At 72.2% G+C, this 449,160-nt stretch carries 432 protein-coding genes, 2 tRNA genes, 6 pseudogenes and 1 riboswitch (2 of these 441 only partly in view); of the genes and pseudogenes, 238 read left to right on the top strand and 202 right to left on the bottom strand.

The window, feature by feature from the left end; translation table 11 throughout:
- The 3 genes from IE134_RS04880 to IE134_RS04870 form a co-directional block, all read left to right on the top strand.
- Window positions 1-1,106: the 3' portion of a sensor histidine kinase gene (locus IE134_RS04880; RefSeq protein WP_189429673.1), read on the top strand. 250 nt of this gene lie to the left of the window's left edge; 1,106 of the gene's 1,356 nt are visible here — the last part of the coding sequence; its start codon lies off the left edge, out of view; it ends in the stop codon at window positions 1,104-1,106.
- On the top strand, window positions 1,103-1,771 hold the full coding sequence (locus IE134_RS04875) for a response regulator (RefSeq protein WP_006126329.1): 669 nt from the start codon (window positions 1,103-1,105) through the stop codon (window positions 1,769-1,771). Before IE134_RS04880 ends, IE134_RS04875 begins: the two co-directional genes overlap by 4 nt.
- A gap of 65 nt (window positions 1,772-1,836) precedes the next feature.
- Window positions 1,837-3,042, top strand: a complete 1,206-nt coding sequence (locus IE134_RS04870; RefSeq protein ID WP_097981512.1) for a cytochrome P450 — start codon at window positions 1,837-1,839, stop codon at window positions 3,040-3,042.
- Between the two features lie 18 nt (window positions 3,043-3,060).
- On the opposite strand, the gene IE134_RS04865 is transcribed toward IE134_RS04870, so the two are convergent.
- The 3 genes from IE134_RS04865 to IE134_RS04855 form a co-directional block, all read right to left on the bottom strand.
- Window positions 3,061-3,207: a hypothetical protein gene (locus IE134_RS04865; protein WP_179892636.1), complete on the bottom strand. Its 147-nt coding sequence runs from the start codon at window positions 3,205-3,207 to the stop codon at window positions 3,061-3,063.
- A gap of 101 nt (window positions 3,208-3,308) precedes the next feature.
- Window positions 3,309-3,581 carry a DUF1876 domain-containing protein gene (locus tag IE134_RS04860; RefSeq protein ID WP_030722130.1) on the bottom strand — a complete coding sequence of 91 codons (273 nt, stop codon included), beginning with the start codon at window positions 3,579-3,581 and terminating at the stop codon, window positions 3,309-3,311.
- Between the two features lie 54 nt (window positions 3,582-3,635).
- The gene (locus tag IE134_RS04855; protein WP_030722127.1) at window positions 3,636-4,520 is read right to left on the bottom strand and encodes a diacylglycerol kinase family protein; all 885 of its coding nucleotides are present in this window, start codon (window positions 4,518-4,520) and stop codon (window positions 3,636-3,638) included.
- A 186-nt stretch (window positions 4,521-4,706) separates the two neighbouring features.
- On the opposite strand from IE134_RS04855, the gene IE134_RS04850 reads away from it, so the two are divergent.
- The 6 genes from IE134_RS04850 to IE134_RS04825 all read left to right on the top strand — a co-directional run bounded on the left by IE134_RS04850 (window position 4,707) and on the right by IE134_RS04825 (window position 9,484).
- Entirely contained in the window at window positions 4,707-5,990 is a 1,284-nt protein-coding gene (locus tag IE134_RS04850; RefSeq protein WP_026237801.1) for an adenylosuccinate synthase, read from the top strand.
- Between the two features lie 202 nt (window positions 5,991-6,192).
- Entirely contained in the window at window positions 6,193-6,849 is a 657-nt protein-coding gene (locus IE134_RS04845) for a DsbA family oxidoreductase (RefSeq protein ID WP_030722124.1), read from the top strand.
- A 1-nt stretch (window position 6,850) separates the two neighbouring features.
- Entirely contained in the window at window positions 6,851-7,966 is a 1,116-nt protein-coding gene (locus IE134_RS04840; protein ID WP_030722121.1) for an oxidoreductase, read from the top strand.
- A 124-nt stretch (window positions 7,967-8,090) separates the two neighbouring features.
- Window positions 8,091-8,570 (top strand): nucleoside deaminase, encoded by a 480-nt coding sequence (locus tag IE134_RS04835; RefSeq protein WP_030722118.1) that lies wholly within the window; start codon window positions 8,091-8,093, stop codon window positions 8,568-8,570.
- Between the two features lie 96 nt (window positions 8,571-8,666).
- On the top strand, window positions 8,667-8,987 hold the full coding sequence (locus IE134_RS04830) for a DMT family transporter (RefSeq protein ID WP_030722115.1): 321 nt from the start codon (window positions 8,667-8,669) through the stop codon (window positions 8,985-8,987).
- Between the two features lie 80 nt (window positions 8,988-9,067).
- The gene (locus IE134_RS04825; protein WP_030722112.1) at window positions 9,068-9,484 is read left to right on the top strand and encodes a DMT family transporter; all 417 of its coding nucleotides are present in this window, start codon (window positions 9,068-9,070) and stop codon (window positions 9,482-9,484) included.
- A 133-nt stretch (window positions 9,485-9,617) separates the two neighbouring features.
- Here IE134_RS04825 and IE134_RS04820 read toward each other — a convergent pair whose 3' ends face one another.
- Genes IE134_RS04820 through IE134_RS04810 form a run of 3 tightly spaced genes read right to left on the bottom strand, consistent with a single transcriptional unit; the run spans window position 9,618 to window position 11,791 of the window.
- Window positions 9,618-10,388 (bottom strand): SDR family NAD(P)-dependent oxidoreductase, encoded by a 771-nt coding sequence (locus IE134_RS04820; protein WP_030722109.1) that lies wholly within the window; start codon window positions 10,386-10,388, stop codon window positions 9,618-9,620.
- On the bottom strand, window positions 10,385-11,104 hold the full coding sequence (locus IE134_RS04815; RefSeq protein ID WP_030722106.1) for an HAD family hydrolase: 720 nt from the start codon (window positions 11,102-11,104) through the stop codon (window positions 10,385-10,387). The genes IE134_RS04820 and IE134_RS04815 overlap by 4 nt, the downstream gene beginning before the upstream one ends.
- A gap of 54 nt (window positions 11,105-11,158) precedes the next feature.
- Window positions 11,159-11,791 carry a ScbR family autoregulator-binding transcription factor gene (locus IE134_RS04810; protein ID WP_030722103.1) on the bottom strand — a complete coding sequence of 211 codons (633 nt, stop codon included), beginning with the start codon at window positions 11,789-11,791 and terminating at the stop codon, window positions 11,159-11,161.
- Window positions 11,792-12,037: 246 nt separating this feature from the next.
- Between IE134_RS04810 and IE134_RS04805 the strand changes: the two genes are divergently transcribed.
- Entirely contained in the window at window positions 12,038-12,967 is a 930-nt protein-coding gene (locus tag IE134_RS04805; RefSeq protein ID WP_229823325.1) for a ScbA/BarX family gamma-butyrolactone biosynthesis protein, read from the top strand.
- An 84-nt stretch (window positions 12,968-13,051) separates the two neighbouring features.
- Here IE134_RS04805 and IE134_RS04800 read toward each other — a convergent pair whose 3' ends face one another.
- The 10 genes from IE134_RS04800 to IE134_RS04755 all read right to left on the bottom strand — a co-directional run bounded on the left by IE134_RS04800 (window position 13,052) and on the right by IE134_RS04755 (window position 21,075).
- The gene (locus tag IE134_RS04800; protein WP_189429671.1) at window positions 13,052-13,798 is read right to left on the bottom strand and encodes a 4'-phosphopantetheinyl transferase family protein; all 747 of its coding nucleotides are present in this window, start codon (window positions 13,796-13,798) and stop codon (window positions 13,052-13,054) included.
- Window positions 13,799-13,853: 55 nt separating this feature from the next.
- A complete protein-coding gene (locus IE134_RS04795; protein ID WP_019763170.1) occupies window positions 13,854-14,096 on the bottom strand; it encodes a DUF6253 family protein in 243 nt (80 codons plus the stop codon).
- Window positions 14,093-14,908, bottom strand: a complete 816-nt coding sequence (locus tag IE134_RS04790) for a maleate cis-trans isomerase family protein (RefSeq protein WP_030722091.1) — start codon at window positions 14,906-14,908, stop codon at window positions 14,093-14,095. The genes IE134_RS04795 and IE134_RS04790 overlap by 4 nt, the downstream gene beginning before the upstream one ends.
- Before the next feature lie 70 nt (window positions 14,909-14,978).
- Window positions 14,979-15,698, bottom strand: coding sequence for a transglutaminase-like domain-containing protein (locus IE134_RS04785; RefSeq protein WP_030722088.1), 720 nt, complete (start codon window positions 15,696-15,698; stop codon window positions 14,979-14,981).
- Between the two features lie 15 nt (window positions 15,699-15,713).
- Window positions 15,714-16,844, bottom strand: a complete 1,131-nt coding sequence (locus IE134_RS04780) for an acyl-CoA dehydrogenase family protein (protein ID WP_030722085.1) — start codon at window positions 16,842-16,844, stop codon at window positions 15,714-15,716.
- A gap of 85 nt (window positions 16,845-16,929) precedes the next feature.
- Window positions 16,930-17,304 (bottom strand): ectoine synthase, encoded by a 375-nt coding sequence (locus tag IE134_RS04775; protein ID WP_030722082.1) that lies wholly within the window; start codon window positions 17,302-17,304, stop codon window positions 16,930-16,932.
- 80 nt (window positions 17,305-17,384) lie between these two features.
- Window positions 17,385-17,645, bottom strand: coding sequence for an acyl carrier protein (locus tag IE134_RS04770; protein ID WP_030722079.1), 261 nt, complete (start codon window positions 17,643-17,645; stop codon window positions 17,385-17,387).
- Window positions 17,642-19,129 carry an AMP-binding protein gene (locus IE134_RS04765; protein ID WP_179887913.1) on the bottom strand — a complete coding sequence of 496 codons (1,488 nt, stop codon included), beginning with the start codon at window positions 19,127-19,129 and terminating at the stop codon, window positions 17,642-17,644. Before IE134_RS04765 ends, IE134_RS04770 begins: the two co-directional genes overlap by 4 nt.
- A 271-nt stretch (window positions 19,130-19,400) precedes the next feature.
- On the bottom strand, window positions 19,401-19,844 hold the full coding sequence (locus IE134_RS04760) for a MarR family winged helix-turn-helix transcriptional regulator (RefSeq protein WP_030722072.1): 444 nt from the start codon (window positions 19,842-19,844) through the stop codon (window positions 19,401-19,403).
- A gap of 115 nt (window positions 19,845-19,959) precedes the next feature.
- A complete protein-coding gene (locus IE134_RS04755; RefSeq protein WP_229823324.1) occupies window positions 19,960-21,075 on the bottom strand; it encodes an IS701 family transposase in 1,116 nt (371 codons plus the stop codon).
- Window positions 21,076-21,196: 121 nt separating this feature from the next.
- Here IE134_RS04755 and IE134_RS04750 point away from each other — a divergent pair, with 121 nt between their 5' ends.
- Window positions 21,197-21,811, top strand: coding sequence for a TetR family transcriptional regulator (locus IE134_RS04750; RefSeq protein ID WP_098893831.1), 615 nt, complete (start codon window positions 21,197-21,199; stop codon window positions 21,809-21,811).
- Window positions 21,812-21,863: 52 nt separating this feature from the next.
- Here the strand turns inward: IE134_RS04750 and IE134_RS04745 are convergent, their stop codons facing one another.
- Together IE134_RS04745 and IE134_RS04740 are read right to left on the bottom strand one after the other, a co-directional pair.
- Entirely contained in the window at window positions 21,864-23,108 is a 1,245-nt protein-coding gene (locus tag IE134_RS04745; RefSeq protein WP_098019021.1) for a serine hydrolase domain-containing protein, read from the bottom strand.
- Window positions 23,109-23,172: 64 nt separating this feature from the next.
- Entirely contained in the window at window positions 23,173-24,126 is a 954-nt protein-coding gene (locus tag IE134_RS04740; protein ID WP_030722060.1) for an aldo/keto reductase, read from the bottom strand.
- A 238-nt stretch (window positions 24,127-24,364) separates the two neighbouring features.
- Here IE134_RS04740 and IE134_RS04735 point away from each other — a divergent pair, with 238 nt between their 5' ends.
- The 3 genes from IE134_RS04735 (at window position 24,365) to IE134_RS04725 (ending at window position 27,163) form a co-directional block, all read left to right on the top strand.
- On the top strand, window positions 24,365-25,255 hold the full coding sequence (locus tag IE134_RS04735; protein ID WP_030722057.1) for a glycoside hydrolase family 19 protein: 891 nt from the start codon (window positions 24,365-24,367) through the stop codon (window positions 25,253-25,255).
- A gap of 181 nt (window positions 25,256-25,436) precedes the next feature.
- Window positions 25,437-26,099: an RNA polymerase sigma factor gene (locus IE134_RS04730; RefSeq protein ID WP_189429670.1), complete on the top strand. Its 663-nt coding sequence runs from the start codon at window positions 25,437-25,439 to the stop codon at window positions 26,097-26,099.
- Window positions 26,096-27,163 carry a CU044_5270 family protein gene (locus tag IE134_RS04725; protein ID WP_030722051.1) on the top strand — a complete coding sequence of 356 codons (1,068 nt, stop codon included), beginning with the start codon at window positions 26,096-26,098 and terminating at the stop codon, window positions 27,161-27,163. Before IE134_RS04730 ends, IE134_RS04725 begins: the two co-directional genes overlap by 4 nt.
- A gap of 67 nt (window positions 27,164-27,230) precedes the next feature.
- Here IE134_RS04725 and dnaN read toward each other — a convergent pair whose 3' ends face one another.
- Window positions 27,231-28,379 (bottom strand): DNA polymerase III subunit beta, encoded by a 1,149-nt coding sequence (gene dnaN / locus IE134_RS04720; RefSeq protein ID WP_189429668.1) that lies wholly within the window; start codon window positions 28,377-28,379, stop codon window positions 27,231-27,233.
- Between the two features lie 394 nt (window positions 28,380-28,773).
- Here dnaN and IE134_RS04715 point away from each other — a divergent pair, with 394 nt between their 5' ends.
- Window positions 28,774-30,297, top strand: coding sequence for a helix-turn-helix domain-containing protein (locus IE134_RS04715; RefSeq protein WP_189429933.1), 1,524 nt, complete (start codon window positions 28,774-28,776; stop codon window positions 30,295-30,297).
- Between the two features lie 178 nt (window positions 30,298-30,475).
- Here IE134_RS04715 and IE134_RS34025 read toward each other — a convergent pair whose 3' ends face one another.
- A complete protein-coding gene (locus IE134_RS34025; RefSeq protein ID WP_229823322.1) occupies window positions 30,476-30,784 on the bottom strand; it encodes a hypothetical protein in 309 nt (102 codons plus the stop codon).
- Between the two features lie 10 nt (window positions 30,785-30,794).
- Between IE134_RS34025 and IE134_RS04710 the strand changes: the two genes are divergently transcribed.
- From IE134_RS04710 to IE134_RS04700, 3 genes are all read left to right on the top strand, one after another.
- Entirely contained in the window at window positions 30,795-31,844 is a 1,050-nt protein-coding gene (locus tag IE134_RS04710) for an ice-binding family protein (RefSeq protein WP_229823319.1), read from the top strand.
- 169 nt (window positions 31,845-32,013) lie between these two features.
- Complete coding sequence (locus IE134_RS04705; protein ID WP_306471734.1) at window positions 32,014-32,589, top strand: DUF5819 family protein; 576 nt, start codon at window positions 32,014-32,016, stop codon at window positions 32,587-32,589.
- Complete coding sequence (locus IE134_RS04700) at window positions 32,582-33,751, top strand: HTTM domain-containing protein (protein WP_107501762.1); 1,170 nt, start codon at window positions 32,582-32,584, stop codon at window positions 33,749-33,751. The genes IE134_RS04705 and IE134_RS04700 overlap by 8 nt, the downstream gene beginning before the upstream one ends.
- A gap of 113 nt (window positions 33,752-33,864) precedes the next feature.
- On the opposite strand, the gene IE134_RS04695 is transcribed toward IE134_RS04700, so the two are convergent.
- On the bottom strand, window positions 33,865-34,578 hold the full coding sequence (locus IE134_RS04695) for an ArsR/SmtB family transcription factor (protein WP_229823314.1): 714 nt from the start codon (window positions 34,576-34,578) through the stop codon (window positions 33,865-33,867).
- A 420-nt stretch (window positions 34,579-34,998) separates the two neighbouring features.
- Here IE134_RS04695 and IE134_RS04690 point away from each other — a divergent pair, with 420 nt between their 5' ends.
- Entirely contained in the window at window positions 34,999-35,385 is a 387-nt protein-coding gene (locus tag IE134_RS04690) for a hypothetical protein (RefSeq protein ID WP_098893824.1), read from the top strand.
- A 91-nt stretch (window positions 35,386-35,476) separates the two neighbouring features.
- Here IE134_RS04690 and IE134_RS04685 read toward each other — a convergent pair whose 3' ends face one another.
- Entirely contained in the window at window positions 35,477-36,904 is a 1,428-nt protein-coding gene (locus tag IE134_RS04685; RefSeq protein WP_189429664.1) for an FG-GAP-like repeat-containing protein, read from the bottom strand.
- A 148-nt stretch (window positions 36,905-37,052) separates the two neighbouring features.
- On the opposite strand from IE134_RS04685, the gene IE134_RS04680 reads away from it, so the two are divergent.
- Entirely contained in the window at window positions 37,053-37,736 is a 684-nt protein-coding gene (locus IE134_RS04680; protein ID WP_189429662.1) for a hypothetical protein, read from the top strand.
- 53 nt (window positions 37,737-37,789) lie between these two features.
- Here IE134_RS04680 and IE134_RS04675 read toward each other — a convergent pair whose 3' ends face one another.
- Genes IE134_RS04675 through IE134_RS04665 form a run of 3 tightly spaced genes read right to left on the bottom strand, consistent with a single transcriptional unit; the run spans window position 37,790 to window position 39,572 of the window.
- Window positions 37,790-38,443, bottom strand: coding sequence for a TetR/AcrR family transcriptional regulator (locus tag IE134_RS04675; protein ID WP_189429660.1), 654 nt, complete (start codon window positions 38,441-38,443; stop codon window positions 37,790-37,792).
- 59 nt (window positions 38,444-38,502) lie between these two features.
- A complete protein-coding gene (locus IE134_RS04670; protein WP_189429658.1) occupies window positions 38,503-38,739 on the bottom strand; it encodes a DUF397 domain-containing protein in 237 nt (78 codons plus the stop codon).
- Complete coding sequence (locus IE134_RS04665) at window positions 38,736-39,572, bottom strand: helix-turn-helix domain-containing protein (RefSeq protein ID WP_179887911.1); 837 nt, start codon at window positions 39,570-39,572, stop codon at window positions 38,736-38,738. The genes IE134_RS04670 and IE134_RS04665 overlap by 4 nt, the downstream gene beginning before the upstream one ends.
- Window positions 39,573-39,728: 156 nt before the next feature.
- Here IE134_RS04665 and IE134_RS04660 point away from each other — a divergent pair, with 156 nt between their 5' ends.
- Complete coding sequence (locus IE134_RS04660; protein WP_029182571.1) at window positions 39,729-40,136, top strand: hypothetical protein; 408 nt, start codon at window positions 39,729-39,731, stop codon at window positions 40,134-40,136.
- A 93-nt stretch (window positions 40,137-40,229) separates the two neighbouring features.
- Window positions 40,230-40,763, top strand: a complete 534-nt coding sequence (locus IE134_RS04655; protein ID WP_030722027.1) for a hypothetical protein — start codon at window positions 40,230-40,232, stop codon at window positions 40,761-40,763.
- Between the two features lie 23 nt (window positions 40,764-40,786).
- On the opposite strand, the gene IE134_RS04650 is transcribed toward IE134_RS04655, so the two are convergent.
- From IE134_RS04650 to IE134_RS04630, 5 genes are all read right to left on the bottom strand, one after another.
- Complete coding sequence (locus tag IE134_RS04650) at window positions 40,787-41,446, bottom strand: nucleoside deaminase (RefSeq protein WP_189429656.1); 660 nt, start codon at window positions 41,444-41,446, stop codon at window positions 40,787-40,789.
- A gap of 132 nt (window positions 41,447-41,578) precedes the next feature.
- The gene (locus IE134_RS04645; RefSeq protein WP_189429654.1) at window positions 41,579-42,142 is read right to left on the bottom strand and encodes a hypothetical protein; all 564 of its coding nucleotides are present in this window, start codon (window positions 42,140-42,142) and stop codon (window positions 41,579-41,581) included.
- A 23-nt stretch (window positions 42,143-42,165) separates the two neighbouring features.
- Entirely contained in the window at window positions 42,166-43,164 is a 999-nt protein-coding gene (locus IE134_RS04640; RefSeq protein ID WP_189429652.1) for a DUF6286 domain-containing protein, read from the bottom strand.
- Window positions 43,161-43,328 (bottom strand): hypothetical protein, encoded by a 168-nt coding sequence (locus tag IE134_RS04635; RefSeq protein ID WP_202521700.1) that lies wholly within the window; start codon window positions 43,326-43,328, stop codon window positions 43,161-43,163. The genes IE134_RS04640 and IE134_RS04635 overlap by 4 nt, the downstream gene beginning before the upstream one ends.
- 86 nt (window positions 43,329-43,414) lie before the next feature.
- Window positions 43,415-43,954 (bottom strand): Asp23/Gls24 family envelope stress response protein, encoded by a 540-nt coding sequence (locus tag IE134_RS04630; protein ID WP_373296785.1) that lies wholly within the window; start codon window positions 43,952-43,954, stop codon window positions 43,415-43,417.
- Between the two features lie 305 nt (window positions 43,955-44,259).
- On the opposite strand from IE134_RS04630, the gene IE134_RS04625 reads away from it, so the two are divergent.
- Genes IE134_RS04625 through IE134_RS04615 form a run of 3 tightly spaced genes read left to right on the top strand, consistent with a single transcriptional unit; the run spans window position 44,260 to window position 45,784 of the window.
- On the top strand, window positions 44,260-44,847 hold the full coding sequence (locus IE134_RS04625; RefSeq protein ID WP_098019044.1) for an RNA polymerase sigma factor: 588 nt from the start codon (window positions 44,260-44,262) through the stop codon (window positions 44,845-44,847).
- Window positions 44,844-45,449: a hypothetical protein gene (locus IE134_RS04620; RefSeq protein WP_050513849.1), complete on the top strand. Its 606-nt coding sequence runs from the start codon at window positions 44,844-44,846 to the stop codon at window positions 45,447-45,449. The genes IE134_RS04625 and IE134_RS04620 overlap by 4 nt, the downstream gene beginning before the upstream one ends.
- Window positions 45,449-45,784, top strand: coding sequence for an Asp23/Gls24 family envelope stress response protein (locus IE134_RS04615; RefSeq protein WP_030722004.1), 336 nt, complete (start codon window positions 45,449-45,451; stop codon window positions 45,782-45,784). The genes IE134_RS04620 and IE134_RS04615 overlap by 1 nt, the downstream gene beginning before the upstream one ends.
- Before the next feature lie 33 nt (window positions 45,785-45,817).
- On the opposite strand, the gene IE134_RS04610 is transcribed toward IE134_RS04615, so the two are convergent.
- Window positions 45,818-46,366, bottom strand: a complete 549-nt coding sequence (locus tag IE134_RS04610; RefSeq protein ID WP_030722001.1) for a TetR/AcrR family transcriptional regulator — start codon at window positions 46,364-46,366, stop codon at window positions 45,818-45,820.
- Between the two features lie 128 nt (window positions 46,367-46,494).
- Here IE134_RS04610 and IE134_RS04605 point away from each other — a divergent pair, with 128 nt between their 5' ends.
- Complete coding sequence (locus IE134_RS04605; RefSeq protein WP_189429650.1) at window positions 46,495-47,757, top strand: MFS transporter; 1,263 nt, start codon at window positions 46,495-46,497, stop codon at window positions 47,755-47,757.
- On the opposite strand, the gene IE134_RS04600 is transcribed toward IE134_RS04605, so the two are convergent.
- From IE134_RS04600 to IE134_RS04590, 3 genes are all read right to left on the bottom strand, one after another.
- Window positions 47,739-49,523, bottom strand: a complete 1,785-nt coding sequence (locus IE134_RS04600; protein WP_189429648.1) for a serine/threonine-protein kinase — start codon at window positions 49,521-49,523, stop codon at window positions 47,739-47,741. The two genes, IE134_RS04605 and IE134_RS04600, sit on opposite strands and share 19 nt — an antisense overlap.
- A gap of 324 nt (window positions 49,524-49,847) precedes the next feature.
- Window positions 49,848-50,345: a MarR family winged helix-turn-helix transcriptional regulator gene (locus tag IE134_RS04595; protein ID WP_189429646.1), complete on the bottom strand. Its 498-nt coding sequence runs from the start codon at window positions 50,343-50,345 to the stop codon at window positions 49,848-49,850.
- Complete coding sequence (locus tag IE134_RS04590; protein ID WP_030721989.1) at window positions 50,338-50,961, bottom strand: DJ-1/PfpI family protein; 624 nt, start codon at window positions 50,959-50,961, stop codon at window positions 50,338-50,340. Before IE134_RS04590 ends, IE134_RS04595 begins: the two co-directional genes overlap by 8 nt.
- A 158-nt stretch (window positions 50,962-51,119) precedes the next feature.
- Between IE134_RS04590 and IE134_RS04585 the strand changes: the two genes are divergently transcribed.
- From IE134_RS04585 to IE134_RS04575, 3 genes are all read left to right on the top strand, one after another.
- Window positions 51,120-52,502, top strand: a complete 1,383-nt coding sequence (locus IE134_RS04585; protein ID WP_030721985.1) for an aspartate aminotransferase family protein — start codon at window positions 51,120-51,122, stop codon at window positions 52,500-52,502.
- A 239-nt stretch (window positions 52,503-52,741) separates the two neighbouring features.
- Window positions 52,742-53,521 carry a GntR family transcriptional regulator gene (locus IE134_RS04580; RefSeq protein WP_097970229.1) on the top strand — a complete coding sequence of 260 codons (780 nt, stop codon included), beginning with the start codon at window positions 52,742-52,744 and terminating at the stop codon, window positions 53,519-53,521.
- A gap of 60 nt (window positions 53,522-53,581) precedes the next feature.
- A complete protein-coding gene (locus IE134_RS04575) occupies window positions 53,582-54,232 on the top strand; it encodes a putative DNA-mimic protein (RefSeq protein WP_010056613.1) in 651 nt (216 codons plus the stop codon).
- A 305-nt stretch (window positions 54,233-54,537) separates the two neighbouring features.
- Here IE134_RS04575 and IE134_RS04570 read toward each other — a convergent pair whose 3' ends face one another.
- Complete coding sequence (locus IE134_RS04570; RefSeq protein WP_030721978.1) at window positions 54,538-55,374, bottom strand: SLATT domain-containing protein; 837 nt, start codon at window positions 55,372-55,374, stop codon at window positions 54,538-54,540.
- Between the two features lie 310 nt (window positions 55,375-55,684).
- On the opposite strand from IE134_RS04570, the gene IE134_RS04565 reads away from it, so the two are divergent.
- The 8 genes from IE134_RS04565 (at window position 55,685) to IE134_RS04530 (ending at window position 63,261) form a co-directional block, all read left to right on the top strand.
- The gene (locus tag IE134_RS04565) at window positions 55,685-56,029 is read left to right on the top strand and encodes a YbaB/EbfC family nucleoid-associated protein (RefSeq protein WP_078614549.1); all 345 of its coding nucleotides are present in this window, start codon (window positions 55,685-55,687) and stop codon (window positions 56,027-56,029) included.
- A gap of 120 nt (window positions 56,030-56,149) precedes the next feature.
- Window positions 56,150-56,749 carry a recombination mediator RecR gene (recR, locus tag IE134_RS04560; RefSeq protein WP_006126373.1) on the top strand — a complete coding sequence of 200 codons (600 nt, stop codon included), beginning with the start codon at window positions 56,150-56,152 and terminating at the stop codon, window positions 56,747-56,749.
- Window positions 56,750-56,856: 107 nt separating this feature from the next.
- Window positions 56,857-57,516 (top strand): DUF5063 domain-containing protein, encoded by a 660-nt coding sequence (locus tag IE134_RS04555; RefSeq protein ID WP_006126374.1) that lies wholly within the window; start codon window positions 56,857-56,859, stop codon window positions 57,514-57,516.
- A 96-nt stretch (window positions 57,517-57,612) separates the two neighbouring features.
- Window positions 57,613-58,137 (top strand): SgcJ/EcaC family oxidoreductase, encoded by a 525-nt coding sequence (locus IE134_RS04550; RefSeq protein ID WP_030721971.1) that lies wholly within the window; start codon window positions 57,613-57,615, stop codon window positions 58,135-58,137.
- 270 nt (window positions 58,138-58,407) lie between these two features.
- On the top strand, window positions 58,408-59,679 hold the full coding sequence (locus IE134_RS04545) for an aspartate kinase (protein ID WP_010056603.1): 1,272 nt from the start codon (window positions 58,408-58,410) through the stop codon (window positions 59,677-59,679).
- Entirely contained in the window at window positions 59,676-60,746 is a 1,071-nt protein-coding gene (locus IE134_RS04540) for an aspartate-semialdehyde dehydrogenase (protein WP_098893813.1), read from the top strand. Before IE134_RS04545 ends, IE134_RS04540 begins: the two co-directional genes overlap by 4 nt.
- A gap of 275 nt (window positions 60,747-61,021) precedes the next feature.
- Complete coding sequence (locus tag IE134_RS04535; RefSeq protein WP_373296784.1) at window positions 61,022-61,684, top strand: SigE family RNA polymerase sigma factor; 663 nt, start codon at window positions 61,022-61,024, stop codon at window positions 61,682-61,684.
- Window positions 61,681-63,261, top strand: a complete 1,581-nt coding sequence (locus tag IE134_RS04530) for a hypothetical protein (protein WP_189429644.1) — start codon at window positions 61,681-61,683, stop codon at window positions 63,259-63,261. Before IE134_RS04535 ends, IE134_RS04530 begins: the two co-directional genes overlap by 4 nt.
- Here the strand turns inward: IE134_RS04530 and IE134_RS04525 are convergent.
- Both IE134_RS04525 and IE134_RS04520 read right to left on the bottom strand, forming a co-directional pair.
- Complete coding sequence (locus tag IE134_RS04525; RefSeq protein ID WP_030721960.1) at window positions 63,231-64,115, bottom strand: SURF1 family protein; 885 nt, start codon at window positions 64,113-64,115, stop codon at window positions 63,231-63,233. The two genes, IE134_RS04530 and IE134_RS04525, sit on opposite strands and share 31 nt — an antisense overlap.
- 62 nt (window positions 64,116-64,177) lie before the next feature.
- Window positions 64,178-65,992 carry a S9 family peptidase gene (locus IE134_RS04520; RefSeq protein ID WP_098016853.1) on the bottom strand — a complete coding sequence of 605 codons (1,815 nt, stop codon included), beginning with the start codon at window positions 65,990-65,992 and terminating at the stop codon, window positions 64,178-64,180.
- A 112-nt stretch (window positions 65,993-66,104) separates the two neighbouring features.
- Here IE134_RS04520 and IE134_RS04515 point away from each other — a divergent pair, with 112 nt between their 5' ends.
- Together IE134_RS04515 and IE134_RS04510 are read left to right on the top strand one after the other, a co-directional pair.
- On the top strand, window positions 66,105-66,938 hold the full coding sequence (locus tag IE134_RS04515) for a class I SAM-dependent methyltransferase (protein WP_030721955.1): 834 nt from the start codon (window positions 66,105-66,107) through the stop codon (window positions 66,936-66,938).
- An 84-nt stretch (window positions 66,939-67,022) separates the two neighbouring features.
- Window positions 67,023-67,451: a nuclear transport factor 2 family protein gene (locus IE134_RS04510; protein WP_179887917.1), complete on the top strand. Its 429-nt coding sequence runs from the start codon at window positions 67,023-67,025 to the stop codon at window positions 67,449-67,451.
- Window positions 67,452-67,514: 63 nt separating this feature from the next.
- On the opposite strand, the gene IE134_RS04505 is transcribed toward IE134_RS04510, so the two are convergent.
- Window positions 67,515-68,321, bottom strand: coding sequence for an SGNH/GDSL hydrolase family protein (locus IE134_RS04505; protein ID WP_126931092.1), 807 nt, complete (start codon window positions 68,319-68,321; stop codon window positions 67,515-67,517).
- 263 nt (window positions 68,322-68,584) lie between these two features.
- Window positions 68,585-68,764, bottom strand: a pseudogene (locus IE134_RS04500) (molybdopterin-dependent oxidoreductase); the annotation flags it as partial.
- Here IE134_RS04500 and IE134_RS04495 point away from each other — a divergent pair.
- The gene (locus IE134_RS04495; RefSeq protein WP_189429642.1) at window positions 68,718-69,890 is read left to right on the top strand and encodes a PucR family transcriptional regulator; all 1,173 of its coding nucleotides are present in this window, start codon (window positions 68,718-68,720) and stop codon (window positions 69,888-69,890) included. The pseudogene IE134_RS04500 and the gene IE134_RS04495 overlap by 47 nt on opposite strands.
- A gap of 39 nt (window positions 69,891-69,929) precedes the next feature.
- On the opposite strand, the gene IE134_RS04490 is transcribed toward IE134_RS04495, so the two are convergent.
- Window positions 69,930-70,325: a TOBE domain-containing protein gene (locus tag IE134_RS04490; RefSeq protein ID WP_189429640.1), complete on the bottom strand. Its 396-nt coding sequence runs from the start codon at window positions 70,323-70,325 to the stop codon at window positions 69,930-69,932.
- Window positions 70,326-70,513: 188 nt separating this feature from the next.
- On the opposite strand from IE134_RS04490, the gene IE134_RS04485 reads away from it, so the two are divergent.
- Entirely contained in the window at window positions 70,514-71,281 is a 768-nt protein-coding gene (locus IE134_RS04485; RefSeq protein ID WP_098016893.1) for a DUF899 family protein, read from the top strand.
- A gap of 46 nt (window positions 71,282-71,327) precedes the next feature.
- Window positions 71,328-71,811: pseudogene (locus IE134_RS04480) on the top strand (GNAT family N-acetyltransferase).
- Window positions 71,812-71,830: 19 nt separating this feature from the next.
- Here IE134_RS04480 and IE134_RS04475 read toward each other — a convergent pair.
- The 3 genes from IE134_RS04475 to IE134_RS04465 are packed head-to-tail and all read right to left on the bottom strand — an operon-like array spanning window position 71,831 to window position 73,723.
- Window positions 71,831-72,241 carry an arsenate reductase ArsC gene (locus tag IE134_RS04475; RefSeq protein WP_030721932.1) on the bottom strand — a complete coding sequence of 137 codons (411 nt, stop codon included), beginning with the start codon at window positions 72,239-72,241 and terminating at the stop codon, window positions 71,831-71,833.
- On the bottom strand, window positions 72,234-73,307 hold the full coding sequence (gene arsB, locus IE134_RS04470; protein WP_179887916.1) for an ACR3 family arsenite efflux transporter: 1,074 nt from the start codon (window positions 73,305-73,307) through the stop codon (window positions 72,234-72,236). The genes IE134_RS04475 and arsB overlap by 8 nt, the downstream gene beginning before the upstream one ends.
- Before the next feature lie 32 nt (window positions 73,308-73,339).
- Entirely contained in the window at window positions 73,340-73,723 is a 384-nt protein-coding gene (locus tag IE134_RS04465; protein ID WP_030721926.1) for an ArsR/SmtB family transcription factor, read from the bottom strand.
- A 75-nt stretch (window positions 73,724-73,798) separates the two neighbouring features.
- On the opposite strand from IE134_RS04465, the gene arsM reads away from it, so the two are divergent.
- Entirely contained in the window at window positions 73,799-74,623 is an 825-nt protein-coding gene (gene arsM / locus IE134_RS04460) for an arsenite methyltransferase (RefSeq protein ID WP_098893808.1), read from the top strand.
- A gap of 94 nt (window positions 74,624-74,717) precedes the next feature.
- Here the strand turns inward: arsM and IE134_RS04455 are convergent.
- From IE134_RS04455 to IE134_RS04445, 3 genes are all read right to left on the bottom strand, one after another.
- Window positions 74,718-74,791, bottom strand: a tRNA-Pro gene (locus IE134_RS04455).
- A gap of 28 nt (window positions 74,792-74,819) precedes the next feature.
- Entirely contained in the window at window positions 74,820-75,566 is a 747-nt protein-coding gene (locus IE134_RS04450) for a Pr6Pr family membrane protein (RefSeq protein ID WP_189429638.1), read from the bottom strand.
- Window positions 75,567-75,688: 122 nt separating this feature from the next.
- Window positions 75,689-76,627 (bottom strand): metallophosphoesterase, encoded by a 939-nt coding sequence (locus tag IE134_RS04445; RefSeq protein ID WP_030718265.1) that lies wholly within the window; start codon window positions 76,625-76,627, stop codon window positions 75,689-75,691.
- A 123-nt stretch (window positions 76,628-76,750) separates the two neighbouring features.
- Here IE134_RS04445 and IE134_RS04440 point away from each other — a divergent pair, with 123 nt between their 5' ends.
- Window positions 76,751-77,215, top strand: coding sequence for a GatB/YqeY domain-containing protein (locus IE134_RS04440; protein ID WP_030718267.1), 465 nt, complete (start codon window positions 76,751-76,753; stop codon window positions 77,213-77,215).
- 98 nt (window positions 77,216-77,313) lie between these two features.
- On the opposite strand, the gene IE134_RS04435 is transcribed toward IE134_RS04440, so the two are convergent.
- Window positions 77,314-79,560, bottom strand: a complete 2,247-nt coding sequence (locus IE134_RS04435) for a transglycosylase domain-containing protein (protein WP_030718269.1) — start codon at window positions 79,558-79,560, stop codon at window positions 77,314-77,316.
- Window positions 79,561-80,142: 582 nt separating this feature from the next.
- Here IE134_RS04435 and IE134_RS04430 point away from each other — a divergent pair.
- Window positions 80,143-80,493, top strand: coding sequence for a WhiB family transcriptional regulator (locus IE134_RS04430; RefSeq protein ID WP_006126397.1), 351 nt, complete (start codon window positions 80,143-80,145; stop codon window positions 80,491-80,493).
- Window positions 80,494-80,524: 31 nt separating this feature from the next.
- On the opposite strand, the gene bagB is transcribed toward IE134_RS04430, so the two are convergent.
- The gene (bagB, locus tag IE134_RS04425; RefSeq protein ID WP_126931087.1) at window positions 80,525-82,015 is read right to left on the bottom strand and encodes an ATPase BagB; all 1,491 of its coding nucleotides are present in this window, start codon (window positions 82,013-82,015) and stop codon (window positions 80,525-80,527) included.
- Window positions 82,012-82,986, bottom strand: coding sequence for an ATPase BagA (bagA, locus tag IE134_RS04420; RefSeq protein ID WP_030718275.1), 975 nt, complete (start codon window positions 82,984-82,986; stop codon window positions 82,012-82,014). The genes bagB and bagA overlap by 4 nt, the downstream gene beginning before the upstream one ends.
- Before the next feature lie 72 nt (window positions 82,987-83,058).
- Here bagA and sp36 point away from each other — a divergent pair, with 72 nt between their 5' ends.
- The 4 genes from sp36 (at window position 83,059) to IE134_RS04400 (ending at window position 85,615) form a co-directional block, all read left to right on the top strand.
- Window positions 83,059-83,217 (top strand): Sp36 family protein, encoded by a 159-nt coding sequence (sp36, locus tag IE134_RS04415; RefSeq protein WP_003967454.1) that lies wholly within the window; start codon window positions 83,059-83,061, stop codon window positions 83,215-83,217.
- A complete protein-coding gene (locus IE134_RS04410) occupies window positions 83,217-83,687 on the top strand; it encodes a RidA family protein (protein ID WP_006126400.1) in 471 nt (156 codons plus the stop codon). The genes sp36 and IE134_RS04410 overlap by 1 nt, the downstream gene beginning before the upstream one ends.
- Window positions 83,688-83,885: 198 nt before the next feature.
- A complete protein-coding gene (locus IE134_RS04405) occupies window positions 83,886-84,782 on the top strand; it encodes an NUDIX hydrolase (RefSeq protein ID WP_189429636.1) in 897 nt (298 codons plus the stop codon).
- Window positions 84,779-85,615, top strand: a complete 837-nt coding sequence (locus tag IE134_RS04400; protein ID WP_089116055.1) for an MBL fold metallo-hydrolase — start codon at window positions 84,779-84,781, stop codon at window positions 85,613-85,615. Before IE134_RS04405 ends, IE134_RS04400 begins: the two co-directional genes overlap by 4 nt.
- A gap of 50 nt (window positions 85,616-85,665) precedes the next feature.
- Here IE134_RS04400 and IE134_RS04395 read toward each other — a convergent pair whose 3' ends face one another.
- Window positions 85,666-86,340 carry a Crp/Fnr family transcriptional regulator gene (locus IE134_RS04395; protein WP_003967450.1) on the bottom strand — a complete coding sequence of 225 codons (675 nt, stop codon included), beginning with the start codon at window positions 86,338-86,340 and terminating at the stop codon, window positions 85,666-85,668.
- Between the two features lie 569 nt (window positions 86,341-86,909).
- Between IE134_RS04395 and nth the strand changes: the two genes are divergently transcribed.
- The 3 genes from nth (at window position 86,910) to IE134_RS04380 (ending at window position 89,830) form a co-directional block, all read left to right on the top strand.
- A complete protein-coding gene (nth, locus tag IE134_RS04390) occupies window positions 86,910-87,656 on the top strand; it encodes an endonuclease III (RefSeq protein ID WP_030718281.1) in 747 nt (248 codons plus the stop codon).
- A 115-nt stretch (window positions 87,657-87,771) separates the two neighbouring features.
- Window positions 87,772-88,533, top strand: coding sequence for an NUDIX hydrolase (locus IE134_RS04385; RefSeq protein ID WP_030718284.1), 762 nt, complete (start codon window positions 87,772-87,774; stop codon window positions 88,531-88,533).
- A 91-nt stretch (window positions 88,534-88,624) separates the two neighbouring features.
- The gene (locus tag IE134_RS04380; RefSeq protein ID WP_030718287.1) at window positions 88,625-89,830 is read left to right on the top strand and encodes a MarP family serine protease; all 1,206 of its coding nucleotides are present in this window, start codon (window positions 88,625-88,627) and stop codon (window positions 89,828-89,830) included.
- A gap of 72 nt (window positions 89,831-89,902) precedes the next feature.
- Here IE134_RS04380 and IE134_RS34020 read toward each other — a convergent pair whose 3' ends face one another.
- From IE134_RS34020 to acs, 5 genes are all read right to left on the bottom strand, one after another.
- A complete protein-coding gene (locus IE134_RS34020) occupies window positions 89,903-90,106 on the bottom strand; it encodes a hypothetical protein (protein ID WP_073775647.1) in 204 nt (67 codons plus the stop codon).
- A 115-nt stretch (window positions 90,107-90,221) separates the two neighbouring features.
- Window positions 90,222-91,244 (bottom strand): alpha/beta fold hydrolase, encoded by a 1,023-nt coding sequence (locus tag IE134_RS04375; RefSeq protein ID WP_189429634.1) that lies wholly within the window; start codon window positions 91,242-91,244, stop codon window positions 90,222-90,224.
- Window positions 91,241-91,780, bottom strand: coding sequence for a phage holin family protein (locus tag IE134_RS04370; RefSeq protein WP_189429633.1), 540 nt, complete (start codon window positions 91,778-91,780; stop codon window positions 91,241-91,243). The genes IE134_RS04375 and IE134_RS04370 overlap by 4 nt, the downstream gene beginning before the upstream one ends.
- Before the next feature lie 40 nt (window positions 91,781-91,820).
- Window positions 91,821-93,242, bottom strand: coding sequence for a Na+/H+ antiporter NhaA (gene nhaA, locus IE134_RS04365; RefSeq protein WP_030718296.1), 1,422 nt, complete (start codon window positions 93,240-93,242; stop codon window positions 91,821-91,823).
- 243 nt (window positions 93,243-93,485) lie between these two features.
- The gene (gene acs, locus IE134_RS04360) at window positions 93,486-95,486 is read right to left on the bottom strand and encodes an acetate--CoA ligase (protein ID WP_032782317.1); all 2,001 of its coding nucleotides are present in this window, start codon (window positions 95,484-95,486) and stop codon (window positions 93,486-93,488) included.
- 381 nt (window positions 95,487-95,867) lie between these two features.
- Here acs and IE134_RS04355 point away from each other — a divergent pair, with 381 nt between their 5' ends.
- Window positions 95,868-97,232: a polysaccharide deacetylase family protein gene (locus IE134_RS04355; RefSeq protein ID WP_098016862.1), complete on the top strand. Its 1,365-nt coding sequence runs from the start codon at window positions 95,868-95,870 to the stop codon at window positions 97,230-97,232.
- A 200-nt stretch (window positions 97,233-97,432) separates the two neighbouring features.
- Here IE134_RS04355 and IE134_RS04350 read toward each other — a convergent pair whose 3' ends face one another.
- Window positions 97,433-98,428 (bottom strand): ATP-binding protein, encoded by a 996-nt coding sequence (locus IE134_RS04350; RefSeq protein ID WP_189429631.1) that lies wholly within the window; start codon window positions 98,426-98,428, stop codon window positions 97,433-97,435.
- Window positions 98,429-98,530: 102 nt separating this feature from the next.
- On the opposite strand from IE134_RS04350, the gene IE134_RS04345 reads away from it, so the two are divergent.
- Entirely contained in the window at window positions 98,531-99,355 is an 825-nt protein-coding gene (locus IE134_RS04345) for a Fic family protein (protein WP_189429629.1), read from the top strand.
- A gap of 583 nt (window positions 99,356-99,938) precedes the next feature.
- Here the strand turns inward: IE134_RS04345 and IE134_RS04340 are convergent.
- A complete protein-coding gene (locus IE134_RS04340; protein ID WP_098893803.1) occupies window positions 99,939-100,784 on the bottom strand; it encodes an HAD family hydrolase in 846 nt (281 codons plus the stop codon).
- A 502-nt stretch (window positions 100,785-101,286) separates the two neighbouring features.
- Here IE134_RS04340 and ssd point away from each other — a divergent pair.
- The 7 genes from ssd to IE134_RS04305 all read left to right on the top strand — a co-directional run bounded on the left by ssd (window position 101,287) and on the right by IE134_RS04305 (window position 106,896).
- Window positions 101,287-102,423, top strand: a complete 1,137-nt coding sequence (gene ssd, locus IE134_RS04335; protein ID WP_189429627.1) for a septum site-determining protein Ssd — start codon at window positions 101,287-101,289, stop codon at window positions 102,421-102,423.
- Entirely contained in the window at window positions 102,420-103,568 is a 1,149-nt protein-coding gene (locus IE134_RS04330) for a TadA family conjugal transfer-associated ATPase (protein ID WP_126931084.1), read from the top strand. The genes ssd and IE134_RS04330 overlap by 4 nt, the downstream gene beginning before the upstream one ends.
- Window positions 103,569-103,573: 5 nt before the next feature.
- Complete coding sequence (locus tag IE134_RS04325) at window positions 103,574-104,512, top strand: type II secretion system F family protein (protein ID WP_229823388.1); 939 nt, start codon at window positions 103,574-103,576, stop codon at window positions 104,510-104,512.
- A 35-nt stretch (window positions 104,513-104,547) separates the two neighbouring features.
- Entirely contained in the window at window positions 104,548-105,351 is an 804-nt protein-coding gene (locus tag IE134_RS04320; protein WP_229823385.1) for a type II secretion system F family protein, read from the top strand.
- A gap of 252 nt (window positions 105,352-105,603) precedes the next feature.
- Window positions 105,604-105,741, top strand: coding sequence for a DUF4244 domain-containing protein (locus IE134_RS34585; RefSeq protein WP_023607855.1), 138 nt, complete (start codon window positions 105,604-105,606; stop codon window positions 105,739-105,741).
- Complete coding sequence (locus IE134_RS04310) at window positions 105,728-106,225, top strand: TadE family type IV pilus minor pilin (RefSeq protein WP_229823308.1); 498 nt, start codon at window positions 105,728-105,730, stop codon at window positions 106,223-106,225. Before IE134_RS34585 ends, IE134_RS04310 begins: the two co-directional genes overlap by 14 nt.
- On the top strand, window positions 106,222-106,896 hold the full coding sequence (locus tag IE134_RS04305) for an Rv3654c family TadE-like protein (RefSeq protein ID WP_373301882.1): 675 nt from the start codon (window positions 106,222-106,224) through the stop codon (window positions 106,894-106,896). Before IE134_RS04310 ends, IE134_RS04305 begins: the two co-directional genes overlap by 4 nt.
- 37 nt (window positions 106,897-106,933) lie before the next feature.
- Here IE134_RS04305 and sftH read toward each other — a convergent pair whose 3' ends face one another.
- Complete coding sequence (gene sftH / locus IE134_RS04300) at window positions 106,934-109,414, bottom strand: DEAD/DEAH box helicase (protein WP_189429624.1); 2,481 nt, start codon at window positions 109,412-109,414, stop codon at window positions 106,934-106,936.
- 79 nt (window positions 109,415-109,493) lie between these two features.
- On the opposite strand from sftH, the gene IE134_RS04295 reads away from it, so the two are divergent.
- From IE134_RS04295 to IE134_RS04215, 17 genes are all read left to right on the top strand, one after another.
- Window positions 109,494-109,847, top strand: coding sequence for an STAS domain-containing protein (locus IE134_RS04295; protein WP_003967428.1), 354 nt, complete (start codon window positions 109,494-109,496; stop codon window positions 109,845-109,847).
- Between the two features lie 199 nt (window positions 109,848-110,046).
- Window positions 110,047-110,481: an ATP-binding protein gene (locus IE134_RS04290; protein WP_098016897.1), complete on the top strand. Its 435-nt coding sequence runs from the start codon at window positions 110,047-110,049 to the stop codon at window positions 110,479-110,481.
- A 416-nt stretch (window positions 110,482-110,897) separates the two neighbouring features.
- Window positions 110,898-113,327, top strand: coding sequence for a sodium-translocating pyrophosphatase (locus tag IE134_RS04285; RefSeq protein ID WP_189429623.1), 2,430 nt, complete (start codon window positions 110,898-110,900; stop codon window positions 113,325-113,327).
- A gap of 380 nt (window positions 113,328-113,707) precedes the next feature.
- Window positions 113,708-114,385 carry a dynein light chain family protein gene (locus IE134_RS04280; RefSeq protein ID WP_030718338.1) on the top strand — a complete coding sequence of 226 codons (678 nt, stop codon included), beginning with the start codon at window positions 113,708-113,710 and terminating at the stop codon, window positions 114,383-114,385.
- 84 nt (window positions 114,386-114,469) lie between these two features.
- The gene (locus tag IE134_RS04275) at window positions 114,470-116,005 is read left to right on the top strand and encodes a DUF7059 domain-containing protein (protein WP_126931080.1); all 1,536 of its coding nucleotides are present in this window, start codon (window positions 114,470-114,472) and stop codon (window positions 116,003-116,005) included.
- 492 nt (window positions 116,006-116,497) lie between these two features.
- Window positions 116,498-116,695 carry a hypothetical protein gene (locus IE134_RS04270; RefSeq protein WP_030718340.1) on the top strand — a complete coding sequence of 66 codons (198 nt, stop codon included), beginning with the start codon at window positions 116,498-116,500 and terminating at the stop codon, window positions 116,693-116,695.
- A gap of 281 nt (window positions 116,696-116,976) precedes the next feature.
- Window positions 116,977-119,895 (top strand): type I DNA topoisomerase, encoded by a 2,919-nt coding sequence (gene topA / locus IE134_RS04265; RefSeq protein WP_189429622.1) that lies wholly within the window; start codon window positions 116,977-116,979, stop codon window positions 119,893-119,895.
- A gap of 171 nt (window positions 119,896-120,066) precedes the next feature.
- Window positions 120,067-123,360 (top strand): dTMP kinase, encoded by a 3,294-nt coding sequence (gene tmk / locus IE134_RS04260; protein ID WP_189429621.1) that lies wholly within the window; start codon window positions 120,067-120,069, stop codon window positions 123,358-123,360.
- 166 nt (window positions 123,361-123,526) lie between these two features.
- Complete coding sequence (locus IE134_RS04255) at window positions 123,527-124,732, top strand: DNA polymerase III subunit delta' (protein ID WP_030718345.1); 1,206 nt, start codon at window positions 123,527-123,529, stop codon at window positions 124,730-124,732.
- Window positions 124,733-124,847: 115 nt separating this feature from the next.
- Window positions 124,848-126,377, top strand: coding sequence for an alpha/beta hydrolase (locus IE134_RS04250; protein WP_098893798.1), 1,530 nt, complete (start codon window positions 124,848-124,850; stop codon window positions 126,375-126,377).
- A gap of 108 nt (window positions 126,378-126,485) precedes the next feature.
- Window positions 126,486-126,562: transfer RNA gene (locus tag IE134_RS04245), tRNA-Thr, on the top strand.
- A 145-nt stretch (window positions 126,563-126,707) separates the two neighbouring features.
- A complete protein-coding gene (locus IE134_RS04240; protein ID WP_189429620.1) occupies window positions 126,708-127,061 on the top strand; it encodes an ArsR/SmtB family transcription factor in 354 nt (117 codons plus the stop codon).
- Window positions 127,062-127,188: 127 nt separating this feature from the next.
- Entirely contained in the window at window positions 127,189-127,701 is a 513-nt protein-coding gene (locus IE134_RS04235) for a 4'-phosphopantetheinyl transferase family protein (protein ID WP_189429618.1), read from the top strand.
- Complete coding sequence (locus tag IE134_RS04230; protein ID WP_098016874.1) at window positions 127,698-128,048, top strand: ArsR/SmtB family transcription factor; 351 nt, start codon at window positions 127,698-127,700, stop codon at window positions 128,046-128,048. The genes IE134_RS04235 and IE134_RS04230 overlap by 4 nt, the downstream gene beginning before the upstream one ends.
- Window positions 128,048-128,296, top strand: a complete 249-nt coding sequence (locus IE134_RS04225) for a hypothetical protein (RefSeq protein WP_097880593.1) — start codon at window positions 128,048-128,050, stop codon at window positions 128,294-128,296. The genes IE134_RS04230 and IE134_RS04225 overlap by 1 nt, the downstream gene beginning before the upstream one ends.
- 180 nt (window positions 128,297-128,476) lie before the next feature.
- Window positions 128,477-130,777, top strand: coding sequence for an MMPL family transporter (locus IE134_RS04220; RefSeq protein WP_229823306.1), 2,301 nt, complete (start codon window positions 128,477-128,479; stop codon window positions 130,775-130,777).
- Between the two features lie 274 nt (window positions 130,778-131,051).
- Window positions 131,052-131,819: a hypothetical protein gene (locus IE134_RS04215; protein ID WP_229823305.1), complete on the top strand. Its 768-nt coding sequence runs from the start codon at window positions 131,052-131,054 to the stop codon at window positions 131,817-131,819.
- Window positions 131,820-131,858: 39 nt separating this feature from the next.
- On the opposite strand, the gene IE134_RS04210 is transcribed toward IE134_RS04215, so the two are convergent.
- From IE134_RS04210 to IE134_RS04190, 5 genes are all read right to left on the bottom strand, one after another.
- Entirely contained in the window at window positions 131,859-132,263 is a 405-nt protein-coding gene (locus IE134_RS04210; RefSeq protein ID WP_030718352.1) for a GntR family transcriptional regulator, read from the bottom strand.
- A gap of 46 nt (window positions 132,264-132,309) precedes the next feature.
- The gene (locus IE134_RS04205; protein ID WP_126931059.1) at window positions 132,310-133,296 is read right to left on the bottom strand and encodes an ABC transporter permease; all 987 of its coding nucleotides are present in this window, start codon (window positions 133,294-133,296) and stop codon (window positions 132,310-132,312) included.
- Window positions 133,293-134,237 carry an ABC transporter ATP-binding protein gene (locus IE134_RS04200; RefSeq protein WP_030718356.1) on the bottom strand — a complete coding sequence of 315 codons (945 nt, stop codon included), beginning with the start codon at window positions 134,235-134,237 and terminating at the stop codon, window positions 133,293-133,295. Before IE134_RS04200 ends, IE134_RS04205 begins: the two co-directional genes overlap by 4 nt.
- A 145-nt stretch (window positions 134,238-134,382) precedes the next feature.
- Window positions 134,383-135,027, bottom strand: coding sequence for a response regulator transcription factor (locus IE134_RS04195; protein ID WP_030718361.1), 645 nt, complete (start codon window positions 135,025-135,027; stop codon window positions 134,383-134,385).
- Window positions 135,027-136,334, bottom strand: coding sequence for a sensor histidine kinase (locus tag IE134_RS04190; protein WP_229823303.1), 1,308 nt, complete (start codon window positions 136,332-136,334; stop codon window positions 135,027-135,029). The genes IE134_RS04195 and IE134_RS04190 overlap by 1 nt, the downstream gene beginning before the upstream one ends.
- A gap of 134 nt (window positions 136,335-136,468) precedes the next feature.
- Here IE134_RS04190 and IE134_RS04185 point away from each other — a divergent pair, with 134 nt between their 5' ends.
- From IE134_RS04185 to otsB, 3 genes are all read left to right on the top strand, one after another.
- On the top strand, window positions 136,469-137,251 hold the full coding sequence (locus tag IE134_RS04185) for an ABC transporter ATP-binding protein (RefSeq protein WP_030718363.1): 783 nt from the start codon (window positions 136,469-136,471) through the stop codon (window positions 137,249-137,251).
- Window positions 137,245-139,743, top strand: a complete 2,499-nt coding sequence (locus tag IE134_RS04180; protein ID WP_189429612.1) for an FtsX-like permease family protein — start codon at window positions 137,245-137,247, stop codon at window positions 139,741-139,743. The genes IE134_RS04185 and IE134_RS04180 overlap by 7 nt, the downstream gene beginning before the upstream one ends.
- 89 nt (window positions 139,744-139,832) lie before the next feature.
- Window positions 139,833-140,684, top strand: coding sequence for a trehalose-phosphatase (gene otsB / locus IE134_RS04175; RefSeq protein WP_030718372.1), 852 nt, complete (start codon window positions 139,833-139,835; stop codon window positions 140,682-140,684).
- A gap of 10 nt (window positions 140,685-140,694) precedes the next feature.
- Here the strand turns inward: otsB and IE134_RS04170 are convergent, their stop codons facing one another.
- Complete coding sequence (locus IE134_RS04170; protein WP_189429610.1) at window positions 140,695-142,095, bottom strand: alpha,alpha-trehalose-phosphate synthase (UDP-forming); 1,401 nt, start codon at window positions 142,093-142,095, stop codon at window positions 140,695-140,697.
- 74 nt (window positions 142,096-142,169) lie between these two features.
- Window positions 142,170-143,120 (bottom strand): glucosyl-3-phosphoglycerate synthase, encoded by a 951-nt coding sequence (locus IE134_RS04165; protein WP_030718378.1) that lies wholly within the window; start codon window positions 143,118-143,120, stop codon window positions 142,170-142,172.
- A gap of 153 nt (window positions 143,121-143,273) precedes the next feature.
- Window positions 143,274-143,401, top strand: a riboswitch (SAM riboswitch).
- Between the two features lie 18 nt (window positions 143,402-143,419).
- On the opposite strand from IE134_RS04165, the gene thrC reads away from it, so the two are divergent.
- The 14 genes from thrC (at window position 143,420) to IE134_RS04095 (ending at window position 156,704) form a co-directional block, all read left to right on the top strand.
- On the top strand, window positions 143,420-144,715 hold the full coding sequence (gene thrC / locus IE134_RS04160; protein WP_189429608.1) for a threonine synthase: 1,296 nt from the start codon (window positions 143,420-143,422) through the stop codon (window positions 144,713-144,715).
- A gap of 35 nt (window positions 144,716-144,750) precedes the next feature.
- On the top strand, window positions 144,751-145,029 hold the full coding sequence (locus tag IE134_RS04155; RefSeq protein WP_006126483.1) for a MoaD/ThiS family protein: 279 nt from the start codon (window positions 144,751-144,753) through the stop codon (window positions 145,027-145,029).
- Window positions 145,030-145,474: 445 nt separating this feature from the next.
- Entirely contained in the window at window positions 145,475-145,681 is a 207-nt protein-coding gene (locus tag IE134_RS04150) for a cold-shock protein (RefSeq protein ID WP_003967346.1), read from the top strand.
- 350 nt (window positions 145,682-146,031) lie between these two features.
- Window positions 146,032-147,654, top strand: a complete 1,623-nt coding sequence (gene groL, locus IE134_RS04145; protein WP_003967345.1) for a chaperonin GroEL — start codon at window positions 146,032-146,034, stop codon at window positions 147,652-147,654.
- Window positions 147,655-147,814: 160 nt separating this feature from the next.
- Window positions 147,815-148,324, top strand: coding sequence for a hypothetical protein (locus IE134_RS04140; RefSeq protein ID WP_229823299.1), 510 nt, complete (start codon window positions 147,815-147,817; stop codon window positions 148,322-148,324).
- Window positions 148,325-148,881: 557 nt separating this feature from the next.
- The gene (locus tag IE134_RS04135; RefSeq protein ID WP_107047159.1) at window positions 148,882-149,013 is read left to right on the top strand and encodes a keywimysin-related RiPP; all 132 of its coding nucleotides are present in this window, start codon (window positions 148,882-148,884) and stop codon (window positions 149,011-149,013) included.
- Between the two features lie 50 nt (window positions 149,014-149,063).
- Window positions 149,064-151,025 carry an asparagine synthase-related protein gene (locus IE134_RS04130; RefSeq protein ID WP_032769162.1) on the top strand — a complete coding sequence of 654 codons (1,962 nt, stop codon included), beginning with the start codon at window positions 149,064-149,066 and terminating at the stop codon, window positions 151,023-151,025.
- On the top strand, window positions 151,022-151,273 hold the full coding sequence (locus tag IE134_RS04125; protein WP_010056003.1) for a lasso peptide biosynthesis PqqD family chaperone: 252 nt from the start codon (window positions 151,022-151,024) through the stop codon (window positions 151,271-151,273). The genes IE134_RS04130 and IE134_RS04125 overlap by 4 nt, the downstream gene beginning before the upstream one ends.
- The gene (locus IE134_RS04120; RefSeq protein ID WP_030718403.1) at window positions 151,270-151,761 is read left to right on the top strand and encodes a lasso peptide biosynthesis B2 protein; all 492 of its coding nucleotides are present in this window, start codon (window positions 151,270-151,272) and stop codon (window positions 151,759-151,761) included. The genes IE134_RS04125 and IE134_RS04120 overlap by 4 nt, the downstream gene beginning before the upstream one ends.
- Window positions 151,703-153,550 carry an ABC transporter ATP-binding protein gene (locus IE134_RS04115; protein ID WP_373296792.1) on the top strand — a complete coding sequence of 616 codons (1,848 nt, stop codon included), beginning with the start codon at window positions 151,703-151,705 and terminating at the stop codon, window positions 153,548-153,550. The genes IE134_RS04120 and IE134_RS04115 overlap by 59 nt, the downstream gene beginning before the upstream one ends.
- A gap of 51 nt (window positions 153,551-153,601) precedes the next feature.
- Window positions 153,602-154,168: a GNAT family N-acetyltransferase gene (locus tag IE134_RS04110; RefSeq protein ID WP_189429604.1), complete on the top strand. Its 567-nt coding sequence runs from the start codon at window positions 153,602-153,604 to the stop codon at window positions 154,166-154,168.
- A 222-nt stretch (window positions 154,169-154,390) separates the two neighbouring features.
- Window positions 154,391-154,891, top strand: a complete 501-nt coding sequence (locus tag IE134_RS04105; protein ID WP_030718411.1) for a SigE family RNA polymerase sigma factor — start codon at window positions 154,391-154,393, stop codon at window positions 154,889-154,891.
- Entirely contained in the window at window positions 154,884-155,363 is a 480-nt protein-coding gene (locus IE134_RS04100) for a hypothetical protein (RefSeq protein WP_189429603.1), read from the top strand. Before IE134_RS04105 ends, IE134_RS04100 begins: the two co-directional genes overlap by 8 nt.
- Before the next feature lie 117 nt (window positions 155,364-155,480).
- Window positions 155,481-156,704 (top strand): mannosyltransferase family protein, encoded by a 1,224-nt coding sequence (locus IE134_RS04095; RefSeq protein WP_189429601.1) that lies wholly within the window; start codon window positions 155,481-155,483, stop codon window positions 156,702-156,704.
- A 43-nt stretch (window positions 156,705-156,747) separates the two neighbouring features.
- On the opposite strand, the gene IE134_RS04090 is transcribed toward IE134_RS04095, so the two are convergent.
- Window positions 156,748-157,326, bottom strand: a complete 579-nt coding sequence (locus tag IE134_RS04090; RefSeq protein ID WP_098893765.1) for a TetR/AcrR family transcriptional regulator — start codon at window positions 157,324-157,326, stop codon at window positions 156,748-156,750.
- 91 nt (window positions 157,327-157,417) lie between these two features.
- Between IE134_RS04090 and IE134_RS04085 the strand changes: the two genes are divergently transcribed.
- On the top strand, window positions 157,418-157,864 hold the full coding sequence (locus IE134_RS04085) for an anthrone oxygenase family protein (protein WP_030718420.1): 447 nt from the start codon (window positions 157,418-157,420) through the stop codon (window positions 157,862-157,864).
- An 81-nt stretch (window positions 157,865-157,945) separates the two neighbouring features.
- On the opposite strand, the gene IE134_RS04080 is transcribed toward IE134_RS04085, so the two are convergent.
- Window positions 157,946-158,617, bottom strand: coding sequence for a TetR/AcrR family transcriptional regulator (locus IE134_RS04080; protein WP_189429600.1), 672 nt, complete (start codon window positions 158,615-158,617; stop codon window positions 157,946-157,948).
- Window positions 158,618-158,729: 112 nt separating this feature from the next.
- On the opposite strand from IE134_RS04080, the gene IE134_RS04075 reads away from it, so the two are divergent.
- Complete coding sequence (locus IE134_RS04075; protein ID WP_189429598.1) at window positions 158,730-159,689, top strand: NAD(P)-dependent alcohol dehydrogenase; 960 nt, start codon at window positions 158,730-158,732, stop codon at window positions 159,687-159,689.
- A 152-nt stretch (window positions 159,690-159,841) separates the two neighbouring features.
- Here IE134_RS04075 and IE134_RS04070 read toward each other — a convergent pair whose 3' ends face one another.
- The 3 genes from IE134_RS04070 to IE134_RS04060 form a co-directional block, all read right to left on the bottom strand.
- Window positions 159,842-160,147: a hypothetical protein gene (locus IE134_RS04070; protein WP_229823296.1), complete on the bottom strand. Its 306-nt coding sequence runs from the start codon at window positions 160,145-160,147 to the stop codon at window positions 159,842-159,844.
- Between the two features lie 57 nt (window positions 160,148-160,204).
- Window positions 160,205-160,363, bottom strand: coding sequence for a hypothetical protein (locus tag IE134_RS04065; RefSeq protein WP_189429596.1), 159 nt, complete (start codon window positions 160,361-160,363; stop codon window positions 160,205-160,207).
- A gap of 91 nt (window positions 160,364-160,454) precedes the next feature.
- Window positions 160,455-161,141: a DUF4232 domain-containing protein gene (locus IE134_RS04060; RefSeq protein WP_189429928.1), complete on the bottom strand. Its 687-nt coding sequence runs from the start codon at window positions 161,139-161,141 to the stop codon at window positions 160,455-160,457.
- Between the two features lie 184 nt (window positions 161,142-161,325).
- Between IE134_RS04060 and IE134_RS04055 the strand changes: the two genes are divergently transcribed.
- Entirely contained in the window at window positions 161,326-161,859 is a 534-nt protein-coding gene (locus IE134_RS04055; RefSeq protein WP_189429594.1) for a DinB family protein, read from the top strand.
- Window positions 161,860-161,885: 26 nt separating this feature from the next.
- Here the strand turns inward: IE134_RS04055 and IE134_RS04050 are convergent, their stop codons facing one another.
- From IE134_RS04050 to IE134_RS04030, 5 genes are all read right to left on the bottom strand, one after another.
- A complete protein-coding gene (locus tag IE134_RS04050) occupies window positions 161,886-162,452 on the bottom strand; it encodes a DUF417 family protein (protein WP_189429592.1) in 567 nt (188 codons plus the stop codon).
- Window positions 162,453-163,010: 558 nt separating this feature from the next.
- The gene (locus IE134_RS04045) at window positions 163,011-164,441 is read right to left on the bottom strand and encodes a GH1 family beta-glucosidase (protein ID WP_189429590.1); all 1,431 of its coding nucleotides are present in this window, start codon (window positions 164,439-164,441) and stop codon (window positions 163,011-163,013) included.
- Window positions 164,442-164,499: 58 nt separating this feature from the next.
- Entirely contained in the window at window positions 164,500-165,414 is a 915-nt protein-coding gene (locus IE134_RS04040) for a carbohydrate ABC transporter permease (RefSeq protein WP_097948415.1), read from the bottom strand.
- Window positions 165,411-166,391 carry a carbohydrate ABC transporter permease gene (locus tag IE134_RS04035; RefSeq protein WP_030718448.1) on the bottom strand — a complete coding sequence of 327 codons (981 nt, stop codon included), beginning with the start codon at window positions 166,389-166,391 and terminating at the stop codon, window positions 165,411-165,413. Before IE134_RS04035 ends, IE134_RS04040 begins: the two co-directional genes overlap by 4 nt.
- A gap of 184 nt (window positions 166,392-166,575) precedes the next feature.
- Window positions 166,576-167,880, bottom strand: coding sequence for an ABC transporter substrate-binding protein (locus tag IE134_RS04030; RefSeq protein ID WP_030718450.1), 1,305 nt, complete (start codon window positions 167,878-167,880; stop codon window positions 166,576-166,578).
- Window positions 167,881-168,115: 235 nt separating this feature from the next.
- Between IE134_RS04030 and IE134_RS04025 the strand changes: the two genes are divergently transcribed.
- Entirely contained in the window at window positions 168,116-170,944 is a 2,829-nt protein-coding gene (locus tag IE134_RS04025) for a glycosyl hydrolase (protein WP_189429587.1), read from the top strand.
- Window positions 170,945-171,050: 106 nt separating this feature from the next.
- Here IE134_RS04025 and IE134_RS04020 read toward each other — a convergent pair whose 3' ends face one another.
- Window positions 171,051-172,094, bottom strand: coding sequence for a LacI family DNA-binding transcriptional regulator (locus IE134_RS04020; RefSeq protein WP_030718455.1), 1,044 nt, complete (start codon window positions 172,092-172,094; stop codon window positions 171,051-171,053).
- A 175-nt stretch (window positions 172,095-172,269) separates the two neighbouring features.
- Between IE134_RS04020 and IE134_RS04015 the strand changes: the two genes are divergently transcribed.
- The gene (locus IE134_RS04015; protein WP_189429586.1) at window positions 172,270-172,938 is read left to right on the top strand and encodes a hypothetical protein; all 669 of its coding nucleotides are present in this window, start codon (window positions 172,270-172,272) and stop codon (window positions 172,936-172,938) included.
- A gap of 119 nt (window positions 172,939-173,057) precedes the next feature.
- Here IE134_RS04015 and IE134_RS04010 read toward each other — a convergent pair whose 3' ends face one another.
- Window positions 173,058-173,411, bottom strand: coding sequence for a PRC-barrel domain-containing protein (locus tag IE134_RS04010; RefSeq protein WP_030718465.1), 354 nt, complete (start codon window positions 173,409-173,411; stop codon window positions 173,058-173,060).
- Window positions 173,412-173,568: 157 nt separating this feature from the next.
- Between IE134_RS04010 and IE134_RS04005 the strand changes: the two genes are divergently transcribed.
- The gene (locus IE134_RS04005; RefSeq protein ID WP_189429584.1) at window positions 173,569-175,971 is read left to right on the top strand and encodes an ATP-binding protein; all 2,403 of its coding nucleotides are present in this window, start codon (window positions 173,569-173,571) and stop codon (window positions 175,969-175,971) included.
- Here the strand turns inward: IE134_RS04005 and IE134_RS04000 are convergent.
- From IE134_RS04000 to IE134_RS03965, 8 genes are all read right to left on the bottom strand, one after another.
- The gene (locus tag IE134_RS04000; protein ID WP_032782446.1) at window positions 175,937-176,386 is read right to left on the bottom strand and encodes a response regulator; all 450 of its coding nucleotides are present in this window, start codon (window positions 176,384-176,386) and stop codon (window positions 175,937-175,939) included. The genes IE134_RS04005 and IE134_RS04000 overlap by 35 nt on opposite strands.
- The gene (locus IE134_RS03995; RefSeq protein ID WP_098893758.1) at window positions 176,383-178,185 is read right to left on the bottom strand and encodes a PP2C family protein-serine/threonine phosphatase; all 1,803 of its coding nucleotides are present in this window, start codon (window positions 178,183-178,185) and stop codon (window positions 176,383-176,385) included. Before IE134_RS03995 ends, IE134_RS04000 begins: the two co-directional genes overlap by 4 nt.
- A gap of 104 nt (window positions 178,186-178,289) precedes the next feature.
- Window positions 178,290-178,910, bottom strand: coding sequence for an NADPH-dependent F420 reductase (locus tag IE134_RS03990; protein ID WP_030718474.1), 621 nt, complete (start codon window positions 178,908-178,910; stop codon window positions 178,290-178,292).
- A gap of 115 nt (window positions 178,911-179,025) precedes the next feature.
- Window positions 179,026-179,361, bottom strand: coding sequence for a helix-turn-helix domain-containing protein (locus IE134_RS03985; protein WP_030718476.1), 336 nt, complete (start codon window positions 179,359-179,361; stop codon window positions 179,026-179,028).
- Window positions 179,362-179,366: 5 nt separating this feature from the next.
- A complete protein-coding gene (locus tag IE134_RS03980) occupies window positions 179,367-179,735 on the bottom strand; it encodes a type II toxin-antitoxin system RelE/ParE family toxin (protein WP_189429582.1) in 369 nt (122 codons plus the stop codon).
- Between the two features lie 174 nt (window positions 179,736-179,909).
- Window positions 179,910-181,478 carry a PTS transporter subunit EIIC gene (locus IE134_RS03975; RefSeq protein ID WP_030718482.1) on the bottom strand — a complete coding sequence of 523 codons (1,569 nt, stop codon included), beginning with the start codon at window positions 181,476-181,478 and terminating at the stop codon, window positions 179,910-179,912.
- 45 nt (window positions 181,479-181,523) lie between these two features.
- Window positions 181,524-182,504: an N-acetylmuramic acid 6-phosphate etherase gene (gene murQ, locus IE134_RS03970; RefSeq protein ID WP_050513755.1), complete on the bottom strand. Its 981-nt coding sequence runs from the start codon at window positions 182,502-182,504 to the stop codon at window positions 181,524-181,526.
- A gap of 66 nt (window positions 182,505-182,570) precedes the next feature.
- Window positions 182,571-183,488: a MurR/RpiR family transcriptional regulator gene (locus IE134_RS03965; RefSeq protein WP_030718487.1), complete on the bottom strand. Its 918-nt coding sequence runs from the start codon at window positions 183,486-183,488 to the stop codon at window positions 182,571-182,573.
- Window positions 183,489-183,616: 128 nt separating this feature from the next.
- Here IE134_RS03965 and IE134_RS03960 point away from each other — a divergent pair, with 128 nt between their 5' ends.
- On the top strand, window positions 183,617-183,988 hold the full coding sequence (locus IE134_RS03960) for a DUF8819 family protein (RefSeq protein WP_010055961.1): 372 nt from the start codon (window positions 183,617-183,619) through the stop codon (window positions 183,986-183,988).
- Window positions 183,985-184,275 (top strand): DUF4031 domain-containing protein, encoded by a 291-nt coding sequence (locus IE134_RS03955; protein ID WP_010055960.1) that lies wholly within the window; start codon window positions 183,985-183,987, stop codon window positions 184,273-184,275. The genes IE134_RS03960 and IE134_RS03955 overlap by 4 nt, the downstream gene beginning before the upstream one ends.
- Window positions 184,276-184,284: 9 nt before the next feature.
- Here IE134_RS03955 and IE134_RS03950 read toward each other — a convergent pair whose 3' ends face one another.
- The 4 genes from IE134_RS03950 to IE134_RS03935 all read right to left on the bottom strand — a co-directional run bounded on the left by IE134_RS03950 (window position 184,285) and on the right by IE134_RS03935 (window position 188,662).
- Entirely contained in the window at window positions 184,285-184,944 is a 660-nt protein-coding gene (locus tag IE134_RS03950) for an HAD family acid phosphatase (protein ID WP_030718490.1), read from the bottom strand.
- Between the two features lie 198 nt (window positions 184,945-185,142).
- Window positions 185,143-186,402, bottom strand: coding sequence for a Cmx/CmrA family chloramphenicol efflux MFS transporter (locus tag IE134_RS03945; protein ID WP_179887914.1), 1,260 nt, complete (start codon window positions 186,400-186,402; stop codon window positions 185,143-185,145).
- A 120-nt stretch (window positions 186,403-186,522) separates the two neighbouring features.
- A complete protein-coding gene (locus IE134_RS03940; protein WP_098016891.1) occupies window positions 186,523-187,767 on the bottom strand; it encodes a PQQ-binding-like beta-propeller repeat protein in 1,245 nt (414 codons plus the stop codon).
- 175 nt (window positions 187,768-187,942) lie between these two features.
- The gene (locus tag IE134_RS03935; RefSeq protein WP_189429580.1) at window positions 187,943-188,662 is read right to left on the bottom strand and encodes an HD domain-containing protein; all 720 of its coding nucleotides are present in this window, start codon (window positions 188,660-188,662) and stop codon (window positions 187,943-187,945) included.
- A 119-nt stretch (window positions 188,663-188,781) separates the two neighbouring features.
- On the opposite strand from IE134_RS03935, the gene IE134_RS03930 reads away from it, so the two are divergent.
- The 3 genes from IE134_RS03930 to IE134_RS03920 all read left to right on the top strand — a co-directional run bounded on the left by IE134_RS03930 (window position 188,782) and on the right by IE134_RS03920 (window position 191,239).
- Window positions 188,782-189,531, top strand: coding sequence for a LamB/YcsF family protein (locus IE134_RS03930; RefSeq protein ID WP_032769185.1), 750 nt, complete (start codon window positions 188,782-188,784; stop codon window positions 189,529-189,531).
- A gap of 158 nt (window positions 189,532-189,689) precedes the next feature.
- Window positions 189,690-190,364: a 5-oxoprolinase subunit B family protein gene (locus tag IE134_RS03925; protein ID WP_373301884.1), complete on the top strand. Its 675-nt coding sequence runs from the start codon at window positions 189,690-189,692 to the stop codon at window positions 190,362-190,364.
- Window positions 190,361-191,239: a 5-oxoprolinase subunit C family protein gene (locus IE134_RS03920; RefSeq protein WP_030718504.1), complete on the top strand. Its 879-nt coding sequence runs from the start codon at window positions 190,361-190,363 to the stop codon at window positions 191,237-191,239. The genes IE134_RS03925 and IE134_RS03920 overlap by 4 nt, the downstream gene beginning before the upstream one ends.
- Window positions 191,240-191,320: 81 nt before the next feature.
- Here the strand turns inward: IE134_RS03920 and IE134_RS03915 are convergent, their stop codons facing one another.
- A complete protein-coding gene (locus tag IE134_RS03915) occupies window positions 191,321-193,639 on the bottom strand; it encodes a heavy metal translocating P-type ATPase (protein WP_189429578.1) in 2,319 nt (772 codons plus the stop codon).
- Between the two features lie 273 nt (window positions 193,640-193,912).
- Between IE134_RS03915 and IE134_RS03910 the strand changes: the two genes are divergently transcribed.
- Window positions 193,913-194,602, top strand: a complete 690-nt coding sequence (locus IE134_RS03910; RefSeq protein ID WP_097884798.1) for a copper homeostasis protein CutC — start codon at window positions 193,913-193,915, stop codon at window positions 194,600-194,602.
- A gap of 96 nt (window positions 194,603-194,698) precedes the next feature.
- On the opposite strand, the gene IE134_RS03905 is transcribed toward IE134_RS03910, so the two are convergent.
- Complete coding sequence (locus IE134_RS03905; protein WP_126931007.1) at window positions 194,699-196,807, bottom strand: HelD family protein; 2,109 nt, start codon at window positions 196,805-196,807, stop codon at window positions 194,699-194,701.
- A 411-nt stretch (window positions 196,808-197,218) separates the two neighbouring features.
- Here IE134_RS03905 and IE134_RS03900 point away from each other — a divergent pair, with 411 nt between their 5' ends.
- Window positions 197,219-197,407, top strand: a complete 189-nt coding sequence (locus IE134_RS03900) for a hypothetical protein (RefSeq protein ID WP_030591159.1) — start codon at window positions 197,219-197,221, stop codon at window positions 197,405-197,407.
- A 25-nt stretch (window positions 197,408-197,432) separates the two neighbouring features.
- On the opposite strand, the gene IE134_RS03895 is transcribed toward IE134_RS03900, so the two are convergent.
- The 3 genes from IE134_RS03895 to IE134_RS03885 all read right to left on the bottom strand — a co-directional run bounded on the left by IE134_RS03895 (window position 197,433) and on the right by IE134_RS03885 (window position 202,431).
- Window positions 197,433-199,076: a DNA repair helicase XPB gene (locus IE134_RS03895; RefSeq protein ID WP_030709754.1), complete on the bottom strand. Its 1,644-nt coding sequence runs from the start codon at window positions 199,074-199,076 to the stop codon at window positions 197,433-197,435.
- Window positions 199,077-199,148: 72 nt separating this feature from the next.
- On the bottom strand, window positions 199,149-199,919 hold the full coding sequence (locus tag IE134_RS03890) for a YqjF family protein (protein ID WP_030709752.1): 771 nt from the start codon (window positions 199,917-199,919) through the stop codon (window positions 199,149-199,151).
- A gap of 49 nt (window positions 199,920-199,968) precedes the next feature.
- A complete protein-coding gene (locus tag IE134_RS03885; protein WP_098896071.1) occupies window positions 199,969-202,431 on the bottom strand; it encodes a helicase C-terminal domain-containing protein in 2,463 nt (820 codons plus the stop codon).
- A gap of 55 nt (window positions 202,432-202,486) precedes the next feature.
- Here IE134_RS03885 and IE134_RS03880 point away from each other — a divergent pair, with 55 nt between their 5' ends.
- On the top strand, window positions 202,487-203,728 hold the full coding sequence (locus IE134_RS03880; protein ID WP_189429576.1) for a chromosomal replication initiator protein DnaA: 1,242 nt from the start codon (window positions 202,487-202,489) through the stop codon (window positions 203,726-203,728).
- 37 nt (window positions 203,729-203,765) lie between these two features.
- Here IE134_RS03880 and IE134_RS03875 read toward each other — a convergent pair whose 3' ends face one another.
- The 4 genes from IE134_RS03875 to IE134_RS03860 are packed head-to-tail and all read right to left on the bottom strand — an operon-like array spanning window position 203,766 to window position 207,827.
- Window positions 203,766-204,743 carry an ABC transporter substrate-binding protein gene (locus tag IE134_RS03875; protein WP_189429574.1) on the bottom strand — a complete coding sequence of 326 codons (978 nt, stop codon included), beginning with the start codon at window positions 204,741-204,743 and terminating at the stop codon, window positions 203,766-203,768.
- Window positions 204,744-204,745: 2 nt separating this feature from the next.
- Entirely contained in the window at window positions 204,746-205,690 is a 945-nt protein-coding gene (locus tag IE134_RS03870; protein WP_229823289.1) for an ABC transporter ATP-binding protein, read from the bottom strand.
- Window positions 205,687-206,772, bottom strand: coding sequence for a FecCD family ABC transporter permease (locus IE134_RS03865; protein WP_189429572.1), 1,086 nt, complete (start codon window positions 206,770-206,772; stop codon window positions 205,687-205,689). The genes IE134_RS03870 and IE134_RS03865 overlap by 4 nt, the downstream gene beginning before the upstream one ends.
- Window positions 206,769-207,827 carry a FecCD family ABC transporter permease gene (locus IE134_RS03860; protein ID WP_189429571.1) on the bottom strand — a complete coding sequence of 353 codons (1,059 nt, stop codon included), beginning with the start codon at window positions 207,825-207,827 and terminating at the stop codon, window positions 206,769-206,771. Before IE134_RS03860 ends, IE134_RS03865 begins: the two co-directional genes overlap by 4 nt.
- A gap of 160 nt (window positions 207,828-207,987) precedes the next feature.
- Here IE134_RS03860 and IE134_RS03855 point away from each other — a divergent pair, with 160 nt between their 5' ends.
- The gene (locus IE134_RS03855; protein ID WP_030709738.1) at window positions 207,988-208,647 is read left to right on the top strand and encodes an HAD family hydrolase; all 660 of its coding nucleotides are present in this window, start codon (window positions 207,988-207,990) and stop codon (window positions 208,645-208,647) included.
- A gap of 13 nt (window positions 208,648-208,660) precedes the next feature.
- Here IE134_RS03855 and IE134_RS03850 read toward each other — a convergent pair whose 3' ends face one another.
- Window positions 208,661-208,897 carry a hypothetical protein gene (locus IE134_RS03850; protein ID WP_010064844.1) on the bottom strand — a complete coding sequence of 79 codons (237 nt, stop codon included), beginning with the start codon at window positions 208,895-208,897 and terminating at the stop codon, window positions 208,661-208,663.
- Between the two features lie 177 nt (window positions 208,898-209,074).
- Between IE134_RS03850 and IE134_RS34515 the strand changes: the two genes are divergently transcribed.
- Window positions 209,075-209,458 (top strand): cold-shock protein, encoded by a 384-nt coding sequence (locus IE134_RS34515; protein WP_006126557.1) that lies wholly within the window; start codon window positions 209,075-209,077, stop codon window positions 209,456-209,458.
- Window positions 209,459-209,473: 15 nt separating this feature from the next.
- On the opposite strand, the gene IE134_RS03840 is transcribed toward IE134_RS34515, so the two are convergent.
- From IE134_RS03840 to IE134_RS03820, 5 genes are all read right to left on the bottom strand, one after another.
- Window positions 209,474-210,085: a hypothetical protein gene (locus tag IE134_RS03840; RefSeq protein WP_030709736.1), complete on the bottom strand. Its 612-nt coding sequence runs from the start codon at window positions 210,083-210,085 to the stop codon at window positions 209,474-209,476.
- Window positions 210,086-210,140: 55 nt separating this feature from the next.
- Entirely contained in the window at window positions 210,141-211,025 is an 885-nt protein-coding gene (locus IE134_RS03835) for a 1,4-dihydroxy-6-naphtoate synthase (protein ID WP_098895766.1), read from the bottom strand.
- Window positions 211,026-211,032: 7 nt separating this feature from the next.
- Window positions 211,033-211,746: a futalosine hydrolase gene (locus tag IE134_RS03830; RefSeq protein WP_030709732.1), complete on the bottom strand. Its 714-nt coding sequence runs from the start codon at window positions 211,744-211,746 to the stop codon at window positions 211,033-211,035.
- 85 nt (window positions 211,747-211,831) lie between these two features.
- Window positions 211,832-212,317, bottom strand: coding sequence for a hypothetical protein (locus IE134_RS03825; protein WP_030709730.1), 486 nt, complete (start codon window positions 212,315-212,317; stop codon window positions 211,832-211,834).
- Window positions 212,318-212,344: 27 nt separating this feature from the next.
- The gene (locus tag IE134_RS03820) at window positions 212,345-213,808 is read right to left on the bottom strand and encodes an MFS transporter (RefSeq protein ID WP_030709726.1); all 1,464 of its coding nucleotides are present in this window, start codon (window positions 213,806-213,808) and stop codon (window positions 212,345-212,347) included.
- Window positions 213,809-214,217: 409 nt separating this feature from the next.
- Here IE134_RS03820 and IE134_RS03815 point away from each other — a divergent pair, with 409 nt between their 5' ends.
- From IE134_RS03815 to IE134_RS03805, 3 genes are all read left to right on the top strand, one after another.
- On the top strand, window positions 214,218-215,159 hold the full coding sequence (locus IE134_RS03815) for a DUF3027 domain-containing protein (protein ID WP_030709725.1): 942 nt from the start codon (window positions 214,218-214,220) through the stop codon (window positions 215,157-215,159).
- A 276-nt stretch (window positions 215,160-215,435) separates the two neighbouring features.
- On the top strand, window positions 215,436-218,639 hold the full coding sequence (locus tag IE134_RS03810; RefSeq protein ID WP_189429924.1) for a sacsin N-terminal ATP-binding-like domain-containing protein: 3,204 nt from the start codon (window positions 215,436-215,438) through the stop codon (window positions 218,637-218,639).
- Window positions 218,640-218,808: 169 nt separating this feature from the next.
- On the top strand, window positions 218,809-219,669 hold the full coding sequence (locus IE134_RS03805; RefSeq protein WP_098016326.1) for a DUF5707 domain-containing protein: 861 nt from the start codon (window positions 218,809-218,811) through the stop codon (window positions 219,667-219,669).
- 64 nt (window positions 219,670-219,733) lie between these two features.
- On the opposite strand, the gene IE134_RS03800 is transcribed toward IE134_RS03805, so the two are convergent.
- Window positions 219,734-222,205, bottom strand: a complete 2,472-nt coding sequence (locus tag IE134_RS03800; RefSeq protein ID WP_189429569.1) for an HAD-IC family P-type ATPase — start codon at window positions 222,203-222,205, stop codon at window positions 219,734-219,736.
- Window positions 222,206-222,373: 168 nt separating this feature from the next.
- Window positions 222,374-222,706, bottom strand: coding sequence for a DUF2530 domain-containing protein (locus tag IE134_RS03795; protein ID WP_032782488.1), 333 nt, complete (start codon window positions 222,704-222,706; stop codon window positions 222,374-222,376).
- A gap of 210 nt (window positions 222,707-222,916) precedes the next feature.
- On the opposite strand from IE134_RS03795, the gene IE134_RS03790 reads away from it, so the two are divergent.
- Window positions 222,917-224,371 (top strand): NCS2 family permease, encoded by a 1,455-nt coding sequence (locus tag IE134_RS03790; RefSeq protein WP_030709719.1) that lies wholly within the window; start codon window positions 222,917-222,919, stop codon window positions 224,369-224,371.
- Here the strand turns inward: IE134_RS03790 and IE134_RS03785 are convergent.
- Window positions 224,364-224,594 (bottom strand): hypothetical protein, encoded by a 231-nt coding sequence (locus tag IE134_RS03785; protein ID WP_050513600.1) that lies wholly within the window; start codon window positions 224,592-224,594, stop codon window positions 224,364-224,366. The two genes, IE134_RS03790 and IE134_RS03785, sit on opposite strands and share 8 nt — an antisense overlap.
- A 134-nt stretch (window positions 224,595-224,728) precedes the next feature.
- On the opposite strand from IE134_RS03785, the gene IE134_RS03780 reads away from it, so the two are divergent.
- The 4 genes from IE134_RS03780 (at window position 224,729) to IE134_RS03765 (ending at window position 228,574) form a co-directional block, all read left to right on the top strand.
- Window positions 224,729-225,169, top strand: a complete 441-nt coding sequence (locus IE134_RS03780; protein ID WP_006126571.1) for a MarR family winged helix-turn-helix transcriptional regulator — start codon at window positions 224,729-224,731, stop codon at window positions 225,167-225,169.
- A 141-nt stretch (window positions 225,170-225,310) separates the two neighbouring features.
- Entirely contained in the window at window positions 225,311-226,645 is a 1,335-nt protein-coding gene (locus IE134_RS03775) for an MFS transporter (RefSeq protein WP_098895770.1), read from the top strand.
- A gap of 82 nt (window positions 226,646-226,727) precedes the next feature.
- Window positions 226,728-227,324, top strand: a complete 597-nt coding sequence (gene thpR / locus IE134_RS03770; protein ID WP_098895771.1) for an RNA 2',3'-cyclic phosphodiesterase — start codon at window positions 226,728-226,730, stop codon at window positions 227,322-227,324.
- Window positions 227,325-227,584: 260 nt separating this feature from the next.
- Window positions 227,585-228,574: an aldo/keto reductase gene (locus IE134_RS03765; protein WP_030709711.1), complete on the top strand. Its 990-nt coding sequence runs from the start codon at window positions 227,585-227,587 to the stop codon at window positions 228,572-228,574.
- Between the two features lie 82 nt (window positions 228,575-228,656).
- Here IE134_RS03765 and IE134_RS03760 read toward each other — a convergent pair whose 3' ends face one another.
- The gene (locus IE134_RS03760; protein WP_030709709.1) at window positions 228,657-228,899 is read right to left on the bottom strand and encodes a DUF6411 family protein; all 243 of its coding nucleotides are present in this window, start codon (window positions 228,897-228,899) and stop codon (window positions 228,657-228,659) included.
- Window positions 228,900-229,111: 212 nt separating this feature from the next.
- Here IE134_RS03760 and IE134_RS03755 point away from each other — a divergent pair, with 212 nt between their 5' ends.
- Entirely contained in the window at window positions 229,112-229,597 is a 486-nt protein-coding gene (locus IE134_RS03755; RefSeq protein WP_030709708.1) for a hypothetical protein, read from the top strand.
- Window positions 229,598-229,671: 74 nt separating this feature from the next.
- Here IE134_RS03755 and IE134_RS03750 read toward each other — a convergent pair whose 3' ends face one another.
- From IE134_RS03750 to IE134_RS03730, 5 genes are all read right to left on the bottom strand, one after another.
- On the bottom strand, window positions 229,672-230,520 hold the full coding sequence (locus IE134_RS03750) for a phosphatase PAP2 family protein (RefSeq protein WP_030709706.1): 849 nt from the start codon (window positions 230,518-230,520) through the stop codon (window positions 229,672-229,674).
- A 1-nt stretch (window position 230,521) separates the two neighbouring features.
- On the bottom strand, window positions 230,522-231,475 hold the full coding sequence (locus tag IE134_RS03745; RefSeq protein ID WP_189429567.1) for a YihY/virulence factor BrkB family protein: 954 nt from the start codon (window positions 231,473-231,475) through the stop codon (window positions 230,522-230,524).
- Complete coding sequence (locus IE134_RS03740; RefSeq protein WP_229823285.1) at window positions 231,475-233,430, bottom strand: bifunctional phosphatase PAP2/diacylglycerol kinase family protein; 1,956 nt, start codon at window positions 233,428-233,430, stop codon at window positions 231,475-231,477. The genes IE134_RS03745 and IE134_RS03740 overlap by 1 nt, the downstream gene beginning before the upstream one ends.
- A gap of 138 nt (window positions 233,431-233,568) precedes the next feature.
- Window positions 233,569-234,009, bottom strand: a complete 441-nt coding sequence (locus IE134_RS03735; protein WP_050513599.1) for an ATP-binding protein — start codon at window positions 234,007-234,009, stop codon at window positions 233,569-233,571.
- Window positions 234,010-234,036: 27 nt separating this feature from the next.
- Entirely contained in the window at window positions 234,037-234,318 is a 282-nt protein-coding gene (locus IE134_RS03730; RefSeq protein WP_030709697.1) for a DUF5133 domain-containing protein, read from the bottom strand.
- A gap of 186 nt (window positions 234,319-234,504) precedes the next feature.
- Between IE134_RS03730 and IE134_RS03725 the strand changes: the two genes are divergently transcribed.
- Window positions 234,505-234,678 carry a CsbD family protein gene (locus IE134_RS03725; protein ID WP_078614335.1) on the top strand — a complete coding sequence of 58 codons (174 nt, stop codon included), beginning with the start codon at window positions 234,505-234,507 and terminating at the stop codon, window positions 234,676-234,678.
- A gap of 97 nt (window positions 234,679-234,775) precedes the next feature.
- Here IE134_RS03725 and pip read toward each other — a convergent pair whose 3' ends face one another.
- Window positions 234,776-235,753: a prolyl aminopeptidase gene (pip, locus tag IE134_RS03720; RefSeq protein WP_030709695.1), complete on the bottom strand. Its 978-nt coding sequence runs from the start codon at window positions 235,751-235,753 to the stop codon at window positions 234,776-234,778.
- Window positions 235,754-235,814: 61 nt separating this feature from the next.
- Between pip and IE134_RS03715 the strand changes: the two genes are divergently transcribed.
- On the top strand, window positions 235,815-236,303 hold the full coding sequence (locus IE134_RS03715; protein WP_098894835.1) for a hypothetical protein: 489 nt from the start codon (window positions 235,815-235,817) through the stop codon (window positions 236,301-236,303).
- Window positions 236,304-236,411: 108 nt separating this feature from the next.
- Here IE134_RS03715 and IE134_RS03710 read toward each other — a convergent pair whose 3' ends face one another.
- Both IE134_RS03710 and IE134_RS03705 read right to left on the bottom strand, forming a co-directional pair.
- Window positions 236,412-238,412 carry a serine/threonine-protein kinase gene (locus IE134_RS03710; protein WP_189429565.1) on the bottom strand — a complete coding sequence of 667 codons (2,001 nt, stop codon included), beginning with the start codon at window positions 238,410-238,412 and terminating at the stop codon, window positions 236,412-236,414.
- A 45-nt stretch (window positions 238,413-238,457) separates the two neighbouring features.
- Window positions 238,458-239,258, bottom strand: coding sequence for an SDR family oxidoreductase (locus tag IE134_RS03705; RefSeq protein ID WP_098894837.1), 801 nt, complete (start codon window positions 239,256-239,258; stop codon window positions 238,458-238,460).
- Between the two features lie 202 nt (window positions 239,259-239,460).
- Between IE134_RS03705 and IE134_RS03700 the strand changes: the two genes are divergently transcribed.
- A complete protein-coding gene (locus IE134_RS03700; protein WP_030709687.1) occupies window positions 239,461-240,222 on the top strand; it encodes an SDR family oxidoreductase in 762 nt (253 codons plus the stop codon).
- A 33-nt stretch (window positions 240,223-240,255) separates the two neighbouring features.
- Complete coding sequence (locus tag IE134_RS03695; protein ID WP_098894838.1) at window positions 240,256-241,158, top strand: LysR family transcriptional regulator; 903 nt, start codon at window positions 240,256-240,258, stop codon at window positions 241,156-241,158.
- A gap of 22 nt (window positions 241,159-241,180) precedes the next feature.
- Here the strand turns inward: IE134_RS03695 and IE134_RS03690 are convergent, their stop codons facing one another.
- Complete coding sequence (locus IE134_RS03690) at window positions 241,181-241,792, bottom strand: TetR/AcrR family transcriptional regulator (protein WP_189429563.1); 612 nt, start codon at window positions 241,790-241,792, stop codon at window positions 241,181-241,183.
- Between the two features lie 36 nt (window positions 241,793-241,828).
- Between IE134_RS03690 and IE134_RS03685 the strand changes: the two genes are divergently transcribed.
- Window positions 241,829-242,629 (top strand): alpha/beta fold hydrolase, encoded by an 801-nt coding sequence (locus tag IE134_RS03685; protein WP_189429561.1) that lies wholly within the window; start codon window positions 241,829-241,831, stop codon window positions 242,627-242,629.
- Between the two features lie 110 nt (window positions 242,630-242,739).
- Window positions 242,740-243,069, top strand: a complete 330-nt coding sequence (locus tag IE134_RS03680) for a nuclear transport factor 2-like protein (protein WP_098894839.1) — start codon at window positions 242,740-242,742, stop codon at window positions 243,067-243,069.
- Between the two features lie 19 nt (window positions 243,070-243,088).
- On the opposite strand, the gene IE134_RS03675 is transcribed toward IE134_RS03680, so the two are convergent.
- The 3 genes from IE134_RS03675 to IE134_RS03665 form a co-directional block, all read right to left on the bottom strand.
- On the bottom strand, window positions 243,089-244,540 hold the full coding sequence (locus tag IE134_RS03675; protein WP_030709678.1) for a PucR family transcriptional regulator: 1,452 nt from the start codon (window positions 244,538-244,540) through the stop codon (window positions 243,089-243,091).
- 88 nt (window positions 244,541-244,628) lie between these two features.
- Window positions 244,629-245,435, bottom strand: a complete 807-nt coding sequence (locus IE134_RS03670; protein WP_030709677.1) for an SAM-dependent methyltransferase — start codon at window positions 245,433-245,435, stop codon at window positions 244,629-244,631.
- Window positions 245,410-246,279 carry a helix-turn-helix domain-containing protein gene (locus IE134_RS03665; RefSeq protein WP_030709675.1) on the bottom strand — a complete coding sequence of 290 codons (870 nt, stop codon included), beginning with the start codon at window positions 246,277-246,279 and terminating at the stop codon, window positions 245,410-245,412. Before IE134_RS03665 ends, IE134_RS03670 begins: the two co-directional genes overlap by 26 nt.
- 288 nt (window positions 246,280-246,567) lie before the next feature.
- Between IE134_RS03665 and IE134_RS03660 the strand changes: the two genes are divergently transcribed.
- Both IE134_RS03660 and IE134_RS03655 read left to right on the top strand, forming a co-directional pair.
- Window positions 246,568-246,996, top strand: a complete 429-nt coding sequence (locus tag IE134_RS03660; RefSeq protein WP_098894840.1) for a hypothetical protein — start codon at window positions 246,568-246,570, stop codon at window positions 246,994-246,996.
- A gap of 53 nt (window positions 246,997-247,049) precedes the next feature.
- Entirely contained in the window at window positions 247,050-247,568 is a 519-nt protein-coding gene (locus IE134_RS03655) for a proline dehydrogenase (RefSeq protein ID WP_098894841.1), read from the top strand.
- A gap of 29 nt (window positions 247,569-247,597) precedes the next feature.
- Here the strand turns inward: IE134_RS03655 and IE134_RS03650 are convergent, their stop codons facing one another.
- Window positions 247,598-248,878 (bottom strand): APC family permease, encoded by a 1,281-nt coding sequence (locus tag IE134_RS03650; RefSeq protein WP_098894842.1) that lies wholly within the window; start codon window positions 248,876-248,878, stop codon window positions 247,598-247,600.
- A 571-nt stretch (window positions 248,879-249,449) separates the two neighbouring features.
- Here IE134_RS03650 and IE134_RS34010 point away from each other — a divergent pair.
- The 3 genes and pseudogenes from IE134_RS34010 to IE134_RS03635 all read left to right on the top strand — a co-directional run bounded on the left by IE134_RS34010 (window position 249,450) and on the right by IE134_RS03635 (window position 251,712).
- Window positions 249,450-249,614, top strand: a complete 165-nt coding sequence (locus IE134_RS34010; protein ID WP_229823283.1) for a hypothetical protein — start codon at window positions 249,450-249,452, stop codon at window positions 249,612-249,614.
- Window positions 249,611-251,128, top strand: a complete 1,518-nt coding sequence (locus IE134_RS03640; RefSeq protein WP_189429559.1) for an alpha/beta hydrolase — start codon at window positions 249,611-249,613, stop codon at window positions 251,126-251,128. The genes IE134_RS34010 and IE134_RS03640 overlap by 4 nt, the downstream gene beginning before the upstream one ends.
- Window positions 251,125-251,712, top strand: a pseudogene (locus IE134_RS03635) (hypothetical protein). Before IE134_RS03640 ends, IE134_RS03635 begins: the two are co-directional and overlap by 4 nt.
- A gap of 45 nt (window positions 251,713-251,757) precedes the next feature.
- On the opposite strand, the gene IE134_RS03630 reads toward IE134_RS03635, so the two are convergent.
- A complete protein-coding gene (locus IE134_RS03630; RefSeq protein WP_189429557.1) occupies window positions 251,758-252,225 on the bottom strand; it encodes a pyridoxamine 5'-phosphate oxidase family protein in 468 nt (155 codons plus the stop codon).
- A 107-nt stretch (window positions 252,226-252,332) separates the two neighbouring features.
- On the opposite strand from IE134_RS03630, the gene IE134_RS03625 reads away from it, so the two are divergent.
- On the top strand, window positions 252,333-252,953 hold the full coding sequence (locus IE134_RS03625; protein ID WP_098894859.1) for a hypothetical protein: 621 nt from the start codon (window positions 252,333-252,335) through the stop codon (window positions 252,951-252,953).
- A 43-nt stretch (window positions 252,954-252,996) separates the two neighbouring features.
- On the opposite strand, the gene IE134_RS03620 is transcribed toward IE134_RS03625, so the two are convergent.
- Entirely contained in the window at window positions 252,997-253,524 is a 528-nt protein-coding gene (locus IE134_RS03620) for a sugar O-acetyltransferase (RefSeq protein WP_097876001.1), read from the bottom strand.
- A 114-nt stretch (window positions 253,525-253,638) separates the two neighbouring features.
- On the opposite strand from IE134_RS03620, the gene IE134_RS03615 reads away from it, so the two are divergent.
- Complete coding sequence (locus tag IE134_RS03615) at window positions 253,639-254,571, top strand: LysR family transcriptional regulator (RefSeq protein WP_098894844.1); 933 nt, start codon at window positions 253,639-253,641, stop codon at window positions 254,569-254,571.
- Here the strand turns inward: IE134_RS03615 and IE134_RS03610 are convergent.
- A complete protein-coding gene (locus tag IE134_RS03610) occupies window positions 254,568-254,807 on the bottom strand; it encodes a DUF397 domain-containing protein (RefSeq protein ID WP_098894845.1) in 240 nt (79 codons plus the stop codon). The two genes, IE134_RS03615 and IE134_RS03610, sit on opposite strands and share 4 nt — an antisense overlap.
- Window positions 254,804-255,631 carry a helix-turn-helix domain-containing protein gene (locus IE134_RS03605; RefSeq protein WP_098894846.1) on the bottom strand — a complete coding sequence of 276 codons (828 nt, stop codon included), beginning with the start codon at window positions 255,629-255,631 and terminating at the stop codon, window positions 254,804-254,806. Before IE134_RS03605 ends, IE134_RS03610 begins: the two co-directional genes overlap by 4 nt.
- Before the next feature lie 82 nt (window positions 255,632-255,713).
- Here IE134_RS03605 and IE134_RS03600 point away from each other — a divergent pair, with 82 nt between their 5' ends.
- A complete protein-coding gene (locus tag IE134_RS03600; protein ID WP_098894860.1) occupies window positions 255,714-256,148 on the top strand; it encodes a hypothetical protein in 435 nt (144 codons plus the stop codon).
- A 78-nt stretch (window positions 256,149-256,226) separates the two neighbouring features.
- Here the strand turns inward: IE134_RS03600 and IE134_RS03595 are convergent, their stop codons facing one another.
- The gene (locus tag IE134_RS03595) at window positions 256,227-256,421 is read right to left on the bottom strand and encodes a hypothetical protein (protein WP_098894847.1); all 195 of its coding nucleotides are present in this window, start codon (window positions 256,419-256,421) and stop codon (window positions 256,227-256,229) included.
- Between the two features lie 131 nt (window positions 256,422-256,552).
- Window positions 256,553-257,338 (bottom strand): SAM-dependent methyltransferase, encoded by a 786-nt coding sequence (locus tag IE134_RS03590; RefSeq protein WP_030709653.1) that lies wholly within the window; start codon window positions 257,336-257,338, stop codon window positions 256,553-256,555.
- A gap of 243 nt (window positions 257,339-257,581) precedes the next feature.
- Between IE134_RS03590 and IE134_RS03585 the strand changes: the two genes are divergently transcribed.
- The gene (locus tag IE134_RS03585) at window positions 257,582-258,661 is read left to right on the top strand and encodes a CPBP family intramembrane glutamic endopeptidase (protein ID WP_189429555.1); all 1,080 of its coding nucleotides are present in this window, start codon (window positions 257,582-257,584) and stop codon (window positions 258,659-258,661) included.
- Between the two features lie 87 nt (window positions 258,662-258,748).
- Here the strand turns inward: IE134_RS03585 and IE134_RS03580 are convergent, their stop codons facing one another.
- Entirely contained in the window at window positions 258,749-259,348 is a 600-nt protein-coding gene (locus IE134_RS03580; protein ID WP_030709649.1) for a TetR/AcrR family transcriptional regulator, read from the bottom strand.
- A gap of 161 nt (window positions 259,349-259,509) precedes the next feature.
- Here IE134_RS03580 and IE134_RS03575 point away from each other — a divergent pair, with 161 nt between their 5' ends.
- Window positions 259,510-261,792: an exo-beta-d-1,3/1,6-glucosidase gene (locus IE134_RS03575; protein WP_189429553.1), complete on the top strand. Its 2,283-nt coding sequence runs from the start codon at window positions 259,510-259,512 to the stop codon at window positions 261,790-261,792.
- A gap of 87 nt (window positions 261,793-261,879) precedes the next feature.
- Here IE134_RS03575 and IE134_RS03570 read toward each other — a convergent pair whose 3' ends face one another.
- Window positions 261,880-262,788 (bottom strand): hypothetical protein, encoded by a 909-nt coding sequence (locus IE134_RS03570; protein ID WP_189429551.1) that lies wholly within the window; start codon window positions 262,786-262,788, stop codon window positions 261,880-261,882.
- A gap of 291 nt (window positions 262,789-263,079) precedes the next feature.
- On the opposite strand from IE134_RS03570, the gene IE134_RS03565 reads away from it, so the two are divergent.
- A complete protein-coding gene (locus IE134_RS03565) occupies window positions 263,080-263,721 on the top strand; it encodes a TetR/AcrR family transcriptional regulator (protein WP_030709643.1) in 642 nt (213 codons plus the stop codon).
- A gap of 67 nt (window positions 263,722-263,788) precedes the next feature.
- Here IE134_RS03565 and IE134_RS03560 read toward each other — a convergent pair whose 3' ends face one another.
- On the bottom strand, window positions 263,789-264,577 hold the full coding sequence (locus IE134_RS03560; RefSeq protein ID WP_179888092.1) for a GDSL-type esterase/lipase family protein: 789 nt from the start codon (window positions 264,575-264,577) through the stop codon (window positions 263,789-263,791).
- Here IE134_RS03560 and IE134_RS03555 point away from each other — a divergent pair.
- Complete coding sequence (locus tag IE134_RS03555) at window positions 264,576-265,604, top strand: SdiA-regulated/phytase-like domain-containing protein (RefSeq protein WP_189429548.1); 1,029 nt, start codon at window positions 264,576-264,578, stop codon at window positions 265,602-265,604. The genes IE134_RS03560 and IE134_RS03555 overlap by 2 nt on opposite strands.
- A 22-nt stretch (window positions 265,605-265,626) precedes the next feature.
- On the opposite strand, the gene IE134_RS03550 is transcribed toward IE134_RS03555, so the two are convergent.
- On the bottom strand, window positions 265,627-266,028 hold the full coding sequence (locus tag IE134_RS03550; RefSeq protein ID WP_030709639.1) for a PPOX class F420-dependent oxidoreductase: 402 nt from the start codon (window positions 266,026-266,028) through the stop codon (window positions 265,627-265,629).
- A 31-nt stretch (window positions 266,029-266,059) separates the two neighbouring features.
- On the bottom strand, window positions 266,060-266,872 hold the full coding sequence (locus IE134_RS03545) for a TetR/AcrR family transcriptional regulator C-terminal domain-containing protein (protein ID WP_030709637.1): 813 nt from the start codon (window positions 266,870-266,872) through the stop codon (window positions 266,060-266,062).
- Window positions 266,873-266,999: 127 nt separating this feature from the next.
- Between IE134_RS03545 and IE134_RS03540 the strand changes: the two genes are divergently transcribed.
- The 3 genes from IE134_RS03540 to IE134_RS03530 all read left to right on the top strand — a co-directional run bounded on the left by IE134_RS03540 (window position 267,000) and on the right by IE134_RS03530 (window position 269,614).
- Window positions 267,000-268,028 (top strand): ATP-binding cassette domain-containing protein, encoded by a 1,029-nt coding sequence (locus tag IE134_RS03540; RefSeq protein ID WP_189429546.1) that lies wholly within the window; start codon window positions 267,000-267,002, stop codon window positions 268,026-268,028.
- Window positions 268,025-268,891 carry an ABC transporter permease gene (locus IE134_RS03535; protein WP_189429544.1) on the top strand — a complete coding sequence of 289 codons (867 nt, stop codon included), beginning with the start codon at window positions 268,025-268,027 and terminating at the stop codon, window positions 268,889-268,891. Before IE134_RS03540 ends, IE134_RS03535 begins: the two co-directional genes overlap by 4 nt.
- Before the next feature lie 123 nt (window positions 268,892-269,014).
- Window positions 269,015-269,614 (top strand): GNAT family N-acetyltransferase, encoded by a 600-nt coding sequence (locus IE134_RS03530; RefSeq protein ID WP_030709631.1) that lies wholly within the window; start codon window positions 269,015-269,017, stop codon window positions 269,612-269,614.
- Between the two features lie 12 nt (window positions 269,615-269,626).
- Here the strand turns inward: IE134_RS03530 and IE134_RS03525 are convergent, their stop codons facing one another.
- Window positions 269,627-270,091, bottom strand: a complete 465-nt coding sequence (locus tag IE134_RS03525) for a MarR family winged helix-turn-helix transcriptional regulator (RefSeq protein ID WP_030709629.1) — start codon at window positions 270,089-270,091, stop codon at window positions 269,627-269,629.
- A gap of 146 nt (window positions 270,092-270,237) precedes the next feature.
- Between IE134_RS03525 and IE134_RS03520 the strand changes: the two genes are divergently transcribed.
- From IE134_RS03520 to IE134_RS03510, 3 genes are all read left to right on the top strand, one after another.
- Entirely contained in the window at window positions 270,238-270,894 is a 657-nt protein-coding gene (locus IE134_RS03520) for a hydrolase (protein WP_032782545.1), read from the top strand.
- Between the two features lie 66 nt (window positions 270,895-270,960).
- A complete protein-coding gene (locus IE134_RS03515; RefSeq protein WP_030709627.1) occupies window positions 270,961-271,683 on the top strand; it encodes a class I SAM-dependent methyltransferase in 723 nt (240 codons plus the stop codon).
- A gap of 26 nt (window positions 271,684-271,709) precedes the next feature.
- Window positions 271,710-272,114, top strand: coding sequence for a DUF4259 domain-containing protein (locus IE134_RS03510; protein WP_030709626.1), 405 nt, complete (start codon window positions 271,710-271,712; stop codon window positions 272,112-272,114).
- Between the two features lie 138 nt (window positions 272,115-272,252).
- Here IE134_RS03510 and serC read toward each other — a convergent pair whose 3' ends face one another.
- The 7 genes from serC to IE134_RS03475 all read right to left on the bottom strand — a co-directional run bounded on the left by serC (window position 272,253) and on the right by IE134_RS03475 (window position 279,093).
- Complete coding sequence (gene serC / locus IE134_RS03505; RefSeq protein WP_030709624.1) at window positions 272,253-273,371, bottom strand: phosphoserine transaminase; 1,119 nt, start codon at window positions 273,369-273,371, stop codon at window positions 272,253-272,255.
- Window positions 273,372-273,534: 163 nt separating this feature from the next.
- The gene (locus IE134_RS03500) at window positions 273,535-274,764 is read right to left on the bottom strand and encodes a cytochrome P450 family protein (RefSeq protein WP_098894852.1); all 1,230 of its coding nucleotides are present in this window, start codon (window positions 274,762-274,764) and stop codon (window positions 273,535-273,537) included.
- Window positions 274,761-276,023: a cytochrome P450 gene (locus tag IE134_RS03495; RefSeq protein WP_189429542.1), complete on the bottom strand. Its 1,263-nt coding sequence runs from the start codon at window positions 276,021-276,023 to the stop codon at window positions 274,761-274,763. Before IE134_RS03495 ends, IE134_RS03500 begins: the two co-directional genes overlap by 4 nt.
- On the bottom strand, window positions 276,020-276,694 hold the full coding sequence (locus IE134_RS03490; RefSeq protein ID WP_030709618.1) for a GTP-binding protein: 675 nt from the start codon (window positions 276,692-276,694) through the stop codon (window positions 276,020-276,022). The genes IE134_RS03495 and IE134_RS03490 overlap by 4 nt, the downstream gene beginning before the upstream one ends.
- A complete protein-coding gene (locus IE134_RS03485) occupies window positions 276,675-277,046 on the bottom strand; it encodes a DUF742 domain-containing protein (RefSeq protein WP_030709616.1) in 372 nt (123 codons plus the stop codon). The genes IE134_RS03490 and IE134_RS03485 overlap by 20 nt, the downstream gene beginning before the upstream one ends.
- Window positions 277,043-277,462, bottom strand: a complete 420-nt coding sequence (locus IE134_RS03480; protein WP_030709614.1) for a roadblock/LC7 domain-containing protein — start codon at window positions 277,460-277,462, stop codon at window positions 277,043-277,045. The genes IE134_RS03485 and IE134_RS03480 overlap by 4 nt, the downstream gene beginning before the upstream one ends.
- A complete protein-coding gene (locus IE134_RS03475) occupies window positions 277,459-279,093 on the bottom strand; it encodes a sensor histidine kinase (RefSeq protein ID WP_126930988.1) in 1,635 nt (544 codons plus the stop codon). The genes IE134_RS03480 and IE134_RS03475 overlap by 4 nt, the downstream gene beginning before the upstream one ends.
- A 232-nt stretch (window positions 279,094-279,325) precedes the next feature.
- On the opposite strand from IE134_RS03475, the gene IE134_RS03470 reads away from it, so the two are divergent.
- From IE134_RS03470 to IE134_RS03460, 3 genes are all read left to right on the top strand, one after another.
- A complete protein-coding gene (locus IE134_RS03470) occupies window positions 279,326-282,232 on the top strand; it encodes an FAD-binding and (Fe-S)-binding domain-containing protein (protein WP_373296730.1) in 2,907 nt (968 codons plus the stop codon).
- A gap of 95 nt (window positions 282,233-282,327) precedes the next feature.
- Window positions 282,328-283,377, top strand: coding sequence for a permease (locus IE134_RS03465; protein ID WP_030709608.1), 1,050 nt, complete (start codon window positions 282,328-282,330; stop codon window positions 283,375-283,377).
- Window positions 283,374-284,144 (top strand): TIGR03943 family putative permease subunit, encoded by a 771-nt coding sequence (locus IE134_RS03460; protein WP_030709606.1) that lies wholly within the window; start codon window positions 283,374-283,376, stop codon window positions 284,142-284,144. Before IE134_RS03465 ends, IE134_RS03460 begins: the two co-directional genes overlap by 4 nt.
- An 8-nt stretch (window positions 284,145-284,152) precedes the next feature.
- On the opposite strand, the gene IE134_RS03455 is transcribed toward IE134_RS03460, so the two are convergent.
- Window positions 284,153-285,106: a LysR family transcriptional regulator gene (locus IE134_RS03455; RefSeq protein WP_229823279.1), complete on the bottom strand. Its 954-nt coding sequence runs from the start codon at window positions 285,104-285,106 to the stop codon at window positions 284,153-284,155.
- A 152-nt stretch (window positions 285,107-285,258) separates the two neighbouring features.
- Between IE134_RS03455 and IE134_RS03450 the strand changes: the two genes are divergently transcribed.
- A complete protein-coding gene (locus IE134_RS03450) occupies window positions 285,259-286,215 on the top strand; it encodes an EamA family transporter (RefSeq protein WP_097881323.1) in 957 nt (318 codons plus the stop codon).
- 240 nt (window positions 286,216-286,455) lie between these two features.
- Here IE134_RS03450 and IE134_RS03445 read toward each other — a convergent pair whose 3' ends face one another.
- The gene (locus IE134_RS03445) at window positions 286,456-287,427 is read right to left on the bottom strand and encodes an oxidoreductase (RefSeq protein WP_189429540.1); all 972 of its coding nucleotides are present in this window, start codon (window positions 287,425-287,427) and stop codon (window positions 286,456-286,458) included.
- Between the two features lie 72 nt (window positions 287,428-287,499).
- Between IE134_RS03445 and IE134_RS03440 the strand changes: the two genes are divergently transcribed.
- A complete protein-coding gene (locus tag IE134_RS03440) occupies window positions 287,500-288,123 on the top strand; it encodes a TetR family transcriptional regulator (protein WP_030709593.1) in 624 nt (207 codons plus the stop codon).
- A 16-nt stretch (window positions 288,124-288,139) separates the two neighbouring features.
- Here the strand turns inward: IE134_RS03440 and IE134_RS03435 are convergent, their stop codons facing one another.
- A complete protein-coding gene (locus IE134_RS03435; RefSeq protein ID WP_189429538.1) occupies window positions 288,140-288,871 on the bottom strand; it encodes an NUDIX domain-containing protein in 732 nt (243 codons plus the stop codon).
- A 171-nt stretch (window positions 288,872-289,042) separates the two neighbouring features.
- On the opposite strand from IE134_RS03435, the gene IE134_RS03430 reads away from it, so the two are divergent.
- The 10 genes and pseudogenes from IE134_RS03430 to IE134_RS03385 all read left to right on the top strand — a co-directional run bounded on the left by IE134_RS03430 (window position 289,043) and on the right by IE134_RS03385 (window position 298,707).
- Window positions 289,043-289,219, top strand: coding sequence for a mycothiol transferase (locus tag IE134_RS03430; RefSeq protein ID WP_373296729.1), 177 nt, complete (start codon window positions 289,043-289,045; stop codon window positions 289,217-289,219).
- 128 nt (window positions 289,220-289,347) lie between these two features.
- Window positions 289,348-289,637 (top strand): annotated as a pseudogene (locus tag IE134_RS34580) (ADP-ribosylglycohydrolase family protein); the annotation flags it as partial.
- Window positions 289,638-289,701: 64 nt separating this feature from the next.
- Window positions 289,702-289,923, top strand: coding sequence for a mersacidin/lichenicidin family type 2 lantibiotic (locus IE134_RS03420; RefSeq protein ID WP_030709583.1), 222 nt, complete (start codon window positions 289,702-289,704; stop codon window positions 289,921-289,923).
- Between the two features lie 27 nt (window positions 289,924-289,950).
- Window positions 289,951-290,193 (top strand): mersacidin/lichenicidin family type 2 lantibiotic, encoded by a 243-nt coding sequence (locus tag IE134_RS03415; protein WP_030709581.1) that lies wholly within the window; start codon window positions 289,951-289,953, stop codon window positions 290,191-290,193.
- Between the two features lie 89 nt (window positions 290,194-290,282).
- Window positions 290,283-293,597 carry a type 2 lanthipeptide synthetase LanM family protein gene (locus IE134_RS03410; protein ID WP_229823277.1) on the top strand — a complete coding sequence of 1,105 codons (3,315 nt, stop codon included), beginning with the start codon at window positions 290,283-290,285 and terminating at the stop codon, window positions 293,595-293,597.
- On the top strand, window positions 293,591-294,103 hold the full coding sequence (locus IE134_RS03405; protein ID WP_189429536.1) for a hypothetical protein: 513 nt from the start codon (window positions 293,591-293,593) through the stop codon (window positions 294,101-294,103). Before IE134_RS03410 ends, IE134_RS03405 begins: the two co-directional genes overlap by 7 nt.
- Window positions 294,100-296,247 carry a peptidase domain-containing ABC transporter gene (locus tag IE134_RS03400; RefSeq protein ID WP_229823275.1) on the top strand — a complete coding sequence of 716 codons (2,148 nt, stop codon included), beginning with the start codon at window positions 294,100-294,102 and terminating at the stop codon, window positions 296,245-296,247. Before IE134_RS03405 ends, IE134_RS03400 begins: the two co-directional genes overlap by 4 nt.
- A 52-nt stretch (window positions 296,248-296,299) precedes the next feature.
- On the top strand, window positions 296,300-296,803 hold the full coding sequence (locus IE134_RS03395) for a hypothetical protein (protein WP_063837339.1): 504 nt from the start codon (window positions 296,300-296,302) through the stop codon (window positions 296,801-296,803).
- A gap of 72 nt (window positions 296,804-296,875) precedes the next feature.
- Window positions 296,876-297,829, top strand: coding sequence for an ABC transporter ATP-binding protein (locus tag IE134_RS03390; RefSeq protein ID WP_030709572.1), 954 nt, complete (start codon window positions 296,876-296,878; stop codon window positions 297,827-297,829).
- On the top strand, window positions 297,826-298,707 hold the full coding sequence (locus tag IE134_RS03385) for an ABC transporter permease subunit (RefSeq protein WP_030709570.1): 882 nt from the start codon (window positions 297,826-297,828) through the stop codon (window positions 298,705-298,707). The genes IE134_RS03390 and IE134_RS03385 overlap by 4 nt, the downstream gene beginning before the upstream one ends.
- A 41-nt stretch (window positions 298,708-298,748) precedes the next feature.
- Here IE134_RS03385 and IE134_RS03380 read toward each other — a convergent pair whose 3' ends face one another.
- Entirely contained in the window at window positions 298,749-299,540 is a 792-nt protein-coding gene (locus IE134_RS03380; RefSeq protein WP_032767979.1) for an AfsR/SARP family transcriptional regulator, read from the bottom strand.
- Window positions 299,541-300,201: 661 nt separating this feature from the next.
- Here IE134_RS03380 and IE134_RS03375 point away from each other — a divergent pair.
- From IE134_RS03375 to IE134_RS03340, 8 genes are all read left to right on the top strand, one after another.
- Window positions 300,202-301,005 carry a TIGR03084 family metal-binding protein gene (locus IE134_RS03375; protein ID WP_189429534.1) on the top strand — a complete coding sequence of 268 codons (804 nt, stop codon included), beginning with the start codon at window positions 300,202-300,204 and terminating at the stop codon, window positions 301,003-301,005.
- Complete coding sequence (locus IE134_RS03370; protein ID WP_189429533.1) at window positions 301,002-302,738, top strand: acyclic terpene utilization AtuA family protein; 1,737 nt, start codon at window positions 301,002-301,004, stop codon at window positions 302,736-302,738. Before IE134_RS03375 ends, IE134_RS03370 begins: the two co-directional genes overlap by 4 nt.
- The gene (locus tag IE134_RS03365; protein ID WP_189429532.1) at window positions 302,735-304,333 is read left to right on the top strand and encodes an acyl-CoA carboxylase subunit beta; all 1,599 of its coding nucleotides are present in this window, start codon (window positions 302,735-302,737) and stop codon (window positions 304,331-304,333) included. Before IE134_RS03370 ends, IE134_RS03365 begins: the two co-directional genes overlap by 4 nt.
- Before the next feature lie 34 nt (window positions 304,334-304,367).
- Window positions 304,368-306,392: an ATP-binding protein gene (locus IE134_RS03360; RefSeq protein WP_189429531.1), complete on the top strand. Its 2,025-nt coding sequence runs from the start codon at window positions 304,368-304,370 to the stop codon at window positions 306,390-306,392.
- Window positions 306,389-307,558 carry an acyl-CoA dehydrogenase family protein gene (locus IE134_RS03355; RefSeq protein WP_030709562.1) on the top strand — a complete coding sequence of 390 codons (1,170 nt, stop codon included), beginning with the start codon at window positions 306,389-306,391 and terminating at the stop codon, window positions 307,556-307,558. Before IE134_RS03360 ends, IE134_RS03355 begins: the two co-directional genes overlap by 4 nt.
- A 151-nt stretch (window positions 307,559-307,709) precedes the next feature.
- Complete coding sequence (locus IE134_RS03350) at window positions 307,710-309,311, top strand: 4-coumarate--CoA ligase family protein (protein ID WP_126930978.1); 1,602 nt, start codon at window positions 307,710-307,712, stop codon at window positions 309,309-309,311.
- On the top strand, window positions 309,308-310,042 hold the full coding sequence (locus tag IE134_RS03345) for an enoyl-CoA hydratase family protein (RefSeq protein WP_098016358.1): 735 nt from the start codon (window positions 309,308-309,310) through the stop codon (window positions 310,040-310,042). Before IE134_RS03350 ends, IE134_RS03345 begins: the two co-directional genes overlap by 4 nt.
- Entirely contained in the window at window positions 310,030-310,638 is a 609-nt protein-coding gene (locus IE134_RS03340; protein ID WP_030709558.1) for a TetR/AcrR family transcriptional regulator, read from the top strand. Before IE134_RS03345 ends, IE134_RS03340 begins: the two co-directional genes overlap by 13 nt.
- Before the next feature lie 42 nt (window positions 310,639-310,680).
- Here IE134_RS03340 and IE134_RS03335 read toward each other — a convergent pair.
- The 8 genes and pseudogenes from IE134_RS03335 to IE134_RS03300 all read right to left on the bottom strand — a co-directional run.
- Window positions 310,681-310,944: pseudogene (locus tag IE134_RS03335) on the bottom strand (DUF4440 domain-containing protein); the annotation flags it as partial.
- A 33-nt stretch (window positions 310,945-310,977) separates the two neighbouring features.
- On the bottom strand, window positions 310,978-312,219 hold the full coding sequence (locus IE134_RS03330; protein ID WP_030709557.1) for a serine hydrolase domain-containing protein: 1,242 nt from the start codon (window positions 312,217-312,219) through the stop codon (window positions 310,978-310,980).
- Between the two features lie 201 nt (window positions 312,220-312,420).
- A complete protein-coding gene (locus tag IE134_RS03325; RefSeq protein ID WP_030709556.1) occupies window positions 312,421-314,073 on the bottom strand; it encodes a hypothetical protein in 1,653 nt (550 codons plus the stop codon).
- Window positions 314,074-314,244: 171 nt separating this feature from the next.
- Window positions 314,245-315,435 (bottom strand): alanine--tRNA ligase-related protein, encoded by a 1,191-nt coding sequence (locus IE134_RS03320; protein ID WP_030709554.1) that lies wholly within the window; start codon window positions 315,433-315,435, stop codon window positions 314,245-314,247.
- Between the two features lie 251 nt (window positions 315,436-315,686).
- Window positions 315,687-316,466, bottom strand: a complete 780-nt coding sequence (locus tag IE134_RS03315; RefSeq protein ID WP_189429530.1) for an alpha-ketoglutarate-dependent dioxygenase AlkB — start codon at window positions 316,464-316,466, stop codon at window positions 315,687-315,689.
- On the bottom strand, window positions 316,450-317,685 hold the full coding sequence (locus IE134_RS03310; RefSeq protein ID WP_189429529.1) for a hypothetical protein: 1,236 nt from the start codon (window positions 317,683-317,685) through the stop codon (window positions 316,450-316,452). Before IE134_RS03310 ends, IE134_RS03315 begins: the two co-directional genes overlap by 17 nt.
- Window positions 317,682-318,428 (bottom strand): nucleoside/nucleotide kinase family protein, encoded by a 747-nt coding sequence (locus IE134_RS03305; protein WP_126930975.1) that lies wholly within the window; start codon window positions 318,426-318,428, stop codon window positions 317,682-317,684. The genes IE134_RS03310 and IE134_RS03305 overlap by 4 nt, the downstream gene beginning before the upstream one ends.
- On the bottom strand, window positions 318,415-319,056 hold the full coding sequence (locus IE134_RS03300; protein ID WP_098016362.1) for a helix-turn-helix domain-containing protein: 642 nt from the start codon (window positions 319,054-319,056) through the stop codon (window positions 318,415-318,417). The genes IE134_RS03305 and IE134_RS03300 overlap by 14 nt, the downstream gene beginning before the upstream one ends.
- Window positions 319,057-319,153: 97 nt before the next feature.
- Here IE134_RS03300 and IE134_RS03295 point away from each other — a divergent pair, with 97 nt between their 5' ends.
- Window positions 319,154-319,828, top strand: coding sequence for an SAM-dependent methyltransferase (locus IE134_RS03295; RefSeq protein WP_126930974.1), 675 nt, complete (start codon window positions 319,154-319,156; stop codon window positions 319,826-319,828).
- Window positions 319,829-319,852: 24 nt separating this feature from the next.
- Here IE134_RS03295 and IE134_RS03290 read toward each other — a convergent pair whose 3' ends face one another.
- Window positions 319,853-320,395: a VOC family protein gene (locus tag IE134_RS03290; protein WP_030709541.1), complete on the bottom strand. Its 543-nt coding sequence runs from the start codon at window positions 320,393-320,395 to the stop codon at window positions 319,853-319,855.
- A 97-nt stretch (window positions 320,396-320,492) separates the two neighbouring features.
- Entirely contained in the window at window positions 320,493-321,596 is a 1,104-nt protein-coding gene (locus IE134_RS03285) for a citrate synthase 2 (protein WP_010061084.1), read from the bottom strand.
- Between the two features lie 266 nt (window positions 321,597-321,862).
- Between IE134_RS03285 and pdxH the strand changes: the two genes are divergently transcribed.
- Both pdxH and IE134_RS03275 read left to right on the top strand, forming a co-directional pair.
- A complete protein-coding gene (gene pdxH, locus IE134_RS03280; protein ID WP_030709536.1) occupies window positions 321,863-322,501 on the top strand; it encodes a pyridoxamine 5'-phosphate oxidase in 639 nt (212 codons plus the stop codon).
- Between the two features lie 412 nt (window positions 322,502-322,913).
- Window positions 322,914-324,344: a PAS domain-containing protein gene (locus IE134_RS03275; RefSeq protein WP_126930973.1), complete on the top strand. Its 1,431-nt coding sequence runs from the start codon at window positions 322,914-322,916 to the stop codon at window positions 324,342-324,344.
- Window positions 324,345-324,368: 24 nt separating this feature from the next.
- Here the strand turns inward: IE134_RS03275 and IE134_RS03270 are convergent, their stop codons facing one another.
- From IE134_RS03270 to IE134_RS03255, 4 genes are read right to left on the bottom strand one after another with little or no spacing between them, the layout of a single operon-like run.
- Window positions 324,369-325,586, bottom strand: a complete 1,218-nt coding sequence (locus IE134_RS03270) for an ABC transporter permease (protein WP_098894623.1) — start codon at window positions 325,584-325,586, stop codon at window positions 324,369-324,371.
- Complete coding sequence (locus IE134_RS03265; protein ID WP_189429528.1) at window positions 325,583-326,323, bottom strand: ABC transporter ATP-binding protein; 741 nt, start codon at window positions 326,321-326,323, stop codon at window positions 325,583-325,585. The genes IE134_RS03270 and IE134_RS03265 overlap by 4 nt, the downstream gene beginning before the upstream one ends.
- Window positions 326,320-327,384 carry an efflux RND transporter periplasmic adaptor subunit gene (locus tag IE134_RS03260; protein ID WP_030709529.1) on the bottom strand — a complete coding sequence of 355 codons (1,065 nt, stop codon included), beginning with the start codon at window positions 327,382-327,384 and terminating at the stop codon, window positions 326,320-326,322. The genes IE134_RS03265 and IE134_RS03260 overlap by 4 nt, the downstream gene beginning before the upstream one ends.
- Window positions 327,381-327,905 carry a hypothetical protein gene (locus IE134_RS03255; RefSeq protein WP_030709528.1) on the bottom strand — a complete coding sequence of 175 codons (525 nt, stop codon included), beginning with the start codon at window positions 327,903-327,905 and terminating at the stop codon, window positions 327,381-327,383. Before IE134_RS03255 ends, IE134_RS03260 begins: the two co-directional genes overlap by 4 nt.
- A 131-nt stretch (window positions 327,906-328,036) precedes the next feature.
- Between IE134_RS03255 and IE134_RS03250 the strand changes: the two genes are divergently transcribed.
- Window positions 328,037-328,744, top strand: a complete 708-nt coding sequence (locus IE134_RS03250; protein ID WP_189429526.1) for a response regulator transcription factor — start codon at window positions 328,037-328,039, stop codon at window positions 328,742-328,744.
- Entirely contained in the window at window positions 328,741-329,931 is a 1,191-nt protein-coding gene (locus IE134_RS03245) for a sensor histidine kinase (RefSeq protein WP_098016368.1), read from the top strand. The genes IE134_RS03250 and IE134_RS03245 overlap by 4 nt, the downstream gene beginning before the upstream one ends.
- Before the next feature lie 29 nt (window positions 329,932-329,960).
- Here IE134_RS03245 and IE134_RS03240 read toward each other — a convergent pair whose 3' ends face one another.
- Window positions 329,961-330,716 (bottom strand): SIS domain-containing protein, encoded by a 756-nt coding sequence (locus IE134_RS03240; protein ID WP_030709525.1) that lies wholly within the window; start codon window positions 330,714-330,716, stop codon window positions 329,961-329,963.
- A gap of 233 nt (window positions 330,717-330,949) precedes the next feature.
- On the opposite strand from IE134_RS03240, the gene IE134_RS03235 reads away from it, so the two are divergent.
- Window positions 330,950-331,642 carry an iron-dependent transcriptional repressor DtxR gene (locus IE134_RS03235; RefSeq protein WP_006126698.1) on the top strand — a complete coding sequence of 231 codons (693 nt, stop codon included), beginning with the start codon at window positions 330,950-330,952 and terminating at the stop codon, window positions 331,640-331,642.
- A gap of 524 nt (window positions 331,643-332,166) precedes the next feature.
- Window positions 332,167-333,060 (top strand): alpha/beta fold hydrolase, encoded by an 894-nt coding sequence (locus IE134_RS03230; protein ID WP_032782614.1) that lies wholly within the window; start codon window positions 332,167-332,169, stop codon window positions 333,058-333,060.
- 34 nt (window positions 333,061-333,094) lie between these two features.
- Here the strand turns inward: IE134_RS03230 and IE134_RS03225 are convergent, their stop codons facing one another.
- Genes IE134_RS03225 through IE134_RS03215 form a run of 3 tightly spaced genes read right to left on the bottom strand, consistent with a single transcriptional unit; the run spans window position 333,095 to window position 336,317 of the window.
- Complete coding sequence (locus IE134_RS03225; protein ID WP_030709521.1) at window positions 333,095-334,735, bottom strand: hypothetical protein; 1,641 nt, start codon at window positions 334,733-334,735, stop codon at window positions 333,095-333,097.
- Window positions 334,732-335,571: an ABC transporter ATP-binding protein gene (locus tag IE134_RS03220; RefSeq protein ID WP_126930971.1), complete on the bottom strand. Its 840-nt coding sequence runs from the start codon at window positions 335,569-335,571 to the stop codon at window positions 334,732-334,734. The genes IE134_RS03225 and IE134_RS03220 overlap by 4 nt, the downstream gene beginning before the upstream one ends.
- A gap of 59 nt (window positions 335,572-335,630) precedes the next feature.
- Window positions 335,631-336,317 carry a bifunctional DNA primase/polymerase gene (locus IE134_RS03215; RefSeq protein WP_030709517.1) on the bottom strand — a complete coding sequence of 229 codons (687 nt, stop codon included), beginning with the start codon at window positions 336,315-336,317 and terminating at the stop codon, window positions 335,631-335,633.
- Window positions 336,318-336,607: 290 nt separating this feature from the next.
- On the opposite strand from IE134_RS03215, the gene IE134_RS03210 reads away from it, so the two are divergent.
- Window positions 336,608-337,990, top strand: a complete 1,383-nt coding sequence (locus tag IE134_RS03210; RefSeq protein WP_189429524.1) for an NsdA family TPR-like regulatory protein — start codon at window positions 336,608-336,610, stop codon at window positions 337,988-337,990.
- Window positions 337,991-338,190: 200 nt separating this feature from the next.
- Window positions 338,191-339,795, top strand: a complete 1,605-nt coding sequence (locus IE134_RS03205) for a hypothetical protein (protein ID WP_189429522.1) — start codon at window positions 338,191-338,193, stop codon at window positions 339,793-339,795.
- 16 nt (window positions 339,796-339,811) lie between these two features.
- On the opposite strand, the gene IE134_RS03200 is transcribed toward IE134_RS03205, so the two are convergent.
- Window positions 339,812-341,083 (bottom strand): ABC transporter substrate-binding protein, encoded by a 1,272-nt coding sequence (locus tag IE134_RS03200; RefSeq protein ID WP_189429520.1) that lies wholly within the window; start codon window positions 341,081-341,083, stop codon window positions 339,812-339,814.
- Between the two features lie 174 nt (window positions 341,084-341,257).
- Between IE134_RS03200 and IE134_RS03195 the strand changes: the two genes are divergently transcribed.
- Both IE134_RS03195 and purU read left to right on the top strand, forming a co-directional pair.
- Window positions 341,258-341,704: an SCO4402 family protein gene (locus IE134_RS03195; protein ID WP_010061054.1), complete on the top strand. Its 447-nt coding sequence runs from the start codon at window positions 341,258-341,260 to the stop codon at window positions 341,702-341,704.
- Window positions 341,705-341,732: 28 nt separating this feature from the next.
- Window positions 341,733-342,629, top strand: a complete 897-nt coding sequence (gene purU / locus IE134_RS03190) for a formyltetrahydrofolate deformylase (RefSeq protein ID WP_030709511.1) — start codon at window positions 341,733-341,735, stop codon at window positions 342,627-342,629.
- Between the two features lie 52 nt (window positions 342,630-342,681).
- Here the strand turns inward: purU and IE134_RS03185 are convergent, their stop codons facing one another.
- Both IE134_RS03185 and IE134_RS03180 read right to left on the bottom strand, forming a co-directional pair.
- Window positions 342,682-344,262, bottom strand: a complete 1,581-nt coding sequence (locus IE134_RS03185; protein ID WP_098016372.1) for a zf-HC2 domain-containing protein — start codon at window positions 344,260-344,262, stop codon at window positions 342,682-342,684.
- Window positions 344,259-344,852, bottom strand: coding sequence for an RNA polymerase sigma factor (locus tag IE134_RS03180; RefSeq protein ID WP_030709507.1), 594 nt, complete (start codon window positions 344,850-344,852; stop codon window positions 344,259-344,261). The genes IE134_RS03185 and IE134_RS03180 overlap by 4 nt, the downstream gene beginning before the upstream one ends.
- 329 nt (window positions 344,853-345,181) lie before the next feature.
- Here IE134_RS03180 and IE134_RS03175 point away from each other — a divergent pair, with 329 nt between their 5' ends.
- The gene (locus IE134_RS03175) at window positions 345,182-345,556 is read left to right on the top strand and encodes an STAS domain-containing protein (RefSeq protein WP_030709505.1); all 375 of its coding nucleotides are present in this window, start codon (window positions 345,182-345,184) and stop codon (window positions 345,554-345,556) included.
- 85 nt (window positions 345,557-345,641) lie between these two features.
- Window positions 345,642-346,163 (top strand): EF-hand domain-containing protein, encoded by a 522-nt coding sequence (locus IE134_RS03170; RefSeq protein ID WP_030709502.1) that lies wholly within the window; start codon window positions 345,642-345,644, stop codon window positions 346,161-346,163.
- Between the two features lie 64 nt (window positions 346,164-346,227).
- Here IE134_RS03170 and IE134_RS03165 read toward each other — a convergent pair whose 3' ends face one another.
- Window positions 346,228-347,799, bottom strand: coding sequence for a class I adenylate-forming enzyme family protein (locus tag IE134_RS03165; RefSeq protein WP_030709500.1), 1,572 nt, complete (start codon window positions 347,797-347,799; stop codon window positions 346,228-346,230).
- Window positions 347,800-347,981: 182 nt separating this feature from the next.
- On the opposite strand from IE134_RS03165, the gene IE134_RS03160 reads away from it, so the two are divergent.
- The 4 genes from IE134_RS03160 to IE134_RS03145 all read left to right on the top strand — a co-directional run bounded on the left by IE134_RS03160 (window position 347,982) and on the right by IE134_RS03145 (window position 352,392).
- On the top strand, window positions 347,982-349,181 hold the full coding sequence (locus IE134_RS03160) for an amidohydrolase family protein (protein WP_030709498.1): 1,200 nt from the start codon (window positions 347,982-347,984) through the stop codon (window positions 349,179-349,181).
- Between the two features lie 10 nt (window positions 349,182-349,191).
- Window positions 349,192-350,346: an acyl-CoA dehydrogenase gene (locus IE134_RS03155; protein ID WP_030709496.1), complete on the top strand. Its 1,155-nt coding sequence runs from the start codon at window positions 349,192-349,194 to the stop codon at window positions 350,344-350,346.
- 7 nt (window positions 350,347-350,353) lie between these two features.
- On the top strand, window positions 350,354-351,484 hold the full coding sequence (locus IE134_RS03150; protein ID WP_098894618.1) for an acyl-CoA dehydrogenase family protein: 1,131 nt from the start codon (window positions 350,354-350,356) through the stop codon (window positions 351,482-351,484).
- A 407-nt stretch (window positions 351,485-351,891) separates the two neighbouring features.
- A complete protein-coding gene (locus IE134_RS03145; RefSeq protein WP_030709492.1) occupies window positions 351,892-352,392 on the top strand; it encodes an ATP-binding protein in 501 nt (166 codons plus the stop codon).
- An 18-nt stretch (window positions 352,393-352,410) separates the two neighbouring features.
- Here the strand turns inward: IE134_RS03145 and IE134_RS03140 are convergent, their stop codons facing one another.
- A complete protein-coding gene (locus IE134_RS03140) occupies window positions 352,411-353,337 on the bottom strand; it encodes a cyclase family protein (RefSeq protein WP_189429518.1) in 927 nt (308 codons plus the stop codon).
- An 84-nt stretch (window positions 353,338-353,421) separates the two neighbouring features.
- Between IE134_RS03140 and IE134_RS03135 the strand changes: the two genes are divergently transcribed.
- From IE134_RS03135 to IE134_RS03125, 3 genes are all read left to right on the top strand, one after another.
- Window positions 353,422-354,339: an SDR family oxidoreductase gene (locus IE134_RS03135; protein ID WP_030709488.1), complete on the top strand. Its 918-nt coding sequence runs from the start codon at window positions 353,422-353,424 to the stop codon at window positions 354,337-354,339.
- A gap of 167 nt (window positions 354,340-354,506) precedes the next feature.
- Window positions 354,507-355,631 carry an acyl-CoA dehydrogenase family protein gene (locus tag IE134_RS03130; RefSeq protein WP_098016375.1) on the top strand — a complete coding sequence of 375 codons (1,125 nt, stop codon included), beginning with the start codon at window positions 354,507-354,509 and terminating at the stop codon, window positions 355,629-355,631.
- Window positions 355,628-356,677, top strand: a complete 1,050-nt coding sequence (locus IE134_RS03125; protein ID WP_098016376.1) for a Zn-dependent alcohol dehydrogenase — start codon at window positions 355,628-355,630, stop codon at window positions 356,675-356,677. Before IE134_RS03130 ends, IE134_RS03125 begins: the two co-directional genes overlap by 4 nt.
- Before the next feature lie 10 nt (window positions 356,678-356,687).
- On the opposite strand, the gene IE134_RS03120 is transcribed toward IE134_RS03125, so the two are convergent.
- Window positions 356,688-357,317: an SRPBCC family protein gene (locus IE134_RS03120; RefSeq protein ID WP_189429516.1), complete on the bottom strand. Its 630-nt coding sequence runs from the start codon at window positions 357,315-357,317 to the stop codon at window positions 356,688-356,690.
- Between the two features lie 139 nt (window positions 357,318-357,456).
- Here IE134_RS03120 and IE134_RS03115 point away from each other — a divergent pair, with 139 nt between their 5' ends.
- Window positions 357,457-358,110, top strand: coding sequence for a TetR/AcrR family transcriptional regulator (locus tag IE134_RS03115; protein ID WP_030709480.1), 654 nt, complete (start codon window positions 357,457-357,459; stop codon window positions 358,108-358,110).
- Between the two features lie 19 nt (window positions 358,111-358,129).
- On the opposite strand, the gene IE134_RS03110 is transcribed toward IE134_RS03115, so the two are convergent.
- Entirely contained in the window at window positions 358,130-359,122 is a 993-nt protein-coding gene (locus tag IE134_RS03110) for a GlxA family transcriptional regulator (protein ID WP_030709479.1), read from the bottom strand.
- A 74-nt stretch (window positions 359,123-359,196) separates the two neighbouring features.
- Between IE134_RS03110 and IE134_RS03105 the strand changes: the two genes are divergently transcribed.
- A complete protein-coding gene (locus IE134_RS03105; protein WP_030709478.1) occupies window positions 359,197-359,622 on the top strand; it encodes a ribosomal maturation YjgA family protein in 426 nt (141 codons plus the stop codon).
- 88 nt (window positions 359,623-359,710) lie between these two features.
- Window positions 359,711-361,033, top strand: a complete 1,323-nt coding sequence (locus IE134_RS03100; protein WP_189429514.1) for an MFS transporter — start codon at window positions 359,711-359,713, stop codon at window positions 361,031-361,033.
- A 16-nt stretch (window positions 361,034-361,049) separates the two neighbouring features.
- On the opposite strand, the gene IE134_RS03095 is transcribed toward IE134_RS03100, so the two are convergent.
- From IE134_RS03095 to IE134_RS03085, 3 genes are all read right to left on the bottom strand, one after another.
- A complete protein-coding gene (locus IE134_RS03095; protein WP_126931020.1) occupies window positions 361,050-361,649 on the bottom strand; it encodes a flavin reductase family protein in 600 nt (199 codons plus the stop codon).
- Between the two features lie 67 nt (window positions 361,650-361,716).
- Window positions 361,717-362,637 (bottom strand): enoyl-CoA hydratase/isomerase family protein, encoded by a 921-nt coding sequence (locus tag IE134_RS03090; protein ID WP_189429513.1) that lies wholly within the window; start codon window positions 362,635-362,637, stop codon window positions 361,717-361,719.
- Complete coding sequence (locus IE134_RS03085) at window positions 362,628-364,856, bottom strand: acetate--CoA ligase family protein (protein ID WP_097982373.1); 2,229 nt, start codon at window positions 364,854-364,856, stop codon at window positions 362,628-362,630. Before IE134_RS03085 ends, IE134_RS03090 begins: the two co-directional genes overlap by 10 nt.
- A 298-nt stretch (window positions 364,857-365,154) precedes the next feature.
- On the opposite strand from IE134_RS03085, the gene IE134_RS03080 reads away from it, so the two are divergent.
- On the top strand, window positions 365,155-366,033 hold the full coding sequence (locus IE134_RS03080) for an NAD(P)H-binding protein (protein WP_179888021.1): 879 nt from the start codon (window positions 365,155-365,157) through the stop codon (window positions 366,031-366,033).
- Between the two features lie 73 nt (window positions 366,034-366,106).
- Here IE134_RS03080 and IE134_RS03075 read toward each other — a convergent pair whose 3' ends face one another.
- From IE134_RS03075 to IE134_RS03065, 3 genes are all read right to left on the bottom strand, one after another.
- Window positions 366,107-367,102 carry an AraC family transcriptional regulator gene (locus IE134_RS03075; RefSeq protein ID WP_189429511.1) on the bottom strand — a complete coding sequence of 332 codons (996 nt, stop codon included), beginning with the start codon at window positions 367,100-367,102 and terminating at the stop codon, window positions 366,107-366,109.
- A 77-nt stretch (window positions 367,103-367,179) separates the two neighbouring features.
- A complete protein-coding gene (locus IE134_RS03070) occupies window positions 367,180-367,527 on the bottom strand; it encodes a VOC family protein (RefSeq protein ID WP_010061009.1) in 348 nt (115 codons plus the stop codon).
- A gap of 92 nt (window positions 367,528-367,619) precedes the next feature.
- Complete coding sequence (locus IE134_RS03065; RefSeq protein WP_189429509.1) at window positions 367,620-368,816, bottom strand: flavin-containing monooxygenase; 1,197 nt, start codon at window positions 368,814-368,816, stop codon at window positions 367,620-367,622.
- Between the two features lie 224 nt (window positions 368,817-369,040).
- On the opposite strand from IE134_RS03065, the gene fepB reads away from it, so the two are divergent.
- The 7 genes from fepB (at window position 369,041) to IE134_RS03030 (ending at window position 377,394) form a co-directional block, all read left to right on the top strand.
- Complete coding sequence (fepB, locus tag IE134_RS03060; protein WP_098896131.1) at window positions 369,041-370,042, top strand: Fe2+-enterobactin ABC transporter substrate-binding protein; 1,002 nt, start codon at window positions 369,041-369,043, stop codon at window positions 370,040-370,042.
- Between the two features lie 2 nt (window positions 370,043-370,044).
- On the top strand, window positions 370,045-371,088 hold the full coding sequence (locus IE134_RS03055; RefSeq protein WP_098016380.1) for a FecCD family ABC transporter permease: 1,044 nt from the start codon (window positions 370,045-370,047) through the stop codon (window positions 371,086-371,088).
- Complete coding sequence (locus IE134_RS03050) at window positions 371,085-372,146, top strand: FecCD family ABC transporter permease (protein ID WP_189429507.1); 1,062 nt, start codon at window positions 371,085-371,087, stop codon at window positions 372,144-372,146. The genes IE134_RS03055 and IE134_RS03050 overlap by 4 nt, the downstream gene beginning before the upstream one ends.
- A gap of 79 nt (window positions 372,147-372,225) precedes the next feature.
- The gene (locus IE134_RS03045) at window positions 372,226-372,678 is read left to right on the top strand and encodes a DoxX family protein (RefSeq protein ID WP_189429505.1); all 453 of its coding nucleotides are present in this window, start codon (window positions 372,226-372,228) and stop codon (window positions 372,676-372,678) included.
- Window positions 372,675-373,100, top strand: coding sequence for a Zn-ribbon domain-containing OB-fold protein (locus IE134_RS03040; protein WP_098016382.1), 426 nt, complete (start codon window positions 372,675-372,677; stop codon window positions 373,098-373,100). Before IE134_RS03045 ends, IE134_RS03040 begins: the two co-directional genes overlap by 4 nt.
- 59 nt (window positions 373,101-373,159) lie before the next feature.
- Window positions 373,160-376,669 carry a CHAT domain-containing protein gene (locus tag IE134_RS34420; protein WP_189429503.1) on the top strand — a complete coding sequence of 1,170 codons (3,510 nt, stop codon included), beginning with the start codon at window positions 373,160-373,162 and terminating at the stop codon, window positions 376,667-376,669.
- Entirely contained in the window at window positions 376,666-377,394 is a 729-nt protein-coding gene (locus IE134_RS03030) for a hypothetical protein (RefSeq protein ID WP_189429502.1), read from the top strand. Before IE134_RS34420 ends, IE134_RS03030 begins: the two co-directional genes overlap by 4 nt.
- On the opposite strand, the gene pspAB is transcribed toward IE134_RS03030, so the two are convergent.
- The 3 genes from pspAB to IE134_RS03015 form a co-directional block, all read right to left on the bottom strand.
- Complete coding sequence (pspAB, locus tag IE134_RS03025) at window positions 377,395-377,988, bottom strand: PspA-associated protein PspAB (RefSeq protein ID WP_030709451.1); 594 nt, start codon at window positions 377,986-377,988, stop codon at window positions 377,395-377,397.
- 28 nt (window positions 377,989-378,016) lie between these two features.
- Window positions 378,017-378,925, bottom strand: a complete 909-nt coding sequence (gene htpX / locus IE134_RS03020; protein WP_030709449.1) for a zinc metalloprotease HtpX — start codon at window positions 378,923-378,925, stop codon at window positions 378,017-378,019.
- A gap of 79 nt (window positions 378,926-379,004) precedes the next feature.
- Complete coding sequence (locus IE134_RS03015; protein WP_373296728.1) at window positions 379,005-379,709, bottom strand: pyridoxine/pyridoxamine 5'-phosphate oxidase; 705 nt, start codon at window positions 379,707-379,709, stop codon at window positions 379,005-379,007.
- Between the two features lie 52 nt (window positions 379,710-379,761).
- Here IE134_RS03015 and IE134_RS03010 point away from each other — a divergent pair, with 52 nt between their 5' ends.
- The gene (locus IE134_RS03010) at window positions 379,762-380,040 is read left to right on the top strand and encodes a type II toxin-antitoxin system Phd/YefM family antitoxin (RefSeq protein WP_030709445.1); all 279 of its coding nucleotides are present in this window, start codon (window positions 379,762-379,764) and stop codon (window positions 380,038-380,040) included.
- Window positions 380,033-380,437: a PIN domain-containing protein gene (locus IE134_RS03005; RefSeq protein ID WP_030709439.1), complete on the top strand. Its 405-nt coding sequence runs from the start codon at window positions 380,033-380,035 to the stop codon at window positions 380,435-380,437. Before IE134_RS03010 ends, IE134_RS03005 begins: the two co-directional genes overlap by 8 nt.
- 12 nt (window positions 380,438-380,449) lie before the next feature.
- Here IE134_RS03005 and IE134_RS03000 read toward each other — a convergent pair whose 3' ends face one another.
- Window positions 380,450-381,622, bottom strand: coding sequence for a thiolase C-terminal domain-containing protein (locus tag IE134_RS03000; RefSeq protein ID WP_189429500.1), 1,173 nt, complete (start codon window positions 381,620-381,622; stop codon window positions 380,450-380,452).
- 162 nt (window positions 381,623-381,784) lie between these two features.
- On the opposite strand from IE134_RS03000, the gene IE134_RS02995 reads away from it, so the two are divergent.
- The gene (locus tag IE134_RS02995) at window positions 381,785-382,990 is read left to right on the top strand and encodes an acyl-CoA dehydrogenase family protein (RefSeq protein ID WP_098016387.1); all 1,206 of its coding nucleotides are present in this window, start codon (window positions 381,785-381,787) and stop codon (window positions 382,988-382,990) included.
- Window positions 382,987-383,472 (top strand): nitroreductase/quinone reductase family protein, encoded by a 486-nt coding sequence (locus IE134_RS02990; RefSeq protein ID WP_189429499.1) that lies wholly within the window; start codon window positions 382,987-382,989, stop codon window positions 383,470-383,472. Before IE134_RS02995 ends, IE134_RS02990 begins: the two co-directional genes overlap by 4 nt.
- Window positions 383,473-383,616: 144 nt before the next feature.
- Here IE134_RS02990 and IE134_RS02985 read toward each other — a convergent pair whose 3' ends face one another.
- Window positions 383,617-384,264, bottom strand: a complete 648-nt coding sequence (locus IE134_RS02985; protein ID WP_006126763.1) for a TetR family transcriptional regulator — start codon at window positions 384,262-384,264, stop codon at window positions 383,617-383,619.
- Window positions 384,265-384,609: 345 nt separating this feature from the next.
- Here IE134_RS02985 and IE134_RS02980 point away from each other — a divergent pair, with 345 nt between their 5' ends.
- Window positions 384,610-385,419 (top strand): VOC family protein, encoded by an 810-nt coding sequence (locus IE134_RS02980; protein ID WP_030709430.1) that lies wholly within the window; start codon window positions 384,610-384,612, stop codon window positions 385,417-385,419.
- Window positions 385,420-385,603: 184 nt separating this feature from the next.
- Complete coding sequence (afsK, locus tag IE134_RS02975) at window positions 385,604-388,027, top strand: protein serine/threonine kinase AfsK (protein ID WP_189429497.1); 2,424 nt, start codon at window positions 385,604-385,606, stop codon at window positions 388,025-388,027.
- 85 nt (window positions 388,028-388,112) lie between these two features.
- Here the strand turns inward: afsK and IE134_RS02970 are convergent, their stop codons facing one another.
- Window positions 388,113-388,799: a hypothetical protein gene (locus tag IE134_RS02970; protein WP_030709426.1), complete on the bottom strand. Its 687-nt coding sequence runs from the start codon at window positions 388,797-388,799 to the stop codon at window positions 388,113-388,115.
- 196 nt (window positions 388,800-388,995) lie between these two features.
- On the opposite strand from IE134_RS02970, the gene IE134_RS02965 reads away from it, so the two are divergent.
- Complete coding sequence (locus tag IE134_RS02965) at window positions 388,996-389,514, top strand: hypothetical protein (protein WP_030709425.1); 519 nt, start codon at window positions 388,996-388,998, stop codon at window positions 389,512-389,514.
- A gap of 17 nt (window positions 389,515-389,531) precedes the next feature.
- Here IE134_RS02965 and IE134_RS02960 read toward each other — a convergent pair whose 3' ends face one another.
- The 3 genes from IE134_RS02960 to IE134_RS02950 are packed head-to-tail and all read right to left on the bottom strand — an operon-like array spanning window position 389,532 to window position 391,925.
- Complete coding sequence (locus tag IE134_RS02960) at window positions 389,532-390,308, bottom strand: enoyl-CoA hydratase/isomerase family protein (RefSeq protein ID WP_098016389.1); 777 nt, start codon at window positions 390,306-390,308, stop codon at window positions 389,532-389,534.
- Between the two features lie 3 nt (window positions 390,309-390,311).
- Window positions 390,312-390,767, bottom strand: coding sequence for a Zn-ribbon domain-containing OB-fold protein (locus IE134_RS02955; protein ID WP_030709422.1), 456 nt, complete (start codon window positions 390,765-390,767; stop codon window positions 390,312-390,314).
- 9 nt (window positions 390,768-390,776) lie between these two features.
- Entirely contained in the window at window positions 390,777-391,925 is a 1,149-nt protein-coding gene (locus IE134_RS02950; RefSeq protein WP_030709421.1) for a lipid-transfer protein, read from the bottom strand.
- A 99-nt stretch (window positions 391,926-392,024) separates the two neighbouring features.
- Here IE134_RS02950 and IE134_RS02945 point away from each other — a divergent pair, with 99 nt between their 5' ends.
- The gene (locus IE134_RS02945; protein ID WP_030709420.1) at window positions 392,025-393,578 is read left to right on the top strand and encodes a FadD3 family acyl-CoA ligase; all 1,554 of its coding nucleotides are present in this window, start codon (window positions 392,025-392,027) and stop codon (window positions 393,576-393,578) included.
- A gap of 139 nt (window positions 393,579-393,717) precedes the next feature.
- Here the strand turns inward: IE134_RS02945 and IE134_RS02940 are convergent, their stop codons facing one another.
- Together IE134_RS02940 and afsR are read right to left on the bottom strand one after the other, a co-directional pair.
- Window positions 393,718-393,870, bottom strand: coding sequence for a hypothetical protein (locus tag IE134_RS02940; RefSeq protein WP_175466712.1), 153 nt, complete (start codon window positions 393,868-393,870; stop codon window positions 393,718-393,720).
- 204 nt (window positions 393,871-394,074) lie between these two features.
- A pseudogene (gene afsR, locus IE134_RS02935) lies at window positions 394,075-397,030 on the bottom strand (SARP-family global regulator AfsR).
- 290 nt (window positions 397,031-397,320) lie between these two features.
- Between afsR and IE134_RS02930 the strand changes: the two are divergent.
- A complete protein-coding gene (locus IE134_RS02930) occupies window positions 397,321-398,541 on the top strand; it encodes an amidohydrolase family protein (protein WP_030709416.1) in 1,221 nt (406 codons plus the stop codon).
- An 85-nt stretch (window positions 398,542-398,626) separates the two neighbouring features.
- Here the strand turns inward: IE134_RS02930 and IE134_RS02925 are convergent, their stop codons facing one another.
- A complete protein-coding gene (locus tag IE134_RS02925; RefSeq protein ID WP_189429495.1) occupies window positions 398,627-399,451 on the bottom strand; it encodes a MerR family transcriptional regulator in 825 nt (274 codons plus the stop codon).
- Between the two features lie 154 nt (window positions 399,452-399,605).
- A complete protein-coding gene (locus tag IE134_RS02920) occupies window positions 399,606-399,809 on the bottom strand; it encodes a cold-shock protein (RefSeq protein WP_003967102.1) in 204 nt (67 codons plus the stop codon).
- A 285-nt stretch (window positions 399,810-400,094) separates the two neighbouring features.
- Between IE134_RS02920 and IE134_RS02915 the strand changes: the two genes are divergently transcribed.
- The 4 genes from IE134_RS02915 (at window position 400,095) to IE134_RS02900 (ending at window position 405,242) form a co-directional block, all read left to right on the top strand.
- Window positions 400,095-400,973: a menaquinone biosynthetic enzyme MqnA/MqnD family protein gene (locus tag IE134_RS02915; RefSeq protein ID WP_030709412.1), complete on the top strand. Its 879-nt coding sequence runs from the start codon at window positions 400,095-400,097 to the stop codon at window positions 400,971-400,973.
- Between the two features lie 294 nt (window positions 400,974-401,267).
- Complete coding sequence (locus IE134_RS02910) at window positions 401,268-403,304, top strand: serine/threonine-protein kinase (RefSeq protein WP_189429493.1); 2,037 nt, start codon at window positions 401,268-401,270, stop codon at window positions 403,302-403,304.
- A 71-nt stretch (window positions 403,305-403,375) separates the two neighbouring features.
- Window positions 403,376-404,575 carry a cyclic dehypoxanthinyl futalosine synthase gene (mqnC, locus tag IE134_RS02905; protein ID WP_030709404.1) on the top strand — a complete coding sequence of 400 codons (1,200 nt, stop codon included), beginning with the start codon at window positions 403,376-403,378 and terminating at the stop codon, window positions 404,573-404,575.
- Between the two features lie 7 nt (window positions 404,576-404,582).
- Entirely contained in the window at window positions 404,583-405,242 is a 660-nt protein-coding gene (locus IE134_RS02900) for an imidazolonepropionase-like domain-containing protein (protein WP_189429491.1), read from the top strand.
- Window positions 405,243-405,262: 20 nt separating this feature from the next.
- On the opposite strand, the gene IE134_RS02895 is transcribed toward IE134_RS02900, so the two are convergent.
- From IE134_RS02895 to IE134_RS02885, 3 genes are read right to left on the bottom strand one after another with little or no spacing between them, the layout of a single operon-like run.
- The gene (locus IE134_RS02895) at window positions 405,263-406,342 is read right to left on the bottom strand and encodes a DUF3152 domain-containing protein (protein ID WP_189429489.1); all 1,080 of its coding nucleotides are present in this window, start codon (window positions 406,340-406,342) and stop codon (window positions 405,263-405,265) included.
- Window positions 406,339-407,277 (bottom strand): hypothetical protein, encoded by a 939-nt coding sequence (locus IE134_RS02890; RefSeq protein ID WP_189429487.1) that lies wholly within the window; start codon window positions 407,275-407,277, stop codon window positions 406,339-406,341. Before IE134_RS02890 ends, IE134_RS02895 begins: the two co-directional genes overlap by 4 nt.
- Before the next feature lie 9 nt (window positions 407,278-407,286).
- Complete coding sequence (locus IE134_RS02885) at window positions 407,287-407,796, bottom strand: SigE family RNA polymerase sigma factor (protein ID WP_030709396.1); 510 nt, start codon at window positions 407,794-407,796, stop codon at window positions 407,287-407,289.
- 536 nt (window positions 407,797-408,332) lie between these two features.
- Here IE134_RS02885 and IE134_RS02880 point away from each other — a divergent pair.
- The 5 genes from IE134_RS02880 to IE134_RS02860 are packed head-to-tail and all read left to right on the top strand — an operon-like array spanning window position 408,333 to window position 412,818.
- The gene (locus IE134_RS02880; protein WP_098894339.1) at window positions 408,333-409,223 is read left to right on the top strand and encodes an ABC transporter permease; all 891 of its coding nucleotides are present in this window, start codon (window positions 408,333-408,335) and stop codon (window positions 409,221-409,223) included.
- A gap of 54 nt (window positions 409,224-409,277) precedes the next feature.
- On the top strand, window positions 409,278-410,330 hold the full coding sequence (locus IE134_RS02875; RefSeq protein WP_098016398.1) for a taurine ABC transporter substrate-binding protein: 1,053 nt from the start codon (window positions 409,278-409,280) through the stop codon (window positions 410,328-410,330).
- A complete protein-coding gene (locus IE134_RS02870; RefSeq protein ID WP_030709390.1) occupies window positions 410,314-411,132 on the top strand; it encodes an ABC transporter ATP-binding protein in 819 nt (272 codons plus the stop codon). Before IE134_RS02875 ends, IE134_RS02870 begins: the two co-directional genes overlap by 17 nt.
- A gap of 39 nt (window positions 411,133-411,171) precedes the next feature.
- Window positions 411,172-412,095 (top strand): TauD/TfdA dioxygenase family protein, encoded by a 924-nt coding sequence (locus IE134_RS02865; protein ID WP_030709388.1) that lies wholly within the window; start codon window positions 411,172-411,174, stop codon window positions 412,093-412,095.
- 30 nt (window positions 412,096-412,125) lie between these two features.
- A complete protein-coding gene (locus tag IE134_RS02860; protein ID WP_030709386.1) occupies window positions 412,126-412,818 on the top strand; it encodes a demethylmenaquinone methyltransferase in 693 nt (230 codons plus the stop codon).
- Window positions 412,819-412,833: 15 nt separating this feature from the next.
- Here IE134_RS02860 and IE134_RS02855 read toward each other — a convergent pair whose 3' ends face one another.
- The gene (locus IE134_RS02855) at window positions 412,834-413,361 is read right to left on the bottom strand and encodes a GNAT family N-acetyltransferase (RefSeq protein ID WP_030709384.1); all 528 of its coding nucleotides are present in this window, start codon (window positions 413,359-413,361) and stop codon (window positions 412,834-412,836) included.
- Window positions 413,362-413,458: 97 nt separating this feature from the next.
- Here IE134_RS02855 and IE134_RS02850 point away from each other — a divergent pair, with 97 nt between their 5' ends.
- Window positions 413,459-414,742 (top strand): geranylgeranyl reductase family protein, encoded by a 1,284-nt coding sequence (locus IE134_RS02850; protein WP_006126787.1) that lies wholly within the window; start codon window positions 413,459-413,461, stop codon window positions 414,740-414,742.
- Here the strand turns inward: IE134_RS02850 and IE134_RS02845 are convergent.
- On the bottom strand, window positions 414,708-415,340 hold the full coding sequence (locus IE134_RS02845; protein ID WP_030709382.1) for a CGNR zinc finger domain-containing protein: 633 nt from the start codon (window positions 415,338-415,340) through the stop codon (window positions 414,708-414,710). The genes IE134_RS02850 and IE134_RS02845 overlap by 35 nt on opposite strands.
- Window positions 415,341-415,436: 96 nt before the next feature.
- On the opposite strand from IE134_RS02845, the gene IE134_RS02840 reads away from it, so the two are divergent.
- The 3 genes from IE134_RS02840 to IE134_RS02830 all read left to right on the top strand — a co-directional run bounded on the left by IE134_RS02840 (window position 415,437) and on the right by IE134_RS02830 (window position 418,150).
- Window positions 415,437-416,174 (top strand): metallophosphoesterase, encoded by a 738-nt coding sequence (locus tag IE134_RS02840; protein ID WP_030709380.1) that lies wholly within the window; start codon window positions 415,437-415,439, stop codon window positions 416,172-416,174.
- 270 nt (window positions 416,175-416,444) lie between these two features.
- Window positions 416,445-416,621 (top strand): hypothetical protein, encoded by a 177-nt coding sequence (locus IE134_RS02835; RefSeq protein WP_164873533.1) that lies wholly within the window; start codon window positions 416,445-416,447, stop codon window positions 416,619-416,621.
- A gap of 335 nt (window positions 416,622-416,956) precedes the next feature.
- Window positions 416,957-418,150: a Cmx/CmrA family chloramphenicol efflux MFS transporter gene (locus IE134_RS02830; RefSeq protein WP_189429485.1), complete on the top strand. Its 1,194-nt coding sequence runs from the start codon at window positions 416,957-416,959 to the stop codon at window positions 418,148-418,150.
- Window position 418,151: 1 nt separating this feature from the next.
- Here the strand turns inward: IE134_RS02830 and IE134_RS02825 are convergent, their stop codons facing one another.
- Window positions 418,152-418,994 carry a C40 family peptidase gene (locus IE134_RS02825; protein ID WP_030709375.1) on the bottom strand — a complete coding sequence of 281 codons (843 nt, stop codon included), beginning with the start codon at window positions 418,992-418,994 and terminating at the stop codon, window positions 418,152-418,154.
- A 787-nt stretch (window positions 418,995-419,781) separates the two neighbouring features.
- On the opposite strand from IE134_RS02825, the gene IE134_RS02820 reads away from it, so the two are divergent.
- The 15 genes from IE134_RS02820 (at window position 419,782) to recQ (ending at window position 438,124) form a co-directional block, all read left to right on the top strand.
- Entirely contained in the window at window positions 419,782-420,141 is a 360-nt protein-coding gene (locus tag IE134_RS02820) for an NADH-quinone oxidoreductase subunit A (protein ID WP_030579150.1), read from the top strand.
- A gap of 18 nt (window positions 420,142-420,159) precedes the next feature.
- Window positions 420,160-420,714 carry a NuoB/complex I 20 kDa subunit family protein gene (locus IE134_RS02815; protein ID WP_010060943.1) on the top strand — a complete coding sequence of 185 codons (555 nt, stop codon included), beginning with the start codon at window positions 420,160-420,162 and terminating at the stop codon, window positions 420,712-420,714.
- The gene (locus IE134_RS02810; protein WP_030709373.1) at window positions 420,711-421,442 is read left to right on the top strand and encodes an NADH-quinone oxidoreductase subunit C; all 732 of its coding nucleotides are present in this window, start codon (window positions 420,711-420,713) and stop codon (window positions 421,440-421,442) included. The genes IE134_RS02815 and IE134_RS02810 overlap by 4 nt, the downstream gene beginning before the upstream one ends.
- Window positions 421,442-422,764 (top strand): NADH-quinone oxidoreductase subunit D, encoded by a 1,323-nt coding sequence (locus IE134_RS02805; RefSeq protein WP_030709367.1) that lies wholly within the window; start codon window positions 421,442-421,444, stop codon window positions 422,762-422,764. The genes IE134_RS02810 and IE134_RS02805 overlap by 1 nt, the downstream gene beginning before the upstream one ends.
- 29 nt (window positions 422,765-422,793) lie before the next feature.
- Window positions 422,794-423,630, top strand: coding sequence for an NADH-quinone oxidoreductase subunit NuoE (gene nuoE / locus IE134_RS02800; RefSeq protein WP_030709365.1), 837 nt, complete (start codon window positions 422,794-422,796; stop codon window positions 423,628-423,630).
- Window positions 423,627-425,009: an NADH-quinone oxidoreductase subunit NuoF gene (gene nuoF / locus IE134_RS02795; protein WP_023608518.1), complete on the top strand. Its 1,383-nt coding sequence runs from the start codon at window positions 423,627-423,629 to the stop codon at window positions 425,007-425,009. Before nuoE ends, nuoF begins: the two co-directional genes overlap by 4 nt.
- On the top strand, window positions 425,006-427,516 hold the full coding sequence (locus tag IE134_RS02790) for an NADH-quinone oxidoreductase subunit G (protein WP_030709362.1): 2,511 nt from the start codon (window positions 425,006-425,008) through the stop codon (window positions 427,514-427,516). Before nuoF ends, IE134_RS02790 begins: the two co-directional genes overlap by 4 nt.
- The gene (nuoH, locus tag IE134_RS02785) at window positions 427,513-428,916 is read left to right on the top strand and encodes an NADH-quinone oxidoreductase subunit NuoH (protein WP_189429483.1); all 1,404 of its coding nucleotides are present in this window, start codon (window positions 427,513-427,515) and stop codon (window positions 428,914-428,916) included. The genes IE134_RS02790 and nuoH overlap by 4 nt, the downstream gene beginning before the upstream one ends.
- Window positions 428,909-429,607, top strand: coding sequence for an NADH-quinone oxidoreductase subunit NuoI (nuoI, locus tag IE134_RS02780; protein WP_044376615.1), 699 nt, complete (start codon window positions 428,909-428,911; stop codon window positions 429,605-429,607). The genes nuoH and nuoI overlap by 8 nt, the downstream gene beginning before the upstream one ends.
- Window positions 429,604-430,473: an NADH-quinone oxidoreductase subunit J gene (locus IE134_RS02775; RefSeq protein WP_030709356.1), complete on the top strand. Its 870-nt coding sequence runs from the start codon at window positions 429,604-429,606 to the stop codon at window positions 430,471-430,473. Before nuoI ends, IE134_RS02775 begins: the two co-directional genes overlap by 4 nt.
- A complete protein-coding gene (gene nuoK, locus IE134_RS02770) occupies window positions 430,470-430,769 on the top strand; it encodes an NADH-quinone oxidoreductase subunit NuoK (protein WP_007451729.1) in 300 nt (99 codons plus the stop codon). The genes IE134_RS02775 and nuoK overlap by 4 nt, the downstream gene beginning before the upstream one ends.
- 12 nt (window positions 430,770-430,781) lie before the next feature.
- Entirely contained in the window at window positions 430,782-432,677 is a 1,896-nt protein-coding gene (gene nuoL / locus IE134_RS02765) for an NADH-quinone oxidoreductase subunit L (RefSeq protein ID WP_030709353.1), read from the top strand.
- Between the two features lie 4 nt (window positions 432,678-432,681).
- Window positions 432,682-434,253: an NADH-quinone oxidoreductase subunit M gene (locus IE134_RS02760; protein ID WP_010060925.1), complete on the top strand. Its 1,572-nt coding sequence runs from the start codon at window positions 432,682-432,684 to the stop codon at window positions 434,251-434,253.
- Window positions 434,250-435,914 (top strand): NADH-quinone oxidoreductase subunit NuoN, encoded by a 1,665-nt coding sequence (nuoN, locus tag IE134_RS02755; RefSeq protein WP_189429480.1) that lies wholly within the window; start codon window positions 434,250-434,252, stop codon window positions 435,912-435,914. The genes IE134_RS02760 and nuoN overlap by 4 nt, the downstream gene beginning before the upstream one ends.
- A gap of 185 nt (window positions 435,915-436,099) precedes the next feature.
- Entirely contained in the window at window positions 436,100-438,124 is a 2,025-nt protein-coding gene (recQ, locus tag IE134_RS02750; protein WP_126931018.1) for a DNA helicase RecQ, read from the top strand.
- Window positions 438,125-438,200: 76 nt separating this feature from the next.
- On the opposite strand, the gene IE134_RS02745 is transcribed toward recQ, so the two are convergent.
- A complete protein-coding gene (locus IE134_RS02745; RefSeq protein WP_189429478.1) occupies window positions 438,201-439,658 on the bottom strand; it encodes an alpha/beta hydrolase in 1,458 nt (485 codons plus the stop codon).
- A 191-nt stretch (window positions 439,659-439,849) separates the two neighbouring features.
- Between IE134_RS02745 and IE134_RS02740 the strand changes: the two genes are divergently transcribed.
- Together IE134_RS02740 and IE134_RS02735 are read left to right on the top strand one after the other, a co-directional pair.
- The gene (locus IE134_RS02740; protein WP_229823273.1) at window positions 439,850-441,148 is read left to right on the top strand and encodes a sensor histidine kinase; all 1,299 of its coding nucleotides are present in this window, start codon (window positions 439,850-439,852) and stop codon (window positions 441,146-441,148) included.
- Window positions 441,149-441,210: 62 nt separating this feature from the next.
- Entirely contained in the window at window positions 441,211-441,843 is a 633-nt protein-coding gene (locus IE134_RS02735) for a response regulator (RefSeq protein WP_373296735.1), read from the top strand.
- A 27-nt stretch (window positions 441,844-441,870) separates the two neighbouring features.
- Here the strand turns inward: IE134_RS02735 and IE134_RS02730 are convergent, their stop codons facing one another.
- The 7 genes from IE134_RS02730 to IE134_RS02700 all read right to left on the bottom strand — a co-directional run bounded on the left by IE134_RS02730 (window position 441,871) and on the right by IE134_RS02700 (window position 448,985).
- Window positions 441,871-442,137, bottom strand: a complete 267-nt coding sequence (locus tag IE134_RS02730) for a DUF4235 domain-containing protein (RefSeq protein ID WP_030709343.1) — start codon at window positions 442,135-442,137, stop codon at window positions 441,871-441,873.
- Window positions 442,134-442,754, bottom strand: a complete 621-nt coding sequence (locus IE134_RS02725) for a DUF3618 domain-containing protein (protein WP_189429476.1) — start codon at window positions 442,752-442,754, stop codon at window positions 442,134-442,136. The genes IE134_RS02730 and IE134_RS02725 overlap by 4 nt, the downstream gene beginning before the upstream one ends.
- The gene (locus IE134_RS02720) at window positions 442,751-443,170 is read right to left on the bottom strand and encodes a phage holin family protein (RefSeq protein ID WP_030709341.1); all 420 of its coding nucleotides are present in this window, start codon (window positions 443,168-443,170) and stop codon (window positions 442,751-442,753) included. Before IE134_RS02720 ends, IE134_RS02725 begins: the two co-directional genes overlap by 4 nt.
- Before the next feature lie 165 nt (window positions 443,171-443,335).
- Entirely contained in the window at window positions 443,336-444,049 is a 714-nt protein-coding gene (locus IE134_RS02715; protein ID WP_097881556.1) for a GOLPH3/VPS74 family protein, read from the bottom strand.
- Window positions 444,046-445,275 carry a fumarylacetoacetase gene (fahA, locus tag IE134_RS02710; RefSeq protein ID WP_030709338.1) on the bottom strand — a complete coding sequence of 410 codons (1,230 nt, stop codon included), beginning with the start codon at window positions 445,273-445,275 and terminating at the stop codon, window positions 444,046-444,048. Before fahA ends, IE134_RS02715 begins: the two co-directional genes overlap by 4 nt.
- Window positions 445,276-445,447: 172 nt before the next feature.
- Entirely contained in the window at window positions 445,448-447,442 is a 1,995-nt protein-coding gene (locus IE134_RS02705; RefSeq protein WP_189429474.1) for a CocE/NonD family hydrolase, read from the bottom strand.
- Window positions 447,443-447,485: 43 nt separating this feature from the next.
- Complete coding sequence (locus IE134_RS02700; protein ID WP_098016408.1) at window positions 447,486-448,985, bottom strand: peptide MFS transporter; 1,500 nt, start codon at window positions 448,983-448,985, stop codon at window positions 447,486-447,488.
- A gap of 159 nt (window positions 448,986-449,144) precedes the next feature.
- On the opposite strand from IE134_RS02700, the gene IE134_RS02695 reads away from it, so the two are divergent.
- A protein-coding gene (locus tag IE134_RS02695; RefSeq protein WP_030709332.1) for a polyprenyl synthetase family protein crosses the window boundary here: on the top strand, window positions 449,145-449,160 show its 5' end (the start). Its footprint extends 995 nt past the window's final position; 16 of the gene's 1,011 nt are visible here — the first part of the coding sequence; it begins with the start codon at window positions 449,145-449,147; its stop codon lies beyond the right edge, outside the window.

Genomic DNA, 449,160 nt, shown 5'->3' with positions numbered 1-449,160 from the left:
GCTTCCTGATGGGCGTGGTGCCCGCGATCCCGGTGGCGATGACCCTCATCAGGCCGGTCGCCGCGTTCTGGGCGTCGATGGTGACGACCGTCTTCTGCGCCGTCCTCGGCACCGACGGGCTGTGGGGGCCGAGCGCCTTCATGGCCCAGGTGGTGGTCCTGGTGGTCGTGGCCGCCCGGACCCGCCCCCGCGCGGCGGCCTGGATGTGGCTGCTGACCCTGTTCTTCGGGATGCTGCTGGAGGGCGGCGACCCGTCCATCACCGCGCCCGTGGTCACCCTCTCCGCCTTCGCGCTGCTCGTCGTCGCCGTGGTCCAGATCCGGCGCGACGCCGAGCGCGAGGTCACCGTGCAGCGCACCGTCACCGCCGTCGAACGTGACCGGCGCACGCTGCTGGAGGAGCGCACCACCATCGCCCGGGAGCTGCACGACGTGGTCGCCCACCACATGTCGGTCGTCGCGATCCAGGCCGAGGCCGCCCCCTACCGGGTCGAGACCCCGCCCCCGGAGCTGGAGCAGGCCTTCGTCACCATCCGGGAGAACGCCGTGGCCGCCCTCACCGAACTGCGCCGCGTCCTCGGGGTCGTCCGGGCGGAGGACTACGAGGCCCCCGACGCCCCGCAGCCCACCCTCGCCGCGCTCGACGGGCTCCTGGACAACGTCCGCGAGACGGGCCTGGAGACGGAGAAGGTGATCACCGGGGCCGTCCGCGAGCTGCCGCAGGGCGTCGAGCTGTCGGCGTACCGGATCGTCCAGGAGGCCCTGAGCAACAGCCTGCGGCACGCACCCGGCTCCACGGCCCGGGTCGAGCTCGGCTACGTCCTCGGCGGGCTCGGGCTGCGCGTGGTCAACGGGCCCGCGCGGGGCCTGGTCAAGCCCTCGCCCGGCGCCGGGCACGGGATCACCGGGATGCGGGAGCGGGTCGCGATGCTGAACGGCGAGATGACGGCCGGGCCGACGGCCGACGGCGGGTACGAGGTCGCGGTGTTCCTCCCCGTACCGCTGTCCGAGCAGCCGGAGCAGTCGGAGCCCCGCGAGGCGGCGGCGAAGGCGGACCGGGCGGGCAACGCCGACACCGTCGTGATCGACCGGGACGGCCGGGCATGAGCGACACCGACATCCGGGTCCTGATCGTCGACGACCAGATGATGGTCCGCGAGGGCTTCTCGGTCCTGCTCAACGCGATGCCCGGGATCACCGTCGTGGGCGAGGCGCTGGACGGCCGGCAGGCGCTCGACCAGGTCGCCGCCCTGCGTCCGGACGTCGTCCTGATGGACATCCGTATGCCGGAGATGAACGGCATCGAGGCGACCCGCGAGATCGTCGCCCGGGACGCCGACGCGAAGGTCCTGGTGCTGACGACCTTCGACCTCGACGAGTACGTCTACCAGGCGCTGCGGGCCGGGGCCTCGGGCTTCCTCCTCAAGGACGCCTCGGCCCGGCAGCTCGCCGACGGGGTACGGGTGGTGGCCTCGGGCGAGGCGCTGCTCGCGCCGACGGTCACCCGGCGCCTCATCACCGAGTTCTCCAAGCTCGCGGAGACTCCGCGGCCGCCCGCGCTGGCCCGGATCGGCGACCTCACCGAGCGGGAGACGGAGGTGCTCGTCCTCATCGCGCAGGGGCTCTCCAACGCGGAGATCGCCTCGCACCTGATCGTCGCCGAGTCCACGATCAAGACGCATGTGAGCCGCATCCTGGTGAAGCTGGGGCTGCGCGACCGGACCCAGGCGGCGGTGTTCGCGTACGAGGCACGGCTGGTCACCCCGGGGTAGCCGGACCTGGGCCGGACCTGTGCCGGACCCCTTGCGGCGGGCGCGGGCGCGGGTAGCGTCGGGCCATGCACGTGTCCTTCGATCCCTGGTCGCCCGCGTTCGTCGCCGATCCCTACCCCGCCTACACCGCGCTGCGCGCCGCCGGCCGGGCGCACTGGTTCGAGCCGACGGGGCAGTGGCTGATCCCGCACCACTCCGACGTATCGGCCCTGCTGCGCGACCGGCGCCTCGGGCGTACGTATCTGCACCGCTTCAGCCACGAGGAGTTCGGGCGGACCCCGCCGCCGCCCGAGCACGAGCCGTTCACCACGCTCAACGGGCAGGGCATCCTCGATCTGGAGGCCCCCGACCACCCCCGGATCCGGCGGCTGATCTCGAAGGCGTTCACCCCGCGTACGGTCGAGAATCTCGCCCCGACCGTGCGGCGGCTGGCGGCCGAGTTGGTCGACGCGTTCGTGGCGAAGGGCGGCGGGGACCTGCTGGCGGAGGTCGCGGAGCCGCTGCCGGTCGCCGTCATCGCGGAGATGCTGGGCGTCCCGGAGGCGGACCGGGGACTGCTGCGGCCCTGGTCGGCGGCGATCTGCGGGATGTTCGAGCTGAACCCCTCGGAGGAGACGGCGGCCGCCGCCGTCTCGGCCTCCGTGGACTTCTCGGCGTATCTGCGCGGGCTGATCGCCGAGCGGCGCACCGCCCCCGGCGACGACCTGATCTCGGCGCTCATCGCCGCCCACGACGAGGGCGAGCGGCTGACCGAGCAGGAGATGATCTCCACCTGTGTGCTGCTGCTGAACGCGGGCCACGAGGCGACGGTGAACACCACCGTCAACGGCTGGCGGACCCTCTTCCACCACCCGGAGCAGTTGGCCGCCCTGCGCGCCGATCCCGCGCTGCTGCCCACCGCGATCGAGGAGCTGCTGCGCTACGACACCCCGTTGCAGATGTTCGAGCGCTGGGTGCTGGACGACATCGAGATCGACGGCCAGGTGATCGGCCGGGGCGCGGAGGTGGCGCTGCTGTTCGGCTCGGCCAACCGGGACCCGGAGCGGTTCGCGCGCCCGGACGTCCTGGATCTGTCCCGTACGGACAACCCGCACATCACCTTCGGCGCGGGCATCCACTTCTGCCTCGGCGCCCCGCTGGCCCGCCTGGAGCTGGCGGCGTCCTTCGGGGAGCTGCTGCGGAAGGCGCCCGCGCTGCGGATGTCGGCGGAGCCGGAGTGGCAGCCGGGGTATGTGATCCGGGGGCTGAAGGAGCTGCGGGCGGAGGTGTAGGCGAGCCTCCGGCCCGGGTCAGCAGGGTGAGCCGCAGTCCTCCAGCGTCTGCGTCCCGGCCAGGACGTCGAAGCCGTACCCGAAGGCGGCCATCCCGGCGACGGCGCCGAGGACGGCGCTGAGGCAGCCGGTGGTTCCGGTGAGGGCTTCGCGGCGGGTCTCCATGGGCGGGGAGACGCAGGCGGGCGCGGGCGCGGTTCCGGAGTGCGGGTATCAAGCCCCTCCGGCGATTGAGGAGCGGGGGTACGGGGGCGGAGCCCCCGAAGCTACGTCAGCGGGTACGACTTCCGCCCCGACGCCTCGTCGATCTCGTCGTGCGCCTTGGTCAGCAGTTTCATCGCCAGCTCGTTGAGCGCCCTCGCCCCCGCGATCTCCTCGCCGACCCGCTGCTGGTCGGCGTCCGAGGGATGGCGGCTGGCGTAGCCGTGGGCGCGTACCTCTGTTCCGTCGGAGAGGCGGACGAGCGCCGCCGCGCGCGTGCGGTGCGTGTCCTCCTCGAATTCGAGCTCGATGTGCCATCCGACAGCGATCCTGGTCATGACGGTCACCTCCGGGACCGGGGGCGGGCAAAGGGGACGGCTCCGGGCCGTCTCCTACCAGCGTGCGCCCGCCGCCGCGTCCGCGCTCGCCGGGCCCGGCAGCATCAGCCCCCAGGCGCCCGCCCGGACCGTCCAGGTCCGGGTCCGCACCGGCCCGCCGGTCTGTATGTCCGCCCGGTAGCGGAAGTCCGCGCCGGAGACCGTGACGGCCTTGGCCTCCGCCGTGACGTCCTCGCCGGAACCGGTGCGGACGACGACGTCGGCGAGGCCCCCGCCGCCCTGGGAGGTGACCGAGAGGTCCCGGACCGGCGTGTCCAGGTCGCTCAGCAGCACCCCGTCCGCCTCGATGCGCAGGCGGTGCGTGCCCGGGTTCGCCGTGGCGGCGACGGGGGCCGGGCGGACCAGGGAGGTGACCAGCGAGCGGCAGGTGTCCCACATGGCCGTGATGTTCGTGTGCGGGGTCCCGGAGCCGGGCGGCGGGGGAGGCGGGGCCGGGATGCGCAGGCGGCCCAGGACCACGCCGTCGCTGTCGTCGACCAGCAGGTCCAGGCGGCGCACCGCACCGTCCAGCGCGGTCCGGGCGGCCGCCACCGCGCCCCGGGGGACGCCGAGGGCGTGGGCCACCTCCAGCGCGTGCGCCGCGCCGACGGGGATCAGGGAGAGGACGCCGGCGGCCAGCTCCCGTTCGCGGTGCAGCTGGGCGACGGCGCGCAGCAGCGCATGGTCGTCACCGACGACGACGGGCCGGCGCGCACCCCGCCGGGACAGGGCCCGGGCGAACTCCTCGGGGGTGTCCGGAAGGCAGATCTTGGCGTGCGCGCCGGCGCTCAGCACGTCCTTGGCGATACGGACGGACTCGCCGTCACTCCGGCGGGCGACCGGGTCGATGACCACCAGGAGCTGGTCGTCGCCGTCGCCGGGGGGCTCTGCAGCCGACACCTCGGTCCTTCCTCGGGTAGCATCTTGGTGCAAGAGCCCCTTGCGCTATTGCGCCAGGGGCTTCGTCTATTCCGGGGCACCCGGTTCGACGGCTCAGGCTTTGCCGTACATCGTCGTACGGCAGGTACGACCTTGACGTACGCCCCCTGACCTTGGACATGCCCCGCCCGGAAGGGGTGTACGCCTGTGCCCGCACTTGTGCTGCTCGGTGCTCAGTGGGGTGACGAGGGCAAGGGGAAGGCCACCGATCTCCTCGGTGGATCCGTGGACTATGTCGTGCGATACCAAGGCGGTAACAACGCCGGTCACACGGTCGTCGTGGGCGACCAGAAGTACGCACTTCATCTCCTCCCCTCCGGAATCCTGTCGCCGGGTTGTACCCCGGTCATCGGGAACGGTGTCGTGGTCGACCCGGCGGTCCTGCTCTCCGAGCTGAGCGGTCTGAACGAGCGAGGCGTCGACACGTCCAAGCTTCTGATCAGCGGCAACGCTCATTTGATCACTCCGTACAACGTCACGCTCGACAAGGTGACCGAGCGCTTCCTCGGGAAGCGCAAGATCGGCACGACGGGCCGGGGCATCGGTCCGACGTACGCCGACAAGATCAACCGGGTGGGGATCCGCGTCCAGGACCTCTACGACGAGTCGATCCTGGAGCAGAAGGTGGAGGCGGCCCTGGAGCAGAAGAACCAGCTCCTGGCCAAGGTCTTCAACCGCCGGGCGATCGAGGCCGGCAAGGTCGTCGAGGACATGCTCCAGTACGCGGAGCAGATCAAGCCGTTCGTCGCCGACACGACCCTGATCCTGAACGAAGCCATCGACGACGGCAAGGTCGTGCTCTTCGAGGGCGGCCAGGGCACCCTGCTCGACGTCGACCACGGCACGTACCCCTTCGTCACCTCGTCGAACCCGACGGCGGGCGGCGCCTGCACCGGTGCCGGTGTCGGCCCGACGAAGATCAGCCGCGTCATCGGCATCCTCAAGGCCTATACGACGCGTGTCGGAGCCGGTCCGTTCCCGACCGAGCTGTTCGACGAGGACGGCGAGGCGCTGCGGCGCATCGGCGGCGAGCGCGGTGTCACCACCGGCCGTGACCGCCGCTGCGGCTGGTTCGACGCCCCGATCGCGCGGTACGCGACCCGGGTCAACGGCCTGACCGACTTCTTCCTCACCAAGCTGGACGTCCTCACCGGCTGGGAGCGGATCCCGGTCTGCGTGGCGTACGAGATCGACGGCAAGCGCGTCGAGGAACTCCCGTACAACCAGACCGACTTCCACCACGCGAAGCCGATCTACGAGACCCTGCCGGGCTGGTCCGAGGACATCACCAAGGCCAAGACCTTCTCCGACCTGCCGAAGAACGCGCAGGGTTACGTGAAGGCCCTGGAGGAGATGTCGGGCGCCCCGATCTCCGCGATCGGCGTCGGCCCCGGCCGGACCGAGACGATCGAGATCAACTCGTTCCTGTAGCCCCCGGGCAGCACCGCGGCGGTGGCCCCCAGTCCTTCGAGGCTGGGGGCCACCGCCGTTCTCGTTCGCCGGCGCGCGGGCGGTACGGCAGAGCTTGACACTTAAGTGCATGATCGTGCAACCTTCTGGAGATCCCTCCCATCTCTCGTCGACCTGTCGAGAGATGCTGTTGCTTGCGCGATCAATTATATGGAGCCTGCGCATGGCCGATCCCGTGAAGATCAAGATCTGGTCCGACTACGTCTGCCCCTTCTGCATGCTGGCCGAGGGCCCCATCGAAGAGGCGATCAAGGACGTCGGCGTCGACGTGGAAGTCGAGTGGCTGCCCTTCGAGCTGCGGGCCCACCCCCAGCCCACCCTGCGGCCGGAGGACGAGTACCTGCCCGCCATCTGGGAGCGGGCCGTCTACCCCATGGCCCGTCGGCTGGGTGTCGACATCACGCTCCCCACCGTCTCGCCGCAGCCCTACACGGCCCTCGCCTTCGAGGGGTACCAGTACGCGGCCGAGCGCGGCCTGGGCGACGCCTACAACCAGCGGATGTTCCGTGCCTTCTTCCAGGAGGACCAGGACCTGGGGGAGGTCGACGTCCTCGCCGCACTGGCCGTCGAAACCGGCCTGGACGAGGCCGGGTTCCGGGCCGCGCTGAAGGACGGCACCTACCGTGCCCGGCATCAGGAGGCTCTGCGGGAGGCGGCCGCCCACCAGGTGCGGTCGGTCCCCACCCTGCTCGTCGGGGACATCCGGATCGAGGGCGTCCCGCGCCCCGCCCAGCTGCGCAAGGCGATCCTGGACGCGCAGGCCCGGCAGGCGGAGGAAGCCGGTTACGGCGCGGCCTGCGGCATCGACGGGACGTGCTGAGGTGAGCGACGCCCGCACCAGCGCGTTACGCCCTCACCCCGCCCTCACCGCCTGCCGGTTCGCGGGTCTGGAGCTGCGCAACAGATTCGCCGTCGCCCCCATGACCCGGGTCTCCGCCACCGAGGACGGCCGGGCCACCGAGCAGATGGCCGCCTACTACGGGGCCTTCGCCGAGGGCGGCTTCGGGCTCCTGATCACCGAGGGGACCTACACCGACACCGCCTACGGCCAGGGCTACCTCCACCAGCCCGGCATCACGGACGAGGCGCAGGCCGCCGCCTGGCGGGGCGTCGTCGACCGAGTGCACGCCGCCGGCGCGCGTATCGTCCTCCAGCTGATGCACGCCGGGGCCCTGGCCCAGGGAAACCGGTTCCGCGACCGGACCGTCGGCCCGTCCGCGGTCCGGCCGATGGGCGAGCAACTGGGCAAGTACCGGGGCAGCGGTCCCTGGCCCGAACCGCTGGAGATGACCCACGGCCAGATCGCCGAGGCCGTGGAGGGCTTCGCCGCCGCGGCGGTCCGCGCCCGTGAGGCCGGCTTCGACGGCGTGGAGATCCACGCCGCCAACGGCTATCTGCTCGACCAGTTCCTCACTCCGTACACCAATCTGCGCACCGACGGGTACGGCGGGGAGGTCGAGGGGCGCTCACGGCTCCTACGGGAGGTGACGGCCGCGGTCAGAGGTGCGGCCGGGCCCGGCTTCACGGTCGGCGTCCGGCTCTCCCAGGGGAAGATCAACAACTTCGGGTGGCGGTGGCAGGGAGGCGACGCCGAGGCGGCCGCCCTCTTCGCGGCGGCGGTCGGGGCCGGGGCCGACTACCTGCACCTCGCGGGCAGTGGACGGGACTGGCTGCCGGGCGGACCGACGCTCGCCGGGCTCGCCCGGAAGGTCACCGGAGTGCCCGTCATCGCCAACGGCGGGCTGCACGAGGAAGCGGTGGCACGGCGCGTCCTGGACGAGGGGCACGCGGACGTCCTGGCGATCGGCACGGGTGCGCTGGCCAACCCCGACCTGCCGCACAAGGCGGCCGCAGGGGCTCTCCCGGCGGTGTTCGACCCGCAGGTGCTGGAGCCGCTGGCGACGCTGGACAACGCCCTTACGCACGCCCCTGCTTGACACTCGTTATATGCACATGCAAGATTAAGGCATCGGGTCACGCCGCCTGCGGAGATCCATGGAAACTATCTGCTTGCATGTGCAGGCAATATAGATGCAGGGAAACTCGGGAGACGAACTGCTCATGGGTACACACGACAGCGAACTGATGGGCTTCGCCCACGAAGCGATCCGGCTCAGCCGCGAGCACGTCGCCCAGGGCGGCATCCCCTTCTCCGGTGTCGTCGTGGGCGGCGGACGCATCCTGGGGACCGGCTTCAACCGGGTCCGAGAGGACAACGACCCGACCGCGCACGCCGAGGTCGTCGCCCTCCGGCAGGCCACCGCACGGCACGGCATGCGCGCCGTGGCGGGAGCCACCCTGATCGCCTCCGGCGAGCCCTGCGCCCTGTGCTACATGGCGGCACGGTTCGCCGGCATCGGCCACATCGTGCACGCCGCCGACCGCCGGACCGCCGCCCGGTACGGCTTCGACTACACCGGCTCGTACTCCCTGTTCGCCGAGGACCCCGAGCGCTGGCCCATCAAGGTCACGGCGCTCCAGCTCCCCGAAGCGGAAGCGCCGTTCCAGGACTTCCTCACCCTGAGCCGTTCCCGGCACTGACCCGGACCCGGTTCCGCGACATCGCCGCACGCCGTCCCTCGCACCACCTTCCCCACGCCCACTCTCCTCCTCACCCACCGCACGGAAGGACCTCCCATGCACTGGCTCTACCTCGCCATCGCCGTCGCCTTCGAGATCGCTGTCGCCATCGCCGCCGGAAAGGCGGAGGGCTTCAAGAACCGCAAGTGGACCGCCATCACCCTGATCAGCGGTGCCCTCGCGACCTTCTTCCTCAGCAAGTCGCTGCTGACCTTCGACGTCGGCGTCGGCTACGCCCTGTGGACCTCCGTGGCGGGCGTCGGCATCACCATCCTCGGCGCGCTCTTCTTCGGTCAGCGCCTGAACTGGAACAAGGCGATCGGCATCGTCCTCGTCATCGGTGGCGTCGTCGGACTCCAGCTGAGCGGTTCCGCCTGAGCCCGGGTGCACCACCCCGACCGCGCACGCGGTGCCTTCCGCCCACCATCTGACGCCACCTCAGAGAGGATCCACCTCCCATGTCCAACGAAGCCAAGACCTCCAAGAACGCCTGGCTCTCGCTCCTGCTCGCCGGAGTCTTCGAGATCGGCTACGCGCTCGCCGTCGGCGGCAGCGAGGGGTTCACCGTCCTGACCTGGTCCCTGGTCGCCGTGGTGTTCTTCCTGCTGACGCTGTACGCACTGAGCCTGGCCCTCCGCACGATCGAGGTCAGCATCGGTTACGCCGTCTGGGCGGGTATCGGTGCGGTCGGCGCCGCCGTCCTCGGCCCCGTCTTCTTCGACGAGACCCTGACCCTGGCCAAGGGCATCTGGCTGTCGGTCATCATCGTCGGTGTCATCTGGCTGAAGCTCGCCGACCGCACGAAGCCCGAGGCGGTCGCCCCGTCCCCGGCGCCCCAGCAGGTCGCGGACCGGCCCGGCGCGCTCCAGGTCTGACGCCCTGTGACCGTACGCCCCCGGCGGCTGCCTCCCATCAGGAATGGGCGGCAGCCGCCGGGGGCGTTCCGTCGTGTCACGCGCCGCTGTCCTCAGGTGGCGGTCCGGACCGTCGTGGCCGCGCGCTCCGCCGTCATTTCGCGGTCCGTCCGCCGTCCACCGCGAGGGCGGTCCCGGTGGTGAAGGAGGAGGCGTCCGAGCAGAGCCAGGCGGCGGCGCGGGCGATCTCGACCGGATCGGCCAGCCGCCGCTGGATGCCCTGGGAGCCGAAACCCGCGCCCGCGGCGGCTCCGGTGGAGCGGAGGGCGTCCATCATCTCCGTGTCGGTGCCGCCCACCACGAGGGCGTTGACCCTGATGCCGTGGTCGCCGTACTCGGCCGCCGCCGCCCTCGTGAGACCGATGACCGCGTGTTTCGCGGCGACGTAGGGCGCCGACGCGGCGGTGGCCCGTACGCCCGCGACGCTGGAGGAGTTGACGACCGCGCCGCCGCCCGACTCCAGCATGGCGGGGATCTGGGCACGCAGGCAGTTCCACACACCGCGCAGATTGACGTCCAGGGTGCGGTCGAAGACATCGTCGGGAAGTTCGTGCAGGAGCGTTCCGGCGCTGGCGTGACCGGCGTTGTTGAACGCACAGTCGAGGCGGCCGAACCGGTCGACCGCCGTGGCGACGGCCCGTTCCATGTCCGCGGGGCGGGTGACGTCCCCCGGTACGGCCACGGCCCGGCCGCCGTCCTTCCGGATGCGCTCGGCGACCTCCTCCACCTGGGCGGCCCGGCGGGCGACGAGCACGACGGCGGCTCCCTCATCGGCGAAGTGCCGGCCCGCCGCGGCGCCGATTCCGCTGGAGGCTCCGGTGATCAGGGCCACCTTGCCGGACAGCGCCGGTCTGCCCGGCGTCACGCCTGTCTCTCCCGGCCGGCCGCCGCGAGGGCGGGGCTCCAGAACGTGCCCGTGCCCATCTCCCGGTCGATCCGGCGCAGCAGGCCGTCGTCGAGCGCGTCCAGGCCGTCGATCATGTGGCGTACGCCCGCCTCCCGCATGAGTTCGCGCTGGTGGCTGTGGACGAAGGCGGAGGGACGCCCGACGAAGGCGGTGCCCAGTTCGCGGGCCGCCTCCGCGACCCGGGCGACGTCGTCGACGAAGAGGGCCTGGGCGGGGCGGAGCCCGAAGACGTCCTCTGCGATCTCCCTGAGGCCGGGGCGGATGTCGTTGGTGCTGACGTAGCCGGGGCCGTCGAACAGGTGGGCGTAGCGGCCCAGATGGCGGTCGAAGTGCTCCTTGCCCAGGCCCCCGTAGCAGACCGTCTGCAGGCCCGCGCTCCGCAGGCGGTGGAGCAGGTCACGCGTACCCGGTGTGATGGTGACCGGGTGGCGGTCGAGGTGGGCCGAGCGCTCCTCGAAGTAGGCGGCGAGCGCCTCCTCGCCGGTCATGGTGGAGCCCACGGCGGCCGCGAGCCGTTGCCCGGCGATGTGCTGCGGCTGGGAGAAGATCGACCGCTCCAGCGCGGCGGAGTACGTCCCGCCCCGGCCGACGACGAACTGGTGGATGACCGGGCTGAAGGTGTCGTTGAGCAGGACACCGTCGATGTTCAGGGCGGCCAGGCGTAAGGACGGCATGGGGTCTCCTTGGAGTTCGTTCGAGGCGGGAGGAGTGGTCGGCGGGCCGGGCTCTCAGGGCATCATCGCGGCGCCCCGGGCGGGGGTCGCCTCGGCGCGGGTGATCACGGACGGGACCGCGATGCCCGGAAGGATGAGGTTCCACATCTGCTGGGTGCGCTCGGGAAGGTCCTGGCGGCCGCTGACGACGTTGGAGTACATCTGCATTCCGGTACAGGCCGCGACGACGAACTCCGCGACCACGACCGGGTCGACGCCCGGCTGCAGCTCGCCGTCGTTCTGCGCGTCCTGGAGGCACCCCGTCATGATCGCGCGGAACTTCTCGTACGGGTCGGCGCTCGTGGGACCGACCGCGGAGGTTTGCTCGTTGGTCAGCCGTACGCCGGCCCGCAGCAGCGGATCGCGCTGGAGCTGCCACGACCAGACGAGGGTGAGGTCGATGAGCCGCTGGAGGCCCCCGGCGGCCAGCAGCGGGACCAGGGTCTCCGGCTGGCTGTTCATCACCGCCCTGGCCAGATCCTCCTTGGAGCCGAAGTGGAAGTAGAGCGCTCCGGCCGTCACACCGGCGCGCTTGAGGATGCGGGTGATGCTCGCACCCGCGTAGCCGAACTCGTCGAACACCTCTGCTGCTGCGAGGAGGAGAGCGCGGCGGGTCTGTTCCGCTCGTTCCTGCTTCGGTTGTGCCATGCCCTGTCACCTTCCCAAAAAGAATGACCCTTATGTTATCCGGGCCGACCGGCGCCAAGGCAAGTCCCTTTTGTTCCGGTTGAGTTACCTATGCTTACTCCTGCACTCCCAGAAAAAATCAGACCCGTGTTCCCCTTGACCCGGCAAAACAAAAGAAACATTATTTTTGAGTCGGCGCAGGGGGTGCTCGTGGGGCTCCCCTGCGTAGTCATCCGTGAGCAAACAACCGATCGTGGGGGGTCCACGTTGTCTGTTTCCGTACTGAGCCGTGACGTACAACCGGTCCAGCAGTCTCAGGTGCAGCAGTGGCAGGTGCACAAGCTCCGGGGGGAGGAAGTGCTGCTCAGCACGTGGACCGAGGCCGACTCGGGACGCTTCGTGATCACGGCGCGCTGGCCGAAGGGGCACCCGTTCTACCTGCCGTCGCAGGGCGCGTACGATCCGCTGCTGCTCGCGGAGACCGTGCGCCAGACGGTCCCGCTGCTCTCGCACGCCGTGCACGGTGTCCCGCGGGAGCACAAGCAGGCGTGGGAGTGCCTGAACTTCGCGGTCGAGCCGCTGGCCTCGCTGATCACCACCGCCGAGGACGAGGTGCGCCTGGTGGTGTCCTGCTCGGACGTGGTCCGGCGCGGCAACAGGTTCGCGGGGATGGCGATGGACATCGACGTCCACCTGGGGAAGCGGCTGATGGGCATCGCGCACACCCGCTTCAACGACCAGCCCGCGGCCGTCTACCGGAGAATGCGCGGGAGCTACGCGGACATCGACACCGCTCTGGCGAACCGCCTCCCGGCGGGCCCGCCCGTGGATCCGCGCCTGGTGGGCCGGACGTCCCCGGCCGACGTGGTCCTCTCGCCGGCCCCGGGGGGCGAGAGACCCGGCCGGTGGCTGCTGCGGGTGGACACCTCGCACCCGGTGCTCTTCGACCACCGTGTCGACCACGCGCCCGGGATGCTCCTGCTGGAGGCCGCCCGGCAGGCGGCGTGCGCCGTCGGCGGGGGGACCGCGGCCGTCATCGGGATGCGGACGGACTTCGTGCGGTACGTCGAACTCGACGCCCCGGCCGTCGTCGTGGCCGGTTCCCCGGTCCCCGCGGGCACCGGCCGGAGCCGGGTACCCGTCTCGGTCGAGCAGCACGGCGTCCAGGTCTTCACCTCCGAGGTGACCATCGTCTGACGGCCTGCTCCACCGGGCGCACGACGTGACGCGGCGGGCGGTCCGTACCTCCCCTCCGCGGAGGTACGGACCGCCCGCCGCCGGTCAGACCCGCTCCAGCTCCGGCATCGGATACGGGAGGTCCTCGTGCATGATGACGTCCACGTGCACCGACGCCGGAACGGCGAAGCTGGCCTCGTATCCGGGTGGGGCGATCAGCTGCCGCACCCGCCAGCCGAGCGGCTGGCCGGTGAGGTCCATCCGGTTCAGGACGGACGCCATGCCCTGGCCGGTCGCCTTGGCCATGGCTTCCTTGCGGGTCCACAGCCGGGCGAAGTCCCGGACCAGTTCGTCGGCCGGGCGGGCGCCCAGCCACTGCTGTTCCCTCGGGTGGAGGAAGGGCAGGTAGCCCGCGACCGACTCCGGGGTCGGATGGGACTCGATGTCGATGCCGATGGTGGCCTCGGCGACAGCGATGGCGACGTGGTCCCCGCTGTGCGACATCGAGAACTCCGGGGGTTCGCGGCCCCGGTCCGGATCGCGGATGGCCGGCCTGCCGTGCGCCCCACCGCAGCCGGGACACGGCTGCCGCAGGAAGCCGACGCTCCGGGGCGGGCAGTCCAGCGAGGAGCCGAGGACGCTCCGCAGCGCCCAGTGGGCGAAGGCGTAGGCCTCCTTGCCGGAGCGCTGCGGTATCGCGGCCAGCCGGCTCCGTTCCTTCTCGTCGAGCCAGTCGGGCGCGGACCCGTCGGGTGGCAGCCGCTGCCCGGCCGGGGCCCGGACGATCCAGACGCCCACCTGGTCGCGGACCTCGCCCGGGGGTGCGTCGGACCACTTGAGGTCGTGTGTCATGTCGATACGGCTCCTGATGTGGCGGGGACCCGGCCGGTCCCCGCCACGGGTCGGATCAGGCGGTTGCTGCGAGCAGCGGCCACGGGCCGGTCGTGGCGTACTGCTCCAGACCCTCGGCGGCGAGATAGCGCCGGAACCCCGGAACCTGCTCCGCCGGACGCAGTGCCCCGCGGTACAGCACCAGTCCGCGCACACCGTTGTCGTCGTCGTGCCAGCACACGAGGGGCATGTGGTACTCGGGGGTGTCGCAGGTCTCCTGCACGGCGGCCTGGTAGCCGTACGCAGGCAGCAGGCTCATCCCGTCACGCTCCCCGGTTCCGGGCGGACGCCGAACAGGGCGCCGTAGTCGCTGATCCGCGCGGCCGCCCCGGTACCGCCGGCGAGGTGCAGCGCGTGCCAGAAGAGCACCTGGTTGGCGGTGAGGACGGGGAAGCCGATCCGCTCCTCCAGGCCCGCGATGGTGCCCACGGCGCGGATGCCGTTGCCGGCGACCAGGACCGCCTGCGGCTTCCGCGGGGCGACGGTGGACTCGATCCACTGCACCAGGGCCTCCGGGGTGATGAGCTTCTGGTTGCTGGGGAGGCCGCAGGGGGCGTGGTGGACGACGTCGAACCCCCGCTCGCCGAAGTAGGAGGCGCCCAGGGCGGAGAGCTCGTCGTCGAACCACGGCGGGTTGACCAGCGCGATCCGTTCGGCGCCCAGAGCGCGGAAGCCGGCCGTGGCCGCGTGGGTGGTGCCGGTGAGCGGGATGCCCCGGGTCCGCTCGGCGAGCCGCTCGAAGAGCTTCTGCTCGCCGTCGGCTCCCAGGACGTAGGCGGAGCTGGTGAACCCCAGGGCGATGGAGTCCAGCGGGGAGGCCGCGAGCAGCTCGACCGCGTCGTCGATGAAGGGCGGGTCGATGAAGGCGCGCACCGGGTCGTGCGGGATCTTGGGGTCCATCTCGCCGCCGGGCCGCATGGCCCCGAAGTGGACGCGGGAGCCGTGGATGAAGACATCGCGCGGAGCCATCGCCTGGAGCTCGGACTCCGGCCCGACGTCCGCGTGCGGAACGACGACACCGACGCGGGCGACGGCGCCCCAGCCGTCCTCTCGGGCCTGGAACTGCGTCATGGGGTGCTTCTCCTCTTCTTCTGCCGTTCTTCTGCTCTGACGTGACGTGCCTGCCTGGGGTGGGAGGGGCTCAGCTCGCCTCGTCGGCCAGCGAGCCGCCGCTGACCGTGCCGGTGCCGTCCGCGTCGAGGAACTTCGGGTGCTTGCGGCGCATGGTGCTCATGACGAACTCGTACGGGACGTCGTCGAAGTCGCCGTGGTCGGTGAGGAACTCCATGCTCTGCCGCCCCTGCGCGTCGAAGGGGTGGTAGAGGCTGTCGGAGCGTCCGTCGAATTCCAGCGGGGTCATGCCGTACAGCCGGCACAGCAGCTTGTTGAAGACCGGGGTCACCTGAAGCCAGCGGCCTTCGAGATACACGGTGGCCAGGCCGTGGAAGAAGACGTCGCCGCCGATGTAGGAGCGCAGCCGGTCGGAGGCGAGGTGGTTGCGGACGTCGCTGTAGTGCAGCCGGGCCGGGATGCCGACGGAGCGGCAGGCGGCGGCGTAAAGCACGGACTTGTGCAGGCAGAAGCCCTTGCCGCCGGTGATGATGCTGGACGCCTTCAGCCCCTCGGGCGACAGGTCGGCGCCGTAGACCTCGTAGTGGATGCCGTCGCGCACCGCGTAGTAGAGGGTGACGGCGAGTTCGACCTGGCCGGCTTTCTCGCGGTCGATCCCGTTGAGGGCCTTGTCGACGAAGGCGCGTACGGTCTCGTGCTCGTGGTCGAGGAAGTCGGTGGCCGCGGTGAGGCGTTCGAGGTCCTCGGCGGTCGGGGTCACGGAGACGGTGTCGGTCAGGATGTCGGTCATGGCGGATGCCTCTCGTCACAGGCCCATCAGGGCGGCGATGCAGTTGCGCTGGATCTCGTTGGTGCCGGAGTAGATGGAGCCGGAGGTGGCGTTGCGCAGCTCGCGCTCGATGCCGGTGTCCGTCAGATAGCCGCGGGCGCCGAAGATCTGGACGGCGTGCCGGGCGGTGAGCTGGTTGGCCTCGCTGACCACGATCTTGGTGGCGGCCACGTCCAGCGATGCGTCCGTGCCCTGCTCGACCTTGCGCCCGGTGTCGTACAGCCACTTCCGGGCCGTCTCCACCGCGATCCTCATGTCCGCGATCTTGTGCGAGACCGCCTGGTTCTTGCCGATCGCGCTGCCGAACTGCTGCCGCGTGGTGGCGTGTTCGACGACCCGCTTGAGGCGGTGGGTCATCTCGCCGAGGTTGACGGCGAAGGAGAAGAGGACCTCCCGCTTCATCACGTAGTCCATGATCAGGAAGCCGGCGCCCTCGCTGCCCAGCCGGTTGGCGGCGGGCAGCCGGACGTTCTCCAGCGTGACCTCGCTGATCGGGGAGGTGCGCAGCCCCATCGTCTCCAGCGGCTCGCCGATCCTCAGGCCGGGCGTGGAGCGCTCGGCCAGGAAGGTGCTGAGTCCGAAGGCGCCCGGCTTGCCGGTACGGACGTAGAGGAGGAAGAGGTCGGCGACGGGGGCGTTGGTGATGAACATCTTGCCGCCGTCGATCACGTACTCGTCGCCCTCGCGGACCGCGGTGGTCCGGATGTTCATGACGTCCGAGCCGTGGCTCGGCTCGGTGATCGCGTGCGCGGTGATGGCCTCGCCGGAGGTCACCCGCGGCAGGTACCGCGAGCGCAGCTCCTCGGAGCCGAACGCCTGGAGCGGGATGCCGACGCTGACGATCTGCGTGGACGCCGAGAAGTTGAGGCCGGCGTCCCGGCTGGTGTGGCCGAGGCCCTCCAGCGCGGACATGGTCTCGGTGAGCGTCCGGCCGGCGCCGCCGTACTCCGGGGCGAAGGGGAGGGTGAAGAGGCCCGAGCGCTGGAGCGGCTTCCACTTCTCGTGCGGGAACTCGCCGGCCCGGTCCCAGCGGGCGACGTCGTCGTTCAGCTCGTCGCCGTACGGCGCTGTGATGCCGTAGGTGTCCGTGTCCTTCTCTGCTGCCATGAGGGCTCTGCCTTGCCTTTCGCCGGTCGCGGGGTGAGCCGGGTGCGGGGCCGCGCCGTCGCGGCCCCGCACCCGGCGGCGGTGATCAGTAGCGGGAGAAGCCGTCCTCGGAGAGCGAGTGCTTCTCGTCGCCCCGCAGCGCCGGGCTGAAGACGGAGACGAGGAGGAGGTCCTCGTCGTCGGAGGCGAGGAGGTGGTGGGCGTCGTGCTGGTCCAGGGCGTAGATGGTGCCGGTCTTGATCTTGTGGCGGACGCCTTCGGTGGTGACGACCTCGCCCGAGCCGCCTATGCAGTAGCAGGCCTCCAGGTGGCCGAGGTACTGCAGTCCGCTGGAGGTGCCTCTGCGGACCAGCGTCTCGCAGACGGTGAAGCCCATTCCGTCGGCTTCGGTGAGCAGGCGGTGGCTGGTGCCGCTGCCCCACTCGACCGCGGGGACGTCGGAGAGAGAACGGACGATCATGGGAGTACTCCTGTCATCGTTGTGTTCTGGACGTGTGCTGGACCGTGGGGGGAGGGCGGCGCTGCGGTGGACCGTGGGGGTCAGACGGAGGCCGGGGCGGCCTTCTCGACGAAGCCGCGGATGTCCGCGAGCGTGCGGTAGGCGGCCGGCTCCAGGGGGATGTCGTCGACGGGGATGCGGTAGGTCTCGGATATCCAGGAGATGAGGCGGACCAGGCCGAGGCTGTTGACGACCGTGCTCTCGATGAGGTCGAAGTCGTCGGTCAGGTCCTCGGCGTCCTCGCCGGCGAGGAACTCGCTGACGATGTAGGCGCGGATCGGGTCGGCGGCAGCGGTGCTCATGAGGTTTCTCCGTTCAGTCGGGTGTTCTTGATCGAGTTACGGTCGGGCTTGCCGGTCGGGGTCTTCGGCAGCGGTGTGCCGGCGAGCCCGACCGAGCTGGGCACGGCGTGCCGCGGCAGGTGCTTCGCCGCGTACGCCCGCAGTCCCAGCGAGCTGAGGGAGGCCCCGTCCCGGCGCACCACTTCGGCGTGCAGCCGGTTGCCGGCCTCGGGGCAGGGCAGGGCGACGACACAGGCCTCGACGACGTCCGGGTGGGCGCCGAGGACGGTCTCGACCTCCAGGGTGTTGGTGCGCACGCCGCGCACCTTGACCTGGAAGTCCGTGCGTCCCTGGAGGAAGTGGCGGCCGTCGGCGTCGCGGTGGACGAGGTCCCCGGTGCGGTAGAACACGGCGCCGCCGCCGCGCGGGTCGGGCATGAACGCGCGGGCGTTGCGGGCCTGTTCGAGATAGCCGCGGGTCTGGAAGGGGGTGTGCACCAGCAGTTCACCGGTGCCGGGGCCCTGGAGGACCTCGCTGCCCCCGGGGCCGTCGATCAGCAGCACCGCGTCGGTGCCCTCGATCGGGGTGCCGATGGGCAGCGGATGGACGTACGCGACCGGGTCGATGTCCTCGATGAAGCTGTCGTTGGTCTCGGTGCAGCCGAAGACGTTGTGGAAGCGGGCGCCCGGGCAGGCGGCGAACGTGTCCCGCAGCCCCTGCTCGGAGACGGCCTCCCCGGTGAAGACGACCGTACGGACCGCCGGGTAGCGGGCGCCGTCCGAGGCGAGCAGCCGGTGCAGCAGGGGCACGCCCTGGACGAGGGTCACCTCGTTGTCGAGGGCCAGCTCGCGCAGGTAGCCGGCGTCCCCGCTCGCCCCGGCGTCGGCCAGCACGACCGTGCCGCCGGCCTCCAGGACCGTCCAGACGTCGAGGAGCGCGAGGTCGAAGTTGAGCGGTGAGAAGCTCAGGGCCCGGGTCGAGGCGTCGAGCCCGAACTTCCCCGTGGCCCAGTCGGCGAACCGGTCGAAGGCCTCGGTGCGGACCGGGACGAGCTTGGGTACGCCGGTGGACCCGGAGGTGGTGAGGGTCAGCAGCGACTCCGCGGGGTCGGGGATGCTGAAGCCGTCCGCGGCCGAGGGGTCGGTCTCCTCCCGCGACAGGGTCACCCCGCCTCCGGGGACCGCCGTGGCGGTCAGCGGGCCGTGGGCCTGGGCGGTGAGCGTGGCCAGGGCGGCGGCGCCCAGGCCGGGGGAGGGGACCAGGGTGTTGATCCCCTGGCGCCAGGCCGCCAGCAGCAGGGCGATGGTCTCCGGCGACTTGTGGGCCGGGACGCACAGGGCGCGGACGGATCCGAAGCCGGCGCCGTCCAGGTCTGCGGCGGCGCGGCGGGTCAGCCGCTCCAGCTCCGCGTAGGTGACCCGCTCGCCGGAGGCGACGAGCGCGGTGCTGCCGGGCTGTTCCCGTACGTGTCTGCTGAAGGCCTGTAACAGGCGAGGCGATGGCAACGGTCCCCCTCGGTGGATGGGCGATCTCACGGCGGGATCCGGCCGTGGGATCGAGCCGCACGGTCCGACTGCGAGATCCGGCTGCGAGGCCGCGAGATCTGGCTACGAGAGAGAACCTATGGGTTTCTGTTTGCATGGTCAAGCAAATAGATTGACTGTTCGCGTGATCCAGGCCACACCCCTGTCGGCTTCGCGGGAAGCCCGAACATGCAAAAGACGGCGGGAGGCGGCCGGGTTGCCCCGACCGCCTCCCGCCGTCGCTCCGGACGCGTCAGGCGGCGCTGCGCAGCGCCTGCACCGCCCGGGCGAGCTGGGCGTCGGCGCTCGCGGTGTTGAGGGCCGAGCTGAGGACGTCGGCGTACGTGGCGCGGGCTTCCTGGTAGCGCTTGCGGCCTTCCTCGGTGATGACGGCGAACACGCCGCGCTTGTCGTCGGCGCAGTTGTCCTTGTAGGCGTAGCCGGCGCTGTCGAGCCGTCCCACCAGGCGCGTCACCGAACTCTGGCCCAGTCCGATGTGGTCCGCCAGCTCCTGCATGCGGCACTCGCCCTTCTCGGCCTGGTGGAGGGTCTCCAGGGCCCGGTATTCGGACAGGCCGACCCCGTAGCGGCGCTGGAGGGTGTGGGCGAGCTGGCGTTCCACGAAGGCGTGCAGGCCGAGAACGGCCTCCCACATGGTCTGATCGGAGGCGGCGCGTGGCTGCTGGTTGATCGTCATGGAACGGCTCCCCTTCTCGACTGCGATACCAACAAGATACATGCCCATGCAATCATCTGGGGAGTGTCGGTGCCCGCGAGAAGGACTCTGGTCCGGTATTTACTTGTATGCGCAATTAAATTTTAGGGAGTGTGTCCTCCAGGAGGCCGCACGTGTAAGCGGCCGAGACGAGCGTCATGTGCCGGTGCCAGCCGGGGAAGGAGCGGCCCTCGAAGTCCAGCAGGCCGAAGTCCTCGCCCATGCGCCGGACCGCGGACCGCGCGCCCTGGGGTGAGCGGGCCAGCTCCAGCAGTTCGGCCGGATGGCGGTCGGTGATGTTCGTCAGCCAGATCCGGCCCGGCCGCCCCGCGTCCGCGTCCCACTCGGCCAGCAGCCGGCCTGGCCCCCGGGTGTTCTCGCCGCTCGGGCGGAGTCCGTGCACGGGCGTCTCGTACGAGATGATCCCGCGGCCCGCGCCCGCAGGGTGCCGTACTCCGTGGCGCGCCAGCAGCGCACGCGCCGACGGCCGCTCTCCCGGCGGCAGTTCGGCTCCGCCGATGGCGGTCTGGCCCGGGATGGCGAGCACGAAGGAGTGCCCGCTGCCCTGGAGTCGCCGCGCCAGCGGTGCGATGTCGCACAGGGTCGTCAGGTCGGCCACCACGGGGGCGGTCTCCCCGTCCGTCCAGGACGTCATCTCCTGGACCAGGTGCAGGGCATGGTCCCCCAGCGACTGCGGCCGGGCCGTCGCGGGGATCTTCGCCCGGTCCCGTACGGCGGGGTCCTGCAGGAACCGGGGCGGCAGGAAGAGCCGCCAGTCGACCGGGAGGTGCGCCTGCCCGGTGTTCAGGAAGAGGCCCAGCCCCAGTTGGCAGTTGACGGTGCGCCCCGGCTCCGGCAGGAAGCGCTGGTGCACGCCGGGCGAGTGGTCGCCCCGCTTGGGCAGCACCGTCGGTGCCAGGGTCCAGCTGCGCACCGGCAGCGACCGGGTGGCCCAGCGGGCCAGCCGGCCGCGGACCGGGGCCCACTCCCAGGGGCTGGCGTTCACGAACTGGTGCAGCGACGACGACGTCGCCTCGGAGCCGGTCACGGTGGCCGCCATGCGGCGCACGGTCTTCTTGCCGTGCGTGCGCAGCAGGCCCTGTAAGTACACGTGCCCCCAGCGCTGCTGGTCGGAGCGGTGCAAGGGGCCGAAGAGGAGGCGGGACAGGTCGTCCAGCGCTCGGCCCGTCGCCATCTCGGGCGTTTCGTGCATCGTCGTCACTGCAAGTCCCTCCCAGGTGAGCGTCGCTGAGCAGACTAACAAACATAGAGAATGTTCGTTATATTTCTGAGGGGGGAGAGTGACGACTTGCCGAGGTTCAAGGAGAAGGCGCATGCAGGAACGGGCGGCCAAGACCCGTCAGGCCGTGCTGGAGGCGGCGGCCGAGGAGTTCGCCGAGCGTGGTTACGAGGGCGCCTCCCTCCAGCGGGTGGCCGGGCGGGCCGAGACCTCGATCGGTGCTCTGACCTTCCATTTCCGGAACAAGACCGCCCTGGCCGAGGAGGTGTGCGTCACCGGACGTGCGCGCTTCGGCCGCTCCCTGGCGGAACTCGCCCCCGCCGCGGACCCGTTACGAGGGCTGCGGGCCCTGATCGGCACACTGGCCCGGCTGGCGCACGAGGACCGCTTCGTCCGCGCCGTGCGCCGCCTGGAAGCCGATCCGCCGGACAGCGCACCGCCGTTGGCCGAGACCTGGCTGCCCGTCCTCCGTGCCCTCCTCGACCGGGCCCACCGTGCCCGGTCGCTCCGCCCGGGCGTCGCGCCCGAGGAGGCGGAGGTCATGCTGGCGCACCTGGCGGAGGGCGCGATGGCCGCCCACGGCACGCCCGTGGCCCGGGACTCCGTCTGGGACGTCGTCCTGCACGGCCTCGCCGCGGATCGGCATGAGGGAGGCGGCCAGGACGGCCGGGAGTCCCCGCAGGCGGAGAGCGGACGGTCCCCGGCCTGACGGCGGCCGGGGTCCGTCTCACGCCGCTCCCGCCGGTGACCCGGCGGTCTCCTCACCTCGCCCGCAGCGTCCGGTCCACCGCGTCGGCCACCTCGTCCAGGAGCCGGGCGCCCGGGCCCGCCGTCAGCCGGCCGCGGACCCAGGCGGCGCCGGTCCGGGCCAGGGGCCAGGACTGACAGGCGATCCCGCCGGGGCCCTGGTGGCCGAAGGCGCCCGAGCGGACGGCCGGGTGCAGCCCGTCGTCGAGGAGTTGGAGGCCGCCTTCGCCGTAGGCGCTGACCCCGCCGAGCAGCGGGTCCAGGCCCTCGACCCAGAAGCTCCGCGCCTGGTCGAGCGTGCGGCGCGACAGGAGCAGCGGCTCCTCGCCCGGAGCCCGTACGGCGTCGGCGGCCAGGACGCCCTGCAGTCGCGCCAGGCCGCGGGCCGACGCGTACGCCCCCAGGGAGGGGATGAGCGCGTAGCGCCGCCGGCTCTCGCTCCAGACCCCGGCGTCCGCCGGGAAAGGGCACGGGTTGTTCCACACCCGCTCGCACAGGTCCGCCGCGCCGCTGTCCTGGCCGCCGTCCGGGGCCGGGAAACGGGAGCGGAAGTCCGCCCCGTACGAGATACGTGCGGTGTGCGGCAGTTGGTCGGGTACGAGGCCGAAGTGGACGTCCAGGCCCAGTGGCCCGGCGATCTCCTCCAGGAAGAACAGGTCGAGATCGCGGCCGTCCACCCGGCGGACCACCTCCGCGACGATCCACCCCGCCGTCCACGGGCCGTGCAGCACGCCCCCGGCACGGGGGTCGTCCTCCTGGCTGTGCAGTTCGAGGAGCGCGGCCATCATGCGCGGGTTCTCCACGTCCCGCTGGTCGAGCCCCGCCTCCATGGCCGGGAGCCGGGCGGTGAAGGTCAGCACGTCCCGCAGCGTCACCGCGCTCTTGCCGCGCGCCGCGAACTCCGGCCAGTACTCCGCGACCGGCCGGTCCAGGGCGAGAGCGCCCATGTCGGCGAGGAGCAGGACCGCCGTGGCCAGGACGGAGTGGGAGCCCGTCAGCAGCGGTGCGAGGGTGTCGCCGGTCCACGGAGTCCCGGTGACCGGGTCGGCGGTGCCCTGCCACAGGTCGACCACCAGTTCACCGTCCCGGACGACCGCGAGCGCGGCTCCCTGGGATCTGGGCGGGCCCGCTTCCCGGCAGGCCCGTTCGAAGAAGTGGCGCACCGAGGCGAACCCGGACGCCGTGGTGCCGTGGACGTCGGTTGTCGCCGCCCGCGGCCGGGGCCGCGGGAGGACCTGCCGTACCAGTGAGGTCGTCATGTCAGGAACTCCAGAAGTGGTGGAGGGTCAGGGGCAGCGGTGCACGGGTGGGTCCGGGGCCGGCTCACACCTCTGCGGAGCCTGCCGGATAGGGCAGGAACTCCAGGTCGGTCAGGTCCTGTTCGGTCAGCCGGACACGGTCCCCGCCGAGGTTTTCCGCGAGGTGGTACGACGCCCGGGTGCCGGGCAGCGGCACCACGTGGTCACCGAGCCGGAGCAGCCACGCCAGGGCGATCTGCGCGGGGGTGGCCTCGTGCCGGGCCGCCACCTGGGCGACGGCCTGCGCGAGGGCGTGGTTGTGGCGGATGGCCCGTGGGGCGAAGCGCGGCTGGGTGTGCCGCCAGTCGCCCGGGGGCAGGTCCTCGGGGCGGGAGAACGCTCCGGTCAGCAGACCGCGCCCGAGCGGCGCACCGGCCAGCAGGGCGATCCGGCGCTCCACCGAGTACGGGACGACGTCGTCGAGGCCGCACCGCGTGAACAGGGACACCTCGGCGCCGATCGCGGACGCCTCGTGCACGGCCTCGGCCTCCCGGGCCTGCTCCACGGTCACGACGGGCAGCCCGAGCATCCGGATCTTGCCCGCCCAGACCTGCTCGGCCAGCGCCCCCCAGCTCTCCGTCAGCGGGACGGCGGGGTCGATCCGGCGCAGCAGATAGAGGTCGATGTGGTCCACGTCGAGCCTGCGCAGGCTCTCGTCGACCGCGTCCCGCAGCGCCTGCGGGCCGCCCGCGGGCCGCAGCACCCCGTCGGGGTTGCCGAGCAGACCGCCGCCGGTACAGAGCACCACCTCGTCCCGCCGGCCGCGGATGGCCTCACCGATCAGCCGCTCGTTCTCGCCGTCCGCGTAGGCGTCGGCCGTCTCGACCAGATTGACCCCGAGGTCGACCGCCTCCTGGACGAGTGACACCGCCTTGGTCCGGTCCCTCAGGCCGGGGGCGTAACGGTACGAGAGGCCCATCGCCCCCAGTCCCAACCGGCCGACGACCGGTCCGTCCCTGCCCATCGTTGTGGTCCGCATCCCGGGCGAACCCCCTTCTCCACAGAGGAATGTGACCCCCTCATGGCAGCAGCCCGGGAAGCCGGAGCACAGCATTCCGCTCCTACTTGCCGACCTTCGACGACTTCGGCAAGTCCGGCGGCTTGTCACGAATACTGGTCTAGACCTTGACAGGTCCAGACCATTCTCGGTTGAGTGTCGGGCACCCCCACAGCGGCGCACGGCCGGACGGCGCGCCGCGTTCAAGGAGTGTGTTCACGTGATCCGACGTGTCATGAGCCTGCTGGTCGCGCTCGGCGCGGTCGTCGCGGCGCTCGTCGTGCTTCCCGCCGCCACCGCGCAGGCCGCCACCTGTGCCACGGCCTGGAGCTCCTCCGCCGTCTACACGAACGGTGGCTCGGTCTCGTACAACGGCCGTAACTACACGGCCAAGTGGTGGACCCAGAACGAGCGTCCGGGTTCGTCGGACGTCTGGGCCGACAAGGGCGCCTGCGGTACCGGCGGGGGCGGTGAGGACCCGGGCCAGAGCAACGGATTCGTCGTCAGCGAGGCCCAGTTCAACCAGATGTTCCCGAACCGGAACCCCTTCTACACCTACCAGGGCCTGACCGACGCCCTCAGCGCCTACCCGGCCTTCGCCAACACCGGCTCCGACGAGATCAAGAAGCGCGAGGCGGCCGCCTTCCTCGCCAACGTCAGCCACGAGACCGGCGGGCTGGTGTACATCAAGGAAGTCAACGAGGCGAACTACCCGCACTACTGCGACGCGAGCCAGCCCTACGGCTGCCCGGCCGGCCAGTCCGCGTACTACGGCAAGGGCCCGATCCAGCTGAGCTGGAACTTCAACTACAAGGCCGCCGGTGACGCCCTCGGCATCGACCTGCTGAACAACCCCTACCTGGTCGAGCAGAACGCCGCCATCGCCTGGAAGACCGGCCTCTGGTACTGGAACACCCAGTCCGGCCCCGGCACCATGACCGGCCACAACGCCATCGTGAACAACGCCGGCTTCGGCGAGACGATCCGCTCCATCAACGGCGCGATCGAGTGCAACGGCGGCAACCCGGCCCAGGTCCAGAGCCGGATCAACAAGTTCACGCAGTTCACCCAGGTTCTCGGCACCACCACCGGCTCGAACCTGAGCTGCTGATCCGAAGGTCCTCGTGAGGGCCTGAGAACCCCACCCGAGCGGGGGGTGCGTCCGGCGAGAGCCGGAACGCACCCCCCGTTTCGGCGTCCGCGGCCCGGTTGGCACGATCGTCGTGAGACGCCGACCCCGGATGTGACGCGGGCCACGGGAACCGGGCGCAGGTCCCGGAGAGGTACAGGGCGTGGAACACAACGAAGTACGGGAGCGGATCCGGGCCGGTGACCGGGAGGCCTTCGGGGACCTCTACGACCGGTACGCCCGCACCGTCCACCAGCACGCCGCCCGTCTCACCGGGGACCTCTCGGCCGCCGAGGACGTGATGTCGGAGACCTTCCTCGCCGCCTGGCGCACCCGCGAACAGGTCCGCGCCGAAGGCGCGCCGCTCGGGCCCTGGCTGCTGGGCATCGCGACCAACAGGGCGCGCAACCACCGCCGCGGGGTCGGCCGCCGGCTCGCCTTCCTGGCCCGGCAGCCGAAGCCCGAGGAGACCGCCGACTTCGCCGAGGCGTCCGCCGAGCGCCTGGACCACCAGCGGGAGCTGGCGGCCGTACGCGCGGTGCTCGACCGGCTCCGGGGGCCCGAGCGGGAGGTGTTGGCGCTCTGTGTCTGGGCCGGGCTCGACTACGAGCAGACCGCGGACGCGCTGGGCGTGCCCGTGGGCACCGTACGCTCGCGGCTCTCCCGGGCCCGGAAGCGGCTGCGCGCGCTGACGGGCGAACGGCTCGCACAGGAAGCGCAGGAAGAGCGGAAAGAGCGGGAAGCGCGGGAACCCGGCCGGGGCCGCGGAGAGGTAGGAGGCAGGGCGGCGATCGTCGCCCTGCCGAGCGAGAGGGGATCGCGATGACGGGCACCGACAACGGCCGCGAAGCGTACGCGGCCGAGCGCGCCGAACTGGCGCGGCTGCTGCCGCCCGCCCCCGGGACCGACCTTCCGCCGGGCCGTCACGAGCACCACAGGGAACGCCTGATGAACCTGATCGACGACGACACCGCCCGCGCCCAGGGCCGTACCGGGGCCGACGCCCAGGACCGCGCCCGCGAGCGAGCCGGCCGCCCCGACCGGTCGCGCCTGCTGCGGCCCTCCTTCCTGGCGCCCGCCACCGCGCTGGCCGTGGCCGGGGCGCTGGTCCTGGGGTACGCCGCGCAGAACGGCGGCCCGGCGGGCACGGGCTCCGCGGGGGAGACCCGGTCGGTGTCCCAGGTGCTCCTGCGCATCTCGGACGCGGCGGGGAAGGGCGAGGCCCTGCCGGTCCGCGACGACCAGTTCGTCTACACACGCGGCACGGGCCGGGACGTCGACCTGACGACCGGCAAGCTGCTCGTCCAGCCGTTGGAGGAGTCGGAGACCTGGTACTCGCAGAAGCCCGGCCCGCAGAAGAAGCTCGGTCTGAGCCGTCAACACGGGGAAACCCTGCCCATCAACGCCGAGCTGGGCGACAGCGAGGGCACCCGGCCGGGCCTCCACCGGCCCACCTACCGCTGGCTGGCCACCCTGCCGACCGATCCGCAGGAACTGCTGGACTACCTCTCCGAGATCACCCCGAAGTTCGAGGGGGAGGACCGTGACCAGGCTCTCTTCGAGGCGATCGGGGGCCTGATCGGTGACACGATCCTGCCGCCCGGCACCGCCGCCGCGCTCTACAAGGCGGCCGCGCTCATCCCCGGCGTCACCGAGGCCCCCGACGCGGTGGACGCCCTGGGCCGCAAGGGCGTGGGCATCGCCCGCGACGACGAGCGTTCCGGCGTGCGCACCGAGTGGGTCTTCGACCCGGAGGATCTGTCCTACCTGGGCTGGAGCAGCCACCTGACGAAGGACACGGAGTACGGGAAGAAGGGCGACTTCCTCGGTGACAGCGCGGTGATCGAGACGGCGGTGGTCGACGAGGCGGGTGTCCGGCCGCAGGACTGACACCCGCGCGGCGGGTACGGACAGCGGCAGGACGGACGGCGGCAAGGACGGACAGCGGGCGACCCCGTCACACCAACTGCGGCCGCACCGACATCAGCAGATGCCGGTGCGTGTCCGGGCCCGCCCCGTCCGTCGGCGCCCCGTCCGTGATCAGCGCGCGCTGGCCCGCCCCCAGCAGCTGGAGCCGCAGGGCAGGACCGGTGAAGGAGGCCAACGCGTCCGCCAGATACGCCGGGTTGAAGGCCACCGTCAGCTCCTCGGCCCCTTCCAGCGTGGCCGGCAGCCGCTGGGAGGCCACGTCGTCCTCGTAGCCCGCCCGGAGCGTCACGGAGGCGTCGGCGCGGGAGAACGTCATCTGGACCGGGCTGTCCCCGTCGGCGACGACGGAGACCCGCTTGGCCGCCTCCGTCAGCCGGGCCCGGTCCACCACCGCCACGGCCGGGTCCTCCAGCGCGAACAGCTTCTCGTGGCGCGGCAGTCGGCCTTCCAGGAGCCGTACGGTGGTGCGCATGCCCGCGTGCTCGAAGCCCGCCGAACCGGCGTCCAGGGCGACGCTCACCAGCCCGGAACGGCCCAGCGAGCGGGCGATCTCGGTGAGCCGGCGGGCGGAGACGATGACGTCGGCGCTCTCGCCGGGCGCGGCCGCCTTCCACGGGAGGGTCCGCACGGCGAAGCGGTAGCGGTCGGTCGCGGCGAGCGTCATCGTGTCGCCGTCGAGCCCCAGCCGGATCCCCGTGAGCACGGGCAGCGTGTCGTCGCGCCCCGCCGCCACCGCCACATCGGCCACCGCCGCCGCGAACAGCTCCGCGTCCACCGCGCCCCGCACCCGCGGGAGCGGGGGCAGCGCCGGGTAGTCGTCGAGCGGCAGCACGGAGAGGCCGAACCGGGCCCCGTCGCCCGACACCGTGAACCGCGAGCCCTCCACCGCGCACTCCACGGGCCCGTCGGGCAGCACCTTGCAGATGTCCAGGAGCCGCCGCCCCATGACGAGCGCCTTCCCGGGCCGCAGGACTTCGCCCTCCACGTCGATGCGCGCGGACGCCTCGTAGTCCAGCCCGGAGATCCGCAGCCGCCCGGCCCCGGTCCCGTCCCCGGATCCGGCATCCGTGTCCAGCAGCAGTCCGCCCAGTACGGGAACGGGCGAGCGCACGGGCAGGACGCGGGCCGCCCAGGACACGGCCTCGGTCAGGGCGCTGCGCTCGATGCGAAATTCCATGGGGTGCCCTCTTCCGTAGGCCGACTCCTGCGTCCGACGTTACGAGGCACCACTGACAATCAGGCGCGCCCACAGCGCAGCTCTCACGCCCGGGAGCGCGGTAACACGCCAGGGAGCGCGGCAACCGGCGACAGCGACCACCCCCGTGAGCCGCTGCCGCCGCGTTCCCGCGTACCGTGTTCCGGCCTCCCCCGTCGTCCCCCGACGTGCCGGAACACGTTCGGACGATAGATCGAGGGGTAGGGGCACCGGGAGATTCAATACGCCCATCGGGACGGCCGCCGGGGTATCGGTCCGCACAGTCAGAATGGCCCGGTCACCGGCGACACGGCTGTGTCCTGGGCGGAACGGGGGATGGATGCGATCAGGGGAGCGCGCGGACGATCTTCTGCGGATGCACCGGCTGGCCCGCACCGGCGGCACGGCCGGGCTGCTGCGCTGGCTGGCCGGGCGGGCCGAGGGCTGGGCCGGGCTCGTCGGGCCGGACGGGACGGTGCTGCACGCCGCGGCCCGTACGGCGGGGGCGATGGTGCCCGATGTCGCGGGGCTGGTCGCCGAGGGCGCGAGCGCCCTCACCGAGCGCGGGGTACAGGCGTATGCCGTGGACACCGGTGCGTACACCGCCCTGCTCTTCCCCCTGAGCGTCTTCCCTCCGGGCGTCGGTGACGACACCGGCCCCGTGCTCGCCGTCGTCACGCCCCGGCCGGTGGCCACCGGGCTCGCCACGCTGCTGGCCGACGTGGTCCTCCCGCTGTCCCTGTGCCTCCAGGCCGAGACGCTGGAGCGCAAGCGCCGCCGGGTGGACCTCGCCGAGTCCCGGGGCCGTGAGGCGGTGCTGCACCTGCTGATGACGGGTCAGCTCTCCATCGCCCAGCAGGTCGCCGGTGCGCTGCGCCCCCGGCTCCCCGATCCGGTGCGGGTGTGCGTCGTGGAGTGTTCCGGCGGCGGTCGCGACGAGGTGGCCCGGGTCTGCGTGGACGCGGACGGCGGCCGCTCCTGGATCGTGCGGTGCCCCGTCTACGCCCGCCACCTCATCCTGGTCATGCCCGCGGAGGCGAAGGAGCCGGAGCCGGGTGCCGTCCCGACCGACGAGACAGTCGCCGCCCGGGTGGGCGACTGCGTCGTGGGCGTCAGCGAGCCCGTGCCACTGGCCGACACCGCGACCGGCTACCGCCAGGCCTTCCACGCCTTGGCCGTCGCCCGCGAACTGCCTGCCCGGCACGCCCGGTTCGGGGTCTCGCCGGATCCCGCGCTCGTCGTCGGACCGGCCGGCCGCCGGTGGGCGGACGAGCTGCTGAACCCGCTCCTGACCCATGTTCCGCGCCGCCCGCAGGACCCCGGGAGCCAGGAGCTGCTGGCCACGGCCGCTTCCTGGCTGGCGTTCTCGTCGCACGCGACCGGCCATCTCAAGGTCCACCGCAACACCCTCGCCGCCCGGTTGCGGCTCATCGGCGAGCTGCTCGGCCTCGACCTGCACCGGCTGGCCGACCAGGCCGCCCTCGACCTGGCCCTGCGCGTCCGCTCCACCCCCGCCCCGGCGTGCACCCCCGAGCCCGCGCAGTCCGGATCGCCGGCCTCCGGATCGCCGGCCTCCGGATCGTCGGCCTCCGGTACGTCGGCCTCCGCTGCGTCGGAGGCGGCGGGCGGTCTCGACGCGATCCTGGTCCGCCCCGCCGTACGCGACTGGGCGGACCAGCAACTGGCCCCCGTCCTCGGCGCCGAGGAGACCCTGCGCACCTGGGTGCGGTGCGAGGGCCGCCTCGGACCTGCCGCCGCCGAGCTGGGCATCTCCGTACCCGGCGCCCGCAAGCGCCTCACCCGGCTCGAAACGGTGCTCCAGCGCTCGCTGCTGCGCCCCCCGAGCGCCCGCTACGACCTGTGGCTGGCGCTGAGGTCCCGGGACCTGACGGCGGCGTAGGAACCGCCACGGGACGACAGGGCGGCGGCCGGCGAATTCCGGTAATTGATAGGAACGCGTGACGCATTGTTTTCCATTCGGTTCGTGCGTTCGGAGGGAATCCTTCCGGAGAAAGGATTCTGTAGTGCGAAAAAAGCGTTCTCCTTGATCGTCCCGGAAAAGAGCGTCGTATTTAGCGTCATTTCTCCGGACTTTCAGGGTGTTTCTGTGCGTAATGTGCTGCCGACAACACGAGGGCTTCCGGGAAACCGTGAACGGCTCGGAAGTCGCCGCCTCGCACAGAAAGTCGATTTCTGTTGAAGCTCAGAAAATCTGACCTTGCAGTTCGGCGCATTGTTTCTTCCTGGATCACGGCCGCGCTCGCCGCGACGGTCGCTGCCACGATGGTCGCGGTGACGTCGTCACCGGCGTTCGCCATCGCCACGCCGGTGCCGCTCGGAACGGCGGACAGTTTCGCGGTGCTGGCAGGGGAGTCGGTTACCAACACCGGGCCTACGGTGATCACTGGGGACGTCGGCGTCAGCCCGGGAACGGCCATCAGCGGATTTCCGCCGGGCCTGGTGAACGGCGTCCAGCACTCGGCGAACGCGGTCGCGCTCCAGGCCAAGTCCGACCTGGTGGTGGCGTACAACAACGCGGCGGGCCAGGCCACGGACGCCGCGCTGCCGCCGGACGCCGGGGGCCTGACGCTGGTGCCCGGCGTCTACACGGCGTCCTCGACGCTGGGCCTCACCGGCACGCTCACTCTCGACGCGGAGGGTGACCCCAACGCGGTGTGGGTCTTCCAGGTCGGCTCGGGTCTGACGACGGCGTCCGCCAGCCGCGTCAACCTCATCAACGGTGCGCAGCCGTGCAATGTGTTCTGGCAGATCGGCAGTTCGGCCACGCTCGGCACGGATTCGACCTTCATCGGCAACATCCTGGCCCTGACCTCGATCAGCGTGACCACCGGCGCGACCATCGAGGGCCGCGCGCTGGCCCGTAACGGCTCGGTCACCCTGGACAACAACCGCATCACCCGGTCCACCTGCTCGGGCGGCACCACGTCCGGTACGACCACCGGGACCACGACGGGCACGACGACAGGAACCACGACGGGTACCACCACCGGCACCACGGGCGGTGTGCTGGGCGGGGTGCTCGGCGGTGTCCTGACCGGCGGCACCACCGGCGGCACCGGCGGTGTGCTGGGCGGGGTGCTCGGCGGCGTTCTGACGGGCGGCACGACCGGCGGCACTCCGGGCGGCTCGACCACCACCGGGACCACCACGGGGAACACCGTCGGCAACACGTCCGGGAACATCGCCGGCAACACCACGGGCGGCGGCAAGGGCGGCGTCACCGGTGGCAACAAGGGCGGCGGCACCGGCGGTCACACGGGCGGCCACACCGGCGGTGGCAAGGGTGGCGGCACCGGCGGCCACTCCGGTGGTCACGACAGCGGCGGCTACGGCGACGGGCGCCCCGGCGACCAGGGCCCCGGCCACGGTGAGGAGCACGGCGGCTACGGCGACAAGCCGGAAGGCGCCGGGCACCACGAAGGCTGACCGGCGGCGCGGCACGCGCGCCGGCTGACCGGCGCGCGGCGGGGCATGTCCTCCTGCCCCGCCGCGCGCTTCCACGAGACGGACGACGACAAGGAACAGGGCGGGGCTGGGGCACGTGCTGGGTGGAGTCACGACGGAACATGTACGCAGAAGAGTCCTCAATACCGCCGTGGCGCTCTGCCTGGCCACGGCCCTGGCCCACGTCGGCCTGGTGTTCTTGCACGTGGCGCCGCCGAATACGGTGTCGCAGCGCTTCAACTCCCAGGTGGACGCCTGGATCTACCCCTTCTTCGAGCAGAACTGGCGGCTGTTCGCACCGGATCCGGACTCCGTCAACCGACAGATCTCCGCGCGGACCGCGCACACCGCCCCGGACGGCTCCGTCCAAGTCAGCGACTGGTTCGATCTGACCGCCGTGGACGCCTCCGACATCAAGCACAACGCCTTCCCCAGTCACACCTCGCAGAACATGCTGCGCCGGTCCTGGACGTCGTACGCCGAACTCCACGGAGGCGACGACCTCTCGCGCTCGGACCGGGCCGTCATGATGCAGCGCTACCTGCGCAACATCGCCGCCGACCGCATGGCCGAACGGGACGGCAAGCCGTTCGAGAACATCCAGCTCCGGGTGGTCACCCTGCCCGTCGCCGCTCAGGGCAGCACGGACCTCGACCGCCGAACCGCCGCCACGAAGAACGCCGAGACACGGCTCCTGCCCTGGTGGAAGGTGACCTCCGATGCCTGAGACGGCCAACGACCCGATCCGTCCGCCGGGGCCGGCCAACAGCTCGACCCGTCCGCCCGAGTCGGCCACCGCCCCGACCCGTCCACTGGTACGGGTGACGGGCGCGGTACGCCACGCGTGGGCGCTGCTGACCGAACGCCCCCTCTCCCTCTACTCGATCGCGGTGCTGCGCATCGGGTACGGCCTGCTCTATCTCGTCTTCCTGCTGCGGGAGTTCCCGCACCGCGACGAGATCTGGGGCCCCGGTTCGCCGTGGACCCCGGACCTGGCCCGGCAGCTCTTCGACCAGACCGGCTGGGTCAGTGTGCTGACCCTCTCCGACAGCCGCCTGTACTTCGAACTCTGTTACGCGGCGGCACTCGTCGTCAGCGTCCTGTTCCTGCTGGGGTGGCGGACGCGCGCGGTCTCCGTGCTTTTCGCCGTCGTCGTCGCCTCGTTCCACGCGCGGTCGATCTTCATGACGGACGGCGGCGACAACCTCGTCCTCCTGATGGCGCTCTACCTCGTCCTCACCGCGTCCGGCCGCCGGTGGTCCCTGGATGCCAGGAGAGCCGGCCGCGCCTCCGGCCGCCGGTGGCTGCCCTCCCTCCCACCGCGGCTCGGCGACGCACGCCGCACCTTGGTCACGGCCGTGCACAACTGCGGGCTCCTCGTGATCGGTGTCCAGGTCTGCTTCCTCTACGGCGCCGCGGGCCTCTACAAGGTGCAGGGCGGCACCTGGGGAGCCGGAACCGCGCTGCATTACGTCCTGAACCTCGACCTCTTCCAGCCGTGGCCCGTGCTCTCCCACTGGGCGGACGAGCAGGCGCTCGCCATCGCGGTCGTCGGCTACCTGACCGTGCTCCTCCAGGTCGCCTTCCCGTTCGTGCTGTTCGGCAGGCTCAAGTACCCGGTGCTGACGATGCTGCTCGGCATGCACATCGGCATTGCGGTGCTCATGGGCCTGCCGCTGTTCTCGGGCGCGATGATCATCGCCGACGCGGTGTTCCTGCCGGACCGCTTCTGGGCCGCGGCCGCAAGGCTGGCCCGGAGGGCGCTCGGACGTACGGTCGAGCCGCAGCCGGTGCCGGAGGCCTCGGAGGCGCCCGAGGCCTCGGAGGCGCCGCGCGGAACGGTGCCGAAGCAGGGCGGCCCCGTAACCCCCGTACCCGAGCGTCCCTGAGGGGCGGACCGTACGCCGGGCCTGTGGTCCGCGGGCAGCGTGCGGGCCGGCGATCCGGCGGCCTCGGGCAACAGGCCGGCAGCGGCTTAGGAGGCCCGGACGGACTGGCCGGCCTAGCCGCCCCTCCGCCCCTGCGCCAGCTCCCGCCCGAGCGGGGTCAGGGCGTGCACGACCTCGCCGCCCCTGCGCGTACTGGTGACGAGCTTCGCGGTGCGCAGCACCGACGCGTGCTTGCTCGCCGTCCCGATCGACACCCCGATCCGCCGGGCCAGTTCGCCCGTCGCGCACGGTGAGGCCAGCGCGCACAGGACCATGGCCCGGGTCCGCCCCAGCAGTTCGGGCAGGCCGTCGAGCGTGTCCGCGGATCCGGAGCGGCGGCTCGCGGGGTAGACGAGTACGGGCGGGAGGCCGGGGTCGATGAGCGTGATGGGGCGCCCCGTGCAGAAGAAGGACGGGACCAGCGAGATGCCCCGCCCGCCCAGGTGGAGGTCGCCGTCCCGCGGGTAGTCGGCGACCAGCGTCGGCGGCTCCCAGCGGATCGACGGCGACAGCGTGCTCAGCAACCGCTCGGCCCCGCCCTCCAGCACGTCCTGGCCGTGGTGCGCGCGGTCGGTGTGCACCACGGCGTCGATCACGTGCAACTGGGGCGCCAGGAGTTCGCGGAAGTACGTGGCGACCGCGCCGTCGAGCTCCTGCCGGGCGGCCCGGTCGCCCTCCGCGAGCCGCCGGAGCCATGCGGACGGCGTGCGCTGCCCGAAGCAGGCGGACAGTTCGGCGCGGAGGCGGCTCGCCGGAGTGGCGAGCACGAGGTCACGGGCGACCTCCATACCGCCCTTGTGGGGCGGAGTGAGGAAGTCCGGGAAGTTCCCCCGGGGGCGGGACCAGCGTCGTGAGTAGCCGGATCGGGCTCCTCAGGTCGCTGCGGGCCAGCCGCTTCCGCACGTGCCGCAGCCACGGCGCGTACTCGGATGCGGTCTGCCGGGCTTGCAGGGTGTGCAGGCTGTTGACCAACTCCCACATGGGGTCAGGACGGGGAGTGACCGTGATGCGTGCCAGGTCGTCTGCTGTGAAATGGATACGGAGTGTCATGAATCCCCCGAAACGAACGCATCCGTTTTCCGTGGGCCGAAAACCTTTCGACCCGTTTGCACGGTTCTCCCCATCATCGAAGCAGCTCGTAAACGAGCGATGAACGAACGCCAGAACGACCGGGACTACCGGTACGACCTGAAGGGGGATGAAGGCGTATGCGTCTGATTCGGGGGACCATCACGAGGACCGCCCTGGCGGCCACCGCGCTCGCCACCGGTGCCGTGCTCACGCTGGGCGGAACGGCGACGGCCGGCGCGGCGCAGGCGGCCGGCACGATCCACGGCTGTCCGTCCGGCGCCGTCTGCCTGTACCCGGGCGCGGGCTGGAACGGTGACAAGCCGAGCCACGCCTTCTACTCGTACGGGACGCACAAGATCTACGACCAGTACGGCACGAAGCGCTGGTTCAACAACCAGACCGGCGGCGCGAAGGCGTACCGGTGCAAGGGGTCCAACGGCACGGACTGCGGGGGAAACCAGGTGGCCGGCACGTACTACGACTACGACTTCACGCCGATCAACTCCGTGAAGCTGGCCAAGTGACACGGGCCAAGTGACAGCGGCCACGTCACGCGGCGGCGCAGGGTCTCGACCGGACCCCGCGCCGCCTTTCCCGTGTCTGTAGCGCTGAGGGCTACTGCTGGAGGTCGCCGCCCAGCAGCAGTCCGATGTCTCCCGGCAGCCCGAGACCGGCGGGGCCGAAGGAGACGGACGACGTGTAGAGCGGCCCGGACGCACCGCCGGGCAGCACCCACACCGCGCCCCGGTCGTTCTCCCACGCCGCACCCACCACCAGCTCCGGCCGCCCGTCCCGGTTCAGGTCCCCGGCGCTCACCGTCGCGCCGAACTGGTCATCGGTCTCCGCCCCGCCCGGCACCCCGGCGGTGTTCTGCGTGAACGCGTACGAGCCCGCCCCGAGCTGACCCGTACGGCGGCCGGGAACGACCACGACGCCCCCGGCCCGCCCCGTGCTGCCGATCGCCTCACCGGGCGTGCCGACGATGATCTCGGCCGCTCCGTCCTTGTTCAGGTCGGCGACCGCGACCGACGCCCCGAACGCGTCGTACCCCTCCCCGCCGCCGGGTACCCCCGCCGTGTCCTGGTGGACGGTCATCGGTGCCTTGTCGTACGCCACGCCCTTCGCCGACCCGAACCACACGTGCACCGCCCCGCCGGTGTGGCCCCACGGTCCGTCCCCGTTGGGCTCGTCGGGGTCGCCGAGCACGAGGTCTCCGTAGCCGTCCCCGTTGACGTCCCCGACGGCCGAGGTGAGCCCGTCACCGCCGGTCATCCGGCGGAACGAGGTGTCCTGCATGGAGGAGTTGACGAACGCGTAGCCGCCGCTGAGCCCTCCCATGCGGCCGGTGACCAGCACCCGGTCGGCGGCCTTGTCCCCGTTCAGATCGCCGTACGTGGCGGAGCGCATCCACCCCGTCTCCTCGTGCAGGTAGGACGACGGGACGCCGCCCGCCCGCGTGAACGGGCCGGTCAGACGTGTGGTGGTGTTGTTGTTCACGATGAGGACCTGGGCGTTGCCGGGGCCGGACCAGGCGGCCACGTCGCGGCCCGCCTGCCCGTTCTTCTCGGCGGCGGTGGGCAGCGCGGCCCCGGACACCAGCCCGCTCTTGCTGCCCCAGAGGACGGTCACCGCGCCGGCCGACTTCGCGGAGCCGACCGTCTCGTACGGCGATCCGACGACGACGTCCGCGTAGCCGTCCTTGTCGAGGTCCGCGATGGCGCTCGACGCCCCGAAGGCGTCTCCGGCCTCCGCTGCCCCCGGCACTCCCGGCGAGGCCTGCGTGATCACGGCCCGCTTGGCGGCGGAGACGCCCTTGGCGGATCCGTAGAGCACGACGAGGGCCCCTGCCCACTCCTGCCCCTTGACGGTGGCGCGCGGGGCGGGGAGCACGACATCCCCGTACCCGTCCCCGTTGATGTCCTGCGGCACCGGCAGTGGCGCGGCCCCCGCCGTCCCCCCGGACAGCGTGGTCGCGGCGACGGTCATCGCGGCGGTCGCGGCCAGTACGGCGAAACGTCTGGTCCGCGCGGTGTGTCCGGTCATCTGTGGTGCCCCCACCCCTAGTTGCTTCTGTGTGTGGGGGTATTCAGCCACGAGCACTCGTGCGTCCGTCACGCGGGGCCCTCTGATCACCGTAAGTTACTAGTACAGTGTGTTAGTTTGGGTCGGGAGGTTCAAGTAGCACACCGTATTGGTCACGATCAGGGAGGGCGTCGCCATGGGGCTGAGCTGGAACGACCGACGACTTGAGCGCCGGGTGAAGCCGGGCGACGGGAAGCCGCTGAAGCCCTTCCGCTGGTGGCAGATGACCCGGCGCTCGCTCCTCTCGATCGCGCTGCCGGTGGGCGGCGGCCTCTCCGCGACGTACACGGTGGAGGTCAAGCACGGCGGCGACCCCGAGTCGGGCGTGGTCCGGGCCCGGCTGTACCGCGACGGGCTCTGCGAGGCCGAGTCCAAGCTCCCGGCCCGCTTCCCCGTCCCCGGCGGGACCATCGAGGTCCGCCGGAGCGAAGTGGGCATGCGCCGCTGCCACTTCGTCGCGGACGACGGCAGGGAGACGCGGCTTGTCCCCGACCCCCGCTCGGGGGAGGGGCGGCGCATGAACTTCGCCCGTCAGCACCCGGGTGCCAGCGCTCTCATCGGGGTCGTGTCCGTGGTGTTCCTGGTCATCGGGGTCGGCCTCAACCTGCTCCAGGCCGCGCAGCCGATCTCCGAGATCCCGGCCATCGCGGACTCGCTGGGCACCTTCGAGTCGCCGTTGCGGCTGCCGATATGGCTGAACGTCACGCTCGGCTTCGGCGCGGCCATCGGCGCGACCGAGCGGGCCATGCGGATGCGTTATCACTGGCTCCTGGACGGCGGAGCCGGTACCTGACGCACGCCGGGGGCGGCCTCAGACCCGATACCTGACGCACGCCGAGGGCGGCCTCAGACGCGGTTGTCGAGGACGAGGTCGACGCCGGTGCGGAGGACGTCCAGCTCGGTGGCGATGCGGGCGTCCTCGCTCGGCAGCACCTGCTCGATCGATACGCCGTTGGCCAGCGTCAGCAGGAACCGCGCCCGCCGTGTGGTGTCCCCGGCGGCCAGCGCCCCCTCCTCGACCAGCACGTTCAGGCACTCCTCGACCCGGCGGGTCACCTCGCGCTGCATCGCCTGGTACTCCGCCCGCATCGCCTGGGTGGGCTCCTGGGCGATGTACCGCTCGTGGACGGTCAGCCACGCCTCGCGCGCGTTACGGGCGCTGTCCGGCGGCACGAGCAGCCCCTGTACGCAGCCGAGCAGGCGGTCACGCGGGGAAATGGACGTATCGCGGAAGCTGGCCTCCGGCAGGACGAGGTCGAAGACGACCTTCAACATGGCGTCCATGAGCGCGCGTTGCGTGGGGAAGTGGTGCCGCAGGGACCCCGTGCTCACCCCTGCCCGCTCGGCCACGGCACGCACGCTCAGCGCCGCGCCCGCGCCCTCGCCGAGCATCGTCGAGGCGGCCCACAGAATCCGGTCCCGGCTCTTGAGCCCCTCGGGGGGTGTGGGGTGCGTCGGTTCGGGTTCCGGTTCCGCGTCACCAGCACGCTGTACTGCCATGAAGTCGACGCTAACACGCCCGCCACCTGCGGATACGTCAGGACGGAGCCGCGCTCGGCTCACTCCGCCCAGGTGACGAACGCCGACCAGGCGTCGGGCGCGACGGCGAAGACGGGCCCGTCGGAGACCTTGGAGTCACGCACGTGGACGGAGTGGGGGCAGGCGGCGACCTCGACGCAGTCGCCACCGCTGGAGCTGCTGTAGGAGGACGTACGCCAGTCGAACGCGACCTCGATGCAGTCGCCGCCGCTGCCGCTGCTGTAGCTCGACTTGAACCATCGGAGGGTGCTGCTCATTCCGTCACTCCTGCCAACCGCTTGATGAGGTCCAGCGATTCACGAGGACCCAGGGCCTGTGACCGGATCTTCGCATAGCGCTGAGCGTAGACGCTGACCTTTGCAGGGTCGCTGATCAGGATGCTCTCGTCCTGCGGCTCCAGGTAGACGAGGCGTTCGTGCTCCGGGGTCTCCAGCAGGTTCATCGAGCCGCGATCTCCTGCGTACTCCCCGTGCTTCCCCGCGTCCAGCGGCAGCACCAGCAGCGTGACATTGCGCCGCCGGGCGCACTCCACGAGATGGAGCAACTGCTCCCGCATGATCTCCTCACTGCCGATGACGCGCCGCAGAACCGCCTCATCGATGATGATCTCGATCATTGGGAGCGGGTCGCGATCGAAGAGGGCCGTGCGGGCCATCCGGAGCTGAACCAGCTCCTCCACACGGTGGCCGGGGAGCGGGGGGAATGAGCCCCCGATGAGCGCCCGCGCGTACGCCTCCGTCTGGAACAGCCCGTGGACGACGTTCGCGGCGAACAACTGGAGGCTGAGGGCGGCCTCCTCCAGCAGGGCGTAGTCCTTGAACTGCTCGGGCAGCCGCTCCATCCGCATGTACTTCCGTGCCGTCTCGAAGATGGGGGTGCCGTTCCCCAGGACCCGGTTCAGCTCGACCAGCATGGCGTCGCTGGCGGGCTGCGCGCACGTCTCCATGGCGCTGATCGCCGCCGCCGAATAGCCGATCTCCTTGCCTTGCTGCTCCTGCGTCCACCCGCGCTGGACACGTAGCGTCCGGGCCATCTCGGCGACCATCCGGGCCATCGGACTCGCCGTCTCCTTGTTCTCAGCACTCGCCATTACGCGATCTCTTTTCGACTCAACCGAACTCAACCGGTCACTACTCGATGCTGCTGAACTCGACTCCGCTCCAGCGAAGTTCGCGCAGGTCAACGGCTTTGCGACGCACCTCGGCAGGCATGGATAACGCTAGGTGATCAGGGTCACAATCATCCCGTGAACGCAACTAATGGCGGTGTGACGGCGGACTGGATTCCGGAGTACGGATTCCATCTCCGCAAGGCGGGCGTGCAATTCGACGCGATCCGCGTGGATGGTGACGCGGGGCGGCGACTGGCCGACCTGATGGAGGAGTTGGTCGGGGGCGAACCGGGTCCCGTCGTCAGTGAGTCGAACGGCCGGCGCGGGGTGTACTTCCTCGTACCGCCCGGGTCGACGGCGGGGCGGCCGTGGCCGCGTGAGGTGACGACGTTCAACTCGGCGACAGGCCGGATCAGTTACGTACCCGTACCGGCGCTCGGGGGCGACACCTGGCCGCTGATGTGGCGGTACCCGCCGACCCGTGCGGGGCGGTTCGTGCACACGTTGATCCTGTTCAACGCGGCGTACGCGTTACTGAGCTGAAGGCGACGCCGACGGCCTGGAGTCGGCGGATGCTGCGTCCTGGCGTACGTTCTGGCGCATGACGTGCCCCCTGAGATCGCGACCGGTGGCCCCATGAGTGGCTGGTGGACCTATCTGGAGGAGCGAACCCGCCGTGAGGTGGATGCCGACGTGCTGCGCGACCGTCGGCTGTCGGCGGTCAAGTCCGTCTGGGAGGCGCTGCGCCCGCTGGGGGTCGGCCTGCACGAGGCCGAGCTGGTGATTTACGCGCGGTACGAGGCTCTGGGCGACCGCGTGCAGTACACGCCTCCCGATCCGCTGGACCTCCCCTCGCTGGCAGCCCGGGTCGCGGCTCTTCCCGGCCGTGTGGCGGCGGTGGAGGCGCTGTGGGACGGCGACACCGTGCACGGCTGGTTCGTGGAGCTGGTCGCGGTCCTGGACGCTCCGGACGGAGAGAGCCGCCTGGCGACCGTCTACCACCGATCTGACGGCCCTCCGCCAGCCGTTGCTGCCGCCGAGGCCGGCCGGGCGCTGGCCGAGCACCTCCAGGTGCCCTTCCACTTCGCGTCACCGGACGTCCCGGACTGGGAGGCCCCGCGCTGGCGGACGACCCAACAGCCGGCGGAAGGACCACGACGGGAGATATGACCCAAGCGCGGTGGAGGGGCACCTCAGCCTTCCATCCTCAAGCGGCGGGTGGTCGCGGCGTCACCGATGGCGTGCCACAGGCCGTCCAGCCACGCTTCGGCATTCCGCGCCGCAGGCAGGCCCGGCGGCAAGGCGTCATGCAGGCCGACCGTCTCCGGTTCCAGCTCTCGACAGCGAGTGAGGGTTGCCGGTTCCTCCGTCCCCTGTGCGGCTGCCGAAACACTCCGCAGGAACATGAGGTTGGCCGCCACCAGCCAAGGCTGCTGGTCCATCCCCGTCACCCCCGAGGAACCGTCGTTCCCGCTGGCCAGTGCCCAGGGGTCCGGGGCCAGGTACCGCACTGTTCCTACGCCGGTGAAGGCCGTCGCAGCCGTGCACATGGAGCAGGGTTCCTGCGTGCTCCACAGGGTGAGGGCGCTGAGATCCCAATCGGTTCGTGCCGCGCCCAGAGCGTTCATCTCGGCATGCGCGAGCGGCGTACCACGCAGCGGGCCTTCTCCGGGGCCGTCGTCATAGGCGTGGTTACGCCCTTCGGCCCGCACTGTGCCCGTGGGATCAGTGAGTACGGATCCCACCGCCAGCCCGCCGGCCACCAGTGCCTCGTACGCCAACGCCAAGCAGCGTCGCACCGCCTCGGGCGCCGCTGCCCACTCCGCATCGAAGTTCCCCACATCGGCAAACATCTCACATCGTCGGATGCCGCATTCCGCTCTGAGCACGTACCCCCGCACGAGTGAACACCGCGCTCCGGTGCTGGTGTTCTGAGCGCCGGGCTTCGGGTGTCGGGCTTCGGGCGTCGGGTGGAGCGTGCCGCCTCAGCGGACGTGCGGGGCCGTGTGGCGCTGCGCACTGACGCGGGTGCGCGTGTCCAGGCCCCGTGGGTGCAGGGCGTGCTCGACGGTCGCCGACACGGTGCCGAGGCCGTCGAGGACGTCCTTCGCGGCGTACCCGGGCAGGGTCCAGACCCGCAGGGCCAGGTGGGCGGACGTACGGCGCAGAGCGATACGGCAGCGGGCCCGCGCGACGCCCTCGATGCGGCGCGCGTCCTCGCACACCGCGTCTTCCAGGGCGGTGAGCCTGAGTTCGGTACGGGCGGTGGACAGCGGACCGGTCGGGCGGAGGCCGCGCAACGGCGTCCGGGTCACGGCCCAGGCCAGGCACAGGAGGGTGATGACCGTCCCGGCGGCCAGCACGGCAGGGGCCCACCAGCCCTCCCCGCGCAGCGAGGCCAGCCCTTCCCGGTCGAGGAGGACGCCGTCGGCCGGGGGAGCGGGCCACCAGGCGGGCAGGTGGTCCGCGACCGCACGGGTCGCACCGAGGAGCCAGAGCCCCGCGGCCAGGAGCGCGATTCCGGCCAGGGCGATGAGCGTCCTGTTCACTCCGCTTGCTCCGCTCCGGGACGTCACGGGCTCTCCTTACGCTCTGCTTCTCCGGCGGGTCCTCCGGCTGCTTCTCCGGCGGTTTCTCCGACGGTTCCTGCGGCCGACGCAGGCTCGGGGGCAGGGGGTGTGGGGTCCCAGGTGCTCGTCGTACGCAGACGCAGCCCCACCCGCAACGGCCGGTTCAGCCGGCAGTCGGCGAGGGCCTCCCGCGCGGCGGCACCCGCCTGTTCGCGGGCGGCGGCCCGGTCGCCGAAGGCGAGGTCGGCCCGGACGCGGACCCGGCGTCGGCCGACCCTGACGCGTACGGAGTCGACGCCGTCCGTGTCGAGGACGCGATCGCGGACCTCGGAGGCGACGGCCGCCCGGTCGAGCGCGATGGACCGCCCCGCGCCGAAACCCGCGACCACATAGCGCTTGCGCAGCCCCGGCGTGCAGGCCAGGAGGAGCAGCCAGAGACCGGCCACGGCCAGGGCGGCCGCCGCGACCGTCACCGAACCGGCGGCCGGGCTCGTGTCGGCGAGCCGGTCGACGAGGCCGGTCCGCCACGCCGCCGGTGCGTTGCCGAAGAGGTGGACCAGGGCCATGTCGGCGGTCAGGAGCCCCGCAGCCGCCGCGCCCAGGAGGGCCGCCACCACGACGGGCGTGGGACGCGCGGACCACCAGCGCCGGGGAACACGACGCCCTGGGGCGGACGGAGCGGTGGTCTTTTCGAACACGACCGTGCCCCCCGTGGGGCGTTGCAGCCGGATGACCCGGAGTCGCGCCACGCGCACGGACAGCCCGGTCAGCTCGCCGGTACGGGAAGCCACGTGCCGCTGCACTTCTCCGGCCCGGCGGCCGAGGTCGGCCGGCCAGGGCAGGCCGAGCCGTACGGAGACCTCGGCGCGCTGCCCCCGTACGGTCGCCGTGCCGCGCACCGTGCCGACCGCGTTCGGGGTCTCGGTGGCGGCCTGCTGGGCGATCCGGGCGACGGCCCGCGCGGAAACGGTGGTGGTGCCCCGCGCGGCGGCGGGGATCACCGCCGTTCCCGGTCGAACAGGTCACGCAGATGCGCGGCCCCTTCCCGGTCCAGCCAGGCCCCCACCCCCCAGCCCACCGCCCCGAGAGAGCCGACGAGCAGGAACGCGGCGAACCCGCCGAAGTAGGCGGCGAAGCCGAGCGCGACTCCTACCAACAGACCCATGGACCGGCCGTTCACAGGCCCCTCCTCTTCGTCTCGGGGCGTACGGATGCCCGCCCGCTCTTCCGGCTTCCGGTGGTGGTCAGGGGTTACGCGACCCGGCTCTGGTCACCGGCGGACGCGGAGGCGTCCTCGTCGTCGGGGAGGCGGACGTCGTCGACGGCGATGTTGACCTCGACGACCTCCAGGCCGGTGATCCGTTCCACGGCGAGGATCACGTTCTCCCGGACGTCGGAGGCCAGGTCCTTGATGGACACCCCGTACTCCACGACGAGTTCCAGGTCGATCGCGGTCTGCCGCTCACCGACCTCGACCTTTACTCCCCGGCCCACGTTGGGACGGCCGCCGGGCACCCGGTCGCGGACGGCGCCGATGGTGCGCGACAGGCCGCCGCCCATGTCGTGGACGCCGGGGATCTCACGCGCCGCCATGCCGGCGATCTTGACCACCACGACGTCGGCGATGGAGGTGCGGCCGCGGTCGCCGGCCGGAGCCTCCGCCCCGGTAGCCCCGTTCGACAGGTTCGTCCCGGCCGACCGGCCCGTGCCGGACGGCTGCTCGAAGCGGGCCGCCTTGCCGCTGTTCGTCACGCTGTCGGTGGAGGGGGTCGTCTTCGTGTCGGTAGCCACCAGGTGCTCCTTCGATGTCGTCAGCGCTGGGCGTGCGTCGCTGCGTGATGTGTGCTGTGTTCTCTGTTCTGTGTTCTGTGCGGTCCTTCATCACGTTCGACTCCGCTCCCCGGACTCTGTGACGCACGAAGACGCACGAATTTTTCGGATCCCGGCGAGCCGCCTGCACCTACCCCCGAAAATCGTGCGCTCCCGGTTGATCTCGCGGGTACGCGTCACAGCGCACCGGCTCCCGTGTCAGAACGGGCGAGACCACCACGACCGGACGACCAGCGGGCGCGTACCGCATGAGGAGGAGCGAGACTGTGACGGGGAATCCCCCGCCGGGCGAGCCGCCCGACGTCGAGGGCGGACGGTCCGACGACACCCTGATGACGGAGCGCGCGGCCGAAGGTGACGAGGACGCCTTCGCCGTACTGGTGCGTCGGCACGCCCCCTCCCTCCTTCGTCTGGCCACCCGTCTGCTCGGCGACCGGACCGAGGCCGAGGACGCCGTCCAGGAGGCCTTCGTCGGCGCCTGGCGCAGCCTGCCGGAGTTCCAGGGCAGATCCTCCTTCGGGACCTGGATGTACCGCATCGTCACCAATCGGTGCCTCAACATCCTGCGCGCGCGGCGCCCGCAGGCACCGCTCAACGAACTGCCCGACCTGCCGGCCCCGGCGTACACCACCGCGCCGGACCGCATCACCGAGGGGCGCGCGGCGCTCCACGACGTACAGGAGGCGCTGTCCACGCTCTCGCCCGAACAACGCATCTGCTGGACGCTGCGCACGCTCGACGGCCGGTCGTACGCCTTCATCGCGAAGACCGTCGGCATCAGTGAACAAGCCGTACGCGCCCGTGTTTTCAGAGCTCGCCGCCAACTGACTCACTCCCTGGGGGCCTGGCAATGACCAACCTGCCACCCGAGACCCGCACCGACCCCGACGACGAGACGCTTCCCTGCGGCCGCCTCCTCTCCCAGGTCTGGGCCGACTGGGAGGAGGGCGTCCACGACGACCACACCACGCAGTGCGCCCACTGCCGGCTCGCGGTCGCCGACCTGGAACGCCTGGAGTCCCAGGTGCGCGCCCTGGACTCCGACCCCGCGCAGCAGCCCGTCGACGCGGCCTCCTTCATCGACCGGGTGATGGACGTGGTCCGCCTCGAACTGCGCCCCGGGCGGCCCCTGCCGCTGGGCGAGACGGACGAGGACCTGCGGATCATGGAGAACGTGGCCGCTCGTGCCCTGCGCCGGGCCGCCGAGGAGGTGCCCGGGGTCAGGGCGGGATCGTGCCGCCTCGGTGGTACGCCCGTGGACGTCGACCTGTCCGTGCACGTGCCGCTCACGACACCCGACGTACAGGCCCTGGCCCAGCAGATCCGCGACCGGGTCGACGTAACCGCCCACGAGCGCCTGGGACTTCACCTCGGCGAGATCAACGTCCGCATCACCGACCTGGTCTCCGAAGACGAAGCCGCACCGCGATCAGCGCAGGAAGGGAGCGCCCCCTGATGAGTGCCTCCGCCGACACCATGCACAGCGAACTGGCCCACGTGGTCCGGGAGGTCCCCGGAGTGGCGTTCCTCGCGCCCGGCCTCCGAAGCCGCCTGCGCGCCCTGCGTGCCACCTCACCCCTGGCCCGCCCGGGCGACGACACCCCCGGCATCACCGTCTCGGCACCCAGCGGGGATACCCGCACCACCGTGGAGATCCGCCTGATCTGCCGCTCCGACAGACGGACCCTCGACACCACCCGCGCCGTCCGTGAGGCGGTGAGCCGGCACCTGGCCACCGGGTACCCGGGCAGGGAGTTCCGGATCATCGTCACCGTAACGGGCGTGACGTGACGGGCGGGCGGCCGGACTGCGAGAGAACAGCCTCTACGAGCGCGGCGCGGTGATGCGGGCGACCGCCTCGACCGTGAGGGCGCGTTCGTGGGGCTCGGTCTCCAGGGCGCGGTGGATGGACAGGCCCTCGATGAGCGCGTCGAGCTGGCGGGCGGTGGCCGGGTCGAAGTGCCATTCCAGGGCGCGGCGGCTGCGCCCCATCCAGGTGCGGGTGAGCTCGCGGTAGGCGGGCCGGCGGGCGGCGAGGGTGTAGAGCTCGTGGGTGAGGATCAGCTCGCGCTGGTTGCCGCCGGAGAGGTGATGGACGAGATCGGCGACGGCCTCGCGGGCCTCGTCGGGGGTGGTCGCCGCGCCGAGGCGCTCCTCGAAGACGGCGACGATCGTCCCGGAGAACCGGGTGAACGCCTCGTGCAGCAGCTCGTCCATGCCGGAGAAGTGGTACGTCATCGAGCCCAGCGGCACGCCCGCGCGGGCGGCGACCTTGCGGTGCGAGACGCCCGCGACGCCCTCGTCGACGATGAGGTCGAGTGCCGCGTCGATGATGCGGTCCCGCCGCTCGGGGTCGGTGCGCCCGGTCGCCACGCGGTGCCTCCTCGGGTCGGCCTCGGGGTCGGGCCTCGGTCTCGGTGTCGGTCTGCTGGATTCTCCGCGCAGCATAGAACGCGGACGGGAGTGTACGGACGTACGCTCCAGGCGTACGCTCGTACCCCATGAAGAACCCGCAGGTCGTGGAGGCCGTCACCCGCCGCTGGCGCGCGGCGCTCTTTCTCTTCATGCTCGCCACGGGGGTGAGCATGGCGTCCTGGGTGGCCAGGACCCCGGCCGTCCGGGACGCGCTGGAGGTGTCCACGGGCGCGATGGGTCTGGTGCTGTTCGGGCTCTCGATCGGCTCGATGGCGGGGGTGCTGGCCTCCGGCGGGCTGGTGCGCAGGCACGGCGGGCGGCTGGTGATCACGGTCGGGGCGGTGCTGCTGGTGGCCGGGCTGCTGGTGATCGCCGGGGGAGCGGCGCTGGAGGTGTCCGGCGGGGTGTTCGGCGGACTCGCGCTGTTCGGGGCCGGGATGGGCCTGGCGGAGGTGGCGTTCAACATCGAGGGCGCCGCCGTCGAACGGACCGTGGGCCGCCCGGTCCTGCCGGTGCTGCACGGCTGCTTCAGCCTGGGGACCGTGGTCGGCGCGCTGCTCGGGATGGGTCTGACGGCGGTCCGCTTCCCGGTGGGCTGGCACCTGGCGGCGGTCGCGCTGGCCGTCGCGGCGGCCGGGGTGTGGACCGTGCGGGCGGTGCCGGCGGGAACGGGGCGCGAGTCGGCGGTCACCGGTGACGCGGAGTCTCGTGGCGGGGATCGGGCCAGGGGAGTGCGCGGGCAGCTGGCCGTCTGGCGGGACCGGCGGCTGGTGCTGATCGGCCTGATCGTGCTGGCCATGGCCTTCGCGGAGGGCTCCGCCAACGACTGGCTGCCGCTGCTGATGGTGGACGGCCACGGGACGGGGGCGACGGCCGGTTCGCTGACGTTCATGCTGTTCGCGGTGGCGATGACGACGGGCCGGTTCACGGGCGGGCCGCTGCTGGTGCGGTACAGCCCGGCGGCCGTGGTCCGGGCCAGTGCCGTGGTGGCGGCGGTCGGCGTGGCGCTGGTGATCTTCTCCGACAGTGCGCTGCTCGCCGGGGCGGCGGTGGTGCTGTGGGGCCTGGGCGCCTCGCTGGGCTTCCCGGTCACGATCTCGGCGGCGGGGGAGGGCGCTGGGCCGGGGGACGCCTCGGCCCGCGTCGCGGCGGTGTCTACGGCGGGCTATGCGGCGTTCCTGGTCGGCCCGCCGTCACTGGGCTTCCTGGCCGACCATGTGGGGCTGCGGAACGCGATGGTGGTGGTGCTCGTGCTGCTGGGCGGGGCGGCGCTGATCACGGGGGCGCTGCGGCGGCGGCCGGGTGCTCCGGTGTCCGAAGTGCCCGCCTCTCAGCCGGACTTGGTGTAGATCAGGCTCTCACCCGTGCCGGTCGTGGTGCGGCGGAGGGTGCCGTCCGGGAGCAGGGTCAGCTCGGTGGGCTTGCCGGGCGTGCAGGAGGCGGCCGGGTTCCCGGAGGACACCGTGGAGGGGCCGATGCGGACCGGGCCGTCCCCGGCGGGGCTGTCGGCGAGCGGGGCGCTGAACTCGCAGTGGTACGTGGACCCGGAGGCGAGGGGCCCCTCGGCGGTGAGGGCGAGGACCTGGTCGCCGACGTCGCCCTGCCGGATGGTCAACGTCCGTGTGGAGGAGCCCTGTTCGCCGGGTATGGAGCCGGACCAGGTGCCGAGGAATCCCTCGGGGACGTCCCCTTGGCCGCTGCCCTGCTGCCCCTGGCCGCCGCTGCCCGTGTCGGCGGAGCCCGAGGGCCCGGGGGAGGCGGTCGTGCCCGGCCCGTCGCCCTTCATGAAGGCGTACACCGATCCGCCCGCTCCTATCGCCACGACGACGGCGACGGCTATGAGGGCGACGGTGGCCCCGGCGGAGCGGCGTTCCCGGGCGGGCGGGGGAGGCGTGGGCGCGAAGTGGGCCGGGGGTATGGGGGCGGAGGGGTAGGCGGGCTGGGTGAGCTGGGTGGGTTGTGCGGGCGTCGGGGGCCATGGGGGGCTTGCGAGGGTGCGCGGGCCCGAGGGCGGCACGGCCGGCCCGGCCGGCCCTTGGGGGCTCACCGGCGTGCGGGGCGTCTCCGGCGCCTGCGGGCTCTCCGACCCCCGCGGGCTTTCCGATCCCCACGGGCTTTCCGATCCCCACGGGCTCTCCGACCCCCGCGGGTTCCCGGGCCTGCCCGGCGCCTCGGGCTCCTCCGGGTCCTCCGCGTCGAGCAACCCCACCGCTTGGCGGCCGAGTTGGGCGAGGAGGGTGGCGGGCAGCCAGGGCTCGTCCGCGTCCGCCTCGCCCAGGCGGGCCAGGATCTCGTCGGTACCGGGGCGGGCCGCCGGGTCCTTCGCCAGACAGTCCCGGACGACGCCGGCCAGCTCCTCCGGGACCCCGGTCAGGTCCGGGTCCTCCTGGGCGATCCGGAACATCAGGGCATGGACCCCGCCGCTCTCCGGCGTGCCGAACGGCAGCCGGCCCGATGCGGCGTACGCGAGGACGGACCCGAGGCAGAACACGTCGCACGCGGTGGTCACGCGCTCGCCGCGCACCTGCTCCGGGGCCATGAATCCGGGCGAGCCGACGAGGACCCCGGTGCGGGTCGGATCGCCGTCGGCCACGGACTCCAGGGCGCGGGCGATGCCGAAGTCGATGACCCGGGGCCCGTCGATGGTCATCAGGACGTTGGAGGGCTTCAGGTCCCGGTGGATGAGCCCGGCCCCGTGGATGTGCTGGAGGGCGTGGGCGAGCCCGGACCCCAGGAACCGTACGGAACGGGCCGGCAGGGGCCCGTACGCCCCCGAGGCCGTGACCGGGGCGCCGGGGCGGCCCGAGACGATGCGCTGGAGGGAGGGCCCGGCGACGTAACCGGTGGCGACCCAGGGGACGGGGGCCTCGGTGTCGGAGTCCAGCACCGGGGCGGTCCACGCGCCGCCGACCCGGTGCGCGGCGTGCACTTCCTGGCGGAAGCGGGCGCGGAACTCGGGGCGTTCGGCGAGCTCGCGGCGGACGAGCTTGAGGGCGACGGTGCGGCCGCGGTCGGAGCGGGCGAGGAAGACCTGGCCCATGCCGCCTTCGCCCAGGCGGCCGAGGAGCCGGTACGCGCCGATGCGGTGCGGGTCGTCGGGCCCGAGCTTGTCCATGGTGCGCTACCTCCCCGTGCGGCCCGCACGAGAATAACGCCGAGCCCCACCCCGCTTGAGCCCGCCTGGCGCTGCCTCCCGTTCCGTCCGTCCCGCGCTGGCCTTCCCGCCGATGACGGCGCCCGCCTTTCCACCCCGTCCGGCGGACCTGACCAGCCCGTCCGGGGTTTGCCTTCCTGCCGCGACGGCGTTCACCCGCCCCAGCCCGTCCGGCGTTTGAGGACGGAACCGTCGAGGTGTTCGGCCTCGGCCTGAACGTCCCGGGATACTCCGGGGTACCGCCCCCGCAGGCGCACCGCCCTCGTGGGACCAAGGGTTCCGTCCTCAATCGCCGGACGGGCTTGGAGTGCCCCGGTCCGTGGCGGCGAGGGCGTCCAGCGCCTGCGACAGGTGGTCCAGCGCGGCCAGCGTCTCCGTCAGGTTCTCCGCCCCCAGCTCTCCCGCCAGCCGCGCCGCGAACTCCGCGTGGGGCGGGCCGATCCGGGCCACCGCCTCGCGCCCCGCCCCCGTCGCCCGCAGCAGCTTCGCTCGGCGGTGGGCCGGGTTCTCCGCGTACTCCGCGAGCCCCCGCTCGACCAGCAGGTCCGCGATCCGCTGCACGCTCTGCCGGGTGATCCCCATCGTCCGGGCGATCCCCGCCACCGGCAGCGGCTCCACCAGCACCGCCCCCAGCACCTGCCACCGCGCCGCCGTGAGCCCGCCCGGCCGCGCCAACTCGTCGGCCACCGACAGGAACTGCCCGTTCAGCCGGAACACCGTCAGCGCCGCCCGGCTCAGGAACTCCTGCTCGGACGGGACGCGACCCGCACCCTCGCTACTCACCCTGCAACACCTCGTACGCGCTCGCGTCCGAGTCGTGGAACAGCCGGTACCACGCGTCCAGCTTCTTCGCGTCGTACACCCCGAGCAGCGCGAACACCTCCCGCGCGAACGCCACCGGCTCCGTCGGCCCGGCCGTGATCAGGCGCCCGGTCCCGTCCGCCCCGGGGTCCGTGACCGCGTCCACCTCCACGTACCGCTCGCCGCCCGCGTACCCCGTCGCCGCGAGGTAGAAGGAGACCGCGCTCGTGTGCGCCCGGTCGTCCAGCAGCCCCTCCCGGGCCAGCCCGGCCGTCGCCCCGCAGATCGCCGCCACCGGCACCCCCGCGTCCAGGAAGGTCCGGGCCGTTCGCGCGAACGGGGCCAGCGTCTCGCCCGTGTCCCAGCCGGCCGCACCGGTCAGGATCAGCAACGCGCTGTCCTGCGGCCGCAGTTCGTCCAGTGCCAGGTCGGGCTGGACGCGCAGGCCGCCCATGGTCGTCACCGGCTCCCGGGAGAGCCCCACGGTCCGCACGGTGTAGCCGTTCTGCGTGAGATGGGCGGTCGCGTACCCCGTCTCCCAGTCGGCGAAGGTGTCGTAAACGGCGAGATGCACGGTTCCGGCGCTGCTGCTGGTCATGATGACCTCCTCGGCTCGATGACAGAAGACTGTCATTTCGGCAGCATGCTGTCAAGAGGGGGGGCGGGGCGAGGGCGACACCTTGCCGACACCATCCGCCCCAGGCCGTACAAGGTGGCCATGGAGGCCACCCCCCACCAGCGCTTACGCTCGGCCGCATGACCCCTCATGCCCCTCATGCCCCGTACGCCGACCCCGCGGCCGGTGCGGCCGTGAAGGCCGCGGACCGCGCGCACGTGTTCCACTCCTGGTCCGCCCAGGGCCTCATCGACCCGCTCGCCGTCGCCGGCGCCGAGGGGTCCTACTTCTGGGACTACGACGGCAACCGCTACCTCGACTTCACCAGCGGGCTCGTCTACACCAACATCGGCTACCAGCACCCCACCGTGATCGCCGCGATCCAGGAGCAGGCGGGCAAGCTCGCCACCTTCGCGCCCGCGTTCGCGATCGAGTCGCGCTCCGAGGCCGCACGCCTCATCGCCGAGCGCACTCCGGGCGACCTGGACAAGATCTTCTTCACCAACGGCGGCGCCGAGGCCGTCGAGAACGCCATCCGCATGGCCCGGCTGCACACCGGCCGTCCGAAGGTGCTCTCCGCCTACCGCTCGTACCACGGCGCCACCTCCACCGCGATCAACCTCACCGGGGACCCGCGCCGCTGGCCCTCCGACAACGGCTCGGCGGGCGTCGTCCGGTTCTGGGCGCCGTTCCTCTACCGCTCGCCGTTCTACGCGCAGACCGAGGCCGAGGAGTGCGCCCGCGCCCTCCAGCACCTGGAAGACACGATCGCCTTCGAGGGGCCCTCCAGCATCGCCGCGATCATCCTGGAGACCGTCCCGGGCACCGCGGGCATCATGACCCCGCCGCCGGGCTATCTGGCGGGCGTCCGCGAGATCTGCGACCGGTACGGGATCGTCTTCGTGCTCGACGAGGTCATGGCCGGATTCGGCCGTACCGGCGCCTGGTTCGCCGCCGATCACTTCGACGTCGTGCCGGACCTGCTGACCTTCGCCAAGGGCGTCAACTCCGGTTACGTACCGCTCGGCGGCGTCGCCATCAGCGCCGAGATCGCCGCGACCTTCGAGACCCGCCCCTACCCCGGCGGCCTCACCTACTCCGGGCACCCGCTGGCCTGCGCCGCCGCCGTCGCCACCATCGGCGTGATGGAGGACGAGAAGGTCGTCGAGCACGCGGCCCGGATCGGCGAGACCGTTCTCGGCCCCGGCCTGCGCGAACTCGCCGAACACCACCCCTCGGTGGGCGAGGTGCGCGGCCTCGGCGCGTTCTGGGCGCTGGAGCTCGTACGCGACCGGGAGACCCGCGAGCCGCTCGTCCCGTACAACGCCTCGGGCGAGGCCAACGCCCCGATGGCAGCCTTCGGTGCGGCGGCGAAGAAGCAGGGGCTGTGGCCGTTCATCAACATGAACCGGACCCACGCCGTCCCCGCCTGCAACGTCTCCGAGGCCGAGGCCAAGGAAGGGCTCGCGGCCCTGGACGTGGCGCTCTCGGTGGCCGACACGTACACCGTGCAGGGCGCGTAGCGCGGCCCGTGTCCGCTTCCGGTCCGTACGCGGAGTAACCGGACGATCCGATTCCGTACGTAATCGACCCCGTACGTCCCCCCGCCGTGCCCGGAATCGGGCACGGCGGCGGCCCTGGCTTAAGGTGACCCGAACCAGAGATGCCCCCACCGGTAACGGCCGGCGAGCGGGGCGGCCATGGACGGACGGGTACGACGGGGTACGCCGGATACGCACGGGGACGGACGGAAGGGGTCGGCATGAGTCCGAGCGCAGGTGTGACGCGCAGTACCCTGCGCCAGCAGATCGCCGACGCGCTGCGTGACGAGGTGCTCGCGGGACGTCTGCCGCCGGGCCGCGAGTTCACCGTCAAGCAGATCGCCGAGCAGTACGGGGTCTCCGCGACGCCCGTCCGCGAGGCGCTCTTCGACCTCTCCGCGCAGGGGCTCCTCGCCTCCGACCAGCACCGGGGCTTCCAGGTGAGGGAGTTCACCGTCGCCGACTACCGCGCGATGGCCGAGGCCCGGGCCCTCGTCGTCGAGGGCCTCTTCCGCGACCCCGCCGAACGGGTCGCCGTCCGGCCCGAGGGGCTGGCCTCGATCCGCCGCCGGGCCGCGGAGGCGGTCCGCGCGGCGAAGGGCGGCGACCTCGACGTCCTGATCGGGTACGACCTGCGGTTCTGGCGGGAGCTGGGGCAGTTCGTCCTCAACCCGTACATCGCCGATTTCCTCACCCGGCTCCGCGTCCAGGCCTGGGTGTTCGCCGTGCACCGGCTGCGCCGCGACGGCATGGACGAGAACGTGCTGTGGTTCGGCCACGAGGAGTTGGTCGAGGCCATAGCCCGCGGTGACCGCGAGCAGGTCCACGCCGAGATGCGCTCGTACTACGGGCACGCGCTCGCCTGGGCGGACCGCCTGGAGGCGCGGGAGGCGGAAGGGAACGCGGAAGCGAACGCGATAGGGAACGCGGAGGGGAGCGCCGACGGACCGCCGGGACCGGGCTCCGCGATACCTCCGGAGTCCCCGGGGCACTGTGCGTGAGGTTCGCCCCGCATTACGCTGTCCCGACGATCGCCCGAACCCGTTGGAGAGCGAGACTTCGTGGCCTGTGACCTGTGGCTGGTCCCCCTCGTCGACGTGCTGTGCCACAGCGCCGACAACCCCTTCGCCGAAGAGATCGCCGTCTACGACAAGGCGCTGAACGACGCCGGGCTGCCGCCCGTCCCCGTCTACGCCTACATGCCGGGCCTCACCGGTGACGTCGCCCCCGTGGCCGGCTTCGACTACGACGCCCTGCACTTCCTGCGCCGCGCCTATCTGCTCCAGCTGAGCGGGCTGGCCGTCACCCCGGTCGCCGGTCTCGACGGCGACTACGAACAGCTCCTGGAGATGTTCGAGCAGGGCGCGCAGCAGTCGCACCTGGTCTGGCACTACGACCACGCCGGGGCGTACGTCCCGGTGGACTTCCCGGCCCCGCTCTCCGACGACGACCTCCTGGCGGGCGGCGGCCCCCTCGGCTCCGCGCACGGGCTGCTGCGGGAGCTGGAGTTCGTGGCCCCGTCCATCGGCATCGACCCGGCCAACCCGCCGGCCGCCCCGCAACCCCCCGCGGGCCCCACCGCCCTGGAGGAGCCGGCGCACCCGATCCCCTACGACGACAGTCCCTTCGCCCGCGAACGCCACGTCTGGCTGGGCCTGCACGCGGCAGCGACCCGCAGCCTGGCCCAGGGCTCAATGATCATCTTCAGCTAGCCCCCGCACTTCCACGGACCGGGGCGCCACATCCATCCCGTCGCCGCGCCTTGCGGTCCGGGGGACAAGAACCACCCCGTCCCCGCGTCTTCACGACCCGGGCGCCGAATCCACCTCGCTCCCGCGCCTTGCGGTCCGGGGCGTCGCATCCGCCCCGCTCCCGCGCCTTGCGGTCCGGGGCGTCGCATCCGCCCCGCTCCCGCGCCTCACGGACCGGGGCGCAAATCCAGCCCGTCCGGCGATTGAGGACCGGGGGTCCGGGGGCAGCGCCCCCGAAGCGTCACCCGGGGCGGCCCCCGAAAACCTCACCGCGGCGGCGACTCCGGCGGCCGCTGCCGCGGCATGTTCGGCCGGGCCGCAACCGACGGCATCGAGAACCGCCCCGGCGCCACCCCCGGCTCCCCCCGCCCCGCACCCCCCGCCGCCAACGCCTGCATCCCCATCGGCGCGGGTCCCGCCCGGAACTCCACCATCCAGTCCGCCGTCTCCGACCGCACCAGCTCCGTGACGTCCTCGGAGAACCTCCGCAGCACCCCCAGGCACCGCTCGGCCGCCTCGCTGGCCGTGCCTTCGGTCGGCCCGAGCATCTCCCGTACGCACTCCGAGGCCCAGTCGAACTGGAGCACCTGGAGCCGGCGCTGCACGGCCTGGGCCGTGGCCAGGTTCCTTATCCACCCGGAGGTGAGGCCGAAATACCGGTCGCAGGCCATGCACGCGGCCCCCAGCAGCAGCGACAGATAGCCCCAGCCCGCCGACCCGCTCAGCGCGCCGGTCAGGTCGAGCAGCGGCAGGGCGGCCCCGGCGACCACCCCGGCGGCCGTGCCCATCCGCAGGGCCCGGGCGGCCCGGCGCTTCCAGACCCGGTCGTTCAGATACCAGTCCGCGGTGTCCAGGGCGCCGGTCTCGACCCAGCGGTAGAGCTCGTCGAGCCGCTCGGCCGGCTCGCCCCAGTCGCCGAGGGGGAACGGGCGCCCGGTCAGATCGCGCCCGCCGGTCGGCCACCCCGTACGGCCGCCGGAGCGCCCACCGGCACGCCCCTCCACCGGGACTCCCGTAGCGGAATGCTCAGCTCCGTTCTCACCGGATCCCGCATCGGACTCCTTGCGGGGCGGCCCCTCGGGCTGCATCTCCGGCTGACTCACCGGGGCACTCCTCTGCACTCTGACGGACGGGACGGACGCGTAGGGGATAACTAGGAGGTAACTCTGCGTCACCGCACATGCACGCTCGTGTGCCGATGTGCATGCCCTTCCTACCGCCGAATGGTGGGCCGGGGGGTCGAAATCGCGGGATTCCCGCCTGGGCAGGGCCCCTGGTCAGGTATAGGAGCACTCACGCCGGTTCCGAGATCTCACCCGAAAGAGTTGGTCCCCGGTGGGTGGAGCGCGGTGACCGGGGAGCACGTAGGCTCGGCTTACCGAAACATTTGTCGTCGAAATGCCAGGAGTGACCGTGATTCCCGGTGGTGGCCAGCCCAACATGCAGCAGTTGCTCCAGCAGGCCCAGAAGATGCAGCAGGATCTCGCCGCGGCCCAGGAGGAACTGGCCAGGACCGAGGTCGAGGGACAGGCGGGCGGCGGTCTCGTGAGGGCCACGGTGACCGGCTCCGGCGAGCTGCGCGCCCTGGTGATCGACCCGAAGGCGGTGGACCCGGAGGACACCGAGACGCTCGCCGACCTCGTCGTCGCGGCCGTCCAGGCGGCCAACGAGAACGCGCAGGCGCTCCAGCAGGAGAAGCTCGGCCCGCTGGCGCAGGGCCTGGGCGGCGGGGGCGGCATCCCGGGTCTGCCGTTCTGACCCGGCGGGCCACAGGGCCTTGAGGTCCACGGGCCTTGAGGTTCCGCAGGCCCGCGGGGCCTACTGGTACCGACCCGTACCCACTACGGTACGGAGCAGGAAGCGAAGAGAGGCGTTCCGTTGTACGAAGGCGTTGTTCAGGACCTCATCGACGAACTGGGCAGGCTGCCCGGCGTCGGTCCCAAGAGCGCGCAGCGGATCGCCTTCCACATCCTGCAGGCCGAGCCCACCGACGTACGCCGGCTCGCCCACGCCCTCCTGGAGGTCAAGGACAAGGTCCGGTTCTGCGAGGTGTGCGGCAATGTCGCGCAGCAGGAGCGGTGCGGGATCTGCCGGGACGCACGCCGCGATCCGAGCGTGATCTGCGTGGTCGAGGAGCCCAAGGACGTCGTGGCGATCGAGCGGACGCGTGAGTTCCGGGGGCGCTACCACGTGCTGGGCGGGGCGATCAGCCCCATCGAGGGAGTCGGCCCGGACGACCTGCGGATCCGTGAGCTGCTGGCGCGGCTCGCGGACGGCTCCATCACGGAGCTGATCCTCGCGACCGACCCCAATCTGGAGGGCGAGGCCACCGCGACGTACCTGGCGCGGATGGTCAAGCCGATGGGCCTGAAGGTGACCCGGCTGGCCAGCGGTCTGCCGGTCGGCGGCGACCTGGAGTACGCCGACGAGGTCACCCTGGGCCGCGCCTTCGAGGGGAGGCGGCTGCTGGATGTCTGACACCGGCTCCGACACCCCCGCCGTACGCCCCCGGTCCGGGCCCGGGCCCCTGCACGTACCGCCGTCCGCTCCGCCGTCTGTGACCGCGCCCACGGGAGGTCCCCTCGATGTCTGACGCCACGCTGAACTCCGTCACGCAGGACCCGGGCGACTTCGCCGTCCAGATCGCGGACCAGATCAAGACGTTCATCGTCGCGGTCGCCGAGGTGTCCAAGGTCGAGGAGCCGGAGGAGGCGGTCCCGGTCCTGCTCCTCCAGGTCTCGCAGCTCCTGCTGGCGGGCGGCCGCCTCGGCGCGTACGAGGACGTCCTGCCCGACGAGCGGTACGAGCCCGACCTCGGCGCGGAGCCGGACGCGGACGGTCTGCGCGAGCGGTTCGCGGCGCTGCTGGAGCCGATCGACGTCTACTCCGAGGTCTTCGACCCGTACGAGCCCCGCAAGGCCCCGGTCCCGCACCGCATCTCCGACGACCTGGCCGACCTGGTCACCGACCTCGGCCACGGCCTCGCGCACTACGAGGCGGGCCGCACCGCCGAGGCGCTGTGGTGGTGGCAGTTCTCGTACTTCTCCAACTGGGGCTCCACCGCCTCCGCCACCCTCCGCGCCCTCCAGTCCCTGGTCGCCCACATCCGCCTCGGCCAGCCCCTGGAGGAGCTGGACGGCCTGGACACCGACCAGGACCCGGGCGAGGAGAACCTCGCCGAGGAGGCGGGCCGCGTGATGCTCCAGGAGATCGCGGGGCCGCTGGGGCTGCGGCCGGTGAAGTAGGGCCTGCGGAGGGCCCTTGACCTCAACCGCGGTTGAGGGAAGAGGCTCCGGGATGAACGGCCGAACCCGACGGCCGCATCCCGCAAGGAGACTCCCATGAGCGCCGCGACCCCCGCCGTACCCGCGCCCACCGTCATCGGCGTCCCGGCCCCGCAGGAGGACGTCGACGCCATCGTCGCGTTCGTCGCCGGAGTGCAGCACGCCCAGCAGAACGCGCTGCCCGACGCCTTCCTGGCCGGCTTCCGCGAGGACGCCGTCTGGACCACGGCCCACGGCAAGCGGCTGACCGGGCTGCCGGAGATCAGCGCCTTCACCCGCACGGTGCTGCCCCCGCAGGCGGACTCCCCGGTGACCGCCACGTACGCCGTCGACCTCGTCCTCTTCATCCGCCCCGACGTGGCCGCCGTGAAGATCCGCCAGCGCCCGGTGAGCCGCGCCGGAGGTGCGTACCTGGACGAGATCTTCCACGGCCAGGAGGACCCCGCCGCGCTCATGGCCGCCCACCCCGAGGCGGTCCCGGGCACGCCGACCTACGTGCTCGCCAAGGACGACGGGGTCTGGCGCATCGCGGCCGCGCAGAACACCCAGGTCCTCGACGTGGCGACGCTGACGGCGGGCTGACACGGGTCCGCGCGGGCGAGCGGTTCGCCGGCCGGCGGGGTACGCCGACTGACGCTCCCGGCTGGCCGGTCCGTGTCCGATCGTGTGGGCTGGGACACAAACGGGAGTGCTCGACGGTCGGGCTGGGCAGCAGCCTCGTACGAGCAGTTCGGAGCGACACGCCGTACCGGGTGCTGAGCGGGACATCTCACCATCTGGTAATGGACGGGTCGATTCCGGACTGCTCGTTAAACTGAGCCGACCGCAGTAATGACTGAGCGAGGAGCGCACGTGGGCCTTGTCGTGCAGAAGTACGGAGGCTCCTCCGTAGCCGATGCCGAGGGCATCAAGCGGGTCGCCAAGCGAGTCGTCGACGCCAAGAGGAACGGCAACCAGGTGGTTGTCGTGGTGTCCGCGATGGGCGACACGACGGACGAGTTGATAGATCTCGCCGAGCAGGTGTCTCCGATGCCTACCGGTCGGGAGTTCGACATGCTGCTGACCGCGGGTGAGCGGATCTCCATGGCCCTGCTGGCCATGGCGATCAAGAACCTGGGCCACGAGGCCCAGTCGTTCACGGGCAGCCAGGCCGGTGTCATCACCGACTCGGTCCACAACAAAGCGCGCATCATCGACGTCACCCCGGGCCGTATCCGGACCTCGATCGACGAGGGCAACATCGCCATCGTCGCCGGGTTCCAGGGCGTGTCCCAGGAGGGCAAGAACATCACCACCCTCGGCCGCGGCGGGTCGGACACGACCGCCGTCGCGCTGGCCGCCGCGCTGGACGCCGAGGTCTGTGAGATCTACACCGACGTCGACGGCGTCTTCACCGCGGACCCCCGGGTCGTGAAGAAGGCGAAGAAGATCGACTGGATCTCCTTCGAGGACATGCTGGAGCTGGCCGCGTCCGGCTCCAAGGTGCTGCTGCACCGCTGCGTCGAGTACGCACGCCGTTACAACATTCCGATCCACGTCCGCTCGTCCTTCTCCGGACTGCGCGGCACCTGGGTCAGCAACGAGCCGCAAGGGGACCAGAAGGTGGAGCACGCGATCATCTCCGGAGTCGCCCATGACGTCTCGGAGGCCAAGGTCACCGTCGTCGGCGTCCCGGACAAGCCGGGCGAGGCGGCCGCGATCTTCCGCGCCATCGCGGACGCCGAGGTCAACATCGACATGGTGGTGCAGAACGTCTCCGCCGCGACGACCGGCCTGACGGACATCTCCTTCACCCTGCCCAAGGCCGAGGGCCGCAAGGCCATCGACGCCCTGGAGCGGACCCGGAGCGCCATCGGCTTCGACTCGCTGCGCTACGACGACCAGATCGCCAAGATCTCCCTGGTCGGCGCGGGCATGAAGACCAACCCGGGCGTCACCGCCGGCTTCTTCGAGGCGCTGTCCGACGCGGGCGTCAACATCGAGCTGATCTCGACATCCGAGATCCGCATCTCGGTGGTCACCCGCGCCGACGACGTCAACGAGGCCGTGCGCGCCGTGCACACCGCCTTCGGGCTCGACAGCGACTCCGACGAGGCCGTGGTCTACGGAGGCACCGGCCGATGACGGAACACCGCCCTTCGCTCGCGGTCGTCGGTGCGACCGGGGCGATCGGCGGTGTCATGCTCCGGATCCTCTCGCAGCACGCGGACGTCTGGGGCGAGGTCAGACTCGTCGCCTCACCGCGCTCGGCCGGCCGCAAGCTGGTCGTGCGCGGTGAGGAGAGCGAGGTCCTCCCGCTGGCCGAGGACGTGTTCGACGGCATCGACGTGGCCCTCTTCCTGGTGCCGGACGAGGTGTCCGCCCACTGGGCCCCGATCGCCGCGGCCAAGGGCGTCGTCGTCATCGACGACTCCGCCGCCTTCCGGCTCGACGACGACGTTCCGCTCGTCGTCCCCGAGATCAACTCCCATGCCGCACGGCTCAGGCCGCGCGGCATCATCGCGTCCCCGAACTGCACCACGCTGTCGCTGATCGTCGCCGTCGGCGCCCTGCACGCCGAATTCGGGCTGCGCGAGCTGATCGTCTCCTCCTACCAGGCCGTCAGCGATGCGGGCCGTGACGGCGTCGCCGCCCTCCGCGAACAGCTCGCCCTGGTCGCCGGTACGGAACTGGGCACCCAGCCCGGAGACGTACGCCGGGCCCTGGGCGACGAAGCCTCCACGGCGGACAGCCCGTTCGCCGCGCCCATCGCCCTGAACGTCGTGCCCTGGGCGGGTACGGACGCCGGGGACGGCTGGTCCTCCGAGGAGATCACCCTGCGCGAGGAGTGCCGCAAGGTGCTCGGCATGCCGGACCTGAAGACCACCGCGACCTGCGTGTACGTCCCCGTCGTCGCCACCCACTCGATGTCCGTCCACGCCCGCTTCGAGAACGAGGTCGCGGTCGGCAAGGCGCACGAGATCCTGGCGACCGCCCCCGGCGTGGTCCTGTTCGACAATCCGGCCGCCGGGGACTTCCCGACCCCGTCCGACGTGGTCGGCACCGACCCCACCTGGGTGGGCCGCGTCCGGCGGTCGATGGACGATCCGCATGCCCTGGAAATGTTCCTTTGCGGGGACAATCTCCGAAAAGGTGCGGCTTTGAACGTGGCGCAGATCGCCGAATCGGTCGCCGCCGAATTCCCTCGATGATGATCGAACTTGTTTTGTAGGATCTGTGAACGCCCTATGAGGAATTCGCTGGTCTGAACCTCTTGAGCTGGGACGTTGTCATGTCCGACGATGATCTTCCGGCCATCTGCAACCGCACCTCGGCCGGGTTGCGTCTATGCCGTCACTTTGTGCGTGGCCGGACGCCGTAACGGGGCATTTGGGGAAGAGCAGGTACGTATGAGGGCTTGTCGCACAGTGTCGAACGTGGCGCGGTCCGCGTACAACCCTGACGGGGGGCAGCGTGTCCAACAGGCGTGGCAGAGGTTCTCGACATCACAGTGGTGGGCCCGTTGCGAGGCGCTTCGGTGCGCCCGTTCCGGCGGCCCCGCGCGCCCGGCGGCATGCCGGTGATCGCGCCCATGCCCGCTGCGCGCCCGGCCTCGCTGCCCGCGCAGCGCGGGGGTGCTGAGGAGACGGTGGCAGCAGGAACGACGGTCGACCATCTCACCGAGACCTATCGCGCCCACTACCGCTCCCTGCTCGGCCTCGCGGCCCTGCTGCTGGACGACACCGCGTCCTGCGAGGACGTGGTGCAGGAGGCGTTCATCCGGGTGCACTCCGCGCGCAACCGGGTCCGTGAGCCCGAGAAGACCCTCGCCTACCTCCGGCAGACGGTCGTCAACCTCTCGCGCTCGGCGCTGCGCCGCCGCATCCTCGGGCTGAAGCTGCTCTCCAAGCCGATGCCGGACATGGCGAGCGCGGAGGAGGGCGCGTACGACCAGCTGGAGCGGGACGCGCTGATCAAGGCCATGAAGGGGCTCCAGCGACGCCAGCGCGAGGTGCTGGTGCTGCGCTACTTCGCGGACATGACGGAGGCCCAGGTCGCCGAGACGCTGGGCGTCTCGCTGGGCTCGGTGAAGGCGTACGGTTCGCGGGGCATCGCGGCGCTGCGTGTGGTGATGGAGGCCCAGGCATGAGCGGGTCCGAACAGCACCCCGAGATCCCTGAGCACAGGCACGAGGACGACCCGACGGGAAACGGAATTGTGAACCACGGGCCGGAGAAGACTCCGCACACCGATCCGGACCGACCGCCGAGCGAGAACGCGGGCCCCGGAGAGAGCGGCCCCCCGGAACCGGCACCGCCCGCGAGCGCGGACGGCGAATCCATCGAGGACCCCGACGAGCGGGACCCGGGCGCCGAGGCCCCGGCGGACCCGGCCGCGGAGGCCCCGGCGGACGCGGGTGCCGCAGCTCCGGCGGACGGTGACGCGGACGCGGGTACGGAGAGCGGCGCGGACGCCCGTACGGAGGCTGCTGACGACGCCGGTGTGGAGACCCGCGCGGACGCACGTACGGAGGCCGCCGACGACGCGGTCACCGGGACCGGCGACGACACCCGTACGGAGACCGCCGCCGCCACCGCCCCCGGTGCGGGCAAAGCCCTCGGTGACGGCCCCGCCGACGCCCCCGCAGCGTCCGACGACGACTTCCTCGCCACGCTGACCGACCTCTTCGCCGACGGCAGACGCGGCCCCGCCGCCGACCGGTCCGGCGACCTGGACGAGGTGGCCCTGCGCCGCATGCTGCACGGCGCGGTCCGCGACATCGTCCCCTCCGAGGGGACCCTCGACCACCTCCACCGTGCCGTCCCCGCCCGCCGGGCCCGGCGGCGGCAGGCCATCGTCGGGGCGGCCGCGGCGGCCCTGCTGATCGGCACCGCCGTCCCCGCCTTCGTCCACGTCGCCACCTCGGACGGCTCGTCCACCGCCAACCCCGCCATCGCCGGACACGGCGAGCAGGCCCAGGGCGGCAACGGGGAGGAGCCCGGCCCCGAGGAGCCGGGCCGGCAGTCCGCGGCGCCCACCGAGCGCGAGAGCGAGGGCGGCGAGGGCGAGGCCGCCCCGGACCCCAGCCCCTCCCGGGGCGAGGGAAGCGACCCGGACGGCGCGGTGGCGGGCGAGAAGCCCGACACCCCGAGCGTGGACTACGCGTCCCTGCCCGTCTGCGACCCCGGCCAGCTCGGCGTCGCGTCCGCGAGCACCGACGCGCCGGGAACCGACGGCACGGTCTACGGCAGCTTCAGGATCGCCAACGTGTCCGGCACGGACTGCACGGTCAGCAGCAACGGCACCGTGGGCTTCACCGCCCTCGGCGCCGCCGACTCGCAGAAGATCGTCGTGGTCCAGCACGCGGCGGGCGACGCGGCCCCCGGCCTGCCCGACCCGTCCCAGGAGCCGGGCACGGTGCTGCTGAAGCCGGCCATGGCGTACGAGGTGCGGTTCGCCTGGGTGCCGACCGAAACCTGTCCGACCACGGGCCCCTCACCGACCCCGACCCCGTCGGCGGACGGCGCGGGAGGCTCGGTCGGCGGGGGCTCCGAGAACCAGTCCGGCATGGACCCGCAGTCGCTGTACGAGGACGGCGGGACCACCGCCGAGGGCAGCGTCGCCGTGACGCACACGCCGGAGTCGGGAGCGCCCACCGCGCAGACGGAGATCCCCAACGCCTGCTCGGGCACGATCTACCGGACGGGCGTGCTCGCCACGTCGTAGTCCGGCGAGGACGGGTCCTCGGGGGTGTCCTTCGGGGCGCCCTCCGCGGCATCCATCGTCTCCGAGGCCTCAGCGGCGGCTTCCTCCGGTACGAGGCCGAGCGCGATGTCCCGCTCGGCCTCGGCCTCGCGCCGCACCAGCCGGAACCACATGAAGAGCACGAACGCGGCGAAGACGAACCACTCGCCCGTGTAGCCGAGGTTCTGGAAGGCCTTCAGGTCGAGGCCGCTGCCCTCCGGGGCCGCCGCCGGCACGGGCTTCATCGCGCCGCCCGTACCGCCCGCCTCGGCCTCGGGAAGCGTCACCCAGGCGTCGTACACGTCGTAGGGGACGAGGTTCACCAGGGTCGCCGCGCTGATCATGCCGACCTGCCCCGAGGGGAGGCCGCCGCGGACGTTCACGCCGTCGCTGTGGGTGTTCTCGGAGGCCTGGAGGTCGCCGGTCACCGTGACCTCGCCCTTCGGCGCTGCGGGAACCCGGGCGTCGGTCGCGGACCCGGGCAGCCAGCCCCGTACCACCGGCAGGGCCTTGCCGGTGTCGGTCCGGAGCATGTTCAGGACGTAGAAGCCCTGCCGGTCCTCCAGCTTCCGGCCGGGCACCAGGAACTGGTCGGCGTACGTCCCGGTGGCGATGGCGGGACGGCCGGACGTCACCTTGTCGACGGGCAGCAGCGCGTCCAGGGGTTTGGCGGCCCGGGTGCTCGGATCGGGGGCCTTCTCCGCCTGTTCGTGCGACTGGACGCGGTCCTCGAAGCGGCCGAGCTGCCAGGTGCCCATGAACACGCAGAACGGGATGGCCAGCACGACGAAGAGGTTGATCCCCCACCACCGTGGGGTCAGCAGGAACCGGTACACCCCTCAAAGGTACGGTTCCCCGCCCCGGGTACCCGGGGCGGGGTCCGCAATTTATCCGGCCCTTACACCCCCTGGACGGCACCGCCGCCCAGGTGCTTCAGGGCGAACTCCAGCTCCAGCCGCACCTGCTTGATCCGCTCCTCCACCACGAGCGAGCCGTGCCCGGCGTCGTAGCGGTAGACCTCGTGGACCGCGCCGCGCGCCGCCAGCCGGTCCACGTAGTTCTCCACCTGACGGATGGGGCAGCGCGGATCGTTGACGCCCGCCGAGATGTAGACGGGGGCGCGCACCGCGTCGACGTACGTCAGCGGGGACGAGGCCTCGAAGCGCTCGGGCACCTCCTCCGGCGTACCGCCCAGCAGCGTGCGGTCCATCGCCTTCAGGGCCTCCATCTCGTCGTGGTACGCCGTGACGTAGTCCGCGACGGGGACGGCGGCCAGGCCCAGCGCCCAGGCGTCGGGCTGGGTGCCGAGGCCGAGCAGGGTCAGATAGCCGCCCCAGGACCCGCCGGCCAGCACCAGGCGCTCCGGGTCCGCGAGCCCGGACTTCACGGACCACTCCCGTACGGCCGCGATGTCCTCCAGCTCGATCAGGCCGACCCGGTGCTTCAGCGCGTCCGTCCAGGCGCGGCCGTATCCGGTGGAGCCCCGGTAGTTGACCCGGACGACCGCGAAGCCGTGGTCGACCCAGGCGGCGGGACCGGAGGCGAAGGCGTCGCTGTCGTGCCAGGTCGGTCCGCCGTGGATCTCGAAGATGGTGGGGAAGGGGCCCTCACCGGTCGCGGGCTTCTGTACGAGGGCGTGGATCCGGCCGCCGGGCCCCTCGACCCACGCGTCCTCGACGGCCACCGACGGCGGGGCCTTCGCACCGGGAGGATCCAGGACCACGGCACCGCTCGTCGACCGCACCACGGGCGGCTGCGCGGCCGAGGACCACAGGTACTCCACCGTCCCGTCCGGGCGGGCCGTGGCGCCCGAGACCGTGCCGGCGGGGGTCTCCACGCGCACGGGCGCGTCCGCCCCCGGCTCGTACCGCCACAGCTCGCTGCGGGCCTCGAATTCGTGCTCGACGAGCAGGGCCGAGCCGTCCGGATACCACTCGGCGCCCACATCGCCCGGCAGGTCGATCGGCAGCGGAGTCTCCGTGCCCGCGACCGGGTCCCAGATCATCGGCTCCCAACGGCCCCGCCGCTGGTGTCCGACGAGGAGCCGGGTGTCCCCGGCGACCGGCGCGAAGCCGAGCACGCTGAGCCCCAGCTCCTTCGTGCCGCCCTCGGTGTCGTCCAGCTCGGCCACGGTCGAGCCGTCCGGGCGGACCACGCGCAGCGCGGAGTGCATCGCGTCGCCGTGCTCGGTGTGCTCCAGCGCGATCAGCGTCCCGTCGTGGGAGAGGTCCCCGACGCCCGCGGACTCCCGGTGCCGGTAGATCTCCACGGGCTCGGCGCCCGGCGACCGCACCAGGTGGACCGTCGTACCGTCCTCGTCGGTCGACCGGCCGATCACCGCCGAACCGTCCCGCCCGATGGCCAGGCCCGCCGGGTACGAGGGCGCGAGGCCCGGCGCGGCCGGCTCGTCATCCCCGCCGCCGAACGGCTGGCGCATCCACACCCCGAACTCGTCGCCGTCGGTGTCGCTGAACCACCAGACGGCCTCCCCGTCCGGCGTGAGCACCCCGTCGGTGGTCCCGTTGGGCCGGTCGGTCACCTGGCGCTGCCGCCCGCTCGCCCGGTCCCACGCGTACAGCTCGTAGGTCCCGGTGGCGTTGGAAACGAACAGGGAACGGTCGGGGGCGTCCTCGGCCCAGTCGGGCAGGGAGACGCGGGGCGCACGGAACCGCTTCTCCCAGTCGGGTGCGGCTGCAGCATCAGTCGTCGTCATGCTCCCATCCAACCCGATGACTCATCGGGCTCCGGCGGGGCTCCGGCGGAGCTCTTGAGGGCGGCGAATAACCACTCGCGCCCCCGCCCGGCCCGTGGGTAGCTTCCCGGACATGTACTCCCCGACTCCGGACGACTGGCACGCGACCAACCGCGCGCGCTGGGACGAACGCGTGCCGATCCATGTGGCGAGCGACTACTACGAGCTGGACGCGTTCCGGGCGGGCAAGGACGCGCTGCGCGCCTTCGAGCTGGCCGAGGTCGGGGACGTCACCGGCAAGACCCTGCTGCACCTCCAGTGCCATTTCGGCATGGACACCCTGTCCTGGGCGAGGCACGGCGCCGCGCAGGTCGTGGGCCTCGACTTCTCCGAGCCCGCCGTCGAGACCGCCCGGGGCCTGGCCGGGTCGCTGGGTCTCGGCCCGGACCGGGCGGCGTTCGTCGTGGCCGACGTGTACGACGCCCCGGCCGCCGTTCCCGATTCCGCGTACGACATCGTCTACACGGGCATCGGTGCGCTGGGCTGGCTGCCCGACATCGACCGCTGGGCCGAGACCGCCGCGTCACTCGTCGCGCCCGGCGGGTTCCTCTACCTGGCGGAGTTCCACCCGCTGACCGACTCGATGGACGAGACCGGTTCGTTGGTCACCGACGACTACTTCAGCCGCGATGCCTGGGTGGACGAGACGCCGGGCACGTACGCCGACCTCGACGCACCGACCGTGCACAACCGCAGCGTCGAGTGGCAGCACCCGGTGGGCCGGGTGGTGACGGCGCTCGCCTCGGTGGGGCTGCGGATCGAGTTCCTCCACGAGCACGACGTCTCGCTCGTCCCGCGGTTCACCACGCTGGAGCGCCACGCGGACGGCCACTACCGCTTCGCGGCGGGCCGCCCGAGGATCCCGCTGATGTACTCGATCAAGGCGTCGCGCCCGGCGGAGCGGTAGAGACAACCGCAGGCGGGAGCCGCTCCGCGGGGCTTCTCCGGCCGATTGTCAGTGGTGGGGCCCACACTCTTCTTCATGACCGAGATGACGGGAAGCGCTTCGGGGACGACGACGGCTGCGCTGCGCGGGGCGGTGGAGACGTACTGGTCGGCGGCCGAGGCGCGCGACTGGGGTGCGTTCGCGGCGACCCTCGCCGAGGACGTGGTGTACGAACTGCCGCAGACGCGCGAGCGGATCCTCGGCAAGGAGCGGTATCTCCGGTTCAACCAGGAGTATCCGGGCGACTGGCACGTCCGGGTCGAGCGGATCGTCGCCGACGCGGAGGGCCGGCAGGCCGCGGCCCGGACCGGGTTCACGGTGACGGGGGAGCAGGAGGGCGAGCCGGAGCAGGAGTTGGACGCCATCCACTTCTTCACGTTCGACGAGGAGGGTCTGATCACCGGGGTGACGGACTTCTGGCCCGAGTCGTACGAGCCTCCGGCGGGCCGGGAGCATCTGGTCGAGCGCTACTGAGCACGACGCGGGACGGCGGCCCACCGGTCGTCGCCCGGTGAACCGCCGTCCCTCTCCGAGGTCCTACACCGCCGAGCGGAAGGCGGGCAGATAGCCGCCCGACTGCCCCGCGGCCTTGGGGTGGTAGGAGTTCTCGATCGGGACGGTGACGCTGTGGATCCAGGCGTCGCCCGAGCACAGCTCATGTCCGGTGAACTCGTCCACCACGCTGGAGAAGGTGAACCCGGCGTCGGCGGACCGCTTGGCGAGGACGTCGTTCAGCACGTCCGACGCGTTGTTGATCGCGGTCCGTTCGGCCTCGCTGAGCCCGGCGATGCAGCTGCCGGACAGCTGGTAGAAGCGGGGGTAGCCGAGGACCACGACCTGGGCCTGCGGGGCGCCGGCCCGGATGCCGTCGTACAGCGCGTCCAGGCTGCCGGGCAGGGTGTTGTTCATCTGCCCGACGGCCGCGTCCACGCTGGCGAGGCAGGTGGCCTCGCTGCCGAGCACGCAGTCCTGCATGACGTCGGCGAACCCGACGTCATTGCCTCCGGCGGTGACGCTGACCAGCGAGGTGGACGCGTTGAGCACGCCGAGCTGGCTGCTCGCCACGGACGAGGTCGTCGCCCCCGAGCAGGCGACGAAGTCGAACGAGGCGGGGGAGTTGGCCGCCTGCCACAGGTAGGGGTAGGAGGCGGTGCTGCGCCGGCAGTCGCCGCTGTCGGAGAGGTAGCTTCCGGCGCCGACGCCCGAGGAGTAGGAGTCGCCGAGCGCGACATAGCCGCCCGCGGCGGCCGAGTCGGCGGCGGCAGCCGGCCCGGCGACACCGATGGCCGCGACGGCGGCGATCGCGAGAGTGGAGAGAGAGGCCCAAATTCTTCGTACTGACATGGCTGCCAGCCCTTCGAAGCGTGGGGGGATGTGGGGAATGCCGTTTCTAGCAGCTCTCGGTACCCGCCGGTAATGGCCGTGCGAGAAGTCGTCTGATATGCCCGAAGGATCGTTCGGTGGGTCGTGCTCCGCGCGTAGATAAACCTCAACTCGGTGACGGAGTAGGCAAGTTCGGGGGAATTCTGTGCGCCCCGGCGGACCCCCGCGAGCCCGCGCGTTCATCCGGACGGCTCAACGCCGAGCGCGCGGAGGGGTGCTGAGGTTCAGCCTCCGGTGTAAGGGGGAAGCTGGGCGGCCCCGACCCAGACCCGGGTGATGGAGCTGACGTAGCGGGCCCCGCAGCGGTCCCGGGGCATCACCAGCTGGCTGCCGTCCGGCTCCAGCGGCCGGCCGTCCATGCGGGTGGCGAGCAGCACGGGCGCATCGCCGAAGTCCGCGTCGATCACGGAGCTGAGCCGGCTCCTGGCGGACGGCACGGACCCGGACACGCTGCTCACCCGGTCGGTCGCCCACCTCGGGACCCCGCCCGCGTACGTGCTCAGCGCCACGGGCCGCACGATCGCCCGCACCCCGACCGCCCCGCCGCTGCCCGCCCGCCGGGCGGCCGAGGCCGTCACGGCGACCACGACCCTGAGCGTCGACCTGGACGCATCCGCGTACGCCCAGTGGCATCTGCACCTGCCCGAGCCGGTCGGGACGCCGCCGCGCATGCTGCACGAGATAGCCGAGGTGCTGGCCCAGCACCGCCGGGAGACGCTCCGCCGCGAGACGACCGCCCGGGGCCGGGCCACCGACCTGCTGGCCCTGATCGACGCCCCGCCGAGCGCCGCCGCCCCGGCCGCGCTGGGGAGGGCGCTGGAGGCGTGCGGCCTGGCGGATCAGGACCCGTACACGGTCATCACGGTGAAGGGGGCGGCGGACGACGACGGGGCGGTCGACGCCCTGGCCGAGGCACTGCACCACCTGACGGACTGCGGTTTCGCGGTGGGGAGGCTGCCGATGGCGGAGCCGGGGGAGGCGACGGCGGTGATAGGCACCCGCACACGTACGGACTCACGCACGGACCCGATCGCCACGACGCTGAAGAACCTCTGGCCGACGCTCCAGTCCCGTAGCGCGAAGGTCCCCCTCCACGGCGGCATCAGCACCCCGGCCACCACCCCGCAAAGTCTCAAGGGGGCGCTGACGCAGGCACGTTACGCGTTGACGGCGGCGAGCTCACGGAAGGCACCCGGGACCGAGGCGCCCACGTCCAACCTGACGGCGGTCGAGGACCTGACGACGCTCGACGCCCTCCTCACGGGCATCCCCGCCGACGTACGGACCGCCTTCGGCATCCACGCGCTGGGCCTGCTCGCCGACGACACGAACCCCTCGCACCGGATGCTCCTGGAGACCCTGGATGTGTTCCTCACGCACAACGGCTCCTGGGCCCGCACAGCAGAGGCGCTGCATCTGCACGTCAACACCGTGCACTACCGCATCCCGCGCGTGGAGATGCTGACGGGCCGCGACCTGGCCCGGCTGGACCACAAGCTGGACCTGAAGGCGGCGCTGCTCTGCCGCTGACCTGGGTCTCCGGTCTGCCGCTGACCCGGGTTTCCGGCTCTACGGCCGATCGATGTGAACGTTGGTCGACTTCACCCGCGCGGTGGCGGTCACCCCGACCTCGATACCCAGCTCGTCGACCGCCTCCCGGCTCACCAGGGAGACGAGCCGGTGGGGCCCGGACTGGATCTCGACCTGGGCCACGATGTCGTCGACGGTCACGGCGGTGACGATCCCGGCGAAGGAGTTCCGCACCGAGGTCCGCGTCTCCCCGGGCACAGGATGCAGCCCGGCGGCCCGGTCCTTGGCGAACGCGGCGAGCCCGACCCCGTCGATCACCCGGTTCCCCGCCCCGTCCCGCTCCATGGCGAGCTGCCCCCTGTCGGCCCACCGGCGGACGGTCTCCGAACTGACGCCGAGCAGCTCCGCGGCCCGGCCGATGCTGTAGGTCGGCACGGAGGCACTCTAGGGCCTTTCGTTTGCTTCATGTTGGGCTCGGTTACGGCGTCCCGGTTCGGTAACCCGGCTCGCCGGGCGGGGAGCTGGACCGTCCCGGGCGCTCCTGGGAAACTCGCGTGCCCGCGGACGGAGCCGACCTCCGGCCGACGGGGGCGCGTGACGACGTACGACGACGGGACACGACCGTGACCGAGCACGACAGCAGCACGCCGGACCCCGACCGCGCACCGGCCCGGCCGCCGGTGGCCGACCGGGCGGCCTTCGAGGCGGAAGTGGCGAGTCTGCGGCTCCGCGAGAAGGCGCACACGAGGGAAGGCGACGCGATCGCGGCGGCCCGCCGCCGACTGCCCATGGTCGAGGTGGACGCGAATCTCGAACTGACCGGCCCGGCCGGCCCGGTGACGCTGCTCGACGCGTTCGAAGGACGCCGACAGCTGATCGCGTACTACTTCATGTGGCACGAGGGCCACGAGGCGGCCGACCAGTGCGAGGGCTGCACCTGGGTCACCAACCAGGTGCGGGAGCTGGAGTTCCTGCACTCCCGCGACATCACGTACGCCGTCTTCTGCCAGGGCCCGTACGAGGAGAGCCGCCGCTACCGGGACTTCATGGGCTGGGAGATGCCCTGGTACTCCGCACTCCCCTCGAACGACGAGCTGCTGACCGGACGCCAGGTCGGCAGCATGCACATCGTCTGCTACCTGCGCGAGGGCGACCGGGTCTACGAGACGTACTGGACGACGCTGCGCGGGGTGGAGGTGATGGACTACGACTACGCGCTGATCGACCTGACCGTGTACGGCCGCCAGGAACTCTGGGAGGACTCGCCCTCCGGCTGGCCCCAGACCATGGACGCGCCCCCGGAGCACCCCATGCGCACCAACGGCCGCCCGATCCCGCAGTGGTCGCGTATCGAGGCGGGCCGCTCCGACGACCTGACGCCCGGTTCCTGAAGGGACGCCCTGCTGACGCCCGTTCACCTCGCCGTAGTCTCGTGCCATGCCCCCGGCCGATGACACGACGTACGAGATCCGCACCGCCACGCCCGAGGACGCCGGGCTCGTCGAAGCGCTGGACGGCTCTTTCACGACGGCCACGGTCTTCCAGGTGGAGACGGCGGAGAACGGCTTCACGCTGCGGGAGACGGTGGTGGACCCGCCGCTGACGAAGGTGTTCCCGGAGGACGAGGACGTCTCAGCGGACGAGGGAGACCAACATCTCCAGGGAGCCCCCACCTTCCTGGCTCTGGCCCCCGACGGCTCCCTGGCAGGCTTCGTCTCGGTCGCGTACGCGCGGTGGAACCGCCGCCTCACGATCGAGGACATCGAGGTCGCCCCCGACCACCGGGGCCGAGGGGTGGGCAGGGCACTGATGTCCCGGGCGGAGGAGTTCGCCCGGGAGCGCGGGGCGGGCCACATCGCTCTACGAGTTCACGGCCTCGGCGGGCGAGTACGCCCTCTACCTGAGCAAGCCCTGCCGCTGAGCGAACCGCGACTGACCCCCTACCGAGAACCGATCTCGGCAAGGAGGGCGTCGACGCGCCGCCTGATCTCGTCACGGATCGGACGGACGGCGTCGACACCCTTGCCCGCCGGATCGTCGAGCTGCCAGTCGAGGTACGTCCTGCCGGGGAAGACCGGGCACGCGTCGCCGCAGCCCATGGTGATCACGTAGTCGGACGCCTGGACGGCCTCGGCGGTGAGGACCTTGGGTGCGGCGGCGGTGATGTCGATGCCGACTTCGGCCATGGCGGCGACGGCGGCCGGGTTGACCTGGTCGGCGGGCAGGGACCCGGCGGAGTGCACGAGGACTCGGTCACCGGCGAGATGGGCGAGGAACCCGGCGGCCATCTGGGAGCGCCCGGCGTTGTGGACGCAGACGAACAGGACCGAGGGCTTGGCGGTGTCAGACATGGGCGGGGCCTTCCGGGACGGCGGCAGGTGACGCGGCAGAGGGGCCGGGATCGGGGAAGAAACGGCGGGCGGCGAGCGCCACGTACACGAGGCCGATGAGGACGGGTACCTCGATGAGGGGGCCGACGACTCCGGCGAGGGCCTGTCCGCTGGTGGCGCCGAAGGTGGCGATGGAGACGGCGATGGCCAGCTCGAAGTTGTTGCCCGCGGCCGTGAACGCGAGCGTCGCGGCCTTCGGGTAATCCAGCCCGACAGCCTTTCCCAGAGCCAGGGAGCCGGCCCACATGAGCGCGAAGTACACCAGCAGCGGCAGCGCGATCCGGACGACGTCGAAGGGCCGGGAGGTGATGGCGTCACCCTGGAGGGCGAAGAGGACGACGATGGTGCAGAGCAGCCCGTACAGGGCGAACGGCCCGATGCGCGGGAGCAGTTTCGTCTCGTACCAGATGCGGCCTTTCGCCCGCTCGCCCAGACGGCGGGTCAGAAAGCCGGCGGCCAGCGGGATGCCGAGGAAGATCAGCACACTGCGGGCGATCTCCCCCACCGACACGTCCAGGACGGTCTGGTCCAGGCCGAGCCACCCGGGCAGTACGGACAGGTAGAACCAGCCGAGCAGGCTGAAGGCGAAGACCTGGAACACGGAGTTGAGGGCGACCAGGACGGCGGCGGCCTCGCGGTCGCCGCAGGCGAGGTCGTTCCAGATGACGACCATGGCGATGCAGCGGGCGAGCCCCACGATGATCAGGCCGGTGCGGAATTCGGGCAGGTCCGGCAGGAAGATCCAGGCGAGGGCGAACATCAGCGCCGGCCCGAGCACCCAGTTCAGCACCAGCGAGGGAACGAGGAGCCGGCGGTCGCCGGTGACGGTGCCCAGACGGTCGTAGCGGACCTTGGCCAGTACCGGGTACATCATCACGAGCAGCCCGAGAGCGATCGGCAGCGAGACCCCGGTGACGGTGACCTTCGCCAGCACGTCGCCGAGCCCGGGAACGAGACGCCCCAGACCGAGACCGGCGGCCATGGCAACCAGGATCCACACCGCCAGGTAGCGGTCCACGAAGGACATCCGCGCCGCGACGGGGGCGGTGGAGGGAGCGCTCACGCGGAGGCCTCCGACGTGGCGGGCCGTCCGGAGCGGGTGAGAACCCCGGCGAGCTTGTCGATGGTCCCCGGCAGCAGCCAGTAGTACACCCAGGTGCCGCGCCGCTCGCAGTCGATGAGCCCGGCCTGCCGCAGCAGCTTGAGGTGGTGGGAGATCGTCGGCTGGGACAGATCGAACGCAGGGGTGAGGTCGCAGACGCAGATCTCGCCGCCCTCGCGCGAGGCGATCATCGACAACAGGCGGAGCCGTACGGGGTCGCCGAGAGCCTTGAACATCTTGGCCAGCTCGACGGCCTGCTCCTGGTCCAGAGGCGCGGTCAGCAGGGTGGGGCAGCAGCCGCTCTCGTCCTGGCCGAGCACGACCAGCTCTTGTTTCGACATGCTTCTATGTTGACGAACTTCGATTCAAGAAGCAAGCTTGCATAGAGAAACATCAAAACAGCCTGGAGGTACGTCATGAGCCACCACTCCAACGACCTGCGCGAAACCGTCCGCGAGCGCTACGCCGCCGCTGCCGTCCAGGTCACCGAAGGCGGCACGGCCTGTTGCGGCCCGCAGGCCATCGAGGTCGACGACAACTTCGGCTCGACCCTCTACGCCGCCGCCGAACGCGACGCCCTCCCCGCCGAGGCCGTCGCCGCCTCCCTCGGCTGCGGCAACCCCACCGCGGTCGCCGACCTCCACGAAGGCGACCGGGTCCTGGACCTCGGCTCCGGCGGCGGCATCGACGTCCTCCTCTCCGCCCGCCGCGTCGGCCCCACCGGCAAGGCGTACGGCCTGGACATGACCGAGGAGATGCTCGCCCTGGCCCTGGCCAACCAGAAGAAGGCGGGCGCCACGAACGTCGAGTTCCTGAAGGGCACCATCGAGGCGATCCCCCTCCCGGCGAACACCATCGACGTCGTCATCTCGAACTGCGTCATCAACCTGTCCACAGACAAGCCCGCGGTCTTCGCCGAGATGTTCCGCGTACTGGCCCCCGGCGGCCGCATCGGCATCTCCGACGTCGTGGCCGACGACCAACTCGGCCCCGACCAGCGGGCGGAACGCGGCGACTACGTCGGCTGCATCGCGGGCGCGCTGTCGTTCACTGAGTACGGAGAGGGCTTGGCGGCGGCCGGCTTCACGGACATCGAAGTCATCCCCACGCACGCGGTGGCCGACGGCATGCACTCGGCCATGGTCCGCGCCACGAAGCCGACGGCGCCCACCGGCACCACTGCCCAGGCACCCGCCCGGCCGACGAGCTTTGACTCCTGCAGCGCAGGAAGCGGCTGCTGACGCGTTTCCCGGTCGGGATCGCCTCGCACGCGCGGAAAGAGCCAGAGGGCCGGTACTGAAATCAGTACCGGCCCTCTGACCTGGTGCTTAGCTGTCGGGGTGGCGGGATTTGAACCCACGACCTCTTCGTCCCGAACGAAGCGCGCTGCCAAGCTGCGCTACACCCCGATGTCCACCGGACTCCCGGCGACATCGATTACTTTAGCCCACCGGCGGCCGGAGGCGAAATCCGGTTTCCTCGGTGCTGGATCCACCCCGCCACGTTCGGCCGGATGTGGTCCACGGCGGTGATCAGGCTGGCCAGGGCGGTGAAGAGGAGGCCGAGGGCGAGGGACTGGGTGAGGGTGCCGGCGTAGCCGTACGTGTCGACGTCGAGGAACGGGTACGGGTAGCGGGTCGGGGAGCCGGGGGAGAGCAGGGCTCCGCGGGTCAGAACCAGGCCCAGGTAGGCCGCCGGGGCCGTCAGCCACAGCGGGATGTGGGTCAGGCGCAGGGTCCTCGGCGCGGTCAGCAGGAGCCAGTCCGCGGCGACCGTCAAGGGGGTCACCGTGTGGAGCAGGAGCGTCGCTGCGAGGGACCAGCCCGTGCCGGGGGCCGGGGTCTCCGGGTAGTTCACCAGCACCAGGTGGTGCATCAGGGCGGTGATCGCCGCGAGCAGTAGCACCCCGCCCGTCAGGTACGGCGGGAGCGGCGGAGCACCTCGCCAGGAACGTACCGCCGACCAGCCGAAGGCCACCGCGACCAGCAGGTTCGCCAGGACCGTGAAGTGGATCAGGGGTGGTGGGGTGTAACCGGTGGCCACGGTGATGGCCGGGCCCGCCGCCGCCGCCCCGCACGCCAGGGTGCGCAGGGCCGTGGCCCAGGGGCGGCGGGGGCCGGTGGGGTCCCGGAGCACCTCTGCAGCCCGGGGGCGGGGGAGCAGGGCGGTCCGGGGCGTGGTCATGATTCGTACCGTAAGGGGGTGGGAAGACCCCCGCGATTCGTCGGCCCCGTCGGCCGTTCGCCGTCATCCGGTCTGGGCCGCCGCGCCCCCGCCGTCAACCGCTCCGGGGCAGCCCCGCCCCCTCAGCCCTTCGCCACCAGCGTCAGCAGCGTCGCCTCCGGCGGGCAGGCGAAGCGGACCGGGGTGTAGCGGTTGGTGCCGCAGCCCGCGGAGACGTGGAGGTAGGCGCGCTGGTCGCCGACCGTGTGGCTCGACAGGCCCTTGACCCGGTCCGTGTCCAGGTCGCAGTTGGTGACCAGTGCCCCGTAGAACGGGATGCACAGCTGGCCGCCGTGCGTGTGGCCCGCCAGGATCAGGGGGTAGCCGTCGGCCGTGAAGGCGTCCAGGGAGCGGAGGTACGGGGCGTGGACCACGCCGATGGAGAGGTCGGCGCCGGTTTCCGGGCCGCCCTGGACCTCGGCGTAACGGTCCCGCTTGATGTGCGGGTCGTCCAGGCCGGTGAACGCCAGCTCCATGCCCTCCAGCTTGAGCCGGCCCCGGGTGTTCGACAGGTCCAGCCAGCCCGCCTCGTCGAAGGCGTCGCGCATCGGCTCCCACGGATTGTGGACGACGCCGACCGCGGGGGCGTTGCCGTTGAGGCCGTGCTTGCCCTGGGCCTTCTCCAGGAGGTAGCGGGCCGGGTTGCGGAGCTTGGGGCCGTAGTAGTCGTTGGAGCCGAAGACGTACACGCCCGGGAACTCCATCAGCGGGCCCAGCGCGTCCAGCACCTCGGGCACCGCGTCCGGGTCGGAGAGGTTGTCGCCGGTGTTCACCACGAAGTCGGGGCGCAGGCCCGCCAGCGACTGGAGCCAGGCGCGCTTCTTGCGCTGACCGCACACCATGTGGATGTCGGAGACCTGCAGCACGCGCAACGGACGTGCCCCGTGCGGGAGTACGGGAACGGTGACCCGTCGCAGGCGGAACGAGCGGGCCTCGAACCCGGCGGCGTAGGCCAGTCCGGCGGCGCCGACCGCCGCGCCGACTGCCGTGACTTTCAGGGGTACTCCGTAGCGTGCGCGCATGCGCCCATCGTCGCAGAAGCGGAACGCCCGGAGAAAAGGCGAGAGGTAGGCGAGAGGAAAGGTCAGAGGAGGGGGAGGGAAATCGGTGGGCGGTTCCGGCCCCCCACCTGTCACAATCACGGCATGACCACGCTCAAGTCCAAGCTCAAGGAAGACCTCCACACGGCCATGAAGGCGCGTGACGAGCTGACCTCGTCCACCCTTCGGCTCACCCTCACCGCGATCACGAAGGAAGAGGTCAGCGGCACGTCGGCGCGCGAGCTCTCCGACGACGAGGTGCAGAAGGTGATCGCCAAGGAGGCGAAGAAGCGCCGTGAGGCGGCCGAGGCCTTCGCCCAGGGCGGCCGGACCGAGCAGGCCGAGCGCGAGAAGGCGGAGGGCGAGCTGCTCGACGGCTACCTGCCCAAGCAGCTCACGGACGACGAGCTGAACGTCATCGTGGCGTCCGCCGTCGAGGAGGCGAAGGCCGCCGGGGCCGAGGGACCGCGCGCGATGGGCGCCGTCATGAAGATCGTCAACCCGAAGGTCGCCGGGCTCGCCGAGGGCGGCCGGGTCGCCGCTGCGGTGAAGAAGCGCCTCGCCGGCTGAGGCTTCGCCGAGCGGAGCAGCAGGGCAAGGAAAAAGGGGTGGGCGCCCGGTCCTCGGACCGGGCGCCCACCCCTTTCCTGGCAAACAGCCCCGTACGGTCAGGGCCCCTCGTTGCCGCCGCCCCGGCCGCCGCCGCCCGGTCCGCCGATCACGCCCTCCGGGAGCTCGATCCCGGGGAACCGGTTGCCGTCGTCGCCGGGCTTGTCGTCGTCGTCACCGCGGTCGCGGTCACGGCCCCGGTCGCGGTCGCCCTTCTCCTTGTCGTCCTTCTCCTTGCCGCGAGGCACGGGGACGGTGTTGAACCCGGGGGTCTCGGACGCGTCCAGCGCTCCGGTCATCGCGATGCGCCAGATCGGGCCGGGCAGACAGCCACCGCAGACCTTGTCGTAGTACTGGCCGCCGATGGTGACGTTGAACATCGAGCTCTTCTCGCCGACGTCGTCACCGACCCACACCGCGGTGGACAGGTTCGGCGTGTACCCGACGAACCACGCGTCCTTGCGGTCGTTGGTCGTACCGGTCTTGCCCGCGTTGTCCCGGTCGCTGAGTCCGGCCTGCGTACCGGTGCCGTCCTCGACGACGCCCTTGAGCATCTGGTTGATCGTGTCCGCGGTCCGCTCGCTCATCGCGCGCGAGCAGGACGTCTTCGGCACGTCGAGCTTCTTGCCCTGCGGGTCCTTGATGGACTCGATGGCGATCGGCGTGCAGTACGTGCCGCGGTTGGCGAAGGCGGCGTACGCGCCGGCCATGGAGAGCGGCGTGCTCACCTCACCGCCGAGGGTGATCGAGGGGTACTCCCCGATCTTCTTGCCGTCACCGCGCTCGTAGCCGACCTTCTTGGCCATCTCGACGGTCTCGCAGAGGCCGGCCTTCTGCTCCAGCATCGCGAAGTAGGTGTTGATGGACTTGCCGAGCGCGCTCGTCATGTCCCAGGTGCCCTTCTCGGACTCCAGCTCGTTCTGGAGCTGCCAGGGCGCGTACCCGGCGGGGGAGCCGGAGCAGTTGCGGAAGTCCCGCTCCTGGAGCGTCATCTTCCAGTCCGAGGAGAACGACGTCGCCGGGCTGATGCCCTTCTCCAGCGCCGCCGCCGCGGTGAACGGCTTGAACGTGGAGCCGACCTGGAAGCCGTAGGTGCTGCCGCCCATCTTGTTGCTGACGGCGAGGTTCAGGACGGTCTCGTTCTGCTTCTGGTCCAGGCCGTACGGGCGGGACTGGCCCATCGAGAGGATCTTCCCGCTGCCCGGCTGGACCTGCACCACGGACGCCGCGAACTTGTCGTCCTTGTTGACCCTCGCGGTGGCGGCCTCGTTGGCGGCCTTCTGGGCGCGCGGGTCGAGCGTGGTCCGGATGGTCAGACCGCCGAGGTTCCAGAGCTTGGCCCGCTCCTCGTCGGTCTTGCCGAAGGCGGGGTCGGTGAGGATCGTCTTGCGTACGTAGTCGCAGAAGAAGCCGGAGCCGCTGACGGCGGTGATGCAGCCGTTCTTCGGCCGGGACACCTTCAGCTTGATGGGCGTCTCCATGGCCTTGTCGGCCTCGGCCTGCGTGATGCTCTTGACCGCGGCCATCCGCGTCAGCACGGTGTTGCGGCGCTTGGTCGCTTCCTCCGTGTCGTTGACCGGGTCGTAGCGGCTCGGCGACTGGACGATGCCGGCGAGCAGCGCGGCCTCCTCCACCTTGAGGTCCTTGGCGTGCTTGGAGAAGTAGCGCTGGGACGCGGCCTCGATGCCGTACGCCTGCTGCCCGAAGAACGTGATGTTGAGGTAGTTCTCCAGGATCTTCTTCTTGCCGAGCTCCTCCTCGACCTGGATCGCGTACTTCAGCTCGCGGACCTTGCGGCCGAGCGTCTGCTGCGTGGCCTCGGCGACCTTCTCCGGGTCGTCGCCCGCCTCCTCGACGAAGACGTTCTTCACGTACTGCTGGGTGAGGGTCGACGCGCCCTGCGCCGCCCCGCCCGCCTGTACGTTGCGGTTCATCGCGCGCAGGATGCCCTTGAGGTCGACCGCGCCGTGCTCGTAGAAGCGGGAGTCCTCGATCGCGATGATCGCGGCCTGCATGTGCGGCGAGATGTCCTTGAGCGGGACGACCGTGCGGTCGCGGGAGTACACCGTGGCGATGGTGCCGCCGTCGCGGTCCTGGATCGTGGTCCGCTGACTGAGCGGCGGTGTCTTGAGGTTGGAGGGGATCTCGTCGAACCCTTCGACCGTCCCCTTGGCGGCGAGCCCCAGCGCTCCGGCCGCGGGCAGCGCGATGCCTGCCAGGACAGCTCCGGAGAGGGCGGCGACACCGACGAACTTGGCGGCCTGCTGAGTCGTGGTGAGACCGCCGCCCGAGCGCTTCTTTGGCATAGGGGGCAGCCTAATCCGTAGTGATGAACGTGTCGCAGGAGCAGGGGGCTCTCGGAGCGTTCCCGTACCAGACCGTGACATCCGGGCGGAGAATCGGGCCGGGTGGAGACACGGCACACCGTCATGGCGCGGGCACGCGGACGCGGAGGGCCTACGTTCCCATTCGCCGGACAGACGGGCAGGCGTTGGCCTAAGCTGCTCTCAACTGTCACAGCAGTCCGGTTCCGTATCAAGCCCCCTGCCGCCCCATGCGCATCTTCTGGTCATTCTTCGCCCGGTCGATGTGCCACCGCATCGCCCTTCTCGCACTCAGCGAGGCGCTCCCGAATTCGCCCCGTATGTCGCGAGAAGTCCGTTGCAACTTGAGTGCACTGTCCCTTTTTCACGGTGATAGTCGCGTATGTCCTCGGCTCACTCCCCTGGGTGATCTGCCGCATACGCATAGTCCGTTCGGACCATTCAAGATTGGGCCCGAAGGGGGTGTTGTGCTGTCCCCACCTTCCGTAACGTCCTCAACTGGCAGCGGTGAATATGCCGCTACCGCCGTGGGGGAGCCTCGATTCGGGAGAGGACGGCGCCGGCATGGGCTGGGTAACCGACTGGAGTGCGCAGGCAGCCTGCCGCACTACCGATCCGGATGAACTGTTCGTACAAGGGGCAGCGCAGAACAGAGCCAAGGCGGTGTGCACCGGATGCCCGGTGCGGACCGAGTGCCTGGCCGATGCGCTGGACAATCGCGTCGAATTCGGCGTGTGGGGCGGAATGACGGAGCGGGAGCGCCGCGCACTGCTGCGCCGCCGGCCGACCGTCACGTCCTGGCGCCGACTGCTGGAGACCGCACGCAGCGAGTACGAGCGGTCCACCGGCATCCTGCCCGGAGTCATCGGGCTGGAGGACGAGGAGCTGCACGAGACGTACGCCGCCGTCGGGTAGCGCGCCGACCACGCCGCTCGGCGCGTCGGCTCTACGCCGCTCCGGCAGGGGCCGGGGCGGAGCCGTCCGCCAGCCGGTCGCCGATGGCCCGGAGGCCGTCCAGGTCGTGTACGTCGCCGGGCAGCGCTTCCACGGCCGTCACCGGGACCTCCGGGTGGAGGGCGGTGAAGCGGTCGCGGGTGCGGTTCTCGCGGGCGACGACCTGCATGCGCTCGGCGTGCAGGCGCAGCAGACCCGCCGTCAGTTCCTCGATGCTGATGACGTCGGTCGCGTCGGTGTCGGACGCTCCGGTCACGTCGGCCGAGTGCACCGCAGGGGTGGCATCGGCGGTGTCGCCCTCGGGGGCGGTCGCGGCGTGCGCGATGTTCTCGTGGGGCGGTTCGTTCTCCGTCGTGTCCTGGTGCTCGGCTGAGGTCTGCGGACCGGACGCCTGCCCGGCCTCGGGGGAGAGGGGCGGCTCGGTCGTTCCGGAAGCGGTGACCGCCGGGTCGGGGGCTACCCGGTCACCAAGGCCAGCTTTCCCGGCCCTCTGATCCACAATGCGGGCGTCGTCAAGATTTTCTGCGGCGGTCAGCGCCTGCTCCGCGGAGAGCCGCGAAGCCTCGCTGCCGTGCACGCGGTTGAGGACCAGACCGGCCAGCGGCATGTCCTCGGCGGCCAGCCGCTCCACGAAGTAGGCGGCCTCGCGCAGCGCGTCCTGCTCCGGCGTCGCGACCACGAGGAAGGCCGTGCCGGGCGCCTGGAGCAGCTTGTACGTGGCGTCCGCGCGGCTGCGGAAGCCGCCGAACATGGTGTCCATCGCGGCGACGAACGTCTGGACGTCCCGCAGGAACTGGCCCCCGAGCAGCTTGCCCAGCGTGCCGCTCATCATCGACATGCCGACGTTGAGGAACTTCATCCCGGCCCGGCCGCCCACCTTCGCGGGCGCCATCAGCAGCCGGATGAACTTCCCGTCGAGGAACGACCCGAGCCGCTTCGGCGCGTCCAGGAAGTCCAGCGCGGAGCGCGAGGGCGGGGTGTCGACGATGATCAGGTCCCACTCGTCGCGCGCCCGCAGCTGCCCGAGCTTCTCCATCGCCATGTACTCCTGCGTACCGGCGAACCCGGCCGACAGGGACTGGTAGAAGGGGTTCTCCAGGATCGCCCTGGCCCGCTCCGCGTCCGCGTGCGCCTCGACGGTCTCGTCGAAGGTCCGCTTCATGTCGAGCATCATGGCGTGCAGTTCGCCGTCGCCGTCGATGCCGTCGACCCGGCGGGGCACGTTGTCCAGCTGGTCGATGCCCATGGACTGGGCGAGCCGGCGGGCCGGGTCGATGGTGAGGACGACGACCTTCCGGCCGCGCTCGGCGGCCCGTACGCCGAGGGCCGCGGCGGTCGTGGTCTTGCCGACACCGCCGGAGCCGCAGCAGACGACGATCCGGATGCCCGGGTCGTCCAGCAGCGCGTCCGTGTCCAGCCCGCCGTCGGCGTTGGCGACCGCGTCCGGGCCGCCCTCGGCCACCGTGTCCGTGTCCGCGCTCATACGTCCCCCTCTTCCCCCGCGCCCTGCTTACGGAGCTCCGTGGCCAGGTCGTGCAGCGCGGCGAGGTCCACCCCGTCGCCCATCAGCGGCAGCTCCGCCGTCGGCAGGCCCAGACCGGCCAGCACCGCGCGCTGCTCCCGCTCCAGGCCGACCCGCTCCGCGTGCTCGGCCGCCTGCGCGACCAGCGGACGTACGAGGGCGGCGGAACCGGTCACCCCGGCCCGGGTCAGCGTCTTGGCGATCTCCTTGCGGCGGCCGCCCGCGGCGGTGCGCAGGGCGTCCTCGTCCAGCAGATGCGGGCGGACCATGTTCACGAAGACGCTGCCCACGGGCAGTTCGGCGGCGCGCAGTTCGGCGATGCCGTCCGCGGTCTCCTGGACCGGCATCTCCTCCAGGAGGGTCACCAGGTGGACCGCGGTCTGCGGGGACTTCAGGACCCGCATCACCGCCTGGGCCTGGTTGTGTATCGGGCCGATCTTCGCCAGCCCGGCCACCTCGTCGTTGACGTTCAGGAAGCGGGTGATCCGGCCGGTCGGCGGGGCGTCCATGATCACGTGGTCGTAGACGAACCGGCCCTGCTTGTCCTTGCGGCGTACTGCTTCGCACGCCTTCCCGGTCAGCAGGACGTCCCGGACGCCGGGCGCGATGGTGGTGGCGAAGTCGATCGCGCCGAGCTTCTTCAGGGCGCGGCCGGCGCTGCCGAGCTTGTAGAACATCTGGAGGTAGTCGAGGAGGGCGCGTTCGGCGTCGATCGCCAGCGCGTACACCTCGCCGCCGCCCGGCGCGACGGCGATCTTGCGCTCCTCGTAGGGGAGCGCGTCGGAACCGAAGAGCTGGGCGATGCCCTGCCTGCCCTCGACCTCGACGAGGAGGGTGCGCCTGCCCTCGGTCGCGAGGGCGAGCGCGAGGGCGGCGGCCACCGTGGTCTTACCGGTACCGCCCTTGCCGCTGACGACCTGGAACCTGCTCACGTATTCGAGCCTAACCAGTCCTGCCCCGGCCTACGCACGGGACCGTACGTGCCAGGCGTTACAGTCGGGCCCATGACCAAGTGGGAATACGCGACCGTGCCCCTTCTCGTGCACGCGACCAAGCAGATTCTGGACACCTGGGGCGAGGACGGCTGGGAGCTGGTCCAGGTCGTTCCCGGCCCGAACAACCCCGAGCAGCTCGTGGCCTACCTGAAGCGGGAGAAGGCGTAGTGGCGGGCGCCGTCGAATCGCGCCTCGCCGAGCTGGGCCTGACCCTGCCCGCCGTCGTGCCGCCGCTGGCCTCGTACCAGCCGGCCGTGCAGTCCGGGGTGTACGTGTACACCTCGGGTCAGCTGCCGATGGTGGACGGCAAACTCGCCGTCACCGGCAAGGTCGGCGCCGAGGTCACGCCGGACGAGGCGAAGGAGCTCGCGAAGACCTGCGCGCTCAACGCGCTCGCCGCCGTGAAGTCGGTCGCCGGTGACCTGGACCGGATCAAGCGCGTCGTGAAGGTCGTGGGCTTCGTCGCCTCGGCCTCCGACTTCACCGGCCAGCCCGCCGTGATCAACGGCGCCAGCGAGCTGCTGGGCGCGGTCCTCGGCGACAAGGGCGTGCACGCGCGCAGCGCCGTGGGCGTCGCCGTGCTGCCGCTGGACGCACCGGTCGAGGTCGAGGTCCAGGTGGAGCTCGTCGAGGCCTGAGGCCCCCCTTCCCGTACGTTTCTCGCACTTCTTGTACGTCTCCGATCCCGCCCGGTCCCCGCGACCGGGCGGGATCGCGTGTTACGGGGCCTGCGGAGCGGGGGCGTGCGGGCGTCGTGTGTGTCCGGGGCATGTCGGGTCGTCGCGACGACCAGGGAGCCTCTCGAACATCGGCGCGGTTCCGGATAGCCTCCGGCCATGTCCCAAGGTCAGTGGTACCCCCCGGAATGGCCCGACCGGATCCGGGCCCTCGCCGCCGGTGAGCTGACGGCCGTGACGCCCCGGCGGGCGGCCACGGTGATGCTGCTCCGCGACCGTGGGCCCCAGGCGCCGGCGTCCGGACCCGTCGTGCACATGCTGCGCCGCCGGACGTCGATGGCGTTCGCCGGGGGCGCGTACGCCTATCCGGGTGGCGGAGTCGATCCGCGTGACGACGACCGGCTGATCGGGTGGGCCGGGCCTCCGTTGGAGCAGTGGGCCGGCCGGCTCGGGGTGGCGACGGTCACCGAGGCGCAGGCCGTCGTCTGCGCGGCGGTGCGCGAGACGTTCGAGGAGGCGGGTGTCCTGCTCGCCGGGCCGACCGCCACGACCGTGGTCGGCGACACCACCGGGGACGACTGGGAGGCCGACAGGGAGGCGCTGGTCGCCCGGGACCTGTCCTTCGCGGAGTTCCTGGACCGGCGCGGCCTGGTGCTGCGCTCGGACCTGCTGGGCGCCTGGGCGCGCTGGATCACCCCGGAGTTCGAACCGCGCCGCTACGACACCTGGTTCTTCGTCGCCGCGCTCCCCGAGGGGCAGCGCACCCGGGACGTCTCCACGGAGGCCGACCGTACGGTGTGGATCGCCCCGGCGGAGGCCGCCCGCCGCTACGACGCGGGCGAGCTGCTGATGATGCCGCCCACCGTGACCACGCTGCGGGCCCTCGCGCCGTACGGGACGGCCGCCGAGGCCCTGGAGGCCGCCGACGTGCAGGACATGACCCCGGTCCTCGCGCAGGCCCGGCTGGAGGGCGACGAGCTGGTGCTGACCTGGCCGGGACACGACGAGTTCACCAAACACGTGCCCGCGGCGGGCGGGGGAGGCGGCGCCGCATGACCGACGCAGCCGCCCTGCCCGGACAGCCGCGCGGAGCTGTCGTCTCCGGGCCCGCGACCGCCCGTACGGTCAACGTCCTCGCGCCCAACCCGTCCGCGATGACGCTCGACGGGACGAACACCTGGATCGTGGCCGAGCCCGACTCGGACCTCGCCGTCGTCATCGATCCCGGGCCGCTCGACGACGTACACCTGCGGGCCGTGATCGAGGCGGTGGAGCGGTCCGGGCGGCGCGTGGGCCTCACGCTGCTCACCCACGGGCACCCGGACCACGCGGAGGGCGCGGGCCGGTTCGCCGAGCTGACGGGGACGAAGGTACGGGCCCTGGACGCGGCGCTGCGGCTGGGCGACGAGGGCCTCGGGGCGGGCGACGTGATCACCACCGGCGGCCTGGAGCTGCGGGTGGTGCCGACGCCGGGGCACACCGCGGACTCGCTCTCGTTCCATCTGCCCGCCGACCGGGCGGTGCTGACGGGCGACACGATCCTCGGCCGCGGTACGACGGTGGTCGCGCACCCGGACGGGCGGCTCGGCGACTACCTGGACTCGCTGCGGCGGCTGCGGTCGCTGACGGTCGACGACGGCGTCCACACGGTGCTGCCGGGCCACGGGCCGGTGCTGGAGGACGCGCAGGGAGCGGTGGAGTTCTACCTGGCCCACCGCGCCAGCCGGCTCGCCCAGGTGGAGACGGCGGTGGAGGCCGGGCACCGTACGCCGTCGGACGTGGTGGCGGCGGTCTACGCCGACGTGGACCGCTCCCTGTGGCCGGCCGCCGAGCTGTCCGTGCGGGCCCAGCTGGAATACCTCACCGAGCACGGGCTGATCCAGGGCTGAGGAGCCCTGGATCAGCGCCGGGGAGTCGGCGGGGCGCCGCGTGGGCTCGTCTAGCGCGAGCGCTTCGCCAGCCGCTCGACGTCCAGCAGGATGACCGCGCGGGCCTCCAGGCGCAGCCAGCCGCGGCCCGCGAAGTCCGCGAGCGCCTTGTTGACCGTCTCGCGGGAGGCGCCGACCAGCTGGGCCAGCTCCTCCTGGGTGAGGTCGTGCACGACGTGGATGCCTTCCTCGGACTGGACGCCGAAGCGGCGCGACAGGTCCAGGAGGGCGCGGGCGACCCGGCCCGGCACATCGGAGAAGACCAGGTCGGACATCTGGTCGTTGGTCTTGCGCAGCCGTCGGGCGACCGCGCGCAGCAGCGCGGTGGCCACCTCGGGCCGGGCGTTCAGCCAGGGCTGCAGATCGCCGTGGCCGAGGCCGAGGAGCTTGACCTCGGTCAGCGCGGAGGCGGTCGCCGTACGCGGGCCCGGGTCGAAGAGCGACAGCTCCCCGATCAGCTCGCCGGGGCCGAGCACGGCCAGCATGTTCTCGCGCCCGTCGGGCGAGGTGCGGTGGAGCTTCACCTTGCCCTCGGTGACCACGTACAGGCGGTCACCCTGGTCGCCCTCGTGGAACAGCGCGTCTCCGCGCGCGAGGGTCACCTCACTCATCGAGGCGCGGAGCTCCGCGGCCTGCTCGTCATCGAGCGCCGCGAAAAGCGGGGCGCGCCGCAGAACGTCGTCCACGAGTTCTCTCCTTGTCGGCCTGTCCAGGGAACCGTGGTCCCCATCATGCCGGACGGTAAAACAGTGCGATCAATCACAAACCAGTTTGACGCACGGGCGTGCCGGACCCTACGGCAGGGGGCCGATCGGGGGCGGATACGCCGTGGCAAGGGTGGTTGTCGGTGCCTGGCCCTAGGCTGGCCGGGTGTCCGGATCGCCGGGGAGAGCGCAGGCCCAGAGGGCTGACGGGGTGGTGAAGGGCGGCGATTCCGCTGTGGGCGAACAGCCCCGGCCGCGCCCGAAGAATGCCGCGAATGGCTCCCTCGGAGACGCGCACGGTTCCCCCGGAGGGCCGGGGAAGACGTTCGGGAAGTCGGAGTCGGAAGTCGGCCAGGAGGTCCGCAGTGTCATCGTCAACGCCCGGGAAGTCCGGCAGGACGGCCAAAACCGGGGAGCCCGGCACAACTGGAAAGAACGTGAAGGCGGCCAAGGCGGCCACCACGGCCAAGGCGGCCAAGGCGGCCACCACGGCCACCACGGCCAAGGCGGCGGCCCCGCGCAAGGCGCCGAAGGCCGAGTCCCACCTCGCGATGGTCCGCCGGGCGCGCCGGATCAACCGCGAGCTCGCCGAGGTCTATCCGTACGCCCATCCCGAGCTGGACTTCCGTAACCCCTTCGAGCTCCTCGTGGCCACGGTCCTCTCCGCTCAGACCACCGACCTGAGGGTCAACCAGACGACGCCCGCGCTCTTCGCCGCGTACCCCACGCCCGAGGACATGGCGGCGGCGGTGCCGGAGGAGATGGAGGAGATCATCCGGCCGACCGGGTTCTTCCGGGCGAAGACGAAGTCGCTGATGGGCCTCTCGGCGGCCCTCCGGGACGAGTTCGGCGGCGAGGTCCCGGGGCGGCTGGAGGACCTCGTCAAGCTGCCCGGCGTCGGCCGCAAGACCGCCAACGTCGTTCTGGGCAATGCTTTCGGCGTCCCGGGAATCACGGTCGACACGCACTTCGGGCGCCTGGTGCGGCGCTGGAAGTGGACGGACGAGGAGGACCCGGTGAAGGTCGAGGCGGTCGTCGCCGGGATCTTCCCCAAGAGCGAGTGGACGATGCTCTCGCATCGCGTCGTGTTCCACGGCCGCCGGATCTGCCACGCCCGCAAACCCGCCTGCGGGGCCTGTCCCATCGCCCCGCTCTGCCCGTCGTACGGGGAGGGCGAGACCGATCCGGAGAAGGCCAGGAAGCTCCTGAAGTACGAGATGGGCGGCTATCCGGGTCAGCGGCTCAGCCCGCCCGCCGACTATCCGGGCAAGCCCGCGCCCGCGCTGGGGGCCGAATGAACCCTCGGGCTGTTTGATTGCTCAGGTTCACCCTCAGGGCGGATTCCTTGCCCAGGACGGAGCGGCTCGGAACGAAATGGCCGACGACAGGCGTTGTGAATCGACGGGGGTGCCTATGACGCACACGCATACACACAACACGGCGCAGGCCGGGAACGGCCCAGCCGGGAGCCCGCCGGGCCACGGCCCCGTCAGCCGTGTTCCCGGCATGGCCGTCGACGTCACCACCGACGGCCTGCCCGCCTGGCTCGACCCCGTCGCCGGCGCCGCGCGGAGCGTCCGGCCGCAGCAGCTCAGCCGGTTCCTGCCGCCCGAGAGCGGGGCGGGCCGGCAGTCCGCCGTCCTGATCCTGTTCGGCGAGGGGGAGCGCGGACCCGAGCTGCTGCTCATGGAGCGGGCCGGGACCCTGCGCTCCCACGCCGGGCAGCCGTCCTTCCCCGGGGGCGCGCTGGATCCCGAGGACGGCGACCAGGCCACCACCGGGCCCCTGCGCGCCGCGCTGCGCGAGGCCGAGGAGGAGACCGGGCTCGACCCCCGCGGCGTACAGCTCTTCGGTGTGCTGCCCCGGCTCTACATTCCGGTCAGCAGCTTCGTCGTGACGCCCGTGCTCGGCTGGTGGCGGGCGCCCAGTCCGGTCGGGGTGGTCGATCCGGCCGAGACGGCCCGGGTCTTCACGGTCCCCGTGGCGGATCTCACGGATCCCGAGAACCGGGCGACGGCCGTCCATCCGAGCGGGCACAGCGGCCCGGCATTCCTGGTCGAATCGGCCCTGGTCTGGGGTTTCACGGCCGGAGTGATCGACCGGATTGTGCACTACGCGGGATGGGAACGCCCCTGGGACAGGACCAGACAGGTGCCGCTCGACTGGCGCGCATGACACGCTGGCTGTTCTGCTGCGCTGTTCCGGGCCCGGCCCGGACCCCGTCACGACCGACGGGCCAGGTGACGAAACTGCGAGGCTACCGACGGTGAACGTGCTGGACATCCTGCTGCTGCTGGCTGCCGTGTGGTTCGCGGTCATCGGCTATCGCCAGGGTTTCGTCGTCGGCATCCTGTCGGTGATCGGCTTCCTCGGGGGCGGCCTCGTCGCCGTCTATCTGCTGCCGGTCATCTGGGACCGGGTGACCGAGAACGCCGAGGTCTCCACGGCGGTCGCCATCGGCGCGGTCGTCGTCGTGATCATCTGCGCCTCGATCGGCCAGGCCTTCACCACCCACCTGGGCAACAAACTCCGCCGCTACATCACCTGGTCGCCCGCGCGCGCCCTGGACGCCACCGGCGGCGCCCTGGTCAACGTGGTGGCCATGCTGCTGGTGGCCTGGATGATCGGCCTGCTGCTGGCGGGCACCTCGCTGCCGACTCTCGGCAAGGAGGTCCGCACCTCCTCGGTGCTGCTCGGCGTCGACCGGGTGATGCCGAACCAGGCGCCCAGCTGGTTCCAGGACTTCTCCTCCGTCCTCGCGCAGAACGGCTTCCCGCAGGTCTTCAGCCCGTTCGCCAACGAGCCGATCACCGAGGTGAAGGCCCCGGACCCGGCCCTCGTGGGCAGCCCGGTGGCCGCCCGCGCCAAGAAGTCGATCGTCAAGGTCGTGGGGACGGCCCCGAGCTGCGGCAAGGTCCTCGAAGGGACCGGCTTCGTCTTCTCCGAGCGCCGGGTGATGACCAACGCCCACGTGGTCGGCGGCGTGGACGAGCCCACCGTCCAGATCGGCGGCGAGGGCCGGCTGTACGACGCGAAGGTCGTCCTCTACGACTGGCAGCGCGACATCGCCGTCCTGGACGTCCCCGACCTCAAGGCCAGGCCGCTGCAGTTCACCGGCCCCGACGACGACGCGGAGACCGGCGACAGCGCAATCGTCGCGGGCTTCCCCGAGAACGGCGCGTACGACGTGCGCTCGGCCCGCGTCCGCGCCCGGATCAACGCCGACGGCCCGGACATCTACCACCGGGGCACGGTGCGCCGCGATGTGTACTCGCTCTTCGCGACCGTACGCCAGGGCAACTCGGGCGGCCCGCTGCTCACTCCGGACGGAAAGGTGTACGGAGTGGTGTTCGCCAAGTCGCTCGACGACCCGGACACCGGCTACGCGCTGACGGCGGACGAGATCCGCGAGGACATCGAGATCGGCCGCGCCGCCAACCAGCAGGTCGACAGCCAGGGCTGCGCCCTCTGAACGCCTTAGGGGCCCGGACACGCCTCAAGGGCCCGGGGAGCTCCAAGAGCCCCCGGGAGCCTGTGGCGAGGGTCAGTTACGGGGGTGGCGGAGACGTGCCGAGACCCAGCGGGCCCGGCGGCGGAGGATGCGGGAAATCCCGAGACGGGAACGGTGAAGGTCATGCACTTGGTGCACCCGGCCGCGAGGGCCGCCCCCCTCATGAGTGCTCACACCGGCTGAGACGGTGGAGCGGCGGTTGCGTGCTTCGTCAGTGAAGTCGTGCGTCCAGCCCATACCCCGACGTCTGCCCGTGACCCAAGGTCGGTAATCGTGTGCGAGTCAGCCAATTGGCCTATGCGGCAGGCAATTGGCTGTTCGTCGGACACCTGTGCCAGGGCGGGGCCGACGGCTACCGGTCCGGCTCGGGGTCGTTGAGCCAGTTGATGAGTTCGGTGGAGAAGCCGATCGGATCCTCCTCGTGCGGGAAGTGCCCGACACCGTCGAAAAGTCGCCACCGGTAGGGCGCCTCGACGTACTGGCCGGACCCGGCCGAACTGCGGGTGCGGACCGCCGGATCGAGCGACCCGTGCAGGTGCAGCGTGGGCACCCGGACCGGGCGCTTCATCCGCCGGTTGAACTGGATCCCGTCCGGACGCGCCATCGACCGCACCATCCAGCGGTACGGCTCGATCGAGCAGTGGGCGGTCGAGGGGATGCTCATGGCCCGCCGATAGACGTCCAGGGTCTCCTCGTCGGGGAACTCCGGGGTACGGGGGCCCGCCCAGTCCTGGATGAGGTTCCCCACCAGGGCGGCGTCGTCCGCCAGGAGTTGACGCTCCGGCAGCCACGGGCGCTGGAAGCCCCAGACGTACGAACCGGCCCGCGACTGGGCGAAGTCCGACAGCATCGAGGAGCGCCAGCGGCGCGGGTGCGGCATCGAGGAGACGACGAGCCGGCGGACCAGCTTGGGCCGCATCACGGCGGCCGTCCAGGCGAGGTACCCGCCGAGGTCGTGGCCGACCAGGGCCGCGTCGGGCTCACCGAGGGAGCGGATCACGCCGGTGACGTCGAGGGCCAGGTTGGCGGGGTCGTAACCGCGCGGCGTACGGTCGCTGCCGCCCACCCCCCGCAGGTCCATCGCGACCGCCCGGAAACCGGCGTCGGCGAGCGCGGTCATCTGGTGGCGCCAGGTCCACCAGAACTGCGGGAAGCCGTGCAGCAGGAGCACCAGCGGCCCCTCGCCCAGCTCGGCGATGTGGAAGCGCGCACCGTTGGCCGCCACGTCGCGGTGGGTCCAGGGGCCGTCGAGCCGCACCGGCCCTCCGGCCGCGCCCCGGCCCGAGGGGCCGGTCGCCGGGTCGGACGGGGCGGCCGGACCCTCCGGGTCCGCGGGACCCGTCGGGCCGAATGCGCTGGAATCGGGAACGGTCATGTGGACGAGCGTGCCACAGACCCGGCCTTGTTCTGACCGGAGCCGCCCTCGACGCCCTTCTTCGCCAGCGAACTGCCGGAGACGGCGGAGCGCTCGATGATCGCGGCGGCCTCGATCGAGGGGCGCGGGTGCGGCTTGGCCTTCTGCAGGACGGCGGCGGTCTGCTTGGCGGAGGCGATGGACTTCTCCGGCGGCTTGATCTTCTTGAACTTCCGCAGACCGATGAAGGCGATCAGCGCGGCCAGCAGGATGAAGGCGCCGGCCACGATCAGGAAGGACCACGCCAGGCCCAGGCCCAGGTTGTGGATCCCGTACGCGGCCGCGAAGCTCAGCATCGGCATCGTGAACAGCAGCAGCACGCCCGCGGCGATGAACGCCGCACTGCCGATCGCCCCGCGCTTGACGTCCTGCCGCACCTCCGCCTTGGCCAGGGCGATCTCGTCGTGCACCAGCGCGGACATCTCGGCCGTCGCCGAGGCGACCAGCTGCCCGATGCTGCGGTCCGTGCTGCCCGCGTAGTTGCCGGGGTCGCTCATCCCTGACTCCCTCTCCGTCTTCGACACATCCGATGTCAGATCATGCCGGACTGTTCGGCTTGTCGCTCGCTGCCCCCGCCCGTTCTTCGGCGAGACGGCGGTGTTCGGCCGCCTTGCGCTCGTGGATGGCGGCCATCCGCAGGTGATATTCCGGATCATCCTGCTCGTAGACATCCGGTACCCCGGATTCGTCCTCGTCCAGCTCCTCGGCCTCGTACAGCTCCTTGTACTTGCGGACGCGGAGCTTGAGCAGGACACAGGCGAGCGTCGCCGCGATCAGCGAGCCGAGCAGGACGGCGGCCTTGATCTCGTTGACCATTTCCGGGTCGCCCTCGAAGGCGAGTTCGCCGATGAGCAGCGAGACGGTGAAGCCGATGCCGGCGAGCGAGGCGAGCGCGAGGACGTCGGCCCAGGCCAGGTCCTTGTTCAGCTCCGCCTTGGTGAAGCGGGCGGCGAGGTAGGTGCCGCCGAAGATGCCGACGGTCTTGCCGACGACGAGACCGAGGACGACGCCGAGCGTCTCGGGCCGGGTGAAGACGCCGGCCAGCGCCTCGCCGTTCACCGAGACCCCGGCCGAGAACAGGGCGAACAGCGGGACGGCGATCCCGGCCGACAGCGGGCGGACGAGGTGCTCGATGTGCTCACCGGGGGAGTGCTGCTCGCCCTCGCGCCGGGTGCAGCGCAGCATCAGGCCCATGGCGACACCGGCGATGGTGGCGTGGACGCCGCTGTTGTACATCAGGCCCCAGATGACCAGGGCGAGCGGGACGTAGACGTACCAGCCGCGTACGTCGAAACGGAGGAGGAGGTAGAAGACGACCAGGCCGAGGACGGCCCCGCCGAGGGCCAGGAAGTTCAGGTCCGAGGTGAAGAACACCGCGATGATCAGGATCGCGAAGAGGTCGTCGACGACGGCCAGAGTGAGCAGGAAGGCGCGCAGTGCGGACGGCAGCGACGTGCCGATGACCGCGAGTACGGCGAGGGCGAAGGCGATGTCGGTCGCCGTCGGGACCGCCCAGCCGTCCGTCGAGCCGCCGCCGATGACGGTGGTGAGGAAGTAGACGAGGGCGGGCACGGCCATGCCGCACAGGGCCGCCACCACGGGGAGAGCCGCGGCCTTCGGATCGCGGAGTTCGCCCGCGACCAGTTCGCGCTTCAGCTCCACACCGGCGACGAAGAAGAAGACGGCGAGCAGCCCGTCCGCCGCCCAGTGCGCCACGGAGAGGTCCAGGCCGAGGGCGCCGGGACCGAAGTGGAAGCCGCTGACCTCTTTGTACGAGCCGCCGAAGGTGTTGGCCCAGACGAGTGCGGCGACCGCCGCCACCAGCAGCAGTACGCCACCGACCGTCTCGGTGCGGAGGGCCTCCGCCACGTAGTTCCGCTCGGGGAGCGAGAGCCTGCCGAGCAGCGGGCGGCGCGGCGGGGCAGGAGTGGGCGGGGTGTCCTGGGTGGGCGGTGCCACGGGAGAAACCTCCAGGCGGGGACGGCGTACGGGCATGGTGGGTCGACATGCCGACCAGACTTCCCGGCGCCCCTGTGGAGATGTTCTCTGAAGTTGTCCGAATGTGTCGGTGGAGCGTCCACCCTACCTGGGGCGTGCGGGGGCGTGATCGTACGAGGTGATCATCGGCCCGAAAGCCCGATGGGCACCCGGCGTGTCGCCGGGTGCCCATCGGAGCCGTACGCGTGCAGCGGTCCCGTGTCGTCAGTCCTCGTCGGACGAGGAGGCCGGCAGCTGGGTGGTGATCAGGTCCATCACCGAGGAGTCGGTCAGCGTCGTGACGTCGCCCAGCTCGCGGTTCTCGGCGACATCACGCAGCAGGCGACGCATGATCTTGCCGGACCGGGTCTTCGGCAGCTCGGCGACCGGCAGCACCCGCTTGGGCTTGGCGATCGGGCCGAGCGTCGCCCCGACGTGGTTGCGCAGCTCCGCGACCAGTTCGTCGGACGCGGTCGCCGTACCGCGCAGGATCACGAACGCCACGATGGCCTGACCGGTCGTCTCGTCGGCCGCGCCGACCACGGCGGCCTCGGCGACCGACGGGTGGGAGACGAGGGCCGACTCGACCTCGGTGGTCGAGATGTTGTGCCCGGAGACGAGCATGACGTCGTCGACCCGGCCGAGCAGCCAGACGTCGCCGTCCTCGTCCTTCTTCGCACCGTCGCCCGCGAAGTACTTGCCCGCGAAGCGCGACCAGTAGGTGTCGATGAAGCGCTGGTCGTCGCCCCAGATGGTGCGGAGCATGGAGGGCCACGGCTCGGTGAGGACGAGGTAGCCGCCCCCGCCGTTCGGCACCTCGTTGGCCTCGTCGTCCACGACGGTGGCGGAGATGCCCGGCAGCGCGCGCTGGGCGCTTCCCGGCTTCGTCTCCGTCACACCGGGCAGCGGCGAGATCATCATCGCGCCGGTCTCGGTCTGCCACCAGGTGTCCACGATGGGGCACTTGTCGGCGCCGATGTTCTTCCGGTACCACATCCAGGCCTCGGGGTTGATCGGCTCACCGACCGAACCGAGGACGCGGAGCGAGGACAGGTCGAACTTGGCGGGGATGTCGTCGCCCCACTTCATGAACGTACGGATCGCCGTCGGGGCGGTGTAGAGGATCGTGACGCCGTACTTCTGCACGATCTCCCAGAACCGGCCCTGGTGCGGGGTGTCCGGGGTGCCCTCGTACATGACCTGGGTCGCGCCGTTGGCCAGCGGCCCGTAGACGATGTACGAGTGGCCGGTCACCCAGCCGATGTCGGCGGTGCACCAGTAGACGTCGGACTCCGGCTTGAGGTCGAAGACCGCGTGGTGCGTGTACGAGGCCTGGGTGAGGTAGCCGCCGGAGGTGTGCAGGATCCCCTTCGGCTTACCCGTGGTGCCCGAGGTGTAGAGGATGAAGAGCGGCTGCTCCGCGTCGAAGGCCTCGGGGGTGTGCTCGGCGGACTGCCGGGCGGTGATCTCGTGCCACCAGACGTCACGGCCCTCGGTCCAGGCGGTGTCCTGACCGGTGCGGCGGACGACGAGGACGTGCTCGACGGTGTCGAACCGGGATACGGCGTCGTCGACGGCGGGCTTCAGCGCGGAGGGCTTGCCGCGGCGGTAGCCGCCGTCGGCCGTGATGACGACCTTGGCGTCCGCGTCCTTGATACGGGCGGCGATGGCGTCGGCCGAGAAGCCGCCGAAGACCACGGAGTGCGCGGCGCCGATGCGGGCACAGGCCAGCATCGCGACGGCGGCCTCGGGGATCATCGGCAGATAGACGGCCACCCGGTCGCCCTTGCCGACGCCCAGCTCGGTGAGGGCGTTGGCGGCCCGGGAGACCTCGTCCTTCAGCTCCGCGTAGGTGATGGCCCGGCTGTCGCCCGGCTCGCCCTCGAAGTGGATGGCGACCCGGTCGCCGTTGCCCGCCTCGACGTGGCGGTCCACGCAGTTGTACGCGACGTTCAGCTTGCCGTCCGCGAACCACTTGGCGAAGGGCGGGTTGCTCCAGTCGAGGGTCTCGGTCGGCTCGGTGGCCCACGTCAGGCGGCGGGCCTGCTCGGCCCAGAAGCCCAGCCGGTCCGCCTCGGCCTGCTCGTACGCCTCTGCGGTGACGTTGGCGTTGGCGGCCAGCTCGGCAGGCGGAGCGAACTTCCGCTCTTCCCGAAGCAGGTTGGCCAGGCTCTCGTTACTCACGACTTCTCCCAGTCCCAGGGTGTCCGTTGTGTCCCGGGGCATAGCTCATCAGGCGCGAGGCCGGGTGACAAGGGCCTGCCGGGAATTGGTTTAGACCTGTGTTCTCGTGTATGGGGCCATGATCCCGCTCCGCGTTCGAGAGCCGCCGAACGACGCGAGGCGCGCGACATTTCCGGCCATCCGAACAGGGTCATCCGGGGTCATCTGATGGCACGGGCTTCGGGTCCGTCCGGTTCAGACCGGAGGCGTTCGGGCTATTCGATAACTCCTATTAGTGAATAAAAAGCTTTTCATTCGGTATGTCGCCCTTGCCCGTGCGGGGCTGCGTGCGAATTTGGCCGCGCCGCCGTCGGTACTTCGCCGCACTTCGGCGCACTTCTATGCACTTCGGCGCACATGACCTGCAAGGAAGAGGGTGGGCGGATGATGGCCGCCACGAAGAGGATCGCCATGGGCGTCATGTCCACGGCCCTGGTCGCCGTTCTCGCGGGCTGTTCCGGCTCTGTGTCCGGCAGCGGAGCCGGAGGATCGGCGTCCGGAGGTGCGGAGACCGACGCGGAGAAGGGCGCCCACGGCGCCAAGGAGAACCCACCGGCCAACGCCCCGAAGAACGCGGTCAAGCTCATCGGGGACGGCTCCACCGCCTTCACCGGCGTCCAGCCGAACGTGCCGGCCGTCGAACGTCTCGCTCCCGGCGAGAAGCCGCCCCAGTTCGTGGTGTTCTCCTGGGACGGAGCCGGGGAGGACAGCCAGAAGCTCTTCTCGCACTTCCGCGGCGTGGCCAAGAAGTACAACGCCAAGATGACGTACTTCCTGAGCGGCGTGTACCTGCTGCCGGAGGAGAAGAAGGACCTCTACAACCCGCCCCAGCACGCGCCGGGCCGCTCCGACATCGGCTTCAACGACACCGAGGGCATCCGCGACACCCTCGCCGAGGTCCGAGCCGCCTGGAAGGACGGCAACGAGATCGGCACCCACTTCAACGGCCACTTCTGCGGCGCGGACGGCGGCGTCGGGACCTGGTCCGTCGATGAGTGGGAGAGCGAAATCAGCCAGGCGAAAGCTTTCGTCAAGGGCTGGAAGACCAACACCCCGGAGCTGAAGGGCGAGGCGCCGCTCCCCTTCGACTACGAGAAGGAACTGATCGGCGCCCGCACCCCCTGCCTCGAAGGCAAGGACAACATGGTCGCCGCCGCCCGGACCATGGGCTTCCGCTACGACTCCAGCGGCGTCGGCAACCAGGTCTGGCCCCAGAAGAAGGGCGGGGTCTGGGACATCCCGCTCCAGCTCGTCCCGATGCCCGGCCGCGCCTTCGAGACCCTCTCGATGGACTACAACTTCATGGTCAACCAGTCCGGGACGACCACCCAGGGCGACCCCTCCCAGCACGAGTACTGGGGGAACCAGATGCGGGACGGGCTGCTCCAGGCCTTCGACCGCTCGTACGAGGGCAACCGGGCGCCCCTGATCATCGGCAACCACTTCGAGTCCTGGAACGGTGGCACCTATATGCGCGCCGTCGAGGAGACCATCGCGAACGTGTGCACCAAGGAAGGTGTGCGCTGCGTGTCCTTCCGGCAGCTCGTCGACTGGCTGGACGCGCAGGACCCGAAGACGCTGGCCAAGCTCACGACGCTCGGCGTCGGCGAGGCTCCGAAGACGGGCTGGTCGTCCTACCTCGGCAAGCAGCCGGGCGCCGCGCAGCCCGAGGGGAAGCCGGCGGGGAAGCCCGCCGAGAAGCCCGCGGAGGCCGACGCGGGTGCGCCTCCCGCCGGGGCGACCGGCTGAATCCCGACTGACCGCACCGCGGTCGCCGCACCACCGCGGTCACTGCACCACTGCTTCGCCGCGGTCGCTGCATCGCCGCGTCGTTCGCCGGTCACCCTGGGGTGGCCGGCGAACGACGCTCGGGGGCCGGTGCTTTGGGGCCGACGTTCGTGGGTCGGTGCTCAGGGGCCGGCGTTCCGCGACGGCTCCCAGGCGTCGCTTCAGGCGGGTGCCGCGACGCCCGCCCCGGCGTGCCGTTCGTCGAGTACGAAGGCCGGGTCGACCTGGGCCGCCAGGTCGGCGCCGGTCTTCTCGTTGCCCCAGCTCTCGGCGTTCTTCAGGTGGAAGTGCACCATCTGGCGTGTGTAGCGCTCCCAGTCGCGCAGCTCGTACGAGTCCTCGGCGGTGTCCTGCAGCGTCTGCAGGGCCATCCGGTTGTCGGCCTCCAGCAGCTCGAACCTGGACGGCCGCCCCTTCTCCATCGACCGGACCCAGTCGGAGTGACCGATCCCGATCAGCAGGTCGTCGCCGACCTCCGCACGCAGGAAATCCAGGTCGTCCGGGCCCTGCACCTTGTTCCCGACGACCTTCAGGGCGACGCCGAAGTCGCGTGCGTACTCCTTGTACTGGCGGTACACCGACACCCCCTTCCGGGTCGGCTCCGCGACCAGGAACGTCATGTCGAAGCGGGTGAACATGCCCGAGGCGAACGAGTCCGAGCCCGCCGTCATGTCGACCACGACGTACTCGTCGGGGCCGTCGACCAGGTGGTTGAGGCAGAGCTCCACGGCCCCGACCTTGGAGTGGTAGCAGGCGACGCCGAGGTCGGACTCCGTGAAGGGGCCCGTCGCCATCAGCCGGATGTCTCCGTCGTCGAGCCGCACCGTACGCGCACAGGCATCGAAGATCGGGTTGTCCTCGCGGACCCGCAGCAGCCGGGAGCCCTCGCCGGGCGGAGTGGTCTTGATCATCGTCTCGGCGGAAGCGATACGGGGGTTGGCGCCCCGCAGGTAGTCCTTGATGAGGGGGAGGTAGGCGCCCATGGCGGGCAGCGCGGCGGACTCCGCGTCGTCCAGTCCGAGGGCTGCCCCCAGGTGCTGGTTGATATCGGCGTCCACGGCGATGACGTGGGCTTCGTTGGCGGCGAGGTGGCGGATGAAGAGCGAGGACAGCGTGGTCTTTCCGCTGCCGCCCTTCCCGACGAAAGCGATCTTCATGTTCACCTAGGGTAGTGGCTCCATTGCGGTGCGCTGTCATCGTTCGTGAAGATGGCCACTTGAGGGTGGTCCGGGTGGGGCGGGCGCGTAGCCTCGCTACTTATGAGTACGACTGCCTCAGACCCGCTTGCCGCGCTCGCTTCCCTGCCAGGTGTGCCCGATGCCGTGGACTCCGTGCGCAAGGCCGTCGACCGGGTCTACGGCCACCGCGTCATGCGGCGCCGCAGCAATGAGGTCACGGCCGAAGCCGCACTGCGGGGTTCTCGTGGTTCGGCCGCACTGGCCGGTGCCGACTGGAACCTTGAAGAGGTTCGTCGGCGTACCGACTTCAGCGGGGAGGACGAGGCGCGCACCGTCGGTGCGGCGCTGCGACTCACGGCCGAGGCGGGGCAACTCCTTTCCGTCTGGCGGCAGTCACCGCTGCGGGTGCTGGCCCGGCTGCATCTGGTGGCGGCCGGCGGGGCGACCTCCGACGACGCGGTGGGGCGCCCTCGGCTGGCGGGCGAGGCCGTGGACGAGCCCCTGATCGAGGCACCGCTTCCCGGAGCCGGGGAGGTCGCCGGGCGACTCGAAGGGCTCTCGGGCCTGATCATCGCGGGCGGCAGCGCCCCCGCCCTGATCACGGCCGCCGTGGTGCACGGTGAACTGCTGGCGCTGCGCCCCTTCGGCTCGCACAACGGTCTGGTGGCCCGGACGGCCGAGCGCATCGTGCTGATCGGCAGCGGGCTGGACCCGAAGTCGATCTGCCCGGCCGAGGTGGGACACGCGGAACAGGGCCGGGCGGCCTATGTCGCGGCGTTCGAGGGCTACACGGCCGGAACCCCCGAGGGCATGGCCGCCTGGATCGCCCACTGCGGGCGCTCGATCGAGCTGGGTGTGCGCGAGTCGACCGCAGTGTGCGAGGCGCTCCAACGAGGCGCCGCCTGACGGTCCGGCGATGGCCCGCTCCGGGGTGATGGCTCGGCCAGGGGTGCGGGGGCCCGGCCCAGGGCGCCGAACCGGTCAGGGCTCCGGCCCGGTGCGAGGGGGCGGTCAAGCCGGAGGGGGATGGCGCGGGTGCAAGGGGGTTGCCCGGGCCCGAAGGTGATGGTGCGGGTGCAAGGGGGCGGCGGGCGGCCCGGGGTCCGAAGGCGATGGTGCTGGTGGGACCCAGGGGCGATGGCCCGGTGCAAGGGTTGCGGCGGTACCGGAGTGCGGTACCGCCGCTGGCACGTCGGCCCAGTTACCAAGCGTCCTCGTAAATTGCCCATCAGGTCGGGTACTTTGCCCGTCACCTGGTGCGGCTGGCCCGTATTCGACGGGTCGACGTCGCGTGGGTGCTCGGCTCTCGTGCGCGGTCCGTGGGGCCGTTCTGCGTACAACAGGTCATCCTCGCGGATGTCCTTGGTCTCGCGGGCCGTTATGTCCTTTGTACTCCAGGACCAGGGGAACGGAAACCCCTGGCCTCGCTTCTTTACTTTTAGGTTCAATCAAGGGCGAATCGGACGAGGGTTGTCGCCTGGCTTCGGCTTCACCCGGGCAGGACTGCCCCGGCGGTACGGCGGCGACTGGCGTACCAGACCAGCCCGGCGGTGACGGCCGCCGCGCCGACTGCGGCCGCCGCCACGAGGGCGGGGCGCGGCGGCATCGAGAAGGCGGGCAGGCGCTGCTTGAGCCGGACCGGGCGGTTGAAGACGAGAATCGGCCACTCGCGAAGGGTCGCTTCGCGGCGCAGCGCGCGGTCGGGGTTGACCGCGTGCGGATGGCCGACCGACTCCAGCATCGGCACGTCGGTCGCCGAGTCGCTGTAGGCGTAGCAGCGCGAAAGGTCGTACCCCTCCGAGATGGCGAGCGCCCTCACGGCCTCGGCCTTGGTGGGTCCGTAGGCGTAGTACTCGATCTCTCCCGTGAAGCAGCCGTCGTCGCCGACGACCATGCGCGTGGCGACGACCCGGTCGGCGCCGAGCAGTTCGCCGATGGGCTCGACGACTTCGGCGCCCGAGGTCGAGACGATGACCACGTCGCGCCCTGCCGTGTGGTGTTCCTCGATGAGGGTGGCGGCCTCGTCGTAGATGATCGGGTCGATCAGGTCGTGCAAGGTCTCGGCGACGATCTCCTTGACCTGCTGGACGTTCCACCCCTTGCAGAGGGCGGAGAGGTATTCACGCATCCGCTCCATCTGGTCGTGATCGGCGCCCCCGGCGAGGAACACGAACTGTGTGTACGCGGTGCGCAGTACAGCGCGGCGGTTGATCAGTCCGCCTTGGTAGAAGGACTTGCTGAAGGTCAGCGTCGAAGACTTCGCAATGACCGTCTTGTCCAGGTCAAAGAAGGCTGCTGTGCGCGGCGAGAAGCAGTTTTCCACAACGCTGAGCATAGGGGCCCACCATTCGGCGTAAACTCCGGCGCGTGGGTTTGCCTGAGAAGGGCCTCGGGTACACCATGGAAGTCACGGATCGTTCGCGACCGTGCTAACCCGGTCCGACTCCTCCCCCCCCCGAGTCGGCCGTGGGGACGACCCCCGCTCTCCCCCCCGGCGGGGGTCGTCGCATGTCCGGACGCGTTTTAGGGGCGGAAACCACCTTATGTCTCCCGTCTGGCCGTCATCGGCCTGATCGTGTGAGCTGGCCTTCGTGCGACTCCTCTCGTCACAGTGTGTAGCCAGGAGGCTGCGCTCCGGAAGTCGCTGGTATGGGTGACGAAGTTATTCACAACCCTGGGGTTGTCCACAGTTTTTCATCAAGATCCACATGTTTTTCCGTCGTGCTGCACGTTGATTCCACCCGCGAAGTCCGCGGGGGCCGGAATCGCGCATCTCGGAAACGCTCCGAGAACACCGCGAACCGCACTGAAGGGGCAGTGAGAAGGGGGCGGAGATCGTGGCTGGATCCCTCGCAGGGGAAGAGGCGACGGCCGTCGGCGGGCGGCGCGGCGGCCCGCTGATCGTGACGGAGGACGTGGAGCTGCTCGACGACCTGCTGCGGCTGTGCGCGGCGGCCGGTGCCGAGCCGGAGGTCCATCACAGGCCGCCCGGGCGTCGTGGCAGCTGGGAGCGGGCCCCGATGGTGCTGGTGGGCGATGACGCCGCCGCGCGATGCCGGGGCGCCGGCCGGAGGAAGGGGGTGATGCTGGTCGGCCGGGACCAGGACGACCCGGACGTATGGCGGCGGGCGGTGGAGATCGGGGCCGAGTATGTGCTGCGGCTGCCGGATTCCGAGGGCTGGCTCGTCGATCAGATCGCCAATGCCGCCGAGGGCGTGGGACGGCCCGCGCTGACCGTCGGCGTGATGGGCGGCCGGGGCGGCTCCGGCGCATCGACGCTGGCCTGCGCCCTTGCCGTGAGTGCGGCGAGGTCCGGTCGGCGGACGATGCTGATCGACGCCGACCCGCTGGGAGGCGGCATCGACGTCCTGCTCGGCGGCGAACGGGCCGAGGGCATGCGGTGGCCGGATTTCGCGCAGTCGAAGGGGCGGCTCGGGGGCGGGGCCCTCGAGGACTCGCTGCCCGCGCTCCACGGGCTGCGGGTGCTGAGCTGGGGACGCGACGACGAGGTGGTGATCCCGCCGCAGGCGATGCGGGCGGTCCTCGCCGCCGCGCGCCGACTCGGCGGAGTGGTGGTCGTCGACCTCCCGCGCCGGGTCGACGAGGGAGTCGCCGAAGCCTTGGCCCAACTCGATCTGGGACTGCTCGTGGTGCCGGGCGAACTGCGCGCGGTGGCAGCGGCCAAGCGCGTCGCGTCCACGGCCGGAATGGTGCTGGACGACCTGCGGGTGGTGCCCCGGGGGCCGTATGCGTCGGGACTGGACGGGCGGTGGGTCGCCCGGGCCGTCGGTCTTCCGCTCGTCGGCGAACTCCCTTGGGAATCTGGCCTGCTGGACTCCCAGGACGACGGCACCCCGCCCGGTGGCAACGCCCGGGGCTCGCTGGCCCGGTTCTGCGCAGCTTTCTGGGACCAGGTGGCGGTGGCCGGCGACACGAGCCCCGTGACCGGCCCGCCCGGGGGAGGGACGGCATGACGGACGAACTGCTCGACGCCGTACGTCAGCGGCTGGCACGCAGCGGTGCCGCTCCCACACCGGCGGGAGTGGCCGCCGCCCTGCGGGCCCAGGGACGGCTGCTGGGGGATGCCGAGGTGCTCGGAGCAGCAGAGGAGCTGCGCGGCGAACTCGTCGGCACGGGCGTGCTGGAGCCGTTGCTCGCGGATCCCGAGGTGACCGATGTGCTGGTGTCCGCACCGGACCGGGTGTGGGTGGACCGGGGCGGCGGGCTCCAACTGACGGGCGTCACCTTCTCGGACGCGGCGGCGGTCCGGAGGCTGGCCCAGCGTCTAGCGGCGGTGGCCGGCAGGAGGCTGGACGACGCACGGCCCTGGGTGGACGCACGGCTGCCCGACGGCACACGGATGCACGCGGTACTGCCCCCGGTGGCCGTCGGCTCGACCTGCCTCTCCCTGCGCGTTGTGCGGCCGCGGGCCTTCTCGCTCACGGAGTTGGTGGACGCGGGCACGGTGCCGCCGGGCGGCGACCGGATCCTGCGTGCCCTCGTGGAAGCCCGGATCTCCTATGTGATCAGTGGGGGCACCGGGGCAGGCAAGACGACGCTTCTCTCCAGTCTGCTGGGCGCGGTCGGTGTGAACGAGCGAATCGTGCTCGCCGAGGACTCCGCCGAACTGCGACCGGACCATCCGCACGTGGTCCGCCTGGAGTCCCGTCCGGCCAATCAGGAGGGCGCGGGCCGCGTGACGTTGCGCGATCTGGTGCGGCAGGCCTTGCGCATGAGACCCGACCGTCTGGTGGTCGGCGAGGTGCGCGGCGCCGAAGTCACCCAACTGCTGGCCGCTTTGAACACCGGGCACGAGGGAGGGTGCGGCACCGTTCACGCGAACGCCGCCGAGCATGTCCCCGCCCGACTGGAGGCGCTGGGCACCGCGGCCGGCCTCGACCGGGTCGCCCTGCACAGCCAGTTGTCGGCTGCGCTCTCGGTGGTCGTTCATCTCGCACGGGATCGTGCGGGGCAACGACGGGTCGCCGAGGTGCACGTCCTGGAGCGGGATGCCGCGGGTCTCGTCCTCACGGTCCCGGCCCTGAGCTGGGGCGTCGGGGGCTTCGTTCCGGAGCGGGGATGGGAACGGCTGCGGTCGCTGATCGGGGGTGCGCTGTGACGGCGATGGAGATGACGACGACGGCGGCAGCGGTGACATCGGCGTACGGGGCTCACGCGGTGGCTCTCTGCGCGGGATCGGCGGTGTGGCTCGCGATGACGCGGGACCCGGGCGTCCGGCGGGCGCGGGTGCTGTTCGTGGACGCTCCGCCCGAGCCGCGTAGGACGTGGGGCCGGTCGTTACGTCTGGTCGAGGCATGGGGGCGCCTGACGGAAGCGGCCCGAAAGCGTCGGGAGTGGTGGTGCGTTCCGGGCGCGGTCGTCCTCGCGGTGCTGGGGAGTTCGGTGCTGCCGCTGGTCGCGGGAGCCATGGTGGTCCCGCTGGTACGCCGATGGCTGCTGAGGCGGGCTGGAGCGCAGGAGGCGGAGAGGGGCGCGATCGCGGTCGCGGCGTTGTGCGGAGCCGTGGTCGGGGAGCTTCGGGCCGGGCGCGAGCCGGGGCAGGCGTTGCTCGTAGCCCTGAGAGAAGGCCTCGCGGAAGACGGATCTGCGGCGGCGGGCGCCTCCGGCAGCAGGCTGGGGGAGGCGGAGGCGGCGGTGCTGGCGGCGGCACGGTTCGGCGGCGATGTGCCGGCCGCGTTGCGGCAGGCGGCGGAGAGCCCGGGGATGGGCGGCCTGTCCGGGATGGCCGCGTGCTGGCGGGTGGCCGTGGACGGCGGGGCGGGCCTGGCGACCGGGCTGGAGCGCCTGGAGGCCGCGCTGCGGGAGGACCGGCGCAAACGGGACGAGTTGCGCGCCCAGCTGGCGGGGGCGTGGTCGACGGTCGTGGTCCTGGCACTGCTTCCCGTCGCGGGTCTGGGGTTGGGTGCGGCCCTCGGTGCCGAGCCCCTCCGCGTACTGCTGCACACCCCGGGCGGCCTGGCGTGTCTGGCGGTGGGCTCCTTCCTGGAGGCGGCCGGGCTGTACTGGGCCCGCCGAATCGTGCGCGGAGGGGAGGCGGCGTGAACGCGGTGGGCGGAGAAGTTCTCCACAGCCTGGGGATGTCGGCGGTGGTGCTGGGAGCGGTGGCGCAGGTGGCAGCCATGATCGCTGCCAGATGTCGGAAGCGAGCGATGCGTGGGCGGGGTGCGCAGTTGTTGGGAGTGGACGCGACCCCGAGGCCCGGCGGGCGGGGCCGACTGGTCGCGCGGCTCAGGTCGAGCGGTGGTCCGCGCCTTTCCGAGGGCGCTCGGCGGTGGGCGGCTCCGGGCGGGGCCTGGCTGACCGGATGGATTCTGGTCGGCGGTGTGCTGGGCTGCGCGGTCGGGGCGGCCGCGGCGTACGGGACGTGGCGGTGGCAGAGGACTCGCCCCCGTGGCCGTCCCGGCCACAGCCCTCCGGAGCGCGCCGTGATCTCCGGGCAGCTCCCCCTGGCCGCGGATCTGCTGGCCGCCTGTGTCGCGGTCGGGGCCGGTCCCCGGGAGGCGGCCGAGGAGGTGGGCCGATCCATCGGCGGCCCGGTCGGAGACCGGCTCGCCCGAACCGCCGTCGAGATCCGGCTCGGCGGCGAACCGGCCGAGGCGTGGGGCCGGTTCGGGGAGATACCGGGTGCAGGCCCGCTGGCCCGCTGTCTGCACCGGGCAGGTGCGACGGGGGCCCCGGCGGCGGAGCCCATTGCCAGGCTGGCCGCGTCGATACGCGCCGAGCGAGCCGCCGCGGCAGTGGCACGGGCGCAACGGGCCGGGGTGCTGATCACCGCGCCGGTCGGCCTCTGCTTCCTTCCCGCCTTCCTGGCGGTCGGGGTGGCGCCGGTGATCATCGGCCTGGCCGGCGATCTGCTCGCGACCGGCGGTCCGGGCCGGTAGGCCGCGCACGGTTCGCGGCCCGCGGCTGCCTGCCGGTCGATCTGGCGGTCATTCATTTTCGCTGTCACTCACGGGTGTTCCGTTCGGGCGCCCGCTCGTCATCGATGCTCATCGGGGGATGAAATGGAAACGAAGTTCTGGGACCGGGCCGTCGGCGCTGTGCGCGGGGGACGGCTGTTCACGGGGTGGCCGGACCGGCGGGCGAAGTGGTCCGTGCGGTGGGCGGGTCGGCTCGGCCGGTCCGATCGGGGGATGACCACTTCCGAGTACGCGGTGGGAACGATCGCGGCGTGTGCCTTCGCGGCGGTGCTCTACAAGGTGGTGAACAGCGGGCCGGTGCTGTCGGCGCTGCAGTCACTGGTCGAGGACGCACTCGATGCGAAGTTCTGAGAATCGGCCGGGGCCAGGTCCGGGGGCCCGGTCCACGGAAAGGTGCCGGTGCCTCTTCCGGTGTCTCGGCCGGGGGCTCTCGCGGGGTGCCGCTCGGGGGCGGTACCGGGGGCGGTCCCCGCGCGGTGGCCGGGCCGGCGACCGGGGCGCGGTGACCGCGGAGGCGGCTGTGGCGATCCCGGTGCTGGTGGCGTTCGCCCTGGCCCTGCTCTGGGCGTTGATGGCTGCCGCGGACCAGATCCGGTGCGTGGATGCGGCACGGGCAGGGGCTCGGGCCGTGGCTCGTTCGGAGCCGGAGACGGCGGTGCTGGATGCCGCGCGTGATACGGCGCCCCCGGGGGCCCGGGTCGAGATGGGGCGGGCGGGAGATCTGTGGCGCGTCCGCGTGGAGGCGCCGACCCGGGGCCCGGGGGTGCTGGCCCTGACGTTGAGCGCCGAGGCGGCTGCCCTGGCGGAGGACACGGTGGGGGGTGCCGCGCCATGAGGGCGAGGGGGCTTGGGGGCCCGGGGCTGGGTGCCCTTGGCCTGGGCGTGGGGCGGGGCGCGTTGCGGCGGTGGGACTGCGGTTGGGGCCTGGGCCAGGGCTCAGGCCGGGACCCGAGCCTGGGCCGGGGCCAGGGCCCGGACCGGGGCCGGCGCACGGGCATGAGCCGTGGTGCGGACCGGGGCTTGGCGACCGTGTGGGTGGCTGTGACCGCGGCCGGACTGTGCACCGTGTTCGCCGTGGTGCTCGCGCTGGGACAGGCCGTGGCTGCCCGTCACCGGGCGGGCGGGGCCGCGGATCTGGCGGCCCTGGCGGCGGCGGACCGGGCGTTGGAGGGGACGGAGGCCGCGTGTGAGGCGGCCCGGAGAGTGGCTCTGGCGCAGGACGCAGCGGTCGTTCGCTGCGCGGTGCAGGGGGAGGTCGCCGATGTGACCGCCCGCGCGGGATTCGGGCCCTACCTACCCACCGTCAGGGCCCGGGCCGGGCCTCCGGCGGGTCCCTCGGCCGGGGCTCCGACCGATCCCCCCGTCCTGGCTTCGACGGATCCCCTCGTCCTGGCTCCGACCGATCCCCCTGTCCCGGCTCCGGCAGGTTCCTTCGGCGGGCCTCCGGGTCCGGCCTCCGGCGGGTCCCTCGGCTCAGGGTCCGGGTGGGAGTCTGCCGGGTCCTGACGTCTCGTCGGTGTCCGTCGGTTTCCTCCTCGTCGGGTCAGTCCGCCGGGGCGGTCGGTTCGTCCGGTTCCGCGGGGGCGGCCCTGAGGAGTTCGGTGAGGAGGCGTACGGCTCCGCGTTTGTGCAGGGGCTCGTTGCCGTTGCCGCACTTGGGGGACTGGATGCAGGAGGGGCAGCCCGCCTCGCACTCGCAGGACGCGATGGCCTCCCGGGTCGCCGTCAGCCAGGCACGGGCGGTGTGGAAGGCCCGCTCGGCGAATCCGGCGCCTCCGGGGTGACCGTCGTACACGAAGACCGTCGGCAGGAGGGTGTCCGGGTGCAGGGGTACGGAGACGCCGCCGATGTCCCAGCGGTCGCAGGTGGCGAAGAGGGGGAGGAGTCCGATCGAGGCGTGTTCGGCGGCGTGGAGCGCGCCGCCGAGGATCTCCGGATTGATGCGGGCGGCGTCGAGTTGGTCCTCGGTGACCGTCCACCAGACGGCACGGGTGCGCAGGGTGCGGGGCGGCAGGTCGAGCTTGGTCTCGCCCAGGACCTCCCCGGTGATCAGTTTGCGGCGGAGGAAGGAGACGACCTGATTGGTGACCTCGACGGAGCCGTAGCAGAGCCGGCCCTGACCCCAGGGGATCTCGGTGTCGGTCTCCAGGACGGTGATGGCGGTGGTGTCGCGGGCGACTGTCGAATACGGGGGTTCGGCCTGTTCGACGAGGGCCACGGAGTCCTCCAGGTCCAGTTTCCGGACCAGGTGGGTGCGGCCCTGATGGAGGTGGACGGCCCCCTCGTGGACGGCCGTGTGGGCGGCGGCCGCGTCGACGGTGCCCAGCAGTCGGCCGGTGCCCTCCTCGACGATCTGGACGGGGCGGCCGCCCCCGCCTCGGATGTCGGCGAGGTCGGCGGCCCGTTCGCGGCGGGTCCAGTGCCAGCCCGACGCCCGTCTGCGCAGCAGTTTCGCCGCCTCCAGTTGTGGCAGCAGTTCGGGCACGGCGGGGCCGAAGAGCGCGATGTCTGCTTCGGTGAGGGGGAGTTCGGCGGCCGCGGCGCAGAGGTGGGGGGCCAGGACGTAGGGGTTGTCCGGGTCCAGCACCGTCGACTCGACGGGCTGCCGGAACAGCGCCTCCGGGTGGTGCACCAGATAGGTGTCCAGCGGGTCGTCCCGGGCCACGAGGACGGCCAGGGCGCCCTCCCCCGAGCGGCCGGCGCGGCCCGCCTGCTGCCAGAGGGAGGCCCGTGTGCCCGGGTAGCCGCAGATGACCACCGAGTCGAGGCCGGAGACGTCGATGCCGAGTTCCAGGGCGGTGGTGGCCGCCAGGCCGAGCAGCTCGCCGGAGTGCAACGCCCGCTCCAGGGCCCGGCGCTCCTCGGGGAGGTAACCCCCGCGATAGGCGGCGACCCGCTTCGGCAGCGAGCGGTCGACCTCCGCGAGGCGCTCCTTGGCGATCACCGAGATCAGCTCCGCGCCACGCCGGGAGCGTACGAAGGCGACCGAGCGGACGCCCTGGAGGGTCAGGTCGGTGAGCAGGTCGGCGGTCTCGGCCGTCGCGGTACGGCGTACGGGGGCGCCCTTCTCGCCGTGCAGGTCGGTCAGCGGGGGTTCCCACAGGGCGAAGACCAGCTCGCCGCGCGGGGAGGCGTCGTCGGACACCTCGACGACCGGCAGGCCCGTCAGACGCCCGGCTGCGACCGCGGGGTCCGCCGCCGTGGCCGAGGCGAGCAGGAAGACCGGATCGGCCCCGTAACGGGCACTCAGGCGGCGCAGACGGCGCAGTACCTGGGCGACATGGGAGCCGAAGACGCCCCGGTAGGTGTGGCACTCGTCGATCACGACGAACCGCAGGGCGCGCAGGAACGAGGACCAGCGGGGATGGGAGGGCAGGATGCCGCGGTGCAGCATGTCGGGGTTGGTCAGGACGTAGTTGGCGTACTGCCGTACCCATTCGCGTTCCTCGACCGGGGTGTCGCCGTCGTAGACCGCGGGCCTGACGGCGTTGCCGAGCGGGGCCGCCAGCGCTTTCACCGAGCGTCGCTGGTCGGCTGCCAGGGCCTTGGTGGGGGCGAGGTACAGGGCGGTGGCCCCGCGGCCGTTCGGGGCCTCCGAGCCGTCCAGGAGGGTGCTGAGGACCGGCGCCAGGTACGCGAGGGACTTTCCGGAGGCCGTGCCGGTGGCGATCACGACCGATTCGCCGTCCAGAGCGTGCTCGGCCGCGGCCGCCTGATGCGCCCACGGATGGTCGATCCCGGCTTTTTCGATCGCCGAGATCACTTCTGGCCGCACGCGATCCGGCCAGATGGCATGGGTTCCCGATCTCGGGGGCAGGTGCTCCGTATGAGTGATGCGCGCGGCCCGGCCCGCCCCTGTGGCGAGCCGGTCGAGGATCATGGCGGGAGAGGGGCGCGAGCCCCTGCTCTCGGCTGGTCGTCCGGGACGGTGATTCTTGGCCATCGGCACCGAGTGTGTCACTGGCGTGACGGACAATGGTCCCAAGGCGTCGTGCATGGCTGCTGGTAAGTGATTGAATGCCATCGCGGCTGGCGATCCGTCCCCTGGCCTCCGTCGGGGAGACCGAGGGGCGACCGCTCGATAGCAAGGTGCTGGAGGATCCGTGGACCTGTCCCTGTCGACTCGCAATGTGTCCGGCCCTGGTGGCGACCGTACGGTCGTCGAGGTCGGTGGCGAGATTGATGTGTATACCGCGCCCAAGCTGCGCGAGCAGTTGGTCGAGTTGGTGAATGACGGCAGCTACCACTTGGTTGTCGACATGGAAGGCGTCGACTTCCTCGACTCCACCGGCCTCGGCGTGCTCGTGGGTGGCTTGAAGCGTGTCCGGGCCCATGAGGGCTCACTGCGCCTGGTCTGCAACCAGGAGCGCATTCTCAAGATCTTCCGGATCACGGGTCTGACCAAGGTGTTCCCGATTCACACCACGGTCGACGAGGCTGTCGCCGCCACCGACTGAGGTCGGAGCGGACCGGCCTCCGGGCCGGTCGGCAGGCAGTGAACAGGCCGGCAGCGGCAGCGCATGGGCCGCGACGGGCAGGCGGTCGACCTTCGGGTCGGCTGTCGGCTTTGTCGGCTTCCGGAGGAGGAGAGCAGGGGTGCCGGGCGACACGCCCGGGGCCCCTGAGGCGTACGCCCGAACGTTCGAGGGGGATGGCATGGCCACCGTTGAACTCCGCTTCAGCGCCCAGCCTGAACATGTCAGGACGGCCCGCCTGGTGGCGGCCGCCGTGGCGCGCCGGGCCGGCGTGGACGAGGCGGTGCTCGACGAGGTCAGGCTCGCCGTCGGCGAGGCGTGCAGCCGCGCGGTCGGGCTGCACCGCAGTCACGGCATCACCGCGCCGGTCAGCGTCGCGCTGACCGAGGAGGAGAAGGCGTTCTCCATCGAGGTCGGGGACAGCGTTCCCGATCCCGGCGCCGATTCGGTGGACTCCGGGGCCCCTGACGCCTCCGAGGCCGACGGTGAGGGCGAGGACGAGATGGGCCTCGCGGTCATCAGCGGACTCGTCGACGACGTGGAGGTCCGTTCCGGTGCGGGTGGCGGAGTGATCCGCATGAGCTGGCCGACGGCCGACGCCGCGGTTCCGTCCTGAAGCTGCGGCCCGGGGTTGGAGCTGCGGTGCGCCCTGAAGCCCGCGGTCCGGCCGTGAGGCCCGCGCTCGTGCCTGCGCCTGTGCCTGTGGCCGTACCGGCATCCGTGCCCCCTGCCCGTGTTCCGGGGGCTCAGCTCCGTGGGTCTCCAGCCGTCCGGGTGACGTGATGTTTCGTTTTTCCAGGCCCTGCTGAGCAGGGCCTTTTTTCATCGAGGGCTTGGCGAGGACTCATCGAGGGCTCGCCGAGGGTTTCCGGGTAATGCGTCTGCCTCATTACTGCATTCGAGCAGAATCGCTCCGCTGATCTTTCGGCGTTGGGGGGAGAGCGATCAATTCTCTTCCCACCCACTGTTTTGATCAGGTTCCGCTCCCTACAATCCGTCCACGACTTGAGCGCTGAGCGTCAAGGAGGACGTATGGCGGAGTTCTTCACCACCCCAATGGCAGTACTGACGCAAGAATCCGCACTTTCCGACCGGCCCGCTTCCCTCGCGGCGGCGGCACTCACCGACGGCAACCGGCTGATCGTCATCGTCGTGGCGGTCGTCGCCGTCGCCGCGCTGATCGTCGCCCAGCTGCTCGTACGCCAGGTCCTGGCGGCCGGCGAGGGCACCGAACGGATGAAGGAGATCGCCGCGGCGGTCCAGGAGGGTGCGAACGCCTATCTGGCGCGACAGCTGCGCACCGTCGGTGTCTTCTCCGTCGTCGTGTTCTTCCTGTTGTTCCTGTTGCCGGCCGACAACTGGTCGCAGCGCGCGGGGCGTTCCCTCTTCTTCCTGGTGGGTGCGCTTTTCTCGGCGGCGACCGGATACATCGGCATGCGGCTCGCCGTACGGAGCAATGTGCGGGTGGCGGCAGCCGCGCGGGAGGCGACTCCGGCGGAAGGCGAACCGGAAAAGGATCTCACCTCCGTCTCGCACAAAGCGATGAAGATCGCTTTCCGTACCGGTGGTGTGGTCGGAATGATCACGGTGGGGCTCGGTCTGCTCGGGGCTTCCTGTGTGGTGCTCGTCTACGCCGCCGACGCGCCCAAGGTGCTGGAGGGGTTCGGCCTCGGTGCGGCGCTCATCGCCATGTTCATGAGGGTCGGTGGCGGGATCTTCACCAAGGCCGCCGACGTGGGGGCCGACCTGGTGGGCAAGGTGGAGCAAGGCATCCCGGAGGACGATCCGCGTAACGCCGCCACCATCGCCGACAACGTGGGCGACAACGTCGGTGACTGCGCGGGCATGGCCGCCGACCTCTTCGAGTCGTACGCCGTGACGCTCGTCGCCGCGCTCATCCTCGGCACGGCGGCGTTCGGCGACTCCGGTCTCGCGTTCCCCCTGATGGTCCCGGCGATCGGTGTCGTCACCGCGATGATCGGGATCTTCGCGGTCGCCCCGCGCCGGGCCGACCGCAGCGGGATGACCGCGATCAACCGCGGCTTCTTCATCTCCGCGGTGATCTCGCTCGGCCTCGTGGCCGTGGCGGCCTTCACCTATCTGCCGTCCTCGTACGCCGAGCTGGACGGAGTCGGCGACGAGGCGATCGCCACGCACGGCGGCGACCCGCGGATCTTCGCCCTGGTCGCGGTCGCCATCGGCATCGTCCTGGCCGCGCTCATCCAGCAGCTCACCGGCTACTTCACCGAGACCAACCGCCGCCCCGTCCGGGACATCGGGAAGTCCTCGCTCACCGGCCCGGCCACCGTGGTGCTCGCGGGCATCTCCATCGGCCTGGAGTCGGCCGTCTACACCGCGCTGCTGATCGGCCTCGGCGTCTACGGGGCGTTCCTGCTGGGCGGTACGTCGATCATGCTGGCGCTCTTCGCGGTCGCGCTCGCCGGGACGGGGCTCCTCACCACCGTCGGCGTCATCGTCGCCATGGACACGTTCGGTCCGGTGTCCGACAACGCCCAGGGCATCGCCGAGATGTCCGGGGACGTCACGGGGGCCGGCGCCCAGGTGCTCACCGACCTGGACGCGGTCGGCAACACGACCAAGGCCATCACCAAGGGCATCGCCATCGCCACCGCCGTCCTGGCGGCGGCCGCGCTCTTCGGGTCCTACCGCGACGCCATCGCCACGGCGGTCGACGACGTCGGGGCCGGGGTGGGCGAGCTCGGGCTGAGCCTGGACATCTCGCAGCCCAACAACCTCGTCGGCCTGATCCTGGGCGCGGCGGTCGTCTTCCTGTTCTCCGGGCTCGCCATCAACGCGGTGTCCCGGTCCGCCGGATCCGTGGTCTACGAGGTCAGGCGGCAGTTCCGCGAGCGCCCCGGGATCATGGACTACACGGAGAAGCCGGAGTACGGACGCGTCGTCGACATCTGCACCCGCGACGCCCTGCGGGAACTGGCCACGCCCGGGCTCCTCGCGGTGCTGGCGCCGATCGCGGTCGGCTTCACCCTCGGCGTCGGCGCGCTCGGCTCGTACCTCGCCGGCGCGATCGGCACCGGAACGCTGATGGCGGTGTTCCTCGCCAACTCCGGCGGGGCCTGGGACAACGCCAAGAAGCTCGTCGAGGACGGCCATCACGGCGGCAAGGGCAGCGAGGCCCATGCCGCGACCGTGATCGGCGACACGGTCGGCGACCCGTTCAAGGACACGGCGGGCCCGGCGATCAACCCGCTCCTCAAGGTGATGAACCTGGTCGCCCTGCTCATCGCCCCGGCGATCGTGCAGTTCAGTTACGGCGCGGACGCGAACCCCTGGGTGCGGGCGCTGGTGGCCGTCGTCGCCATCGGGATCATCGTCGCCGCGGTGTACGTCTCCAAGCGGCGGGGCATCGCCGTGGGCGACGACGACGTCTCGGGGGACGGCGGTCCCTCGGTTCCCGCGCCGGATCCGGCCGCGGCTCCGTGACCCGTACGCGAAAGGGGTCGGGGAGGGTCCGCGTCCGCCTCGTGGAGAGGTGAGGTGACGTGTGATCAAGAGGTGGATGGATGGCTCGTGCTGACGGGCCGCCCGTCCGCCTCTTTCTCGCTGCCGCCTGCGTCCCTTCGGGGCTGCTCCCGTCCGTCCCTTCCGGCGTGCGGAATCCTTCCCGCCGGACACCGCTCAGGCGGAATCCGTCATTCGGATGAGTTACCGCTCATGCGTACGGTTCTCTCCATGAGTGGCATCTCCCTCATTTCCCTTGGTGCAAATGGCTTCAAAAGGGTGCATAAAGGATGACCGGCACCCGGCTGTCGTCCCCTCGCCGTGTAAGTTCCGGGCCGAGAGCCTTGGAAGGGACCGATCCGGTGAACAAGAAGCTTGCAGCCGCACTGTCCGGCGGTGCGGTACTCGTACTGACGCTGTCGGGCTGCAGCGACGACAGCGACAACAAGGTCAACGACTGGGCCAAGAAGGTCTGCGACCAGGTTCAGCCGCAACTCCAGAAGATCAACAACGCCAACGCCTCGATCCTCGAGAAGACCGGCGACAACAACAAGCCCGCCGACGTCCAGAAGGCCGACTCGGTCGCCTTCCAGGAGATGTCCGAGGCGTACAAGGCGCTGGGCACGGCTGTGGACTCGGCCGGCCCGCCGCCCGTCGACGGCGGCGAGGCCACGCAGAAGGCTGCGGTGAAGGAGCTCAACGCCTCCTCCAAGGCATACGCCGACCTCAAGACCCAGGTCGACGCACTCGACACCAAGGAGCAGAGCAAGTTCGCCGACGGGCTGAAGACCATCGCCGACGAGCTCAACAAGATCAGCACCGGTGGTGACCAGGCGCTGAAGAAGCTCCAGTCCGGCGAGGTCGGTGTCGCGATGTCGAAGCAGGAGGGCTGCCAGAAGCAGACCGCTTCGACCGGTCCCTCCGGTTCCGGGGCGGCCGACGCCGACGCCGACGCGTCCTCGGAGAGCTCGGCCCCCGACAAGAAGGAGTCGGAGGACAAGGGCTCCGCCGAGAAGGAGTCCTCGGAGAAGAAGTCCTGAGCGCTGTCCTTCCGGCAGCGGCCCGGACACCCGGTGGGTGTCCGGGCCGCTGCCGTTGTCGGTGCGACCGGACACAATGGGAGGGTGAGTAAGAGCAGCCTTCCCGCACCCGACCACGCCGCCGCCCTCCGTGAGGCCCTGCTCGCCGCGGACTTCACCGCGGACGGGCTCCTCGAACGCCTCGGCGCGCCCGCCTACGCCGCCCTCGCGCGCAGCGAGACCGTCCCCGCCCTGCGGGCCACCCGGGGCGACACTCCGCTCGACACGCTGGTGCGGCTGTTCCTTCTGCAGCGCCCCGTCGCCGAGGAGCGGGCCCGTGCCGCCCTTCCGCTGGACGAGTGCGTCGCGGACGGCTGGGTGACCCGCGAGGGCGGTGCGGACGGGGAGGTCCGCGCGTGCGTCGACGTACGGCCGTACGGGGGGCCGGACAGCGAGGACTGGTTCATCGTGTCCGACCTCGGATGCGCGGTCGGCGGCGCGGGCGGGATCGGCTCGCGCGAGGAGGGCGTCGTCCTCGGCGTCGGCGGAGCCTCCACCACCCTCGCCGGGATCACCGTGCGGACGCCGGTCGCCTCGGCGCTCGACCTCGGTACGGGCTCCGGCATCCAGGCGCTGCACGCCGCCCAGCACGCGACCCGGGTCACCGCCACGGACCTCAACCCCCGTGCCCTGGAGTTCACCCGGCTCACCCTCGCCCTGTCCGGCGCAGCCCCCGCCGACCTGCGCGAGGGGTCCCTCTTCGAGCCGGTGGGCTCCGACACGTTCGACCTGATCGTCTCCAACCCGCCCTTCGTCATCTCGCCCGGCGCCCGCCTCACCTACCGGGACGGCGGCATGGGCGGCGACGACCTGTGCCGCACGCTGGTGCAGCAGGCGGGCGACCATCTGAACGAAGGGGGCTACGCCCAGTTCCTCGCCAACTGGCAGCACGTGGAGGGCGAGGAGTGGCAGGACCGGCTGCGCTCCTGGGTGCCGTACGGCTGCGACGCCTGGATCGTCCAGCGTGAGGTCCAGGACGTCACGCAATACGCCGAGCTGTGGCTGCGGGACAGCGGTGACCACCGCAGCGACCCCGCCGAGTACGACGAGCGGTACGAGGCGTGGCTCGACGAGTTCGAGGCCCGGGGCACCACGTCCGTCGGCTTCGGCTGGATCACCCTGCGCAAGTCCTCCGCCGCGGCGGCCGGGAACGCGTCGATCGTCGTCGAGGAGTGGCCGCACGCGGTGCAGCAGCCGCTGGGCCGGGCGGTGGAGGAGCACTTCGCCCGCCAGGACTACCTCCGCGACCAGGACGACGCGGCGCTGCTCGCCGGGCACTTCTCCCTCGCCGCCGAGGTCGTGCAGGAGCAGGTCGGCCTGCCGGGCGCGGAGGACCCCGAGCATGTGGTGCTGCGTCAGCACCGGGGCATGATGCGGGCGACCAAGGTCGATGCGGTGGCCGCCGGGTTCGCCGGTGTGTGCGACGGGTCGCTGCCCGCCGGGCGGATCCTGGACGCGATCGCGCAGTTGATGGCGGAGGACCCGGTGCTCCTGCGCGACCGGACACCGCAGGCGATCCGGCTGCTGGTCGAGGAGGGCTTCCTGGAGCCGACGTCCGGGGTCGTGGCGCGGGGGGAGTGAGCCGGACGCGCCGGGGGGCCGGGTGTTGGTCGGACCGGACACCCAGGTGCTTTCTGCCCGGACACCTCGATGCCGGGTGCCCGGCCGCCCGGACGGCCGCCGCCCCGAGCGCGGCCCGGGCGCCTTCCGGTATCCGCGGCCTCCCGGTCCCGGGGCCTTCCGGTACCGGCCGGTCGCGATCGTCGTCCCGGGCGCGCTGTCCTTATTAACCAGCGCGTTCGTGCCCACGTCCCGCCCGCGGCGCGCCCGGCCCGCGGATTCCGGTCACGGGTGCTCCGGGCCCCTGCCCCACCCCGGCCCGTACCGCCGAAGGAGTTCCGCCCGTCGGCGGGGGAGTGCTGTTCACCCGGGGTTCGTGTGGGCGATGCCCCGGGGTGACAGCCTCCCCGTGCCGGGCCGCCGAGGTCCGGCTCCGACGGGCCGGGCCGGCCCGCCCCGGGCGGCTCCCCGACGAGTCGTGCGACGGGTCACACGACGGTCTAGGGGTACGACATGGAGAGCGCCACCGCAGTCTTCGCCGGTTCGGCCCTGGCACTGTTCGGCGCCGCCCTCCTGATCTGGACAGGGGCGCGAGCCCTGCACCGCGCGCCGGTGGCGCACGGTGTGAGCCCTGTCGCCTCCACCGCACTCACGACGCTCTTCGGCGTAGTTTTCCTCGGCCTCGGTGTGTGGGTCTTCACGCACGTCTGATCCCCGCCCCCGGCCGGGCGGCGCCCGGGTCGACCGGTCTTCGGGCGGACGCCGCGACCGTCTCCGAAAAGCCGCAGGCCGAGGCCCCGCGTGGCGCGGACCCGGCGGTCCGGGCGGCAGGAATGGCGGAAGTCGGGTTACCGTTCGAGTGGCCGTTGCGGGCTTTTGCCGTTTGACACGGGGGCGGGTTGTACCGTCACACTCCGCAGCGACAGCACCGCGGGCAGCGTCATGACGCCGCCCGGATGCCCACCGAGTGTCGACCGGAGAGAAGAGCGAAGTTGTCCCCGACCAGCGAGACCGCACAGGGCGGCCGCCGACTCGTCATCGTCGAGTCGCCTGCCAAGGCGAAGACGATCAAGGGCTATCTCGGCCCCGGATACGTCGTCGAGGCGAGCGTCGGGCACATCCGCGACCTCCCGAACGGCGCGGCCGAGGTCCCGGACGAGTACACCGGCGAGGTGCGCCGCCTCGGCGTGGACGTCGAGCACGACTTCCAGCCCATCTACGTCGTCAACGCGGACAAGAAGGCCCAGGTCAGGAAGCTCAAGCAGCTGCTGGCCGAGTCCGACGAACTCTTCCTCGCCACCGATGAGGACCGCGAGGGCGAAGCCATCGCGTGGCACCTCCAGGAAGTCCTGCGGCCCAAGGTCCCGGTCCACCGGATGGTCTTCCACGAGATCACCAAGGACGCGATCCGGGCCGCCGTCGCCAACCCCCGCGAGCTCAACCAGCGCATGGTCGACGCCCAGGAGACCCGCCGCATCCTCGACCGCCTCTACGGCTACGAGGTCTCGCCGGTCCTGTGGAAGAAGGTCATGCCGAAGCTCTCGGCGGGCCGCGTCCAGTCCGTGGCCACCCGCCTCGTCGTCGAGCGGGAGCGCGAGCGCATCGCCTTCCGCTCCGCCGAGTACTGGGACCTCACCGGAAAGTTCGCCACCGGCCGCACCGGTGACGCCTCCGACCCCTCGAACCTCACCGCCCGCCTCAGCGCGGTCGACGGCCGCCGCATCGCCCAGGGCCGCGACTTCGGCCCCGACGGGCAGCTCAAGGCCGGCTCCGCCCAGACCCTGCACCTGGACGAGACGAACGCCCGCGCGCTCGCCGCCGCGCTCGCCGACTCCTCCTTCACGGTCCGGTCCGTCGAGTCGAAGCCGTACCGCCGCTCCCCGTACGCCCCCTTCCGGACCACGACCCTCCAGCAGGAGGCGAGCCGCAAGCTGGGCTTCGGCGCGAAGGCGACCATGCAGGTGGCGCAGAAGCTGTACGAGAACGGCTTCATCACCTATATGCGTACGGACTCCACGACCCTCTCGGACACCGCGGTGTCCGCGGCCCGGGCCCAGGTCACGCAGTTGTACGGGGCGAACTACCTCCCCGAGAAGCCGCGTACGTACGCGGGCAAGGTCAAGAACGCGCAGGAGGCGCACGAGGCGATCCGCCCCTCCGGCGACCGCTTCCGCACCCCCGCCGAGACCGGGCTCACCGGCGACCAGTTCCGGCTCTACGAGCTGATCTGGAAGCGGACCGTCGCCTCCCAGATGAAGGACGCGACCGGTAACTCGGTCACCGTCAAGATCGGCGGCCGGGCGAGCGACGGCCGGGACGCCGAGTTCTCCGCGTCCGGCAAGACGATCACCTTCCACGGCTTCATGAAGGCGTACGTCGAGGGCGCCGACGACCCGAACGCCGAGCTGGACGACCGCGAGCGCCGGCTGCCGCAGGTCGCCGAGGGCGACGCGCTGACCGCCGACGAGATCACGGTCGACGGGCACGCCACCAAGCCCCCGGCCCGCTACACCGAGGCCTCGCTGGTCAAGGAACTGGAGGAGCGCGAGATCGGCCGCCCCTCCACGTACGCCTCGATCATCGGGACGATCCTGGATCGCGGTTACGTCTTCAAGAAGGGCACCGCGCTCGTCCCGTCCTTCCTGTCCTTCGCCGTGGTCAACCTGCTGGAGAAGCACTTCGGCCGACTCGTCGACTACGACTTCACCGCCCGGATGGAGGACGACCTCGACCGCATCGCGCGGGGCGAGGCCAAGTCCGTGCCGTGGCTGAAGCGCTTCTACTTCGGCGCGCAGTCCGGTGACGACGCCTCCGGCGCCGGTGCGGCCTCCGACGCCGGCAACGGCGACGGCGACCACCTCGGCGGTCTGAAGGAACTGGTCACCGACCTCGGCGCGATCGACGCCCGGGAGATCTCCTCCTTCCCCGTCGGCAACGACATCAAGCTCCGCGTCGGCCGCTACGGCCCGTACATCGAGCGGGGCGAGAAGGACGCCGAGGGCCACCAGCGCGCCGACGTGCCCGACGACCTGGCCCCCGACGAGCTGACCGTCGAGCTGGCCGAGGAGCTGCTGGCCAAGCCCAGTGGTGACTTCGAGCTGGGCGCCGACCCGGTGACCGGCAACCAGATCATCGCCAAGGACGGGCGCTACGGCCCGTACGTCACCGAGGTGCTGCCCGAGGGGACGCCGAAGACCGGCAAGAACGCGGTGAAGCCGCGGACCGCCTCCCTCTTCAAGACCATGTCCCTGGACACGGTCACCCTCGCCGACGCCCTCAAGCTGATGTCGCTGCCGCGCGTCGTCGGCGAGGACGCCGAGGGCGTCGAGATCACCGCGCAGAACGGCCGGTACGGCCCGTATCTGAAGAAGGGCACCGACTCCCGGTCGCTGACCTCCGAGGACCAGCTCTTCGACATCACGCTCGAAGAGGCCCTCGCGATCTACGCCCAGCCCAAGCAGCGCGGCCGGGCCGCCGCCAAGCCACCGCTGAAGGAGCTGGGCACCGACCCGGTGAGCGGTGCGCCGGTCGTGGTCAAGGACGGCCGCTTCGGCGCGTACGTCACCGACGGCGAGACCAACGCCACCCTGCGGACCGGCGACAGCGTCGAGGAGATCACGCCGGAGCGCGGCTACGAGCTGCTCGCCGAGAAGCGCGCCAAGGGGCCGGCCAAGAAGAAGACGGCCAAGAAGGCCCCCGCGAAGAAGGCGACGGCCAAGAAGACGGCAGCGAAGAAGACGACGGCCACCAAGACCACGGCCGCCAAGAAGACCGCGGCGAAGAAGACGACGACGGCCAAGAAGGCGACGGCCACGAAGACCGCCGCCACGAAGACCGCCGCCACGAAGACCGCCGCCACGAAGACCGCCGCCAAGAAGACGGCATCGTCCTCCGCCCCGTCGGACGACTGACCTCCGTATCCCGTCCGCATCGCACACCGCCGCCCGGCGCCCTGGATCTGCGTGATCCCGGCGCCGGGCGGCGGTGCGTCAGGGGCCGGTCAGGGCCTGGCCGGAAACTGTCTGCGTCCATATGTTCGGACGGGCCGACAGTCACCGCACCGCTGCCGATAGGCTGGGCGGATGACGCGAGCCGAGCAGCCAACGGTCGTGAGCCCCACCTCCGACACACTTGCCGCAGACTCACGCGAGCGCGCCGTACGGGCACTGTTGCGTATTCCTCCGCTGAAGCGGTTGTGGAGCGCCCAGCTCGTCGGCGGTATCGGCGATGCACTCGCCCTTCTCGTGCTGGTGCTGCTGTCGCTGCAAGCGGCGGTCCTTGAGGGCTCATTCGGCACCGGATACCGCGGGGCGGCCTTCGCCGTCGCCGCCGTCTTCGGTGCCCGGATCCTTTCCACCCTGTTCTTCGGAGCCGTACTCCTGGGACCCCTGACGTCCCTCACGGGGCCCGGCGGAAAGCTGGACCGGCGATGGCTGATGATCGGGGTGGACGGGCTGCGCCTGGCGCTCCTGGTCGTCGCCCCGCTGTGGATCGACTGGACGCCCGACAAGGCGCTCATGATGATCCTCATCACCGTCTTCGTGGCCGGTGCCGGTGAGCGCCTGTGGGCCGTGGCCAAGGACAGCGCCGCCCCGGCGCTGCTGCCCGGCCCGCCCCTCGAAGGCGCGGCCGTACGCCCCCTGCCCGACCACCTCGACGCCCTGCGCCGGCTGTCGCTGCGGACGAACTTCCTCGCCGTGCCCGCCGCCGCGGTGGTCCTGCTGGCCGCGACGCTGGTCGGCAACCTCCTCGGCTCGGGCCTGGAGTGGTTCTCCTTCCACCAGGCGGCCCTGGGGTCCTATGTCGCGGCGGGGCTCTTCTCCGCCTCCATCTCCACCCTGTACTTCCTACAGTTCCCCGCCGACCGGACGCCCCGGCCGCGCTCCCCGCTGGAGGGCCTGCGCCGCCCCGGCACCGGCACCGGCCCCGACAAGGGCCGAACCGGCGCCGTCCCCCTGCTGGTCGCGGTCTGCGCCTCCGTCGCCGGCGCCGTCGCCGCCGCGGCGGCCGTCACCGTCCTGCACGCCTACGACCTGGGCGGCGGGCCTGCCACCTTCGCGCTGCTGATCCTCGGACTGACCGGCGGCACCGCCCTCGGCATCCGTACGGCACGCCACGTCCTGCCGACCCTGTCGCGCCGCCGTCTGCTGGTGCTGGCCGTCATGGTCACCGGTCTCGCGCTCCTCGCACTCGGCCTGGTGCCGGACACCGCGACCGGGATCGCCATCGCCCTGCTCGCCGGTTACGCCGCCGGGGTCGCCGCGAACACCGGGCACACCCTGATCGACCAGGAGACCGAGGCGTTCCGGCAGGCCCGGACCACCGAGCACCTCCAGGCCGTCGTCCGGGTGCTCGTCGCGCTCGGCGCGGTCGCGGGACCGCTGCTGGCCGCCGCGATCGGCCGGCACCGGCTGGTCGCCGGTGACTTCGTCTTCGCCCACGGCGGGGCCGCCTTCACCCTGATGCTGCTCGGCGCGCTGCTGCTGCCCGTCGCCGCCTTCGTCCTCGCCAGGACGGACGACCGGGCGGGCGTGCCGCTGCGCCGGGACCTGCGCGAGGCGCTGCGCGGCGACGAACCGGCCGTCGCGCCCTCGGCCACCGGCTTCTTCCTCGCCCTGGAGGGCGGTGACGGAGCGGGCAAGTCCACCCAGGTCGAGGCGCTCGCCGACTGGATCCGGTCCAAGGGCCACGAGGTCGTCGTCACCCGCGAGCCCGGGGCCACCCCCATCGGCAAGCGGCTGCGCTCGATCCTGCTCGACGTGTCCTCCGCCGGTCTCTCCAACCGGGCCGAGGCCCTGCTGTACGCCGCCGACCGCGCCGAGCACGTCGACTCCGTCGTCCGCCCGGCGCTGGAGCGCGGCGCGATCGTCATCTCCGACCGCTACATCGACTCGTCCGTGGCCTACCAGGGCGCGGGCCGGGACCTGGCCCCGACCGAGATCGCCCGGATCTCGCGGTGGGCGACGAGCGGCCTCGTACCGCATCTGACGGTGCTGCTGGACGTCGACCCGGCGACCGCCCGGGAGCGGTTCACGGAGGCGCCGGACCGGCTGGAGTCGGAGCCGGCGGAGTTCCACGAGCGGGTACGGTCCGGGTTCCTGACCCTGGCCGCGGCCGACCCGGCCCGCTATCTGGTGGTGGACGCCGGCCAGGAGCCGGAGTCGATCACCACGGTCGTACGCCACCGGCTCGACCGGCTCCTTCCGCTCTCCGAGGCCGAGATCGAGGCCATCGAGGAGGCCCGGCGCAAGGCCGAGGAGGAGGCGCGGCGCAAGGCGGAGGAAGAGGCCGCCCGCAAGGCCGAGGAGGAGCGCCTGGAGAAGGAGCGCCAGGAGCAGCTCGCCCGGCTGCGCGCCGAGGAGGAGGAGCGCAAGCAGCGCGAGCTGGAGGAGGCCCGCCGCCGCGAGGCCGAACGCCAGGCGGAGGAGGCCCGGCAGCGCGCCGAGGAGGCCCGCCGCCGCGCCGAGGAGGACCGGCTCCGGCTGGAGGCCGAGGAGCGGGTCCGCGAGGCCGAGCAGGAGCGGCTGCGGCTGAAGGCCGAGGAGGAGGCCCGGCAGCGCCAGGAGGCCGAGGCGCAGCGGCTGGAGAAGCAGCGCAAGGCCGAAGAGGCCCTCCTGCGCGCCGAGGAGGCCCGCCGCCGGGCGGAGGCCGAGGCGGCCGTCCGTACGGAGGCGGCGCGGGCCGAGGCCGAGCGAGCGGAGGCGGAGCGGGCGTCGCGTTCCCGTACGGATTCCCGTACGGAGACGTCCTCGCGCTCCGAGGGCGCATCGGGGCCGACGGTGCCGGAGAACGAGATCACGGTCCCCACGCCGATCGTGAACCCGAACGAGATCACGCAGCCGGTGCCGACGGCGCGACCGGAGGACGACGGTCCTTCGGGTTCCGGTTCCGCGGGTTCCGGTCGCTCGGGTTCCGGTTCCTCCGGGTCCGGTTCCTCGGGTTCCGGTTCGGCTTCCGGGGACGACGAGACGGCGATGCTGCCGCGCTTCACTGACCAGCGGTCGGCGGGGACGGCGGGACAGGCGGGATCGACAGGACCCTTGGGTCCTCGGCAGGCCCGGGACGCCGATGAGACCGCTGTGCTGCCGCCGGTGCGGGACGACCAGCCGTCCGACCGGGTGCCCCAGGGCTTCTTCCGGGACGAGAGCCCGGCGCCCTCGCCCGCGGAGAACGAGAACGAGCGCACCCGGGAACTGCCGCAGGTCGAGGACCCGAACGCCCCGGCCCCGGACCGGCAGCAGCGGGCCCGCAAGCGCCCCCGCTCGGACTGGGCGGAGGAGACCCCGCTGGACGACCTGCCGACCCTGGCGGACGAACTGCTCGGCGGCCAGGACGACGAGGGCCGCGGCGGCAGGGGACGCCGCCCGCGCGGCTGACGCGCCCGCCGCGGCGCCGCAGTGACGTACCGGCCCGTCCGTCCCTCCGGGGGCGGGCGGGCCGGGCTGTCAGTGGCGTCCCCCACAATGGAGAGCGACCAATGGAGAGCGACGACGCACCGCGGTTCGCGGGCCGTGCACGACACCACCGGAAGGGCGGTGACCCATGACCGTATGGGACGACCTGGTCGGACAGGACCGGGTGCGGGAACAGCTCGCCGCTGCCGCCCGGGACGCCGATGCGCTGGTCACCGCCGTGTCCGACGGCAAGCCGCTGGACCAGGGCTCGAAGATGACGCACGCCTGGCTGTTCACCGGACCGCCCGGTTCCGGCCGGTCGACCGCGGCGCGGGCGTTCGCCGCCGCGCTCCAGTGCACGAGCCCGGACCGGGCGCTGGGCGGGGCTCCCGGCTGCGGCTTCTGCGACGGCTGCCACACGAGCCTGGTCGGTACGCACGCCGACGTCGAGGTCATCCGTACGGACCTGCTCTCCATCGGTGTGAAGGAGACCCGGGACCTGGTCAGGCGCGCCCAGCTCTCCCCGGCGGTCGGGCGGTGGCAGGTCATCGTCATGGAGGACGCCGACCGCCTCACCGAGGGCGCGGGCAACGTCCTGCTGAAGGCCGTCGAGGAGCCCGCCCCGCGCACGGTCTGGATGCTGTGCGCCCCCTCGCTCGAAGACGTGCTGCCCACGATCCGTTCCCGCTGCCGGCACCTCACCCTGAGCACCCCGCCGGTCGAGGCCGTGGCCGATGTCCTGATCCGCCGCGACGGCATCGACCCCGAGCGGGCGCACAACGCGGCGCGCGCCACCCAGGGGCACATCGGGCGGGCCCGCCGCCTCGCCACGGACGAGCGGGCGCGGGCGCGGCGGGCGGCGGTGCTGAAGGTTCCGCTGCGGGTCGCCGACGTGGGCGGCTGCCTCAAGGCGGCCCAGGAGCTGATCGACACGGCGACCGACGACGCCAAGCAGCAGGCGGAGGAGGTCGACGCGAAGGAGACCGAGGACCTCAAGGCGGCGCTCGGCGGGGTGGCCGGCGGCCGGATGCCGCGCGGTACGGCGGGGGCGATGAAGGAGCTGGAGGACAAGCAGAAGCGCCGCAAGACGCGTACGCAGCGCGACAGCCTGGACCTGGCGCTGACCGAACTGACCGGGTTCTACCGCGATGTGCTGGCGCTCCAGTTGGGTTCGAAGCTGGCCATCGCCAATGTCGATGTGCAGGACTCCCTCGACCGGATCGCCGAGTCCTCGACGGCCGCGCAGACCCTGCGCAGGATCGAGTCGGTGATCGCCTGCCGGGAGGCGATGGACCGGAATGTGGCGCCGCTGCTCGCGGTGGAGGCGATGACGATGGCGCTGCGCGCGGGCTGAGGTCTCCCGGGGCCCGCTCAGCTGCGGGGCCCCATTTCGCTACGGGGCCGGGACCCTGTTCACCCGAATGAGCAGGGAATCGTACGACTCGTCACCCGGCGGATACGCTCCCTGAATGGATACCAGGCGCCTGCTCCGCACCTTCGCCATCGGGATCGGCACTGCCGGCCTGCTCATCTCCGGCTGCAGCGGCAGCGGCTCGTCGCCGACTGCCTCGGCCACCGGCACCGCGGCCCCCGAGGGGCTGTCGTCGTACTACACGCAGAAGCTGAGCTGGCGCGACTGCGGAGTGGAGGGGTTCGAGTGCACGACGATGAAGGCGCCGAAGGACTACGACAAGCCGGACGACGGGGACATCGAGCTCGCCGTCTCCCGTAAGAAGGCCACGGGCCCGGGCAAGCGGATCGGTTCACTGCTGGTGAACCCGGGCGGCCCCGGCGGCTCGGCGATCGGCTATCTCCAGGGGTACGCGGCACTCGGCTACCCCGCCCCGGTGCGGGCCCGCTACGACATGGTGGCCATCGATCCGCGGGGCGTGGCCCGCAGCGAGCCCGTCGAGTGCCTCACGGGGAAGGAGATGGACACCTACACCCAGGTCGACCAGACCCCGGACGACGACGCGGAGGTCCGGAAGCTCACCGCCGCCTTCGAGAAGTTCGCGGCGGGCTGCGAGAAGCGGTCCGGCGAGATCCTCCCGTACGTCTCCACCGTCGACACGGCCCGCGACATGGACGTTCTGCGCGCCCTGCTCGGCGACGAGAAGCTGCACTACGTCGGGGCGTCGTACGGCACCTTCCTGGGCGCCACGTACGCGGACCTCTTCCCGCAGCGGGCGGGGCGCCTCGTCCTGGACGGGGCGATGGACCCGTCCCTGAAGGCCATCGACATGAACCGGGACCAGACGGCGGGCTTCGAGGGGGCCTTCCAGTCCTTCGCCGCCGACTGTGTGAAGCAGCCGGACTGCCCGCTCGGCACCACGAGCACCGCCGACGCGGCAACCGCCCTCAAGCAGCTCTTCAAGGACCTGGACGCGAACCCGATCCCGACCGGCGACGACCGCGAGCTGACCGAGTCCCTGGCGACCACCGGGGTGATCGCCGCGATGTACGACGAGGCGGCCTGGCCGCAGCTCCGCGAGGCGCTGGAGGGTGCGCAGCGCAGCGACGGCTCCGGCCTCCTCTCGCTGGCCGACAGCTACTACGAGCGCGAGCCGAGCGGGAAGTACGCGAACCTGATGTTCGCCAACGCCGCCGTGAACTGCCTCGACCTGCCGCCCGCCTTCGACGGCCCCGACGCGGTCGAGAAGGCGGTCCCGGACTTCGAGAAGGCCTCCCCGGTCTTCGGGCGCGGCTTCGCCTGGGCCTCCCTGAACTGCGCGTACTGGCCGACGAAGGCCACCGGCACCCCGCACCGCACCGAGGCGAAGGGCGCCGCCCCGATCGTCGTCGTCGGCACCACTCGCGACCCGGCCACCCCGTACAAGTGGTCCGAGGCCCTCGCGGAGCAGCTCTCCTCCGGCACCCTGCTCACGTACGAGGGCGACGGCCACACCGCGTACGGCCGGGGCAGCGACTGCATCGACACGGCGATCAACACGTACCTCCTGGAGGGCACCGCGCCCACCGACGGCAAGAAGTGCACCTGACCCACTCTGACCAGGACAAACGCCTCCGGGGATGCCGTGTACGGAGCATCCCCGGAAACTGTGTAGACTTGGCTCCGCTGCTGATCGCACCATAGTGCGACAGGGCGTGCCGCCTTAGCTCAGTTGGCCAGAGCAACGCACTCGTAATGCGTAGGTCTCGGGTTCGAATCCCGAAGGCGGCTCCACGAAGAACCAGGTCAGACACCTTCTGGCCTGGTTTTTTTGTGTCCCGCGATCTTCTCCCGTCAGGTGCGGCGTGCGGACGGCTCAGCAGTGGATCTTGTGGATCCGAGGAGCACGGCTGTGGGTAGGTGATGGCAGGGTGTTCGAATGGCTCTGCTTGCTGCTATCAGCCATCCGCAGCGGCTGCGGGTCATAGCCGAGTTCGCTGACGGCAGGGTTTACGTCAGCGAACTGGCACGCCGTCTGGGCATGTCCCGACCGCTCCTCCATCTGCACCTGGAACGCTTGGAAAAGGCCGGTCCGGTGGTGGGCACCCTGGAGCGGGGCGAGGACGGGACCTCACTGAAGTACTTCGAACTCAGCCTGTTCAAGCTCCACTTGAACCTGGCTGATCCCGACGGACTCGACAGTGTCGACGAGACGGGATCGGGTGTGGACACAAGTGGCTCCTTCTGCGCGGCTGGGTCCGTGAACAGGGCCGCGGGCTGTTCCGGGGAGTGATGACGGCGGCGGGGGCGTGGCCGGTGGCCGCTCGCCCGTGCGTAGTCCGTATGGACATGGGGTGCGCGTGGACGGGGGCGCGAGAGTCGCCGTGGACGTCGTCGTCCCGTGAGCGAGGAGCCCCGCAATGACCGAGATTGATGGAGGTCTCCGCGAGACGGGAGCCGTCCACATCTGGCACGGCCGGGTGCGGGACCAACTGCCGCCCTCCGACCTCGCCGTACTCGCCGACGATGAGCTGGGCAGGGCTCTTCGGGCGGGTGGAGTCCGGTCGGCACACTACGCGGGAGTGCGCGCGGCCGTCCGGCGTGTCCTGGGAGATCACTATCTGGGGCTGCCGCCGTCCGCTTCGGCCGCCAGGCGTGCCCGCTGTACGGATCCGGCGCACGGGGCGCCCCCGTCTCGAGCACCCGGCGCCCTCCTCGACTTCAGTCTCTCCAGGTCGGGTCCGCACTGGCTGCTCGCCGTGACGGCCGGGGCGAAGATCGGCGTCGACAACGCGCCTCTCGACTCCGCCGTCGGCGTCGCCGACGTGGCCCTGACCGAGGACGAGCGCGCACGGATGCGGGGCCTGGAGGCAGGTGACAACAGTTCTTGGTACCTGCTAACTTCTCTTTGCATGTGCTGGGTGCTGCTATGAAAACGCCTCTGCCAAGCGGAGACGAACTGGTGTTGACGCTGGCGACGCTGGCCAATCCGCACCGTCTGCGGGTGGTAGCGGTGCTTGCCGGCGGACGTAAGTACGTGAGCCAGTTGGCTCGGGACATGGGGATCAGCCGCGCGCTTCTCCAGGTCCACTTGAAGAAGCTGGAGGCCGCGGGACTTGTGTCTGCGCAGATGGAGATCTCACCCGATGGGAAAGCCATGAAGTTCTACGAGGTGACGCCGTTCGCGGTCCACCTGACGCCTGAATCGATCGCGGCCGTGGTGCCGGAGATGACCGGCGCCGGCACGGCCCGTGCGCGAGACGAGAAGGGGACTGTCTGATGAGCGGGACTGACTGGCAGGAAGTGTTCGGCGTCATCGGGCTGTTCACGCTGATCACCGTGGTGGTGTCTGTGATCATCCGCCAGCTCGGCGCGAGCTGGCGCGCCAAGGCGGTGCTGGCCCGTGAGGAGGAGTACCGCAAGCTGGCCGAACAGTCCCTCGTCGCACAGCAGCTGACTGAGCGTCACCTCGCTGATATGCAGAACCGTATGGAGTCGCTGGAGCGGATCCTCAAGGAAGTCGAATAGCGCTCAGTTGCAGGACTGGGTCGCCGAGCGGCAACTCGGCGACCCAGTGTTCGGAAGGCATGTCCCTCGCCGGCGGGCGAGTTTTCCCTGGATACGCTCCTCCACGCTTAAGGAGAGCAGCCCATGCTGCGCAAAGGCAAGTTAAACCGAAGGGCCCCGGAAGGCGAAGAGGGGGAGCGCGTGAAACGGGCTCCCCTGCCGGTCGGACCTCCCCGTGGGGTCGTGGAGTCCGTCGCCGGATGGTCGGTCCGGCACAAGGCCCTTGCCATCACCGGCTGGTTGGTACTCGTGGTCGTCGCGATCCTGTCCAGCGCGCTGATCAGCGGACCCGAGGCCCGCTCCCTCGACCCCGGTGACGCGGGCAAGGCGCAGCAGATCGTGCGCACCGAGGACAACGGTGACTCCGTCCGCGAGAGCGTGCTGTTCCAGTCACGCGAGGACGAGGGACCCAAGTTCACCGAGAGCACCGAACTGCAGGGTGCGGCCGAGGAGTTGGTCAGCAAACTGCGCGGCACCGGCGATGCGGTCCGCGCGATCGGATCGCCCGCGGGAGCCGACGGCGAGCGATGGGTGTCCGAGGACGGCCGGTCCGGTCTGGTGACCTTCGAAATGGACGGGCCGATCGAGAAGCAGAAGGAGAACTACAACGAGGCCGTCGCCGCCCTGAAGGAGGTGCAGGACAACAACCCGGACCTACGGATCGTGCAGGCCGGTGACCGCAGTCTGAACGCGGTCGTCGACGACGCGATCAAGGACGACTTCGCGAAGGCCGAGTTCACGTCGCTGCCCCTGACCCTGGTGATCCTGCTCGTCGTCTTCGGCTCGCTGATCGCCGCCGGTATCCCCCTGCTGCTCGCCGCGACCGCGGTCATCGGCACCTTCGGCCTGCTGCAGACCGTCGGACAGTTCGTACCGGTCAACAGCGCCGCCTCCTCCATCGTCCTGCTCATCGGCATGGCCGTCGGCATCGACTACTCGCTGTTCTATCTGCGCAGGGAGCGGGAGGAACGGATCGCGGGACGCGACACCCAGGACGCCCTCGCGATGACGGCCCGTACGTCCGGTCACGCCGTGGTGGTTTCCGGCCTCACCGTGATGGTCTGTGTGTGCGGCCTCCTCTTCTCCGGGCTCGACGTCTTCAAGGGGCTGACGGCCGGCACCGTGATCGTCGTGGGTCTCACGGTGATCGGCTCCATCACCGTGCTGCCGGCGGTGCTCGCCGCCCTGGGGCACCGCGTCGACAAGGCCCGCATCCCCTGGCTCGGCAAGCGCAGGACCGTCGCACGCGAGTCGCGGACCTGGTCCGCGGTGGCCCGCACCGTGGTGCGCCGCCCCGCTCTGACCGGTGGAATCGCCGCTCTCGTCCTGGTGGTCATGGCCCTGCCCATGCTCGGCATGAAGCTGCAGGACCCCGCTACGACCGACAGCCTGCCGCGGAGCGTCGCCCCGGTGGACGCCGCGGTCCGGATGAATGACGCCTTCCCGGGTGCATCGAGCCCCGCCCGTGTCGCGATCGCCACCGACGACGGCTCGAGTGCCGACACCCCCGCTCTGCGGACGGCGATCGACGCCCTGCACGAGCAGGCGGCCACCCCCGGCAGCGGGATCGCCGAGCCGATCACCTCGGTCGAGGTCGGTGACGTGGTGGTCGTGCGCGTACCGCTCATCGGCAAGGGGACCGACGACACGTCGAACGAGTCCCTGGAAAAGCTGAGGGGCACCGTGCTGCCCGCGACCCTCGGCACCGTGGAGGGCATCGATTACGCGGTCGGCGGCAAGACGGCGATGCCGTACGACTTCGCCAACCAGCTCAACAGCCGGTCCGTCGCGGTCTTCGTCTTCATCCTCGCCCTGGCCTTCGTCCTGCTGGTCGTCGCCTTCCGCTCCTGGACCATCCCGCTGGTGTCGATCCTGCTCAACCTGCTCTCGATCGGCGCCGCCTACGGCGTGCTCACCTGGGTCTTCCAGAGCGGGCACCTCGGCTCGCTGCTGGGCTTCACGGCCTACGGGGGCGTGGTCGCCTGGCTGCCGCTGTTCATGTTCGTCATCCTCTTCGGGCTGAGCATGGACTACCACATCTTCATCCTCAGCCGGATCAAGGAGCGGTGGGCCGACGGGGCCAGCTCCGACGACTCCATCGTCGGCGGCATCAGCAGCAGCGCGGGCGTGGTCACCAGCGCCGCCGTGATCATGACGGCCGTCTTCACCGTGTTCGTCAGCCTCACCGCCATCGAGTACAAGATGATGGGCGTCGGCATGGCGGTCGCCATTCTCATCGACGCCACCGTCGTCCGAGGAGTTCTCCTGCCGGCCGCCATGGCGCTCCTGGGGGATCGCGCCTGGTCCTCCCGGCTCGGCAAGCAGCGCGGAGCCGCCTCGAGGCCCATCGGCGAACAGACCCCCGAACCAGTACGTCCCGTCAGCGGTTCCCCCTGCGATAGGCGGGACGTACTGTCCTCTCCCGCTCCTCGCGGGCGATGAACCAAACGCTCAGGCCCGGGAGTTCGGCAACCGCCGACTCCCGGGCGGAGCGATTCGCGTCGTGAGGATCCCCGATGGCCGAAGAGCGGGACGACTACCAGACCTAGCACGTTGTGATCACGACGAGGAGCAGGCGGGCAGCTCATCACCGGACCCGGAACCTTCCCCCGCATCGGCTGCGGCCTCTGCCGTTCCGGATGTCTCGGGTGGTACCGGAGACCGGCCACGGAGCCGGCCCCGGCGTCGTGCCTGGGCCGTCGCGGCCGTCGTCGCCGTGCTGGCCGCAGGGGGCACCACCGCCTTCCTCAACCGCGACCCCGGAGGCGCCGACGCCCGGGGCGGAGACGCCGCCGCGCCGCCCGCCGCCAGTGACGGCCTCTCCGGCGACCCGGCCGTCCCCGCCGGAAAGGACGACGGCGAGGACGGCTCGAAGGGCAGCGGGAAGGACAAGGACAAGGGGGACGGGAAGGACAAGGGAGGCACGGACGAGGAGCAGGGCGGAGGAGACGGCGGCGACTCCGGCGGCGGGCAGGGCGACGGGGGCGGCGACGGGTCCGGCTCCGGCGAAGGCGCGTCCTCGGGCGGGGGCGAGGGGGCCGGAGCGTCCGGCGGCAGCGGTACGCAGGGCGGGTCCGGTTCGTCCGGGTCAGGGGGATCCGGCGGTGCCGCGAAGCCGCCCGCCCCGGACCCCGCGCCCGACGGCCGGCTGCCGCAGCACTTCGTCGGGACCTGGTCCAACGCGTCCCAGTACGACGTCCTCCAGCCGCACACCGTGGTCATCCGGCGAGTGTCGCCCGGGCAGTCCGCGGTGACCCTCATCGCCGACGTACAGGGGTCGGGGCACTGCGAGTACACGGCGAAGCTCAGCTCCGTGTCCGACGGCGGGAAGCGGATCGACGTCGGTACCGCCGTGGTGGACAAGGCCCGTTCCGGCGCGATGTGCCGCGACACCGACCCCTCGTTCTTCACCGTCGCCGGGTCCGGCATCCTGCACGACGTCGGGCCCGCCCACGGCAGCGGCTATCGCTACAACCGCGCCTGAGCGGGCCCGTCGGTCCGGTGCTCCGATCGCCTCGATCGGTCAGTCCGGCGCTTCGCCCGGGTACGCGTTCTCGAACGCCGCGTGGAACAGCGCCGTGACGTCCTGGCCCGTGAGGCCCTCGGCGCGGGCCTGGGTCAGCCAGTCGGTGAGGGCGGTGCGCAGCGGGGAGTCGGGGCCGGACTGGGGCTGGGCGAGGGTGCGGGTGATGAACGTGCCCGCCCCCTGGCGTACTTCGGCGAGGCCCATGCGCTCCAGTTCGCGGTAGGCCTTGAGGGTCGTGTTGGGGTTGACCTTCGTGGTCGCGGCGACCTGGGCCGCGGTGGGCAGCCGGTCGCCCTCCTCCAGCGCGCCCATGCGCAGCGCCTGCTCGACCTGCCGGACGATCTGGAGATAGGTCGCCACCCCACTGCGCCGGTCGATGCGGAACACGACCACGGACTTCACCTTCCGCTCGATTGCCGACACTTTACGTAGGGGAGGGGGCGGTGGGTCACAGCGGGCGGCGCGAGGTCCACCAGAGGGTGAACGCCGTGAGCAGGACCGTTCCGGCGAGCAGGATGCCTGCCGCGAGCCACTGCATCCCCGCCATCTGGTTGTAACCGATGTACTCGATCACGTCGTTGACGATGCCGTGCTCCTTGATGCACGCATTCGTCGCCTTCTCGGTCGCCTCGGCGCAGCGGCCCCAGTTGTACAGGGTGCCGTCGGCGCTGCCGACCCAACGGTCGACCTCGTACGCGTCGTTGAAGCGGGCCGGGAGTTCGCTGTCCATCGGGTACGTGAACATCTTCGGGGAGCCGAGCCGCACGCGGACCTCGTCCCAGACGAACAGGGTGGTGACCGCGGTGAAGAGGAACGCGCCCACCATGGCCGGGAGCACCCGGCGGACCAGGGCGCCGATCGTGATGCCGGCGGCGGTGAGGAAGAGCAGGAAAGCGGGGAGGACGGGGCCGGTGTTGTCGAAGATGACGCCGTCGATCCACTCGCTGAGGAAGAGCGAGCGGTGCGGCTTCCACCACCAGGTGAACAGTGCCGAGACCACCAGGCCGGAGACCAGCGCGAGGGTGTAGGCCAGGCCCAGCTTGGCGATCAGCCACTGGCGGCGGGTCACCGACTGGGTGGTGACGAGCTGTGCGGTGCCGTTCTCCTGATCGCCCGCGATCAGCGGGGCGCCGATGAAGACGGCGAGGATCAGCGGCAGGCCGTTGATGATGCTGGTGATGTAGTTGTAGCCGCGGTTGTTGTCCATCGGGCGGCCGGGGTCCTTCTCCGGCCAGCCCTTCGCGTCGAGCAGCTGCACCAGCTCGTGGCGCTCGTACGCGATCCAGAGCGCGGTGAGCAGCGTGAGGCCGAGGACACAGGCCAGCGCGACCCGGTGCTGGCGGACGACGAGCCAGGGCAGGCCGCGCAACAGGCGTCGGCCGGAGCCGGGTTCGGAGGGCTTCCCGGGCTTCTCGGTGAGGGTCGAGGTGCTCATGCTGCCTGGGTCCCTTCGGCATCGACGCGGGCGCCCTGGGTGTAGAGCGGGGGCGCGTCCGGGGAGCGGAGATGGGCGAGGAGGACTTCTTCCAGGGAGGGTTCGGCCCTCTCCCAGTCGGCCGGGAGCGGGCCCCTCGGCCGGACCATCGCCTGGAACTGCCTTCCCTGGAGGCGGGATTCGACGATCGTGTGAGCGGCCAGCTCGGGCGGCAGCGAGCCGTCCCGGGCCACCCCGGTGACCAGGGTGTGGGCCGGTACGAGCGCGTCGGCGTCACCGGCCATGCGGATCCGGCCTTCGGAGACGACCAGCAGGTAGTCGCACATGTCCTCCAGCTCGGTCAGCATGTGCGAGGACATCACCACCGTCGTGCCGCGCTCGACGGCCTCCGCCATCAGCAGGGTGCTCATCTCGTCCCGGGCCAGCGGGTCGAGGTCCGACATCGGCTCGTCCAGGAGCAGCAGGTCGGGCCGCTTGCCGAAGGCGAGCGCGAAGGCCACCCGGGTGCGCTGGCCGCCGGAGAGCGTGCCGACCCTCGCGTCCATCGGGACGTTGCCCGCGCGGACGATCCGGTGCGCCGCCGCCGCGTCCCAGCCGGGGTTCAGCTCGGCGCCCATCCGCAGCGTCTCCGCGACGGTGAACCGCTTGAACAGCGGCTTGTCCTGGCCGAGGAACGCGACCTGGGGCAGGACGGCGGGGTCGTCGACCGGTACGCCGAAGACGCGCAGGTCGCCGGTGGTCGGCTGCACCTGCCGGGTCGCCAGCCCGAGCAGGGTGCTCTTGCCGGCTCCGTTCGGGCCGACCAGACCGCAGATGCGGCCGGCCGGGATCCGGAAGGAGCAGTCGCGCAGCGCCCAGCCGCGCCGGTAGCGCTTGCCCAGGCCGCGGGCCTCCAGGGCCCAGTTGCCGGACGTCGCGTTCGGGGTGCTCGTGTCTGCCACGCGCCTCACCTCGGTTTCGTGATCCGTGACCCGTTGGTCCGTCATCATGATTCCATGAATCAATTAATGGAATCATGGAGTCGTGAGGGAATGACTGTCAAGCCGGGGTGGTGGGTGCGTGCGTGGAGTGCGGGGCGCGTGGGGGTCAGCCGCGCAGGAAGGCCAGGACCGCCAGCACCCGTCGGTTGGTGGCGTCCGAGATGTCCAGGTCGAGCTTGGTGAGGATCGAGCCGAAGTGCTTGCTGACCGTGCCCTCGCCGACGTGCAGCGCCTCGGCGACGGACGCGTTGGACCGGCCCTCCGCCATCAGGGCGAGCACCTCCAGCTCACGGGCGGTGAGCCGGGCCAGCGGATCGCGGCGGTGCCGGATCAACTGCCGTACGACCTCGGGGTCCACCACCGTGCCGCCCTCGGCCACCCGGCGCAGCGCGTCGGCGAACTCCTCGACGTGGCCGATGCGCTCCTTGAGCAGGTAGCCCACCCCCGTACCGTCCGAGGTGGCCAGCAGGTCCTCGGCGTAGGCGCGCTGGACGTACTGGCTCAGCACCAGGACCGGCAGCCCCGGCAGCTTCCCGCGCAGCTCGACGGCGGCCCGCAGACCCTCGTCCGTGAAACCGGGCGGCATCCGGACGTCGGTCACCACGATGTCCGGGCGGTGCTCCAGGGTGGCGGCGTCGAGCTCATCGGCCGTGCCGACCGCGGCCAGGACCCGGTGCCCGAAGCGTTCCAGCAGGCCGACCAGGCCCTCGCGCAGGAGCACACTGTCCTCGGCCAGTACGACGCGCAGCATCAGGTCCTCGAATCCGCGGGCGGGCAGGGAACCTCCAGCCGGAACACCGTCGGCCCCCCGGGCGGACTGGACAGTAGCAGGGCTCCGCCCAGCACCGAGAGGCGATCGGCCACGCCCTGGAGCCCGGTCCCGCCACTCGCGTCCGGGGCCGCGCCCGCGCCGGGGTCCGCGACCGCTCCGCCGCGCCCGTCGTCCTCGACCGCCACGGCCAGCCGCCCGTGCGCGGCCTCGCCGGTCACCGTCACCCGGGTCGCCCCGCTGTGCTTCGCCACGTTCGTCAGCGCCTCGCTCACCGCGAAGTAGACGGCGGTCTCGACGGCTTCGAGCAGCCGGTCCGGCACGGTCAGACGCACGTCGACCGGTATCGGGGAGCGGTCCGCCAGGTCCTCGACGGCGGCCACCAGCCCCCGGTCGGTGAGGACTTGGGGATGGATTCCGTGGATCAGCTCCCGGATCTCGACCAGTGCGGCCGACGCCTCCTCGTGCGCCCGCTCCAGCAGGCCACCCAGGGGCTCGGCCGGCTTCTCCAGCCGGGCGAGGCCCAGCGTCATGGAGAGCGCCACCAGCCGCTGCTGCGCGCCGTCGTGCAGATCGCGCTCGATACGGCGGCGTTCCGCCTCGAACGCGTCCACCAGCCGCATCCGCGACCGGTCCAGCTCCGCGATCCGGGAGTCGAGCGCGGCCTCCGGCGGGGAGAGCAGGGCCCGCGTCAGTACGGCGCGGCCCCGGGCGACGAACCTCAGCGGCCAGGTCAGCACAGGCAGCAGCACCACCCCCGCCACCAGCACCGCGAACGCCTCCGGCCAGGAGCCGGCGAGCCAGAGCTTCAGGACCCGCGCCTCCTCGTCCCCGCCCACCGCCATCATCACCGGCGTCCCGATCAGCCCGCCGCACACCAGCAGGACCGCGCCGACCGCCAGCGCCTCCAACGGCCACAGCACGAACGCGAAGAGCAGCGCGTACGCCAACTCCCGCCAGGTGCACGGCTCCTGGAGCCGGGTCCGCAGCCAGGACGCCAGACCCGGCGCGGACGGTTCGCGGTGCGGATCGGCGAGCGGCACCGGGTCGATCAGCCGGAGCCTGCGCCGCTCCAGCGCGGCCAGCGGGATGCCGGACAGGACGAGCGTCAGCAGCAGCGGCACCCCGATGACGAGCACGGCCAGCGCGCTGCCCGCACCGGCCAGCAGGAGCAGCGCGACCAGCGTCACGGCCCCGAGAGGCACGCTGGTCAGCAGGTACAGCGTGGCCCGGAGGGGGGTGGGCGTGGATCCTGTTGCTGATGACGGGGGCGGGCTGGGGGTGAGCATGCCCGGCACGTTACGAGACAGATTTCCCGGTCGGCCACCCTGCTCCCTGCCGCCTCATGGTGGAGCTGGCTCCACCATGAGGACTCCCTCCCGCTGCGATGTGCGGTGCGAGCGCCGCCGGTTGAGTTGAGGCCATGAATCCAGCAGCGACTACCGACCCGGCCGCGGCCGTCCGGCTCCGGTCCGTGACCCGTTCCTACGATGGCGGCGGCCGAGGCGGCAGCGTCGTGAAAGCGCTCGACGATGTCAGCCTGACCATCCGTCGCGGTACGTTCACCGCCGTCATGGGTCCCTCCGGCTCCGGCAAGTCGACGTTCCTGCACTGTGCCGCGGGCCTGGACCGGCCGACCGCCGGCCGGGTGCTGCTCGGCGACACCGATCTGACCGGGCTGAGCGAGGCCCGGCTGACCCGGCTGCGCCGCGAGCGGATCGGCTTCGTCTTCCAGGCGTTCAACCTGCTGCCCTCCCTGACCGCCGCGCAGAACGTGGCCCTGCCGCTGAGGCTCGCCGGGCGCCGGCCGCGCAGGGCGGAGGTGCTCGACGCGCTGGACCGGGTCGGACTGCGCGACCGGGCCCGCCACCGGCCCGGCGAGCTCTCCGGCGGCCAGCAGCAGCGGGTGGCCGTCGCCCGCGCCCTGGTCACCCGGCCCGACGTGCTCTTCGGCGACGAGCCGACCGGCGCCCTGGACTCCACCGCCGGGCGTGCGGTGCTCGGCCTCCTGCGCGCGATGACCGACGACGGGCGGACCGTGATCATGGTGACCCACGACCCGGTCGCCGCCTCCTTCGCCGACCGGGTCCTCTTTCTCGCCGACGGCCGGGTCAGGGACGAGCTGGACGCGCCTTCGGCGGAGCGGGTCGCCGCGCGGATGGCGACACTCTCCGGTCCGGAGCTCCAGGCGGTGGTCCCGTGCTGATGCTCGCGCTGCGCGGGATCCGGCTGCGCTGGGTCACCTTCGTCGGGTCGTTCCTGGCCCTGGTCCTGGGCGTGGGGCTCATCGCCGCCACCGGGCTCGCCCTCGCCGCGACGTTCGACGCGCCGGAGCGGGGGCCCGAACGGTTCGCCGCCGCTCCCGTCGTCGTCCGGGCCGACGGGCTCCTGCGGGTCGACACCCCGACCGGGACCCGGACCACGCCCCTCGACCGCCCCGGCCCGGTACCGCCCGGCATCGCCGCTCAACTGGCATTCCTCGGACGGACGGTGGAGGACCGCTCGTTCCCGTCGGACATCATGGATCCGCACCCAGGTCAGGACGACGACGCCCGGGTCGGACACCCGTGGTCCGTCGCCGCTGCCGCCCCGTACCGCCTGGCCACCGGCCGCGCCCCCGCCGCCCCCGGCGAGGTCGTCGTCACCACCGGGTCCGGCGGCCCCCGGCTCCGTACCGGGGACCGCGTCCGGGTCCGTACCCCGGCCGGGAGCGAGGCCCGGACCGTCGTCGGCACCGTGGCCGGCCGGGGCTTCGAGGACGCCGTCTTCTTCACCGACGGCGAGGCCGCCCGGATCTCCCCGGACATCGACGCCCTGGCCGTGCACGCCGCCGCCACCGCCGTACGCGACGCGCTCGGACCGGACAGCGGCATGGACGTCCTCACCGGCCACGACCGCCGCCACGCCGATCCCGACCCCGACCGCGACGCCCGGGCCCTGGTCTCCGTCAACGCGCTGCTCGGCACCGCCGCGGGCATCACCCTGTTCGTCTCCGCCGCCGTCGTGGCCTCGACGTTCTCGTACGCCGTGGCCGGGCGGCGGCGGGAGTTCGGGCTGTTGCGCACCGTCGGTGCGACGCCCGGCCAGATCCGCCGTACGGTGCTCGCCGAATCGGTCCTCATCGGGGTGGCGGCCTCGGCGGCGGGCACCCTGCTCGGCGCCGGGGGAGCGCCCCTGCTGGTCCGCCGGATGACGGAGGCGGGCCTCGCCCCGTCCTGGTTCGCCCTCGGGGATCCGTCCTGGCCGCTGCACACCGCCTTCTGGACCGGGGTGTCCGTCGCCACGGCGGCGGCCCTCGTCTCCTGCCACCGGGCCGGGCGGACCGCCCCGACCGAGGCACTGCGCGAGGCGGCCGTCGACAGCCGCGTGATGCCGGTGAGCCGCTGGGCGGCCGCCGTCCTCGTCCTGCTCCTCGGACTGGGCCTGCCCGCCCTCGCGTTGGCGACCGACCCCGGTGATCTGCTGGGCCGCAAGTCCTACGTCACCCGGCCCATGATCCTCATCGTCGGCTGCGCCCTCCTCGCACCGGTCCTCGTGCGCCCGGTCGGCCGGCTGCTGACCTGGCTGCCCGCGCGGCTGCCCGGCGCCACCGGCGTACTCGTCCGGGAGAACACCGCCGCCGGGGTCCGCAGGACCGCCGCCGTCGCCGCGCCCGTCCTCATCACCGTCGCCCTCGCCGCCTCCCTGACGGGCACGGTCGCCACGCTGGAGGAGGCCAGGGCCACCGAGGCGCGCACCGCCACGACCGCCGACTTCGTGGTGACGCCGGGACAGGAGGGCAGGCCGCTCGCCCCCGCCTTCCTGGAGCGGGTGCGGGACATCGACGGGGCCGTGGTCAGCGCCTCGCGGTCCACGGCCGTCACGGTCCTGGAAGAGGACACGGCCCTCGTCTCCTCCGAGGCCCGCGCGGTCGACCCCGCCCGGCTGGCAGCCGTGGCGAAGCTGCCCGTGACGGCCGGGCGGCTCGCCGACCTCGACGACGACGCGATCGTCGTCAACGAGGAGTGGCTGACCACCCGGGTCGGCGACCGGGTCACCGTCTGGCTCGGCGACGGCAGCGAGAGGTCGTTGCGGATCGCCGCCGTCCTGGCCACCGGCACCGGCGACAACGGCGTCTACGTCACCCCGCGCAACGCCGGGGGCGCGGACGTCGACCGGATCGACGTCGAGGTCGCTCCGGGCGGCGACCGGCGCGCCGTCGCCGCCGCGCTGGACACCGCCGCGGCCGACACCGGTACGCGGGTGGCGACCCGCGCGGAATGGCTCGCCCCGACCGCACCCGGCCCCGACGACCACACCCGCACCGGGCTGCGCATGATCCTCGGCATCGCCCTGCTCTCCACCGCGACCGCCCTCGCCAACACCCAGGTCATGGCCACCTCCGGCCGGGGCCGCGATCTCGCCGTGCTCCGCCTCGCCGGGGCCACCGTCCCGCAGGTCCTGCGGCTCGTCGTCGCCGAGGCGGTGGCGGCGGTCGGGGTGGGTGCGGTGCTCGGGGGTGTGGTCGCCGCGGTGAACCTGCTGGTGGTGCGGGGCGCGCTGGCGCTGCTGGGCGTCACGTCCGCCGTCGTGGTGCCGTGGGCGATGCTCGGCCTCGTCGTCGCGGCGGCCGCGCTCCTGGCCGCGGGCTCCGCCGTCCTGCCGGCCCTGTCCGCCCTGCGGACCCGGCCGGTCGAACTCGCCGGATCCCGTGAGTAGTCGCCCCGAAGGGTGTCTCGCCCCGAAGGGTGTCGGGCGCCGGGGCGAGCACGCTCGTGCTCCCTCCGCCCAGGGCTTAGGCTCGCCCCATGGGCAGTCACCCGGAACGTCTTCCGAACCCGACCACCCCGGCCGGCCGCGAGGGGCTCGACGCCGTTCTCGCCCGGCCGGATCGCGCGGTCGTCGCCCTCGACTTCGACGGCACGCTCGCCGACATCGTCCCGGACCCCGAACAGGCCCGCGCTCACCCCGGCACCGTCGAGGCGCTCGCCGCGCTCGCGCCGAAGGTCGCCGCGATCGCCGTGATCACCGGCCGCCCGGCGGGCGTCGCCGTGCGCTACGGCGGCTTCGCGGGCGTCCCCGGTCTGGAGCACCTCGTCGTGCTCGGACATTACGGGGCCGAGCGCTGGGACGCCGTGACCGGCACGGTCCACGCCCCCGCCCCGCATCCGGGCGTCACGGCGGTGCGCGCCGAACTCCCCGGCGTTCTGCACGAGTTCGGGGCCTGGAACGACACCTGGACCGAGGAGAAGGGGCAGGCCGTCGCCGTCCACACCCGGCGGGCCCAGGACCCGCAGGCGGCCTTCGAGTCACTGCGCGGGCCCCTCGGCGAGCTGGCGGCGAAGCACGGGCTGATCGTCGAACCGGGGCGTCTCGTGCTGGAGTTGCGGCCCCCCGGCATGGACAAGGGCGTCGCGCTCGCCGGGTTCGTCGCGGAGCTGGACGCGGAGTCCGTGATCTACGCGGGCGACGACCTCGGGGACCTCGCCGCGTTCGCCGCGGTGGAGAAGCTGCGCAGCGAGGGGCCGGACGGCATTCCCGGTCTCCTGGTGTGCAGCGGCAGCGCCGAGGTGCCCGAACTGGCCGAGCGCGCCGACCTGTCGGTGCCGGGCCCGGCCGCGGTGGTGGACTTCCTGGCGGCCCTGGCGGACCGCCTGTAGGCCAACCCCTTCACTCCTGCCGCAGCGCCTCCAACTGGTCCAGGAACCACCGCTGCGGCGGGAGCGCGGTCGCCGCCTCCGCCAGCCGCTTCGTGCGCCCCGAGCGTTCGTCCCCGCTCATCGTCAGCGCCTCGTGCAGGGCCTCCGCCGTGCCCGTCACGTCGTACGGGTTCACCACGATCGCGTCCTCGCCCAGCTCCCCGTACGCCCCCGCCTCCCGCGACAGCACCAGCGCGCAGCCGTGGTCCGAGACGACGGGGACCTCCTTGGCGACCAGGTTCATGCCGTCGCGGATCGGGTTGACCAGGGCCACGTCCGCCAGCCGGTACGCGGCCAGCGAGCGGGCGAAGTCGTCCTTGACGTGGAGGACGACCGGCGTCCAGCTCTCCGTGCCGTACTCGCCGTTGATCTCCGTGGCCAGCGACTGGACCGCCGCCGTGTAGTCCCGGTAGACGGCGAGGTCCTGGCGGGAGGGGTAGGCGAAGGCGATGTGGACGACGCGCTCGCGCCACTCGGGGCGGGTCTCCAGCAGCGTGCGGTACGCGTGCAGGCCGCGCACGATGTTCTTGGACAGCTCGGTGCGGTCCACCCGCACGATCGTCTTCCGGTTCTCGCCCACCTGCTCGCGCAGCGCCGCCATCCGCTCGTCCACGTCCGCCTCGTGCGCGCGGCGGCGCAGGAAGTCCGCGTCGGCCCCCAGGCCGTGCACCCCGATCCTGGTCCGGCCCGTGCCGCCGAGGATCTCCGTACAGCAGCCGATGAACGCGTCCGCCCAGCGCCGGGTCAGGAACGCGGCCCGGTCCGCGCCGAGGATGCCGCGCAGCAACTGCTCGGCGATGTCGTCGGGCAGCAGTCGGAAGTAGTCCACGGGCGCCCACGGGGTGTGCGAGAAGTGGCCGATCCTCAGGTCCGGGCGCAGTGCGCGGAGCATCCCGGGGACCAGGGCCAGGTGGTAGTCCTGGACGAGGACCGCCGCCCCCGGCCCCGCCTCCTGGGCCAGCGCCTCGGCGAAGGCCCGGTTGTACGTCTCGTACGCCGCCCACTGCCGCCGGAACTCCGTGTCGAAGACCGGCTCGACGGGCGTCTGGTAGAGCAGGTGGTGGACGAACCACAGCACCGAGTTCGCGATGCCGTTGTACGCGTCGGCGTGCACCTCGGCGTCGATGTCGAGCATCCGGACGCCCGGCTCACCGACTCCGCGGCGCACCGCCTCGCGGTCCCCGTCGCCGAGGGCCGCGCAGACCCACAGCTTGTCGTCGACGGCGCTCAGCCCGGAGACGAGACCGCCGCCGCCGCGCTTGGCGTCGAGCGTCCCGTCCTCGCCGAGCGTGTACGTGACCGGGCCGCGGTTGGACGCGACGAGGACCTGGGCGGTGGACGGGCCGGTGGCTTCGGCATGCTCGGTGACCATGTAGCGGAACCTAGCCCGTGGGGGGTGCCGCCAAACGCCTCGGAGGGGCACGGTGAGGCACGCACCCCGCCCCCTCACGCCGCGTGGCGCTCCGCGTACTCCGCGATCTCCCGCATCGGCGGCCGCTCCTCCGTGTCCACCGCATGGGTGCGCGGCACGAAGCCGTCCTCGCCGCGCTCGAACTGGGTCAGCGCCGGCCGCACCAGATGGCCCCGGGAGAGCCGCAGCTGTGCCGTGCGGTAGATCGCCGCCGCCATCCGGCCCAGTGCCTGGCCGTCCTGGTGGCGGTGCCTGCGGACGCCGACGTCGACCTGGCCCAGCGCGTCCAGGCCCACGGTGTGCAGCGCGTCCACGAGCAGCCCCAGCTCCACTCCGTAACCGACCGGGAACGGCAGCCGCTCCAGCAGGGACCGGCGCACCGCGTACTCGCCGCCCAGCGGCTGCACGAAACCGGCCAGCTGCGGCCAGTGCAGATTGAGCAGCGGGCGTGCCACCAGTTCAGTGACCCGGCCGCCCTGACCTGCGCTGTCGCCGAGCGGGCGGTCGTACATCGCCTTGACGAACTGGACGGCGGGATCGGTGAGCAGCGGGCCGACCGTCCCCGAGACGAAGTCCGCCGAGAAGTCCTTCAGGTCGGCGTCCACGAAGCACACGATCTCGCCGCTGGTCACCAGGAGTGAGCGCCACAGCACCTCGCCCTTGCCGGGCAGGGCCGGGATCCTGGGCAGGATCGCGTCCCGGTGGACCACGCGCGCGCCCGCCGCCCGGGCCACGGCCGCGGTGGCGTCGGTGGAGCCGGAGTCGATCACCACGAGTTCGTCGACGAGCTGGACCTTCTCCATCAGCTCGCGGCGGATCACCGCCACGATCGCGCCGACCGTGGCCTCCTCGTTCAGCGCGGGCAGCACCACGCTCACGGACGTACGGCGCGGGTCGGCGGCCCGGGCGTCGGTGAGCTGGTGCAGCGGGCGGTCGCCGGACGACCAGGAACGCCTGGTCAGCCAGCGTTCCACCTCTTCGAGCACGGTCGGCACTCCCTGTGTGTGATCCATCTCGCGGTTCGGACGACTATCTCAACGGTCCGGTGCTTCGGTTACAGTCTTGAACAACGCGGATGACCGTCGCATGTCGGGGTCGGACCGCACATAAACGCCTGGATCGAAGATCCAGTGCCATAGAGCTCATCCAGAGGGACTGAGGGAACGGCCCGTTGAAGTCCCGGCAACCCTCCTGCCGACCGCGAGGTCACGGTGGGGAAGGTGCCAATTCCGTCTTGCGGCGAAATGCGTCGCGAGGAAGATGAGGAGAAAGGGCCTCCGCCATCATGGCTGTTCAGACCGTCGCAGGTAATGCCACCACCGCTTCCCCGGACCTGGGTCCCGCAGCGGCGCTTTCCTGCCGCGAGTGCGGCGAGCGTTTCGAGCTCGGCCCGCTTTTCGCCTGTGCGTCCTGTTTCGGGCCGCTCGAAGTGGCCTACGACCTGCCCACCGGCTCCCCGGAGGAGCTCCGCAAGCGCATCGAGGCCGGTCCGGACAACATCTGGCGCTACGCCCCGCTGCTGCCCGTCCCCGCCGACGTCGCGGACAAGCCCAACCTGAACCCCGGCTTCACCAAGCTGGTCAAGGCCTACAACCTCGCCCGTGAGCTGGGCGTCACCGGCGGCCTGTACGTGAAGGACGACTCCGGCAACCCGACGCACTCCTTCAAGGACCGCGTCGTCGCGATCGCCGTCGAGGCCGCCCGCGCCTTCGGTTTCACCACCCTCTCCTGCTCCTCCACGGGCAACCTGGCCGGAGCCGTCGGCGCCGCCGCCGCCCGCGCCGGACTGCGCTCCTGCGTGTTCATCCCGCACGACCTGGAGCAGGGCAAGGTCGTCATGGCCGCGGTGTACGGCGGTGAACTGGTCGGCATCGAGGGCAACTACGACGACGTCAACCGCTTCTGCTCCGAGCTCATCGGCGACCCGCTCGGCGAGGGCTGGGGCTTCGTCAACGTCAACCTCCGCCCGTACTACGGCGAGGGCTCCAAGACGCTGGCGTACGAGATCTGCGAGCAGCTCGGCTGGCGGCTGCCCGACCAGATCGTCATCCCGATCGCGTCCGGCTCCCAGCTCACGAAGATCGACAAGGGGCTCCAGGAGCTGATCAAGCTCGGCCTGGTCGAGGACCGGCCGTACAAGATCTTCGGCGCCCAGGCCGAGGGCTGCTCCCCGGTCTCCGCCGCCTTCAAGGCCGGGCACGACGTCGTCCGGCCGCAGAAGCCGAACACCATCGCCAAGTCGCTGGCCATCGGCAACCCGGCCGACGGCCCCTACGTCCTCGACATCGCCCGGCGCACCGGCGGCGCGGTGGAGGACGTCACCGACGAGCAGGTCGTCGACGCGATCAAGCTGCTGGCCCGCACCGAGGGCATCTTCGGCGAGACGGCGGGCGGGGTGACGCTCGGCGTGACGAAGAAGCTCATCGAGGCCGGTGTCATCGACCCGACGCTCACCACCGTCGTCGTCAACACCGGCGACGGCCTGAAGACGCTCGACGCGGTCTCCGCCACCTCGCAGGCCACGGCCACCATCAAGCCGAGCCTGGACGCGTTCCGCGCCGCGGGCCTCGGCACCGCCTGACGACCACCCCGTACCGAAGGAAGAAGGGCACCACCATGAGCGTCAAGGTCCGCATCCCCACCATCCTCCGTACGTACACGGGCGGCCAGGCCGAGGTACCGGCGGAGGGCACGAAGCTCTCCGAGGTCATCGAGTCCTTGGAGAAGGACCACCCGGGCATCGCCGCCCGCGTCCTGGACGACCAGGGCAAGCTGCGCCGCTTCGTGAACGTGTACGTCAACGACGACGACGTGCGCTTCGAGGGCGGCCTGGACGCGGCCACCCCGGACGGCGCCGGCGTCTCGATCATCCCCGCGGTGGCCGGCGGTTGCTGAACCGCCCCGGGCCGCTCGCCGGCGGTCCTCACCGCACCTCTGTGTGACCACGGTTGCCCCCTCCGCGAGAGAAGCGGAGGGGGCAATTCTGCATGGTTGAGCGCGGTACAGTTGGGGAAGCCCCATCCGCTGCCCGTGCCGCCCGCATATGAGAATGCGCCCGGCCCCGATAAGAAGCAGCCAAAGTGCGTGAACCTCTTGCGGCATAAGTGCCCTTTGCCTGGCCCGACTTGCCCGTAAATCTCAGCAAACCCGCATTTTCGCCTGTTCCTCTGTGCCCAGAATTCTCGTCCGATTGACCTGTTGCAGAGGGCAGTTGGACGGATACATTCGGCCGCGGTCGAGGCGCTGCGGCGCCGCGCACCCTCTCCTGTCGGAGGGTGAGTCACGACCCGGGGCCGCGAAGTGCGGTCCTGCGCAAGGGCCAGTAATAGGGGAGTTGGGCATGGCTCAGGGCACCGTCAAGTGGTTCAACGCGGAGAAGGGGTACGGCTTCATCGCGGTCGACGGTGGTGCGGATGTTTTCGTCCACTACAGCGCGATCCAGATGGACGGGTACCGCACCCTCGAAGAGGGTCAGCGAGTTGAATTCGAGATCTCGCAGGGCCAGAAGGGGCCCCAGGCCGACATGGTCAAGCTCGCCGTCGGCTGAGCTCGGCGCGGTCGTCCGACGACACCACTCACGCACGTAGGGCCCGACCCCGGATCAGGGGATCGGGCCCTACGCGCGTGAGGGGGACGGGCGGCGGTCACGGCCCGGTGCCGGCAGGGCTTCGCGCCCCTCGGCCGCATGGTGGGCACTCGCCGAAGGCGCTTGCACTCTCGGGGGTCGAGTGCTAATCATTGGCGTTAGCACTCTCCAGGTGAGAGTGACAGAACTTGGACCGGGCCGGTGAGGCCCGCAGGTGTGTTGGGGCAAGGAACCAGCACACGCGCAGGCCGTCCGTCGCGGGCGCCTCCCGGTCCGGAGAAATCCACCCCTGTCCGGGAGGACCACTTCACATGGCCAAGATCATCGCGTTCGACGAGGAGGCACGGCGCGGTCTCGAGCGCGGGATGAACCAGCTCGCCGACGCCGTCAAGGTCACCCTCGGCCCCAAGGGCCGTAACGTCGTCCTCGAGAAGAAGTGGGGCGCGCCCACGATCACCAACGATGGTGTTTCCATCGCCAAGGAGATCGAGCTCGAGGACCCGTACGAGAAGATCGGTGCGGAGCTGGTCAAGGAGGTCGCCAAGAAGACGGACGACGTCGCCGGCGACGGTACGACCACCGCCACCGTTCTCGCCCAGGCTCTCGTCCGCGAGGGTCTGCGCAACGTCGCCGCCGGTGCCAACCCGATGGCCCTCAAGCGGGGCATCGAGAAGGCCGTCGAGGCCGTCTCCGCCGCTCTGCTGGAGCAGGCCAAGGACGTGGAGACCAAGGAGCAGATCGCTTCGACCGCCTCCATCTCCGCCGCCGACACCGAGATCGGCGCCAAGATCGCCGAGGCGATGGACAAGGTCGGCAAGGAAGGCGTCATCACCGTCGAGGAGTCCCAGACCTTCGGTCTGGAGCTGGAGCTCACCGAGGGTATGCGCTTCGACAAGGGCTACATCTCGGCGTACTTCGCCACCGACATGGAGCGTATGGAGGCGTCGCTCGACGACCCGTACATCCTGATCGTCAACTCGAAGATCGGCAGCGTCAAGGACCTGATCCCGCTGCTGGAGAAGGTCATGCAGTCGGGCAAGCCCCTGCTGATCATCGCCGAGGACGTCGAGGGCGAGGCGCTCTCCACCCTGGTCGTCAACAAGATCAAGGGCACGTTCAAGTCCGTCGCCGTCAAGGCCCCGGGCTTCGGCGACCGCCGCAAGGCCATGCTCGCGGACATCGCCATCCTCACCGGTGGCACCGTGATCTCCGAGGAGGTCGGTCTCAAGCTGGAGAACGCCGGCCTGGACCTGCTCGGCCGCGCCCGCAAGGTCGTCATCACCAAGGACGAGACGACGATCGTCGACGGCGCCGGTGACAGCGACCAGGTTCAGGGCCGCGTCAACCAGATCCGTGCCGAGATCGAGAACTCCGACTCGGACTACGACCGCGAGAAGCTCCAGGAGCGCCTCGCGAAGCTGGCCGGCGGCGTGGCCGTCATCAAGGCCGGCGCCGCCACCGAGGTGGAGCTCAAGGAGCGCAAGCACCGCATCGAGGACGCGGTGCGCAACGCCAAGGCCGCCGTCGAGGAGGGCATCGTCGCCGGTGGTGGCGTGGCTCTGCTCCAGGCCTCGGCCGTCTTCGAGAAGCTCGACCTCACGGGCGACGAGGCGACCGGCGCCAACGCCGTGAAGCTCGCGCTGGAGGCCCCGCTCAAGCAGATCGCCGTCAACGGTGGTCTCGAGGGTGGCGTCGTCGTGGAGAAGGTCCGCAACCTGCCGATCGGTCACGGCCTCAACGCCGCGACCGGCGAGTACGTCGACATGATCGCCGAGGGCATCCTCGACCCGGCGAAGGTCACGCGCTCCGCCCTGCAGAACGCCGCGTCCATCGCCGCGCTGTTCCTCACCACCGAGGCCGTCATCGCCGACAAGCCCGAGAAGGCCGGCGCGGCCGCTCCGGGCGGCATGCCGGGCGGTGACATGGACTTCTGATCGGGCACGGAGGCCCCGGCCTCCCACCTGATCGAAGTTCGGCGTACGTCCCACAGGGGCGGTATCTCCTTCACGGAGGTGCCGCCCCTGTGGCGTGTCCGGGTTCCTTGGGACAATGACCTGAGGGGACGGTCGTACGCACACGGGGGGCGGGACGGGCATGAGCGGGAGCGGTACGGGGAGAACGGGCGGCCGAGGGCGGCTCAAGGGGGTCTCGCTCGTCGTGGGCGGCGCCCTGCTGTTCGCGCTGGGGCTGGGCGTCGTGGTGACCGGGACGGGCCTCTCCGGCGCCCTCGGCATGCGGGTGGAGACCTTCGGCCGGATCGACTGTGACGACACCCGCACCAAGAAGGGGCAGACCGTCTGGCACTGCTTCGGCGAGAGCGCGGCCCAGCAGCGCGTCAATGCGGCCGAGCGCGACCTGGTGGCCCGCGAGATGCTGCGCGCCCATGTGGACGGCGTGCCTCGGTCCGAGGAGATCAGCCGCAGCAGAATTCTCTTCGCCGACCACGACGGCCGGAACGACCCCGCGACGATCACCGCGACCCAGGTGTTCGACGGCGGACGCTGGTACGCCCACTCCTCGACGGTCGTCGGCTACGGCATGATCCCGCTGTTCGTGGGCGCGGGAACGGCGGCCTGGGGCGGCTACCGGCTGCGCAAGAGGTAGGGGAGGAGCGGCTTCCGGCTCGTGAGCGCCGGTGGCCGGGCGGTTGTGAGGGGTCCGCGTGGCCGAATGACTACTTGCCGTGGCCACTCCCGTGCGGCAGCACGTTTCGGCGCGACTGTGCCGAGGGCGGTGGCGCGCCCGCGATCCCTGGGGTAGAGCGGCCGCGGAGCCCGGTCCGGGGCCCGTTCCGGCTGGTTCGCCGGATCCGCCGACGGCTGCTCCCCGTCGTGCCAGCTCACTGCCCGGTCCGGTGGCCGCATCCCGCCATTGGTCCAGTCCACCGGCTGCCCCTGTCCGGGTCGTGTGCGACTGCACAGGGTGGGGGCAAGGCGGTCCCGGACCGGGGCGGAGGTGTCCGGCAATGAGCCCGCCAGGACCTCGACGCTCGCGCTATCCAGCCAACTTCGCACGGTAAGTCGGAATCATGCGTACCGGTTCAACGGCCGGACATGATGGCTCTGGTGTTCGCATGACGAACACCAGTCGCACGAATAACTCCAGTTATGCAGAGGCCAGTTACGCATAACGGTCGTCAACCGCACAGAAGGGAAGGTGTCATGAAGCAGCAGAAGCAGCAGAAGAAGGCTTACGTGAAGCCGTCGATGTTCCAGCAGGGCGACTTCTCGAAGAAGACCGCCGGCTACTTCGTCGGCTCGTACAAGGAGTACTGGACCCGTCGCATCGTCTGATCCGCCGATCCGATTCCTGTGCACCGCGTGAGAACTTCCGAAAGGTGAAGATGCCCGGCCAGTTGCGTGACTACTTCGTCGTCCTGCCGGACAGCGCGGCGGGAGCGGCAGCGGCCGGGCAGCTTCCCGTCCCGGAAGCGGCTGCCGGCCGGTCCTCGGCGCCGGACGTCACCGGGCCCGCCCGGGAGGTGAGCGACGCCCTGACCGTCGCCCACCCCTCGGGCCGGCCCTGGGTCGTGGCCCGCCCGCTGGTCCGCAAGGTCAGCCACCTCGCGCGCGGCGAGGACGGCCTCGTCCTCATCGGCCCGGACCGCGTCCCCGACGCCGTACTCGCCCAAATCCTCGAAGGCGCCCGCGACCGGACCGGCCTGGAGCGCCGCCTCGCCCGGCTGCCCGGCCTCTACCACGTGGTCGCCCGGCTGTCGGGGAAGAGCTGGATCCGGGGCACCGCCACCGGGCTCCGCCGCATCTACCACGCCCGGCACCCGGCGGCCGGAACCATCGCCTCCGACCGCCCCGCCGTCCTGGCCCGCCTGATCGACGCGCCCCTGGACGAGAGCGCGCTGGCGCTCCGGCTGCTGGACTTCCTGCCGCACCCCCTGAGCCGCCGCGCCGTGTGGCGGGGCGTCCACGAGACCGGTGCCGGGTACGGCCTGGCCCTGCCCGTCGCAGCACCGGGCACGGCCGCCGTCCCCGGTCCCACGGAACACCGCTGGTGGGAGCCGCCGCCCGGGGAACTGCCCCTGGCGGAGGGAGCCCGCAGGGTCGGAGAGGCCATCACGGCCTCCGTACGGGCCCATGTCGGCGGCCGCGACCGGATCAGCTGCGAACTCTCCGGCGGCCTGGACTCCACCGTCCTCGCCTTCGCCGCCCGGGAGGCCGGCCCCGCGTCGCTGTCCCTGCTGACGGTGGCCGCCCGGGACCGCTACAGCGAGGACGAGAGCTGGGCGCGCAGAGCGGTCGAGGTGGCACGGAACACGGCCGCGAGCACCGCCCCCGCCCTGGACCACCACGTCATCCCCGCCGCCGACGCCCCCTACTTCTACGCCGATCTCGCCTCCACAGCAGCCGAGTTGAACGACGAACCGCTCCCCGTCGCCCCCGGCCGGGCCCGTGCGGAACTGCTCCTCGGCCGCGCCCGGGCCACCGGCTCCCGCTACCACCTCACCGGCTACGGCGGCGACGAGATCTTCCTCGGACTGCCCCACGCCTACCAGGACCTCTTCCGCGGCAACCCGTTCACCGCCTGGAGCCACCTCGGCGGCCTGCGCCACCAGCTCGGCTGGCCGCTCCTGCCGACGCTGAAGGCCCTGCTCGACCGTTCGGCGTTCCCCCGCTGGCTCGCCGGGGCGGTCACCGCCGCACCCCAGCCCGTCGCCCGGACCCCGCTGCTCTCCTGGGGCGTACGGCAGTCCCCGCACCCCTGGCTCACCGAGCACGCCAAGACCCTGATCGCCGAGGAGTTCCGGGCCGCCGCCGAGCACGCCGAACCGATCGACCCGTGGCGGGGGAGGCACGTCGACATCGACGGCGTACGGATGGGAGCCCGGCACTTCCAGGCGATGGAGGACATCGGCATGACGCTCGGGCTGCCGGTCGCCGCGCCCTTCTACGACGACCGGGTCCTGGAGGCGACCCTCGCCGTCCGCCTCCCGGAGCGCATCAGCCCCTGGCGCTACAAGCCGCTGCTCGTCGAGGCGATGCGCGGGGTGGTGCCCGACGCGCTGCTGGCCCGGACGACGAAGGACCACATGTCCTCCGACGAACACCAGGGCCTGCGCGAACACGCTACGGACCTGGCCGAGTTGTGGACCGGGTCCCGCCTGGCCGAACACGGCCTGGTGGATTCGCGCCACCTGCTCCGACTGGCGGCCGAACCCTTCTCGCCGGTCCTGGTCGAACACTCCATCAGCTCCACCGTGGCCGGGGAGACCTGGCTCCGCACAGCCGAGAACGCCTGGCCCACACACCGGCCGACCCCCACGACCACCCCCAGCGAGGCATCCCTGTGAAGCTCAGAAAAGGCATCGCCGTCACGACCACCGAGTACGGCGGCGTCCTCCTCGACGAGAAGAGCGGCAGCTACTGGCAGTTGAACGACACCAGCGTCATCGTCGTCGAGACCCTCGCCGCCGGCCGCGCCCCCGAGGCCGCCGTCGACCGGATCGTCGCCGAGTTCGACGTCGAGCGGGCCGAGGCCGAGTCGGACGTCGCGGAGCTGACGCGCCGGCTCGTCGAGGCGAAGATCCTGCGCCCATGACCACCGAGATGACGATGCCGCGCCGGGGCGCGGGAGCCGGCGGGGTGCGCCTGCGGGCCGCCATCGCCGCCGCGTTCGTCCTGGCCCGGCTCAAGCCCGGCCGGCTGCGCCGGGTGCTGGCCCGGTGCTCGCGGGGCGCGCGCCCGGCCCCGTACGCCGAGACGCTGGAGGTGCTGGAGGCGGTCGTCGCCACCAGCCGCCGCTGCGCCAGCCGTTACGGCTGCCTGCCCCGCTCCGTGGCCGTCGCCCTGGCGTGCCGGATGTCCGGTGTCTGGCCCGACTGGTGCGCGGGGGTCTGGGCGACCCCGCCGTTCTCCCCGCACGCCTGGGTGCTGGCGGAAGGACGTACGGTCGGGGAGCAGGCAGAGGCCGCCGATCTGCGTCCTTTGATGGTGGTGACGGTACGCGAGGGGGTTCAGGGTGAGCGCGGTGGCGGGGACGGCGGCGGAGCCGGGGCAGACGGGTCAGGGCCCGGGCAGACCGCCTGAGAACACGGAACCGCCCGGCTCGCCGACACCCCCGGTCCCGGCCCTCTCCACCTCTCCGTCCCCCCTCCGGCTGCTCCTCGCCCGGGTCCGTCCGCACCGGGGCGTCCTGATCCGGGCGGGCCTGCTCTCGCTCGCCGGGTCCGGGGCGGGGCTGGCGATGCCGCTGATGGCGAAGCACGCGGTGGACACGTTCGCCGACGGCCGCTCGCCCGTGGCCCCGCTCGTCGCGCTGACCGCGCTGGTGCTGGCGGGAGCCTGCCTCTCCGCGTACGGGAGCTTTCTCATGTCCCGCACGGGAGAGGGAGTGGTCCTGCGCGCCCGCGACCAACTGGTGGGCCGCATCATGCGGTTGAAGGTCCCGGCGGTGGACCGGCTGACGCCGGGCGACCTCCAGTCACGGGTCACGAGCGACACGACCCTGCTCCGTACGGTGCTGTCGAGCGGGCTCGTCGAGTCGTTCAACAGCGTGCTGATGCTGCTGGGCACGATCGCCCTCATGGCGTACATGGACCTGACGCTGCTCGGCGTGACGCTGGTGGTGGTCGTCGGCATCGGGGCCGTGACCTCCCTGCTGATGCCGCGCATCCAGCGGGCGCAGCTCAAGGCGCAGGAGTCCGTGGGCGCGATGGGCGCGGCGCTGGACCGGGTGCTCCAGGCGTTCCGTACGGTCAAGGCGAGCGGGGCGGAGGACCGGGAGACGGCGGCCGTCGCGGCGGCGGCGCGGCATGCGCACGACCGGGGCGTCACGGTGGCGAAGTGGTCCTCGGTCACCGAGGTCACGATGACGATGTCGATCCAGCTCGCGTTCCTGGCGGTGCTGGGCGTCGGCGGCGCGCGGGCCGCCTCCGGCTCGCTGGAGATCTCCTCCCTGATCGCGTTCCTGCTCTACCTCTTCTACCTGATGGGCCCGATCGCCGGTCTGGTCGAAGGGTGGACAGGCCTGCAGAGCGGGCTGGCGGCGGTGCGCCGGATCGACGAGGTGGAGTCGCTGCCGGGCGAACCGGCGGAGGAATCCGGCGGGTTGACGAAGGGGGACGGCGGGCCGCTCGGGGTGACCTTCCAGGACGTGACCTTCGGGTACGGGGACGAGCGCGCCCCCGCCCACCAAGGCGTGACGTTCGATGTGCCGGCCGGGGGGATGGTGGCGCTGGTGGGCCCGTCCGGGGCGGGCAAGTCGACGGTGTTCAGCCTGCTGGAACGCTTCTACGACCACGAGGCCGGCACGATCACCGTGGGCGGCCGCGACATCCGGGACTGGCCGCTGGCCGAACTGCGGGGCTCGCTGGCGTACGTGGAACAGGACGCGCCGGTGCTCGCCGGGACGCTGCGGGAGAACCTCCTCTTCGCGGCCCCGGACGCGGACGAGAAGGAGCTGGCGGCGGCGGTGACCCGTACCCGGCTGGACGCCCTGGTCGAGCGGCTGCCCGAGGGTCTGGACACGGCGGTCGGCCACCGGGGCGTCACCCTCTCCGGCGGCGAACGCCAGCGCATCGCCATCGCCCGTGCCCTCCTGCGCCACCCCCGGCTGCTCCTCCTCGACGAGGTGACCTCGCAACTGGACGCGGTCAACGAGCAGGCGCTGCGCGATGTGATCCTCGAACTGGCCCAGCGGACCACGGTGCTGGTGATCGCACACCGCCTGTCCACCGTCCGGCACGCGGACCGCATCGTGGTCCTGGAGGAGGGCCGGGTCCGCACGGCGGGCACGCACGAGGAGCTGATCGCCGGGGACGAGCTGTACCGCGAGCTGGCGACGACGCAGCTGGCGGCGGACGGCCAAGGGGTGTAGGCGTACGGCCGGGGCGGCGGCGGTCCGGTCCTCCTGAGGGAAGATCACGGCATGACGCACACAAGCCCTTCCTCTGCGGAGTCCTCGCTCATGTTGTCGCCCGCGTTGTCGTTCCGGCGGGCGGGGGAGAGCGACCTGACCGAGCTCGTCCGCCTCCGGGACGACGCCGCGCGGTGGCAGATCGAGCGCGGCATCGACCAGTGGAAGCCCGGGGAGCTGGGCCCGGAGCACTTCGGGGCGCGGTTGCGGGCGGGCGAGGTGTGGATCGCGACGGTCGGCCCCGGCGGGCCGAGTACCGGGGCCTGGGAGCTGTGGTGGGACGACGAGCCGGCCTGGGGCGTCCAGCCGCCGGTCGCGGGCTATGTCCACCGGCTGATGACGGACCGGCGCACCGCCCCGCCCGGAGCCGGGCGGGCGCTGCTGGCGGAGGCCGAGCGCCGGATCGCCGCGTCGGGCCGCCCGCTGTGCCGGCTCGACTGCCTGACGTCGAACACCCGGCTCCGCCGCTACTACGAGGAGGCGGGGTACGTGGTGGTCGGCGAGCAGGCGGGGAAGAACGGCGACGGCGGGCGGACGTACGGGGTGACGTTGTTGGAGAAGCGGGTGGGGGCGGGCTGAACCCGAGCCGGGCCCCGGGTGGGGACCGACTGAGCACCGGCGGGCCCCAGGGTGAGCACCGACTGCGCACCGCGGGCCCAGGGTGACCACGGGCTGAGAGCCGGCCGGCCCAGGGCGAGCACCGGCTGTGACGACGGTCACCCCATTGCCTCTCCGGTGATGTAGACCGGACGGCCGTCGGCGGGCGTATACCCGGTGAAGCGAAAGATCCGGGAGCAGCTTTTGACCGTCGAGGAGTTCGAAGAGTTCTACGCCCAGGCGGTCGCACGTCTCACCGGCCAGTTGTACGTGATGACCGGCGACCTCCAGGAGGCGCAGGACGTCGTGCAGGAAGCGTTCGTCAAGGCGTGGGTCCGGCGGGGGCGGCTGGAGCGGGACGGGCAGCCCGAGGCGTGGATCCGTACCGTCGCCTGGCGGCTGGCGGTGAGCCGTTGGCGTTTCCGGCGGCGGTCGGCGGACGCCTGGGGCCGGGGGAGCGGTGCGGCGGAGCACGTGGCGCCGCCGGATCCGGACCATGTGGTCCTGGTCGACGCGCTGCGGGAGCTGCCCGCCCAGCAGCGGCGGACGCTGACCCTGCACTACCTGTGCGATCTCACGGTCGAGCAGATCGCCGGGGAGACCGGGCTTTCCACCAGCACGATCAAGACGCATCTGGTCCGTGGACGGGCGGCGCTCGCCCACCGTCTGCGGGACCCCCGCATCGAGGAGGCTCCTGATGTCTGAACCGCAGGACCCGAGGGAGCCGCAGGATCCGTTGCGGTCACTGTTCCGGGAGGCCGGGGAGTTCGGGCAGGCACTGACCGCCCCGGAGACCGCGTCGGGCATCACCCGGCGCGGCATGCGCGCCCAGCGACGCCGGATGGCCGTGGTCGCGGTGGGGGTGTGCCTGGTCGTCGGCGGGGGCGGCGCGGTCGCGGTGGGCCTGCTGCCGGTGCGGCCGGAGCCGGTGGCCCCGGCGACGAGCCCGTCGCCCAGCTACCCGTCGCCCGCACCGTCGCAGGGCCTGCCCACGGAGCCGCCGTCCCCGCCGCCGTCGCCGAGCACCACGATGCCGGGGGGCGCTGGGTCGGAGGGGCCGACGGGCCGGACCACCGAGCCGGGCGGACCGCCCACGCGTACAAGCACAAGTACGAGCACGAGCATGACGCCACCGACGGCTTCGGCGACGACTGACGGGGGCGCGCCGACGCCCTGACGCGGCCGCCACCCTTCTCCTCTTCCCCTGCCCCTTCCCCTTCCGTGACCCGGCGGCTTCCCGGGCGATCCGGCGCGCCCCGACGTACCCGCGAGGCGTGCCCGAAAGGTGCCTGCGTTGTCCACGCTCTCCCCCGGACTGCGGCCTCCGCCTGTCCGTCCTGCGGCGGCCGCCGCCGCGCCCGAGCCCCGGGCGGCGCGGTTCCGCCTGAGCCCCGCCGATCGCGATGTCCTGTGGCTCTACCTCCTGACCCGGATATCCCTGTGGATCACGGCCCACTTCGCCCGCTGGCTGTTTCCCGCGCAGTCCGGCGTACGGGAGACGGCCCCGGTCCTGGCGCCCTTCCAGCACTGGGACGCGAACCACTACCTCCACATAGCGCGCGACGGCTACTTCCCGGCGGGCGCGGGCCCGTGGACGAGCGGCTGGGACAACCGGGAGGCGTTCTTCCCCGGCTACCCCTTCCTGCTCCGTGCCGTGCACACGGTCGTACCGGACTGGACGGGGGCCGGGCTGCTGATCTCGTTGGTCGCGGGGGCCGTTGCCGTACTGTCCCTGGCCCGTGTCGCGCGGGCGTATCTGCCGGAGGAGGGGGCGGGACACCGTACGGTCGTCCTCTTTCTGCTCTCGCCCTGCGCGGTGTTCCTGGCGGCGGGTTACACGGAGGCGCTGTTCCTCGCGTTCGCCCTGCCCGCCTGGCTCGCTGCCATGAAGCACCGGTGGGCGCTCGCCGCCGTCCTGACGACGCTGGGCACGGCGGTCCGCGTCAGCGGCCTGTTCCTCGCGGCGGCGATCGGGCTGCTGTTCCTGCTGTCCGTCCGTGCGGGCGGGGGCCGGCGGACCTGGCGGTCGACGGGCTGGACGCTGCTGCCCGCGCTGCCCCCGGCCGCGTACAGCTGGTATCTGCACGCGCACACCGGCGACTGGATGGCCTGGAAGCACGCGCAGGAACGCGGCTGGTACCGCACGTTCCACACCCCGTGGGAGGCGTGGGTGAACACCTGGACCGGGGCGTTCGGCGGCACGCAGTCGACCGGCTACGCGTTCATGTTCCAGGCGGAGTTGGCGGCGATGCTGGTGGGTCTCGCCCTGGTGGTGCTGCTGGTACGCCGACGCCGGTGGCCGGAAGTGGTGTACGTGGCCCTGAGCCTATGGGCGTTGGGAACCTCGTACTGGTACACGTCCGTCCCGCGCGCGACGCTGCTGTGGTGGCCGCTGTGGATCGGCCTGGCGGCGCTGAGCCTGCGTCGGCCGTGGTTCAGGACGGTGTACCTGTGCGTGGCGGCCCCGGTGACGACGCTCGTCGCGCTGACGTTCCTGACGGGGAGATGGGCGGGTTGAGGGGGCGGGCCGGCCGCGCCGGTGGCTGCTGCCGGATTACGGGTCAGAGCACGGCCAGCCGTTCCACCAGGAGATCGAGCCGCTGCTCGGCGCCCTCCGGCAGGAGCCGCCCCGCCCGGGTGAGGGTGGCCAGCCCGTGCAGGGCGGACCAGAAGAGCTCGGTGAACAGCGCCGGGTGGACGCCCTCCCCGGCGACCTCGCCGAGCGTCTCCAGCAGCGCGGCGAAGGCGTCCTTCAGCGGCTCCGGGGTGTCCTCCTGCGCGAAGGCCAGGCCGCCGTCGAGCTGGAACAGGGCGTCGTAGACCGCCGGGTTCCGCTCGGCGAACTCCAGGTAGGCGTGGGCGAGGGCGGCGACCCGGGCGCGGCGGCCGTCCGCGTCGGAGGCGGCGGCCCGCAGCGCCGCGGCCATCTCGGTGGCGCCTTCCAGGGCGACGGCGCCGATGATCTCGCGCTTGCCGCGGAAGTGGCTGTAGAGGACGGGCTGGCTGTATTCGATGCGCTCGGCGAGCCGGCGCGTGGTGACCGCGTCCCAGCCCTGCTGCTCGGCGAGTTCGCGAGCCGTCGCCACGATGAGGCGCTCGCGGCTCGCCCGTTCCCGTTCCTTGCGTTCCTGTACCGACATGCCTCGATTCTAGCACCGCTAGACAATCGAGCGGCAGTAGCGCTAGCGTTGCCTCATCATCTAGCGCCGCTAGATCCCAGGAGGGGTCATCATGCTCGACGCACTTGAGATCGTCACCACCGTGATCGTCGGACTGCTGGTGGGGGTGGAGTTCTCCGTCGCCTTCGTCATCAACCGGATTCTCGACGCGCTCCCCGACGACAGCGCGCAGCTCGGCCGAAGCCACGGGGGCCGGATGCTGGGGGCGTTGATGCCGTTCTGGTACATCGGCTCACTCGTCCTGAGCGCGATCTGGGCCATAGCCGGATGGGGGGAGGGAGGCGTCGGCCTGGTCGTCGCCGCGGGTGGGCTGCTGCTCCTCAGTGTGGTCATGTCGCTCCTGCTGCTCGTCCCGATCAACAACCGGGGCAAGACGTGGACCCCGGAGAACCGGCCCGAGGACTGGAAGGAGCAGATGAACCGCTGGGACCGCTACCACTACGTCCGTGTGGCCGTCCTCATCGCCGCCTTCGCCTCGCTGGTGACGGCTCTCGCCTGAGTCGGGGGTGAGTGGGGAGGTCCGCGGGCGGGATGCCCCTCGCCTGTGCGGGCCCGCACACTCCCACTCCTCTGCCTCCCCTCACCCCGTCCCGCCCAACCGGTCCAACTCCAGCCCCGCAGGCGGCGGGAGCGGGCCGGTGGCGGGGCCGGCCCGGAACGACTCCAGCAGGTAGCCCACCAGTCGCCGGGACGCCGCAGCGGCTTCCGGGCCCGCTCCGTTCGCCACGCCGTTGTTGGCCAGCAGGGTCAGCACCACGTCCGAGACGTCGAAGTCCGGGCGCAGTGCGCCCGCCTCCTTCGCACGTCGGACCAGCAGGGCCAGCCCCTCCTCCGCCCGGTCGCGCTCCCCGGCGTATGCCGTGTCGCCCGGGAACCGGGCCAGGAACGCGTGCGTGAATCCCCGGTCGGCGGCCTGCATCGCGCACACCTTCCGCAACACCGTGCAGAACCCGCGCCACGGGTCCGGGTCCTCCAGAGCCTCGTCCAGCGCCCCCGCGCATTCGGCGAGCTGCTCGGTGAACGCCTCGGTGATCAGTGAGGTACGGGTGGGGAAGCGGCGGTAGAGGGTGGCGACGCCGACGCCGGCCCGCCGTGCGATGGCGCTGATCGGTACGTCGATGCCGTGCAGCGCGTACGCCTCGCGGGCGGCCCGCAGGATCCGCTCCCGGTTCTCCCGGGCATCCGCCCGCAGGGCATCGGGGCCGGGGTCCGGGGTGACCGGGGGCGGGTTGTGAGAGGTCTGAGCAGGCATGTCTCTCACTTTAGGCTAAATGGAGGGGGTCGTCCGTTTACCGGCCTACCGTGGATCGGAAGCAGCACTCACCCCGTATCGACATCGACGGAACAGACAGGACACCCCCACCGTGAACGACATGCGCGCCGCGCTCTACGACAACTACGGGCCGCCCGAGGTCCTCTACGAGGGCCGGGTCCCGGTGCCGGTCCGCAAGCCGGGCGAGGTGCTCGTCCAGGTTCATGCGGCGAGCGTCAACGGCGGGGAGCTGTACGGGCGCGCCGGGAAGGTCCGCCTGGTCACCGGCCGGCGCTTCCCGCAGCGGACCGGGCTCGACTTCGCCGGTGAGGTCGCCGAGGTGGACGCCTCGGCCACCGGGCTGCGGGCCGGCGACCGGGTCTGGGGCATCCTGGGGCGCTCCTCCTTCGGCAGTGCGGCGGAGTACGTCTCCGTCCGGCCCCGCCAGATCGCGTACGCCCCCGAGAACGTCACCCTGACCGAGGCCGCCTCGCTGCCCGCCGGGGGCACCACGTCCCTCACCGCCCTGCGCGACAGGGCCGGACTCCGGGCGGGCGAGCGCCTGCTCGTCCGCGGGGCGTCCGGCGGCGTCGGCAGTGTCGCCGTCCAGCTCGGCAAGGCCCTCGGGGCCCACGTCACCGGCCTAGCGAGCGCGAAGAACTCCGACTTCGTAAGGGAGTTGGGTGCGGACGAGGTACTGGACCACCGGACCACGCCTCTGGCCGAACTGGACCGCTACGACGTCATCATGGACACCGTCGGCACCGAGCACCGCCTGCTGCGAACGCGGTTGGCCCCCGGCGGACGACTGGTCTCCATCGCCTTCGACATCGACCATCCGGCCCGGAGCATCGGCTATCTGCTGGGCTCGGCCGTGCATGGCCGCCAGCGGGTCCGGTTCTTCAGCGGCAACCCGAAGCACGACCTGTTCGCCGAACTGACCGCCTATGTCGAACGCGGTGATCTGCGGCCCGTCGTCGACACGGTCCATCCGCTGGCGGACATCGCCGCCGCCCACCGCGCGTTGGAGGGCGGCGGGGTGCGGGGCAAGCATGTGATCCGGTTGGTGTGACCGCCGTGAGGGTGCGATGGACGAGCTGGCAGCCCCGGCCGACGGAGCCTGACGACGACCGGCGCGAGAGAGTTCCGTTCAGCTTCGGCGGATCCGGTGGGCCTCGGCGACCAGTCCCGGAGGGAGCTGCGGCCCTGCGCACGCGTAGTCGATCAGCAGGTTCCGGTAGGCGGGGTGGCCGCTCGCGCGAGGGCCGTCCACATGACCCGATCGACGGCGTCGGCGCGGTCGCACAGAGCCAAGGCCAGTTCGTACCGGCCGCAGGCCCGGGGCAGCCGGGCCATGGCGGCCAGCGATTCCGGTACCGGGTCCCGTTCGGACACCACGTCGAGGGCATGGAACCAGGGCGCGAACCGGTCCCGCATCGCGTCGGTGTCCAGGTCGTGGCCGTAGTCTCCGCCGCAGTGCGCCATCACACCGGCGAGACCGGCCCCCGCCGCAACTGACTGATCCGACATCCTCGGACCCTACCTATGGCCAAAGTCCTGGGGACCTCCGCGTGGGCGGCGATGCCCCTACCAGGGTGAGCGGGTGTCGCGGAGTTCCGCCGGGGTCTGCTCCGGCAGAGCATCCCCTTGGTCGGTGCGCAGAAGCATGCCCGGGTCGGGGAGGAAGTCCTCATTGGGCGGCGCTGGCTGGTGGAAGCGCTCGGTGTGCGGAATGGCGAATTCCACCAGTCGGCCCTCCTGGAACATCCAGAGCCCGAAGCAGTCGTCGTCCTGGTCGCGCAGCAGAACTGAACCGTGTGCGGATGCGGCCGGTGTCTTAGACGATCCGCGGGATGACCTCGCCGCGCTTCGTCGACCAGTTCGTGACGATCGGCTTGTCCACCGTGGGCGCGTCCGGCAGCTCGACCTCGGCCGGGTTCGGGTCGTCCTCGGAGGTGGCGATGATGACGTTCTCGAACTGCTTGCCGCCCTCGCCCTCGGTGGTCTTGACGTTGATACCGGCGTACGCGACCGAGGAACCCGAGAGCTTGATCGGGTCCTCGCCGCCCTGCCCGACGGGTGAGGCTACGCCGTCGGCGCCCGAACCGAACGAGACGCTGGGAGTGTTCACGTCCAGGTAGCAGGTGATGCCGGACTTCGCCTTGGCGGTGACGAGGTAATGGCTGATCGGCTGAGCCTCCCACGTGACCGTGAAGTCCAGGTCGTTGGTGCCGCAGGACTGTCCGTAGCCGCTCTTGTCGCCGGCTGCGGAGTCGCCCTTGTCACCGGACGTGGAGCCACCGCTCTTGGAGGTTCCGGCCGACGTGCTCTCACTGGCTGATGCGCTGTCGCCCGACGGGGTCTCGCCCTTGCCGTCCCCGGTGGAGGAAGAGGCGGCGGAAGGAGCCGCAGCACCCGTCTCCGACGGGTCCTCGGGGCCGCAGGCCGTGGTGGCGGCGAGGGCTGTCACGACGGCGGCGGCCAGGACGAGGCGGGCGGAACGGGTGGCGAGACGCGAGCGCATCATGAACTCCAACGGCGGTCGACTGCGTTGCTCTGCAATGACATCGACGACGTTAGGGGCGGCTCCATCCTGAAATGATCCTGCGCATGTCCAGGTTCTGTTTCAGCGAATCCGTTCCATGAAAGCGGTGTTGAAATGCGCCAGATTTTCAGCGGGGTACGTGACCGAATGCGAGGATCGAATGATGAGCAATCCCCGTTGTGAGCTGCTGCGCTGGCAGTTCGACATGACCTGGTCACTGTTCGACTACCACCTGGAGCGACTCGGGCCCGATGACTTCCTGTGGGAGCCCGCTGATCTGTCGTGGACCGTGCGTCCGGACGCCGCCGGGAACTGGCTGCCGGACTGGGCCGAGACCGAGCCCGACCCCGTTCCCGTTCCCGTTCCCACCATCGGCTGGGTGAGCTGGCATATCGGTTGGTGGTGGAGCACCACCATCGATCACCTACGAGGACGGACGCCCCGGGAGCGTACCGACGTCACGTGGCCGGGCAGCGGACCGGCGGCTGTCACCTGGCTCCAGGAGCTACGCACCCAGTGGCTGGCTGTCCTCGACGAACTCACCGACGCCGATCTCGATGCGGTCTCCACGCTGCCGTGGCAGACCCCGCCGGACAACACCGTCGGACACACGGTCGCCTGGCTGAACGCCGAGCTGATGAAGAACGTCGCCGAGATCGGGCAACTGCGCCTGATTCGAGCGGCATCGAAGCACTAGGGCGCTTCCTCCGCCGGCTGTGCCGGTCACCGCCCCCGCGTCCGGCGACCGCTCCCGCGGCTCCACTCGTGCGCCGCCACCACCAGGCACACCGCCACCAGGACCACGTTCTTGACGACGTACTGCCCCTCCATGGTCGGCGCGGGTGAGTGGGGCTGCCACATTGCGTCGGGGAGGAGGAAGAGGGTCGAGAACACGCCGCCCATGTGCAGGAAGAACGCGACGAGGGCGGGGCGCAGCAGGCGGCGGCCGACGATCAGGCCGATGCCGATGGCTGTTTCGAGCGCTGCGAGGGAGAGCAGCAGGACGGTCTCCGGGACGAGGCCCAGCGTCATCTTCGTGGCCGCGTCCACGGCCAGCTGCTCGGCCGGGCTGGCCGACGGGAACAGCTTCAGCACGCCGAAGCCGACGAAGACGATGCCGACCGTCGCCCTCAGCAGGGCGAGGGCGTGGACGTCTACCAGCTCGGCGAGTCGTCGAAGGAATCGGAAGCCGGGAGGGCGGTGGGTCCGATCCAGCTCTCGTTCCCCCGCGGGGGGTTCAGGGATTCCGCTGGTCGGGGGCAGGCTCGGCTCTACGGTGTGGCTGCTCATGTGCGATCTCCCGTGATGTCTGTGGGGGTGGGAAAACGTGCATGGGTGGACCCGCGCGGCTCGTCGGGCACCTGGGGCGACGGGGCGATTCGTGGATGGTGCGGGGCGGTGCGCGCCTGGAGGTGGGGGCGGGGAGCGAGTGCGGGGCCGTACGTGATCGACGTGGCCGGATTGCCTTCGCTGCTTGGTCTAGACCATACGGACGAGGGCTGGGAGGTCGTCAAGGGGCGCGTCCACCAGCCCCCACCGCAAGGGGCGCATTCGCGCCATGTTGCTTCAGGGGATGGAAGCGGTTGCCGATGTGGTCGCCGTACGGGCCGGGGCCAAGCCCTCCGTAGAGCTGGGCGTGGCTCATCCTCGGCTCACCGGGGCCGATGGGCTTCTCGGCCACCTCGGCGCCCCGCCGCTCACCGCGGCCGCCCCTCGCCCCGCCCCCGCGCACCCCCGATCTTCCATCCGGCCGAAAGCCACCCGCCCGAATCCGGGAGGAATCAGCCGCCGGGCACGTCGAAGGGCCCCGGGGCGTGCACCCCGGGGCCCTTCGACAAGCGGGTGGGATCAGCCCCGCTCCAGCCCGCCCCGCCCGATCACCTCCGCGTACCACCGCGCGCTGTCCTTCACCGTCCGCCGCTGCGACGCGAAGTCCACGTGCACGATGCCGAACCGCTTGCTGTAGCCGTACGCCCACTCGAAGTTGTCCAGCAGCGACCAGAGGAAGTAGCCGCGGACATCCGCCCCGTCCTCGATCGCCCGGTGGACGGCCTCCAGGTGCCCGTCCAGGTACGCCACCCGCTCCGGGTCGTGCACCTCGCCCTCCGGGTCCGCGTAGTCGTCGTACGCCGCCCCGTTCTCCGTCACCAGCACCGGCACGGACGGGAGCTCGTCGCGCAGGCGGGTCAGCAGTTCGTACAGGCCGTCCGCGTCCACCGGCCAGTCCATCGCCGTGCGCGGGCCCGCCGCCGGGGTGAACGCCACATGCTGCTCCGCGCCCGCCCAGGGGGACGGGGACTCCGACGTGCCCGCCGAAACCACGCTGGGGGAGTAGTAGTTGATGCCCAGCGAGCCGATCGGGGTCGACGTGACCTCCAGGTCGCCGTCCTTCACGAACGACCAGTCCGTCACCGCCGCCGTGTCCGCCACCAGGTCCTCCGGCAGCCGGCCGTGGAACACCGGGTCCAGGAAGATCCGGTTCGCCACCGCGTCGATCCGGCGCACCGCGTCCCGGTCCGCCTCGGTGTCGCTCAGGGGGCGCAGGGCGTGGACGTTCAGGGTGAGGGAGATCTCCGCCGTGTCCGGGAGGCGGTCCCGCAGGACCCTCGCGCCCGCGCCGTGCGCCAGGTTCAGGTGGTGGGCGGCACGCAGGGCTGCCAGGTCGCTGGTCCGGCCCGGCGCGTGGACCCCGTTCCCGTACCCGAGAAACGCCGCGCACCAGGGCTCGTTGAGCGTCGTCCACGTCGACACCCGGTCGCCCAGCGCTCCCGCCACCAGGCCCGCGTACTCCGCGAACCGGTGTGCCGTGTCCCGCTCCGGCCAGCCGCCCGCGTCCTCCAGCTCCTGCGGCAGGTCCCAGTGGTAGAGCGTCGCCACCGGTCTGATGCCGGCTCCCAGCAGCTCGTCCACCAGGCGGCGGTAGAAGTCGAGGCCGCGCTCCACCGCCGGGCCCCGCCCCGTCGGCTGGACCCGGGGCCAGGAGACCGAGAACCGGTAGTCCGTGACGCCGAGTTCCTTCATCAGGCGTACGTCGTCCGGCATCCGGTGCAGATGGTCGGCGGCGATGTCACCGGTGTCGCCGTTGCGCACCTTGCCGGGCGTCCGGCTGAAGGTGTCCCAGATGGACGGCGTACGGCCGTCCTCGGCGGCCCCGCCCTCGATCTGGTACGCGGCGGTCGCCGTGCCCCACCGGAAACCGGTCGGGAAGCGGAGCACCGTACCGGTCTCGGGTCGGGCGGCCGGGGCGGTCGCCGGGCGGGCTTCATCGACAGCGGTCATGAGACGGACACTCCAGGGTGAGGGGGGACAGAGGGAGAAGAGGAGGCGGGCGGTCCGGTCAGCCCTTCACCGCGCCCTGCATGATGCCGCCGACGATCTGCCGGCCCAGCAGGCCGAAGACCAGCAGCACCGGCAGCGTGCCGAGCAGCGTGCCGGCCATGATCACCGACTGGTCGTTGACGTAACCGCCGCCGAGCTGGCGCAGCGCGACCTGCACGGTCGGCTCCTGCGAGGACAGCGCGATGATCGGCCAGAAGAAGTCGTTCCACGCCGTCATGAAGGTGAGCATCCCGAGCACAGCCATCCCCGGCCGCGCGATCGGGATCACGATCGACCAGAAGATGCGCGCGGTGGAGGCGCCGTCGACCCGGGCCGCCTCGATCAGCTCGTCCGGCAGCGACTGCACCAGGTACTGGCGCATGAAGAAGACACCGAAGGCCGAGACCAGGCCCGGCAGGATCACCGCCTGGAGCTGGTTCACCCACTGGAGCTCGGCGATCAGCATGAAGAGCGGGATCACGCCGAGCTGCGGCGGGATCATCATCGTGCCGATCGTCAGCGTCAGCAGGGCGTTGCGGCCCTTGAACTTCAGCTTGGCGAAGGCGAATCCGGCCAGCGTGCAGCACAGGACCGTGCCGATCGTGATCGAACCCGACACGATCAGCGAGTTCAGCAGTGCCTTGCCGATGTCCGCCTCTTCGAGGACCTGCTCGAAGTTCTTGATCAGGTTCGGGCCCGGCAGCAGGCTCGGCGGCACCTTCGCCATGTCCGCGTTGGACCGGCTGGCCGCGACGATCGTCCAGTAGAACGGGAACGCCGAGATGAGGAGGGCGAAGCCGAGGATCAGGTAGGAGAGCCAGCCGCCCTTCATCGTGCGGCCCGCGCCTCCGCCCTTACGTATCCGCTGTGCGCGCGGGCCCTGCGGCGGGTCGCCCTTCTCGGGCGCGGTCGGCGGTGCGGCGAGCGCGGTCATCGGCCGGCCTCCTTGCGTGCGCGGCGGCGCGCGATCAGGGCGTTGACCCCGACGAGCACCACGATGAGGACGAACATCACCCAGGCGATGGCCGCGGCCCGGCCCAGGTGGAAGAAGCCCCAGCCCTGCTCGTACATGTACAGGCCGAGCGTCTGGTACTGGTGCGAGATACCGCCCGAGATCGACCCCTCGAACAGCAGCGGCTCACCGAAGAGCTGCGTCGCGCCGATCGTCGAGATGATGACGGTGAAGACGATCGTGGGGCGCAGCCCGGGGAGCGTGACGTGGATGAACTGGCGCCAGCGCGACGCCCCGTCCATCTCCGCCGCCTCGTACAGCTCGTGCGGGATCGACTGCATGCCCGCCAGGTAGATGAGCGCGTTGTATCCGGTCCACCGCCAGATCACGATCGTCGACACCGCGATCTGCGAGGCCACCGTGCCGGTCTGCCAGTCCACCGGGTCGAAGCCGACCAGACCGATCACGTAGTTGATCAGCCCGAAGTCCTTGCCGAAGAGCTGCGCGAAGACGAGCGTCGCGGCGGCCACGGAGGTCGCGTACGGGAGCAGGATCGCGGTCCGGATGAAGGTCCGGCCGCGCAGCTTGTAGTTGAGCAGGTGCGCCAGGCCCAGCGCCATCGCGAGCTGCGGGACCGTGGACAGCACGCCGATCGTGAACGTGTTGCGCAGCGAGGTCCAGAAGTACTCGTCGGTGAACAGCGCCGTGTAGTTGGCGATGCCCCGCCACTCCATCTCGCCGCTCGTCTGGAGCTCGACCCGGTAGAGCGAGACGAACGCGGTGTAGAGGAGCGGGAAGAGGCCGAAGGCCAGGAAGAGCGTGAAGAACGGGGCGATGTAGGCGTACGGGGAGGCCTTGCGCCAGGTGCGCCGGAGCGCGGCGGCCCGGCCGTCGTCGGGGCCGGGCCCGGTTCCGGCGGGGCTGCGGGGCCCGGCCTTCGCGGTGGCGGTGAGGGACACGGTGCGGCCCTTCGGGATCGGGGGCGGAGAGACGAGCTGCGGGGAGGGGTACGGGGGTGGGGCCGGGCCACCGTGGTGCGTACCGGTGGACCGGCCCCAGGCAGGAAGGGGGGAGGAGCGGGACCGTGTGGACCGGCGGGGCAGCCGGTTACGTGGTCCACGCCGGATCGTGCGGACCGGCGGGTCAGCCGATCACGTTGTCCACGCCCTTCTTCGCCGTCCCCCACGCCTTGTCCGACGACGTCCCCTTGCGCTCGACCTCGCTCAGCGCGTTCGTGATCTGCTGCATCACGTTCTGGTCGTGCACACCCAGCACCTGGACCGGGGACTCCTTCGCCGCGTCACCGAAGATCTGGCCGATCGGCGCACCCGAGAAGTAGTCGTCCTTGGCACCCGCGATCGTCTCGATGGCGCCCGTCGAGGACGGGAAGTTGCCCTGCTTCTGGAAGACCTTCGCCTGCTGCTCGGGGGCGGTCAGCCACTCGATCAGCTTGTACGCCTCCTCCTTGTGCTTGGCCGCACGCGGGATGGAGAGGTACGAGCCGCCCCAGTTGCCCGCGCCGCCGGGCAGCTTGGCGATGTCCCACTTGCCCTGGCCACCGTCACCGGCCTGGCCCTTGATGTAGCCGAGCATCCAGGCCGGGCAGGGAATGGTGGCGAAGGAGCCGGCGGCGAACGCCTGGTTCCACTGCGGGGACCACTGGTCGAGCTTGGCGCTCAGGCCCGCCTCGGCCGCCTCCACGGAGGTGTCCCAGGCTTCCTTGACCGCCGGGTTCTTGTCGTAGATCAGCTCGCCGGAGGCGTCGTAGTAACGCTCCTTCTCCTGGCCGATCATGATCCCGTAGAGCGAGCCGACACTGTCCAGCCAGGCGCTCTTGGCGGGGGCCTTCTTCTTGTACTCCTTGCCCAGCTCCAGGTAGCCGTCCCACGTGGCCCACTTCTTCGCGAGCTCCTCGCGGTCCGTGGGCAGCCCGGCCTCCTTGAAGAGGTCCGTGCGGTAGCACATCGCCTCGGGGCCGACGTCCGTGCCGAGGCCGAGGATCTTGCCGTCCTTGGTGGTCGCCGCCGACCACTTGGCCTCGGCGAACTCGCCCTTGAGCTTGTCGGCCCCGAACTCCTTCAGGTCCTGGAACTTGTCGGACTGCTGCTGGGTGACCGACGCGATCCGGCCCACCTCCACGCCCTGCACGTCCGCCAGGCCGCCGCCGCCCGCGAGCCGGGTCTGGAGCGACTTCCAGTAGTCCGCCTCGTCCTGCGTGTCGCTCTGCTTGATCGTGATGTTCGGGTTGAGCTTCTGGTACTCCTCGTAGAGCCCGGCCTCCTTGAAGCCGAAGGACCCGAAGAGGTCCACGTTGAGCGTGACCTTCCCGCCCGCGCTGTCGGAGGAGTCCGACGAGTCGCTGGATCCACAGGCGGCGAGGAGGGCCCCGGCGAGGACGACCGCGCCGAGGCGGGCGGTGGCTCTCTTGGCGGCTCGGGCGATGGGCATGGGAAGCCTCCCTTGGCTTCGGGATGAACCGAGCGCCTTGAGAGCGCTCTCAAAACCTGCGTCTGGAGCGTCTCCCACCGTCCTCGCCCCGTCAAGACTCGAACGCATAACAGCTTGGGGTTACACCGGACCGCCTTCCAACTGCCGCCTGTGTGCGTTCTCTTGACACTCACGTTTCAGGAGTTTTACGTTCCTTGGCACTTGAGAGCGCTCTCGAACGCGCTCTTCGCCCCCCATGATCGAGGTGCTGCTCGTGCTGACCTCCCTCTCCGGACTCGTTTCCCGAGTCACCCCCAGACCCGCGGCCGCGACGCTCCTCGCGATCGCCGTGGCCGCCGTGGGCCTGGGCCCCGCCGCTTCCCCCGCTGCCGCCGCCACCATCCCCGCCGGCGCCGGCAGCTACACCGACGCGCGCCCGGCCGGCACCCAGGGGCCGACCACCAACACCGGGGCGCCCGTCACCCCGAAGCTCACCACCGCCGCCCGGTCCAAGCCGGTCCCGACCAACGACTGGTGGTCCTCGCTGGCCTTCCAGCGCTACGGCGACAACCCGTACAGCACCCCCATGTACGGTCACCCGCTCACGTACCAGGCCAAGGCGTCCGGCCTGGAGGTCGGCTATCCGACCACGCCCGCGATCGTCGGCGACGGCCGCCAGTACGAGTACGCCCACAAGGCCGACCTCACCGTCGGGCTCTCCGGCCTGAACTCGCCCGACACCAAGGCCGACGCCTGGTCCGACTGGACCGTCACGCCCTACTGGGCCGACGGATCGCGCACCTTCCGGGCCACCATCGGCCACGGCATGCCCTTCGTGTACGCCAAGGGCTCCGGCGGCGACGCCCGCATCACGACCGCCTCCGCGCCCACCGTCTTCTCCGACCAGGGCAACGTCCTCGGCATCACCGTCGCCGGGCACCACTACGCGCTCTTCGCGCCGACCGGCAGCGACTGGAACATCTCCGGTTCCACGATCACCGCGGGTCTCGGCTCCAAGGACTACTTCTCGCTCGCCGTGCTGCCCTCCACGGACGCGCTCTCCACCTACCGGAAGTACGCCTTCAGCTTCGTCACCGGCTCCCAGGTGGCCTGGCAGACCACCGGCGGCAACGTCCGGGCGACCTACAGCCTGACCACCGAGGCCAAGGAGGGCTCCGAGCGCGGCACGCTCCAGGCCCTCTACCGCCACCAGTGGCTGCACACCTCCGACGCGCTGACCCCGTACACGTACGTATCGCCGCGCGGCACTATGAAGGTGCGCGAGTCCGCCACCTTCACCACCAGTCAGAAGAACAACGGCGTCGTGCCCGCGCTGCCCGCTTCCAGCGGCGTCGACAAGGCCCGGCTGACCGGCTACCTCAACGAGGTCGCGAACGCCTCCGACCCGTTCTCCGGGGCCACCGACACCTACTGGACCGGCAAGGCGCTCGGCCGCCTCGCCCAGCTGGTGCCCGTCGCCGACCAGATCGGCCAGACCGCCACCCGCGACAAGCTCCTCGGCCTGATGAAGGGCCGGCTCCAGGAGTGGTTCACGGCGGGCGGGGCCAGTGAGTTCAGCTACGACAAGGACTGGAAGACCCTCACCGGCTACCCGGCCTCGTACGGCAGCGACACCGAGCTCAACGACCACCACTTCCACTACAGCTACTACGTCTACGCGGCGGCGATCATCGCCCAGTACGACCAGGCCTGGGTCGCCGACTCGGCCTGGGGCACGATGATCAAGCACCTGATCCGGGACACCGCCAACGCCAGCCGCACCGACTCCGCCTACCCCTTCCTGCGCGGCTTCGACGTGTACGCGGGCCACAGCTGGGCCTCCGGCCACCAGGGCTTCGCGGCGGGCAACAACCAGGAGTCCTCCTCGGAGTCGATCAATCTGAGCGCCGCCCTGGTGCTCTTCGGCTCGGCCACCGGCGACAACGCGCTGCGCGACCTCGGCAGCTACCTGCTGACCACCGAGTCCGAGGCGATCACCCAGTACTGGTTCGACGCCTCGCAGCAGGTCTTCCCCGCCTCCTTCGGCCACGACACGGTCGGCATGGTCTGGGGCAGTGGCGGCGCGTACTCCACCTGGTGGACCGCCAACCCGGAGGAGATCCACGGCATCAACGTCCTGCCGGTGACCGGCGGTTCGCTTCACCTCGCCCGCGAGAAGGCCGCCATCAAGCGGAACATCGCCGAGATGGAGCGCGAGAACGGCGGGCCCGCCCAGGAGTGGCGCGACCTGCTCTGGGAGTTCGAGTCGCTCTCCGACCCGGCGTCCGCGAAGGCCAAGTGGGACGGGGTGAACGGCAACTACACCCCCGAGCAGGGTGAGTCCAAGGCGCACACCTACCACTGGATCAACACCCTCGCGGCGGTGGGCGCCCCCGACATGACGGTCAGCGGCGACATTCCGACCTCCGCCGTCTTCTCGAAGAACGGGACGCGCACCTACACCGCGCACAACCACGGCTCCACCGCCCGTACGGTGACCTTCTCCGACGGCAAGACCCTGTCCGTGCCCGCCCGTTCGACGGCCACGAGCACGGGTCCTGGCGGCAGCGACCCGGATCCCGACCCGGACCCGGGCAACCCGTCCACCGGGAACACCTTCCGCCTCAAGACCGGTGGCGTCCTCACCACCGCCACCACCGACCCGGCGGGCGCGGACACCATCGCCTCGGCCGACGGCGTCAACCGGGACGGCACCCCGTACCGCCCGACCGTCTACGAGGTGAAGAAGGTCAACGGCAAGGTCACCGCCGGGGCCGCCACCGGCTTCCGCCTCCGGGTGGACGCCGGCACGAAGGTCGGGCTCGCCCCGCAGGTCCGGGTCAGCTACGACCTGACCGGCGACGGCACGTTCGACCGCACCGAGACCTTCCGCTACTTCGCGACCGACCCGGTCGCCGGGTGGGAGGAGTACACGCAGGCGGTCGGCGCGCAGGCGACCACCGGCAGCCTCGGCGAGCTGAAGAACGGCACGGTCCGGCTGGAGATCTGGAACGCGCTCGGCAACGGCACGTCCCAGGTGCAGACCGGCACGGACGCGGCGGTGCTGCGGATTCCGTACCAGTGACCGCTGCCGGTCGACGACCGGCAAGGGTGACGTAGAGCGCGGCGGGTCTCCGGTTCCTCAGGCGGAGGCCCGCCGTACGTTCGCGCGGGGCCCGGGCGGGCCCGCTTCAGGCGGAGGCCCGCCGTACCAGCGTGACCGGGGTGATCACCGACTCCGGGACGTCGCCGCTGCCCGTACGCTCCCGGTCCAGGGCGCGCAGCAGCAGGCGGGCCATCAGCCGCCCCTGCCCCTCGATCTCCTGGCCGACGGTCGTCAGCGGCGGATCCGTCTCCGAGGCCACCGAGTCCATGTCGTCGAACCCCACCAGCGCCACCTGCTCCGGCACCGAGATCCCCCGCTCGCGCAGGACCCGCAGTGCGCCCGAGGCCATCAGGTCGTTGGCGACGAAGACCGCGTCCAGGTCGGGCCGCCTCTCCAGCAGCTCCGCCATCGCCCGGGCTCCGCTCTCCACGGTGAACGCCCCGTCGGCGACGAGCGTCGGGTCCACGTCCAGCAGCACGTCCCGGTAGCCGTCCAGCCGGTCCATCGCGGAGGTCTGGTCGGCGGGCCCGGCGATGTGCGCGATGCGCTCCCGCCCCAGGTCCCGCAGATACTGCACGGCCAGCCTGGCCCCGCCCCGGTTGTCCGCGTCGACGTACGGGACGGCCTGGTCGCCCGGGTCGGCGGTCCAGCTGGGCCGCCCGCCGTACACCGCCGGAATGCCCGCCCGCCGGGTGATCGCGGGCACCGGGTCGTCGGTGTGCAGCGAGAAGGCGAGCGCCCCGTCGACATGCCCGCCGGCCAGATACCGGGCGATCCGGTCGAAGTCCCCGGGCCCCTCCACCAGCAGCAGGACGAGCTGGGTGTCGTGGGCGGTCAGCTCCTTGCTTATGCCCCGGATCTGCTGGGAGAAGAAGGGGTCGGAGAAGAACCGGGTCTCCGGCTCCGCGATGACCACGGCCACCGCTCCGGTGCGCCGGGTGACGAGGGTCCGCGCCGCGTGGTTCGGGATGTAGCCGAGCTCCTCGACGGCCTTGAGTACCTTGTCCACGAGCGGCTTGCGGACGCCATCGCCCCCGTTGACGACCCGTGAGGCGGTGGCCCGCGACACCCCCGCGCGTGCCGCGACGGCTTCCAGGGTGGGCCGGGACCCGGGGGACTGCTCGGGCAAGGCGGTCGCTCCTTGTCGACGGGGCGGCGATACGCGGGCCGGTGCGTGCGTCCGCGTCTGCGCGTACGTGTGCGTGGTGCGTGCTCGGTGTCGTCGCCGGATCGTCTACAGCCTAGCGCCGGGCGCCGACATCGCTGAGAGCGCTCCCAGGAGCGGCTGTCGTTAGGCTGCTGCGATGACCGGTGACGAGGCGGTACGTGAGGGAGTACGGGCGGGGGCACAGGCGGCACGCCGTCTGGCGGAGCTGGGCGTGTGCACGTGGGAACCCGGTCTGAGCGATGCGGAGTTCGACCGGATCGAGGCGGAGTACGGCATCGTGTTCGCCCCCGACCACCGGGGTTTCCTGGCGGCCGGGCTGCCGGTGGACCGGGCGGTGCCCCCGGAGGAGGGCGAGTCCCCGCGGAGCCCGTGGCCCAACTGGCGGGACGGCGACCCGGAGCTGATCCGGGAGCGGCTGGGGCGGCCGGTAAAAGAGCTGCTGTTCTCGGTGGAGCACGGCTGGTGGCTGCCCGGCGGGCGGTGGGGGCCGCGCCCGGCGGACCCGGCGGAGGCCGTGGCGGCGGCACGGGCCGCGCTCGCCTCCGTACCGGCACTGATCCCGCTCTACTCGCACCGGTATCTGGCCTCGGGGACGGGCCTGGGTGCGGGGACGGACTCCGGTACGGGGGCGGGGGTGGCTCATGGGCGGCCGGTGCTCTCCGTCGTCGGTGCGGACACCATCCACTACGGGCGGGACCTGGCGGAGTGGGTTGAGCAGGAGTTCGGGGACCCGGACCCGGGGAAGAGGTGGCCGCAGCCCGCCGCCGGGGCCCGGGTGCCGTTCTGGTCGGACCTGGCGGGCTGAGGGCTGCAAGATCCCGTTATTAAAGTCGCATAGTTATAGGACGCCACACGTGAGACGGCGGGGCCGGCCCCTCCTCGGGGTCGGGCCCGCCGCCGTTCAGGGCCGTACGCGCGTCTCCGTCACAGGATGCGGTACGCGGTGTAGTACGCGGACAGCTGCTCGTGGTAGGCCGCATCCTCGGTCTGGTGGTTGCGGTCGAACTCCGGGGAGTCCTTGACCTGTTCCTTGGTGAGGTCGACGTGGACCTTCCGGTCCTCCGTGTCGATGCGCTTCACCGTGCCCGCGGGTAGCAGGACGTCCTTGCCGAAGATCCATACTCCGATGTCGACGAGCAGATAGGCCGAGCCCACCTCGTCGGAATACTTGTCGACCTTTCCGATACTGCCGTCGGTCGCCTCGACCGAATAGCCGGTCAGATCGACGCCCGCGGTGTGACCGCTCGACGGCTGGTAGCCCCACAGGGAGTCGCTCATTGTGGCTCCTTTCGCGAAGGTCGCCTCGCCTATTCTTGCGGTGCTTCCTCGGTGTTTTCCGCTGGCTTTCGAGTGCCCGGGGAGAGGTGGCCTACACCTGGTGCGACCACCAGGGGGTAGGAAGGAGGGGGCGCAGCCGAGGGACGGAGCAGAGACGGTGCCGGACGACGTACAAGGGTGGCTCACCCCCAGGGCGGTCGCGGCCGAGGCCGGGGTCAGCCAGGATTTCGACCTGTCGCAGTGTGTGCGCGAGCCGATCCATCTGCTCGGAGGTGTCCAGTCGTACGGGGCACTGATCGCCGCGCGGTGGGACGACGCCGTCGTGGACACCGTCAGCCGGAACGCGGCCGAGGTGCTGGGCCGGGCGGCCGGGGAGCTGCTGGGCCGGCCGGTCACGGAGCTGATCGGTGACGAGCAGTGGGCGCTGGCGCGGGAGAGCGCGGAGGCCGTGACGGACTCCGGCGCGGCCGCCCCGCAGGAGGGGCCCGCGTCCTCCGGAGTGCTGCCGCTGACCCTGGGGGATGAGGGCGGGGCCCGGCTGTTCGACGTGACCGTGCACCGGAACGGGGATCTGCTGGTCCTGGAGTTCGAACCCCGGTCCGAGGGCGGGCCGTTCGTGTTCCAGAACTTCTACCCCCGGGTGCGGCGAGCCCTGCAGAAGCTCCAGGGCGCGACCGACGTCACCGAGTGCTGTGCGGCCGCCGTCCGGGAGATTCGGACGCTCACCGGCTACGACCGGGTGGTGGCGTACCGCTTCGACGGCCGTGACGGGCCAGGCCAGGTGATCGCGGAGGACCGCAGCGAGGGGCGCGAACCCTGGCTGGACCTGTGGTTCCCGGCCAGTGACATCCCGCCGCAGGCCCGCCGCCTCTACGCCCGTAACTGGATCCGGGTCATCGGCGATGTGGACGACCGCACGGCGGGGCTCGTGCCCGAGCTGCGGGCGGACACGGGTGAGCCGCTGGACCTCTCCGCCTCCGTGCTGCGGACGGTCTCCGGCTACCACCTCGAGTACCTGCGCAACATCGGGGTGGCCTCGTCCATGTCCGTATCGCTGCTGCAAGAAGGGGAGTTGTGGGGGCTGATCGCCTGCCACGGCGACGAGCCGACGCGGCTGTCGCCCGAGGCGCGGGCGGCGTGCGAGTTCTTCGGGATCGCGTTGTCCCTGCAACTGGCGGCCGTCGCCGGGCGCGAGGAGGCGGACGAGCTGGCCCGGAACCGGCGGGCGCTCGCCGCCGTGCTGGCCCGGCTGACCTCCGGGGCACCGGACGACTGGATGCGACCCGGATCCGGCCTCGCCGAACTGCTCGACGCGGACGGGGCGGTGCTGCTGCGGGGTACGGAGACGCTGACGGCGGGGGCGCCGCTGCCGGACGCGCTGTCCGGTCTGCTGGCCCGGCTCGCGCAGGACGGCTCCGTCGGCGAGGTCTGGAGCAGCGACCGGCTGCCCGAAGCGCTGGGCCTGGAGCCGGAGGAGGCCGAGGCCGAAGGGATCCCTGCCGGTCTGCTGCTCCTCCCGTTCAACCGGGACGGCGACCTGCTGGCCTGGTGGCGTCGTGAGCAGCCCGCGCCCCGGGAGTGGGCGGCCGATCCGTCCCGGCCAGTGCGTACGGGCCCCGGGGGCGAGCGGCTGACCCCGCGCGGTTCGGCGGCGGTCTACCGGGCGACCGTACGAGGGCGGAGCGCGCCGTGGAGTCCGGCCCAGCGGGTGGTCGCCGGCGAGCTGTGGCGGGAGGTGTCGGGGCTGCTGACCCGCCAGGTCGTGGCGCTGGAGGCGCGGAACACGGAGCTGGCCCGGACGAACGAGGACCTGGACTCGTTCGCGCACGCGGCGGCGCACGACCTCAAGGAGCCGTTGCGGGGGATCTCGAACGCCGCCGCGTTCATCGTCGAGGACGCCGGGACCGTCCTGGACACGACGTCCCTGCGCCGGCTGACCACCGTACGGCGGCTCGCGGAGCGCATGGACGGGCTGCTGGACTCGCTGCTGCACTTCTCGCGCCTGGGGCAGGTGGGCCTGGAGCGCGAGGCGCTGTCGGTGGACGAGGTGCTGGACGACGCGCTGGTGGTGGCCGGGGGCCGGCTGGCCGAGCAGGGGGTGACGCTGGTGCGCCCGGCGGCCCTGCCCCGGCTGCGGGCGGACCGGGAGCGGCTGCGGGAGGTGCTGGAGAACCTGCTCGTGAACGCGGCCAAGTACGCGGCGGACGAGGGTGCGGGGGAGCGGCGGGTGTGGGTGGAAGCGGTACGGACCGCCGTGCCGGGCCAGGCCCGTGAGGAGGGCGGGGCTACGGTGACGGCTCTCGTCGTCCGGGACAACGGCATCGGGATCCCGGCCGGGCAGCAGGCGGACGTCCTTCAGCTGTTCCGCCGGCTGCACCGCCGCGACGAGCGGGGCGGCGGTTCGGGCGTCGGCCTCGCCGTGGTCAAGCGGATCGTGGAACGGCACGGGGGCCGGCTGTGGCTGGAGAGCCCGGCCGCCGCACCGGACGCCGACTGCGGAGGCGGTCCCGGCACGGCCGTCTGGTTCACGCTGGAGGAGCCGCCGGAGGCGCGGCCGTGACCGCGCCGTCGGCCGCGCGCGGCAGCCAGAAGTCGACCGCGCCCTGCAGCACGGTCTGGAACAGCTCGAAGTTGACGGGCTTGTAGATGTAGCTGTCCGCGCCCGCCGCGTAGCAGGCGTCCTCCTCCGCGGAGGCCGTGGAGGAGGTGAAGACCACCACGGTCAGCGACGCGCACGCAGGGTGGGCGCGCAGGCTCGACAGCAGTGTCAGGCCGTCCATGCCCGGCATGTTGAGGTCGAGGAGCAGCAGGTCCGGGGTCCGCGCGGCCGGGTCCAGGAGCCGGGGGAGGACGTCCTCGCTGCGCGGGGCGAACTCCAGGTCCAGGAAGGGGTGCGAGCGGGACAGGGCGCGCTGGATGGCCTCGGTGTCCTCCTCCGAGTCCTCGACCACGAGGATCAGTCCGCCACCGGTCATCGCAACGCCGCCTGTTCGAGCAGGGTTTCCAGGGGGAGCAGGCCGTCGGAGGGCGTGATGCCGTTCCAGCGGGCCACGAGCAGGGCGATGTCGTCCTGCCCGGAGGCGCGGAAGGTCCTGGCCTGCCGGGCCAGGCTCTCCGCGACATGGGCGGCGTCGCTGCCGCGCAGGGCGGCGAGGCGCCCGGGCAGGACGCTCTCGAAGTACGTGCCGTCCGCCTCCCGGGACTCGGTGAGCCCGTCGGTGAACAGGACGAGGGTGTCGCCCGGGGCGAGGGAGTCCTCGTGGCTGTCGTACGAGACGTCGTCCAGGATGCCGAGGAGCAGTCCGCCGGAGACGACCTCGCCGATGGAGCCGTCCGCGCGGAGCACCAGCGGCCGCGGGTGGCCCGCGCTGCATGTGGTGAGCCGTACGGTGCCGTCGGCCCGGGGTGTCATCGTCACGACGACCGCGGTGAGGAAGCGGGACGCCCCCTCCTGGCGCAGGGCCCGGTTGAGGCGGCTCAGCGCGGTGCCCGGGTCGGTGCCCTCCTCCAGGAGGGTGCGCAGGGTGTGCCGGGCCAGGCCGGTGAGGGCGGCGGCCTCCGCGCCGCGCCCGCAGACGTCGCCGATCAGCAGGGCGATGGAGCCGTCGGGGCGGGGCACGGCGTCGTAGAAGTCGCCGCCGACGTCGAGCATCGGGTCGCCGACCTCGTAACTCGCCGACAGGTCCCAGCCCGCTGCGGCCGGGAGCTGCGAGGGGAGCAGGTGTTCCTGGAGGGAGAGGACGGCGTGCCGGCGCAGCTCGTACAGCAGGGCGTTGTCGATGGCGAGGGCGGCGCGGGTGGCGAGGCTGTCGAGGAAGGCGCTGTCGGGCAGCCGGTCCTCGGGGCGCTGGTAGACGAAGGTGATGCTGCCGACGACGCGGCCGCGGGCGTGCAGGGTGCTGACGCTGACCACCGTGGGGTGCCGGCCGCCCCCGGTGGGGCCGGGGACGGCGAACGGGGAGCCGTCGAGCGCGGCGCCGCTCAGGAACAGCGCCTGGTCGCCGTCGTCCCGCTGGGCGAGCAGGGCGGCCAGCCACGGGTCGTCGCGGCCCGCCTCCTCCAGCGCGCGCTGCTGCTGTACGGCGACGTGGGTGGCGGCGACGAACTCGGGCCCGTCCTTGCGCAGCAGATGGACGAGGCAGCCGTCCGCGACGGCCGGGACGGCGATCCGGGCCACCCGTCTGAGGGTGTCCTCGACGTCGAGCGACGAGTCCATCTGGAGCGACGCCTCGGCGAGCAGGGCGTCGTCGGCGCCCCGGCGGGCCTCGCGGCCGCGCTGGAGTATGCCGGTGTGGCAGGCGACGATGACGTCGACGGCCTGTGCCAGACGGCGTGCGACGCCCTCCGTGTCGGCCGAGGCGTCCACGGCGACGCTGAGCCCCGCCCAGCCGCTCCGGTCGAGCCGGAAGGTGCACGCCACGACGGACGCTCCCGGCGACTGCCGCAGGAACTCCGCCTCGGGCCACGCCGCGTCGTCGAGTTCGTCCACCGAGCCCCGCGTGACCACCGGTTCGCCGTCGGGTTCACGGACGGCGGCCCCCGGCATCGACCGGGCCGTCGCGATGATCACCGGGGCGTCGCCGTCCGCACCGAGGGCCCGCATGTACCGCAGGGTCGCGTCCTCGTCCCACCGGGTACCCACGACGAGGTGGACGCCCGGGGTGGCGAGGAGCGGCGCGTAGACGTCGTCCGCCAGCGCGGCGACCTCCTCCGCCCGCGAAGCGGCCTGCCAGAGCCGGTGCAACGCGCCGGACCACGTGTCGTCGTCGACCATGCCCCCGCCCTCCGGTGCCGTTCGTGAGTTGCCCGATGCCTGTCGTCTGTCCTGGGCCAGTATGACCGGAGGGCCGGATTTCATTCCTGGGGCGGGGGTGGCGCCTACGGCCGGGTGACGACCTTGATGTTGAAGGTGTGGGAGTTCACCCCGCCCGCGATCCCCATGAACAGGAACGCGAAGTGCTCCTGGCCGCGGGCCGTCGTGATGCCGCCGATGTCCAGCTGGGAGGAGGCCGGCCAGCCGAGGTCCGTGAGCAGCCGGCCCGTGGTGGCCTTGGCCTCGGGGTCGTCGCCGGAGAGGAAGACCGTGCCCGGCTCCGTGAGCTCGCCAGGGGCGACCATCGTGGTCGAGTCCATCGTGCAGAGCGTCTTGACGACGGGGGTCAGGGGGAACGCCTCCTGGATCAGTTCGCCCAGGCTGCTGTTGGGGTGGGTGAGGGCGCTGAAGTCGTCGGAGAGGCCGACCCCGACGTCGATCAGCAGGGTGCCGGCCAGCGCCGGGGCCCCGATCGAGCGGAGCAGGTCCACGGAGACGCCGCCGGGCGTCGCGTTGACCAGGACCTCCGCGTGTGCGGCCGTCTCGTCGAGGCCCGCGACGGGCAGGCCGAGGTCGGTCCGTTCCTTCGGATGACGCGATCCGAGGAGGACGTCGTGCCCTGCGGCGCGCCAGCCGGTGGCCAGGGCGCGGGCGACATTTCCGGTGCCGAGCAGTCCGATTCGCATGGGGACGACGCTAGGCGGCGGGTGCCCGGGGCGGATCGGGCCGGAGACCGGGGTGGGGCGGCCCTTAGGCGTAGTCCTCAGGTCGCGCTGCTCTGGGCGCCTGGCTCCGCGCTTGTCAGGCCGCTGTACGGGCTACGAAGGCGACCTTCTCCTGATCTTCGTCCAGGGCGATGCTAAGGGAGGCGTCCAAAGCGCGAGCCAGTCGCCGGAGCAGAGGGAGCGTGGGCACGGCATCGGCGCCCTCGATACGGGAGACCTTCGCCTGGGTCAGCCCCGCCCGCTCGGCGACGTCGCTCTGGGAAAGGCCGAGCTCCTTGCGGCGGTCGTACACCGCCTTCGCGAAAGCCATGGCAAGCCGGATCTCCGCGCGCTCGGCGCGGGTCTCCTCGCTCTCGCCGTGGTCCGCGCCGAGTTCCTGTTCGCGCTTCAGCTTCCAGCGACTGTGGTTCATGGGGCCTACCTGCTCTCTCCACGTGTGTACGTCGTGTGGGCCGGACCGTGCTCGGCCTCGCACAGCTCGCGGGCCCGCACGGCCCGATCCACCTGCGCCGACTCCCGCATCCGTGTCTTGCGGAAGACGGTGAGAAGCACGATGCGACGATCCGGGGCGAACCAGTACGTGACCCTGGTGGCCTCGCCGTTCAGCGTCGGCCGAAGCTCGTACACCCCGTCCCGCAAGGGGCGGCTGAACGGCATCGGAGTGCTCGTTCCCATTGAGGCGAGCAGGCCCGCGTACTCCTCCACTTTCCAGTAGTGCTTCTCCGAAAGAAGCTCCAGCCAGTCACGGACTTCGGGCTCCAGCTCGATGACGTGAATGTTTGTCACGCGCGGCACCGTAATATGTCGTGAACGACATCATAGTCCGGTTCGGCAAAATCTGCCTTGACGAGTGAGCGCCAGACGTGATCTTGACGCTCCCCGCGCACTTCTCCCGGTCGTCGACAGGGCGAGGTGCGCGGGGAGCACGCGGGAGGGCCGCAGAAGCGCTCGGGCCGGAGGTCAGACCCCCGCCGGGGCCTTCGCCGGGTCGGTGCCGGGGTCCGGGGTATCCGGGCCGCCTGCGGCAGGGGGTGTCGTGGACGGGGTCGTGCCGCCCGTCGCCGCGATCGTGGACGGGGCCGGTTCCTGGGAGACGTTGAACTCGGTCAGCAGGTCCTTGCTGAAGCCGAAGAAGTACGTGGCCAGGAAGCCGGCGACGTAGCCCACCAGCAGGCCGCCCGCGTAGATCGCGATCGTCGAGCCCAGGCCGTGGTTGCCGTCCAGGAGCGGGAACAGGGCCCAGCCGGACGGGCCGATCGCGGTCGAGCCGACCGTGTCGCCGAGCTGGTTGAACAGGCCGACGAAGCCGCCGCCGAACGCCCCGCCCACGCACGCCGTGATGAACGGGCGGCCCAGCGGGAGCGAGACGCCGTAGATCAGGGGCTCGCCGACGCCCAGCAGACCCGCCGGGAGCGCCGACTTGATGGTGCGGCGGATCGACTCGTTGCGGGGGAGGCGGAAGTAGACCGCCATCGCCGCGCCGACCTGGCCCGCCCCGGCCATCGCCAGGATCGGGAGCAGGACCGTGTAGCCCTGCTGCTCGATGAGCGTCGTGTGGATCGGGATCAGCGCCTGGTGCAGGCCCAGCATGACCAGCGGCAGGAACAGGCCGCCGAGGACGAAGCCCGCGCCCGCGCCGCCGTTGGAGAGCAGCCAGTCGGCGAACGTACCGATCGCGGAGGAGATCTCCCCGGCCACGAACATCAGGCCGAAGATCGTCACCAGGCCGGAGATCAAGACCGTGAGGGTCGGGGTGACCAGGACGTCCAGCGCCTCCGGCACCCACCGCCGGCACCACTTCTCCACGTACACCGCGAGGACCGCCGCGCCCAGCGCACCGAGCACACCGCCCTGGCCGGGCGAGAGCGTCTGGCCGAAGGCGTCGATGTTCGCGACGCCCGGGAAGACGATGATCGCCGCGACCGCACCGCCCAGGATCGGCGTACCGCCGAACTCCTTCGCCGTGTTGTAGCCCACGAACACCGCGATCAGCGCCATGAAGCCCGACGCCATCGCCGCCAGCGCCGGTGTCACGGCGGGCAGCCATTCCAGGTTCACCAGCAGACCGTTGAGGCCCGCGATGATCCCGCAGCCGATCAGCGCCGGGATCAGCGGTACGAAGATGTTGGCGATCTTCCGCAGGAACAGCTTGAAGGGGGTCGCGTTCTTCGCCTTCTGCTGTGCCTTGATCGCCGCGCCCTGTGCCGCCAGATCGTCGGACGAGACGGCGGCCGGACCACCGGGTCCGGGGGCTGGCGCTGCCTCGCGGCCCTCCTCCACCAGCTGCTCGAACTCCGGGGTGACCCGGGCGACCGTGCCCGGACCCAGCACGATCTGGTACGTGTCGTCCTCGACGACGCCCATCACGGCGGGCAGGGCCTTCAGCGCCTCGTCGTCGACGAGGGTCCGGTCGTGCAGCCCGAGGCGGAGCCGGGTCATGCAGTGGGCGATGGAGGCGACGTTCGCGGCACCGCCGACGAGCGGCAGGATCGCGGCGGCGGTGGCGCGGTTCTTGTCTTCAGTGGCCATGGTGCTCGGTGCCTTGCTGTGCGGGGGGTGGGGATACCCGGTGGGTCAGGTGGTGCGGACGGCCGCGAGGGCGGCGCGCAGGTGGCCGTCGGACTCGGTGAGGAGCCGGGCGGCGGTGGGGCCGTCGACCTGGCCGAGGATGACCAGGATCGCGTTCTTGACCTCGCCGTCGGTGGCGGCGAGGGCGGCCTCGATCGCGGTGTCGGACGCGCCGGTGGCCAGGGAGACGATGTGCCGGGAGCGGGCCCGCAGCTTCTCGTTGGAAGCGCGGACGTCGACCATGAGATTCCCGTACGTCTTGCCGAGCCGGATCATCGTGACCGTCGAGATCATGTTGAGGACCAGCTTCTGCGCCGTGCCCGCCTTCAGCCGGGTCGAGCCGGTGAGCAGCTCGGGTCCGGTGACGACCTCCAGGCCGTGTTCCGCCGCAGCCGCGAGTGCCGAGTCCGCGTTGCAGGAGAGGCCGATCGTCAGGGCGCCCTGCGTGCGGGCGTGCTCGACCGCGCCGATCGCGTACGGCGTGCGGCCGGAGGCGGAGATGCCGACCACGGTGTCGTCGGCGGTCAGCTTCAGCGCGTCCAGGTCGGCGGCGGCCAGCTCCTTGCTGTCCTCCGCGCCCTCGACGGCCGTGACCATGGCGGACGGGCCGCCCGCGATCAGGCCGACGACCTCGGCCGGGTCGGTGTTGAAGGTGGGCGGGCACTCGCTGGCGTCCAGCACCCCGAGCCGCCCCGCCGTGCCCGCGCCCGCGTAGATCAGCCGGCCGCCGCGCGCCATGCGCTCGGCGGTGGCGTCGATGGCCGCGGCGATCTGCGGCAGCCGCTCGGCGACGGCGGCCGGGACCGTGGCGTCCTCGCCGTTCATGATCCGCGCGATCTCCTCGGTGGACAGCCGGTCGATCTCGGCCAGCTCGGGGCGGAACGCCTCGGTGGTGAGGGTGGCCAGCTGGGCACGGAGCTCGCCGTACGTCCCGGGGGCGTCGGTGGCGCCGGGGGTGTCGGTGTTCGCGTCGGTGGTGGAGGTCATGAGGTGCGGCTCAGCTTTCTCGGGGTGCTCGGTCTCGTACGCGTACGGGTGGGGCGGCGCGGGCGGTCAGCGGGTGCGCGGGGTGTGGCGGTGGGCCAGCGCCTCGTAGGAGGCGGCCAGGGCGGGCGCGGCGGTCTCGTACGTCCGCTGCGCGACGCCTATGAACAGGCAGTCCACGACGAGCAGCTGGCTCGTCCGGCTCGACATGGCGGCGGGGCGCAGCTCGCTCTCGCGCGCGGTGGACGTGGTCAGCACGTGGTCCGCGTACTGCGACACGGGACCGTCGGGCCGCCCGGTGATCGCGATCGTCGTCGCCCCGCGGTCGAAGGCGACCCGCAGCGGCTCGATCACATCACCCGTGGAGCCGGAGTGCGTGATCGCGATGGCCACGTCGCCGGAGCGCAGCTGCACGGCGTTGGTCACCGCGAGGTGCGGGTCCATGTGGGCGTGGGCGATCAGCCCGATCCGGAGCAGCTTCTGCGCCAGGTCCTGGCCGACCAGGGAGGACGCCCCGACGCCGTAGATGTCGATGCGGCGGGCGGTCGAGGCGGCGGCGACGGCCGCCCCCAGCTGTACGGTGTCGAGCCCGGCGGCGGTGTCGGCGAGGGTCTGCTGCTCGTCGTAGGCGAGCTTGGCGACCACGTCGGCGATCGGGTCGTCCACCGCGATGTCGGCGGTGACGGCCGGGGCCCGGCCCGACTCCTGGTGCGCGGCGAGACCGGCCAGCGCGAGGCGCAGGTCCCGGTAGCCGGGGTAGCCGAGGAGGCGGGCGGTGCGGACGACGGTGGCTTCACTGGTGCCGGTGCGCTCGGCGAGACCGGTGACGGTGAGGGCGGCGCAGCCGGCCGGGTCGCCCGCCACGGCTTCGGCGACCAGCTGCATCGAGCGGGTCATGGAGGGGGCGAGGGTCCGGACCTTGGCGGCGAGGGCCGCCGGAGCCGGCGGTGAGTCGCTGCTGAAAATTTCCTTCACATCACTGGTCACATCTGAAAGATATTTTCAACCTCCGGGTCCGTCAACCCCCTTTGATCCCTACCTCTGGCGGGATCCTCGGCGGGGGTTGCGGCGCGATCTTCGGATGAGCCGTCTGCGCGCGGGCGCACAATGGGGGCATGGAGTTGAACGCCCTGGAGCAGTCCCTGCACACCGCCCGCGCCCTCGTCATGGCCGACCTGGCGGCGGCCGACGTCGCCGAGGCGGACATCGTCTCGCTGGTCGAGGACGCGGTGACGCACCGCCGGTGGTGGGTGGAGCAGTGGCCCGAGGGCGCGGAGTTCGTCGCGGGGCTGGTCGCCCAGGACGTCCAGGACGCGCTGCTGGAGCGGTACGGGCGGTGGCCGCTGTGCCCCGCGTGCTCGCCGGAGGAGGAGCCGCACGCCCTGGACGTCGAGCCGGAGCTCGGGCCCGACCCGCACTGGGTCTGCACCAAGGCGGCCGTGGCGGTGGCGCCGGTCGGGGCGCTCGGCGAGGTGCTGCGGCGGTGACGCTCTACATCGACCCGCCCACCTGGCCCGGACACGGCCGCCTCTGGTCGCACCTGGTGAGCGACGTCTCGTTCGAGGAGCTGCACGCCTTCGCCGCCGCGATCGGCTGCCCGCCGCGCGCCTTCGAGCGCGACCACTACGACGTACCGGAGGCGCACTACGCGGACGCGGTGCGGGCCGGGGCCCGGGAGGTCGGCTCGAAGGAGCTGGTCCGGCGGCTCACGGCCGCCGGGCTGCGGAGGCCGAAGGGGCGGCCCGCGCCTGCGGGGCGCCCCTCCGGCCCCTGACGAGAGGCCCTAGGAGAGCGCGCCGTCGTAGTCCGGGAGCTTGAAGCCGCGTTCGGCGTGGCCGCCGACGAGGTCGGTGGTGTTGTTCCCGATATTGGCGATGATCTTGTAGCCCTTCGCCTCGATCTCCGCCCGCTGCTCGGTCTTGTAGGCGCTGACCTCCTCGAAGAGGTCGGGCAGGCTGCGGACGCGGAGGCCGTCGACCGGGTAGCCGGCCTGCTTCAGGTTCCAGTCCGTGAGGGAGTGGATGATGCCCGGCCGGGCGGTGACGAAGAAGACGGCCGCACCGCGCGCATCCGCGTAGCGGGCCAGTTCGCGGACGTCGCCCACGGCGGGGGTGGGCAGCTTCCAGAACGGGTGGAAGTGCGTCTCCAGCGCGGTGTTGTCGATGTCCAGGACGATCGCCTGCTTCTCGCTCCCGGCGCTCTCCGTCCGGGCCTCGATCCAGGGGCGCGCCTCGGCGACGACCGCCGCGACGTCCCGCCGCCAGGCGGCGTAGTCGACGTCTGCGGCGAGGGTGGCGGCCGGGGCCGCGGAGGCGGTCACGGGGGCGGGGCGGGCCGGGGCCGTCATCTCCGTCGCTCCGGCCGAGGCGACGGGGATCGCGACGAGGGCGAGCGTCGCGGTCAGCGTCGCGGCGGTGCGCTGGACGGTGGCGCCTGCATGCATGAGGACTCCTGGGTGGGAAACCTGCGATGGCCCGTGCGTCGATCGGACGACGGGTTGTCATGCTCGCGCTCAATAATGAAGGGCGGGTGACCGTCTCACTACTGGTCGGTAGTGACTTTTTCGGCTGCTGTTCGGCGACCCGACGGCTATCGGCCGGGCGGCGGCCGAAAGTGGTCGGGTGGGCCCGGGGCTACGGAGTCACGCGCCCGTCGACGGGACGGAATCGGCTCCCGCCGGGCGCCCGGCGCGAGCCGCCGCGCTCTTCGCGATGAGCCGCGAGCGCGACCGCGAACCGCCGGTCCCGCCCGCGCCGCCGCCGCGCTGGAGGCGCAGCGCCACACCCACCGCCGCCAGGGCCAGGGCCGTCATCGCCGCGCCCGCCCAGGCCGTGGAGGCGAAGCCGAAGTCCAGGTCGATCACCGTGCCGCCGAGCCACGGGCCACTCGTGTTGCCCAGGTTGAACGCGGCCGTCGTGGTGGCTCCGGCCAGTGTCGGGGCGGCCCCGGCCACGTTGAACATCCGGGCGTTCAGGGCGGGGGCGGTGAAGAAGGCGGACAGGCCCAGCAGGAACGCCAGCGCGATCACCGCCACCTGGCTGGAGGCGAACAGCGCCAGCGCCACCAGGAACACCGTGGACGCCGTGATCCCGCTCAGCAGCACGCCGAAGAGGTGCGCGTCCGCGACCCGGCCGCCGATCATCGTGCCGATCAGCGCGCCCGCCCCGAACAGGCCGAGGATCCACGGCACCCAGCCCGAGTCGAGGCCGGCCACGTCCGTCAGCAGCGGCGCCAGATAGCTGAACGCGCAGAACACCCCGCCCGCCGCGAGCGCGGTGATCACGATGGCCAGCCAGACCTGCCGGTCCCGGTAGATCGTCAGCTCCCGCTTCAGCTCGGGCTTCTTCTCCGGCAGCGGGATGTGCGGGATGCGCGTGACCACGCCGACCAGGGCCACCGCCGAGGCCGCGCCCACCGCCCAGAACGCCGACCGCCAGCCGAGGTGCTCACCGAGGAAGGCCCCCAGCGGCACACCCAGCACGTTGGCGACGGACAGGCCGCCGATCATCACGGCCATCGCCCGCGCCCGCTGGTTCACCGGGACCATCGCGATGGCCACGGCCGCCCCGACCGCCCAGAAGCCCGCACAGGCCAGCGCGCTCACGACACGGGAGGCGAAGAGGACCTCGTACGTCGGCGCCAGCGCACCGGCGATCTGGCCCAGGCCGAACACCGAGATCAGCGCGATGAGCGTGGTGCGGCGCGGCAGCCGCAGCGTGGCGACGGCCAGCAGCGGGGCGCCGACCACCATGCCGATCGCGAACGCGGATATGAGGAGGCCGGCCTGCGGGATCGACACGTTCATGTCGTCGGCGATCGGCGGGAGCAGGCCCGACAGCATGAACTCGCTGGTGCCGAGTGCGAAGACCGAGAGGCCGAGAATGTATACGGCCAGGGGCATGGGTGCGCGGCGCGAAGGAGAGTCGGGCATGACTCGTCCCAACGCCGGAGAACGCATCCGCATTCCCCGGCGCCGGGAGGAGGGCCCGCCTGTTCACACCCCTGTCATGTAGGGCGCCTGTCACACGGGCAGAGCGTGGAGCTTCTTGCCGTGCAGGGCGTAGACGCGCTTCCCGTCGGTGGCGACCAGCCAGGCGTGGTGGTCGCCGGACTTGTCGTTGAACGTCCAGCGCAGCCCGCCCGTCTTGGCGTCGAAGGCGTGGACGCCGCCCTGCGGGTCCAGGTCGGTGGCCGCGTAGAGGGTGCCGCCCGCCGTGACGAACTGCCGGGGCACCTGCGCGCTCGCGTCCTTGAGGGCCGTGGACTGCCAGACCTTCTTCCCCGTCCCCGGCTGGAGGGCCCACACCGTGCGACCGCTGTCCGCGATGTACAGCACGCCCTCCACGAGGCTCGGCTCCCGGAACAGGGCGAACTCCTCGGCCTCCACGGACCACTTCTCGGCCCCGTCGGACAGCGCGAAGGCCTGGAGCCGCTGCCCCTGCGGGACGATCACCAGATCCTGGTGGACGACGAACGGCCCGTAACTCGTCTTCGTCGTCTTCTGCGTCCACACCTGCCTGCCGGTGGCGGTGTCGCGGACCGTGAGGTTGTTCTTGAAGTCGGTGTAGACGAGATGGCGGCCCTGCACGGCGGCGTGGATGCCGTTCTGCTGGGTGCCGAGGTCGCGCTGTTCCTTCCAGGCGACCTTGCCCGTGGTGCTGTTCAGCGCGGCGATCACGTTGGTGCGGGACGAGCCGTCGGCCTCCAGGATCTCGGCGATGACGTAGACCTGATCGCCGTCCACCGCGATCGGCCTGGGCTGCCGGTACTCCTTGCCGAGGTGGCTGCGCCAGGTCTCCTTGCCGGACCCCGGTACGTAACCGATGACGTTGCCGTCGTACTGACCGCTGGCCAGGTACAGGGTGCCGTTGCCGAGCAGCAGCGGCGCACCGGGCACCGCGCCGCCGGGCAGCGACCACCGCTCCTTCCCGGTCGCGCCGTCGAGCGCGGCCAGCGGATCGCCGCTCGCGATGACCACACCGTCCACGGTCACCAGCTCGTCGTTGTCCCCGTACGTCTGCGCCGGGACCGACTTCGTCCACAGCGGCGCGGGGGCCCCGCCGTCCTTGCCTCCCCGGTCGCCCTTGCCGTCTCCGGGAGACTCGCTGCGCGGCGGCGGGGTGCTGCCCTCGCCGCCGGTCGCGAGCTCGTCCTCACAGCCGGTCAGGCCGGCTCCGAGCACCGCCATCGTGAGACCGCCCCCGGCCAGCCGCAGCAGTCGCCGCCGGGAAGTTCTACCGGCCGTCGTGCCGAGTCCCTTGGACATTTCGCCTTACCCCCGTGGAGTTGTCTGAGTGGAAAGCTGAACGGGCTGCCTTTGCAGAGTGTGTGCATCTGCGATGCGAGACGTTAGCGTCCGACGGGCTTCACCGGTCGGGCGAGGGCGTGACCGGGACGACACCGTGAACGAACCGGAACATTCACGGGGGCGGGACGCGTGGTCAGCCGGTGCCTGTGCCGATCTCGGGGCCGGACGAGGTCAGCAGCTCCAGCTCCGTCGCCAGGTTGTGCCGGGCCCGCGCCTCCCACTCCGCCGCGCCGTACGGCGTACGGAACAGCCTCGGCAGATCGAGGAGTTGCCGCAGGACCGCCGCCCGGCCCGCCCGGAACGCCTCGTCCGGCACGAAGCCGTACTCCTCCCGGACCTGGGCCGCGTACGCCCCGTACTCCTGCGGGCCGCCCGCCAGGATGGCCAGGTCGGCGTCGCACAGCACCTCGCCGTTGCGGTCGCCGTCGGCCGGGTCGTGCGTGACGGTGAGCCGGACCAGCCGGGCGACCTCCTCCGTCACCGCGTCCGGCACCCCCGCCTCGGGCAGCGCGCGCTCGGCGAGGGCGGCGCTGCGCTCCTCGTTCTCGCTCCGGTCGGGCCGGTACACCGCGTCGTGGAACCAGGCGGCGAGCCGCACCGCGTGGACGTCGTCGGCGTGGCCGGCCAGCGTGTCGACCCGGTCCAGGACCGTGCTCAGGTGGGCGGTCGTGTGGTACCGGCGCTGCGGTTCGGCCCAGCGGGCGAGGAGGTTCTCGGCGTACGGCAGCGGATCGGGCCCTTCCGCCCCGGCGCGCGCGGCCACCAGCGTGTCGTGCCAGCGGTCCCGGAGACCGGCCTCGGCACCGGAGCTGTCGGAGCCGTGGGGCGGGTGGGAGGTGTGGTGGTCCGTCATGGGGCGACTCTAGGACGTACAGGTCCAGGGGAGGGGTTGCGAGGGGGTACGAGGGGTTCCGCCCACCGGACCGGCCCTTGTCGCCCGGCCGGGACCCGCCCTACCGTGCGCCCGTGATGATGGATCTCAACGCCGACCTCGGCGAGGGCTTCGGCACCTGGACCCTGACCGACGACGACGCGCTCCTCGCCTGTGTCACGAGCGCCAACGTGGCCTGCGGCTTCCACGCGGGCGACGCCTCCGTGATGCGGCGGGTCTGCGACGCGGCGGCGGCCGGCGGCGTACGGATCGGGGCGCAGGTCTCCTACCGGGACCTGGCCGGGTTCGGGCGGCGGTCGATGGACGTGCCGCCCGCCGAGCTGACCGCCGAGATCGCCTACCAGATAGGCGCGTTGCGGGTCTTCGCCGAGGCCGCCGGATCCACCGTCTCGTACGTCAAACCGCACGGCGCCCTCTACAACCGGGCCGTCTGGGACGACGACCAGGCCGCCGCCGTCGTCGCGGGCGTCCGGCTCGCGGGCGGCGGCCTGGCCGTGCTCGGGCTGCCCGGATCCCGGCTGCTCGCCCACGCGGCCGGGGCCGGACTGCGCGCCGTGGAGGAGGCCTTCGCCGACCGCGCGTACACCCCGCAGGGCACCCTCGTACCGCGCGGCGAGCCGGGCGCGGTGGTGCACGACCCGGACGACGTCGTACGCCGGAGCGTCGGGATGGCCGTCGAGCGGGCGGTGACCGGGGCGGACGGCAGCCGGATACCGGTCTCGGCGCGCTCGCTCTGCGTCCACGGGGACACCCCGGGCGCGGCGGCGCTCGCCCGCCGGGTGCGGACCGCCCTGGAGGAAGCGGGCGTCACGGTACGGGCGTTCGCGTGAGCGGGGCGAGTGGGACGGGCGGCCGCGTGTCCGGCCCCGACGCCACGGGCGATGGCCCCGCCGGCCCCACCGGCCCTGGTGGTCCCAGCGGTCTCAGCCGTCCCAGCGGCCCCCGAGCCCCCGGCACGCCGCGCGTCCTCCCCGCCGGCCCTCACGCGCTGCTCGTCGAGCTGGCCGACGGCGAGCACGCCGAGGCCTTCCGCGCCGAACTGCTGAGGCGTCGCGAGCGCGGCGAACTCCCCGCCGTACGCGACATCGTCCCGGCCGCCCGTACGGTCCTGCTCGACGGGATCGCGGAGGGCGAGCCCGACGCCCGGGACCGGCTGGCCCGGGAGCTCGCCTCGTGGCGGGTGGAGCCGCTGCGCCGGGAGGACCGGGAGCCGGTGGAGGTCCCCGTGATCTACGACGGCCCGGACCTGGGCGAGGTCGCCGCGCTCTGGGGCGTCGGGGCCGACGAGGTGGCCGCCCTGCACTCCCGTACCGCGTTCCGGGTGGCCTTTTGCGGGTTCGCCCCCGGGTTCGGCTATCTCACCGGGCTGCCCGAGCGGCTGCACGTGCCCCGGCGCACGACCCCGCGCACCCGGGTCCCGGCCGGGGCGGTGGCCCTCGCCGGGCCCTACACGGGGGTGTACCCGCGCCCCTCGCCCGGCGGCTGGCAGATCGTCGGGCGGATGCCGGACCCGGGGGCCCTGTGGGATCCGGGCCGGGAACCGGCGGCGCTGCTGGTGCCGGGGACACCGGTGAGATTCGTACCGGTGGACGCGGGGAAGGCGGCCGCGCTGCCCGCTCCCCGTGCGGGCGACTTCCAGGCCGACAGCCGGGCGGACGCATGATTCCGGTCGCGGGACGCCACCTCCTGTACGTCGTACGCCCCGGAGCCCTCACCACCGTGCAGGACGCGGGCCGCCCCGGCCATGCGCACCTCGGGGTCGGGCGGGCCGGGGCACTGGACGCGCCCGCCGCCCGGCTGGCCAACCGGCTGGTGGGAAACCCGCCCGACGCCGCCGTCCTGGAGACCACCCTCACCGGGTGCGCGGTCCGCCCGGACCGGCCCGTCGTGGCCGTCGTCGGCGGTGCGGGATGCCGGGTGACGGTCGACGGGCGGCCGGTGGCGTGGGGCGCGCCGGTCCGGGTGCCCGCGGGCGCGGTGCTGGACGCGGGCCCCGCCGGGACCGGACTCCGCAGCTACCTGGCGTTCGCGGGCGGGCTGGTGCCGGACCCGGTGCTGGGCAGCCGTTCGGCCGACCTCCTCTCGGGGCTCGGGCCCGCCCCGCTGAGCGAGGGCGACGAACTCCCGCTGGGTGAACCGGCGTCGGGTGGTCCACCGCCGCACGCCGGCCCCGTCCCCTGGCCGGGCGCCCCCGCCGAACTGGTGCTCCCGGTCCATCCCGGGCCCCGCCACGACTGGTTCACCGAGGCCGCGTTCCGTACGCTCCTCACCGCCGCCTACCGGGTCTCGCCGCACAGCAACCGCATCGGCCTGCGCATGGAGGGCCCGCCGCTGGAGCGGTCCCGTACGGAGGAACTGCCCAGCGAGGGCATGGTGCTGGGCGCGATCCAGGTGCCGCCGGACGGCCGGCCCGTCGTCTTCCTCAACGACCATCCGACGACCGGCGGTTACCCGGTCGTCGGCGTCGTCCCCGAACGGGCCCTCTCTGCGGCGGCGCAGGCGGTGCCGGGGACCCGGCTGCGTTTCGTCCGCGCCTGAGCCGGGCGCGTACCCGTATACGCACAACAGCGCGGCGGGACCGGGAGGGTCCCACCGCGCTCAGGCTCCCTGGCGGAGGCCTCACGCCCCCTTGAAGGTGCGCAGCCGCAGGGAGTTGCCGACCACGAAGACCGACGAGAAGGCCATCGCGGCCCCGGCGATCATCGGGTTGAGCAGCCCGGCGGCGGCCAGCGGGAGGGCGGCGACGTTGTAGGCGAAGGCCCAGAACAGGTTGGTGCGGATGGTGGACAGCGTGCGGCGGGAGAGGCGGATCGCGTCGGCGGCGGCGTTGAGGTCGCCGCGGACCAGGGTCAGGTCCCCGGCCTCGATGGCGGCGTCGGTGCCGGTGCCCATCGCGAGCCCCAGGTCGGCCTGGGCCAGGGCGGCGGCGTCGTTGACCCCGTCCCCGACCATCGCGACCGAACGGCCTTCGGCCTGAAGGCGCTTGACCACGTCGACCTTGTCCTGCGGCATGACCTCCGCGTACACCTCGTCGATGCCGACCTCGGCCGCGACCGACTCCGCCACGGCCCGGTTGTCACCGGTGAGGAGGATCGGGGTCAGACCGAGGGCGCGGAGCCGGCGGACGGCTTCGGCGCTCGTGTCCTTCACCGCGTCGGCGACCTCCAGCACCGCCCGCGCCTCGCCGTCCCAGGCGACGGCGATCGCCGTGCGCCCGGCGGCCTCCGCGGCCTTCTTCGCCTCGGCGAGGGGGGCGGGAAGACGGATCTCCCACTCGGCCAGGAGCTGTTCGCGCCCGACGAGGACGGCGTGGCCCTCGACGATGCCCTGGACGCCGAGGCCGGGGACGTTGGCGAAGTCCTCGGGGGTGGGGAGGGGGCCGGTGGTGTCGGTCGCGGCGGTGGCGACGGCTTGGGCGATGGGATGCTCGGAGGCGTTCTCCAACGCCCCGGCCAGCCGAAGGACTTCGGCCTCGTCGGTGCCGTCGGCTGTGTGGGTGGTCTGGAGGGTCATGCGGCCGGTGGTGACGGTGCCGGTCTTGTCGAGGACGATGGTGTCGACGCGGCGGGTGGTCTCCAGTACCTCGGGGCCCTTGATGAGGATGCCGAGTTGGGCGCCGCGTCCGGTGCCGACCATGAGGGCGGTGGGGGTGGCGAGGCCGAGGGCGCAGGGGCAGGCGATGATCAGGACGGCGACGGCCGCGGTGAAGGCGGCGGTGAGTCCGGCGCCGTTGCCGAGCCAGTAGCCGAGGGTGGCGAGGGCGAGGGCGATGACGATGGGGACGAAGACGGCAGAGATGCGGTCGGCCAGGCGCTGGGCGGACGCCTTGCCGTTCTGGGCGTCCTCGACGAGTTTGGCCATGCGGGCGAGTTGGGTGTCGGCGCCGACGCGGGTGGCTTCGACGACGAGGCGTCCGCCGGCGTTGAGGGTGGCGCCGGTGACGGTGTCGCCGACCGAGACCTCGACGGGTACGGACTCACCCGTCAGCATCGAGGCGTCCACGGCGGACGAGCCCTCGATGACCGTCCCGTCCGTCGCGATCTTCTCCCCGGGACGGACCAGGAAACGGTCCCCGACCTGCAACGCCGAGGTCGGGATCGTCGTCTCCACGCCGTCGCGCAGGACCGTGACCTCCTTCGCCCCCAGCTCCATCAGCGCCTTCAGCGCCGCCCCGGCCTTCCGCTTCGAGCGCGCCTCGAAGTAGCGCCCGGCGAGGATGAACGCCGTCACCCCGGCCGCGGCCTCCAGATAGATGTTCCCGGCGCCGTCGCTGCGGGCGATAGTGAACTCGAACGGGTGCGTCATCCCGACCATGCCCGCCGTCCCGAAGAACAGCGCCCACACCGACCACAGGAAAGCGGCCGACGTACCGACGGAGATCAGCGTGTCCATCGTCGCCGCGCCGTGCTTCGCGTTCGTCCAGGCGGCCCGGTGGAACGGCCATGCCGCGTAGGTGACCACCGGTGCGGCCAGCGTCAGGGAGAGCCACTGCCAGTAGTCGAACTGGAGCGCCGGGATCATCGCCATCGCGATCACCGGTACGGCGAGGAGGACGGCGGTGATCAGGCGCTGGCGCAGGGTGGTGAGCCCGTCGTCCTCGGCCGCGCTCTGTTCCGAATCGCCGCTCCCCGGTGGCGGGGCGGCGGTTTCGGCGGCGGGTGGTGCGGGCGGCCGGGCGGTGTACCCGGTGGCCTCGACGGTGGCGATCAGATCGTCGACGGACACGTCGGCGCCCGCGTAGGTGACCTTCGCCTTCTCGGTGGCGTAGTTGACGGTGGCTTCGACGCCGTCCATCCGGTTGAGCTTCTTCTCGATACGGGCCGCGCACGAGGCGCAGGTCATCCCGCCGATCGCGAGCTCGACCGCGGTGGTACCGGCCTCGGCCCCGGCGGGGGATCCGGCGGCGGTGGTTGCGGTGGTGGCGGAGTGCGCGGACACGGGGGTCCTCCCTGAAGCCGTCCCAGATACCCCCTGGGGGTATCTCTGTCTCTCCATGTATACCCCCCTCCCCTATGAAGTGCAAGGTGTGACGGGAGGGGTCCGTCACTCGTCTGCGGGGCCGGTTCGCCTACCGCCGGGTCCGTGCGTTCAGATAGAGGGCTGCGCGGCCCGTCAGCCACCCGTAGGCTGGCCATTGGACTAGACCTATAGCCGTGTAGGTCAGTAGCTGTGTATCGGACCTGTCGCTGTGTATCGGAGGAATGGGGACCCATGAGCAACCGTGCAGTCCTGGAGGTGATCGCTCTCGATGCGGAGGACGCGGTCGCTGCCCAGGCCGGTGGTGCAGACCGCCTCGAACTGGTCACCGACATGGCCGCCGACGGTCTCACCCCGTCCCGGGAGACCTTCGCGGCGATCAGGTCCGCCGTGGACATCCCGCTGCGCGTGATGCTCAGGACGGCGGACGGCTTCGCCGCCGGTGACATCGATGTGCTGGTCGCCCGGGCCCACGAGCTGCGGGAGGCGGGGGCCGACGAGTTCGTGTTCGGCTTCCTCGACGCGGAGGGCCATGCCGACCTGGTCGCCGTCGAGCGGCTCGTCGCCGAGCTGGAGGGCTGCCGGTGGACGTACCACCGGGCGATCGACCGGTGCGCCGACCGCGACGCCCTGCGCAAGCAGCTCGCGGACCTGCCGGGCCTCGACACGTTCCTCACGGCGGGCTCCCCGGACGGGGTGGACGCCGGAATTCCGACCCTCCTGGCCGAGGCGGCCCGGAGCGGCGAGCCGGGATACCAGGCGCAGGTCCTGGTCGGCGGCGGCCTCCACCTGCACCACCTGCCCCGGCTGCTGGCGGCGGGGATCGACGCGTTCCACATCGGCGGCGCGGCGCGGCCGGCGGGCTGGTCGGCCCCGGTCGACGCGGCGGCGGTACGGGAGTGGCGCGAGGCGCTGGACGCCTGAGGCCTGACGGGGCGGGACTCAGGGACCGGAGAGTCCCGCGAAGAGCGTGCGAGGGCGGGACCGGAGCGTCCCGCCCCTGAATCCCGCCCCCGGGCCCTACGCCTGAACCAACACCTCCGGCAACGGCGCCGCGTGCAGCACGGTCAGCCCCGACACCGCACGGGTCAGCGCCACGTACAGCCGCCGCAGCCCGGTCCGCTCGTCCGGCTCGCCGTCCACCACGGCCCCCGGCTCGTCCAGCACCACGTAGTCGTACTCCAGGCCCTTCGCCAGCGACGCGGGCACCAGCGTCAGCCGGGATTCGGCGGTGGTCTCATCACCGGGAGCCAGGTAGGCGTGCCCCGCCGCGGCCAGCGCCGCCCCCAGCGCCGGGATCCGGGCGTCGGCGGCGATCAGCCCGATCGACCCCTCGTTGTGCAACGACTCCTCGCAGGCGGCGACGACGGCCGCGTCCAGCTCCGCCGCCCCGCCCGGCACCTCCCGTACGGCCAACGACCCCGGCGACTCCCGCACCGACTCCACCGCCGCGAGCCCCGGCGAGATCGCGGGCAGCAGCCGGGAGGCGTACGCGATGACCTCGCGCGGCACACGGAACCCGGCCGTCAGCTCCTCCACCACCGCGTCCGCCTTGCCCAGGTGGAACAGCGCCTCGCCCCAGCTCTCCGTGGACCAGGGGGTCGTCCCCTGCGCGAGGTCGCCGAGGACGGTCGCCGAACCGGTCGAGCACCGCCGCCCCACCGCCCGGTACTGCATGGGGGACAGGTCCTGCGCCTCGTCGAGCACGACATGGCCGAGGGAGTGCGTACGGGCGACGAGGTCACCGGCCTCGTCGATCAGCACGGCGTCGGCCGCCGACCACTTCGCGGACTTCACACTGCGGGCGGGCTTCGCCCACAGCAGCCGCTTCTGCTCCTCCTCGCTCAGCACCCCTCCCGCGTGTGCGGCCAGGAACTCCGCGTCGGACAGCAGCCGCAGCACGACCTTCGCCGGGTCCACGGCGGGCCAGATGGCCTTGACCGCCGCCTTCACAGCGGGGTTCCGGGCCACGGCGTTCTGCACCCGGTCGTCGGGGGCCTCCCCGGCCTCCTCCATCCGTACGAGGACGGCGTGGGCGATCCGCTGCGGCAGCGCCTCGTGCGCGGCCCCGTACCGCATGTCGCGGGCCAGCAGCTCGTCGACCATCTCCTGGATCTCGTACGCGGGCACGCGCCAGCGCCGGGAGCCCCGCACCACGACGACGGGCTCGACGGGCGCGGTCACGTGCGAGCGGACGGCCCGCCGCAGCACCTCGGCCATGCGGGCGTCGCCCTTGACGACGGCGGTGGCCGCCTCGTCCTCGCCCCGGACCTCGACGCCGGTGCGCACCAGGTCGTCGACGGTGGCCTGCTTCACCTCCAGCTCACCGAGGGCGGGCAGGACCTGCTCGATGTAGTGGAGGAAGGAACGGTTGGGCCCGATGACGAGGGTGCCGGTGCGGGCGAGCCGCTCGCGGTGCGCGTACAGCAGGTACGCCACCCGGTGCAGGCCGACGGCGGTCTTCCCGGTGCCGGGCCCGCCCTGCACGCAGACGGTGCCGCCGAGGCCGCTGCGGACGATCTCGTCCTGCTCGGGCTGGATGGTGGCGACGATGTCGCGCATCGGGCCGACGCGGGGCCGCTCGATCTCCGCCTGGAGGAGCCGGCTGGTGTGCTCGGCCTCCGCCGGGTCGGTGAGGTGCTCGTCCTCGTACGCGGTCAGCTCGCCGCCGGTGTAGCCGAAGCGGCGGCGCAGCCCCACGTCCTGGGGGTTGGTGCGGGACGCCTGGTAGTACGGCTGGGAGACCGGCGCACGCCAGTCGATGACCATCGGGTCCCCGGCGGCGTCGTGGACGTGGCGGCGGCCGATGTAGAACCGCTCGCCGTCCGCCCCCTCGGCCAGCTCGCCGCCGACGGCGTGCAGATAGTCGAGGCGGCCGAAGAACAGCGGGGTGTGCGAGAGATCGGCGAGCGCCTTGATGCGGTCGTCGATCTGGGACTGGAGCACGGCGGCGTTGACCCAGTTCGCGGTGACATCGCGGATGTCGAGGGCCTGGACGTCCTCGCGCATCCCGCGCAGGGCGGCGCGGGACGCGGCGAGATGGGCACGTTCGTGCGCCAGGGGGTCGGTGATGCCCGTGGTGCGGGTGGGGTCGGGGGTGGAATCGCTCTCTGCTACGTGCGCGGGCACGGTGTTGCCTCCGGCTCTTCAACGCAGGACGGCGGGCCGCGCGCTGCGACCGGCTGAGGCCGGGCAGGGCGGTCCGCTCGGAAGGTTGGTTCGCGTGGGTGTCGGCCGGTTTCCGTCCGGCCGGCGGCGCTCCCCCGGCTGCCGGCAGCGAAGGCCGGTACCACGGTGCGGGAGGCGGGCAGACCGGCGATTGTAGCCACAGGGCGGCTTACGGTCGAAACGAATTACGGGGTTCCGCCGGCGCAGGGCGTCCGTCGGCACGCCTGCCGGCTCCGCCCCGGGGAGCGGGTCCAAGGGGTACCCGTAGGGGATACCGGGCCCAGGCATGGCACCGCAGGCCTACGCGCCCGCTCACCCGCTTCCGTCTGCGGGCCGACGCGCCCGAACGGGTGACGGGAGCACCATGGATACATGAGCACAGCCACCCTGAACCCACGCACGACCGGCCCCGCGCACGGCGCGACCGCGGCGACCGGTGACCACCGACCCCACCGCGTCGGCGACGCGCTGCGCGCCGTGAAGGTGTTCGTGACGACGGCGTTCGGCGTCGCCGTCCTGGGGGAGTACGCGGAAGAGGCGGGCGTACGGCGGGCCCGCTGAGGACCCGCCGTAGCCGCCCCGTTCCTCAGCTCTCCGCGAGCAGCTCGTCCGCGTCGACGATGCGGTACGCGTACCCCTGCTCGGCCAGGAAGCGCTGGCGGTGCGCCGCGAAGTCCTGGTCGATGGTGTCGCGGGCGACGACCGAGTAGAACCGGGCCTCGTGCCCGTCGGCCTTCGGCCGCAGGACGCGGCCGAGACGCTGGGCCTCCTCCTGGCGCGACCCGAAGGTCCCGGAGACCTGGATGGCGACGGTGGCCTCGGGCAGGTCGATCGAGAAGTTGGCGACCTTGGAGACGACGAGCACGCTGATCTCGCCCTGCCGGAACGCGTCGAAGAGCTTCTCGCGCTGGGCGTTGCTGGTCTCGCCCTTGATGACGGGCGCGTCCAGGTGTTCGCCCAGCTCGTCGAGCTGGTCGATGTACTGCCCGATGACGAGGGTCTGCTCGCCCCGGTGCTTGCGCACCAGCGCCTCGGTCACCTTCCGCTTGGTGGCGGTGGTGGCGCAGAACCGGTACTTCTCCTCCGTCTCAGCGGTCGCGTAGGCGAGCCGCTCGGAGTCGGTGAGGTTGACGCGGACCTCGACGCAGTCGGCGGGCGCGATGTAACCCTGCGCCTCGATCTCCTTCCAGGGCGCGTCGAACCGCTTGGGCCCGATGAGCGAGAACACATCGGACTCCCGCCCGTCCTCCCGCACGAGGGTCGCGGTGAGCCCGAGCCGCCGCCGGGCCTGGAGGTCGGCGGTGAACTTGAAGACGGGGGCGGGCAGCAGGTGCACCTCGTCGTAGACGACGAGCCCCCAGTCACGGGAGTCGAAGAGCTCCAGGTGCGGGTAGATCCCCTTACGCCGGGTGGTCAGCACCTGGTAGGTGGCGATGGTGACCGGCCGGATCTCCTTCCTCGTACCGCTGTACTCGCCGATCTCGTCCTCGGTGAGTGAGGTCCGCTTCACCAGCTCGTGCTTCCACTGCCGGGCGGAGACGGTGTTGGTGACGAGGATGAGTGTGGTGGCCTTGGCCTCGGCCATGGCACCGGCCCCGACGAGCGTCTTCCCGGCCCCGCAGGGCAGCACGACAACCCCTGACCCACCGTGCCAGAACCCCTCCACGGCCTGCTTCTGGTAGGGCCGCAGCGCCCAGCCGTCCTCGGCCAGCTCGATCGGGTGCGCCTCGCCGTCGACGTAACCGGCGAGGTCCTCGGCGGGCCAGCCGAGCTTCAGCAGCGTCTGCTTGACCTGCCCGCGCTCGGAGGGGTGCACCGCCACGGTGTCCGGGTCGATCCGGGCCCCGACCAGCGGCTGGACCTTCTTCGACCGGAGGATCTCCTCCAGCACGGGCCGGTCGGTGGTGGTGAGCACGAGCCCGTGCACGGGGTGCTTGGACAGGGTGAGCCGCCCGTACCGCGCCATCGTCTCGGCGATGTCGACCAGGAGCGCGTGCGGCACGGGATACCGGGAGTACTCGACGAGCGCGTCGACGACCTGCTCGGCGTCGTGCCCGGCGGCGCGGGCGTTCCACAGCCCGAGCGGGGTGACCCGGTACGTGTGGATGTGCTCGGGCGCACGCTCCAGCTCCGCGAACGGCGCGATGGCACGACGGCAGGCCTCGGCCAGCTCGTGGTCGACTTCGAGGAGCAGCGTCTTGTCACTCTGGACGATGAGGGGTCCGGTCACGCGCTTCGGCCCTTTCTGCGGGGTACGGCCACGGATGCGGCCAAACGTCCAGTGTGCATCATGCGCGGGGGATCACGCCCGGCTCCCGCCGGGACGGGTTCGCCGCTGCGGCCCGAACCGCACCGGCACCCCCGGGGAGTACAGCACGCTCACCGGCTCCCCGACGGGCGCGGGCAGCCCGCCCGCCGCGATCAGGTCCTCGTCGCACTCCAGCAGCTCCGCCCGGTGGAGCGGCCACCGGGGATGGACGTTGGGGAGGTAGGCGGTCCGCCCGAAGAGCGAGGTGTGCAGGGCCCACCGGGCGGTCAGGAAGTGCTCCAGCGGCGTGGGTTCGGCGATCGGGTCACCGGGCCGGAGAACGATCCTGCTCCTCGCCCCACGGGGACCGGGCCACCGGCGCCTGCTCGTGTACGTGACGGTGTCGCCGGACCGCTCGATGCCCATCCGGGACCACAGATACGGCAACCGCACCGCGGCCCGCGCCACGAGGACCGGGATGAGCCGGGAGGCGTCGAGCGACCGGAAGACGACGGCGCGCCGACCGTGCTCGTCCACGGAGTACAGCCGGACGTTGGTCTCGGGAAAGGTCCCCAGGTACGGAATCCCCGGCAGCCCGAGCACCCCCACCCGGTACATCCGGAACGCCACGAGCCCCACGTAGGTCGTCGCCCCGTCGAAGGTGTCGGGCACCGTCCCCGACGGCAGCAGCGGCGCGACGTCCGCCGGGTCGACCGCCCAGTGCAGGAACGCCAGATCCAGCCAGGACTGCGTGAGCAGGGGCGGCATCGGGGCGGCGGGCGGGTGCGGCGACACCGGCTCGGGGCTCCGGTCAGGGGTGGACATGCCCGCAGCATCGCAGACGGGCACACCCGCCGACGAGATGCGGCCGCCCCTACCCCTTCCCCTCCTCCGCCAGCTCCGCCACCCCCGTGATCCGGTGCAGCGGGTACGTGCGGACCTCGTCGGCCGTGTGGTCGTAGGCCGTGACGAAGCCGCCCTCCACGCGGACCGGGGCGATCACGCGTTGGCTGGCCGCGCCGTCCGCGTTGACGTAGCCGATCCAGACCGTGGAGCCCGTCATCGCGGCCGCCTGGACCGTGGCCAGGGTCTCGGCGGGGGTGGTGCGGGGGAGGGTGCCGGAGGGGGTGGACCCCGTGGCGCCCTCCTGCGGCTCCTTGCGGGCCACCGTGGCCGCCGTGTCGCCCGCGCGGATGGCCCGGACCGCCGCGCCGAGCAGGGTGTCGTCCGGGACCGGCGGGCCCTCGGGGACCGGGACCGGAGGGGTGCGGGGCGGGGTGCGGCGGGCGCCGGCCCGGGTGATCAGGACGTCGCCCTCGGCGGATTCGGCGGCCGGTGCGTAGCCCATGTCGCGCAGGGCTTCGAGGAGGGAGCCGGGGTCGGCCTGGGAGGCCAGGACCGTGGGGGCCAGGCGGCGCAGGCGCAGGCCCATGGAGCGGCGGTCGGCCAGGATCTCGTTGAGGACCGCCTCGTCGTCGCAGCGTACGTACGCGGCCGCCGCCCCGATCCGCAGGTGCCCGTGGCGGCGGGCCACATCGTCGATGAGGTAGCTCAGCGGCTGCGGCACCGGTGTACGGCTGTGCGCGGCCAGGAACGCGTGCAGGTCGGCTGCCGCCTGCCCGGCGTCCAAGGCGCGGCGGACGGAGCCGGGCGTGAAGCGGTAGACCGTCGCGCCGCCCTTCGACTCCACGTCGGCCAGGACCGAGAGCATGTCCGCCAGCGGGCGCTCCAGCGGGCCCGGCGCCACCGCCGTCAGGTCCGCCTGGAGCAGGACGTGGTCCAGCGGTTCGGGGAGGAGGGGTGACAGAAGGGCCGCCGCCGTCTCCTCGCCCTCGTCCAGGAGGGCCCGGGCCTGTGCGGACAGCGCGCCCCGGCCCGTGATGCCCAGCAGCTCCGCCTCGTTGAGCGTCCACAGGGCCAGCCGGGAGCGGAGGTCCGAGCCCTCCGCCGTCGGTGCCGAACCGCGCAACGGGCGTTCCCAGCGCAGCCGTCGCAGCAGCGTCTCGGCCTCCGGGGCGGTCCCCGGCGGGAGTTCGGCGAACAGGGCCAGCACCCGGCGGCGTACGTCGGGGGCGGCCGAGCGGTCCAGCTCCGGGCCGAGCGCGGACAGGGCCCGCCCCTTGGCGTCCTGGCCGCCGACCAGGCCCGCGGTCCGGGTGGCGGCGAGCCAGGCGGTGGCCAGGTGCGTCCAGCGGTCCTCGGCGGACAGGTCGAGCCACTCGTCGGACGCGGGCGTCGGCGCGTACCGCTCGTCGCTCTCCCCGTCGGAGGCCAGCAGCCCCGCCCCGTAGGCCAGTTCGATCCAGAACGCGGCGATCGGCTCGGACACGTCCAGCGCGGTCGCGGCGCGCTTCAGCTCCCGTACGCTCAGGCCGCCCGCGCGCAGGATCGTCGGGCCGCCGCCGTCCCAGAGCTTCAGCAGCTCCTCGATCGTGGACAGCGCCGTGAACGCCTGGCCCGCCGCCGCCCTGTCCACAGCCTGTGGATCGCGTTCGGCCGCCGCCGCGACGGCCGGGGGGACCGGTTCCGGCACGCGGTGCGCGCGCCCGGCCCGCAGGTGGAGCGCCGCCTCGCGCGGCAGGACCACCGTCCGCGTCGACACCGGCAGCAACAGGCCCCGGTCGCGCAGCCACTTGACGGGAGGAGTCGGGTTGGGCGTGACCTCCCCGTACGGCGGGCCCCACACCAGCCGGTCCAGCACCGACAGCGCCTCCACCGGGGCCGTGTCCAGCAGCTCCGCCATCCGCGTCCGGTCCGTGAACAGGGCGGACAGCGCGGCCACCGCCGAGACCGGGTCGTGCGTCGCGGGCAGGCCCGTCGCCACCAGGATCTCCTGGAGGCGGCCCGGCGACATGCCCGCCGTCGCCTCCGCGACCGTGGGGCCCAGGCCCGTGGGGGAGGGGTGCTGCGGCGACGGGGCGAGCAGTTCGCGGGCGGTGCGCACCAGCCGCAGCCGGTCGTCCTCGCCCCAGACCAGGGCCTGTTCGCGCAGCGTCGCCAGCGCGCCCGGCAGCGCGGCGGTGATCGCCGCGCCCTCGTCGTCGCGCTGCTCGCCGTCGTCGAGACCGTCGCCGGTGAGCAGGGAGAGCAGCGTGTCGTACGGGGCCGGGTCCGGCGCCACCGCCAGTGCCTCGGCGGTCTGCAGCGCGAACCGGTCCAGGTGTTCCAGCGCGCGGACGACCGACGCCCGGGTACCGGCCCGCGTGGCGAGCTGCGTGATGTCGTTCGGCACCGGATTGAGGAGGTCGGGGCGGGCACGCAGCAGCCCGGCCAGCGATTCGTCGCCCCGGGCGCGCAGGGCTTCGGCGAGCGTGCGCGGTGGTGTGGTCGTCCCCATCCGTCCCACGGTAGCCGCTGGAACGCTACCGTCGGGGCAGGGCCGGGTAGAGGGGATGCGCCGCGTGGGGATCGAGAGCGACCAGCTCGTGTACGACTACCTGAGCCGGGTCGGCGACCTGGCTCAGCAGCAACAGCTCTCGTCGGGCGCCCGGATGCGGCTCGTCTCGACGCTGCGGGGCGAGATCGACCGCCGCCGCACCACGGAGGGCGCGGACTCCCCGGCGGCCGTGCGGCGGATCATCGGCAGGCTCGGCAGCCCGGACGAACTGGTCGCCGCGGCGGCGCGGTCCGCCGACGGCACGGTCCCGCTGCCGTCCGCCGGGACCGGTGCGGGCGGCGGCGAGCCGCAGCGGCGGGGGCTGCCCCGGCCCCGGAGCGGGCTGCTGCGCAAGGAGCCGAAGGAGGCCGGTCCCGGCGCGGACGAGGGGCGGGAGGCCACGGCTCCCCGGAAGCCGAAAGCCGGATTCGGGTGGGGCGCGTCGCGCCGCGACCGTGATGCCGGGGACGCACCGGAGGAGCGAACCGGTGCGGCCGCCGTGCCGCGTCCCGGGCCCGCCCCCGACGACGCCCCCGTCCACGCCTGGCCCGACCCCTCTGCCCCGCACATGCTCGGCCAGGACCAGCAGGGCGGCGCGGACGACGCGACCGACTGGTGGCGCCTGGAGCCGGGGCCTTTCGACGAGGGGACCGCCATCCCCGGGTTCTTCGGCGGCATCGAGGCCCCGGAGCTGCTCGGCAGGCGGCCGAGGCCTGTCGACATGGACAAGAAAGGCACGAAGGACGAGGAGGAAGTAGGGGGAGACGGTTCGGCGGGTGCGGCTGCGGGTGACGGCAAGGCCTCGGGCGCCGACGGCACCGCCGACCGTCGCCGCGCCCTGCGCCTCGTGAAGCTCCGCCGCCGCAAACCCGCCCCTGTCGTCGTCGAACCCGCGGTCGCCGCCGCCGCGCCCCGCGGCGGCTTCGCCCACCCGCTGCTGCTCCTGGCCGCCGTCCTGCTCGTCGCCGGCGTGGTCACCGGTTCCTGGCTGCCGCTGGCGGGCGGCTGGCTGATCGCGTACAGCTCGCGCACCCTCTCCCGTACGGAGGCGAAGTGGGCGGCGCTCGGCCTCCCGGGCGTGGTGGCGGCCGGGGCCCTGGTGTGGGTGTGGGGGCGGATGGAGGGGCGCTGGGGCGAGCCGATCCGCGAGGGCGCGATGCGGGACGTCCTGCTGGAGACCTGGCCGGTGGTGGTCCGGGTCGCCGCCGTCGCCTCCGCGCTCTACCTGGTGTGGCGGGCGCGGAGGCGTACGGGGTGAGGGCGGGGCTCCACCGGCCCTGCTCAGGGGAGGACGGCTACTTCGTCAGGCTCTTGTGGAGTTCGCCGAGGATCTTGTCGGCCGCCGTGTAGCCGATGCCCTGGATCCACAGCTGGTCGTCGACCGCGAAGACCTTGCCGTTCTTCACCGCGTCCATGTTCTTCCACAGGCCGCCGCCCGTGGTCTCCGTCTCCTTGGACTTCTTCGGGTCGCCGTACGTCGAGTGGAAGACCACGTCCGCGTCCGCGAGGTCGATCTTCTCGGGGCTGACGTCGTAGGAGAAGCCGTCCTTGGCCTTGTCGGTGATCGCGGGGCGGCCCAGGCCCACATCGGCCAGGATCGTGGCGATGTAGTTCTTCTTGCCGTAGATACGGATGTCCGCGCCCTCGACGAAGCGGACCATGTTGACCTCGGTCGCGGCGACCTTCTCCTTGCCGCCGAGCGCCTTCGTCACGTCCGCCACATGGTCCGCGTACCCGTCCGCGACCATCTTCGCCTCGGCCTCCTTGCCGAGGGCCTCCGCGTGGACCTGGAAGTTCTCCTTCCAGGGGTACCCGGTGTTCTCCGTCATCACGGTCGGCGCGATCTTGGACAGCTCGGCGTACTTGTCGCCGTGCCGGATCTTGCTCGTGAGGATGAGGTCGGGCTTCAGACCGGCGATGGCCTCCAGGTTCGGGGTCATCATCTGGCCGACGTCCTCGATGCCCGCGACCTGGTCCTTCGGCAGGTAGTTCAGGAAGCCCGACGTCACGTCCGCATGGGTCGCGCCGACCGGCTTCACGCCGAGGGTGAGGGCCGAGTCCAGTTCGGCGGTGTCCAGGACGACCACCCGCCGGGGCGCCTTCTTGACCTTCACGTCGCCCATCGCCGTCTTCACCGTACGGGTGGCGTCGGAGCCGGAAGCGGAGTCGGAACCGGAGTCGTCGGACGAGCCGCAGGCGGCCAGGGTCAGCGCGGCGACGGCCGTCAGGGACACGGCGGCCAGGGCACGGGGGCGGAAGCTGCGCAGAGTCATGGTCAGAGGACCTTTCCGGGAGTCGGGGCGGAGGTTGAGGCGGCAGGGGGCGAAGCGGAGCGCGAAGTGGCGGGCGTCGGAGGGGTCCACGGAGCGCCCGGGACGACGAGCGGCGAGCCCGTCACCGGGTCCGGGACGATCACCGCCTCCAGGCCGAAGACCTGGGCGACGAGTTCGGCCGTGACGATGTCCCCGGGGGCGCCCTCCGCCACGATCCGGCCCTCCTTCATGGCGACGAGACGGTCCGCGTACCGGGCGGCCTGGTTGAGGTCGTGCAGCACGGTGACGACCGTACGGCCCCGGGTGCCGTCCGCGGCGGGGGCCGCCAACTGGCGTACCAGGTCAAGCACTTCCACCTGGTGCGCGATGTCCAGATACGTCGTCGGCTCGTCGAGCAGCAGCAGGTCCGTTTCCTGGGCCAGCGCCATCGCGATCCACACCCGCTGGCGCTGACCGCCCGACAGCTCGTCCACCGGCCGGTCGGCCAGCGCCGTCACATCCGTACGGGACATGGCGTCCGTCACCGCCCGCTCGTCCTCGTCCGACCACTGCTGCCACCAGCTCTGGTGCGGCTGACGGCCCCGCGCGACCAGGTCGGAGACGGTGATCGCCTCGGGCGCCACCGGGGTCTGCGGGAGCAGTCCGATGGACCGGGCGATCTGCTTGGTCGGTATCCGCGCCAGCTCCGTACCGTCCAGCAGGACCGCCCCGCCGCGCGGCTTCAGCAGCCGGCCGAGTGCCCGCAGGGTGGTGGACTTGCCGCAGGCGTTCGGGCCGACGATGACGGTGACCTGCCCGTCGGGCACGGTGAGGTCCAGCTCGTGGACCACGGCGCGGTCCTCGTACGCGAGGGTCAGGGAACGGGCGGCCAGGCGGGAGCCCGGCTGCGCCGCGTCGGTCGTCGGGCTCGGGCCCGGGCTCGCGTTCGTGCTTCGGCTCGGGCTCATGCGGTGCCTCCACTGCGGCCGCGGTGACCGCGGATGATCAGCCAGATCAGATACGGGGCGCCGACCGCCGCCGTGAGGACGCCCACCGGCAGTTCGGTGGGCGAGAACAGCCTGCGGGCCAGCAGATCGCCGAGGACGACGATCACCGCGCCCAGCAGCGCCGAGGACAGCAGGGGGATCTGCGCGGTCCGGGTCATCCGGCGGGCGATCTGCGGGGCGAGCAGCGCCACGAAGTCCACCGGGCCCGCCGTGCCCGTCGCCACGGACGCCAGGACCACGCCGAGGGCGACGAGCCCGAGCCGTACGCGCCCCAGGCGTGCGCCCAGGCCGGTCGCGGTGTCGTCGTCCATCGTGACCGTGCGCTGCGCGCGGGCCGCCCAGGCGATGGCGGGCAGCAGCACCAGCAGCGTCCAGCCGATCGGTGCGGCCTCCGGCCAGCCCCGCCCGTTCAGCGAACCGGTCATCCAGATCTGCGCCTGCTGGGCGACGAGGTAGTCGCCCTTGGTCAGGAACAGCGTGGTCACCGACCGCAGCGCGACGGCGAAGCCGATGCCGATGAGGACGAAGCGGGTGGCGTGCAGGCCGCCGCGCCAGGCGAAGACGTAGACGAGCGCCGCCGCGGCCACTCCGCCGATGACGGAGAGGTAGGGCAGGACCGTGTACGAGGTGATGCCGAAGGTCATCGCGCCGACCGTGAGCGCGCTCGCGCCCTGGCTGATGCCGATGATGTCGGGGCTGGCCAGCGGGTTGCGGGCGACCGTCTGGATCAGCGCCCCGGCGACCCCGAACGCGGCGCCGACCAGCAGCCCGACGACCAGGCGCGGCAGCCGCAGCGTGCCCACGACCAGCTCGGCCGACGACGGCTGCCCGAGGATCACCTTCACGACCTCGCCGGGCGCGACGAAGCTCTCCCCGACACAGAGGTAGGCGACGCAGACGGCGGCCAGGAGGACGACCAGGGCCGCCGCCACGACGGACGCCCTGCGGTGCAGCAGGAACCGGCCGCGCGGCCCGGCCTTCACGACGGCGTACCCGGCGGGCCGGACCCGTACGGACCTGTCGGTCACCGGCGTACCGCTCATGCCGGCACCGCCTTCCGGCGGACCAGGGCGACCAGGAACGGCACTCCGATCAGCGCCGTCATCACGCCCGCCGGGACCTCGCTCGGCGGGAACACGATCCGGCCGACGACGTCCGAGACGAGCAGCATCACGGGCCCGATCAGCGCCGCCATGGGCAGCACCCAGCGGTGGTCGTTGCCGACGACCGCGCGGGCGATGTGCGGGACGGCGAGCCCGATGAACGCGATCGGCCCGGCGGCGGCGACCCCGACCCCGGTCAGCACGGTCGCCCCGACACCGCCGGTGATCCGGACCGCCGCGACGTTCTGCCCGAGCCCCTTCGCCACGTCCTCGCCGAGCGCGAGCGCGTCCAGGCCGCGGGCGACGGCGAGCACGAGCACCGCCCCGACGAGGAGGAACGGCCACACCTGCTGGACGACGTCCGCATCCCGGCCCGCGATCGAACCGACCTGCCAGAAGCGGAACTCGTCCAGCGCGGACGCCTTCGTCGTGAGGATCCCCATCGTCACCGACACCAGCAGCGCGTTGATCGCGGCCCCGCCGAGCGCGAGCTTCACGGGCGTCGCGCCACCGCGCCCCCTCGACGCGATGGCGTACACGGCGACCGAGGCGACGGCCGCGCCAGCGAAGGCGAACCAGACGTACCCGGTGAGCGTGTGGACCCCCGCGAACGCGATGGCCATCACCACGGCCACCGACGCGCCCTGGCTGATGCCGAGGATGCCGGGGTCGGCGATGGGGTTACGGGTGATGCCCTGGAGCACCGTGCCCGCGAGGGCCAGCGCCGCGCCGACCATCAGCCCGATGAGCGTGCGCGGCACGCGCAGGGTGCGGATCACCTCGGCGGCGTCCGAGTGCCCGCCGTGCAGCAGGGCGTCGACCACCTCGCCCGGCGGGATGGAGCGCGCGCCCACGGCGAGGCTCAGCAGGACGGCCAGCAGCAGGGCGGCGAAGGCCGCGGCCGTCGCGGTCGCGCGGCGGGTGAGGCGGGGCGCACGGGGTGCGCGGGGCACACCGGGGGGCGCGGCGGCCCGCACGGGCGCTGACGCTGACATGGGAACCCATCGGGAGATCGGGACGGACGCGGAAGGCGGGCGAGCGGGCGAGCGGTACGGACCGGACCGGGCCGGGCCGGTAAGGCTTGGCTAAGCGCGCGCTTCAGTCTAGGCGGCCCGATTTCGCCGCCGAAGGGGGCCGGTCGGCAGAATGGCGGGCATGGCTTCCACGGTTCAGCACCCCGTCCACCACCCCGTCCCCAACCCTCTGACGGTCGGCTTCGACCTCGACATGACGCTCATCGACTCCCGCCCCGGCATCGCCGCCGCCTACCGGGTCCTGGTAGCGGAGACGGGGGTGCCCATCGACATCGACCTGGTGGTGAGCCGCCTCGGGCCGCCGCTGGAGGCGGAGCTGGCGCACTGGTTCCCGGCGGCCGAGGTGCCCGCCGCCGCCGGCCTCTACCGGGCGGCCTACCCCGACCACGCGATAGCCCCGAGCACGGCGCTCGCCGGGGCGCGGGAGTCGGTGGCCGCGGTGCGGGCACTCGGCGGCCGCGCGATCGTCGTCACGGCGAAGAACGAGCCGCACGCGAAGCTGCACCTGTCGTACCTCGGGATCGAGCCGGACACGGTGATCGGCTCGCTGTGGGCGGAGGCCAAGGGCGAGGCCCTGCGCGAGCAGGGCGCGCAGGTGTACGTCGGCGACCACACCGGCGACGTGCGCGGGGCGCGGGTGGCCGGAGCGCTGTCGCTCGGGGTGACGACGGGCCCGTGCGACGCGGCGGAGCTGCGGACGGCGGGCGCGGACGTGGTGCTGGAGGACCTGACGGGCTTCCCGGCCTGGCTGGCCGCCTTCGCCGAGGAACGGGCGGCCTAGGGGAGCCCGGCCCCTACGAGTTGGCGGCCCGTTTCGGCGAGTTCACCCACGCCGAGCGGACCACGCCCACCCCGGCGATCAGGAACCCGACGCCCATCAGCATGCAGACGCCGTACGCGATCGGCGGGAACGGGTCCGTACCGAGGAACAGGGGGGCGACGGTGACCAGTGTGGCCAGTGCGCCGACGAAAAAGACGATCGCGCCGACCTGAACGAGCCGGTCGCCTGCGCCTGAAGGAGTAGTACTCACGCGACCAGGGTAGTTCCCAGCCCGGAGGAACTCTCCGGCGACGTCTTGTCACCGGCCGTAGGGCCATTAGCCTGGGACCGGGCGGGTCACGGTGACCCGCTGTATTGCTATCCGGTGCTTTTCGGAGCCGTTTTCCGGCTCTCCCGCACACCGACGAGTACGAGGACGAGGACAGACGTGCCCACCGGCAAGGTCAAGTGGTTCAACAGCGAGAAGGGCTTCGGCTTTCTCTCCCGCGACGACGGCGGCGACGTCTTCGTCCACTCGTCGGTACTCCCTGCCGGAGTCGACGCACTCAAGCCCGGCCAGCGCGTGGAGTTCGGCGTGGTCGCGGGCCAGCGCGGCGACCAGGCCCTTTCCGTGGTGGTCCTCGACCCCACCCCGTCCGTCGCGGCCGCACAGCGCCGTAAGCCGGACGAGCTGGCGTCGATCGTGCAGGACCTGACGACGGTCCTGGAGAACATCACGCCGCAGCTGGAGCGGGGCCGCTACCCCGACAAGGCGGCGGGCGCGAAGATCGCGGGCCTGCTGAGGGCGGTCGCCGACCAGCTCGACGTGTAGGCCCTGCCGTACCGGTCAGGCCTGGCTCTCCGCGAGGAGCCGGGCCGACCGGCCCAGGGCCGCGCGCACCGCGCCGCCCCGGGTCAGCGGCGCGCGGTCGACCCCGGCGAAGAGCGCGACGAGCGCGATGTCCGCGGCCACGGCCCGGCCCGTCGTCCGCACTACCAGCTTCCTGCCGCCGCCGAGCCCCGACTGCTTCGCCGTGAGCGCGACCCCGGGGTCCTCGTCGTCGGCCCGGCGGGTCAGGACGAACCGCTTCCGGCTCACCGCCCGCAGCCGGTAGTGGTCGCCGCCGTACCGGAAGTGCAGAGCACGGGCCCGGAGCGTCAGGCCGAAGCGGTTGCGCCGCAGGTGGACCATGGCGTCGCCGACGCGGAGCGTCGAACCGTTGAGCGTCGGCAGATCGGTGGCCTCGGTGTGGATGCCCCGGGTCTCGAACACCGCTGTGGGTATCGAGGGGCCGCGCACCTCGGAGACCACGCTGCCCGGGGTGTGCTTGAGGGGCAGCGGGGCGGTGAGGACGACCTCGCCGAACCCCGGCACCGTGCCCCGGAGGCCGGAGCGCCGCTCGTGGGTGCGGCCTTCCTTCCAGAACTCCAGGGTGAACGGGCCGATCGCGGTGTGCACAGGAAAATCCTCCGGTTGTCCGCCGCTCGCTGCTCGCCGCTCACCGCCCGGTCGCTCAGGGAAACGCCAGCGCGTCCGGCCCCAGTGGCGGAACCAGCCCCTCCGCCGCCGCGCGGGTGAGCAGGCCGCGGACCGCCGCGTAGCCGTCCTCGCCGAGGTCGGCGGTGAACTCGTTGACGTACAGCCCGATGTGCTGGTCCGCGACGGCCGGGTCCATCTCCTGGGCGTGCTCCAGGACGTACGGCCGGGAGACCTCCGGGTGGTCCCAGGCGAGGCGGACCGAGCTGCGGGCGGCGTCGGCCAGGCGGCGCAGGGTCTCCTCGCCCAGGGAACGCTTGGCGATGATCGCGCCGAGCGGGATCGGGAGGCCGGTGGTGTCCTCCCAGTGGCGCCCCATGTCGGCCAGGTTGTGGAGCCCGAAGTTCCGGTACGTGAAGCGGGCCTCGTGGATGACCAGTCCCGCGTCCACCTTGCCGTCCCGTACGGCGGGCATGATCTCGTCGAACGGCATCACGACGACCTCGCCGACGCCGCCCGGGACCATCTCCGCCGCCCAGAGCCGGAACAGCAGGTACGCCGTCGAGCGCTCGCTCGGCACGGCGACGGTCCGGCCGGTCAGGTCGAGGCCCAGCTCCTTGCCGAGGACCAGGGGACCGCAGCCCCGGCCCAGCGCCCCGCCGCACGGCAGCAGCGCGTACTCGTCCAGGACCCAGGGCAGGACCGCGTACGACACCTTCAGGACGTCCAGCTCACCGCGTTCGGCCATGCCGTTGGTGACGTCGATGTCCGCGAAGGTCACGTCCAGCGCGGGCGCGCCGGGGACCCGGCCGTGCGCCCAGGCGTCGAAGACGAAGGTGTCGTTGGGGCAGGGCGAGTAGGCGATCCGGATCGCGTTCCCGGACGGGCTGCCGCCGGCTGTGGTGTCGGTGTCGGTCGTCATGCCGGTTTCAACCTTCCAGGTCCTCGTGGCTGTTCCAGCCTTGCAGTACGGGCGCCGCCTTCCCGAAAGCGTCCGTGAGCGCGGCCAGCGCGTCTCCGATGCGCCAGGCGTCCCGGTCGCGGGGGCCGACGGCGTTCGAGACGGCCCGCACCTCCAGTACGGGCACGTCGGCCCGGGCGGCGGCCTCCGCGACCCCGAAGCCCTCCATCGCCTCGGCCAGCGCCCCCGGGTGCGCGGCGAGCAGGGCGCCGGCGCGTTCGGCGCTGCCGGTCACGGTGGAGACGGTGAGCACGGGGCCGGCGGCCGCGCCGGTGGCGGCCGCGACCTTCCGTACCAGCGCGGGCGGCGGGGTGAAGCGGTCCCGGCCGAAGCCGAGCGCGGTCACCGGCAGGAAGCCGTCGGCGGTCTCCGCGCCCAGGTCGGCGGCGACGATGCCGTCCGCCACGACCAGCGAGCCGAGCGGGGTCACGGGGGTGAACGCCCCGCCGATCCCGGCCGAGACGACGAGTCCGTACGGAGCGGACGCCGATGCCCCGGACGCCAGGGCGAACGCGGTGGCCGCCGCGGCGGCGGCCGGGCCCGCACCGCCCGCCAGCACGTCGAACGCGCCGCGGCGGTGCAGCTCGGCGCCCGGCAGCGCCACGCGCTCCTCAGCGCCCCCGAACGCACGCGTGACCGCGTCCCGTTCCACCGGGACAGCGGTCACGACGAGCACACGCACGGATGCCAGCCTCACGGTCGAGGACGGGGAGCAGGGGGATCGGAGCGGGAGAGCAGGGAGAAGAGGTGATCCCGGGGTGTCCGGGTCAGCCCTTGTCCTTGTTCTCGAACCGGAACTGCCAGACGCCCGTGAGCTTCTTGCCCTTGGTCTCCACGATGGAGACGTTCGTCTCCTCGGCGGTCTGGCCCGTCTGGCTGGCGAGGAACGCGTTGCCGGGGATCGTCCGGTACGTGTTCTTGTACGGCTCCTGCTCGGCCTGCTGGCCGTTGATGAAGAGCGTCCAGCCGTTCTCGGCGATCTCGGGGTCGACGCCGAAGCGGACCTTGTCGTCCATGGAGATCTTGACGACCTTGCCCGTCTTCTTGTTCAGGCAGCCCTGGATCAGCGATTCCTTGATCGCTTCGCCGTCGTTGTAGCAGGCGGCCTCGGTGTTCACCGAGTCGCTGCCGACCGTCACGGTCGCGAGCGGCGTCGGCTTGTCGCAGGCGGACAGGACAAGGAGTCCCGCGGACACGGCACCAAGAGCGACGCCGATTCGACGGCCCTTACCGGAGAAGAACGCAACGGTCATGGGCCGAAGGCTATCGGTCGCCTCCGCTCACGCCACGCGGGGGTGCGGCGTGCCGCGCCGCGCGGCCCCCAGGAGGCCCCGTACGGAGGCGGCCGCCCCGAGCGCGAGGATGCCCGCGGCGACCGACATGCCGAGCACCGCGTTGAGCGGCAGGGCGATGCCGATACCGCCGCCGACCACCCAGGCCATCTGGAGCAACGTCTCGGACCGGGCGAACGCGGAGGTGCGGACCTCCTCGGGCACGTCCCGCTGGATCATCGCGTCGAGCGACAGCTTGGACAGGGCCTGGGTGAAGCCCGCGACCGCGCCGAGGGCCGCCACCAGCGCGGTCGAGAAGAACACCGCGGCGAGGATCGCCACGCTCAGCGCGAGCCCCAGCACCGTCGCGACGATCACCTCGGGTCCGCGTGCCCGGAGCCAGGAGCCCACCGCCGTACCGCAGGCGTTGCCGACCCCGGCCGCCACGCCGACGATGCCGAGCGAGACCGCCGCGCTCTGCCCCGCCAGCGGGTGCTCGCGCAGCAGGAACGCCAGGAAGAAGATGAGGAAGCCGGAGAGGGCGCGGTGCGCGGCGTTGGCCTGGAGGCCGTGCAGGACGGACCCGCCGACGGACCGCAGGCCCGGCGGCCGCTCCTTGGCCGGTTTCTCCCCGTTGCCCGCCTTGCCGCCGCCCCTGCGCAGCCCGGCCCGAGGGCTGCCGGTCCGCCCCGACGCCTTGCCGGGGGCGGGCCGGGAGGGGATGCCGCCCTCGTGCGGGACGATCAGCCGCGCCCGGCGCTCGCCCTTCGCGGAGTCGACCTTGTGCGGCAGGGTGAAGGCGAGGAAGGTCCCCGCGACGAAGATCGCGCACGCGCCGTAGAGCGGCCAGGCGGAGCCGATCATCTGGAGGCCGGCCCCGATCGGGGCCGCGATCCCGGTGGCCAGCAGCCCGGCCAGGGTGACCCGGGAATTGGCCTTCACCAGGGAGAAATTCGGTGGCAGGAGGCGCGGCACGACCGCGCTGCGCACCACGCCGTACGCCTTCGACGAGACCAGGACGCCCAGCGCGGCCGGATACAGCTCAAGACCCCCGGTGGCGACCGCGCCCGACATGGTGATCGCCAGCAGCGCACGGGCCAGCATCGCGCCCGCCATCGCGGCGCGGCGGCCGTGCGGCAGGCGGTCCAGCAGCGGGCCGATCACCGGGGCGAGCAGGGTGAAGGGGGCCATGGTGATGGCGAGGTAGAGGGCGACGCGCCCGCGCGCCTCGTCGGTCGGCACGGAGAAGAAGACGGTGGAGGCGAGGGCGACGGTGATCATGACGTCGCCCGCGCCGTTCACGGCGTGCAGCTCGATCAGTTTCCCGAGGCCGGATTCCCCCGCGCCGTGGGCGTGCGTCGCCTTGCGGATGGAGCGTGCCGTGCCGGTGAACGGGGCGCGCAGGGCACGGCCCGTCGCCCGTCCCGCCCTGCGGAGCGGGCCGGGGCCGTCGTGCGACCTGGCGGCTGTCACCTCGTCATAGTGCCCCACCACGGCCCGTATGAACGGTGATCGGCCACGGACTCGCGCGCGACGCGGGGGGTGACGCCCTGTCGGGCGAGCGGCGGCGGCGCCCCGCGCGGACGGGTGCCGGTCGCCGGGTGCCGGTGGAACGGATACGGCACGTTTGGGACGGGCAGGTGGGCGCAGCGCGGCGGAGAGGGTAGCGTGCGTAACGCGCCACCGGCGGTTGTTCTTGGCCGCGCGCCTCTCGGCGATCCCGCAGAATGGGTGGCAGAAGGCGCGCCCGAGGCAGGCACAACGGGTGTGGACGTCGACGCGGCCCCCAGGTCCGCTCCGCCCGCACTTGTCTGGCCGAAACGGCAATCGTGCAGCAGCTGGCGCGCTCGTGAGACTGGCGTATGGAGAGAAGCGAAGACCTGTGAGTGCTGCGACGACCACGCGAAGCCGTACGACCCGTGCGACCCGTACCCCTGTTCCCGACCGCCTGTGCGCCGAGGCGGTCGACCTCGCCCGCTCGGCCGCCGAGGAGGCCGCCGCGCCCGGTGTGGTCGGCGAGCACGTCGGCGTGGTCTCCGAGGGGGACCGGGTCGTCACGCACTACTTCGAGGCCAAGGAGCCCGGCTACCGGGGCTGGCGCTGGGCGGTGACGGTGGCGCGGGCCTCCCGCGCGAAGAACGTCACCCTGGACGAAACGGTGCTGCTGCCGGGGGCGGACGCGCTCCTGGCGCCGGAGTGGGTGCCGTGGAGCGAGCGGCTGCGCCCCGGCGACATGGGCCCCGGGGACCTGCTGCCCACCGAGGCGGAGGACCTGCGCCTGGAGCCCGGCTGGACCGGCGAGGACGAGCCGCCGCCGAACTCCGTGGTCTCCGACGAGCTGGCGGAGCTGGCCGACTCGGAGGACGCCGAGCTGACGGACCGGCCGGTGGCCGCGACCAGCCGGGGTTCCATCGCCTCGGTGGCGGAGGAGCTGGGTACGCGCCGGGCGCGGGTGCTGTCGCGGTACGGGCTGTACGAGGCGGCCGACCGCTGGGACGAGGCGTTCGGCCCGAAGACGCCGATGGCCCAGGCGGCCCCGGCGACGTGCGTGAGCTGTGCGTTCCTGATCCCGATGGCGGGCTCGCTGAAGCAGGCCTTCGGGGTGTGCGCGAACGAGTTCGGTCCGGCGGACGGGCATGTGGTGTCGCTGGCGTACGGGTGCGGTGGGCACTCGGAGGCGGCGGTGATGCCGAAGCCGGTGCGGCCGGCGGACCATGCGCTGGACACGATGCGGGTGGACGCGTACGCGCTGCGGCCGGAACGGGGCGAGGGCTCGGTCCCCGCCGAGCCGGACGGCGCGTCGGAGGACCTGGGCCACTCCTGACGCTCCCACCCGGCCGTACCACCCAGCCCGTCCGGCGTTTGAGGGCGGAACCGTCGACGTGGTCCGGGGTACGGCTTCGCGGGCCTGGGTTCCTGGAACCTGTTCAGTGACCGCTCACCGGAGCATGGGTTCCGTCCTCAAACGCCGGACAGGCTGAAACGGATCGCCGGACGGGCTGAAGGCACTGCCGGGCGCGCGCGGTACCTTCGGGCGCACACTGGGCCGCACAGGCATACGCGGGCCACCCACAACGCGGACGGAGTCGAGAGCGTGAGCATGAAGGCGACCGAGGGGGCCGATCCGTTCGGGACGGCACGGCTGCGGCGCGGCGTGCTCGACGCGTGGGGCGCCGGGCCCGCCCGGTTCCGGGAGGACGCCAACGCCGAGGAGGACCTCGCGCTCGGTGGCTACCGCGACCGCCTCGTCGTCGAGCTGGCCCAGAACGCCGCCGACGCCGCCGCCCGGGCCAGGACCCCCGGCCGGCTCCGCCTCACCCTGCACCCAGCCGCCCCCGGCGACCCGGACGCCCGCTGCGTGCTGGCCGCCGCCAACACCGGCGCACCCCTCGACGCGACCGGCGTCGAGTCCCTGAGCACCCTGCGGGCCTCCGCCAAGCGCGAGGGCCACGAGTCCGCGGTGGGCCGCTTCGGTGTCGGGTTCGCCGCCGTCCTCGCGGTCAGCGACGAACCGGCCGTGCTCGGCCGCCACGGCGGCGTCCGCTGGTCGCTGGCCGAGGCCCGCGAGCTGGCCCGCCAGGCTGCCGTCGGCTCCCCCGGCCTCGGGGACGAGCTGCGCCGCCGCGACGGACACGTACCGCTGCTGCGCCTGCCGCTGCCCGCCGAGGGCTCCGCGCCCGAGGGGTACGACACCGTCGTCGTGCTGCCGCTGCGCGACGGCACCGCCGAGGACCTGGTGGCCCGGCTGCTGGCCGCCGTGGACGACGCACTGCTGCTCACGCTGCCCGGCCTGGACGAGATCGTCATCGAGACCCCGGACGGCACACGCACCCTGAGCCGGTCCCAGCACGGCCCGTACACGCACATCGACGACTCCGCGCGCGGCCTGAACCGCTGGCGTACCGTCCTCCACCACGGGCCCATCGAGCCCGCCCTGCTCGCCGACCGTCCGGTCGAGGAGCGGCTGCGGCCGCACTGGTCGGTGACCTGGGCGGTCCCGGTCGACGAGTCGGGCGCCCCGCTCCACCCCCGTACGGCACCGGTCGTGCACGCCCCGACCCCCACCGACGAACCGCTCGGCATCCCCGCCCTGCTCATCGCCTCGCTGCCGCTGGACACCGCCCGCAGGCACCCCGCGCCAGGGCCGCTGACGGACTTCCTGGTGGAGCGGGCGGCCGACGCGTACGCGGAGCTGCTGGGCGCCTGGCGGCCCGTGTCGACCGGGACGATCGACCTGGTGCCGGGCCAGCTCGGCAAGGGCGCGCTGGACGGGGCCCTGCGCGGGGCGATCCTGGCCCGGCTGCCGAGGGTCGCGTTCCTGGAGCCCGCCGCGCCCCGGGACCCCGAGGCGGAGAGCGGCTGGGGCGACGACTGGGACCAGGACCAGGACCGTACGGAGAACACCTCCGCCCTGCGGCCCGTCGAGGCCGAGGTCGTCGAGGGCGTCGGGGCCGAGACCGTACGGGTCCTCGCCGAGGTGCTGCCCTGTCTGCTGCCCGCAGGGCTTGAGCGCCGCACCGAACTGCGCACCCTCGGCGTCGCCCGCGTACCCCTGACCGAGGCCATCGACCGCCTCGCCGGTCTGGAGCGCGACCCCGCCTGGTGGCACCGGCTCTACGACAGCCTCGCGGGCACCGACCCCGACCGGCTCACCGGCCTCCCCGTCCCGCTCGCGGGTGACCCGGAGGGCGAGCAGGCAGGCCGCCCGCCGCGCACCACGATCGGGCCGCGCCAGATCCTGCTGCCCCTCCCGGACGCGCTGACCGGCCCGGTCCTCGGCCGCCTCTCCCGGCTCGGCCTGAAGGTCGCCCACCCGGACGCCGCCCACCCCCTGCTGGAGAAGCTCGGCGCCCTGCCCGCCACGCCCCGCGCCGTACTGACGACCCCTCAAGTGCGCGCGGCCGTCGCCGGATCGCTGGACGCGGGGGAGATCTGGGACGAGGACGCGCTCGACGCCGACGAGCTGGCCGAGACGGTCCTCACCCTCGTACGCGACGCCGAACTCGCCCCCGGCGACGAGCCGTGGCTCGGTGCGCTGGCCCTCCCCGACGAGGAGGGCGAGCCCGCCCCCGCCGGTGAACTGGTCCTCCCCCGAAGCCCGTTCGCGCAGATCATGCGGGAGGGGGAACTCGCTCTCGTCGAGCAGGAGCTGGCCGACCGCTGGGGCGAGGCCCCGCTGACCGCCTGCGGGGTGCTCGCGACCTTCGCCCTCGTCCGGGCCACCGATGTCGTCCTCGACCCGGACGAACTGGAGCCCCGCGACAGCGACTTCGCCGAACCCGACGACGCCGGGCTGCTGGACGCCGTCGACGTCTGGTGCGAGGACCTGCTCGACCAGCTGCCCGAGACACCCGTACCGCCGGTCGCCACCGAGATCGTCGCCGTACGGGATCTGGACCTGGTCGACGACGACGCCTGGCCCCAGGCCCTCGCCCTGCTGGCCCAGCCGCCGTTGCGCGACGCTCTGACACAGCCGGTGAGGGTGCTGCTCCCGGACGGGACGACGCAGTCCGTGCGCCCGTACACCGCGTGGTGGCTGCGCGACCACCCCGTGCTGGACGGCCGCCGCCCGGCCGGACTCCGCTCGGCGGGCAGTGACCCGCTGCTGGCCGGGCTGTACGACGCGGTGGACGCGACCGGCTTCGACGACGCCCAGGTGCTGCGGGCCCTGGGGGTGCGGACCTCGGTCGCCGCCCTCCTGGACGAGCCGGGCGGCGCGGCCGAACTGCTGGGCCGCCTGGCCGACGAGGACCGCCCCGTCACCCCCGTACAGCTGCACGCGCTCTACACGGCCCTCGCCGAACTGGACCCGGACCAGGTGACGTTGCCGGACGAGCTGCGCGCGGTGGTGGACGGGGAGGTCGCGGTGGCCGACGCGGCGGACGCCGTGATCGCGGACGCCCCGGACGTGCTGCCGCTGACGGAGGGCCTGCCTCTGCTCCCGGTCGCCCCGTCCCGGGCCGCCGAACTGGCCGACCTGCTCCAGGTGCGCCGCCTCGGCGAGACGGTCGAGGCGGATGTCACCAGCGCGGGCGAGGAGCACCGCGTACCGGAGCCGGTCCGCGTCCTGCTCGGCCCCGCCACCCCCGAGGCGTACATCGAGCACCCCGAACTCCGCGCGGGCGGCGTCGAACTGGACTGGCGCCGCACCCCGGACGGCGTCGTCCACGCCGCCACCCTGGAGGGCGTGGCGGCTGGTCTCGCCTGGGCGGCGGGCCAGTGGCCCCGCCGCTTCGAGGTCGCGGCCCTGCTGGAGGACCCGTCGCGTACGGAGGAGCTGGCGCGGGACCGCTGGTTCGACTGATCCGCCGTAGGGCGCGAGCTGCGGCTTCACAGAAAAGTCACAGCTTCGTACAACCGTTCACGTGATTCGCCTGTCTGTTCCTGTGAGCCAAGAGGCTCATGGACCAGATGGGTCCCGCCGGGCTGACGACACAAGCGCGCCCCGGGACCCCTTCTCCACTTGGGGACACATGCGTATTCGTGCCACCGTGGCCGCCGTTTCCGGCGCCCTGGCCCTTTCCGCTCTCGCAGTACCGGCCGCGCAGGCCGATGACGGTCGTTCGTGGAACCCGGACAGCGGTCTCACCGCCACCCAGCCCTCCGCCGGGGAGAAGTCGAAGAAGGGGTTCGGCGCGACCACGAAGGCCGCCGCACCGAAGATCACCTCGGCGGTCGTCAACGGCGGCAAGCCGATCGTCGTCGGGACCAAGTCGAAGGTCACGGTGCCGTACACGATGACGGCCACCGACGACTCCGGTATCTATCACGCCGGCGTGTTCATCTGGATCGGCTCGTCCGTGGACGACGAGGACAGCTTCGGCTTCGGTCCGAACGAGAAGTCGATGTCGTGCAAGGCGGTCAACGCGACCACCTCGACCTGCAAGGGCACCATCACCCTCGACCCGGTTTTCCTGATCAGCTCGGACGCGACCTGGTGGCGCGTCGGTGCGGGGGCCCTGGCCAACGACGGCGACGAGGCGGAGCGCGACGCGGCCTCCAAGGTCCGCGTGCAGCGCTTCTCCAAGCTGACCGTGAACGCCTCCCCGGAGCCCGTGAAGAAGGGCAAGACCATCACGGTCACCGGCAAGCTGACCCGTGCCAACTGGGACACCGGCACGTACAAGGGCTACAGCAAGCAGGCCGTGAAGCTCCAGTTCAAGAAGAAGGGCGCGACGAGCTACACGACCGTCAAGACGGTCACGACCAGCTCGACCGGCACCCTGAAGACCACCGTCAAGGCCTCGGCCGACGGCACGTGGCGCTACAGCTTCGCCGGTACGCCGAGCACCCCGGCGGTCTCGGCCAAGGGCGACGCCGTCGACGTGAAGTAGGACCGGCAAACGGAAGCCCCCGGAAGGATCACCGTCCTCCCGGGGGCTTCCCCCTGTCCGCGGCCTAGGCCCCGAAGCGCCGTCCCACCCAGCGCCAGACGAACTCCAGCAGGGCCGCCGCCGCCACCGCGATGGCGACCGCCGCCCACGGCATCGTCGTGCCGACCAGCTTCAGCGCGAAGAAGTCCTGGAGCCACGGCACCACGAGCACGATCAGGAAGCCGAGCCCCATCGTCGCCACCAGGCCGATCCGCCACCAGGTGTACGGGCGGGCGATGATCGCCAGGACCCACATCGCGACCAGGAACAGCGTCAGCGTCGCCGCGCTCGTCTCCGCGTCCAGCGCACCCTCGCCGCTGTAGTGGTGCCGTGCGACCAGGTACGTGGTGAAGGTGGCCGCCGCCGCGATGACGCCCGAGGGGATCGCGTACCGCATGACCCGGCGTACGAAGTGGGGCTGGGCCCGTTCCTTGTTGGGCGCGAGCGCCAGGAAGAACGCGGGGACGCCGATGGTCAGCGTGGCCAGCAGGGTCAGGTGGCGTGGCAGGAACGGGTACTCCACCTGGGTGCAGACCACCAGGATCGCCAGCAGCACCGAGTAGACCGTCTTGGTCAGGAAGAGCGTCGCGACCCGCGTGATGTTGCCGATCACCCGGCGGCCCTCGGCCACCACCGACGGCAGCGTCGCGAAGCTGTTGTTCAGCAGCACGATCTGCGCCACCGCCCGCGTCGCCTCCGAGCCCGAGCCCATCGAGACGCCGATGTCCGCGTCCTTGAGCGCGAGGACGTCGTTGACGCCGTCGCCGGTCATCGCGACCGTGTGGCCGCGCGACTGGAGGGCCGCCACCATGTCCCGCTTCTGCTGCGGGGTGACCCGGCCGAACACCGCGTTCTGCTCCATGGCCGTGGCCATCTCGTCCGGGTCGGTCGGCAGCCGGCGGGCGTCCAGCGTGTTCTCCGCGCCCGCGAGGCCCAGCTTCCCGGCGACCGCGCCGACCGAGACCGCGTTGTCGCCGGAGATGACCTTGGTGGCCACGTTCTGGTCGGCGAAGTAGGCGAGCGTGTCGCCCGCGTCCGGCCGCAGCCGCTGCTCCAGGACGACCAGGGCGGTGGGGGCGGCTCCGGCGGCCGCGCCGGGCGCGTCCAGGTCGTCGCCCTGCACCCGGGCCAGCAGCAGCACCCGCAGCCCCTGCTGGTTGAGCTGCTCGATCTCGGCCAGGGTCGTGTCGCCCTCGGACAGCAGGACGTCGGGCGCGCCGAGCAGCCAGGCCGAGGCCGTCCCGTCGGCCTCGGCGAACGCCGCGCCGCTGTACTTGCGCGCCGAGGAGAACGGCATCGCGTCGGTGACCGCCCAGGCGGCCTCTTCCCTCTGCGGGTACGCGTCGATGATGGCCTGGAGGCTGGCGTTGGGCCGGGGGTCCGAGGCGCCGAACGTCCGCAGCACGTCCTCGACGTACGCCTCGTCGCTCCCGTTCAGCGGCCGGACCTCCGTGACGTCCATGCCGCCCTCGGTCAGCGTGCCCGTCTTGTCCAGGCAGACCACGTCGACCCGGGCCAGGCCCTCGATGGCGGGCAGCTCCTGCACCAGGCACTGCTTGCGGCCCAGCCGTACGACGCCGATGGCGAAGGCGACGGAGGTGAGGAGGACCAGGCCCTCGGGGATCATCGGGACGATGCCGCCGACGGTCCGGGCGACGGAGTCCTTGAAGTTGTTGTCCTTCACGACCAGCTGGCTGATGATCAGCCCGATCGCCGTCGGCACCATCATCCAGGTGACGTACTTCAGGATCGTGCTGATGCCGCTGCGCAGCTCCGAGTGGACGAGCGTGAAGCGCGACGCCTCCTCGGCGAGCTGCGCGGCGTACGCCTCGCGCCCGACCTTGGTCGCGGTGAACGCCCCGCCGCCCGCGACGACGAAACTGCCCGACATCACCGGGTCGCCGGCCCGCTTGATCACCGGGTCGGCCTCGCCGGTCAGCAGCGACTCGTCGACCTCCAGGCTGTCGGCCTCGGCGACCACGCCGTCCACGACCACCTTGTCGCCGGGGCCCAGCTCGATCACGTCCCCGAGGACGATCTCGTGGGTGGAGATCTCGGCGGCGACCCCGTCGCGCCGCACGGTCGGCTTCGCCTCACCGATCACCGCGAGGCTGTCCAGGGTCTTCTTGGCCCGCCACTCCTGGATGATGCCGATGCCGGTGTTGGCGACGATCACGAAGCCGAAGAGGCTGTCCTGGATCGGCGCGACGAACAGCATGATCACCCAGAGCACGCCGATGATCAGGTTGAACCGGGTGAAGACGTTGGCCCGGACGATCTCGGTGAGCGAGCGCGAGGACCGTACGGGTACGTCGTTGACCTCCCCGCGCGCGACCCGTTCGGCGACCTCGGCGGTGGTCAGACCGTCCGGCCGGTGGGGCGGCGGCGGTGGCTCCATGGGGTGTACGGGGTCGAGTTCCGCCCCCGCGTCGATCATGGCCGGCCGGGAGGGTCCGGGGGTCTGCTCCCCGGAGGAATCGAGTGCCCGCTGCGTCATGCGTCCGACGTTACGGGCGCGCGCCGTGAATCTCCCGCCAGGGGGTCGAAGATCCGACCAGGGGAGGACGAAGACGGTCCCGTGGTCGTACGGAGACGCGAGCGGGTCAGGCGGTCAGGCCGTCAGGCAGGTCAGGTCGTCAGGCGGTCGGGTCGGCCAGGTCAGCCGTCAGGCCGTCCGGTCGGCGCGGTCCGGCCGGTCGCCGCTCAGCGCCTTGTCCGCCGCCTCGGCCCCTGCCGCGTCCTTCACCTCGGCCCGGGCCGCGTGGCGCTTGAGGGCGGCGTCGCGGCCGCGCACGTACCAGATCCCGATCAGGCCGAGTCCGGCGCCGGCCAGCGGGGTCCACACCCACCAGGTGTGGCCGCGGTCGGCGAACCAGCCGTAGAAGGGGAGCTGGGCGAGGAAGAGGACGAACCAGAGGATCGTGCCGCCGACGACGGTGGCGACGACGGGGCCCTCCAGGGGTTCGGGCGCCTCGTGCTTCGGTGTCCACTTCTCCATGCGTTCAGTGTATGGGGACGGGTCCGGACCACCCGATCGGCGGGTGACGAGGCGGACGGCCCAAGGGTCTACGCGCGGAGATAGCGATCTTCGCTTGATGTATTCATACTGAATCTGCTTTGGGCTGGCTCGAATTGTTCGTCGGAACATCCAAATTCGATCACCTCTCGTCCTTTGCTCCGCCTCCCCTACGTACGACTGAGGTCACCCATGCCCCCCTCGGCCACCGCTCCGGTCGACTCCCCGCCGCCCGCGGCTCCGCAGCCCCAGGGCAGCCTGGACCGGTTCTTCAAGATCTCCGAGCGGGGGTCGACCGTCGCCCGCGAGTTCCGCGGCGGGTTTGCCACGTTCTTCGCGATGGCGTACATCATCGTGCTCAACCCGATCATCCTGGGCAGCGCGAAGGACATGTACGGCCACCAGCTCGACAACGGTCAGCTGGTCACCGCCACCGTGCTCTCCGCCGCCTTCTCCACGCTGCTCATGGGCGTCATCGGCAACGTGCCGATCGCGCTCGCCGCGGGCCTCGGCGTCAACACCGTCGTCGCGCTCCAGCTCGCCCCCCGGATGAGCTGGCCGGACGCGATGGGCATGGTCGTCCTCGCGGGCATCGTGGTGATGCTGCTGGTCGCCACCGGGCTGCGGGAACGCGTGATGAACGCCGTGCCGAGGTCGCTCCGCAAGGGCATCGCCATCGGCATCGGCCTGTTCATCCTGCTGATCGGCCTGGTCGACTCCGGTTTCGTCTCGCGCATCCCGGACGCCGCCATGACCACCGTGCCGCTCCAGCTCGGCGGTGACGGCCACCTCAACGGCTGGCCGGTTCTCGTCTTCGTCCTCGGCGCGCTGCTGACCCTCGCGCTGATCGTGCGCAAGGTGCCCGGCGCGATCCTGATCTCGATCGTCGCCATGACGGTCGTCGCCGTGGTCATCGACGCGGTGGCGGGCCTGCCCGAGGGGGCGTGGGGTCTGACGACGCCCGCGTGGCCGGGCAATCCGGTCTCCGCGCCGGACTTCGGGCTGCTCGGCGAGGTCAGCCTGTTCGGCGGCTTCGAGAAGGTCGGCTATCTGACGGGCGTGCTGTTCGTCTTCACCGTGCTGCTGTCCTGCTTCTTCGACGCGATGGGCACCATCCTCGGCGTCGGCGACGAGGCGAAGCTGATGGACGAGAACGGCAACTTCCCCGGCATCAACAAGGTGCTGCTGGTGGACGGCATCGCGGTCGCCTCGGGCGGGGCGACCTCCGCCTCCGCCACCACGTGCTTCGTGGAGTCCACCGCGGGCGTCGGCGAGGGCGCCCGCACCGGACTGGCGAGCGTGGTGACCGGTCTGCTCTTCTCGGTGGCGCTGTTCCTCACACCGCTGGCGACCATGGTCCCGTCGCAGGCGGCCACTCCCGCCCTGCTGGCGGTCGGCTTCCTGATCATCGCGGGCTCGGTGCGGGACATCGACTGGAGCGACTACACGCTCGCGATCCCGGCGTTCCTCGCGATGGTGATGATGCCGTTCACGTACTCGATCACCAACGGCATCGGCATCGGCTTCGTCGCCTTCTCCGTGCTGCGCCTGGCGGCGGGCCGGGGCCGTGAGGTGCCGATCGCGATGTACGTGGTGTCGGCGGTCTTCGTCTTCTACTACGCGATGCCGGCGCTCGGCCTCACGTGATCGGGTCCCTGGTCACCGGGCCCGTCGGCCCGCAGAGCTTTTCGGTCTCTCCGTAGAACTTCTCCGTCTCCTCGACGGCCACCTTGAAGCGTTCGTCGAAGTCGTCGCGGATGAGCGTCCGGACCACATAGTCCTGGACGCTCATTCCGCGTTTCGCGGCGTGCTGCCGGAGCCGGTCGAGCAGCTCACCATCTATCCGCAGGCTGAGCACTGTCGATCCCATGCCCAGCAGGGTCCACGCCCCGGAGCGCTCTTCGCGTCACTTTCCGCTTCCAACTCACTCGTTCGGGTGATCGGAATTTACGGGAGGTGTAACCGGGTGGTATTTAGGTTGGGTAATGAGTTACGCTAACAAACATGCCTGACCTGATCCACGACGGCGACAGTGCCGCCGCCGTGAGCTCCCTCCGCTCCGCCGTGATGCTGCTGGGCCGTCGCCTGAAGCATCAGCGTGTCGACGAGTCGCTGAGCCCCACCGAGATGTCGGTGCTCGGCACCCTGGCCCGCTGCGGCTCGGCCACCCCCGGTGAGCTGGCCCGCAAGGAGCACGTACAGCCGCCGTCGATGACCCGCATCGTCGCGCTGCTGGAGGCGAAGGGGCTGGTCAGGCTGGAACCGCACCCCGATGACCGTCGGCAGAAGAGGGTCAGCCAGACCGAGCAGGCCGAGGCCATGCTCGCGGAGAGCCGCACCAAGCGGAACGCCTGGCTGGCCCACCTCGCCGAGGGCCTGGACGAGGACGAGTGGGAGACGCTTCGGGCCGCCGCGCCCGTGTTGGAGAAGCTCGCCCACCTATGACCCCACGGGCGCGCCGACGGTGATCCACCCGCCGGGCTGTATCCCTGTATACGGCCGGACCGGACCGGATCACCGCCGGAGCGCCCGTCGTCACGTCCTCGTCGGACCGCACGCCGCAGACGTACGAGGAGATGAACCCTTTTGAGTACGGGACCCGGAGCAGACTCCGCCCCCGCACCGAATTCCACCCACGAGAGCACGACCGGCGGGACCTTCTCGTCGCTGAAGATCCGTAACTACCGCCTGTTCGCCACGGGCGCCGTGATCTCCAACACCGGTACCTGGATGTCCCGCATCACGCAGGACTGGCTCGTGCTGAGCCTGACGGGTTCCGCCACCGCCGTAGGCATCACCACAGCCCTGCAGTTCCTTCCGATGCTGCTCTTCGGCCTGTACGGCGGCGTCATCGCCGACCGCCTCCCGAAGCGGCAGATCCTGCTCGTCAGCCAGGCCATGCTCGGCCTGTGCGGTATCGCGCTGGCCGCCCTTACCCTCTCCGGGGTCGTCGAGGTCTGGCACGTCTACCTGGTCGCGTTCCTGCTCGGCATGGTGACCGTCGTCGACAACCCGGCGCGCCAGTCGTTCGTCTCGGAGATGGTCGGCCCCGCGCAGCTGCGCAACGCGGTCAGCCTGAACTCGGCGAACTTCCAGTCCGCCCGGCTCATCGGCCCCGCCGTCGCGGGTGTCCTGATCACCACCGTCGGCAGCGGCTGGGCGTTCCTGCTCAACGGCCTGTCCTTCCTGGCCCCGCTCGTCGGCCTGCTGATGATGCGGACGAACGAACTGCACGCCTCGGTGACCGTGCCCCGCGCCAAGGGCCAGCTCCGCGAGGGCCTTGCTTACGTCCGGGGCCGCCCCGAGCTGGTCTGGCCGATCGTCCTGGTCGGCTTCGTCGGCACGTTCGGCTTCAACTTCCCGATCTGGCTCACCGCCTTCGCCGACGAGATCTTCGACGGCGGCGCGGGCATGTACTCCTTCTTCAACATCCTGATGGCGGCCGGTTCGCTGGCCGGCGCGCTGCTCTCGGCCCGCCGCCGCTCCTCGCGGCTGCGGATGCTGGTGGCGGCGGGTACGGCGTTCGGCCTGCTGGAGATCGCGGCTTCGCTCTCCCCGACCGTCTGGCTGTTCTCGATCCTCCTGGTCCCGATCGGCATGCTGGGCCTGACGACGAACATCACCGCGAACACGAGCGTCCAGATGGCCGCCGACCCCGAGATGCGGGGCCGGGTGATGAGCCTGTACATGATGGTCTTCGCCGGGGGTACGCCGGTGGGGGCCCCGATCGTCGGCTGGATCAGCGACACGTACGGCGCGCGCACCGGCTTCGCGGCCGGCGGCGCGATCTCGGTGATCGCCGCCCTGGCCGTCGGCTTCGCCCTCGCCCGCGTCGGCGGCCTCCGCTTGAAGGTCGACCTCCGCCCGGGCCGCCCGCACGTCCGCTTCGTCCCGCGCGAGCAGCTGGCGACGGCGGCGTGACAGGGACAGAAACGCCCTCCTTCCGGACCGGGAGGAGGGCGTTGTCGCGTCCCGCTCGACCGCGCCTGCCAGACTCGCGCGCATGAGCAGCAGCGAACCCGGTCGTCCGGTCACCCAGCGGCTCTTCGCCGCCGTCCTGCCTCCCGACGCGGCCGTCGCCGAGCTCCGTACGGCTCTCGCGCCGCTCCACGGCCTGCCCGGGGCGCCGGATCTGCGCTGGACGGGCCCCGAGGGCTGGCACTTCACGCTGGCGTTCTACGGGGAGGTGCCCGAGGGCGCCACGCCGGAGCTGGAGGCGCGTCTGGAGCGGGCCGCGCGCCGTACCGGGCCCTTCGCGCTCCGGGTGCACGGGGCCGGGCATTTCGACGGGCGGGCGCTCTGGGCCGGGGCGGCGGGCGGGCTTGACACCCTGCGGCTGCTCGCCGGGCGCGCGGAGGCCGCCGCCCGGCGAGCCGGGCTGCCGATGGAGGAGCACCGCCGCTACACCCCGCACCTCACGCTGGCCCGCAGCCGGGGCGCGGCGGACCTGCGGCCCTTCGCCGCGGCGCTGGCGGGGTTCGAGGGGCAGCGCTGGGAGGCCGCCGAGCTCACGCTCGTACGAAGTCACCTGCCGGTGTCCGGGGTGCCGGGGGAGCGGCCGCGCTACACGGCGGTGCGGGCCTGGCCGCTGGGCGGGTGAGGGTCCGCCATGACGCCCGGGGCGGCCCGGCGGCCGGGGCCGGTGAGCGGTGCCGTTACGCTCGAAGGGTGGACCCGAAGACCAGAAACCGCATCATGGCGGCCGTGCTCGTGCTGATATTCGTCGTCGTCGCCGTGGGGGCCGCCCTGGGCGGCTGAGACCGGCGGGCCGCCGGGCGGTGTGACACACCGCGGGGCGGCCCGGCGCGTCCGGGGTGCGTGCTTGCCTGGAGTGGACTCGAAGGAGTTGGCTTGGGCGCCATGAAGTACACACAGCTCGGACGTACGGGACTCAAGGTCAGCCGGCTCGTCCTCGGGACGATGAACTTCGGCCCGCAGACCAACGAGTCGGACAGTCACGCGATCATGGACTCCGCGCTCGGCGCGGGCCTGAACTTCTTCGACACGGCCAACGTCTACGGCTGGGGCGAGAACAAGGGGCGCACCGAGGAGATCCTCGGCACCTGGTTCGCCCAGGGCGGCGGCCGGCGCGACAAGGTGGTCCTGGCCACCAAGATGTACGGGAACATGGGCGCCGACGGCGAGGCCTGGCCCAACCACGACAAGCTCTCCGCCGTGAACATCCGGCGCGCGGTCGACGCCTCGCTCAAGCGTCTCCAGACCGACCACATCGATCTGTACCAGTTCCACCACGTCGACCGGGACACGCCTTTCGACGAGATCTGGCAGGCGATCGACGTCCTGGTCCAGCAGGGCAAGATCCTCTACGCCGGTTCGTCCAACTTCTCCGGCTACAAGATCGCCCAGGCCAACGAGCAGGCCGCCCGGCGCGGTTCGCTCGGCCTGGTCAGCGAGCAGTGCATCTACAACCTCGTCGAGCGCCGCGCCGAGATGGAGGTCATCCCGGCCGCGCAGGAGTACGGCCTCGGGGTCATCCCCTGGTCCCCGCTGCACGGCGGCCTGCTGGGCGGCGTGATCAAGAAGACGACCGAAGGCGGCCGCCGCGCCTCGGGCCGCGCGGCCGACGCCCTGGCCGACCCCGCCACCCGCGCGCAGCTCCAGGCGTACGAGGACCTGCTCGACAAGCACGGCCTGGAGCCCGGCGAAGCGGCCCTGGCCTGGCTGCTGACCCGCCCCGGCATCACGGGCCCGATCGTCGGCCCGCGCACCGCCGAGCAGCTGGACAGCGCGCTGCGGGCGCTTGAGCTGGAGCTCCCGGAGGCGGTGCTCACGGGTCTGGACGAGATCTTCCCGGGCCCGGGGCCTTCGCCGGAGGCGTTCGCCTGGTAGGGCTGCACGAACACGAAGAAGGGGCCTCCCGTCGCTGTGACGGGAGGCCCCTTCTTCGGGGTTACGGGCCGGGGTGCCACGGTCAGAACGGCATGTGGCCGCGGGCACGGCGACCGGCCGAGCCGCTCTTGCCGACCGCCTTGGAGCTGCTGCGGAACGGCTTGCTGAAGAGGCGGCCCAGGACGCCGGGGGCCTTGCCGCCGGCGCGCGAGCCCAGGCCCAGCGTGCGCTGGGTGCCGCGCTCCGGGTGGCGCGAGAGGCGCGGGACGAGGAAGGCGAGTACGAGGAGAACGGCGCAGACGGCGACTATTCCGACGACCATCATGGTGAATCCTTGTCCTGGTGCTGTGGTTGGCGGGTGGTGTCTGCCACGCGTGCCCGATCGTCGGCACCTGAATCCTCCGGGTTGTGCTGTCGCCCGCGCGCGGCGGACGGATCCTGTCTGACCGGGAGATACCCGGGCAGGAGATGCTTCGCCGGGCCCGGGGGTGACCGCCCGGCGAACGACGAAGAACGAAGAAGGGGAGGGACGCAACGATGTCTCCGGTGAGCGAGAAGTGGGGCGAGGTCCTGCGCACGCATCTGGCCCTCGGCGAGGAAGGATCGCCCGTGCGGGCCGCCGCCGCGTTCTCCGCCGACGCGGGGTTCTTCGCCGTCGCGGGGCGGGGTGACGAGGACGGGTGGCCGTACTTCCGCTCGATGGCGCCCGACGCGGAAGGCGCGGACGCGGACGACGTCGAGGCCCTGTGCACCGTGTGCGAGGAGGCCGTCCACCCCCGGGGTCTGCGGATCGCGGGCACGTTCTGGCAGCGGGAGAGCCGCGAGGTGATCTCCGACGTCGTCACCGGGAGCGAGCTGGAGCTCGCCCTGTTGCGGGACGGCGACCGCGCGATGTGGGTCGTCCGCGCGGCGCAGGGAGTCTGCACGTTCGTGCTGGTGGACGGGGACAGCGAGGCGAAGGTCTCCGAGGCCCGGTCCCTGGCGCTGGACTTCGATTCCTTCCTGGTCGGGCAGGGGTACTGAGCGGAGGGCCACCGTCTCCGTACCCGTCCGTGGCCGGGCCGCCGTTCCCGCTCCCGGCCAGCCCGGCCGCCCGGTCACCGGTCCCGCGAGCCGCTTTCCGGGCCGTACGCCCGAGGCTCCGGCTCCTCGTCCGTCAGCTCGGGCTCCAGCCCCTCCGACACGTCCGTACGCGGGCGGCCCGCATCGCTGCGCCAGGCCTCGAAGGCCCAGCCGGTCAGCACGACGACCGCCCCGCCCAGCAGCCATCCGCCGATGACGTCGCTGAACCAGTGGACGCCGAGGGCGATCCGGGTGAACCCGACGCCCAGCACGGAGATCCCGGCCGCCGCCCAGCACAGCCCGCGCCACCGGCGTGGCACCAGCGGCAGCAGGACCAGCAGCAGGACCGCGCACGACGTGGTGGCCGTCATCGCGTGGCCCGAGGGGAACGAGTAGCCCGGCGCCCGGGCCACCGGGTCCTGGAGCGAGGGCCTGGCCCGCTCCACCACGACCTTCACCAGCACCCCGGTCAGCGCGCCCCCGATCGCGGTGGTCGCCGCCCAGGCGGCCAGCCGCCACGCCCGCCGGTACAGCAGCCAGCCGGTGAGCAGGGCGACCGCGATCCGCAGCGTCGCCGGGTCCCACAGCCAGTCCGACAGGAAGCGCAGCGTCGCCGTCCACCCCGGATGCTCCAGGGCCACCTCGTGCAGCCGGCGGGCGGCCCCCGCGTCCAGGCGCAGCAGGGGCGGCCACGCCCCCTCGACGAGGAGCAGGAGCAGACCGAACGGCACCGCCGCTGCCGCGCCGGCCCCGATGGCCAGGAGCAGGCGTACGCCCAGGCGGCGGTCGGCGCGGCGGGTCCGGTCCTGAACGGCGTTCCGGGCGGCGTTGCGGGCCGCGGGGTCCGGTTCCGGGGCGGGAGGTTCGGCGGGGGATCGTGGCACGTCATGCTCCGGGGTCGGCGGTGATCGGTCCGGGCCTGCGGGCGCGGGCCGCCTCCAGCTGGGCGGCGAAGGCCAGCCCGAGGAAGAGGGCGATGGAGGTGAGGTAGGCCCACAGGAGCAGCGACATGAACGCGCTCAGCGGACCGTAGACGGTGTCGAAGGAGCCGCTGATCCGGAGGTAGAGGCTCAGGAGCCAGGTCAGCGCCGTCCACACGACGAGGTAGAGGGCCGCTCCGAAGGCCAGCCAGGTGTAACCGGGCTGCTTGCGGCGCGGGGACCGGCGGAAGATCGCGCTCGCCGAGACGAGGGCGAGCAGGAAGCCCAGCGGCCAGCGCAGCAGGTCCCAGGTGTCCCGGGCGGTGTCGCCGAGACCGTACACGGAGGCCGCCGCCGAGACGAGTTCCCCGCCGGCCACCATCATCACGGAGCCGATGCCGAGCGGGATGCCCGCGCTCAGGGCCATCACCAGCCCGCGCAGGTACTTGAGGTGGAAGACGCGGTCCCGCTCCACCCCGTAGATCCGGTTGGCGCCGCGCTCTATCTGGCACATCGCGGTGGTGACGTTGGCCACGGAGAAGGCAAGACCCAGCCAGAGGGCGACCTCGGGACCGTCGCCGTCGCTCTGCTGGTTGCGGTTCAGGGCTTCGTCCACCACCTCGGCGCTGGGGCCCTCGCTGATGCCGCGGATGGTGAGTTCGGCGAGCCGTCCCACGTCCTCCGTGTGCAGCTCGGCCGAGAGACCGACGAAGGCGATCACCAGCGGGATGATCGCCAGGATCGTCTGCAGGGCCAGCGCGCGGGCGTGGCTGAAGCCGTCGGCGTAGCGGAAGCGCACGAAGGCGTCCCGCATCAGCGGCCAGCGGCCGTACCGGCGCAGGGCCGCGAGCGCCTCGTCGCCGGACAGCTCGTCCCCGCTCATGTCACGGGTCACCGGGACCCTGGTCGCCGTCCCCATCAGCGTTCCCGTGCCGGGAGCATGACGGTCAGGGCGCCGGGCCGCACCTCAGCCGTGAGGCGCAGGCCGGGGCCCACCGGGTCCCCGTCGATCTCGCGCGACTGCGGCCGGGCGAAGGCCAGCTCGGCGCGGCGGAAGGTGTGGAACTCGACGGGGCCGCCGTCGCCGGGTGCGGACCGGGACGGGTCGGACGTACGGCCGCCGCCCGTGTCCGTACGGCGCGTGTCCGGGCCGCCCGCGCCCCGGCGCTTCGCGCGCAGCAGCACCCCCGCCGCGCGGAGCCAGCCGCCCGCGCCCCGGGGGTCGAACACCGCGAGGTCCAGCAGGCCGTCGTCGGGCTTCGCGGCGGGGACCGGGGCCGCGCCCGCCTGGACCGTTCCTATGTTGGCGAGGAGGACCATCCGGGCGGTGCGGCGCAGTTCCGGGCCGCCGTCGAGACGGACGGTCAGCCGCATGCGGGGCGTGCGCAGCCCCTTGGCCCCGGCGAGGACGTACGCGGGCCAGCCCAGGACCGACTTGGCGCGGTCGGAGGTCTCCTCCAGCATCGTCGCGTCCAGCCCCGCCCCGGCCATCGCGGTGAAGTGGACGGCGGGGAACCCGTCGCCCTCGATCCGGCCGAGGTCCAGGGCACGGGGCTCGCCGGTCAGGCCCGCCGCGAGGGCCTCGGCGGGGCGGAGCGGCAGGTGCAGGTGGCGCGCCAGCAGATTGCCGGTGCCGGACGGTACGAGAACCAGCGGGACGCCCGTGCCGGCCAGGGCGTCCGCGACCGCCCGGACCGTGCCGTCGCCGCCGCAGACCACGATCAGCTCGGTCCCGGCGCGCAGGGCCTCGGCCGTCTGGCCGCCGCCGGTGTCCTCGGCGGTGGTGGCCACGAACGGGGTGTCGCGGTAGCCGTGCTGGGCGAGGACCAGACGCAGCTGCTCCTGGGTGGCCTCGTCGGTCACCGTCGGGTTGACGATGACCGTGAGCTGCTTCTGTGCCGGGGCGGGCCGCTCCTCGGCGGCGGCCACGGCGATGTCCATGGCGTCGGCCGGGGGGCGGCCCACCCAGGAGTGCCCGGGGAGCACGGCCCGGCCCACGACGAACAGGGACAGCGCGCCGTTCGCCAGCCCGCCGGCCACGTCGGTGGGGTGGTGCATGCCCCGGTAGAGGCGCGCGAGACCCACGAGCAGCGGGAGGAGCAGCAGGAGCGCGGCGAGCGGCTTGCGCCACGGGGCCCGGACCCGGGAGAGGACCAGGACGGCGAGCCCGGCGTACAGCGCGGTGGCCGCCCCGGTGTGCCCCGAGGTGTAGCTCGATGTGGGCGGGGAGTCGTCCATGCGCTCCACGTCCGGGCGGGTCCGGTCGACGGAGGCGGTGATCAGGACGAAGATCATCGACTGGAGCGACACCCCGACGGCGAGGAAGACCGCCTCGCGCCACCGGGGCAGCCGGGGAACCAGGACCAGCGCGAGGCAGGCCAGCAGGGTGAGGCCCACCACCGTGGCGGTGTCCCCCAGGGCGGAGGCGATCGTGGAGGCGGTGTCGAGGGTGGTGGTACGGGCGTCTTCGAGCGCCTCGACGGCCGTGTCCTCCGCGGTCATCGGCCAGAACTCCCGGGCGGGCCCGGTGATCAGCAGCCCGAATCCGGCGATGACGGCCGCCTGGCAGACCGCGAAGGCACCGATCCGGGCTGCCGCCCGGGGGACGCCGGTGGAGAGAGCGGGGGAGTGGCCGGGGCGCGGGGGAACGGGTGCTCCCCGACGACCGCTCCGGCCGGGCTCGTCGTTGCCGGTGGGCGCCGCGGGCCGGCCGTTGCCACCGGTCGCCGTGGCGGTGGTGCTGTCGGCTCCCCTGGACGGGCCGTTCCCGCCCGCTCCCGCGGCCCCGACGTTCCTGTCGGCTTCCGCGGGTCGGCCGCTGCGGTCGGCCTCCCCGGTCCCGCTCGTGTCTCTCGCCGGAACGCTTGTGCCCATCGGGTCCCCCCACCTCTGCTCCGCCGCCCGGCGGTTCGGGGGAGACCACTTCTCCCTCGGCGATACGCCGTATGCCCTGTCGTGAGCGGGTCAGACTCCCGGCCCGGTGATCTCCGCCTCCGCCTCCGCCCTCGCGGCTCAGGGCCCGGAGAGCGGAACGGCCGCCGTGATGGAACGGCCCCCCTCCGGCAGCTGTGCGATGTCGACCTGGTCGGCGAGCCGGTGGACCAGCCACCAGCCCGCCCCCTCCAGCCCGCCCCGGCGGACGTCCGGGGCGACGGGTGAGGCGGGGAGGACCTCGTCACAGGGGTCGGTGACGCTGATGGTGATCTCGCCGCAGCTCAGCGTGCAGACCAGGAAGCAGTCCCGGGACAGGTCCGCCCGGTGGTGCAGCACATGGCCGACGAGTTCGGAGGCGATGAGCGTGGCGTCCCACACGCCGGCCAGATGCGCCGAGCGGTAGCGGGCGTCGGGCGAGCAGGACAGCGGGTAGAGGGCGAACTCCACCTCCTGTCGCGCCTCGGCTGCCGTCCTCGGCCGGGACACCAGCTTGGCCGTATCGGCCCCCTCGCTCTCCACGGGCCGACTCCTTTCGTCTCGTGCCGGTCAGGCCGTCCGGGGCTTCGGCACGGAGACATCGGGGGGCACCATGCGCTGGATAGGGATACCTGCCACCGCCTCCTCCTCGGCCGCCGCCTTGCGCAGGATCGTGTCTGCGGCCAGCAGGGCGTCATGAACGGTCCGGGTGCCGGTGCTCACACACAGCGTGTACGTCACGTCCTCCAGGCTCCGCTGGAGTTCGTAGTCGGAGTCCTGGGAATGGCGCAGTTGCAGGTCGTTGTAGCGGGCCAGCAGGGTGCGCATGGCATCCGGGCTCGGGGTCAGCATTCTGTCCTCACCAGCCGTCGCAGAGGCAATGTGGCTCACCTAGTGCCCCGGGGGTCCCGCCGCCATGTCTGTTTTCATCACCACTTTCGGGCGAATGGTCTGACCGCGTGGGTCGGGGTTTGAAGTGGACGACGAGGGTCAGGCGGGTCGTGACCGCAACGCCGACGACACCACGAGGTGAGTGACATGGCTGCTGACGAGAAGACCCAGGCCAAGACCGAGCAGGCCAAGGGCAAGATGAAGGAGATGGCCGGCCGGACCGTCGGCAACGAGCGTCTCGCCGCCGAGGGCCGGGGCGAGCAGGCCAAGGGCGACGCTCGCCAGGCCAAGGAGAAGATCAAGGACACCCTGACCGACTGAGGTCGGCACCCTGCGGCACCGGGCCCCGCGGAGTTCGTCTCCGGCGGGGCCGTGCTGTGTCCGGGGACGGGGGAGCCAGGAGCGCCCCCGTACCTCGTCAGAGGTTGCCCGCGAAGCCGTCCAGCGCCGCCAGCACCGCCCGCCGGGTCTCCGTGCCGCCCATGTGGCCCGCGTTGTCGATGACCGTCAACGTGGCGTCGGGCCAGGCCCGGTCCAGTTCCCAGGCGGTGATCAGGGGGCCCGCGAGGTCGAAGCGGCCGTGGATCAGGGCGGCCGGGATGCCGGTCAGGCGGTGGGCGCGGGCCAGGAGCCGGCCCTCCTCCAGCCAGGCTCCGTGGGAGAAGTAGTGGGAGCAGATCCGGACGAGCGCCAGCTGCTCGCGGCCCGGGCGGCTGCCGTACGGGGGCGGGCCCGGGATCGCCTCCATCGACAGGACCGCGTCCTCCCAGGCGCACCAGTCCGCCGTCGCCTTCTCCCGTACGGCGGCGTCCTCGCTCTCCATCCGGCGGGCGTACGCCGCGACCAGGCCGGCCGGGTCGCTCGTCTCGGGGACGCCCGCGCGGAAGGCGGCCCAGGCCTCGGGGAAGAGCTGTCCCGCGCCCCGGTAGAGCCAGTCGATCTCGCTGCGGCGGGTCGTCGTCACCGCCGGGATCACCGCCTCCGTGACCCGCTCCGGGTGCTCCTCGGCGTACGCCAGGATCAGCGTCGAGCCCCACGAGCCCCCGTACAGCAGCCACCTGTCGATGTTCAGGTGGTCCCGCAGGCGTTCCATGTCGGCGATCAGGTGGGCCGTCGTGTTGTGCCGCATGTCCGTCGCCGGATCGCTCGCGTGCGGCGTCGAGCGGCCGCAGCCCCGCTGGTCGAAGAGGACCACCCGGTAGCGGTCCGGGTCGAAGTACCGGCGGGAGCGGGGTGTGCTGCCCGAGCCGGGGCCGCCGTGCACCACGAGGGCCGGCTTGCCGTCCGGGTTGCCGCACACCTCCCAGTACACGAGGTTGCCGTCCCCGACGTCCAGCATGCCGCTCTCGTACGGTTCGATCGGCGGATACAGCGTGTCGTCCTGTGGACGTTCCATCCCCGGGCCCTCCCTCGTGAGTCGGCCGGACAGCCTACGGCAGCGGCGTAGCCTGGACGCCGTGAACGCCGCTCCCCGGGTCCTCGCCCGCATCGCCGGTCTGCTGGCCGCCGCCGCTCCCGAGGAGCGCGGCGCGCTGTGGCAGCTGGCCGAGCCGGGGCGGGAGTTGGACGCCAATCTGGTGCGGCTGCCGCCCGGCGCCGACGTCGGTGAGCACCAGGAGGACGTGCTCGATGTGCTCCTCGTCGTGCTGGCGGGGGCGGGCAGCGTCAGGGCGGGCGACGGCCAGGTCCTGGATCTCGCGGCCGGCGCCGTTCTCTGGCTGCCCCGCACGTCCCGGCGGGCGCTCACCGCCGGACCGGACGGGCTCACCTACCTCACCGTCCACCGCCGCCGCCCCGGCCTCGCGATCAAGCCGCCGGGCGGGGCGTACGAAGGCGGCGAGGGGCCCTGCATGCTGGACCGGGTCTGCCCGGAGTGCGGGCGGCTGTCGCAGGACCCCGCGCCGGTGTTCTGCAGCCGGTGCGGGGAGCGGTTCCCGGAGCGGTGAGCCGGGGGCGGGACGCGCGCGTGCTGCTGTGGTGAGCCGGGCGGGGCAGGAGTGGCCAGGAGCGGCCACGAGGGGCCAGGAGGCGAAGCCCCATCGCCGCCGCGCTCCTCAGAACCCCTCGCACTCCGTCAACTCCGGTCGCCCCGGCGGGTTCTTGTCGCCCACCAGGCCCGACAGGTTCTCCTTGTACATGTCCTCCCACACCCGGCCGGCCAGGATCGTCCGGAGCGCCGAGCACACCTCGCGCTTCAGCGTCGGGGTCCCCGGCCGCATCGCCACGCCGTAGCCCTCTGCGCCCTGGATGTTCTCCAGCCGCCGCACCTTGCCCGGGTTGGCCTCGACGTACCCGGCGAGAATGATGTCGTCCGAAGCCACCGCGTACACGTCGGACTTCGGGTCCAGCAGCTTGTCCAGGCAGTCCTGGTAGGTGTTGGGCTGCGATTTCGCCATGGTGAAGCCCTGCTTCGGCAGCGCCTTCTCGTACGTCGACTCCCGTGCCGTGCACACCTCGACGCCCAGGTCCCGCAGATCGCTGGAGTCGTTGATCGTGTACTTCGCCGACTCTTCGCGGACCAGGAAGCCGCGGCTCGCCTCGTAGTACGGGCCCGCGAAGTCGACGCTGTAGCCGTCGGGGCCGGCCGTCTTGCGGTCGTCGGTGATGCTGTACGAGGCGATGACCAGGTCCACCTGCTTGGTCTTCAGCGCGGTGGACCGGTAGTCCGTGGCGACGGTGGTGAAGGCGACCTCGCCCTTGCCGTACCCCATGGACTCGGCGATCGCGTAGGCCAGGTCGATGTCGTAACCCTGGTACGTACGCGTCTTCCGGTCGAACTTGCTCAGCCCGGGCTGGTCGTCCTTGACGCCGATCTCCAGGGTGGGGTGCGTGTCCTTCCACCGCTCCTGGCTGCCGCTGCCCGCCTGCCCCTGCCCCTCCGCCGAGCCGGACCTCTCGCCCTGCTTGCCGTCCTCGCCGTCGCCCTGTGCGACCAGCCAGCCCGCCCCGGCCAGCAGCGCCACGCACACGACGGCCGCCGCGATCCGCCAACTCCGGTACCGGGCACGCCGCCCGCTCGGCGCAGGGGAGGGAGGAACGGGTTCCGGCGACCGAACGGCCGTGCGCAGAACGGGCGTCGGGGGCGTCGAGGGGTCCGGCGTGGAGACCGCCGTAGGCGGATGCGTCGCCGCTGCCGCAGCGCCCGCGTCCGGCGAGGCGGGGTCGTCGAGCACCTCGCGGAGCATCGCCTCCGCCGTGGCCGCGTCCAGGCGCTCCCGGGGGTCGGTGATCAACAGCCCCTGGATGACCGGGGCGAGGGGCCCGGCGTACCGGAGTACGGGGTCGGGGGACTGCCGGACGTTCTCCTGGACCTCCCACACCTCGTGCCCGGCGAAGGGCACGCGGCCCTCGACCGCCTCGTACAGCGTGACGCCGAGCGCCCACAGGTCGGAGGCGGGCGTGGGGCCGGGGGAGGCGGGGGCGAAGAGCTCGGGGGCCAGATAGGAGGGGGTGCCGATGACGCTGCCGGTCCGGGTCACCCGGTCGGCGCCCTCGAAGGTGGCGATGCCGAAGTCGACCAGGATCGCGAGGCCGTCGTCCCGGACGAGGACGTTGCCGGGTTTCACGTCGCGGTGGACGACCGATGCCGCGTGGACCGCCCGCAGGCCCTGGAGGACCTGGAGGCCGATGGTCGCGGCGCGCGGCACGGCGAGGACCCCGTCGCGGCTCAACAGGTCGGCGAGGGACCGTGCTTCGAGCAGCTTCATCACGATCCAGACCTGGTGGTCGGTCTCGACCTGGTCATGGACCGTCACCACGTTCAGGTGCTCGATCTTGGCGATGGCCTCCGCCTCGCGGCGGGCGCGCTGCATCGCCGTCGCCTGCGTGCCCGGCGTCATGGCGTTCCGGTCGAGCAGGCCCTTGACCGCGACGTAACGGTTCAGCCGCCGGTCGTGGGCCTTCCAGACCTCGCCCATCCCGCCGCTGCCGATCCGCTCCAGCAGCTCGTAGCGGCCGTCGATCACGGTCCGGGGGGCCTCGTCGTCCGCCCGGCGGCCGACGAGGCGCCAGTCCTGCCCGTCGCCTGCTCTGCCGGCCCTGTCTTCGTTGTGCATACGACCCCCTGTGCACTACATGGACCAGGCCAGATTAGACACCTTCTAGGCGGCCGCGCCGCCGTTGCTCTTCAGCAACTGGCCGTTGATCCACTGTCCTTCGGGGGAGCACAGGAAGTCCACCAGATGGGCGGTGTCCCGCGGGGTGCCGAGCCGGCCGAGCGGGGTCCCCCGGACCAGGGCCTCGCGGAGGTCGTCCGACATCCATCCGGTGTCCACCGGGCCGGGGTTGACGACATTTGCCGTCACCCCGAGGTGGGCCAGCTCGTGCGCGGCGGCGAGCGTGATGCGGTCCAGGGCTCCCTTGCTGGCGCCGTAGGGGAGGTTGCCCACGGTGTGGTCGCTGGTGAGCGCGACGATCCGGCCGGTGGCGGTGCCCGGCTCGCCGCGGAAGCGGAGCCCGTACTCCCGGATCAGCAGCCAACTGGCCCGGGAGTTCACCGCGAAGTGCCGGTCGAACGCCTCCACCGTGGTGTCCAGCAGCCCCGAGTCCACTGACTCCGCGTGCGAGAGGACGAGCGCGGTCACCGGTCCGCCGAGGCGCTGCTCGGCCTCGTCGAAGATGCGGGCCGGCGCGTCGGGGTCGGTGAGGTCCGCCTCGATCGCCGCCGTACGGGCCCCGGCCTCCGCCAGCTCCTGCGCGATGGACGCGGCGGCCCCGGGCTCGGCGCCCCACTCCATGCGGCGGTCGTACGGCGTCCAGTAGGTGAAGGCGACGTCCCAGCCGGACGCCGCCAGCCGCCGCGCGATGCCCGCGCCGATGCCGATGCTGCGGCCGACGCCGGTGATCAGGGCGATGGGGCGGGACGGGTCGGGAGCGGGCGAGGGCTGTGCGGTGGTCGTCACGCGGTGATCCTTCGTGACCCGTAGGCGTACGTCAATGACGTTTCCGGTCACCGCTGCGACCCGCGCCGACCTGTGCTGACCTGCGGTGACCCATCTTCCTGGTGGGCCGACGCGATCTTTCTGTTTCCCCTCGGCGACCCACGCTCCTAGCGTGGACCACGGAAACCGCAACGAACGGTACATATCGGAGAGAGGGATCCACATGAGTGAGCAGCAGCAGTCGCTGAAGGGGAAGACCGCCGTCGTCGCCGGAGGCGCGAAGAACCTCGGGGGCCTGATCAGCCGCTCGCTCGGCGAGGTCGGAGCGAACGTCGTCGTCCACTACCACGGCGAGAACACCGCCGCCGATGCCGAGAAGACGGCGGAGGCCGTACGGGGCACGGGTGCCCAGGCCGTCGTCGTGCGCGAGGACCTGACCCGCGTCGAGGGGGTGCGGAGCCTCTTCGACCAGGCGCTGGACGCCTTCGGCGGGGTGGACGTCGCCGTGAACACCACGGGCATGGTGCTGCGGAAGCCGATCGCCGAGACGACCGAGGAGGAGTACGACCGCATGTTCGCGATCAACTCCAAGGCGGCGTACTTCTTCCTCCAGGAGGCGGGCGCCCGCCTCAACGACGGCGGCCGGATCGTCAGCCTCGTGACCTCCCTGCTCGCCGCGTTCACCGACGGGTACGCCACCTACGCGGGCGCCAAGGCCCCGCTGGAGCACTTCACCCGGGCGGCGGCCAAGGAGTTCGCCCCGCGCGGGATCGCGGTGAACAATGTGGCCCCGGGGCCGATGGACACGCCGTTCTTCTACCCGCAGGAGACGCCGGAGCGCGTGGAGTTCCACAAGTCCCAGGCGATGGGCGGCCGGCTGACGGAGATCGAGGACATCGCGCCGCTGGTGAAGTTCCTCGTCACCGAGGGCGGCTGGATCACCGGCCAGACGATCTTCGCCAACGGCGGCTACACGGTCCGCTGATCCCTGTCGGCCGATGGCGTCCGGGAGGACCGCGTGAGTCTGGACCTGCGCAAGCTGGAGCATCTCGTCGCCGTCGCCGAGGAGGGCGGGTTCACCCGGGCGGCCGAACGGCTGCACCTGAGTCAGCAGGCGCTGAGCACCTCCATCCGCACCCTGGAGCGGCACGTCGGCGTCCGGCTCCTGGACCGGGGCCACCAGCACGTCACCCCGACCCCGGCCGGGCAGGCCCTCATCGACGACGCCCGGGCGCTCAGCGCCCAGGCGCTCGCCGCCCTGGACCGGGCCCGCCGCATCGGGCGCGGCCAGGCCGGGCATCTGCGGATCGGCCACACCCCGGCGGTGACGGCGGAGGAGGTCGTGGACCTGCTGACCCGGGCGGGCACGGAGGAGCAGGGCATACAGGCCCACGTCCGCCAGCTCTTCCCCGACGAACTGCGCGAGCAACTCCTCACCGGCGCTTGCGACCTGGGCCTGACCCGGGCCATGCCCGCCGGCACGGGGCTCACCCGGGCCCGGATCGCCGAACACCGCCTGCGGGTCGCCGTCCCCGCCAGGCACCCGCTCGCCGACCGGCCCACGGTGGCCCTGGCCGACCTCCGGGGCCAGCCGCTCACGGTGTGGGGCGAGGCGGGCTCGTCCGCGTACACGGACCTCCTGATCGGCCTGTGCCGTCAGGCGGGCGTCGAACCGGACGTCCGGCGCAACCCGGTCCAGGGCACCCCGCCCGTCACCGCCGTCACCGCGACCGGCCGCATCGCCTTCGTCACGACGCCCCCGGGCCCGGCGGCGGGCGGCGCCGCCCACGTCGTCGACCTGGACCCGCCCGTCCATGTCCCGGTCCACGCGCTGTGGCCCGCGCACACGACGTGCCCGGGGCGGGACCTCTTCCTCAGCCGGACGGAGGCGGCGGGAGCAAGCGGCTCCCTCGCGGAGTGACGAGGCCGGGGCGGCCCGCACATCAAGGGGCGGGCGGCCCGCAGATCAGTGTGTGGCCCAGCCGGGCGACGGCGAGCAGGTCCTCGCGGTCCGCGCCGAGACTGGCCCGCGCCGACAGCCCGTGCCAGATCGACTGGATGAGCCCGGTCAGGGCCGAGGCGTCCGCGTCCGGCGCCAACTCGCCCTCTTCGATGGCGCGTTCGGCGCGGGCGCGGAGGATCCGCTCGTTGTGGCCCTGGAGTTCGGCGAAGTAGGCGCTGGTGTCGAGGGTGCTGGTGCTGTCGGCCATGGCGGCGCTGCTGAGCAGGCAGCCGGGGTGTTCGTCGTCGGGCCGGGTGAACTCGTGGACGGAGTCGATCAGGACGCGTTCGACGACGGTCCGGAAGTCCGGAGCGGCGACGGCCTGTTCGTAGATCTCGCGGTAGCGCTCGGCGTAGGTCCGTACGGCCTCCTCGAACAGCTCGGCCTTGCTGCCGAAGGCTCCGTAGAGGCTGGAGGTGGAGAGGCCGAGCCGCGCGGTCAGATCGCGGGTCGAGGTGCCCGAGTAGCCGCGTCGCCAGAAGAGGCGGGCGGCGTCGAGGAGGGCTTGGTCGCGGTCGAAGGCTCGGGGGCGTCCACGTTTCGGCTGGGGCACGCTTGCATTGTAGAGCGATCGCACCATAATAGTTTTATGGAGCGAACGATTCAGAAAAAGTTCCCGGTCGGCGACGGCAGCTGGGTCACGGTCGACGTGTACGGGGACTCGGACACCCCGGGCCTCGTCGTGGTTCCGGGCGCGATGAGTGACGCCCTCGGGTGGCGTGCCGTCGCGACCGCCGTGGACGCGTGGCCGTCCGTGGCGGTCGTCAACCGCCGGGGCCGTGTGCCCTCGGGGCCGCTGACCGCCGCCTACTCCCTGCGCACCGAGGTGGCGGACCTCGGTGCGGTCCTCGACGGGCTCGGGGGTGTGCGGACCCTCTTCGGCTGGAGTTACGGCGGCCTCATCGCCCTGCTGGCCGCGGACGAACGGCCGCTGGACCAGGTGATCGCGTACGAGCCGGTGATACGGCCGTTCGGCCTCGACGTCCTCCCGGACCTCAAGGCGGCGGACGAGGCCGCGGACCGGGACACGGCCGTGGAGATCGTGCACCGGCGGATCGCCGGTCTCGACGGGGCGGTCGTCGACGCGCTGCGCGCCGACCCCGAGGTGTGGGAGGCCCTGCGTCGGCTGGCCGCGCCGATCTACGCCGAGACGGCCGCGCTGTACGGGGAGCCCGCGCCGGACGCCCTCGCCCGGCGGGCGGACCGCGTCGACCTGATCGTCGGCGGGGCCAACCGGGGCACGGCTCCCTACGGAACATCGTTCGACGACGTCGCGCGGCGCGTCCCCGCCGCCGAGGTGCACGAGCTGCCCGGCCAGGGGCACATGGCGCACCTCCAGGCCCCGGCGGAGCTGGCCCGGCTGCTGGAGGGGCTGGCCGCCGCCGGGTGAGCTCGGCGGGGACGCGCCCGACGTGCGGCGGCGAGTCCGCCGACAGAGACTCGGTGGGGATCTCCGGTGCGTCCGCCCCCGGACGCATGACGAGAAGGAGGAGGAACACGATGACCCCATCGATCAGCGACCCGGTGGTGGAGAAGTTCATCGCCGCGGTGAACGCGGGCGACAAGGACGCCTTCTTCGCCGACGTCCTCACCGAGGACGCCACCATGTCCGACGACGGCAGCGAACGGGACCTGGCGGCCTGGACGGAGAAGGAGATCTTCTCCCCGAAGGCCAACGGCCGCATGAAGGTCGTGGACGCCTCCGACGACGGCCGCGTCCTCGTCGTCGACTACACGAACGACACCTGGGGCACCATGCGGACCCGCTGGGTCTTCACGGTCACCGGCGGCCGCGTCAGCCGCTTCGAGACGGGCCAGGCGCCGTCCTAGCCGTGCTCTTCGCCGCCGGTCACAGGCGGCGGTAGGTGCGGCCGCCGCGCCGGGGGAGGGCCGCCGGGTCGTCGGGGCCGGTCCGGGTGGCCCGTAGCGCGAGGTGGATCTCGGCGCGCACGGTGGCGTCGCCGAGGTTCTGGGCGAGGTGTTCGGCGCACTGGGTGAGCCAGTTCGCCAGGGTGGTGCGGTGGACGTGCAGCTCGGCCGCGGCGGGGGCGGTCCGGGCGTGGTGGCCCAGCCAGCAGGTCAGCGCGATCCGCAGGTGCGGCTCCAGACCCCCGACCAGGCCGCGCGCCCAGGACCGGGCCGCCTCGGTGTCCAGGAGGCCGGCCGGCAACGTCTCCAGCCGGGCGGGGCCGTTCCCGTCCTCGCTCCCGCTGCCGTCGGCGGGGGAGGGCGCGCGGAGGGCGAGCAGCAGATGCGCCTGTACGGTCGCGTCCTCCAGGTCCGCGCGGAGCAGCCGGGACAGCTCGCGTATCCGGGCCCGTACCGTACCGGCGGACAGACCGAGCGCGGTCGCGGCGCGGGGCTTGGAGCCGGTGCGGAGCCAGACGAGGAGCAGGTGCTGGTGGGCCGCCGTCAGCGGGCGCAGTACGGATCCGGCCCAGCGGGCGTACGGGGCCGTGGGCAGCAGGGGCGTGAGCCGGGAGGTGCCGACGGCGTCGGCGGGGACGATGCGGCGGTCGGCGGTGGCGCTGTGCCGGGCGGCGGCCGCGTCGCTATGGGCGGTGGGCATCTCGGCCAGCGGCAGCGGCCCGGCCATGCCCGCCAGCAGGTGGTGGCGCTCGCTCACCCGGGAGACCAGGCGCAGGACCCGGCCGTCGTCGCCGCCCCGGTGCAGCTCGGCGACGACGAGTTCGCCGTCCAGCCGGCCCAGCAGGGTGCAGGCGTCGGCGTGCGGGGCGAGCGAGGGGCGTACGGCCCGCCACAGGACCTGGTGGGCGGTGGGGACGTCGGCGCCGGTGAGCCGGTAGACCGTGACATGGGTGAGCCGGTTCCCGCCCAGGGTGTCGGCGACGGCCGTGGTGTGACCGGCCAGCAGCAGCCCGACGAGGGTGGTGTGCAGCCGCATCTGCTCGCCCCGCAGCTCCGCCGCCCGCTGCCCGCGCACCTCCAGGAGGGCCGCGGTGGTCGTGGCGACGCGGGCGGCCTGCTCCGGGGGGACGGTCGGGCCGGGGGCCACCACGAGGACGGCTCCGGCGGCCGGGCGCTGGAGGCAGTGCGGGTGTTCGTACGGGTCGGCCGCCGCGTGCACGCCGTCGGCGGCCGCGGCGGCGGGGGTGCTGTAGACGGCTCCGGCGATCGGGTCGGCCAGCACCGCCCACCCCTGGACCAGCAGCGCGGCCTCGGCGATCAGATGCGCACCGGACCGGGTGGCCGCCCGCAGCAGGCGGTCCGTCGTCTCCCGCGCATTCCGGGCGCCGCCCGGGCAGGCGGCCTCGTGGCCGGTCGTACCAGTGGTGCACATGGGGGAGAGCCTCTGCGGGCCGTGCGCACCGCGTACGGCGGCATCCCGTACGCGGCACGGCAGTTGGGGAGGGGGATCGAGGCGCGGATCAGGGAATGCGGGCGACCGCGCCCCATCCGGCCCGGGCCGTGGTGGTGCCGGTGTTCGCGTCGGGCCGCCAGTTCGGCCAGGACACCATCCCCGGCTCGACCATCTCCAGCCCGTCGAAGAACGCGACCGTGGTCTCCGGCTCCCGGAAGATGTACGGAATCGCGCCGCTCGCGTTGTACTCGTCCTGGACGGCCCGGTGGGCCTCGTCGGACGCGGTGGAGTGGCTGAGCGAGAGGTAGCTGCCGGAGGGCAGGCGCTCCACCAGCCGCCGTACCAGGGACAGCGCGTCGTCCCAGTCCACGATGTGCCCCAGGACGTCACTGATCACGAGGGCGACGGGCTGCGTCAGGTCCAGGGTCTTGGCGGCCCCGGTGAGGACGGTCTCGGTGTCGCGCATGTCCGCCTCGACGTACGCCGTCGCGCCCTGGGGGGCGCTGGTCAGCAGCGCGTGGACGTGCAGGAGCACCAGGGGGTCGTGGTCGACGTACACGATCCGGGACTCCGGGGCTATCCGCTGGGCGACCTCGTGCGTGTTGTTCGCGGTCGGCAGCCCCGCCCCGACGTCGAGGAACTGCCGGATCCCGGCGTCCCGGGCGAGATAGGTGACGGTCCGGCGCAGGAAGTCCCGGGACTCCTTCGCGAACGTCTCGATCAGCGGGTACTTCCCCCGGTAGGCGTCGCCCGCCGCCCGGTCCGCCGGGAAGTTGTCCTTGCCGCCGAGCCAGTAGTTCCAGACACGTGCGGAGTGCGCGACGCTCGTGTCGATCTGCGCGGGCAGTTCAGGCCCATTTCCGGTCGTACTCATCCTGTAACACCTCTCTGGTTCGGGCCGGCCGTATCGCCATCACGCACGACACGTCCAGCATTCCCTGATACGTCTGCACGGGGTGCGGGCTGTCCCACACCTCCGCCGTGCCGGGCAACCCGCCCTCCCGCACCACGTGGTCGGCGATCTCCCGGATCTCCACCCGGTACAGGGAGAGTGCCGGGACACCGGTGAGCGGGTGCGGTGGTGCGTACTCGGGGTGCAGCTGCATCGTCACATCCCCGCGCTCAGCGGTCTGTTGAAGCCTTCTGACCTGCTCGCGCATCACTTCGTCGTCGCCCACCCGGCAGCGCAGCGCGGTGACGGGCAGGACGGCCCAGAGGCGGGTCTGCTGTTCCTGGAGCCGCTTCTGACGCTCCACCAGGAAGTCCGCGCGCCTTTGCCGCTCGGCCGCGTCCCGCTCGGGGAACATCACCTCGTCCACGGCCATCGCGTACGCCGGGGTGCGCAGCAGCAGCGGGACCAGCGCCGGATGCCAGGTGCGGACGACGCTCGCGGCGGACTCCACGCTCATCAGGTCCATCAGCCAGGGGGCCATGGCGTCCCGCCAGGGATGCCACCAGCCGGGCATGTTGGCGGCGTTGAGCCGCCCCATGATGTCGTCGGTCTCCGCCGCGCCGGCCCCGTAGAGGTCGAGCAGGGCGGACACCTGCCCCACGTCGAGGGAGGTCTGCGCCTGTTCCAGCCGCCGGAGCGTCGAGGGATGCCAGCCCAACTGCGTCGCCACCTGCGGTACGGACAGGCCGGCGCCCTCCCGCAGGTGCCGCAGGCGGGCCACCAGGACCAGGTGCCGAGCCGTACGGCCCGACCGTTCGCGCGCCACGGTTCCCCCTTTCCGGCTCCGGCTCGATCTGTCCGACATTCCGCGCAGTCTGCGCACTGTGCACACAGCGCACCTTGCGACGCTCGCACGGCGCTCCCAAGGTAAGCATGTCCGACTCGATCGCACGCCAACTCGGTAAGACCGGGCCGATCTTGCCCCATGCCCCTCCGTCCACCCGCCACGGGTACTCCGTACTCAGCACTCCGTACTCAGCACTCCGTGGCCGTACTCCCGTTCTGCCGTTCCGTGCACCGTCGTTCCGGCGGCCCGTTCTCTGGAGCCCACCGCATGAACCACCCGACCGGCCTGACCGGCCCGACTCCGCTGAACCGCCTGGCCGACGTGACCCCTCTGGTCCACCCGAGACTGCGCTCCGTCGTCACGGCTCCGAGGCCCGCCCAGCCCCGCCCGCTCGACCTGCGCGTCCGCGCCCAGCGGATCCAGATCGACGAACTCGTCGTCGACGACCCCCACCAGGTCCTCGCCCACGCCCGGCAGGCCGCCATCGACGACCCCGAAACGGCGGAGCAGTTGGGGTACAGCGCCACGGAACCGCTGCCGCTCCCGGACGCGGCCGCGCTGCTGTGCGCGCTCTACGACACGGATGCCCTCACGGCGATGGGCCTGCGCCTCACCCGTCACACGACCCGTGTCTCCGCCTCCAACCAGCAGACGGAACCGGTGTCGTTGGTGCGGTCGACGACGCCGGAGGACTGATCCTGTCGGTCGCTCACGTCGGGCGTGTGCGGGACGCGCGGCAGACTGGGGGGATGGATTCAGGACTCGCCGCCCTACTGGGCGCCGCCGTCGGTTCCGCCGCGACGCTCGGGGCCGCGATCGTCAACGGCCGCGCCCAGGCGCGGTCCCAGCACGCCCAGCAGAGCCGCCAGCACCGTCGTGACGCCTACGCCCGATACCTGAGCGCCCTCCACGACCGCGACCTCGCCATGGACGCCGTGCTCGACGCGCTGCGCCCGGACCGGCCCGACCTCACGGTGGTCGAGGACCTGACGGCCCGTTTCGTCACGCTGGCCCGTGAGGTCCACCGGACCTGCGAGGTGGTCATCCTCGAAGGCCCGGCCACCGTCGCGGCCGTCGCGGAACGGGTCACCAACGCCTCCGCCGACCTCTCGTACGCCATGCGGAACATGGCCGAGGACGCCCGCGCGGGCGACACCGCCCGCAAGGCGGAGCACACGGCCCTGGCCACCGAACGGGAGCGGGCCCTCTACGAGGCGGTCAAGGAGTTCCGCCTGGCGGCCCGTGCGGCCATCGGGCAGGCGGTCTGAACCACCGCCTTGCGCCGGGGAGAAGCCGCCTACCGGGATACCGCGTGGCGGATGCCGTACGCGGCGGCGCCGATGAGGAGGACGGCGGCTCCGGTGAGCACGGAGGGCAGCGGCAGGGCGAAGGCCAGGACGAGGCAGCCGGCCAGGCCGGTGATGGGGATGATCCGCGCCGGGCGGCCTTCGGCCGGGGTCAGGGTCCAGGCGGACGCGTTGGCGATGGCGTAGTACGCCAGGACGCCGAAGGAGGAGAACCCGATCGCCCCGCGTACGTCCGTGGTCGCGGCGGCCACGGCTACGACGACGCCGACGAGGAGTTCGGCCCTGTGGGGGACCTTGAAGCGCGGGTGGACGGCGGCCAGGGCGTAGGGGAGGTGGTGGTCGCGGGCCATGGCGAGGGTGGTGCGGGAGACACCGAGGATGAGCGCGAGCAGGGAGCCGAGGGCGGCGACGGCCGCGCCGACGCGTACGACGGGGACGAGCCAGTCGGCTTCGGCCGCCCGCGCGGCGTCCGCGAGCGGGACCCCGGCGGAGGCGAGTGGGCCGGGGCCGAGGACGAGGAGGACGGAGACGGCGACGAGGGCGTAGACGACGAGGGCGATGCCCAGGGCGATCGGGATGGCGCGAGGAATGGTGCGGGCCGGGTCGCGGGCCTCCTCGCCGAGGGTGGCGATGCGGGCGTAACCGGCGAACGCGAAGAACAGCAGCCCGGCCGCCTGCAGCACACCTGCGACCGTGGCGTCCGCGCCGATCTCCAGACGGGCCGCGTCCACCCCGCCGGACGTCAGGGAGACGGTCGCGACGGTGGCGAGCACCGCCAGGACGACCGCCACGATGACGCGGGTGAGCAGGACGGACTTCTGGATGCCCGCGTAGTTGACCGCAGTCAGGGCCACCACGGCGCCCACCGCGATCGCGTGCGCCTGGCCCGGCCAGACGTAGGAGCCGACGGTCAACGCCATCGCCGCGCAGGATGCGGTCTTGCCCACGACGAACGCCCAGCCGGCCAGGTAGCCCCAGAACGCGCCGAGCCGCTCCCGCCCGTAGACGTAGGTACCGCCCGAGGCCGGGTAGAGGGCGGCGAGCCGGGCGGAGGAGGTGGCGTTGCAGTAGGCGACGACGGCGGCGAGGGCGAGGCCGAGCAGCAGGCCGGAGCCGGCGGCGCGGGCGGCCGGGGCGAGCGAGGCGAAGATGCCGGCGCCGATCATCGATCCCAGGCCGATCACCACCGCGTCCGGCACGCCGATCTGCCGCTGGAGTTCGCCCGGGACTGCCGCTGCCGCTGCCGAGGGGCGCGCGGGCTTGCTGCTCAAGCCTTCTCTCCTTGCAGAGGTGTTCTGCGGTCCGCCGCACGGTAAGCGATCGAGGTGAATCCTCCACCGAGAGGGTGGCTAGGGCAGGAGGGCACTCAGGGCGCGTGAAGCTGCGCGGCGGCAGCGAATGCACCGCTACAACAGCGCGCTCTCCATTCGGTCCCTTGTGCAAGCGCAAGGGACCGAACAACGTAGTTGTCCAGCCATTCCCATGTCTGGAACTCGTTCCCGATCGCATACAAGTGCTTGACCTCCGTTAGTCCGTCGAGGCGCAAAAATGGAGCGTAGGCAGACGGGGGAGTGCCGTGTCCTATTCGGAGCGCTGGCAGGAACTGTTCGGACCGACCGAAGAAGTGCCCGCGATGAGGCTAGCTTCGGCGTCCTCGGACCCCGGGCCCGGGGCGGGCGGAACAGGCAACCTCAAGTACAGCAAGGGTCCCTGGACCAGTGCGTCCGGCACCGCCGGTGATCTGCGGACGAGGACGGAGACGAGCCGGACGGTCCTCGGGCGCGGCCACGAGGGCATCGAGGCGGGCGCCACCGGTTTCAAATCCGTCGCGGCCCTCAGAGCGTGTTGAAGTCCTGGGAAGAACGCCTTCGGGCGGTCCGGGACGAGTGCGAGAAGCTCGAGGGGAACCTGCTGACGGTCGCCAAGGAGATGGGGGAGTCGGAGACCGCCGTCAAGGCGTCTCTCAAGGGTGTCGACGTCCCCGGCAAGGCGGACGAGAAGCGATGACCGAAACCCTGACCTGGCAGATGCTGCGTGACCTCCAGACCTCTGAGTTCACGCAGGCGGGCGACAAGTGGCACGAGGTCTCGAGCCGTTCGGCCTCCGACCGGGGACGGGTCGACGGGGCGATGTCAGCGAAGCTCCGGGAGACCCAGGAGAGCGATTCGGCGGAGGCGGCCCTCGGCCGGCTTCGACGCCTCAGCCGCAACTTCCAGTACGTGCACAGCGAGTGCGGTCTCATTCGGACAGCGCTCAATGGACTGGCAGGCGATCTCGCTGAGCCTCAGAGGCAGTTGAAGCAGGCCCTTGCGGACGCCGCCTCCCTGAACTTCACCGTCCACGAAGACGGGTCCGTCAGCTACCCGGCCGCCAAGGTCGAGGACCTGACCGGGGCGAAGCAGGAGGCGCCAGGCGGTAGTTCCCAGGGAAGCTCGCGTCTCCTGCTGGATCCGCCCGGCCTCGGCCCGACGGGGCAGCCATCGCTGTATCCCGGCCACTCACGCTTCAAGCCGGTGAACCCGAACGCGGAGAAGGCACAGGATGTGGCCGACCGCATCGTCGGGGCCGTACGGTCCGCGCGGGAGATCGACGCCCGGTACGCGAAGACTCTCAACGGTCTGAGAGCGGAGAAGGGCCTCGACGCCACGGCGGCCACGCTGAAGGACGTAGCCAGGGACACCGCCGACGTCCGCTCCACCGCGGGCATGCACCTCGCTGAAGGCATCCCACAGGACAAGGACCCCGCCGAGCGCAAGAAATGGTGGGACGGGTTGAGTGACGAGCAGCGGCAGGAGTACCTGAAGGTCGCACCGGATCTGATCGGCGATCTGGATGGCATCCCGGCACTGGTCCGCGACGAGGCGAACCGGAACTACCTGCAGGTCCTCATCGATGATTTGGTGCGGCAGGGTGGCGACGAGGCGAAGACCAAGCTCAATGCCCTCCGCATGATTCAGGAGAAACTGGGCGGGTCTAGTCACCCGCCCATGTATCTCCTAGGCATCGGAGACGAGGGCAACGGGCGTGCGATCGTGTCGTACGGCAACCCCGACACCTCCAGGAACGTCTCGGCGTATGTCCCCGGTCTTGGCACCAAGCTCAACAAGGACTTCGTCGAAGACACGATGAAGCGGGCCCAGGACACGGCCATTGGTGCCCGACGTGTGGACTCATCCAGTGCCTCGATCATCTGGCTTGGCTACGACGCGCCGCAGAGCGTGGATGTGATGTCGAAGGGCGACGCGCAACGCGGTGCCGGGGGCCCGGAGGGGGCGAGGACAGCAAACGACCTCTTCGACATCGGCAACGATGATGTGTACTTCGGCAAGGACCCGGCGAGCGAGGCCTTCGGAGCACAGCGCTTCCTGGTCGACGACGGGCCAAGGATGGTCCTTGAGGCCGGAAAGTTCGATGCCCACTCTCCGTACTTCGATCCGGTAAAGGACCGAGTGTCGGCGACCAACATCGCCAGGATCGTCGGCGGACGTTCTGAGGACATCGTGAGGGAAGATCACCGATGAGGGACATGACGCAGACCCTTCGCCTAGCATGTGCGATCGCCGTGGCCGGAGCCCTGCTCGCCGGGTGCGGGCTGGTGTGCGGTGCCGAGAACGGGAAGAGGGCAGTGGTGGACATGGACATGCAGGGAGCGGCGGAGCGCGCAGACGGGATGTTCTACGCGACGGTCGGGGAGATCAAGCCGGAAGTCGAATAGGTCCACTACACGACGACCGGCAGCTGCGACGTCACGCGCTACTGGACGGTTATGACGGTCGTGTCCGAGCAGCGCCGCGGAAACTTCCTCGGTGTGGTCGAGCGTTTCTGGAAGGCGAACGACTACCGGATCGACATGGTGAATCCGAGCAAGGAGATGCCTGAGATCATTGCCACATCCGAGGACGGCTTCGGGATCAGTGTCATGTTCGGCCACAAGGGGCAGGCGTTCTTCGAGGTCACGAGCCCTTGCGTGGACGAGTCGAAGGTAGCCCCGCCCACGAAGGTGGCGAACGGCCGCACATACGAGGGCGAGATCCCCACCCCCAACGTCCGCTCCGACTTCTGGTCCGCCGAGTCCCCGGGACCGGGCCCCACCGCCTCGCCCTGACTCCAGCGTGGGGCGATCGCGTGCCTGCGCCCCGACGAGACCCGCCTAGACCAGCCACTTCCCGTCGCGCATCAGGGTGCGGCCGGTCATCTCCGGAACTGTTCCCCACGCCTGCAGCACCGGGTTGACCCGGAAGAAGACGTACGAGGGGTGGTCCTTCCGAGGATCCCAGCCGTCCTTGGCGGCGAACGCGTCGCCGACCTCGGCCGGAAGCTCCTCGCGGGTCAGCATGCGCGCGGTGCCGTGGACCAGGACCACGTCCCGGGTATGCCCGAAGCTGAGCCGGGCCCGCCCCGAGGAACACAGGTTGCGCCCCGTCGGGTTGGTGTCGCGGGTGGCCAGCCACATCGCCTCGCCGTCCCACCAGAAGGCCAGCGGAACGAGGCACGGCTCGCCGGTGGCGTCGGCCGTGGCGACCCAAACGTCGTTGTCCCGCACGAGCCGTTCGAGTGCCTCGCGCTTGCGCTGCTCAGGGCTGCGGGGGCCGCTGGGAGAAGAGTCAACTGCACTCATGCGGCGAGGGTATGGCGTGCCGGGCTCCTGCCGCATCGGGCGGCAGACCTACGCCTCCTCCTGGCGGGCCGGCGAATTCGGTTGACGGTGTCGGGAGAATTCCTGGCATGGGTACGGATATCAGCGGCTTCATCGAGTACCGGGCACCGGGGGGCGATCAGCAGCCGATCTGGTTCGGCGCACACGACCTCAGCCACCTCAACGACGACGTTCGCAATTACGACGCGTTCGGTTGTCTCTTCGGGGTGCGCAACTACGCGAACTTCCGTCCCCTGGCCGCAGGCAGGGGGTTTCCCGCCGACGCCTCGGCCGCGCTGAGCGCGCGTTTCGCGCAGTTGGTCGAGTGGTACGGCGAAGACGGCTTTCACAGCGCCACGTGGATCACCTGGGCCGAGGTGAAGGCCGTCGACTGGGACGAGCCCGCGGAGAAGCCCGACAGTCGCCTTCACGAGTACCGGCAGACGCCGAACGGGCTGAGGATGACCGGCAAGTCCTCCTGGAGTGCAGAGTTCGCCGAGGCTGTCGGACTGGAGCGGGGCGATGTCCGGGAGTGGCGCGAAGGCGCTGAGTGGCTCATCGGGGACACGCTCTACAGGTCGGTCACCATCCGCCGCAGGGATGCCGTCACCGAGACCGGGGAGTGGCGCCCTGTCTGGGAAGCCCTGAAGGGCCTCGCGGAACAGCACGGTGACGACAACGTGCGGTTGGTGGTGTGGTTCGACGACTGAGCGGGGAGGGATGCCCGTACCCCGGCCGGCAGCACGGTCCGGCTCAGTCGATCGTCTTGACCACCCGGGCGGGCACTCCCGCGACCACCGTGCCGGCAGGAACATCACGCGTGACCACCGCACCGGCGGCGACCACCGCTCCGGCACCGATGGTCACTCCCTGCGTGATCACGGCGGCTGTCCCGATCCATACGTCGTCCTCGATGACGATCGGGGCGAAGGAGAGGAACTCACGGCGTTCGGCGAGGGGCAGCGGGTGGCCTCCGGTGATGAGGCTGACCTTCGGGGCGATCATGACGCCGTTCCCGATGCGAATCCCTCCCTTGTCCATGAAGGTGCATCCCTGGTTGACGAAGACGTTCTCCCCGAACGTCGTGTTCAGCCCGTACTCGGTGAAGAACGGCGGGTAGATCGTCACCGACGGCGGCAGCGGGCCGCCGAACACAACAGAAAGTAGTTCGGCGCGACCTTCGGTGTTGCTGAACGGAAGCACGTTCAGGCGGGACGTCGCATCGGTCACCTCAACGATCCGCTGCGCGTGGCGTGCGAATTCAGGTGTCTGTACGTGCATGGCGTGGTCTGTGCGAGTAGACATGCGCCGATCCCACCACCGCGCGGAGCGCTCGATCAAACAACTCTGCGCTGCACCAGAAACAACTCTTGGTTGTGGAAGTAAGGTGGACGCGTGGATGCTGAAGCGCTGCGAACGTTCGTGACCGTCGCCGAGACCGGCCACTTCCAGGCCGCGGCCGACGAGCTGGGCATCAGCCAGCAGGCGGTCTCCAAGCGGATCGCGGCCCTGGAGCGGCACCTCGGGGTCATGCTCCTCGTAAGGACCTCCCGAGGCTCCCGGCCGAGCCCGGACGGGCAGGTCTTCCTGCCGCACGCGAAGAAGGTCCTCGCGGTCGTCGAACAGGCCGAGCAGGCCGTGCGGCCCGGCAGCCGTCCCCTGCGCGTCGACGTCCTCAACCGGCGTATCTCCCCGGCGCAGGCCGTCCACCGGTTCTACCGCTCCCACCCGGATATGGAGCTGGACGTGGTCACGCTGAGCACGGAGAACGCCGCCCAGGCCGCCCATGCGGTGCTCGAAGGGACGGTCGACGCGTCCTTCCGCGCCCTGCCCGCCGATCAGGTCCCGGCCGGGATCAGCGTCGAAAGGCTGATGGACGCACCCCTGGAGCTCCTGGTCGGCCCCGGCCACCCGCTGGCGGACGCGCCTCACGTCAGTCCTGCGGAACTGGCCGGTCATCGCATCTGGATCCCCGGGATCATGCCGGGCACGGAATGGGCGGCGTTCTACCGGACGCTGTCCGAAGCCTTCGGCCTGAGCATCGACGCGCTCGGCCCCGACTTCGGCCCCGAGGCCCTGATGGACACGCTGGCGGAGTCGGCCTCCTTGGCCACCCTTGTCGGCAGCGGGGACCGCTACCTGTGGCCCCAGGCCCACGACCTGCGGCGCATCCCGTTGCGCGCCCCGACCCCGGTCTACCCGCACGTGCTGCTCTTCCGCAGCGGAGACCAGCACCCCGTGCTGACCGGGCTGCGCGACTATCTGCGCACCGCGGGCCCGCGAACCCCGCACGACGTGTGGGCGCCGGAGTGGGTGGAGGCCGCTTAGGACGCGGCGAACTCCACGAAGGACGTCCAGGCGTCGGGGGCGACGGCGAGCGCGGAGACGGTGAGGTCCTTGGAGTCGCGGATGTGGACGGTGTGGGGGCAGGTGGCCACCTCGACGCAGTCGCCGCCCTGGGGGCCGCTGTACGTGGACTTGGACCAGGTGAGCGCCACCTCTACACAGTTGCCGCCCTCGCTGCCGCTGTAGCTGGACTTGAACCAGTGGAGGTCGGTACTCATAGTTCCTCTGCCATCTTCTCGATCTTCTCCAGCGTCCTCTCCGGAGTGTATGCCTGGGCCCTGGTGACGCCATACTTGCCGAACAGGTTCCCCAGCTCAGGTTGTTCGGTGACGAAGAAGCTGCCGCCCTGCCCCTCGATATAGGCGAGCTGCTGGCGCTTGTCGGTCTCCAGCAGGACGAACGGGCCGTCCAGCGCCGCGTGGTCCTCCCGGTCCGGATCCATCAGCTGGATGCGCACGTGCCGGAGCCGCGCCACCTCGGCGAGGTGGTGGAGCTGGGCCTTCATCACGCGACGACCGCCGATCGGCCGGGTCAACACCATCATCTCCAGGACGAAGCTGATGTCGGGCAGCGGCCTGCGGGACAGCAGCTTCTGCCGTTCGAGGCGAGCGGCGACCTTCGCCTCGATCTCGTCCTCGTCATAGGTCGGGTACCGGCTCGTGAAGACGGCCCGCGCGTACGCCTCCGTCTGGAGTAGACCGGGCATGACGTGGTTCTCGTACTCGTGCCTTGCCCACGCCTTCTCCTCCTCGTCCGCGAACGGCGTGAACCAGCCCGGTAGCGGGTTACGCCGCTCCGTCTGCTTCGGCGGCTTCGGCGCGGCGACGAGCAACGCACCCTGTGCGCGCAGCACCTCGTCCGCCCGCTGCACGAAGACGTCCGTCGGCGGTCGGGCGCCCCGTTCCACCATGGCGACCTGTGACTTGGAGTAGCCGATCCGTTTGCCCAACTGGTCCTGTGACAGCCCGGCCAGCCCGCGGAAGTGCCGCAGCAGCAGACCGAACATCTCGGCGGTGCTTTCCGGCTGATCACTGAAGTGCACGGGCTCACCTCACATGTACACCACTGGTCACAACGTGCTTGTGACCCTGGTCACCGTACGTGTCTGCCGCAACGCTGAGCGCATGGAACTGAAGAATTCACCGGATCCGGTCCCCTTTCACCCCTCCTGGATCCCCGCCTCCGGCCACGCCCTCCGCCACGTCGGCATCCACTTCGACGCCGTCCGGGCCATCGGCCTGCTCGGCGAGGAAATCGCGTACGAGGTAATGCAGTTCACCGACTTCCAGGCCGGACCCATCGTCCGCTCCGGCATCGGCGAGCGCAGCATGTACTTCCTGCTCGCACTGGGGACCGCCGCCGAGCACCGGTGGCCTCCCGGCGTGGAGGCGATGAGCCGGAGCGCGCGGGGTGACGCGTTCGTCGGGGTGCCCGCGCTGGGCGGCGGGACCTGGCCGCTGGACTGGCGGTCGCGGCCCACCGCCCAGGATCCCTTCGTGGACGGCGCGTTGCTGCACGAGATGGCCTGGCTGCGTGCGGGGTGCACCGTAAAGGAGTGAGCGAGGCATCAGCTCTCCTTCCGCGCCCGACACGTCAGTGCCAGGAGCACCAAAGGGGCCACCTCTCCTCGCCCGTTCTCAGGCGGCCGGTCCCGTGCGGAGCCGCCGTACGTCCACCACGAGCGCGTACACAGCGCCGAGGAAGGCAGCGGCTCCGAACACGAGCCACAGAACCGTGGCCCCGGAGCGGTACTCACGAACGGCGAGGGCGAGGAGCAACATGCTGGGGAAGACGCCGAAGACGGAGATCAGAGCGCTGATGCGATGAGTCACGCGCACATCATCGACGACAACCTCGGCCGGCGGAAGTGATCCAGGGCGTAAGCGATCCAAGGACGGCATGGGTTCCGAAGGTGCAGCCGGCACTCCCGCCGGCTCACCCTCGGAGTGCGCGAGGCTTCCGGTTACGGGACCCGGGCCACCGCGACGTACATGCCGCTGTGCTCCTGCTCGGGCGCGGGCGTTCCGTTGAACCACTCCGGGGCCTTCACCAGGCCGGGGGTGACGATCTCCAGGCCCTCGAAGAACCGGGAGAACTCCTCCCGGGTCCGCAGAGCCAGTTGGATGCCGCCCTTCTTGTACTCGTCCGCGCTCTGCTCCCCCTTCTCCTCGTTCACGTCGGACGCGCCGTGGGACAGCACGACGTAACTGCCGGGCGCCATCGCGTCGGTGAACGTACGGATGATGTCGATCGGCTTCTCGGCGTCGGGGAGGAAGTGGAGGAGGCCGAGCAGGGACAGGGCGATCGGGCGGTCGAAGTCCAGGGTCTCGCGGGCGGCGTCGAGGATGATCGCGGGCTCGCGGACATCCGCGTGGACGTAGTCCGTCACGCCGTCCGGGCGGCTGACCAGCAGCGCTTCCGCGTGGCGCAGGACGATGGGGTCGTTGTCGCAGTAGACGATCCGCGCGGAGGGACGGATCTCCTGGGCTATCTGATGCAGGTTCGGCTCGGTGGGGATGCCCGTCCCGATGTCGAGGAACTGCGTCACACCCTGGCCCGCCAGCCACGCCGTCGCGCGGTGCATGAAGGCCCGCTGCTGGTGGGCCCCGATCTTCGCCTCGACGGGCAGGAGCTCGGCCACCTGCTGGTCCACCGGGTAGTTGTCCTTGCCGCCCAGCAGGGCGTCGTAGACCCGGGCCGAGTGCGGCTTGCTGGTGTCGATCGGGGGGTGAGGCGCCTGTGCCGTCATGCCGAACTCCAGATACACGTGGTGTGGACCAGTCAGTCGACGCAGTCTGCCACAGCAACCCCACTGGCACGCAGGGGTGTTCGGCCGTCGACCGAGGCGGGAGGGGCGGGGTCCGCCAGGGATTCCCCCGTACGCCGCTTATCGATCCACTCGTGACCGTGGCGTTGCGGTGGCCGTGAATCTGCTCACCCGCGCCGGTCGACGCTTTGACCTCGTACGCCCCGCACGCCGAGGATCGGCGGTGTGAACCCTGACGTGCCCCAGCCGCCGCACTCGTCCTCCTCGCCTCCTCCGTCGCCGTGGGCCCCGCCGTCGTCGGCGGGCGAGCCGCCCCGCCCGCCCGGACAGGCCTGGCCGGGCGGGCAGAGCGGCCAGGGCTGGGACCGGCCCCCGGAGTGGAGCCGCCCGCCGACCGGGCCGGTACGGGCGCCCTCCGGGTCCCGCTACGACGAGCAGGGGCGCAACGGTCACGGCGGACGGTTCGGCTGGATCGGCGAGCTGTCCGCCGTCGTGGGGCTGGTCCTGCTGGCCGTCGTGGTCGTCGGGATCGTCGGGATGGTCCTCGCGGAGCTGCTGGACGCGACTCCCGCGGACCCGGACAGCGACCTCTTCTTCGAGGACCCCGTCGCCGATCTGGTGGTCCAGCTCCTCGGCATCGCGATCGCCATACCCATCGTCCTGTGGGGCGCCCGCGTGATCGGCCGGCGGCCCGCCGGGACCGTGTCGTCCGTCGTCGGGCGGCTGCGCTGGGGCTGGCTCGGGCGGTGCGCCGCCGTGGGCTTCCCGCTGATGGTCGTGCAGATCGGCGTGCTGATCGCGTGGACCTGGAACGACGAGCCGGTCGGGGAGTCGGGGACCGGCTTCCCGGGGTGGCCCGTCTTCCTGCTGAGCCTGGCCGTGATCCTGGCGCTCGTCCCGTTCCAGGCCGCCGCCGAGGAGTACGTCTTCCGGGGCTGGCTGGTCCAGGTGGTCGGCCGGGTCGCGCGCACACCCTGGCCCGCCGTCGTCGTCGCCTCCCTGCTGTTCGCCCTGGCCCACGGGTTCGGTGAACTCTCCGGTTTCCTCCTGCTGCTGTACTCGGCGCTGTGGTGGGGCTGGCTGGTGATCCGTACCGGCGGGCTCGAAGCCGTGATCGTCATGCACGTCGCCAACAACCTGCTGGCCTTCGGCCTGGCGGCCGGCTTCGGCGAACTGGCCAGCACCGAGACCGCCGCCGACGCCCCCTGGCAGGCCATGGTCGCCGAACTCGTCTTCGCCCCGCTGTACTGCCTCACCGTGGCCCGGATCGCCGGCCGCCGCGGGATCGAGCGGGTCAGTCCTTGAGCCCTGACGGCCCGTACTGGTCGCTGACCCTCACGCCGTATCTGCTGGGCGTCGCCTTCGGCTGAGGAGCGTGGCCACCGGGCCGGCTCAGAACTCCACGGTCAGCTGCGCGCGGACGTGCGCACGCAGCACCCCCGCCATGTCCGTCGTGCAGTCGCTGATCAGCCACTGGATCTGGAGGCCGTCCATCAGCGCGATGAGCTGCTGCGCGGCGGCCGACGGGTCGACGTCGTCACGGAGTTCGCCCGCCTCCCGGGCCTGGAGGTAGGCGCGTTCGGTGTTGGCGACGGACGTACGGTAGCGGGCCTCGAAGTACGCGTGGGCCGGGTGGTCGGGGGCCGTGGCCTCCGCCGCGACCACCGAGAACAGCTCGACGATCCCGCGCCGCTTGGCGTTCAGCTCGGCGAGGTCCACCAGGCGGCGCAGATGGTCGACGCCCCGGGTCACGCCGAGCGCCAGCCACTCGTCGTCCACGTCGTCGCGACGCTGGAGGACGGCGAGGAGCAGCGCCTCCTTCGTCGGGAAGTGGTGCAGGAGCCCCGGGTGGGAGATGCCGCAGCGGGTGGCGATGACACGCAGCGACGCGCCCCGGTAGCCGGCCTCGCCGAACAGGGTCATCGCCTGGTCGAGGATCTCGGTCCGCTTGGCCCGGCCCTTGGCGTAGCCGCGTCCGGTTCCCGGGGTCACGCGTATCCACCCGCTGTCATCGCCACGCCTCTCTCGTTCCGCCCCAGATTCTCACAGGGGCGAATACTTACCAAGCGGTCGGGATTGAGCGTACGGTACTGCGAGTGCCGCTCTCGCCGGCGTGGCCGGTGTGGCCGTCGTGCGTCGTGAAAGGAAGTCCTGTGGGTCCCAAGCCGCCGTATCTCGACCCCGCGCTGCCCGTCGCGGAGCGGGTCGCCGACCTCCTGGGGCGCATGACGCTGCCCGAGAAGGTGGGCCAGATGCTCCAGCTCAACGCCAAGGAGGGCGTGCGGCACCTCGTCGAGGACCTGCACGCGGGCTCGATCCTGCACGCCTCGCCGGAGCGGGTGCGCGAGGCCGCCGCGCTCACCGCGCGGACCCGGCTGCGCATCCCGCTGCTCGTCGCGGAGGACTGCATCCACGGGCACTCGTTCTGGGAGGGCGCCACGATCTACCCGACGCAGCTCGGGATGGCCGCCACCTGGGACCCGGAGCTGGTGGAGCGGATCGCGCGGGCGACGGCGGTGGAGGTCGCGGCGACCGGGGTGCACTGGACGTTCTCGCCGGTGCTCTGCATCACCCGGGACCTGCGGTGGGGCCGGGTCAGCGAGACGTTCGGCGAGGACCCGTTCCTGATCGGGGAGCTGGCCTCCGCGATGGTGCGCGGCTACCAGGGCGAGGGCCTGGACGACCCGACCGCGATCCTGGCCTGCGCCAAGCACTTCGCCGGGTACTCCGAGACCCAGGGCGGCCGGGACGCCAGCGAGGCGGACATCTCGCGCCGCAAGCTGCGCTCCTGGTTCCTGCCGCCGTTCGAGCGGGTCGCGAAGGAGGGCTGCCGGACCTTCATGCTCGGCTACCAGTCGATGGACGGCGTGCCGATCACCGTCAACAACTGGCTGCTCAACGAGGTGTTGCGCGGCGAGTGGGGCTACACCGGCACGCTGGTCACCGACTGGGACAACGTCGGCCGCATGGTGTGGGAGCAGAAGGTCTACGCCGACTACGCGCAGGCGTCGGCGGCCGCGGTCCGCGCGGGCAACGACATGGTGATGACCACGTCGAACTTCTTCGAGGGGGCCCAGGAGGCGGTCGCCCAGGGCGCGTTGACGGAGACGGAGATCGACGCCGCCGTACGCCGCATCCTGACGCTCAAGTTCGAGCTCGGGCTCTTCGAGAACCCGCGCCACCCCGACGCCGGCCGGCAGGCCGAGGTCATCGGCAGCGGGGCGCACGCGGTGCTGAACCTGGAGGCGGCGCGCCGCTCGCTGGTGCTGCTGGCCAACGACGGCACGCTGCCGTTCGCGGGCGGCCTGGAGGCCGGAGGGGAGGGGCGTCCCACGGGGCCCGGTCCCCGCACGGTCGCGGTCATCGGCCCCAACGCGGATGACGCGCAGACCCAGTTGGGTGACTGGGCGGGCTCCTCCGGGCAGGCGGACTGGCTGCCGGACGGCCAGCCGCGCACCATGATCCGTACCGTCCTCGACGGCTTCCGCGACCAGGTGCCCGCCGACTGGACCGTGTCGTACGCGCCCGGCGCCCGCATCCTGGACGTCGGGCCCGACCCGGAGGGGGAGTTCTTCCCCGACGGGCAGCCCCGCCCGGAGGTCGTCCACCCGGCCTCCCCCGACGCGGAGCTGATCGCCGAGGCCGTCGCCGCCGCCGATGCCGCCGACCATGTGGTGGCCGTCGTCGGCGACCGGATCGAGCTGATCGGCGAGGGCAAGTCGACGGCCACCCTCGAACTCGTCGGCGACCAGGTCGCGTTGCTGGACGCGCTGGCGGCGACGGGGAAGCCGCTGGTCGTCGTCGTCATCAGCTCCAAGCCGCTGGTGCTGCCGCCCTCCGCGCTCGACGCGGCGGCGATCGTGTACGCGGCCAACCCGGGCATGCTCGGCGGCCGGGCGATCGCCGAACTGCTCCTCGGGCTGATCGAGCCGACCGGGCGGCTGCCGCTGTCCTTCGCCCGGCACGCTGGCCAGCAGCCGACGTACTACAACCAGGTGCGCGGCCAGCACGGCACCCGCTACGCGGACCTCACCCAGCGCCCGGCGTTCGCGTTCGGCGAGGGGCTCAGCTATTCGACGGTCGCCTACACGGACCTGGAGGTGCTGACGGCGGTGGTCGACGAGTCGGAGACCGTACGGGCCCGGGTCACCGTGACCAACACGGGTGCGCGGCCCGCGCTGGAGACGGTCCAGGTGTACGTGAGCGACACGGTGACGTCGGTGACCTGGGCGGAGAAGGAGCTGAAGGCCTACCGGCAGGTGGCGCTCGCCCCGGGGGAGTCGCGCGAGATCCTCTTCGGGCTCCCGGTGGCCGACTGCACGCTCGTGGACGCGGAGGGCGTCCGCAGGGTGGAGCCGGGCCGCTTCGAGCTGCTGGTGGGGCCGTCGTCCCGGGACGAGGCGCTGCTGCGGGGTGAGTTCACGGTCAAGGGCTGAGCCCTGGACGGTGGGCGGCGGCGCCCGCCCAAGGGACCGCCCCGCGCGCGATCGCGGGAGCGGTCCCATCGGCGGGGTCCGGGGCCGTCAGGGGCCGCCGTCCGTCCTCCTCAGCTCGTACAGGTCCCAGGAGTCCGGGTCGCCGATGTACTGGTAGAGGGTGGGCCGGGTCTCGGTGCCGCCGACGTTCCAGGTGCCGTACGTGCACGAGTCGACGGTGATGTCCACCTCCTGCGACCAGGTGCCCCCGCCGGGCTCGTACGTCCAGGTGCCTTGTCCCGTACAGATGGCACCGTCGCCCTCCCCGTCCCCATGTCCCCAGCCGCCGAGGTTGTCGTCGATGGCGTCGGCGGTGACCCGGCCGTAGGCCGTGAGCGTGAGCGTTCCACCGTGTCCGTCGGACCAGCGGCCGACGAGGTCCGCCGAGGTGAACGCCGGTGGCCGGTACTCCTCGAGCACCCCCGTCGCCAGACCGACGCCGCCGAGGACGGCGGTGAGCACGACGGCGGCCACGCCCCACAGGGTCACCGGCCCGAAGACCCGCTTCCGGCGCGACCGCCAGAGCAGCGCCGGAACGGTGAGCGCGGCCGTGGTCAGGAACCAGCCCAGGGCGACGGCACCGGCCCCCGCGCCACCGGCCAGGGCGACGACGGCGGCGACGATCACGAGCGAGACGGCCCCCGCCACCACCGGAACCCACCACCACACCTCACGCCCGCCGAACCTGCGCCCCAGTACGCCGCTGAGCCAGGCGGTCGGAAAGACGAGGACCACGGACAGGGTGCCGGCGATCGCGGTGGCGAACACGGCGAGCACGGGCAGAAAGAGGATGAACATCGCCGAACCGCCGCCGCCCGCGTTCGGTGACTCCTGCGTGATGTCGTACACGACGGAAACGACGAGCGCCACCATCGCTTCCAGGAGCAGCACCAGTATCGAGAGCAGCAGCGACAACCCGAAGAGCCGCTTCTTCTCCGGTCTTCCTGACTTCTCCATCGTCAGTCCCCCTTGCGCACGCCGATGTCGGTGCGCCGCGCCCACCCGGGGCGGCAGCTGCGGCCATCGTGTCAGAGCAGTTTGAACGCGTTCAACACAGGGTGGGTGTTGCCCGGAGTGCGCCCGGCGTCCGCTCGGGGCGCGTAAAGAAGAAGCGTTTCCCCGTACGGGTATTACCCCGTACGGGTGTGGCGCGGCCGTCCGGACGGCGGTGGGGCGAGCACAATGGGGCGGCGGTTCGTGCAGAGGCGCGCAGGCCCCTCTCCCGCACCTTGCGCTCAAGGAGGACCGGTGGCGGACAGCTGGACGGTTCAGCGGACCGGGCCCGGGGACGCCGCGCGCACACAGGCGCGGGAACAACTCCTGGAAGCGGCCAGGGAGCTGTACGGCGTCAACGGATACCGGGCGACGGCCGAGCACGACGTGTGCGAGGCGGCCGGTGTGCCGGTCGAGGTGCTGCGTCAGGAGTACGGGTCACGCGAGGGGCTGCTCATCGCCCTCCACAACCGGGTCACGACGACCGGGCTGCGGGCGGCGGAGCGCGCCCTGCTGACCGAGGGCATCGAGGAGTGCTCGATCGAGGAGCGGGTCCGGCTGCTCTTCGACGCGTACGTGGAGGCCGTCACCAGCGATCCGCGCGAGGCCCGCGTGACGTTCGTCGAAGTGCTCGGCGTGAGCGCCGTGGTGGACGAGCACTGCAAGCTCTGGCGGGCGCTGTGGACGGAGTTCCTCACCGGCGAGGCCGAGCGGGCGGTGGACCGGGGCGAGGCGGAGGACCGGGACCACCGGGTCGACGTGATGGTGATGGTCGGCACGGTCCACGAACTGATGGCCCACCACGCCCGCCGCTGCCGCCGGGCCCGCCCCGGCGAGGTCTCGGGCGAACTGACCCAGCTGGCCCTGACGATGCTGGGGTCGCAGCGGGGCGGATGAGGACCACCGGGCCGAGGTGTACCGACTGCGGTGGCCTGTACCGAGCCGGACTCCTGACGGCCGGGGGTCAGACCGGGGCCGAGACCTGCGCCTGCGCCGGTACCCGTGCCGTGGGCCCGGCCGCGTACGGGCCGCCCAGGCCCCACGCCTGGTGCATCGCGTCGGCGAACGCCGCTGCCAGGAGGTGTTCGCCGCTCGGGCCGGGATGCGTGCCGTCGTACGTGTCCGTGTGGATGTCGTAGCCCGGCGGGCGCGAGGCCAGCAGGAGGGGGGAGGACGGGGTGTCCAGGTCCGCCACCGCCTTGGCCAGGAGTTCGTTGAAGCGGGCGCAGGAGGCGGCGAACGGGGCGTCCGTCTCGGCCCGGATGTTCGGTATCACCGGGAGCAGGACCATGCGCAGACGCGGGTTCGCCGTGCGGGCCGCCGCGACGAACGCGCGGGCGTTCGCCGCCGTCTGCTCGGCGTCCGTGTAGAAGCCGAGGTCTATCAGGCCCAGCGAGACCAGCAGGACGTCCGCCTCCGTCCCGCGCACCGCGTCCGCGATCACCGGGGCCATGTGCAGCCAGCCCTCGCCCCAGCCGGACAGATGGCGGCGGGCGGCGGGCGGGAAGGACGGGTCGGCGTACGCGTGGGAGAGCGGGGCGCCCGCCGCTCCGTCGTACAGCGTCGAGCGCGGGCCGACGATCTCGTACGGGAGGCCGGGGAACGCCTCCAGGTGCTGCCACATCCGGTAGCGCCAGGTGAAGTCGCCGGCGTGCCCGATGGTCATGGAATCGCCGACGAAGAGGAAACGCATGGCGTCATCATGGCCGATCACGGCTCCGGCCTGCGACGTGACGATGGACACTTGGGCCATGCGCCTGTATCCGACCGGGCCGGCGGGCACCCGTGCTGCCGCCCTCGCCGCCGCTGTTCTGCTGTTCGCCGGGGCCGGCCCGGCCGTGGCCGACGACGGGCGGCCCGACCGTGACTTCACGATCGAGGACCCCCGGATCACCGAGTCCAGCGGCCTCGCCGCCAGCCGCGCCCACCCCGGCGTCTACTGGACGCACAACGACAGCGACGACGGCCCCTACGTCTTCGCCGTCGACTCCCGCACCGGGAAGACCCTCGCGACCATCACCATGCGGGGGGTGGGGGAGCCGAGGGACGTCGAAGGCATCTCCGTCGGGCCCGACGGAGACCTCTACGTCGGCGACATCGGGGACAACCTCGACGGCACCTGGAGCCATGTCTGGATCTACCGGTTCCCCGAGCCGAAGCAGCTGCGCGACGCCACCGTCGACGCCGTCCAGTACGACGTGAAGTACGCCGACGGGGCCCGCAACGCCGAGGCGCTGATGGTCCACCCGAAGACCGGCCGCGTCTACATCGCCTCCAAGAACGAGGACGGCGGCGGCCTCTACGAAGGGCCCGCGAAGCTGACCGCCGGGTCCGTGAACACCTTCCGGCGGGTCGGCGAGGTGCCGTGGGTCACGGACGGGGCCTTCTCTCCCGACGGGAAGCGTCTGGTGCTGCGCTCGTACTTCAGCGCCCGCGCGTACGCCTTCGAGAACGGCCGCCTCGGCGAGGACCGGTCCGTCGCCGCCCCGTTCCAGCGGCAGGCCGAGTCCGTGACGTACACGGCGGACGGCTCGGCCCTGATGTTCGGCTCGGAGGGGGCGCAGAGTGACGTCGTCCGGGTGGAGGTGGAGGGCGGCGGGTCCGGGAGCGGTCAGGAGCAGGGGAAGCCCTCGGGGAGCGCCGGCGGCGAAGCCGGTGACCAGAGCGGTGGCGAGGAGGGCGACGGCAAGGGCGGTGCCGGGCTCGGTGCGGCGATCGTCGTCGGGGTGGGCGTCCTGTGGTTCGCGCTCCGGCGGAAGCGGGGGCAGGGGGAGGGGTAGGGGCCGGGGGCGCTGGTTCCCCTCAGTCCTCGTCCGTCACCGGCCACACCTCGTAGTGCAGCGTCCGGTCCCGCTTCAGCCGGTGCGCGAGCGGGACCAGCACGCCCTGCACCACCGGATACTTGCGCGACAGCATCCGCGCCGCGTGCGTGTTCTCCTTCGTGCCCGGCCGCAGCAGCCGCGCGTGCGCCCTGATCTGCGGCCCGGTCGGGACACCCCGCACCGTGCAGGGGGCGAGCTCCACCCGCGGGTGGTTACGCATCCGCTCGACCTTCCAGGCGGAGGAGAACGTGCGGATGAACGCGTGATCGCCCTCGACGGCGATGTTGACCGGGGTACCGACGGAGGTCCCGTCCTGCCGGTGGCTGCTCAGCAGGACGGCGTACTGCTTGACGAAAGGAGCGAGCTCCCGGCTGGCGTCCATACATCCATTGGGGCACGGTCCTGCCGCCCTGTCATGTGCGGGACGCGGCCCGTTCCGCCGCCCGCTCCCGGACCAGCACGTCGAAACCGGCGATCAGCCGTTGCAGCCCGAACTCGAACCGGTCGAAGTCGGAGCTGAAGGTGTCCTCCGCCATGCCCGCCATCATCGGGTACGCGCCGCTGAGCATGGCCCGCTCCAGGTAGGGCCGCTGGTTGTCCCAGAACGCCTCGTCGCTCAGCCCGGTCTGCGCCACCGCCTCCGCCTCGTCGGCCTGGGTGCGGGCGAGGCCCTCCACGAAGCTGTTCACCGCGATGATCACGCCGATCAGCTCGGGGTCCCGCAGCCCCATGCCCCGCAGACCGGTGAGCGCGAGCTCCAGTCCGCGCAGGGCGCTGGGGCCGAGCACCGTACGGGCCTGGTTGATCTTCAGCAGCCAGGGGTGGCGGCGCAGCGTGTCCAGGTGCCCCCGGGCCATCCGGTCGACCGCCTCGCGCCAGTCGGCGGGGGGCTCGCCGGGGTGGTCGGCGAACGGTTCGCCGAGCACGCGGTCGAACATCAGGTCCAGCAGCTCGGATTTGCCGGGGACGTACCGGTAGAGCGACATCGTGCCCGTGCCCAGCTCGGTGGAGAGGCGGCGCATGGAGACGGCGGCCAGCCCCTCCGCGTCCGCGACGGCGACGGCGGCGGTGACGATCCGGTCCAGGGTCAGCCCCGGTTTCGGGCCGCGGCTGGGGCGCTCGCCGGTGCCCCACAGAAGCTCCAGGCTGCGCGCGATGTCGCCGCTCCCGGTGGCCGGCCCGTCCGTCTTCGACGCTGCCCCGGCTGTCGTTCCGTCGTTCGTCATGGCCTCAGCGTAATGGGCCGAGAAGAAAGTGGGTACACCGTACTCATAATCGGGTACGGTGTACCCAGTTCGGGCGGCCGATCGACGGCCGATCTGCCCGGAATCCAGCGGAATCAGGGGGTGTGTCATGTCCGTATCCGTGTCCGCATCCGGATACGCGGTGCTCGCCGAGGGCGTCGTGAAGCGATACAAGGAGAAGGGGCAGAAGGGGAAGCAGGGCGGCGACGGCGGCAAGCGGGCGCTCGACGGGTTCGACCTCGCCGTCCGCCCCGGCACCGTCCACGGCCTGCTCGGCCCGAACGGGGCCGGCAAGACCACCGCCGTGCGGGTCCTCGCCACCCTCCTGCGGTACGAGGCGGGCCGGGCCGAGGTCGCCGGGCTCGACGTGGCCCGCGAACCCCGCCGCGTACGGAGCCGGATCGGGCTCACCGGCCAGTACGCGGCCGTCGACGAAGGTCTCACCGGGCGGCAGAACCTGGAGATGTTCGGGCGCCTCTTCCACCTCGGCAACCGCCGGGCCCGGCAGCGCGCCGGGGAGCTGCTGGACCGGTTCGACCTGACCGAGGCGGCCGACAGGGCCGCCACGGAGTACAGCGGCGGCATGCGGCGCCGGCTCGACCTCGCCTCCTCGATGATCCTCCAGCCCGACGTGCTCTTCCTGGACGAGCCGACGACCGGGCTCGACCCGCGCGGCCGGGGCGAGGTCTGGGAGGCGGTCCGGGCGCTGGTGGCGGGCGGTACGACGGTGCTGCTGACCACGCAGTACCTCGAAGAGGCGGACCGGCTCGCCTCGCACATCACCGTCATCGACCGGGGGCGGGCCATCGCCGACGACACCCCGGACGCGCTGAAGAACCGGGTCGGCGGCGACCGGATCGAGGTCGTCGCCGCCGACCCGGGGGACCTGGACGCGGTCGTGAAGACCGTCGACCGGGTGGCCGGGGGCGGGCTCGTCGTCACCGACACCCCCGCCCGCCGGGTCCACGCCCAGGTCGCCGACCGGGTGGCCGCGCTCACCGAGGTGGCCCGGAGCCTCCAGGACGACGGCATCGCGGTGGAGGACATCGGGCTGCGCCGGCCGAGCCTGGACGACGTGTTCCTGCGGCTGACGGGCCACGGCACCGAGAACCACGACGCCCCGGAGGTGGCGGCATGACCACACGCGAACGCGATCCCGCGACGACCGGCGCACGCCGCCCCGGAGACGGCCCCGGGCCCGACCGCGGCCACAGCCTCGCCTACTGGGCGGTCTCCGACTGCTGGAACATCACCCGCCGCACCCTCACCCACTACCAGCGCCAGCCCGTCGCGATCGTCTGGCAGCTCGGCTTCCCGATCCTCTCGCTCCTGTTGTACGGCTATGTCTTCGGCAGCGCCATGCTGGTGCCCGGGGGCGGGGGCTACCGGGAGTTCCTGATGCCCGGCATGTTCGCCATGACCATGGCCATGGGCTTCATGAGCACCGCCGTGGCCGTCGTCACCGACGCCTCGAAGGGGGTTGTCGACCGCTTCCGGTCCATGCCGATGGCCCCGTCCGCCTTCGCCTCCGGACGCGGGGCGGCCGACCTGGTGGTGGCCGCCGCCGAACTGACCATCCTGGCCGTCACGGCCCTGCTGATCGGCTGGCGCGCGGACGGCGGTGTGCTGGGCGCGCTCGGGGCGTTCGGGCTGCTCCTGCTGCTGCGGTTCAGCCTGATCTGGGTCGGCGTCTGGCTCGGCATGCTGGTCCCCACCCCGGAGGCGGCGGGCGGGCTGTACGCGGTCGCCTTCCCCCTCACCATGATCTCCAGCACCTTCGTCTCGCCGTCCCTGATGCCGGACTGGCTCGGCTTCGTCGCGGCCTGGAACCCGATCTCCTCGACCGCGACGGCGACGCGCGAACTGTTCGGCAACCCGGTGGCGGGCGACGGGACCTGGGTCGAGGAGCACGCGCTGCTGATGGCGGTGGTGTGGCCGCTGGTGATCACGTTGGTGTTCCTGCCGCTGGCGGTCCGCCGCTTCCAGGGCCTGAGCCGGTGAGGGGCTGAGCCGCTCGCGGTGCCCGGGCCGGTGAGGTGCGGAAAAGGGCGGCCGGGGCGGTGGTGCCGGTGAGGTCGGAAAAGGGCGGTCGGGGCGGGCGTGGGCCGCGTAGGGTCGGGCCTCGTGCCGACGATCGTGCCCCCCTTGCCCATCACCCCGCCGCCCTTCACCACCGCCCGCCTCGACGCGCTCCCCCTCGAACCGTCGTACGCCGAGGAGATGGCGGCCGTCCTCGCGGACCCGGCGCTGTACGTGTTCACCGGGGGCGAGCCGCCGGCCCCGGCCGCGCTGCGGGCCCGGTACGAGCGCCAGTGCGCCGGGTCGCCGGACCCGGGGGAGCGGTGGTGGAACTGGGTGCTCCGGGTCCGGGCGGCCGGGGGAACGGTCGGGCAAGCGGGCGGGGAAGCGCCGGGCGAAACGGCTCGGAGAGCGGCCGGAGAACTCGTCGGATACGTCCAGGCGACCGTGCGGGGAGCGTGCGCGGAGATCGCCTGGGTCGTCGGAACCCCCTGGCAGGGCCGGGGTTACGCGAGCGAGGCCGCGAAAGGGCTCGCCGCGCACCTGGCCTCGGCCGGGGGCGTCCGGGAACTCGTCGCCCACATCCACCCCGACCACGCCGCGTCCGCCGCGGTGGCGGTGGCGGCGGGTCTCGGTCCGACCGAGGAGTGGGAGGACGGCGAGCGGCGGTGGGCCGGGAACGTGACGCCGCCGCTGGTGCCGTGAGCCGGAGCTCTGTCAGTCGGGCTGCTTCTCCAGGTGGGCGAGGACGCGGTTCGAGATCCGGGCGAGGCTGTCCAGCTCCTCCTGGGTGAGCGCGTCGATGAACAGCCGCCGGACATGCTCGACGTGCACGGGTGCGGCCTCCTCGATCGCCTCGCGGCCGGCCGGGGTGGCGACGATGAACGCGCCGCGTCCGTCGTCGGGGCACTCCTCCTTGGAGACGAGACCGCGCTTGGCCATGCGTGCCACCTGGTGGGACATGCGGCTCTTCTCCCACTCCACCAGCTTGGTGAGGTCCATGAAGCGCATGCGCCCGCCGGCCTCGGTGAGTTTGGCCAGCACGATGTAGTCGGCGGGGGACATACGGGAGTCTGCCTGGACCCGGCGTGAGAGCCGTCCGATGAGCTTCTCCTGCATGCGGATGAAGCCGTCCCAGGCGGCCTGCTGCTCCGGGTTCAGCCAGCGAGGCGTCGCGTTCATGCGAGGAGCGTAGCGAGGCCGTCCCGGGCGTCTCCATCGGAGGCCCGGCGTTAGCGGCAAGTCTTCCGCGCAAGGCTGTGGTTGACGCATCAACCACCCATGCCTAGGGTGGGTGACACGTCAACCAACTGGTGGAGGGGAACCCCATGAGCGCCCAGAACAAGGCCGGACTCGACGCGCTGCTGACGCCCGAGGAGAGCGTCGTGGTGCTGATCGACCATCAGCCGTTCCAGTTCGCCAACCTGAACAGCCATGAGCCGACGATGGTCGTGAACAACGTCGTCGGGCTCGCCAAGGCCGCCAAGGCGTACGGCGTCCCGACCATTCTGACGACGGTGCTGGAGGAGCGCGGCGGCCTGCTGATCCAGGGCGTCCAGGACGTGTTCCCCGAGCAGAAGCCGATCGACCGGACGCTCATCAACACCTGGCAGGACGAGCGCGTCGTCGACGCCGTCAAGGCGACCGGCCGCAAGAAGCTGATCCTCGCCGGGCTCTGGACGGAGATATGCCTCGCGATGCCGGCCATCCAGGCGGTGGGCGAGGGGTTCGAGGTCTACGCCGTCACCGACGCGTCCGGGGGCGTGTCGGCCGAGGCCCACGACATGGCGGTGCGGCGCATGGTCCAGGCGGGCGTCGTGCCGATCACGTGGCTGGCCGTGATGGCCGAGTGGCAGCGCGACTGGGCCCGCGAGGAGACGATCACGGGGGCCATCGGGGTGCAGGCCCAGCACGGCGGCGCCTCGGGCGTGGCCTTCGCCTGGGAGACGCAGCTCCTGGCCGGCCGGGACCGGAGCGCCGCCTGACGCCGGAACAGGAGGCCTGACGAGCCCCTGGGCCCTGTCGTCGAACTGGCCCTAGGCTGATCCGCCATGACCACCCCTGACCTGTCGCCCGGCTTCCTGGACGCCACCCGGACCTCGTACGACGCCATGGCCCCCGCCTACGTCGATTTCGTCCGCGGCGAGCTGGCTGCCAAGCCCTTGGAGCGTGCGCTGCTGAGTACGTTCGCGGAACTGGTGGCGACGGGGGGCGGCGGCCTCCCCGTGGCCGATGTCGGCTGCGGAACGGGCCGGGTGACCGAGCACCTGCACGGACTCGGCCGGGGCCTGGACGTGTTCGGGATCGACCTCTCCCCGCAGATGGTCGCGGTGGCGCGGCAGGAGCACCCCGGGCTGCGGTTCGAGGAGGGCTCCATGCTCGCCCTCGACCTGCCGGACGCGTCGCTGGGCGGGCTGCTCGCCTGGTACTCGACGATCCACGTCCCGGACGGGGAACTGCCGCGCGCCTTCGCGGAGTTCCATCGCGTGCTGGCCCCGGGAGGCTACGTACAGCTGGGCTTCCAGGTCGGCGACGAGCCGCTGCGGCTGACGGAGGCGTGGGGGCTGGACGTCTCGCTCGTCTTCCACCGGCGACAGCCGGAGAGGATCGGCGAACTGCTGCGGGACGCGGGCCTGGAGGTCGTGTCCCGGGTGTGGCGGGAGCGCGAGACGGACGGGCCGTTCCCGGAGCGGGCGCCGCAGGGGTTCGTCCTCGCGCGCAGGCCGGTTGTCAGTGGCGGCTGTGAGGATGGGGACATCAGCGCGACGGACTGACCGGCACACGGATTGAGGGGGACCCCATGGGCGCCTGGGACATCGGCCACTTCGACAACGACACCGCGGCCGACTTCGGCGGCCGGGTCGACGACGCGGAGCCCGGGAAGAAGGCGGACGTGCTCCGGGACGCCCTGACCGCCGTGGCCGGCACCGGCCCCGAGGACTACGTGGACGGCGGGGAGGAGGCGGTGGCCGCCGCCGCGCTGGTCGCGGCCCAGTGCCCCGGCGGCGCCCCCGTCACCACGGCGTACGGCCCGAAGCACCCCCTGCCCCCGCTCCCCGCCGACCTGCGCCCGCTGGCGGTCCGCGCCTTGGACCGCCTCACCACGAAGAATGCGGAGCCGCTGGACCTGTGGGCGGACGCCGGGGCGGACCAGGAGTGGCTGGCGGGGATAGCGGCGCTGCGGGCGGTGCTGGCGGCGGCGTGACCCCGCCCGCGCCTCAGGGTTTCGGGCTGCCCGCGCGCACGATCCCGTCGACGTCCAGGAAGAGAGTCCGGCGGCGGAACGGCCCGGCACCCACGTGGGTGCCGGGCCGCCGTCCCCGTACAGCGGAGGACCGAAGGGCTACAGCTTCTCGATCACGTAGTCGATGCACGCCGTCAGCGCCTGCACGTCCGCCGGGTCGATCGCCGGGAACATCGCCACGCGCAGCTGGTTGCGGCCCAGCTTGCGGTACGGCTCGGTGTCCACGATGCCGTTGGCGCGCAGCACCTTGGCGACGGCCGCCGCGTCGATCTCGTCCGCGAAGTCGATCGTGCCGATGACCTGCGAGCGCTTCGCCGGGTCCGTGACGAACGGGGTGGCGTACTTCGACTCGTCGGCCCAGCCGTAGAGGTGGCCCGAGGACGCCGCCGTGCGGCCCGTCGTGAAGTCCAGGCCGCCCTGGGTGTTCATCCACTTCAGCTGCTCGTTCAGCAGGAAGAGGGTGGACAGCGCCGGGGTGTTGTACGTCTGGTTCTTCAGGGAGTTGTCGATCGCCGTCGGCAGCGAGAAGAACTCCGGGACGTGCCGGCCCGAGGCGTGGATCCGGGCCGCGCGCTCCAGCGCCGCCGGGGAGAACACGCCGATCCACAGGCCGCCGTCGGAGGCGAAGGACTTCTGCGGGGCGAAGTAGTAGACGTCGGACTCGGTGATGTCGACCGGCAGGCCGCCCGCGCCCGAGGTGGCGTCCACCAGGACGAGCGCGCCCTCGTCGGCGCCCGCGACGCGCTTGACCGGCGCCGCGACACCCGTCGAGGTCTCGTTGTGGGTGAAGGCGTAGACGTCCACGCCCGCCTCCGCCCGCGGGTCCGGGTGGGTGCCCGGGTCGGAGGCGATGACGGTGGGGTCGGACAGCCAGGGCGCGAGCTTCGCGGCCTTGGCGAACTTCGACGAGAACTCGCCGAAGTTCAGGTGCTGGGACTTCGAGTCGATCAGACCGTGCGTCGCCACGTCCCAGAAGGCGGTGGAGCCGCCGTTGCCGAGGATGACCTCGTAACCCTCGGGCAGGGAGAAGAGCGCGCGCACACCGTCCCGTACCTCGCCGACCAGGTTCTTGACCGGGGCCTGGCGGTGGGACGTACCGAGGAGGGAGGTGCCGGTGGCGGCCAGCGCGTCGAGCGCCTCCGTCCGCACCTTGGAAGGACCGGCGCCGAAGCGTCCGTCGGCGGGCTTGATGTCAGCGGGAATCTGGATGTCGGCCACGGGACGGAGCGTAGTCCCTCGGTGGCACGGCTCCGTAACCGTGTCCGTCCGATGAGACGTGCGCTCCGACCCGTGGACCCCGGGCGGCGGAGGGCGTTCCGGCCCGTGGGCGCCGGGCGGAGGCGTGCGCTCCGGCCCGTGGACGTGCGTCCGCGGTGAGCGGTCAGGCGTCGCCGCCGAACGGGCAGCCCAGCTTCACCGGCAGTTCGTGCAGGTCGTTCTGCGTCACGATCGGCTTGTTGCGCAGTTCGGACGCCGGGACCGCCAGGTCCAGTTCCGGGAAGCGCTCGTAGAGCGCCGGGAGCGCGATGCCCGCCTCCAGGCGGGACAGCGCCGCGCCGGGGCAGACGTGCGGGCCGTGGCCGAAGGCGATGTGGCGGTTCGGGGTGCGGGTGGCGTCGAAGTCGCCCGCCGTCGGGCCGTACTGCTCCTCGTCCCGGCCCAGCGCGCCGAACGAGATGATCAGGCCCTCGCCCTTGGGCAGGATCTTGTCGCCGACCTCGATGTCCTCCGTCGCGAAGCGGATCAGGACGTGCGAGGTCGGGGTGTTCCAGCGCAGCGTCTCCTCGATCACGCCGTCCCACCCGATCTCGCCGTTGAGGACCTTCTTGCGCTGCTCCGGGTGGGTCTGGAGCGCCTCGACCACGTTGACGATCAGGCTGATCGTGGTCTCGTGTCCGGCGGCGATGATCAGTTGCAGCGTGTTGACGATCTCCTCGTCGGTGAGGTGGTCACCGTTCTCGGAGGCCGCGATCAGCGCGCTGGTCAGGTCGTCGCCCGGGTTCGCCCGCTTGCCGTCGACGATCTTCGTGAAGAGGGTCCCGAGGTCCGCCATCATCTGCGGGACCTCCTCCGGCGGCGTCTGCGTCGAGAAGAACTTCTCGAACAGCTCCTTCAGCCGCGGGTGGTCCGCCGCGTCCACGCCCATCAGTTCGCTGATGACGTTCATGGGGAGGGGGTAGGCGAACTCGGCCTTGAGGTCGACCGGCTCCCCGGCGGGCAGCGCCGCCAGCTTCTCCAGGCTCGCGTTCGTGAGGGCTTCGATGCCCGCCCGCAGCCGCTCCACCCGTTTCACCGTGAGCGCCTGCGCCACCAGCGTACGGAGCCGGCGGTGGTCGGCCCCGTCGACCGTCAGCATCGAGCGGCCCGGGTTGGCCAGGCCGATCAGCGGCCAGTCCATCGGTATCTCGCCGCGCCGCCAGGCGTTCCAGACGTCGATGTCCTTGACCACCCGGCTGTCGGTGAGCAGCGCGCGGGCCTCCGCGTGGCGGGTGACCGCGTACACGTGTACACCGCCCGGCAGTTCCACCTCGGCCAGCGGACCGGCGGCCCGCAGCGCGGCGCTCTCGCCGTCGAGGTCTCTGACGAAGGGGTCGAGCGCGATACGGGTCATGCGGGGCCTCCGTGGCTTCCGGGTCTGCCGAGGGCGGGGGTGGGAGTGAAGAGCACCGGCAGGTCCGTCAGACCGCGCAGCCACGGCGACGGGCGGCGGGTGAGCTGCTCGGCGGGGACCGCGAGGTCCATGTCCGGCAGCCGGTCGAGCAGGACCTCGATACCGGTGCGGGCGATGACCTCGGCGGTCTCCTGGGCCGGGAACGGGCAGCGGTGCTCGCCGTGGCCGAAGGAGAGGAAGGCGTTGTTGCCGCCGGTCAGCGCCGAGCCGTCGGTGCGTACCTGCGGGTCGCCGTTGGCGGCGGCGAGACCCAGGAGCAGCAGGTCGCCGGCGCGGATGTGGCGGCCGCCGATGTGGGTGTCGCGGGCGGCCCAGCGGCCGGCCACGTTCTGCGTCGGGGTGTCCTCCCAGAGGACCTCGTTCATGGCCTCGGCGACGCTGTGCCGGCCGCCGGAGAGCGAGGCGGCGAACCGGTCGTCGGTGAGCATCAGGCGCAGCGAGTTGCCCATCCAGTCGGCGGTCGGCTGGTGACCGGCCGCCATCATCACCATGAGGTCCTGGGCGACCTCCTCGTCGGTGAAGCCGCCCGCGTCCCCGAGCATCCGGGTGGCCACGTCGTCGCCGGGCTCGGCGTGCTTGTCCGCGAGCAGCTGGAACATGGACGTCGCCAGGTGCTGCTGTCCGGCCAGCGCCCGCTCCCGGCCGTCGATCATGTCGTTGATCGCGCCGACCAGCGGGTGCGCTTCCTCGTCGGAGAAGCCGTAGATCCTGGCCAGGACGAGGGCGGGGAGCAGCTTGGCGTACTCCGCGATGATGTCGACCGAGCCCTTGGTGCAGAACCGGTCGATCAGCTCGTCGGCGAACTCCTCCGCGTACCGCTTCAGCGAGAACGGGTCGACGCCCTCCAGCGCGTTGCTGATCATCATCGCGCGGACGCTGTGGCGCTCGCCGACCGTGTAGAGGATCGAGGGCTGCCTGCGCCCGATCATCGGCAGCAGCGGCCAGTCGTCGGGGATGCGGTCCCACTGGTTCCACAGCTCGGAGTCCCGGCTGAAGAGGACCGGGTCGCCGGTGACCTGGTGCAGTTCGCGGTAGCCGAGGACGAGCCAGGCGGGGACGTCGCCGTCGAGGACGACCGGGGCGATCGCCCCGTGGTCGCGCCGCAGGTCCCGGTAGAGCTGGACGGGGTCGCTCTGGAAGCGGGGCCCGGACAGCGGGACGGAGGTGTGGTTGACGGGGCAGCCGGAGACAGTGGTCACGGGGCGGACTCCGGGGTCGGGCCGGCCGCCGCCAGGGCCGCTTCGGGCGCGGCCGCCGCCGGGGCGGCAGGTCCCGAGGCCTGGAGGCGGGCGGCGGAGAGCGCGGCGAGGTGCTCGACGAGCGTGATCAGCACGTACTTGCTGGAGGACCGGTCGCGGGCGTCGCACTCCACCAGCGGTACGTCCTCCGAGAGGTCCAGGGCCTCCCGGATCTGCTGCTCGCTGTGGAGCGGGCCGCCGAAGTCGTTGCACGCCACGATGAACGGCGTGCCGTGGTGCTCCAGGCGGTCGATGGCGTACCAGGAGTCGGCGAGGCGGCGGGTGTCGACGAGGACGACCGCGCCGAGCGTGCCGGCGAACAGCCGGTCCCACAGGAACCAGAAGCGCTCCTGTCCGGGCGCGCCGAAGAGGTACAGCACGGAGCGCTCGTCGAGTGTGATCCGGCCGAAGTCGAACGCCACCGTGGTGGACGTCTTGGCGTGGACGCCGGCGAGGTCGTCGACGGCCTCGCCCGCGCGGGTCATGGTCTCCTCCGTGTTGAGCGGACGGATCTCGCTCACGGATCGGACCATGGTGGTCTTGCCGACGCCGAAGCCGCCCACGACAACGATCTTGAGTCCGTTGTCGGCGGTGGAGCTCAGGGTGGCGCGGTCAGAGGTTGCGGAGTCCAACGAGCACCTGTTCCAGGATGTCGGGGTCGGGGAGCCGGTCCGCGACACGGGCTGTACGGGGGTGACGGGCGCTGATCCGGCCGGTGTCGAGCAGGTCGCAGAGCAGGATGCGGACGATGCTGACCGGCAGGTTCAGGCTCGCGGCGATCTCGACGACGGCGGTGGGGCCCAGGCACATCCGCAGGATCGCGACGTGCTCGGACTGCATCCCCGGGGACGGGTCGCACTCGGCGACGACGAGCGTCACCAGGTCGAAGGCGGCGGAGTCGGACCGGCTGCGTCCCCCGGTGAGGGTGTACAGCCGGTCCGGATCGTCGTCGCGGCCCGGTCGGGGGCGGGGCGCCGTCGTCATACGGCCGGGGCCTCGGCGGGTTCGCGCGGCGGCGCGACGAGGTGCTCGCCGAGCTGCTCGACGAGCTCGCTCATGTTGTGGCCGACGAGGCCCACGTCGGAGTCCTCGTCGGCGACGACGGCCAGGTGGGCCCCGGCCCCCGCCTCGACGATGAACAGCACGCCGCCGTAGAACTCGGCCATCGCGGACCGTACGCCGCCGGTGCCGTCGCCGAACTCGATGGACGCGCCGTGCGACAGGCTCTGGATCCCGGCGGAGATCGCGGCCAGCTGGTCGGCCTGGTCGACGGAGAGCTCGGGGGTGCGGCACAGCTTGAGGCCGTCGCGGGACAGGACGAGGGCGTGGCGGGTACCGGGGGTGCGGTCGAGCAGCCCCTCCAGCAGCCAGTTGAGCTTCTCGTCGGTGGTCGCGGTCATCGGGTGTTGCCTTCCGGGTGCGAGGAGTTGGCTCGTACCGCCTTGCTGAAGGTGCTGAAGCGCGCTGCCTGGACCTTCGGGTCGGTGGTACGGGCCCGGGGGGTGTCGGCTTCGCCGGGGGCGGCGTTGCCGGTACGGGCTTCGGCGGCGGCCAGCGTCCGGCCGCGGCGGCGCTTGGGCAGCCCGCTCTCGCCGAACTCGGGCACGCTGCCGGTGGACTCGGAGACCGAGTCCGCGGAGGAGACCGGTGAACCCGGGGAGTCCGCTTCCGCCGCCGGGGTCAGGGGCGTGGAGGCGTCGTCCTCGGTACGGGTTCGGGGGAGCCGGGCGGCGTCGGCGGCGGCGTCCGTTCCGGCGGCCGAGGCGTGCGCGGGCTCGGGCTCGGCGGGGAGCTCGACGGCGGGGGCGGTGTCCGCGGGGGCCGGTGCGGCTGCCGGGGGCGTCGGTGCGGACGCTGCCACAGATGCCGCCGGTGCAGCCGTCGCCGGTGCCGCCGGGGCCGGTGCGACCGCGCGGGAGATCAGCTCCTGAGGGAGCATCATCAGCGCGCCCGTGCCGCCCCGGGCGGACGGCCGGAAGGAGACGGTCAGGCCGTGCTTACGGGCCAGTCGGCCGACGACCGCGAGCCCGAGGCGGGTGCCGGAGAGGTTCGTGAGGTCCTGGTGGTCGGCGGAGACCGCCCGCTCCGCGCGGCGCAGCTGCACCTCGCTCATGACGAGCCCGCTGTCCTCGACGGTGATGACGATGCCCGCCGGGACCTCCTCGACGTACACATGCACCTCGGCGGTGGGCGGCGAGAAGTTGGCCGCGTTGTCGAGGAGTTCGGCGAGCGCGTGCATGACGCCCTCGGCCGCGTGACCGGCGATGGCGACATCGCTGGTGGAGTGGAGGCGGACCCGCTGGTAGCTGCCGATCCGGCCCATCGCACCGCGCAGGATCGACTCCATGACGATCGGCTTCGCCCAGCGCCGGCCGGAACGGGCCCCGGTCAGCACGGCGATGGAGTCGGCGAGGCGGCCCGCCTGGGCGGTGCGGTGGTCGAGGTGGAGCAGGTCCCCGAGCACGGACTCGTCGGTGTGCCGGTGCTCCATCTCGCGGAGGTCGGCCAGCATGCTGGTGGACAGGGCCTGCATCCTGCCCGCCGCGTTGGCGCAGGCGGCGACGGCCGCGGAGCGCTCGGTCTCGGCGCGCGTGGCACGGGCCGCCAGCCGGTCGACGCTGACCTGGAGGCGGGACTGTTCGGCGGCGGCGGCCGCGACGATCCGCTCGTTCTCGGCGCGGGCCTCGGCGACGAGCCGGGCGGTCTCGGCGGAGGCGGCGCCCTTGATCCGGGCGGTCTCGGCCGTGAAGCGCTGGGCCTCGACGGCCGAGGCGGAGACCAGGCGCGAGGTCTCGGAGGTGAACCGCTGGGCGTCGGCGGCCCGCAGGGTGCGCAGCGTCCGCGCGGTCCCCAGGGTGTGGACGGTGACGGCCACGCAGACGCTCAGCAGCACGGCGGCTGCGCCCGCGCCCCAGGCCAGCGGGGTCCGTACCGTGTCAGGGGCCGCGGCGACGGCCCACAGGGTCAGCGTGCCGGTTGCGGCTGCCGATATCAGCAGGGCGAGTGCGGTGGGCCGGTGTGAGGGGCGCAATCGGAGTCCTCGGTGGCGGACGGTGCGGGGCGGCGGGGCGAATTCAGGACACTTCGTCACGGGTGCGGGCGATCCTGCACAACTGGAACTGATAGTTCCTGCGCAAGTCTTGGTCACTATAGGAGACTTGACGGTCTGTTTGGGAAGATCTTGTGGGCTTTTTTGTGCGGCTTATGCACTTTCATCCGTGCGCATCCCAAGAGTTCATCTGGACCGGCGGCATGCTGATGGAATGGCCGAACAACATCGACCGCATAGCGGACCGCCCGTCCCGGCATCAGACGCTTCCGCGGCCTCCCCGGCTTTCGTCGCCGCGCTCCGCTCCGCCGTGCGCGGCGCGAGCGACTTCGGGCCCACCGCCCGAGCGTTGACGACGATGGACGCGTCCAACTACCGCCGCGTCCCCCTCGGCGTGCTCGCCCCGCGCGACGCCGACGACATCGCGGCCGCGCTGACGGTCTGCCAGGAGTACGGGGTGCCGGTCGTCCCGCGCGGCGGCGGCACGTCCATCGCCGGACAGGCCACCGGCACCGGCCTCGTCCTCGACCTCACCCGCCATCTGCGGGCGATCCTCGACTTGGACCCCGCCGCCCGCACCGCCGTCGTCCAGCCCGGCGTGATCCTGGACGACCTGCGGGCCGCCGCCGCACCCCACGGACTGACCTTCGGCCCCGACCCGTCCACCCACGCCCGCTGCACCCTCGGCGGGATGATCGGCAACAACTCCTGCGGCGCGCACTCGGTGGCCTGGGGCACGACGGCGGACAACGTGCGGGGGCTCTCGGTCGTCCGGTACGGGGGTCAGGCGCTGCGCCTGGAACAGGGGAGCGGCACGGGCCCGGCGGGCGTCGACGCACGCGGGGCGGGGGAGTCCCACGGCCCCCGAGGCGTGAGCGAACTCGTCGCCTCCCACCTCGCCCTCCTGCGCACCGGCTACCCCGACCTCCCGCGCCGCATCTCCGGGTACGCGCTCGACGCCCTGCTCCCCGAACACCCCGGCGGGCCCGACCCGGTCCGGGCGTTCTGCGGCAGCGAGGGCACCCTCGGCGTCGTCACCGAGGCCACGGTGCGCCTGGTCGAAGCGCCGCGCGCCCGCGCTCTGGCCGTCCTCGGGTACGCCGACGAGTCCGCCGCCGCCGAGGCCGCCCCGGGTCTCCTGCCGTACGGCCCGCTCACCGTCGAGGGCATGGCCGCCGACCTCGTACGCGAACCGGCCGGGCTGCTGCCGCGCGGGGCCGCCTGGCTCTTCGTCGAGACCGGCGGGGCCACCCCGGCCGAGGCCCGCGCCCACGCGGAGCGCGTCCTGCGGGCGGCCGACGCGGTGGACGGGACCGTCGTCACCGACCCCGCCGGGCAGCGGGCCCTGTGGCGGATCCGCGAGGACGCCGCCGGGACCGCGACCCGGATGCCCGACGGCAGTGAGGCCTGGCCGGGCTGGGAGGACTGCGCGGTCCCGCCCGCCCGGCTCGGCGCGTACCTCCGCGACTTCCGGGCCCTCCTCGCCGAACACGGCCTGCGCGGCACCCCGTACGGCCACTTCGGCGACGGCTGCATCCATGTCCGCATCGACTTCGACCTGATCAGCGCGGCCGGGGTGGCCCGCTTCCGCCGGTTCTCCGAGGAGACCGCCGACCTCGTCGTCGCGCACGGCGGCTCCCTCAGCGGCGAGCACGGCGACGGGCAGGCGCGCGCGGAGCTGCTGCCCCGGATGTACGGGGACGAACTCGTCGCCCTCTTTGGCCGGTTCAAGGACCTGTGGGACCCGGACGGCGGTCTGAACCCGGGGATGCTCGCCCGCCCGGACCGCCTCGACGAGAACCTCCGCTTCGCCGTCCTCCCGAAGCGCCCGGTGGACGTGGAGTTCGGCTACCCGCAGGACGGCGGGGACTTCGCGGGCGCGGTCCGGCGCTGCGTCGGCGTCGCCAAGTGCCGTACGACGGAGGCGAGCGGCGCGGGCGTCATGTGCCCGTCCTTCCGTGCGACCGGTGAGGAGGCCCACTCGACCCGGGGCCGGGCCCGGCTGCTCCACGAGATGCTGGCGGGCGAGGTCATCACGGACGGCTGGCGCAGCACGGAGGTCCGGGACGCGCTCGACCTCTGCCTCTCCTGCAAGGGCTGCCGCAGCGACTGCCCGGTGGGCGTCGACATGGCCACGTACAAGGCGGAGTTCCTGCACCACCACTACCGGGGCAGGCTCAGGCCGGCCGCCCACTACGCGATGGGCCGCCTCCCGCAGTGGCTGCGCCTGGCGCGCCCCTTCGCCCGCCCGCTCAACGCCCTCGCCCGGCTGCGCCCGCTCGCCGCGCTCGCGAAGCGGCTGGCGGGGATCGCGCCCGAGCGGACGATCCCGGTGCTGGCGACGGAGACGTACAGCCGGTGGCTGCGCCGGAAGCAGGGGGGCGGGACCCGGATCCTCTCGTCCAGCCGGGTGGTGCACCTCTGGGCGGACACCTTCACCGAGCATCTGTCCCCGCAGGTGGGCAGAGCGGCGGTGCGGGTCCTGGAGGAGGCGACCGGGCGTATGGTGCTGCCGCCGCCGCGCGGGGTGTGCTGCGGGCTGACGTACGTATCGACCGGGCAGCTCGACGCGGCCCGCCGGGTGATGCGCCGCACCCTGGACCGGCTGGACCTCTTCCCCGGTCACCCCCTCGTCGTCCTGGAGCCGAGCTGCGCCGCGACCCTCCGCACGGATCTGCCGGAACTCCTTCCCGACGACCCGCGCGCGGCCGAACTGGCTTCGTCCGTGCGGACGTTCGCGCAGTACCTGGAGGAGTACGCCCCCGACTGGACGCCGCCCCGCCTGGACCGCCCGGTCGCCGGCCAGACGCACTGCCACCAGCACGCGGTCCTCGGCGACGCGGCGGAACGGCGGTTGCGCGAACGACTGGGCCTGACCGGCGAACTCAGCGGCGGCTGCTGCGGGCTCGCCGGTAACTTCGGCTTCGAGAAGGGGCATGGGGAGGTGTCGGTCGCCTGCGCGGAGGAGCGGCTGCTCCCCGCCGTACGGGAGGCGGCCCCCGGGACGGAACTCCTCGCGGACGGCTTCTCCTGCCGTACGCAGCTGGACCAGCTGGCAGGCCGCCGGGCCCGGCACCTGGCGGAGGTGATGGCCGAGGGGCTGGGCGACGGTCGCCCCTGAGACACGGCTGCCGCGGCTGCGGGCCCTTGCGCGGCGTGAAGGTTCGAGGACGCGCGGGATATCTTTCGGTCCGAGTATCAGATCATCGGAGCGGCATGCGCGAGACAGGTCAACGGTCAGGGGATCCGTACGGGGCCGCGGTGGACGAAGTCGCTTCCCCGGCCGCCGAGGACGGGTCCCTTCCGCGCGGCTCGCCCCTCTTCGTGCCCCTGCTTTTTCTTGGCGCGGCGGTGCTTCCCGGTTCGCTGGTCGTGGTCGTCGGCCTGTGGGGCGACGAACCGGCCGTCCAGGCATGGCGAAACGTCTGCCTGTCCATCTCCGTTCAGGCGTTGCCGTTCCTGCTGCTGGGAACAGCCCTGTCCGGGGCGATCAACGCGTTCGTGCCGGCGAGGGTGTTCGACCGGGCGCTGCCCCGCAGGCCCGCGCTCGCCGTCCCGGTGGCCGGGGCGGCCGGGGTCGTACTGCCCGGCTGCGAATGCGCGTCGATCCCCGTCGCCAGCAGCCTGATCGGCCGCGGTGTCACGCCGGCCGCGGCCTTCGCCTTCCTGCTGTCGGCTCCGGCGGTCAACCCGGTCGTCCTCACCACGACGGCCATCGCCTTTCCCGGCGACCCGTCCATGGTCGTGGCCCGGCTGCTCGCCTCGCTCGCCACCGCCGTCGTGATGGGCTGGCTGTGGCTCGCACTGGGTCGGGAGAAGTGGCTGCGGCCGACCGTGCGCCACACCGGACACCGGCCGGGGCACAGCCGCTGGACGGAGTTCCGGCTCGGCTTCCAGCACGACTTCCTGCACGCGGGCGGTTTCGTCGTCGTCGGGGCCATGGCCGCGGCCACCTTCAACGTCGCCGTCCCCGAATCCGTACTCGACACGTTCTCCGGCTCGCCCTGGCTTTCGGTGCTGTTCCTGGCCGGGCTCGCCATCCTGCTGTCGGTGTGCTCGGAGGCCGACGCCTTCCTCGCGGCCTCGCTCACCGGCTTCTCCCCCGTCGCGCGCCTGGTGTTCATGGTGGTCGGGCCGATGGTCGACCTCAAGCTGATCGCGCTCCAGGCGGGCACGTTCGGCCGGGCCTTCGCGATCCGCTTCTCCGCCGCGACGACGGTCGTCGCCATCCTGTGCAGCACGCTCGTCGGAGGAATACTGCTGTGAAGCGCTTGACGCAGGCGATCCTGCTCGTCCTCAGCGGCACCGGCCTGCTGCACATCGCCCTCCTCACCGACCTCTACCTGCGCTACGTCAAGGAGTGGATGCGCCCGATGCTGATCGCGTCGGGGGTCCTGCTGCTCCTGCTCGGCGCGGCCGAGGTCTGGTCGCACCGCAGGCCGGGTGCAGCTCGGGCTCGGGACAGGGGTGAACAGGGAACGTACGAGGACCCCGACGGCCACCCTCACGACCACTCCGGAGTGCCCCGGGCGGCCTGGCTGCTCCTCCTGCCCGCGCTGAGCATGCTCCTCTACGCCCCGCCGGCCCTGGGCGCCTACACGGCCTCCCGGCAGACCTCCCAGCCCGTCGCCGTGCAGCAGGACCACTTCGAACCGCTCCCCGAGGTCTCGCCCCTCCCGCTGACCCTCGGCGACTTCGCCACGCGCGTCCGCCAGGACCCCGAGCAGGCCGTCAAGGGGCGCAGCATCCAGATGACCGGCTTCGTCACGCCCGTCGAACGGGGCGAGGGCTGGGACCTGACCCGGCTTCTGATCAATTGCTGCTCGGCGGACGCCCAGGCGGTCAAAGTACGGATCCATGGTGGCGAGACCCCGCCCGCCGACACCTGGGTGACCGTCGTCGGCACCTGGCGCCCGGACGGAATGCTGGGGACGAGTTCCGCCGCCGTCGCGCTCGACGCCCGTACCGTCCGCACGATCGACCGTCCTGCGGACTGGTACCGGGACGCCCTGGTGCTGCCCCTGGCCGACTGAAGGCGGAGTCAGCGCCCGCGGGGCCACGTCGCCCCGTCACCGGGCCCCGTGCGGCCACCTCGTGCCGGAGCCTGGTGCGCGGAGTGCCGCGCGACGATCTCCCGGGCCAGCGCGGCCAGCTCAGGCAGGGCCGGATGCCCCGGGCCGTCGCGGCGGGCGAGGAGGACCGGGACGGCCGGGGCGTCGACGAGCGGGACGTAGGCGACCCCCGCGTGCGGGTGCAGGTCCGCGGTCGACGCGGTGGACACCCCGCTGCCGCGGCCGGCGGCGATGGCGGTGAGCCAGTCGTCGGTGTTGCCGACGGTGAGGGTGGCGGCCGGGCGGGCGTGCGGCGGCCACAGGTCCACGGTGGTGGTGCCGGAGACGGTGTTCAGGACGACCGGGCCGTCCGCGAGATCGGCGAGTTCGAGCGAAGTGCGCGCCGCGAGCGGGCCGTCCGCGGTCACCGCCGCCACCCGTACCTCGGCGAACAGCACCTCGGTGACCAGCCCCGGCGCGTCCACCGGCCCGCGCAGCAGCGCCGCGTCGACCTCGCCCCGGGTCAGCCCTGCGGTCCGGTCGTCGATCCGGAGCAGCTCCAGCGGGGTGCCCGGGAAGCGTTCCTGCCAGGTCCGCAGCAGCGGTGTGGTGTACGGCCCGAACGCCGACCAGGCGTGCCCGAGCCGCAGCGGCCAGGTCCGCAGCCGCCCGGGGTCGAGCGCCTCGTCGAAGGCGGCGACCGCGGTGGCGGCCTTGTCGCGGAAGGCGACGCCGTCGGGGGTGAGGGCGAGGTGGTGGGTGGAACGGTCGACGAGCCGGACCCCGAGGTGCCGCTCCAGCGCGGCGAGGGTGCGGGACACGGCGGGCTGGGTCAGCCGGAGGCGGGCGGCGGCGCGCGTGATGTTGAGCTCGTCGGCGACCGCGAGGAAGGCCCGCAGATGCCGGAGTTCCACGGCGCGTCCTGTGGTCGGTTCCTCGCTCATGCGCCGGAAGCATAACGAGAGCGTGATCGGCATTTCACGGAACGCGCGGGCGTCCTTACGGTGAAGGGAAACCCATGGCGGACACAGTTTGCCATCCTGTACCGTCCAGTGCATTGCAGTGCACTCACCCGCTCGCCCCCGGAAGGCCCCCCGTGAACGACCAGCGCAGCGCCGCCGAACCGGCCGCCGCAGCCGTCGCCGTACCCGAAGCGGTGACGGCACTCGAAGGCGCCGGACGGTCCTGGGCCGACCGCCGGACGGCGCTGGCGCCGATCGCGCTGGTGGTCGCCGGCGGCCTGTCCGTCCAGTTCGGCTCGGCGGTCGCGGCGCTGCTGATGCCGAAGGCGGGCGCGCTGGGCGTCGTCACCCTGCGGCTGGCGGCCGCGGCGCTGATCCTGCTGGTGATCTGCCGCCCGAAGCTGCGCGGCCACTCGCGCGCCGACTGGGGCACGGTGCTGGCCTTCGGTGTCGCGATGGGCGGCATGAACACGCTCTTCTACCTGGCGCTGGACCGGATCCCGCTCGGTATCGCCGTCACCCTGGAGGTGCTCGGCCCGCTCGCCCTCTCGGTGTTCGCCTCCCGCCGCCTGATCAACGTCCTGTGGGCCGGGCTCGCCCTCGTCGGCGTCGTCCTGCTGGGCGGCGGCGGCTTCGACCGCCTCGACCCGCTCGGCGCGGCCTTCGCCCTGGCGGCCGGGGCGATGTGGGCGGCGTACATCGTCTTCAGCGCCCGCACTGGCCGCCGCTTCCCGCAGGCGGACGGGCTCGCGCTGGCGATGGTGGTCGCCGCGGTCCTCTCGCTGCCGCTCGGCATCATCGAGTCCGGGGCGAAGCTCACGGTCCCGTCCACGGTGGCGCTCGGCGCGGCGGTGGCGGTCCTCAGCTCGGTCCTCCCGTACACCCTGGAGCTGATGGCCCTGCGCCGGCTGCCCGCTCCCACGTTCGCCGTGATGATGAGCCTGGAGCCGGCCATCGCCGCCGGTGCGGGCTTCCTGATCCTGGACCAGGCCCTCTCCACGACGGACGCCCTCGCCATCGCCCTGGTCATCGGGGCGAGCATCGGCGCGGTGCGCAGCCGGTCGGGGCCGGCTCCGCGACGCGAGGCGTGAGGCGGGGTTCGCCCCGGGCCCTGGAGGGGCCTCAGCAGTCGGCGTCAGGCCATCCAGTTCGGTGACGACGAGCGGGGAGATCGCCAGGCGCTCGTGCTCCAGGATTCTCGCCGTTGCGGCGTGCTCGGTCTGGGCGGCGTCGAAAGCGGCGTAGAGGGCCGAGGTGTCGGCGATGATGATCAGCGGTGTGCGGCCCGTTCCCGTGGGGCAGGGCGGTAGACGGTGAGGCCCGACCCGACGTCACACCGACGCCGGGAACGGGAAGCGGACGTCGGTCAGCCGTTCCGACACCTCCCAGAGCCGCTGCCCGGTCCCCGCGTCGGTGGCCGCCGCGGCGAGCGGGACCCGGGCCGGTCCGCCGCGCAGTTCCCCGCGGCCGTCCGGGCCGATGAGCTCGCCGCCCCGCGCGCCCGGGTCCGTCGCCGCGTACAGCTGCGGGAGCGCGCCCGCGTCGGGCTGCTGGGCGAGGGGGCGCAGGACGCTGCCGAACAGCACTTTCACCAGGCCGGTCGGCCCGCTCGTCTGGAGCCGGGTGGCGGTGTAGCCCGGGTGCGCGAGCAGGCTGCGGACCGGGCTCCGGGCCGCGGTCAGCCGCCGGTGCAGCTCGTGGCCGAAGACGGCGTTGGCGAGCTTCGAACGGTCGTAGAAGGTCATCGGGCGGTAGGCGCGTTCGCCGTTCAGGTCGTCGAAGTCCAGGTGCGCCCTGCGGTGGTTGACCGAGGTGACCGTGACGACGCGGGGGTCGCGCCCCTCGGTCAGCAGGTCGAGCAGCAGCCCGGTGAGCGCGAAGTGGCCGAGGTGGTTGCAGGCGAACTGCAGCTCGTGGCCCTGCGCGCTCGCCGAGCGGGGCGGCGCCATCACCCCGGCGTTGTTGACCAGGACGTCCAGCCGGGGGTGACCGGCGTGCAGGTCCTCGGCGAACGCCCGTACGGAGTCGAGGTCGGCCAGGTCCAGGCGGCGCGCCTCGACGGAGGCCCCCGGCCGCCCGGCCGTGATGTCGGCGGCGGCTCGGCGGCCCTTCTCCTCGTCCCGCACGGCGAGGACCACGTGCCCGCCCCGGTGGACGAGAGCCCGTGCGGTCGCCAGGCCGAGGCCGCTGTTGGCTCCGGTGACCACGGACACCCGGCCGGTCTGGTCGGGGATCTGCTCGGCGGTCCAGCGACGCTGCGGTGCCGGGTTCCGTGCCGTGCCCTGCGTCGGTTCCTGTGTCATGTGGCATACGTTGTCGTTGATGGCACCAGGTGTCAAGAAGCTACTGAGTGCCAACGATGGCATGGGGCTACGATGGTGGGTGTGAGCCTCCGTCCCGCAGTCACCATGGCCCAGCGCAAACGTCAGCTCGTCTCCGACGAACTGACCGAAGCGGCCCTCCAACTGATGGCGCGGGAAGGGTTCGACGCGGTCACGGTCGATGCGATCGCGGCCGCCGCCGGAGTGTCCAAGCGGACGTTCTTCCGGTACTTCGCGTCCAAGGAGGACGTGGTGGTCCGGTTCCTGGCCGACATGGGGGCGGGCATGCACGCCGAACTGGCCGCCCGCCCCGCGGCCGAACCCCCCTCCACCGCGCTGCGGCACGCCGTCTGGGTCGCCATGGCGGCCTGCGCCGACGGCGCCGAGCACTCAGGCCGGGCCCTGCGGGTGGTCCAGCTGATCCTGCGCACCCCCGCCCTGCGCGCCCGCTTCCTGGAGCACCAGGCGCAGTGGCGCGACGACCTCGCCGTGGAGACGGCCCGCCGCCGGGGGCTCGACCCGGAGACGGATCTCTATCCGCGCCTCGCCGCCGGGGCGGCGCTCGTCGCGTTCGACACCGTGCTGCGGCGCTGGAGCGACAGCGACGGGGCGGAGGACCCCGCCGCGCTCACGGACCGGGCGTTCGCCCTGCTCGCCCCGGCCCTGGACGCCGGCTAGTACGCCCAGGCATGTCTCACCACATGCACGGCGGGCCCAACTCGGTGATGGAGTCGGCCAGTTCCGCCGGGCGCCCGGGCCACCCCGTGCGGTGCCAGTGCTCGATGCGCCAGGACAGCCGTCGCGGCCACAGCGGGGTGACGGGCAGTTGCTCCACCGGCACCCAGACCGGGGTGCCGCCGTAGTTGTCCAGCGTCTCGGGCGGGCCGACCTCGCCGGTCGCGGACACGAGGAAGTAGTGCTCGTGCCGACCGTCCTTCCAGACCCGGGCGACCTCGGGCCCGACCGTCCCGGCCAGGCCGGTCTCCTCGCCCAGTTCCCGCAGGACGGCCTCTTCCAGCGTCTCGCCCGCCTCGACCCCGCCGCCCGGAATCTCGTAGTGCGACCCGCCGCCCTCCTCGGTGAAGCGGATCAGCAGCGCGGCCCCGTCGCGGATGACGACCGCCCCGGCCCGCACCCGTACCGGCTCCACCGCCGCCGGGTCGACCAGGGCCACCGGCCCCTGCGGCGCCGCGCCCTGCGCCCAGGCGCGCAGCACCGTCTCCGCAGTCCCGGCCGGCCGGATGCGGGCGTGCAGGGCCTCGGTCAGCGACAGGGCGACGCGTGGCACGCCGACGGAGCCCCCGGCGCCTTCGCCCGGGCCCCCGCCGGGAAAGGCGTGGTACGCGCCCTCGGCGTCGTGGTGGAGCTCCAGGATCAGCTTGTCGGCCTCGAACAGGACGGTCATCGGGCGGATTTCGGCAGCCATCGACGGAGGCTAACGCGCACCACGGCCGGACCGCCGCCGGAATGCCTTCGTCCGTACGGTGCCCGGCTCTGGAGTCGCCGGACCGACCCATCGCCCCCGCCCCGCGCCCCCGGAGGTCAGCCGTGGAACCCACCGATCCGACCGGCTCCGCCCCGAAGTCCCGTGAACGCGATGACCTGCTGGCCATGGTCGCCGCCGGAGCCCCTCGTCTGGACCGTCCGGCACGTCCTGCTGCACGCGTTCCGCGAGATCGCCCATCACAGCGGCCACGCGGACATCGTGCGCGAGGCCCTCGACGGGGCCAGCACGACGGAACGGATGGCGAAGGCGGCCATGGGAGGGGAGTGACCGGCGGCGGGTGATCGGCGGGGCAGAGCCCTTCGTTTTTCTGACGGACTTGATGAGCGGTGTGCAGGTCCGCGAGCTTGAGCTGGGCGAGGCGGTACTGCCCGTCCTCCATGCGGGAATTCAGCGGCGCGCTGGTCAGCGAGGACATCCGGCACGGGCTGCGGCTCGCGGTGAACCACAGCGGCCCCTCCCGCGCCACCGGGTCGGTCTGCGGGGCGCCCTGCACGGGGAGACCGCGCTGCCGCCGGCCTGGCTCGCGGAGCTGGAGGGGCGGGCCACCCTGAACCCGCTTGCTCGGGCGGCACACGGAGCAGCCGCACAGCGCCGTCCGCACGCCCCGCCCCCACCGCCCCGCGTATGCGCCGCATGTGCGCACCGCTCCGCCCGCGCGGTATTCCGCCTGGATGAGGGCCGCTGAGGATGGCACTCGGAACCACCCCACGGGGCGGTTCCGCATCCTCGGCGAAGGGAGGTGAAGACAAATGAACCTTGTTCGCGCATGGAAGGACCCCGAGTACCGGGCCACCCTCAGCGAGGCTCCCGCCAACCCGGCGGGCCTCGTCGAGCTGGCCGACGACCAGCTCGACGGTGTTGCGGGCGGGACCACCTGGGCGTGCGCCACGATCACTCTGACTGTGACCGTGTGCTCCCCGACCGGAACCCTCTGCGGCAGCTGCAGCATGGGCACGCGCGGCTGTTGCTGAGCCTGCCCCGATTCCTGACAAGGAGTGATGTACGTGGACATAGTCCGGTCCTGGAAGGACGCCGATTACCGGCTGTCCCTCGGGAGTGAGGCCCCCGCCCATCCGTCGGGCGAAGGCCTCACCGCAATCACCGACGAGGAGCTGACCGAGATCAACGGAGCCGGCTCCGGAGTTCTCGGCACTCTCGGGTGCTGCTCGTGCCTGCCGTGGTATTCGGGTTGGACCGTCTGCGGTCTCGCCTGCAACCCCGGTAAGCCCTGCAAGAACTAGCAGCGTACCGAAGAAACGGCGTGACCGGCAGGGGCGGGCGTTCGTGCGCCCCCGCCGGTCATGTTTCATGCCCCAGGAGGAAGAGCGGAATGCCTGACGACGCAAGCGAGCACCCCACCGTCCGGCCGGCCGGGGCCCACCTCCCCTGGCACCGGGCCGCCACCCTGAGCGAGAGGCTCGCCGGGACTCCGTCGCAGTCCGACCCGGTACGGGGCGAGAAGCGCCTGTCCATGTGGCGGGAGCTGGCACCTCTGACCGGTGAACGGGCCACCCTGGACACGCGGCTGGAACCGCTGGGCGTCGACGCGGACCGGCTGACCGCGCTGCTCGGTGAGGACGACGCGTCCCTGGCCGGCCGCATGGCGGACGAACCCGACTGGCACCGCACCTTCCGGGGCTGGTGGGACGAGGGAATGGCCACCACCGACGCCACTCGCCGCCTCGACCCCGACATGGGCCTCCTGGAAGTGATCCGCCCCCTCGTGGAGGGCGCCGTCCACGAACTCGACGCGCTCGTCGAGGAAGCCGTACGGACCAGTGACGACCCCGTCATGGCCGACCCCGGGCACATCCTCGACATCGTCCGCGCGACCGCCCCGGCCGCCGACCTGCTCAGTCACGTGCAGCGGACCCTCGTCCTCGAACTCAACATCGCCCGGGTCGAGGAGCGCCTCGTCGGCGAGACTCCCGAGGAACGCTTCTCCTCCTACGTCGAACTGCTGCGCTCGGAGGGCAATGCCCTCGCGATCTGGGACGAATACCCGGTCCTGGCACGGCTGATCGTGGGCCAGCTCCGCTTCTGGATCGACACCCGGGCCGAGCTGATCACAGCCCTCGTCGCCGACCTCCCCGTCCTGCGCGAGACCCTGCTCGCCAGCCGTCCGCCCCAGCGGCTCGACCGCCTGGAGTTCGGCGCCGGCGACAAGCACCGGCGCGGCCGGTCCGTCGCCATGGTCGAGTTCGACACCTGCACCCTGGTCTTCAAGCCCCGTTCGCTGGCCATGGACACCGCGTTCGACGGACTTCTCGCCTGGGTCGGGCGACAGGACCCCACCCACGACCTGGCCCGGATCGGCATCCTGGAGCGCGGCGACCACGGCTGGGTCGAGGAGGTCGACACCACCGTGACCACCGACGCCGCCGGCGGCGACCGCTACGCCTGGCGGCTGGGCGCCCTCACCTCGCTCCTCTACCTCCTGCACGCCACGGACTTCCACTTCGAGAACGTCCTGGCCGCGGGCGAGTACCCGGTCCTCGTCGATCTGGAGGCCCTGCTCCACAACGACAAGACCGCGGCCGTCGTCAAGATCGACGGCGAGACCGACATCGCCGCGGTCACCCTCGCCGACTCCGTGCAGTCCGTGGGCATCCTGCCCAACCACCTGCTGGTGCGCGGCGAGGACGGCACCTTCGGCCTGGACGTCAGCGGACTCGCGGGCCACGGCGGCCAGTTGACCCCCATGCCGGTGCCGATGTGGGAGGACAGCGGCACCGACCGCATGCGGCTGGTCAAGCGCCGCATGGAGATGGACGCCGAGCGCAACCACCCGATGACCGCCGACGGCGAACCGATCGACCTGGTCGGCCGGGTCGACTCGTTCGTCGAGGGATTCACTCACGTGTACCGGCTGCTGGAAGCGGGTCGTCAAGAACTGCTGGCCGCCGACGGTCCGTTGGCCGCCTTCGGCCCCGTCCGGACCCGGCTCATCGCCCGGCCGACCCACATCTACGGCCGCCTGCTGCTGGAGAGCACCCACCCGGACTTCCTGCGCGACGGCCTGGACCACGCGCGCTCGCTCGCCCGGCTGGCCGGCGGGCATGTCGAGATGCCCGAGTCCCGCATCGCGATGGTCCTGGACGAGGTCGCCGAACTCACCCTCGGGGACATCCCCATGTTCACCGTCGACGCGGACTCCGGAACCCTGCGCGGCGGGCTGGACGGCGAGCCGATCGGTACCCGCTACCCGCCCCTCATCGCCGTACGGGAACGTCTCACGGCCCTCGGCGACGCGGACCTCGCCTTCCAGGAGCGGGTCATCCGCTCGTGCGTCGCCGCCACCGCCATGGGCGAGAGCGATGCCCGCTGGCCCAACTGGCACCGGCCCCGGATGGACGGCGCCGCCGACCCCGGCGACTTCGCCGAGGAGGCCCTGCGCCTGGCCCACCGGCTGTCGGACCTGTGCGTCCGCGACGCACACGGCCTCGGCTGGATCGGCCTCGACCTGGTCGACGAGAAGTACTGGCAGTACGCGCCCGCCCCGATCGGCCTCTACACCGGAACGGCCGGTATCGCGCACGCCCTGGACGCCGTCGCGGCCGTCACCGGCGACGAACGCACCGGCGAGCTCGCCCAGGCCGCCTTCGACCAGGTGGCGAAGCGCTCGGTGCTCATCGCCGAGACTCTGGCGGGCCTCGCGAAGAAGCCGGGAGCCGACGAGTTCGGCATCGGCGCCTTCGGCCCGTTCGGCGGTGCGATCTACGCCCTGGCGCACGCCTCCGTACGCCACGGCCGTCCCGAGTACGCCGAGGCCGCGGCCACCCTGCTGCCCGCCATCGACGAACTCGTCGAGGAGGACCCGCTCCTGGACATCGTCTCCGGGTCCGCTGGCGCCATCCTCGCCCTCCTCGCCCTGGAGACCGCCCGGCCCGGCACCGGAGCCGCCCGGATCGCGGAACGCTGCGCCGAGCGTCTGCTGGCCACCCGGCAGGAGTTCGGCGACGGCTGGGGCTGGGCCACCCCGATCAACCCCGAGCAGCCGCTCGCCGGCTTCTCGCACGGGGCCTCCGGCATCGCGTACGCGTTCGCCCGCCTGGACCGGGCCGCGCCCCGCGCGGAGTACCAGGAGGCCGTCCGGCACGCGCTGACGTACGAGCGGACCGTCTTCGACCCGGAGCTGCGCACGTGGCGCGACCTGCGGCCGGCCAATCTCGGCGGACGTACGGTCATGAACGCCTGGTGCCACGGGGCCCCGGGCATCGCGATGGCCCGCAACGCGTTCCAGGAGCTGGGCACCGCCCCGGAGCTGGCCGGCCTCATCGAGAGCGACCGGCACACGGCGGTCCTCGCCGCCATCTCCACGGGCCTGGACCTCGACCCGGTGTCGGGCCTCGGTAACCACAGCCTGTGCCACGGGGACATCGGCAACCTCCTCATCATCGACGCGGCCACCCGGGCCGACCAGGAGCCGGAGGTCTCCGGGCTGCTGCCCAAGGTGTGGAAGACGCTGCTGCACGAGGGCCGGGAGAACGGCTGGCTGTGCGGCGTCCCCAAGGGCGTGGAGACCCCCGGGCTCATGACCGGTCTGGCCGGCATCGCCTGGGGCCTCGCGCGCAAGGCCGCCCCCGAGCGGGTGCCGGACCTGCTGACGCTGGCCGCCCCGGACACCGGGAGGACGGCGTGCTGAACAGCGGCCCCGCACCGGCGGCCCCGCCGGACGGCGCCATCGCGGAGGGCGTCTACCGGCCGAGCATGGTCGCCGCCTACCGCGCCAACCCGCGCGGTGCCGCCCGCACCGGTTTCCACCCCGAGGCGATGCGCCCCCGCTGGCGCTGGGCGCTGGCCGGAGCCCTGATCCTGGCCCTCACGGTGACCGCGGGCCTCGTGGTACGGGTGCCGGTCGGGCCCACGGGCACCCTGGCCGGCACCAACGGACGCCAAGGTGTCCTCGCCTTCCCGGACTTCAGTCCGCCGGCGAAGGACAGCGAGGTCCGGCTGAGTGTGGACGGCGAGCGGGTGGAGGGCCGGGTCAAGGACTTCCAGACCGGTCAGGGCGGGGCCCGGGTCACCATGCTCCTCGTCGAACTCCCTGCCGGCGTCGCCGAGGAGCTGGAGGAGGGGGCATCCGTGGTCCTCGACCAGGGCACCTGCCCCCTGCTCATGGATCTCTGGGACGAAAGGGGCGAACAGTGAGCATCATCCGCCGCCGCGTGCCCGTGCGGTTGCAGTCCACCTCGGTCGAGTGCGGCGTCGCCGCCCTGGCCATGGTGCTCGGCTACCACGGCCGCTCCACCGCCGTCGCCGAGCTGCGCGACCGGATGGTTCTGTCCCGCGACGGGGCGAGCGCCGCGTCCATCGCCCGCCAGGCACGCGAACTGGGCATGAAGGTCAGGGCCTTCCGTGCGGAACCGGACGCGCTGCGCGAACTCCGCCTGCCGCTGATCGCCCACTGGGGCATGAACCACTTCGTCGTCATCGAACGGTTCACCCGGCGTGGGGTCGACATCGTCGACCCCGCGTCCGGGCGGCGGCACATCGGCTACGCGGAGCTGGACGCCTCCTTCACCGGGGTGACGCTGGAGCTGGAACCGACCGAGGAGCTCGAACGCCGCGACGGTGTCGAGGCCGGACTCTGGTCCTTCGTCCGCCCCTTCCTGCCCCGTTCCGTGCCCATCGTCTCCGCCATCATCGGCGCCTCCGCCACGCTCACCCTGCTCGGGTTGCTCCCGGCCTTCCTGACCGCGTACGTCGTCGACCGCGTCCTGCCCGGACGCAGCGAGGACACCCTGCTGGTCCTGGCGGCCGGTCTCGTTGCCTACACCGTCAGCCACGCACTGATGACGCTGGCACGGGCGGAACTGCTGCTCTGGCTCCAGACCCGGATGGACTGGTCGATGATGGGGACGTTCCTCCGACATCTGATGTCCCTGCCGTACAAGTTCTTCCAGTTGCGCACCGGCGGGGATCTGCTCGTGCGGGTGTCGAGCATGACGTACGTCCGGGACGCCGTCTCCAGCCAGCTCCTGGCGGTCTTCCTCGATGTGGCCCTGCTGGGCGTCTACCTCGTGGTGATCGGCTTCAAGTCCCTGCTGTTCGTCGCCGCGATCCTCGCGGTCGCCGCCGTCCAGCTCGGGGTCATGTTCGCCTCCGCCCGGGCCGCCCAACGGCTGACCGAACGCGAACTGCAGGCCCTCGGGGAGGCCCAGAGCACCCTGCTGGAATCGGTGACCGGCGCCGAGACGGTCAAGTCCTCCGGAGCCGAACACGTCGTGGTGCGCCGGTGGTCGCAGAAGTTCACCGAGCAGCTGGACGCCTCCGTACGCCGGAGCCGGCTCGACAACGGGATCGACAGCGTCCTCGGGATGCTGGGCACCGCGTCGCCGCTGCTCATGCTCGTCCTCGGCGCCTCTCTCGTGTTCAGCGACAACCTGTCGCTCGGAACGATGCTCGCGCTCATCGCCCTGGCCGGCGCGGCGCTCGCCCCGGTGGCCCAACTGGGCCGCAGCATCAAGACGTTCCAGACCATCCGGGTTCACCTCGACCGGCTGCGCGATGTGCTGAACGAGCCCGCGGAGTCCGTGGGCCAGGGGGACGCGAAGGCCGACCTGAACGAGCCGATCACCCTGACCGACGTCGGCTTCCGCTACTCGGGGGACGGACCGGAGGCCCTGTCGGGCATCTCCCTCACCGTCCGGCCGGGCGAGAAGATCGCCATCGTCGGCAGCAGCGGTTCGGGGAAGTCCACCCTGGCCCGCCTCATACTCGGGCTCTACGATCCGACCGACGGGGAGATCACCTACGGCTCCACCCCGCTGACCGACCTCGACCTCGGCCATCTGCGCCGCCAGTGCGGCGTCGTCACCCAGGACGCGGACATCTTCAGCGGATCGGTCCTGACCAACATCGCGCTGGTCATGCCCGAGGCCACCCTCGACGACGTCGTCGAGGCCGCCCGGCTCGCGGCGGTCCACGAGGACATCACCCACATGCCGATGGGGTACGAGACGATCCTCGGCGAGGGCGGCAACGGCCTCTCCGGCGGACAGCGCCAGCGCGTGGCCCTGGCCCGCGCCGTCGTACACCGGCCTCGGGTCCTGCTGCTCGACGAGGCGACCAGCCACCTGGACGCCACCACGGAGGCGATCGTGCACGAGAACCTCTCCGAGCTCGACTGCACCCGCATCGTCATCGCGCACCGGCTGAGCACCGTGCGGGACGCGGACCGCATCCTGGTCATCGACCGCGGCCGGATCGTCGAGCAGGGAGACCACGACGAACTGGTCGCGCGGGACGGCGCCTACGCGGCGCTCGTCGGCCAACAACTGGTCCATGACTGAGGGTTCGCGCCGACCGCCCCGCCGGGCGGCCGAGGTGCGCGATGCTGGCGGCGTGACCCCTGAGACACGTTCCCGCACAGCGCTCCTCGGCCGGCTGCGGACCCTGGCCGTGCTGGAGGTGCTGAACATCGCCCTGATCGGCTGGGCCGTCTTCGTGGCCCTCGGAGCACCGTTCAGCACGCCCAACGCCGTCGGCTTCGCGCTGGTCGCCGTCCTCCTGCTCACCGGGGCCGCGTACTGGGCGCTGAAGCTGCGCCAACTGCGCACCACCGCAAGGCGGCCGCCCCTGATCGGACTGTTCCGTGCGCTCCGGCCGCTGTGCGCGGCCGCCCTGACGGCCGGCCTCGTGGCCATCGTCGCGGCCGCGCCCGGCCGGCCGGCGCCCGAGTGGGCCGCCGGCCTGGTGCTGTACGGCCTGGCCGTGGCGGAGTACGTCAACTACTTCCACCTGCAGCTGATGCATGACACCCGGGCGGACTGGCGCCGCCTGCTGCGCACCCGCCGGCTGCGCGGCTCGCATCTGGCGGAGGACCTGCGCATCCACCGCACCACGTGATTCCAGCGGCCCCCACGGCCGCGCCCGGGAGACCCGGCACGGCAGCCGCGCGAAGGTAAGGAAACAGAGCACATGACCTCACCGGCAGTGCAGGACGCCCCGGCCCCGGCCGACGGGCGCACCCTGGAGTTCCGCGGCCTGTCGAAGCGGTACCGCGACAGAAGCGCCGTGCAGGACCTGTCCTTCACGGTCCGCCCCGGACGCGTCACCGGTTTCCTCGGTCCGAACGGGGCGGGCAAGACGACGACGCTCCGGATGCTGCTGGGACTGACCGCCCCGACCTCCGGGACCGCGACCATCGGCGGACAGCGCTACCGGGACCTGGGGCAGCCGCTCCGGACCGTCGGGGCGATGCTCGACGAGTCCGGCACGCACCGCAGGCGGACGGGCCGTGACCACCTGCGCGTGCAGTGCGCGGCGACGGGTCTGCCGGCCCGCCGCGCCGACGAGGTGCTCGACCAGGTCGGACTGGCCAGGGCGGGCGGGCGACGCTACGAGGAGTACTCGCTCGGCATGCGGCAACGCCTCAACCTGGCCCAGGCGCTGCTCGGCGACCCACCCGTGCTCATCCTCGACGAACCCGCCAACGGGCTCGACCCCGAGGGGATCGCCTGGATGCGCGCCCTCCTGAAGGGACTGGCCGCCGAGGGCCGTACGGTGCTCGTCTCCAGCCACCTCATCTCCGAGGTCGAGCAGACCGCCGACGACCTCGTCATCATCAGCCAGGGCCGGCTGGTCGCCGAGGGCGCGAGCCGCGACATCGCCGCGCGGGTACGGGGCGAGTCCCGGGTACGGGTCCGCTCCTCCCGGCCGGCGGAACTGGCGGCGGCGCTCGTGGCGGCGGGAGCGACCGTGACGGACCCGCCCGCCGAGGACGGGCCGCTGTTCGTCGGCGGTCTGGGGACGGGTGCGGTGGCCGCACTCGCGGCAGCCCACGGCGGAGAACTGTACGAACTGACCGAGGACGCACCCGACCTCGAACAGGCGTTCCTGCGGCTCACGCAGGGAAAGGCGGAGATCCGGTGAAGGCCCTCGTCAACAGTGAGCTGCTCAAGCTCCGTACGCTGCCCACCTGGTGGGTCGCCGGCCTGGCGATGGCCGCCGTCGCGGTGCTCCTGGCGGGCTGGAACAGCTGGCAGGCCCATACCTTCATGCAGCCGTTCGAGGACTATCTGGCAGGTGCGGTCCTGACCCCCCGCGAGGACATGTCGGCCGAACAGGTCGCGTCGATGCGCGACCTCTGGGAGACCCAGGGGGACCCGGGGCGTATCGCCGCCACGCTCTACACCTCCGGGCAGGTCTTCGGTCTCCTGCTGGCCGGTGTGCTCGCCGTCCTTCTGGTCACGAACGAGTACCACTACCGGACCCTGACGGCCACGTTCCTCGCGGCGCCCCGCCGGGGCCGCGTCATCACGGCCAAGCTCGTCGCCGTGCTCATCACCTCGGCCGGACTCTGGCTGGTCGCGACCTCGGTCGGCCTCGTCGTCGGCGGGATCTTCCTGTCCTCGCAGGGCGCCGGCCTCGGGCTCGGGAGCGGGGACGTGCTCGGCGCGGTCCTGCTGAACCTGGCCGCCTACATGGTGTGGGGCGTGTTCGGCTTCGGCCTGGGTGTGCTCATCCGCAGCCAGACCGCCGCCACCGTCACCGCGGCGGCGCTGTACTTCCTGTCCTCGGTCGTCGTCGCGTTCGCCTTCCAGGCGGTCCACGACCTCCTCATCGAGGAGGACTGGGTGCTCCAGGCCCAGGTCCTGCTGCCCGGAGTCGCGTCCCAGATCATGACGACGCCGGGCGAGCTCTTCGCCGGAGCCCCCGCCGCCTGGACCGGCGCCGTCGTGCTCCTCGCCTACAGCCTGATCGGCGGGCTCACGGGAACGCTGCTCCTGCTCCGGCGCGACGTGACCTGAGTCCGGTGGCCGGCCACCGGACGCACGTCGCGTCTTCCGTGTCAGGGAGAGGAGGGGTGTGAGGGTCTTCGGCACCTGCACCCCTCCGCCGAGGCCCGCGTCCTCGACGCCACGAGCCGCATGGCCTCATCGCGGTCCCAGTTGAGCGCCGCCGTCCGCATGGCCTCGATCCCCGGCGGCAGATCGAGGCCCAGGTCCTCCGCGAACAGCTTCTGGCAGCGCCTGACCACCGACAGCGTGCTGGCGGTGTCGCCGTGCAGACAGTGCACCGCGGCGAGCAGTTCCCAGAGGTGCTGCCGGTAGGGAGCCTCGGCGATCAGGCTCTCTATGCGGTAGGGCAGCATGCTCGTGCGGCCGGCGAGGACGGACGCGGTGAAGAGGTCCTGATAGGCGTCCAGCCGGAGGTTGTTGAGCCCCGCCGTGTGGGAGCTGAACCACCGCGTGGGCGGCAGGTCCTGCCCGAAGGGGCCGTTCCAGAGGTCCACCGCCAGTTCCAGGGCGTCGACGGCCGACTCACTGAATCCATTCACCAGCCACTTTCGGCCACGTTCGACAGCCGCCGTGAACCGGGGAAGGTCGAATTCCTCGGCGGCGATCTCCAATCCGTATCCGCTCTGGCCGCCCCGGTAGGTCTTCACCCGCTCGCCGAGTCCCTCCTCGATCTCGTCGAGTTCTCTCCGCAGTCCCGTCACATGGCTGCGGAGGTTCGCCGTGGCCGACACCGGTGGGTCGTCCCACAGGATTTCGCTGAACTCCGCGATGCCGATGGGCCGTCCGAAGCGGAGCAGGCACGCCGTGAGAACGGCCCGCCGGACGGGTGAGGTGACGGACATCGTCCTGCCGCGGACCGAGAGCTGCCCGAGAACGCCGAAACAGGGAGCGGGGCGTGTGTCGGGGGTGTCGTGCGGTGACGCCGGGGTGGGGAGGGCGGCGGGCCCTGGGGTGTTCCGAGCGGTGGGGGGGACGGAGCCGTCGGAGAGACCGGCTCGTGCGCTGTCGATCAACAGGTACCCTCCCGCCGATGCGACGTGAGCGGAGCGGCGATGCCGAGACGGAGAGGCTCTGCTGTCCGGTTCTCGCCGCCCAGCGGAACGGCGGGAGGGGTCCTGTGCGCGGGGTGCGGCGCGATCCTGCTCAAGTGCGTCATGTCGTCTCCTGCTTGGTCAGGGCAGGGGGAACGCACACAAGTGTTCCTCAGTCGTTCCCCCGTTGGAACGTGGCTCACGCTGTCAGAGCTGATGTGATCCGGCTAGCACCAGCGTGTGATTGACTTGAATCTTTCCCTAAGGAACCTTCCGATCCGTTCTACTGGGAGGTAAGGTCCGCCGCTTCTCCTCGGTGGAGACGCCCCGAGGCCGCCGAACCGTTCCCGCGCCCGCTGCCTTTACGGATCTCCGGAACACCGCGGGCCTAAAATCATGCAAGCGTGCTTGATTGTTTACCGGTGCGCTGCCATGCTCCTGGGCACCACACCCGGTCCCGAGGGGAGCGCACGTGTCCGCTGTCGTAGCCGTGATCGACGATCTGCGCGAGGAGAGCGACGAACTCGACGAACTGGTGCAGGAGTTGGGTGGCGCGGGCTGGCGCGGTCCGACGCCTGCCGACCGGTGGACCGTCGCCCATCAGATCGCCCATCTCAGCTGGACCGACGAGGTCGCCCTGCTGGCCGCCACGGAGCCGGACCGGTTCGGCGACGAGGTCGCCAAGGCCCTGGCCGCCCCCGAGGCCTTCGTCGACGAGGCGGCCGACGCCCTGGTCGCCGCCCACGCCCCGGACGCCCTGCTCGCCCGCTGGCGCGAGGGCCGGGCGAGGCTCGACAAGGTCCTCCGCGACGCCCCGGCCGGCACCCGGATCCCCTGGTACGGGCCGCCGATGAGCGTCGCGTCCATGGCGACCGCCCGGCTCATGGAGACCTGGGCCCACGGCCAGGACATCGCCGACGCGCTCGGGGTGACCCGGACCCCCACCGCCCGGCTCCGGCATGTGGCCCGGATCGGCGTACGGGCCCGGAACTACGCCTACGCGGTACGGGGGATCACCGCGCCCGAGGAGGAGTTCCGCGTCGAACTCCGTACGGCCGACGGCGAGATGATCGCGTACGGGCCCGAAGGCGCCGCCCAGCGGATCACCGGCCCGCTCCTCGACTTCTGCCTCCTGGTCACCCAGCGCGCCCACCGCTCCGACCTCGCGGTCACCGCAGAGGGCCGGGACGCCGACCAGTGGCTCGGCATCGCCCAGGCCTTCGCAGGACCGCCGGGGCCGGGCCGGCTGCCCCGCGCGGAGCGGGAGACCCGATGAGCGGCACCCCCGCCCCCGCCCTTCGCATCGGCAACGCCTCCGGCTTCTACGGCGACCGCTTCGACGCCCTGCGCGAGATGCTCACCGGCGGCCCCCTCGACGTCCTCACCGGCGACTACCTCGCCGAGCTGACCATGCTCATCCTCGGCCGCAGCCGCCTCAAGGACCCGCAGAAGGGCTACGCCACCACCTTCCTGAGCCAGTTGGAGGAAGGGCTCGGCCTCGCCCACGAGCGCGGGGTGAAGATCGTCGCCAACGCGGGCGGCCTCAACCCGGCCGGACTCGCGGACGCGCTGCGGCAGTTGGCGGACAAGGTCGGCGTGCCCGTCACCGTCGCGCACGTCGAGGGCGACAGCCTGCCCGTCCCGGACGGGTTCCTCACCGCCAACGCCTACCTCGGCGGCTCCGGGATCGCCGCCTGTCTGCGGGCCGGGGCCGATGTCGTCGTCACCGGCCGGGTCACCGACGCGGCCCTCGTCACCGGGCCCGCCGCCGCCCACTTCGGCTGGGGCCCGGACGACCTGGACGCGCTCGCGGGGGCCGTGGTCGCCGGGCACGTCCTGGAGTGCGGTACGCAGGCGACCGGCGGGAACCACGCCTTCTTCGGCGAGCACGACCCCGCCCGCCTCCGCCGCCCCGGCTTCCCGCTCGCCGAGATCCACGCCGACGGCTCGTCCGTCATCACCAAGCACGACGGTACGGGCGGGGTCGTCGACCTCTCCACCGTCACCGCCCAACTCCTGTACGAGACCGGCGGAGCCCGGTACGCGGGCCCCGACGTCACCGCCCGCCTCGACACCGTGCGCCTCACGCCCGACGGCCCGGACCGGGTCCGGATCGACGGGGTACGCGGCGAGGCCCCGCCGCCCACCCTCAAGGCCGGGCTGACCCGGCTCGGTGGCTGGCGCAACGAGGTCGTGTTCGTCCTCACCGGCCTCGACATCGAGACCAAGGCGGCGCTGGTGAAGGACCAGTTCGCCGACGCCCTGGAGCGCGGCGGCGCCCGCCCGCCCGCCGAGGTGCGCTGGGAACTGGCCCGTACCGACCACGCCGACGCCGACACCGAGGAGCGGGCCAGCGCCCTGCTCCGGCTCGTCGTCCGCGACCAGGACGCCGAGGCGGTCGGCCGAACCGTCTCCGGGGCCGCCATCGAACTGGCCCTCGGCAGCTACCCGGGCTTCCACGTCACCGCCCCGCCCGGAAAGGGCGCGCCCTACGGGGTGTTCGAGGCCCGGCCCGTACCGGCGGCGGAGGTCGAGCACCTCGCCGTGCTGCCGGACGGGACCCGGGAGGTGATGAAACCGCCCGCTCACACACAGGAGTTGGCCGAGGTCGAGGAACCGCCGCTCCCCGACCCGTACCCCTCCGGCCCCACCCGCCGCGCCCCCCTCGGTCTGATCGCGGGCGCGCGCAGCGGCGACAAGGGCGGCGACGCCAACGTGGGCGTCTGGGTGCGCGACGACGACGCCTGGCGGTGGCTGGCGCACGAACTGAGCGCCGAGCGGTTCAAGGAACTCCTGCCGGAGACAGCTGACTTGACGGTCGTCCGCCATGTACTGCCCAACCTCCGTGCCCTGAACTTCACCGTGCACGGTCTGCTGGGCGAAGGCGTCGCCGCCCAGGCCCGGTTCGACCCGCAGGCCAAGGCGCTGGGGGAGTGGCTGCGGTCCCGGTGGCTGCCGATCCCCGTGGCCCTGCTCGAAGGCATCGATGCCCCGGAGGTGACCGCATGACCGTCCTGCCCACCGCGCTCGACACCAACAGCCCCGAGTACGCGGCGAATCGGGGCAGCATGGCGGAGAAGCTCGCCGAGCTGGAGACCGAGCACGCCAAGGCGCTCGCGGGCGGCGGCGAGAAGTACGTGACCCGGCACCGGGGGCGCGGCAAGCTCCCGGCCCGGGAGCGGATCGAGCTCCTCGTCGACCCCGACACCCCGTTCCTGGAGCTGTCGCCGCTGGCCGCCTGGGGCAGCGACTGCGCCGTCGGGGCCTCGCTCGTCACCGGGATCGGGGTGGTCGAGGGCGTCGAATGCCTGATCACCGCCAACGATCCGACCGTACGCGGCGGGGCGTCGAACCCGTGGACGTTGAAGAAGGCCCTGCGCGCCAACGAGATCGCCTTCGCCAACCGGCTCCCGGTGATCAGTCTGGTGGAGTCGGGCGGCGCCGACCTGCCCTCCCAGAAGGAGATCTTCATCCCCGGCGGGGCGCTCTTCCGGGACCTCACCCGGCTCTCCGCCGCCGGAATCCCCACCGTGGCCGTCGTGTTCGGCAACTCCACCGCCGGAGGCGCGTACGTCCCCGGCATGTCCGACCACACCGTGATGATCAAGGAGCAGTCCAAGGTCTTCCTCGGCGGCCCGCCCCTGGTGAAGATGGCCACCGGCGAGGAGAGCGACGACGAGTCCCTCGGCGGGGCCGAGATGCACGCCCGTACGTCGGGGCTCGCCGACCACTTCGCCGTGGACGAGCACGACGCGATCCGGCAGGCGCGGCGCATCGTCGCCCGGCTCAACTGGCGCAAGGCACACACCGATCCGGGCCCCGCAGAGCCGCCGAAGTACGACGAGGACGAGCTGCTCGGCATCGTGCCGGGCGATCTGAAGGCCCCGTTCGACCCGCGCGAGGTCATCGCCCGCCTGGTCGACGGCTCGGACTTCGACACCTTCAAGCCGCTGTACGGGCCGAGCCTGGTCACCGGCTGGGCGCGGCTCCACGGCTACCCGGTCGGCATCCTCGCCAACGCCCAGGGGGTGCTGTTCAGCGAGGAGTCGCAGAAGGCCGCGCAGTTCATCCAGCTCGCCAACCAGCGCGACATCCCGCTCCTCTTCCTCCACAACACCACCGGCTACATGGTCGGCAAGGAGTACGAACAGGGCGGCATCATCAAGCACGGCGCGATGATGATCAACGCGGTGGCGAACTCGAAGGTCCCGCATCTGTCGGTCCTGATGGGCGCGTCCTACGGGGCCGGCCACTACGGCATGTGCGGCCGCGCCTACGATCCGCGCTTCCTCTTCGCCTGGCCCAGCAGCAAGTCCGCCGTCATGGGCCCGCAGCAGCTCGCGGGCGTCCTCTCCATCGTCGCCCGCGCCTCGGCCGCCGCGAAGGGGCAGCCGTACGACGACGAGGCGGACGCCGGGCTGCGCGCCTTGGTGGAGCAGCAGATCGAGGCGGAGTCGCTGCCGATGTTCCTGTCCGGGCGGCTGTACGACGACGGGGTCATCGACCCGCGCGACACCCGGACCGTCCTCGGGATGTGCCTGTCCGCGATCCACACCGCACCGGTCGAGGGCGCCCGCGGCGGCTTCGGCGTCTTCCGGATGTGAGGCCCAGATGACCACCGCTACCGATGGGGCTCGCATGGCCATCACCACGTTGCTCGTCGCCAACCGGGGCGAGATCGCCTGCCGGATCTTCCGCACCTGCCGCGACCTGGGCATCACCACCGTCGCCGTGTACTCCGACGCGGACGCCGACGCCCTGCACGTACGGGAGGCGGACCTCGCCGTACGGCTGCCGGGCGCGGCCCCCGCCGACACTTATCTGCGCGACGAACTCGTCGTGGCCGCCGCGCGGGCCGCCGGGGCGGACGCCGTGCATCCCGGCTACGGCTTCCTCTCCGAGAACGCCGCCTTCGCCGCCGCCGTGCAGGACGCGGGGCTCGTGTGGGTGGGCCCGCCGGTGAAGGCCATCGAGCTGATGGCCTCCAAGACCCGGGCCAAGGAGCTGATGGCCGGGGCGGGGGTGCCGCTGCTGGCCCCCGTGGACCCGGCGACGGCGGGCCCCGACGACCTGCCGCTCCTGCTGAAGGCGGCGGCGGGCGGCGGCGGACGCGGCATGCGAATCGTCCGCGAACTCGACGCACTACCCGGCGAGTTGCTGGCGGCCGCTGCCGAGGCCGCCTCCGCCTTCGGGGACGGGGAGGTGTTCGCCGAGCCGTACGTGGAGCGCGGCCGGCACGTCGAGGTCCAGGTGATGGCGGACGCGCACGACACCGTGTGGGCGCTCGGCACCCGGGACTGCTCGCTCCAGCGCCGCCACCAGAAGGTCATCGAGGAGGCCCCCGCGCCCGGTCTCGACGAGGCGCTGCGGACCCGGCTCCACGAGGCGGCCGTGGCCGCCGCCCGGGCGGTCGGCTACCGGGGCGCGGGCACCGTGGAGTTCCTGGTCTCCGCCGAGGGCCGCCCGTACTTCCTGGAGATGAACACCCGCCTCCAGGTCGAACACCCCGTCACGGAGGCCGTGTTCGGGCTCGACCTCGTCACCCTGCAGCTACGGGTCGCGGAGGGCGAGCCGCTGCCGTCCCCCGAGCCCCCGCAGCCGTCCGGCCACGCGGTGGAGGCCCGGCTCTACGCCGAGGACCCGGCCCGCGACTGGCAGCCGCAGACCGGCGCGCTGCTCACCCTGGAGGTGCCGGAGGGCCCCGGCCTGCGCCTGGACACCGGGTACACCGGCGGTGACACCATCGGCGTGCACTACGACCCGATGATCGCCAAGGTGATCGCCCACGCCCCGACCCGTACCGAGGCCGTCCGCCTGCTGGCCCGCGCGCTGGAGAGGGCCCGCGTCCACGGCCCGGTCACCAACCGCGACCTGCTCGTACGCTCGCTGCGCCACCCGGACTTCGCGGCGGCCCGCCTGGACACCGGCTTCTACGACCGGCACCTGGCCGACCTCACCGCCCCGGGAGCCGACCGGGACCCCGCCACGGCCGCCCTCGCCGCGACTCTGGCGGAAGCCGTACGCGGTCCGGAAGCCGTACGCGGCGCGGAAGCCGTACGTCCCACGCGCCCCGGCGGCCCCGCCCCGGCCCGCTTCGGAGCCTGGCGCAACGTGCCATCGCAGCCCCAGCGCAAGCGCTACCGCAGCGAACCCGACGGAACGGTACACGAGGTCGCCTACCGCACCCCGCGCACCGGGACCCCGGAACCGTACGAGACCACCGGAACCCGGGTCCTGACCGTCACCCCCGACCGCGTCACGCTCGAAGTCGACGGCGTGACCCGGCACTTCGCCATCACCACCCACGCCGACCGGGTCCACGTGGACGCCGCCGACGCCTCGTACACCTTCACCGCCCTGCCCCGCTTCACCGACCCCGCCACGCACACCGCCCCCGGCTCCCTGCTCGCCCCGATGCCCGGCACCGTCGTCCGCCTGGCGGAGGGCCTGGCCGCCGGGGTCACCGTCGAGGCCGGGCAGCCGCTGATCTGGCTGGAGGCGATGAAGATGGAACACCGCATCCTCGCGCCCGCCTCCGGCACCCTCACCGCCCTGCACGCCGCGCCCGGCCACCAGGTCGAGGTCGGCGCGCTGCTCGCCGTGGTCCAGGAGGGCCCGGCCGCCACCCCCGTACCCGTTCCCGTACCGGAGGAGACCGCATGAGCACCGCACGCACCGCCCTCGAAACCGAAGAGCACCAGGCCCTGCGCGCAGCCGTCGCCGCCCTCGGGAAGCGGTACGGGCGCGACTACATGACCACCGTCATCCGCGAGGGCAAGCACACCGACGAACTGTGGGCGGAGGCCGCGAAGCTCGGCTACCTCGGGGTGAACCTCCCCGAGGAGTACGGCGGCGGGGGCGGCGGAATGGCCGAACTCTCCATCGTCCTGGAGGAGTTGGGTGCGGCCGGATCGCCGCTCCTGATGATGATCGTGTCGCCCGCGATCTGCGGCACGGTCATCGCCCGCTTCGGCACGGAGGAGCAGAAGCGGACATGGCTGCCGGGCCTCGCCGACGGCAGCCTCACCATGGCTTTCGGTATCACCGAGCCCGACGCCGGATCGAACTCCCACCGCATCACCACCACCGCCCGCCGCGACGGCGACGACTGGGTCCTCACCGGACGCAAGGTCTTCGTCTCCGGCGTCGACATAGCCGACGCCACCCTGATCGTGGGCCGGACCGAGGACGCCCGCTCCGGGAGGCTGAAGCCCTGCCTGTTCATCGTTCCGCGTGAAGCCCCCGGGTTCGGCCGGAACCAGATCGACATGGAACTCCACGCTCCCGAGAAGCAGTTCGAGCTGGTCCTCGACGACGTGCGACTGCCGGCGAACGCCCTGGTCGGCGACGAGGACGCGGGTCTGCTCCAGCTCTTCGCCGGGCTGAACCCCGAGCGGATCATGACGGCGGCGTTCGGCATCGGGATGGGCCGCTTCGCGCTCTCCAGGGCCGTGGAGTACGCCCGGACCCGCCAGGTCTGGAAGGAGCCCATCGGCTCCCACCAGGCCATCGCGCACCCGCTCGCCACCGCGCACATCGACCTGGAGCTGTCGCGCCTGATGATGCAGAAGGCGGCGCGGCTGTACGACGAGGGCGACGACATCGGGGCGGGCGAGGCGGCCAACATGGCGAAGTACGCGGCCGGGGAGGCGTGCGTGAAGGCTGTCGACCAGGCGGTCCACACCCTCGGCGGCAACGGCCTGACCCGGGAGTACGGCCTAGCGTCCCTGATCACCGCGTCGCGGGTGGCCCGGATAGCCCCGGTCAGCCGCGAGATGATCCTGAACTACGTCTCGCACCAGTCGCTGGGCCTGCCGAAGTCGTACTAGTCCCCGTTCTCCCTGTCTGGAGAGAAACGCGTCCGACCCCTCCCCATCCCTCCCCCACAGGGGTGATTCTGACCCTCCACACTCCACACCCGCACGGCGTCCCGCGCCGCCACCCGGGCGGCGCGGGCGACCGCGACGACAGGGGACCGCCATGGTGTTCCGCAGCGAGTACGCAGACGTAACGGCCCTCGACACACCCATCCACGACGCGGTTCTCGGCGGGGCCGCCGGGTTCGGTGACACCGTCGCCCTGATCGACGGGACGAACGGCATGTCCCTCACGTACGCCCAACTCGACGGATTCCACCGGCGGATCGCCGCCGCGCTCGCCGAGGCGGGCCTCAGGAAGGGCGACGTCCTCGCACTCCACAGCCCGAACACCATCGCCTACCCCGCCGTCTTCTACGGGGCCACCCGCGCCGGAGCCTCGGTCACCACGGTCCACCCGCTGGCCACCCCCGAGGAGTTCGCCAAACAGCTCGCGGACAGCGGGGCGAAGTGGATCGTCACGGTCTCCCCACTCCTGCCGACCGCTCGCCGCGCGGCCGAACTGACAGGCGGGATAAGGGAGATCTACGTCTGCGACCAGGCGGAGGGCCACACCTCCATCCTGGACATGCTGTCCTCCACGGCCCCCGAGCCGGAGATCGCGATCGACCCCGGCGAGGACGTGGCGGCCCTCCCGTACAGTTCCGGCACGACGGGCACGCCCAAGGGCGTGATGCTGACGCACCGGTCGATCGCGACCAACCTGGAGCAGCTGCGACCGTTCATCCCCATGGGCGAGGGCGACCGCATCCTGGCGGTGTTGCCGTTCTTCCACATCTACGGCCTCACGGCCCTGATGAACGTCCCGCTGCGCTGCGGCTCGACGGTCGTCGTGCTGCCCCGCTTCGACCTGGCCCAGTTCCTGGAGGCCATCCAGACGCACCGCATCTCCGGTCTGTACGTGGCTCCGCCGATCGTGCTGGCACTGGCGAAGCACCCGCTGGTCGGGGAGTACGACCTGACCTCGCTCCAGTACATCGTCAGCGCCGCCGCCCCGCTGGACGCCGAGCTGGCGGCGGCGTGTTCGGCCCGGCTGGGGGTGCCGCCGGTGCGGCAGGCGTACGGGATGACGGAGCTCTCGCCGGGTACGCACGTGGTGCCGCTCTCCGTCGAGCAGCCGCCGCCGGGCACGGTCGGCAAGCTGCTGCCGAACACCGAGATGCGGATCGTGTCGCTGGAGGACCCGGCGAAGGACGCGGAGCCGGGTTCGGACGGCGAGATCCTGATCCGGGGCCCGCAGGTGATGAAGGGCTACCTGGGCCGCGCGGACGCCACGGCCGCGATGATCGACGAGGACGGCTGGGTGCACACGGGCGACGTCGGCCGGGCGGACGAGGACGGCTGGCTGTACGTCGTCGACCGGGTGAAGGAGCTGATCAAGTACAAGGGCTACCAGGTCGCCCCCGCCGAGCTGGAGGCCCTGCTCCTCACCCACGATGAGGTGGCGGACGCGGCGGTGATCGGGGTCTACGACGCGGAGGGCAACGAGGTCCCGAAGGCGTTCCTGGTCCGGGGACCGGGGGCGGAGGCCCTGACCGAGGACGAGGTGATGGCGTACGTCGCCGAGCGCGTCTCCCCGTACAAGAAGGTGCGGCGGGCCGAGTTCATCGAGGCGGTGCCGCGGGCGGCCTCGGGCAAGATCCTCCGGCGCGAGCTACGCGACCGCGAGAAGACGGAGAAGACGGAGAGGACGGACGAGACGTGACCCTGATCGATCGGACGGGGGAGCGGGGCATCGCGACCCTGACGCTGGACTCCCCGGCCAACCGCAACGCGCTGTCGGCGGCGCTGGTCGGGGAGTTGCGCGACGCCCTGGCGGACTGTGCGGCCGACGAGACCGTACGGGCGGTGGTGCTGGCCCATACGGGTTCGACGTTCTGCGCCGGGGCGGATCTGAAGGCTCCGCCGGACCCGGAGGCGTTCGTGGGCCTGATGCGGGAGGTCGTGGCGCTGCCGAAGCCGGTGGTGGCCCGGGTGACCGGCCATGTCCGGGCGGGCGGCCTGGGCCTGCTGGCGGCGTGCGACATCGCGGTGGCGGGCGAGGCGTCGTCCTTCGCCCTCACGGAGTCCCGCCTGGGCCTGGCCCCGGCGGTGATCTCCCTCACCCTGCTCCCGCGCGTGGACCGCACGGCGGCGAACCGCTATTACCTCACCGGGGAGCGGTTCGACGCGGCGGAGGCGGCGAGGATCGGCCTGGTCACGGTGGCCGCCGAGAACGTGGACAAAGCCCTCGTACCCGTCCTGGACGGCCTGCGCCGGGCCTCGCCCCAGGGGCTGGCCGCATCGAAGGAGCTGGTCACGGCTACGGTGCTGAGGAGCTTCGACCAGTACGCCGAAGACCTCATCGCCCGCTCCGCCGCGTTGTTCGCCTCCGACGAGGCGAGGGAGGGGATGACGGCCTTCCTCGAACGACGGGACCCGGCATGGGTGCGGTGACCTCTTCCTCCTCTGCTCCCCGGGCCGCTCACGCGCCCAAGCAGGACCGCAGCCGGGCGACGCGGCAGCGGCTCCTGGAGGCGGCGGTGGCCTGCCTGGCCGAACACGGCTGGGCGGGCTCCACCGTCTCCGTCGTCGCCGAACGGGCCGGCGTCTCGCGCGGCGCGGCCCAGCACCACTTCCCGACCCGCGAGGACCTGTTCACCGGCGCGGTGGAGTACGTCGCCGAGGAACGCTCCGCCGCCCTGCGCGCGCTCCCCGTCCAGGGCCGCGCCGAGGTGGTCGCGGCCCTGGTCGACCTCTACACGGGCCGGCTGTTCCGGGCGGCGCTCCAGCTCTGGGTGGCCGCCTCCAACGAGGCCCAACTCCGGCCGCGCGTCACGGAACTGGAGGCGCGGGTGGGCCGCGAGACCCACCGCATCGCGGTCGAGCTCCTCGGCGCGGACGAGTCCCGCCCGGGCTCCCGAGAAACGGTCCAGGGCCTCCTGGACATGGCCCGCGGCCTGGGCCTCGCCAACCTCCTCACCGACGACACGGCCCGCCGGGAGCGGGTGGTGGCGCAGTGGGCGGCGCTGGTGGAGGAGGGGCTGGGGTGAGGGTTCGTGGCGCCTTTGGGGGCCACCTGGCTGCCGCGCCGGTCAGTCGCCGGCGGGGACGGGCGTGGCCTGGTGGTAGTACATCCGCCAGGCCGTCTCCCCGTCCCGCCGGCGCCACAGCGAACTGCGGCGGGCCCGGCGGCCGTCGAAGACGGTCTCGTACGTGAGATGCACGATCCCGGGGGCGAGGAGGACCCCGCCCATCCCGGAGGGCTCGAACCGAGGTCCGCCCCCGCTGTCGCCGCCCCCGCCCTCCAGCTCGGGGAGAGCGGCGAGCATCTCCTCGTACGTCCACCGCCGCCCCGAGACCCGAGAGGGTGCCGCGTCGCGCGGGTGACCTCAGGCAGTGCCACGCCCCTGCGTTGCGCTCCCGTCGTACACGTGGTCCGGCGTGGCGAGTTGGGTGACCGCACGGGCGAGCAGCGTGGACGGCTCCTGGCCCCCGCTGAGCGAGTCCGTGTTGATCATGATGACCAGGGTGGCCTTCTGCGCGGGCAGGTAGACGGTGACCGTCTCGTACCCCGGCAGGGACCCGTTGTGGCCGATCCAGCCGCCGGTCTCGAAGATGCCGAGGCCGTAGCCGAGCCCCGGGAATCCGGTCGGCCGGGTCATGAGCCGCTGCGCCTGGGTCTTGGGGCTCAGCAGCTCTCCGGTGGCGACGACCTTGGCCCAGCGGCGCAGGTCGTGCAGGTCGGAGATCATCGCACCGGCGGCCCAGGCCCAGCTGGGGTTCCAGTCCGTGGAGTCCTCGGTCTCGCCGCTGAGCGTCTGGTCGGTGTAGCCGTGCGCGTGCGGCTCGGGGAACTCGGCCCCGGTCGGGAAGAGCGTGTTGTGCAGCCGGGCGGGGCGCAGCACCCGTTCGTGGATGACGCGGTCGAGGCGTCGACCGGTGACCTTCTCGATCACCAGACCGAGCAGGACGAGGTTGGAGTTGGAGTACTGGAACTGCGCGTCCGGCTTGAAGGTGTTCTTGTGCTTCATGCCGTACGCGAGCACTTCTCGCGGTGTGAAGGAGCGGTACGGGTCGCTCAGCAGGTCGTGCACGAACCCCGGGTCGGAGGTGTACGGGAACAGGCCGCTGCGCATCCCGGCGAGCTGGCGCAACGTGATGCGGTCGCCGTTGCGCACGCCGGGGACGTAGGCGGAGATCGGGTCGTCCAGCTTGACGCGCTTCTCGTCGACGAGCTGGAGGAGCGCGGTCACGGTGAAGGTCTTCGTCTCGCTGCCGATCCGGACCCGGAGGTCGGCCGACATCGGCTCGCGGGTGACCGTATCGGCGACGCCGCTCGCGTGGACGTAGCTCCCCTTCCCCGGCATCCACAGCCCGACGACGGCGCCGGGGATCCCGGCCTGCTCGCGGACCTCGTCGATGGTCCGGTCCAGCTCGGCGGTCAGCGCGGGATCGAGGCCGCCCGGCGGACAGTCGTCCTCGCCGTGCTGTCCGTGCCTGCCGTGTTGTCCGTGCTGGTCGGAGCCTGCGGCGTGTACTGCCGGGGCGGGGGCCACGGCCATCGGGGCCAGGACGGACGCCGCGAGCAGCGTCGCGGCGAGGAGGCGTCGGGTGGGGGAGCGGCGTCGCATGGCGGAGGGCCTTTCCAGGCGGGGGAGGGGAGGAAGCGGGGAGCGGACGGCAACGACACCATCCGGCCACCGGACCACGCGCCGCGTCCCTGCCGCGTCCCGCCAAGTCCACTCGTTCGGAGCCGCACGGGAAGGGAACGGCCCCGGGGGAGCAGGTGCTCCCCCGGGGCCGCTCGTGTGTGGTCTTCCGGCAGGCAGCGCTTACGGCTGGGAGTTCACCCAGCTCAGCTTGTGGGCGTAGAGCACGCGCTGACAGATGTGGGCACTGGTGGGTCCGGTGAGGCACCCCTCCGGCTTGCCGTCCTCGGCCAGCTTCGCGTTCACGGCGCCTTCCCAGTGCTCGGAGGCCGACCAGAGACGGCCCGCGCCGCGCTCGTAGTAGAGGTCCTCGGCACCGGTGGCCGTCTTGATCGGGGCCCGGCCCCCGGCGCTCAACTCACCGCCGACCCACTGGTAGCGCCACAGGTTGCTCGGCTCGTCGGTCCCCTTGCTCTCGTTGACGTAGAGCGTGCCGTCGTGCGCGACCGCGCCCTGGGCCCCGCCCGTCGCCAGCGGCAGGTAGTTGGCCCAGCCCTCGGCCTTCACATCGTTGGTGCGGCCTTCGAGCTCTGCTACCGGGTAGGAGGCGATGCGGCCGGTCGACGGGTACGTCGTCGAGCCCGCCGGGCGGCAGTACTCGCCGAGGAGCAGCCGGTCAGGGCGTGTACTGCGGTCGAGGGAGAGGTACGAGGCCTTCGGACGGCCCGTGGTGGCGCACTTGTACTTGTCGGCCTGGGCGGTCGGGTTCTTCTGCGCGGCCCGGAACTTCCAGGCGGCGACCTGCGGCATCACGTAGCGGTAGCCGTAGCTGTACCAGACGTTGTCGTGACGGCCGACCTTCGACTTGTCCTCGACATTGGCAGTGGTCGTCTTGTCGTCGGCCCCGTCCTTGCCCATCGTGTCGCCGGCCTTGCCGTCGCCGTCCGGGTCCAGGTCCATGATCTTCTCCATGTCGAAGACCCGGATGCCGTTACGGGTGTCGGCCACGTACAGGAAGTTCCCGTACCAGACCATGCCCCCGGCGTGGACACCGTTCTGCATGAACTTGTCCGGATCCGCGTCCGGGTCCCCCTCGGCGGAGTGAACACCGTCGAAGGACACGTGGTTCGCGCTGTTGATGAACGTCCAGCCCAGCAGGACGTGCCGGTACTTCACCTCGGGGCTGCCCGTGGCCGGGTTCGTGCGGCTCTGCACGAAGGTGATGCGGATCCCCTTCTGGTTGCAGGAGTCGCGCTTCTTGGCCTCCGCCTCCGTGCAGTCGCCGTACTTGTCCTTGTTGTTGTCGCGCCCCGGGTCGTTGTTGTCGTACGAGGCGAAGAGCTGGATGTTCCCGGCAGCGCCGTACAGCTCGTTGTCCCTGGCGTCCGAGACGCCGGTCATGGCCTGCGGGATCCACTCGTGCGAGGTGGAATCGTCGTCCTGCAGGCAGTACTTGAGATCCGGGTCGGGAGCCGTGTTGAACGGATCGCGTGAACACCACGGGCTGATGGTGCGGTTGGCGGCCACGAGCAGATTCTGTACGCCCTGCTTGGGCAGCACCGCGTCGAGCCGCTTCACCCGTGAGGTGGTCGTCGCGTTCATGACGCCCGGCGCCAGCGTGAACTCGTCCGGATCGGCGGCACCACCCGGCCCCGCCCACGCCTGAACGCCCGCCGGGGGCGCCTCGGCCTTGGTGACCGGGGGGTCCTGGATCAGGTTCTGCGGGACGGGCGGGGGCGTCTCGTCCGCCTGGGCGGGGAGCGAGAGGCCGGTGAGCGCGAGCAGGGTCGCCGCGGCGGCGGCCAGCCCTGTGCGGCGTATGCGACTTGGGGGCATGCGTGGGTGTTCCCTCCGTTGCCGACCCGACTGATGTCGGTGCCGGGTACACGGAGGCTTTCAGCCGGCCGCCTGGGATCGCAACATCGAATCTCCGAACTGGATCTGATCGGGCGGTTGTTGGGGACGGTCCCCGCCTCGCAGGCCGGGGACCGTCCGCTGCGCGCGTTCTCACTCCTGGCGCAGGCTCGTCACCAGGTCGCGCGGCAGTCCATGCGTGTCGTGCAGGTAGTGGAAGTCCTCCTCGGACAGCGGGCCCTGGAAGCGGGGGCGGGCGAGTACGCGGCGGCCGCGTTCCAGGAGGCGGCCGAAGCGCTGCTCCTCGTCGAGCAGGGTCCGGAGCACGTCGCCCGGGCGGACGTCCTGGCGGAAGTGGTCCAGGGTGTGCCGGACCAGGTCCTCCGGCAGGTCCCCGAGGCTGCGTGAGGCGTCCTGCCGCCACAGCACGGTGAGCACCCGGCGGACCAGGCGGCGCAGCACATAACCCCTGCCGGTGCTGGACGGGCGCACGCCGTCGCCGAGCACCACGACGGCCGAGCGCAGATGGTCGCTGACCAGGCGGAGATCGGGCTCCTCCAGGGGCCACAGGGGCGGTACGAGACGGCGCCACGGGTCGAAGACGTCGCAGGCGAAGACGGACGGCTTGCCTTGGAGCAGGGAGGCCAGGCGCTCCAGGCCGAGGCCGGTGTCGACGTTGCGCTGGGGCAGCGGTGCGAGCGAGCCGTCGGCGAGGCGGCGGTGCGTCATCGTCACGTGGTTCCACACCTCCACCCAGCGGTCGTCGCGGGTGGGTGTCGACTGCGGCGGGCCGTCGCCGCTCCAGAGGAAGATCTCCGAATCGGGGCCGCAGGGGCCGACGGGGCCGTCACCCTCGTTGTCGTCCACGCTCTTCGGCCACCAGTTGTCCTCCACCGTGAGTTCCACGGGGACGCCGAGGCCCTGCCACAGTTCGAGGGAATCGGTGTCCCGCCCTGTCCGGTCGTCGCCGGCGTAGACCGTGGCGTGCAGCAGGCCGGGGTCGATCCCCAGGCCCTCGGTCAGCAGCCCGTACCCCCAGTCCAGGCTGAGCGGGCCCCCGTAGTCGCCGAGCGACCAGGTGCCCAGCATCTCGAAGACCGTCAGGTGCGTGGCGTCCCCGACCTCGTCCAGGTCCGTGGTGCGCAGACAGCGCTGCACGTTGACCAGGCGCTTCCCCAGGGGGTGAGGCCGGCCCTCCAAGTAGGGGGTGAGCGGGTGCATGCCGGAGGTCGTGAAGAGGACGGGGTCGCCGGGGGGTGGCAGCAGGGTCGAGCCGGTGATCCGGCGGTGGCCGCGTTCTTCGTAATACTCGACGAACGTCCTGATGAGCTGGTCCGTACGCATGGGGGTGGCTCCTTCGCGGGGCAGCGGGGGAGGCACCGGAGAACGGGACCGTGCAGTCACCCGGCCGGGGCCAGAGGCTCCGCGGCACTACCGACGGACCGTTTCCGGTCGCCGGGGGAAGAGGACGTCAGGCGGCGGCAACCGGCGAGCTGGTCGCTCGCGCGGTGGCGGTGGTGGTGCTTCGGCCGGTGACGTTCATACGGCGACCCTAACGCGGGTCCGGTCGGTGGGGCATCCGCATATCCGGCGGGTCAGACCGGCTGCATCAGGTCGCTCTCGCTGATCGTGTACGTCAGCGGGGGATAGGCGAAATCCGTTTCCTGGTTCTCGCGACGCCGCAGCCGGTAGAACTCGCTCCTCTGTTCATCGTCGGCCAGGACGAGCCGCGCGCCCTCCGGGAGGCAGGCGTGGCCGTCCCGAAACCGGACCGAGGTCTTCGATGTTCGGAGCGTCAACCCCAGCCATTCGTTCTCCTCTGCCTTTCCGGGCGAGTCCAGGACAATCCTGTGTTTCAGGCGGCGATTCGAAGCGACCGAGAAAGCGACCACGCTGTCGTGCGTGAGAGGGACCTCGAACTTCGCCTCGTCCGTGTCCTTCGATGTGAAGATCAGCTTCCTCGGTGGGCCGGCCTCCGGGTTCCGATAGCAGGAGAAGACGGCGATGAATGAGTCGTCGGCCAGATCCAGGGCCTGGTCGGAGTGGGCGCCCATGGTCCGGTACGTGTTCGTGTAGCTCTCGAACAGGGCGTTGTTGAAGCCGGTCGGCAGTCCCGCGCGGTCCCGGATCTGCTGGGCCAGGCGCTCGTGGACCGGGCGGAAGCGTTGCGCCGGGGTGCTGTACCGCGTGGTCGTACGCACGAGAGGCACGCCGCCCGTCGCGTCGACCCTGGTGAGCACAGCGCCTCGGCGGCCCTTTCCCGCGTCCTCCAGAAGGGCCGACGCCGACAGTTCCGCGAAGAGGCCTTCCTCGGCCGGGACGGTGCAGGTCAGGATGTCGTCGGGGATTCCCGAGATCCTAGATTCCGGGGGCAACGTAGTCTCCCGAGTTCATGCTGAAGCGGAAATCGTCGCCGTAATCGATGAAGGACGACGTCCTGTTCTCCTCGGCGTACAGCTTGCGCAGGTCCTCCATTCCCTCTTGCGTGGGCGGCTCCAGCTTCACCAGGTCTCCGGCCACTTTGAGGAACGTGTGCCCGTCCTTGTGCACGGCCTCGGTGCTCGAACAGCGCACCACATACCCCAGGCGGGTCGGGAGCAGTTCGGCGTCCAGCCCCGAGGGCCGGATTTCGTGCGTGTACAGGCGGTTGGTGGACAGCGGCATGAAGAAGACCGAGCCGGGGTGGAGAGTGATGCTGAAATGCCGGGGAAGCGCAGCCGCCGTGTCCCGTTCCTCGGCCGTCTCCTTGAGGCGGAAGTGGAGTCGGGTGAGTCCGCTGGACCCCTTCACTCCGTGGTCGAAGTCGTCGCCGGGCATCGGCCGCAGACGGTCGAGCCCGTCGTAGAAGGTGCAGAAGGCCATGATGCCGTTGGCCGGCATGTCCTTGGTCTTGTCGGCGTGGGCCGAGATCTTGGCCTTGGCCTGCTTGCGCTCGGCCGTGGCACGGGTGTTGCGGTAGATCTGGGCGAGGACGTGGTTCAGCGGTGCGTGATCCCGGAAGACGGTGTCCGCCTCGCGGTTCAGCTCCTCGACCACGCTCGTGTCGGTCGGGCGGAACGTCTCGGTCGGACCCGAGAGATTCGTAGAGCACCGGAGCAGCCGGAAGTGCCGTTCCTCGCCGTCCTGCGTGACGGGCGTCAGATAGATCCCGCTGCGATGGGACGTTCCCGGCTTCGTGGACTCCGTCAGGGACTGGAACACATGCTCCGAGCTGATCCGTCCGAAGTGGTCGGCGTCGACTGCGAAGAAGCGGCGGTAGTACACACCGACCCCGTGCACCCGCAGGGGGACGCGGCCGAGGCCGACGGCCGTCCACGGGCGGCCGGTGCCCCCGTCGTCACCGTGCGACAGCTCCCGGATCACGAACACCCGGTCGGCGGCGCGCAGTTGATCGTCGGATACGGCGGACAGGTCGCCGCACACATAGACGGTCTTCCGCGCGAGGTCGGGCGGATCGGAGGCGAGCTCCTCCGGAGTGATCGTGGACCCGAAGAAGTCCCTGATCGCGTCGTCGTTCCGCAGGCCCGAAGGGGCGACCAGGACGTTGCCCGCCTCGTCGATGCGGGCCTCCGACGCCTCCGTCGCGTACGTCACCACGCCACCTGCCCTTTCGCGGACATCAAGCGCGGCCGCGCGAAGTCCGTGTTGTCCACCACCGCGTCCATCCTCGGCAGCGGGTCCACCTCGTCGAGGTAGAGACGCTCCGCCACCAGGTACCGGTTTCGGTGGATCGCCTCCGCGTCCGAGCCCGCCCAGTCCTGGTCGCGTTCCGCGCCGCGGCGTACGGAGAGTTCGGCGTCCACGTCCATCCAGATCCGGAAGTCCCAGTACGCGTCGATCTCGGGCCGGAACGCGAAGACGCCGTCCACGATCAGGACGGAGTCCGGGGCGAGGGGGGCCGTTTCGGCCGCGTGGCTGTCCTGTGTCAGCGGGTCGATCGAGCACAGGGCGCACGACTCCGCCTCCGGCGAGCGGGCGGGGTCCAGCAGGAGGCGCTTGGCCGAGGCGTAGTCGTACGCGTTGCGGTAGTAGCCCTCGCCCGACTCCCGGTCGTACAGGTGCCGGTCCTTCCACGGGTTCTTGAAGTCGTCCAGCGTGGCCCGGAGCACCGGACGCCCCGACTCGGCTATGTGCGCTGCCAGTTCGTGGCCGAAGCTCGTCTTCCCCGCCGCCGTGAAGCCGTCGATGCCGACCAGGAGCCGACCGGTTCCAAGGGCCCGTACGCGTTCCGCGAGCGCCTTCGTCAGGGCGCTGCGATCCGCCGAAGCCGGTGCGGGGTGCGGCTGTTGCCAGGTCGAGGGCGAGTGGCTGACGGATGCTGCCTCAGGGTGTCCCATCCGCCGATCCTCGCAAAGGCTCCTGGCGGGCCCTCAGGTGGGCCCGTTCGCCCTGGTGGCCGAAGAGGACGAGCAGTTCCACGGTGCGGTCGTCGTCGGAGCCGAGCCAGTGGGGGACATGCGTGTCGAACTCGGCCGCCTCGCCGGGCTTCAGGACGAGGGACCGCTCGCCCAGGAGCAGGCGGAGCCGGCCGGCCAGGACGTACAGCCACTCGAAGCCCTCGTGGGTCCGCAGGGTCGGTTCCGTGCCCGCCGGGCTCGGGCGGATCAGCAGCTTGTGGGCCTGGACCCCTCCCGGGCGGCTCAGCGGTACGTACGTGAGGCCGTCCCGCGTCACCGGGCGGAGGTGGATGCGCGGGTCGCCGGTGCGGGGTGCGCCCACCAGTTCGTCCAGTGGGACCGCGTGGACCTCCGCCAGCGGCAGCAGCAGTTCCAGCGTCGGCTTGCGCGTGCCGCCCTCCAGGCGGGACAGGGTGCTCTCGTTGATCCCGGTCCGCTCCGCCAGTTCGGCCAGCGTCATGCCGTGCCTGCGCCGCAGTTCGCGCAGGCGGGGGCCCACCGCGGCCAGGACGCCGTCCCGGTCCTCGGCGCCCCGCGCCGCTGGTGGCTGTCCTTCCATGTCTCCCATGCCCCCAGGTTGCCGAAACGGCATGGAAGCTTGCAAGGGCGGCAGGCCGCGGCGCACCGTCCTCCTCAGGGGAAGAGAGAAACGAGAGGAATCCGCCGTGAGCAGCGACACCACCCGTGCCACCGACACCACCGACTCCGCCGCGTTCTGGGAGAACCACTACGCCGGCGTCGACCCTCAGTGGGGCACCCGGCCCAACGCCGTCCTCGCCGAGGCCGTCACCGCCCTGGCCCCCGAGCCGGGCGGTCGCGGCGACCGTGCGCTCGACCTCGGCTGCGGGCACGGCGGCGACGCCCTCTGGCTCGCCTCGCTCGGCTGGGACGTCACCGCCGTCGACGTCTCGGCGACCGCCCTGGAACGGGTCGGCGCCGGGGCTGACGCGGCCGGGCTGGCCGACCGCGTCCACCCGAGCCGGCACGACCTCGCCCGGACCTTCCCCGACGGGGCCTTCGACCTGGTCACCGCGAGCTACTTCCACACCCCTGTGGAGATCCCCCGCGAACAGGTCCTCCGGCGCGCCGCCGAAGCCGTCGCCCCCGGCGGTCTCCTCGTCCTGGTCGAGCACGCCTCGCTCGCCCCGTGGTCCTGGCGGGACGGCCACGAGGACGTGACGTTCCCCAGCCCCGACGAGGTCCTCGCGTCCCTGCGGCTCGGCGACGGATGGCGCACCGAGCGCTGTCACGCGCCCGAGCGGACCGCCACCGGGCCCGGCGGCGAGACCGCGACCGTCACCGACAACGTCATCGCCGTCCGCCGCGCCCACCAGGACTGAGTCACGCAGTCCGCCGGATCCGCGTCACGTCAGAGTGTCCGGCTCCGCCTGCCGTGGCGGGGCCGCCGGGGCCGACGGGTCCGGGGCCACCGCGTCCTGGACCGTCAGCCGGTCCTGCTCGGCGATCTCCCGCGTCTGCTCCGCCACCCACTCGGGGCTGATCGCCGGGGGCTCGCCCGGGGCCTCTTCGTTCACGAACAGGCAGAACGGGTGGCCCACCGGGTCGAACAGCACCCGTACGTCGTGCTGCGGCTGGAACTCCGCCGGTGTCGCGCCCTCCGCGACCGCGTGGGCCACGGCCGTCTCCAGGTCCGTCACCTCGAAGTCCAGGTGCAGCATCATCAGCTGGTCGCCGGGGGAGGCGGGCCAGGCCGGGGGCACGTACGCCTTCTCCGTCTGGAAGCCCAGGCCCGAGCCGCCGCCGGGTGGCAGCAGCTTCACCCAGCCGGGCTCATCCTGGACGGTCTCCCACCCCAGGAGGCGGCGGTAGAAGTCCGCCAACTCCGCCGCGTCCGGAGCGTCGAGAACCGTGCTGGACAGGGTCAGGGACGGGCGGGGCGTGCTCATGGTCTGCCTCCTCGTGCCGGGAATGCGCCGGAAACGTGCCGGTACGCCTACCCCGCACCGGCACGTTCACCGCTCTGGGAACACCCCCGGCCCCGGCTCAGCCCGCGACGATGTCCTCGTACCCGCTGATCTCGCGCGGGTTCCGCGTGCCCGGGCCCACGTACGTCGCCGACGGGCGGACCAGGCGGCCCGTGCGCTTCTGCTCCAGGATGTGCGCCGACCAGCCCGCCGTACGGGCACACGTGAACATCGAGGTGAACATGTGCGCCGGGACCTCCGCGAAGTCCAGCACGATCGCCGCCCAGAACTCCACGTTCGTCGCCAGGACCCGGTCCGGGCGGCGGTTGTGCAGCTCCTCCAGGGCCGCCTTCTCCAGTGCCTCCGCCACCTCGAAGCGCGGGGCGGCCAGTTCGCGGGCCGTGCGGCGCAGGACGCGGGCGCGCGGGTCCTCGGCGCGGTAGACGCGGTGGCCGAAGCCCATCAGGCGCTCACCCCGGTCCAGGGCCTGCTTCACGTACGCGGTCGCGTCGCCCGTCCGCTCGATCTCCTCGATCATGCCGAGGACCCGGGACGGGGCCCCGCCGTGCAGCGGGCCCGACATCGCGCCCACCGCTCCGGACAGGGCGGCCGCGACGTCCGCGCCCGTCGAGGCGATGACCCGGGCCGTGAACGTGGAGGCGTTCATGCCGTGCTCCGCCGCCGACGTCCAGTACGCGTCGACCGCCTTCACGTGCTTCGGGTCCGGCTCGCCGCGCCAGCGGATCATGAAGCGTTCGACCACCGAGTGGGCCTTGTCGATCTCGCTCTGGGGCACCATCGGCAGTCCCTGGCCGCGCGCCGACTGGGCGACGTACGACAGGGCCATCACCGCGGCCCGCGCCAGGTCGTCCCGGGCGGTCGCCTCGTCGATGTCCAGCAGCGGCTTCAGGCCCCAGACCGGGGCGAGCATCGCCAGCGCGGACTGGACGTCGACCCGGATGTCACCCGAGTGCACGGGGATCGGGAACGGCTCGGCGGGCGGCAGGCCGGGGTTGAACGCCCCGTCCACCAGCAGGCCCCACACGTTGCCGAAGGAGACGTGACCGACCAGATCCTCGATGTCGACCCCGCGATAACGGAGCGAACCGCCTTCCTTGTCCGGTTCGGCGATCTCCGTTTCGAACGCGACGACTCCCTCAAGACCGGGTACGAAGTCGGACATCAGGCGGCTCCCTCAGTTCGGCGGGCGACGGGCGGTGCGCGGCGTGCTGGGCTGTGCGGAAGCCACAGCGGCCTGCCCCAAGATATTGGCGGGTTCCTCCGATGCGGGGAAGCGTGACATCCGGCACAGGGCCCCCTTTCGCCGGGGCGTGGTTACGGCCCCTCGGCGCCGGGCACACTCGGCCGCTGCGGCAGGATGGGCCCGTGCCCACACCAGAAGGTTCCCCGGGGCCCCTCCCGGACGATTCCAGCACCGATCCCGCGGCCATGCGCGAGCAGTACCGCTCGGAGGACTTCGTCGAGCGCGACCTCGCCGCCGACCCGATGGAGCAGTTCGCCCGCTGGTTCCGGCAGGTCGCCGTCGGCGGCGTACTGCACGAGCCCAACGCGATGATCGTCTCCACCGCCGACCCGGACGGCCGCCCGTCCTCGCGCACGGTGCTGCTCAAGCAGTACGACGACCGGGGCTTCGTCTTCTTCACCAACTACGACTCCCGCAAGGGCCGCGAGCTGACCGCGAACCCCCATGTCTCCCTGCTCTTCCCCTGGCACCCGATGGCCCGCCAGGTCATCGTCACCGGCACCGCCTCCCGCACCTCCCGCGAGGAGACCGTCGGCTACTTCCGCACCCGCCCGCACGGCTCCCAGCTCGGCGCGTGGGCCAGCGCCCAGTCCACCGTCGTCGGCTCCCGCGAGGAGCTGATCGCCCGGTACGAGGAGCTGGCCGCCCGCTACCCCGAGGGCGAGAAGGTCCCGGCCCCGCCGCACTGGGGCGGCTTCCGGGTGGTGCCCCAGACGATCGAGTTCTGGCAGGGGCACGAGAACCGGCTGCACGACCGGCTGCGGTACGTCAGGGAGGGCGGTGAGCCGGGCGGCAGGTGGCGGGTGGAGCGGCTCTGCCCCTAGGACCTGTCGTCCTAGGGCTGAGGGGGCGTGCAACGCAGAAACCCGCAGGCTCTGGTTCCTCCGTGCACAGAGGAGCCGGCCGGACTTACCGGCGAGCCTGCGGGTCGGTGACTGCTTGGGATTGGCCGGCGACCGGCCTAGCACTGCAAAAGAGTGCGACGACGGGCGTCAGCCCGCAGCCACCTCACGAGTCCGAAGAGAAATCACTTCCGGAACACCTCCTTTCCTGTGTGCTCCACAGCCTACGAGCGCCCCGGATCGCCGTACAACCGATTTATTCGCCGGACCGGGCCAGAAGATTTGGGCGAAGTGGATGTGCGCTGGGTCACGTTCGAGTTGAATGGTCTGACGTGCAGCGATACACGCGGTGACGCGTGGGAGAACGGCCGACACGTTCTGCGGGGGGTGCGGAGTGGGTGTTCCCAGGAGCAGGGGGGCCACCGACGAGCTCGGACCGGACGAGGATTCCGGCGGCGCGGCGGGGTACTCCACGGATCCCCGGAGCCGGGCCGGCGCGGACGAGGCTTCCGGTGCGCCCGACGGGTCCCAGCTGCTGGCGGCGCTGCTCGACGGCATGGACGCCGCGCTCTGCGCGTTCGACGCGGCCGGCACGGTCACCCACTGGAACCGCGAGGCCGAACGCGTCCTCGGCTGGTCGGCGGACGAGGCCGTCGGCCGCAGCGGCTTCGCGGGCTGGGCGGTGCGGCGGGCCGACGCGGACGAGGTGCGGGCCCGGCTGATGGCGGCCATGCACGCGCCGGGGCGGCAGGTGCACGAGTTCGCGCTGCTGCGCAAGGACGGCGGCCGGGTGCTGGTGCGGACCCAGTCCGCCGGGGTGCGCGGCGCCGACGGGAAGCCGGCCGGGGTCTACTGCGCGTTCAGCGAGGTGCACGCCCAGATCGACCTGGAGCGGGCCATCGCCCTGAGCGAGGCGCTGCTGGAGGACGCGTCCTGGGGTGTGGTCCTCGTCGACGTCGACCTGCGGCCCACGGTCGTCAACGCGCACGCCTCCCGCGCGCTCGGCGGGAGCCGCACCTCCCTCCTCGGCCGCCCGCTCGGCGAACTGGTGGTCCAGGGCGTCGAGGAGCTGGAGGCCGCCCTGCACCATGTGCTCGCCGAAGGGGCCCCGAGCGCCCCGGCCGAGCTGTGGGTGACGCTGCGGACGGCCGAGGGCGAGCGGCGGCGGTGCTGGCGCAGCGGATTCCTGCGACTGGCCTCCCCGCTGACGGAGGAACCGGTTCCGCTCGGGGTGGGGTGGCTGTTCCAGGACATCACCGCCGCCAGGCTCGCGGAGCAGGAGGCGGACCGGCTGCGGTTCCGGACGAGCCAGCTGCACCGGGCCGCGCGTACGGCCTGCGAGTACGAGGACCCGATGGAGGCGGCGACCTCCCTGCTGGACTTCGCGCTGGCCGGGTTCGCCGATCACGTCCTGGTCGATCTGGTGGCGGGCGAGCGCCTGGTCCGGACGGCCGCCACACCGTTCGACGCGCCCGGCCCGTGCCTGCTGGTCGCCGGAGGCTCCATCCCCGCCCGGTACGCCCCCGGCCACCCGGCCCTCCAGTCCGTCGAGCGCACCGGCACTGTGCGTACGAGCGCCGGGGCCCAGGCCGCCGCGTCGACGGCCTGGGCCGAGGAGCGCCGCTGGCCCCGGGACGCGGCGCACGCGCTCTGCGCGGTGCTCCGGAGCCGGGGCCGGACGCTGGGCGTGCTGACGTTCCTCCGCGCGGCGAACCGGGCCGCCTTCGAACGTACCGACGCGGCGTACGCGGAGACGGTCGCGGCCCGGGTCGCGGGAGCGGTGGACCTGGCGCAGGTGACGAGCGGGGCGGCGGGCGCCCCCTAGGAGCCCCGGCGCGGCCCCCGCCCCTCACGCCGCGTGCAGCGCCAGCGTCGGGGAGAGCCGGGACGCCCGGACCGCCGGGTACAGGCCCGCCACCGTGCCGATCGCCAGCGTCGCGCCGAAGCCCCCGCCGACCGCCCACAGCGGGACCACCCACGGCAGCCCGCCGGAGTGCGCGTACACCCCCGTCGCCGCCGCCCCCAGCGCCACGCCCGCCAGGCCGCCCAGGCCCGACAGCATCAGCGACTCCGTGACGAACTGGATCCGGATCTGGCCCCGCGTCGCGCCCAGCGAGCGGCGCAGGCCGATCTCGTACCGTCGCTCCAGGACCGAGATGATCATGGTGTTGGCGACGCCGACGCCCCCGACGAGCAGCGCGATACCGCCCAGGCCCAGCAGCAGGCTGCTGAACGCCCCCTCGGTCGCCGCCTTCGCGCGGAGCGCCGACGACGGGTCGGTGACCTTCACGTTCTGCGGGTTCTGCGGATCGACCGTCGCCGCCATGACCTTCCGTACGTCCTCGACCGCCGCGTCCGCCGAGCGCTCGTACACCGATGTCGGGTGGCCGTCGAAGTCCAGCAGGCGCTTCGCGCCCTCCCAGCCGACCAGGGCGGAACGTTCGATCTCGGGGGCGAGGGGGAGCGGGTCGAGGATGCCGACGACCGTGAAGTAGCGGTCTCCCAGCCACACTTGGCGGCCCGGCTCCGTGATGCCCAGGCGCTCCGCCGCCACGTGGCCGAGCACGACCGAGGGGTAGCGTCCGGTCGCCGCGTTCAGCCAGCTGCCGCTGCCGACCTCGCCGCGCAGCACGCGCAGCAGGTCGGCGGTCGTCGCCTTCACCGCGATCCCGCCGGTGTCGTCCTCGTCGACCTTCTCGGTGCGGCGTACGGTCGCGTTCAGGTCGGCCGTCGCGCCCACGTCCTGGACGCCCTTGATCCGGCCCACCATCCCGACCGACTCCTCGGGCAGCTTCACCTCCTCCCCGGCGAACATCGACTCGCCCGGCGAGGCGACCAGGAGGTTCGTGCCCAACTTATCCAGCTCGCGCAGCAGTTGTGCCTGGCTGGAGGCGGAGATGCCGACCACCGAGATCATCGTGGCGATGCCGATGGCGATGCCCAGGGCCGAGAGCACCACCCGCATCGGGCGGCTGCGCAGTCCGGACGAGCCGACGTGGGCCACGTCCCGGGGGCTCAGCCGGGCCGCCTTCAGCCGGTTCCCCCCACGGCCGCGCGGGGCGCTCACAGCTCCGCCCCCGCCGTCGCCGCGAGCCCGTGGGTCACGTCCGCGACCACCTGGCCGTCCCGGATCCGCACCTCGCGCGGCAACTGCGCCGCGATCTCCGTGTCGTGCGTGATCACCGCGATCGTGGCCCCCTCCCGGTTCAGCTCGCGCAGCAGCTCCATCACCGCCGCCCCCGACGCCGAATCGAGCGCCCCGGTCGGCTCGTCCGCCAGCAGCAGCGCGGGCTCGCCGACCACCGCCCGGGCGATGGCGACCCGCTGCCTCTGGCCGCCGGACAGCTGGTGCGGCTTGTGGTCGAGGCGGTCCGCGAGGCCGACCCGGGCCAGCGCGTCGGCCGCCCTGCGGCGGCGTACCGCGCGGGAGAGGCCCGAGTAGAGCAGGCCCTCCGCCACGTTGTCGCGGGCGCTGACGCCCGGCACGAGGTGGAACGCCTGGAAGACGAAGCCCACATGCTGGGCGCGCAGCGCGGAGAGCCGGCGGTCGGAGAGCGCCGCCACGTCGTGGCCCGCGATGTGGACGGAGCCCGCGGTGGGGCGGTCCAGGGTGCCGATGATGTGCAGCAGCGTGGACTTGCCGGAGCCCGACGGGCCCACGATGCCGAGGAGTTCACCCTCCTCGACGGTGAGGTCCACCCCGCGCAGCGCGGCGACCGGGCCCGGGTACTCCTTGGTGACGCCGGTGAGGGCGACGACCGTACGGGGGTGGGGCGCCGGGCCCGTGGTGGTGCCGGTGCTCATATCTTCGGCACCCCGACCTTCATGCCCTCGCGCAGACCGCCGCCGGACACCTCGACCCGGCCCTCCGCGAACATGCCCAGCTCGACCTTCACCTCACGGGTCGTACCGCCCTGGACGACCTGGAGGCCGAAGCCGCCGCCGGGCAGCGCGAGCAGCGCGTTCACCGGCACGGTCAGGACGCCCTCGCGGGTCTCGCCCGTCAGGTTCACCGTGACCGGCGACTGGTCGAAGCCGCCGACCTCGTCCGGGTCGTCGAAGGAGACGGTCAGCGTGACCTTGGGGCTGTCGTCCGCCGGGTCGTCGCCGGGCTTCGCGGTGCGGCCCACCGACGAGACCTTCCCGGGTGCGGTCGTGCCGTCCGGCAGCTCCACGGTCACCTTCGTGCCGGCCTTCGCCAACTGGCTCTCCGCCACATCGAGTTTGAAGGTGACAATGCGCTCGGAGCCCGTCGTGACCAGGACCGGGGCACCCGGCTGGGCCTGCTCGCCCACGCCCGCCCCGACGCTCTTGATCCGGACCTTCCCCGGGGCGAACGTGACGTCCCCCGGCCCGACCTTCCCGGTCTGCTTCGCGTCGTGGGACTTCTGCCAGCGCTTGACGGCCGCCGCCGTCAGCTCGGTGTACTCCTGGTCCGGGGTGAAGCCCGTGTAGCCCAGCTCCGCGAGATTGCGCTCCAGCTGCTCCACGTCCCGGCCCTTGTCGCCCGGCTTCAGCGTCCGGTACATGGGCCCGGAGCCGTACATCAGACGGACCGGCCGCCCGTCGATCTCGTACAGCCGCTCGTTGCGTTCCACGGTCGAGCCGGTGCGCGGTATCCAGGTGACGGTGCCCGTCGCGCCCGCGTTGACCTTGCGCTCCTTGTCGTAGCCGAGGGTCCCGTCGGCCTGGGCGCTGTCGCGGAGGTCCCCGCGCTCGACGGCGGCGGTGGCCGGGGGCAGCCCGGTGTTCTTCGCCGCGCCGGTCTCCTCCTCGCCGCCGAGCTGCGTGAGGGCGACCGAGCCGGCCGTCACCGCGAGCACGGCCACCGCGACCGCCGCCGTCACGGCACGTCCGCGCCTCATCGGCCGGCGCTTTCGCACGCCTTGTTGGCCTTCTCGAACTTCTTCATGTCCTTCTGCTTCAGCGCGGGCGCCGCCTGCATCGCCCCGCCGTCGAACTTCGGGTCGGGCATGTCGAAGCCGTTCTGGCGCATGCACCGGGCGTAGGCGACCATCTTGTCCTTCTCCGCCTGCGTCAGTTCCTTGGGCCCGCCACCGACCGCCTTGTCCTCGCAGGCCTTGAACGCCTTCTCCATCTTCTCCTTGCCCATCGAGCCGCCGTCGATGGTGACGCCCATGCCGTTCTCGCCCGGCTTCGGCTCGGGGATGTCCAGGCCCTGTTCCCGCAGGCACTTGCGGTGCTCCAGCGCCTGGTCCTCCTTCGTCTTCTTGCTGTCGGACGCCGATCCGCCGTCCTTCGTCCCACCGCCGTCGCCCGAGCACGCGGTGGCCGTCAGGGCGAGGGCGGCGGCCAGCGCACAGGCCGCGGCGAGGGACCGCCCGCGTGAGCGCGCGGCGGTCCGGCGGGAAAGGGTCGGGTTCATGGGGGGCTCCTCGTCGGTTGCTGACAGACAGACCGGGTACGTCGGCCCGAGCGTGCGCGAGGACGCTGTTTCGTTTCTCTCAGCGCCGATGCTTACACCGGCGAAACATCGCTTTCGGGTACACAGGGCCCATGCGCGTGCTGGTGGTGGAGGACGAGGAATTCCTGGCGGAGATGATCGCCGAGGGGCTGCGCCGTGACGCCGTCGCCGTGGACATCGCGCCCGACGGCCGGGCGGCGCTGGAGCGGCTGCGGTTCGGCGCGTACGACGTGATGATCCTCGACCGCGATCTGCCGGGGCTGCACGGCGACGAGGTGTGCCGCCGCGTGGTCGCCCTGCGTCTGCTGACCCGGATCCTGATGCTCACCGCCGCGGGAACCGTACGGGACCGGGTGGCCGGCCTCGGGCTCGGCGCCGACGACTACCTGACCAAGCCGTTCGCGTACGACGAACTCCTCGCCCGGGTCCTCGCGCTGGGCCGCCGCGCCCGCCCCGCCCTGCCGCCCGTCCTGGAGCGGGCCGGGCTGACGCTCGACACCGCCCGCCGCCAGGTGTGCCGCGACGGCCGCTTCCTCTCCCTGTCCCGCAAGGAGTTCGCCGTGCTGGAGACCCTGCTGCGGGCCGAGGGCGCGGTCGTCAGCGGCGAGGACCTGATCGAGGAGGTGTGGGAGGCGGACACCAGCTACCGCACCAACGCGGTCCGCGTCACCCTCTCCAAACTCCGTACGAAACTGGGGGCGCCGCCCGTGATCGAGACCGTGCCCGGAGCCGGATACTGCATCGGGGACGGCGGGCCGGCCTCCGAAGACGGCCCCGCGACCGGGAGCGGCACCCCGTGAACAGTGAACGCACCCGTCTCGCCGCGCTGTACGGCGGACTGCTGGTCATGGCCGGCGTCCTGCTCCTGGCCATCGTCTACCTGCTGGTCAGCGAGGGCGTGTACGCCGGGATCGTCACGGCCGTCGCCCCGGCCGTCCCCACCGCCCGGCTGGACGCCGGCTCCGTACCGGCACCCGCTCTTCCCTCCTCGGAGTGGGCGCAGACCGCCGTCATCGAACCCGGGCAGTACGCGGTCGCGCAGAAGGTCAGCACGGCGGCCGGCGACGCGGCCCTCAGCCAGCTGCTGACCGTCTCCGGGGTCTCCCTCGCCGTCTACTCCGCACTCTCCGTCGCCCTCGCCTGGTGGATGGCCGGCCGGGTGCTGCGGCCGGTCGGCGTCATCACCGCCCGCGCCCGCCGGCTCTCCGGCTCCAACCTGCACGAACGGATCGCGCTGAAGGCCCCGCCCGGTGAGCTGAAGGAGCTGGCCGACACCTTCGACGGGATGCTCGACCGGATCCAGCAGCTGGTCGCGGCCCGGCAGCGGTTCGCCGCCAACGCCGCCCACGAGCTGCGCACCCCGCTCGCCGTGCAGCGGGCCGCCGCCGAGATCGGGCTCGCTGACGACCCGCCGCCCGAGAAGGTCGCCTGGATCCGGGACAAGCTCATCGACACCGCGGACAACAGCGAGCGGCTCATCGAAGGGCTGCTGCTCCTCGCGGTCTCCGACGAGGGGCTGCGGCGGCGGGAGCGGGTCGCCCTGGACGAGACCGTCACCACGGTCACCGAGGCGCTGGCCGCCGAGGCGGCGGAGCGGGACATCACCGTCGAGGTGGCGGCCCGGCCGGTGACGGTCGAGGGCGACGCGGTCCTCCTCGACCACCTCGTGCACAACCTGGTCGCCAACGCGCTGCGCCACAACCACCCCGGCGGGACCGTGACCGTCCGGGTCGGCCCGGACGGCCTGGAGGTCGCCAACACCGGGCCCCGGGTGGACCCGGCGACCGTGCCGCTGCTGTTCGAGCCGTTCCGCCGGGCGCGGGCCCGCCGCCACGCACCCGGCGAGGGCGCGGGCCTCGGGCTCTCCATCGTGGCGTCGGTGGCGCGGGCACACGGCGGGGACGTCGGCGCCCGGGCCAACCCGGGCGGCGGGCTGACGGCCCGGGTCACCCTGCCCACGCGACTCCCGGCGGCGCGGGCTCAGTGACGGCAGCCGGGGCCGCCGGAGGTGCTCGCTCAGTGGCGGTAGAAGATCCGGTCCCGGTTCTCCGTCATGACCCGGCCGTTCCACTCGTGGCCGCCGTCGACGTTCCCCGAGCGCAGCATCGGCGGCTCGACGCCCCGGGCCACCAGCTGCTCCACGGCGGCCGCCAGCACCGACTGCATGATCGCGCTGGTCACCACCGTCGAGGCGGGGGCGAAGGGGGCCTCCACGCCCGGGACCGTCAGCTCCGCGTCGCCGATCGCGATCTTGCTGTCCAGGACGATGTCGCAGTGGTCCCGCAGGAAGCCGCCCGAGGCGTGCCGGGAGCGGGTGTTCTCGGCGTACGCGACCGAGGTGACGCCGATGACCTTCAGCCCGAGGGCGCGGGCGTTCTGCGCCATCTCGACCGGCAGGGCGTTGCGCCCGGACAGCGAGACGATCACCAGGAGGTCCCCGGCGGTGGCGGGGCTGGAGTCCAGGACGGCCGAGGCGAGCCCGTCGACCCGCTCCAGCGCGGAGCCGAGCGGGGCGGGCATGACGTCCACGCCGACCACTCCGGGCACGGTGAGCAGGTTCATCAGGGCGAGGCCGCCCGCGCGGTAGACGACGTCCTGGGCGGCCAGCGAGGAGTGGCCCGCGCCGAAGGCGAAGAGCCGGCCGCCCGACTCGACGGTGTCCGCGACGGCCGCGCCCGCGGCGGCGATGCTCTCCGCCTCCTCGTCCCGTACCCGCGTCAGCAGGCCGATCGCCGCATCGAAGAACTGACCGGCCAGCTTGCTGTCGCTCATGGGGGAGAGCCCTTTCGACGGGGTGCGGTGCGGGCGTTCGGCGGCCCGGGAATGCCTGTGCCGCCGATCACGTTGCGGTCTGGACCAGTGGACTGTCAATACCGCCCGGCGTCCGCGCCCGCACCCTCTTCCACCGGTCTTCCACAGGGGCGGCACGGTTGTCGGCGCTATACGTCAGAATTGGTGCAGGGCCATCGCACGACGTTTTCTAGTCACAGCATCGAGGGGCACGTATGTCCGGACTGATCGACACCACGGAGATGTATCTCCGCACCATCCTCGAACTGGAAGAGGAAGGCGTGGTCCCCATGCGCGCCCGTATCGCTGAACGGTTGGACCAGAGCGGTCCGACCGTCAGCCAGACGGTGGCCCGCATGGAGCGCGACGGACTGGTCCAGGTCGCGGGGGACCGCCATCTGGAGCTGACCGAGGAGGGCCGCCGCCTCGCCACCCGCGTCATGCGCAAGCACCGGCTCGCCGAGTGTCTGCTCGTGGACGTGATCGGCCTGGAGTGGGAGCAGGTCCACGCCGAGGCCTGTCGCTGGGAGCACGTGATGAGCGAGGCGGTGGAGCGGCGGGTGCTGGAGCTGCTGCGCCACCCGACGGAGTCGCCGTACGGGAACCCCATCCCGGGCCTGGAGGAGCTGGGCGAGAAGGCCGAGGCCGAGTCCTTCCTGGACGCCTCCATGGTGAGCCTGGCCGAGCTGGACCCGGGCGCCGAGGGCAAGACCGTGGTGGTGCGGCGGATCGGGGAGCCGATCCAGACCGACGCCCAGCTGATGTACACGCTGCGCAGGGCCGGGGTGCAGCCCGGGTCCGTCGTGAGCGTCACCGAGTCGCCCGGCGGGGTGCTGGTCGGCTCCAGCGGCGAGGCGGCCGAGCTGGACACCGAGGTCGCCTCGCACGTGTTCGTCGCCAAGCGCTGACCGCGCCGCCGCCCGGCGGCGGCACCGTTGTCGCGCGGCAACACAACCGTGATGTGCGCTCGCCGGTTTCCGTCCGGAACGGCAGCGCCCGGACGTGTCACATGCCAGGCTGATGCCAGGCAGAGGACCTGAGGGTGTCGGCCGGCTCAGGTCGGCACGGTCGGGGAGGGAGCAGGGAATGCGCCCGTCGCAGCGTCACGCGCACCGCGCGGTTGCCATCGTTGTCGAGCCCGCCGACGGCCGTCCCCGGACAGGGGGCGGCCCCGGCGTCCGAAGACGCCGGGGCCGTTCCTCCCCTGTGCTGACCCGGAGCCCCGAGCTCTCAAGGTCAGTTCCCGCGGGCCCCTGTCCCCGAGCGGCCCGCCTCCCGCTGAAGATCTCCCCAGGCCGGTCGGTATCAATCCTTGACCGGTGTCACTCGAACGTGGGGTGTTGGGTGGCGGAACCCCATTTTCGAATATGAGTTCGATAGCCTGGCGGCGCGACCACACGGTGATCGAGGACCAGAAGGGGGTGCCAGGACTATGGTGCGGCGCATCGACGTAACCGGAACCGACGGCGTACGCCTCGCGGCATGGGAGTTCGCCGACCCGCCCAAGGAGCGCGCGGAAGCGGCCGGCGCTCCCGGGGTCTTACTGCTGCACGGGCTGATGGGCCGGGCCTCGCACTGGGCCCCGACCGCCCGCTGGCTCGCCGAACGGCACCGCGCGGTCGGCCTCGACCAGCGCGGCCACGGCCGCAGCGACAAGCCCGCCGACGGCCCGTACACCCGCGACGCCTACGTCTCCGACGCCGAGGCCGCGATCGAACAGCTCGAACTGGGCCCGGTCACCGTCGTCGGCCACGCCATGGGAGCGCTCACCGGCTGGCAGCTCGCCGCCAAGCGTCCCGACCTCGTCCGCGCCGTCGTCATCTGCGACATGCGGGCCTCCGCCCTCGGGGCCGCCTCCCAGCGCGAGTGGAGCGACTGGTTCGACTCCTGGCCGCTGCCCTTCGCCACCCTCGCCGACGTACGGAAGTGGTTCGGCGAGGACGACCCCTGGGTGGAGCGGCCGAGCCCGGCCCGGGGCGAGTTCTACGCCGAGGTGATGGCCGAGGGCGAGGACGGCTGGCGCCCCGTCTTCTCCCGCCGCCAGATGCTCCGTTCCCGCGCCACCTGGGTCTTCGACGCCCACTGGGAGGAGCTGGCCCAGGTCCGGTGCCCCGCCCTGGTGCTGCGCGGCCTCGACGGGGAGCTGGGCCGCGCCGAGGCCCAGGAGATGGTCCGGGTGCTGCCCCGCGGCCAGTACGCGGAGGTGGCGGACGCCGGCCACCTGGTCCACTACGACCAGCCGGACGGCTGGCGGGCCGCGGTGGAGCCGTTCCTGGAGCAGCTGGCCGAGGACAACCGCGACGACCGCGAACCGGTCGCGCCGTAGCCCTCGGCCCGCGCCCCTCCCCGAGGGCGGCGGCTCAGCCCTTGCTGACCGCCGCCAGGATCTCCGGCAGCCGGTTCGCCGTGCGCCCGGCCGCGATCCGCAGCCCCGCCCACCCGATCAACGCCGCGTACACGAGCCCGCCCGGCACCATCAGCCACAGCGCGTCGTGATGGTCCGTGACATGCATCCAGATCACCGGCACGATCACCGGCGCGGACAGCAGCCCGGCGGCCAGCATGCCGCCGAAGATCGAGATCCAGGCCAGACCGCCCTGCCCGGGCACCACGTTCTTGAACGCGCCCTCCTGCGGGATGGAGTACGGGAACAGCGCCGAGGCCACCGCCCCCGTCGCCAGCATCGAGCCCAGCAGTGCGAAGGACAGGCCCAGCGCCCCCGGCAGCGACCGCCAGTCACCGATCATCGCCGCCGTCACCGCGCACACCAGCAGCGTGAACGGCAGGGTGAGCAGCAGCAGGACCAGTGCCCGCGCCCGCAGTTCGACGTACGCGTCCCGGGGCGAGGAGATCGTCAGCGCCACCATCCAGAAGGCCGAGGTGTCCTGGCCGAACTGGTTGTACATCTGCATGCCGAGCATCCCAGCGGCGAAGCACGCGAAGTAGACCGAGCCGGTGCCCTGGAGGGCGTTCAGCAGCGGCACGATCGCCCCGACCGCCAGCGCCGTCACCCAGGCCGCCTTGGTCTTCGGGTCCCGGGCCACATACCGCAGGCTGCGCTGCATCACCGTCGCCGTACGGCCCTCCGGCAGCAGCGCCGAGAGTCCGCCCCGGCCGGACGCCTTCTCCCGGGTCGGCTCCGCGGCCGCCAGCGTCGAACCGTCCGGCGCGGTCATCAGCTTCACCAGGCTCCGCTGCCACATCCACATCAGCGCCACGAGGGCGCCGACCGTGATCAGCAGCTGGGCGACGGCGACCCCGTACGCCCCGTCCGACGCCGCGTCCACCGACGCCACGGCCGAGGCGCCGGGCAGCCAGCGCACCACGCCCGCCGCCGGGTCCAGCGTGGAGAGCCCGCCCGCCTGCCCGAGCCGCTGCGCGCCGAAGTTGACGAACTGGATGCCCACCGCGATGACCAGCCCGCTGAGCACCGCGAGGTCGCGGCCCTTGCGGGAGTTCAGCAGCCGTACGTTGGCCGTGGCCACCGCCCTCGACAGCGCCACGCACAGCAGCATCGTCAGCGGGACCGCGAGCACCCCGAACACCACGCCCGCCGCCCCGTGCGCCAGCGCGATCGCCGAGCCGACCACCAGGCAGAGCGTGAACAGCGGGCCGATGCCGATCATCGAGGACACCAGCAGGGCCCGGATCAGCGGCTCGGGCCGCAGCGGCAGCATCACCAGCCGGGTCGGGTCGAGCGTGTCGTCACCGCTCGGGAAGAACAGCGGCAGCACCGCCCAGCCGAGCGCCACCACCCCGGTGAGCAGCACCACGACGGTGCCCGCGTGCTCGTTGCCGCGCAGCAGCACCAGGCCGAGCACCTGGCCCGCGGCGAGCAGCAGGCTGACGACGAGGGAGGCGATGAACGCCGCCTTCCGCCCGGTCGACTGGCGCAGCCCGTTGCGCAGCAGGGCCAGCTTGAGGCGGACGAAGACCGGGGTCAGGCCCGTCGTCGGTGCGACGGGGGCGGTCGCGGAGACCGGGGCGTCCAGCACGCTCATCGGGTGCCGCCCAGCCAGTCGAGGGAGTCGCCGTTGTCGCGGCCGCCCGCGCCGACCAGTTCGAGGAAGGCGTTCTGCAGCGAGGGCGCGTCGCCGCGCACCTCGGCCAGCGTACCCTGCGCCTTGATCCGGCCCGTCGCCATCACGGCGACCCAGTCGCAGAGCGACTCGACCAGCTCCATCACATGGCTGGAGAAGACCACGGTCGCCCCGGACCGGGTGTAGCGCTCCAGCACGCCCCGGATGGTCTGCGCCGACACCGGGTCGACGCCCTCGAACGGCTCGTCCAGGAACAGTACTTCGGGGTTGTGGAGCAGGGCGGCGGCGAGCCCGATCTTCTTCCGCATGCCGGTGGAGTAGTCGACGACCAGCTTGTGCTGCGAGCCCGCGAGATCCAGCACGTCCAGCAACTGCGTGGCCCGCTTGTCCACCTCGTCGCCCGGCAGCCCGCGCAACCGGCCGTTGTACGCGAGCAGTTCACGGCCCGACAGCCGCTCGAACAGCCGCAGCCCCTCGGGCAGCACCCCGATCCGGGACTTCACCTCGACCGGGTCCGTCCACACGTCGTGGCCCGCGACCTCGATCTTCCCCATGTCGGGCCGCAGCAGCCCGGTGACCATCGAGAGCGTCGTCGTCTTGCCCGCCCCGTTGGGTCCCACCAGGCCGATGAACTTGCCCGCGGGCAGCTCCAGATCGATCCCCGCGACGGCGACCTGCTCCCCGAACCGCTTCCACAGCCCCTGCACACGGACGGCGGGCCGCACCTCGTGCGCCCCGCCTGTCACCGCGTTCGTCGCCGCTTCTGTCTCCGTACGCGCATCTGCCCGGTCCGGCATGGCACAGCCTCTCGATATCCCCACGTGGTGGGGACACCCTACGAAAGGCCCCCGGCCCGCTACGAGGTCCGGGCGCGGGCGGCGGCCGCCTCCCGGGCGCAGGCGTACGCCAGCGGGCTGATCAGCTCGTCCACATCGGGCAGCCAGCGGTTGGCGTTGGTGGGCCCGCAGGCCCACTGCACACCGCCCCGGCCGCCGACCCGGGTGGGCGGAGCGGCGATGTAGTGGCCCTCGCCGCGGCCGGTCAGATCGATCGCCTCGGCGTTCCAGCCGAGCGCGCGCACCAGCTCGGCGGCCTTGGCGGCGCCGCCCGGCAGCACGAAGAACAGCATCCGGCGGTCGGGCGTGCAGGTGACCGGGCCCAGCGTCAGGTCCATCCGCTCCATCCGGGCCAGCGCCAGGAAGCCGGCCGCCTCGGGGACCTCCAGCGCGTCGAAGGCGCGGCCGGTCGGCAGCAGCACCGAAGCGCGGGGCTGCCGGGACCACATGCGCCGGGCCGCGGCCCCGCTGCCGGTCGCCTGGCCCGCCCAGTCCTGCCGGTCCGCGTGGGCCCCGGGCAGGGCGCAGCCGGCGTCGCCGCAGGAGCACCGCTCCCCGCCGCCCACCGCCTCCAGCCAGGTGCCGGGGAACACGTCCCAGTGACGCTCTTCCGCATACCGCACCGCGGCGTCGAGCAGCAGCTCGCTCCGCTGCTGGGGGACCTGTGCGGCTTCCGTGACTCCGATGGGCTTTTCCACGCCCAGCACAACTCCCGCCGTCACCTGGGGTTACGGCCTCCCCTGAACCGGGGCCCGGCGCATCGATCCTGCACGCGGGGCGCATCGGTGCACGGGCGGGGGCGCGCGTGAGGCGTCGCACCGAAGGGCGGGTAACCACCTCCAGGACCGCCGCCCAGGACCGCACCCGGCCCTCCGCGACGGTGCGACGCGCCATGTCCGTACCGAATGCCGATGGAATATGCGCATTTCTTGTGTATGTGCCGGGCAGTGATCCCTTTCACCGATCACTGCACATAACCGATGTTTCAGGGGGACATATGGCTGCAAGGCCTCTCGTAGCCCGCCAGCCCAACGAACGGCTCCAGACGCTCATCCAGGAGGCCGCCTGTTCCAACGCCGGCCTCGCGCGCCGCGTGAACATGGTCGGCGCCGAGCGCGGGCTCGATCTGCGCTACGACAAGACCTCCGTGGCCCGTTGGCTGCGCGGGCAGCAGCCCCGGGGCCGGGCTCCGGGGATCATCGCCGAGGCGCTGGGCCGCAAGCTGGGCCGTACGGTCACGATCGACGAGATCGGCATGGCCAACGGCAAGAACCTCTCCTCGGGCGTCGGCCTCCAGTACGCGCCGACCGTCGCCGGGGCCGTCGAGCAGGTCTGTGAGCTGTGGCGCGGCGACGTGGGCCGCCGGGATCTGCTCACCGGGTCGTCGGTCGCCGCGTCCGCGCTCGTCGAACCCAGCCGGGACTGGCTGATCTCGGGCCCCGACGCCCAGGTCGAGCGGACGGCGGGGGCCCGGGTCGGGATGTCCGACGTGGAGGCGGTGCGGGCGATGACCACCGCGCTCACCGACCTCGACCACCGGTTCGGCAGCGGCCATGTCCGGCCGGTCCTCGTGCACTACCTCAACAGCGTGGTCTCCGGGCTGCTTTCGGGGGCGTACCGCGAACAGGTGGGGCGCGAGCTGTTCGCGGCGGTGGCCCGGCTCACCGAACTCGGCGGCTACATGGCGGTCGACACCGGCCAGTCCGGACTCGCCCAGCGCTACTACATCCAGGCGCTGCGGCTCGCGCAGGCGGCGGGCGACCGGGCGTACGGCGGCTATGTGCTGGCCGCCTCGATGAGCCATCTCGCCGCGCAGCTCGGCAACCCCCGCGAGATCGCCCAACTCGCCCGCGCCGCGCAGGAAGGGGCCCGGGGCCAGGTCACCCCCCGCGCCCAGGCCATGTTCTGGGCGGCGGAGGCCCGGGGGCACGCGCTCCTCGGGGACGCCCGGACCTGCCACGCGGTGGCGGGACGGGCCGTCGCCGCGCTGGAGCAGGCCGATCCGGACACCGGCGACGACCCGGTCTGGATCCGGCACTTCGACACCGGCTACCTCGCGGACGAACTGGCCCACTGCCACCGGGATCTGGGGCAGCCGCACGAGGCGGCCCGGCGGGCCAAGGAGGCGCTGGCCGCGCTGCCGGAGACCCGGGCCCGGCGCCGGGGCATCGCGCTGGTGCTGCTGGCCTCGGCGCAGGTGCAGCAGCGTGAGGTGGAGCGGGCCTGCCACACGGGGACCCGGGCGATGGAGCTGCTGTCGACGGTGCGCTCCAGCCGGGGCGCCGAGTATCTCGACGACCTCCAGCAGCGGCTCACACCCTTCGGGGAGGAGCCCGCGGTACGGGAGTTCGGCGAGCGGCTGGAGCTCCAGGCGGCGTGAGGAAGAGGTGGTCGTCCGGGGCGGTCCGGGCCGGCCCGGGAGACCGGCGCGGCGGTCCGGCCCGATAACAGCGTCGTCGGGCCGCGGGATGTTACCCACCCTGTGAAGGGGTGGTGAGGGGCACCACGCGCTTGGCGGAGGCGGGCGACCACCCGATAGCGTGAGCCGACGGTTCCGTAGGTTCACACGTAGGAGTCCCGGTGACGCAGAGCGGACAGGGCGGGCAGGGCGGACACGGCGGCGAGCATCAGCTCCCCGCCGCACGACCCGCGCACGAGGGTGTCGTGCTGCCCGCCGACGGCAGCGCCCCCTGGACCCCGGGGGAACCCGCGGGCGGGCAGGGCGGGCAGGGCGCTCCCGCGGGCGGTGAGCCGTGGGGCCAGGCCTGGGGGCCGCAGTCCGCCGGGGCGCCGCAGCCGGACCAGCAGGCGCAGGGCGGCTACGGCTACCCGCAGGCCCAGGGGCAGGCGTCCTACGGATATCCGCCGGCCCAGCCCCTGCCGCCCGCGCAGCAGGCGCCGGGCCCGGAGTCGTACCAGCAGCCCGGGGCGTACCAGCAGCCCGGCTCGTATCAGCAGCCGCAGCAGCCCGGGGCGTACCAGCCGCAGTACCAGCAGCACCAGCCCCAGCACCACGACCAGCTTCAGCACGGCCAGCTGAACCAGTCGCAGCAGCCCCCGTCCTCGTCCCAGCCGCTCCCGTACGCGCAGCCGCTGCCGCCGGAGGCCGGGCAGGGCGGCCAGGGGGCTCCGGGCGGGGACGCGGACGCCACGCAGTACATCGCGCCTGTCCCGGGCGGCCCCGGGCCCGTGGGGCCGCAGCCGGGCGGCGGTGACGCGGACGCGACCCAGTACATACCCCCGGTGCCGGGCGGAGCCCCGTACGGGATCAGGCCGGGCGCGCCGGGGGACCGGCAGCCGCCCGCGGAGTTCGACAATCTGTTCCGCAGCGAGGAACCGGCCGGCGCCACCCAGCAGATGCCGCAGTTCGACGCGGGGCAGCAGCCCCCGTCCCCGTACCAGCAGCAGGGCTACCAGCCCCAGCAGCCTTCCCAGGGCGGCGCGTTGCCGCCGCAGGAGGCCGGCGGCTACCAGTCGGGCCTCCAGGGCTTCCAGGGCCGCGCGGCGGACGACGGGGCGGTTCCGCAGCAGAGCGGCGAGGCCCCGCGCCGGCGGTCCGCGCACATCCCGCTGATCGCCGCGGTCGTCGTCGGCTGCGCGGTCATCGGACTCGGCGCGGGCGCGCTGATGAGCGGCGGCGACGACTCCGGCAAGGACGACAAGCAGCCGGTCGCCGCGCAGAGTTCACCGTCCGAGGCGGAGCCCACCACCAAGGCGGCGGCCGACCCGGCGAAGCCGCAGGCCGAGGCGCTGGACAAGCTGCTGGCCGACAGCAACAACAGCCGGGCCGCGGTGATCAGCGCGGTCGAGAAGATCAAGTCCTGCAAGGACCTGGACCGGGCGGACGCCGACCTCAGGGGCGCGGCCCAGCAGCGCCGCGACCTGGTGACCCGGCTCGAAGGACTGACCGTGGACAAGCTCCCGCAGAACGCGAAGCTGACGGCCGCGCTGAACCGGGCGTGGAAGGCGTCGGCGGCGGCCGACGACCACTACGCCGCCTGGGCGCGGCAGGCCAAGAAGAACAAGTCCGTCTGCAAGGGCGGCCAGGCCCGGTCGACGAACGAGACGGCCAGGGCCAACCAGCAGAGCGGGGTCGCCACCCAGGCCAAGCGCGAGGCGTCCACCCTCTGGAACGCGATCGCGGGCAAGTACGGCCTGACCGAGCACACGCCCACGGAGCTCTGAGGCGGGCAGCGGGCCTCTAGCTGCGCGGGGCGTCCGTCAGGGCGTCCGCGACGTCCACGAAGCCCTTCTTCTGGGCGGTGAGGCGGCCCTCCCGGACCACCTGGAACGTCACCTTGGTGTTGACGATGCGCGGGTAGCCCTGCGTGCCGACGAGGTCCTTGAAGCGCCAGCGGAGCGTCGGGGTCAGGCCGCCGGTGTCGACCTCGACGCCCCCGTTGAGCGCGGCCACGACCCGGCCCGGGGTGACGTTGTCGTCGCCGATCGCCCGGACGGCCGCCCGCAGCGCGGTGTACGCGATCCACGTCGTCTGTACGGCGGTGTCGTCCGGGTCGATGCGGTTGTCCCCGAAGGCGTACTTCTGGATCACGTCGCGCATCTGCTGCCAGCGGGCGTTCTTCGCGTCCGGGTACCAGCCGGTGACGTAGGCGCCCTCGAAGGGGCTGTTCCGGCCGCCCGTGCGGTTGATGAGCGGCTGGCTGACGCTGCCCAGCACGGAGGAGATCCTGACCTGCTCGCCGTCCGGCTCCAGCCGGCGGAAGGAGTCGAAGAACGTCTCCGTACGGGCGCCGAGCACCGCCGTCACACAGCCGCCGTCGGACCGCTCCAGCGCCTGCGTGGCCTGCGCGTCGTAGGACGTGGCGTCCAGCGGGGCCAGGATGTCGGTGGAGGCGGGCCGGTCCGCGGCCATCAGCCCGTTGTTGAGGAGCGGCGGCATGCCGTCGCCGCCGATCGAGTCGGGCCGCACCAGCGAGACCCGGGTGCAGCTGCCGCCCAACTGCCGTCCGTGGCCCGCCAGCAGGGCCGACTGGCCGCCGTTGACCGGGTAGGAGAGGTAGCTGCTGAACTCCTCGGTGGAGGCGCCGTAACCGCCGATGTACGGGACGCCGCCCGCCTCCAGCGCGGGCATGAAGCTCTGCCCGTGGCTGCTGTACGAACCGACGACGGCGGCCACCTTCTTGGTGACGGCCTCCCGCGCGCACCGCTCGGCGCCGAGCGCGGTGTCGCCCTCGTCGCAGACGATCACCCGCAGCTCGCGCCCGTCGATGCCCCCGGTGTCGTTGACCCAGCGGGCGTACGTCTGCGCCATCGCGGGCACCCCGGCCATCTTCACCGCGTTGATGTCCTCGGACCGGTCGGGGGCCCAGGTCATCACGGTGACGGGCTCCCTGGATCCCCCCGTGGCCCCAGGGAGCCCGCCGCAGCCGGACAGCAGGACCGCCCCCGCCGCCGCCGCGCTGATGACGCCCGGGAAGGGGCGGGGAAAGGTGGGGCGTCGCCGTCCGGTCATGGAAAGGGACCTTTCCGGGCCCGGGGTAACGGCGCGGTGTGCCGTGCTCAACGCTCGGTGACGTCCAGGTGAATTGCGGGGGCCCGTGCGGAGGCGCGGTGAAGGAACGTACGATCGAGCACCGTGCAGCAAGGTTCGGAGAACTCTTCCCGTCGCGGCCGTCGCTCCTCCACCATGGGCGGCATGCCGCTCACTGACATGCCGTGGTGGCGCTGGCGCACCAACGTGCGCTCGGCGCTGCACATGCTCTCCGACCCCGTCTTCCACCACGAGTGCTGGCTCGCCGGCCGGGAGGGGTACGGGGACGTCACCGACGCCGTGTACCGCCTGGTCGAGGACACCTGGCTCGACAACTGGTCCGCCGAGAAGTACGTCGGCACCATATTCAGGGACTCCGCCGAGGCCGCCGCCGTGGACGCCGCCGCCCTGCGGGTGCTGCGGATCATGCACCAGGTCGGCGCGGACGCCCCCGTCTCCGCCTATCTGGAGCACCACGGCTGGCCCGAGGCCGTCCAGGCGGCCCGCGAGGCCCATGTGATGCTCGCCACCAACGACGCGGAGGATCCGGACATACCGCCCCGCTCGCTGGATGTCATCCGCATCATGACCAGGGCCGCCTAGCACCGGCCGGGTGTGGCACGCTACGAGGATGACCGCGCCACAGCCCGCCTCCGCCGCCATCCCGGACGCCGCCGCGACCGAGCAGTACGTCCTCACGCTCTCCTGCCCCGACAAACAGGGCATCGTGCACGCCGTGTCGAGCTATCTCTTCATGACCGGCTGCAACATCGAGGACAGCCAGCAGTTCGGGGACCACGACACGGGTCTGTTCTTCATGCGCGTCCACTTCTCGGCGGACGCCACCGTGACCGTGGACAAACTGCGTGCCAGCTTCGCGGCGATCGGCGAGGCCTTCCGGATGGAGTGGCAGATCCACCGGTCGGAGGAGAAGATGCGGATCGTGCTGATGGTCAGCAAGTTCGGCCACTGCCTCAACGACCTGCTGTTCCGTTCCCGTACGGGCGCGCTGCCGGTCGAGATCGCGGCCGTCGTCTCCAACCACACGGACTTCGCCGAGCTCGTCGCCTCGTACGGCATCCCCTTCCGGCACCTGCCCGTGACGAAGGACAACAAGCCGGAGGCCGAGGCGGCGCTGCTGGAACTGGTTCGCGAGGAGAACGTCGAGCTGGTCGTCCTCGCCCGCTACATGCAGGTCCTCTCCGACGATCTGTGCAAGCAGCTCAGCGGCCGAATCATCAACATCCACCACTCGTTCCTGCCGAGCTTCAAGGGCGCCAAGCCCTACCACCAGGCGCACGCCCGGGGCGTGAAGCTGATCGGCGCGACCGCGCACTACGTCACCGCCGACCTCGACGAGGGCCCGATCATCGAGCAGGAGGTCGAGCGCGTCGGCCACGACGTCACCCCCGACCAGCTGGTCGCCATCGGCCGCGACGTGGAGTGCCAGGCGCTGGCGCGCGCGGTGAAGTGGCACGCGGAGCGGCGCATCCTGCTCAACGGCCGCCGTACGGTGATCTTCGCGTAGCGGCTCGGCCCGGCTGGTTCAGAGCCGGCTGAGGCGTCGGGTCCGGCTGAGCTCAGAGCCGGCTGAGCGAGGCCGCCGCGAACAGGACGTCGCGGATGGCCTCGCGGTCGCCCTCCTGGCCCGCCGCCGCTTCGACCGGCGAGATGTGGCCCGCGACGAGCCGGCAGAACTCGACCCCGTCCAGCGCGACCTGCGCCACCGCGCGCTCGGGCGCGCCGACGGCGGCCGGGGAGTCGAGCGCGATGTACCAGTCGCCTCCGCCGTGCCCCTCGATCTCCAGATGGAGCGAGCGGCCCGGCGCGCCCGCTGCGACGAGGTCCTTCGCCGGTCCGGCCAGTCCGGCGCTGCGGCGGCCCGCGAGGGCGGCCGGAAGCATCCGGGCCGCCAGGTCGATCATCCGGTGCAGATGGGCGGCGGACGGTGCCGGGTACGGGTAGTCGACGGCGTCGGCGATGTCCCCGCCGTGCACCCAGCACTCGAACGCCCGGTCCAGGGCGGCGTCCTGGAGCGGCAGGGCGAAGGCGCCGTACGAGACGGACGTCTCGGCGACGTTCCGCCCGGCGAAGGAGGCCGTACGGATCAGCTCGTGGCTCTGGGCCCGCCAGGGTTCACGGACGGCCCGGGTGGGCGGCCGGCGCGTCGCCGACCAGTACGTCTCGGTGCGTTCGGTGGGGTCCAGCGGCGTCTTGCCGTCGTCGAGCGGGTCGTCGAGCCCGAGCGCGGCGGACAGCAGCCCGTCGACGGCCATCAGATGCCCGATCACGCCGGCGACCGTGGTCCGGCGGCTGACCTGGCGCTCCTCCTCGAACCACTGCAGGCGTACGGGGGCGTGCCATTCGGAGTCCCCGATGTCGCGGAGCAGCGCGTCGAGCCGGGCGGTCTCGGCGTCGTACGGGGCGGCCCACTCCGGCACCGGTATCCGGGCCGGGCGGCGGCCGAAGCAGCCGTCCAGCACCCGGGTGCGGAGCGTCGGGTCGAGGTCCAGGGAGCCGTCGGTGTGCAGCAGCCCCACCGCGTCCCGCAGCCGCAGCGCCTCGTCCGCGCACGGGGCGCACCCGGTGAGGTGGTCCTCCACGGCGGCGGTCTCCTCCGCCGAGCAGGCGGACAGCGCCCAGGCACCGAGGAGGGCCTTGAGGACCTGGTGAGGGAGGACGACGGGTGCGGAGCTCACGAGGGGGTCCGGGGCGTGCGGCTCCGGGACAGCCGGTTGCGGGTGGCCGTCGGCAGGTTCCGCCTCGGGCCTGGGATCCGGCTCGGGCCAGGCTTCCGCCGCCGGGCCGGTCGGGTCCCATTCCGGCGCAGCCGGTCGCGGGTGGCCGTCGGCCGGTTCCGCCTCGGGCCCGGAACCTGCCTCGGGCCAGGCTTCCGCCGCCGGGCCGGGCCCAGGATCCGGCTCGGGCGCCCCGGCATCGCTCTCCGGGGTCTCCGGCGCGTCGCCCGACGCGGACGCGGACGCGGGCTGCGACTGTTCCGGTACGGCTTCGTCCGGGGCCGTACCGCCGGGCGGCGGCAGGGGCGGCAGCGGGACGGACGCCAGGTCGAGGTCGTCCGCCGCCCCGCGCGGGCCGGGTATCCGCCGGGCGCCGCGCACCTCCTCCTCGCCGCCCTCGCTCTCGCGTCCGCCGCCGGTCACCGGACCCGTCCGTAACCGGGTGGCGCGGACCCTTCGAGCGGGCGGGCGTTCGCCGTGGAGAGCAGCTGGAGCCCCAGCCGGAGCCGACGGCGCGCCTCGTCCTCGGTGACCCCGAGATCGGCTGCGGTCTGCCGGTAGTCCCGCCGGTGGATGTAGGCCAGCTCCAGGGCCTCCCGGAGCGGTACGGGCATCGAGGAGACGATGTAGTCGGCGCGGGCGGCGGCCGTGGCGCTGCGCACCCGCCGCTCCAGCTCCTCCGGGTCGGGCACCGCGTCCTCGCCGTGCTCCGCCGCGTACGAGGAGGCCGCCGCGCTGCGCAGCCGCTGGACGGACCGGCGGTGGGTGAGGCGGGCCACCCAGGAACGCATTGAGCCCTGCTTCGGGTCGTACGCCTCGGGGTTCTCCCAGACCTGGGCGAAGACCTCGCGGGTCACCAGGTCGGCGGCGTCCTCGTCGTCGAGCATCCGGTGTGCCTGGCTGTGGACGAGGGCCGCGAACCGGTCGTAGAGCTCGCCGAGCGCCGCCGCCTCACCGCGGGCCAGCCTCTGCTGCATCCTGCGGTCCCAGCGGGGCGCCGTGTCCTTCGCCATGAACCCCCCAGCCCCCGGCTCCGTCGTGCTCAGCTCCGTGATGCCCCTGTGCCCGTGAGGACCGAATGTAGTCCGCCGGGTGTGCGGTGCACGCGCCTTTGAAGCAACTCTCTTCCCGTGGCGCGTGGCCGACGACGGTAGTCGATTTTCGGCCCGGATGCCTCCCCGGCCGCTCTGAACAGCGGAAACGGGCCGAACCGCGCCTTTACGCCGGAAACCTCCTGGGCCTTGTCGGGTACTTCGGTGTTTCATGGGGGTGCGGTTGGGCAGCCGCGAGGAGGAACGGAAACTTCCGGATTGCCGGGAGCCCCGGAACGAGAGGTCCAGTCGTGACGCTCAAAGTGGACGAGGCGGAGCAGAACTCCTGGGCCGTGCTGCGCATAAGCGGTGAACTCGATCTGGTGACCTCGCCCGTCGTGCGCCAGTCCGTCCACGAGGCGGTCGCGGAGGGGCAGCACGATGTGGTGCTCGACCTGTCCGACGTCTTCTTCTGCGACTCCAGCGGCGTCGGCGTGCTGATCGCCTCCCGCCGCCTGATGAAGTCCTGCGGCGGCCGCCTCCGGCTGATCCTCCCGGCCCGGGGCGCGGAGGACGGCTCGCACGTCAACAAGGTGCTCGGCGCACTCGGCGTGCGCCGGCTCTTCGACGTCTACCCCGACGCGCTGTCGGCCACCGACGAGGAGTGCAGGCCGCTGAGCGCCTGAAGCGGCGCCCGCCCGATGCGAGGTTGTCACACAGGAACAGCTTCTTGGTGACACCTGAGCCCTCCCGGCGACGTACGCTCCCCGCATGGACAGCGCAGAGTACGAGCGAAAGATCGCGCACCGCTTCGCCGCCTTCGACCAGGACGGCAACGGCTACATCGATCGCGCCGATTTCAACGCCGCAGCCGCCCGTCTGCTCACCGAGTTCGGTACGACGGCCCGCTGCGACAAGGGGCAGGCCCTCTACACCGGGGCCGAGGCCTTCTGGCAGGGCATGGCGGGGATCGCCGATGTGGACGGGGACCAGCGGGTCACCCGGGAGGAGTTCGTGGGCGGGGCGGTGAAGCGGCTCCGGGACAATCCCGAGCGGTTCGCCGAGATCGCCCGGCCGTTCCTGCGGGCGGTCATCGCGGTCGCGGACGGCGGGAACGACGGCAGAGCGTCGGTCGCGGACGTGGAGCGGGCGCTCCGGGTCCTCGGGGCCAGCGCCGAGATCGCGGGCGTCGCCGCCCAGAGCCTGGACACCGACCGGGACGGGAAGGTCGCGGAGAGCGATGTGGTGTCGGCGCTCGCCGTGTACTTCACGGTGATCGAGCCCGACGCGTAGCCGCTCCCCGGCGTTACGGGGGACGGCGCACCCGCCCCCGTAACGCCTCCCCGACAACCCGCCCTCACCCGCCGAACCGCTCCCGCAGCTGGTACTTGAGCACCTTGCGCAGGGTCTCGTTGCGGGGCAGGGCGTCCAGCACTTCCCACTGCTCCGGCACCTTGTGGACGGACAGGCCCGCCTCCCGCAGGTGGGCCGCGAGCTCGGCCGGTGCCAACGGCGGTGCGCCGGGCGGTTGTTCGATCACCGCGCAGACCCGTTCGCCGCGCTCCGGGTCGGGCAGGCCGATCACCGCCGCGTCGGCCACCCCCGGGTGGGTGTGGAGCAGGTCCTCGATCTCCTTGGCGGAGATGTTCTCGCCCTTGCGGATGATGATGTCCTTCAGCCGGCCGGTGAGTGTCAGATGTCCGCTCTCCCGGAGGAGGCCCACGTCCCCGGTGATCAGGAAGCCTTCGGCGTCGAAGGCGGACGCGGAGGCCTGCGTGTCGAGATAGCCCCGGCAGACCGCCTCCCCGCGCAGCCGTACCTCGCCCTCCTCCCCGTACGGGAGCGGCTTGCCCTGCTCGTCGGTGATCCGGATCTCCATGCCCTCCGGCGGCCGCCCCTCGGTCAGAGCGAGATGCTCCGGGGTGTCGTCAGGTGCGCCCATGGTGATCATCGGGACCTCGGTCATCCCGTACCCGTGGGTGAGCTGGACCCCCATCTCCCGCACCACCGCGTGGTAGACCTCCGGCGGCTTGGGCGCCCCGCCGCCCGCGAGGAGCCGGAGGGACGGGATGAGCGGGCGGTCCGGGGCCTTGCGTTGCTCGGCCAGGAACATCGCGTAGAACGCCGTCGACCCGCCCGCCACGGTCACCCCGTGCCGCCGGTACTCCGCCAGCGCGTCCGGCAGCGCGAACTGCTCGAACATCACTGCCGGGAAGCCGTAAAGCAGCAGCATCACCGTGTAGTCGGGGCCGGCGACATGGGCGTACGGGAACGCCATCGAGCCCACGTCCTCCGCCGACAACCTCAATGCGTGCGCGAGGCAGGAGCCGCCCGCGATCAGGGAGCGGTCGGTGTGCAGGACGCCCTTGGGGTCGGACGTGGTGCCCGAGGTCCAGTAGATCCAGCGGACCTCCTCGCCGGAGGCCGGTTCCGGCGGGGGCGGCAGGAGCGCCGGGTCGCCGTCGGGGAGGGCGTCGTACGCCTCGAAGACGTGCGGCGGGTCCGGGAGTTCGGCGGCGATCCGCTCGGCCATCGCGGTGTGGTCGAAGCCCCGCCAGACGCCGGGCACGGCGAAGAACGCCGCCCCCGACTCCCTGAGCGCGAACCGCACTTCGCGGTCCCGGTAGAACGGGATGACCGGACTCTGCACGGCCCCGAGCCGGGTCAGCGCGAAGGAGAGCAGGGCCGTCTCCAGCCGGGTCGGCAGCTGCCAGGCGACAACGGTCCCCGCCCGTACGCCCATCCCGTACAGCCCGGCCGCGACCCGCTCCGCGCGGTCCCGCAGTTCGCCGAAGGTCAGGGTCCTGTCCTCCTGGAGCAGCACCGGGCGGTCGGGGGTGAGGGCGGCGCGGGCCTCGATCAGCGCCCAGAAGGTGCGGGAGGCGCCCAGGGTGCGGGCGAGCGCGGTCACGTCGTTCACGGCGGTCACAGGGATCCCTCCGAACTGACGACCAGTCAGATATTGCGCAGAGCGTAGGGCTCCGCGCCTTGTCGGTCCAGGGGTGCGGGGCTAGCCTGAGTTCCGCAATCGCATCTGACGGACCATCAGAAAGTGCCCGGGTCTGGAGTCGGCGAGGCGCTCCCGGGTGCGCGGAGGGGACGGCACACACCATGACGGACACGGAACTGCCTCGGATCGTCAGCGTCGACGACCATGTGATCGAGCCCGCGCACCTCTTTTCCACCTGGCTCCCCGCCAAGTACCGCGAGCGCGGCCCCCAGCCGCTCACGGCGGGCATCGGGGAGCTGGCGTACACGGGCGGGAAGTACGTCATCACGATGGACCCGGACGGGCCGCCCACCGACTGGTGGATCTACGAGGACCTGAAGTTCCCGTACAAGCGGAACATCGCCGCCGTCGGCTTCGACCGCGACGACATGACCCTGGAGGGCATCACCCGGGCCGAGATGCGGCCCGGCTGCTGGGACCCGGCCGAGCGCCTGAAGGACATGGACCTCAACCACGTCGAGGCCTCCCTCTGCTTCCCGACCTTCCCGCGCTTCTGCGGCCAGACCTTCGCCGAGGCGCACGACAAGGAGGTCGCCCTCGCCTGTGTGCGCGCCTACAACGACTGGATGGTCGAGGAGTGGTGCGGCGACAGCGGCGGCCGGCTGATCCCGCTCTGCATCATCCCACTCTGGGACATCGACCTCGCGGTCGCCGAGATCAAGCGGAACGCGGCGAGGGGCGTCCGCGCGGTCACCTTCTCCGAGATCCCCACCTACCTCGGGCTCCCCTCCATCCACACCGGCTACTGGGACCCGTTCTTCGCCGTCTGCCAGGAGACCGGCACCGTCGTCAACATGCACATCGGCTCCAGCTCCCAGATGCCCGCCGCGTCGCCCGACGCCCCGCCCGCCGTGCAGGCCTCGCTCTCCTTCAACAACGCGATGGCCTCGATGATGGACTTCCTCTTCAGCGGGGTGCTGGTGAAGTTCCCGACGCTCAAACTGGCTTACAGCGAAGGGCAGATGGGGTGGATCCCGTACGCCCTGGAGCGCGCCGACGACGTGTGGGAGGAGCACCGGGCCTGGGGCGGGGTGCGCGACCTGATCCCCGAACCGCCCTCCACGTACTACTACCGGCAGATGTTCTGCTGCTTCTTCCGCGACAAGCACGGCATCTCCGCGCTCGACGTCGTCGGCCGCGACAACGCCACCTTCGAGACCGACTACCCGCACGTGGACTCGACCTTCCCGCACACCAAGGAGGTCGCCCTCGACCACGTCAAGGGACTGGACGAGGAGACCGTCTACAAACTGATGCGCGGAAACGCGATCCGGATGCTCGGCCTGGACCTGGACAAGTAGGCGGGCGGCGGTGGATCTCGCGTACACGGAGGCCGAGGAGGAGTTCCGGGGCCGGCTGCGGGAGTGGCTGGCCGCCGTCCTCCCCGGCCTGCCCGCCAAGCCCTCGCCCGACGACTGGCCCGCGCGCCGGGCGTACGACACCACCTGGCAGCGGATGCTGTACGACGCCGGGTACGCGGGTCTGCACTGGCCGGTGGACGCGGGCGGGCAGGGGGCTACTCCGACGCAGCACCTGATCTTCCTGGAGGAGACGGAGAAGGCGGGCGCCCCCTACGTCGGGGCGAACTTCGTCGGCCTCCTGCACGCCGGGCCGACGATCGCCGCCGAGGGCACGGCCGGACAGCGGGCCCGCTGGCTGCCCCCGGTGCTGCGCGGCGACGAGATCTGGTGCCAGGGGTTCAGCGAGCCGGACGCGGGCTCCGACCTGGCCGCCCTGCGGACGCGGGCGGTGCGCGACGGGGACGACTACGTGGTCACCGGGCAGAAGATCTGGACCTCGCACGCCGAGGTCGCCGACTGGTGCGAGCTGCTGGTGCGGACGGACCCGGACGCGCCGAAGCACCGGGGCATCAGCTGGCTCGCGATGCCGATGGACGCCCCCGGGATCACGGTCCGGCCGCTGCGCACGCTCGCGGGGTCCACCGAGTTCGCCGAGGTCTTCCTCGACGAGGTCCGCGTCCCGGCCTCTTGTCGCGTCGGGGCCGAGAACGACGGCTGGCGGGTCACCATGGTCACCCTCTCCTTCGAACGCGGCACCGCCTTCGTCGGCGAGGTCGTCGCCTGCCGCCGCACCCTGGACGCGCTCGCCGACGAGGCCCGGCGCACCGGGCGCTGGGACGATCCGGTGCTGAGGCGGCGGCTCGGGCGGCTGAACGCCGAGTTCCGGGCCCTGTGGCGGCTCACACAGGCGAACGTGAGCGAGTCGGAGCGCACGGGCGGCGTCCCCGGCGTCGGCGGCTCGGTCTTCAAGCTGCGCTACTCCGGGGTCCGCCAGGAGCTGTACGAGGCGGCGGCGGAGGTGCTGGGCGCGGACGCCTTCGACGTCGACCGGGAATGGGTGCTGGACCGGCTGTCCTCCCTCTCGTACACCATCGCCGCCGGCACCTCGCAGATCCAGCGCAACATCGTCGCCGAGCGCATCCTCGGCCTGCCGAAGGGGCGCTGAGGCCACCGTGGACTTCCAGCTCTCGGACGACCAGCGGGCCCTGCGGTCCGGAATGCGCGACCTGCTCGGCGCGGTGTTCGACCGGGACCGGCTGCGGGCCGCGGTGGAGCGGGACGGGGCCCTGGACCGGTCGCTGTGGCGGGAGCTGGGCGCGGCCGGGTTCTTCGCGCTGCGGCTGCCGGAGGAGGCGGGCGGGGTGGGCCTCGGGCTGCCCGAGGCGGTGCTGCTCTTCGAGGAGGCGGGCCGGGCGCTGCTGCCGGGCCCGCTGGTCGCCACGCACCTGGCGGCGGGCCTGGTGAAGGGGGCCGCGGAGGGCGAGGCGGTGGTGACGGCCGTGGCCGCGGACCAGCCGGTGGCACACCTGGCGGAGGCGGACGCGGTGCTGGTGGCGGACGGGCAGGCGTCGGGGCTTCCCGGGGAGACGGAGGGTGCTGAGGTGCTCTCCGGCGAGGCGCTGCGCGCCTTCGTGGCCGCCGCCGGGCCCGTACGGTCGATGGACCCGCTCACCCCGCTGCACCGCGCGCCGGCGGGTGCGGCACTGGCGGGGGCAGGGCGCGTGTCGGCGTCGGAGGGCTTCCGGACGGCCTCGGAGCGCACGCGGGCGGACGCGGAACGTGCCCCGGCAGCGACGGAGCGCGCCCCGGCGCACGCCGGGCGGTTCCGCTTCGAGGCCGCGCTGCTCACCGCCGCCGAACAGCTCGGCAGTGCCGCACGGACCACCGAGGCGGCCGTTCAACACGCCGGGGACCGCGAGCAGTTCGGATCGCCCATCGGATCGTTCCAGGCGGTCAAACATCTCTGCGCCGACATGCTCGCCCGCACCGAACCGGCCCGCGCCGCCGTGTACGCGGCCGCCGTGACCGGCGACCCGGTGGAGATCGCGGCGGCGAAACTCCTCGCCGACGAGGCGGCCGTAGGCAACGCCCGCGACTGCCTCCAGATCCACGGCGGGATGGGCTTCACCTGGGAGGCAGATGTTCACCTCCACCTGAAACGGGCCTGGCTCCGGGCCGCCTCCTGGCTCACCGGGGCCGGTGCGGAGGAGCTGCTCGCCGCCGGGCTGGGGACGGCGGGGCGGCTTCCGCGCAGCTCGGCGGCGTACGGACGGCCGGTCCCGGAAGCAGGGGGCGGAGGGTGACGCAGCGCATCCGCCGGGTGCCGATACCGGGTTGTGTCCTTTGCGTGATTCGTCACCGGGTGGAGTCGGGGCCCGGCTCGGGTACGCTCCGTGGGATGCGAGTGGTTCTGGAACCGGGCGATCCGGGGGCGGCCTGTGCGGCGGCTCCGGTCCGGAGCGAGGGCTCTCGCCGGAGATGTGCCGGGCCTGCCCGAAGAGCGTTTCTCGCAGTCTCTGCGCGCTCCTGTTCGACTCCCCGCAGCGTGCGTCGCACAGTATGCACCACGCGTACTCCTTCGCGCTGGAATATGCCCGAAGCGCTTGTTGCGGTGACTGTACGTCAACCATGCTGTCGCGTAAGGGAATCACGTTCCGTGACCCTGAGGAGGCGCGAGGCGATGTGTCCGCCGGTTCGGATGGTGTGAGCGGTGCAGGTGCTTCAGGTTCAGCTGGAGGTCGGTCCGGATCCCGCAGAGGTGGGGCGGGCCCGTAGGTGGGCGCGGTCGCGCCTGGTCGGATCCGGGATAGGGGATGACGAGCCGCTCGCCGAGACGCTCATCCTGCTGATCTCGGAGCTGGTCACCAACGCCGTCGTCCACACGGGGTGTCCCGCCGTGCTGCGGATGCTCTTCGGCGGAGGAGGGGCCTCCGGCGCGGCCGGGACCGTCCGGGTCGAGGTCGCGGACGCCAGCGACTGCCCGCCGCTCCAGCGGCACGCGGCGGGCGAGGACACGGGCGGCCGGGGCCTGGAGTTGGTGGACGGGCTCGCCGACCGCTGGGGCTGGCTGCCGGAGGGCGCGGGGAAGCAGATCTGGTGCGAGGTCGACCGGAGCGGTCCGGTGCGGGCCGCGGACGTGCCCTCGGTCGTGATCCAGGGCGGCGAGGCGTGCGAACCGCCCTCGTGCGTCTTCACCGACAACCTCGCCTGAGACCGCTCGTCGTTCTTTCTACAGGACCGCCACCGGGGCGACCGGCGACCCGGTGGCCCCGGTGAACGGCTCCGGCGCGGCGGTGAGCAGGAAGGCGTAACGGCCCTCCTCCGCACAGGCTGTGGACAGCGCCTCCAGGTTCCAGTTCTGGCCCTGGAGCAGCCCCATCTCGACCAGGTGCAGGGCGTGAACGGGAAGCCACAGGTCCGCGATCTCCGGCGGGAAGATCTCGAAGGTCAGGGTGTCGTTGGCGACGGCCGCGACGTCCCGGGCGTGGAACCACTCGGGCGTGCGCACGGAGAGCCCCGGTGACGGATAGCCGTACGCGTCCCGGTCCCCGGCCAGCGCGAGGCGTATCTGCCCGGTCCGTACGAGCACGATGTCCCCGGCCCGCACGCGTACGCCCCCGAACTCCTCCGCCGCCGCCAGGTCCTCCGGTGTCACGGCGTGATCGCCCGGCAGCCGGTCCACACCCCGGGCGCGGGCCACATCCAGCAGCACGCCGCGCGAGACGAGGTGCTCCACGGCGGCGATCGACGAGAACCGGGCTCCGGCGTGCGCCGTGATGGTGTCCGCCGGACGGCCGTTGTAGATCTTCCCGCTGTGCGAGACATGGGGCAGGGCGTCCCAGTGAGTGGCTGCCTGGAGGCCCATCGTGACGGTGTCGTCGCTGGTGGCGACCGTGGCGGGGCCGAAGATCTCCTGGTTGATCTGGACCATGGTGTGCAGCGGATTGATCCGGCCCGGGATGAGCCCGCTCTGTACGCCGTCCTGCCGGAGCGGCAGCGCGAGCGGTATCCGGCGGCCGGTGCGGACGGTCGCGACGGCCTCCCGCACGACGCCGTCGGTGATCAGGTTGAGCGTCCCGAGTTCGTCGACCTCTCCCCAGCGGCCCCAGTTGTTCACGCGCTTCGCGATCTCGTGGAACTCGGCCGGCAGGGACATGGGGACCTCCTGGGTCTTGTGCCGGGGTATCCGACTGCCCGTAAAATCTAACGGTCCGTCAGAAACCGCGGGAAGGGGCCGGGCATGGGGAACTTCTTGGCAGGCAGGGTGGTCGCCGTGACGGGGGCCGGCCGGGGCATCGGCCGGGCGGTCGCGCTCGCCGCGGCGGCGGAGGGGGCGCGGGTCGTCGTCAACGACTACGGCGTCTCCGTCGAGGGCTCCGAACCGACCAGCGAGGTCGCCAGGGCCGTCGTCAAGGAGATCGAGGCGGCGGGCGGCACGGCGGTCGCGGTCGGGGACGACATCTCCACGATGGCGGGCGGGCAGCGGATCGTGGACACGGCGCTGGCGGAGTACGGCCGGCTCGACGGGGTGGTCTGCGTGGCCGGGATCCTGCGCGAGCGGATGCTGTTCAACATGTCGGAGGAGGAGTGGGACCCGGTCCTCGCGACGCACTTGAAAGGCACGTTCACGGTCTTCCGGGCCGCGTCGGCGGTGATGCGGAAGCAGGAGGGCGGGGGCACGCTGATCGGCTTCACCAGCGGCAACCACCAGGGCAGCGTCTCGCAGGCCAACTACAGCGCGGCGAAGGGCGGGATCATCTCGCTGGTCCGCAGCGCGGCGCTGGGCCTGCACCGGTACGGGGTCACGGCGAACGCGGTCGCGCCCGTCGCGCGGACCCGGATGTCGGCCGGGGTCCCGATGGAGCTGAAGGAGATCGGGGAGCCGGAGGATGTGGCGGCGCTGGTCGTCTACCTGCTGAGCGAGCGGGCGCGGGCGGAGGGGATCACCGGGCAGGTGTACACGATCGCGGGCCCGAAGATCGCGGTCTGGGCCCAGCCGAGGGAGTTGCGGGCGGGGTACGCGGAGGGGGCGCCCTGGACCCCCGAACGGATCGCGGAGTTCCTGCCGGGGACGGTGGGGGTGGATCCGATGCCGATGCTGGCGCGGGTGGCGGAGATGGCGGCGGCGGCGAGGTCGGGCGACCGCCCGAACCAGTGACCGCCCTCGGGGGCTCCGCCCCCGAACCCCCGCTCCTCAATCGCCGGAGGGGCTTGGTTTTCCAGCCCCTGCGGCGTGCCTGCGCGGGACGACCGGGGCAATTCCAGCCCCTGCGGCGATTGAGCAGCGGGGGTCTGGGGGCGGAGCCCCCAGGGACAGGAGGAACCATGGACTTCCGTACCGAGGTGCGCGCCTGGCTGGCGGACCACCTTGCCGACACCCCCGCCCCCGACCCCCGCGCGTGGGAACGCGAGTTGGGCAAGGCGGGATGGATCGGCATCGGCTGGCCCGACGACGGCGAGACGTACGGCAACCGCCGCGCCACCCTCCCCGAGCAGGTCGTCTGGGCCGAGGAGTACGCCCGCTCCACCGCCCCCGCCCGAATGGGCCACATCGGGGAGAACCTCCTCGCCCCGACCCTCATCACGTACGGCACCGAGGAGCAGAAGCGCCGCCACCTGCCCCCCGTCGCCCGCGGCGAGAGCCTCTGGTGCCAGGGGTACAGCGAACCGGGCGCGGGGTCCGACCTCGCCGGGATACGGACCACGGCCACCCCGGACACCACCACCGGCGGCTACACCGTCACCGGCCAGAAGATCTGGACCTCGCTCGCCCTGGATGCCGACCACTGCTTCGTCCTCGCCCGCACCGACCCCGGCTCCACCCGCCACCACGGACTGTCGTTCCTGCTGCTGGACATGGACCAGCCGGGGCGGATCGAGGTGCGGCCGATCCGGCAGCTGACCGGGACCAGCGAGTTCAACGAGGTGTTCTTCGACGGGGCCCGCGCCACCGAGACCGTCGGCGGGGAGGGCAACGGCTGGCAGGTCGCCATGGGCCTGCTCGCCCGGGAGCGCGGGGTGTCCACCCTCGCCCAGCAGATCGGGTTCGCCGAGGAGCTGGGCCGGGTCGTCGCCGCCGCCGTGGCGAGCGGGGCCGCCGAGGACCCGGTCATCAGGGCCCGGCTCGTCCGTCAGTGGGCCGAGCTGGACACCATGCGCCGCCACGCCCTGCGCACCCTCGGCACCACCGGCGACCCGGGCGCGCCCAGCGTGGCGAAGCTGCTGTGGGGCGGCTGGCACCAGCGGCTGGGGGAGCTGGCGGTGGAGGTCGCGGGGGAGGCGGGGGCGGTCGGCCCCGCGCCGTGGACGGCGGACCGCCCGTACGAACTCGACGACGCACAGCACCTGTTCCTCTTCAGCCGGGCCGACACCATCTACGGCGGCTCCGACGAGATCCAGCGGAACATCATCGCCGAGCGGGTGCTCGGCCTACCGAGGGAGCCGAGATGAGAGGCGTCGTCTTCGACGGCACACGGACCGAGGTCGTCGACGACCTGGAGATACGCGACCCGGGCCCCGGCGAGGTGCTGGTGGCGATCGCCGCCGCCGGGCTCTGCCACAGCGACCTTTCGGTGATCGACGGCACGATCCCCTTCCCGGCCCCCGTCGTGCTCGGCCACGAGGGCGCGGGTGTGGTGGAAGCGGTCGGGCCCGGCGTCGTCCACGTACGGCCCGGTGACCATGTCGCCCTGTCCACCCTCGCCAACTGCGGTGCCTGCGCCCAGTGCGACCGGGGCAGGCCCACCATGTGCCGCAAGGCGATCGGGCGGCCCGGGCGGCCGTTCTCGCGGGGCGGGGAGCCGGTGTTCCAGTTCGCCTCCAACTCCGCCTTCGCGGAACGTACGGTGGTACGCGCCGTCCAGGCCGTCAAGATCCCGGCCGACCTGCCCCTCACCTCCGCCGCCCTGATCGGCTGCGGGGTGCTGACCGGCGTCGGGGCCGTGCTGAACCGGGCGAAGGTCGGCCTCGGCGACAGCGTCGTGGTCATCGGCACCGGCGGCATCGGCCTCAATGTGCTCCAGGGGGCCCGGCTGGCCGGTGCGCGCACCGTCGTCGCCGTCGACAGCAACCCGGCGAAGGAGGCGGTGGCCCGGCAGTTCGGCGCCACGCACTTCCTGACCTCGGGCGACGGCGTGCGCGGCATCCTGCCCGACGGGGCCGACCACGCCTTCGAGTGCGTCGGCCGCACCGAGCTGATCCGCCAGGCGATCGACCTCCTGGACCGCCACGGCCAGGCGATCCTGCTCGGCGTCCCGGCGGCGAGTGCCGAGGCGTCGTTCCTGGTCTCGTCGATGTATCTGGACAAGTCCATCCTGGGCTGCCGCTACGGGTCCTCGCGGCCGCAGCGGGACATCGCCCTGTACGCGGACCTCTACCGGGAGGGCCGGCTGCTGCTGGACGAACTGGTGACGGAGACGTACCCGGTGGAGGACTTCGCCAAGGCCGCCGACGACGCGCACCACGGGCGGGTGGCCCGGGGGGTGCTGGTCTTCTGACCCCTCCCGGTCAGCCGCGCGGGCAGGAGCGGGCCTCGGCGGCGGCCTTCAGCTCGCCGAGCCACGCTTCGAGGCCCTGCTTCAGGATCTCGGTGGCGTAGGGGACGTTCGCCTCGACCTGCTCGCCGGTGTGGGTCTCCTCGGTACGGACGAGGACGCCGCCCCGGACCTTCTGGAAGCTCCACACGTGGACGCCGTCGATGTGCAGCCCCTCGCCGACGGCGGGCCCGGTCCACCGGATGCAGGAGCCGCGCTCGACCTGCCGGACGGTGGACGTGATGTCCAGGCTGGTGGCGGGGGTCGCCGGGTTGGGCGGGACCGGGGTGGTCCAGCGGAACGCCGCACCGGGGCGGAAGGGGCCGTGGTCGAGGCGGTCCATGCTCGTCACGTGGGTCTGCCAGCTCGGCCAGCGCTCCACGTCGGTCTGGAGCTTCCAGACGGTGCTCAGCGGCGCGTCGATCACGGTCTCGGTGCGGGCGCGGACCAGGGCCTTGGCGTCGACGCCCTTGCCCTGGCAGGTGAGGGGCGGGGCCGGGCGCGCGGTGGCGGCCCCGGCGGGTGCGGCGGCGGTGGCGAGGAGCGCGGCGGCGGCGAGCGGGAGGGTGAGCAGGGCGGCGGCGGTGGTGCGGGTCCGGGACATCGGGGCCTCCATCGGCTAGTAGCTCATGCGTTCGTTAGAAGTTGTAACTCCTCGCGCATCGAGGGGTCAAGGGGTTCCGTGATATCTTCTAACGGAAATTTGAGTGAGTAGCTGACGTGGTGACGGAAGGCGGCACCCCATGGCGAAGTCCGACGCCGCGACCCCCCGGGAGCGCTATCGCGCCCAGGTCCGCGCGGAGATCAAGCAGCACGCCTGGGAGCAGATCGCCACGGCCGGGGCCTCCGCGCTCTCCCTCAACGCGATCGCCAAGCGGATGGGCGTCAGCGGCCCCGCGCTCTACCGCTACTTCGCCGGCCGGGACGAGCTGATCACCGAGCTCATCCGGGACGCGTACCGCAGCCTCGCCGACGCCGTCCACGCGGCGGCCGTCACCGGCGCCGACCCGGCCGCCCTCGCGCACGTCCTGCGCGACTGGGCCCTGGCGGACCCGCACCGGTACTTCCTCATCTACGGCACCCCCGTCCCCGGCTACCACGCGCCCGACGAGATCACCGGCATCTCGCAGGAGATCATGGCCGACCTGCTGACCGCCTGGACGGCCTTCGAACCGGACGTGCCCGCCTCGCCGTTCGCCGCCCACTTGGCGGACCACCGCGACTGGGCCGGGGACCACCCGGCCCCGCCCGGGGTGCTGCGGCGGGCCCTCGCGTTCTGGACCCGGCTGCACGGGGTGCTGTCCCTGGAGCTGGCCGGCCACTTCACCGGCATGGGCTTCGACCCGGCCCTGCTGTTCCGGGCCGAGCTGGACGGGCTGGTGGGTCGCGAAGGCTGAGCCGGCCGGGCCGGACGGCTCAGTGCGAGGCGTCCGCCGAGGACCGGAACGTACGGCGGTAGACCGTCGGCGGAACGCCCAGGGCCGCCTGGAGGTGCTGGCGCAGCGAGGTCGCCGTGCCGAAGCCCGCGTCCCGGGCCACCTGGTCGATGGACAGGTCGGTGGACTCCAGCAGATGGCGGGCCCGCTCCACCCGCTGCTGGGTGAGCCACTGGCCGGGGCTGATCCCGACCTCTTCGCGGAAGCGGCGCGTGAACGTCCGTACGCTCATCGCCTCCTGCTCCGCCATGTCCCGCAGCAGGATCGGCCGGTCGAGACGGGCCAGCGCCCAGGCCCGGGCGGCCGTCGTGGTCGCGAACTGCGGTTCGGGGATCGGGCGGTGGATGTACTGGGCCTGCCCGCCGTCCCGGTGCGGGGGGACGACCGTGCGGCGGGCGATCTCGTTCGCGACGGCCGCCCCGTGGTCGCGCCGCACCAGGTGCAGGCAGAGGTCGATCCCGGCGGCGACCCCGGCGGAGGTGAGGACGTCGCCGTCGTCGATGAACAGGACGTCCGGGTCGACGCGGACCTGCGGGAAGATCCGCTGGAAGTGGTCGGCGGACGACCAGTGCGTGGTGGCGGGGCGGCCGTCGAGGTATCCGGCCGCCGCCAGGACGTAGCTGCCGGTGCAGATGGAGACCATCCGGGTGCCGGGCCGGACCAGGGCGAGCGCGGCGGCCAGCTCCTCGGTGAGCCTGCCCTCCTCGAAGACCGGGCCCAGCTCGTAGGAGGCGGGGACGACCACGGTGTCGGCGGTGGCGAGCGCCTCCGGGCCGTGCTCCACGAGGACGGCGAAGTCCGCGTCGGTCCGTACCGGTCCCGGCGGCCGGATCGAGCAGGTCACGACGTCGTACAGCTTCCTGCCCGGGCCGCCCGACCCGGTGCCTAGGGAGCGGCCGAAGATCCGCTGGGGGATGCCCAGTTCGAAGGGGAGCGCTCCGTCGAGAGCCAGGACGACGACGCGGTGCGGCATGACGGCCTCCTCGAAGATCACCGCGGGGGCGGGTGGCTGGTATAGACCACGAGCTGATACAGGTTAGCGATGTGATGGAGAAGTCGACAGAGCCCGCGTCCATTCCCGGCGCGGACAGTGACACCCGCGGATTCAAGGCTCGCGCTGTCGCGGCGGTGGCGGCCGTCGCCACCGCCGCCGCGGGACTCGCCGTGCGCGCCGGGGCGGACGGGGCCTTCGCCAAGTACGCCGGGAGCGCGCTCTACACGGTGCTGCTCTGCGCGCTCGTCGCCCTCTGCGCGCCCCGCGCGCGACCCCTCGTGGTGGCCGCCACGGCGCTGGGCCTGAGCTGGGCGGTGGAGTTCGCGCAGCTCACCGGCGTACCGGCGGAACTGTCGGCGCACAGCACGGCGGCCCGGCTGGTCCTCGGCTCGACCTTCAACGCGCCGGACCTGTTCTGGTACGCGGTGGGCGCGGCGGCGGCCTGGACCGTCCACGCGGGGGCCCGGCGGCGCGCCTAGGCAGGGCCCGATCGCGTGGCCCGATTCCTGCGAACCATGTCCTTCAGGCCACTCGTGGGGAAAGCTCCAGGCCAAGAAGCTGGTCCACGTGACCGAGACCATCGACAGCGCGGCCCGGGACGACCGTCGTCCGCCCGGCGAGGAGCGCCTCCGCCCCCGCCCCCGTATCCACCGCGCGTGGCTCGTCGCCGCCGTCACCTTCGTGACGATCATCGGCGGCGCGGCCTTCAACTCCCTGCCCGGCCTGCTCATCGACCCGCTCCACCGCGAATTCGGCTGGTCGCGCGGGGAGATCGGGCTCGCGGTCTCCATCGACATGGCGCTGTACGGGCTGACCGCACCGTTCGCCGCCGCGCTCATGGACCGCTTCGGCATCCGGCGGGTCGTGGCGAGCGCGCTCACGATGGTGGCGGCCGGGGCGATCGCCAGCGTCTGGATGACCGCGTCCTGGCAACTGATGCTCTACTGGGGCCTGTTGGTCGGCCTCGGTACCGGGTCCATGGCGATGGCGTTCGCCGCGACCGTCACCAACCGCTGGTTCGTCGCCCGCCGGGGCCTGGTCACCGGCATCCTCACCGCCGCCGGGGCCTCCGGTCAGCTCGTCTTCCTCCCGCTCTGCGCCTGGATCGTCGACCAGCACGGCTGGGAGCCCGCCTCGGTCACCGTCGGCCTGGCGGCCCTCGTCGTCGTCCCGTTCGTCTGGCTGCTGATGCGCGACCATCCGGCCGATGTGGGGCTCGCCCCGTACGGCGGTACGTACGTGGCGAGGCCGGCCCCCGCCCGGGGCGCCGCGCGCCGGACGGTGCGCGTGCTGGTCGACGCGGCCCGCACCGGCCCGTTCTGGCTTCTCGCGGGTGCCTTCGCGATCTGCGGGGCCTCCACCAACGGCCTGATCCGCACCCACTTCGTGCCCTCCGCCCACGACCACCACATGCCCATCACCGTGGCGGCCTCGCTGCTCGCCGTGATCGGGGTCTTCGACGTCATCGGCACGATCTTCTCCGGCTGGCTCACCGACCGCTTCGACGCCCGCAGGCTGCTCGCCGTCTACTACGCGCTGCGCGGGATCTCGCTGCTGTTCCTGCCGATGCTCATGGCCCCCGACGTCCGGCCGCCGATGGTCTTCTTCATCGTGTTCTACGGCCTCGACTGGGTCGCCACCGTCCCGCCGACGCTGGCGCTCTGCCGCGAGCAGTACGGCGACGACAGCGCGATCGTCTTCGGCTGGGTGCTGGCCTCGCACCAGGTGGGCGCGGCGGTGGTCGCGTTCCTCGGCGGCGTCGCGCGGGACGTGTTCGGCAGCTACGACGTGGTCTGGTACGCGGCGGGGGCGCTGTGTGCGATGGCGGCGCTGATGTCTTTGGTGATCCGTCGCGTCCCGGCTCCGAAGGGGCCCGTCGTCAGCGGCTGAGCCGCCGAGCCCCGGCTCAGCGGCTCAGCCGCCCGAACGCCCCCCGGTGGAACAGCAGCGGCTCGCCCTCCTCCTCCGCGCCCAGCGCCTCCACCCGGCCCACCACGATGAGGTGGTCGCCGCCGGTGTGGACGGCGTGGATGCGGCAGTCGATCCAGGCGGGTACGGAGTCCAGCAGCGGTGACCCGGTCGCGGGGGCGTCCCCGTACGCCACGCCCGCGAACTTGTCCGACCCGCTCACCGCGAACCCCCGGCACAGCGCGCTCTGCTCCGCCCCCAGGACGTTCACGCAGAACACCCCGGCGCGGGCGATGCGCGGCCAGGTCGTCGACGTACGGGCGACCATGAAGGACACCAGCGGCGGGTCCAGCGAGAGCGAGGCGAAGGACTGGCAGGCGAAGCCCGTCGGGCCGTCCGCGTCGCGGGCGGTGACCACGGTGACGCCGCTGGCGAAGTGGCCCAGCACGCGGCGGAACTCGGCCGGGGCGATCGGCAGCCGCTCGTCGTCCCGGACCGCCCTCAGGTCCGGGCGGGGCAGTGCCTCCGGGGGTGTCCCCGGTGCGGCTGTCGTGGCGGCGCCGACGGACCTGAGGTACCGGACGGCGGTGGCGGCCATGCCTGCGTGTCCCATCATGCCCTCCATAAGAACTGACGAAGCGTCAGATGTGAAGGTGTAGGGGGCCTCAGCGGCCCTCGTACGTCGGCGGCCGGCGCTCGACGAAGGACGTCACGCCCTCGTTGGCGTCCCGCGTGGTCATGTTGATCTCCTGGGCCGCCGCCTCGGCCGCGAACGCCGTGGCCCGGTCGCCGTCCAGCGAGGAGTTCACCAGCTGCTTGGTCAGGGCGAGGGCGCGGGTGGGCCCCGCCGCCAGCCGGCCCGCCCACTCCTTGGCCAGGGCCTCCAACTCGCCTGCCGGGACCGTACGGTTGACCAGGCCCAGTCGCTCCGCGTCCGCCGCGGTGAGGGCGTCCCCGAAGAACATCAGCTCCTTGGTGCGCTGCGGGCCCACCAGCCGCGGCAGCAGATACGCGCCGCCGCCGTCCGGGACGAGTCCTCGGCGTACGAAGACCTCGATGAACGTCGCCGTGTCGGCCGCCACGACCAGATCGCAGGCGAACGCCAGATGCGCGCCGATCCCGGCCGCCGTGCCGTTCACGGCGGCGATCACCGGCTTCTCGCAGTCCAGGACGGCCGCGATCAGCCGCTGAGCACCCAGCCGGATCGTCCGGGCGACGTCCCCGGGGACCCGTTCGCGGTCCGGGGCCGGGGTGCCCCGCAGATCGGCGCCCGCGCAGAAGCCCCGGCCCGTGGCGGTGAGTACGACGGCCCGTACGGCGGGGTCGGCGGAGGCCTCGGCCAGCAGGGCGATGATCCGCTCCCGCTGGTCCCAGGTCACGGCGTTCATGGCCTCGGGGCGGTTGAGAGTGATCCATGAGACGCCGCCGTCGAGGGTGTGCAGGACGGTGCCCGCTGCGGGGGCGGGGTCCGTGGCCCTTGGAGCCGGGCCGGCCGTCTCCGGACCCGCCGCCTCCGGTCCCGTGCCCGGTGCGCCCGTACGCGCGTGCTCGTCCGGCCCGGGGCCCGCCTCCCCGCTCACCGGCACACCGCCAGCGCGTCCAGGGCCACCGCGCCCTGGCCCCGGCCCAGCACCACCAGCGGGTTGATGTCCAGCTCGGTCAGGTCGTCGCCCAGCTCCAGGGCCATGCGCTGGACCCGCAGCACCACTTCCACCAGGGCGTCCACATCGACGGGGGCCCCGCCGCGCACCCCCTCCAGCAGCGCCCGGCCGCGCAGTTCGCCGAGCATGTCCCGGGCATCCCGCTCGCCGAACGGCGGGACCCGGACCGCCGCGTCGTGCAGTACCTCCACCAGGACCCCGCCGAGCCCCACCGTGACCGTCGGGCCGAACAGGGCGTCGTGGGTGACCCCGACCATCATCTCGACGCCCCGGTCGATCATCTGGCAGACCAGGATGCCGTCCAGGTCCACCGATTCGTACCGGGCGATGTCGGTCAGCTCGCGGTAGGCGTCCCGGACCTGGCTGGCCGAGGTGAGGCCGACCTTCACCAGGCCCAGCTCCGTCTTGTGGGCGAGCCGGGGCCCGGACGCCTTCATCACCACCGGGTAGCCGACCGGACCGGCGGCCCGTACGGCACCGGCCGCGCTGGTCACCAGCTGCTCGCGCGGCACCCGGATCCCGTACGCCCGCAGGAGCTGCTTCGCCGCGTGCTCGCTGAGCTGCTGGCCCGGCCGCAGCAGGCCCTGCGCCTTGCGGAAGGACGGCGACGGGGTGCGCGGGGCGTCCTCGAAGGGGGAGCGGTAGCGGTCGGTGAAGCGGTGGTGGTCCAGGTAGGCCTTCACGGCGGTGACGCAGTTGCGTGCCGTACGGAACGTGGCGAGGCGCGAGGAGCCCAACAGGGTCGTGCGGTACGCGTCCTCGGTGCCGACGGGGGAGCCCCAGACGACGCAGACCAGCTTGTCGGTGGCCTCCGCCGCGTCCGCGAGGTCCCGGGCGAGCCGGTCGCTCATCGGGGGGAACGGGCCGGTGATCGGACAGATCAGCACCCCGACCGACGGGTCGGCGAGGATCGCGTCGATGATCTTCCGGCCGCGCCAGTCGCCGACCGGGTGGCCGCCGTTGTCGATCGGGTTGGCGACGTTGAGGTACTCCGGTATCCAGGTGTGCAGTTCGGCCTGCTTCTCCGCCGACAGGGCGGGCAGGGTGAGCCCCGCCGCCGTCGCCAGGTCCGCGAAGTGCGCGCCGGTGCCGCCGGAGATGGAGTACACGGCCACGCCCTCGGCCTTCGGCGGGCGGGCCCGGGCCAACAGGGCTGCCGTGTCCTGGAGTTCGTCGAGGCCGTCCACCCGGACCACCCCGAACTGCCGCATCGCCGCGTCCACCACCTGGTCCGCCCCGGTCAGCTTCCCGGTGTGCGATGCGGCGGCCTCGGTCCCGGCCTCGGTGCGGCCCACCTTCACGGCGACGACCGGGACCTTCGCGCGGGCGGCCCGGTCGGCGGCGAGCAGGAAGGAGCGGCCGTCCTTGAGCCCCTCGACGTAGCAGGCGATCGCCCCGACCTCGGGGAGCTGGGCGAAGTACGCCAGGAAGTCGGCGGTCTCCAGATCGGCCTCGTTGCCCGTGGGGGCCCAGTGGGAGAGCCGGATCCCCAGCTCCTGGAGGGCGTGGACCGGGCGGCCCTGGTGTCCGGACTGGGTGATCAGGGCGATGGCGGGGCCCTCCAGGTCGTCCCGGAACCGCTCGAAGGCGTTCAGGTTGGTGTTCGGCCCGAGCAGCCGCAGTCCGGAGCGTTCCACGGCCGCCGCCAGCCGGGCCTGCGCGGCCGCGCCCGCCTCCCCGGTCTCGGCGAACCCGGAGGCGAACGCGACGGCGAAGGGCACCTTGGCCTCGCCCAGCTCCTCGATCACCGGCAGCGGGTCCGCGACCAGCAGCACCGCGAGGTCGACCGGCTCGGGCAGCTCGGCGACCGAGGCGACGCACTCCCGGCCGAACACCGAGGTCCGGGTCGGGTGCACGGGGTGCAGCCGGGCCCCGACCCGTTCGGCCCAGGCGATCAGCTGCCGGGTGATGCCGGTGTTGGGGCGGCCCTCGGCGTCCGAGGCCCCGACGACGGCCACCGAGCGGGGCCGGAAGAAGCGGTCCAGGTCGGGCACGGCCAGGTGCAGCGGACGCCCGCTGACGTCGAGGCCGCCCTGCCGTGTGGCGGTGGGCAGGCTGACGACGGAGGCGTGCGGCTCCTCGCCGCAGGCCACCACCCGGGCACGGAAGTCGGTGGTGAGGGTGCCGTGAGTCGATCCAAGCATCGTTCCGCCCACTCCTGCTCGATGGCCCCGCCGGGGAACGGGCGGGACCGGCCGATTAACTGACGCTCTGTCAGGTTACTGAACTGACGCTGCGTCAGGAATGGGTGTGCAGGCAAAGGCTCACACGGTCACGCAGGGCGAACCCGTGGTGCAGGGTCGTGGCGGTGGTGGCTGCTGGGGTGGTGGCGGCATCGTGGCACCCGGCGCCTGGTGCCCGGTGCTGGTGCCGGACGCTCGCACATCCCTCCCGGACGCTGAGCCATGGGCGGGAACCGCCCCGCCGCGTGAAGCTGGTGCCATGACTCAGACAGACGCGACCGCAGCAGCGGCCTCCGTGCAGGGACCCGTACTCGTGACCGGCGGCACCGGCAAGACCGGCCGCCGGGTGGTGGCCCGCCTCCGTGAGCTGGGCGTGGAGACCCGGGCGGCCTCGCGGTCCGGGGAGACCCCGTTCGACTGGGCGGACCCCACCACCTGGCAGGCCGCCCTGGACGGCGTCACCGCCGTCTACATCACCCCGCTCGACGCCTCGCCCTCCCCGACCCCCGCCTTCGTCGAACAGGCCGTCGCGAGCGGGGTGCGGCGGCTGGTGCTGCTCTCGGCCCGGGGTACGGACGTGCCCGGCTACTTCGGCCCCGCCTACGTGGACGGGGGACCGCACGGCGAGGGGGAGCGGGCCGTCCGCGCCTCGGGGGTGACCTGGACGATCCTGCGGCCGGGCTGGTTCTCCCAGAACTTCAGCGAGGGTGTCTTCCTCGACGGCGTACGCGACGGGGAACTGGCCCTGCCCACCGGGGACGGGAGGGCCGCGTTCATCGACGCCGACGACATCGCGGACGTGGCCGTCGCCGCGCTCACCGAGGACGGCCACGCGGGCGAGGAGTACGGCCTCTCGGGCCCGCGCGCGCTCGGTATCGCCGACGTCCTGGACGAGATCGCGAAGGAGACCGGGAAGCGCGCCGCGTACGTCCCCGTCGACGCCTCCGCCTTCCGGGCCGGGCTCATCGCCCAGGGCTTCCCGGAGGAGGAGGCCGACCTCTGGACCGACGCGCTGGACCCGATCACCACGAGCCGGGAGGCGCCCGTCCTGGACGGCGTACGCCGGGCACTCGGCCGGGAGCCGCGCGACTTCGCCGACTTCGTCCGGGAGGCGGCGGCGCGGGGGGTCTGGGGCTGATGCCCGGGGCCGGGGCTCCGGGGCCGGGCCTTCTCCGGAAGGATCCCGGCCCCGCCCCGCCCTCAGCCGTCGCTCACCCCGCCGGCCCCGGCGCCGCGCAACGGAGATGGAACCCCGCCGGCGCCGCCGCGTCCACCGGCCCGGCCGCCAGGGCCTCCCGCCGGAACGCGCTCGGGCTCTCGCCGCGCACCCTCTTGAACGCCGCGCTGAACCCGAACGCGTCCGCGTAGCCGACCCGGCGGGCCACGGCCGCCACGGTCAGCTCGGGGTGGGACAGCAGGTCGGCGGCGAGCGTCATCCGCCACTCGGTCAGATACGCCACCGGGCCGTCCCCGACGAGTTCGGTGAACCGCTTCGCCAGGGTCGTCCGCGACACCCCCGCCCGGCTCGCCAGCTCCGCCGTGGTCCAGGGGTGCGCCGGGTCCTCGTGCATCGCCCGCAGAGCCGGGCCGGCGACCTCGTCGCCGAGCGCCCCGTACCACCCCGGCGGGTTCGCCTCGGGCCGGTCGAACCAGTCCCGCAGCGTGCACACCAGCATCCAGTCCAGCAGCCGGTCGAGCACGATCTGGTCGCCCGGCCGGCCCCGGCCGAGCTGCCCCTCCAGGTAGTCGCGCAGCGGCGAGCAGTCCTCCTCGTCGGGCACCACGAGGGCCGGGGGCAGCGCCCGCAGGAGCCGCTGGGGGAGCTGCTCCTGTACGTCGTAGGCGGCGGCCAACAGCACGGTGGCGCAGTCGAATTCGGGGACACCGTCCGATGCCCCGCCGCTGTCCCGGGACCGGTCCCAGCGCACCTCCCGTACGCCGCCGGCGCGCCCCGGCCCCGTACCGCCCGCCGGGTCGTCGGTGAAGACGAACGGGGCCGGGCCCCGCACGACCGCGGCCTCGCCGGCCTCCACCCGCAGCGGCTCACCGCCCTCCGGCACGATCCACCCCGCACCCCGCAGCGGCATGCACAGGGTCAGATACGCCCCGTCGGTGAACCGCAGCGACCAGGGTGCGCACAGCACCGAACGGCCGAACACCGCCCCCCGGCCCCGCACGCCCCGCAACAGCTCGTCGAACACGTCCATGACACCCAGCCTAGGCAGAGGCGGCCCCGTTCCGGAGGGGTGACCGGCAGCGGGGCGGGTGCCGGGCGCGCCCGGGCTCAGCGGTGGCTCAGCACATTGACCACCCGGCCGTCGGGGTCCCGGACGAAGAACCTCCGTACGCCCCACTCCTCGTCCTGGAGCGGGTGGACGATCTCCGCGCCCCGGGCCCGTACGGCCGCGTACACCGCGTCCACGTCGTCGACCTCGACGCTCAGGTCGGGGACGACCGGGCCGGTCAGGTCGTGGGTCATGAAGCTGACCTGCTCCTGGGGGCCGGACGGCGAGGCGACGGTCGTGATCCAGCCGAGGTTCATGACCTCCTCGAAGCCGAGCAGGCCGTAGAAGTCCCGGTTCTCCTCGACCGCCTCCGTCCGGAGGTTGGGTACGACACGGCGAACGGTCATCATCGACTCCTCGGAAGGGCTGGATATCCCCCTGGGGCCCGACCCTAGTCGCCAGCACTGACAGTCCGGCCCGCCCCCGCCCCGGCCCCTGCTCAACGCGGCGCCCGCGCCACCCTCTTCGCGATCTTCTCCGCGTCCAGGGCCATTTCGCGCAGCATCCCGCTGATCGGGTTGGTGAAGCCGGTGAAGTAGAGCCCGGGGGCTCCCTTCGGGGAGCGGCCGCCGTGGGCCACCGGGCGGCCCCGCCCGTCCAGGACGTCCAGGTGGCCGAGCAGCGGCTCCAGGGCGCGGTGGTAGCCGGTGGCGGCGATGACGGCGTCCGGGGTGATCCGGGTGCCGTCGGCCAGGACCACCGCGTCCTTGTCGAAGGAGGCGACCGTCGCCACGGGGGTCACCCGGCCGCTCTTCACCGCGTCGATCAGGCCGACGTCCTGGACCGGGATCGCTCCCTCACGGACCCGGGAGTAGAGGCCGGTGGCGGGGCGCGGGAGGCCCCGGTCGGTCAGGTCGGGCACGGCGACCTTCGCCAGCACGCCCCCGGCGCGGTCGACGAGCCGCACCGGCAGGCGGCGGACCAGGATGCCCGTGGCCTGGGCCGGCCAGCCGGCGGTGGAGCGGCGGACGATGTGCGGGGCCGTGCGGACCGCGATGCGCACGGCGGACGCCCCGCCCTCGGCCAGGTCCGCCGCGATCTCCGCGCCCGTGTTGCCGATGCCGACGACCAGGACGTCCTTCCCGGCGTACGGGGCCGGGTTCCGGTACGCCGCCGCGTGCAGCAGCTCGCCCGTGAACGTGTCGCGGCCCGGCCAGTCCGGTATGCGCGGGGTGTGGTTGAAGCCGGTCGCGACGACGACCGCGCGGCCCCGCAGGACCCGGCCGCCCGTCGCGGTGAGCTGCCAGTCGCCGGAGCCGTCGGGGGCCGGGTCGACCCGGGTCACCTCGACGCCCGTCACCACCTCCAGCTCATGGTGCTCGATGTACTTCTCCAGATACCGCACCACGTCGTCCCGGCCCACCCAACGCCCGAACTTCCGCGGCATCTTCAGCCCCGGCAGTGCGGACCAGCGGCGGGTGGTGTGCAGGTGCAGCCGGTCGTAGTGGCCGCGCCAGGACGCGCCGACCCGGTCCGACTTCTCCAGGACCACCGCCCGTACGCCCCGGGCGCGCAGCGCGGCCGCGGTGGCGAGCCCGCCGGGGCCGCCGCCGATGACGTACACGGGCCGGACCTCCGTACGGTCGGTGAGGGCGACGGCGTCGTGACGGGCTGCGGGGGACGGGCTGTTGGGCATGGTTCGGAGCGTAATCGCCCGCTCTGTTGATGGGTCTCGGTCAAGAGGGAAATCGATTGCGAATTGATCACGAGCGGTGCGGTGCGGTGACCGCGCGTGCCCGGGCACCCCTTATGTGGATAAGGTAAGCCTAACCTTGCCTTGACTGATGCGGGGTGACCTCCGGGGGCAGCCGCGCGGCGCCGTGCCGTGCGCCCGTCCGGGGGTGAAGGGGTGGGACGTACATGAACGGCAGACAGCTGCGGGCTCGTTTCCGGGGGGTGGCGGTGGTCGCCGCCGGGTTCCTCGCGCTCACCGCCTGCGGTGGCGGCGACGCGGGCGCCAAGGGTGACGGGAACGGCGAGGCCAAAGCGGCCGCCGCCGCCCGCACCGTGAAGCACGACGCCGGGACCACCGAGAAGGTCCCCGACCGGCCCGAGCGGATCGTCTCGGTCAGCGTCACCATGACCGGCCATCTGCTGGCCCTCGACGCCCCGGTCATCGCCTCCCAGGCCACCCCGCCCTCCGTCATCACCGACAAGCAGGGCTTCTTCACCCAGTGGTCCGACGCCGCGGCGAAGAACAGCGTCAAGGTCGCCTACCAGGGCTTCGAGCCCGACGTGGAGAAAGTCCTGGCGCTGAAGCCCGACCTGATCGTGGGCGCGTCCTCCGGCGCGGAGAACGCCGAGAAGTTCTACGACAAGCTCTCCGCCGTCGCCCCGACCCTCCTCTACCGCCACGACGACGTCTCCTGGCAGGACCTGACCGCCCGCCTCGGCAAGGACCTCGGCCTGGAGAAGCGCGCGAGCGAGGTCGTCGCCGCGCACGACAAGCGGGTCGGCGAGGTCAAGGCCGCCATCACCGTGCCGAAGCAGTCCGCCGCGCTCGTCCGCGACAACCAGTCCGCGATGACCGTCTTCACCCCCGAGTCCGCCCAGGGCCGCCTCCTCACCTCCCTCGGCTTCACCGTGCTGGAGCCGCCGGCCGGCAAGGGCCAGACGCAGGGCGGCCGTTCGGACTTCGCGGAGTTCAGCCAGGAGAAGGTGGCCGACACCGCGAAGGACAGCTCGCTGCTCTTCGTCAGCCACACCCCCGAGGAGATCACCGCCGCCACCGCGCGCCCGGTCTGGAAGGACCTGGCGGCGGTCAAGGACAAGCGGGTGTACGACCTGGGCCTCGACACCTTCCGGCTGGACTACTACAGCGCGGGCAACCTGATCGACAAGGTCGAGAAGGCCTTCGGCTGACAGTGGCCGGCAACAGACCCGCCGCCCGCGCGCGGTACGCCGCCGGGCTCACGGCGGGGCTGGTCCTCCTGGCCCTCGCCGTGGCCGGCGGCCTCGCCGTGGGCGCCCAACCCGTGCCCCCGGCCGAGGTGTTCGCCGCGCTGCTCGACCCCGACGCCCCGCACGCCTCGATCGTCCGGGAGGTCCGGGTGCCCCGCACCCTCCTCGCCGTCACGGCCGGAGCGGCGCTCGGCCTCGCCGGCGCGGTGATGCAGGGGCTGACCCGTAACCCCCTGGCGGATCCCGGCCTTCTCGGCGTCAACACCGGGGCCGCCTGCGCCGTCGTCGCCGCGACCGTCCTGTTCCGTACGCGCTCGCTCCAGGCCGTCGTCTGGTGGGCGCTGCTCGGGGCGGCCGTCGCGGTGGTGGTCGTGTATCTGCTCGGCGGCCGGGGCGCGGGCCGCGGCACCCCCGAAGGGCTCGTGCTCGCCGGGGTGGCCGTCACCGCCGTGCTCGGCGCGGTGGTCAGCGGGCTCGGGGTGCTGGACGCGGATGCGTACGGGACGCTGCGGATGTGGTCGGTCGGCACGCTGGCGGGCCGTGAACTCCCGGTGCTGTGCGACGTGTTGCCCTTCCTGCTGGTGGGTGCGGTGCTGGCGCTCACCACCGCGCCCGCCCTCAACGCCTTCGCCCTCGGCGACGAGGCGGGCCGGGCGCTGGGCGTCGCACCCGGGCGCGTACGGCTGCTCGGCACGCTCGCCACGGTGCTGCTCAGCGGGGCCGCGACGGCCGCGATCGGCCCGGTCGGCTTCATCGGCCTGGTCGCCCCGCACGTGGCCCGCCTGCTGACCGGGCCCGACCACCGCCGCCTGATGCCGTACGCGGTCCTCATCGGGGCGGGCCTGCTGCTCGTCGCGGACATCGTGGGCCGGGTCGTCGCCCGCCCCGCCGAGATCCAGGTGGGCATCGTGACGGCGTTCGTGGGCGCGCCCGTCCTGATCTGGCTGATCGGCCGCAACCGGCGGAGCCGTACAGCCGCCTCGCGGAAGGCGGTGGGGGCGGCATGAGCGTCCTCGAAAAGCCGGTGGCCGTGCGGGGGCGGGGTCTCTCCGGCAGCCCGGTGGCCGTACGAGGTCGGGGACTCTCCCTCCGGATACGCCCCCGACCCCTGGCGGTCACCCTCCTCCTCACCCTGCTCGCGGCGGGCAGCGGCGCTCTCGCGCTGACCCGGGACGGCCTCGTACCGCCCGCCGAGGTGCTGGGCGCGCTGTTCGGCGCGGGCTCGGAGCAGTCCGCGTTCGTCGTTCTGGAGCTGCGGCTGCCGCGGGTGGCCCTCGGGCTCGTCGTCGGCGCGGCACTCGGCGCGGCCGGGGCGCTGTTCCAGCAGCTCTCCCGCAACCCGCTCGGCAGCCCGGACATCGTCGGCTTCAACTCCGGTGCGGCGACCGGCGCGTTGCTGGTCCTGCTGCACGGTGAACCGGCCTACGTGGCGGCCGGGGCGGCGGGCGGCGGCCTGGCCACGGCGGTGTTCGTCCAACTCCTCGCCCGACGCGGCTCGTTCCGGGGCAACCGGCTGATCCTCGCCGGGATCGCCGTCGGCTCGCTGCTCGCCTCGGTCAACGCGTACCTGCTCACCCGGGCCGCCCTCGACCACGCCCAGTCCGCCCAGCTCTGGCTGATCGGCAGCCTCGGCAGCGCGGAAACCCACCAGGTCCTGCCCGCCCTGCTCGGTCTGGGGGCTCTCCTGCTGGCCGCGCTCCCGGTCGTCCGCCGCCTGGACCTGCTGGAGATGGGCGACGAGGCGGCGGGCGGCCTCGGCGTGGACGCGGGGCGGACCCGGGTGCTCGTCCTCCTGATCGCGGTCGGGCTGAGCGCGGTGGCGGTCTCGGCGGCCGGACCGATCGTGTTCGTCGCCCTCTGCGCACCCCAACTGGCCCGCCGCCTCAGCCGGGGTACGGGAACGGGGCTGCTGCCCGCCGCCGCGATGGGGGCGCTGCTGCTCTCCGCCTCCGATCTGGTCGCGATCTCGCTGCCGACGGCCGGGCCGCTGCCGGTGGGCGTGGTCACGGGCGCGCTCGGCGGCGTCTATCTGGCATGGCTGCTGGGGCGCGGGCGGCGGCGCTGAAGGCGGTGCAGACCTCTTGCGGGGACGGCCTCCGTCCGGTGAACTGACGTACCGTCAGAAAACTGTGAGTGGAGGGCCGATGCAGACGATCTGGCTCGGCGGAACGGAATGGCTGGCCGTCCTGCGCATAGGCCTCGGCCTGTGGTGGCTGGAGAGCTGGCGCCACAAGGACAGGAAAGGCTGGTTCGAGCGCGGTACGGGGATCGCCTGGGCGGCGGACATCGCGGGAAAGCACCGCTGGGGGGTGGTCCGCACCGGCTTCCGCCGGGTCGTCGAGCCCCGGCCGAAGCTGATCGCGTACGTCGTCGTCTACGCCGAACTGGCCCTGGGGATCGGTTTGGTGACCGGCTTCCTCACTCCGATCGCGCTGGTGGCGGGCCTGCTCCTCAATCTCCTCTACCTGGTCCTGATGATCCACGACTGGGCCGAGCAGGGGCAGAACGCGATGATGGCGCTGATCTCCCTCGTCGCCCTCTTCGCCATGGCCTGGCAGACCTGGTCGCTGGACGCGGCGCTGGGGCTGTTCCTGTGAGCGCCGAACGTGCGGCCGCGGCCCCGCGCTTCGACCTCCCGGAGCCGGACGCTTTCACCCGCCCGTACTGGGACGCGGCGGCCGAGGGGCAGTTGCTGATACGCCGCTGCGCCGGATGCGGCCGGGCGCATCACTACCCGCGTGAGTTCTGCCCGTACTGCTGGGGCGAGGACGTGGGCTGGGAGCCGGCGAGCGGGGAGGCGACGCTCTACACCTGGTCCGTCGTCCACCGCAACGACCTGCCGCCCTTCGGATCCCGCGTCCCGTACGTCGCGGCCGTCGTCGACCTCGCCGAAGGGCCCCGGATGATGACGGAGATCGCGGAGTGCGCGCACGAGGCGCTGCGCGTCGGGATGCCGCTGACCGTCACGTTCCGGGAGGCGGGGGAAGAGGCCGTACCGGTGTTCCGGCCCCGGGGCTGAGCGGCGCGCTTCTGTGGAAGGCTGGTCACCGCCACGATCCAGAGGCGCTAGGGGGCGGCGTGCGACTGTCGGAGGACGTCACGGGGTGGGCCTTCCTGGCCGAGGTGGACGGGGCCCGGCATGCCGGACTGGCGGTGGGACAGGCGGGGCTCGGGCCGTTCACCGGCGCCGGTCCGGGCGGGAGCCTGTTCACCCGGGCGTACGCGCGGGGGCTGGCCGCGCTCGCGTCGCTGGACGAGCTGCCGTTCGCGGAACCCGTCGACGCGCGGTGGTCCGTCCGCCGGGACGCGGGGGGCGTGGTCTCCGTACTGGGCCCCGGTGGACTGGAGTTGGCGTACGACCTCGCCCTGGACCTGCCGGCCGGCTGGCTGGAGACGGCGTCCGGGGCGGGCTCGCTCGTGCTGGTCGTGTCCCATGTGCTGCCCGCGGGCGACGACATGGTCGAGGTGCTGACGGAGGAGGCCCGGCAGGGGATGGTCTGTGCGGGCCGGGTGCGGTTCGACGGGCCCGGTCGGCCCGGTGAGCCAGTTGGGCCCGGTGAGTCTCTCGGGCTCGGCGAGTCCGACCCGGCCGTCACGTTCGTCCTCGACCCGGTCTCCGTCCTGCTGGAGCTGGTGCTCCATGTACGGGACCAGGTGCTGTCGCTCGACGCGGCCAAGCAGCGAGCGCGTGAGCTGGAGCGCGTGCGCCGGAGCCTGGGGGAGGCCCACGGGCTGTCCGCCGGGGCGCTGCTGGAGCTGCTCGTCGCGGATGTGACCCGGAGCCGGGGAGAAGCCGCCGATCTCCTGTACCTCTACTGGCGGTTGGTCGCCGAGGTCGCCGAGGAGTGCGGAGCGGAGGCGGTCTGGCGGGAGGCGGCACTGCGTACGGTCGAGAGCGCGGCGCCGGTGCTCGCGGAGCGGTGCGAGCGCCCGGTGTTCGAGGACGCCGACGCGCTGTCCGGGCGCCTGATCGAGCGGCCGGCGGGCTCCGCGGGCCTGGCGGCGGCGCTCCTGGCGGCCGCCCGGCTGCGGCTGGCGGTCCGGGGCCCGGAGGACCTGGGCGGCGACGCGTACGCCGGCGCGGAGGGGACCGTACGGGCCGCCCAGCACACCGCGGATCTGTACCGGTCCCCGCTGTACCGGCCGTGGTTCGGCGGAACGTGGCCGGTGCGGTTCGACGCGCGGTTACGGGGAGAGGCCCGGGACCTGCTGGTGCGGGCCGCCGAGTCGGACGAGCGCGAGACCGGGCCGGGCAGTGCGCTGCGCCCCCGGATCCTGGCCGCACTGGCGCAGGTGGTCGCGGAGGAGGGGGAGGAGGACGGCGGCGTGGACCGGGCGACGGCGCGGGCCGCGTTCGACGCGCTGTTCGCCGTACATGCCGCCGCTCCGCCGGATCTGGTGCTCTTCCTGCTCCGGTCGATGGGCGACGCGCCTGCCGCCTTCGTCGACACCGTACGGGAGAACGTGTTCGGCTCGGACGTGCCCGCCTTCCTCGCCGCGTACGGCGGTGTCGTCGCCGCCCGGACCGTGGACCAGGGCATCAACCTCGCCCGGGAGCGCGGAGACCGGCCGCTCCTGCGCGCGGTGCTGGACTGGGCCGACCACTCACCGCTCTCCCCGGGCCCCGCGCAGCGCCGCCAACGGATCGAGGCCCGGTTGCACGCACTGCCCGACGACCCCACCGACTGCCCCGGCCCCGGACCCCTCCCGGAGTCCTTCCCGGCCGACCGGACCCCGGCCCAGCGCTCCGCCGCCCTCCTGCACGCGGCCGCCCACGCCCGCGACCGGGGGCAGCCCGCACGGGGCGCCGCCCTCCTGCGGCAGGCGCGACCGGGGGACGGTGCGGGCGTCCGGCTGCTGACGGCGGACCTGTACCGCCTGGCGGTCGAGCGGGGCGAGCCGGTCTCCGACCGGGTCCCCTTCCCGTGGGGCCACGCCACCTACGCGGCCCTCTCCTACGCCTCGCTGAACCAGCAGGACCTGGCCCAGGCGTGCCTGCTGCCCGTCCTCCAGGACCTGCCGAACCTCAGCGGCGACGCCCTCAGGAACGCCGTCCACGCGATCATCGTCGACGTACCGAACTTCGACACCAGCGGCGCCCCCGCGCTCGGCGAGGTGCTCCGCGACCTCGTCCACGCGGCCGTATGGCAGGTGACCCTCGGGATCGAGTCGTTGCCGGTGGCCCTGATGCTCGGCCTTCACCAGGCGGGCAAGGGGCCGGAGGCCGGGGCGTGGCGGCGGATCGACGGCCCGGTCACCCGCCCCGCGCACATCGCCGACTACCTGGCGAAACTACGCTCCTTGGAGAGCCCCACCGCCGTCGGCGGTGCGACGGCGAACCTGCTGAACGTCCTCGACACGGACCCCGGGGAGGAGAGCCACGACGACGGCCGGTTCGTCCGCAACCTGCGCCGCCGGATCTCCTCCTTCATCGACGACGAACTGCGCTCCCGCTCGGCCCCCTTCGTGGACGACCAGTACCTGTGGGCGCGCACCGGCGAACTGCTCGACGAGCGCAGCGTGTTGCTCACCTGGTTCCTGCCGACCGCCGTGAACGGCGCCGCCGTCCTCCTCGCCGTCACCCGCGAAGGCAGTGCGATCACGGTGCAGTTGGGCGATCCCGACGACGGCGGACCCGAGAGCGCCGAGGCGTACGCCGACCGGCATCCCGTCGCCGACCTGGTCGAGGCGGTCCGGACAGAGGTCGAACGCGACCCGCTCTTCGGCGAGGTGACCCCCGAGGGCCGGCGGCTGCTGACGGGGCCCGAGCTGCCGCTCGCGATGGGTGACCGGTGGGCCGCTTGGCGGGCCCAGGGCAAGGACCGCCTGCTGCTCTGGCCGCACGGCGCACTCCACTACCTGCCGGTCGCGCTCTGCTCCGTCGACGGCCGCCCGATCGCGGACGACTGGACCGTCACCACCATCGCGGGCCTCGAAGCGCTCGTCCCCACCGGCCTCCCGGAACGCCCGCCCCCACGCCGTACCGCCGTCATCGCCTCCGCCACCGGCGGCGTGCCCTACGGTCTGCCCGCCGAACCCGCCCTCGACGAGCACGCCCGGGCCGTCGCCGAGGCGGTCGGCGCGGATGCGGTGACCGGACCGGCCGCGACCCGGGCCGGGCTGCTCGCCGAACTCGCCACCGCCGACGTGGTCCACCTCGCCGTCCACGGCACGATGGACCAGGACGCCCCCTGGCTGCACTGCCTCTACCTCACCCCGGACGAGGACGACGACGGCCGGGTCTTCGCCCACGACTTCCTCGAACTCGACCTGAGCGGCGTCCGCCTGGTCACCCTCGCCGCCTGCGAATCGGCGCTGGGCCGCTTCGACCGGGCGGACAACGTGCGGGGCGTCCCGGCCGCCCTCATCACCGCCGGAGTGCAGGCCGTCGTCGGCTGCCTGTGGGCCGTACGGCCCGAGCCGGCCGCGTACTTCTTCCACCGCCTGCACCAGCGGGCCGACCTCGCCGACGCCCCCGAACGGGCGTTCCGCGAGGCGCAGACCGCCACCCGGGCCCGGTACCCGCAGTACCGCGACTGGGGGGCCTTCACCTTCCTACGGGGCCGGAGCACGGGAGCCACCGCATGACCGAGATCCAGCTGCACGACATCGCCCTCGAACCGGAGCGCACCCTCGGCTCACCGGCCGGCCCGGGGCGCATGCGGACCCCGGAGCCGCTGCGCGGCCGGCTCACCTTCGGCTGGGACCTGCTGCCCGCCGAGCACGGGAGCGCCCCCGCCGACTGGCACGCCCACGTCCGCTCCACACCGGGCCGGGACTACCGCCACCTGCTGCTGGTGTGCTCGTTCCGCCCGGAGGCCCCGCAGGCCCCGGGCACGTTCCGGCACGCCTCCCTGGCCCTGTCCCTCTCCACACCCGACCCGGCCCTGCGGCCCGTCGCCCGCCTCATCGATCCCGGGGAGCGCACCCGCCCGACGGCGGCCGGCCCCGGCACCGGACTCAGCTTCACGGTCAGCACCGGCGTCGTCGACCTGGGCGTGGAACGGCAGCAGCCGGAGCCGGGACCCGCCCGGGAGGAGTGGATCGTCCGCGGCCACGGCGCGTCCCAGCCGGACCCCCAGTGGGAGTTCCGCGGCCTGCGCCGACTGCCCCTGGCGGGCGACCACCCGGTGGCCGCCCTGGTGGAGCTGGTCCCCGGCCAGGTCAACACGGCGGAGGTCCTGGTCGCCGCCGAACTGGAACACCGCAGCTGGGGCGTCCGCCGCTACCGGGCGCGCCTGGGGCCCACGGCCCACGGGATCCCGCTCGGCACCGGTGCCGAGCGGACACCGGCAGCGGGCGGCCCGGGCTGATCACAGCCCCGGCGCGCCCCACACCGGGAACCACCGGGACAGGTCCTTCTCCACCCGGAGGTCGTCGCCGAGGGCGCCCCGCACCTGGAGCTCCAGCTGGTTGTCCCGCTTCTCGGCGTCGCCGGGGAGCGGGGCGAACGGGTAGAACGTGCCGCGCTTGTAGAGGTAGACGAGAGCCAGCGACCGGCCGTCGGCGGACTCAGTGTCCCGGAAGCCGATCAGCGAGCACAGCAGATGCGGGCCGAAGCCGCCGTCCTGGAGCATCGTGTTGACCGCGTGCAGGTCGTTGACCAGGCCCGCCGTGTCGTCGGCCGGGTGGGTGGCCAGCAGCCAGGTGTAGCCGTACGCGTCCCGGCTGAACTCCACCGGGACGCCCCCGCGTTCCGTGTCCGCGTCCAGCAACTCCCGTACGTCCTCCTGGAGCCGGGCGAAGCCGCCGCCCTCCACCCCGGCGAAGCAGACCGAGCCCCGGCCGGTCGGGGTGAAGCCGGTGGCGGCCTGGAGGGTGAGGGCGGCGGAGGGGACGGCGAAGAGCTGGTCTAGGTCGGGGCGGACCGGCTTGCTCCGGCCGAGGATCGCGTCGAGCAGGCCCACGGGCGTAACTCCTTCAACGCTCGATGGTTCAGCGGGACAGGTCGGTGGAGATCCGGGACAGCTGGTCCAGACGCTGTTCCAGCGTCGGGTGCGAGGAGAACAGCCGGCCCATGCTCTCCTTCGCGGAGAACGCGGGCATGAAGTAGAACGCGTTGTACGGCTCCGCCTTCCGCAGGTCCTCCGTCGGGATGCGGGCCATCTGCCCGCTGACCTTCGTCAGGGCGGAGGCGAGCGCGGAGGGGCGCCCGGTGAGCAGGGCGGCGGCCCGGTCGGCGGAGAGTTCGCGGTAGCGGGAGAGCAGCCGGGTCAGCAGGAAGCTGATCGCGTACACGACGGCGCTGATCAGCGGGATCAGAAGCAGCAGGATGCCCGCCGGGTCGTTGCCGGGGCGGCTGCGCGCGAAGCCGCCCCACAGGGCGATCCGGGTGATGACGCCCGCCAGTACGCCGAGGAACGAGGCGATGGTCATGACGGCCACGTCCCGGTGCGCGACATGCGACATCTCGTGGGCGAGGACCCCTTCCAGCTCCTCCGGCTCCAGTCTGCGCAGCAGGCCCGTCGTCGCGCAGACCAGGGCCGTCTTCTCGCTGCGGCCGGTGGCGAACGCATTCGGTACGTCGCTGTCGGCGATGGCCACCCTGGGCTTCGGCATGTCCGCCAGCGCGCAGATGCGGTCGATGGTGCCGTGCAGTTCGGGGGCCTGTTCGGGGGTGACCTCGCGGGCGCCCATGCCGTACGCGGCGATGCGGTCGCTGAACCAGAACTGGGCGATGAACAGGCCGCCCGTGATGATCAGGATGATCGGCCAGGAGCCCCGCAGGGCCGCGAGGAGCACGCCCACGAAGACGACGTAGAGCAGACCGATCAGGAACATGGTGGTGACCATGCGGCCGGTCAGACCCCGGTCGGGGGCGTAGCGCGAACGGGCCCGTGGCATCGATGCCTCCCAACAGCTCAGCTGTCTCCCATAGTGCCCCTTAACGGTGAGAACCGGATAAACGTGCTGTCTGCACCGGTCAGGGCCAGAGCAGCTCCCGCGTCCAGTCGCCGCCCGTGCCGCCGCCCTCGGTACGGCGGTAGCGCAGCCGGACGTGGCGGCGCCGGGCATCGCCCTGGAAGAACTCGACCTCGGCCGGCTCGACCACGTACCGGGTCCAGGTCGGGGCCTCCGCGTCCGGCTCCGCCACCGCCCGGTCCCAGGCCGCGTCCGCCGTCCGGTGCAGCTCCGCCACCGAGCCGACGACCTCGCTCTGCGCCCCGGTCAGCGCGGCGGCCAGCGCCCCGGTGGACCGGGCGTGCAGGTCGGCGTGGCTCTCGGCCGGGGTGCAGCGGACGACCGGGCCCCGGACCCGTACCTGCCGGCCCTGCGCGGGCCAGTAGAAGCCGAGCGCGGCGTGCGGGCGGGCGGCGAGCTGGTGGCCCTTGGCGCTGGTGGCGTGGGAGGCGAAGTGCCAGCCCCGCTCGTCGGCGTCGTGCAGGAGCAGCGTGCGGACGTCGGGGAGCCCTTCGGCGTCGGCCGTGGCCAGCGCCATCGCGTGCGGCTCGGGCTGCCCCGCCGCCACGGTCTCGGCGAACCAGGTGTGGAAGAGGGCGAGAGGCGCGGGCGGGGCCGTCTCCGGATCGAAGGCGGGCAGCTCGGTGTCCCAGACGCGCTGGGCGTGCAGGAGGTCGCGGAAGGAGCGCTGGGCGGTGTCGTCGGTCATGGGGTCATTGGACCGCATGGGGCGGTCCTCCTATGTAGCACCACGGGACACGGCGCGCTACCGTGGGGTCATGAAGACCATTACGCAGCGGGAGTTCCGGAACAACTCCGCCGAGGTCATGGACGCGGTGGAGGGCGGGGAGACCTTCCACATCACCCGCAACGGCATAGAGGTCGCCGAACTGCGTCCGCTGAGTCGCAAGAGGCAGCTCGGCGCCGAGGAGCTCGTGGCCCGGCACCGGCGGCTGCCCCGGGTCGACGGAGACCTGCTGCGCCGCGAGGCGGACGAGTTCTTCGGCACGGAGGACCGGGTCGGCGACGACGACGTGTGGGAGCGCAACGGTGGCTGAGCGGCACCGCACGGGAGTGCTCGACACCTGTACGTACATCGACCTCGACCTGCTGGAGCCGGAGCGGCTGCCCATGCTGCCCGCCCTCACGGCGATCTCCCTGGCCGAACTCCAGCAAGGCGTGGCCATGGCGAAGGACCCGTTGGTCCGGGCGGCCCGAATGGAGAAGCTGGGCGCGGCCGTCGCGGACTTCGAGCCGCTGCCGTTCGACGGGGACGCCGCCGCGCGGTACGGGACCCTTGTCGCCCTCGTCCTCGCGGCCCGGCGCGATCCCCGGCCGCGCCGCATGGACCTGATGATCGCGTCCATCGCGTCGGTCCGGGGCCTGCCGCTCTTCACCCGCAACGCCGACGACTTCAAGGGCCTGGAGAGCGCCGTCACCGTCGTGGGGCTCTGAGGCCGGGGCACCTCACCCCCGCCCCAGCACCACCGTCCCCGACGAGCAGAACCAGCCGCCCGTCCCCGACGCCACCGCCAGCTCCGGCAGCCCGCCCCCGGGCCGGCTCACCTGCCGGAGCCCCGCCTCGCCGCGCAACTGCCGTACCGCCTCCACCAGCAGGAACAGCCCGCGCATCCCGGGGTGGCAGGCGGACAGGCCGCCGCCGTCCGTGTTCACCGGGAGCTCGCCGCGCAGACCGGTGCGGCCCTTCTCGACGAAGGCGCCGCCCTCGCCCTTCGCACAGAAACCCAGGTCCTCCAGCGTCACCAGCGTCATGTACGTGAACGCGTCGTAGATCTCGGCCAGGTCGATGTCGGCCGGGCGCACCCCGGCCCGTTCGAAGGCGAGGCGGCCGGAGACGGCGGCGGGGGAGACCGTGAAGTCCTCCCACTCGGACATCGTGGCGTGCGAGGTGTGCTCCCCGGTGCCGAGGATCCACACCGGTGCCTTCGCGGTGTCCGGTACGTACTCCTCGGCGGCCAGCAGCACCGCGCAGCCACCGTCGCTGCGGATGCAGCAGTGCAGCTTGGTGAACGGGTCCGCGATCATGGGGCCGGAGAGGACGTCCTCGACCGTGATCGGGTCCCGGAACATCGCCTCCGGGTTCGCCGCCGCGTTCGCCCGCGCCGTCACCGCCACCTCGGCGAGCTGCTCCAGGGTCGTGCCGTACTCGTGCATGTGCCGGCGGGCGGCCATCGCGTACTTGGCGATCAGGCTGTGCCCGTACGGCACTTCGAACTGCGCCGGCCCCCGCGCCCCGAACGACAGGTTCGAGGTGCGGCGGCCCGCCCTGATGTCGGCCCGGGCCGTCGACCCGTAGACGAGGAGCACGGCCCGGGCCCGGCCCGCGGCGATGGCGTCCGCCGCGTGGGCGGCCATCACCTCCCAGGTGGCGCCGCCCACCGCCGTCGAGTCGACCCAGGTCGGCCGCAGCCCCAGATACTCGGCGACCTCCACCGGGGCCAGGGTCCCGAGCCCCGCCGAGGCGAAGCCGTCGACGACCGAGCGGTCGAGGCCGGAGTCGGCGAGGGCGCGGCGGGCGGCCTGGGCGTGCAGGGCGTACGACGTGGCGTCGTCGACGCGGCCGCAGTCCGCGAGCGCCACGCCGACGACGGCGACCTTGCGGGGGCGGGAGGCAGACATGAATCTGACGGTACATCAGATATGAACGTCGGCAACCAGGCGTGCGCGACACCTTCCTCGCCCCGCGCGTCTGCGCGACTCTGGGAATTACCGTCCCCCGCGCCTAACATGACGGCTCGTCAGATCAGGGGTCGCCGACCCCTGGGCGGAAGGAGCCCGCAGATGGACGCCGCCTTCACCGCGGAACAGCACGAGATCCGCCGCACCCTGCGCGACCTGCTCGCCCGGCACACGGGACCCGACGCGATCCCCGCCGCCGTGCGCACCGCCGAGGGCTACGACCCGGCCCTGTGGCGCCGGCTCGCCGGGGATCTCGGGCTGCCGGGCCTCGCCCTCGCGGAGGAGTACGGCGGGGCCGGCTGCACCACCACCGAGCTGGCCCTCGCCTGCGAGGAGACCGGGCGGGCGCTGCTGCCCTCACCGCTCCTCGCCACCGCCGCCCTCACCGCACCCCTGATCGCCGCCCTCGGCACCCCGGACCAGCGGGCCGCCCTCCTGCCCCGGATCGCCGACGGGACCCTGACCGCCGCCCTCGCCCTCCCCGGCGGCTCGCTCGCCACCGCCCTCGGCCTCACCGGCGACAACCTCGACGGAACCTGGGCGGGCGGCGGCCGGGCCGGCGGCATCCAGGCCCACGGGGAGGCGGGTGGGCGACGGCTCTACGGGGAGGCCGACCGGGTGCTCGACGGGCACAGCGCCGGGCTGCTCCTGGTCGCCGCCCACGCCGGGGGCTACCCGCGCAGCCGTACGCAGCTCTTCCTGGTGCCCGGCGATGCGCCCGGGCTCGTCCGCACCCGGCTCACCGCCCTCGACGAGACCCGCCCCCTGGCCCGCCTCGAACTGCGCGACACCCCCGCCGAGCCGCTCGGCGCGGACGACACCGCCGACGCGGCCGCCGCCCTCGCCGCCGCTGGGCGCACGGCCGCCGCGATCCTCGCCGCCGAGGCGGTCGGGACGGCGGCGAGCGCTCTGGAGCGCACCGTGGAGTACGTGAAGGCGCGCGAACAGTTCGGCAGGGCCATCGCATCGTTCCAGGCCGTCAAGCACCGCCTCGCCGACCTGTACGTACGGGTCGAGGCGGCCCGCTCCGCCGCGTACCACGCCGCCCGGGACCCGGAGGCCGGGCCGCTCGCGCTCGCCCAGGCCCTGGAGGCGGCCAGGATCACCACCGGTGAGGCCGTCCAGCTGCACGGCGGCATCGGCTTCACCTGGGAGCACGAGGCGCACCGCTACCTCAAACGGGCGGCGGGCGACGAGCTGCTCTTCGGCCCGGTCCACCGGCTGCGCGACCACGCGGCGCAGCGGGCCGGACTCTTCGGGCCCGCCACCGGCGCTTCCGGGGTCCTGCACGGGGCGGGCGTCCGGTGACCGGCGCCCGGGGCGTGCGGCTGGTCCAGCGGGTCTCCTCGACCCGGGCCTTCGCGCTGATCGCCCCGCGCGTGGTTCCCGTCCTGGACCGGGCCGTGCACCGGCTCACCCGGGGCAGGGTGCTGCTCAGCGCCCGGATGCTGCCGGGGCTCGTCCTCACGGTGCCGGGGGCGCGCACGGGCCGGCCGAGGACCACCCCGCTGGCCTGTATGCCCGAGGGGGAGGTGGAGGGCGCCTGGATCCTGGTCGGCAGCAACTTCGGCCGTACGGGTCACCCGGCCTGGACCGCGAACCTGCTGGCCCGCCCGGACGCGGCCGTCGTCAACTGGCGCGGCCGGGACATCCCCGTACGCGCGACCCTGCTGGAGGGCGAGGAGCGGGCCCGGGTGTGGCAGGCCGCGCTCGCGTTCTGGCCGCCGTACGCGGCGTACCAGCGACGGGTGGAGCGGGAGATCCGGCTGTTCCGGCTGGAGCGGCGGTAGCCGGAGAGCGGCGGTCGCGGACGTCGTCCGGGGTGGCCGGAAACGGAGAGTGCGGGCATCGTCCGGGGACGCCGACGGCGGACCACCCGCAGGGGTGCGTGGGGTGGTCCGCCGTCGGTGAGACAGGACGTGGCGGGGGTGGGCCTACTTCGTCGGCTTCTTGCCGGTGATGCCGAGGTGGACCAACAGCGCCAGGTTCGGGCGCAGTTCGGCCTGCTTCACGCCCCAGGTGGTGAAGCCCTTCTGGTGCGAGGCGACCGCGGCCAGCATCGCCACCAGGGAGCCCGCCATCGCCGCCGGGCTGACGTCCTTGTCGACCTTGCCCTTGCTCTGGAGCTCCTTCACCGAATCCGTGAGGGAGTTGGTGACCGAGTTCAGGATCTTCATCCGGATCTTGTAGAACCGTTTGTCCCCCTCGGCCGCGCCGAGGTCGATCACACGGAGGATCGCGTCGTTGTGCCGCCAGAAGTCGAGGAATCCTTCGACGAGTTGCTCGGAGGTGGTCCAGCCGGCTTTGCCGACCCAGGAGCGTCCGGCGACCAGTTCGGTCAGTCCGGCACCCTCCTTGGCGACTTCCTCGGCGATTTCGAGGACGGCGCCCTCCACATCGGGGAAGTACTGGTAGAAAGTCGCGGGTGAAGTCCCGGCCTTCCGGGCGACGTCGATGACTTTGACGTCCCGGTACGGCGAGGAGCTGAGCATCTCGCTGAGGCAGTCGAGCAGCTTCTGCCGCGTCGCCTGACCGCGTCGACCGGCCACGCGGCCGTCGACGGTGCGTACTTGTCCTGTCATGCCGTCAGCTTACCGAGGGGTGATGGGAGCGCGATTCGGCCGACTGCAAATGGGGAACGGCGCAGGATCGGCGGGGTGCGCGGGGGCGGGGAGCGACGGTTTTCGGCCGCCGCCCGCGAGGGCGGCGGAGCTGGGAGTGTTACGTACGGTAAATGTTATCAACAGCCTGTGGATAACTTCGGTGGACAACTTTCGTCCACATGCTGGGCGACCTCTTCACCGACCGGGCAAATGTTCTCTATAGGTGCATCCGCCAGGCGTCCGCCGTGCGTCGGGGCGCGCGGGGCCGGAGGCGACGTTACGTTGACTGTGACGGGCGTCACTGCTACGGAAGGACCCGGTCCCATGGCCGCATTCGCGCATTCCGCGCCGTGCTGGGCGGACGTGCAGCTCTCCGACCTCGAAGCGGGCAAGCGCTTCTACGGCGGGCTCTTCGGCTGGACCTTCCGGGCGGGCGACGGCATGCCCTTCGCGGACGCGCTCAGCGACGGCCGCCTGGTCGCCGCGCTCGCCGCCAAGAAGGACGGCCGGATGCCCACGGCCTGGGGTGTCTACTTCTCCACCGACGACATCCGGGCCACCGTCGCCTCGATCCGCGAGCACGGCGGCCAGATCATCACCGACCCCGTACGGGCGGGGGCCGCCGGGATCGTGGCGGAGGCGGCCGACCCCGGGGGCGCCGTCTTCGGGCTCTGGCAGCCGGAGGAGCGCGCGGGCTTCGAGAAGCAGAACGACCCCGGCTCCTTCTGCTGGACCGAGGTCTACACCCGGCAGCCGGACCGGGTGGACCCCTTCTACGAGAAGGTCTTCGGCTTCCACGGCACCGACCTGGACGAGGCGGGCCACGACGTCTCCGACGACGCCGAAGCGCTGGTCGACTTCCGCATGTGGTCCCCCGAGGGCGTCGAGCCCGGCCCGGACACCGCCGTCGGCGGCCGCAGCGTCATCACGGACGCGTTCCCGGCCGAGATGCCGAGCTACTTCCTCATCTACTTCGCCGTCGCCGACTGCGACGCCGCCGCCGAGCTCGCCGTACAGCTCGGCGGCCGGGTCGCCCAGCCACCCTTCGACATCCCCTACGGCAGGATGGCCGTGCTCCACGACGACCAGGGGGCCGCCTTCGCCGTACTGCAGCCCGGCGAACTGCTTCCCTGACCGGTGCGGGTCAACCCGGTGTGGACGGATACGGGATGAAGTGACATGGGACACCCCGATCCGCCCCCGGGTTCGCAACCGGGGCCCGAGCCAGGAAGAATCGGGGTGCGCGCAGGGCGGGATTCGACCGGGCGGTAATTCGCGGACTTCGTCGCCGAGGTCCGTACGGGGAGGTGGCAGGCACGTGGTGGAGCAGCTGACGCAGCACGACCCGAGACGGATCGGCCCGTTCGAGGTGCTGGGACGGCTCGGGGCCGGCGGCATGGGGCTGGTCTATCTCGCCCGCTCGGCGTCCGGCCGGCGGGTGGCGATCAAGACGGTGCGGACCGAGCTCGCCGAGGACCAGCTCTTCCGGGTCCGCTTCACCCGCGAGGTCGAGGCCGCCCGGGCCGTCAGCGGGTTCTACACCGCCGCCGTGGTCGACGCCGACCCGCGCGCCGCCGTGCCCTGGCTCGCCACCGCCTATGTGCCCGCGCCCTCGCTCGAAGAGATAGTGAACGAGTGTGGTCCCATGCCGACGCAGGCCGTGCGCTGGCTGGCCGCCGGTATCGCCGAGGCCCTCCAGTCCATCCACGGCGCGGGTCTCGTGCACCGCGACATGAAGCCGTCCAACGTCCTCGTCGTCGAGGACGGTCCCCGGGTGATCGACTTCGGTATCGCGTCCGGCGTCTCCAACACCCGCCTGACCATGACGAACGTCGCCGTCGGCACGCCCGCGTACATGTCGCCCGAACAGGCCCGGGACTCCCGCAGCGTCACCGGGGCCAGCGACGTCTTCTCGCTCGGCTCCACCCTCGTCTTCGCCGCCACCGGGCACGCCCCCTTCCACGGGGCCAACCCGGTCGAGACGGTGTTCATGCTGCTGCGCGAGGGCCCCGACCTGGAAGGGCTGCCGGACGACCTGCGGCCGCTGATCGAGTCCTGCATGCAGATGGACGCCACCCAGCGGCCCAGCCCCGCCGACCTCCAGGCCCAGCTCGCCCCGCACCTCTTCGCCTCCGGCGGCGACGACAGCGGTACGGCCTCGGCGTGGCTGCCCTCCCGGGCCACCGCGATGATCGAGGCCCGCCGGGGCGGCGGGCGGACCGCGCCGCCCGCGGCCCCGGTGTCACCCCCGCCGCCCCCTCGGCAGCCCCCGAGGGCCCCGGAACGGGACACCGCCTGGCGCAGCGGGGCCGACCTGCGCTCGCCCTCCCCGCTGGCCTCGCCCTCGCCGATGTCCGGCGGGCCTGCCCCTTCGGCGGGACCGTCCGCGGCTCCCGACAGCGGGCCCGTCCAGCTGCCCGGCGCGAAGGTGCCGATCGGTCCCGGACCGCGCGCCGGGGAGGGGCGCGGAGCGGCCGCCGCGCATCCGGCCCCCGCGACCGGCTGGGTCCGTCCGCCCGCCGGGGTCAACGGCTCGTCCGCCGCGGCCCCCACCGCCGCCGTCCCGCCCCCGGGCCCCGCCCCGGACGCCGCGGCCCCCGCCCCCGACCGCTGGCGGCCCTGGCGCTTCCGCATGTCCAACGACGTGTGGGGGACGCCCGTCGTCTCCGGCGATCTGCTGTACGTGACGTCCTTCGAGGTCCACGCGCTGGACGTGGGCAACGGCCGACGCCAGTTCAAGACCCGCGACGTGGCCTGGGCGATGGCCGTCGAGGGCGGCAGGATCCACGCCTCGGACGGCCCCTCGCTGTACGCGCTCGACGCCACGACCGGCGCCGAGCAGTGGCGCCTGTCGACCGACGCCTGGGTGTACGCGCTCAAGGCCGACCGGGGCACGGTCCTGACCGCGACCCGGGGCGGCGGTGTGCAGGGCTGGGAGGCGTCCAGCGGCGAGAAGCTCTGGGAAGTCACCGGCGCGCAGAGCGACTTCGAGACGGCGGAGGCCGGGCCGGTCATCCACGACGGCACGGTGTACGTCTGGCAGGACGCCCGGCTCCGCGCGCTGGACGCCCGTACGGGACTGGAGCGCTGGTCGTACCCGATCGGCGACGCGGCTTCCTGCGGCGGCGTCCCGGTCCGGGTCACCCCGGCCACCGACGGCTACGTCTACGTCGCGGCGGGCACCCGGGTGCTGGCGGTGGAGACCGGCTCCGGCCGGGTGCGCTGGCACTTCGAGGCCCCGGCGGTCTTCCTCTCCCCGCCCGCGTTCGCGCCGGGCCCGGCGGTGACCGGCGGCGGGGTGTACCTCGCGGACTACCTCGGCACGGTGTACGCGCTGGACGCGACGACCGGCAAGGACCGCTGGCGGATCGCCACGGAGGCCCGCTCCTCGATCGAACCGGTGCTGGTCGCGGTGGGCAACGTGCACGTCGGCAGCGGCAGCGCGCTGTACACCCTGGACGCGGTCACGGGCACCCCGAAGTGGCGCTTCGCGGCGGGCGGCGACGTGGTGGGCGCGCCGGTGGTGGCGGACGGCCGGGTGCACTTCGGCTCGGCGGACCATGTGCTGTACACCCTGGACGCGGCGGGCGGCCAGCTCCGCTGGAAGCTGGCGACGGGCGGAGAGATCACGGGCTCGCCCGTGGCGCAGGGGGGCGTGGTGTACGCCTGCAGCAAGGACCGCTGCGTGTACGCGCTGGACGCGCTGAAGGGCACGGGCACGGGGAACCGGGCGCGGACCTGAGCCACCTTCTTTGTCCTCAATCGCCGGACGGGCTCGATCGAGCCCGTCCGGCGATTGAGGACGGAACCCTCGACCGGGGCGGGCGTCAACCCTGCGGGGGCGGCGGAGGCCGGTGCGGCGGGTGTACCGGGTCCCGGGGGTCGTCCTCCGGATGCGGGGCGGCCTGCGGATAGGACCGCGTACGGGGGTCACGGGGATCGGGCCCCGTGTACGGGTCCACCTCCGGCTCCGGCCACGGCGACGTCTGCACGGACATCCCCGGCTCCTGCGTCGGCGGCCACGTGTCCACCTGATCCGCCGCCGGCACGGCGAACGGCTCCACCGGCTCCCGCTCCCGCACCGCCCTCCGCTCCCGCCGGCTCCGCCGGCCACTCATCAGCAGCGCCCCGATCAGCATCAGCACCCCGCCCGCCAGCGCATTGGCCACCCCCACCTGCAACCCCGCCCCGTCCCCGCCCACCACCAGCGACCCCGAGGCCTGCCCCTGGCGGACCATCCACAGGATCGTGAAGCCGAGCACCACCAGGCCCGCGAGGGCGACCACGAGCCGGGACCGGAGCACCACGCCCAGAACCACCAGCAGCGTCGCCGCCAGGAACGGGAGCAGGATCGAGACCAGCACCCCCGACTCCACCGGGGTGATCCCCTCGAAGAGGTCCCGCACCCGGTAGTCGTGCCCGACCCGCCCGCCGTACCAGTCGCGGAACGGGCTCAGCACGGCGGAGGCGGCCCCGGCCAGGGCGACGACGGAGCCGAGGACGTTGCGGATCATCGTCAGGCCTCCAGGGCGTACGCGAACGGCCCCCGTCACCGACGCTACGCCGGGACGATCACCCCCGCCACGCAGACCATGACCGGACCGTGACAGGGTCATGACCTGAACAGGGAGTCCCGCACGGCATGCTGAGGGTCACAACGCACGCCACCGGCTCGATACACGGCAACGAAACTCAAGGGGGGCTGCATCCATGATGCGGCGACAGATGAAGCTCGCGGCGGTCCTGGTCGTGGTGGTGCTCGCGCTCACCGGATTCTCGGCCTCCAGCAGCGGCGGCAAGGGCAAGAGCGGCAAGAGCAGCAGCTCGGGCGGCGGTGGCTGCTCCAGCTCGAAGAAGAGCAACAACGGCTACCGCGACACGGACTACGACGACGACTACGACGACTCCTCGTCCTCCGGCTCCTACTCGACCCCGACGCCCACCGCGTCCGACGCCCCCGCAGTCCGGGTGATCCGCTGCGCCACGCCGCGCAAGGGCAAGCGCAAGGCGGTCACCTCGTCGCTGGTCGAGCTGCGGGCGAACGAGCCGGGCTCGCAGGCGTACGAGATCGACGTGCGGTTCGTCGACGCACTGGGCAACACCGTGGACACCGCCGAGACCACCGCGAATCTCGACGGCGGCGAGGTGCGCACCCTCACCGTACGGATGGAGAGCCCCGGCAAGGTGTCCAAGGTCAAGCGCTGCGAAGTGACCGCCAAGGTGGTCTGACCGCACGGCACACCCGCTCACCGCACCCGAGGCGCCCCGCTCGCTCCCCGCGCCCCGAACAGCTCCGCCTGCCGGTCCGGCGGCAGGTTGCCCAGGGCGATCAGCGCCGGGGCCTGGGCCATCGCCTGGGTCCTGGCCGTCTCCTTCGCGGACCACACCGCCCGGACCGTGCCCTGCACCGCGTCCGTCGGGTATCCCGCGATCACGGCCGCCGACCGCAGCGCCGCCGCCACCGCGCCGCCCGGCTCCGTCACCTCGCTGACCAGACCGACCGCGTACGCCCGCTCGGCGCTCACCCGCTCCGCCGTGCCCATCAGGGACATCCGGGCGACCTCCCCGTACGGCATCCGCTGGGCCATCGCGATCGCCTCGTACGCCGAGACCATCCCGTACGTCGTGTGCGGGTCGAAGAACGTCGCCTCCCGGGACGCGACGACGAACTCCGCCTCGCCCAGCAGGTAGAACGCCCCGCCGCAGGCCATCCCCTCCACCGCCGCGATCACCGGCTTCCACAGGTCGTTCGCCTTGGGCCCGATGCGCAGGAGCGGGTCGTCGACGGCGTACGGGGAGGGAGGCTGCGGGACCTCGACCCCCCGGTCGATCCCCGTGCAGAAGGCCCGGGTTCCGGCCCCGGTGAGGACGGCGGCCCGTACGCTCTCGTCGTACCGCAACTCCTGCCACAGCGAAGCGAGTTCCCCGGCGGTCTCCAGGTCGATCGCGTTGAGCTTCGCCGGCCGGTCGAGGGTGACGAGCACGACCCCGGCCGTGGCCTCCCGCTCGATGCGCAGCGCCACCGCTCACCGCTCCAGGAGCCAGCGGACGAGCGTGACCGAGCCGCTCGGCCCCGCCGGGCAGAACGCGGCCCGCACCGGAGCCCCGATCCGCAGCCGCGCCGGGTCGACGGAGTTCAGCGGTGCGTCGGGGGAGGCGACGACGTTCCCGGCAAGACGGATCTGCGGGGCGTCCGCCAGCTCCACCAACACGGCGTTGTACGGAGCTTGTTCGGCGTACGCCGGAAGGAGCGGCGGGTGCGGGATGACGTACGACCAGAGCCGTCCGCGCCCGCTCATCAGCCGCCACTCACTCGCGAAGGACCCGCAGTGGGGACAGCAGGGGCGGGGCGGGAAGCGGAGTTCGCCGCAGGCGGGGGACGCGCAGGCCTGGACGCGGAGTTCGCCCCGGGCGGTGTACTCCCAGAAGGGCGCGCCGTCCTCGTCGGTGACGGGCAGCAGCAAGGCATCGGACAGGCTCATGGGATGGCCTCAACTCCTCAGCAGAACAGCGGATGTCGGCACGCCCTCACCGGCGGTGACCAGGCAGGTGGCGGCGTCCGGCACCTGGGCGGTGGAGGTGCCGCGCAGTTGCTTGACGCCCTCGGTGATGAGGTTGAAGCCGTGGACGTACGCCTCGCTCAGCCCGCCCCCGCCGGTGTTGACCGGCAGCCGTCCGCCGCTCTCCAGCGCCCCGCCCTCGGTGAACGCGCCGCCCTCGCCGCGCGCGCAGAAGCCGTAGCCCTCCAGGGAGAGCGGGACGAGCGGGGTGAACGCGTCGTAGATCTGGGCCACATGGACGTCGTTCGGCCCGAAGTCGGCCTGCTTCCAGAGCTGTCGAGCTGCTGCCCAGGCGGGGCCGGTGAGCGGGTCGTCGTTCCAGTAGTTGACCATCCCGTGGTGCTGAGCGGGCAGCCCCTGGGCGACGGAGTGGAGGTAGACGGGCTTCTGCCGGCAGTCGCGGGCGCGCTCGGCGGCGACGATGACGCAGGCCAACGCCCCGTCCGTCTCCAGGCAGTTGTCGAAGAGGCAGAGGGGCTCGCTGATCCAGCGGGAGGTCATGTACATCTCGCGGGTCAGGGGGCGGTCGTACATGATCGCGTCCGGGTTCTGGTTGGCCCGGTTGCGGCAGGCCAGGGCGACGTTGAAGAGGTGGTCGCGGGTGGCCCCGTACTCGTGCATGTAGCGCCGGGCGAGCATGCCGATCTCGTCGGCGGGCCGCAGCAGCCCGTAGGGCCGGGTCCACTGGGCGGGGGTGGGGAGCTGCACGGCGGTGTTCTTCCACGGCCGTGGGCCGGACCCGCGCTTCCGCGACCGCCAGGCGACCCCGACGCTCGCCTGCCCGGTGGCGATCGCGGCGGCGAGGTGGCCGAGGGTGGCGCAGGAGCCGCCCCCGCCGTACCCCACCTTGGAGAAGAAGGTGACGTCCCCGGCCCCGATCGCCTTGGCGACCTCGACCTCGTCGGTCTCCTCCATGGTGTACGAGGCGAAGCCGTCGACCTCCGACGGGGCGATGCCCGCGTCGTCGAGGGCGGCGAGGATCGCCCGGCAGGCGAGGGTCTTCTCGGACTCCGGGAGGCGTTTCGCGAACGCCGTCTGTCCAATCCCGGCTATCGCCGTAGCGTCCTTGAGCGTCGCCATCCGCTGACCTCCCGCACTGTCGCGCCTGCTGACAGCGGCAGAGGCTACCGCTAATCTGACGGATAGTCAGCTAGTGCGGCGGCGGAAGGCGGGCGCGTGATGCGGGGCGACGAGGAGTGGGGCAGCATCCCGGGGCTGGTACGGGCGGCGGCCGAGCGGTACGGCCCGGCCGAGGCGGTGGCCGACGGCCGCACCCGGCTCTCGTACGCCGAGCTCGGCGACCGGGTGGAGCGCGCGGCGGCCGCGTGCATGGCCGCCGGGGTGGAGCCGGGCGACCGGGTGGCGATCTGGGCCCCGAACACGACGGAGTGGATCGTCTCGGCGCTCGGGGCGGTGAGTGCGGGCGCGGTACTGGTCCCTCTCAACACCCGCTTCAAGGGCACGGAGGCGGCGTACATCCTGCGGCGCAGCCGGGCGAGGCTGCTGTTCGTCACGGGTACGTTCCTGGGCACGTCGTACGTGGCGTCGCTGCGCCGGGCGGAGGTGAAACTGCCGGACCTGGAGCGGGTGGTGGTGCTGGCGGACACGGCTCCCGAGGACTACACGAGCTGGCCGGACTTCCTGGCGGCGGGGGAGGGGGTGGAGTCCGCCGCCGTACGGGACCGGGCGGCGGCGATCGCCCCGTCGTCGCCCTCCGACATCATCTACACCTCGGGTACGACGGGCGCGCCCAAAGGCGCGGTGATCACCCACTCCCAGACGCTGCGCGCGTACGAGATCTGGAGCGAGCTGGCGGGCCTGCGCGAGGGCGACCGCTACCTGATCGTGAACCCGTTCTTCCACACCTTCGGCTACAAGGCGGGGATCATCGCCTGCCTGATGCGGGGGGCCACGATGGTGCCGCAGCCGGTGTTCAACGTGGACACGGTGCTGGCGAACATCGCGGCGGAACGGATCTCCGTCCTCCCCGGCCCGCCGACCCTCCACCAGTCCCTGCTGGACCACCCGGCACGCGAGGCGCACGACCTGTCGGCCCTGCGCCTGGTGGTGACGGGCGCGGCGGTGGTCCCCCTCCAGCTGGTGGAGCGCCTGCGCAACGAACTGCACATCGCGACGGTCCTCACGGCGTACGGCCTCTCCGAGGCGAGCGGCATCGTCACGATGTGCCGGAGGGGCGACGCACCGGAGATCGTGGCGACCACCTCGGGCCGCGCGATCCCCGGCACCGAGATCCGCGTCCTGGCGGACCCGGGCGCACCGGGCGAGGTGCAGGTCCGCGGCTTCACCGTGATGACCGGCTACTTCGAGGACCCGGAGACGACGGCCACCACGATGACCGAGGACGGCTGGCTCCGCACCGGCGACGTGGGCGTCCTGGACGCGGCGGGCAACCTCAGGATCACGGACCGGATCAAGGACATGTTCATCGTGGGCGGCTTCAACGCGTACCCGGCCGAGATAGAACAGCTCCTCGGCCTCCACCCGGACGTGGCCGACGTCGCGGTCATCGGCGTCCCGGACCCGCGCCTCGGCGAGGTGGGCAAGGCCTACGCGGTCCGTCGCCGGGGCGCGACACTCACCGCGGACGACCTGATCGCCTGGTCCCGCCGCGAGATGGCGAACTTCAAGGTCCCGAGGACGGTGGAGTTCGTCCCGGAACTGCCGCGCAACGCGAGCGGCAAGGTGGTGAAGGGGGAGCTCCGGGGGCGGTAGGTCCCGCCCCCGGACACGTGTGAGGGGCCCGAGCGTTTCCCCCGTCTCGGGCCCCTCACACATTCCCCCGTACCGCGACCGCGGCGGCTCCCCCTCGGCGTCGCCGCGACCGCGTCCCCCGTATCCCCGTCGGGGAGGCCTACTTCTTCGGCTTGAACGGTTCCGACGTGGCGTGCTGGTCCTGCGTCGTCACCGGCTCGCCGGTCGCGTGCTGGTCCTGCGTCGTCGGCTCGCCGGTCGCGTGCTGGTCGGCGGGCTTGAAGACCGGGTCCTTCTTCGTGGCGTCGGCCATGATGGTCAACTCCTTCTCTCTGTGCGATGCGCAGTGGGTTGACGAGGCCCGTCCAGCTGTTCCCCCGTGGACTGCTGGGCGGGCCTCTTGGGGCCGCTCACCTTAATAGCGCGCCCGATGTCGCCCCCGTCTGCCCCCCGACGCGACGGATCGACAGGACTGAGCATGGCGGGGGGCGATAAACGAACGATGAACGCGCCTGCTTCAGTGCGTCGAGATGCCCGTCAGCAGGGAGCGGACGCCCTCCGCCTCCGGCGCGTCCAGATCGTCGTAGATGCCCAGCGCCTCGTTCCAGCAGACCTGCGCGCGTCCGGTCTGGCCTATGCCCGCCAGTGCGCGTCCCAGCACGGTCAGGACGTTCCCCCGCCGCCACTCGCCGCCGATGCCCCGCAGGACGGTCAGCGCGAGTTCCGCGTACTGGGGCGGCCTGCGCGGGCCGGCCGGATGCGATCTCCACCTCCGCCAGCCGGAACAGGGACATGCCCTCCCACAGCCGCTGGCGACTGTCGCGGAATATCTCCAGCGCCTCGGTCAGCTTCGCGGTGGCGGCCGCGAACTCGCCGCTCTGGGTCAGCGCCATGCCCAGGGCGTAGCGGCCGTTCGCGCCGCGCAGGGCATGCCCCAGGGAGTCGTAGATCCCGATGCCGGAGCGGGCCAGCGTGATCGCACTGGCGGTTCGTCCCGTGGCGAGGTGGATGCGGGAGAGGTTGCACAGGGCGCTGGCCTCGCCCGGCCGGTTGCCGTCGCTGCGGAACGCGTCGATCGCCTGGTTCAGGAAGGCTTCGCCGTCCTGGTGGCGGTTGTGGTAGAGCGCGATGATGCCCCGGGCGTTGGCCGCCCAGCTGACCGCCAGCAGGTCCTGGGCGGTCTCGGCCAGCCGCATCGCCTCCTCGGCCTCCCGGTCCGCATGGTCGAACCGGCCCGCCAACTGGTGCGCGTTGGCCAGCGACATGACGGCTCGGCTCTCCGCCCGGGGGTCACCGCACTCGCGGGCTGCTTCGCGCACGGTCACGGCCGCCGCTTCGTACTGCTTCGCGTTCGCACCCGACTCGCCCAGGTCCAGGGCGGCGTACAGCAGGTCCACCGTGCGGCGCAGGGTGGCCGGGCGTGCCACCTGGCGCACGCAGGCCAGCAGGTTGGTCGCCTCCGTGTACAGCCAGTCCAGGGCCGCGTGCCGGTCGGCGAAGACGAGGCCCGCGTGATCCGTCGGCTCCAGGTGGTCCACCAACCGGTCCCCCGGCCGCTCCAGCGCATACACCCCCGCAGCCGTCGCCAGATAGAAGTCCAGCAGCCGCGACAACGCCGACTCCCGCTCCACCGCCCGCTCGTCCCGCTCCGCGCACGCACGCGCGTAGAGGCGCACCAGGTCGTGGTAGCGGTAGCGGCCCGGGGCGGCGGACTCCACCAGGCTCGTGTCGACCAGGGCCTCCAGGAGGTCCTCCGCCGCGTGCGGGTCCAGGTTCAGCAGGGCGGCGGCCGCGGCCAGGGAGATGTCCGGGCCGTCCGCGAGGCCCAGGAGGCGGAAGGCGCGGGCCTGGGCCGGTTCCAGCTGGCCGTAGCCGAGTTCGAACGTCGCCTTCACCGCGAGGTCCCCCGCCTGGAGCTCGTCCAGCCGGCGCCGCTCGTCCGCGAGCTTCGCGGCCAGCACCGACACCGTCCAGGTGCGGCGCGCCGCCAGGCGGGAGGCGGCGATGCGGATGGCCAGGGGCAGGAAGCCGCACGCGGCCACCACGTCCAGGGCCGCCTCCCGCTCCGAACCCACCCGCTCCTCGCCCACGATCCAGGTGAAGAGCTGGAGCGCCTCCTCCGGCGACATCACGTCCAGGTCCACCAGATGCGCCCCGGCCAGGTCCACCATCCGCACCCGGCTCGTCACCAGCGCCGCGCACCCCGGCGTACCGGGCAGCAACGGGCGGATCTGGGCCGCGTCATGGGCGTTGTCCAGGAGGATCAGGATGCGGCGGCCGTCCAGCGTCGAGCGGTACAGCGCCGCCCGCTCGTCCAGCGTGTCCGGGATCGCCGAGTCCGCCGTGCCGAGAGCGCGCAGGAACGAGCCGAGGACCGTCTCCGGCTCCGCCGCCCGCGCCCCCGCACCCTGGAGGTCGACGTACAACTGCCCGTCCGGGAAGTGCCGGCGGGCCTGGTGCGCGACGTGTACCGCCAGCGTCGTCTTGCCCACGCCTCCGATCCCGGCCACGGCCGAGACCGCCATGACCGAGCCTTCCGCCGTGGCCAGCCGACTGCCCAGTTCCGACACGAACGCGGACCTGCCGGTGAAGTCGGGCACCGTGGCCGGCAGCTGCGCCGGCCGCAACGGCGCGGGCGCCGGAGCCGGTTCGTCCGCCGGGCGGGCCAGCTCCTCGTCGGCGCGCAGGATCCGCTGCTGGAGCTGGGCCAGTTCGGGGCGCGGGTCGACGCCCAGTTCCTCGGCGAGGAGGCGGCGGGTGTCGGCGTACACCGCGAGCGCCTCGGCCTGCCGGCCGCTGCGGTACAGCGCCACCATCAGCAGCTCGCGCAGCCGCTCCCGCAGCGGGTGCGCCGCGGTGAGCGCGGTCAGCTCGGACACGGCCTCCGCGTGGCAGCCGACCTCCAGGTCCAGGTCGAGCCGCGTCTCGGTGAGCTGGAGCCGCCACTCCTCCAGCCGGGTCCGCTGGTTGTCCGCGTACGGGCCGGGCACGGAGGCCAGCGCCTCGCCGTCCCACAGGCCCAGCACCTTGTTGATCAGGGTGCGTGCCTGGCACCGGTCCCCGGCCGCCCGCGCCTTCTCCGCCTCGGCCGCCAGGTCCTGGGCCAGGGTGAGATCCAGCGCGCCCCGGTCGATGCGGATCGCGTACCCGCCCGACTCGCTCACCAGCGTGTCCTGGCCCAGGATCTTGCGCAGCCGGGAGGCGTACGTCCGGATCGTGGCCAGCGCCTGCGAGGGCGGGTCCTCGCCCCAGAACGCGTCGATCAGCTCGCCCGCGGTGGCCGTCCGGCCCTCGCGCAGCAGCAGCGCGGTCAGCAGGGCGCGCTGCTGGGGCGAGCCGGAGGAGAGCAGCTGCGAACCACGCCAGGCCCGTACGGGGCCGAGCACGGTGAACCTGAGGGCGTCCGCCGTAACCGGTTTCTCCGGAACACGCTGCTCCGGTACGCGCACGCGTGGCCCGCTGGCACGGTCCATTGATGCCCCCTGTCCTGCTCGCCTGCCGGTCCCGCTCGTCTGCGGATCCTGCCGGTGGTGCCCGCGCCCGAATGTCCGCCCTGCGCCGAAGTGCGGTGTGCATCCGGATGGCGCGGTACCGCTGGTATCGCGCTCAACAGTCTGCCTTGTCTCGGGCGGACTCGTCAGCAGTGGGTGACGCTCTGCACAAGCCCTCGACAACGATTCGGGAACCACGCCCCGTGCCCTGCCCGTCGCGAATGCGCGCACGATTACTGACGGGTCGTCAGATCGGCGCTACCGTGGAACACATGGAGACCTTCCCGAAGATCATCTCGGTGGACGACCACACGGTGGAGCCCGCTCATGTCTGGCGGGACCGGCTCCCGTCCAGGTACGCGGACTCCGGCCCGCGCATCGTCCGGGCGCCCCTGAAGGAAATGACCTTCCTGGGCGGAAAGTTCGCACCCGTGATGGGCGCCAAGGGCGACGACGGGCCGGTGGGCGACTGGTGGGTGTACGAGGACCTGCACCGCCCGCTCACCCGCCTGGACACCGCCGTCGGCTACGACAGGGACGAGATCAAGCTGGAGATCATCACCTACGAGCAGATGCGTCCCGGCTCCTTCTCGGTCCCGGACCGGCTCGCCGACATGGACGTCAACCACGTCCAGTCCGCGCTCTGCTTCCCGACCTTCCCGCGCTTCTGCGGGCAGACGTTCACCGAGGCGAAGGACCGCGAACTGGGGCTCCTCGGGGTGCGCGCGTACAACGACTGGATGGTGGAGGAGTGGTGCGGCCCCGAGGCGCACGGCCGCCTCATCCCCCTCACCCTCATCCCGCTGTGGGACGCGGAACTCGCCGCCGCCGAGGTGCGGCGCAATGCCGCGCGGGGCGTGCGCGCCGTCGCGTTCTCCGAGATACCTCCCCATCTCGGGCTTCCGTCCATACATGCGGACGACTGGGATCCGCTCCTCGCGGCCTGCGACGAGACGGGCACCGTCATCGCCATGCACATCGGCTCCTCGTCGCGCATGCCGTCCACCTCCGCCGACGCCCCGCCCGCCGTCGGCTCCACCATCACCTTCGCCAACTGCTGCTTCTCGATGGTCGACTGGCTGATGAGCGGCAAGTTCGAACGCTTCCCCAACCTGAAGATCATGTACGCGGAGGGGCAGATCGGCTGGATCCCCTACATCCTGGAACGCGCCGACGTGGTCTGGGAGGAGAACCGCGCCTGGGGCGGCGTCGCCGACAAGGTCCACCGCCCGCCGTCCGAGCTGTTCGCCGAGCACGTCTACGGCTGCTTCTTCGACGACGCCTTCGGGCTGAAGAACCTCGACGCGATCGGCGTCGGCAACGTCCTGTACGAGACGGACTACCCGCACTCCGACTCCACCTGGCCCCGCTCCCGCGAGGTCGGCGAGGAGCAGATGGGCCACCTCGCCCCGGACGTCGTGGACCGGATCGTGCGCGGCAACGCCATCGAGCTGCTGGGGCTCACGGAGGACGGGCTCTGGGCGGGCCCTTGAGCCTGCGGTGGGTACGGGGAGGAGGTCGTGACCCCCGCCCGTACGGGGAGGAGGCCGTGACCCCCTCCCCGTACGGGCGGCCGCGTCAGGCCTTCGCCACCGGCTCCTGAAGTTCCGTCACCCACTGCTCCCGGTCCGGCGGGCACTCCAGGTTGACCTCGCGGGCGTACCCCGTGGAGCGGTAGCCGTTGGCCTCCAGCCAGCGGGCCAGGGTGTGGGCCGCCGGCAGCACGTCGTCCATCGCGCCCCGGTGCACGATCGCCGCCGCCTCGAACGCCGGCAGCTCCACCACCCGCACCCCCGTGTCCCCTACCGCGCCCACCGGGCCGGATACCGTCACCCCGGCGTGCACGACGATGCCGCCGCCCCCGGGCTCGTCCTCGTACCGGGCGATGCCGGGGCCGGTGGGCCGGACGCCCGCGCCGTCCAGGAGCGGGAAGAGTCGCTCGTACAGCGGGCCGATCACCGGCCCGATGTCCTCGGGCTGGTAGCTGGCGGCCGTCCCGGTCAGCTCGGCCACCCGGACCGCAGGAACGGTCTTGATCACGACGTCGTCGGCAGGCATGTGCCCCTCGCTCTCGATCGACCGGAGCCTCGCCTCGACCCGGGCCAGCCGCGCCGTAGCCGCTGCCGCCGCCTCCGCCAGCTCCGCCCGGCGCAGCCGCAGCATGCCGCGCAGCTCCTCCGGGCCCACCTGTTCGTCCAGGACCGCCCCCACCTGCTGGAGCGTGAAGCCGAGGTCCTTGAGCGCGATGATCCGGTTGAGCCGGGCGAGCTGGGCGGCGCCGTACAGGCGGTAGCCGGTGGCGGGGTCGGTGCGGTCCGGGCGCAGCAGTCCGATGGCGTCGTAATGACGCAGCATGCGGGGCGACACCCGTCCGTACCTGGCGAAGTCTCCGATGGTGAACATGATGGCTCCACTGCACCCCTTCACACGGGGTCAAGGTCAAGCGGTACCGGTTTGCGGGCCGTATACAGGCAGGAGCCCCGTTCCTCCGCCGAAGCGGGGGAGCGGGGCTCCTTGGGTACTGCTATGTGCGGCCGCGATCGACCGACCCGGGCAACTAGGCCGGGGTGACGTTCTCAGCCTGCGGACCCTTGGGTCCCTGAGTGACGTCGAAGTTCACGACCTGGTTCTCCTCGAGGGAGCGGAACCCGGACGCGTTGATCGCGGAGTAGTGAACGAAGACATCCGGGCCGCCGCCGTCCTGGGCGATGAAGCCGAAGCCCTTTTCAGCGTTGAACCACTTGACGGTTCCGGTAGCCATAAGCCCTCCTTGGGCCAAAGGGTTGCCCTGCTCCAGAACCTGCAAACAAGTCTGAAAACTACAAAAGCCTGCGGGTTACATGCTCCGCAGGCTCTGTACTGCAAGGGAAACCAAACTGCAACTTGCGGGCGAGCCTAGCACGCAGTCTCCGGAGAGCGGTAGAGGGAAAGATCACTTCACCCGAAGGTTTGATCGACCCGCCGGGCGTCCCGCGAGAGGCCCGTGAAAAGGGGCTGCGCGGGCCCCGGTGGTGCTCGTGGCGGGATGCGGGTCTAGCCTCGCGATGTGGACAATTCAACCGTCTCCCCCCGCGAAGGCGACGACCGTCGCAGCCGGCCCCGCGTCGGCCACATCCAGTTCCTGAACTGCCTCCCCCTCTACTGGGGCCTGGCGCGGACGGGAACCCTGCTCGACCTGGAGCTCTCCAAGGACACCCCGGAGCGGCTCAGCGAGCAGCTGATCAGGGGAGACCTGGACATCGGCCCGGTCACCCTCGTGGAGTACCTGCGCAACGCCGACGACCTGGTGGCCTTCCCCGACATCGCGGTCGGCTGCGACGGGCCCGTCATGTCCTGCGTGATCGTCTCCCAGCTCCCGCTGGAGCAGCTCGACCGGGCCCGGGTGGCGCTCGGCTCGACCTCCCGCACCTCGGTGCGGCTGGCCCAGCTGCTGCTGGCCGAGCGCTACGGCGTCCGGCCCGACTACTACACCTGCCCGCCGGACCTGGGCCTGATGATGCAGGAGGCGGACGCCGCCGTGCTGATCGGCGACGCCGCGCTGCGCGCCAATCTGCACGACGCCCCCCGGCTCGGGCTCCAGGTCCACGACCTGGGCCAGATGTGGAAGGAGTGGACGGGGCTGCCGTTCGTCTTCGCCGTCTGGGCGGCCCGCAAGGACTTCCTCGCCGCGCACCCCGAGCGGGCGGCCCAGGTCCACGAGGCGTTCCTGGCCTCCCGGGACCTCTCGCTGGAGGAGGTCACCAAGGTCGCGGAGCAGGCGGCCCGCTGGGAGGCCTTCGACGCGCAGGTGCTGGAGCGGTACTTCACGACGCTCGACTTCCGCTTCGGCCCGGACCAGCTGGCCGGCGTCCGCGAGTTCGCCCGCCGTACGGGTGCGGACACCGGCTACCCGGCGGACGTCCGGGTGGAGCTGCTCGGCGGCTGAAGCCTGCGGCCCCGCCCGGGAAAGGAAGGAATTCCCTTATCCCCTTCCCGGAACAGGTCTGCCGGATAGGCGTACCGGGCAGTGAATGGTGGGCTCCGGAACAACACATTCGCGCCTTTCCCCGGGGCGAAAAGATCCCCTCCTGACCGGAGAAGGGGGAATGGTCCGGCCGTTTCCCGGTGACCGCGCCGGAGGAGCCCCCTAGGCTTCGGTCCGGGTCCGGACCGACCCCAGGGATTACCGTCCACGGTTTCACCGTCCGCAGGGATCACAGGGTTCACAGGGGGAGTCCATATGCAGCCGCTGGAAGCGGGCGAACCGCACACCATCGGTGCCTACCGGCTGCTCGGCAGGCTCGGCGCGGGCGGCATGGGCCGGGTCTATCTCGGCCGCAGCGCGGGCGGACGTACGGTCGCGGTCAAGGTGGTCCACCCCCACTTCGCCCTCGACGAGCAGTTCCGCGCCCGGTTCCGGCGCGAGGTGGAGTCCGCCCGGCGCATCGGCGCGCAGTGGACGGCTCCCGTCCTGGACGCCGACCCGGACGCCCCGGTGCCGTGGGTCGCCACCGGTTACGTCGCGGGCCCCCCGCTCTCCCAGGCGATCACCGAGCACGGCCCGCTGCCCGAACACGCGGTACGCACCCTGGGCGCGGGCCTCGCCGAGGCGCTCGCCGTCGTCCACGGGCAGGGCATCGTCCACCGCGATGTGAAGCCCTCCAACGTGCTGCTGGCCCTGGACGGCCCCCGCCTCATCGACTTCGGTATCGCGCGGGCCCTCGGCGCGGCCGTCTCGCTCACCTCCTCCGGGGTCTCCGTCGGCTCGCCCGGCTACATGGCGCCCGAGCAGATCCGGGGCCGGGACGTCTCCGGCGCGGCCGACGTCTTCTCGCTGGGCGCGGTCCTCGCGTACGCGGCGACGGGCGCCGCCCCCTTCCCCGGCGACTCCTCCGCCGTACTCCTCTACAAGGTGGTCCACGAGGAACCCGAACTGGGCGACCTGGAGGGCGAACTGCGCGAGGTGGTCGCGGGCTGCCTCGCCAAGGACCCGGCGGACCGCCCCGCCCCGGCCGACCTCGCCCGGGCGCTCGCTCCCGGCGGGGCGGCGGCGATGGTGGCGGGCGGCTGGCTGCCGGGCCGGCTGGTGCGCGAGGTGAGCCGGTCGGCGGTGGCGCTGCTGGACCTGGAACCGCAGGACGCCCCGGTGCAGTCGGGGCCCGTGCCGTTCAGCAGCGCGTCGCTGGGAGCGGGGGCCGGGGCGGGGGCCGGGCATCGCCCCTGGCCCGGGGAGGTGGCACCGGGCCGGGCCGACGCATCCGGCCCGCCCGCCCAGGACCCTCGGGAAGCGCCGTACGGGACACCGCGTCCGCAGGAAGCGCCGGGTGAAGCGGAAGCGTCGCGACGGGCGCCGGGAGAAGCGGCAGCGGAAGCGTCGCGTCGAGCGCCGGGAGAAACGGCTCAGGACGACGTGCCGTTCCGGGCGCCGCATCCGCAGGACGACGCGTACGGGACGCCGCATCCGCAGGACGACTACGGGACGCCGCCCCCTCCTCCGCCCCCGATGCCTCCGCGTGCCACGTCCGCCCCCACCGGACCCCCGCCCCCGGCGCACGCCGGGACCTACCGGCAGGGCGGCGACGGCACGCACGGCGCGAGCGGCCTGCCGGGGCAGCGCGGCGGCGACCCCCGCCTCTCCCTCACCGTCAGCGCCGAGAACCGGCAGACCCCCGGCGAGCGCCGCGGCCGCCGGGTCAGCTGCACCGTCGCCCTGGCCGTGGCGGGCGCGCTCGCGGCCGTCACGATCGGCACCGGTCTGCTCGACGGCCTCTTCCCGGGCGGCGACGCCGACCGGGACCGGGGCAGCGACGCCGCCGCGACCCCGTCGAGGTCCGCCTCCCCGCCGGCGGGGGAGAAGCCGACGCCCTCCGCATCCGGCGACGCGAGCGAGGCTCCGGCCACCGCCCTGCCGAAGGCGTACGTCGGCACCTGGAAGGGCCCGGTCACCGAGAGGACGACCGGCCAGCCCCACGGCACGCTCACCGCCGTCTTCACCGGGGGCGAGCGAGGGGAGCGGGTCGTCCGGATGAGCACGACCATCTCCCAGCTCGGCATCACCGTCACCTGCAACAGCGTCGGCACCCTCACCTCCGGTACCGCGAAGGAGCTGAACATCCGCGAGGCCACCGACCCGGACCGCCCCAGCACCCCCGGCCTGTGCACCGCCACCGAGGCCGACCTCGTCTTCCGGCTCGCCGATGACGGCACCCTGGACTACCGCTCGGAGGAACGCGCCGCGGGGCTCCCGTACGGGAAGCTCACCCGGTCCGGCGACTGATCGCGCAAGGGGCTGGCGTACGCTGGATCGGTCCGTGGATCCTCAAAAAACCGCCGAAAGGTGACAGCCCGGTGACCGAGAAGGCCGACCTTCAGCCCGTCCTCGACCGAGCCGCCGAAGGCGGTCGGATCACCCCGGAGGAGGCGCTCGACCTCTACCGGTCCGCGCCGCTGCACGCACTGGGCGCCGCCGCCGACGCCGTACGCCGCCGCCGCTACGCCGGTACGGAACACATCGCGACGTACATCATCGAGCGCAACATCAACTACACCAACGTGTGCGTGACGGCCTGCAAGTTCTGCGCCTTCTACGCCCCGCCCAAGGCCACCGACAAGGGCTGGACCCGCGACCTCGACGACATCCTGCGCCGCTGCGCGGAGACCGTGGAGCTGGGCGGCACCCAGATCATGTTCCAGGGCGGCCACCACCCGGACTTCGGCGTGGAGTACTACGAGGAGCACTTCTCCGCGATCAAGAAGGCGTACCCGCAACTGGTCATCCACTCGCTCGGCGCCTCCGAGATCGAGCACATGGCCCGCATCTCGAAGGTCTCCGCCGAGGAGGCCATCAGCCGCATCCACGCCGCCGGGCTCGACTCCTTCGCCGGTGCGGGCGCCGAGCTGCTGCCCGCCCGGCCGCGCACCGCCATCGCGCCGCTCAAGGAGTCCGGCGAGCGGTGGCTGGAGATCATGGAGATCGCGCACGGCCTCGGCGTCGAGTCGACGTCCACCATGCTGATGGGCACCGGCGAGACCAACGCCGAGCGCATCGAGCACCTGAGGATGATCCGGGACGTCCAGGACCGTACGGGCGGCTTCCGCGCCTTCATCCCGTACACCTACCAGCCGGAGAACAACAAGCTGAAGGGCCGCACGCAGGCCACGCTCTTCGAGTACCTGCGGATGATCTCCATCGCCCGGCTCTTCCTCGACAACGTCGCCCACATCCAGGGCTCCTGGCTCACCACCGGCAAGGAGGTCGGCCAGCTGTCGCTGCACTACGGCGCGGACGACCTCGGCTCGATCATGCTGGAGGAGAACGTCGTCTCCTCGGCCGGGGCCAAGCACCGCTCCAACCGGCTGGAGATCATCGACCTGATCCGCAAGGCGGACCGGGTCCCCGCGCAGCGCGCCACGACCTACGAGCACCTCGTCGTGCACGACGACCCGGCGAACGACCCGGTCGACGAGCGCGTCGTCTCGCACATCTCGTCCACCGCGATCGAGGGCGGCACGGCCCACCCGGAGCTGAAGCTCCTCAACGCCAACTGACGTAGCCGTGCTGACGATTCATGCCGCGCCCCTGGTCCTCCCGGTGGGCGTGGCGGCCGTCGCGGACGGGGCGGTCGCGGTGGACGGCGACCGGATCGCCGCCCTCGGCCCGTACGCGGAGGTCGCCGCCGCGCACCCGGCCGCCCGGGTCCGCCGATGGCCCGGCCTCCTCACCCCCGGACTGCGCCAGGACCGGGCCCGTGAGCTGCTCACCCGCTGCTACCACCCGGACCCGCGCGAGGCCGACGAGCTGGGTGAACTCCCGCTGTGGGGCGAGGAGTTCGAGCGGCAGGCGGCGGCGATGGACACGACCCGGCGGGCCGGCAGCGTACGGCGCGGGCTCCAGCGGATGCTGCGCCACGGCACCACGCACCTGGTGGGCCCGTTCGGCGCGGACGACCCGGCGCTGCGCACGGCCGTCGCCCGGTCGGGCCTGGCCGTCCGGATCGCGCCGTCGCCCGTTCCGGTACGGGAAGGGGTGCCGGACCTGGACCCCTTCGCGGCGGGCGGCGATCTGGCCCGTACCGCGCACGGCCCGCTGACCGTCGGCGGCCGGGCCGATCTCGCGGTCTTCGACGTGCCCGACGAGGCGGCGCTGTACGGGGGCGGGCCCCGGCCCTGCGTGGCGACCGTGCTCGCAGGGCGGCTGGTGCACCGCGCCCGCTGAGGCCGGTGCACCGGCGGGCGTCACGGGACCTTCGGGCCGCCCAGGTAGCGTCCCTTCGCGTCGTACGGCCAGGCGTTGGCGACGCAGCCCTTCAGCCCGTCGATCTGCTGCATCATCGCGGGCGCGGGACGCCCCTTCCCCGGGCAGGTCTCGTGGCCGCGCCCCAGCCAGTGGCCGACCTCGTGGTTGACGATCAGCGCCCGGTACTCGGAGACGGGGCCGTCGAACTGCGGTGAACCGAGCTGCCAGCGCTTCAGGTTGACCATCACCTTCTCGCCGCCCCGGCAGTTGACCTCGCCGCGCGTTTTCAGGCCGTACGCACCGCACTCCCGGTCGGTCGTCGCCGGGGTGGCGATCCGGATCACCAGCCCGGCCGATCCGTCGGCGACCTGGCGGAACGAGCGCTCGCCGCCGTGGCTCCAGCCGCGCGGGTCGGCGAGAACGGCGGCGATGTCGGCGGCGGCCCGGTCGGGGTCGACGCCGATGCCGTTCTCCACCTCGACCCGGTAGGCGCTGCCCCTGCCCTTCGGCGTGACGCCCGCACGGGCCACGGTGAACGTGCCGGGCCCCGAGGCGGGGATGTCCTCGGGGCCGAGGGCGTCACCTTCCCCGGACGCGTCCGCGCCGGCCGAGGCGGACGGAGTCGGGGTGGGGGTCGGCGGGGGAGTGGGCTCGGGGGCGTCCTCCAGCGGTTCGGAGGCGTTGTCCGGTCCGCCCGCCGGGGCCGTACGGGACGGGTCCGGGGCCGCGTCGGCCGGGCCGCCGCCGTGCCGCCAGGGCCGGCCGACGAGGAGCGCCGCGCCCGCCACCACCGCGAGCACCAGCACGGCCAGCGAGAGAACCCGCCGCCGGTTCCGCTGCCGCCGCCGCACCCGCGACCGCGCCGCCGACCGGGACCGGGGAGCGGAGGCCGGCCGGGACCGGGAGCGGGAAGCGGACCCGGAGGGAGCACCGGGGCCCGAACGGGCAGGGGGCGGCGAGCCGTTGCCGGCCGGACCCGGGGCCCGGGGCGGCGGCACGCGCAGCCGGAACGTGTCCTCGTCGCGGACCGGTTCCCCGTACGCGGGCGGCAGCGTGCCGGTCGTGCGGCGGCGCGTCACGAGGCGGCCCCGCCCCACGCCACCGGGTTCTCGTCGGCGTACGCGATCAGCTCCCGGAACCGCGGGCTCTCGGCGACCCGGACGAGGTCCCCGACGGTGACGGGCGTGCCGCCCGCCCCGGACCGCGCGGGCGACACCGACAGTGCCACCGTGCTGCGGCCGGACCGGTACTGGAGGGAGACCTCGGTGACCGCCCGGTCCGCGACGGCCTGCCGGTAGGCCCGGGCGGGGGTGCCGTCGTCCAGGGTGAGGGCCACGCAGGTCAGCCCCTTCTCCGGGATGTCGCGGCAGGCGGGCTCGGGGCTCCCCGGATCCGGGACCACCGAAAGCCGGACGGCGTGCACGACACCGCCGCGCCGCCCCGCATAGCTCCCCGGGTCGTCGTCGGCCGGCCGGACGTCCCCGACCGACGCGGGCAGCAGCGCGTCCAGGGCCCGGGCCGCCTGCTGCCGGAACGCCTCCAGGCGCTGGGCCTCCTCGGGGCCGAGCCCGGGCGGGACCGACAGGGAGGGTGCGGGCGGCCCGGGGGGAGCGGGCGGCACGGCCGCGGACTCCGTCGGCACGGGGGTGGCGGTGGGGCTCGGCATGTCGGGGGGTTGCTCCGTACGTCGGGGGGACGGGGTGGGCGGGGAGGCGGGCAGGGAGAGGGACGGTCCGGCGGGCGACACGGGTTCCGGGCCCGACAGCAGCCGGGGGCCGAGCACGGAGAGGCCCAGGGTCAGCGCGGTCACCGCGACGAACGCGCCCGCGACCGTGTACCCCCGGCTCCTGGCCCGCCGCCGGTGACCCTCCCGGACGGCGTCGGACACCAGATCGGGCTGGAGGGACAGGGCGCCGACCGTCCGGTGCAGGGCCTCCCGGAACAACTCCTCGTCCCGGACCGGCTCTTCGTCAGGCGTGCGGCGCGGCAGGTGCTCGTACGGTTCAGGGGTCATGACCGGCCCTCAGCTTCCGGTGGAGTAGAGCTGGACGTCGCCCATCCGGGCGCGCAGGCGGACGAGCGAACGCGAGCACTGGCTCTTCACCGTGGACTCGCTGCACCGCAGCAGCGACGCCACGGTCTCCACGCTCAGGTCGTCCCAGTAGCGCAGGACGACCATCGCCCTTGCCCGGGGCGGGAGTTCGGCGAGGAGGGCCAGCAGGGTGACCCGGAGGTCGGCGCCCGGCGCCGGATTGGGCTGCGGGCGGGGCGCGTTGCGGTTGTGGGCGAGCAGATCCCGTACGGAGCGGCGGCGTTCGGCCACGAAGGTGCGCACCAGCACGGTCTTGGCGTAGGCGTCGAGGTTGTCCGCCCGGCTCGCCCTGCGCCAGTGCTGGAACAGCTTGGCGAGCGTCGTCTGCGTCAGGTCCTGCGCACCCTCGGTGTCTCCGCACAGCAGGTAGGCCGTCCGGTACAGGCGGCGCTGCCCGGTCCTGGCGTACGCCTCGAACGCGGCGCGCTCGTCGTCCGCCATGGCGGGCTGAGCCCCTGCCGGCATCCGCCCTCCTCTCTCGCTCTCCTCGACTCCCACCCGTTACAGAGCACCCGTGTGCCGAAAAGGTTGAAGAGGAGTGAAGATCAGTTCGAGACGTGTGTGCGCCCGCCCGCCGACGGGTCCACGGCCCCGGCCACAGGTCACCGGGCCCGTCCACGGACCGGTCCCGAGGTGTCTCACTCCCTGGCGGATCCTGGTGCGGGCGCGAAACGCTGTGCTAGAACAGCGCCCGTGACAGTCGATCGTTTTCTGGTGGAGTGCCTCCACATCGATCTCTGCCGCGTCTCCAGCGCATCCTGTTGATGCCGGCCGCGGCATCCTTCGCGATGCCCACGTGATGCCTGCGCGCGTCCCCGGTATGAGCACCTTGAGCGCTATCCACGCCTTCCGCGCCTGATCCCCTCCGGGTCCCGCCCCTCGCATCGTCGCGTTCCCAGCGCCGCCCCCGCGTGTGTCCTCCCGGCCTGCCGCCTCCCGCGGGTCCGGCGAGGCTCCATGACCCCGGAGACCCCTTCATGCCGACCTCCCCGTCCCTGCGGGAACGGACCGCCGAAGCCGCCGCTCCCGTGCCCCCGGGCCCGCCGAACAAGGGCGACGGCCGCCGCGCCCGTCCCGAACGCGCCGCCCTGCTGCGCCGGATCGGGCTGCGCGTCCTCGCGCTCGCCGTCCTGCTCGGCGGCTGGCAGCTGGTGACCGCGCTCCAGCTGTGGTCGCCGGTCCTGGTGCCCTCGCCCGCCGCCGTGTGGCGGGCGCTGCTGGAGACCTCCGGCACGCACGACGGCGTCCGGGGCTACCAGGGCCACACCCTGATCGAACACCTCGGGATCAGCCTCCGCCGGATCTTCATCGGGGCCGGTGCGGGGGTGGCCGCGGGCCTCGTGCTCGGCGTCCTCATGGGGACGCTGCCGTGGGTACGGGTGGTGCTGGAGCCCGCTGTGGCGTTCCTGCGGACCCTGCCCCCGCTCGCCTACTTCAGCCTGCTGATCATCTGGTTCGGCATCGACGAGGCGCCCAAGCTGTGGCTGCTGGCCATCGCCGCGATGCCGCCGGTCGCCGTCGCCACCGCGTCCGCCGTGGCGTCCGCGCCGACGGCCCTGGTCGAGGCGGCCCGGGCGATCGGGGCCCGGCGCGGACAGGTCGTCACCTCCGTCGTGCTTCCCTCCGCGCTGCCCGAGATCCTCGTCGGCGTCCGGCTCGCCTTCGGCATCGCGTACTCCTCCGTCGTCGCCGCCGAGACCGTCAACGGACTACCGGGGATCGGCGGCCTGATCCGGGACGCCCAGCGCTACAACCAGTCCGACACCGTCGTGCTCGGCCTCTTCGCCATCGGCATCTCCGGCCTGCTCATCGACGCGGCCCTGCGCCTGCTGGCCGACCGCCTCGCCCCGTGGCGCAGCCACGCGTAACCGCCCCCCTTTCCCACCCGGTCTTCCACCCACTGACGTACGAAGGACACGCACATGCCCCGAACACGCGGCCCGCTCCGCCTCACCTTCCTCGCCGTGACCCTCGGCACCCTGCTGGCGGTGACGGCGTGCGGCCAGGGCGGCGGCTCCGGCGACGGGGGCGACGGCGGCAAGACCATACGCATCGCCTACCAGGCGTTCCCCAGCGGCGACCTGATCGTCAAGGAGAAGGGCTGGCTGGAGAAGGCGCTGCCCGGCTACGACATCAAGTGGACCAAGTTCGACTCCGGGGCCAGCATCAACACCGCGTTCGTCGCCGGGTCCGTGGACCTCGCGGCCATCGGCTCCAGCCCGGTGGCCCGGGGGCTCTCCGCGCCGCTGAACATCCCGTACGAGGTCACCTGGGTGCTCGACGTCGCCGGGGACAACGAGGCGCTCGTCGCCCGTAACGGGTCCAAGATCTCCTCGGTGAAGGACCTGGAGGGCAAGAAGGTCGCCACCCCCTTCAGCTCCACCTCCCACTACAGCCTGCTCGCCGCCCTCGACCGGGCCGGGGTGGACGCCTCGAAGGTCCAGCTCCTCGACCTGGAGCCGCAGGACATCCTGGCCGCCTGGACGCGCGGCGACATCGACGCCACGTACGTCTGGCTGCCGACGCTGGAGGAGCTGAAGAAGACCGGCAAGGTCATCGTCTCCAGCCGTGAACTCGCCGCGGACGGCAAGCCCACCCTCGACCTCGGGGTCGCCGCCACCCGCTTCCTCAAGGCCCACCCCGACGTGCTGCCCGCCTGGCGCAAGGCCCAGGCCCAGGCACTCGACCTGATCCACGACGACCCGGACGCCGCGTCGGCCGCCGTGGGCAAGCAGCTCGGCATCAGCCCGGCCGAGGCGGGCTCCCAGCTGAAGCAGGGCATCTTCCTCAAGCCCGCCGAGCAGGCGGACGCGAAGTGGCTCGGCACCCCCGGCAAGGCCGGCGGCCTGGCGGACAACCTGCACAGCGCCGCGCAGTTCCTCGTCGACCAGAAGCAGATCGACTCCGCGCCGGACATCGAGACCCTGCGCAAGGCCATCCACGCGGAAGGGCTCAGCGATGCCGTCAGCCCCTGACACCGAGAAGACCCGGACCGCCAAGGCGCCGGGGAGCGCCCCCGTCGTCTCCGTGACCGGCGTCCGGCACTCCTACGGCCGGGGCGCGGACGCGGTCACCGCCCTCGGCCCGCTCTCCCTGGAGATCCCGGCCGGTGAGTTCCTGGTCCTCGTCGGCCCCTCCGGCTGCGGCAAGAGCACCCTGCTGCGGCTGATCGCGGGCTTCGAGCAGGCCACCGAGGGCGCGGTCGAGGTGTTCGGCGAGCGCCCGGACCCGGGAAGCCAGGCGGGCATCGTGTTCCAGCAGCCGCGCCTCTTCCCCTGGCGGACGGTCGGCGACAACATCGGCCTCGCCCTGAAGTACGCGGGGGTTCCCCGGGCCGAACGGCCGGAGCGGATCGCGGGGCTGCTGGCGCGAGTCGGGCTCGCGGACACGGCGGGCCGCCGCGTCTGGCAGATCTCCGGCGGCCAGCAGCAGCGCGTCGCCATCGCCCGAGCCCTGGCGGGCGGCAAGCGGCTCCTGCTGCTCGACGAGCCGTTCGCCGCGCTGGACGCGCTGACCCGGGAGCGGCTCCAGGAGGACCTGCGCACGGTCAGCGCCGAGACCGGGACCACGTCGGTCTTCGTCACCCACAGCGTCGACGAGGCGGTCTTCCTCGGCACCCGCGCGATCGTCCTCACCAACCGTCCGGGGACCGTCGCCCTGGACGTCCCCATCGACCTGCCCCGGACCGGCGCCGACCCCGACGAACTGCGCGGGCTGCCCGCGTACGCCGCGCTGCGCGCCGAGATCGGCACTGCGGTCCGCGAAGCGGCCAGCTGACACCCCGTACGACCCCCGTACGACGAGAGGAGAAGGATCATGACCACCGCGACGACCCCCGTCCTGCGCGACCACCGCATCCCCGCCGACGGCCTGTACGAGGGCCCGCGCGAGCTGCGCCGGGTCCCGGAGGGCTGGACCGACCGCCCGTACGAGCGCCTCCGCCTGGTCCCGCTCGGCCGGGTCATCGGCGCGGAGATCCACGGCGTCGACCTGTCCCGCCCGCTGGAGGCGGACGTGCGCGCCGAGCTGGACCGGGCGCTGCTGGAGTGGAAGGTGCTGTTCTTCCGCGACCAGCACCTCACCTCGCAGCAGCAGCGGGCGTTCGCCGGGCTCTGGGGCGAGCTGGAGACCAACCCGCTCCTCGCCACCGGCGACGACCCCGAGGTGGCCCGCCTCGACCGCACCACCGTGCCCACCTTCGAGAACGTCTGGCACACCGACGTCACCTTCCGCGAGCGCCCCGCCCTCGGCGCGGTCCTCCAACTGCGCGAGGTGCCTCCGGTGGGCGGCGACACGCTGTGGGCGGACATGGCGGCCGCGTACGACAACCTGCCCGATGAGGTGAAGGAGCGCATCGAGGGGGCGCGGGCGGTGCACGACTTCATCCCCGGGTTCGCCCGCTTCTACCCGCCGGAGCGGCTGGCGGCGCACCAGGAGGAGTTCCCGCCGGTCGAGCACCCGGTGGTGCGCCGCCACCCGGTCACCGGCCGCCGCACGATCTTCGTCAACGCGTCGTTCACCACCCGGATCGTCGGTTTCGCGCAGGAGGAGAGCGACCGGCTGCTGCGCCTGCTGTTCCAGCAGGCGCACGCTCCGGAGTTCCAGGTGCGGTTCTCCTGGCGGGCGGGCGACGTCGCGTTCTGGGACAACCGGGCCACCCAGCACTACGCGGTCAACGACTACGCCCCGTACCGCCGGGTCGCGGAGCGCGTGGCCATCGCGGGCGACCGCCCTCACTGATCCCGGTGGTGCGGCTGCTTGAATGGAAGGGTGACCCGAGCCTCCCTGGAAAAGCAGCCGCACGAAGTCGCCTCGATGTTCGACGGTGTGGCGGCCAACTACGACCTGACCAACGACGTGATCTCGCTCGGCCAGGCCCGGCTGTGGCGCAAGGCGGTCGCGGCGGCGGTCGACGCCCGCCCCGCGCAGAAGATCCTCGACCTGGCGGCCGGTACGGCGACCTCCTCGCAGCCCTTCGTGAAGGCGGGCGCCTACGTCGTGCCCTGTGACTTCTCGCTGGGCATGCTCAAGGTCGGCAAGGAGCGCCACCCGTGGATGCCGTTCACGGCGGGCGACGGGATGAAGCTGCCGTTCAGGGACGAGACGTTCGACACCGTCACGATCTCCTTCGGGCTGCGCAACATCCAGGACACCGAGGTCGCGCTGCGCGAGCTGTACCGGGTGACGAAGCCCGGCGGCCGGGTCGTGATCTGCGAGTTCTCCCAGCCGACCTGGACCCCGTTCCGCACGGTCTACACGGAGTACCTGATGCGGGCGATCCCGCCGGCCGCCCGCGCGGTGTCGTCCAACCCGGACGCGTACGTCTACCTCGCCGAGTCCATCCGCGACTGGCCCGACCAGCCCGCCCTCGCCGCACTGCTCCAGAAGGCGGGCTGGTCGAAGGTCGCGTGGCGCAACCTGACCGGCGGCGTGGTGGCCCTGCACCGGGCCACCCGCGCCTGAGTCACCTGCGGGGTCTCACAACTCCAGCCGGAAGCAGACGGCCTCCTGGCCGCGCGGGGTGTCGTACGACTCGGCCCGCCGCATCCCGAGCCGCTCCGCGACCGCCATCGAACGGGCGTTACGGGAGTGGATCATCGCGACCACCTCGCCCACCCCGGCCGCCCGCACCCGCTCCAGCGTGGCGCGGGCGGCGGCGGTGGCGTACCCGCGCCCCCACGCCGTACGCCCCAGCCGCCAGCCGATCTCGATCGCCCCGACCGGCCCGTAGTGCGTGTGCGGCCACGGCTGCGCCCCGGTGAAGCCGAGGACCGTGTCCTCCTCGTCCGTGAGCGTCCACAGGCAGTAGCCGAACTCGGCGTCGTGGCGGCGCTGGCGGGCGGTGAGCTCCTCGTACACGGACAGGTCGGCCCGGCGGCCGCCGAAGAACTCCATCACCTCGGGGTCGTCGAAGACCCGGTACCAGTTCAGGGCGTCTTCGTCGGTCGGAACACGGAGGCGTACGGCGGGGGCCGAAGCGTGGGGCGTGGCAGGCGCGATCGACATGAGGGAGCCCTTCGGAGGGTTGGTTCGCAGGCCCCCATAGACTGCACGGGACATGTGCCGCGCGGCACGCGAATTCGAGTCTTCGGGAGATCCGACCGTGACCGAGCCCCTCTCCGAGCACAGCGCGGATGTCATCGTCGTCGGAGCGGGCCCTGCCGGCTCCACGACCGCGTACTACCTCGCCAAGGCCGGACTGGACGTCCTGCTGCTGGAAAAGACGGCCTTCCCCCGCGAGAAGGTCTGCGGCGACGGGCTCACGCCCCGCGCCACGAAACAGCTCGTCTCCATGGGGATCGACATCTCCGAGGAGGCGGGCTGGCTGCGCAACAAGGGCCTGCGCATCATCGGCGGCGGCGTCCGCCTCCAGCTCGACTGGCCGGACCTCGCCTCCTACCCGGACTACGGGCTGGTCCGTAAACGCGACGACTTCGACGAGCAGCTGGCCCGCCAGGCGCAGAAGGCCGGCGCCCGGCTGTACGAGCGCTGCAACGTCGGCGCCCCCATCCGCGACGAGCGCACCGGCCGCATCACCGGCGTCGAGGCGAAGATCGGCGAGGAGAAGACCCCGGTCACCTTCCACGCCCCGCTCGTCGTCGCCGCCGACGGCAACTCCACGCGCCTCTCCCTCGCGATGGGCCTGCACCGCCGCGACGACCGCCCGATGGGCGTCGCCGTCCGCACGTACTTCACCTCGCCCCGCCACGACGACGACTACCTGGAGTCCTGGCTGGAGCTGTGGGACCGGCGCGGCGCCGAGGACCGGCTGCTGCCCGGCTACGGCTGGATCTTCGGCATGGGCGACGGCACCTCCAACGTCGGCCTCGGCATCCTCAACTCCTCCTCCGCCTTCAAGGAGCTGGACTGGCGCGAGGTCCTCAAGGCCTGGTGCGCCTCGATGCCGGAGGACTGGGGCTACACCCCCGAGAACATGACGATGCCCATCCGGGGCGCCGCCCTCCCGATGGCCTTCAACCGCCAGCCGCACTACACCAAGGGCCTCCTCCTCGTCGGCGACGCGGGCGGCATGGTCAACCCGTTCAACGGCGAGGGCATCGCGTACGCCATGGAGTCCGGCCAGATCGCGGCCGACGTCATCGTCCAGGCCCACGCCCGCGCCACCCCCGCCCAGCGCGAACTGGCCCTGAACAACTACCCGAAGGTCCTCAAGGAGACCTACGGCGGCTACTACACGATGGGCCGCGCCTTCGTGAAGCTGATCGGCAACCCGAAGGTCATGAAGGTCGCCACCCAGCGCGGCCTGACCCACCCGCTGCTGATGAAGTTCACGCTCAAGATGCTCGCCAACCTGACCGACCCGCAGGGCGGCGACGCGATGGACCGCATCATCAACGGCCTGTCGAAGGTGGCGCCGAAGGCCTGATCCGGGGGGAGCCCGTCGCGCGCGCCCGCTCGTAGTGGCGGGCCACCCGCGCCCGGTTGCCGCAGGACGGCTTGCACCACTCCTGCCGGCCGTGGCTCTTGACGAAATACCGGACGCAGCGCGGCGCGCGGCAGGCGCGCAGGTGCTCGCGCTGCGGCCCGCTCAGGAAGTCCACGGCGTCGCGTGCCAGTGCCGCGACCAGCCGTACGCCCGGTTCGCCCTCGGCCGACAACAGGCCTGCCGTGGGCGGCCCTTCGGCGGGCCAGTCCAGTTGGGGAGCCACCGGCTCCCGGGCCGCGGCTTCGTTGAGCAGTCGCAGGGCCTCGTCGACGGGCAGCAGGCGGTGGGCGTCGGCCGGGCTCGGCGGGGCCGGGCTGACCACCCGCGCGAACAGGGCCCGGACGGCCCGCCGTACGTCGACGACCGCCTCTCTCAGCTCCTCGTCGAGGACCGGCTTCCCGGTGACGACGGCCAGGATGCCGGGCTGCTGCTGAAGCCAGCGACGCGCTCCCCGGACCGTGTCCAGGTCGTCGAGGACCCCGCCGTCCCCGTCGTGGCGGATGGTGCCCGCCAGTGCCATCACGGGACGCTCGGTCATCGCCTTGTCCCTCCAGGTCTCTTGAACGTCTGCGCTCTCCAGCTTAGGGTCCTAATGAAAGAAGACGAATAAGCGTTAGCCGGGGGAGTGCTGCTCATGTTGCTTGCTCAGATCAGCGATCTGCATCTGGACGGCAGCGACCGTGCCACGGACCGGGCGGACCGCGTCATGGGGTACCTGCGGGCCCTGCCCCGCCCGGTCGACGCGCTGCTGGTCACCGGGGACATCGCCGACCACGCGGCGGAGGCCGAGTACGAGGAGGCCGTACGCCTGCTGGACGCGCCGTTCCCCGTACTCGCGTGCCCCGGCAACCACGACGCCCGCCCCGCCTACCGCAAGGCGTTCCTCGGCGAGGCCCCGGACACCGCCCCCGTCAACCGGGTCCACCACATCGCCGGAACCGCCGTCCTGATGTGTGACGCGACCATTCCCGGACGGGACGAGGGGCGCCTCGACGCGGAGACGCTCGCCTGGATCGACACCACGCTCGGCGCTCTCCCGGACGGCGTCCCCGCGCTGATCGCCTTCCACCAGCCGCCCGTCGAACTCCACCACCCGCTGCCGGACGCCGGGATGCTCCAGGAGCCCGAGCGGCTCGCCGCCCTGCTCGACGCCCACCCGCGCGTCGTCGCCGTCCTCACCGGACACGCCCACACGGCCGCCGCCTCGACCTTCGCGGGCCGCCCCCTGATCGTCGGCCCCGCCGTCACCTGGACCCTGCGCCTGCCCTGGGAGGGCGACCGGCCGGCCGACCGGGACCAGCCGCCCGGCCTGGCGTTTCACATCCTGGGCGAGGACCGGCGGCTGACCACCCACTTCCGTGTCGTCCTCTGACACCACCGGACGACACCCGAACCCGGCCCTCCGCATCACGCCGGGAGTTAATCCTCAGCCCCACGGGTGATCGTGTGCGATGATTTGCGCGCCTGCCGGACCCTATCGGTGGCCCGGGCCGGCCCACGCCCGCCCCCGCCCACCCGTGGCGGCACGCGGTGCGTGCCACCTCTTTGACGCACCCTCATATCGCATCCTCTTATCGAACGCAGGCCGGCGGGGCACGGAACAAGCCGCTACAGCGCTGCTCGACCCCAAGGACAGACAGCCATGACCACCGCTTCCCTGCCCCAGCACCAGGACCTCTTCCTGGAGCCCCGCTTCGCCGTGGACCTGACCGCGCCGGACGACGACGAGGACTTCGACGCCGCGTACGACGCGCTCCCCGCGCCCACCACCTCGGCCCGGGAGCAGGAGCGGCCCAACCGCCGCCCCCGCCGCCGGTAAGCTCTCACCCATGGCCAGCCCCGAGTCGGACAGACTCCGGCCACCGGTGCGCCGGTGGCCGTGTCCGTGCTGAGCTCCACCGACTGACCCCTCCCGGGTCACCGGTCCCTCCGTCACGGTTCCACGCCCGCCGGATCACCGCGGGTACGGGCCGTTCCCTCTCGCGTACGCGCTGAAGCACCGCCGTACGCGGGATTCGTGCCACCGGCCGATCACCGCCGGGCACGCCTTCGCGCCGCCCCGCCGGACCTCCGGCGCGGCCGTCCGCGCGGCCCGTATCCCCGCACCCCGTCTGTCTGTCCACCCGACGGTTCCGTCCAAGGGGCTACTCACCCATGCCATTCGCCGTTTACGTCCTCGGGCTCGCGGTCTTCGCCCAGGGCACCTCCGAGTTCATGCTGTCCGGGCTTCTCTCCGGCATCGCCGCCGACCTCGGCGTCTCCCTCTCCGCCGCCGGCCTCCTCACCTCCGCGTTCGCCGTCGGCATGGTCGTCGGCGCACCCGTCATGGCGCTGGCCGGCCGCACCTGGCCGCGCCGCCGCGCGCTGCTCCTCTTCCTCGCGGTGTTCGTCGCCGTCCACGCCGTCGGCGCTCTCACTCCCAGCTACGGGGTGCTCCTCGCGACCCGCTTCGTCGGGGCCCTCGCCAACGCGGGGTTCTGGGCGGTCGCGCTGAGCACCGCCGTCGCGATGGTCCCCGACCGGCTGAAGGGCCGGGCCGCCGCCGTGGTGGTCGGCGGCGTGACGGTCGCCTGCGTGGTGGGCGTACCGGCCGGTGCGGTGCTGGGGGAGCGGTGGGGGTGGCGGTCGGCCTTCTGGGCGGTCGCGATCGTCTCGCTGCCCGCCTTCCTCGCGGTCCTGCGCAGCATCCCGGGCGGCCGGAGCGCTACGGACGAGGGTGCCGCCTCCGTCTCCGTACGGGACGAACTGCGGGTCCTGACCGGTCCCCGGCTGCGGCCGGTCCTGCTCACGATGGCCCTGGTGCAGGGGGCGACCTTCTGCACGTTCTCCTATCTGGAGCCGCTCCTCACCCGGGAGTCGGGCCTTGGCGCGGGGTGGGTGCCGGTGGCGCTGGCGCTCTTCGGGGCGGGGGCGTTCGCCGGGGTCACGGTGGCCGGCCGGTACGCGGACGCCCACCCGGTCGCCGTCGTCGCCACGGGCATGGCCGCTCTCACCGTCGGCTGGTCGGCGCTGGCGCTGACGGCGGGCAGCCCGGTGCTCGCCCTGGCCCTGGTCCCGCTGCTGGGCCTGCTCGCCTTCGGTACGGGCACCGCCCTGATCACTCGGGTCCTGAGCCTCGCCCCCGGGGCCCCGACGCTGGCCGGCGCCTCCTCGACGACCGCGTTCAACCTGGGGGCGACGGTGGGCCCGTGGGCGGGCGGCCTGGCCCTGGGCGCGGGGTTCGGCTACCGGGCGCCGGTCGGGGTGAGCGCCCTGCTGATGGTGGCGGCGGTGCTCGTCACCGCGACCACGGCGAAGAGCCGCCGTCCCCGAGCGGGGGAACGGCGGCTCTCAGGGACCCGCTTGTGAATCAGAGAACGCGGACCGCGCCGGTCGGCCGGTCGTAGTCCATGGAGCGCTGCACCGTGCCGGTGCTGGAGTTCTGCGCACCGACGAACTCGCCGCCACCGACGTAGATCGCCACGTGGTACGCGCTGCCCGCGCCGCCCCAGTACAGGATGTCGCCGGGCTGGAGGTTGTCCAGGGAGACCTGGGTGCCGGCCGTCGACTGGGACTGGGAGACGCGCGGCAGGTCGATGCCCGCCGTGCGGTAGGCGGCCTGGACGAGGCCCGAGCAGTCCCACGCGTTCGGGCCGGTGCCGCCGGAGACGTACGCGTCGCCGACCTGGGCCTTGGCGAACGCCACGATGGAGGCGGCGGAACCACTCACGTTCGAGGAGGAGGAGGACGGGGCGGAGGCGGAGCTGCCGGAGTCCGAGGAGCCGGAGGAGGCGCTGAGCGTCGTGCGCTCGGAGGTCCGGGAGGCGCGCTCGGCGCGCTCCTCGGCCTCCGCCTCGGCCTTCGCGGCGGCTTCGGCCTTCTTCTTGGCCTCGGCCTTGCGCACAGCCTCGGCGTGGGCCTTCTTGGCCGCCTTCGCGGCCTTCTCGGCGGCGGCGTCCTCGCTGGCCTGCGTCTCCAGGTCGAGGGCGACCTGCTGCGTGGCCTGAGCGGAGGCGGCGACAGCGGTGGAGAGGCCGTCCGTGATCGTGGGCATCTCGATCGTCTGGGTCACCGGCTCGGCCTGGGCCGGACCGGCGGCACCCGCGACCGCGATGGTGCTGAGGAAGCCACCGGCAACTCCGGCCCGCAGTGCCGACTTCGAGGCGCGCTGACGGGGCTTCCGGTGGCTGGGTATGTGAGCGGTGTGGGACATGGGTACTAGCGCTATCAGGGCTGTAGGGGTCCCATCAAGAAACGTGTGTTGCGACACAGTTACGTTCGGAATCTCCGAATCCGCTTTCTGAGGGCCTTTATTGACGCCGTAACGGGCAAAACGGGCAGTCGCGATCAGGCCCGTGATCACTGCCTTTCGGCAATACGCCCGAATTGCCCGTCGCTTACCATCCGTTCACACCGATGGCCAAGCCCGGTTTCCTGGTGCCGGAGGGCGAGTGGCGCAGGTCACAGTGCGAGGGTGCCGAGCCAGGCAACCCTCGCGCCCGCGATGCGCGTGGGCGGGTCGCCCGGGGCGGGCGACCGTCGGACCCCCTCCGCCTCGGGAATCGCCCCTTCCGGAACTTCGTGAATGCGCGCACATGTCCCCTTCGGTCCCGGTCACCCCTCGTCCGGGTGAGCACCGAAGTCGACCGGGTCCCTTATCACCCTCGGGCAGTCCATCGCCAATTTGCTTGTACAGCCCTTCCATTGATAGCGCGGCACGCCTTTGGCCAGCGGTAACACCATCGAATGTCACGTCTCGTGATCACTCGGCCGCTTCGCGTACGAAGATCACCGCTCATACGACTTCATGATCCTTCGTCAGGTGGTGGAGATCACAAAGTCGTTGTCGTACCCCGTGTCGCAGATCACAGGGGACCGGGCATAGGATGCGGGGCAGTCGGGCTTGTGAACTGCCTCACATGTGCACGATCTTGGTGAGGTGGCGAGCCGGTCGCCCGATGCGGTCCAAAGGTCAAGGACGACTGGAAGGAGCGAGGAGCGTGAATGCCTACGCGCCCATCCTCGTGCTCGGCGCCCTCGGGGCAGGGTTTGCGATCTTCTCCGTGGTCATGGCCACGCTTATCGGCCCCAAGCGCTACAACCGGGCAAAGCTCGAAGCGTACGAGTGCGGTATCGAACCCACCCCGACTCCGGTCGGAGGCGGCCGTTTTCCCATCAAGTACTACCTGACGGCGATGCTTTTCATCGTCTTCGACATCGAGATCGTCTTCCTCTATCCCTGGGCGGTCTCCTTCGACGCCCTGGGGATCTTCGGGCTCGTGGAGATGCTGCTCTTCGTGCTCACCGTCTTCGTCGCCTACGCGTATGTGTGGCGTCGCGGCGGCCTGGAATGGGACTGAGGGGCTGAGGGGCACACCATGGGACTCGAAGAGAAACTGCCGAGCGGCTTCGTTCTGACCACGGTCGAGCAGGCCGCGGGCTGGGTGCGGAAGGCCTCCGTCTTCCCGGCCACGTTCGGACTGGCCTGCTGCGCCATCGAGATGATGACGACCGGCGCGGGCCGCTACGACCTGGCCCGGTTCGGAATGGAGGTCTTCCGCGGGTCGCCGCGCCAGGCGGACCTGATGATCGTCGCGGGCCGGGTGAGCCAGAAGATGGCGCCCGTCCTGCGGCAGGTCTACGACCAGATGCCGAATCCCAAGTGGGTCATCTCCATGGGAGTTTGCGCGTCATCTGGCGGTATGTTCAACAATTACGCCATTGTGCAGGGTGTTGATCACATTGTCCCGGTGGATATCTATTTGCCGGGTTGTCCGCCCCGCCCCGAGATGCTGCTGGACGCCATCCTCAAGCTCCACCAGAAGATCCAGGGCTCCAAGCTCGGGGTCAACGCGGAGGAGGCCGCCCGCGAGGCGGAGGAAGCGGCCCTCAAGGCACTGCCCCTGATCGAGATGAAGGGGCTGCTGCGGTGACCGAGAACCCCAACGCCAACGGCGACGAGCACAACGCCAACGCCGTACCGGCGCCGCGCGACACCGGCGGCGAGGTCATCCGCGTCCGCAAGGGCATGTTCGGCGCGAACAACGGCGGCGACACCTCCGGCTACGGCGGCCTCATCCGCACCGTCACCCTGCCGGGAGCCGCCTCCCGGCCCTACGGCGGCTGGTTCGACGAGGTGGCCGACGAGCTCGAAGGGGCCCTGGAGGAGCAGGACCTGCTCCCCGCCAACGCCATCGAGAAGACCGTCGTCGACCGCGACGAGCTGACCTTCCACATCGCCCGCGAACACCTGGTCCAGGTCGCCCGCACCCTGCGCGACGACCCCGCCCTGCGCTTCGAGCTCTGCACGGGCGTCAGCGGCGTCCACTTCCTGGGCGACAAGGGCCGCGAGCTGCACGCCGTCTACCACCTGCGCTCGCTCACCCACGGCCGGATCATCCGGCTGGAGGTGTCCGCCCCGGACAGCGACCCGCACATCCCGTCGCTCGTCGCGGTCTACCCGACCAACGACTGGCACGAGCGCGAGGCGTACGACTTCTTCGGGCTCATCTTCGACGGGCACCCCGCCCTGACCCGGATCATGATGCCGGACGACTGGCAGGGCTTCCCGCAGCGCAAGGACTACCCGCTCGGCGGCATCGCCGTCGAGTACAAGGGCGCCCAGATCCCGGCTCCGGACCAGCGGAGGTCGTACTCCTGATGACCACTCCCCACGCGACACCCCGAGCGACTACCGAGGGGACCGTATATACGGTCACCGGCGGCGACTGGGACGAGGTCGTCGAGTCCGCGGTGAAGTCCGACGACGAACGCATCATCGTCAACATGGGCCCCCAGCACCCGTCCACGCACGGTGTGCTCCGCCTCATCCTGGAGATCGACGGCGAGACCGTCACCGAGGCCCGCTGCGGCATCGGCTATCTCCACACCGGCATCGAGAAGAACCTCGAATTCCGCAACTGGACACAGGGCACCACCTTCGTCACGCGCATGGACTACCTGACGCCGTTCTTCAACGAGACGGCGTACTGCCTGGGCGTCGAGAAGCTCCTCGGCATCGAGGACCAGATCCCCGACCGGGCCACCGTCCTGCGCGTGCTGCTGATGGAGCTCAACCGGCTCTCCTCGCACCTGGTCTGCATCGCCACCGGCGGCATGGAGCTCGGCGCGACCACGATCATGATCTACGGCTTCCGCGATCGTGAACTGGTTCTCGACCTCTTCGAGCTGTTCACCGGACTGCGCATGAACCACGCGTTTGTCCGCCCCGGCGGCCTCGCCCAGGACCTGCCCCCGGGCGCGGTCGACCAGCTGCGCGAGTTCATCAAGACCATGAAGAAGAACCTGCCGGAGTACGACAAGCTCGCCACCGGCAACCCCATCTTCAAGGCCCGGATGCAGGACGTCGGCTACCTCGACCTCACCGGCTGCATGGCGCTAGGCGCCACCGGCCCGGTGCTGCGCTCCGCCGGCCTCCCGCACGACCTGCGCAAGACCGACCCGTACTGCGGCTACGAGACCTACGACTTCGAGGTCCCCACCGCCGACACCTGCGACTCCTACGGACGCTTCCTCATCCGGCTGGAGGAGATGCGCCAGTCGCTGCGGATCATCGAGCAGTGCATCGAGCGCCTGGAGCCCGGGCCGGTCATGGTCGCCGACAAGAAGATCGCCTGGCCCGCCCAGCTCGCGCTCGGCGCCGACGGTCTCGGCAACTCGCTCGACCACATCCGGAACATCATGGGCACCTCCATGGAAGCCCTGATCCACCACTTCAAGCTGGTGACCGAGGGATTCCGGGTCCCCGCCGGACAGACGTACACCGCCGTCGAGTCCCCCAAGGGCGAACTCGGCGTGCACGTCGTCTCCGACGGCGGCACCCGCCCCTACCGGGTCCACTTCCGCGACCCGTCCTTCACCAACCTGCAGGCCATGGCGGCGATGTGCGAAGGCGGCCAGGTCGCCGACGTCATCGTCGCCGTCGCGTCCATCGACCCCGTGATGGGAGGCGTCGACCGGTGACCACCTCACGCCAAGACGTCAGTCTGGGGATGCCGCAGCTCCCCGCCACCCCCTACCCGGCCGAGGTACGCGCCCGGCTCGACGCGGACGCCGAGGAGGTGCTCGCCCGCTACCCCGGCAGCCGCTCCGCCCTGCTGCCGCTGCTGCACCTCGTGCAGTCCGAGGAGGGATACGTCTCCCGTACGGGCATCGCCTTCTGCGCCGAGACGCTCGACCTCACCACCGCCGAGGTCACCGCCGTCTCCACCTTCTACTCCATGTACCGGCGCAGGCCGAGCGGCGACTACCAGGTCGGCGTCTGCACCAACACCCTGTGCGCGGTCATGGGCGGTGACGCCATCTTCGACACGCTCAAGGAGCACCTCGGGGTCGGCAACAACGAGACCACCGAGGACGGCAAGGTCACCCTCGAACACATCGAGTGCAACGCCGCCTGCGACTTCGCGCCCGTCGTGATGGTCAACTGGGAGTTCTTCGACAACCAGACGCCGGAGAGCGCCACGCAGCTCGTCGACGACCTGATCGCCGGCCGGACCGTCGAGCCGACCCGGGGCGCCCCCCTCTGCTCGTACAAGGACACCGCCCGCATCCTCGCCGGCTTCCCCGACGAGCGCCCCGGCGCCGTCGAGGCGACCGGCGGCGCGGGCCCCGCCTCCCTGATCGGGCTGAAGCTCGCCAAGGGCGAGGCGCTTCCCAAGGCGCGCGTGGTCTCCCCGCGCGCCGGACAGCCCCAGGACGGGCCGCCGGACGCGCAGGTCCACGACCCGTCGCCGACCGAGCGGCTCAGCTCGCACGACGCACCGCAGCAGACCTCGGCCTCCGACCCGGAGCACCCGGCCGGGCCCGCAGCCGAGGAGGGGGAGTGATGACCTTGGCCGCCGAGATCGACCACAACGGGACGAGCCCCGAGAAGCTGCTCGCCCCCGTCCTCTCCTCCTTCTGGGACCAGCCCGAGTCCTGGACGCTGGACACCTACCGCCGCCACGAGGGCTACGAAGGGCTGCGCAAAGCGCTGGCCATGGCGCCCGACGATCTCATCGCGTACGTCAAGGACTCCGGTCTGCGCGGCCGTGGTGGCGCGGGGTTCCCCACTGGGATGAAGTGGCAGTTCATCCCGCAGGGCGATGGCAAACCGCACTATCTAGTTGTCAACGCCGACGAGTCGGAGCCGGGGACCTGCAAGGACATCCCGCTCCTCTTCGCGAACCCGCACAGCCTCATCGAGGGCATCGTGATCGCCTGTTACGCGATCCGTTCTTCGCATGCGTTCATCTACCTGCGCGGTGAGGTCGTCCCCGTGCTGCGACGACTGCACGAGGCCGTACGAGAGGCGTACGAGGCGGGTTATCTGGGGACGAACATCCTGGGTTCAGGACTCGATCTGGAACTCACGGTGCACGCGGGTGCGGGTGCGTACATCTGTGGTGAGGAAACCGCGCTGCTCGACTCTCTCGAAGGACGGCGTGGCCAGCCCCGGCTGCGGCCCCCCTTCCCTGCGGTCGCCGGTCTGTACGCCTGTCCCACTGTGGTGAACAACGTCGAGTCCATCGCGTCGGTTCCCGCGATTTTGAACAAGGGCAAGGACTGGTTCAAGTCGATGGGCAGCGAGAAGTCCCCGGGCTTCACGCTCTACTCGCTCAGCGGCCATGTCACCAGCCCCGGCCAGTACGAGGCCCCGCTCGGTATCACGCTCCGCCAGCTCCTCGACATGAGCGGCGGCATGCGGGCCGGGCACCGGCTGAAGTTCTGGACGCCGGGCGGCTCCTCCACCCCGATGTTCACCGAGGAGCACCTCGACGTCCCCCTCGACTACGAGGGCGTCGGCGCCGCCGGATCCATGCTCGGCACCAAGGCGCTCCAGTGCTTCGACGAGACGACCTGCGTCGTGCGGGCCGTCACCCGCTGGACCGAGTTCTACGCCCACGAGTCCTGCGGCAAGTGCACGCCCTGCCGCGAAGGGACCTACTGGCTGGTCCAGTTGCTCCGCGACATCGAGGCCGGCAAGGGCGAGATGGCCGACCTCGACAAGCTCAACGACATCGCCGACAACATCAACGGCAAGTCGTTCTGCGCGCTCGGCGACGGCGCGGCCTCGCCGATCTTCTCCTCGCTGAAGTACTTCCGCGAGGAGTACGAGCAGCACATCACCGGCAAGGGCTGCCCCTTCGACCCCGCCCGGTCCACGGCCTGGGCCGACGACAAGAACACCGACGGCAAGAACGCTCACCGGGGGGTGAACGCATGACAGTCACCACGAGTGCGCCCTCCGGGGGCGGCGAGGCGGCGGTTCCGCCCGAGGACCTGGTCACGCTGACCATCGACGGCATCGAGATCAGCGTCCCCAAGGGGACCCTGGTGATCCGGGCCGCCGAACTCCTCGGTATCGAGATCCCGCGCTTCTGCGACCACCCGCTCCTCGACCCGGCCGGCGCCTGCCGCCAGTGCATCGTCGAGGTCGAGGGCCAGCGCAAGCCGATGGCCTCCTGCACCATCACCTGCACCGACGGCATGGTCGTCAAGTCGCAGATCACCTCTCCTGTCGCCGAGAAGGCGCAGAAGGGCGTGATGGAGCTGCTGCTGATCAACCACCCGCTGGACTGCCCCGTCTGCGACAAGGGCGGCGAGTGCCCGCTCCAGAACCAGGCGATGTCGCACGGCGGCGCCGACTCCCGGTTCGAGGGAAAGAAGCGGACCTTCGAGAAGCCCGTCCCGATCTCCACCCAGGTGCTGCTGGACCGTGAGCGGTGCGTGCTCTGCGCGCGCTGCACCCGGTTCTCCAACCAGGTGGCGGGCGACCCGATGATCGAGCTGATCGAGCGCGGCGCGCTCCAGCAGGTCGGCACCGGCGAGGGCGACCCCTTCGAGTCGTACTTCTCCGGCAACACCATCCAGATCTGCCCGGTCGGCGCGCTCACCTCGGCGGCGTACCGGTTCCGCTCCCGCCCCTTCGACCTGGTCTCCACGCCCTCGGTGTGCGAGCAGTGCTCGGGCGGCTGCTCCACCCGGACCGACCACCGGCGCGGCAAGGTCATGCGCCGCCTCGCGGCCAACGAGCCCGAGGTCAACGAGGAGTGGATCTGCGACAAGGGGAGGTTCGGCTTCCGCTACGCCCAGCAGCGCGACCGCCTCACCACCCCGCTGGTCCGCAACGCCGACGGCGAACTGGAACCGGCGAGCTGGCCCGAGGCGCTGGAAGCCGCGGCGGCCGGACTCCTCGCCGCCCGCGGCCGCACCGGTGTCCTGACCGGCGGCCGGCTGACCGTCGAGGACGCCTACGCGTACAGCAAGTTCGCCCGGGTCGCCCTCGACACCAACGACATCGACTTCCGCTCCCGCGTCCACAGCGCCGAGGAGGCCGACTTCCTGGCCGCCCGCGTCGCCGGACGCGGCCGGGACCTCGACGGCGAAGGCGTCACGTACACCGCGCTGGAGAAGGCGCCCGCGGTCCTGCTCGTCGGGTTCGAGTCCGAGGAGGAGGCCCCCGGCGTCTTCCTCAGGCTGCGCAAGGCCCACCGCAAGAGCGGCCAGAAGACCTTCGCGCTCGCCTCGCACGCCACCCGGGGCCTGGTGAAGGCGGGCGGCACCCTGCTGCCCGCCGCCCCCGGCACCGAGACCGAGTGGCTGGACGCGCTCGCGGGCGGCGTCGGCCTGGAGGCCGAAGGGGCCGCGGCGGCCGAGGCGTTGCGCGGTGAGCACGCGCTGATCATCGTCGGCGAGCGGCTCGCGGGCGTGCCCGGCGCACTGTCCGCCGCGATCCGCACCGCCACCGCCACCGGCGCACGCCTGGTGTGGATTCCGCGCCGGGCGGGCGACCGGGGCGCGATCGAGGCCGGCGCGCTCCCCTCGCTGCTGCCCGGCGGCCGCCCGGCCACCGACCCGCGCGCCCGCGACGAGGTCGCGGAGCTGTGGCGGCTGGCCGAACTGCCCTCCCGGCACGGCCGCGACACCGGTCAGATCGTCGAGGCCGCGGCCACCGGCGAACTGGGCGCGCTGCTCGTCGCCGGGGTCGGCGTCGAGGACCTGCCCGACCCGAACCGCGCCATCCAGGCGCTGAACGAGGTCGGCTTCCTGGTCTCCCTGGAGCTGCGGCCGAGCGCGGTCACCGCCCGGGCGGACGTGGTCTTCCCGGTCGCCGCCGTCGCGGAGAAGTCCGGCACCTTCCTCAACTGGGAGGGCCGGGTCCGGATGTTCCAGGCGGCGCTGAAGCCCGAGCAGATGTCCCGGACGCTCGCGCCGACCGACTCCCGGGTGCTGCACATGCTGGCCGACGCCATGGACGTGCACTTCGCGCTCCCGGACCTGACCGCCGCCCGCCGCGAGCTGGACCGGCTCGGCGGCTGGGAGGGCGGCCACGCGGACGACCCGCGCGAGGGTGCGCAGCCGCTGCCCCGGCCCGGCGACGGCGAGGCGGTCCTCGCGGGCCACCGCATGCTGCTCGACCTCGGCCGGCTCCAGGAGGGCGACACCGCGCTCGCCGGGACCCGGCACGCGGCCGTCGCCCGGCTCTCGGCGGTCACCGCCGCCGAGACCGGCGTCAAGGACGGCGACCTGCTCGCCGTCACCGGACCCGCCGGCACCGTCGAACTGCCCCTCCAGGTCACCGACATGCCGGACCGGGTGGTCTGGGTGCCGCTGAACTCGGTGGGACGCGGCATCCCCGCCGACACCGGCGTGAACCCGGGCGGCCTGGTGCGGATCGGCCCCGCCGCCGCACCGGGCGCTCCCGTCGAACCATCGGAGGTACGAGCGTGACTGGCCTCGCCGCACTCACGACGGCGCCCGAGGGCGTCGTCCTCGCCGCCGAGGATCTCTCGATGTTCGGCACCGACCCCTGGTGGCTCGTCGTCATCAAGGCGGTCTTCTGCTTCGCGTTCCTGATGGTGACCGTGCTGTTCTCCATCGTGTGGGAGCGCAAGGTCGTCGCCTGGATGCAGCTGCGCGTCGGCCCCAACCGCAACGGCCCCTGGGGCATGCTCCAGTCGCTCGCCGACGGCATCAAGCTGATGCTGAAGGAAGACGTCATCGTCAAGCGGGCCGACAAGGTCGTCTACATCCTGGCGCCGATCGTCGCGGCGATCCCGGCGTTCATGGCGATCGCGGTCATCCCGTTCGGCCCCGCCAACAACCAGGTATCGATCTTCGGCCACCGCACGACGATGCAGCTCACCGACCTGCCGATCGCGATGCTCTACATCCTCGCGGTCGCCTCGGTCGGCATCTACGGCCTCGTCCTCGCGGGCTGGTCCTCCGGATCGACGTACCCGCTCCTCGGCGGTCTGCGCTCCTGCGCCCAGATGATCAGCTACGAGATCGCGATGGGCGCCGCGTTCGCCTCGGTGTTCCTCTACTCCGGGTCGATGTCGACCTCGGCGATCGTGGAGGCGCAGGCGGACCGGTGGTTCGTCATCCTGCTGCCGGTCTCCTTCATCATCTACATCATCACGATGGTCGGGGAGACGAACCGGGCGCCGTTCGACATGCCGGAGTCCGAGGGCGACCTCGTCGGCGGGTTCAACACCGAGTACTCCTCGATCAAGTTCGCGATGTTCATGCTCGCCGAGTACGTCAACATGGTCACCGTCTCCGCGGTCTCCGTGACCCTCTTCCTCGGCGGCTGGCGGGCTCCGTACCCGGTCAGCACCTTCTGGGAGGGCGCGAACCAGGGCTGGTGGCCGATGCTCTGGTTCGTCCTGAAGGTCCAGCTGCTGCTGTTCTTCTTCATCTGGCTGCGCGGCACCCTGCCCCGGGTCCGCTACGACCAGCTGATGAAGCTCGGCTGGAAGGTCCTCATCCCGGTCTCCGTGGTCTGGCTGATGCTCGTCGCCACCGTCCGCGCCCTGCGCAACGAGGGTTACGACTTCTCCCGGATCGTGCTGTACGTCGGTGCGGCGGTGATCGCGATCCTGCTGATCTCCTTCGTCGTCGACATGTTCCGCGACCGGAAGAGGCGGACCGAGACGGAAGCGGCCGGACCCGAGCCCGCCTTCGACCCGATGGCGGGCGGGTTCCCGGTGCCTCCGCTGCCCGGACAGAGCCTGCCGCCGGTGCCCAGGCGCACTCCACGACGTGAGCGGGAGCTCGTTGTCAGTGGTGGACCGGATACTCAGAGTGACGGAAACGCGAGTGACGGAAAGGAGGCCGGCGGTGTCTGAGAAACCAGAGCTCACGGGCTCATCGGGATCCGCTGGGTCCTCGGGCCGGGCGGACGAGCCGGGGGAGAAGTTCCAGAACCCGGTGGCCGGCTTCGGCGTGACCTTCAAGGCCATGTTCAAGAAGCGGCTCACCGAACAGTATCCGGAGACGCCGAAGGTGACGGCGCCCCGCTTCCACGGCCGCCACCAGCTCAACCGCCACCCGGACGGCCTGGAGAAGTGCGTCGGCTGCGAGCTGTGCGCCTGGGCGTGTCCCGCCGACGCGATCTACGTGGAGGGCGCGGACAACACCGAGGAGGAGCGCTACTCCCCGGGCGAGCGCTACGGCCGCGTCTACCAGATCAACTACGCGCGCTGCATCCTCTGCGGACTCTGCATCGAGGCCTGCCCCACCCGGGCGCTGACGATGACGAACGAGTTCGAGCTGGCCAACACCACCCGCGAGAGCCTCATCTACACCAAGGACGAGCTGCTCGCGGGGCTGCAGGAGGGCATGGTCGACAGCCCGCACGCGATCTTCCCCGGCATGGACGAACAGGACTACTACCGGGGCGTGGTCACCGAGGCCGCCCCCGGTACGGTCCGGCAGACGGCCGTGTCCAAGGGCGAGGGCGACAAGCCCGACGAGGACCCCATCGAGTCCACCCGGGCCGCCGACGCCACCCGGCACGACAAGGGGGTGGGCGCGTGAACGCCCTGGCCGCAGCCACCACCACCTCCACCGGCGAGGCCGTCCAGTTCTGGATCCTGGGCACCGTCGCCGTGATCGGCGCGCTCTCCACGGTCCTGCTGAAGAGGGCCGTGCACAGCGCGCTCTCCCTCGCCGGCACGATGATCGTCCTCGCGGTGTTCTACCTCGCCAACGGGGCCTATTTCCTCGGCGTCGTCCAGATCGTCGTCTACACCGGCGCGATCATGATGCTGTTCCTCTTCGTCGTCATGCTCGTCGGCGTCACCGCGGCGGACTCCCTCAAGGAGACCCTCAAGGGGCAGCGCTGGATGGCCGCCGGATGCGCCCTCGGCTTCGGCATCCTGCTGATCGCGGGCATCGGCAACGCCTCGCTCTCCACGTTCAACGGGCTCGGCGCGGCCAATGCCCGGCACGGCGGCAACGTCGAGGGACTCGCCAACCTCATCTTCACCAAGTACGTCTTCGCCTTCGAGATCACCGGCGCCCTGCTGATCACGGCGACGGTCGGCGCGATGGTGCTCACCCACCGCGAGCGCACCGAACGGGCCAAGACCCAGCGGGAGCTGGCCGAGCAGCGCGTCCGCGAGGGCAAGCACCTCCCGCCGCTCCCCGCCCCCGGCGTCTACGCCCGGCACAACGCGGTGGACATCCCCGGCCTGCTCCCCGACGGCACGCCGTCCGACCTCACGGTCATGCAGACGCTGCGGGAGCGCGGTCAGATCCGGGACGTCTCGCAGAAGTCCCTCGCCGATCTCAAGGCCCTGGAGCAGCGCTCCGGGGAGCGGCTCGGACGTGAGGACGCGGACGCCACGACACGCGGAGCGGAACCCGCGTCCGCGGCGGAGAATTCGGAGGCCGCCAAGTGAACCCGGTCAACTACCTCTACCTCGCGGCCCTGCTGTTCGCGATCGGCGCCTCCGGGGTGCTGATCCGGCGGAACGCGATCGTGGTGTTCATGTGCGTCGAGCTGATGCTCAACGCCTGCAATCTGGCGCTCGTCACGTTCTCCCGGATGCACGGCAACCTCGACGGGCAGATCGTCGCGTTCTTCACGATGGTCGTCGCCGCCGCGGAAGTCGTCGTCGGGCTCGCGATCATCGTGTCGTTGTTCCGCTCCCGCCACTCGGCCTCGGTCGACGACGCCAGCCTGATGAAGCTGTAAGGGGTCGGAAACGTGGAGAACCTGATTGCGCTGCTCGTCGCGGCGCCCCTGCTCGGAGCGGCGGTCCTGCTCTGCGGCGGCCGCCGGCTCGACAAGACCGGCCACTGGCTCGGCACCGCGCTCGCCGCCGCCTCGTTCGTCGTCGGACTGATCCTCTTCACCGACATGCTGGGGAAGGGCGCCGAGGACCGGGCCCTGCACCAGCACCTGTTCAGCTGGATCCCGGTGGAAGGCTTCCAGGCCGACATCGCCTTCCAGCTCGACCAGTTGTCGATGACGTTCGTCCTGCTCATCACCGGTGTGGGCACGCTGATCCACATCTACTCCATCGGCTACATGGAGCACGACGAGCGCAGGCGCCGCTTCTTCGGCTATCTCAACCTGTTCCTCGCCGCGATGCTCATCCTGGTCATCGCCGACAACTACCTGCTGCTGTACGTCGGGTGGGAGGGCGTCGGTCTGGCGTCGTTCCTGCTCATCGGCTTCTGGCAGCACAAGCCCACCGCGGCCACCGCCGCGAAGAAGGCCTTCCTGGTCAACCGGGTCGGCGACATGGGCCTGTCGATCGCCATCATGCTGATGTTCACCACCTTCGGCACCTTCGCCTTCGGGCCGGTGCTGGAGTCGGCGGACGAGACGAGCCAGGGCAAGCTGACGGCCATCGGCCTGATGCTGCTGCTGGCCGCCTGCGGCAAGTCGGCCCAGGTGCCGCTGCAGTCCTGGCTCGGTGACGCGATGGAGGGCCCGACCCCGGTCTCCGCCCTCATCCACGCCGCGACCATGGTCACCGCCGGTGTCTATCTGATCGTCCGCTCCGGCGCGATCTTCAACGCCGCCCCGGACGCCCAGCTGGTCGTCGTCATCGTCGGTGCGGTCACGCTGATCTTCGGTGCGATCGTCGGTTGTGCGAAGGACGACATCAAGAAGGCGCTCGCCGGCTCCACGATGTCGCAGATCGGGTACATGATCCTCGCCGCGGGCCTCGGCCCCATCGGCTACATCTTCGCGATCATGCACCTGGTGACGCACGGCTTCTTCAAGGCCGGGCTCTTCCTCGGCGCGGGCTCCGTGATGCACGGCATGAACGACGAGGTCGACATGCGCAAGTACGGCGGCCTGCGGAAGTACATGCCGGTCACCTTCATCACCTTCGGGCTCGGCTATCTGGCCATCATCGGCTTCCCCGGCCTGTCCGGCTTCTTCTCCAAGGACAAGATCATCGAGGCGGCCTTCGCCAAGGGCGGCACCGAGGGCTGGATCCTCGGCTCGGTCGCCCTGCTGGGCGCCGCGATCACCGCGTTCTACATGACGCGCGTGATGCTGATGACGTTCTTCGGCGAGAAGCGCTGGCAGCCGGACGCGGACGGCCACGAGCCCCACCCGCACGAGTCCCCGAAGTCGATGACCATCCCGATGATCGTGCTGGCCTTCGGCTCGGTCTTCGCGGGCGGGTTCTTCGCGATCGGCGACCGGTTCGTCAACTGGCTGGAGCCGGTCACCGGTTACGACCACGGGCACTCCCCGCTGAGCGCGGCCACGGTCACCGGAGCCACCGTGGTGGCCCTGGTCATCGGCGTCGGCATCGCCTGGGCGATGTACGGCCGCAAGCCCGTCCCGGTCATCGCCCCGCGCGGCTCGGTCCTCACCCGGGCCGCCCGCCGCGATCTCCTCCAGGACGACTTCAACCACGTGGTCCTGGTCCGCGGCGGCGAGCACCTCACCCGCTCGCTGGTCTACGTGGACCACTCCCTGGTCGACGGCGTCGTCAACGGCACGGCCGCGTCGGTCGGCGGGCTCTCCGGCCGGATGCGCAAGCTCCAGAACGGCTACGCCCGCACCTACGCGGTCTCGATGTTCGGCGGTACGGCGGTCGTCATCGCCGCGACCCTGCTGATGAGGGCGGTCTGATCACATGTCCTTTCCCCTCCTGACGGCGACGGCGGCGCTCCCGGCGATCGGCGCGATCGCCACCGCCGCCGTCCCCGCCGCACGGCGCACCGCGGCCAAATGGCTCGCGCTGCTCTTCTCGCTCGGCACGCTCGTCCTGGCGGCGGTCGTCTTCCTCCGGTTCGAGCCGGGCGGCGACCGCTACCAGCTCACCGAGTCCCGGGCCTGGATCGCCGACTTCGGCGTCCGGTACGAACTGGGCGTCGACGGCATCGGGGTGGCGCTCCTCGGCCTCACCGCGCTGCTGATCCCGTTCGTCATCGTCGCCGCCTGGCACGACGCGGACCCCCTGGAGACGAAGTCCACGCGCTGGCGTCCGACGCAGGGCTTCTTCGCCCTGATCCTCATGGTCGAGGCCATGGTGATCCTGTCGTTCGTCGCGACGGACGTCTTCCTCTTCTACATCCTGTTCGAAGCCATGCTCATCCCGATGTACTTCCTCATCGGCGGCTTCGGCGACCGGGCCCACGCGGGCACCGACGAGAGCGCCGCGACCCAGCGGTCGTACGCGGCGGTCAAGTTCCTCCTCTACAACCTGGCCGGCGGTCTGATCATGCTGGCCGCGGTCATCGGCCTCTACGTGGTCGCGGGCAGCTTCTCGCTCTCCGAGATCGCCGAGGCCCGCGCCAACGGCTCCCTGGAGATGGCGACCAGCACCGAGCGGTGGCTGTTCCTCGGGTTCTTCTTCGCCTTCGCGGTGAAGGCCCCGCTGTGGCCGCTGCACACCTGGCTGCCCAACGCGATGGGCGAGGCGACCGCCCCGGTCGCCGTGCTGATCACCGCGATCGTCGACAAGGTCGGCACCTTCGCGATGCTCCGCTTCTGCCTCGGGCTCTTCCCGGAGGCCAGCAAGTGGGCGACGCCGGTGGTCATCACCCTGGCGCTGATCTCCATCGTGTACGGGGCGCTCCTCGCGGTCGGCCAGCGCGACATCAAGCGGCTCATCGCCTACGCCTCGATCTCGCACTTCGGCTTCATCATCCTGGGCATCTTCGCGATGACCAGCCAGGGCCAGTCGGGCGCCACGCTCTACATGGTCAACCACGGCATCTCCACGGCCGCGCTGCTGCTGGTCGCGGGCTTCCTGATCACCCGGCGCGGCTCGCGGCTCATCGCGGACTACGGCGGGGTGCAGAAGGTCGCCCCCGTGCTGGCCGGGACGTTCCTCATCGGCGGGCTCGCCACCCTGTCGCTGCCCGGACTCGCCCCGTTCGTCAGTGAGTTCCTGGTCCTGGTCGGCACGTTCAGCGCGTATCCGGTGGCCGGCATCATCGCCACCTCCGGCATCGTGCTCGCCGCGCTCTACGTCCTGGTCCTCTACCAGCGCACGATGACCGGTCCGGTGCAGGAATCGGTCCGCTCCATGCCGGACCTCCGGGCCCGTGAGCTGGCGGTCGCGGTTCCGCTGATCGCCGTGCTGATCTTCCTGGGCGTCTTCCCGAAGCCGCTCACCGACGTGGTCAACCCGGCGGTGGAGCACACCATGTCCGACGTACAGAAGAAGGACCCCCAGCCCGAGGTGGAGGCCGCCAAGTGAGCGCAACAGCTGTCCACAGTCTGTGGACGACGGCGAGCGGGGTGACAGCGGCGGCGCCGGGCGACTCGTTCACGGCGCCGAAGATCGAGTACACCCAGCTGATGCCGGTCCTGATCATCGTGGGCGCCGCCGTCCTGGGCATCCTGGTCGAGGCCTTCGTGCCGCGCCGGGCCCGCTACCACACCCAGCTCTTCCTGAGCGTGGTCGCGGTCGCCGCTTCGTTCGCCGCGATCGTCGGCCTCGCCGCCGGGGGATACGGCACCACGAAGGCCCAGATCGCGGCCATGGGGGCCATCGCGATCGACGGCCCCACCCTGTTCCTGCAAGGCACCATTCTCCTGGTCGCCATGGTGGCGGTGTTCACCTTCGCCGAACGCCGGCTCGACCCCGGCAGCGACGGCAACCGCGTCGACTCGTTCGCCGCCCAGCCCGGGGCCGTCCCGGGCGGCGAGGGCGAGAAGGCCGCGGTGCGGGCCGGGTTCACCACCACCGAGGTCTTCCCGCTGCTGCTCTTCTCGGTGGCGGGGCTGCTGGTCTTCCCGGCCGCCAACGACCTGCTGACCCTCTTCATCGCGCTGGAAGTCTTCTCGCTGCCGCTCTACCTCCTGTGCGCCGTCGCCCGCCGCAAGCGGTTGATGTCGCAGGAGGCGGCCGTGAAGTACTTCCTGCTCGGCGCGTTCTCCTCGGCGTTCCTGCTCTTCGGGATCGCCCTCGTCTACGGCTACGCGGGCTCCCTCTCGTACGCCGGGATCGCCAACGTCGTCGACGGCTCGGTCCTGGAGATCGACCCCGCCCTCGCCGACACCATGGGCAACGACGCGCTGCTGCTCATCGGCGGCGCGATGATCCTGACCGGCCTGCTCTTCAAGGTCGGCGCGGTCCCGTTCCACATGTGGACCCCGGACGTCTACCAGGGCGCCCCGACCCCGGTCACCGGCTTCATGGCCGCGGCCACGAAGGTCGCCGCGTTCGGTGCGCTGCTGCGCCTGCTGTACGTGGCGCTGCCGGGCCTCACCTGGGACCTGCGGCCGGTCATGTGGGCGGTGGCCATCGTCACGATGCTCGGTGGCGCGATCGTCGCGATCACCCAGACCGACATCAAGCGGCTCCTCGCCTACTCCTCGATCGCGCACGCGGGCTTCATCCTCGCGGGCGTCATCGCGGCCAACCCGGAGGGCATCTCCTCGGTCCTCTTCTACCTGCTCGCCTACTCCTTCGTGACGGTCGGCGCGTTCGCCGTGGTCACGCTGGTGCGCGACGCGGGCGGCGAGGCCACCCACCTGTCGAAGTGGGCCGGGCTCGGCCGCCGCTCGCCGCTGGTCGCGGCGGTCTTCGCGGTGTTCCTGCTGGCCTTCGCGGGCATCCCGCTGACCTCCGGGTTCTCCGGCAAGTTCGCGGTGTTCAAGGCGGCGGCCGAGGGCGGGGCCGGTGCGCTGGTCGTCGTCGGTGTGCTCTCGTCGGCCGTCGCGGCGTTCTTCTACATCCGCGTGATCGTCCTGATGTTCTTCAGCGAGCCGAAGGCGGACGGCCCCACGGTCGCCGTCCCGTCCCCGCTGACCATGACGACGATCGCGGTCGGCGTCGCCGTCACCCTGGTGCTGGGCCTCGCCCCGCAGTACTTCCTGGACCTGGCGAGCCAGGCGGGAGTCTTCGTGCGGTAGCGGCAGCCCGCGCGGGAAGCCCCCGCAGTATGAGCGACGGCAGCGCCGGACGGTCGGTTATCCACAGACCGTCCGGCGTTGTCGTTGGCTCCGCCTATCGTGGACGGGGACGAGAGCAGGACGGGACAGGGCCGGGCGAGCGGACCCTCGGCGGACCCTCGGGGGACAGAGCATTGGGCGTGAGCATGGACGAGACCACCGGGACGGTGACCGACACCGGCGCGGGAGGCGAGAGCGAGGCGCGGCGCACACTGCACCGCGTCTTCGGGTACGAGTCGTTCCGCGGCGAGCAGGGCGCGATCATCGAGCATGTGGTGGCGGGCGGCGACGCGGTCGTGCTCATGCCCACCGGCGGCGGAAAGTCCCTCTGCTACCAGATCCCGTCCCTGGTCCGGCGGGGCACCGGCGTCGTCGTCTCCCCGCTGATCGCCCTCATGCAGGACCAGGTCGACGCCCTGCGGGCGCTCGGCGTCCGGGCCGGCTTCATGAACTCCACGCAGGACTTCGACGAGCGCCGCTCGATGGAGGCGCAGTTCCTCGCGGGCGAGCTGGACATCCTCTACCTGGCGCCCGAGCGGCTGCGCCTTGACTCCACGCTCTCCCTGCTGGCCCGGGGCGAGGTCTCCGTCTTCGCGATCGACGAGGCGCACTGCGTCGCCCAGTGGGGCCACGACTTCCGCCCGGACTACCTGGCGCTGTCCGTGCTCGGCGAGCGCTGGCCGGACGTGCCGCGCATCGCCCTGACGGCGACCGCGACGAACGCCACGCACGAGGAGATCACCCGCCGGCTCGGCATGCCGGACGCGAAGCACTTCGTCGCGAGCTTCGACCGGCCGAACATCCAGTACCGCATCGTCCCGAAGACCGAGCCCAAGAAGCAGCTGCTCTCCTTCCTCAAGGAGGAACACGCCGGGGACGCGGGCATCGTCTACTGTCTCTCGCGCAACTCCACCGAGAAGATCGCGGAGTATCTGAGCAACAACGGCGTGCAGGCCGTTCCGTACCACGCGGGCCTGGACGCCGGCACGCGCGCCGCCCACCAGGCGCGGTTCCTCCGGGAGGAGGGGCTCGTCGTCGTCGCGACGATCGCGTTCGGCATGGGCATCGACAAGCCGGACGTCCGCTTCGTCGCCCACGTGGACCTCCCCAAGTCCGTCGAGGGGTACTACCAGGAGACCGGCCGCGCGGGCCGTGACGGGGAGCCGTCGACGGCCTGGATGGCGTACGGACTCCAGGACGTCGTCCAACAGCGCAAGCTCATCCAGGGCGGTGACGGCGACGAGGCCCACCGCCGCCGGGCCGCCGCCCACCTGGACTCGATGCTGGCCCTGTGCGAGACGGTCCAGTGCCGCCGGGCCCAGCTCCTCACCTACTTCGGCCAGGAGCCCACCGCCGCCGCCTGCGGCAACTGCGACACCTGCCTCACCCCGCCGGAGACCTGGGACGGCACGGTCGTCTCGCAGAAGCTGCTCTCCACGGTGGTGCGGCTGAAGCGGGAGCGGAACCAGAAGTTCGGCGCGGGCCAGATCATCGACATCCTGCTCGGCCGCAAGACCGCGAAGGTCATCCAGTTCGACCACGACCAGCTCTCCGTCTTCGGCATCGGCGAGGAGCTGGCCGAGGCGGAGTGGCGCGGCGTGGTCCGCCAGCTGCTGGCCCAGGGCCTGCTGGCGGTCGAGGGGGAGTACGGCACGCTGGTTCTCACGGACGAGAGCGCGACGGTCCTGGGCCGGGAGCGCGATGTGCTGCTCCGCAAGGAACCGAAGAAGCCGACGTCCCGCTCGTCGTCCTCGGCGGGCGGCGGCAGGGGCGCCAAGGGCAAGGCGGCCGCCGCCGACCTCCCGGAATCCGCCGTCCCGGTCTTCGAGGCGCTGCGCGCCTGGCGCGGGGCGACGGCGAAGGAGCAGGGCGTCCCGGCGTACGTGATCTTCCACGACGCGACGCTGCGGGAGATCGCGACGGTCCACCCGACGACGATCGGGGAGCTGGGAGGCATCAGCGGCCTGGGCGAGAAGAAGCTCGCGACGTATGGGGAGGGCGTGCTGGAGGTCCTGGCCGAGACGTCCCCGGGAGCGGCCCCGAAGGCTCCGGCCTCCCCGGAGCCCGCACCCCGTGCGGCGGCCCCGGCTCGTACGCAAGCTCCGGCCGCGGCCCCGCAGCACGGCGACCCCGAGTTCGGCTGGGACGAGGAACCGCCCGAGTACGAGTGAGGCGCGGACCGGGCGGCGGGGCGAGGGGCGGCGGGACCTACTCCGGTCCGCCGCCCCCCCGGGGGCGTCCCGTCGGCTACCCCGCGGCGCAGCGCAGGTCGACCGCCGGGCGCTTGCCCGTGGTGAGGAACGTGGTCGTCGCCTCGTTGGCGCAGGTGTTGGCGCCGAAGGGGTAGACGCCGTGGCCGCCCTGGTCGGCGGTGACCATCCTGGCCCGCTGGCCCAGTGCCTGCCGGAGCTTCTGGGCTCCCGCCAGCGGGGTTCCCGGGTCGCGTTCGTTCTGGACCAGCAGGATGTTCGACGGGCCCCGGTCGCCGATGCGCACCGGCGGTTCGCGGTGTTCGGACGGCCAGAACGCGCAGGGGGTGATGTTCGCCGTCGAGGCGCCGAGCTTGGGATACCCGGCGCGGTCGACCGCGACGTTCAGCTGGTAGGCGAGCTGGTGGCGGGGCCACCGGGAGTCCGCGCAAAGGACGTGGAGGCGGGAGGCGGCGGTGTTCTCCTGGTCCGGTGTCGGCTCGAAGGGGTAGGGCTTTCCCGCCTTCAGGGTCTGCCACATCTTCGCCAGCTCCGGAAGCCGTGTGTCCGAGTAGAGCAGTTCCAGGGTCAGCCCGCGGAACAGGGTTCCGGTGATGTTCCCGAGCGGCTCGGCGTCCAGGCGGCGGGCGAGGGCGGCGTACGTGGCCTCCACCTCGGCGGGGGTGGTGCCCAGGCGGTACTCGGGGTGGGCGGACGCGTACGCTGCGAAATCGGGGAACCGGTCCTCCATGCCGCGTGCCAGCAGCCGGAACGCGGTGACGTCGTAGCCGCGCGGGCCGAGGGCGCTGTCGAGCACGATCCGGTCGCCACGCTCGGGGAACAGCTGTGCGTAGGCGGCGCCGAGCTGGGTGCCGTACGAGGCTCCGAGGTAGGAGATCCGGGGCTCGCCGAGGGCGGCCCGGATGCGGTCCATGTCCCGCGCGGTGTTCGCCGTCGTGGTGTGCGGCAGCATCCACGCGGTGTCCGACGCGGCGCACTGCTCGGCGATGCCGCGCGCGTACCGCGCCTCGCGCGCCACGTCGCCCGGGCCGTGGGCGTACGTGGGGTACGCGCCGCGCTTCAGTTGGTCCGTGGTCAGGTCGCAGGTCACCGGGGCGCTGCGGCCCACACCGCGCGGGTCCATGCCGATGATGTCGTAGGTGTCCAGCACCTGTCGGGGCAGTGTCGCCCCGAGCGCCAGCGGGTAGCCCAGGCCGGATCCACCGGGGCCGCCCGGGTTGGTGAGCAGCGCACCCCGGCGCTGCTCGGGGTTCCGGCTCGGCAGCCGGGAGACCGCGATCTCGATCTGCCGGCCCTCGGGATCGCGGTAGTCCAGCGGAACCTTCAGCGTGCCGCACTGGAGCTGCTTGGGAGGGTTCGTCCCCGGGCAGGGCCCCCACTTCAGCGGTGCCGGTGCGGTGGCCGCCGCGTCCGATGGCGCGCCCGAGGCCGGGGCGACCCAGGTCGCGACGAAGGCGGTGGCCGCGAGAGCCAGGGCCAGGGGTTTCCGGCGCATGTGAAGTCCTCCTCGTCGTCCGTGAGAAGCCATCAGTCTTCCGACCGCGCGGCTGTCCGCGCGTCGCCCGCTCGGGCCGTCGTGTCCGGAACCGGAGACGGGGGGACGGACGCGGACCTTCGACCGGAGTCGAAGACGGCCCCCTCCCCAGGTCGGACGTGCCGGCCGGGCGGCGTCGCGATAATGAAGCGATGGAGACGGACGCCGCGCCACCCCCAAGGCCCGTGCCCCTGCCTCCCCGAGGTCCCTGGCAGCAGGCGGTGCGGCTCGGGGCGGCCGCTGTGGTGGGGGTGCTGCTCTGGCTGCTCACCGGCGCGATGCTGCCGCGTGGATGTGCGGAGGATTCCTGCTCCTGGTTCGTCACCGGCGACCCGCTCGTCGCTCTCGGCTGCCTGACGGCGGTGGCCTGGCGGCGGCGGTTCCCCGTCCCCGTGGCGCTCGCCGTCGCCGTCGCGTCCGCCGCCTCCGCCCTGGCGTCCGGCGCGGCACTGCTGGCGATCGGCTCCCTGGCGGCCCGTCGGCGTCCGGCCGAGATCGCGCCGGTGGTGGCCGCGTTCGTCATCGCGCCGCTGTTCACCACGGGGCTGTACCCGGTGGGGCGGCCGCCCGGTTCCCCCTGGATCCAACTCAGCCTGCAACTGCTGACGGCCGGGTTCGCCGTCGCCACGGGATGGGCCGTGGGAGCCCGCCGCGCCGAAGTCCTCTCGCTCCGGGAGCGGGCCCGGAGCGCGGAACGCGAACAGACCGCCCTGGCGGACCGGGCGCGGGTGCTGGAGCGCAACCGGATCGCCCGCGAGATGCACGACAGCCTCGCCCACCGGATCTCCCTGGTCGCCCTGCAGGCCGGGGCGCTGGACCACCGCCCCGATCTGCCGGACGAGGAGCGCGCCGTGCTGGTCCGGGGCATCGCGGACGGTTCGTACCGGGCCCTGGAGGATCTGCGCGATGTGCTCGGCGTGCTCCGGGCCGAACAGCCGGACCGCCCGGAGCCGCCCCGCCCCTCCTACGACCGCGTCCCCGCCCTGGTGGACGACGCACGCGCCTCCGGCATGGACGTGACGCTCACCGTCGGCGCGACCGGCGAACCCCCGGACGCGCTGGGCGACGTCTGCTACCGCGTCGTCCGGGAAGCCCTGACCAATGCGGCCAAGCACGCCCCCGGCGCCCCGGTCCGGATCACCCTGGACGGGGCACCCGGCGGCGCGCTCGGCGTCGCCGTCCGCAACGGCCCGGCCGCCCGGACGAGGACCGGGCCGCCGCCGGCCTCCGGGTACGGCCTGCCGGGTCTCGCCGAGCGGGTCCGGGCCGTCGGCGGGACCCTTGACCACCACCCGGCGCCCGACGGCGGGTTCACCCTCACCGCCCGGCTGCCCTGGCCGGCCGACGAGGCGGGGCGCACGGCCGGGACGGACGAGCCCGGGCCGAGGCCCAGCACGGACGAGCCCGCCCGACCCTCCCGGCCCGGCGACGAGCCCGAGCGGAGGTCCTGAGCGTGGAATCCGGTGAGCCGCCGGTGCGGGTGGTCGTGGTCGACGACGAACAGCTGATCCGGATGGCGGTGCGTCTGGTCATCGACGGCGAGAGCGACCTCACCGTGGTGGGCGAGGCCGCCGACGGGGAGGAGGCCCTCGCCCTCGTACGGGAGAGGACGCCGGACGTCGTGCTCATGGACGTACGGATGCCGGGGCGGGACGGTGTGAGCTGGACCCGGGAACTCCTGGCGCTGGACCGGCCGCCGCGGGTCATCGTCCTGACCGCCTTCGACTCCGACGCGCTGGTCCTCGACGCACTGCGCGCGGGGGCTCTCGGTTTCGTCCTCAAGCACACCCCGCCCGACCGGATCATCGACGCGGTACGCACGGTCGCGAACGGCGAACCCGCCCTGTCCCCGCAGGCCACGGCGCGGCTCATCGCGGCGGCCACCGCGGCCGGCGGTCCGGTGGTTCGCGGGGCCGTCCGCGATGCCGCCCGAAAGCGGCTGTCCGCCCTGACGCGGCGTGAACTCGACACCGCGCGGGCCATCGCGGACGGGCTGGGCAACCAGGAGATCGCCGAACGTCTCGGCATCACCGTCGCCACCGTCAAGGCCCACACCAGCAGCCTGTTCAGCAAGCTGGAGGTGGACAACCGGGTGCGGATCGCCCTGCTCGTCCGGGACGCCGAAGACCCCGGGCCCGGACACTGACCCGGGCCCGGCAGGCACCACCGCGGGTCAGGCCGGCCAGACGCCCGTGACGCGCCGGGTCGCCTTCGCGCCCGAGCGTTCCACGGTGGCCTTGACCACCGCGAAGATCGCGCCCTGTACGGCGGCGGCGAGAAGGATCTGTCGCCACGGACGGTCCTCGTCGAGGGCGTCGGGGGCGTCGCCCTCGCCCTCGATGACCTTCCACGTCTGCTTGAACGCGGCGCTCGCGATCACGCCGCTGAGCGCGCCGAGGGCGAACCCCATCGGCTTGTAGGCGAGCTTGGACGCCTTCACTTGTTACGCCCCCGGCCGCGGCGTATCAACAGGAAGGCGACCAGCACCGCACCGCCCGCGAGGAGCGGGGTCCGGTTGGCGCGGGCGGCCTTCGCGACCCGGTCCGCCTTCTCCAGCAGCGGGTCGGGGGTCCGGTCCACCGCGAACTGCCCGGCCCGGGCCGCGCTTTCCCGCACCTGCGTGGCGGCCTGTGCGGTCTTCTCCTGCACGGGTTCCGGCGTCTTGTCCTTCACCGCCTGCGCGGCCTGCGCGGTCTTCGCACGGATCTGGGCGGTGGCGGCTGCGGCCTGTTCCTTGACCGCCGCGGTCCTCTCGGCGGCCTGCTCCTTCAGTTCGGCGGACCTCTCCGCGGCTTGTTCCTTCACCGCTGTCGCCTTCTCCGCTGCCTGTTCCTTCGCAGCCGCCGTCTTCTCCGCGGCCTGCTCCTTCAGCTCAGCCGTCTTCTCGGCGGCCTGCTTCTTCGCCGCCGCGGTCTTCTCCTTCGCCTGCGCCTTGACGTCGGCCTTGCCCGCCAATGCCTCGACGGTCTGACCGAGTTCGTCACGTGTGCGCTCGACCTGCTGGCGCAGTTCCTCGGGGGTGGGCGAACCCATCTTGTTCTGCGACTCGTCGTTCATCGGTGAGCCCTCTCCTTGACCTCGGCCAGATCGGCCTTGACGCTGTCGATGGTCTGCTCCGGGGCGGGGGTTCCGGCGCGGGCGATCTGCTTCTTCCCCGCGAGGGCGGCTGCTCCCGCCACCGCGGCCAGCACCGCCGTGACGATGAGGGCCGCCGCCCACAGGGGCAGGGCCAGCGCGAGTGCGGCGATGCAGGTCGCCACCAGGGCCTGAGACGCCAGGATGCCGACGAACCCCGCGGCGCCGAACAGGCCGCCGCCCTTACCGAAGCGCCTGCCCTTCTCCGCCATCTCCGAACGTGCCAGCTGCATTTCCTCACGGACCAGTTCCGAGATCTGCTGCGAGGCACGTGAGACGAGAACGCCCACCGGTTCATCGCCGGTGGAGGTGGGGGTCTGCCGTCCTGCTGTGCTCATGAGGTCACCTGGCTCTTCCCTGTCGACATCGGCACGTGAAAGCGGAAGGCCGTGACGGAACCTCCGCGTCCGGATGTGTGCTGCTGTCGCCCGGGTACCCGCCAACCGCGTTCGCACCCGTCCCCACCGCGAGGAGCGTCTCCGCCGACCCGCGCAGGCTCGTCCTCAGTCCCCGCCGCCCCCTCCGCAGCCGCCCCCGCCGCCGTCGGTCCAGCCACCGCCGCTGTCGCCGCCGTCGCCGCTGGACTGGCTCTGGCGGACGTTGTGGTGGACCGCCGAGGCGAACCACAGGGCGCGGCGTACGGTCCTCATCGCCAGGCGGCCCTCGCGGCCTCCGGTGGTGAGGGTGCCGGCCAGGCCCACCGCCGAGACGAGGCCGGCCAAAGCGCGGCTGCGCTGGTCCGGGAAGCCCCGGTCCTCCGCCTGGCCGAAGCGCCAGCGGGTCGCGCCGGTCAGGTCGGGGTCGCCCGGGAAGTGGCGCTGGTAGGGGAGCACGCCGAGGAAGCGGCGGGTCTCGCGGCGCAGGAGGCCGCGCTCCACCAGGTGGTCCAGGTGGCGTTCCTCGGCGTTGCGGCCGTACAGCCGGATCCAGCTCTTGGCGCTGGTCCCCGGGCGGAATCGCTTCTTCTTGGCGGACGGCGGGTCGAGCGTGCCCAGCAGCGAGGCGAGCAGCGGGTGGGCCGGATCCAGGGGGTTGACCACCTGGACCCGGCCGCGCTCCTCGCGTATCCGGCCCTGGAGCTCCAGCTCGGCGAGGACAGCTCCCGCCGCGCCGTACCGCAGATACGCGCGGCTGCAGAGCGGTTTGCCGCGCTCCGGGTCCAGCGTCAGCAGGAGCAGTTCCTCGGGCAGGGTCAGGGCGGAGGCGTCCTGCGTCATGGCGCGGTGACGATCCTTCCGGTGACGTCGCCGAGGCCCACGCGGGTGCCGTGCGGGCCGGGCGCCCAGGCGGTCAGCGTGACCGTGTCGCCGTCCTCCAGGAATGTCCGCTTGCCCTCGGTCAGTTCGAGCGCGTCGCGGCCGTTCCAGGTCAGCTCCAGGAGCGAGCCGCGCTGGTGCGTCTCGGGGCCGCTGACCGTGCCGGAGCCGTACAGGTCGCCGGTGCGCAGCGACGCGCCGTTGACCGTCATGTGCGCGAGCTGCTGGGCCGCCGTCCAGTACATCGAGGCGAACGGCGGCTCGGCGACGACCTGGCCGTTGATCTCGACGGTGATCCGGATGTCGAAGCCGCCCGGCTCCTCGTCCTCGGCGTCGTCGAGGTAGGGGAGGAGGGGGACGTCCCGGGCCGGGGGCGCGGTACGGGCGGCGTCCAGGGCCTCCAGCGGGGTGACCCACGCCGATACGGAGGTGGCGAAGGACTTGCCGAGGAACGGACCGAGCGGCACGTACTCCCAGGCCTGGAGGTCGCGCGCGGACCAGTCGTTGAGCAGGGAGAGCCCGAAGACGTGCTCGCGGAAGTCGGCCAGCGGGACCGGGGTGCCGTGCGCGGAGGGGACGCCGACGACGAAGCCGACCTCGGCCTCGATGTCGAGCTTCACCGAGGGCCCGAAGACGGGGGCCGGGTCGGTGGGGGCCTTGCGCTGGCCGCTGGGGCGTACGACGTCGGTGCCGGAGACCACGACGGTGCCGGAGCGCCCGTGGTAACCGATCGGCAGGTGCTTCCAGTTGGGGGTGAGCGCGTCGCCGTCCGGCCGGAAGATCTTCCCGACGTTGGTGGCGTGGTGCTCGCTGGCGTAGAAGTCGACGTAGTCCGCCACGTCGTACGGCAGGTGCAGGATCACCGCGTCCACCGGGTGCAGCAGCGGCTCGATGTCCGCGCGGTGGGCGGGGACGGTCAGCCAGGCGGTGAGCGCGCGGCGCACATCGCTCCAGGCGGTGCGGCCCGCCGCGAGCAGCGGTGTCAGGCTCGGCTGTGCCAGCAGCCCCGCGTACGGGGAGCCCAGCGCGTGGGCGGCGGCCCCGGCGTCCAGGACGTGGCTGCCGATGCGGACGCCGACCCGGCGGACGTCGGGGTGGTCGGGGGTGGAGAACACACCGTACGGAAGGTTGTGCGGGCCGAAGGGGTCGCCCTCGGACAGATCGAGCGGGCTGCTCTGCTCGGGCATGTGGTGCTGCCTCGCTTTCCAGGTCGCGTTGGGGACACGTTACGTCGGGGCTCCTACCCAGCGGCAGTGCCCTGACCATCCCCAACTGTGCGTATTGCCCGGAAAGTTCACCGGTTACCGTCGGTTCCCCCCGGGAAACCGGGGGGAACCGAGCCGGAAACAAGGCAGCCGCTCAGCCCGCCGTGCGCGGGATGCGCTTCTCCCAGGTGCGGTGGAAGACGATCTCCTCGCCGTCCTTGCAGATCACCTCGTCGGAGGTGATGAAGTCGTGCTCGTCGGCGGTGATCTCGGAGCGGGTCTCGATCCCCACGTCCCATGCCGCCTCCGGCCGGTGCAGCCGGATCGTCCAGTCGCTGCGGGTCCGTGCGGAGAGCGGGTCGTCCTGCTGGATCGTGTACGTCTCCAGGGCGTCCTCGGTGAATTCGAGGCCGTCGGGGTAGACGCGCGTGCCGCCGTAGCGGGGGTCGACCTCCAGGCGCCATTCGCCCTGGGCGACATCGCGGACGACGAGGCGCTCGGGGCGCGGCTCCTCCAGGGTGACCGGGTAGACCACGCCGAGCGGTTCGGACTGCTCCGGTTCGCCGAAGGTGATCGCCGGGTCCTCGGTGTGGCGGCGCACCGGCAGCTCGACGAAGCTCCCGTCGGCGTCCAGGGTGAAGCCCGCCGAGCCGGCCTGGGGCCAGATCCAGGGCCAGTACGCGGAGGAGATCGCGATCCGGATGCGGTGGCCGGGCGGGAAGGTGTGCCCGATGCCGTTGAGGTCGAAGACCACGTCCTCGGTCTCTCCGGGCGTCCAGTCGTCGGTGCGGTCGCGGCCGTTGCGGGCGGCCAGGTTGAGGACGCCCCGGGTGACGAGCGTCGAGGCGCCGTCGGGGGCGATGTCGCAGAGCCGGGCGATGGCCTGCCCGCGGGTCGCGTCCATCCGGATGCGGAGCTTCACCCGGGGGCGGCCGAGGATCTCGATCGGCGCGTCGGTGACGGGGAATTCGAAGGACACCGACTTGGCGTCCTCGTCCCGCTGGTCCGGCGGCAGGTCCGCCTCGTTGCCGAACGGGAAGAAGCGGCCCGCGTCCAGGCCGGTCTGCTGCGGCGAGGCGACGATCCGCTCGCCGCCCTGGAGTGCGTACGCCACCGGGTTCACGTTCTCCGACGGCCAGGACGCGTCCCCGACCCAGCGTCCCGGCAGCGTCTCGTACACCGTGGCGGGCGGGTGCGAGCCGCTGATCCAGGACCGCAGCAGCGGCTCCCGCATCACGCCCGTCTCCTTGCCCTTCAGGTGCTGGTCCCACCAGCGCAGCGTCTCCTGGAGGAAACCGATCGCGGGCCCCGGCGGCAGCCCCCGGTCCGGGTACTGGTGCGACCACGGCCCGATGATCCCGCGCACCCGCCCGGGGTCGAGGTGCTCCACGAGCCGCAGGACGGTGTCCCGGTACGGGTCGTGCCAGCCGCCGACCGCGAGGACGCTCGCCTTGATCGCGCCGTAGTCCTCGCAGACGCTGCCGTGCTTCCAGTAGGCGTCGCGGCTCTGGTGGGCGAGCCAGGTGTGGCTGAAGGGCTCGACGGCCTCCAGCCGCTTCAGCCACATCTCCTTCCAGTCGTCGCCGACCTGCGCCGGGTCGGGCGGGCGGCAGGCGAAGGCGAGCATGGTGGCCGCCCAGGCGTGCATGTCCACGGCGAGGACCGAGCCGCCCATGTAGTGGACGTCGTTGTCGTAGCGGTCGTCGGCCGAGCAGACGGTGACGATCGCCTTCAGCGGCTCGGGGGCGAGCGCGGCGATCTGGAGCGAGTTGAAGCCGCCCCAGGAGATCCCGAACATCCCGACCCGGCCCGAGCACCACTCCTGCTGGGCCAGCCAGTGGATGACGGCGACCCCGTCGGCCAGCTCCTGCGCGTCGTACTCGTCGCCCGGCAGCCCCTCGCTGTTGCCGTGCCCCCGGACGTCGACCCGTACGGAGGCGTAGCCGTGGCCCGCGTACCAGGGGTGGCGCTGCCAGTCGCGCGGCGCGGTCCAGTCGCTGAGCCGGTAGGGCAGGTACTCCAGCAGCGCGGGAACCGGTTCGTCGGTCAGCGGCCGCCAGATCCGGGCGTAGAGCCGGGTGCCGTCGGACAGCGGGATCCGGACGTCCTCGTGGGTGGTCTCGTACGGGAACTCGGTTGTGATGTTCATGGGTCACCTCGGTGGGGGACGGGGTGCTGGAGAGGCGTACGGGTCAGTGGACGGGGTGCATGGTGCGCTTCAGCCAGGGCGCGGCCAGGGTCATCGCCACACCGGCCGCCACCGCGATCGCCCCGTTGACGCCGAAGTACGCGGGGTTGGAGACCTCGCCGTACAGCTTCACCGTCTGGGCCTGGATGCCGTTGGCGACGGCCAGGGAGAGGAACCACAGGGCCATGGTCTGGCTGGCGAAGGCCTTGGGGGCGAGCTTGCTGCTGGCCGAGAGGCCGGAGGTCTCCAGCAGGACGTCGCCGAGGCCGAGCAGCAGGTAGGAGCCGACGATCCACCAGACGGCCATTTTGTAGGTGTCGTCCGCGTGCCCGGAGGTCGGCAGGACCATCAGCAGGAAGGAGAGCCCGCCGAGGATCACGCCGAAGGCGATCTTGTTGGAGGCGTGCGGCTGGCGGCGGCCCATCCGCACCCAGGTGGCGGCCACCACCGGAGCGAGCGCCACCTCGAAGGCGCCGAGCGCGGAGGCGTACCAGCTGGCCGGGAAGGTGAAGCCGAAGATCTCGGTCCGGGCGTTGGTCGACGCCAGCAGGATCATCGTCGAGTAGGCCTGGAAGAGGATGAAGTTGAAGAAGACCGAACCCAGGAAGAGCACGACGTACGGCCGCAGCCTGCCGCGCTCCTCCGCGGTGACCCGGGGGCTCTTGAACATCACCACGAAGTAGGCGATCGGGGCGATGATCGAGATCACCGTCAGCACGTCCACGAACCGGTCGATGGTCAGCCATCCCACCAGCGCCAGGACGGTCGCGACGAGGGCCACCGCGACGGCTCCGCCGATGATCAGGCGCACCGCCCGCCGCATCGCGTCGGGCGCCAGCGCGAATTCCGCGCCCTCCTTGCGGCCGACCAGGTGACGGCGGCCCGCGACGTACTGGATCAGGCCGAAGGTCATGCCGACCGCGGCGGCCGAGAAGCCCCAGTGCCAGCTCCAGTGCTCGCCGAGCCAGCCGGTGATCAGCGGTCCGGCGAACGCGCCGATGTTGATGCCCATGTAGTAGAGGGCGAAGCCGGCGTCGCGCCGTTCGTCGTCGGTGCGGTAGAGCTTGCCGACCATGGAGGCCACATTGGGCTTGAGCAGGCCCGTTCCGGCGCTGATCAGGCCGAGGCCCACCCAGGTCATGGCGTCGGTGGGGACGGCCATGGAGTAGTGGCCGCAGGCGATGAGGATGCCGCCGTAGAGCACGGCCCGGTACGAGCCGAGGATCCGGTCGGCCAGCCAGCCGCCCGCCACGGAGACCAGATAGACCAGCGTGCCGTAGGCGGCGGCGACGGAGGCGGCGGTGCCGGGGTCCATGGCCATGCCGCCGTTCGCCACGGTGTCGGCGAAGAACAGCACCAGGATGGCCTGCATGCCCAGGAACGAGAACCGTTCCCAGACCTCCAGGCCGGACAGGGTCATCAGGCCCCGTGGCTGCCCGAAGAAGGCGTGGTCGTCCTCGGGCGGTGGCTGGGCCGGCTCGGTGGCGGCGGTGCTGTGGGACAAAGCGGAGACTCCTGATCGTATGAGCTGATCCCGAACATACCGGCAGTCATGGGAAGCCGCCCACGGTGATCCATAGAGGACCGGATACGCTGAAGTTGATTCGAGAGACAGCGACACATCGACATTGCGTGTGATCGTCAGCAGACAGGAGATGCCCCCGTGACCGTCGTCGGGC

Origin of the sequence: Streptomyces rubiginosohelvolus (genome assembly GCF_014649875.1) — a bacterium.
Taxonomy (GTDB): domain Bacteria; phylum Actinomycetota; class Actinomycetes; order Streptomycetales; family Streptomycetaceae; genus Streptomyces; species Streptomyces rubiginosohelvolus.
This window is presented reverse-complemented; position numbering and strand designations above follow the sequence as displayed.

Bases quoted from the DNA above. Each gene is read 5' to 3' on its own strand.
- IE134_RS03340 (WP_030709558.1), top strand. From the start codon at position 310,030: ATGGGTGCGGTGACCTCTTCCTCCTCTGCTCCCCGGGCCGCTCACGCG.
- IE134_RS03655 (WP_098894841.1), top strand. From the start codon at position 247,050: ATGGATTCAGGACTCGCCGCCCTACTGGGCGCCGCCGTCGGTTCCGCC.
- IE134_RS04835 (WP_030722118.1), top strand. From the start codon at position 8,091: ATGGGTACACACGACAGCGAACTGATGGGCTTCGCCCACGAAGCGATC.
- IE134_RS02945 (WP_030709420.1), top strand. From the start codon at position 392,025: ATGCGGGGCGACGAGGAGTGGGGCAGCATCCCGGGGCTGGTACGGGCG.
- IE134_RS02930 (WP_030709416.1), top strand. From the start codon at position 397,321: ATGGAGACCTTCCCGAAGATCATCTCGGTGGACGACCACACGGTGGAG.
- IE134_RS03765 (WP_030709711.1), top strand. From the start codon at position 227,585: ATGAAGTACACACAGCTCGGACGTACGGGACTCAAGGTCAGCCGGCTC.
- IE134_RS03680 (WP_098894839.1), top strand. From the start codon at position 242,740: ATGACCCCATCGATCAGCGACCCGGTGGTGGAGAAGTTCATCGCCGCG.
- IE134_RS03195 (WP_010061054.1), top strand. From the start codon at position 341,258: ATGGGCGGCATGCCGCTCACTGACATGCCGTGGTGGCGCTGGCGCACC.
- IE134_RS03825 (WP_030709730.1), bottom strand. From the start codon at position 212,317: ATGACCGTTGCGTTCTTCTCCGGTAAGGGCCGTCGAATCGGCGTCGCT.
- IE134_RS04050 (WP_189429592.1), bottom strand. From the start codon at position 162,452: ATGAGCAGCCACACCGTAGAGCCGAGCCTGCCCCCGACCAGCGGAATC.
- IE134_RS03805 (WP_098016326.1), top strand. From the start codon at position 218,809: ATGCGTATTCGTGCCACCGTGGCCGCCGTTTCCGGCGCCCTGGCCCTT.
- IE134_RS02825 (WP_030709375.1), bottom strand. From the start codon at position 418,994: ATGTCCCACACCGCTCACATACCCAGCCACCGGAAGCCCCGTCAGCGC.
- IE134_RS04350 (WP_189429631.1), bottom strand. From the start codon at position 98,428: ATGAAGATCGCTTTCGTCGGGAAGGGCGGCAGCGGAAAGACCACGCTG.
- IE134_RS03670 (WP_030709677.1), bottom strand. From the start codon at position 245,435: ATGAGTACGACCGGAAATGGGCCTGAACTGCCCGCGCAGATCGACACG.
- IE134_RS04010 (WP_030718465.1), bottom strand. From the start codon at position 173,411: ATGAGCGACTCCCTGTGGGGCTACCAGCCGTCGAGCGGTCACACCGCG.
- IE134_RS04620 (WP_050513849.1), top strand. From the start codon at position 44,844: ATGACCAACCTGCCACCCGAGACCCGCACCGACCCCGACGACGAGACG.
- IE134_RS03455 (WP_229823279.1), bottom strand. From the start codon at position 285,106: ATGAGCGAGGAACCGACCACAGGACGCGCCGTGGAACTCCGGCATCTG.
- sp36 (WP_003967454.1), top strand. From the start codon at position 83,059: ATGACCAAGTGGGAATACGCGACCGTGCCCCTTCTCGTGCACGCGACC.
- IE134_RS04355 (WP_098016862.1), top strand. From the start codon at position 95,868: ATGATGGCCGCCACGAAGAGGATCGCCATGGGCGTCATGTCCACGGCC.
- IE134_RS04690 (WP_098893824.1), top strand. From the start codon at position 34,999: ATGCGTCTGATTCGGGGGACCATCACGAGGACCGCCCTGGCGGCCACC.
- IE134_RS04510 (WP_179887917.1), top strand. From the start codon at position 67,023: ATGACGGGAAGCGCTTCGGGGACGACGACGGCTGCGCTGCGCGGGGCG.
- IE134_RS03120 (WP_189429516.1), bottom strand. From the start codon at position 357,317: ATGTCCCGGACCCGCACCACCGCCGCCGCCCTGCTCACCCTCCCGCTC.
- IE134_RS04675 (WP_189429660.1), bottom strand. From the start codon at position 38,443: ATGGCAGTACAGCGTGCTGGTGACGCGGAACCGGAACCCGAACCGACG.
- murQ (WP_050513755.1), bottom strand. From the start codon at position 182,504: ATGACCTCCACCACCGACGCGAACACCGACACCCCCGGCGCCACCGAC.
- IE134_RS03870 (WP_229823289.1), bottom strand. From the start codon at position 205,690: ATGAGCCCGAGCCGAAGCACGAACGCGAGCCCGGGCCCGAGCCCGACG.
- IE134_RS02725 (WP_189429476.1), bottom strand. From the start codon at position 442,754: ATGAACGACGAGTCGCAGAACAAGATGGGTTCGCCCACCCCCGAGGAA.
- IE134_RS03465 (WP_030709608.1), top strand. From the start codon at position 282,328: ATGCGCGAGACAGGTCAACGGTCAGGGGATCCGTACGGGGCCGCGGTG.
- IE134_RS04445 (WP_030718265.1), bottom strand. From the start codon at position 76,627: ATGCGCGCACGCTACGGAGTACCCCTGAAAGTCACGGCAGTCGGCGCG.
- pip (WP_030709695.1), bottom strand. From the start codon at position 235,753: ATGGAACGTCCACAGGACGACACGCTGTATCCGCCGATCGAACCGTAC.
- IE134_RS02790 (WP_030709362.1), top strand. From the start codon at position 425,006: ATGACAGTCACCACGAGTGCGCCCTCCGGGGGCGGCGAGGCGGCGGTT.
- IE134_RS04370 (WP_189429633.1), bottom strand. From the start codon at position 91,780: ATGAGCGACCCCGGCAACTACGCGGGCAGCACGGACCGCAGCATCGGG.
- IE134_RS04250 (WP_098893798.1), top strand. From the start codon at position 124,848: ATGGATACCAGGCGCCTGCTCCGCACCTTCGCCATCGGGATCGGCACT.
- IE134_RS04025 (WP_189429587.1), top strand. From the start codon at position 168,116: ATGATCGAGGTGCTGCTCGTGCTGACCTCCCTCTCCGGACTCGTTTCC.
- IE134_RS04150 (WP_003967346.1), top strand. From the start codon at position 145,475: ATGGCTCAGGGCACCGTCAAGTGGTTCAACGCGGAGAAGGGGTACGGC.
- IE134_RS04405 (WP_189429636.1), top strand. From the start codon at position 83,886: ATGTCCCAAGGTCAGTGGTACCCCCCGGAATGGCCCGACCGGATCCGG.
- IE134_RS03985 (WP_030718476.1), bottom strand. From the start codon at position 179,361: ATGAACCACAGTCGCTGGAAGCTGAAGCGCGAACAGGAACTCGGCGCG.
- IE134_RS03370 (WP_189429533.1), top strand. From the start codon at position 301,002: ATGAGCGGCACCCCCGCCCCCGCCCTTCGCATCGGCAACGCCTCCGGC.
- IE134_RS04255 (WP_030718345.1), top strand. From the start codon at position 123,527: ATGACCGTATGGGACGACCTGGTCGGACAGGACCGGGTGCGGGAACAG.
- IE134_RS04775 (WP_030722082.1), bottom strand. From the start codon at position 17,304: ATGATCGTCCGTTCTCTCTCCGACGTCCCCGCGGTCGAGTGGGGCAGC.
- IE134_RS04045 (WP_189429590.1), bottom strand. From the start codon at position 164,441: ATGACCGCTGTCGATGAAGCCCGCCCGGCGACCGCCCCGGCCGCCCGA.
- IE134_RS04860 (WP_030722130.1), bottom strand. From the start codon at position 3,581: ATGACCAGGATCGCTGTCGGATGGCACATCGAGCTCGAATTCGAGGAG.
- IE134_RS03285 (WP_010061084.1), bottom strand. From the start codon at position 321,596: ATGTCCGACTTCGTACCCGGTCTTGAGGGAGTCGTCGCGTTCGAAACG.
- IE134_RS03365 (WP_189429532.1), top strand. From the start codon at position 302,735: ATGACCGTCCTGCCCACCGCGCTCGACACCAACAGCCCCGAGTACGCG.
- IE134_RS04015 (WP_189429586.1), top strand. From the start codon at position 172,270: ATGACCGGTGACGAGGCGGTACGTGAGGGAGTACGGGCGGGGGCACAG.
- IE134_RS04320 (WP_229823385.1), top strand. From the start codon at position 104,548: ATGTCGGCGGTGGTGCTGGGAGCGGTGGCGCAGGTGGCAGCCATGATC.
- IE134_RS04205 (WP_126931059.1), bottom strand. From the start codon at position 133,296: ATGAGCACCTCGACCCTCACCGAGAAGCCCGGGAAGCCCTCCGAACCC.
- IE134_RS04830 (WP_030722115.1), top strand. From the start codon at position 8,667: ATGCACTGGCTCTACCTCGCCATCGCCGTCGCCTTCGAGATCGCTGTC.
- IE134_RS04515 (WP_030721955.1), top strand. From the start codon at position 66,105: ATGTACTCCCCGACTCCGGACGACTGGCACGCGACCAACCGCGCGCGC.
- IE134_RS03875 (WP_189429574.1), bottom strand. From the start codon at position 204,743: ATGACTCTGCGCAGCTTCCGCCCCCGTGCCCTGGCCGCCGTGTCCCTG.
- IE134_RS04505 (WP_126931092.1), bottom strand. From the start codon at position 68,321: ATGTCAGTACGAAGAATTTGGGCCTCTCTCTCCACTCTCGCGATCGCC.
- IE134_RS04435 (WP_030718269.1), bottom strand. From the start codon at position 79,560: ATGCCAAAGAAGCGCTCGGGCGGCGGTCTCACCACGACTCAGCAGGCC.
- IE134_RS04225 (WP_097880593.1), top strand. From the start codon at position 128,048: ATGAGCGGGACTGACTGGCAGGAAGTGTTCGGCGTCATCGGGCTGTTC.
- IE134_RS02705 (WP_189429474.1), bottom strand. From the start codon at position 447,442: ATGAACATCACAACCGAGTTCCCGTACGAGACCACCCACGAGGACGTC.
- IE134_RS03860 (WP_189429571.1), bottom strand. From the start codon at position 207,827: ATGTCAGCGTCAGCGCCCGTGCGGGCCGCCGCGCCCCCCGGTGTGCCC.
- IE134_RS03865 (WP_189429572.1), bottom strand. From the start codon at position 206,772: ATGAGCGGTACGCCGGTGACCGACAGGTCCGTACGGGTCCGGCCCGCC.
- IE134_RS03225 (WP_030709521.1), bottom strand. From the start codon at position 334,735: ATGAGCGTGCTGGACGCCCCGGTCTCCGCGACCGCCCCCGTCGCACCG.
- IE134_RS04070 (WP_229823296.1), bottom strand. From the start codon at position 160,147: ATGTCGGATCAGTCAGTTGCGGCGGGGGCCGGTCTCGCCGGTGTGATG.
- IE134_RS03200 (WP_189429520.1), bottom strand. From the start codon at position 341,083: ATGACCGGACGGCGACGCCCCACCTTTCCCCGCCCCTTCCCGGGCGTC.
- fepB (WP_098896131.1), top strand. From the start codon at position 369,041: ATGAACGGCAGACAGCTGCGGGCTCGTTTCCGGGGGGTGGCGGTGGTC.
- IE134_RS04520 (WP_098016853.1), bottom strand. From the start codon at position 65,992: ATGACGACGACTGATGCTGCAGCCGCACCCGACTGGGAGAAGCGGTTC.
- IE134_RS04240 (WP_189429620.1), top strand. From the start codon at position 126,708: ATGGCTCTGCTTGCTGCTATCAGCCATCCGCAGCGGCTGCGGGTCATA.
- IE134_RS02885 (WP_030709396.1), bottom strand. From the start codon at position 407,796: ATGGCGGACGACGAGCGCGCCGCGTTCGAGGCGTACGCCAGGACCGGG.
- IE134_RS04580 (WP_097970229.1), top strand. From the start codon at position 52,742: ATGAGTCCGAGCGCAGGTGTGACGCGCAGTACCCTGCGCCAGCAGATC.
- IE134_RS03000 (WP_189429500.1), bottom strand. From the start codon at position 381,622: ATGTCTGCCTCCCGCCCCCGCAAGGTCGCCGTCGTCGGCGTGGCGCTC.
- arsM (WP_098893808.1), top strand. From the start codon at position 73,799: ATGAGCCACCACTCCAACGACCTGCGCGAAACCGTCCGCGAGCGCTAC.
- IE134_RS04600 (WP_189429648.1), bottom strand. From the start codon at position 49,523: ATGGACAAGCTCGGGCCCGACGACCCGCACCGCATCGGCGCGTACCGG.
- IE134_RS03430 (WP_373296729.1), top strand. From the start codon at position 289,043: ATGACCTGCTGGCCATGGTCGCCGCCGGAGCCCCTCGTCTGGACCGTC.
- IE134_RS04635 (WP_202521700.1), bottom strand. From the start codon at position 43,328: ATGGGTCTGTTGGTAGGAGTCGCGCTCGGCTTCGCCGCCTACTTCGGC.
- IE134_RS04040 (WP_097948415.1), bottom strand. From the start codon at position 165,414: ATGACCGCGCTCGCCGCACCGCCGACCGCGCCCGAGAAGGGCGACCCG.
- IE134_RS04825 (WP_030722112.1), top strand. From the start codon at position 9,068: ATGTCCAACGAAGCCAAGACCTCCAAGAACGCCTGGCTCTCGCTCCTG.
- IE134_RS03880 (WP_189429576.1), top strand. From the start codon at position 202,487: ATGCGCCGCGTGGGGATCGAGAGCGACCAGCTCGTGTACGACTACCTG.
- IE134_RS03350 (WP_126930978.1), top strand. From the start codon at position 307,710: ATGGTGTTCCGCAGCGAGTACGCAGACGTAACGGCCCTCGACACACCC.
- IE134_RS03360 (WP_189429531.1), top strand. From the start codon at position 304,368: ATGGCCATCACCACGTTGCTCGTCGCCAACCGGGGCGAGATCGCCTGC.
- IE134_RS03130 (WP_098016375.1), top strand. From the start codon at position 354,507: ATGGACTTCCGTACCGAGGTGCGCGCCTGGCTGGCGGACCACCTTGCC.
- IE134_RS02805 (WP_030709367.1), top strand. From the start codon at position 421,442: ATGACCACTCCCCACGCGACACCCCGAGCGACTACCGAGGGGACCGTA.
- IE134_RS03535 (WP_189429544.1), top strand. From the start codon at position 268,025: ATGACCACACGCGAACGCGATCCCGCGACGACCGGCGCACGCCGCCCC.
- IE134_RS03625 (WP_098894859.1), top strand. From the start codon at position 252,333: ATGGGTACGGATATCAGCGGCTTCATCGAGTACCGGGCACCGGGGGGC.
- IE134_RS04400 (WP_089116055.1), top strand. From the start codon at position 84,779: ATGACCGACGCAGCCGCCCTGCCCGGACAGCCGCGCGGAGCTGTCGTC.
- IE134_RS03075 (WP_189429511.1), bottom strand. From the start codon at position 367,102: ATGGACGTGTTCGACGAGCTGTTGCGGGGCGTGCGGGGCCGGGGGGCG.
- IE134_RS03320 (WP_030709554.1), bottom strand. From the start codon at position 315,435: ATGCGTACGGACCAGCTCATCAGGACGTTCGTCGAGTATTACGAAGAA.
- IE134_RS02735 (WP_373296735.1), top strand. From the start codon at position 441,211: ATGGCGGTGCGTCTGGTCATCGACGGCGAGAGCGACCTCACCGTGGTG.
- IE134_RS03105 (WP_030709478.1), top strand. From the start codon at position 359,197: ATGGAGAAGTCGACAGAGCCCGCGTCCATTCCCGGCGCGGACAGTGAC.
- IE134_RS04655 (WP_030722027.1), top strand. From the start codon at position 40,230: ATGAGTGGCTGGTGGACCTATCTGGAGGAGCGAACCCGCCGTGAGGTG.
- IE134_RS02965 (WP_030709425.1), top strand. From the start codon at position 388,996: ATGATGCGGCGACAGATGAAGCTCGCGGCGGTCCTGGTCGTGGTGGTG.
- IE134_RS04080 (WP_189429600.1), bottom strand. From the start codon at position 158,617: ATGCCTGCTCAGACCTCTCACAACCCGCCCCCGGTCACCCCGGACCCC.
- IE134_RS03160 (WP_030709498.1), top strand. From the start codon at position 347,982: ATGACGGACACGGAACTGCCTCGGATCGTCAGCGTCGACGACCATGTG.
- IE134_RS02970 (WP_030709426.1), bottom strand. From the start codon at position 388,799: ATGATCCGCAACGTCCTCGGCTCCGTCGTCGCCCTGGCCGGGGCCGCC.
- IE134_RS03415 (WP_030709581.1), top strand. From the start codon at position 289,951: ATGTACGTGGACATAGTCCGGTCCTGGAAGGACGCCGATTACCGGCTG.
- IE134_RS03435 (WP_189429538.1), bottom strand. From the start codon at position 288,871: ATGGCTGCCGAAATCCGCCCGATGACCGTCCTGTTCGAGGCCGACAAG.
- IE134_RS04110 (WP_189429604.1), top strand. From the start codon at position 153,602: ATGACGCACACAAGCCCTTCCTCTGCGGAGTCCTCGCTCATGTTGTCG.
- IE134_RS03795 (WP_032782488.1), bottom strand. From the start codon at position 222,706: ATGGAGAAGTGGACACCGAAGCACGAGGCGCCCGAACCCCTGGAGGGC.
- IE134_RS03325 (WP_030709556.1), bottom strand. From the start codon at position 314,073: ATGCCCCCAAGTCGCATACGCCGCACAGGGCTGGCCGCCGCCGCGGCG.
- IE134_RS34585 (WP_023607855.1), top strand. From the start codon at position 105,604: ATGACCACTTCCGAGTACGCGGTGGGAACGATCGCGGCGTGTGCCTTC.
- IE134_RS03030 (WP_189429502.1), top strand. From the start codon at position 376,666: ATGACCGAGATCCAGCTGCACGACATCGCCCTCGAACCGGAGCGCACC.
- IE134_RS03950 (WP_030718490.1), bottom strand. From the start codon at position 184,944: ATGCATGCAGGCGCCACCGTCCAGCGCACCGCCGCGACGCTGACCGCG.
- IE134_RS03555 (WP_189429548.1), top strand. From the start codon at position 264,576: ATGCGCCTGTATCCGACCGGGCCGGCGGGCACCCGTGCTGCCGCCCTC.
- IE134_RS02870 (WP_030709390.1), top strand. From the start codon at position 410,314: ATGCCGTCAGCCCCTGACACCGAGAAGACCCGGACCGCCAAGGCGCCG.
- IE134_RS03095 (WP_126931020.1), bottom strand. From the start codon at position 361,649: ATGGCCGCCACCGCCGTCCGGTACCTCAGGTCCGTCGGCGCCGCCACG.
- IE134_RS04170 (WP_189429610.1), bottom strand. From the start codon at position 142,095: ATGGTCACCGAGCATGCCGAAGCCACCGGCCCGTCCACCGCCCAGGTC.
- IE134_RS04800 (WP_189429671.1), bottom strand. From the start codon at position 13,798: ATGACACACGACCTCAAGTGGTCCGACGCACCCCCGGGCGAGGTCCGC.
- IE134_RS02720 (WP_030709341.1), bottom strand. From the start codon at position 443,170: ATGAGCACAGCAGGACGGCAGACCCCCACCTCCACCGGCGATGAACCG.
- arsB (WP_179887916.1), bottom strand. From the start codon at position 73,307: ATGTCCTTCGTGGACCGCTACCTGGCGGTGTGGATCCTGGTTGCCATG.
- IE134_RS03800 (WP_189429569.1), bottom strand. From the start codon at position 222,205: ATGACGCAGCGGGCACTCGATTCCTCCGGGGAGCAGACCCCCGGACCC.
- IE134_RS03990 (WP_030718474.1), bottom strand. From the start codon at position 178,910: ATGCGAATCGGACTGCTCGGCACCGGAAATGTCGCCCGCGCCCTGGCC.
- IE134_RS04615 (WP_030722004.1), top strand. From the start codon at position 45,449: ATGAGTGCCTCCGCCGACACCATGCACAGCGAACTGGCCCACGTGGTC.
- IE134_RS04375 (WP_189429634.1), bottom strand. From the start codon at position 91,244: ATGACCGTTCCCGATTCCAGCGCATTCGGCCCGACGGGTCCCGCGGAC.
- IE134_RS04555 (WP_006126374.1), top strand. From the start codon at position 56,857: ATGTCTGACGCCACGCTGAACTCCGTCACGCAGGACCCGGGCGACTTC.
- IE134_RS04760 (WP_030722072.1), bottom strand. From the start codon at position 19,844: ATGACGATCAACCAGCAGCCACGCGCCGCCTCCGATCAGACCATGTGG.
- IE134_RS03470 (WP_373296730.1), top strand. From the start codon at position 279,326: ATGGCCGAACAACATCGACCGCATAGCGGACCGCCCGTCCCGGCATCA.
- IE134_RS03640 (WP_189429559.1), top strand. From the start codon at position 249,611: ATGACCGAAACCCTGACCTGGCAGATGCTGCGTGACCTCCAGACCTCT.
- IE134_RS04540 (WP_098893813.1), top strand. From the start codon at position 59,676: ATGACGGAACACCGCCCTTCGCTCGCGGTCGTCGGTGCGACCGGGGCG.
- IE134_RS03290 (WP_030709541.1), bottom strand. From the start codon at position 320,395: ATGAGCACGCCCCGCCCGTCCCTGACCCTGTCCAGCACGGTTCTCGAC.
- IE134_RS03330 (WP_030709557.1), bottom strand. From the start codon at position 312,219: ATGCGACGCCGCTCCCCCACCCGACGCCTCCTCGCCGCGACGCTGCTC.
- IE134_RS03500 (WP_098894852.1), bottom strand. From the start codon at position 274,764: ATGACCCGTATCGCGCTCGACCCCTTCGTCAGAGACCTCGACGGCGAG.
- IE134_RS02980 (WP_030709430.1), top strand. From the start codon at position 384,610: ATGGCCGCATTCGCGCATTCCGCGCCGTGCTGGGCGGACGTGCAGCTC.
- IE134_RS03070 (WP_010061009.1), bottom strand. From the start codon at position 367,527: ATGACCGTTCGCCGTGTCGTACCCAACCTCCGGACGGAGGCGGTCGAG.
- htpX (WP_030709449.1), bottom strand. From the start codon at position 378,925: ATGCCACGGGCCCGTTCGCGCTACGCCCCCGACCGGGGTCTGACCGGC.
- IE134_RS03050 (WP_189429507.1), top strand. From the start codon at position 371,085: ATGAGCGTCCTCGAAAAGCCGGTGGCCGTGCGGGGGCGGGGTCTCTCC.
- IE134_RS03975 (WP_030718482.1), bottom strand. From the start codon at position 181,478: ATGGCCACTGAAGACAAGAACCGCGCCACCGCCGCCGCGATCCTGCCG.
- IE134_RS04755 (WP_229823324.1), bottom strand. From the start codon at position 21,075: ATGCACGAAACGCCCGAGATGGCGACGGGCCGAGCGCTGGACGACCTG.
- IE134_RS04325 (WP_229823388.1), top strand. From the start codon at position 103,574: ATGGAGATGACGACGACGGCGGCAGCGGTGACATCGGCGTACGGGGCT.
- nuoE (WP_030709365.1), top strand. From the start codon at position 422,794: ATGCCGCAGCTCCCCGCCACCCCCTACCCGGCCGAGGTACGCGCCCGG.
- IE134_RS04785 (WP_030722088.1), bottom strand. From the start codon at position 15,698: ATGACCGACATCCTGACCGACACCGTCTCCGTGACCCCGACCGCCGAG.
- IE134_RS03355 (WP_030709562.1), top strand. From the start codon at position 306,389: ATGAGCACCGCACGCACCGCCCTCGAAACCGAAGAGCACCAGGCCCTG.
- IE134_RS03545 (WP_030709637.1), bottom strand. From the start codon at position 266,872: ATGACGAACGACGGAACGACAGCCGGGGCAGCGTCGAAGACGGACGGG.
- IE134_RS04120 (WP_030718403.1), top strand. From the start codon at position 151,270: ATGACCACCGAGATGACGATGCCGCGCCGGGGCGCGGGAGCCGGCGGG.
- IE134_RS03525 (WP_030709629.1), bottom strand. From the start codon at position 270,091: ATGAACGCGACGCCTCGCTGGCTGAACCCGGAGCAGCAGGCCGCCTGG.
- IE134_RS03210 (WP_189429524.1), top strand. From the start codon at position 336,608: ATGGCTGCAAGGCCTCTCGTAGCCCGCCAGCCCAACGAACGGCTCCAG.
- recQ (WP_126931018.1), top strand. From the start codon at position 436,100: ATGGACGAGACCACCGGGACGGTGACCGACACCGGCGCGGGAGGCGAG.
- IE134_RS04135 (WP_107047159.1), top strand. From the start codon at position 148,882: ATGAAGCAGCAGAAGCAGCAGAAGAAGGCTTACGTGAAGCCGTCGATG.
- IE134_RS04085 (WP_030718420.1), top strand. From the start codon at position 157,418: ATGCTCGACGCACTTGAGATCGTCACCACCGTGATCGTCGGACTGCTG.
- IE134_RS02715 (WP_097881556.1), bottom strand. From the start codon at position 444,049: ATGACGCAGGACGCCTCCGCCCTGACCCTGCCCGAGGAACTGCTCCTG.
- IE134_RS04665 (WP_179887911.1), bottom strand. From the start codon at position 39,572: ATGGCGAGTGCTGAGAACAAGGAGACGGCGAGTCCGATGGCCCGGATG.
- IE134_RS03300 (WP_098016362.1), bottom strand. From the start codon at position 319,056: ATGGGAGACATGGAAGGACAGCCACCAGCGGCGCGGGGCGCCGAGGAC.
- IE134_RS03660 (WP_098894840.1), top strand. From the start codon at position 246,568: ATGAACCACCCGACCGGCCTGACCGGCCCGACTCCGCTGAACCGCCTG.
- thrC (WP_189429608.1), top strand. From the start codon at position 143,420: ATGGCTGTTCAGACCGTCGCAGGTAATGCCACCACCGCTTCCCCGGAC.
- IE134_RS04140 (WP_229823299.1), top strand. From the start codon at position 147,815: ATGAGCGGGAGCGGTACGGGGAGAACGGGCGGCCGAGGGCGGCTCAAG.
- IE134_RS03115 (WP_030709480.1), top strand. From the start codon at position 357,457: ATGGCGAAGTCCGACGCCGCGACCCCCCGGGAGCGCTATCGCGCCCAG.
- IE134_RS04550 (WP_030721971.1), top strand. From the start codon at position 57,613: ATGAGCGCCGCGACCCCCGCCGTACCCGCGCCCACCGTCATCGGCGTC.
- IE134_RS04285 (WP_189429623.1), top strand. From the start codon at position 110,898: ATGGCGGAGTTCTTCACCACCCCAATGGCAGTACTGACGCAAGAATCC.
- IE134_RS03305 (WP_126930975.1), bottom strand. From the start codon at position 318,428: ATGGGACACCCTGAGGCAGCATCCGTCAGCCACTCGCCCTCGACCTGG.
- IE134_RS04725 (WP_030722051.1), top strand. From the start codon at position 26,096: ATGACGGGCACCGACAACGGCCGCGAAGCGTACGCGGCCGAGCGCGCC.
- IE134_RS03710 (WP_189429565.1), bottom strand. From the start codon at position 238,412: ATGCACAACGAAGACAGGGCCGGCAGAGCAGGCGACGGGCAGGACTGG.
- IE134_RS04870 (WP_097981512.1), top strand. From the start codon at position 1,837: ATGCACGTGTCCTTCGATCCCTGGTCGCCCGCGTTCGTCGCCGATCCC.
- nth (WP_030718281.1), top strand. From the start codon at position 86,910: ATGGTCCGCCGGGCGCGCCGGATCAACCGCGAGCTCGCCGAGGTCTAT.
- IE134_RS04530 (WP_189429644.1), top strand. From the start codon at position 61,681: ATGAGCGGGTCCGAACAGCACCCCGAGATCCCTGAGCACAGGCACGAG.
- IE134_RS03995 (WP_098893758.1), bottom strand. From the start codon at position 178,185: ATGGTCGACGACGACACGTGGTCCGGCGCGTTGCACCGGCTCTGGCAG.
- IE134_RS04100 (WP_189429603.1), top strand. From the start codon at position 154,884: ATGTCTGAACCGCAGGACCCGAGGGAGCCGCAGGATCCGTTGCGGTCA.
- IE134_RS03700 (WP_030709687.1), top strand. From the start codon at position 239,461: ATGAGTGAGCAGCAGCAGTCGCTGAAGGGGAAGACCGCCGTCGTCGCC.
- IE134_RS04190 (WP_229823303.1), bottom strand. From the start codon at position 136,334: ATGCTCACCCCCAGCCCGCCCCCGTCATCAGCAACAGGATCCACGCCC.
- IE134_RS04695 (WP_229823314.1), bottom strand. From the start codon at position 34,578: ATGGAGGTCGCCCGTGACCTCGTGCTCGCCACTCCGGCGAGCCGCCTC.
- IE134_RS03380 (WP_032767979.1), bottom strand. From the start codon at position 299,540: ATGTCCGTCACCTCACCCGTCCGGCGGGCCGTTCTCACGGCGTGCCTG.
- IE134_RS03610 (WP_098894845.1), bottom strand. From the start codon at position 254,807: ATGAGTACCGACCTCCACTGGTTCAAGTCCAGCTACAGCGGCAGCGAG.
- IE134_RS03065 (WP_189429509.1), bottom strand. From the start codon at position 368,816: ATGCCCAACAGCCCGTCCCCCGCAGCCCGTCACGACGCCGTCGCCCTC.
- IE134_RS02985 (WP_006126763.1), bottom strand. From the start codon at position 384,264: ATGACAGGACAAGTACGCACCGTCGACGGCCGCGTGGCCGGTCGACGC.
- IE134_RS03080 (WP_179888021.1), top strand. From the start codon at position 365,155: ATGACTCAGACAGACGCGACCGCAGCAGCGGCCTCCGTGCAGGGACCC.
- IE134_RS03250 (WP_189429526.1), top strand. From the start codon at position 328,037: ATGCGCGTGCTGGTGGTGGAGGACGAGGAATTCCTGGCGGAGATGATC.
- IE134_RS03230 (WP_032782614.1), top strand. From the start codon at position 332,167: ATGGTGCGGCGCATCGACGTAACCGGAACCGACGGCGTACGCCTCGCG.
- IE134_RS02890 (WP_189429487.1), bottom strand. From the start codon at position 407,277: ATGACCCCTGAACCGTACGAGCACCTGCCGCGCCGCACGCCTGACGAA.
- IE134_RS03760 (WP_030709709.1), bottom strand. From the start codon at position 228,899: ATGATGGTCGTCGGAATAGTCGCCGTCTGCGCCGTTCTCCTCGTACTC.
- IE134_RS04700 (WP_107501762.1), top strand. From the start codon at position 32,582: ATGCCTGAGACGGCCAACGACCCGATCCGTCCGCCGGGGCCGGCCAAC.
- IE134_RS04495 (WP_189429642.1), top strand. From the start codon at position 68,718: ATGCGGGTGGCGAGCAGCACGGGCGCATCGCCGAAGTCCGCGTCGATC.
- IE134_RS03590 (WP_030709653.1), bottom strand. From the start codon at position 257,338: ATGACGGCACAGGCGCCTCACCCCCCGATCGACACCAGCAAGCCGCAC.
- IE134_RS04185 (WP_030718363.1), top strand. From the start codon at position 136,469: ATGAATCCAGCAGCGACTACCGACCCGGCCGCGGCCGTCCGGCTCCGG.
- IE134_RS03140 (WP_189429518.1), bottom strand. From the start codon at position 353,337: ATGTCCCTGCCGGCCGAGTTCCACGAGATCGCGAAGCGCGTGAACAAC.
- IE134_RS03855 (WP_030709738.1), top strand. From the start codon at position 207,988: ATGGCTTCCACGGTTCAGCACCCCGTCCACCACCCCGTCCCCAACCCT.
- IE134_RS03810 (WP_189429924.1), top strand. From the start codon at position 215,436: ATGAAGGCGACCGAGGGGGCCGATCCGTTCGGGACGGCACGGCTGCGG.
- IE134_RS04715 (WP_189429933.1), top strand. From the start codon at position 28,774: ATGCACCGGCTGGCCCGCACCGGCGGCACGGCCGGGCTGCTGCGCTGG.
- IE134_RS04440 (WP_030718267.1), top strand. From the start codon at position 76,751: ATGACCACGCTCAAGTCCAAGCTCAAGGAAGACCTCCACACGGCCATG.
- IE134_RS04750 (WP_098893831.1), top strand. From the start codon at position 21,197: ATGCAGGAACGGGCGGCCAAGACCCGTCAGGCCGTGCTGGAGGCGGCG.
- IE134_RS04055 (WP_189429594.1), top strand. From the start codon at position 161,326: ATGAGCAATCCCCGTTGTGAGCTGCTGCGCTGGCAGTTCGACATGACC.
- IE134_RS02760 (WP_010060925.1), top strand. From the start codon at position 432,682: ATGTCCTTTCCCCTCCTGACGGCGACGGCGGCGCTCCCGGCGATCGGC.
- IE134_RS03170 (WP_030709502.1), top strand. From the start codon at position 345,642: ATGGACAGCGCAGAGTACGAGCGAAAGATCGCGCACCGCTTCGCCGCC.
- IE134_RS04290 (WP_098016897.1), top strand. From the start codon at position 110,047: ATGGCCACCGTTGAACTCCGCTTCAGCGCCCAGCCTGAACATGTCAGG.
- IE134_RS04340 (WP_098893803.1), bottom strand. From the start codon at position 100,784: ATGCTCAGCGTTGTGGAAAACTGCTTCTCGCCGCGCACAGCAGCCTTC.
- IE134_RS03180 (WP_030709507.1), bottom strand. From the start codon at position 344,852: ATGGCGAAGGACACGGCGCCCCGCTGGGACCGCAGGATGCAGCAGAGG.
- IE134_RS03125 (WP_098016376.1), top strand. From the start codon at position 355,628: ATGAGAGGCGTCGTCTTCGACGGCACACGGACCGAGGTCGTCGACGAC.
- groL (WP_003967345.1), top strand. From the start codon at position 146,032: ATGGCCAAGATCATCGCGTTCGACGAGGAGGCACGGCGCGGTCTCGAG.
- IE134_RS03550 (WP_030709639.1), bottom strand. From the start codon at position 266,028: ATGGACGCCAGCCGGGAGCTCGCTCCTTTCGTCAAGCAGTACGCCGTC.
- IE134_RS03485 (WP_030709616.1), bottom strand. From the start codon at position 277,046: ATGACGACGGCGCCCCGCCCCCGACCGGGCCGCGACGACGATCCGGAC.
- IE134_RS02745 (WP_189429478.1), bottom strand. From the start codon at position 439,658: ATGCGCCGGAAACCCCTGGCCCTGGCTCTCGCGGCCACCGCCTTCGTC.
- IE134_RS04195 (WP_030718361.1), bottom strand. From the start codon at position 135,027: ATGCTGCGCGTCGTACTGGCCGAGGACAGTGTGCTCCTGCGCGAGGGC.
- IE134_RS03960 (WP_010055961.1), top strand. From the start codon at position 183,617: ATGGAGTTGAACGCCCTGGAGCAGTCCCTGCACACCGCCCGCGCCCTC.
- IE134_RS04815 (WP_030722106.1), bottom strand. From the start codon at position 11,104: ATGCCGTCCTTACGCCTGGCCGCCCTGAACATCGACGGTGTCCTGCTC.
- IE134_RS03730 (WP_030709697.1), bottom strand. From the start codon at position 234,318: ATGCTGACCCCGAGCCCGGATGCCATGCGCACCCTGCTGGCCCGCTAC.
- otsB (WP_030718372.1), top strand. From the start codon at position 139,833: ATGGGCAGTCACCCGGAACGTCTTCCGAACCCGACCACCCCGGCCGGC.
- IE134_RS04385 (WP_030718284.1), top strand. From the start codon at position 87,772: ATGACGCACACGCATACACACAACACGGCGCAGGCCGGGAACGGCCCA.
- IE134_RS02865 (WP_030709388.1), top strand. From the start codon at position 411,172: ATGACCACCGCGACGACCCCCGTCCTGCGCGACCACCGCATCCCCGCC.
- IE134_RS03935 (WP_189429580.1), bottom strand. From the start codon at position 188,662: ATGACGGACCACCACACCTCCCACCCGCCCCACGGCTCCGACAGCTCC.
- IE134_RS04235 (WP_189429618.1), top strand. From the start codon at position 127,189: ATGACCGAGATTGATGGAGGTCTCCGCGAGACGGGAGCCGTCCACATC.
- IE134_RS04230 (WP_098016874.1), top strand. From the start codon at position 127,698: ATGAAAACGCCTCTGCCAAGCGGAGACGAACTGGTGTTGACGCTGGCG.
- IE134_RS04450 (WP_189429638.1), bottom strand. From the start codon at position 75,566: ATGACCACGCCCCGGACCGCCCTGCTCCCCCGCCCCCGGGCTGCAGAG.
- IE134_RS04865 (WP_179892636.1), bottom strand. From the start codon at position 3,207: ATGGAGACCCGCCGCGAAGCCCTCACCGGAACCACCGGCTGCCTCAGC.
- IE134_RS04590 (WP_030721989.1), bottom strand. From the start codon at position 50,961: ATGACCAGCAGCAGCGCCGGAACCGTGCATCTCGCCGTTTACGACACC.
- IE134_RS03790 (WP_030709719.1), top strand. From the start codon at position 222,917: ATGCCCCCCTCGGCCACCGCTCCGGTCGACTCCCCGCCGCCCGCGGCT.
- IE134_RS03240 (WP_030709525.1), bottom strand. From the start codon at position 330,716: ATGAGCGACAGCAAGCTGGCCGGTCAGTTCTTCGATGCGGCGATCGGC.
- thpR (WP_098895771.1), top strand. From the start codon at position 226,728: ATGAGCAGCAGCGAACCCGGTCGTCCGGTCACCCAGCGGCTCTTCGCC.
- IE134_RS03900 (WP_030591159.1), top strand. From the start codon at position 197,219: ATGAGCACAGCCACCCTGAACCCACGCACGACCGGCCCCGCGCACGGC.
- IE134_RS03785 (WP_050513600.1), bottom strand. From the start codon at position 224,594: ATGGGATCGACAGTGCTCAGCCTGCGGATAGATGGTGAGCTGCTCGAC.
- IE134_RS03445 (WP_189429540.1), bottom strand. From the start codon at position 287,427: ATGACACAGGAACCGACGCAGGGCACGGCACGGAACCCGGCACCGCAG.
- IE134_RS03620 (WP_097876001.1), bottom strand. From the start codon at position 253,524: ATGCACGTACAGACACCTGAATTCGCACGCCACGCGCAGCGGATCGTT.
- bagB (WP_126931087.1), bottom strand. From the start codon at position 82,015: ATGAGCGCGGACACGGACACGGTGGCCGAGGGCGGCCCGGACGCGGTC.
- IE134_RS03520 (WP_032782545.1), top strand. From the start codon at position 270,238: ATGAGCGCCCAGAACAAGGCCGGACTCGACGCGCTGCTGACGCCCGAG.
- IE134_RS04810 (WP_030722103.1), bottom strand. From the start codon at position 11,791: ATGGCACAACCGAAGCAGGAACGAGCGGAACAGACCCGCCGCGCTCTC.
- IE134_RS03410 (WP_229823277.1), top strand. From the start codon at position 290,283: ATGCCTGACGACGCAAGCGAGCACCCCACCGTCCGGCCGGCCGGGGCC.
- IE134_RS03570 (WP_189429551.1), bottom strand. From the start codon at position 262,788: ATGGAGAAGTCAGGAAGACCGGAGAAGAAGCGGCTCTTCGGGTTGTCG.
- IE134_RS02950 (WP_030709421.1), bottom strand. From the start codon at position 391,925: ATGGCGACGCTCAAGGACGCTACGGCGATAGCCGGGATTGGACAGACG.
- IE134_RS03930 (WP_032769185.1), top strand. From the start codon at position 188,782: ATGGATCTCAACGCCGACCTCGGCGAGGGCTTCGGCACCTGGACCCTG.
- IE134_RS02845 (WP_030709382.1), bottom strand. From the start codon at position 415,340: ATGACCGAGCGTCCCGTGATGGCACTGGCGGGCACCATCCGCCACGAC.
- IE134_RS04130 (WP_032769162.1), top strand. From the start codon at position 149,064: ATGCCCGGCCAGTTGCGTGACTACTTCGTCGTCCTGCCGGACAGCGCG.
- IE134_RS04345 (WP_189429629.1), top strand. From the start codon at position 98,531: ATGAGTACGACTGCCTCAGACCCGCTTGCCGCGCTCGCTTCCCTGCCA.
- IE134_RS03600 (WP_098894860.1), top strand. From the start codon at position 255,714: ATGGAACTGAAGAATTCACCGGATCCGGTCCCCTTTCACCCCTCCTGG.
- IE134_RS04430 (WP_006126397.1), top strand. From the start codon at position 80,143: ATGGGCTGGGTAACCGACTGGAGTGCGCAGGCAGCCTGCCGCACTACC.
- IE134_RS02840 (WP_030709380.1), top strand. From the start codon at position 415,437: ATGTTGCTTGCTCAGATCAGCGATCTGCATCTGGACGGCAGCGACCGT.
- IE134_RS04465 (WP_030721926.1), bottom strand. From the start codon at position 73,723: ATGTCGAAACAAGAGCTGGTCGTGCTCGGCCAGGACGAGAGCGGCTGC.
- IE134_RS03135 (WP_030709488.1), top strand. From the start codon at position 353,422: ATGGGGAACTTCTTGGCAGGCAGGGTGGTCGCCGTGACGGGGGCCGGC.
- IE134_RS03010 (WP_030709445.1), top strand. From the start codon at position 379,762: ATGAAGACCATTACGCAGCGGGAGTTCCGGAACAACTCCGCCGAGGTC.
- IE134_RS02880 (WP_098894339.1), top strand. From the start codon at position 408,333: ATGCCGACCTCCCCGTCCCTGCGGGAACGGACCGCCGAAGCCGCCGCT.
- IE134_RS04745 (WP_098019021.1), bottom strand. From the start codon at position 23,108: ATGACGACCTCACTGGTACGGCAGGTCCTCCCGCGGCCCCGGCCGCGG.
- IE134_RS04790 (WP_030722091.1), bottom strand. From the start codon at position 14,908: ATGACGCAGTTCCAGGCCCGAGAGGACGGCTGGGGCGCCGTCGCCCGC.
- IE134_RS04090 (WP_098893765.1), bottom strand. From the start codon at position 157,326: ATGTCGGTACAGGAACGCAAGGAACGGGAACGGGCGAGCCGCGAGCGC.
- IE134_RS03110 (WP_030709479.1), bottom strand. From the start codon at position 359,122: ATGCCGCACCGCGTCGTCGTCCTGGCTCTCGACGGAGCGCTCCCCTTC.
- IE134_RS04650 (WP_189429656.1), bottom strand. From the start codon at position 41,446: ATGTTTGCCGATGTGGGGAACTTCGATGCGGAGTGGGCAGCGGCGCCC.
- dnaN (WP_189429668.1), bottom strand. From the start codon at position 28,379: ATGGAATTTCGCATCGAGCGCAGCGCCCTGACCGAGGCCGTGTCCTGG.
- IE134_RS04330 (WP_126931084.1), top strand. From the start codon at position 102,420: ATGACGGACGAACTGCTCGACGCCGTACGTCAGCGGCTGGCACGCAGC.
- IE134_RS02830 (WP_189429485.1), top strand. From the start codon at position 416,957: ATGCCATTCGCCGTTTACGTCCTCGGGCTCGCGGTCTTCGCCCAGGGC.
- IE134_RS03780 (WP_006126571.1), top strand. From the start codon at position 224,729: ATGCCTGACCTGATCCACGACGGCGACAGTGCCGCCGCCGTGAGCTCC.
- IE134_RS03440 (WP_030709593.1), top strand. From the start codon at position 287,500: ATGGTGGGTGTGAGCCTCCGTCCCGCAGTCACCATGGCCCAGCGCAAA.
- IE134_RS34020 (WP_073775647.1), bottom strand. From the start codon at position 90,106: ATGGGCTGGACGCACGACTTCACTGACGAAGCACGCAACCGCCGCTCC.
- IE134_RS04305 (WP_373301882.1), top strand. From the start codon at position 106,222: ATGAGGGCGAGGGGGCTTGGGGGCCCGGGGCTGGGTGCCCTTGGCCTG.
- IE134_RS03885 (WP_098896071.1), bottom strand. From the start codon at position 202,431: ATGGGGACGACCACACCACCGCGCACGCTCGCCGAAGCCCTGCGCGCC.
- IE134_RS03940 (WP_098016891.1), bottom strand. From the start codon at position 187,767: ATGTCCAAGGGACTCGGCACGACGGCCGGTAGAACTTCCCGGCGGCGA.
- IE134_RS03560 (WP_179888092.1), bottom strand. From the start codon at position 264,577: ATGGCCCAAGTGTCCATCGTCACGTCGCAGGCCGGAGCCGTGATCGGC.
- IE134_RS02740 (WP_229823273.1), top strand. From the start codon at position 439,850: ATGGAGACGGACGCCGCGCCACCCCCAAGGCCCGTGCCCCTGCCTCCC.
- IE134_RS03835 (WP_098895766.1), bottom strand. From the start codon at position 211,025: ATGACGACCGACACCGACACCACAGCCGGCGGCAGCCCGTCCGGGAAC.
- IE134_RS03910 (WP_097884798.1), top strand. From the start codon at position 193,913: ATGAGCAACCGTGCAGTCCTGGAGGTGATCGCTCTCGATGCGGAGGAC.
- IE134_RS02925 (WP_189429495.1), bottom strand. From the start codon at position 399,451: ATGTTCACCATCGGAGACTTCGCCAGGTACGGACGGGTGTCGCCCCGC.
- IE134_RS04770 (WP_030722079.1), bottom strand. From the start codon at position 17,645: ATGAGCACCGCTGCCGCCGACCCGATCCGCGCCTACATCGTCAGCGAG.
- IE134_RS04605 (WP_189429650.1), top strand. From the start codon at position 46,495: ATGAAGAACCCGCAGGTCGTGGAGGCCGTCACCCGCCGCTGGCGCGCG.
- IE134_RS02940 (WP_175466712.1), bottom strand. From the start codon at position 393,870: ATGGCCGACGCCACGAAGAAGGACCCGGTCTTCAAGCCCGCCGACCAG.
- IE134_RS04060 (WP_189429928.1), bottom strand. From the start codon at position 161,141: ATGCGCTCGCGTCTCGCCACCCGTTCCGCCCGCCTCGTCCTGGCCGCC.
- IE134_RS04155 (WP_006126483.1), top strand. From the start codon at position 144,751: ATGAGCGTCAAGGTCCGCATCCCCACCATCCTCCGTACGTACACGGGC.
- IE134_RS03920 (WP_030718504.1), top strand. From the start codon at position 190,361: ATGATTCCGGTCGCGGGACGCCACCTCCTGTACGTCGTACGCCCCGGA.
- IE134_RS02855 (WP_030709384.1), bottom strand. From the start codon at position 413,361: ATGTCGATCGCGCCTGCCACGCCCCACGCTTCGGCCCCCGCCGTACGC.
- IE134_RS04000 (WP_032782446.1), bottom strand. From the start codon at position 176,386: ATGACCGGTGGCGGACTGATCCTCGTGGTCGAGGACTCGGAGGAGGAC.
- sftH (WP_189429624.1), bottom strand. From the start codon at position 109,414: ATGGCATTCAATCACTTACCAGCAGCCATGCACGACGCCTTGGGACCA.
- IE134_RS03675 (WP_030709678.1), bottom strand. From the start codon at position 244,540: ATGTGCACCACTGGTACGACCGGCCACGAGGCCGCCTGCCCGGGCGGC.
- IE134_RS03255 (WP_030709528.1), bottom strand. From the start codon at position 327,905: ATGAACCCGACCCTTTCCCGCCGGACCGCCGCGCGCTCACGCGGGCGG.
- IE134_RS04795 (WP_019763170.1), bottom strand. From the start codon at position 14,096: ATGAGCCTGCTGCCTGCGTACGGCTACCAGGCCGCCGTGCAGGAGACC.
- IE134_RS02835 (WP_164873533.1), top strand. From the start codon at position 416,445: ATGACCACCGCTTCCCTGCCCCAGCACCAGGACCTCTTCCTGGAGCCC.
- IE134_RS03480 (WP_030709614.1), bottom strand. From the start codon at position 277,462: ATGACCGCGACCACCGACGAGAAGCTCAACTGGCTGCTGGAGGGGCTG.
- IE134_RS03755 (WP_030709708.1), top strand. From the start codon at position 229,112: ATGTCTCCGGTGAGCGAGAAGTGGGGCGAGGTCCTGCGCACGCATCTG.
- IE134_RS02875 (WP_098016398.1), top strand. From the start codon at position 409,278: ATGCCCCGAACACGCGGCCCGCTCCGCCTCACCTTCCTCGCCGTGACC.
- IE134_RS02910 (WP_189429493.1), top strand. From the start codon at position 401,268: ATGCAGCCGCTGGAAGCGGGCGAACCGCACACCATCGGTGCCTACCGG.
- IE134_RS04310 (WP_229823308.1), top strand. From the start codon at position 105,728: ATGCGAAGTTCTGAGAATCGGCCGGGGCCAGGTCCGGGGGCCCGGTCC.
- IE134_RS02995 (WP_098016387.1), top strand. From the start codon at position 381,785: ATGGACGCCGCCTTCACCGCGGAACAGCACGAGATCCGCCGCACCCTG.
- IE134_RS03740 (WP_229823285.1), bottom strand. From the start codon at position 233,430: ATGGGCACAAGCGTTCCGGCGAGAGACACGAGCGGGACCGGGGAGGCC.
- fahA (WP_030709338.1), bottom strand. From the start codon at position 445,275: ATGCCCGAGCAGAGCAGCCCGCTCGATCTGTCCGAGGGCGACCCCTTC.
- IE134_RS04585 (WP_030721985.1), top strand. From the start codon at position 51,120: ATGACCCCTCATGCCCCTCATGCCCCGTACGCCGACCCCGCGGCCGGT.
- IE134_RS04670 (WP_189429658.1), bottom strand. From the start codon at position 38,739: ATGAGCAGCACCCTCCGATGGTTCAAGTCGAGCTACAGCAGCGGCAGC.
- IE134_RS03015 (WP_373296728.1), bottom strand. From the start codon at position 379,709: ATGCGGTCCAATGACCCCATGACCGACGACACCGCCCAGCGCTCCTTC.
- IE134_RS02815 (WP_010060943.1), top strand. From the start codon at position 420,160: ATGGGACTCGAAGAGAAACTGCCGAGCGGCTTCGTTCTGACCACGGTC.
- IE134_RS03890 (WP_030709752.1), bottom strand. From the start codon at position 199,919: ATGTCCACCCCTGACCGGAGCCCCGAGCCGGTGTCGCCGCACCCGCCC.
- IE134_RS04475 (WP_030721932.1), bottom strand. From the start codon at position 72,241: ATGTCTGACACCGCCAAGCCCTCGGTCCTGTTCGTCTGCGTCCACAAC.
- IE134_RS03510 (WP_030709626.1), top strand. From the start codon at position 271,710: ATGGGCGCCTGGGACATCGGCCACTTCGACAACGACACCGCGGCCGAC.
- IE134_RS03390 (WP_030709572.1), top strand. From the start codon at position 296,876: ATGACCTCACCGGCAGTGCAGGACGCCCCGGCCCCGGCCGACGGGCGC.
- IE134_RS03725 (WP_078614335.1), top strand. From the start codon at position 234,505: ATGGCTGCTGACGAGAAGACCCAGGCCAAGACCGAGCAGGCCAAGGGC.
- IE134_RS03685 (WP_189429561.1), top strand. From the start codon at position 241,829: ATGGAGCGAACGATTCAGAAAAAGTTCCCGGTCGGCGACGGCAGCTGG.
- IE134_RS03540 (WP_189429546.1), top strand. From the start codon at position 267,000: ATGTCCGTATCCGTGTCCGCATCCGGATACGCGGTGCTCGCCGAGGGC.
- purU (WP_030709511.1), top strand. From the start codon at position 341,733: ATGACCGCGCCACAGCCCGCCTCCGCCGCCATCCCGGACGCCGCCGCG.
- IE134_RS03045 (WP_189429505.1), top strand. From the start codon at position 372,226: ATGCAGACGATCTGGCTCGGCGGAACGGAATGGCTGGCCGTCCTGCGC.
- IE134_RS03220 (WP_126930971.1), bottom strand. From the start codon at position 335,571: ATGCCGGACCGGGCAGATGCGCGTACGGAGACAGAAGCGGCGACGAAC.
- IE134_RS03260 (WP_030709529.1), bottom strand. From the start codon at position 327,384: ATGAGGCGCGGACGTGCCGTGACGGCGGCGGTCGCGGTGGCCGTGCTC.
- IE134_RS03265 (WP_189429528.1), bottom strand. From the start codon at position 326,323: ATGAGCACCGGCACCACCACGGGCCCGGCGCCCCACCCCCGTACGGTC.
- IE134_RS04740 (WP_030722060.1), bottom strand. From the start codon at position 24,126: ATGCGGACCACAACGATGGGCAGGGACGGACCGGTCGTCGGCCGGTTG.
- IE134_RS03515 (WP_030709627.1), top strand. From the start codon at position 270,961: ATGACCACCCCTGACCTGTCGCCCGGCTTCCTGGACGCCACCCGGACC.
- pdxH (WP_030709536.1), top strand. From the start codon at position 321,863: ATGCGCGAGCAGTACCGCTCGGAGGACTTCGTCGAGCGCGACCTCGCC.
- IE134_RS04875 (WP_006126329.1), top strand. From the start codon at position 1,103: ATGAGCGACACCGACATCCGGGTCCTGATCGTCGACGACCAGATGATG.
- acs (WP_032782317.1), bottom strand. From the start codon at position 95,486: ATGCCCCGGGACACAACGGACACCCTGGGACTGGGAGAAGTCGTGAGT.
- IE134_RS04685 (WP_189429664.1), bottom strand. From the start codon at position 36,904: ATGACCGGACACACCGCGCGGACCAGACGTTTCGCCGTACTGGCCGCG.
- IE134_RS03085 (WP_097982373.1), bottom strand. From the start codon at position 364,856: ATGCTTGGATCGACTCACGGCACCCTCACCACCGACTTCCGTGCCCGG.
- IE134_RS03630 (WP_189429557.1), bottom strand. From the start codon at position 252,225: ATGAGTGCAGTTGACTCTTCTCCCAGCGGCCCCCGCAGCCCTGAGCAG.
- IE134_RS04780 (WP_030722085.1), bottom strand. From the start codon at position 16,844: ATGGCAGCAGAGAAGGACACGGACACCTACGGCATCACAGCGCCGTAC.
- IE134_RS04030 (WP_030718450.1), bottom strand. From the start codon at position 167,880: ATGCCCATCGCCCGAGCCGCCAAGAGAGCCACCGCCCGCCTCGGCGCG.
- IE134_RS04270 (WP_030718340.1), top strand. From the start codon at position 116,498: ATGGAGAGCGCCACCGCAGTCTTCGCCGGTTCGGCCCTGGCACTGTTC.
- tmk (WP_189429621.1), top strand. From the start codon at position 120,067: ATGACGCGAGCCGAGCAGCCAACGGTCGTGAGCCCCACCTCCGACACA.
- IE134_RS04845 (WP_030722124.1), top strand. From the start codon at position 6,193: ATGGCCGATCCCGTGAAGATCAAGATCTGGTCCGACTACGTCTGCCCC.
- IE134_RS02920 (WP_003967102.1), bottom strand. From the start codon at position 399,809: ATGGCTACCGGAACCGTCAAGTGGTTCAACGCTGAAAAGGGCTTCGGC.
- IE134_RS02955 (WP_030709422.1), bottom strand. From the start codon at position 390,767: ATGAGCCTGTCCGATGCCTTGCTGCTGCCCGTCACCGACGAGGACGGC.
- IE134_RS03945 (WP_179887914.1), bottom strand. From the start codon at position 186,402: ATGCCCCTGGCCGTATACATTCTCGGCCTCTCGGTCTTCGCACTCGGC.
- IE134_RS03235 (WP_006126698.1), top strand. From the start codon at position 330,950: ATGTCCGGACTGATCGACACCACGGAGATGTATCTCCGCACCATCCTC.
- IE134_RS03745 (WP_189429567.1), bottom strand. From the start codon at position 231,475: ATGGGGACGGCGACCAGGGTCCCGGTGACCCGTGACATGAGCGGGGAC.
- IE134_RS03420 (WP_030709583.1), top strand. From the start codon at position 289,702: ATGAACCTTGTTCGCGCATGGAAGGACCCCGAGTACCGGGCCACCCTC.